This window comes from Yoonia sp. R2-816 (assembly GCF_046762905.1).
GTDB lineage: Bacteria > Pseudomonadota > Alphaproteobacteria > Rhodobacterales > Rhodobacteraceae > Yoonia.
The window spans coordinates 1-442,020 of record NZ_JBKQXN010000311.1; the positions used below are offsets into that span (position 1 = coordinate 1).

Consider the following 442,020-nt stretch of genomic DNA (forward strand, 5'->3'; position numbering starts at 1 on the left):
TGGGGACTTGATCTGCGGAAACCATCAAGGCCAGCGGACCTAAGAACCGCGCGAACAGGCCGAACACAAGACCGTATCTGACAAATTGCTAACTGCTTCGAAAAAAGTCTTGCTTTGCAGGGACCATCCACACAGGACGAAGCGGTCGTTGAACCAACACTGCTAAAGCGCTAAGGACGAACTGCGGATCGTTTTGATTGGGAAATCAGGTGAAACAAGAGATCGGAACTTCTTTTCAATCGGAAGAGGTTGTCGATCTCTATCTCTATCGCCCCCCATACCCCCAACAAATATACGATCTGATTGTCAGTCATTCCCCTAGCCGAGGCCGCATTCTGGATCTGGGGTGCGGGCACGGCAAGATCGCGAGGCCGATGTCACAACACTTCAGCTCTGTGACGGCGGTTGACCCATCAGCAAACATGCTCGCGCTTGGGAAATCGCTCGAATTTGGAGCGGCGACGAACCTTGAATGGGTCGAAAGCTATGCGGAAACGGCGCCGTTGACAGGTCGGTACGACACTGTCGTTGCCGCCCTTAGCATCCATTGGATGAACCATGAGGATCTCTTTGCCAAACTGTCTAAGCATCTGAAAACGCGTCATCTCTTTGCAATCATAGAAGGTGATGGCGCGCATAAACCACCGTGGGAAAGCGATTGGCAAACCTTCCATGAAAAGTGGGTACCAAAGCTTACTGGAAAGCCATTTCATCCGAACAAAGATCGTTCGTTTTGGGAGAAGTACCTCGATTATGTCGATGTCAATGAAACGTATGAGGTCGTTTCCGACGCATTCCACCAGAGCATCGAAGACTTCATTTTATCCCAACATTCTCGCGATACCTTCGCAATTTCAAAGTTGGGCAATGACCTCAAAAGCTTTGATCAAGAGCTTCGGGAACTTCTATCTCCATTTGCAAACGCCAATGGCGATTTAGAGTTTCAAAGCTACACAAAGCTGACCACGGCGACCATCTAACAACGCATGGTGAACTGTACGCAATTGGGTCTTCTGCGCTTGCGACGAGGTGTAAATTTGGGCTCGATGCGGCCATTCTTGTTTTTTGCCTTGCCACTCATTTGGGCATTAAGAGTATCGCTGATCCGTCGCGGTATTTCTGAAGCTCGCGCGCATTAAAGTTCTGCCCGAAATGTGCTCGGTGTCTGGCCCGTGAACTCAAGAAAAGCGCTGTTGAACGCGCTGGAGGAGCTGTAGCCGACATCCATCGCGATCTGCGTGATTTGTCTGTTTGGGTCCGCTAGTGCCTCGACGGCGCGGATCATCCGCAGCCGCCGCAGGCAGTCCCGCCATGGCATTCCGACCTCGTCCTGAAAGCGCCGGGCGAGGGTTCTTTCGGTCAGTCCTACGGCGGTGGCGATGTCGCTGAATGTGACCGGCTCGTCCATGCGTGCCTCTGTCAGGGTCAGCGCCTTTTGCACGGGCACGGATTGCCCTACTGGCATCCACATTGCGTTGGGCATTGCGGCGGCGCGGGTTGCCAGCATGTAGAGCGTGTCGAAAAGCATCTTGCCATCGGCATCAAGCGCTGCTGCGTCTGGCCCATGGGCCCGGCAGGCGAGGATCAGTTCGCGGGCCAGCGGTGACATATCGAGAACGCGCAGCGGTTCTGCCGGGGCGTCGTAATGGGCTGGGGCGAAGAGGGCCGAGCAGCAGGTGATCGTTGTGGCGATATCCAGCGTGATGGGCGCGTCGGCCGCGATCAGCGCCGCGCGTGCGGGTGGCAATGTCCATGCGCGTCCCGCCGCTTGCAGCCGCATGGTACCCTTGGCCGCATAGAGTAGGTAATGCCGGTCGAACTGCACGGTCTTGCCCGCCTCTGGCGGGAAGTCGCGGTAGACGCAAAAGGCGGGCAAGTCGGACATGACACCAGATTAGCCGATGGGCCGGGCGTCATAAACCATTGTGCTGGGCGCGCCGATCATCATCGGGCGCAGGATGCCACCGACTGCGGCGAAAAGTGGGCCAGCGCGATAGGCGTCAAGGCTTGCCAGATCATCCCATTGGTGCAGTAGGGTGATCGCGCCTTCGTCGCCCGGGTCGGTCAGGACGCGCACCGCGCGGTTGCCGGGCAGGGCGCGCATCTGCGGCGCCTCATCAGTCAGGCAGGTGATGGCGGCGGTGCGGTCAGCGGAGGCGACGGTGAAATTGACTTCGACATGGATCATGATGGGTCTTTCATATGTTGAATCAGATAGGCATGGCTGGAGCGGCTGGGTGGCCCAGCGGGAAAGCCTGCATCCCAAAGACAGGTCAGTCCGACCGCATTCAGATACTGGAGCATGTGTCGGGGTTTGATCATCCGGTGTCGCCAGCGCACCCAGATGATCCAGTTGCACCAATGAGGTTTGCTGACCACGAGGAGCATTTTGCCACCTTGCGCGAGCTGGGATTTGAGAAGTTGCAGGGCCGCAACCGGATCTGAAAAATGCTCGATCACATGGGCGCAAAGCACGATGTCATATGCATCGGGCTGGACCTCTTCGAGACCGGCGGTGACAGGGCGCACCGCTGGCGCGATATGGATCAGCGAACGCTGCGCAGTCGCCACCATTTCCGCCGAGGGGTCGAGCAGGGTCACGCGTTTGGGAATGCCTGCAACCTCGATCAGCGCGCGGGTGAAATCGCCGGTGCCGCAGCCTGCGTCCAGCACGCTTGCATCTTGCGTTTGCAGCCCGGTCTGGTCGATCAGCCAGCGATAGGCGGCGGCGTATCCCAAGCCTTCGATCTTGCTGCGCCATCGCGTGGCAATCGCGTCATAGGATCGGGTCAGGTGTATCTGATTGGTCATGTTGCCAGTCTGTGCCGTTATGCGCTGGCCGGCTTTCGCGGGTTTGCCAAAAACACACTGCTATCAGACAAAATGCGGTCCGGCGCCTTGGTACTGGTCACCGCCCGGACAGGGCGATAGAACGGGCCAAACGAGACGAGGCACTGGTACATGGCTGACGGCATTCAACCGCAACCCGGCATCATGGAGATTGCGCTATATCAGGGTGGTGCGTCCCATCTGGATGGGGTGCGCAATGTGCTCAAGCTGTCATCAAATGAAAACCCGCTGGGGCCCAGCGATGCGGCGAAAGAAGCTGTCGTGCGGGCCAGCCATGATCTGCACCGCTATCCACCCACCAATCACGCGGCCCTGCGGCAGGCCATTGGCGAGGTCTGGGGCGTCGATGCGGATCGCGTGTTTTGCGGGGTGGGGTCTGGTGAGGTGCTCAAGCTTCTGTCAGAGGCCTATGCCGGGCCGGGTACCGAGATTGTGTTCACCGAGCATGGGTTTTCGATGTACCCGATCTATGCCCATGCCTGTGGCGCCACCCCTGTGGTCGTTGCCGAACATGAGCGCGTTGTGGATGTGGATGCCATTCTGGCTGCCTGCACTGGCAAGACCCGGCTGGTATTCATCGCCAACCCGGCCAATCCGACAGGTACGATGGTTGGCGCGGCCGAGATTGCGCGTTTGGCCGCCGGGCTGCCGCCACAAGCCTTGCTGGTGCTGGACGGGGCCTATGCTGAATATGTCGACGGGTTCGACGCGGGCAAATCGCTGGTCGAGACCCGCGAGAATGTCGTCATGACCCGGACATTTTCCAAGATCTACGGGTTGGGGGGGATGCGTGTTGGTTGGGGCTATGGCCCGCAGCGGGTGATTGATGTGCTCAACCGGATCAGGGGGCCTTTCAACCTGTCTGCGGCTGCCCTTGCCGCCGCCGAAGCCGCTGTGCGTGATACTGACCATACCGAAAAATGCCGGATCGAGAATGCCAAGTGGCGCGAATGGATGGCGACGGCACTGGCCGAACTGGGCGTGCCATCCGACACCTCGACCGCGAATTTCGTCCTGGCCCGCTTTACTGATGAGGCCGAAGCGAAGGCGTGCGATGCGCATTTGCGCAGTGAAGGGATCATCGTGCGGCAGGTCGCCGGTTACGGATTGCCCCATTGCCTGCGCATCACAGTGGGCGACGAAAGTGCCTGCCGTCGGGTGGTGCACGCGGTGGCCCAGTTCAAGGGGGCCGTTTGATGGCGGTGATCTACGAACGAGTGGCGCTGATCGGGCTGGGCCTGATCGCGGGGTCCATGGCGCTGGCGATGCGCCGCGCGGGGCTGGCCGGTGAGGTCGTGGGTTATGCGAAGTCCGCAGAGACGCGCGCCATCGCCCGCGAGATCGACCTGTGTGATCGCGTGGCTGAAAGCGCCGTCGACGCAGTAGACGGCGCTGATCTGGTTGTGCTTTGCGTGCCCGTTGGTGCGATGGAAGCTGTCGCGCGCGAAATCGGTCCGCGCTTGAAACCCGGTGCAACGGTGAGTGATGTCGGGTCGGTCAAGCGCACGGTGATTGATGCAGTCGGGCCTTACATACCTGATGGCGTTCACTTTATTCCCGCACACCCGCTGGCCGGGACCGAGCATTCGGGGCCGCGATCCGGCTTTGCAGAATTGTTCGAGCAGCGCTACACCATCATCGTGCCGGTGGAGGGAAGCGACCCCGCCGCGATAGATCGTCTGACATTCTTGTGGAAGGGCATGGGCGCGCTGGTCGAGGAAATGGACCCTGAGCATCATGATCTGGTGCTTGCTGTCACAAGCCATACGCCGCACCTGATCGCTTATACGATGGTTGGTGTGGCCGACGATCTGCGCCGCGTGACAGATAGTGAGGTCATCAAGTACTCCGCTGCCGGTTTCCGGGATTTCACCCGCATCGCGGCCTCTGATCCGGTGATGTGGCGGGATGTGTTTTTGAACAACAAGGACGCCACGCTGGAGATTCTGGGGCGATTCACCGAAGAACTATTCGCGCTGCAGCGCGCCATCCGGCAAGAGGATGGCGATCATCTGCATGAGTATTTCACCCGGACGCGCGCCATCCGCCGGGGGATTATCGAGGCGGGGCAGGATACCGACGCCCCGGATTTTGGCCGCATCAAGGCGAAGGGCGATTGATCCGGGCGGTCGCGATTGTGCTGGCCTTGTTGGCAGGCACGGCTGCGGCCCAGGAGCTTGATGGATCGGTTCGGCCCAACGCCCGCGCGGTGCCAGAGGCACCTGCGCTGGTGATCCGTCCGATTGCCCGCGGATCGCAGGACGCCGGGCCGGTGATCCGACCCGTCGCACGCCCGGCCCCGCGCCCCGATCTGGCCCATGGCGCGCGGACTCGCGCGATCAACCGGGCCGAACAAGGGCTATTCGCTTTCAGCCCCTACGCTCTTGCAACATCCATGCGGCCTGTCCGCCGCACGGCAGCCATTGAGGCGGCAGCAGAGGAACGGCGGCTGGCGCGTCTGCGCGGTCAGGTCTGTGGTGATGTTGCCATTCAGGGGCAGTCCATTGGTCGTGTGGATGGTGCAGGCGCTTGCGGGATTGATCAGGCCGTCCGGGTCCGTTCGGTCGCGGGGATCACGCTGACGCCGCAGGCCACGATGGATTGCCGGACTGCCGCCGCGCTGAAACGCTGGGTCGAACGCGGTGCCATCCCGGCGGTTGGCGGTGAGGGCGGCGGCGTGGCTGGCCTGCGCGTGGTGTCTCATTATGCCTGCCGTAATCGCAATAATGCGACCAGTGGGCGTTTGTCCGAACACGCCAAGGGCCGCGCGATTGACATTGCGGGGATCCGGCTGCGCAGCGGGCGCGAGATTACGGTGCTGACCGATTGGGGCACGGCACGTGACGGGGGGCGGCTACGCCAGATGTGGCGGGCGGCCTGTGGGCCCTTTGGCACCGTATTGGGGCCGGAAGCGAACAGGTTTCATCGCGATCATTTCCATTTTGACACCGCCAGATATCGCAGCGGCCCTTATTGCCGTTAACATTTCCGATTTCAGCCCTATCTGAACTGTTCAATAACAGGAGACATTGATGGAAAGCCTTGCCCAAGACCTTGCCACCATGGTGCGCACCCCTTTGCATGACAGCCACGTCGCAGCACTACGCGAGATCGGCGTTGAACGGGACTGGGAGGCTGGCGAGACGCTGCAGGAATATGGCAAACCTGCCCAGACATTTCATTACGTGGTGGATGGCGGGGTCGAGGCCGTTGATCCCCGCACCGGCGGGCGCTATGGCGATGCGTATCTGGGCCCCACCCAGTTTTTCGGTGAAATCAGCTTTCTGTCGGCAGGTAAGGCGATGATGGGCGCACGCTGTATCGAAAAATCCCGGATTATCACGGTAGAGCGCGAGCCGATGCTGGAGCTGATGGGCCGCATCCCTGAAATGTCGGACATTGTTATCACGGTCTTTGCCGCCCGGCGCCGGCGGCTGTTGGAAAGCGGCGAGGCGAGCCTGACCCTGATCGGGGCCGAAGAAGACCGCAAGATCCGCCAGATCGCCGCCTTTGCGGGCCGCAACCGCATTCCGTTCCGGAGCCTGACACTGGGCGAACATGAGGCAGAGGCGGTGGCCCATTCCTGTAATATCGGCGCGGCCAAGCCTGCTGTGATCTTTGGGAAATACGATGTCGTTTCAGATCCGACCCCATCCAAGATTGCGGCCTTGCTGGGTCTTGATATGGCCGTGCGCGACGACCGTGTCTTTGACGTCCTGATCGTTGGCGGCGGGCCAGCCGGTGTGGCTGCGGGCGTTTATGCGGGGACTGAAGGCTTGTGCGCGCTGGTGGTCGAGGATCTGACCATCGGCGGACAGGCCGGTACTTCGTCCCGGATCGAGAATTACATGGGCTTCCCGACGGGCATTTCCGGGGCCGATCTGGTCTGGCGGGGTGAGGTGCAAGCGATGAAATTCGGCACGCAGTTTGCTGTGCCCCGCCGGGTGCGGGCGCTGGAACGGCGCGATGACGGTGTGTTCTGCGCCACTTTGGATGATGGTGAGGAGGTCTGCGCCAAGGCCGTTGTTGTGGCGACAGGCGTGCAATATCGCCGTCTGCCCATCGACCGGCTGGAAGATTTCGAAGGCGTCGGCATTTATTATGCCGCAACGGATGTGGAGGCCCGCTATTGCCGCGATACGGATGCGATTGTCGTGGGCGGTGGCAACTCGGCCGGGCAGGCGGCGATGTATCTGTCGCGCACGGCCCGCCATGTGCATGTGCTGGTGCGGGGTGAAAGCCTGGCGTCGTCCATGTCGGACTACCTGCTCTCGCGGTTGGAGGCTGATCCGGCGATCACGATACACTATCAGACCGAAATCGCGGGCCTGCACGGCGGGGACCACTTAGAACGTGTCACCGTGCGCGACAAAGCGGCGGGCGAGACCCGCGAGATTGATGCGCGTGCGGCTTTTATCATGGTGGGTGCGGCCCCCAATACCGGTTGGCTGTCGGGGCTTGTGAAGCTCGACAACAAAGGGTTTGTGCTGACCGGGCAGGCGGTTGGACGGGAGACACCTTATGAGACGTCGCATGACGGTATTTTCGCGGTGGGCGATGTGCGTGCCGGATCGGTGAAACGCGTGGCCTCTGCTGTCGGCGAAGGGTCGGTTGTGATTTCCAAGGTCTGGGAATTTGTGCAGGACTGACAGACGAGCGCGCCCGGCATCGTCTAAGCGTTGTGCGGGCGGACCTGTCGGAGCCTCCGGCGGGAGTATTTTTGGAAGAAAGAAGTCGAAAGCGAAGGCTTTACCCTTTTGGGTCGTGGCCCTATAAGCGCGCTCATGTTGAGCCTGATGATCATACGCATTAGTTGCCCGGCGGTCTGAACCACGGACCGGCCGGGAAAAGGTGTCTGCGATTGCGCACCGCTCCGCTTTCCCTTTTTGATATGATTGCCTGAAGGACGCCCGAGATGAGCGCCGAAACACCCGACTATAAAGACACCCTGAACCTGCCGCGCACGGATTTTCCGATGCGCGCGGGACTGCCCAAGCGTGAACCCGACTGGCTGGCCCGCTGGGCGCAGATCGGGGTTTATGAGAAGCTGCGCGAGAAGGCCGTGGGGCGCAAACCGTTCACCCTCCATGACGGCCCGCCCTATGCCAACGGCCATCTGCATATCGGCCACGCGCTGAACAAGATCCTCAAGGATATGGTCGTCCGGTCCCAGCAGATGATGGGCCGCGATGCTCGCTATGTGCCGGGTTGGGATTGTCACGGACTGCCCATCGAATGGAAGATCGAAGAACAGTACCGCGCCAAGGGCCGCAACAAGGACGATGTGGATGTGGTCGACTTCCGGCAAGAATGCCGCAAGTTCGCCGAAGGCTGGGTCGATATCCAGCGCGAGGAATTCAAGCGTCTGGGTGTAACCGGCAACTGGGACGATCCGTATCTGACGATGAATTTCCACGCCGAACGGGTGATCGCCGAGGAATTCCAGAAGTTCCTGATGAACGGCACGCTCTATCAAGGGTCGAAGCCCGTGATGTGGTCGCCGGTGGAGAAGACCGCGCTGGCCGAAGCGGAGGTTGAGTATGCGGATAAGGAGAGCTTTACCGTTTGGGTGAAGTTTCCGGTTCACGCAGTAGACGCTGACAAAGTCAGGCCCGGCGCGATGGCTAGTTCGACACGCGCAGGTGACGGCGATATGTCTCAAGACAAATTGGATCAACTTCTTGCGGCTGCTGGCGAGAAGATTGACGAACGAAAGAGTCAACTTGTTGAATCGGCAAAGGAGCTCATCGGCGCCTCGGTTGTAATCTGGACGACAACACCATGGACCATGCCTTCAAACAAGGCAGTCGTATTCGGGGATGACATTGGATATGGGCTCTACGAGGTCACAGGTGTTCCTGAGGAGTGTTGGGTTGAGGTGGGCGAACGCTTCATTTTGGCTGACGCACTGGCTGAGGCCTGTTTGTCCAAAGCGCGGCTAGACAATACAATGTGGAAGCGCGTGCGTAGCGTTACCTCTTACGAGTTATCAGGTTTGATTTTGAAGCATCCGCTGTCAGGCGCTGAAGGCTCAAACGGCGAATGGGACGATCCGCGTGATTTCCGCGCCGCTGACTTTGTCACGGATGATGAAGGCACGGGCTTTGTTCACTGTGCCCCGTCGCACGGTATGGAGGAGTTCGAGCTCTATCGCGATCTGGGCATGTTGCAGCAGGTGATCACCTACAACGTGCTGGAAGACGGGTCTTTCCGTCCTGACCTGCCGTTTTTCGGCGGCACGAAGATCATGCGCGAAAAGCCGAACAAGAAGAATAAGACCAATCCTTGGGAGGGTGATGCCAACACCGCGGTCATCGCCAAACTGGCTGAGGTTGATGGTCTGTTCGCACGCGGTGTGATCAAACACAGTTATCCGCATTCATGGCGCTCCAAAGCGCCTGTGATCTACCGCAATACACCGCAATGGTTCGCCGCCGTTGATAAAGCTGTCGGCGATGGGCAGGATACTTATGGCACGACCATCCGCGAACGGGCCTTGCGCTCTATCGACGAGCTCGTGACCTGGACGCCGAAGACGGGCCGCAACCGTCTTTATTCCATGATCGAGGCGCGGCCGGATTGGGTCTTGTCTCGCCAGCGTGCCTGGGGCGTGCCGCTGACCTGTTTCGTCAAGAAAGGGGCGCAGCCGACCGACCCGGATTACCTGTTGCGCAACGAAGCCGTGAATGCCCGCATCCTCGCCGCGTTCGAAGAGGAAGGTGCGGATGCCTGGTACAAGGACGGGGCCAAGGAACGGTTCCTCGGGAACGATGTGAACCACGACGATTATGATCAGGTGTTCGACATTCTGGATGTGTGGTTCGACAGCGGCTCGACCCATGCTTTCGTGCTGCGCGACCGCGAAGACGGGTCCGAGGACGGGATGGCGGATGTTTATCTTGAAGGCACCGATCAGCATCGTGGCTGGTTCCATTCCTCGATGTTGCAGGCCTGCGGCACGATCGGCCATGCGCCCTATCGCGCCGTGGTGACCCATGCGTTCACGCTGGATGCCAAGGGCGAGAAGATGTCCAAATCGCTCGGCAACACCATCGAGCCCGCGCAGGTGGTGCAGCAATACGGGGCCGATATCCTGCGGCTTTGGGTGGCGACGACGGACTACAAACACGACCACCGGATCGGTGACGAAATCCTGAAAGGGGTCGCCGACAGCTATCGCCGGTTGCGCAACACGCTGCGATTCATGCTCGGCTCGCTGAGCGATTTCAGTGAGTCCGATCGGGTCAAACCGGCAGAGATGCCGGAACTGGAGCGTTGGGTGCTGCATCGGTTGGCCGAACTGGACGGGCAGGTGCGGGAAGGCTACGCCAAGTATGATTTCCAGGGCGTGTTCCAGGCGATCTTTACCTTTGCCACGGTAGACCTGTCGGCGTTCTATTTCGATATCCGCAAGGATGTTTTGTATTGCGACGGCGATACGGCCCGGCGCCGCGCGGCCCGGACGGTGCTGGATATCCTGTTCCATCGGCTGACGAAATGGCTGGCGCCGATGCTGACTTTCACCATGGAAGAGGTCTGGCTGGAACGGTTCCCGGGCGATGACAGCTCTATCCATCTGGAGGATTTCGCAGAAACGCCAGCGGATTGGTCTGACGCAGAACTTGCGGCAAAATGGGCCACCGTGCGCAAGGTCCGTCGTGTGGTGACAGGTGCCTTGGAAGTGGAGCGGACCAATAAAGTCATCGGTGCGTCGCTTGAGGCGGCACCGACCGTCTATGTGACGCCCGAGGCGGCGGGAGTTTTGCAGACCGTCAGTTTTGATGATCTGTGCATCACGTCCGACATCACGGTGTCTACCGACGCGGCACCAGCGGATGCATTCCGGCTGGATGACGTGGCGGATGTGGCCGTGGTCTTTGCCCGCGCGGATGGTGAGAAATGCCAGCGCTGCTGGAAGATCCTGCCGGATGTGGGCACGCATACTCATGCGGGTGTGTGCGCGCGATGTGATGAAGCGTTGAGCTAAGCGATCTGAGCGAGCGGCCCGGTATCAATGCAGGGCCGTTCTCAGGCTGCGGCTGACCGGGTTTGCAGCCGTGTCAAAATATCCGCAGCAATCTCGAACGACCGTAATCGCGCGGCGCTGTCATGGATCATGCCTGTGATGATCAGTTCATCCGGTTGGTAGGTGTCCAGAAGCGATTTCAACTGCGATTTGACGGTGTCTGGTCCGCCGGTGGCCGAACAGCTGAGGGCGGCGTTGACCTGCGCGAGGACCTGCGGTGGGATCTCTTGCGAAAGGTCATGCGTGGGCTTTGGCAGTTTGCCCGGCTTGCCTGTGCGCAGCCTTGCAAATGCGAGTTGTTGCGAGGTCCGCAAATAGGCGGCTTCGTCATCCGTGTCTGCCGCGCAGACACCTGCTGCCATCATGACATAGGGTTGCGCCAGCCATTGCGAGGGCTGGAAGCGGTGGCGATAGATCGCAATTGCCTCTTCCAATGCAGCCGGGGCGAAATGCGAAGCGAAGGCATAGGGGAGGCCCAGTTGGGCCGCCAATTGCGCGCCGTAAAGGCTGGAGCCGAGGATCCAGACGGGAACATGTGTGCCTTGCCCCGGAATGGCCTGAACCCGGCCCAGCGCATCACCGAAATAGCCAAGCAGTTCCGTCACATCCTGTGGAAAGCTGTCTTCGGGCGCCATATGCCGCCGCAGTGCGCGGGCTGTTGCCATATCGGTGCCGGGGGCACGGCCAAGGCCAAGATCAATCCGGTCGGGATAAAGCGTGGCCAGCGTGCCGAACTGTTCGGCCACGACCAGCGGCGCGTGATTGGGCAGCATGATGCCACCGGCGCCGATCCGCATGGTTTTCGTCGCCGCGGCCACATGGCCGATCACCACCGCCGTGGCAGCGCTGGCGATGCCGGGCATGTTGTGATGTTCGGCCAGCCAGTAGCGGTGATATCCTTGGGCCTCTGCCGCGCGTGCCAGCTGAACGGAATTTGCTAGCGCATCAGCGGCGCTGTGGCCTTCAGGGATGAGCGACAGGTCGAGCAGTGAGAAGTGATACATGTGGCAAGGCTCCTGCCCATTGATCTAGGGAGTGGGCTGGCCAAAACCAAGGGGCTTGGCGGCCATCACCGCGTCAGTCTAGGTTGCGCAGGAGTTTGATGGGAAGATCCGATATGACAGAGTTTCGCAATCCAGATGCCGTGGCCCGGATGCGGGCCGATTTCGCCAGGCAGGGGGCCATGTCGGCGATGGGGATTACGGTGGCGGACGTTGCTCCGGGGCGAGTGGTGCTGGAGATGCCGTTCAATGCGGATTTCAGTCAGCATCATGGGTTTATGCATGCCGGTGTGATTACGTCAGGGATGGATAGTGCCTGCGGCTTTGCCGCCTTCACGCTGATGGAGGCCGAGGCCGAGGTGCTGACGGTCGAGTTCAAATGCAACTTCATGGCCCCGGCCAAGGGCGCGCAGTTCCGGTTTGAAGGGGAGGTGGTCAAATCGGGCCGGACGCTCACCTTTACCGAAGGCCGTGCCGTTGCGCTCGATGGCGACGCGGCTGTGACCGTTGCGACAATGACCGCGACGATGATGGCCGTGCGCGGCTTGAAGCCGTGATTTGTGAGGCGTCGCCGGTTGGTCCGTTGGGGGTCGACGCCGAGGACGGTGCCATTACGCGGTTGATCTGGGGGCGTGGTGGGACGCTGACCCAAGGGGCGTTGCACGAGCTATTGCGTGATGAGATGGCGGCCTATTTTGCCGGCCATTTGAAGAAATTTACCGTACCGCTCGCACCTCGCGGCAGCGCCTTCCAGCAGGAATTCTATGCGGCCCTTTGTGCCATTCCCTATGGCGAAACCCGGACCTATGGCGATCTGGCGGCGGATTTGGGTGTGTCGGCGCAGGCCATCGGGCAGGCCTGTGGGGCCAACCCGATCGCGATCCTGATCCCGTGCCACCGGGTTTTGGCAGCAAACGGATTGGGCGGGTATTCCGGCGTTGGGGGAATCGAGGCGAAGGTGACCCTGTTGCGGCTGGAAGGGGCGGCAGGGTTGTTGATCTGACGGTGGGGTCAGTTGTGGGCGAGCCGAGAGAGCCAATCGACAAACAAGATGACTTCTGGCGTCGCGCGCGGGTGCGTCAACGCGTGATAGATATGCCCGTTTGGCGCAAAGCCGTGTGGTGCAATCAATTTTCCCGCCGCCAGATCGTCGCGCACCAGAACCTCGGGCGCGACGGTCATGCCAAGGCCGGATGTGACCGCCTGCAGTAGAAAGTAGAAATGTTCGTACCAGGTCACGTCGTCGTCGGGCGGCCCAAGACCCTGTGCTGCGCACCAATCCGTCCATGCGTTCGGTCGAGTCCGGGTCGCCAATCGCGGGATGCCGGGCGGGATCAGCGATGGCACGTCGAACAGCCATGCATGTTGTGGGGCGGCGACGAGGCCTGTCGCGTCAGGTATCAGCGGTGTGATGGTCAGGCTGTCATCCGCAGGCAGCGGCCCGACACGGATGGCCACATCTGATGGTCCGCTCAGGCGGGCGATTGGCGCGTCATCGGTGGTCAGGCGCACCTTGAGCAGGGGGTGCCGATGCTGGAAATCCTGCAGACGCGGGATCAGCCAGCGCATCGCCAGTGTTCCAAGGCAGGACAGGTCGATGATACCCGGAGTGGGGGCTAGCGCGCGCAGCCCATCCTCGATCAGATCCAGCGCTTCGCCGGTGCGGCGTGCCAGTGTCATACCGTCTGGCGACACTGAACGCAGGTTGCGTGGCCCCGTAAGTAGCCGCGTATCCAGCAGATGTTCAAGCTGTGCGATCTGGCGACTGATCGCGCTATGGGTCACGCCCAGTTCCCGGGCTGCAGCGGCCATGGTGCCCAGACGCGCAAAGCTTTCAAACGCCCGTAGTGCATTCAAGGGCAGGGTACGGCGTTCAATGTTCATGAAACTCACAACGGGTTTGAGAATTGGGCGCTTTGAAAAGCTATTGCGCCGATGCATTGTGTGTCAAACGAAAGCAGGCCGTTAGGGCGGGTATCATGACAATCGGGGTATTTCTGGCCGTGCTCGGGGCTGCATTTCTGCATGCGTCATGGAACGCCCTGATTAAGCTGGGCGCGTCGAAAATGACCGGCATGCTGATCCTGACGCTGGTACAGGGTGGCGCGGGCCTGATCATCGCGCTGAGCCGTCCGTGGCCGGACGCGCAGGTCTGGCTGTGGCTTTTGGCCTCTGGCGTGTTTCATTCGGCCTATAAACTGTTTCTGGCTTACGCCTATGAACAGGGCGATCTGAGCCGGGTTTATCCGATCGCGCGCGGGGCAGCGCCACTGATGGTCGTTGTGATCTCGGCTCTGTTTCTGGCGGATGTGATCCTGCTGTGGGAATATTTGGGGGTGTTCGTGCTGGGCCTCGGCATTTTGACGATGGCGCAAGGGGTGTTTTCGTCTGGCGAAAGCCGCCGGTTGATCCCCCTTGCCATCGGGTCGGCCATGGCAACGGCGGGATATTCGCTGGTGGATGGATTGGGTGCGCGGGTGTCTGGGGACGCAACCGCTTATGTGGGCTGGCTTTTTGCGCTGGATGCCTTGTTTTTCACACCGATCTGCCTGGCCTTGCGCGGGCGGGCGGTGCTGGTGGCGGATCGGCGGGCATGGGTCATGGGCAGTCTGGCGGCAGGGGCATCCTATGGCGCCTATGCGATTGCCGTTTGGGCAATGACGGTTGCCCCGATTGCACTGGTTGCCGCCTTGCGCGAAACGTCGATCCTGTTTGCGGTGCTGATCGGCTGGGTCTGGTTTGGCGAAAGGTTGGGGGTGACCAAGGCGATTGCCGCAGCCCTTATCGTGGGTGGGGTCGTCCTGACCCGGCTCTAGCCATCGCTGCCATACATAAGCTGCTGCGCGGCCCCGGCAAAAAGCAGATAGACGGATGTCACCACCAGCCCCCAATGGGCCCAGCTATCGGGATAGAAATCGACCCAGGCGGCCCAACCGGCAAAGAATGTCCAGGCGAGTGCTGTCGGCAGCGTCAGCATCCGCCAGCGCTCCGTGCGGACAGGATGAACGAATTTGACGGGGACGAACATCGCAATGGCAAGGATACTGACCAAGGCGAGGGAAACCCAGAAATTCGGCTCCAGCGCAAAGATGACCAGTACCAGCATGTTCCAGCAGCCGGGAAAGCCGGAGAATGAGTTATCCTTGGTTTTCATCCGTGTATCGGCGAAATAAAGCGCCGAGGTGAAGGTGATGATGATGATCGCCAGCCACCCCGTCCAGCCTGGCAGCAGCCCGGATTTGAACAGCGCATAGGCGGGTACAAAAACGTAGGTGAGGTAGTCAATGATCAGATCCAGCAGGACCCCGTCAAAGGCAGGCGCATTGGATTTGACATCGTATTTGCGTGCTAGCGGCCCGTCGATGCCATCCACGGCAAAGGCCACGACCAGCCACAGGAACATCAGGCTCCATTCTTCTTCGACGGCGGCCAGCATGGCGAGCATCGCAAAAACGGCGCCGCTGGCAGTGAGCAGGTGAACGAAAAGGGCTTTGGCACGCAATGTCATCGGATTGTCATGACCCATGACCGCGCCGGATGCAAAAGGAAAACCCGCCAGCATGGCTGACGGGTTTTCAACCGTGGCGATGATGCGTCTATTGCCCGATGCGGACTTCCTCCAGCGGGTAGGCCAGCATGTCGCGGTAGTCCCATGCGATGTGGCAATCATGGCAGAACGATTGCTGGACATTCATGACTTTGCCATTGGGCTGCACACCCGCATAAAGCCAATCATTGGTGTCGGGGGCGGCGCCAGGATCAAGCTTGGTCATGATAAAGAGCGGCCCCGGCCGCGCAGCCCCGCGTTGTGAACTGAGGGTGATGCTTTCCTTGGCCAGAACCGAACCGGCGGGCATGACGAACCCTTCCTCGGCGAACTGTAGATATTGATCGGCGGCAATATCATTGGCGAAGGTTTGCAACAGACGCTCACCATGCGGTCCGGCGACGGCGGGGCGCGTGGATGTCACCGCCCAGTCACGGTAGACACTGCCGACCGGGTCGCCTTCTGCACCATAGCCTTCGGCCATCTGATCCTTCAGGCAGTCATAAAAGGCGAGGATTTCCGGCTCTTCCAGATCGAAAGAGCTTTCGGCGGTATATGCGGTGCAGTCCTGCGCCGCAGCAGCACCTGCGGTTACGGTGGCAAGGGCGGCAATTGTCAAACGAAGTTTCATGGCTGATCCTATGCGCGATGTATTGGTATGCAAATGGATACTGACACCGATGCGCCGGTCCACCTAGTCACAAGGCGACACATTGGCGTGACGGTTTGTGTCAGTCAGGCCTTTGGATGGGCCTTGTCGTAAACCTCCATCAGGCGGGCCGCATCAACGGCGGTATAGGCCTGTGTGGTCGACAGAGATGCGTGCCCGAGCAACTCCTGGATCGCGCGCAGATCGCCCCCGGCTGACAGAAGATGCGTGGCAAAGGAGTGGCGCATCGCATGTGGGGTGGCGGTGGCTGGCAGGCCAAGTTGCATCCGGGCCTGTTCCATCACCTTCTGGATCGCGCGGGGGCGCAGTGGCCCGCTGCAGATGGCCCGGAACAAGGGGGCGTCCGCCTCGACCGGGTAAGGGCAAAGCCGGACATAGGTCGCAACCGCGTCACGCGCTGCGTCAATGACTGGCACGATCCGCTCCTTGCCGCCCTTGCCGGTGATCCGCAGCACCTCTGGCAAGGGGAAGTCGCGGCCCATCAAGCCCAGTGCCTCTGATATCCGCAGCCCGCACCCATAAAGCAGGGTGACAACAGCCGCATCGCGGGCCGCGACCCATGGCTCGCGCGCCTGCAATTCGACCGTGTCGATCATGGCGCTGGCCGCGCTCACCTCGAGCGGGCGGGGCAGTTTTTTCTGGAACTTCGGCGCGCGGGTGGACAGGACGGCGGTGGGTTCGAACCCTTCACGCTCTGCCAGCCAACGATAGAAGGATTTGACGGCTGACAATGAGCGGGCCAGCGACCGCGCGCCAACGCCACGCGCCCGTTCATGAGCCATCCATGAGCGCATATCGCGCACACCGATTTTGGCGATCGGGCCAAGGCCCTGTGTGTCACCATGATGCTGGGTCATGAAAGACAGAAAGCCCAGCACATCGGTCTGATACGCTTTGATCGTGTTTTCCGCAGCACCCGCCAGTGCCCGCTGATGGTCGAGCCATTTGGCAAGCGCGTCAGTGAGTGCCGGGGCGATCACCGGTCAGCGGTCAGCCAGCGGCGCATGGCCCTTTCGAACACACCGGCAAAAAATGTAAGCAGGTCAGTACCTTGCTGCGGCGTGAACTGGGCCGCGTCCTCGGCCCCCATGACCAGCATGCCGGGCAGGTGATCAGGCCCCAGATCAAGATGCAGGCAGGCCTCTGACAGGATGTCCTTGCTTTGCCCATTGTAAAGCGCGCTGCTGATCTTTTGCGTGGCCCTCAAGGTCACTGGGCGGACGGGTACATTGCGGCCAAGGGTGACGTAGCCATCAACAAATCCTTCGGGCATGACGACCACGGCTGGGCCTAAATCGGCGAGGTCCTCGCCGGTTTCGCTTTCCAGTACCAGACGAATGGTATCCACGCGCAGGATGTCGGCGACATCACCGGTCAGTGCGGACAGAAACGCGGGAAGCGTATCGGCCTCAAGCATCCGAAGGATCGCACGATGGACCTGATTGGTGCCCGCAAGGTTGTCATAGGCTGCGGCGATCACGTTGCGATGGGTGTCTTCCAGCCGGTCGAACCGCGCTTCGAGCCGTTCCATGGCGATGGAGCGCAGATCAACGATATTAACGCCCATATTATCGTCATTGGCACCGACGAGGGCGCGCATCACGTCAGCATCTTCCAACAGCACATTGGGGTTCGCGATGATCTTTTCCCGCAGATCATTCGCCATCAGTGTTTTGTTCATTTTGCCTGCTCTGTTTTTGGTTTTTTTTGCAGTTTAGCAGAGGGATGCGGGCATTTCTTCATTTATTTTTCCCAAACCGGCCGAGGGTGTTTTTTCGGTGTCACTCCGGCTGCTGGCGGGTGTTGCGTCGTCGGGGCTCCGCCCGTTCGCGGCTGAAACGGTCCACTGGACCGTTTCCGGGACGCCGCTCACCCCCCACCGTACGGTGGTTTTTTCGATTTCGAGCGAATCGAGGGTTAACGCCTTATTTTTCTGGGAAATGCCCGGTCGGCATCGCGTCGGATTTGCGTCGGCAAAACGTCGGACCTTTTGGCGGCGTTTGGTGGGGTTAACGGGGCGCACGGTGGGGTTTGTTAACGGGTGTTAGGGTTTGCACAGTGTGGGGGACATCACCCACCCTACGAGACGATGAACGTCGCGTCGTGTCCTTCCAGGCTGGTTGGCGGTTCCAGTTTGCGTGCCAGATCGCTGATGACGCCGCTTGGAACGGGTGCAGAGCGGTTGGCGTTTTGCCGGGTGAGTTGGTCTGGTGGCACCTCAAGATAGATCAGGTGAATGCGTGCGCTGTAGTCGCGCAGGAGCCGCAGCACCTTGGCCCGGGTCTGGGCGGTGATGTTGGTGGCGTTCCAGACGAAATCCTGTCCTGCCCGCAGATGCACACGCGCCTGTTCATAGGCGGCCTGAATGACCGCGCCCTGATTGTCGGTAGGGGCGGTGCCTGTCGCGGCGCGGATCGCGTCGAGACTGACGACGGGCAGGTTGGGCAGATTGGCGGCGATCCATGTGTCTTTGCCGGTGCCGGGCAGGGCCGACATGACATGGACGGTGCAGCGGAAATCCTCTTGCGCGGCATAATGCGGGTCCCGGTCGTCGCGTTCCAGAAAGGCAAGGCGGCTTTCGGCATTTGCGAAGGGGAAGGGGCCTGTTGGGCACCCGGCCTCGGTAAAGCAGGTCTGCGCCAATGCGACGTTGTCCAGCACCGCCTGCTGGTCAGCGCAAATACGCCCGAGCGCATCCGCATGTGCGTGCAAGCAGAGTAGATCGGGCCGACAGGTGAGCGATGTGACGATGGCGAGCCGTTCCGGGGTGGGCCGTTCGATCAGCCAGAAGGGCAGTTGGTGCTTGGCGATGATCCCGCAGACCGCCTCGCGCCAGTGGAAATCCACCTGTGCCTCTCGCAAGACCCCGCGTGTGATGGACGCCCCCAGACGTGAATGTCCGCGCGAAGTGATCCGGCCGTCCTCTTCGTGTTTGGTTGTGCCCGGCTTGCCGATGTCATGCAGACAGGCGGCCCAGAACAGCATGCTGCGGTCTGGATCCGGCAGGGCGCGCCAGTCGGGTTGGGTCACCAGTGCCTCGACCACCATGCGGGTGTGGGTGCCTGCATCGCCTTCAGCATGGTGGATCGGGTCCTGCGGGCAGGTGTCGAGGGCGGCGAACTCTGGCCAGAGCCCCCAGATGGCAGGCCAGTCGATCTGCCAGCCCGGGGCCTGTGGGACAAGGGTTAGCAGATACGCAAAGTCAGGCCGTTTCATCATAGGCCCCTTTCACCCCAAGCACAGGCGCAAAGATATCCACGCCTTCTGCCAATTGGTTCGGCAGTATGGGCCGGTCCTGCCAATGGCCTTCGGACGCTTCTATCGCTTGCAGGAAATCGTGGCGCACATATTTGAAGCGCTCCGTCACGCTGCCCGCTGGTTCGACCTTGATATAAAGCCCCTCGGCCAGATCGCTGTCTTCGGTCTGTCTGGCGACAAAATCGGCGCGGCTGCCAGAGACGACGGCGGCCTTGTCCAGCGCATCCCGCCAGTTGGCTGATTTGTAAAGCGAGGGTTTGATCAGGTTGTTAATGTCTGCGGCGGTCCGGATGGCCCCGTCATGCACAACCGGCACCGGCATGATGGGCAGGTCTGTCAGCAGGTCGCGCCGGGCGGCGGTGGACAGGAACAAGCGGGTTTCCCGGTCATAAACGTCAAATTCCATGAAGTAATGCGGCAGCTGGTCGTAAAAGACAGTGTGCTTGGCATACATCCATTCGCCATACATCACATAGCGCGCACCCAACACGGCCTGCAGCCGCGTCAGATGCACATTGGCCCATGTCTTGAGCATGTCGAAATGCCGTTCGCGGTAACCGCCGGTCAGGTAATGCCCACGGCTTTGCAGCATCAATTGCCCGTCGGTGAATGAGATGGCGCAATTGGCCCCGTCCACCTTTTCTTCGATGGTGAGGTGGGCATCGCGCAACTCGGCGATGGGTTTGTCATCCTTCAGGTCACCGGTTTGCAGCCGCGACCCTTCGATATGCCGCGTGCGCGGGTATTTCAGCAGTGTCATTGGTATCTCACGAGAGGTTGGAGCGATTGGGCCGCCCGAATTGGACATAACAAACAGCCCATCCCGTCAGGGTGGGTTGAAGGTTCAGGTTATGTCGCTGCGCGTTACATGGCTCTCTCACGGGGCAAAGGGTTTGCGTTGGGTTGGGTTAAACGGGGCTTTGTTCAAAATCAAGTGTTGTGATTGGCGGTGTGCGGACAGCCGACGGGTTAATGCGCAGGAAACGGGTCGCTTGGCGGGGCGGCCGGTCGCATGCTGATGATGAGCATTCGCGGAGTCGTCCCATGTTCGAAACCATTGCTGCCCTTGTTATTTTCCTGTTCCCGCTGGCTTATAGCCCCGGTCCCGGCACCTATTCTTTGCCGCCAATGGTGCCCGGTTCGGGTTTCGGGCGACGGTGCCTGCCAATGCGGGTTATCATCTGGCGACATGGGTGGTGACCGTGGGGATCGGCTTTGGCTTTCTGGCCGTGATGGAGCGGTTTCCGCAGGTGTTCGATATCCTCAAGATCGCCGGGTCGCTCTATGTGCTGTGGATCGCGTGGAAGATGTTCCGGTCCAGCGTGCTGAAGGATGAAGGCGCTGCCCGTCCGGCGCGGTTTGTCGATGGCGCGCTCCTATTGGTGCTGAACCCCAAGGCCTACGTGATCATGGCGCTGATGTTCACCCAGTTTCTGGAGGGCTCGCAGGTTGGGCAGGTGGCGGCAGTGCTAGTGATCGCCACGATCTTTACGCTGAACAATCTGGTGGCGTTTTCGCTTTGGGCGCTGATGGGCGATGCGATTGCGGCGGGGTTTCGGAGTGCGGACAGCGCGCGGCGGCTGAACGCTGTGTTTGGGATCGTGCTGGCGGGCGTGGCGGTCTGGATGTTGGTGGCTTGAGGGTTCAGCCGTCGAATTCTGCCTGGCTGATGATGTCTTGCAGGAACGTCACCCTATCCGCGGCGTATTGTGCCAGGCATTCGGCCTTGCCACCGTCGCCCGCAAAGGGGTTTGGCCCGTAGATTTCGCAATCGAGGTTGCGGCTGATCGTCCAGGCATCCTGCGCCACCTTGAGCGTTTCGATATAGGTCGCGTCCATGCGCGTGGGCAGATAGGCCAGTGCCGCCGCAAATCGGGTGGTGAGGAGTGCCTCCCATGCTGCCGCCTCTGGCCCCCAGCAATTCGCATCGTCAGTCACCGGATCGCAGTTTGCGACTGTCACGTCCCGTTCCCACAGGCGACCCAGACAGGTGCTGGCTGGGTCAGTGGGGCTGAGCCGTTCCAGACAATAGCCAAGCGGGTCATCCTGACCGTCCCCCGTCAGCCGCGCCAGCACCCCGATCCCGTCAAACGGGTTGTTGGGCTCGACCGTGCCCGCATCGCAGGTCAGCGTCTGGGTGTCGCCATTGGGCAGCCGCACGATGATCCCGCCTTCGGCCGTCGCATCGGGATCAATGCGCAGGCGGGATGAGGTGAACATCTCGTACCCGTAATTGCCGTTATAGAGCGTCACATTTTCGTAAATGGTGGCGCCTGTGCCCCCAAATGGTGTGTAGGCGACATCTTCGAATATGCGGGTCATTTCCAGTGTCGGCGCGCCGCTGCTGGGGCCGAACGCGTAGTGCAGCGTGTCGCCAGCAAGGCAGAGGTTCAGCGTCCGCGCGCCCTCTTCCACGGTGCAGGACAGCAGGACCGTCTCATCAGTGGTGCAGGGCCGTGCGGCGGCGGTGGTCGGCGCGAGGGCGCTCATCAGAACCAGAACACCCAGACATGTTTTGGTTCCGATGGTCATGGGTGCCTCCTCAGACGATTTTGATGCCGGCCTTTTTCGCGTCGGCCATGAAGGCGTCGAGCCCCTTGTCGGTCAGGACGTGGTTGGCCATCGCCTTGATCACGTTCGGTGGGGCCGTGGCCACATCCGCTCCGATCTTGGCGCATTCGCTCATGTGGTTGGCCGACCGGATGGAGGCGGCGAGGATGTTCGTCTCGAACCCGTAATTGTCATAGATCGTCCGGATGTCTTCGATCAGGTCGAGCCCGTCCATGTTGATGTCGTCAAGCCGCCCGATGAAGGGGCTGATGAATGTGGCCCCGGCCTTTGCCGCCAGCAGTGCTTGATTGGCCGAGAAGCAGAGGGTGACGTTGACCATGATCCCGTCATCCGTCAGCGTCTTGCAGGTTTTGAGGCCAGCCCAAGTCAGCGGCACCTTGACGGCGATGTTGTCGGCGATCTTGGCCAGTTTGCGCCCCTCGGCCAGCATGTCATCGGCCTCAAGTGCGACCACTTCGGCTGAAACCGGCCCGTCGACCATGGCGCAGATTTCCTTGGTCACTTCGAGGATGTCGCGCCCGGATTTCATGATCAGCGACGGGTTGGTGGTGACCCCGTCGACCATCCCGAGGTCGTTGAGTTCCTTGATCTGGTCGATCTCGGCGGTGTCTACGAAAAACTTCATGTCGGTGCTCCGGGGAAGGGGTTGGCGTTTGCTTGAGCCTCGTTTACCTCATGGGGGTCGGAGGGAAAAGCCCTTCGGGTCTGCAAGGGGTGCGCGTGATGGATTTTCAGCTTTGGATTGCGTTTGTGTCGGCCTCGATCGCGCTGCTGCTGATCCCCGGGCCGACGGTCATTCTGGTGCTCAGCTATGCGCTGAGCCAAGGGCGCAAGGTCGCTGTCGCGTCTGCGGCGGGCGTGGCGCTGGGCGATCTGATCGCGATGACCGCATCGCTGGTGGGGCTGGGGGCGTTGGTGCTGACTTCGGCCACATTGTTCATGGTAATCAAATGGGTGGGGGCTGCTTATCTGGTGTGGATGGGGTGGGGGATGCTGCGTGCCTCTGGCCGCCAGAGCGGGTTGCACGTTGTGGATGCCCCGGCGCTGCCTGCGGGCCGCATCTTTCGCCATGCAACTGTCGTTACGGCACTGAATCCCAAGTCGATCGTGTTTTTCATTGCTTTCGTTCCTCAATTTATCCGGCCCGATGCGCCGCTTGTCCCGCAATTTGCGATCCTGATTGGCACATTTGTCGGCCTCGCGGCCATGAATGCACTGGCTTACGCCTTGTTGGCGGACCGGCTGCGGGCGACCATCCGCCGCCCTGCGATCCTGACCTGGCTGACCCGCGCCGGTGGCGGTGCCCTGATCGCGATGGGTGCGCTGACGGCCACATTGCGCCGTGCCGCCTGAGTTCTTTCATGAAGGCGATCTGGTTGGTGTTCTAACCACCCAGCCGCTGGACCGCCTGCTGGATTACAAGGCGCCCGAAGGCGGCTGCCATCTGGGCGCTTTTGTCGAAGTGCCGCTGGGCCCGCGCAAGGTGCTGGGCGTCGTTTGGGGGCCGGGCAAGGGCGATTATGACCGCGCCAAGATCCGGTCGGTGATCCGGGTGCTGGATGTGGCGCCCATGCGCGATGAGATGCGGGAGTTTCTGGGGCGGGCTGCCGATTACACGCTGACCCCGATGCCAGCGATGCTGCGGTTGGGGACCCGCGCGCCGGGGCTGGGCGATCCGCAATCGATGCGCAAGGTGTACCGGCTGGGCGACCGGGAACCGGACCGTGTGACCGCGGCCCGTGAGAAGGTGCTGGGCGTCTTGCGCGACTATGGCGGCTTGTCATTCACTCTGCGCGAATTGGCTGAGATGGCGGGGGTGGGCACCTCAGTCGTGAAGGGCCTTGTGAAGCAAGGGGCGGTGTCAGAGGAGGAGGCACCGCGCGATACCCCCTATCCGCGGCTGGACCCCGATTATGGCGGTAAGGCGTTGAGCCCCGATCAGGCGGCAGGGGCGGAGGCTTTGCGCGCCGCCCTGCGCAGCGATACCTATGGCACGACGCTGCTGAAAGGCGTTACCGGATCCGGCAAGACCGAGGTGTATCTGGAGGCTGTGGCAGAATGTCTGCGCATGGGGCGGCAGGCGCTGGTGTTGCTGCCTGAGATTGCCTTGTCCGGCGAGTTCATCAACCGGGTCGAGGCCCGGTTCGGGATGAAGCCTGCTGAATGGCATTCAGGCGTGACAATGACCGAACGCCGCCGCTGCTGGCGCATGGTCGGGCAGGGGGATGCGCAACTGGTTGTGGGTGCCCGTTCGGCGCTGTTTCTGCCCTATCAGAACCTTGGCTTGATCGTGGTCGATGAAGAACACGACACGTCCTACAAGCAGGAGGATGGCGTACTTTATAACGCCCGCGATATGGCTGTGCTGCGGGCGGCGATCAATGACGCGCAGGTGGTGCTAGCCTCGGCCACGCCGAGCCTTGAAAGCTGGGCGAATGTGGAGGCGGGGAAATATGCCAAGCTGGAACTGACGTCGCGGTTCGGGGCCGCCGTCATGCCGAAGATGACGGCGATTGATATGCGGGTGGAGGACGTGCCGGGTGGGAAGTGGGTTTCACCTACGTTGCGGGCTGCCATTCAAAGCCGGTTGGACAAGGGCGAGCAATCGCTGGTCTTTTTAAATCGCCGGGGCTACGCCCCGATTACACTCTGCCGCGCCTGTGGCCACCAGATTGGTTGTGATCAGTGCGATGCGCGTATGGTGGAGCATCGGTTTCTCAAGCGGCTGATGTGCCACCAATGCGGCGAGACCAAGCCGATGCCGACGGTCTGTCCGAGTTGTGAGGCCGAGGATCGGTTGAGCGCTGTTGGCCCCGGCGTCGAGCGGATGGGTGAGGAGATTGCGGGGCTGTTCCCGGATGCGCGGATCGCGGTGTTGTCGTCGGATCTGTATGGGTCTGCGCGGGCCATGAAGGCGCATATCGAGGAGATTGCGGAAGGTGGCACCGATATCATCATCGGCACGCAACTGGTCGCGAAGGGCCATAACTTTCCCCTGCTGACGCTGGTGGGGGTGATTGATGCCGATCTGGGCTTGCAGGGGTCCGATTTGCGGGCAGCAGAACGGACGTTTCAGCTGATGCGCCAAGTCGCGGGGCGTGCCGGGCGCAGCGACACGCCGGGCGAGGCGCTGTTGCAAACCTATCAGCCGGAACATGGTGTGATCCGGGCTATTCTTGCGGGCGATGAAGAGGCGTTCTGGGCTGCTGAGGCCGCCGAGCGCAAGGCGGCGGGCGTGCCGCCATATGGGCGCATGGCAGGCATCATTCTGAGCAGTCCGAATGTGCAGGAGGTGTTTGATCTGGGTGCGGAAATGGCGCGCATGGATCAGCCCCTGCGCCAGATCGGGGCGCAGTTGTTTGGACCTGCACCGGCGCCCATTGCGAGGGTGCGCGGGCGGCACCGGGTGCGGCTGCTGATCAAGGCTGATAAGACCGCGCCGTTGCAAAAAGCGCTGTCGCAATGGGTGTCGCAGTTCCGGCTGCCAGCCAATCTGCGCCTGTCGATTGATATCGACCCGCAGAGTTTTTATTGAAAAACAAATGGTTATTCTGATAACGCTATCTTAAATCCTGTTGTGCAATTCTGGCCGCGGACCCCCTTGGCGGGGATGTGTATTTGACGACAGGACCAACGGATCGCAATGACAACGCATTCTGACAACCATGCCCCTCACAATATGGAAGGGGTTCAACTGGCCCTGTGGAACCTTGCCGTTCTCACGCCGATACCGGCGATTGCGGCCTGGATGATCGGCAATGCGGTGTTGGGTATTGCGGTTGTGTCCTTTGTCCTTTGCGCGGCGACCTTTGCTGTTGCGCTGAAGTTGCCCGCATTGGCCAAGCCAGCGGTGGCTTTTGCTCTGTTGATCCAGACGATGGTGCTGACGGCGGCGTTTCAGGGGCATCCTTGGCAGATCGACACACATATGATGTATTTTGCCGTGCTGGCGGTGATCGCCGTGATGTACGACATCAGGGTGCTGATCGGGTCGGCGGCGTTTATTGCCCTGCATCATCTGGGGATGAGTGCTACGATGCCTATGATGCTGTATCCTGATATGGCCGACGGGTTCATCGCGCGCACATTGCTACATGCGGCGGTTGTTGTGATGGAAACGGTTATCCTGACACTGGGACTGCTGCAGCGACGCGAAATGGACAGGGCAATGGCCACGCAACGCGAGGCGATTGAAGCCTCGAGCGAGGCGAGCCGCGCCGCAGAAGAGGCGGCAGAGAGTGAGCGCCGGTCGGCGGATACGGCTGTGGAAGTGCTGAGCATGCATTTGCAGGCGCTGTCGCAGCAGGATTTTTCGCGGATGATCGAAGAAAGACTGGATGGGCAATATGACCGCGCGCGCCAGAGCTTCAATAACCTTGTGATCAGCCTGCGGGATGTGTTGCGGACCGCTGCCGAGACATCGAGCGATTACAATATCAGCGCGCGTGAATTGTCCGATGTGGCGGATGAACTGGCCAGGCGGATCATGCGCCAATCCGATACGCTGTCGCAGACCGCGGGCGGGCTGCAGGATCTGACCCGCGCGTTGCAGGACACCGCCGAAGGGGCCAAGAAAGCGAACGAAACCGCATCGCAGGCCCGTGACAGTGCCGCGCGTAATGGCGACATTGTCCGGAACGCGGTCGAAGCCATGAAACGGATTGAGGGTTCATCCGGTGAGATTTCCAATATTATTAGCATGATTGAAGACATTTCCTTCCAGACCAATCTTCTGGCGCTGAATGCCGGTGTCGAAGCGGCCCGCGCGGGGGAAAGCGGGCGCGGCTTTGCCGTTGTCGCCTCGGAAGTGCGCGCATTGGCACAGCGGACGTCGGAAGCCGCACAAAGCGTGAAACAACTCATCTTCAAAAGTTCGCAAGAGGTCGAAGCTGGGTCCGATCTGGTGAATGCGGCGGGCGAGGCCTTGTCGGTCATTGTCGAACAGGTCTCGCAAACCAGCGAAATGATTGGCGAGATCACGCAATCGGTCAGCGGCCAGGCCGGCGTGTCGCGTGATCTGAATGATGCCGTGCAATCGCTGGATCGGGCAACACAGGAAAACGCCCAGATGTGTGACCGGATGAAATCCATGGGTCACCAGCTGAATGCAGGTGCCGCGGAACTGTCAGGCGCGCTTTCAGGCTTCCGGTTTGGTGATCGGGACGATATGCGGCTGGCGGGTTAGGATGGCGCGGCGGGCCCGACATTTTCGCCCATCTCCTCGCGCCAGTGCCTGCGGCAGAGCGAGACATAGCGATCATTGCCGCCGATGGCGATCTGATCGCCCTTGGTCAGGACCTGACCATATTCATCCTTGCGCACGACCATGGTCGCCTTGCGGCCGCAATGGCAGATTGTGCGCACCTCGCGCATCTCATCCGAAAGCGCAAGCAGGGCGGCCGAGCCGGGGAAAAGTTTGCCTAGAAAATCGACCCGCAGACCATAGGCCATGACCGGCACATTCAGATCATCGACCGCCCGGGCCAGTTGCCAGACTTGTTGGCGTTCCAGAAACTGGGCCTCGTCCACAAAGACACAGGCACAGGGACCTTCCCTGAGCCGTTCCTTGATTTTCGCGAACAGGTCTTCGCCGGGTGCAAATGTATCGGCATCCGCCCCGATCCCGATGCGACTGCCGACCCGGCCTTCACCTGCCCGATTATCAAGCTGGGCAATCATCAAATAGGTCTTCATGCCGCGTTCGATGTAATTATGTGAGGCCTGCAACAGAACGGTCGATTTGCCCGCATTCATTGTCGAATAATGGAAGTAAAGCTTTGCCATGGGGAATAATTATCGTCCCTGCGTTCAGTCGTTGCAAATCAATCAGAACCAGCGTCCCGGTCATCGTCGCGGCCCGAGAATAGGGCGAAAATCCCATGACGCAAGCCCCCGATCAGGTGATCTGCCCGGATGGATTTATCAATGACAAACAGGTACTTGATCGCTAGCCTGCTGATCAGGGGGCCGGCCCCGTATCGACGCGGTGTCGCCAAATTGGTGGAGAGTGATGATGGAAGAACGGCGCAGTTACCTCAAAAAGCACACCGAAGCCTTGGTCAAGGACGTCGGCATCGAAAATGCCTGCACGCTGACCGGGCGGTCCAAGGCAACGCTGGGGCGCTACTATTCAATGTCAGAGGAGCATGCCGACCGGTTTATCCCCGTCGACGCGGTCAGCGCGCTGGAAGCGCAATCATCCTACCCCCATGTGACCGGCGCATTGGCTGAAATGCTGGGCATCACACTGTCCTTCGACCCGCAACGGGCGAACCGGGAAGGCGGCGTCAATTCCGATGTGATCAAGCTGAGCCAGAGATTTGCCCTGCTGATGGCCGAATACAACCGATCCATGGAGGATGGTGTGATTTCGGTGAATGAGGCGAAGCGCCTTTTGCAAGAGACGACGGCCCTGCAGAAGGTATTGATTGATATGAAGATGCACCTTGAAGCCAGTGACTAACGTCAATCCTGCCACCGAAGACATGCCGCACATTGTCGACGGCGTGTTGCAACCTTTGGATGTCGCAGCGCTGGCCGGAGCGGATGATCCGGGCCATCCACCAAGGATCCTGTTGCGTTATGGTTTATTGCGCGAGGTGAGCTAGTCTCGCCACTGCGCAGAAGAAGGGGCGGGGAGCAAGGTGTTGCACCGGTCCTGAAATCAAAGAACCCGATTCAGGTTGTTTGATTTCGCTCAGATCAGCGGGACCAGCGGCACGTCGCAGGCGGCCACGGTAAGACAGATCATGAAGATCACCAATTTTTTCATGCCTTAGCCCTTTTCCACAATGACGGACCCAACCGAATAACCCGCGCCGAATGAGCAGATCAGGCCCTTGTCGCCATTTTCCAGATCGCTGGAATGTTTGGAGAATGCGATGATCGACCCGGCCGACGATGTATTGGCATAGTCCTGCAGGATATTGGGCTGTTCGCCGGGTTCAGGCGTGCGCCCCAGGACCTTCTTGCCGATGTAATCGTTCATGGTCTTGTTGGCCTGATGCAGCCAGAGACGGCGCAGATCGCCCGCGGCAACGCCGGCGTCGGTCAGATGATCGGCGATATGTTGGCTGACCAGCGGCAGCACCTCTTTGAACACCTTGCGCCCGTTTTGCATGAACTGCATGTCGCGCCGGTCTTCCATCTGGTCATGGGTACGGCGCAGATAGCCGTTATTGTTGCGTATGTTATTGCTGAACTGGGTCGCACACCGGGTGGACAGGACTTTGAAGTGATCGCCCTTCACTGCCTGGTCCCGCTGCAGGAATGTGGCCGTGGCCACATCGCCAAAGATGAAATGGCAATCGCGGTCGCGCCATTCCAGATGGGCCGAACAGATCTCGGGGTTGACGACCAAAGCGCTTTGAATCGAGCCCGAGCGGATCATGTCAGCGGCCGTCTGAATGCCGAAGGTCGCGCTGGAACAGGCGACGTTCATGTCAAAGGCGAATCCGCCCGCACCCAGAAGCTGTTGAATTTCCACACCAATCGCCGGATAGGCGCGCTCCATATTGGAGGCCGCACAAATCACCAGATCGACATCTGCGGCAGAACAGCCTGCTTCCGACAGCGCCTTTTGCGCAGCGTCGCAGCCGATCTCGGCCATATATCCCGGCTCATCATCGGCGCGGGAGGGCAGGCTGGGAAACATGCGGGACGGGTCCAATACCCCTTCTTTATCAAGCACATAGCGGTTTTCTATGCCAGAGGCTGCGATGATGAATTCGCTTGACGAATGCTCTTTGGGTTCGGCCACTCCTGCCTCGATCGCAGCGGCGTTTTCGGCGTTCCACAGATCGGCATATTTGTTGAATGCGGCCACAAGCTCATCATTGGTGATGATCTGGCTGGGTGTGAAAACCCCGGTTCCGGTGATGGCAACGTCGTGCATGTCTGATCCCCCCGGGGTTTACTATGGCGCGTGGAAAACGAATGTCCACAGCCCAGACGTGCAGGCAAGCTTGACCCGAGGGCAACCTTGAGGGATTGCGGGCATCTGTTGTAAATACAATGTACGTAAGCCAGTCGTGCCGCTCGTTTTACCTTTGCCAATTGATTTCGGCATCCAGACTTACTCTCGAGCCGCTTCCTTCACAGACCGAGCGGGTTGACCAAGGCTGAAATCAACCCTGCAACGCCCGCACCCCAACATCCCCCTCTTCCCGCGCCTGCATAGCCAGCACCGCTGCATGTGCTGCGGCGGCGGTCGTGAAGTAGGGGATTTTGTCGTAGAGGGCGACGGCGCGGATTTCCCGGCTGTCTTCGACGGCCTGCGCGCCTTCGGTCGTGTTGAAGACGAGGGCGATGTGCCCGTCTTTGAGCCGGTCGACGATGGTCAGCCCGCCTTCATAGACCTTGTTTACCGTTTCGCAGGCAATTTGGTTTTCAGTAAGCCAGCGGGCAGTGCCGCGCGTGGCCACGATATCGAAACCAAGTTGCAGGAGGGTTCTGGACGCATCAATCATGTCAGCCGTTTTGTCGGCATCCTTGATCGAGATGAAGACGGTGCCGGATCTGGGCAGGTCCGTGCCCGCGCCCATCTGCGCCTTGAGGAACGCGCGGGGGAAGGACCGGTCCCAGCCCATGACCTCGCCTGTGGACCGCATTTCGGGGCCGAGGATTGTGTCGACGCCGGGGAAACGGGCGAAGGGTAGAACGGCCTCTTTCACGGAAAACCACGGGGTTTTCGGGTCGGCGAGGGTGAAGGCATCGCCCAAAGGCAGGACGGTCATCGGGTCCTCGGCGGGCGGATAGGGTTCGCGCAGCGGAAAGTTTGACAGCGGTTCGCCCGCCATCAGCCGCGCGGCGATGGAGGCGATGGCGCTATCGGTCGCCTTGGCCACGAAGGGCACGGTGCGCGAGGCGCGGGGGTTGACCTCGATCAGGTAGACCTCTTCGTTTTTGACGGCGAACTGGATGTTCATCAGGCCGACGACATTGAGCGCCTTGGCGAGTTTTTCGGTCTGCGCGCGGATTTCGGTGATCACCGCGTCCGACAGCGAATGCGGCGGGAGCGAGCAGGCGCTGTCACCGGAATGCACGCCGGCCTCTTCGATATGCTGCATGATGCCGGCGACATGGGTGTTTTGACCGTCTGACAGGCAATCCACGTCAACTTCGACCGCGCCCGACAGGTAGCTGTCGAGCAGGACGGGGCTGTCGCCTGACACGACCACAGCGTCGGAGATATAGCGGCGCAGCTGGTCCATATCGCGGACGATTTCCATCGCCCGTCCGCCCAGCACGAAAGAGGGGCGGATGACGAGAGGGAAGCCGATGCCCTCGGCGATGTCGAGTGCTTCGGCGTCGGTCGATGCAATGCCGTTATGCGGCTGTTTCAGGTCGAGTTTCTGGACAAGCTGCTGGAAACGCTCACGATCTTCGGCCAGATCAATGCTGTCGGGCGAGGTGCCGAGGATCGGGATGCCTGCGTCATGCAGCGCGTTGGCGAGTTTCAGCGGGGTCTGCCCGCCGAACTGCACGATGACCCCGTGCAGGGTGCCGTTGTCCTGTTCGACCCGCAGGATTTCCATCACGTGTTCGAATGTCAGAGGTTCGAAATAAAGCCGGTCGGAGGTGTCATAATCGGTGCTGACCGTTTCCGGGTTGCAATTGATCATGATCGTCTCATAGCCCTGATCGGTCAGGGCGAAGCAGGCGTGGCAGCAGCAATAATCGAACTCGATCCCTTGGCCGATCCGGTTGGGGCCGCCGCCGAGGATGACGACCTTTTTTCGGTCCGATGGCCGCGCCTCGCACTCCGCCTCACCCATGACGGGGGTTTCGTAGGTGGAATACATATAGGGCGTCTGCGCTTCGAATTCCGCCGCACAGGTGTCGATCCGTTTGAAGACCGCGGTGACGCCAAGGTTGTGGCGGGCACGGCGGATCTGGTCCTCATCCCGCCCGGTGAGTTTGGCAAGGCGGGCGTCGGTGAAGCCGAGCATCTTGATGGCCCGCAGGCCCGTTTCGTCAACGGGGAGGCCGTTTTTGCGGATATCGGCCTCGGCCGCGATGATCTCGCGGATGCGGGCGAGAAACCACGGGTCGAATTTGGTGACGGCGTGGATGTCATCATCCGACAGCCCGTGCCGCATGGCCTGCGCGATGACGCGGAGGCGGTCGGGGGTTTGTTTGGCAAGCGCCTTGGTGATCGCGGCGCTGTCCGGGGCGCCGGGAATGTCGATGTCGTCAAAGCCGGTGAGGCCGGTTTCCATGGAGGCGAGGGCCTTTTGCAAGGACTCGTGGATGGTGCGGCCGATGGCCATCGCCTCGCCCACTGATTTCATGGCGGTAGTCAGGTAGGGTTCTGAGCCTGCGAATTTTTCGAAGGCGAAGCGGGGGATTTTCGTGACGACGTAGTCGATGGTCGGTTCGAACGAAGCCGGGGTGACGCCGGTGATGTCGTTATCCAACTCGTCGAGCGTGTAGCCAACCGCCAGCTTCGCCGCGATTTTCGCGATGGGGAAACCGGTGGCTTTTGAGGCGAGGGCGGAGGAGCGGGAGACGCGCGGGTTCATTTCGATCACGACCATGCGCCCGTCATCAGGGTTGACCGCCCATTGCACGTTGGACCCGCCGGTTTCGACCCCGATTTCGCGCAGCACGTTGATGCTGTGCGAGCGCATGATCTGGTATTCCTTGTCGGTCAGGGTCAGGGCCGGGGCGACGGTGATGCTGTCGCCGGTATGAACCCCCATCGGGTCCACGTTTTCGATGGCGCAGACGATGATGGCGTTGTCGGCCTTGTCGCGCACGACCTCCATCTCGAACTCTTTCCAGCCGAGCAGGGATTCGTCGACAAGGATCTGACCGACAGGCGATGCCTCCATCCCGGACCGGCAGTAATGCTCGTATTCCTGCCGGTTATAGGCGACGCCGCCGCCGGTGCCGCCAAGGGTGAATGCCGGGCGGATGATCGCGGGCAGGCCGACATATTCGATGGCGTCGATGGCCATTTGCAGGCCTGCCTTGATGTCGAACTTGCCGTCCTTCTTGGGTGCCGTGATGATCGTGGCCTTCGGGTTTTCGATGCCCAGCCGGTCCATCGCCTCGCGAAACAGCTTGCGGTCTTCGGCCATTTCGATGGCCTCGCGCTTGGCTCCGATCATTTCGACCCCGAACTTGTCCAGCACGCCCATATCGGCCAGCGCCAGCGATGTGTTCAGGCCGGTTTGCCCGCCCATGGTGGGCAGCAGCGCGTCGGGCCGTTCCTTTTCAATGATTTTAGCCACAATTTCGGGGGTGATCGGCTCGATATAGGTCGCGTCGGCCAGTCCAGGATCGGTCATGATTGTTGCCGGGTTGGAGTTGACGAGGATGACGCGGTAGCCTTCCTCTTTCAACGCCTTGCAGGCCTGGGCCCCGGAGTAGTCGAATTCGCAGGCCTGACCAATAATAATGGGACCCGCGCCAATGATCATGATCGACTGGATGTCGGTGCGCTTTGGCATGAGCCTGCCCCTGAATGATGCAAATTGTTGCGGGTTATAGGGATGGCGCGGGCAGGTGCAAGGGGGGGATCAAAATTCTGGAATTTTGATGCCTCCGGCGGGAGTATTTTTGGCAAAATGATGGGGATGGTTGACTTCGCCGGGGCAAAGGGGTGTATCGGGCCGACAATATGAGCCCTTGAGGATGAAATCATGCACGCCTACCGTTCGCATAACTGCGCCGAATTGACTGCCGCCCATGTGGGCCAGACCGTCCGCTTGTCGGGCTGGGTCAATCGGGTGCGTGACCATGGCGGCATCCTGTTTATCGATTTGCGCGACCATTACGGGATCACGCAGGTGCTGTGCGATCCGGATTCGGCGGCCTTTGCCGATGTGGAGAAGGTGCGCAGCGAGTGGTGTATCCGCATTGATGGGGAAGTGAAGGCGCGTGATCCGGAGCTGGTCAACCCCAAGCTGCCCACCGGCGAGGTTGAGGTTTTCGTGCGCGGGATTGAGGTGCTTGGGGCGGCAAAAGAACTGCCCCTGATGGTGTTCGGCGATCAGGAATACCCCGAGGAAACGCGGCTGAAATACCGCTATCTGGACCTGCGCCGCGAGGCGATGCAGGAGAACATGAAGCTGCGGTCTGATGTTGTTGCATCCATGCGCAAGCGGATGTGGGACACGGGGTTCCGCGAATATCAGACGCCGATCATCACGGCGTCGTCCCCCGAGGGCGCGCGCGATTTTCTGGTGCCGTCCCGTTTGCATCCGGGCAAATTCTACGCCCTGCCGCAGGCGCCACAGCAGTTCAAGCAGCTGATCATGGTGTCGGGCTACGACAAGTATTTCCAGATCGCCCCGTGTTTCCGCGATGAAGACCCGCGCGCCGACCGGTCGCCGACCGATTTTTACCAGCTGGACATGGAAATGTCCTTTGTCGAGCAACAGGATGTGTTCGACACGATCCAGCCGGTGCTGATCGGGATTTTCGAAGAATTCGGCAATGGGCGGAAGGTGGACAAGGTCTGGCCGCAGATTTCCTATCGTGATGCGGCGCTGTGGTACGGCACCGACAAGCCCGACCTGCGCAACCCGATCAAGATGCAGGATGTATCCGACCATTTCCGCGGGTCCGGCTTTGCGATTTTTGCCAAGCTGTTGGAGCAGGAGGGCACGCAGGTGCGCGCCATTCCGGCGCCCAGGAAGAAGGGTGGCGATCCGGTGGGGCGCAAGTTCTGCGACCGGATGAATGCCTTTGCGCAGAAGGAAGGGTTGCCCGGGATGGGCTATATCTTCTGGCGCGAGGGCGAGAACGGCATGGAGGCTGCAGGGCCGCTTGCCAAGAATATCGGGCCGGAACGGACCGAGGCCATTCGCAGTCAGCTGGGTCTGGGCCTTGGCGATGCGGCGTTTTTCCTGGGCGGCAAGCCGCATGCGTTTGAGGCGGTCGCGGGCAAGGCGCGCAATGTGATCGGGGAAGAGTTGGGCCTGACCGATCTGAACCGCTTTGCCTTTGCCTGGGTTGTCGATTTCCCCATTTACGAGAAGGACGATGAAACGGGTCGGATCGATTTTGAACACAACCCGTTTTCCATGCCGCAAGGCGGTATGGACGCGCTGAACGGTGATCCGCTGGATGTGTTGGGTTATCAGTATGACCTGGCCTGTAACGGGTACGAGCTGGTGTCGGGGGCGATCCGGAATCAAAAGCCGGAAATCATGTTCAAGGCGTTCGAGATTGCCGGTTACGGCGAGGACGAAGTGAAGAAGCGTTTTGGCGGCATGGTCAATGCGTTCCAATACGGCGCGCCGCCCCATGGTGGTTGTGCGGCTGGCATCGACCGGATCGTGATGTTGCTGGCGGATGAGGCCAATATCCGCGAGGTCATCATGTTCCCGATGAACCAACGTGCCGAGGATCTGATGATGGACGCCCCGTCCGAGCCGCAAAATGAGCAATTGCGCGAATTGCGACTGCGGGTGCTGCCGCCGGAAAGCTGATGTTTGGCGCGTCGGTTCCGGTTGCCTTGCAGGCCTTGGATCAGGCGCTGGTCCTGCTGGATAAGGCGACGCCCCAAATGCTGACAGTGCGGCTCGCACCGGGCATGTTCACGTGTGCCGAACAGTTTCAGACCGTGGCAGGTTTTGCGCTGCGCGCGACATATCCGCTGGCGGGCAAGGATGTGCCGGAACTGGACTATACCACCGACAAGGACGGGCTGCGCGCGGCGTTGATCGCGGCACGATCCTTGGTTGGTGACTTGTCCACCGCTGATTTTGCGGGCGCTGCTGACAGGCAGATCACGCATCAGGCCGGATTTGCCGACCTGACCCAATCCGCCCCGGACTATCTGCAGCATTTTGCCCTGCCAAACCTGTGGTTCCACCTGTCCATGGCCTACGCGATCCTGCGCCAGCAGGGCGCACCAGTCGGCAAGGCCGATTTCGATGGGCTGCATGCCTATCCCGCCGGTTTCGCGTTCGACGACTAGATCGGGCCGCTGGCCGCCAGCCGCGATTGCACCAGTTGCGACAATTCCTGCACGCCCTTGTCCAGATTACCCCCCGATGAGCGGAGCGACGCCAGGTCGCGCACGGCGCGGTCAAGGTCATGGTCCTTCGCACTGCGGGCCACGCCGCCCAGAAACTGGGTGACATAGTCGATATGCGCATCCTCATCCGCGGATTTAAGGACCTGTGCGATATGGCTGAGGTCGTCCTGATAGGCGACCGGATCGGGATTGACGACCTCATTACTCAACTCTCGCGGGTTGGGCGGTTGTCGGTCGGCGGGCAGGTGTTCCAGAATGGCTGATTGAAAGGCGGCCAGATTGGCGATCGGTTTTTCGATGAACCCGTCGGCCCCGGCGGCCAGCACGGCGGCGCGCGCCACACTATCGCCGCTGACGCCAAGGATCACGTCGATCCGCGGTGTCGCCTCTGCCAGTGACTGGATCAGCGCGATCCCTGATCCATCTGGCAGGCCCACATCCACGATCAGCACCGAAGGCCGGTAGACCGCCAGATGCCGCCGCGCGGTTTCGAGACTATCGGCCCGTCTGATCCTGGCCCCGGATCGCAGACATAGCAGGCGCACGGCCTCACTGGCGTATCGGCTGTCTTCCACCACCAGCACGGTCAGTCCCAGCAGGGGCCGCCGGGCTGTCGGCGCGCGTGTCAGCATCATGTCAGTCAGGCCATCCATAGCGATTCTTCCCTTCGGTTGTGGCAGGCCTTATTCAAAGCAGGACAAGGTGAACAGTTTCTTAATCGCATCGCGCGTTGCGAAACATTCTGCGCTGCGGCATAATGCTGAAAACGGAGAATTCACATGATCGGTCGCCTCAACCACGTCGCCATTGCCGTCCCTGATCTGGAGGCTGCAAGTGCCCAATATCGCACTATGCTGGGGGCCGATGTGGGCGCCCCGCAGGATGAACCGGACCATGGCGTGACGGTGGTTTTCATCAACCTGCCCAATACGAAAATCGAACTGCTTTACCCCCTTGGCGATGCCTCACCCATTCAGGGGTTTCTGGACAAGAACCCGTCAGGCGGCATCCATCACGTCTGTTACGAGGTCGATGATATCCTGGCCGCGCGTGATCATCTGCTGGCCGAAGGGGCTCGTGTTTTGGGCGGGGGCGAGCCAAAGATCGGGGCGCATGGCAAACCGGTTCTGTTCCTGCATCCCAAGGATTTCAACGGGTGCCTGGTGGAATTGGAAGAGGTCTAGGGGTGACCGATTTTCAGGACAGGTTGCGGCGGATCGAGGGGATAAAGGGCGCGCATGAGGCGGCGCGATTAGCGGATCCCGCGTTTCTGCGGCTGCAGCGGGATGCACTCAAGAAACGACGCAAAGCAACGGCGACCAAGCTAGCTTATATCATAATGACCCCGCTGTTGATCATGTTTTTCGTGTTTTGGAGAGAGCCCACGATGGCGTGGCTTTATGCCAATGGCATCCTGCCGGATTGCGGTGTCATGCAATTCATGGATGGGCGCACAATGGTGGATTGGGACCGGACACTTGTTGCTGCGGCGGCAGGTGCCGCATCCGGTCTTGTCGGATATCTGATTGCAACACCGGTTGTTCGCATTTTCATGCGCTGAGTTCATCGCGCCGTCTGTCATCGGCGTTTTGCCGCAATGCTCTTGTCAGGTCTGTTTTGCGCAGTATGTGAGCAGTATTGAAAGAAAGGAACAATTATGGGACCCGTATCCGCCATCGTCCTGTTTGCTGTGGTCTGGGCCATGGTATTCTTCATCGTGCTGCCCTTGCGCTTGCAAACTCAAGGCGAGGCAGGTGAGATTGTGCCGGGCACCCATGCTTCCGCCCCGGCGGACGCCCAGATTGGCCGCAAGGCAAAGATCACGACCCTATGGGCGCTGCCCATCTGGGCGGTGATTGCGGGGACGATCCTGTCGGGTGTCATCTCGGTCCGGGATATCGACTGGTTTGACCGGATGTCGACGCCGGAGGTCAGCCGGGACTGAGCCTGTGATAGAGATGGGTGAATGTGGCCGCCCCGAGGATCGGGATGAAAAGATTGATCAGCGGGATGGTCAGCGGCACGGCCATCAGACAACCGGCCAGCCAGATTGCCCCCAGATGCTTGCTGCGTAACTCCTTTGCGCCAGCCCGTCCAACCCTGCGCATGGCGGCCAGTTGAAAATACTCGCGGCCCAGCAGAAACCCGTTGAGCGCGTAGAAGATGAAGAACGCGGCGAAGGGGAAGATCACGTACAGGATGATCGCAAATAGGTTGGCGGCCACCAGCACGCCTAGGAAATTTACCGTGTCGCGCATGCCTTCGGCAAAGGTCACTTTGGTGGCAGGGGGCAATGCCGGGTAGTGTTTCTCCTCGACCGCCTGCGCCACCTCGTCCAGAAAGAGGGACGTGATCGCCGACGCGACGGGCACCATCAGGAAGATTGAGAGGATAAAAACCAGCCCCAAGGATCCCCAACTCAGCAGATCGCCCAGCCACGTAATTTCGCCCACGCCCGGCAGGCTGATCGGTTCGGCGGTCAGCCATTCGACCAGTTGCAGAAGGATCGCGTATAGCCCGATCAGCAGGGCAATTGTGATCCCGATCCCCCGCCACAGCACGCTTTGAAACCGGCCATCCGGCAATTGCCCGATAGCTTTGAAAAAGTCACTGAAAATCATGCGTCTATCCAGGTGGTGATCTGTGCCAGATCGGGGCGGGGGCGTTCGGGCGGGGCGTTGGTTTCGGTGCCCAGATGGACGAAACCCGCAACCGTTTCATGATCGGCCAATCCCAGCCCGTCGCGGATGAAATCGCGGTCATGGCTGGCCCAGCCGGACAGCCAGTTCGCGCCCCAGCCCGCTGCAAGCGCCGCGTTCAGCAAGGCCAGACAAACGGCACCGGCGGAGTAGACCTGTTCGATCTGCGGGATCTTTTCGGAGGGTTTGGGCGCGCTGATTACCGCAATAGCCAGATCCGCATCGGCATATTGCGCCTGTGCCTTAGCGATCTTGTCCGGGTCGATTCCCAGGGCCGCACCCCGGTCGGGGACCATCGCGGCCAGCCGGGCCAGCGCCGGTTTCGCCAGCACGATAAAGCGCCACGGTTCCAGCTTGCCATGATCCGGCGTGCGCGCGGCGGCAGTCAGCAGGGTTTCCACCGTTGCGCGGTCGGGCACCGGTGTTGTCAGCGTTTTGGCAGGGCGGGACCGGCGGGTCAGCAGGAAGTCGAGGGCGGCTGGGTTGGGGTCGGGCACAAAAAGCTCCTGTCTGCGATTGGTGCAGAGATATGCAGTGGGTCAGGTCGCTGCAACCACTAAGCCCTGTGGAGTCACTGTGCGGCTGCGCGCAGTGGCGCAGGACGACCCGTTCAGTCGCTAGGGACGGCTGTGGGCGACAAATCCTCGAGAAGGATTTGTGATCAGACTTTCGGTGAAAGTCTGTTTGTGGCGACGCTCTCGGATCGGCTCTGCAAATTCAAATTAGCCACGATGTGTTTACACTATTTTTCAGGTCGGACATATCAGGGGACATGACTGGATATCTGACGTGACGGACGGCCGACAATCCTCTCTGGCTGCCGAGAAACTTGGCTCTGACAGGTTGCTGGCACTTGGGTTTTTGCTGGGTGATCACCTGGGCGGGGCGACGGAAGGGGCGTGGCGCGCAACTGCACCCGATGGCGGGCAAGTCGTGCTGAAATGGTCTGCCAATCCCGGTATGGTGGCCGATTATGCCAAACTTTGTTCTGGTCTGGATACGTTGCGCGGGCGCGGCGTTCCGGTGGCCAGATATCTTGAGGTGATCCCGTTTGAAGGTGGCACGCTGTCGGTGCAGCAGTTCCTGCCTGGCCGGTCACAAGATCGCCTGCCACGAGCGGTGGTCGCGGCGATAGTCGAATTTATCGGAGCGAAAGCCGGGATCGGCGGCCCTGGCCCGGCGGATGCACATGACTGGGGGGCATTTGTCGTGCAGGCCTTGCGCAAAGGGCAGGATGTGTGGTGTGCGCACGCACCACTGCGGGACTGGGGCCCAGCGAGCGCTGCCTTTCTGCACCGCATTGAAGCTCTGGGTGCCGCAGCAGACCCGAACTGGTTCCCGGATGACGGGCTCGTCCATCTGGACCTGCATACCGACAACATCCTGATCGAGTATGACAGGGTGACCGGCATCATCGACTGGGAAGGGGCCTGTACCGGTGACCATCTCTATGACCTCGTGCAATTCGCCTTTGACCTTGATGGGCATGACCAGCCGGTATGGGAAATCGTTGATGCCGCCTGTCTTAGTCCAAGGGTAATCGAGGCCTATGTGGCCCTGCTTGTTCTGCAATCCATGTCTGCGGCGATCCTTGATCGGCCTTTCGATATGGAGCGCCAGCTTGCCCGCGCCGAACGCGTCTTTGATCGTTATGCAGTTTAGCGCCGTCTAAAGTGCTGCCGCCATATCCCCGATCACCCCGTCCAGATAGGCATCGAAACGGGCATCGGGTTGGCGCAGGGGGAATACATCAGCAAAGGGGTCCGGCGCGGTGATGGCGCTGCCTGACATCACCTCAAGCACGCGGTGCCCGCAGAAGGGGACATAGGTTTCGGAATAGCCGCCTTCGTGGACCATCAGCAGTTTTCCGTCGCAAATCTCAGCGGCAAGGTCCATGACCTGCCGCGTCATGTGGCCGAATGTGTCCGCGGTGGCCAGCATCCGCCCCAGCGGGTCGTTCGCTGCCGCATCGAAACCACAGGCGATGATCAGCACATCGGGTTTGAAGGATCGGATTGCTGGCAGGGCTAGCCGCCCCATTGCGGCCAGATAACCGGTGTGGCCGGTGCCCGGCGGCAGGGGAATGTTGAGGTTGAAGCCGATGCCATCACCCACCCCCCGGTCAGCAAACGCGCCCGTATCCATCGGATAGTTGCGGTCCTGATGCAGTGAGACGGTCAGTACGTCGGAGCGGTCGTAGAACACGGCTTCAGTCCCGTTGCCGTGATGCACATCCCAGTCGAGCACGGCAAAGCGTTGGGCGAGCCCGGCGGCGCGCGCAGCCTCAATTGCGATGCCGATATTGTTGAGCAGGCAAAAGCCGTTGGGATAATCCGGCAGGCAGTGATGGCCGGGCGGGCGCGACAGAGAATAGGCGTTTTGCACGTCACCCTGAAGCACTGCGGCAAGGGCTGCCTTGGCCAAGCCGGCGGACAGGGCGGCCAGCTCATAACCCCCGGGACCAAAAGGCGTGCGGCGACCCAGTTCACCCCCGCCTACATCGGAAAGTCGTTTGAATTCATCCAGATAGCTGGCTGGATGTATGCGCAAAAGATCATCGCGTGTCGCGGCCTCGGCCCCGTGCATGTCAAGCGCGCGGACCAGTCCAGTGACTTCGATCAGGTTTTTCAGGCGGCGTTTGGTTTCGGGGTTTTCGGGCAGCCCGCCATCCAGCGGCTGCACCAGACCACCCACGGGCAACATACCTGCGTAGTTGCCGCCGCCATGCCAAAAGCACCGTTCATCCCAGAAAAACCCTGTGGTCATTGCATGATCCCCGCCTGCCTGTACGGCAGAGTTGCGCAGACAGGGCGCAGGTGCAAGCGGACAGCCCCCTTCGTCTGCATTGGGCGTTGCGAAAAATGGCGCTAGTGTCAGCCTGATGAAGCGGGGCGAAATCGAGGGCGCGGAATGTTGTGGACGATCATGAAAGCGTTTGTGGGCGTACTGCTGATCGCGGCGCTGACAGCCTGCGTGCAGATCTATCGCAATTCGGGTCAGCAAGACTTGGCGCCGCGCGATAACGGGGTGTTGCGACTGGCCACCTACAATGTGCATTACATTATCTTGGGCCGTGAAACCGGCCCATGGTCGGTCGACGATTGGGAACGGCGCAAAGGGCCGCTGGATCAGGCCTTCAAGGCGTTGGACGCTGATCTGGTGGCGTTTCAGGAGATGGAGAGTTTTCAGCGGGGCAGCGATGGCAGCGTCAATCTGGCGCGCGACTGGCTGCTGGAGCGTAATCCCGGCTACCTGGCGGCGGCCAGTGGCGATTGGCGCAGCTTCCCGTCCACCCAGCCGATCCTGTATCGGGCCGACAGGCTGACACTGCGCGATCAGGGCTGGTTTTTCTTTTCCGACACGCCTGATGTGATCTATTCGCGGACCTTCAACGGCTCCTTTCCCGCCTTTGCATCATGGGCGCAGTTCGAGACACCGGGCGGCGATGCGTTCCGCGTGGTGAATGTGCATTTCGAATATAGCAGCCGGTCCAACCGGTTGCTGTCTGCCGCACTGGTCCGTGACCGGATCGCCCCGTGGATCAATGGGGGTGAGACGGTGTTTGTCGTCGGCGATCTGAATGCGCGGATAGGTGCCCCGACAATGCGCAATATTGAGGAAGCGGGGGTCAGTTTCATGCCTGTGCAGGGCGCCACCTATCATTTCAATCAAGGGCTGCATCTGTTCGGGGCGATTGACCATATCGGGGCGACGGCGGATGTGCAGCCCGTCACCGATCCGGTTGTGTTGCGTCAGAGGTTTGGCGGTGAATGGCCCACCGATCATTATCCGGTTGTTGTGGACGTGGCCTTGCCGTGAAGAAGCGCCTGCAGAGCTCTCAGAAGCGTATCGGGGGCCTCCAACTGGGGCAGGTGGCCCGCGTCTGATAGCGTGTCAAAGGTCGCGTGACCAATGGCATGATGCAGGGCCTTGCCTCGGTCGAGAGGGATCCACGGATCATCCGCGCCCCAGAGGATATGTGTCGGGCAGCGGATCGTGGGGTAGAGCGGTTCGACCTCTGCCGTGAACCGTTCATCAGCCTGGGCGAACTGACGGTAGAAGCTGGCGCTGCCATCATCATCGAGCCATGGGCCAATGAGCGCTTGAAGGTCATCGGCGGCGATATCGCGGACCAAGGCACCCTTGATGTAAGCCTCAACAATGGCGGCATGGATATGCGGGGGCAGTCCGCTGAATGCGTCGATATGGCGCCCGACATGGTCGAAGAACGCCGATCCCCAAGGCCGCATCGCGACCACATTCATCAGGATATAGCGTGCATAATCCCGGTCATGCAGCAGATGGGCGCGCAGGGTGGTCGCACCCCCAAAGTCATGCGCGATGACCGTCGGTTGTGTCAGATCCCAGTGATCAAGCATTTCGGCGAAAATCGTCCCCTGCACATCCAGACCTGTCGGCTGTTCCGGCGATTTGTCCGACTGGCCGTAACCGGGCATGTCGTACCAATAGACGGTATGGTCCTGGGCGAGTGCGGGGATGATCCGGTGCCAGGCGTAGGATGACCAGGGCCAGCCATGGGCAAGGACCAGAGCTGGGCCAGTGCCAGCATGACCCGCCGCCACTGTCCCGGCGCTGGTTCCGACACGATCGCTCAGATGCCAGCCCAAGTTCAGGCCTTTTTCAACTGATACACCCCTTCGGGCAGGTCGAGTGCCGCGCGCAGGTCGTTGAGCTGGTTGATCGACAGGGTGATATGCATCACCTCATCATTGCGCGGGTCGAGTTGTTGCAGGGTCACGCAATCATCAAACGCGTTGATGGTGACATCCTCGGTCAGGGGGGCCTTGCCTTCATCCACAAGGGTGATGACGGTCGCGTCATAGTCGTGTTCGATCGTAAACATGGGGTTGAGCGTAGTCTGACCTATCGGTGATGCAAGGGCTTATTGGGGTCTGGAAGACGAGGGCGGACCTGACTAATCTGCCAGCAACTTGAGATTGGGAGATGATGATGCGCTTTTTGCCGATTGTTCTGATTGCCGCGCTGGCGGCGTGCGAACCTGTGGACGTGACGGCCCCCACAGCAGAGACGCCTGTGCTGCAACAGGCCCCGGCGGGGCCGCGCCTGTCGCAACGGGCCGCCTTGCGGAACTTTTCAAGCGTCGTTGCCACGGTGGAGCCTGTGGCCGAACGGTACTGCCGACAGCGGTCGCCGAATTTGAACTGCGATTTCCGCATTGTGGTCGATGACCGTCCGGGTCAGCCGGCCAATGCCTATCAGACGCTTGACCGCAATGGCCGGCCGATCATCGCCTTTACTGTGCCCCTGATTGCCGAGGCGCGGAACCGGGATGAACTGGCCTTTGTGATGGCGCATGAGGCCGCACACCACATCCGCGGCCATATTGCGCGTCAGCAACAAAACGCGACCGTGGGTGCGTTGGTCTTTGGTCAATTGGCCGGTGCGCTTGGGGCATCAAATTCGGTTGACACCGCACAGCAACTTGGGGCGACGGTCGGCGCACGCACCTATTCCAAGAATTTTGAGCTTGAGGCGGACGCGCTGGGCACCGAAATCACCGCCGCTGCAGGATATGACCCGCTCAAGGGCGCCCAGTTCTTTTTCCGCATTCCTGATCCGGGCAACCGGTTCCTTGGCACCCACCCGGCCAATGCGGACCGGTTGCGCACGGTGCAGGAGGTCGCATCGCGGCTGTAACACGCAATACAGCAAGGATGATCAAGCCCGGCTCAGCAGGATCAGGCAGGGTGCCTGGGTGAATGTTGAGAAAGAACCTATGGCACTGGTTGCGAAAATCATCTGGCAGGTGGAAATGCGGATGCAGGACCCGCTGTCGCTGGACGCTCTGGCCGATCTGTGTGCTGTCAGCCCCTATCACATGGCGCGGGTGTTCCGTGCGGCGACAGGGCTTGGCCCGATGAGCTATCTGCGGGCGCGGCGGTTGTCGTGCGCCGCTGCGGTGCTGGCGCAGGGCGATGCAGATATCCTGCAGATCGCGCTGGATGCGCAATATGGGTCTCATCCTGCGTTCACCCGGGCGTTTGTGGGATACTTCGGGGTCAGTCCCAGCACAATCCGCACGACCCGGTCAACGCAATCGCTGACCCTGATGGAGCCTTTCAAGATGGATAAGGAAAAACTGGTCGATGTGGCCGCACCGCGTATCGCGGACCACAAGGCCATGCGCATCGTGGGCGTCAGTGCCCAATGCACATTTGAAAACAACGCCGCAATCCCCGGTCTGTGGCAGCAGTTCAACGCGCGCGAGGATGAAGTGGCCGATGCGCCCGGCCCGGCCTATGGCGTCTGTTGTGATGCCGACGAGGCGGGGAACTTTCGCTATGTGGCCGGGATGGCCGCCGACAGCAGTGTTTCAGTGCCCAAGGGCATGGATGATGTGACGATTCCCGCGGCCCGCTATGCGATCTTCACCCATGAAGGGCATATCAGCGACCTGCCAAAGACGGTCTATTCCATCTGGAATAAGGCCTTGCCTGACAGCGGGCTGACATTGCGCCAGGCACCGGATCTGGAACGCTATGACGCCCGGTTCGACCCGCAGACCGGGCGGGGTCTGGTCGAGATTTGGATACCGGTTTCGTAGGAAAAGGATCATCCGCCTGCGCGGGACGACGCAGGCGGATGAAGATGGCTATAGCCGAAATGCCAATCCAGAAAATCTGGATCATTGCAGCGGCGAGGTTGAAGGAGGACAACAATCCAACCAGCACCATTGATGCAGCGGCACCATTTGTCGCGAAATATGCGACGGATTCCGACCGAACCCGCTGAAACGTCAGGAGCGTATAGTTCAGGACATAAAGCCCGAAACCCCCCACCCCCACAGCGTCCAGAACGCCAGGCGGAAACATTTGAAAAAACGCACTCATCAAAAACAACACTTGGTACTTTTTAAAATCGTCATGGGCGAAATACAGTTGCCCTAACGTCACTTGTAAACAGTGATGGGGTGATCGTATGTGTCGAGGGACACAATGTCAGGTCAGGCATTCCTTACCTGACGTCATTTTCTTGAGATATGTGGCCTGTTGCCCGCTTGTTGCGCGCGGCGTATCGTGACGAAGGACCAGCAAATAAAGGGGAATGCCATGTCGATCACGGGTGTATGCCATTGCGGCGCGGTCACTTACGAATTTCGCCATACCCCGCGCCGGACGACATCTTGTAACTGCTCGATGTGCCGCCGATTGGCGGCCTTGTGGATCTATGCTCCGATTCCACAGATCACGGTGACCGGCCCGACACGCAGCTATGCTCATGGGGAAAAGTCGCTGGCGTTTCATACCTGTGCTGTCTGCGGCTGCACCACCCATTGGGAAAACCTGAAGATGGATGGGGAAAACCCCTACATGGCCGTCAATCTGCGCCTGGCCGATCCGGCTGTGATCGCATCGGTGCCGGTCCGTCATTTCGACGGGGCGGATACGTGGGAATTTCTGGATTAGGCGATGTGGGTCACCCCAATCGCGATGGCCGCGAAAAAACAGGCCGATGCGGCAACAACAAAGCCATGCCAGATCGCATTGGAGAACTTCATCTGTTCGGCCGCATAGAAAATCACGCCGGTTGTATAAAGCAGACCACCGATGGCGATCAGCACCATGGTGGACCCCGGCACAATCGGCCAAAGCGACCAGATCAAGGCGACGCTCAGCCAGCCCATGATCAGGTAAAGCGCGGGGCCGAACCGCCCCGGCGTGCGCCAGAAAAACAATTTCAGCACCATGCCGATCACCGCCAACCCCCAAACGACCCCAAGCACAACATAGGCAAACGCACTGCCGATCATGACGACAAGCGGCGTGTATGTGCCAGCAATCTTCAGATAGATCGCCGCGTGATCGAACCGGCGCAGGGCCGGGCGGATGCTTTCCCACGGGGTCATGTGATACATGGCCGAAGCGACGAAAGTGGCGATCAGTGTGGCCCCATAGACCGAGATCGCGGCGATCTGACCGGGGGTGGACATCCCCGCTGCCCAGACAATCAACACGACTGCACCACTAATGGCCCCAATCACACCGATCGCATGCATGGTGCCATCGGCAATCCGTTCTGACCGGGCATAGGTGGGGTACATCGGCCACTCCTTCAACAACCTGCTTTAAGGGTATGCACCATGCCCTATCGGTCAATTGTTCCGTTAGGTCACTTCACGGCCTTGGCATTACAGACAGGATCGCACAGTTTGATGACGATTGCGTATAGATCGAAGGAAATGGTGACATGTGGCAGCAAATCATGCGGGTACGGCAGCGGGCGATCTGGTCATGGGAGGGGTTCGTGCATGTCTGGCGCACCGAAGGATCGCTGGCGCAATGGGTCGTGGCCAATGTTGTCTTTGGCATCCTCGCCTTCGTGCTGCCCTTGTCGGCAGGGGAACGGGGGATGCTGCTGATGGGCGGGATCATCATACTCGGTGTCGAATGCATGAACACCGCCATTGAACGGGTGGTGGACGATATCGGGACCGAACGGCGTGATGCCGCCAAACAGGCCAAGGATTGCGGATCCGCCGCCGTGGCAGTCACCGCCATTGGCGTAGGTGTCGGCTGGGTTTGCGTGCTGGTTGGCCTCGCCGTCTAAAGCAAAATCCAAAAAATCTGAATCAGATTTTTGATTTCAAGACAGATGCAACCGTTGCTCCTGTCTTGTCGCCGAGAAAATCTGCGTTGCAGATTCTACGGACGACGCTCTAATCGGCGAAAACAGACCAGCGCCCTGCATCCCAGGTAAACAGCACGCCCGTCAGGGTATAGGCCCCGTCGCGCAGCACATCGTCGCGGATGTCACGCATGATTTCGATGGCCTCTGCGTTGTCCGCGGCGGCGATCAGCACCAGATCACGGGCCGGGACGGACACAACGACCGGCCCGATCTGGTCTGTGACACTGTCCCAAAGCCCCGCATTCAGCATCATTGCATTTTCGTAATAACCATCGAGGGTCAGGAAATAGACGCCGACCTCGCTGCCTTCGATGCTGAGGTCGGCGGATCTGGTCTGCAGGTTCTGCAAGGCAAGCTGATGCAGGCTCTCGGCGTCATATCCGGCGGCGGCCATGCTATTGGGTGAAATACTGGTCGTATGGGTCGGGAAATCAGCCACATAGGCAATCATCAGATCACCCGCAAAAGGTCGGGTTTCGATTTCCGCGTCATCGCCAAGGCCGTCCAGATAGTCCAAGGGGCGCAGGACTGGCATTACTTGTTCGGGGGCAAAGCCGTCACTGTCATCGGCAGAGGTGACGGTCAGAACAGCAACAAAATCATCAAGAATCTGCTGGCGCTCGGCGTCATCGGCTGCATTGCGCAGATTTCGATGCAGGTTGTCGGGGTAGGTGATGGTGCTGTCTTCTGAGTTGCTATCGCTGACAACCGCCTGTTGTTCCAGATCAATCACCGCATTGGGGAAACCGGCGCTCCTGACGGCATCCAGCAGGATCTCCAGCGTGTCCGATACAGTATCGGGCTGCGGCACATCGGCAAGGGCAGGGGCGGCAAGGCACAGGGCGGCGGAGAGAATGAAAGAACGCATACTGCTATCATTTCATGGGGCATTCTTGGGGAGAAGACTGTTTTTGCAAATCCGTCGGTCTATGTTGCTTCCCAACACCTGATGGAGAGACCAGATGCGCCTGACCGTTTTCGCCCTTGCCCTTTGCCCCTTTGCAGCCTTTGCCGCCGGCAGCGATGACCCGGCCCCACCCAAGCCAACAGAAACGACGGAAGTCTGCGCCGAAGGGCTGATCTGGGATCTCGCGACCCAAAGCTGCATGGCACCAGAAGACAGCACCAATGATGACAGTGCCCGTCTGAACGATGTGCGCGAACTGGCCTATGCAGGCCTGTATCAGGCGGCGCTCGATGTGCTTGATACGCTGAACAATCCTGATGCGCCACTGGCGTTGACCTATTATGGCTTTGCCCATCGCAAGGCGGGCAGGGTCGATCTAGGCATGGCCTATTACGATGCCGCGCTGGCGGCTGACCCCAACAACCTGCTGGCACGGTCCTATGCCGGGCAGGGGCATGTGGCATCCGGCCAGATGGTCTTGGCGCAGGCGCAACTGACCGAAATCCGTATGCGCGGCGGACGCGACACCTGGGCCGAGACATCGCTCGCGCAGGCGATCGCGACCGGCGCGGGCACCAATTACTGACAGAAGTGACGCGCCGACTAGCTGCCTTTGTTGCGGCTGAACAGACCTTTGAGCCAGATGAAGGGCAGCAAAAGCACAAACCACGCCTTTTTCAGGATCAACAGTGCTGTCGCCATCAAGGCGGCGAGTGGGCCTTTGCCATACTGTACCCCGGCCAGCGCCGCCAGCACACCAACAGCGCCGACGGCGGCGACCTTGTCTCCTTCGGCAAAGGCCGTGTATTCTTGGCCCTGCGCCGGTTCATAGCGAGACAGCACTTTGGTGATCATCGCCTCAGTTTCTTCGGGCGTGATCTGGGTTGCCGACGGGATGATCAGGAATTCCACATAGCCGCGCCTGTCGAACACCGTGGCCGTGATATTGATGCTCTTTTCACCATCCCAGATCGCATCGGTGGCATAATACATCATCTGCTTTTCATGGTTCAGCGTGGGATAAACGCTCCAACCCGCAAACCGGATATCGATTCCGAGCGCTTGCCCTTGTGCCGCCATGCCCTGCCGTTCGCTGTCTTCAATATCGGCGATAACGGCGTTTTTTTCGTCACCTTCCCAATCGTCAAAAGCGACAAAGCCGGAACTGTCAGGTTTGAGTATCAGCGTTGTGTCGACTCCCGGGAATTGCCCGAGGATCATCGTGTCGACCTCGTTACAACTGCTCCAGCCCCAGATCTGGATGGTCACGGTGCAGATGTCGCCGTCAGTCAGGTAGGTTGCGTTGTTCAATGTTGGCGTGACACTTCCGCGTGACGCGTTCAGGGGTTCGGTAAAAGGGAGTGGGTTGATCTCCTGCGCCCAGACGATCGCGGGCTGGGCCGAGAATGAGATAAATGCGACAGTCAAAAAGATGACCTGTTCGCGCAAGAATTGCTTGAGTTTGGGCATAATGGTTTGTTTCCGTCAGAATCGGGCGTCGTCCCAACGAGCGTGCGGCCGCCGAACTAACGTGACAAGCATGGCACCAATCGGTCCCCCTATTTCGAGGCCGAATGATGCGCTTGGGTGACACGCCAGATGCCCTAGCTCCCGCGTTTGATCCGCGTGTCCGGGTGCAGGGCGGTGCCGAGGATATGGTCGGCCTTGTGGATCACTTTTTTGGCGCTACCGACGATTTCCGGGTCGGGGGCGCGGGCAACCTCTGGGTCTTTGCCGGGGTAGTCCAGCGTTGACAGGAAATGGCGCATGCAATTCAGCCGCGCGCGTTTTTTGTCGTTGGATTTGACCACTGTCCACGGCGCGTCAGCAGTGTCGGTGTAGAAAAACATCGCCTCTTTCGCTTCGGTATAGTCGTCCCATTTATCAAGCGAAGCCTTGTCGATGGGTGACAGTTTCCATTGCTTCAGCGGGTCGGTTTCGCGGCTGTCAAAGCGCTGCTTTTGTTCGCCCTGCGTGACCGAGAACCAGTATTTGTATAACCGGATGCCAGAGCGGGTCAGCATCCGTTCCAACTCGGGCGTCTGGCGCATGAACTCCAGGTATTCCTCGGGTTCACAAAACCCCATGACCCGTTCGACCCCGGCTCGGTTATACCAGCTGCGGTCATACAGGACCATTTCACCCGATGTGGGTAAATGATCGATATAACGCTGGAAATACCACTGGCCGCGTTCCTCATCGGTGGGCTTGTTCAGGGCCACTACGCGGGCCGCGCGGGGGTTGAGGTGTTCGGTAAACCGTTTGATCGTGCCGCCCTTGCCAGCCGCATCGCGCCCTTCAAACAAGAGCACAAACCGCTGCCCCGTCTCTTGACCCCAAAGCTGCACCTTCAGCAGTTCGGCCTGCAATTGCGCCTTCTCAGCCTCATAAGGACGGCGGGCCATTTTCGGCGGGCGTGCCGGCGCCCGGCGACGGGGTTTTGGTTTGACGGGGGCGGTGGTGGCGGCGTCTTTCATGTCCCTCTCCTTCTTCTGGATGTCGGGCTGCATATCAGGGCAGCGCCTTTTGCGCCTTGATGTGCATCAAAGGGTGCGACAGCAGGGTCCTTTGATTTTCAGCAATGTCGCGCTAACCTTACGTCATACGCACTCAGCAGGAGGACCATCATGCGTCTTACGATACTTGCCGTTGCCTTGTTCCCGATGGCGGCGATCGGCCAGGAGGCCACTTTGCCAGCCCCAACAGAACCCATCGCCCAAAGTCAAAGCTGTGCCACCGGCATGTCATGGGACGCGGCCGCGCAGGCTTGCGTTGAAGTGGCGGAGACCGCGTCACCGATGAAGGGTCTGTCCGGCGGAAGCGGCTGCAACTATGGTGCCGCGCGCGAGGTGACCTCCTAAAGGTCCAAGCGTCTGAAAGTAATCGAAAATGTGCTGAGCGACCGCGGATCGAAATACGCGGTTGCGGGTGGTCCGGTGGCCTCGGCAGACGAGGCGCGGGCATTTGTAAAGACACTCTGCCGTCGCAAGAAATTCGCCAAGGCGACCCATAACACATGGGCGGTTTTGCTGCCCGACGGCCCCCTGAAAAATGATGACGGCGAAAGCGGCGCAGGTCTGGTGATCCTGCGGATGCTGGGGCGTGAGGGGCTCACCAACCATATTATCGTCGTGACCCGCTGGTTTGGCGGGGTCAAGCTGGGCGGAGACCGGTTTCGCCGGGTGCAAGACGCAGTGCGGGCCTATCTGGAGGCGATGGATTAACACGTCGGGCGGCGGTTCCTGGGCCGCGCAACGGGCAGATGGGCGAATCGTCAGTTAATGCGAGGTTTTGCTGCGATTTGGCCGGTCGGCATCGCGTCGGCAAAGCGTCGGACTTCCGTATGGCAGTTTTGCGGCCCGGACCGTGGTTAAGGCAGCGGACGGTGGTCAGGCGTTAACGAAGTCTGAAATGCGGCCCCGGATCAGGTCCGGGGCGGTCAGCGGCTCTGAGCGTTTGATGCGTTCCGTCGCAGGTCACCGGGGCGGAGAGTTTGAGACGTCTTGGAAACGGGCGCAGCCCCGGACGGCGTCTGTCTGGTGACGCCGGGCAAAAGCAGTATTCAGCTTTCGGTTGATTATTCAGTGAAACTTGATCTTAATGAGAAAGATAGATGGAGTTTCGATTATGGCGTTACCGGATTATTTGAAGCAGGGCGAAGTCGCCCGCTTATTTCCCGTTCTTTCCACAACTTCTAAAGAGGGTCGTACAACTTCGATCTTTCTGTCGTGCCTCGCATGTATTGATGAAATGGGCTTCAACCTTCTTGGATCGCTTGGCGTGCGAGTTGGCAAAAGATCAAACTTGACCTGTTACACTGAGGTCGTGTGCAAACACGAAAAAGACGACAAAGATGATCGGCCAGACGGCTTGATCGTGCTGAAAACCGGCAGCAAAGAGTGGCGTGCGCTTGTCGAGACAAAAGTAGGTACTGCGACACTTTCACCGGATCAAGTCGAAAAGTATCGCGCAATTGCAAAGCAACACGACATCGATTGTGTCATCACGATTTCTAATCAATTCGCGTCCCTGCCGCAAAACCATCCGATACCAGAGATCAGAAAGAGCAAGTCAAGAGTGCCGGTGTATCACTGGTCTTGGATGTTTATTCTGACGCAAGCGGACCTGCTGATCAGCAACAATTCTGTCGCTGACAGCGATCAGTCCTTGTTGCTTCAAGAACTGCGTCGTTTTCTTTTGCATGAAAGCGCCGGTGTAAAGGGTTTTGATCGCATGCCCGCGGAGTGGCCTGAACTCAATCGGTTGGTATCCGCGGGTGGCAAGATCACGCAGCGCTCTGAGGAAGCACATTCCGTAATCTTAGGGTGGTTTCAAGAGACAAAGGATTTGTCGCTCATTCTGTCGCGTCAAACTGAGGCGGCGGTCACTGAAAGGATGAAAAAAACGTTTCTGACAGATGTTTCAGCCCGTGAAAAAGACGCACTAGAGACGCTTAGAGAGAGCGGGTGCCTTGAGGCTACTTTTGTTGTACCGAATGCTGCAGCGCCGCTGACCGTGAGTGCAGATATTGCAAGACGCACGGTAGACATTGGTATGACTTTGCGAGCCCCGACAGACCGGAAGTCTTCAAAGGCGCGGTTGAATTGGTTGTTGCGACAGATCAATCCTGAGAAAGCGCGAGATTTGCATATTCGCATGCAGTGGCCGGGGCGCAGTGAGGCGACGCAATTCTCATTCGCCGAGTTGGCAGAAGACCCGTCGATTTGTGAGGTTGGAAAGGAAGGGCTGCAAGTCTACTCGTTTTATGTTTTCAATGCGAAACGGCTTGGAGCTCGCTTTACTCAACAGGCAAATTTCATCAAAGACTTAGAAGTAGTTGTTCCGGAGTTCTATCGCGATGTCGGTCAGCAATTGACGGAGTGGCGACCTCCCGCAGCAAAGATCAAACCTGAGCGTGAAACAGCAGAAGACGTTTCGATTGATGCTTTGGAAGACGAGGTCGAGCAGCTGGAACAATAGAGCTGTCGCCATCGCTTGGCGAAATCATCTCCCGGATCATTTCCAGGAAGCCCTCAGAGCTCCGCCCGCAAACTCGGGAAACGATCCCCCGGATCGTTTCTTTATCCGAGTTTGCCCCACAAATCATACTCCCCCGCTTCCTCAACCTCGACCCGAACCACATCCCCCACGGCCAGCCCCTCGGCCCCCTCATCAATAAACAAACTCCCGTCGATCTCTGGCGCGTCGGCCCATGTCCGGCAGGTGGCGATGCCGTCTTCGTCGATGTCGTCCACGATGACCTCCAGCACGCGGCCGACCTTGGCGGCCAGTTTTGCCTCGGAGATGGCTTGCGACTTGGCCATGAAACGCTCCCACCGCTCCTGCTTGACCTCGTCGGCCACATGGTCGGGCAAGGCGTTTGACCGCGCCCCGGCGACGTTTTCGTATTGGAAGCAGCCGACCCGGTCGAGTTGCGCTTCGTCCAGCCAGTCGAGGAGGTGCTGGAATTCTGCCTCCGTCTCGCCCGGGTAGCCGACGATGAAGGTGGAGCGCAGGGTTATGTCGGGGCAATCGGACCGCCAGCGGGCGATTTCGTCCAGCGTTTTTGCCCCCGCCGCAGGCCGCGCCATACGCCGCAGCACGTCGGGGTGGCTGTGCTGGAACGGGATGTCGAGGTAAGGCAGCACGCCGTTATCAGGGTCCGCCATCAGCGGGATCAGGTCGCGCACGTGGGGGTAGGGGTAGACGTAGTGCAGGCGCACCCAGGCCCCCAGTTGCCCCAGTTCACGGGTGAGGTCGGTGATGTGGCTACGCACCTCGCCATCCTTCCAGGGGTTCGTGTCGTATCTCCGGTCAAGCCCGTAGGCGGAGGTGTCCTGGCTGATGACCAGCAGTTCCTTGACCCCGGCCTGCACCAGCTTTTCCGCCTCGCGCAGGACCGTGTGGGCGGGGCGGGAGGCGAGTTTGCCGCGCATGTCGGGGATGATGCAGAATTTGCATTTGTGGTTACAGCCTTCGGAAATCTTCAGATAGCTGTAGTGCCGGGGGGTGAGCGACACGCCGGTGCCGGGCAGCAGGTCGATGAACGGGTCGGGCGACGGGGGCACGGCACTGTGGACCGCGTCCAGTACCTGTTCGTATTGGTGCGGGCCTGTGACGGCGAGGATTTGCGGGTGGTGTTCGCGGATATAGTCGGGTTCGGCCCCCAGACAGCCGGTGACGATGACCTTGCCGTTTTCCTGCAGCGCCTCGCCTATCGCATCGAGGGATTCGGCCTTGGCGCTGTCGAGGAAGCCGCAGGTGTTGACGATCACCGCCTCGGCCCCGGCGTAATCGGGCGAGATGGCGTAGCCTTCGGCGCGCAGGCGCGTCAGGATGCGTTCACTGTCGACCAGCGCCTTGGGGCAGCCAAGGGAGACCATGCCGATGGTGGGCTGGCCGGGGCGGCGGGTGTCAGCGACGCGCGCATTGGCGAGGTCGGGGCGAAGGTTGGGTGGGTTCTGGGTCATGGGCGGCGTATAGCGCGAGGGGTGGGCGTTGGGAATGGGTTGTCGGGTGCGGCCTATTCCTTTGCGACGAGGTTCAAGTTTTTCGGGTGTCAGCGGACATTCTTGCTCAAGGGAGCGGGTAAGCTTGATGCGATCCCGTGGATGGAGACCTTTGCTGCCGGACAGACGGTTCTTGGGTTCATTCTGCTGTTTTTTCCTGGCCTTGGCCTACGCACGCGGTTTCGCCTGCGTTGACGGTTTGCGCCAGTGGCGACGATTGTTGCGCAACGGGGGAAAATGGGTGATCTGTATCGCATAAATTACATGCAGAATGGCAGGTTTGGCCGGGCTGACATCTGTTAATACTTGATTAACCATTGCCATGCGGTAAGCTGCCAGCATCCAATTTTTGGTTGTTCTTAAGCGTAGTGGTGGGGTTCTTTATGACAAAAATGCTTTTGATTTCGGCGATTGCAGCATTGGGTCTGGCGGTGCAAGCGCCTGCGGCGACCCTGACATTCGACGAGTTTTCTCATGGTGATGTGATCACCTCTCTCAATCTCGAAGGTGGCGTGACGGCAACGGTGTCGGCCAATGGCCGGTCCTCATCCTCGCCTGATCAGGCCTGGATTTTCGACACGACGTTGAGCAACACGCGCGACCGTGATCTTGAGGGGCCGTTTACCAATGATGGCGTCAACTACGACATCTATGCGGGTCGCGCCCTGATCATTCAGGAAAACAACATTGGCCCCGATGACGACGGCAATGGCGGGATCATCACCTTTGTCTTCTCACAGGCGATCACATTCCTGGGTTTTGATTTTCTGGATGATGAGACGGTGCGCGCCAGTGACAATAACGGCAACCTGACGCGGGTCGGGCGCCCGACCGGATCTGCCTTTGACAATTATCACACCTCGTCCGGTCTGCTGAACTGGGCCAATGTGACCCAGCTGACATTTGATTTCGGCCGCAATTCCGGTGCGATTGACAATCTGCGTTATGAAGTGTCGCAGATCCCCGTGCCGGCCTCCTTGCCGCTGATGCTGGTGGCACTGGGTGGTCTGGGCTTTATGGCGCGGCGCAGAAAAACCGCCTGACACGGCAAATGAGGTTTCCGGGAAAGGCCAGCATATGCTGGCCTTTTTTGTTGCTCCCTACTTCGTCTGCATCTTGCGAACCATGCCCAGCAGCACCTTGCGCGGCAGGAATGGCATGACCCAGCCGGTCAGAAACCGCAGCTTGGTGTCATTGATCACCAGCAACTCGCCCCGCCGCATGGCGTCATACCCGAATTTTGCCACCGCTGCAGGTGTGGCCCCGCCGGAACTGGTCAGGGGGATCCCTTCCAGATCGGCCACAGCGGCAAATTCGGTTTCGACAAAGCCCGGTTCAAGGACGGTGACCGTGACCTTCTTGTCCTTTAGCTCTTCCGCCAGAGCCAATGAGAAGCTTGAGACATAGGCCTTGGTCGCAAAATAGGTCGCTTGCAGCGGCCCCGGCATACTGGCGGCGGTTGAGCTGACATTGAGGATCTTGCCGCCACCTTGTGCCGCCATATCACGTCCGATCATATGGCAGAGCGAGACCAGCGCCTTGACGTTGAGATCAATCATGGTGAGGTCAGTGTCCAGATCGCGTTCGATAAACTTGCCATGCCCGCCAAAGCCGGCATTGTTGATCAGGACGTCGATGCGCTGGCCCTTGGTCGCATCATAGAGTCTCTGCGCGCCCCCGGCGGCCCCCAGATCAAGCGGGACCGTGGTGACGCTGACCTCATGGTCCTTTTCCAGTTCCGCTTTCAGCGCGTCCAGTTCCTCCGCCCGGCGGGCGGTGATGATCAGATCGCCCCCCTTGCGGGCGTGGTAGGTGGCAAAGGCGCGCCCGATCCCTGCGGACGCGCCTGTGATAAGGGCAGTGTTGGGCATGGTGTTCTCCTGATAAGTCAACGGGCAGGTACGACATGGGCCTGCGCTGACCGCGCCTGTCAGGCATTGGCAGGTGGCAGCACAAGAGCAGTCTAACGGCTTTCCACTGCTGATTGTATAGATGTCGTCGCTGGCTGTTACGCTGACGTTGCGGAAAGTCAGCGTTGTATCGGTGTAGATGGGTATCAGGGCATTCTGTGCGGCGCGGGCCATGGTTGGCGCCGAGCCCATGCGACGCCCAGGTCTCGGACGTCCACGTGGCGCGGGTGGGGGTTGAACCCCACCCGACAGATGATCTTGCGTAAGATGGGTCTTGACCCATCCCCCTAACCGGTCATCTGCGCCAATTCGCTCAGTTGCATCGCGCTGTTATCCATCTCAAGAAACGGGCAGGACTGGGCAATCGCGCGGGCCGCGTCCATATCGGCGGCGTTGATGATCGTATAGCCCATCATCGTCGTGATCTCCTTGTCGCCCAGCACCTCGGTTCCTTTGAGCGGTTGTTGCGGCACAACGGCGTCAAGCCCGCCGATCCATTGCATGTATTTTTCCATATGGGCCTTGCCGTCCTCTGGCGTTTTGGGCTGGCTGCCGCCGTGATATGTCATGATGAATTGAGGCATAGGGTGTCCTTTCTAGGCTGCCGTGACGAGGGTTTCGAGCCGGGCAAGAGCAGAAGCCCAGCCCTTGTCGCGCATATCGGCGATGTGTTCGGGGTTCAGTCCGGACTGGGTGAGTTGCAGTTTGGTATCGCCAGTCGGGGTGGTGGACAGGGTGAAGCGGATCACGGATTCCGGGCCGCGCGTGTCATCTTCCAGCGCGAAGCTCAGGGTCAGTTCAACCATATTGGGTGGTTCGACGACCCGGACCTCCCCGCCGACGGTCGCTCCGTGCCCTTGTGGGCCGACCATGGTGGCAGACCAGGGCCCGGGGGCGGCAAAGCTGAGATTATGATCGGCGATCCGGGTCCCTTCGGGGCCCCACCAGTTCAGCAGAAATGCGGTTTCGGTCAGGTGCCGGAACACCTTGTCCTGCGGGGCGGCGAAGATGCGGGTCATTTCCAGGGTACTCATGAACGGTCTTCCTTCAGGGTCGCATCCAGGCGGTCAAGGCTCTTGGCCCAGAATTTGGGATAGCTCATCGCCCAATCGTTGATGGCCTGCATGGCGGCCGGATCGATGGAGTAAAGGCGACGCTGTTTGTCGACACGCTGGCGGACCACGCCTGCGCTGCGCAACACCTTCAGATGGCGCGACATGGCCGGGGCAGACAGGTCGGACACACTATGCAGCGTGCCCGCAGGTAGTTCGCCGTCCTGCAGCAGCCGTTCGACAATGGCAAAGCGGGTCGGGTCACCGAGGGCTGCAAATGTATTGGACAGGGTGGTCATTAATCTTTAATTCCACTTTTCGTTAATTAATGCAAGGGCGAATTTCCAGATCAGATTGCACAAAAGAAAAAGGCCGCCCGTGAAGGGCAGCCTTGCAAACAGTAAGATGGGTTTAAACCCATCTTAAGTTGTCGTGTCTGTTATCGTCTGCGATCCCGCCGCGATGACATGGGCTGGAACGCCACGCCCACATGCGCCTCGCAATAGGGTTTGCCTTGCTGTACGGCCAGGCCGCAGAACCAGAAATCATCCGTCGCCGGATCACCCACGGGCCATTTGCAGGTCTTTTCGGTCAGTTCCATCAGGCTGATCTTCTTGGCAGTCTTTTCCACCTCATTGACCTTGGCCAGCGCCTCTGGGCTGATTTCATTGGCCGATGGCTGTGGCGGCAAGGGCTGCCCGGCAGGGATGATCGCCCGGCGCGCGGCCGAAATCGGGATCCCGTTTTCGTCCAGTTCCGGCTCTTCCTTTGGCGGGGTCGAGGCCGGCTTGGCCTTGGTAGCAGGCTTGGGCGCCGATTTCGCTGCCGCTGCCGGCTTTTCCTTGGGGGCCGCCTTGGTCGCCGCCGCACCACCGGACCCGGCCCGGTTCGACAGGCCCAGCCGGTGCACCTTGCCAATGACGGCATTGCGGGTCACGCCGCCCAGTTCCTTGGCGATCTGGCTGGCCGACTGGCCTTCGCCCCACATCTTTTTGAGCGTCTCGACGCGCTCGTCTGTCCAGGACATATGTATTCCTTTGGTTCGGGAAGGCGTGATGGATCACATCAGGCCTTGTCTATTCCAACAATCCCCTATTCTAAGCATGGCTGAGGCGGATGTGAAGGACCAGCGCCGCAATTAGGCAGAGGTGTCGCGATGAAAGAACAGGCTATGATGGGCGTGCGCCGGTTTGGCCGGGTGAACTGGCTGGGCACATGGACATTGATGCGCCGCGAAGTGCGCCGGTTCATGAATGTCTGGTCACAAACGGTCATGGCGCCCCTGATCAATGCAGGCCTGTTTCTGATGATCTTCACCATCGCTATCGGCCCGCAGCGGGGCGATGTGATGGGCGTGCCCTTCATGACGTTCTTGGCCCCCGGCATCCTGACCATGACCGTGATCCAGAACGCCTTTGCCAATACATCCTCCAGCCTCGCCTCGGCCAAGGTGCAGGGCAATATCGTTGATACGCTGATGCCCCCCTTGTCCGCGGCAGAGCTTGTCACGGGCTATATCGGCGGGGCGGTGGCACGGGGTGCGCTGGTGGCCATCGTGATCGCCGCAGGATCGGCACTGTTTCTGGGTGTTGGGCTGCAACATCCGGTCTGGGTCATGGTGTTTGTGCTGCTGGGATCCATCCTGATGGGCGGATTGGGCCTGATTGCCGGGATTTTTGCCAATAAGTTCGATCAGCTTTCGGCGATTTCCAACTTTCTGATCACCCCGCTCGCGTTTTTGTCAGGGACCTTCTATTCCATCGACGCCTTGCCGCCCTTCCTGCAGACGCTGAGCCATGCAAACCCGTTTTTCTACATCATTGACGGGGTGCGTTACGGGATGATCGGGGTCAGCGACAGCAGCCCGTGGATCGGGCTGGGCGTTGTGGGGCTGGCCTGTGTGGTCGTGCTGAGCATCTGCTGGCGCTGGATGCACACCGGGTATCGGCTGAAATCCTAGAAAATGTCGCGCAGCGGAATGCCCCGCTCGGCCAGCACCTCTGACAGGGTCTCGATCTCGGGCAGGTCACCGGCGAATGTGCCTTCCTCGCGCCCGTCCTTGTAGACAATCGTCACAGAGGTTTCGGCGCTGACCTCGGTCACCCGCAGATAAGCGATATCGTCCAAAGGGATGGCACGCGGTTTGCGCCATGCCCCCAGCACCAGGTTTTCCCGGTCGATCCGGATGCCCAGCACAGGCTTGGGCATCATCATCCAGCAATATGTGGCCGCCGCCAACCCCCAGACCACCACCATCAGATGGCCCGCCTCGGTGATAATCACGAATGTCGTCAGCAGTATCAGGGCCATCGCTGACAGCCTAATCACCCATGGATTGGGTGCCCTGCGATACTCGTAAACATCGTTCATGGCGGAGCACCTAGCCCAACATCATGGCTGCATTTTGACAGAAAGCCTATGCTCTATGGCTGAAAAGGGTTCAAGCACGCATCCGGTTTTCCCGCCAGGCCAGCAAAGTTGCGCCGGTCAGAATGATGGCGGCCCCCAGCATGCTGACGGCGTCTGGTATCACATCGAAAATGAGCAAATCGTAAAGTGTGGCAAAGATCAGGGTGACATAGGCGAATGGCGTGACAAAACTGGCATCTGCCCGCGCCATCGCGTTCACAAAACAGGCCTGTGCGGCGGCCATCAACACGCCAAGCGCGGCCAGCGCGGCCCATTGTGCCCCACTGGGCGGCACCCAGACCGGCAGCACCGCCAGCGTGGCAATAACCAGCCCCAGCGCGTTATTGACCAGCAGGATCTGAAAGGACGGTTCGCGGTCGGCCAGTTTCTTGATGAAAATCAGCTCCATCCCCATCAGCGCCGCCGCCCCCAGCGCCAGCAGGGCCGCCACCTGAAATGTCTCCGGCCCCGGGCGCAACAGCACCAGCGCACCGCAAAGCGCCATCAGCGCCGCAAACCAGCGCCACCGCCCGACACGTTCCCCCAAGAGCGGGATCGCCGGCAACATGCCGAAAACCGGGTTCAGAAAACTGATCGCGGTGGCATCAGACAGCGGGATAAACGCAACCGCCGCAAACATGCATGTCACCCCGCCCCATCCAAACAGCGTCCGCCCGACATGCAGGCGCAGATCAGGCCGCGTCAGCCGGGGCCTCATCACTGCCGCCGCCGTCCCAATCGCCAGAAACGCAAACAAAAACCGCCCATGGCTGATCTGCAACGGATGCAGCGGATCCCCCAACAGATCGGACCCCAGCGTCTTGGCCATCAGCATCGTCCCCGCAATGAACGCGGTGGCCGTCAGCATGAACGCAATGGCAAGGGGCGGGTTGGAGGCACGTAGGGTCATTGGGGTGTTGTGATGCCGGTTTTGGCCAGTTGCAATTGCAAAACACCCTTGCAGCACCTTGCCACGGAAACGTCAGAATCCTGCGTTAACCCATGTGCAATCATCCATCACATCAGACCCTTCCCCTGATCCAGGCACGACATATCACCAGCCATCGCCCCAATCTGGCGCAGCCGACAAAAACCTTGCGGCTCCCCGATCTGGTGGCGCCCTTCCTCGAACACGGGATCATGGGTGTGGCGTGGTTTCTAAGCGGTCGCTGGGTGCTGCACAGCTTCAACGAAAGCGCGCTGGGCTTTGTTGGCGCGGCAATGATGCTCTGGGCCGGGGTAAAGGCGCTGATCGTGTTCGCCACCTACGGCATCGCCCTCTACGCGGTCCTGTTCCGGCGCCACTGGTTTGGGCATGTGGCCGAACGCCACCATATCGCGCGGGTCAACGCCCGGATCACCCGCGATCTTGAGGCGGGGGATGTCGCCCGTGCGATGGACCGGATGCGCGGCCTTCTCTGCGCCTATCCCGACAATATGGGTCTGCGCCGCAGGTTGGCCATTTACCTGATGGACGCCGGGCAGATGGCCGCCGCAGGCCGCTATATCATGCTGCATCCCGCCCCGACCGCACAGGAACGCGAGGCGATCCGCGCCTTCTACAAGGCGAACGGGCATGATCCTTTCCAGATCCTGCGCAAGACCGTGCGCGGGATCCGCGGACCCGGCCTGTCGCGCGGCAGTCAGCGGGTGTTGCTGCAGCTTTATCGCAGCATTGACCGCCCGGCAGACCGGCAATCCTGGCTTTACCGGGCGGTGGGTCGTTATCTGGCCTATATGCTGCGCCCCCGCGCGCAGGTCATTTGGGAGGATCATCGGGCGACTGTCATCGAAACCGCCCTGCTTGCGTCCCTGATGACCGCCTTTGTGATGCTGAAAGGATAGGTTTGCCATGCCCACTCCTGTCATCCTGCTCAACATTGTCTGGATCGGCGGTCTGATCGTCTGGGCGGTCTGGTATTACCGGCGGGAACAGGCACGCGAAAAGGCCGAGGAAGAGGCCAAAACCGCCGCGATCTCGGCCAAGCTGCAAAAACAGATGAAAAGCTATGAAAAGCAGTACATCCCGCTACCTGCTGACCAAAGCGCCTTTCCCGATTACGACGGCGACGGTTTCATCCTGATCGATATGGCCGAGGCGGCGATGTACCACCCGCCCAATTACCCACTGCCGGTATTGGGGGCGAAACGGGCGCTGGCGGCTGGCGATCTGGTCCGTGTCCTGATGAGCGACGGACACCTGTCCGAAGACCTGTGGGTCGAAATCATCGACAAGCGCCCCGAAGACTGCTTCGCGGGCCGCATTCACGCGGTGGAGGTTACGCGGCTGAACCGCCTTCTGGGCCGCGAAATTGTCTTTCACGCCAACCACATCCGCGAAATCGTGCAGGCCCCGCCGGGCGGCGCGGCACACTGATCCTATACCCGGTCCAGCACCTCGACCGCCAGCACGGTCGGCAGGTGGCGGGCGATTTCGTGCCAGCTGTCGCCTTCGTCAAAACTGCCGAACACCGACCCGCTATTGGTGCCAAAATAAACACCTGCCGGGTCCTGCCTGTCACCGCCCATCGCCTGCCGCAGCACGGTAAAGAAACAGCTTTGCTGCGGCAGCCCATCACGCATGTCCTGCCAGCTTTGCCCGCCATCGCGTGACCGCCAGACAGCCGCCGCTGCATCGGGCGGATAGCGCCCCGCACTGTCGCCATTCAGCGGCAAGGTCCAGATCGTGTCTGGATCGCGCGGATGCACCCGGATCGGAAACCCGAAGGTCGATGGCAGACCGGCATTGATATCATCCCAACTGCGCCCGCCATCCGATGACCGCCAGACACCGTGATGGTTCTGTTGGTACAGCACATCGCCATCCCCCGGCGCGCGCATCATATTATGGACGCAATGGCCGGTTTCGCCATTGGCCGGGGCGGCAGGGTGATCGTGATGCCCGCAGGCCTCTGCATTCGACAGGCGGTTGCGCCTGTCCCAGGTTTCGCCGCCATCTTCGGTGGCAAAAACCCCCGCAGCCGAAATCCCGATCCAAAACTTCTTGGGATCTTTCGGATCAGACACAATCGTGTGCAGCACCAGCCCGGCCGCACCCGGGTTCCAGCTATCGGCAGAGGGGTGATTGGTCAGCCCCTCCACCTTTTCCCATGTTCTGCCATGATCGGTGCTTTTCAGCAGGCCCGCCGGTTTCGTGCCCGCATAAAGCGTGCCATGGGCGTAACCCAGCGACCAGATTTGCGAAAACCCCTCAAACGGCAGCGGGTCGTCTGTCCAGCCGATCATCGCGGCAAAATCGGGATCATTCGCCGCCCAGTCATCCACCTGGCCTTTGGTCAGCTTGGCCAGTTCCCAGGTCTTACCGCCATCCTCCGACCGCCAGACGCCGGCGCCGTTCCAATCGCCGCCGTCACCGGCCCAAAGCCGCCCGGTATCAGGATCGCCGACGATATGATTGATCGGCCAGCCATCGCAGAAGGGACCTTGGACAGACCAGTTGTCGCGCTGGGCGTCGCCGGACACCAGGAATCCGCCCTTTGTCGTGCCCACAAGGACTGTCACATTATCAGAAGCCATGAAATTTCCTCCACAAATGCGCGGACAACGTTAGCACAAAGCAAGAAATTGACCTAGGGGCAGGCGACAAGCAATAAATGTGCTTTCGCACTGCGGAAAACCACGCTATCACGCCAGCATGATGAACCGTATGACAGCACAGAACCGACGCCGACGCTAACCGCGCCGCCTGTTGTCATACCCGCTCATAACCCCTTAACATCGTTGACTCTCCCCCCTTGGTCCTGCACCAATCGGGCTTAATTGCAAGGATGATCGCCATGATCACGTCTATTCTGCCGACCTATTCACGCGCCCCCCTGACTTTCGTATCAGGCGAGGGGTCATGGTTGACGGAAGCCGACGGGCGACGCTTTCTGGACCTTGGTGCCGGGATCGCGGTGAATGCGCTGGGCCACGCGAACCCCGCCCTTGTCGCCGCTCTGACCGAACAGGCCGGCGCGCTCTGGCATGTGTCGAACCTTTACAACATCCCCGCCCAGCAAAAGCTGGCAGATATGCTGGTGGAAAAAACCTTTGCCGATACGGTGTTTTTCACCAATTCGGGCACCGAAGCCTGCGAACTGGCCGTCAAAATGGCCCGCAAATACTGGTATGACAAAGGCGAGGACCGGACTGAGATCATCACCTTCTCCGGCTCCTTCCATGGCCGGTCGAGTGCCGGGATTGCCGCCGCCGGGTCCGAGAAAATGACAAAAGGGTTCGGGCCGCTGCTGCCCGGCTTCACCCATCTGGAATTCGGCGATCACGACGCGCTGAATGCCGCGGCCAGCGACAAGATCGCCGCGATCATGGTCGAACCCGTGCAGGGCGAAGGCGGGATCAGGCCATTGCCCGATGCCTGCCTGAAGGGTCTGCGCGATCTGTGCGACCAGCACGGGATCCTCATGATCCTGGACGAGGTGCAGTGCGGCATGGGGCGCACGGGGCGCCTGTTCGCCCATGAATGGGCGGGTGTGACGCCTGATATCATGATGGTCGCTAAGGGGATCGGCGGTGGCTTTCCGCTGGGCGCGGTACTGGCCACGGAAAACGCGGCCTCCGGCATGACGGCGGGCACGCATGGGTCCACCTATGGGGGCAACCCGCTGGCCTGTGCAGTCGGTGCCAAGGTGATGGAGATCGTCGCCGATGACGCCTTTCTGGCTGACGTGAACCGCAAGGCCGGCCTATTGCGCCAGAAGCTCGAAGGGCTGGTCGCCGCCCATCCGGATGTGTTCGAGGCTGTACGCGGGTCAGGCCTGATGCTGGGGCTGAAATGCAAGGTCCCCAACAGCGATGTGGTCAGCGCCGGTTTTGCCCAAGGCGTGTTGACCGTGCCAGCCGCCGACAACGTTGTCCGCCTGCTGCCCGCCCTGAACATCGCAGACGAGGATATTGGCACCGCCGTCGACAGGATCGACGCCGCGGCGCGCCAGTTGCAAGGGGCCGATGCGTAATTACAACTTTCGCCGCGTGACCCACGATGACCTGCTGCAACTGCGCGGCTGGCTTGAGATGCCGCATGTCAAGGTCTGGTGGGGAAACGCGGAACGGCAGATTGCGCTGATCAAACAGGATATGGAAAGTCAGAAAATTGATATGCATGTCGTGGAACTGGTCGGGCAGCCCTTTGCCTATATTCACAACCACGACGCCCACGTCTTTCCCATGCCGGAATATTCGGACCTGCCCCGGTCCACCCGTGTGATCGATACGTTTGTGGGGGATGCCAACTATCTAGGTCAGGGGCATGCGGCGGGCTATATCGATGCCTATCTGCGTGACTTGCGTCTGCATTATCCGATGGTGGCGGTGTCGGCGAATACAACCGACACCCGGACCCTTGGCATTTATACACAGGCCGGTTTCCGGAAACGACGATTGGCCTCGACCCGTGATGGCAAACTTGTTCAGGTGATGACCCACCTTTGATTTTCCGGTCCTCGGTGACCCAACAAAAGCGACGCTTATGAAACATTTTCTTGATATAAATGTCACCCCGGCAGGTGACCTGCACAACATTATCGCCAATGCGCAATCCATGAAGAATGCGCGTGCCGGCCTGCCCAAGGGCACTCCGGATGCCGAACAACCGCTGGCGGGCCATATGGTCGCCCTGATCTTCGAAAAACCATCGACCCGGACGCGGGTGTCCTTCGATGTGGGCGTGCGCCAAATGGGCGGGCAGACCATGGTGCTCTCTGGGGCCGACATGCAGCTTGGGCATGGCGAAACAATCGCCGATACCGCCCGTGTGCTGTCGCGCTATGTGGACCTGATCATGATCCGCACCTTTGAGGAACAGACACTGCAGGAAATGGCCGAATATGCCACTGTGCCCGTGATCAACGGGCTGACGAACCGGACCCATCCCTGCCAGATCATGGCCGATATCATGACGTTCGAGGAACATCAGGGCCCGATCAAAGGCAAAAAGGTGGTCTGGTCGGGCGATGGCAATAACGTCTTTGCCAGCTTTGCGCACGCCGCCAAGCAGTTCGATTTTGATCTGGTCTTTACCGGCCCGCCGCCGCTTGACCCGGAACCGGCGCTGGATGGTCTCTACACCACCGTGCGCAACCCGGATGAGGCCGTGCAAGGGGCCGATCTGGTTGTGACGGACACTTGGGTATCCATGCATGACCCGCAATCAGCCCGTGAACGGCGGCACAACCAGTTGCGCGGCTATCAGGTCAACGACGCGCTGATGGCCAAGGCCAAGGATGACGCGCTTTTCATGCACTGCCTGCCCGCCCACCGCGATGACGAGGCAACAAGCAGCGTGATGGACGGGCCGCATTCGGTGATCTTTGACGAGGCCGAAAACCGGCTGCACGCGCAAAAGGCGATCATGCGCTACTGTCTGGGCGTCTGATCGGCAGGCCAAAAATTCCGACAGAAATTTTTGCCGACAGAAGAATTTTCGTCACGAAAATTCTTAGCCCACAAACGCCGCCTGTAGCCCCAGGAATATCAGGCCCGACATGATTGCCGCTGCTGGCACGGTCACCACCCAAGCCGCGATGATGGTCATGAAATGCGACCGGCGCACCAGTTTGCGGCGGCGCCGTTCTTCGGGCGCGATCCGCTTTGCCGCGGGTCGTTGCGCCGATGACAGGCGTGCCCGCCGCTCCGCATCCCATTCGCGGAAAAACCCGACGCCGAAAACCCCGCCCACGGCGATATGGGTCGATGACACCGGTAGACCCAGCCAACTGGCCACGATCACGGTGATCGCCGCCGATAGGGCCACGCAATAGGCGCGCATCGGGTTCAGCTTTGTGATCTGGCTGCCCACCATGCGGATCAGCTTGGGCCCGAACAGGATCAGCCCGAACGATATCCCAAACGCCCCGATCACCATGACCCAGGTTGGGATGCTGACCTTGCCTGCGAATGTGCCGAATTCCTCGGCATGCACAATTGCGGCGAGCGGTCCGACCGCATTGGCCACATCATTGGCCCCATGCGCAAATGACAGCAGTGCCGCTGACAGGATCAGCGGGATGTTGAACAGCACTTTCAGCGACCGGTTGCGGTTTTCCAGCCCTTCGGACTGGCGGCGGATCATCGGCGCGGATACCGCATAGATCGCGGCCCCGATGGCCAGACCGATCAAGCAGGCTGTGATCAGATCGACCGTGACGATTTTCTTCAGCCCCTTCATCGCCAGATACATCGCAAAGACACCACCCATGATCCCGATCAGCACCGGCACCCAGCGGCGGGCGGCAGCGATTTTATCATCCTGATAGATGATGGCGGTCTTGATGAAAGCCAGAAACAGCGCCGCAATCACCCCACCCAGCACGGGCGAGATCACCCAGCTTGCGGCAATCGCGCTCATCGTGGGCCAGTTGACGGCGGCGAAACCTGCCGCGGCAATGCCCGCCCCCATGACCCCGCCCACAACCGAATGGGTGGTTGATACCGGTGCGCCCACCCAGGTGGCCAGGTTCACCCACAAGGCGGATGAGATCAGTGCCGCCATCATCGCCCAGATGAAAACCGTGCTGCTGGCGACACTTTCGGGGTCGATAATTCCCTTCGAGATGGTTGAAACCACATCGCCCCCGGCCAGCAGGGCACCGGCACTTTCGCACAAGGCGGCAATCACGATGGCGCCGCCCATCGTCAGGGCGTTCGCCCCAACCGCCGGGCCCATGTTATTGGCCACATCATTGGCCCCGATATTGACGGCCATATAGGCGCCGAACGCGGCAGCGGCGATCACCACATAGGACCGTGAATCGCCACCGAAAAACAGGGTGCTGGCCAGTGCGACGACGACGATAAATGTCATCGCAATGCCAAGGCCTACAAGGGGTTGGGCGACATATTGGGTCGCAAATTCAACCGCCCCGATCCGTCCCAGATCACGGTCGAGCGTTTTCCACTGATTTGTGGGTCCTGAATTGGCCACTTCTGTCCCTCCCCCCGGCTAGGCGGAAGGGGTAACGTCAGCGTGGCGCGCTGGCAACCGTTTACGCGGCGGCGAAGTTTTCGAGCATATCGCGCAGGCCCGGTTCATCCACCAGATTGGCCGCTTCCGCGACGGGCACCCATTTGCGGTCGCGCTTATGGGCTTCGGGGAAGTCATCAACGACGGATTTGGCAGTCACGGAATAGACCCGAATTTCGCAAGGGATGACTGACCCATTGTCGAACCGTTTTTCCGTCAGAAAACTGCCAAGGGCGGTATCGGCTGTCTTGCCCTTTTTCACGCCGCCTTCTTCCCAGGCTTCCTGTTTCGCGGCCTCGGCTGCGGACAACCCGTCAATCGGCCAGCCTTTGGGCAGGATCCAGCGACCACTGGAACTGGTTACCAGCAACACCTCAACACCCTCGTCACCGTCACGATGGCAAAGGGCCGCCACCTGCAGCGCAGGGGGGCGTTTCAGCAACGGGCGTAAGGCACCCGTCCAAAGGGACTGGATCATCGAGTTCATGTTAACCTGCCAATAGGTTTATTTTATTACACTTTTGTTAACATGACCCGGCTCATTTGGCAAATCACGCTCACGTGCCGCGCGGTTTTGCGCGTAACGTAGGGTCAGCCTGTGTCGGATCCTCGGGCCAGGGATGGCGCGGATAACGCCCGCGCATGTCGCGCCGCACATCGGCATAGGACGTAGCCCAGAACCCCACGATATCCTGCGTTACCTGCACCGGTTTTTGTCCCGGCGACAGCAGCGTGACCCGCAGCGGCGTGCGCTCCACGGTTGGATGCTGCGTCACCCCGAACATTTCCTGCAGGCGCAAGGTGATCCCCGGCGCCTCGCCCTCATAATCAATCGGTATCCGGCGCCCCAGCGGCGTTTCGAAATGGGCCGGTGCGGCCTTGTCCAGCCTTTGCATCTGGTCCCAGTCCAGCATCGCCCGCAACGCAGGCAGGATATCGAACCGTTTCCAGTCCGCCGCACTCCGCACCCCCTGCAGATGCGGCAGCAACCAATCCTCCAACGTGTCCATCAGCGTCGCGTCATCCATCGCGGGCAACCCGTCCACCAGCGCCACCCGCGCCCGGAACCGGTCAGCAGCGGGCGACGGGCGCAGCCCCAACTGGCGCACCCCGTCCAGCATCGCGCGCGCCACGGCCTCATCTGGGGCATCCGGCCAGACCCGGTCATCCAGCACCAGCGCGCCAAACCGTTCCTGTTTGCGGGTCAGAACCTGCGCATCGCGCCGCGACCACGCGCAGACATCGACCCAGGCGATCTGATCACCAAAGACCGCGCGCAGATCCTTTTCGCTGATCGGCAGGGCCTGTCTGATCCGCGCCTCGCGCGTGTCCCCATCCAGATCGCTGGCGATAATCAGGCGCTGCCCAGCAAGCGGATCGTCATCGGCCAGCAACGCGCCCTTGCCCCCCGACAATACATAGCGGGGCGCATCACCCTTCCGGCGCAGCCCGACCCTGTCGGGATAGGCCAACGCCAGTTGCTGGGCCAGCGGCATGGGCGGGCGTTTCGGCAGGCCCTTGGACAGGCGGGGGATTTCGGCCTTGATCTGGGCAAGGGCCGCATGATGCGGCTGACCCGGCCCGTCATAGCGGCCTTTCAAGGCAGCGATGCGCAGACCCAGATCGGCAGGCGCACCTTGCAGCGGGTCACGGCCCGCCAACAGCGTGGCCAGCTGGGCGGCCTGCGCGCCTGCAATCTGCAACATATGACCCAACCGCGGATGCAAGGGCAGGGCGGCCAGCGCGCGCCCGTGATCTGTAATTCGCATATCGCGGTCCAGCGCGCCCAACCCCTGCAGCAGCGCACGCGCCTCTGCCAATGCACCGGGCGGCGGTGGGGTGAGGAACGCCAGATCATCACTGCCCCAAACCGCCATTTCAAGGGCAAGATTGGCCAGATCCGCCACCTCGATCTCTGCCGGGGCAAAGGCGGGCAGGGCGCCCTGTTCCCCCTTGGTCCACAGACAATAGGCATCACCGGGGGCAACCCGGCCAGCGCGGCCTGCACGCTGCGTCGCCTCTGCCCGGCTGACGCGTTCGGTGACAAGGCGCGACATCCCCGATCCGGGGTCAAACCGGGCGCGGCGGGCGCGGCCGGCATCGACGACCACGCGAATATCCTCGATCGTCAGAGACGTTTCCGCGATGGATGTGGACAGGACAATCTTGCGGCCCGACGGAACCGGAGCGATGGCGGCACGCTGGTCTTTGAACGGCATCGCACCATAAAGCGGCCTGATCCGGCAATCGGCGGGCAACTGGCCCTGCAATGCGGCAGCGGTGCGCCGGATCTCACCTTCGCCGGGCAGAAACACCAGCACACCGCCCGTGGTCCGGGCGGCGGCCTCTGCCACCAGATCAGCGGTGGCGACCTCCAGCCGGGTGCCCTTGGGCAGGGCGCGGTCCAGATGATGGGTGGTGACCGGAAATGACCGGCCTTCGGATGTGATGACCGGCGCATCATCCAGCATCGCGGCAACCGGATCGGCATCCAGCGTCGCGGACATCACAAGGATCAGCAGATCAGGGCGCAGCACAGCGCGGATTTCCCAGGCCAGCGCCAGTCCCAGATCGGCATTCAGGGATCGTTCGTGAAACTCGTCAAAGATGATGGCGCCAATGCCAGTCAGGTCCGGATCAGACTGGATCATGCGGGTCAGAATACCCTCGGTCACCACCTCGATCCGGGTGCCGGGCTTGCTGTCGCCGCGCATGCGGTAACCGACTGTCTTGCCCGGGGCCTCGCCCAACCCTTCGGCCAGACGCTCGGCGGCGGCACGGGTGGCCAGGCGGCGGGGTTCCAGCACGATGATCCGACCGGCAGTCAGCCCCGCCTCAAGCATGGCCAGCGGCACACGGGTGGTTTTCCCGGCTCCCGGTGGCGCCTGCAACACCGCGCGGCCATGGCTGCGCAAAGCGGCAACAAGGTCTGGCAGGACAGGATCAATAGGCAGCGCAGTCATCGCTGTGATCTTTGGCACAAGGCGGGTCAAGACACCACCTTACGGTGCGGGTCTGTCGCGGCAGAGCGTCACCGTAAGATGGGTTTCAACCCATCTTCGCCTTAACGCAGGGGGGCAAACCCGATCGGCGCACCCACATCCGCGTTCCAGATATGCAGTTCGTTGAAATCAGAGATATCGATGGATGCCGGGGCCTCGAACACCTGCAAGCCTCTGATCTTGGCCAGGCGGCCCAGATTGGCAGCAGGATTGGCGACACCATCCTTGCCCAGGTGCAGGCGCAGATCGGCATCGACGTCCGGGCCAAGGGCGGTTTCGAGCACGATCAGCGCCGGACCATTGCCGGTATTGATCACCGAAACCCCGTGCTCGGCAATATAGTTGATCTGTTCCGACCAGCGACCGGCATCGGTCTGGTCGGCCTGCGTGGCAACCGGAGCGAGCAGTGACAGTGCAAATGCGGTCGCAACAAAACCGCGTGTAAATGGATTACTCATGATGGACCCTTTCGAAGAATGGCAGCGGGCCGCCGTGCGATATTTCCTAAATCTTAGCTATGAACGAATATTGATCTTTCAAAACACAACAGCGTGACGATGAACGGAAAGTTAACAGATTCCGTCTCGGTCACCAAGTAGGTAAAACCCCACCGGGATGCAATGAAAAACCCGGCAGCACGCGGCAACCGGGTTCAGGAAATTGACGATGTGATGAAAGATCAGGCAGCGGTGGCCTTGGCGATCTCTTTCTTCACTTTCAGCGCGTCTGCGGACAGTTCGGCATCCTTGGCTTTGGCCATGAACGCGTCCAGACCGCCACGGTGATCGACCGTGCGCAGGGCCGCGTTGGAGATGCGGAAGCGGAATGACCGGCCCAGCACGTCAGACTGCAGCGTCACATCCTGCAGGTTCGGCAGGAACCGGCGCTTGGTTTTGTTGTTGGCGTGGCTGACATTGTTGCCAGACATCGGGCCTTTTCCGGTCAGTTCGCAACGGCGCGACATGGGCGTTTTCCTTGTCCTGCGGACGTCACCAGCCCCTATGGCCGGACATCCTTTCAAACGGGTTGGGCCCTGCGACAGCAAGGCCATGAATAAGATCAGCGCCAGATAGGAGGATTCCGCCCGCCCGTCAACCCGGTTTGCCGCCTCTGCAGCGATCAATCGGCCCAGGCAAGCGGCGCGGGCAAATCAAACGCAGCGTAATCAATCCGCAGCACCCGCCTGGCCGCCGTTCTGGTAGCGGCCAGCGACCGATGCAGCGTCAACATGGGCAGGACCAGAACATCGCCCCTCTGGGCCACGCAGACCTCCGCCGGATAGGCCTTTGCCACGCTCTCCGCCTGATCAGCGGCAACCAGCCCGGCCGCATCGCTGCCTAGCGCAATTTCCATCGCCCCTTCGTCCGCCCCTGCATCATCAAGATGCACACGCACGAACAGCATCTGCGTCAGCAGCGCCTCCGGCGGTTCGCAATGCCAGACCCCGTGTTTGCGCGACCAGTTGGTAAATCCGGGCACATCATGCCGATCCTGCACCGCAATCACCCGGTCCTGATGCCACGGGAGGGCCCAGTTGGCAGCGGCGGTCTTGTCAAAAGCCACGGCACGCACGGCAACCATCCCCGGACGCGCCCGCCGAATAACCGCGTCAACAGGCCGAAGGGCTGCGCGCAGATCATCGCTCAATGCCAGCCGCGCGCCGGGTTTGCCGCCCGTCGCGAAAACCGCGTCGAGTGGCGCAAGCGCCGCCTTATCCAGCGCACACCGTTCCCAGATCGCGCGCGTAGGATGGCTGGCCTCATCCATCTGACCGATCCCAGCCAGGGATTGCGCCGTCAACCGGCGCATGACCAAAGCCCTTCACCAGGTCGCCGCCGCATAGATGAAGGCGATCCCGAATCCGCCACATCCCAAAAAGAGCAGACCGGTCAGACCGGGATATCCGACAAGAACGTATTCGGTGTCATCATCCCTGGAATACACCGTCAGGGTCGCGCCGATTTCAAAGGGACCATTGGAATCTTCCACCTTCTTGCTGCGCAATATGCCATCGGCGTCGGTGTATCTGACGGTTGTAAGGTATCGTTCGCTGTCGCCCCAGTCCTCGCGGGTCACACTCTCGACCACCGCAATGACGCGTCTGCCACCATGTCTGAAACGGATATGTCGTATGGCTTGGGCAAACGCGACGGCCAGCAAGCCTATACCAAGCAATGAAAGTGCCGCTACCTGCAGGTACCAAATCATGACGATAAATAAGATCGCTGTCTCATCCTATTTCCAAGCCTAGGCTGCGATTGTGACAGCTGCGTGACAATCGCCTTATTCATCGGGAGCGGCCTGTATAACCGCCGCCATCGCCGGGCGGTTGGGTTGAGTGATTTGACCCATCTACCCCTTCGCCTCGCGCAAGGGGGCCAGCACCGCCGCCGCCGCCGCCGCCGGGGACAACGTGCCGTCGCGCACCTGCGCCTCGGCCGCCTGCATCCGCGCTTTTGTGTCGATATCATCCTGCAGCCAGCGCAGAAGGCCCTGGCGCACATCTTCAGCAAACCAATAGCTTGCCTGGGCTTTGCGTGTCGCCGCCCAGATCCCCTGATCCTTGCGCCAATCGGCCAGCGCCTGCATTTCGGCCCATGCTGCCTCCAACCCGGTATCCTCCAGCGCGGACACGGTCAGCGCCTTGGGAAACCCGTCAGGGTCATGTTCACGCTTGCGCAACAGGCGCAGGGCACCGGCATAATCAGCACAGGTGCGCGTGGCCTGTTCCTTCAGCGCGCCATCGGCCTTGTTCACAAGGATCAGATCGGCCATCTCCATGATGCCGCGCTTGACCCCCTGCAGCTCATCACCCCCCGCAGGCGCCAGCAGCAACACAAACAGATCGGCCATATGCGCGACCACCGTTTCCGACTGGCCCACACCCACGGTCTCAATCAGCACCACATCAAACCCCGCCGCCTCGCAGAGCGCCACAGCCTCGCGCGACCGGCGGGCGACACCGCCCAACTGCGTCTGGCTGGGGGAGGGGCGGATAAACGCATTCGGATCGCGGGCCAGCTGCTCCATCCGGGTCTTGTCACCCAGGATCGACCCGCCCGACCGGGCCGAGGACGGATCAACCGCCAGAACCGCCACGCGCAGCCCCTGACCGGTCAGCATCAGACCAAAGCGTTCGATGAATGTCGATTTACCCACACCGGGCGTGCCCGACAGACCAATGCGCAGCGCCTGGCGACCCGTACCCAACGCCTCCAGCAGCGCCAGCGCATCCGCCCGATGATCCGCCCGCCCGCTTTCCACCAGCGTAATCGCACGCGCCAGCGCACGGCGGTCACCGGCACGGACCTGTTCGGCCAAAGCTGGAATATCAAGCGTCTTCATGCGCCCTTTCTTATAGGGCACACCGGAAAGGTCCAGTCAGAGAAGGCATTCCCCGCTCAGAGTAACCAGCAATCAAACTGTTACCGATCGCTGGACCATGCTCAGGAGCGCGATGCGGACTTAGCGACCATTTGCTGCGCCGGTTCGAACGGCGGCTTTGTTTTATGAAAAACGTTGCGGCTCACCCGAGGTATTGTGCACGTCGACGCCAACGACGATGCTGCAAGGATGGTCACCGAAATCGAGTTCTCTTTCGCGGCACTGAACCCGACAGCGCGACGGCACATTCGCGTGTTTCAGATACACCAGTTCCTTGACCGTTTTGCGATGGGACTGACAGTCGCCGTTGTTGCTCTGGCATTGACTGACCGTGGCATGGACCTCTTTCAAATCTCGCTTCTCTTCGGGGTTTATTCGCTCACGACGATGGCGATGGAGCTGCCGTTTGGTGGCCTTGCCGATAGTATTGGTCGCAAGCCAGTCTTTTTGACGGCGGTCGTCGCCAGCTTGATTTCGCTCGTGCTCTTTCTCTCGACGCGTGATTTCCATGTTCTGGCGCTTTCATTTGCATTCATCGGTTTTGGACGCGCGCTCAGGTCGGGCACGCTTGATGCGTGGTTTGTCGAAACTTTCAAGGCCGCAGCACCCAATGTGGATGTCCAGCCCGCACTGGCCAAAGCGCAATGGGCCAATGCCGTAGGGTTGGCCATTGGCGCCGTTTTCGGAGGCCTTCTGCCCGATATTTTGGGCGAGGTCGCGAAAAGCCTTGGGTTCAGCATTTATGATGTGTCCTACGTGGCAAGCTTCGGTGTGATGTTGGGCGTGCTTGTTTTCACGATGTTGGCCATTGTCGAAAAACCGCGTCCGAGAGACGTCACTGCTCTCATGCACGGCTTCGCGAATGTCCCAACGGTGATAAAGGCCGCGAGCGTTTTGGCTCTGAAACATCCAACACTGTCGATACTTCTGGCAGCGTTGGCGTTCTTTCTGATGGCAACCAACCCTGTTGAGGTGATCTGGCCGACCCATGCAAAACCCATGTTGGACGAGGGTTACGCAAACACGGTCATCGGTGTCGTCACTGCGACCTATTTCTTCTCCATTGCTTTCGGCGCATCTCTGTCTCCGCACATCAGCCGGATCTTCAAGCGGCGACACGCCATGACGCTGGCGGCGAGTTTTGCTTGCCTGGCGGTCGTTCAGATCGCATTGGCGTTGCAAGGCAGCATCACCGGCTTTGTGACGGTATTCGTCCTGTATTCCGTGATCCTTGGTGTCATTGAAACGCCGGCCAGCAGCATTCTGCATCGCTGTGTAGAAGACCGTCAGCGGTCGACCACGCTATCTCTGCGATCGCTGATACAACAGTTGGGGGGCGCATTGGGTCTGGTTTTGGCCGGAGCCGTCGCTGAAATATACTCTACACCCATTGCATGGATTGTCGGTGCGGTGTTTCTGTTCATTGCAGTGATACTGATCTTGTTGTTGGTCAGACGACTGGACTTAGAAGCTGAATAGCTGACTTTCGTGCGCCGTGAAGCATCTGTCATTTTGGGCTCAATGCCGACATTTGATCCAACGTCGCTCAAACCTTACCGTCTTGTTTACGCTTGCACCGCGCGGTCCGTTAGTGCGGGCATTTGCCACCAAAGTGCCCGACGCAAGTCCGACGTTTTGCCGACGCGATGCCGACCGGTGATTTTGGTCAAAACCCTTGTTTTAAATGACGAATCGTCCATTCACCCCAATGAGGTTGTTGCGCCGCCCCGTCAGACCCGCCGTGCGTTGCGTCACCCGGTCAGTTCTGCCACCCAGGCGGGCACGATTTCGGTGGCGGGTCCGAACCGGCGGGCGTCAAAGGCGTTTGTCCGTGCCGAAGGTTCAAGGTTCAGTTCCAGTGTCTCGCCCTGCGCCAGTTCGACCAGTCCGGCGGCCGGGTAGACCTCTGCGCTGGTGCCGATGGCGACGAAGAGATCGGCGGTGGACACCACTGCGGCGATCCGGTCCATGTGATAGGGGATCTCGCCGAACCAGACCACATCGGGCCGCGTGGCAGGGGCCGCACAGGTCGGGCAAGGGTCGTCAGGGTGCATCTGCACAGGCGCATCCCAGCGGGTATCGCAGGCGGCACACAGGCTGCGCATCAGCTCTCCATGCATGTGGATCACCTGCGCAGCCCCCGCCCGTTCATGCAGGTTATCGACGTTCTGGGTCACGATGGTCAGGTCATGCTGTGTGCTGCGTTCCAGTTTCGCCAGCGCCTCATGCGCGGCATTCGGCAAGGATTCCAGGCAGTTGGCGCGGCGGGCGTTGTAGAATTCATGCACCAGCGCGGGGTTGCGGGCAAAGCCTTCGGGCGTTGCGACCTCCTCCAGGTCATATTTGGTCCAGAGCCCGTCCTGATCGCGAAACGTGCCCAGCCCGCTTTCCGCTGAAATGCCTGCGCCAGTCAAAACAACAATCTTCATGGCCGCCTCCTTGCCCGTGGCGGATGATTGGCAGGGCAGGGGCGAAGTGCAAGTTGCAATCGGGCGCGGGCCGGTGCATTGGACGGAAAAACGAGGGCGGAGCATGACGGAAAAACGCGGATCAAAGATCCTCTCGATCATCTTTTTCATTCTGGCAGGTCTGTCAGCCATCGGCTGGGTTCTGTTTTACGGCTATGTCAGCGCGATGGCCTGTGCCTTTGGCTCGCCCAATGGCAATTGTCGGACGCGGATGCCGTGGGAGCTGCAGGGGGAGGATTTCACTTTCCTCGTGGTCACGCCGGGGGTGATCTTTCTGGTTTTTCTCGGGCTTGGGTTGCTGACCCGACCCCGGTAATCAACCCGGCCATTGCCATACTTGTGCCGCAACTGTGGTTCATGTTGTGGCCGTATATCGCAAGTCAGACGCGGAAATTTATTATATGCTACAAGACGATAACGTGATTTTCAGTTTCACCGGACCGATGGGCGTGCGGGTGGAGGTCGGGCAGTCGCTGCTGTTTCTTCTGGGGCTGCTTGTGTTTCTGGCCGGGGATCTGACCAGTGGCCTGACATTTGCGGCTATGCTCCTGATCGCGATCTTCCTGCACGAGATTGGCCACGCTTGGGGATGTCTGGTGCAGGATGTGCCGGTTCGCAGGGTCATGATGCACGGCGGTGGCGGTTTCTGCCAGCCGGCCCGGTCGGGGACCCCACATGAGGAAGAACTGATTGTCGCCATGGGGCCCATTGTCAATCTGGGATTGTGGGCGGTGGCATCGCTGGTGCAATGGATGATGTGGGACAGCTTGATTGCCGCACCTACCCTGGTGATGGTGCAGATTTATACCCTGCTGGGCATGTTCGCCTTCCTCAATCTGGCGCTCTTCATCTTTGCGTTGATCCCGGTCCAGCCGCTCGACGGGGGAAAACTGCTGCACCTGATGCTGCTGCGGGTGCTGCCGCCGGCGGCGGCCCACAGGGTGACCGGACAGATCGGGCTGGTGCTGTCGATTCTGTGGATACCTGCAGCCATCGTCGTCTATGTGCATTACGGGTTCATCCTTTTCTTCATCCCCTCGATCCCGGCGCATTATAGGATGGCGCGGGGACAGCTGGCCTGAGGGGCCGCCCTTTGTTAACCTCTCTGCAAGAAGAGGACGGGGATCTATGACCAAAACACCAGTGCATCTGTGGATCGTCGGGATACTGAGCCTGCTGTGGAACGCCGGCGGTGCGATGGATTACATCATGACACAAACCGCAAATGCGGAATATCTGGCGCAGGCCCCGGCAGAGCGGCTTGAGATGCTGACCAATGCACCCCTTTGGTTCAACGCCACTTGGGCAATCGGGGTCTGGTTTTCGGTGCTTGGCTCGCTTTTGCTGTTGCTGAGATCGCGCTATGCCGGGTCCGCCTTTGCGTTGTCCCTGTTGGGGCTGATCGGCTCGTCGATCTACACCTACGGGATCGCGGATGGGGGCAGCATGCTGGCCGTCGCCGGAATGGGCGCGATCATCTTTAGCATCGCCATTCCTGTGGTCCTGATCCTTCTCTGGGTCTATGCCCGCGCCATGACCAAACGCGGCGTGCTGCGGTGAGGGTGCTGTTTGTCTGCCTCGGCAATATCTGCCGGTCGCCTGCCGCCGAAGGGGTCATGCGCGGACTGGCACCGGGCCTGACGCTGGACAGTGCAGGGACGGGCGGCTGGCATGTGGGCGACCCGCCCTACGGGCCAATGCAGGCCGCCGCCCGGGCGCGGGGGATCGACCTGAGCAGTTTGCGCGCCCGGCAGTTCAGCGCGGCGGATTTCGACGCGTTCGACTTGATCGCGGCCATGGACGCCCGGAATCTGCAGGATATCGAGGACCTGCGGCCTGCCGGTCACGCCACGCCCGTGCGGATGCTGGATGCGGCTGACGTGCCAGACCCCTACTACACAAGGGATTTCGAGGGGTGTCTGGATATCGTTGAGTCAGCCTGTGTCAGGCTACGGGCTGACATATTTGCCGCGCCTGCTCCGTAAACAGTTTGTAGCGGTCCCAGAACGCCTCGTCCCCGCGACGGTCAGACTGGCGGGTGTCCTGCGCAAGTTGCGGGTTCTCGAAAAATGCAGCCGCGCGGGACTGATCACGACCCGACAGGTTCCGGTCTGCGACCTGCTGCACGCAGGAACATAACGCGGGCGTCGCATTGCGGCGGTCCGCATCAATGCAAGCCTCACCAATCGTGCCAGATACCCCGCCGCCGCCACATGCGGCAACCGAGGCGAAAGCCCCCAAAATCAATAAACTGCGCATCACAATGCCTCTGCTCGGCCCCTGATTATTCCAGGTGGTCCATGGTGTCGTGCCCCACATGACGCAGTATGGCCGGGGAGGGACGTGGATGCAATTGGGGATTGTGGATGCGGCACGCAAACCTGACGCAAATCCGGCCCTATGACCTGGGACGATTGTATGTCGGCAACGCAGATGAATTTATGGGCTTTGAAAACGGACTGCATCTTGTGCCGCGAGGGCCAGAATGCTCATGTATAACGCATACATCACATAATGGATTCGACTTATGCGTGTTCTGCTTTGCGCCTTCTACATCTTCTTTCAAACACTGGCTGCGCATGCGGCGATCACACCGCAGGAACTGCGCGACATGGCTTATGCAGGGGATATCGACGGGGCCGAACAGGCGCTGCGGCAGGCCCATCAGGAAACGCTGGATGGAACGCTGACCTTTGAGGAACTCAGGAAGCTGAACGATATCCTGATTGTGAGCCATCCTGATGTGTTGGATTTCGTTGAAGACTGGATGGAGGCCTATCCGGATTCACCTTATGCGAAAACACTTCGGGTCTTTCAGACTCGCAACATGGCATGGACAGTCAGAACCAAGGCTTTGGCCCATAGGGTATCCCCAGAGGCAATGCAGACATTCCGTGCGATGCAGGAGCAGGGGATGGACCTCGCGCTCAGCGCGTACGAGATTGCACCAGACTACATTCCGGCGTCAGATGCCGTGCTGTTACACAATCAGACTACCAAAAGACTGAGCGCTTACGAGCACATCGAAATTCTAACGGCTGTGATGGAGGTGGCACCCAACCGCGGTTCGTTGGCACGGGCCAGCCTTTTGGCATCGCACCAATGGGGTGGTCCCGGATACCGGGCGCTCATTGGGCTGTGCGATCAGTTTGCCGAAAAGGTAACGGATATCGAAAACTATACGCCGGAGGTCTGCACTATAGACCTCATTCACTATTATCCGTCAACTGATGGGGGTCTTGCATATTCCTACGAATTGCTGGCGGAACATGATCACCCGTTCCTGGCAAGAGCGCGCGCTGAAAGGGCCTTGGACATAGGCACAAACGAGGATATGGGCGATGTGATCTCATATCTGTCGCAGCCGGATGTTCTGGATGATGACATGGTCCGTAATTTCGATTGGTACTTTTCACCGACCGAAAAAACAGAACAGTTCATGGCGCTTTACAAACAGCAAAAACGTGAATTCGTTGACAACGGTATCTTGCACGATCCCTACAATGCAAACGTTCTTTTTCGTGCCTTTGATTTCTATACCGGAATGGTTCCGATGCCCGAACCATACTCATTTGTCGTAGAATATGATGATGAGAAAGGACAGTTTGCCTATCTGCTGGCCCGCCGACTGGTGGCAGCGTCACCTTATTCAGGAACGTCATGGTCGCGCATGGGAAACGCTATCCCAAGACAAGCGACGGATGATGAAAGACTGCGGGACAAGGCCTTGAACTATGATAGCATCTTTGTGAATTCGATCTACTACGGTGACCATGGCGTCGGCTATCTTGTTTCTTTCCTGCAAAGAAAGCTTTCGGCATACGACAGTCTTCGGCGTCTGGAAGAACATGACAAGCCCTCGCCTCTTACCGAAGATGAAGAGATCAATCATGTGTTGTGCCCCATCATCCGTCTTGATCGCTTGCACACGGCTCGGTGCGAGGCGGACAACCTGGATGAGGACCGATGCAACCGATGGTCATCCAGGCTACAGGAACGTGTCGACGGTGTTGTCACCGACATCGAAGAACGCGGCTTATGCCGGTATGAACAAAATGCGCCGCTGGCCGATTTGCTATATACCGAACCGATGCCATTTGATCTGGGTGAACTGAACGAAGGTATTGCCAACAGATGAATTGCTAAGGTCGTATGGAGTCTCAGGCGCGTCATTATCGACATTGACGGGGCACAAAAACCCCTACATATCCCTGTCATGACAGACCTTTCGCACATCCGCAATTTCTCCATCGTTGCCCATATCGACCATGGGAAATCGACGCTCGCTGACCGCCTGATCCAGTCCACCAATACGGTGGCCGACCGGGATATGAAGGCGCAGCTTCTGGACTCGATGGATATCGAACGCGAGCGCGGGATCACCATCAAGGCCAACACCGTCCGCATCGATTATCTCGCTGAAAACGGTGAGAAATACGTGCTCAACCTGATCGACACGCCCGGCCATGTCGACTTCGCCTACGAGGTGTCGCGGTCCATGCGCGCCGTCGAAGGATCGCTGCTCGTCGTCGACAGCACCCAAGGGGTCGAGGCGCAGACGCTGGCCAATGTCTATCATGCGCTGGACGCCGACCATGAAATCGTGCCCGTCCTGAATAAAATCGACCTGCCTGCCAGCGAATGCGATCAGGTCGCGGCCCAGATCGAGGATGTGATCGGGCTCGACGCCTCCGACGCAATCCGGGTCTCCGCCAAGACAGGCGTCGGGATCAAGGACACGCTTGAAGCGATCGTGCACCGGCTGCCCGCGCCCAAGGGCAACCGCGACGCGCCGCTCAAGGCGATGCTGGTCGACAGCTGGTACGACAGCTATCTCGGCGTCATCGTCCTGGTGCGCATCATCGACGGGGTGATGAAGAAAAACGACCGGGTCAAATTCATGTCCAACGGGACCATCCACCAGATCGACAAAATCGGGGTGTTCCGGCCCAAGATGCAGGACGTGGGCGAGCTGGGGCCGGGCGAAATCGGCTTCATCACGGCGTCGATCAAACAGGTGCGCGACACACGGGTCGGCGACACGATCACGTCCGAAAAGAAGGGGGCGGAAACCCCGCTCCCCGGTTTCAAACCGTCCCAGCCTGTTGTCTTCTGCGGGCTCTTCCCCGTGGACAGCTCCGAATTCGAAGACCTGCGCGACGCCATCGAAAAACTCGCCCTGAACGACGCCTCCTTCAGTCACGAGATGGAAACCTCCGCCGCCCTCGGCTTCGGTTTCCGCTGCGGGTTCCTGGGGCTTCTCCACCTCGAAGTCATCCGCGACCGGATCGAACGCGAATATGACATCGAACTGATCACAACCGCGCCCTCCGTCGTCTACCACATCTACATGCGCGACGGCACGATGGTCGACCTGCACAACCCCGCCGACATGCCCGACCTGACCCATGTGGACCACTTGGAGGAGCCGCGGATCAAGGCGACCATCCTTGTCCCCGACGATTATCTGGGCGACGTGCTGAAACTCTGCCAGGACCGGCGCGGCGTGCAACTGGACCTGACCTATGCCGGCTCCCGCGCAATGGTTGTCTACGACCTCCCCCTGAATGAAGTGGTGTTCGATTTCTACGACCGGCTGAAATCGGTGACCAAGGGCTATGCGTCATTCGATTATCAGATGACCGGTTACCAAACCGATAACCTCGTCAAGATGTCCGTGCTGGTGAATGACGAACCCGTCGATGCGCTGTCGATGATGGTCCACCGGGATCGCGCGGAAATGCGCGGGCGGGCCATGGTCGAAAAGCTCAAGGACCTGATCCCGCGCCACATGTTCAAGATCCCGATCCAGGCCGCCATCGGCGGCAAGGTCATCGCCCGCGAAACGCTATCCGCCCTGCGCAAAGACGTAACGGCCAAATGCTACGGCGGCGACGCCACGCGGAAACGCAAGCTGCTGGACAAGCAGAAGGCGGGGAAGAAGAAGATGCGGCAGTTCGGGAAAGTGGACATTCCGCAGGAGGCGTTTATTTCGGCGCTGAAGATGGATGGGTGAGGGCGAAGCTGGCAGGCTGTGAATCTGTCGGGCGTGGCGATCTGGGCGTCTGTGTCGGAAGAGGTGGACGCGAAGATCCGCGACCATATCAAAGGCGGGGTGTTCCCGGTGCGGTTGAAACCGGAAGAGTGGCAGTCGGGCCAGATCAACTGGCTGCTGGACGTGATCGCACCCGACCAGAAAACGACGGTGCAGGTCATCGCCAATTTCAAACAGGTGGTGAAGGATGGGGGGCTGCGGATGCATCCCATCGTGACACGGCTGGTGGATGCGGCGACGTGGGACAAGATGTTGGCCATGCAAACAGCCCCTAAAACCAAAATATAAGACGATACTTGGAGATTTTGAATGGCAATTACGATTTCAGGTGACCTTGCACACATGCCTTCAAGGACTGTTGAGGCGGCGCCCTATGGTGAAGAGCAGGCTGCGAGATTTGCGCAGTTCAAGGAGTGGAAGAAGAAGACTGAACGCGATCTCGAGGTGGATTGGATTATTTCTAAAGCTCACATATCGCAGAACCGGCAGTTGAGCTTCCCATTTTATGAGGAACTTGTACCTACAAGGATGCAACTTACCAACGGAAAGGTGGATTGGGATTACTCAGGCTTCATGGGGCTACCGAATGCGAATGCGGTTGGGCAACGTTTCAAAGACATCATTGAAAGTGTCGAGCCGGGAATTCACCAGTTTTTGCCTTTCGAGCTGTATGATCAAGAAGGAAAGCTGATCGACAAACCCCTCTATTTTTGGCGTGTTTGCACATCACTTGACGCAATCAGCCCCGAATTAGGAGGCGTCAAGCCTTTGGGGCTTCCCGACAATCACTCGTGGCAGATCAATCCCGGTGACGGGCGGAGAAAGCTGGCCGTTAAGAAGGATGTTATTGAGGGTCGCGCCGCTTGGTGTGATGTTCGGATGCCGTCCAGACAATTTATTTCTGATCTAGTTGTGACTAAGTTGAATGAGCAGCAATTGACCGGTTGGGAAGCAATTGAAAACTGGAAAGAGATTTAGGATATGGTACGCGATCCATTCAATAATACACCCTCAACCCCTGGATATAGTGAAATTCGAACTGTTGGTGGAGGTGGTGGTTCAGGAGGAGATGGATACTGGCGGTTTTCGCCAGAGCTCAATAAGGAAAGTGGTAATAATAGCCTCGACAACCTTTTTCAAAACAACCGTACTACACCATATGAGTTTAGCAAACGCAGGGTGGGTGAAACCCACGCGTCTCCAAATCAACCAACCGCTCGGTCTACCCCTTCGTGCGCGTGGGTTTCACCCACCCTACGGAAACTTGAATAGGGCCAATCCTCCGGCGATTGGGCCAAACCGTGTTTCACCGGGTTCCACCAACAATACTCCACATGTGCGCGGAAGTCGTCGGCATCACGGATGGCATGTTCCCAAAACCGGCGCTGCCATATGCCCTTTTCCCCACGCGCCGCTTTGCTGGGCGACGGGGTGCCCTTTGCCTTGCAATGTTGGGAAAACCGGCCCTTGATCTTTTTCCACCGGATTGAGAAATCGGCATCGCCATCAGGAAGCGTCCAGACCGCATGGATATGATCGGGCAAGACCACCATGGCATCGCATTTCACAGGATGTTCCCGCACCACAGATGCATAGACGGATCGCAGCAGGACAATCTCGTCCACCAGCGTCGTGGCTGTCCTGTCGGCAAGTGCGACAGTGAAAAAATAGGTGCCCCCGGGAATATAGAGGCGGCGATAGCGCGACATGTCGCGAGTTTGGGCAATTATGGTTAACAAAACGTAGGGTGGGTGAAACCCACGCGTGGTCGAGATTTCCGATATGCGTGGGTTTCACCCACCCCACGCTTGACCCAAATCAAAGCACCGCCACCCGCCCTGCGCCATCCTTCGAACCAAAGGAGGCACCGCAATGGACATCCAGACTCAAAAACAGAAACTGCTCGCCCGCCGCGCCGAGATTGTGGGGGACCTGCAGGAGATCGAGGATCAGCTTGACGAAACCCCCTCCCAGGATTGGGAGGACCGCTCTGCCGAGCGGCAGGGGGATGAGGTGCTGGAGGCGCTGGGTCAGGCCGAACTGACCGAGCTTAAACGCATCGACGCCGCACTGGTCCGGATCAAGGCGGGCACCTATGGCATCTGTGCCCAGTGTGGCGATCCGATTTCGGATGCCCGGCTGGACCTGCTGCCAGACGCCGCCCTGTGCAAGAATTGCGCCGTCTGACCTTACCAGAGTGTTAACGGGCGGCCCGTTGGGGTCCGACGTTTTGCCGACGCAAGTCCGACGCAAATCCGACCGGGGTTTTTGGCCCTAAAGCGCGTTATCGACCGCCTGGCCCGCGTTCGAGATATCGCGGCCCACGCCCTTGACGGTTTCGCAGGCGGACAGGCCGAGGACGGCAATGATAAGGGCAGCGCGGATCATGGGAACCTCTTTAGATTTGAATGGCTTGGGTCAGGTTAGCGGGCGATGCATGATCGGGCAAGACGGCTTAGGTCATGGCCAGAAACGCCGCCACCGCCGCCTCAAACTCACGCGGCTTTTCCGCATGCAGCCAATGGCCCGCCCCGGGGATTTTCGCGAATTTGGCGTTGGGGAAAAACCGTTTTATTTCAGGGCGATAGTCGGTTTTGACATAGTCGGAATTGCCCCCTGACAGGAACAATGTGGGCCCGTCAAAGCTGCCCGAAACATCCGGAAATCCGATGATCGCGTCCATTTCGGCGGCCAGCACATCCAGGTTCAGCCGCCAGCGTTTCTCTTTCATATCAAGGCTTTGCAGCAGAAACTCCGGCACCCCCGGTTCCAGATCGCCCAGCTGTGCGCGGGCATCCGCCCGGCTTTCGATCCCGTCCAGATCAACCCGCCGCATCGCCTCAATCGGTCCCATCTGCGTATGGGAATAGGTGACAGGGGCGATGTCGGCAACGACCAACCTGTTGACTTTGCTGGGACTTTCCAGCGCCAGAACCATTGCCGCCTTCCCCCCCATCGAATGCCCCAACACATCCATTGGCCGATCCATCACCGCCGCGAGGTCTGCGGCCATATCGGCATAGGAATGCGTGTCATACCAAGGACTTGCGCCATGATTGCGCATATCAACGGCGATCACCGGCCGCGTCGCCGCCAGCCGTTTCGCAATCACCCCCCAATTGCGCGCCGACCCGAAAAGCCCATGCGCAATCAACAGCGGCACCCCGTCAGGCCCATCATAGGAAACCGTGTTCAACATGCATCTGTTCTAACCCTTGAACGCCACGGATTGCCAGAACGATTGAGCCTTGTGGCAAAGCGCACTAATCGGGCTGATATGGCCCAGCAACTGCCCACATATATTGAAGAAATCCGCACGCTGATGGAGACGCAGATGTGGGTCAAAGGGCGCGATTTGCGCGCACAGACCCGTCGTGCCGGGCGTCGGTTGCCGCGCCGGATCCGCCGTGATCTGAAGTTCCTGATCGATGCGGAAAAGATCAATGCCAACCCCAAACTGGGCAGGATGGTGGATGACAAACGGGCCGCGCGGGCCCATGCCAATATCGTGGCGCATCTGAAGGCGATGAACCCGCGTGCGGCGCTTTGGACGTTGGTCCTGAATATCGCGGCCTCTGTTGCGCTGGCGCTGATCGTGATCTTTGTTGTGGTGCTCTACGTGCTCGTGCAGCGGGGCTTTGTCTGATCGGTCCCGCAGCAGAGCCGCCGGTAAGATGGGTTTAAACCCATCTTACGGTGTTCAAAGGTTGGGGTAGATCGGGAACTTGTCGCAAAGCGCTTCAACCTCGGCCTTCACTTTGGCCTCGACCGCGCTGTTGCCGTCTTCACCGTTGGCCGCCAGCCCTTCAGTGACTTCCACGATCCAATCGGCGATTTGCCGGAATTCCGGTTCACCAAAACCGCGCGTTGTCCCGGCAGGGGAACCGAGGCGGATACCGGAGGTCACCGTTGGTTTTTCTGGGTCAAACGGAATGCCGTTCTTGTTGCAAGTGATATGCGCGCGGCCCAATGACACTTCGGTCGCGTTACCTTTCACCCCCTTGGGCCGCAGATCGACCAGCATCAGGTGGCTGTCGGTTCCGCCAGAGACGATGTCCAGCCCACCTTTCATCAACTGGTCTGCCAAGGCTTGTGCGTTTTTGACCACCTGCTGTTGGTAGGTTTTGAATTCCGGGCGCAGCGCTTCGCCAAAAGCGACGGCCTTGCCGGCGATCACATGCATCAGCGGGCCGCCCTGAATGCCGGGGAAGATGGCGGAGTTGAATTTCTTCGCTAGCGCCTCGTCATTGGTCAGGATCATGCCACCGCGTGGACCACGAAGGGTTTTATGCGTTGTCGTTGTGGCCGCATGGGCATGCGGGAAGGGGGAGGGGTAGAGACCTGCGGCAACAAGCCCGGCGAAATGGGCCATGTCCACCAACAGATAAGCACCGACGCTATCCGCAACTTCGCGCATTTTCGCAAAGTCGATGATGCGCGGGATAGCCGATCCGCCGGCGATGATCATCTTTGGCTTATGTTCTTCGGTCAGGCGCGCGACCTCGTCATAGTCCAGCAGGCTGTCCTGACGGCGCACACCGTATTGGACGGCATTGAACCACTTACCAGACTGGTTCGGCTTCGCCCCGTGGGTCAGGTGACCGCCTGCATCCAGCGACATGCCAAGGATGGTATCACCTGGTTGCAGAAGGGCCTGAAACACACCCTGGTTGGCCTGGCTGCCGGAGTTCGGCTGCACGTTAGCAAAATCACATCCGAACAACTGTTTGGCCCGGTCAATGGCGAGGTTCTCCGCCACATCCACATGCTGACAACCACCGTAATAGCGGCGCCCCGGATAACCTTCGGCGTATTTGTTGGTCATCACGCCGCCCTGTGCTTCCATCACGGCGGCAGAGACGATGTTTTCCGACGCAATCAGTTCGATCTCTTTGCGCTGGCGTTTTAGTTCTGCCTGCATGGCCGCGTGGATTTCCGGGTCGCGGGTTTCCAGTGTTTCGGTGAAAAAGCCGTCGTCGCGCACGGTGACGTTCATGGGTGCATCCCCCCTTGGAAGCGGTACATTTGCGCCCTCATACCCCAAGCATTGTTGGTTCTAAAGCATCAAAACGACCAAGATGTTTATGAGGCCGTCATCCACGTTTCGTATCGGCGACTTGCGTTTCGGGTGTGATCGCCGCACAACTTATCGGAACTTAAGGGAAATTCGTCCATGCCACGCCCCAAGATCGCCTTTACGGCCAGCCCGGTGCCGATTGCGCAGGCAGCGCAGCGCGAATTGGCCGCAGTTTATGGCGATGTTGAGGCGCATGATGCCGACGTCATCGTGGCGCTGGGCGGTGACGGTTTCATGCTGCAGACCCTGCATGCGACCCAAGGTCTGGATGTCCCGGTTTACGGGATGAACCGCGGCACTGTTGGTTTTCTGATGAACGAATTTGGTGCGGATGGTCTGCGCGCCCGGCTGGATGCGGCCGAGGAAGAGATCATCAATCCGCTGGTCATGACCGCCCTGACCGCCGATGGGGAAATGCACGAGGCGCTGGCGATCAACGAGGTCAGCCTGCTGCGCGCCGGCCCACAGGCGGCCAAGCTGCGGATCACGGTTGATGGCAAGCTGCGCATGAACGAACTGGTCTGTGATGGGGCGCTGGTGGCGACACCTGCGGGGTCCACGGCATATAACTACTCGGCCCATGGTCCGATCCTGCCAATCGGGTCTGATGTTTTGGCCCTGACGGCGGTGTCGGCCTTTCGCCCCCGCCGTTGGCGCGGTGCGTTGTTGCCCAAAGGGGCCGTGGTGCGGCTGGACGTAATCGACCCGAACAAGCGCCCGGTGATGGCAGAGGCTGACGGCAAGTCGGTGCGCAACGTGGTCAGCGTCGAAATCCGGTCAGAGCCCACCGTGCGCCACCGCATCCTGTTTGATCCCGGTCATGGGTTGGAAGAACGCCTGATCCGGGAACAATTCGCCTAACGCATCGGGTCGAATTGCGCATCGTCCAGCGTGCAGTCCCGTACCACGTCATCGCCGCAGAGCATGGGGTTCAGGTCCCGATCCAGGCAAATCCGCGCCTCCTGAATATACCCTTGTTTGCAGGTGATGGTGATGTGGTCGGGCATCAGGGTGGGATTGTCGCGCAAGAATGCCTCTTCCACCACTTTCGCGGGCAGGGTGACGGGATTTTCCAGCTGGCGAAACACCTCTGGCCGGGTGAATTTCTCGTAGGCCTGACGCGACAGGTCGTAGTAATCGTCAGGGGACAGACCCGAACAAACCCCATGTTTGCGCCATTGATGCCAGGCCAGACCGGATGTGCCCATGATATCGGCCATCGCGCGTGTATCGCTGTGTGACGGCGGGCTGAAACCGCTGCGGCAGTATTCAGGATAGCCGGAACGGTATTGCGGCCAAAGCCCGTGCAGGATCCAGCCATGGTCACGGTCTGCGTCACATTGCGGTGATTGCCGCGCATCGCCTTCCAGTGCGCACCAATTGGCCGACCATGAGAGCGACAGCACGTAATAGTCGAACTCTCCGGCCACGTCTTGGGCCCATGCAGGTGGGGCAAGTAGGGCAAGAAGGGCGAGAAGTCGGCGCATTTTTGATCTTTCCTAACGGGATTGCCGCCCTTATATAGGCTTCAAGTTCCCCGACAATGCGAACCCGGCCCAATCAGCGGTCTGCCCAATTCAAGGGTGCGGGATAGCTTTGTCCGATGATGAGGAGAAGACAGATGTCTGACAAACCGATTATGGCCAAGGCAACCGCCGTCTGGCTTTGCGACAATACAACGATCACCTTCAAGCAGATTGCCGATTTCTGCGGCCTGCACGAGTTGGAAGTGCAGGGCATTGCTGATGGCGATGTGGCCATGGGCGTCAAGGGTTTTGACCCGATTGCCAACAAGCAGCTGACCCAGGAAGAGATCGACAAGGCCGAAGCGAACCCCACGCACAAGCTGAAGCTGCTGCATAACCCCGCCGCTGTGGGCGAGGAAAAGCGCCGCGGCCCGCGCTATACACCCCTGTCCAAGCGTCAGGATCGCCCCGCGTCGATCTATTGGCTGGTCAAGTTCCACCCTGAATTGTCCGACGGTCAGATTTCAAAGCTGGTGGGTACAACCAAGCCGACCATTCAGGCGATCCGCGACCGGACGCATTGGAACATCAACAATATCGACCCGATTGATCCGGTGGCTCTTGGCCTTTGCAAGCAGTCCGAACTGGACGCCGCCGTGCAAAAGGCCAATGCCAAGAAGGCCAAGGAAGGCACCGTCATGTCAGATGATGAACGGCGCAAGCTGGTCAGCACAGAACAGTCGCTGGGTATGGCACCCGAGCCCAAGATGCCAAGCGCCATCGAGGGGCTGGAAACTTTCAGCCTGTCTGATCCGCGTGGTGAAGAGGAAGAGGAGGAGGACAACCGCGACGTGTCTGACGCCGATAGCTTCTTCAATCTGCCGGATGATGACGGCAAAGACGACGATTGATCAGAAAAAGACCCGGGTCATCGCCCGGGCCTTTTCTTTTAGGGTCGCCTTGCGACGATAAACCTGTTGCTGGTGTGGGTGGTGAAATGGCCGGTTTCAACCAGATCAAAGCCCGCCTTTTTGAATGCGGCCTCCAGTTCCTTGATGGTGAAGCTGTTGACATAAGGGGCCTTGCCCACCAGCTGCATCAGCCGGACGATCACGCGCAGCCCGACATTCATCTCGCCCAGACAGGGCGTTTTGGTGATGACAAATCCGCCGGGTTTGACGGATGATTTCAAATGGGCCAGCACCCGTGGCAGATCGCCCAGCAGGTGCAGGATATTGAACCCACAGATCGCGTCATAAGGGGCACCGGCCAGCGGTGACAGGGCCGTGGCCTGCTGGAATGTGATGTTGTCCGGTCCGTCGGCCAGCTTACCTTGTGCAATGGCGATCATCTGTGGTGAGATATCAGTCGCTGTCACATGCTGCACACTGGGGCCAAGCAAAAGGGCGGTGCTGCCTGTCCCGCACCCGATTTCAAGGATGCGGTCATTCTGGTGCAGAAAGCTGCGGGTGCGGTCCAGCGTCTCCTCGTAGGCGGGCACGTCATCGACGGGGCGCTTGGCGTATTTCGGGGCGATTTTGTCCCAGAAGGCTGCGGCGGTCATATCGTCATTTCCTTTGTCCATGAGTTGCATCGTCAAGTGCGTTAAGTTTCGCCAGCACAATATCCATGCGGAAATATAATATGAATTGCCTAATATCGTCGTTTCGATATACAGAAATGTATGAATTGGCAGGCTGTTTCATTCGACTGGAATCAAGTGCGCGCTTTCCTCGCGACCGCTGAGGAAGGATCGTTAAGCGCCGCCGCTCGTGCTTTGAAATCCACGCAGCCTACATTGGGTCGGCAAGTGGCAGCGCTGGAGGAATCACTGGGCGTCACCCTGTTCGAGCGAGCCGGGCGGACCCTGACGATCACCGGCGCGGGTCAGGACCTGCTGGAACATGTGCAGGCGATGGGCGACGCGGCAAGCCGGATTTCCATGGTAGCCTCCGGCCAGTCGCAGGATGTGGCGGGCACGGTCTCGGTCACAGCAAGCGATCTGTTTTCGGCCAGGATGATGCCGTCGATCATCGCCAAGCTGCGCGAGGTTGCACCTGGCATCAATATTAATCTTGTCGCGTCCAACAAGGTTGAGAACCTGACGAAACGCGATGCCGATATTGCGATAAGGCATGTGCAGCCGGATCAGCCCGATCTGATTGCCCGCCGGGTGGCTGATTTTACCGGAAACATTTATGCATCAACGGCTTATCTGGATGCCAAGGGGCGGCCCGAGAGTGTCGATGATCTGGCGATACATGATTTTATCGGTGCCGAAGATATCCCGCGGTTGATCATGGCCTTGGCGGAGTTCGGTTTTCCCGTCGCACCGCATCAGTTCAGGGCCGCAAGCAACAGCGGCGTCGCCATGTGGGAGATGATGAAAGCTGATCTTGGTATCGCTGTTTTGCCGGTGATCCTTTGCGCAGCTGATCCACTGGTCGAAAAGGTTCTGCCTGATCATCCTGATATCTCATTCCCGGTCTGGTTGGCGACACATCGCGAACTGCGCACCAGTCGCCGGATCCGGATCGTGTTCGATACCTTGGCAGAGGCCCTGCAGGAGATGCATTAGCGGCCTAGGCGGCGTCTGCATTTACCACGCGCCACCGGTTTCAGTCAAAATTGCTCAGTTCCAGGAAACAGAGCGCAGGACTAACGGGTTAATTCAAGCTCTGTTGACGTAGAAATGGGCAATTTTGGCGAAACTCCTGCGGGGCGCGGCGCGTTGCGGGCTATAAAACGTCCACTGGACGTTTTGCTGAACGCCCTGACTGCCTCTGCCATCGCGGATTTGCCCGGCCGATGAACCACATCGCTGCGGCCAAATCAGCTTGTCAGCGGCAAAATGTGTCTCGCGCCGGTCGTGCGTGGTAAATGCAGACGCCGCCTAGCGAGCGTTGCAAAAGGTTAATGTGAACCTTTTTCGTGCTTGCCGCCGTCCGGGTGACCGGGAATGATGCGCCTGATCCAAAGGGGGCATGCCATTGGCCAACATATTGTTCGACGCGCTGTTTGCGCCGCATCGAGACGGCGCTGATCCGTTCTTGCACCTGCCGGACGGGCGCCGCGTGACCTATGGCGGTTTCATGGATCGCGTCGGCCAGTTTGCCGCTGTTCTGGCGCAGCTTGACCCGGGTGAGCGGGTTGCGGTGCAGATCGCCAAGACGCCCGATGCGCTCGCGATCTATGCAGCCTGTGTGCAGCGCGGTCTGGTGTTTTTGCCGCTGAACCCGGCCTATACGATCGCGGAAATGCGCTATTTCCTGACCGATAGCGGGGCCGGACTGTTTGTGGGGGACCGGGTGCCGACCTATGAGGTGATGGATATCACGCCATGGGTCGAAACCGAGGCGACGCTGGCGCAATTGGCCGATGCCGCGAGACCGATGACGGAGGTGGTGGACCGGGGGCCTGATGATCTGGCCGCGCTGCTTTATACCTCTGGCACGACAGGCCGGTCCAAGGGTGCGATGCTGAGCCATCGCAACCTGTTGTCCAATGCCGAAGTGCTGCGCGATGTCTGGGTCTTTACCGGCGATGATGTGCTGCTGCATGCCTTGCCGATTTTTCATACTCATGGGCTGTTTGTCGGCACCAACATCACCCTGCTCGCCGGTGGCGCCATGGTGTTTCTGCCCGGCTTTGATCCGGATGCGATGATTGCGGGGCTTTCCAAGGCAACGACACTGATGGGTGTGCCGACCTTTTATACCCGCCTGTTGGATGATGACCGGTTTGACCGTGATCTGGTCGCACATATGCGCTTGTTCGTGTCCGGTTCTGCCTCGCTTTTGGCGGAAACGCATGACCGGTTCGCCGCCCGGACCGGTCACCGCATTCTCGAGCGTTACGGGATGACCGAAACCAACATGAACACCTCGAACCCGTATGAGGGCGAACGGCGGGCTGGTACGGTGGGTCACCCCTTGCCGGGGGTCGAACTGCGTATCACGCACGGGGGTGCAGAGGTGCCAACCGGCGAGATTGGCACAATCGAGGTGCGCGGCCCTAATGTGTTTCAGGGCTATTGGCAGATGCCTGAAAAAACCGCCGAAGAGCTGCGCCCCGACGGCTGGTTCATCACTGGCGATCTGGGGCAGGTGGAGGCGGATGGCTATGTCACCATCGTGGGGCGGAGCAAGGATTTGGTCATTTCGGGCGGGTACAATGTGTACCCGAAAGAGGTCGAACTGGTCCTTGATGATCAGCCGGGCGTGTCGGAAAGTGCGGTCATCGGGGTGCCCGATGACGATCTGGGCGAGGCGGTGCTGGCCGTGTTGGTGGCCGCGGGTGATCTGGATATCGCGGCGGTGCAGGCGGGAGCGGCCAAGGCGCTGGCCCGATACAAGCAACCCCGCCGCTACGAGGTGGCTGAAGCGCTGCCACGCAACGCGATGGGGAAGGTGCAGAAGAATGTGCTGAGGGAAAGGTTTGGGTAGGACGGTTGGTTTGAGCCCATCTCTACCAATGCTGCGCAACGCGGGAATGACCGGTTCTAGGAAAAACCGGCTCTGATCGATTCACAATGCGAGCGTCGCTTCGTTCTCAGGAGCGGATGTTTTTCACAATACTTGCCATTGCCTCAAAAGCGGACTCGCCCGTTCCTGCTGAAAAGAAGGTGGTTCCCGACGAGGTATGGTGACGCCATTCAGCCGAGAAGATGTCATTGCCGCCATCATGCCAAAAAAGTAGCCCGCCATCATCGAGCGATTCGACCACAAGACCGTACCCGTAGAATGTGTCACCTTCACCCTCATCGACATGAGGAACCAGCGCTGCAGCCACGTAATCTTCACCTACAATTTCTCCATCAAGAAATGCCGCCCAGAACGACAAGAAGCCTTCGGCTGTCGTTACAAGCCCCCCGTTTCCTACAAGATTCCACCCTGGTGCAGAGCCACCCCAGCTTGCTTCAGCGACGTGAAGGCGCTGATATCCGGTCAACCAAAGTCTCTTGCTGATTATGGACCGATCTTGATCGTATGCCCGCCCATAGCCGATGGGATCTAAACCCTTCGGGATCACACGCTCAATGAGGTAGCCCTCATAATCCAGACCACTTTGTAGCTCGATGATGGCTGCGAGTATGGAATATCCAGCGTTTGAATAGGAATGAACTGCACCAGGTTCGGCATCCAATGGCGCTTCAAATACGCGTTCAAGGAATGCGGAACGTGACAGTTTTTCTTCGTCATCGCCTGTCGACTCAATGATACCAGAGGTGTGGGTCAGCAGTTGATGAAGGGTTATCTCAGCCTTGTCCTGAGGCACATTCGGCAAAAGTTGAGAAAGCGTCGCCTGGGTCGTCATGCCCATGTCTTCGATAAGATGTAAGACTGCTATGGCCGTCACAGTCTTGGTAATCGATCCAATGTCCACAATCTCGTCAGCGCCCGCGACTTTGACGTCAATCCCGCTTTCGACGTCTATTGTGCCAGCGCTGTCGCGTGCGGCGACAATAACTGGATGGTCAGAAGCCATCGCAGCAGCCAAGATTTCGCGCGTCGCTGTTTCGGCCAGCGCCGGGCTAACAAATACAATTGCCGTGACAAACAGAATGAGGGATTTCATAGCGGTTCTCCGTAGGGGCTTGTTTAATCTGATGAGTCACGATGACCAAAACAAGCGCAAAGCGGACATGATCAGATGCCGAAAATGCGACCGCATCATCCCGCCAACCCGTCGCCCGTCACCCCCGCATCAGTTTTGGCAAATCCCCGGTCAGCCCTGCGGCCTCGCGGATAAAGCCGCGCCGCAGCCCGGGGGCGGCGTTGACCAGCCCCATGCCGATATTGCGGGCGGCCCGTAGCAGGGGGTTATCATTGGAAAACAGGCGGTTAAACGTATCCGTCGCAATGGCAAGTGTGGCGGTGTCGAACCGCCGCCATTGCTGATAGCGTTGCAGAACGACAGGGCTGCCGATGTCTTCGCCACGCGCGCGCGCCTCGGCCAGCACCTCTGTCAGGGCCGCCACATCGCGCAGCCCCGCATTCAGCCCTTGCCCCGCAATCGGATGCACGCCATGGGCGGCATCGCCGACCAGTGCCAGCCTGTCTGCGATAAAACTGTTGGCCAGCGTCAGCCCCAGCGGATAGGTGAACCGCGCGCCTACCAGGCTGATCTGCCCCAGAAAACTGCCAAAGGCGGGGCGCAAAGCGTCCAGAAAATCCGCATCGTTCATCGCCGCCAGCTCCGCCGCGCGGGCATCCGTCTCGCTCCACACGATGGAACTACGATCATCCGTCAGTGGCAGAATGGCCAGCGGCCCACCCGGCATGAAGAACTGATGGGCAATGCCACCATGGGGTTTCTCATGGGCCACCGCGCAAACCACGGCTGTCTGCCCGTAACCCCAGCCGGTTCGCTTGATCTCGGCGCGTTCCGCCGTGCCGCTGCTGCGCCCGTCAGAGCCGATCAACACAGCGCCGGTCACGGTATTGCCTGAGGCCAGCGTCACGGTCGCATGCGGCCCATCAACCTCCTGCGCGACCACAGTTTCAGGCGCTAGATGGGTGATCCGCGTGTCCGCCTTCATTGCATCAAGAAAGGCACGGCGCAGGAACCGGTCCTCGACCATGTAGCCCATCGGGCCTTCCTCAATCTCGGCATGATCGAAATGCATCATCCAGGGGCTGGGGCCTTCGCCGGCGCGCCCGTCGGTCACCTTGATCTCCAGCATCGGCTGGGCGTGATCGCTGATCACATCCCAGATTCCGATTCCGTGCAACAAACGGGTCGAGGCGAGGGCCAGCGCATAACTCCGCCCGTCAAAATCCGGCTTCTTGCGCCGGTCCACAGGCAGCGCATCAATGATTGTGACCGTAAAACCCGACTGCGCTGCGGCCAGTGCAAGGGCAGGACCATTCAGCCCGCCACCCACGATGATGATGTCCGTCTCCATGCGCCGCACTATGCGCACCCGTCCGGGATTGTCCATGCGCCTGATGGCCGCTACCGTCGGCCAAAATCAGGGAGACGACGATGCAGGACTGGCGATGGAAGCGTGCGGCTGATCTGGGGCGCGGAATTGCGGCTGGGGCGATTGACCCGGTCGCGCTGACCGAAGTTTATCTGGATGCTATCGACGCCCATGAACACCGCGATCGCATCTATGTGCGCGTGACCCATGACAGGGCACGGGCCGAGGCCGCAGCCGCGGCAGAGCGGGCCCGCACGGGGTTCCGGCGCGGGCCGCTGGACGGGGTGCCGGTGTCGTGGAAGGACCTTTTTGATACTGCCGGGGTGGCGACTGAGGCGGGGACCGCCCTGATGGCAGGTCGTGTGCCCGACACGGACGCCTACGTGCTGCAGACGGCGACAGCCGCTGGTCTGGTCTGCCTGGGCAAGACCCATATGTCCGAAATCGCGTTTTCGGGGCTGGGCCTGAACCCGATCACAGCGACGCCCCCGTGCATCAACGATCCCGACGCAGTGCCGGGCGGATCGTCATCGGGGGCGGCCGCATCTGTGGCGTTCGGGCTGGCGGCGGCCGGGATCGGGTCGGACACGGGCGGATCTGTCCGCATTCCGTCGGCTTGGAACGATCTGGTGGGGCTGAAAACCACCCACGGGCGGCTGTCGCTGGACGGGGTGGTGCCGCTTTGCCTGACCTTCGACACCATCGGCCCGCTTTGCCGGTCCGTCGAGGATGCGAACCTGCTGCTGGCTGCCCTGCAAGGAACAAAGCCCGCCGATCTGGCCGGGCACACGCTGTCCGGCGTGCGCCTGATGCTGCTCGAAACCATCGTCTCTGATGATGTGAGGCATGAACCCAAGGCCGCGTTCGACAAGGCTGTCGTGGAATTGCAGGACGCCGGCGCCACCGTCAGCCGACGGGCATTTCCGGCACTGACGCAGGCATTTGACGTGGCTGGCGCACTTTTTGCCGGTGACAGCTATGGCTGGTGGCGGGATCGGGTCGAGGCGCATCCGGAAAAGATGTTCCCGCAAATCCTCGAACGGGTGCGGGGCGGGCGGGATGTGCGGGCGGCGGACTACGTGGCCGGATGGAACCTCGTCCATGACATCCGCAAACAATATGCGGCTGCGACGGCGGGTTTTGATGCGGTGATCATGCCAACTGCGCCCATCCTGCCTCCCAATGCCGACCGGCTGCTGGCCGAAGATGCCTATTACAAAACCGAAAACCTACTGGCGCTGCGCAATACACGGGTCGCGAACCTGATGGGGACCTGTGCAATCACGCTGCCCACCGGGGCGCCATCCTGCGGGATCATGTTCAACGGCCCTGCCGGGGGTGAGGCTGGGCTGCTGCGGCTCTGCGCGGCGGCGGAGAAGGTGCTCGCTGAACACGGGTCACAGGGCTGACCTGGGACCTGACTGTTAGACCCTTTATGATCGATGACTCTCAATTTTTCCTTGTAGTCTCCTGTTGACTGTCTGATGACGTCGGTCTTCAAGTCAGGCCGCCTGCTCGAAAAATCAAAAAATAGTTGAGCTGCCTTCCCTACAGAACGTAGCGAACGTGTCAGAAGAGCCCATACCCACGTGATGCTGCAAGCCGCATCGACGGCCGCTTTTCGGGCAAAACTGCGCGAGGTCAACGCGGCCGCGGATCGTTCCTGTAGGCTGAACCGGCGAGGTCGCCAAATGATCGACCGACAGTCATCCCGAAACAGGAGACCGCTTTGCCAAGGATTGCTTTGAGCCAGACAAGGTGTGCTACCGCTGTCGCTTCGAACCAGCCATGAGTTCTTCAGCCGGCATAACCCGTATTCTGCGCCTCGCAGTGCGGGCGCTGCTTGTAGTTTTCGCGCTCTTCTGGTTTGTCTTCGCCCTGCTGTCCGGTGCCGGACAACAAGATCAGGGTATTAGCGTGATGCTGCGAAATTTGCCGAACGCCATGCCTTGGTTGGCCTTGTTTATTGTGATCTACATTTCCTTCAGATGGGAACTCGCGGGCGGCCTTCTGGTCGTTGCGGCGGGGTTTTTCTCAATGGCGTTCTTCAACGCGCTCACCTCACCAGTCGTTTTGCTCGCCGTCTCTCTGCCAATGGTCGTGTTGGGTTCTGGGCTGATCCTTTGCTGGTTTTCGGATCGCCGTCAGACACCGTAGAGAGCATCCGCGTGGAATGTCGTCCAGACTAGGATGCCCAAGCCCAGGAGAATGCCCAGCGGAAAGACAATGAACCACATCGGGGTTATCTTCGGCTTCTCGAACCGCAGGCTGGTTGCCGTGGTCATGGTGTTCGTCCAAACATACCAGAATCCAAGCATTGTCAGCAGATAGTGTCCCCAAGGAGACGACTGAAGGCTGAGGACAATGGCGGCGATTGAAAGCGGAATGGTGAGGATCAGGTCTGCAAAAGCGATCCCGAAGAAGATGCGTTGCTGATGCCAGTCATCGAACGTACCATCGGGGTTCGGCATCGCCTTTCCGATCAGAACTTGTGCCTGGAACCACAACAGGAGCGCGGTGAGTATGGCGTTTAAGGCAAGAAGTATGTAGAGACTGATCCGCGACAAAAGCGAAAACTCGTCCATCTTGTCTCCTTTCAAGTTGCGTTACGCAAATGTGTCAGTCGAACAGTGCGCGGTTTCGGTACAGATACCAGATACCCCAGGCGGCGATCACACACAGCGCTGCCGGCACCAGGATACCCACCATCCCGGTTGGCGCGTGTCGGATATCGGCAGCTGCGTAGAGAGCCTGAGAGCTCCAGAAGACAAGCGGAAAGTACCAGAGCCATCCCAGTACGATCCAGCTTGCAACCACCCCCCAGAAGCGCATCCCCCAAAGCCCGATCGTCGCAATCAGAAAGAGCGGTAGGATGAGGATTGTATCCGCTATGGCAATCGCCCGGTTAATCTCGACAATCACGGGATCAACAAGCACTCGAGGTTCCTGCAAACCCCATTCTGCGACCATGTCGTAATAGAAGATAGCCAAGGTCTGGCCAAAGAACCAGATAATCAGGTTGAACAAATGAAACAGGATGAGTGTGGTCACACCGATGGGCCGTCCTGATCTGGTCATACTGCCTCTCGCTTGTCACGTAACTCGCATAAGGTGACCTCGCTGACTCGGATCACCGCATGTGCGAACCCGAGTACGCCAGATGGACAAAGAAGCATTGATTTCAGTCAATCGTTGGGTTCGCCCCGCATGCGAGTTGCGGGCTAAACTGCGCAACACCCCCCATTGCAGACCTTGAGGTCTGCTAGGTAGATGGCAGCTTCGTTCGCAAACCGGCCATTTACTATCAACCCTATCCCCCCGCATATCCCAGCGGTTTCAGTGCATCTTTGATCTCATCCAGGATGGCCGGGTCGTCTATTGTCGCGGGCATTTTGAAATCTGCGTTGTCCGCGATCTTGACCATTGTTCCCCGCAGGATCTTGCCGGATCTGGTTTTGGGCAGCCTGTCGACCACGGCGATCAGTTTGAAAGCCGCAACCGGGCCGATCCTGTCGCGGACCAGTTTGATGCATTCGGCCTTGATATCGTCGTCCGATTTGTCCGTGCCCTTGTTGGTGCAGACGAACCCCATGGGCAACTGTCCTTTCAGTGTGTCGGTCACACCGATCACGGCGCATTCGGCGACGTCGGGGTGGCTGGCCAGCACCTCTTCCATGGCACCGGTGGACAGCCGGTGCCCGGCCACGTTGATCACGTCATCGGTGCGCGCCATGATATAGAGGTACCCGTCTTCGTCGATCATGCCGGCGTCGCCGGTTTCGTAGTAGCCGGGGAAGGTGGTCAGGTAGCTTTTGATGAACCGGTCGTCAGCGTTCCAGAGTGTCGGCAGCGTGCCGGGGGGCAGGGGGAGCTTGACGGCGATGGCGCCGAGTTCGCCGGGTTTCATCGGGTTGCCGCCTTCGTCGAGGATTTGCACGTCATAGCCGGGCATGGCGACGGTGGGAGAGCCGATCTTGACCGGCAGCGCCTCAATCCCTGCCGGGTTGCCGGCGATGGTGTAGCCGGTTTCGGTCTGCCACCAGTGGTCGTAGACCGGGACGTTCATGACCCGCTGTGCCCATTCGATCGTGTCGGGGTCCGCCCGTTCGCCTGCCAGGTAGAGCGCGCGCAGGTGCGAGATGTCGTAGTTCTTGATCATCTCGCCGGTCGGGTCCTCGCGCTTGATCGCGCGGAAGGCGGTGGGGGCGGTGAAGAAGGACCGCACCTTATGTTCTTCGATGACCCGCCAGAATGTGCCTGCGTCGGGGGTGCCGACCGGTTTACCTTCGAACACCACAGTAGTGTTGCCGTGGATCAGAGGGGCGTAGCAGATGTAGCTGTGGCCCACGACCCAGCCCACATCGGAGGCGGCCCAGAACACATCGCCGGGGTCCACGTTGTAGATTGATTTCATCGTCCAGTTCAGCGCGACCAGATGCCCGGCGGTGGGGCGCACAACGCCCTTGGGCGCGCCGGTGGTGCCGGAGGTATAAAGGATATAGGCCGGGTGGTCGCCCTTCACGGGCACGCATTCGGCGGGCGTTACACCGGCCTGAAAGGCGTGCCAGTCATGGTCGCGCCCGGGGATCAGTTCGGCGACCTCTTGTTCGCGCTGAAAAATCACGCAGAAATCGGGTTTATGGGTGGCCAGTGCGATGGCGCCATCGAGCAGGGGTTTGTAATGTACGACCCGCCCCGGTTCGACCCCGCAGGAGCCGGCGATGATCGCCTTGGGTGTGGCATCGTCGATGCGCACGGCTAGTTCATTTGCGGCGAAACCACCGAATACGACTGAGTGGATGGCGCCGAGACGGGCGCAGGCCAGCATCGCCTCGAGCGCTTCGGGGATCATGGGCATGTAAATGATGACGCGGTCGCCCTTTTTGACACCCTTCGCCCGTAGTGCCCCGGCAAGCGACGCAACGCGGGTCTGCAGATCGGCATAGGTGATGGTGCGTTTGGTGTTGGTGATCGGGCTGTCATAGATGATTGCCGCCTGATTGCCGCGCCCGTTTTCCACATGCCGGTCCACGGCGTTGTAACAGGTGTTGACCTCGGCATCGGTGAACCAGCGGTAGAGAGGTGCCTTGCTGTCATCCAGCGCCTTCTGCGGCGGTGTCACCCAGTCAATCGCCTTGGCCTGTTCCATCCAGAAGCCTTCCGGATCGTTCTGCCATGCGGTGTAGACGTCAGCGTAACCCATTCCTGTTCCTCCCCAAACAATCTGGACCATGTGTTACGCCCGCAAAATGACGCAGGCAACGCGAGAGGTGTGAAACGGGACAGAAAGAGTCAAAAAATTGACCGGACGACAGAACGGGTGGCGCCGGAAAGGGAGCACACTTTGGCTTGTATCAGGGGTTCAGATCGGCCGGGGCGATGTCCTTGAAATCTGTTGTAGAATGTCAGATGACTTTGACTTTCACGTCACCAACTGACCCAAAATGTGAAACCGGCAAAGCGGACCTTGGTATAAACGCGGCGAAAGCGGGCGGAAGAGCCCAGCCCTACTGGATGTCTGCGCCTTGTCGAATGGCCGGTTTTACCATTTAACTCTGCGATATGTCTTCACCCCGATACAACTCGCACCAGATCATCGTTCTATTGATCTGTGTTGGGATATTCGCGCTTGGTCAGTTTCACCGAGCGTCAGGAGGCGTGTTTACACCGATCTTGATGGATCGGTTTGCGCTTTCGGCCGCGACCATCGGTGGGTTGGTGTCGGCAATGTTCTTCGCCACGATTTTGGCGCAGGTGCCATTTGGCGTAGCGTTGGACAAGAAGGGACCACGCCCCGTTCTGAGTTTGTGTATTCTAATTATCGCTGTCGGGACCGCCATCTTTGCCTTTGCAGACAGCTTCGACGCAATGTTTCTTTCGAGAGTTCTGATCGGGATCGGATCAGCCGCAATGGGGGCTGCGACACACCTCATCATTGCGCGAAATTTTACAGGCAGTGACTTTGGATACATCAGCGGGCTAGTTGTCACTCTTGGCGGGATTGGAGGTTTGATCGGGACGTATCCTCTTGCCTTCGTTCTTGAGCGCGTTTCGTGGTCCGTCGTTTTCGCGACTGTGGCTGCGACTACGCTTCTGCTATCCGTTGTCGTGTTTGGTTCGGTGCGACGAGGTGCGCCAGAAACAGTTGAGTCGGATCCGGATGTTGGCAAACAAGGGTTTCTGACACTCCTATCGCGACCAGAATTCCTCAGAATCCTCGTGCTGGGTGCGGTGACATATGCGCCGATCACCACGATCACCGGTCTGTGGGGTGGCCCATACTTGCAGGATGTCACCGGGCTTTCCGCAGAGCAGGCCGGCGCTGTTCTATTGCTTTTCTTTTCCGCCACGATTGTCGCGGGTTATGTCTTTGGGCTTTTGGATCGCAGGGCTAAGTCGAGAAAGCGCATCGTTCTGGTCGCTGTCGGCCTGTCGGGATTTATGCTGATCCTTCTGGCTGGGCTGAACGGCTTAAGCGCGCAAACATCAATTGCGCTCTTATTGGCGATGGTCTTCCTTCAGCAGTTCTACGTCCCGTTAGGCGCACATATGAGACGAGCGGTCCCGGACCGTATGCTTGGTCGTGCCTCCACCTTGCTGTCGCTTGTTTCTGTTGCGGCCATACCGGCAATGCAACTTGGCTTTGGTGGTGTCCTTGATCTTGCTGCCAGCATGGGCTTCGGGATCGAGGCCCAATACCGATTGGCGTTCGGGTTGATGGGAATTCTGATCTTGCTTTGTGGGTCGGTCTACGCGTTCGCCCAAGACGCAGATGACTTTGAATAAACGGCAAAGCGGCCATTGGTCAGGCAGATCAGCCGGAAGGGGCCCGTCATGATATCGCTGAGCGCCCGGTAGAGGATATTGGTGTATTTGCACGGATAGCCCTTGCCCCATTTGAAGCAGAGGAAAACCGGCGTCAGGTCAGCCATAGTGGGCCACCGGTGTGCCTGCCAGCGCGGACATGTTCAGAAGCCCACGTGCGGTGATCGACGGTGTCACGATATGACAGCGGTTGCCCATGCCCATCAGGATCGGTCCGACCTCAAGCCCGCCGGCTTTCATCTTGAGCGCGTTGCGCACGCCCGATGCCGCGTCGGTATTGGCGAAGATGAGTGCGTTGGCAGCACCCGGCAGATGTGCTTCGGGGAAGACCCGGTTGCGCAGTTCGACATCAAGGGCCGCATCCACATGCATTTCGCCTTCATAGGCGAAATCGCGGGGCGTACTGTCGAGGATTGCCATGGCCGCCCGCATGCGGCGGCCTGTATCGCAATCGAGATTGCCGAACTGGCTGTGCGAGCAAAGCGCGATTTTCGGTTCCACCCCGAAACGGCGCACATGGCGTGCTGTTCCGATGACCGTTTCGGCGATCTGTTCCGGGGTTGGTTCCGCGTGAACCTGTGTGTCGGCCACGAAGAGCGGTCCGTCTTCGAGGATCATCAGTGAGAGCGCACCGACCGGGTGCAGGTCTTTGGTGCCAAGGATCTGCGCGACATAGTTCAGGTGCCACAGGAATTGTCCGAATGTGCCGCAGATCATGCTGTCGGCCTCGCCCCTGTGAACCATCACGGCCCCGATGGCGGTGGTATTGGTGCGCATGATCGCCTTGGCGAGATCCGGGGTCACGCCGCGCCGCGCCATCAGGCTGTGATAGGTTTCCCAGTAGTCGCGGTAGCGGGGGTCGTTTTCGGGGTTCACGATGCTGAAATCGATGCCGGGGCGGATCTTGAGGCCGGCGCGTTCGCAGCGTCGTTCAATCACTTCGGGTCGGCCGATCAGGATCGGCGTGTCGGTGGTTTCTTCCATGATCGCCTGTGAGGCGCGCAGAACCCGTTCGTCTTCGCCTTCGGCAAAGACGATCTTGCGTTCGGCGGTGCGGGCGGCATCAAAAACGGGCCGCATGATCATCGCGGATTTGAAGACGGACCCGTCCAGCTTGCTCTTGTAGGCCTTCATATCCTCAATGGGTCTCGTCGCGACGCCGGTTTCGCAGGCAGCCCTCGCCACTGCGCTGGCCACAACGCCCATCAGGCGTGGATCAAAGGGTTTGGGGATCAGGTAATCTGCCCCAAAGGTCAGTTGTTCGCCTTGGTAGGCGGCTGCGGCCTCTGCGCTGGTGGTGGCGCGGGCGAGGGCGGCGATACCTTCGACGCAGGCGATTTTCATTTCGTCATTGATGGTCGTGGCGCCCACATCCAGCGCGCCGCGGAAGATGAAAGGGAAACAGAGGACGTTATTGACCTGATTGGGGAAATCGCTGCGGCCCGTGGCGATGATCGCGTCCGGCGTGACGGCGCGCGCGTCCTCCGGGCTGATTTCCGGGGTTGGGTTGGCAAGGGCAAAGATGATCGGGCGCTTGGCCATTTTCGCGACCATGTCGGGTTTCAGGACGCCTGGGCCGGACAGGCCAAGGAAGAGATCGGCGCCTTCGATCACATCCATCAGCGTCGCGGGTTCGGTTCCTTGGGCATACTCCGCCTTTTGCGGAGTCATGTCCTTTTCACGCCCTCCATAAACCAGCCCTTCGATGTCGCAGAGCCAGACGTTTTCGCGTTTGACGCCCAGTTTCAGCAGCATGTTCAGGCAGGCGATGCCTGCTGCCCCGCCGCCGGTGCTGACGATCTTGATATCTTCGAATGTCTTGCCTGCGACCTGCAGGGCGTTGGTGGCGGCGGCCCCGACGACGATTGCGGTCCCGTGCTGGTCGTCGTGGAAGACGGGGATGTTCATCCGTTCGCGGCACAGTTTTTCGACGATGAAACAGTCGGGGGCCTTGATGTCTTCGAGGTTGATCGCCCCGAATGTGGGTTCCAGCGCGCAGACGATATCAGCCAGCTTTTCGGGGTCGGGTTCGTTCAGTTCAATATCGAAACAGTCGATATTGGCGAATTTCTTGAACAGGACCGCCTTGCCTTCCATCACCGGCTTGGATGCCAGCCCGCCGATATTGCCAAGGCCCAGAACGGCGGTGCCGTTGGTCACGACTGCAACCAGATTACCCCGCGCGGTGTAGTCGCGGGCGGTTTCAGGGTTTGCCTTGATTTCCAGACACGCCTCGGCCACGCCGGGTGAATAGGCGCGCGCAAGGTCGCGGCCATTGGCCAACGGTTTGGTTGCCCTGATTTCCAATTTGCCGGGTTTGGGGAACTGGTGATAATCGAGTGCGGCCTGTCGCAGGCCTTCTTTGGCGTCGTCTGGCATCTGTCCCTCCCGATATGGTTTAATATTAAACCATTTTGCATTTCCTTGGAAAAGCCGTGGGATGATTAAGCATGGTTTGCAAGCCCTTGCAAATCATTCCACCCGGCCACAGGGTGCGAGGTATGACATCAGAGCACGATATCCGGGCCGAGATTTGCCTGCCCACGACCGATTTGCGGGCCGATCTTGGGTTTTTTGGCAAGGTTCTGAATATGCGTCTGGATATGATCTATCCGGCCGATGACCCGTCTGTGGCCGTCTATTCCGGCCACGGTGTTCGGGTCAGGTTGGAGCAGGGGGCGGGTGCGCCCGGACGCTTGCGTGTATTGACGGATGATCCTTGTTTTGCGGAAGGTCAAAAGGAACTAACAGCGCCAGGTGGCACGCAGGTGGAAATCCATCCGCTGAACCCGCCGCTGCTGCTGCCTGAGACCGATCATGCCTTTGTCGTCCGCCGCCTTGCCGATCAGGCCCCTTGGGTGATTGGCCGCGCGGGCATGCAGTATCGCGATCTGATCCCCACGCGGTTGGGCGGGTCGATCATTGCCAGCCATATCCGGATTCCCGATGGTGGTCCGGTGCCGGATATGGTGCATTTCCACAAGGTCGGGTTTCAGCTGATTTTTTGTTATCGTGGCTGGGTTGATGTGGTCTACGAGGATCAGGGCCCGCCGATCCGCCTGACCGCGGGGGATTGTTTCATTCAGCCGCCGGAAATCCGGCACCGCGTGCTGGAAGCGTCTGACGGGATCGAGGTGATTGAGATCGGGGTGCCCGCCGAGCATATCACCGAGATTGATCATGTGATGGAATTGCCAACCCCGCATCTGCGCCCGGATCGCGAATGGCAGGGGCAGAAATTTGTGTTCAATCAGGCCAAGGATGCGGATTGGCAGGCGTCGCGTCTGCCGGGGTTTGTTGCGCGGGATACGACCATTGCCGTAAATACAAGGAACGTGGCCGGTGTGCAGGTGTTCAGGCGGGGTCAGGGCGATCCGGTCTGGACCACGCATGACGCCGATATTCATTTCACCTTTGTGATGGCCGGGCAGATGATTTTGGAGGGGGAGGGCAAGGACCCCTATACACTGGCGCCCGGCGATGCGTTTGTCATCCCGCCGGGGATGGCCACCCGTTATGCCGACCCTTCAGAGGACATCGAATTGCTGGAGGTGACCTTGCCCGGAGCGTTCAAGACCGATCAGAGGTTCTGAGTATCGTTCAGATGCCCGCGCAACGCTTCGATCCGTTGCAGCGCCTGTGCCTGGGTCAGGGATGCATCGAAAGGTTCGCCCGCGTTTTCGCACAGAACCCGCAGGATATCGGCCTGATCGCCGGTCATTGGCGCATCGGGATCATGCGGGGTTGATGCATCGGGATCGTCGAGGACGGTTTTGGGTGGGGTTGCCATCGTTGAACTCCTTTGTTCTGTCATTCCTTCAACCCCTTCATGGCCGTTTCGGTTCCCCTTGCATCCCCGCGCGTCCGGCTTCACTCTGGCATGAAACATTACCGGAGGCCCCATGTCCCTGATCGACACCGCCCGACAGGTGCGCGAAAATGCCCACGCCCCCTATTCGAAATTCAAGGTTGGGGCGGCTTTGCGGGCGGTGTCCGGCACTGTTTATGCAGGCTGCAATGTGGAAAACGTGGCCTATCCCGAAGGCACCTGTGCAGAGGCCGGCGCGATTGCCGCCATGGTCGCCGGAGGCGATACCGAGATTGCAGAAATCGCCGTGATCGCAGATAGCCCCAAGCCGATCAGCCCTTGTGGTGGCTGCCGCCAGAAGATTGCGGAATTCGCCAAGGGCGATGTGAAGGTGACCCTGACCACGGTGGATGGGGTGACGCTGGAAACCACCGTGGCTGATCTGCTGCCGGGGGTGTTCGACGCTGATTACATGAGCAGGGTCTGATTAATGGACGCCCGTGCCATCATCGCCAAGGTGCGCAAGCACCAGACCCCCAGCCGGGAGGAGTTGACGTGGTTTGCCAAGGGGCTGGCAAACAAAGATGTCAGTGATGCGCAGGCCGGTGCCTTTGCCATGGCGGTCTGCCTGAACGGGTTGAGTGATGAGGGGCGTGTGGCCTTGACCCAAGGCATGCGTGACAGTGGTGATGTGCTGAAATGGGATCTGCCGGGGCCGGTCGTGGACAAGCATTCGACCGGTGGGGTTGGGGATTGTGTGTCACTGATCCTCGCCCCGGTTCTGGCGGTGTGTGATGTGTACGTGCCGATGATTTCGGGGCGCGGGTTGGGCCATACCGGCGGGACGCTGGATAAGTTGGAGGCGATCCCGGGCCTGAATATCAACGTGACAGAGGCGCAGTTGCGCAAGATTACCCGCGATGTCGGCTGCGCGATTGTCAGTGCCACTGGCCAAATCGCCCCTGCGGACAGACGGCTTTATGCGATCCGCGATGTGACGGCCTCGGTCGAAAGTGTGGATCTGATCACGGCCTCGATCCTGTCCAAGAAACTTGCCGCCGGGCTGGAAAGCCTGATCTTGGATGTCAAATGCGGGTCAGGTGCGTTCATGAAAACCCCGGACGAGGCCCGCGCGTTGGCCCGTGCGCTGGTGGATGCGGCCAATGGGGCAGGCTGCAAGACCGAGGCGATGATCACCGACATGAACGAACCGCTGGCCCCCTGTCTGGGCAACGCGGTCGAGGTGGCGATTTGCATGGAGATTCTGGCGGGCAACAAGGCGGCGAGCCCGCGCCTGCATGATCTGACCGTGGCACTTTGTGCGCGTCTGCTGGTGATGCAAGGTCAGGACGAGGGCGAGGCGACGGCGCGTGTCAGCAAGGCGATCAGTTCGGGTGCAGCGATGGAACGGTTCGCGCGGATGATTGCGGCCCTGGGTGGCCCGCCTGATATGGCCGAGGATTGGCATACGCATCTGCCGCGCGCCCCTGTTGTTGGCGATGTGGTCAGCCCGACCGCCGGGCATATCGCGGCGATTGATGGTGAGGCGCTGGGCCTTGTCGTTGTGGCCCTTGGCGGCGGTCGGCGGGTGGAAACGGATCGGATTGATCCTGCGGTTGGTCTGACCGATATGGTCGCACTTGGTGCCGCAGTAGGGCAGGGTCAGCCGCTTTGCACCGTGCATGCCGCGACTGAAGAAGCGGCAGAAGAGGCCGCGCGCGCCGTGCAGGCCGCAATCACCATTGGCAACCCGTCCGCGCCGCAGGACCTGATACTGGAAAGGATCACCTGATGCCCCGCGCCTTCCTGATTGTCATCGACAGTGTCGGTATTGGCGGCGCACCGGATGCCGACCAGTTTTTCAACGGTGACGTGCCGGATACCGGGGCGAATACCGTGGGGCATATCGCGGACAGTGCCGGGCTGAATGTGCCGGCGCTGGATGCGCTGGGGCTGGGGGCGGCGGTTAAGCTGGCGTCGGGGTTCGATGCGCCGGGGCTGGGCGCTGTGCCTACAGGTGCCTGGGGTGCCGCGACAGAGGTGTCGCGGGGCAAGGACACGCCTTCAGGCCATTGGGAACTGGCGGGCGTGCCTGTGCCGTGGGACTGGCACACCTTTCCTGACACCGACCCGGCATTCCCAGAGGACCTGACAGCCGAGATTTGCGCGAAAGCCGGAACAGACGGCATCCTCGGCAATCGCCATGCGTCTGGCACGGCAGTGATCGAGGATGAAGGCGAGGCGCATCTGAAATCCGGTTGGCCGATCTGCTACACCTCAGCCGACAGCGTGTTGCAGATTGCGGCCCATGAAGAGGCGTTCGGGCTGGAGCGATTGCTGAAGCTTTGCAAGGATTTGGCCCCGACATTGCATGCGATGAAGGTGGGTCGGGTGATTGCGCGGCCGTTTGTGGGGGAGCCGGGCAGCTTCAGCCGGACCGCAAACCGCAAGGATTTTGCGATTGCGCCGCCATCCCCGACGATCTGCGATTATGTGCATGATGCGGGCCGCAAGGTTTATGCGGTGGGCAAGATCGGTGACATCTTTTCGATGCGGGGCATTGATGATCTGCACAAGGGGCGCGATGCGGCGCTGATGGACCAGCTGCATGATCTGGCAGAAGAGGCCGAAGATGGCGCGCTGGTCTTTGCCAATCTGGTTGAGTTCGATAGTGAATACGGGCATCGACGCAATCCTCAGGGCTATGCCGATCATCTGGCGTGGTTCGATCAGGGGTTGGCTGCGTTGCTGCCGCGGCTTCGCCCCGATGACCTGTTGATCGTCACAGCCGATCATGGCAATGACCCGACCTGGGTCGGCACAGATCACACCCGCGAACGGGTGCCGGTGCTGGTGCATGGGATCGGGGCAAGGGCGCTGGGCCAGTTGGCCTTCACCGATGTGGCGGCGAGCATCGCGACGCATCTGGGTGTGCCTTACAAAGGTGAAGGAACAAGTTTTCTATGACGTTCAAGTCCACGCCAAAGGTCGAACTGCACACCCATCTCGAAGGCTGCGCGCCACCTGCGTTCATCAAGGGGCTGGCTGCGGAAAAGAATATTGATATCAGCAAGATATTTACCGAACAGGGCGGCTATGCCTTTCGTGATTTCGATCATTTTCTGCAGGTCTATGAGGCCGCCTGCACGACCCTGCAAAGCCCCGAGGATTTTCGCCGCCTGACGATGGCCGTGCTGGAAGAAACCGCGTCGCATGGCGTGGTTTATATGGAAACTTTCGTCTCCCCCGATTTCTGCGGGGACGGTGATCTGACCGCCTGGCGCGAATATCTGGCCGCGATCGAAGACGCTGCCAACGAGGCTGAGGCGACGCTGGGGATTACGATGCGCGGGATCGTCACGGGCATTCGCCATTTCGGGCCGGAGGCCTGCAAACCGGCGGCGAAATGCGCGGTGGAGACCTATGGCGGATTTATCACCGGTTATGGCATGGCAGGCGGCGAAATGGTGGGGCGTCCGGGAGATTATGCCTATAGTTTCGACATGGCGCGGGAGGCTGGTCTGCCGCTGACCTGTCATGCGGGCGAATGGGGTGGGCCGGATATGGTGGCCGACACGATCCGCGATCTTGGGGTGTCCCGGATCGGGCACGGGATCAGCGCGGCACGCGACCCTGCACTGGTTGATGAGATTGCCGAGAAAGAGATCGTGCTAGAGGTTTGCCCCGGTTCCAACGTGGTGCTGAATGCGGTGGAGGGCTGGGGCGCCCATCCGATTGCGAAGCTGCGTGATGCAGGGGTCAAGGTCACGGTATCCACTGATGATCCGCCGTTTTTCCATACAACGATGACCGCCGAATACGACATGCTGAACCGCACATTCGGCTGGGGCGATGACGATTTCAAAGCGCTGAACGACACTGCCCTTGCCGCGGCATTCTGCAATGACGACACCCGCGCCCGCGTGGCCAAACGACTGGAGCCTGCCCAATGACCGACCATGTCACCCATGTCACCCACCCGCTGGTCCAGCACAAACTGACGCTGATGCGCGACAAGGATACATCGACCGCCGTATTTCGGCAGCTTCTGCGCGAGATCAGCCAGCTTTTGGCCTATGAGGTGACGCGCGAATTACCGATGACGACCCGGCGGATCGAAACTCCGCTGGAGCCGATGGATGCCCCGGTGCTGGATGGCAAGAAACTGGCGCTGGTGTCGATCCTGCGGGCGGGGAACGGTCTGCTGGATGGTATTCTGGAGCTGATACCGTCGGCCCGCGTCGGTTTTGTCGGGCTTTATCGTGATGAGGAAACGCTGCAGCCGGTGCAGTATTACTTCAAGGTCCCGATGGAGTTGGAGGACAGGCTGGTCATTGCCGTCGATCCGATGCTGGCGACGGGCAATTCGTCGGTCGCGGCGATTGATCTGCTCAAGAAAGCGGGGGCGAACAATATCCGGTTTCTGTGCCTGTTGGCCGCGCCCGAAGGCATTGCGCGCATGAGAGAGGCGCATCCGGATGTGCCGATCGTGACCGCCGCGATTGACAGCCACCTGAACGATCACGGCTATATCGTGCCCGGGCTGGGTGATGCGGGTGACCGGATGTTTGGGACGAAGTAACGGTTAACGGCGCAGCGCGTTGGTCAGGCCCTCATCGGTCAGCGATGTCAGCCCGATCTGCGCCAGTGTGATGCTGGTTTCCGACCGCAGGACGTCCCAGAGCCTGTGCAGCCCCTCTTCGCCGCCTGCTGCAATGGCGAATTGCAGAATGCGCCCGAGGAAGGTGAAGTTGGCCCCCTGGGCATATGCCTTGACCACGTCTTCGCCGCCGCGCAGGCCGGTGTCGAAAAAGAGCGGCATGTCAGGGCCGACTGCGGCCCGGATTTCAGGCAGAACCGCGATTGGGGCTGGCGCCCCTTCCAATTGTCGTGCGCCGTGGCTGGAGACCTGGATGGCGTCGACGCCTGCATCGCGCAGGGCGACGGCGTCTTCGGCATCCAACACGCCTTTGACCACCAGTTTGCCGGGCCACATATCGCGCAGTCGCGTGAGCGTGTCCCAGTTTGCCTTGGCCCGGCTTTCGGTGCGGTCGAATTTGTATCCCGGCATGGCGAAATTCGCCATTTGCGGGCGCCCTTTGAACAGTGCTGTTAGTGACCAGCGCGGGTGCAGGGCGAAGTCGATGAATTGCCGTGGACCTATCTTGAACGGCATGGTGAAGCCATGGCGCAATTCGCGGGGGCGTCGCCCGACCTCTGGTACGTCGACGGTCAGGATGATGGTTTCGTAGCCTGCGGCTTTGGCCCGTTCGACGAGTTTGAAGGTGCCGGTCCCGTCGCCGCTGAAGTACAGCTGGAACCATGCGTGGCCGTCTGCGGCCTCGATCAGTGGCTCCATCGCGGTTGAGGCGACAGTAGAGACGCCAAGCGGGACCTTTTCGCGTGCGGCAAGCCGGGCCAGCATCAGGTCGGCGCCGGGGCCAGAGAGGTTGCACATGCCCATCGGGCTGATCCCGAACGGGGCGTTTGTTTGCGCCCCGAACAGGGGAACGCCAAGCGACCGGGCGCTGACATCGCGCAGGATACGCGGGCGGAATGCGAGCGTATCGAAGGCCGCCCTGTTGCGGTGCGCGCCGGTTTCCTGACCGGCGGCACCGTCGATATAGTCGAACACCATCCAGGGCAGGCGGCGGCGCGCGATGGCCCGCGCGTCTGCACTGGAATGGATGTTCGCGGTCACCTAGCTGGCCACGGCGGTCATGAACCGGTCGCGGATGACAACAGGATCCTTGGTGATGACCGGCAGCTTGATGTTGCCGCTTTCGCATTTGGCGACGATGATGGTCATCCTCTTGCTGTCGATGGCGGCTTGCAGTGTCTTGCCGGTGTCTTCGGCCTGACAGGTGACCACGTTTTCACATCCGCAGGCGGCGGCGACGGCTTCAAGCTTGGTCTTCTTGCCTGCATAGGTCGGCTGGTCGCCGGTGGAGCCGTAGGACCCGTTGTCGATGATCAGCAGGATGTAGTTGTCGGCCACGTTATTGGCGATGGTGGGCAGGGTGCCGAGGTTGGTCAGCACCGACCCGTCGCCATCAATGGAAATCACCGTCTTGGGCTGCGCAAGGGCGAGGCCCAGGCCGATGGAGGAGGCAAGGCCCATCGTGCCCAGCATGTAGAAATTGCGCGGATTGTCGTCGATCATGTGCAGTTCCTGCGAGGGCAGGCCAATATTGCAGACGACAAGGTGCGGGTTCAGGATTGGCGCGATCTCGCGCAGGATTTCAGAACGGATCATTGGTCGCCGTAGCCTCCCCAGAAGGACGCATCCGTCAGGATCGCCACAGGTTTGTTGCACATGAAGGTGTATTTCAGGATCGCGTCGAGTTCGTCGGCGTCGCTTTCCTTGTGGAAATGGTAGGTCGGGATATGCATCTGCGCCAGCAGCGCCTTGGTATGCACGGCCATTTCGACCTGACAGGCGACGGGTTCTCGCAATTCGCCGCGGTAGCTGATCAGCATGGGCAGCGGCATCCGGTAGAACTGTGTCAGGGTGGCCAGCGTGTTGATCGTCACGCCGATGGCGGTGTTCTGCATGATGATTGCGGGCCGCTTGCCCCCCATGAAGGCACCGGCGCAAAGCCCCATGCCTTCGTCTTCCTTGTTGGATGGGATGTGAAAGATTTCTGGCCGTGCTTCGACCTCGTCGATGACCCCGGCGAGCTGTTTGCAGGGGACCGTCGTGATGAATGACACGTCGTTGGCGACGAAGTCATCCACGATTTTCTTACTGATGCTCAAGTCTGGGTTCTCCTGTTCGGCCCGCCGGAGCGGGGTATTAGCTGTGGGGTTCAAGAATGATTTTGGGTGCGGGCGTCCGCCCTGCCCGGATATCGGCAAAGGCGTTGGGGCCTTCTGACAATGGTCGCGCTTCGGTCCAGTCAAGCGGGCCGAGCCGGCCGTCAAATATGGCCTGCGCGGTGTCCCGGAAATCCTGCGCGGTATAGGTGTAGGTGCCGATGAAGGTGATTTCCTGCAGCGTCATCCGCCGGATGTCCAGCCCGCCGGTCCCTTCGCCCAGACCGATATGGCCGATCACGCCGCCGGGGCGTGCATGGGCCGATGCGGTGGCGCGGGTGGCGGCATAGCCGACCCCGTCGATGACAACGTCGAAAAGCGCATTCTGCGGCAGGTCATCGGGGCTGATGGCGTGCTGGTTGCAGTGGCTGATGAGGTAGTCGCGCCGCAGGCCGTTCGGTTCGACAATCGTGATGTCGTGAATGCCCTGCGCCACAAGGCTGAGTGCGGCGCCGAGCCCGATGGCCCCGCCGCCGATCACAAGGGCGGTGCGCGCGCTGGGCAGGGTGTGCCGTGCCAGCCGCACGGCGTGCCAGCCGCAGGCGATGGGTTCGGCCAGCGATGCCTTGGCAAAGGGGATATGTGCGGGAACCGTGACAAGGTTTTCGTCACGCATGGCCACGAATTGCGCGAACGCCCCTTCGCGTGGTGGCATGGAAATGATCTTGCGATCCGGGCAGAGGTTGTCCTTGCCCATCATGCAGGCCGTGCAGGTGCCGCAGCTGACCAGTGGATTGATCGTGACCCGTTCGCCGTCGCGCGGGCCGCCGGTGATCACACCCGCCGCCTCGTGACCGAGGATGAGGGGTGCGGGCCGCCGTTCGTCATGCCCCAGATAGGCATGCATGTCCGATCCGCAGATGCCCACGGCCAGAATCCGGATCAATTGCTGGCCGGGGGTCGGTTGTGGGTCCGGTGCATCCCGGAAGGCCAGTTTTTCGGGGCCGTCGTAAATCAGCGCCTTCATTTCGCGGTGAACCCCCCATCGACCATCAGGACCTGCCCGGTGACATAGGCGGACGCGTCGGAGCAGAGAAAAAGTAGCGGCCCGTTGATATCCTCGAGAGCGCCGTTGCGCCCGATACAGGTTTGTGCGGCGTTGCGTGCCGCGCGGTCCGGGTCGGCAAAGACCGGGCCGGTCAGTTCGGTCGGAAAGAATCCCGGCCCGATGGCGTTGACGTTGATCCCGTGTTTTGACCACGCTTCGGCCATGGCACGGGTCAGTTGCCCGATCCCGGCTTTGGACGCGCCATAGCTGATTCCACCAGGAAAGGCGCGTGTGGTCTGGAGCGAGGCAAAGTTGACGATGCGCCCCCAGCCTTTGGCCTTCATCGCCGGCACAAAGGCCTGAGACAGAAAAAATGGGGCGGCGAGGTTGAGGTTCATGGTGATGTCCCAACCTTCATCAGTCACATTATCGGCGACCTCGCGCGTATTGATCCCGGCCGCGTGCACCATGATGTCAGGCGCGCCGAATGGGGCCACGATCTTGGCGGCGATATCGGCGATCTGGTTGCGCTGGGACAGATCGGCGGCGACGGTTGCCGCGTTTGTGCCGGTTTGTTCTGCCCATTCTTCCAGCGCCTCGGCCCGGCGGGCCACGCCGACCACCTTGGCCCCGGCTGCGGCGAGTGCTGCAGCCGCCTGTTGCCCCAGACCGGCGCTGGCGCCGGTCACACAGGCCACCCGGCCTGTCAGGTCAAACAGGCCAGCGTTGTTATTCATTGCCGGTCAGGTCGAATGTCTCGTCCGGGAAGTATTTGGCAAGGCGCACATCAGCGGCGCGCGCGTGTCCTTCCATGCCTTCCAGCCGGGCGATGCGGGCGGTGGCTTGACCAACCCGCTTTGATCCTTCGCGCGTGGCCTGCTGCCAAGTCACGATCTTCATGTATTTGTGCACTGACAACCCGCCGGTATAGGACGCCGCGCGCGAGGTGGGCAGCACGTGGTTGGTGCCTGCCGCCTTGTCGCCGTAGGACACGGTGGTTTCTTCACCCAGAAATAGCGATCCGTAGCAGCTGAGTGTGTCGCGCCACCAGTTCAGGTCCTCGGCTTGCACGGTCAGGTGTTCAGGGGCGTATTCATCGGATGTGGCCGCCATTTCCTCGCGGTCGGCGCACAGGATCACCTCGGCATAGTCGCGCCATGCGGCAAAGGCGTTTTCGCGGTTCACATCGGGCAGATCGTCAATCAGGCCGGGAACACGGGCCATCACATCCTCGGCCAGCGCGCGGTCATCGGTGACCAGCCACACGGGCGAGTTGTAGCCATGTTCGGCCTGGCTCACCAGATCGGTGGCGACGATATGCGGATCAGCGGTTTTGTCAGCAAGTATCAGGCTATCGGTCGGGCCCGCGATCATGTCGATGCCGACGCGGCCAAAGAGGATGCGCTTGGCCTCGGCCACGAACTGGTTACCGGGGCCGACAAGGATGTTGGCCTTTGGCAGCCCGAAGAGGCCGAATGTCATTGCGGCGACGCCCTGCACACCGCCAAGCGCCATGATTGTGTCGGCCCCGCAGATATGGGCGGCATAGATGATGGCCGGTGCGACGCCGATGTCGGGGCGGGGTGGAGAGGTGGCAATGATATGTTTGCAGCCTGCGACCTTGGCGGTGGTCACCGTCATGATCGCACTGGCGATGTGGCTGTAGCGGCCGCCGGGGACATAGCAGCCCGCGGCATCCACCGGGATCGCCTTTTGCCCGGCGATCAGGCCTGGCACGACCTCAAGCTCCACATCGCTGACGGTGGCTTTCTGCGCTTCGGCAAAGCGGCGCACATTGTCATGGGCGAACTGGATATCTTCCTTGAGTTTCTGCGGCACCAGATCGGCGGCGGCTGCGATCTCTTCCTTGGTCAGGATGATATTGCCGTCATATTTGTCGAACTTGGCCGCATATTCACGGGCGGCGTCATCGCCCCCGGCTTCGATATCCGACAGGATGTTCTGTACGATATCATGCACATCAGAGGCGTCGGATGTGGCGGTCAGCGTTGCTTTTTTCAAGTATTCCCGGGCCATGATGTGCGTCCTCATATCCAAATGTCAGGGGCTGCGTCACACCACCTGCAACGCGGAACGGACTCAGAAAGGGATGGCGGCCTGCAATTCAAGGCGCGTCGCATCATTGAAACACGACAGCTGCGGCATGATTGCACCCTCCCGGTCACAAGCCGATTCTTGCATCTGATGTAAGCCTTTACATTTCTCCATGCAAGCCTTTACATTCCCTAAGGTAAGTTTCAACGAATCCAAACGATGCAAAGGGCACGCGACCTCGGAATGAATGCCGAAAAACCCACACCGACGCTGCATGACGTGGCAGACTTGGCCGGTGTGTCCACCGCCACGGTATCGCGCTGCCTGAACTTTCCCGACCGGGTAAAACAGGCCACCCGCGACAAGGTGATGGCGGCGGTCAATGCGCTTGGCTATGCGCCCAATTTCGGGGCCCGCGCCATGGCATCGCAGCGGACCAACACGATCGGGGCCATCATTCCCACGATGGAAAACGCGGTGTTCGCCCGCGGCCTGCAGGCGTTCGAGGATGAGTTACGCCAACACGGCTTTACCCTGCTGGTGGCCAGTTCATCCTACCGCGCCGATGTGGAAGAGGCGCAGATCAGGTCGCTTGTCGCCCGTGGGGCCGACGCCCTGTTGCTGATCGGTCATGATCGCGACCCGGCGATTTATCAGTTTCTGGAAGGGCAGCGTAAACCGGCGCTGGTCACATGGGCCTATGATCCGGACAATCCGCGCCCGTCCGTGGGGTTCGATAACCGCGCGGCGATGCGGGCCATGGCAGAAAAGGTGCTGGCGCTGCATCATCGCAAGCTGGCGTTGATATCGGCCCCGATGGCGTCAAACGACCGGGCGCGGGCGCGTATGATGGGGATACGCGATGCGATGGCAGCCTATGGTCTGACGCCGGAGGCGCTGGTGGTTATTGAAACGCCCTATGGCATTGAAAATGGAGCTGATGCCTTTGCCCGCCTGATGCAAGCCGATGACAGGCCAACGGCTGTTTTTTGCGGCAATGATGTGCTGGGGGTCGGGGCGCTGCGGCAGGCCCGTGCCATGGGTCTGGACGTGCCGGGCGATGTGTCGGTGGTCGGCTTTGACGATATCGAATTGTCGCAAGTGACGTATCCGGCGCTGACCACAGTGCATGTCCCGCACGGCACGATGGGCCGAAAAGCGGCGCGCGCGCTTGTCGCGATGGTGTTGCACGGGCAGCCTGCAGAGACAACTGCCTTGCCGACCGAGATTGTGATGCGCGGATCACTTGCGGCGATTGATCCGGCGTAATCAGTTATTGCAGATGTTTTGAAGGCTGATCCAATCCGCATCGTCGAGGATCGGTGGCAGGACCTGCCCCGCCAGCGGATCAGGGCTCAGGTCAGCATCGATAATGGCTGCATAGGGGGCATTGGGCACCTGGGCTGCGGCAAAGACCGGACGCAGGCTGTTATCATCCACCTCGGCCCAGGGGGTGGCGACGATCGTGGCTGCGTTGGCCTGCAAAATCTCTGACGGGATTTCCCCGGTCGTCAGCAGTCGAAATGTCGTGCCAAGCCCTGCCTGCCGCAGGACCTGTTCCAGCGGATCGGTGTTGACGCGTGCCGTATGGGCGGCCAGCACATAGCCTGCAGCCACCGCCGGATCATCCGTGCCTTGCAGCACGCCGTGATCCAGCACGATCAATTCACCGGGGATCGCAACCGCCCCTTGCGCCAATTCAGGCACCACCACGATCTGCGTCAGGGTCTTGTGACCAAACAGCCGTTCGGCCAGCCGCCCCGCCGCCTCAACAGCGGATGGTTCGCGGCAGGCCGCCCCGGTCTCGACCTGCATGTGGCCCAGCATCGTGGCCCCGATTTCCGTGCGCTTGGGCAGGGGGACGACGGCCAGTGTCTGCCGGGTCAGGGCCCCGGGCAGCCAGAAGACGGCTAGCAGCACCGTGACCACGATCAGCCCGCCGGTCATCCAGTGGCGCAGCTTGCCGGGTTTGGGCCGTTCCTTGTCCAGTGCCGCGCGCACCTGCTCGATCGCGTCAATCATCATCTCGTCGGAGATTTCAACTGCCTCGCTGGCGTCTTCGTCCGGCGTGTAGATGGCAGGTTGTTCGTCCGGGTTCTGTCGGGTGACGGCGGGCAAGGACCAGTGGGTCAGCGGTCGCCCGGCCTTGTCGGAAATCACCAGCGTCGCATCGCCGAACGACACCACGACATCGCGCCGCTGTTCATCAGGTCCCGCCCGCCAGAGCCCGCCGCTTTCCAGCCGCACGTATTTATCGAGTGCCGTCATTTGCCCCAACTGCCCTTTTCGGCGAGGATACCGCCCTTGGGCGGCGATGTCATGTCGGAAACGGGCAAGACCGGGTAGACCTGCCTGCCGCTCAATGGGGCCAAGCCCAGAAGGAAGAGTGATTATGTCCAAAGACCCGCTGCTGCAGCCTTATCAGCTGAAAAATCTGACACTGCGCAACCGGATAATGACCACCAGCCACGAACCGGCCTATCCCGTGGATGGCATGCCCAAGGACCGCTACATCGCCTATCACGCCGAACGTGCGCGGGCAGGCGTTGCGCTGACCATGACGGCAGGATCTGCCGTGGTGTCCCGCGACAGCCCGCCATCGTTCAACAATGTGCTGGCATACCGGGACGAGGTGGTGCCGTGGATCAGGCGGCTGACGGATGCCTGCCACGACGAAGGCTGTGCTGTGATGATCCAGCTGACACATCTGGGGCGCCGCACAGGCTGGAACCGGGGCGATTGGCTGCCGTCGCTGTCATCCGGTCCGCATCGTGAACCGGCGCATCGTGCCTTTCCCAAAGTGATGGAGGATTGGGACATTGCCCGCGTCATTGCCGATTTTGCCGATGCCGCCGCACGGATGCAGGCCGGTGGCATGGACGGGGTCGAGATCGAGGCCTATGGCCATCTGATCGACCAGTTCTGGTCGCCGCTGACCAACAGTCTTGATGGGCGTTACGGCAATGCGACGTTGGAAACCCGGATGCAGTTCGGGCTGGATGTCGTCGATGCGATCCGCACCCGGGTTGGTCCGGATTTCATTGTCGGTGTTCGGTTTACGGCGGATGAGGCGGCGAAGGGGGGCATCACACCCGAAATCGGTCTGCAGATGGCAGAGGTGCTGAAGGCTACCGGTCAGATTGATTTCTTCAACATCATTCGGGGGCGTGTGCATTCCGACCCTGCCTTGACTGATGTGATTCCGGTGCAGGGAATGCGGTCGGCTCCGCATCTGGATTTTGCCGGTTCCGTGCGTGCGGCCACGGGCCTGCCCACCTTTCACGCCGCCCGTATCTCCGATGTGGCGACGGCCCGGCACGCGATATCGGCGGGTCTGCTCGACATGGTTGGCATGACCCGTGCGCATCTGGCCGATCCGCATATCGTGCGCAAGGTGATGGAAGGGCGGGAGGATGATATCAGGCCCTGCGTCGGGGCGACCTATTGTCTTGACCGGATCTATCAGGGGGGCGAGGCGCTGTGCATTCACAACGCGGCCACCGGGCGCGAATTGCAGATGCCGCAGGTCGTTGCCCCGGCGGGGGTGCGCAGGAATGTGGTGATCGTGGGGGCCGGGCCGGCCGGGTTGGAGGCCGCGCGCGTTTGCGCCGAACGGGGCCACGTGGTGACGGTGCTGGAGGCTGCTGATACCCCCGGCGGTCAGATCCGCCTGACTGCGCAAAGCCCGCGGCGGCGCGAGATGGTGGGGATCATCGACTGGCGCATGGCGCAATGTGCGGCCCGTGATGTCACGTTCCGTTTCAACACGCTGGCGGAGGCTGCGGATGTGCATTCGCTGGCCCCTGATGTGGCGATTATCGCCACGGGTGGTCTGCCCAACCTTGATCTGTTCGAGACGCGGGGTGCTGCGCCCCATGTGATCAGCAGTTGGGATATCCTGTCGGGTGATGTCAAACCGGCGGGGCGTATCCTGATCTATGACGAGGCGGGCGATCATCCGGGGTTGCAGGCGGCAGAGATGGCCGCCGAAGCAGGGGCAGAGGTGGAGGTGATGACCCCTGACCGCAGCTTTGCGCCGGAGGTGATGGGGATGAACCTGACCCCCTATATGCGGGCCCTGCAAAAGCGTTCGGTGACGATGACCGTAGCGCGCCGGTTGCTGGGCGTGGCGCGGGATGGGAACCGGTTGATGGCGACGATCGGGACGGACTACAGCGATTACACAACGGAGGCCCATTACGATCAGGTGGTGGTGAATTACGGGGTCACGCCGCTGGTTGATCTGTATTTCGATCTGCGCGAGGGGTCGTCGAACCGGGGTGAGTTGGATCAGGCGGCGTTTATTGCGGGTGAGCCGCAGGCGTTGAAGACCAACCCCGACGGCACCTATCAGTTGTTCCGGATTGGTGATGCGGTGGCGTCGCGCAATACACATGCGGCGATTTATGACGCGCTGCGGCTGTGTCATGTGATGTGATGGCTGGTGTCGCTGTTTCGCTGACGCGAAATGCGCCCCACCCGCCATCCCGCAGAGGATAGGTCACATCGTTTTGGCCAGTTTGCGCAGTTCGAATTTCTGGATCTTGCCGGTCGATGTTTTTGGCAGTTCCTGAAACACGACCTTTTTCGGTGTCTTGAAACCGGCCAGTCGGGTGCGGACAAAGGCGATCATTTCCGCCTCGTCCGCCTCTGCCCCGTCCTTCAGTTCCACAAAGGCGCAAGGAACCTCGCCCCATTTGTCATCGGGTTTGGCCACCACGGCGCAGAGATTGACCGCCGGGTGGTGCATTAGCGCGCCCTCGACCTCGACCGAGCTGATGTTTTCGCCGCCTGAAATGATGATATCCTTGGCCCGGTCGGAGATTTGCATTGATCCGTCAGGATGCTGGACGGCCAGATCCTCGGAATGGAAGTAACCGCCCTTGAAGGCCTTTTGCGTGGCTTCGGGGTTTTTCAAATAACCTTTCATTACCGAATTGCCACGCATGACGATTTCGCCCTGTGTGGCGCCGTCCCTGGTGACCTGTGCCATGTTTTCATCGACGACGGTCACGTCTTCCATCATCGGCATGGCGACACCTTGCCGGGCCTTGATGGCGGCCTGTTCATCGCCAGGCAGATCGTTCCAGGCCAGATCCCAGATGCATTCGGTGACGTGGCCATAGGTTTCGGTCAGGCCGTAGACCTGTTTGACGTTGAACCCCAGCTTGCCGATGGCCGCCAATGTGGCCGCGGCGGGTGGGGCACCGGCGGTGAAGACTTCGACCACGTGGTCGAAATCGCGCCGTTCCCTGGCGTTGACGATCATGTTCAGCACGATGGGCGCGCCGCCGAAATGGGTGACACCTTCGTCGGCGATGGCGTCATAGATCGCCGATGCCGTGATGTCGCGGCAGCAGACGGCCGTGCCGCCGAGCGCGGGCAGCATCCATGTGTGGTTCCAGCCGTTGCAGTGAAACAGCGGCACGATCTGCAGGTAGCGCATGAAGAGCGGCAGTTCCCAGCTGATCGGCGTGCCCATCGTCATCAGATAGGCGCCCCGGTGGTGGTAGACGACGCCTTTGGGCCTCCCGGTGGTACCGGAGGTATAGTTGAGCGCGAGGCTTTCCCATTCATCCTCGGGCATGATCCAGACGAAGTCGGGATCGCCGGTGGCCAGAAAATCCTCGTAGTCCTGTTGTTCGCCCATACCGGGGACACCTGCCACCGGATCTGGGACTTCGATGATCATCGGCGCGGGGCCTTCCATCTGGTCGATCGCATCCATCGCGAGGGGCAGGAACTGGCTGTCGACCAGTGCGACCTTGGCTTCCCCATGATCGAAAATGTAGGCGACGGTGTCGACATCAAGCCGTATGTTGATTGTGTTCAGGACCGCGCCGCAGGCGGGCACCGCAAACGCGGCTTCGGATTGCGCGGGGATGTTGGGCAGGATCGTGGCGACCACATCGCCGGGCTGCACGCCGGCCTTGGCAAGGGCTGATGCCAGTTGTGACACGCGGCGGTGATATTGCGCATAGGTCAGGCGCTGCTTGCCGTAAACCAGCGCCTCGCGATCCGTAAAGATCCGGGCGGCGCGTTGCAGATGCGACAATGGCGTGAGCGGCACGTAATTCGCGGCACATTTGCCCAGACCCGTTTCATCCATGACCAAACCTCCCCATGGTTACCCAGGCCATTGAACGGAGAATGGCGGCGTCTGACAAGGGGATTCAGGACGGGACCTGTCGGGCCGGTAGGGGATCGGGGTGCGGACCGACTGGCAGCGGGCGGTCACGCGGGGTTGATGCGGCCCCCGTGAAGGGCCGCACCGGGATGTATCAGGCTGCTTTGGCGCTTTGTCCGAAGCGTTTGTAGAATTCCTGACCTTTGTCGGCCATTTCGCGCAGCAGACCGGGTGTCTTGAACCGGTCGCCAAATTCAGCCGTCAACTGATCGCAACGTTCGGCGGCATAAGGCGCGCCGATGATGTCGAGCCAGCTGAACGGACCGCCGGACCATGGGGCAAACCCCCAGCCGAGGATCGCGCCGACATCGCCTTCGCGGATGTCTTCCAGCACGCCTTCTTCCAGTGCACGGACAGCTTCGAGCACTTGCGCGAAGAGCAGGCGGTGCTGCACGGTGGTCAGGTCGGGCTGTTCGTCGGCAACAGGGTATTGCGCAGCCAGATCTTCCCACAGACCCTGACGTTTGCCTTTGTCGTCATAGGCATAGAAGCCGGCGTTGGATTTGCGGCCCAGACGGTTCTGGTCGAACATCCAGAACAGGACCTCGTCCACTTCGCCATCGGGATAGGCATCGCCCATCGCGGCCTTGGTCGCCTTGGCGATCTTCACGCCCAGATCGACGGAGGTTTCATCGACCAGTTGCAGCGGGCCCAGCGGCATGCCGACAAGTTTGGCTGCGTTTTCGATCAGGGCGGGTTCCACCCCTTCCTTTACCATCCGGATCCCTTCGTTGATGTAGGGAATGATGCAACGGTTGGCGTAGAAGAACCGTTCGTCATTGACGACAATCGGGGTTTTGCGGATCTGGCGCACATAGTCGAGCGCCTTGGCCACGGCGACAGGCCCTGTTTCCTTGCCCTTGATAATTTCCACCAGCAGCATCTTGTCCACGGGGGAGAAGAAGTGGATGCCGATGAATTTCTCGGGGTCGTTTGACGCCTTGGCCAGTTGGGTGATCGGCAGGGTCGATGTGTTGGTTGCAAAGATGCAATCGGGGCCGGTGACGGCCTGAACCTTGGCGGTGACGTCGGCCTTGACGCCGACGTCTTCGAACACGGCCTCGACGATCAGATCGCAGCCTTCAAGGGCGGCGTAATCGGTGGTGGCGGTGATCAGGCCCAGCACGGCCTCTTTCTTGGCTTCAGTGACCTTCTTGCGGGAAATCCCCTTGTCCATATAGGCGGTGGTGTAGGATTTGCCCTTGTCGGCGGCTTCCTGTTTGCTGTCGATCAGGACAACCTGGATACCGGCCAGTGCCGAGACCAGCGCGATACCGGCACCCATCATACCGGCACCGATGATGCCGACCTTTTTGACCTTTTGATCAGGGGCTTCGGGGCGGTTCGCGCCTTTTTCCAGTGCTTCCTTGTTGATGAAGAGGCTGCGGATCATGGCCGACGAGCTTGGGTTCATCAGGACGTTGGTGAACCAGCGTGCCTCGATCTTGAGCGCGGTGTCGAACGGGACCAGCGCGCCTTCGTAAACCGCGGACAGCAGCGCCTTGGCGGCGGGGTAGACGCCCTGGGTCTTGCCGTTGACCATGGCGGACGCACCGACGAAGGTCATGAAACCGGCGGGGTGATAGGGTGCGCCGCCGGGCATTTTGTAGCCCTTTTCGTCCCATGGTTTGACGATCTTGGGGTCTGACAGAACCCATTCTTTGGCTTTGGCCAACAGCTCATCCGCTGGCACGACCTCATCAATGACGCCGGCGGCTTTGGCTTTCTTTGGGTCGTTCATCTTGCCTTCCAACAGCAGGGGCGATGCAGCCATCGCGCCCAGTTTGCGAACAAGACGGGTTGTTCCGCCGGCACCGGGGAAGATGCCGACCATGATCTCGGGCAGGCCGATCTTGGCCTTCGGATTGTCGGCGGCAAAGATACGGTGACAGGCCAGCGGCAGTTCCAGACCTATACCCAGAGCGGTGCCGGGCAGGGCGGCCGCAATCGGCTTGCCGCCCTTGTTGGTCTTGGGGTCCATGCCTGCGCGTTCGATCTTGCGCAGCATCTGGTGGCCGGCCATGGTGAAATCAAACAGACCCTGCGCCGGGTTATCGCCGCTTTCGTCGCGGATGCTGGCCAGCACGTTCAGGTCCATGCCACCGGCAAAGGACCCTTCCTTGCCGGATGTGATGATGATGCCCTTGACGGCATCATTGGCAAGTGCGTCGTCAATCAATGCGTTCAGATCCTGCATCGCCTCGCGGCTCATCACGTTCATGGACTTGCCAACGGTGTCCCATGTGATCGTTGTGACGCCATCAGCATCAGTATTCTTTTTAAAGTCGCTCATTTGGATGTCCTTTCGGGATCGATGTCGAGATCGGGCAAACGCGGTGTCGATGACACCTCGGCCCAAAGATGAAAACGGTCGGATGTGTTCAGCATGGCATTGGCGCTGTGGGTCTCACGCCAAAGCCCGTCTTCGCAGCGGACCAGTCTGACGCGGTTGGGATAAGGCGGGATCAGGCGTGTGCCGTTTCGGATCAGGTGGCTTTCGTGGATGCCCCTGATCTCGTCCTCGGCATGGAAATGCGCCTCTTTGGCGATACGAACAAAATCGGTCGCACCCAGGCCTGCGTATTTTGCCGCAAACTTGAAGAACGTCTTGCGCATTTCGTCATCGGTGCTGACGATTTGCACATCTGTTTCGGTCCGCATCGTGTGCGGCAGCCTGAACGATTTCTGGAAGGCGGCGAAGTCACGTCGCATCATGCTGTCGGTCGTTCGGTCCAGATGATCCTGATAGATCGCCATCGCCTTGTCGTCATTCGCCTTCAGCGGTGACATAGCCTTTGCTTGGGGATCGTCGTCGCGCAACGCATATTCGGATTGCATGATTTTCCAAAAGCCGTCGATGCGCCCCAGCACCGAAAACACCGGATAGGGAGGCGATACCGGTTCGCCGTTCGCGATCACATAACTGGTATGTGTCGCCGTCACCCGGTCAGGCCCGTCAAATGCGGCCGCTTCGCAGGTGCGCCGCAGCTCTGTCACGCCAAGGGATTGGAAATGTTGACACATTTTCTGGAATGTCGCCTCAAGGTCGTCACGTGTGACAAGCCGGATTTCACGATTTTCAGTCGTCAGGGTTTGGGGCAACCCGAACACGGCGGCAAAGCTTTCGAAATCCTGTTGCATGAGGGCGTCCGCCGTCACTTTCAGCAGGTATTCCGATACGTCACGCGCTGTTTTGAGTTCGGGTTGCAGCATACTGTCCTAGACGCGCTCGATAATCGTGGCCGCCCCCATGCCGGAGGCGATGCAAAGCGTGGCAAGGCCAGTGCCTTGGCCGGTACGCTCTAGCTCATCCAGCAATGTGCCGATGATGATCGCGCCGGTAGCCCCCAGCGGGTGACCCATCGCGATGGAACCGCCATTGACGTTGACCACGCTGTCATCGACATCAAAGGCCTGCATGAAGCGTAGGACGACCGAGGCGAACGCCTCGTTCACCTCGAACAGGTCGATATCGCTGATCGACATGCCCGATTGTTTCATGATGTGTTCTGTCACGGGGACCGGGCCGGTCAGCATGATGGTCGGATCGGTGCCGATCTTGGCGGTGGCCTTGATCCGGGCGCGGGGTTTAAGGCCCATCGCATCGCCCCATTCCTTGGAAGCGACCAGCACACCGGCGGCGCCGTCCACGATGCCCGAAGAGTTGCCAGCGTGGTGGATGTGGTTGATCCGCTCCAGATGCGGGTATTTCATCAGCGCGACCTTGTCGAAGCCCGGCATGACCTCACCCATCTGCTGGAAGGCAGGGTTCAGCGAACCCAGTGTCTGCATGTCGGTGCCGGGGCGCATGTATTCGTCATGTTCCAGAATCGGCAGGCCGTTCACATCACGCACAGTGACGACGGATTTTTCGAACCGCTGTTCGTCCCATGCTTTTTTCGCGCGCGCCTGGCTTTCCATTGCCAGTTTGTCGGCATCATCGCGGCTGAACCCATATTCAGTGGCGATGATATCGGCGCTGATCCCTTGCGGGACGAAATAGGTGTCCATCGCGATTGAAGGGTCCACTGCAATCGCTGCCCCGTCCGAGCCCATGGCCACACGGCCCATCATTTCAACGCCACCGGCGATATAGGCCTGACCGGCCCCGCCTTTGACCTGATTGGCGGCAAGGTTCACGGCTTCCATGCCAGAGGCGCAGAAGCGGTTGATCGCCAGACCGGGGATCGACTGATCCAGATCGGAGGCCAGCACGGCGGTCCGTGCAAGGCAGCCACCCTGTTCGCCCACTTGGGTCACGTTGCCCCAGATCACATCCTCAACGGCGTGTCCTTCGAGGTTGTTGCGGCTTTTGAGTTCATTGAGCACGCCAGCGGACAGGCGCGCAGCAGTCACTTCGTGCAGGCTGCCGTCTTTGCGGCCCTTGCCACGCGGTGTGCGCACGGCATCATAAATATAGGCTTCGGTCATAAGGTCCTCCGTTGTGGCCGTGCTACCCGAGGGCGCGCGGCATCAGATCATAAGGGTGTTTCCAGCCGGGCTGAGCTGCGATGCGGTCGAGCCAGCTGTTGATATTTGGGTATTGGGTCCGGTCGAAGGTGAAGTCTTCGGTGTAGAACAGGTAACCGCAGCAGGCGATATCGGCGATTGTGATCTCATCGCTGGCCAGCCAGTCGCGGCCATCAAGCTGCGTTTCCAGGATTTTCAGCGCTGAGCCAAGGCGCATCGCCATGAAGGCGTTGACGTCGGCGTTGCGTTTGTCTTCGGGCAGGAAGTTCATGTTGAACCGCAACGGGCCGGCGACGCCGGACACCTTGTGATTGTCAAAAAACATCCAGCGCAGCACATCGCGCCGTTCAGCGGCGGACCGACCGCCCAGTTTCCCGGTTTTGGAACTGATATAGTCCTGAATGACGCCGGATTGGGTCAGGATGGTATCGCCATCTTCCAGTACGGGCACTTCGCCCATGATGTTCAGCGCGCGGAATTCGGGGGTCCGGGTGGCACCTTTGAAGAAGTCCACGAACACAGGTTCCCAAGCCTCATCTACAAGGGTGAGGGTCAGGGCCGCCTTGTAAGCGTTTCCGCTTTCAGCGAAGCAGTGCAGTTTCATGGACATGTAAGAGGCCTCCCAACCCAATCGCGTGACGCATGCTGCGTCGGAGGAGGGCGCGAGTCCCGCGCCCTCTCGATCAGCTTAGAAGTTTGCGGCTTCGAGCGCCATCACAGTGTCGCCACCGGTGTTGATGCGCGACAGATGCATGGATGTGGCAGGCAGTTGGCGCGCCATGTAGTAGCGGCCTGTTGCGATCTTGGTTTCGTAGAATTCGGTGTCAGATGCACCGCCTTCCAGTGCTTCCATCGCAGCCTTCGCCATACGTGCCCACATCAGGCCAAGGCAGACATGGCCCATCATATGCATGAAGTCATAAGACCCCGACAGCGCATTGTTCGGCTTGGTCGCGTTCTGCATGAAGTACATGCCAGCGGCCTGCAGATCCTTGGATGCGGCTTTCAGCGGCTCAAGGAAGTCTTTCTTCAGCGCTTCGTTGCCTTCGTTTTCCTTGATGAAAGTTTTCACCATCTCGAAGAACGCCATCACATGCTTACCGCCATCCTGGGCCAGTTTCCGGCCCACAAGGTCCAGCGCCTGAATGCCGTTGGCCCCTTCGTAGATCATGGCGATCCGGGCGTCGCGGGCATATTGGGACATGCCCCATTCTTCGATATAGCCGTGGCCGCCATAGACCTGCTGGGCTGCTGTGGCGTATTCAAATCCCTTGTCGGTCAGGAAGCCCTTGATGACAGGTGTCATCAGGGAGATCAGGCCGTCCGCATCCGCGTCCTGGTTCTTATGTGCGCGGTCGATCAGGTAGGCGCCCCAGAATGTGAAAGCGCGTGCGCCTTCGACGAAAGATTTCTGGTCCATCAGGTTGCGGCGAATGTCGGGATGCACGATCAGCGGATCGGCAGGGCCATCGGGGTTTTTCACACCGGTCACATCACGCCCTTGCAGACGGTCATTGGCATAGGCGACAGCGTTCTGATAGGCGCTTTCGGCCTGGGCATAGCCTTGCAGGCCCACACCCAGACGTGCCTCGTTCATCATGGTGAACATGGCACGCATGCCTTTGTGTTCGTCACCGACGAGGAAACCGGTGGCTTCGTCGTAGTTCATCACACAGGTCGAGTTGCCGTGGATGCCCATTTTCTCTTCGATCTTGCCGCAGGCGACACTGTTGCGGGCGCCAAGTGAACCGTCATCGTTGACCATGAACTTGGGCACGATGAAGAGCGACACGCCCTTGATGCCTTCGGGGCCGCCTTGAATTTTGGCGAGGACAAGGTGGATGATGTTGTCGGCCATGTCGTGTTCGCCAGCCGAGATAAAGATCTTCTGGCCAGAGATTTTGTAGGACCCGTCACCGTTTGGCACAGCTTTGGTGCGCATCAGGCCCAGATCGGTGCCGCAATGCGGTTCGGTCAGGTTCATGGTGCCGGTCCATTCGCAGGACACCATTTTGGGCAGGTATTTCTGTTTCTGCTCGTCGGACCCATGCGCGTAGATCGCGGAATAGGCACCGTGGGTCAGACCCTGATACATGTTGAACGCCATGTTGGCGGACACGAACGGCTCTTGTGCTGCAGTGTGCATGACATACGGCAGGCCTTGGCCACCATAGTCCGGATCGCAGTCCATGGCGGTCCAGCCGCCTTCTTTCATCTGCTCGAAGGCTTCTTTGAATCCAGTTGGCGTGCGGACGACACCATTTTCCATCACGCAGCCTTCGGTATCGCCCACCACGTTCAGGGGGTGCAGGACTTCGGTTGCGATGCGGCCGGCCTCTTCGACAACGGCACCGGTGAAATCGCGGTCAAGGTCTTCGAAGCCTTCGATATCCTGTTCGCTGACTTTCAGCAGATCATGCAGGACAAACTGGATGTCTTTGGTCGGTGCGTTGTAAATCGGCATGTGGTGTCTCTCCTCAGGTCGTATGTGGTCATCGCGGCGGTTTAGGCCGCGACTGATTTTTCCTTGCTCAGCTGAGCCAGTTTATCTGCGCCCCAGGCCATCTGTTCCTTAAGTTCGCCAATGGCTTCTTCAAGTTCGGCTTTCTGGGCTTCCATGTCGGCCAAGTGTTGCTGGGCCAGTTCGTATGTCTTGGACAACTGGGCCTCTTGCCCGTCATCCATGTGATAGAGGTCCAGCAACTGGCGAATTTCTTCCAGGCTGAAGCCAAAGCGTTTACCGCGCAGGATCAGCTTGAGCCGGGCCCGGTCGCGTTTGGTGAACAGACGCTTCTGGCCTTCGCGGATCGGGAACAGCAGTTCCTTGGCTTCGTAGAACCGAAGCGTCCGGGGCGTTACATCAAAAGCGTCACACATTTGGCGGATGTTCATCGTTTCTGTCGTCATCGTTTCGTTCCTCATGCGGGTTTCGATGCCACGCATTTGCGGAGTCGTGGGCCACCATACAAGCAAAGCTGACGTTAACGTAAACGGAACGTGGCGTCATTTGCAGGCTGACGAAAGGTCAGCAAAAATGACGCAGGGTCAGGCGCAATTAAAAAACAGGGAAAAATTTCACGGAATTCCCCGCAAACGTTTAAAATAAGGGTTTTTGCGGATTATCAAAACGATGATTTCAGCATTTCTAAACGAAACGGGTCCGTTTTTGGTCCGTCAAATGCGGCTTTACTGACGGTGTTGTGATCTTGCGGGGGCTGGTTGACGCAATGTCAGCCAGCGAAACGCGGGGCGCGTCGTCAGCCCAGCGTCTTTGCCGTCTCGTCGCGCAGCGATTTCAGCTCGGCCATTGTGTCTTCCAGCTGCTTTTTCTGTTCCGCCAGTTCGATCATCTGCTTGTCGGCCAGCGTGATCCATTCGCGCATCTGCGCTTCGGTGCCTTCGTTTTCATAGATCATCAGCCATTGCCGGATGTCTTCCAGCGAGAACCCAAAGCGTCGCCCGCGCAGGATCAGCGTCATGCGCGCCAGTTCCTTTGGCCCATAGAACCGCGAGCGTCCTTCTTTTTCGGGCGTCAGCAGCTCGATATATTCGTAATAGCGGAGCGTGCGCGGTGTAACGTCGAACTCTGCACACATCTCTTTGAATGAAAGACGTTTTTCTGACATGGCGACCTCCCTTGGCCCCACCGTAGCGTCAAGTTTTCGGTGGGGCAACGGCGGATCAGCGACCTAGTTCATGAAGCCGGGGGCGAAGAAATAGAATGCATAGGCAGCAATCAATGCGGGTATGGTCGAATAGACGGTCGCCCAGATCGCAGCCTTCGGGTTCAGCGCGATGGCGGGGAACAACGCATCCCCATCATTCGAAATCGCATTGCCCATCAAGGCGGCGAACGGAATCAGCCCGTTGACATAAAGTGTCGTCACCAGAACTTGCGGGCCGCAGCCCGGTACAAGCCCAATAATAATCGCAATCAATGGCAGCAGAGGTGCTACGGCGCTGAAGCTCGCCTCCAGATCAAGGCCGGTGAAGGCGACGATATAATCATAGGCCAGATAGGCCCCGATCACCCAGACGGAGATAAAGGCGGTTTCTTCTGCCATGCGCGTGACCGGGCTGTCCTTGGCATTGGTCATGGCCGTCAGGCGCGATGTGGCCCATATGCCGATCCCGACAGCGGTGCCGGCAAGCCCGACAATGGGGACCAGTGATCCATATACCTCGTAAACATCTAAACCCGACAGTTGCGTGACGCCGATGATCAGGCCGGGGATGGCCAGCGCCAGAAAGGCATAGTCCTTGGCCCGTGTCTTGCCGACAAGCGGGGCCAGTTCGCATTGCTGCGATGTATCAACCTGCATCTTGTCACCCGCCAGCGCATCTACCACCCAACCTGACAAAATGCCGATGGCGAACGAGAGCGGTAACACCACAATCGCCGCATCCGGTCGCGTTGCAATCAGCAGAAAGGCCGCGTCGCCCATCGTCGCGGTCAGCGCGGCAACGACCGCCCCGAAACCCACATTGCCTGACGAATAGGCGGCCACAACCACAACCGCGCCGCCACAGCCCGGCGTTGCGCCCAGCAATGCGGCGAGCGGAACCTGAAAACCCTTTGCGCCTTTTAACGCCTCGCCGATGTCGAATTTGAAAATCCGCTCTGCCCCGTAGAACAACAGCAGGGTCGCTGCCACAAAGGCGGAGACCTGAACATAGGCATCAATCATCAGCCCGCGCGTCAGTTCACCCAGAAATCCAGGGGCGACTGCGAGGGCCAGCAATAGCATGGCAACGATCAGGCGTTTGACGCGGAAAGGCCCGACAAGGCGGGGTAACACAACGGTGGGCAGATTCGTGGACGTATCCATTCGCCAGATCCTTGTTGCGAATTATTCTTAATTGCAGATATAGCACTTGCAGTCACCTCGGCAAGTGCGAAGTTGCACTCAATTCTGCCGCGCACGAAGGAGTGATCATGTCCGATGAACAAAAGGCCCGCAGGGAGCTTCTTGCCCGCAAATTCATCGAGGCGATCCCCCATGCCCGTGCGCTGGGCATGGACCTGACCGAGATCGGGGATGGCAAGGCCACGATCTGCATGGATTATGATGACCGCTTTGTCGGTGATCCCGAAACCGGTGTCATCCATGGGGGGGCAGTGTCCGCCCTGATGGATACCTGCGGCGGGGCCGCCGTGATGGCCCATCCGGAGGCCCCGATCGGAACGGCGACGCTAAGCCTGCGGATTGATTACATGCGACCGGCCACACCGGGTGATCGCATCACGGCCACGGCGGATTGTTATCATGTGACCCGTTCGGTTGCTTTTGTCCGCGCCACGGCTGTTGATGGCGACCCAAGCCGCCCGGTCGCGACCGCCACTGGCACCTTTACCCTGGAAAGGCCAAAATCATGAGCCGCCGCCCTGAACCCGTGCAAATCGTCAAGCAACGCCGCGATGCGACCCTGCGCAAGCTGGTCGAATGTGTGCCTTACATGCAGTATCTGGGGATTGAGATTGACCGGCGTGGTGATGAGCTGACCGGCATCCTACCGTTTGATGAAGCGCTGATCGGCAACCCAATGCTGCCCGCGTTGCATGGCGGGGTCACCGCGGCGTTTCTTGAGGTGACCGCGATCATGGAACTGAGCTGGGCCATGGTGTGGGAAGATATGGAGGCCGGGCTGGTCACCGATCACGCCCCGCGGATCCGCCTGCCCAAGACAATTGACTTCACGGTTGACTACCTACGGTCCGGCCTGCCGCGCGATGCTTATGCCCGCGCCCGGGTCAACCGGTCGGGCCGCCGTTATGCATCGGTCCATGTCGAGGCTTGGCAGGATAATCGCAGCAAGCTGTTTGCGCAGGCAACGGGCCATTTCCTGATGCCGCCGCGCGATGGCTGAGACGCTGACCAACCGGCGCGTTCTGAAGATCGCGCTGCCCATCGTGCTGTCGAATGCGACCGTGCCGATCCTTGGCGTCGTCGATACCGGCGTCGTGGGGCAATTGGGCGAGGCCGCGCCAATTGGTGCCGTCGGAATCGGTGCCATCATCCTGTCGGCCATCTACTGGATTTTCGGCTTCCTGCGGATGGGGACAACGGGCCTGACATCGCAGGCGAGCGGGGCAGGGGATACGGACGAGGTGGATGCCCTGTTGTCGCGGGCTTTGTTGATCGGGTTCGGGGCAGGGGCGGTCATCATCCTCGCTCAGGTCGCGTTGTTCCACGGGGCCTTTTGGGTCGCACCCGCCAGTGAGGAGGTTGAGACTCTGGCACGCCAATACATGGTGATCCGGGTCTGGTCTGCCCCGGCCACAATCGCACTTTACGGGATCACAGGCTGGCTGATCGCGCAGGAACGCACCCGCGCGGTGCTGGCGATTCAGTTCCTGATGAATGGCAGCAACATCGCGCTGAGCTACTATCTGGGGTTGGAACTGGGCTGGGGGGTCGAAGGCGTGGCATGGGCCACGTTCATGGCCGAATGGTCGGGGCTGGCGCTGGGCCTGTGGCTGTGCCGCGCGGCATTTGCCGGGACCGCGTGGCGCACCGCCGCACGGGTTTTTGATCTGGTGCGCCTGAAACACATGGCTGTCGTGAACACTGACATCCTGATCCGGTCGGTGTTGTTACAGGCGATTTTTGTCAGCTTCTTGTTCTATGGCGCGGAGTTTGGCGATGTGCCGTTGGCGGCCAACCAGATCCTTGTCCAATTTCTCAACGTGACGGCCTACGCACTGGATGGGTTCGCCTTTGCAGCCGAGGCGCTGGTGGGCCGGGCGTTAGGGGCGAAAGCACGCGGAGAGTTGCGGCGCAGTGCGGTGCTGAGCAGTGCGTGGGGTGCGGGGACCTGCGTCGTGCTTGCCATATGCTTTGCAATGTTCGGCACAACGGTCATCGACATCATGGCCAAATCGGTAGAGGTGCAGGAGGCCGCGCGTGTCTATCTGCCTTACATGGTCGCGGCCCCTATTGTGGGGGTCGCGGCATGGATGCTGGATGGGATATTCATCGGGGCGACCCGGACAGCGGATATGCGTAACATGATGATCGTGTCGACCATCGTCTATTTTGCTGCTGTCATCCCTTTGATGGCTGCCTTCGGCAATCACGGGCTGTGGCTGGGGTTGCATGTCAGCTTTGTGGTGCGCGGTCTGACACTGGCCTGGAAATATCCGGCGCTTGAGGCTGCCGCCGCGCCCTCAAAGCCAGTCGTTGCGGCCTGATCCAACGGCGTCGGCCACGTTGTCAAATCCGTCCCGGGCCAGCAGTTCATTAAGACCTTTGGCAATATCATCGACCAGTGAAAGCCCGCCATAGACCAGTGCGGTGTATAGCTGTACCGCCGATGCACCGGCCCTGATTTTGTCGTAGGCTTGAGCGGCGCTGCCGATCCCGCCGACCCCGACAATAGGCAGGTCCGTCAGCGCCGCCAGTTGAGCCAGAACCCGTGTCGATTTCTCGAAAAGCGGCTGACCTGAAAGGCCACCGGACTCAGCCTTGTGCGGCCCGTGCAGCCCGTCCCGATCAAGCGTGGTATTGGTGGCGATGATTGCGGCGATGCCCGATGTGTTGGCGACTTCGGCGACCTCGCCGATTTCGTCTGGCGTCAGATCCGGCGCGATCTTGAGGAATATGGGGATGGGTTTGGTCAATTCTGCCCGCGCGTCCATGACTTGGCTTAGAAGCGCGGCAAGTGCTGCCTTACCCTGCAAGTCCCGCAGTTTCTCGGTGTTGGGCGATGACACATTGACCGTGGCGAAATCCACATGGGGGCCGCAATGCGCCAGCACCGTGGCGAAATCTGCGGATTTGTCGCTGCTGTCCTTGTTGGCCCCAAGGTTTAACCCAACGACCCGACCCGCCGGACGCCGGGCGAGCCTTTGGGCGATGGCCGTCATCCCATCGTTGTTGAATCCGAACCGGTTGATGGCCGCCTTATCCTGAGCCAGCCGGAACAAGCGTGGTTTGGGGTTGCCCAGCTGTGGGCGCGGGGTCGCGGCCCCGACCTCCAGAAAGCCGAAACCTGTACGGGCGAGCGGATGCAGTGCCGTCGCATTCTTGTCAAAGCCCGCCGCCAGGCCGATGGGGTTCGGCAGATCGAGACCGGCGAGCGTTGTCTGCAACCGATCAGTGATAAACGGCCCGCCGCGAGGCCCCAGCCCAGCGTTGAGCGCATTGAGTGCCATGCCATGGGCGCGTTCGGGATCCACCTGACGCAAGGCGGCCAGCCCGATCTGTTCCAGCAGCTTCATTCCAGCTCCGGAAACTGGTGGACGCCATCAACGATGGGCAGCGGCTTGTGCCATTTGACATCCGACAGGCGCAATTTGCGGTAAAGATGCGGGAAGAGCGTGCCGCCGCGCGAGGCCTCCCATTTCAGGCTGTCCAGCCCTTCGGCTTCTACCGCCAGCAGAACCAGACCTTCCTCGTCCTTGAAATAGAGCTCGGCCGTGCGCGCGACGGTGTCGGAGCCCGAAAAGTGGATGTAGCCGTCGGTCACATCAATCGGGGCGCCATCGGTCTCACCTGCGGCCTGCAATGCGGCCCATTCGTCGGCCCGGAAGATTTTATAGATCAGCATGCGCGCGTCATCGCGCGCACGGCGCGCAAGGTCAACCCGCAGAGCTGTTACAAAATTGACGTAAGGTCCGTTCGGCACAGGTTGGCGAAGCCGTTTGACTCTACCCATGGCGGGGGTCAATCTGGCCTGCATAACAACAGGGGGAAATCCAAATGATTTCGCGAATTCTAACGACAACCTGCGCTTTGGCGCTGACGGCGGGCACAGCCTATGCCGATTATACTTTGCACGTAATTCACATCAACGATCTGCACAGCCGGATCGAACCGATCAACCGCTTTGATTCGACCTGCAATGCCGAAGACAACGCCGCTGGCGAATGTTTTGGCGGCATCGCGCGCGTGATTACCAAGATCAATGAGTTGCGCGAGGAACTGGCTGGCGAAAACGTCATCGTGCTGGATGCGGGCGACCAGTATCAGGGCAGCCTGATGTACACGACCTACAAGGGCGATGTGGAGGCTGAATTTGCGGAACTTATCGGCTTTGACGCCATGGCCGTAGGCAACCACGAATTCGACGATGGCGATGAAGGGCTGCGCAAGCTGACCGATAATGTGTCCTTCCCGATCATTTCGGGGAATATCGACGTGTCCAGTTCCAATATTCTGGCCGGGCAGGTCGAAAACCATGTGGTTCTTGAGATCGGTGGACAGAAAATCGGTATCGTTTCGGCGCTGGCCGTTGATACAGTCGAAACCTCCAGCCCGTCGGATGCCGTTATCTTCACCGATGAAGCGGAAAGCCTTAGCGCCGATGTTGCAACGCTGGAGGCCGAGGGCGTCGACAAGATCATTGCGCTGACCCATGTCGGTGTGAACAGAGACAAGATGATCGCTGAAAACGTCGCCGGACTTGATGCAGTTGTGGGCGGGCATTCTCACACGCTGTTTTCGAACACGGAAGAAGGGGCGATGGCCTATCCGACCATGGTCGGTGACGTACCGGTCGTGCAGGCTTATGCCTATTCAAAGTACATTGGTCATCTGGTGCTGGAATTCGATGATGCTGGCAACGTGACCTCTGCCTCTGGCGATACCATCCTGCTGGATGCAAGCGTGGCCGAGGATGAAGCTGCGGTCGCACGCGTGGCCGAATTGGCCGGCCCCATCGAAGAGATGAAGAACCGGGTTGTGGCCGATGCCGCAGAACCCATTGAAGGCGACCGTTCCGTTTGCCGCGCGATGGAATGCCCGATGGGTAATCTGGTGGCCGATGCGATGCTGGACCGGGTCAAGGATCAGGGCGTTCAGATTGCGATCCAGAATGGTGGCGGTCTGCGTGCATCCATTGACGCGGGCGAAGTGACGATGGGCGAGGTGCTGACAGTGCTGCCGTTCCAGAACACGTTGTCGACATTTGAGGTCACGGGTGAAGCAATTGTAGCGGCGCTTGAAAACGGGGTTAGCCAGATCGAAGAAGGTGCCGGGCGGTTCCCGCAGGTGGCTGGCATGACCTTTGCAGTCGATGCTGCAGCCGAGCCGGGGTCGCGGATTTCCGATGTCATGGTGGGTGGCGAACCCATTGATCTGGCTGCGACCTATGGTGTGGTGTCCAACAACTACGTCCGCAACGGTGGCGACGGCTACGCGATGTTCGAGGGCGCAGCAAACGCCTATGATTTCGGTCCTGATCTGGCCGACGTCACGGCAGAATACATCGCGGCAAATGCGCCTTACACGCCCTACACGGATGGGCGCATCACGATGAAATAGGCCAGCAGGCTTTGCAAAACGGCGCGCCGCGGGAAACTGCGGCGCGTTTGCGTATCTGAAAGGGTAGAGTTGCAAAAGAGGCGCGTTGGTTTCTTGACGTTATGTGTTCTGTGAAATATGCCCACGGCACAGCGCGCGGGCGTTGTGTAATGGTAAGACCTCAGCCTTCCAAGCTGATGATACGGGTTCGATTCCCGTCGCCCGCTCCAACCTTTCCCATTCATCGCTGCATGGCCGATGTGCATTTGGTCGCCTTGTTAATCTGCGATGCGGCTTTTATGTCCTTGCCGAACAAAGGACGAGACGGACATGGCTGACGCCCCCAAAGCAGGCGAGGACGACCGCGCCCCATCGAAACGGATTGGCGCGCTCAAGGCGTTGTGGCCGTTCATGTCGCCCTATCGCGGCATGATCGTGGCGGCGCTGGGCGCGTTGGTGCTGACGGCGATGGTATCGCTGGTGCTGCCCCTGGCGGTACGCCGTGTGATCGACAATTTCGATGTCGAAAATGGCGAGATCCTGGAAAGCTACTTTGCAGCCGCTATCGGTATTGCTGCGCTTTTGGCGGTGGGCACGGCGATGCGCTATTATCTTGTGACCCGGCTGGGTGAACGGGTGGTGGCTGATATCCGCAAGGCGGTGTTCGACCGGATGATCGGGATGAGCCCCGCCTTTTACGAAAAGATCATGACCGGCGAGGTGCTGAGCCGGATCACCACCGACACCACCCTTATTCTATCGGTTATCGGCAGTTCGGTGTCTGTTGCATTGCGCAATATCCTGATCTTCTTTGGGGGCATCGCGCTGATGCTGTTCACCTCGATCAAGATGTCGCTGGCGGTACTATGGCCGATCCCGGTGATTGTCCTGCCCATCATCTTGCTGGGCCGCAGGGTGCGTATCTTGTCCAAGGAAAATCAGGATCTGATCGCAGAATCCAGCGGCGATGCATCCGAACAATTGCTGTCCGCCCAGACCGTACAGGCGTTTACACATGAGGTTCTGAGCCGCGCGAAATTCGGCAATGTGACCGAAAAAAGTTTTGTTGCCGCTCGCAAACGGATCGCCACCCGCGCCATTCTGACGGCAATCGTCATCTTTATCGCTTTTTCCGCCATTGTTGGGTTCCTGTGGATGGGGGCCACGGATGTGCGGGCGGGTGACATCACCGAAGGAGAATTGGTCCAGTTTATGATCTATACGATCATGGTTGCTGGTGCTTTGGCCGCGCTCACTGAAATCTGGGGCGAATTGCAGCGCGCCGCGGGCGCAACAGAACGGCTGGTCGAACTTCTGACGGCAGAGGATACGGTGGCTGATCCGGTTGCTGCCGTGGCGATGCCCCCGGCCTTGCAGGGCGAAATCACGTTTGATGATGTATCGTTCAGCTATCCGTCGCGGCCCAGCATCTCGGCCTTGGATCAGGTCAGCCTTCAGATAGCACCTGGCGAAACCGTGGCCCTTGTCGGCCCGTCCGGTGCGGGCAAGACAACGATCATCCAGTTGGCGCTGCGGTTTTACGATCCGCAAAGCGGCACGATCCGGCTGGACGGGATGGACCTGAAAGACCTCGATCGCGCTGCGTTCCGCAAGCAGATCGCCCTTGTCCCGCAGGACCCTGTCATCTTTGCCGACACAGCCCGCGAAAACATCCGCTTTGGACGACCAGATGCGACCGATGCAGAGGTTGAGGCGGCGGCCAAGGCTGCAGCCGCCCATGATTTCCTGATGGCCTTGCCAGATGGTTATGACAGCTATGTCGGCGAACGGGGTGTCATGCTGTCCGGCGGCCAGAAACAACGGATCGCCATTGCCCGCGCCATCCTGCGCGATGCGCCGATCCTGTTGCTGGACGAAGCAACCAGCGCGCTGGACGCCGAAAGCGAAAGTGCGGTGCAACAGGCGGTTGAAGCATTGGCGCGCAACCGGACGACCCTGATCGTCGCACACCGACTGGCCACGGTGAAAAAGGCCGACCGGATCGTCGTCTTTGACGGGGGTAAAATCGTGGCCCAGGGCACCCATGACAGCCTTGTCGCGCAGGACGGTCTTTATGCCCGGCTGGCCCGGTTGCAGTTCACAGCGGGCGTCGCCGCAGAATAATCAAGATTTTCGTAGCGTTATACTTGCGATTTCTCCGCAGTTTGACCACCCTATATCGACGGGAGAACCACCGAACAATAAGGTGGTGGGCACAACAGGGGAGGAGGCCGGTATGGTCTATGCGAATATGGATGATCGCAATGCGATCGAAAACGAAATGCCGTGGGATGCGCGCGATCTGCCAATCACAACCTATGCGTTGCTGAGCCAGACAGCGGAAAAGCATGGGCCCCGCAATGCGGTGTCATACCGGTTGCTATCCGACCCCAATTCGAAATGCGAAACGCTTAGCTGGAATGACCTGCGCGACAAGACAGGGCAGGCGGCCAACCTGTTTCGATCCCTTGGGGTAGGTGAAAACGATGTGGTGGCGTTCCTGCTGCCCAACGCCACCGAAACGGTTCTGACCTATCTGGGCGGGCAGGTCGCGGGGATCGTCAACCCGATCAACCCGCTGCTGGAAGCCGAACAAATCTCGGCCATTCTGCGTGAAACCAATGCCAAGGTGCTGGTCACGCTCAAGGCTTTCCCGAAAACCGATGTTGCCCAGAAAGCGGCAGAGGCCGTGCGCTTTGCCCCCAATGTCAAAACGATCCTCGAGGTTGATCTGCTGCGCTATCTGACCGGGTTGAAGCGCCTGATCGTGCCCCTGATCCGGCCCAAGAATCCCACCGACCACGATGCCCGCGTGCTTGATTTCAACGCGGAATTGAACAAACAACCCAAGGAACTGGCATTCGCGGACAGCGCACATGACCGCGTGGCGGCCTATTTCCACACCGGTGGGACCACAGGCATGCCCAAGGTGGTGCAGCACCGCTATTCCGGCATTGTCTATAACGCCTGGCTGGGCAGCCGCCTGTTGTTTACTGAGACGGATGTGCAGATGTGCCCGCTGCCCTTGTTCCACGTCTTCGCCACCATCGTCAGCCTTGGCGCGTCGCTTGGCTCCGGCGCTGAAATCGTTTTCCCGACCCCGCAGGGCTATCGCGGGGATGGCGTATTCGACAATTTCTGGAAGCTGATCGAAAAGCACAAAGTGACATTCATGATCACAGTGCCGACAGCCATGTCAGCGCTCATGCAGCGCAAGGTGGATGCGGATATATCGACCTTGCGGCTGGCCTTTTGCGGGTCCGCTCCGCTACCGCTTGAGCTTTACAAACGGTTTGAGGCCGCGGCAGGTGTGACCATCTGCGAAGGGTATGGCCTGACCGAAGCCACCTGTCTGGTCTCGATCAACCCGCCTGATGGGGAAAAGAGAGTCGGCTCCATCGGCCTGCCGTTCCCCTATACCGACATCCGCATCATGTCTGTCGCCACGGGCGAGGAAATGGGCGTTGATGAGATTGGCGAAATCTGTGTGTCCAACCCTGGCGTCTACGGCGGCAAGACCTATACCGAGGCGGACAAGAACGAAAATCTGTTCTATCCCGGTACCATTTCCGACGCGCAATACCTACGGACCGGTGATCTTGGGCGCAAGGACCCTGATGGATATCTGTGGATCACGGGCCGCGCCAAGGACCTAATCATTCGCGGCGGTCACAACATTGATCCGGCCGAGATTGAAGAGGCGCTGGCCGGGCATGAGGCCGTCGCCTTTGCAGGGGCGATCGGCCAACCCGATGCCCATGCAGGCGAGGTGCCTTGCGCCTATGTTGAGCTTGTGGACGGGGCGAGCATCGACCCCGAGGAGCTGCGTGAATACGCCAAGGATCATATTCACGAACGCGCCGCACATCCGAAATACCTCGAGGTGCTGGATGAATTGCCCAAGACAGCGGTCGGCAAGATTTTCAAACCCGATCTGCGCAAGCGGGCCATCACCCGGATCTACAACGCGGCCCTCGCCGACACCGAGGCCGAGGTGCATTCCGTGACCGAAGACAAGAAGCGCGGCCTTGTCGCCAAAATCGCCAAGACGGGTGGTGCCACAGATGATGACATCAAAATGGCGCTCGGGGCCTATACAATCCCGTGGGATCCGGCAGAGTAGGCGGGCGGTAAACCACAAAGGACGGGCATCATGGCGAAACTGGCTTTCTTGGGTTTGGGGGTCATGGGCTATCCCATGGCGGGTCATTTGCAGGCCGCTGGCCATGATGTGACGGTCTATAACCGGACGGCGGCCAAGGCCGAGGCATGGGTCGCCCAACACAAGGGCCAGATGGCGGGCACCCCCGCCCTGGCCGCATCCGGTTCAGATATGGTTATGGCCTGCGTCGGGAATGACGATGATCTGCGGTCGGTCTGTCTGGGCGATAACGGGGCCTTTGCCAGCATGGCGTCAGGCAGCATTTTCGTGGATCACACCACGGTGTCTGCTGCGGTCACGCGCGAATTGCATGCTGCCGCCGCCGATAAGGGCATCGCCTTTGTCGATGCACCGGTGTCCGGCGGTCAGACAGGTGCCGAAAACGGGGCCTTATCCGTCATGTGCGGCGGCGCGCAGGACAGCTATGACAAGGCCGAGGCGGTGATCGCCGCCTATGCCCGTATTTGCCGCCGAATCGGCGACAGCGGAGCGGGCCAGATGACCAAAATGTGCAACCAGATTGCCATTGCGGGGCTTGTGCAAGGGCTGTCAGAGGCACTGCATTTCGCCCAGAAGGCCAGGCTGGATGGGCGGGCCGTGATCGAGGTGATCAGCCAAGGCGCTGCCGGAAGCTGGCAGATGTCCAACCGATACGAAACCATGCTGGATGAGCACTTTGACCATGGTTTCGCCGTGGATTGGATGCGTAAGGACTTAGGCATTTGCCTTGATGCCGCAGATGAAAACGGGGCCAGCCTGCCGGTGACCGCCCTTGTCGACCAGTTCTACAAGGATGTGCAGAAACTGGGAGGTGGTCGTTGGGATACATCATCGCTGCTTAAACGGTTGCAGGCGATGGGGTAGTACGGCCGGATCGTTTTTTGCGATGCGGGTCAGGCCTGATGTTGCCTGATGAACCCCGATGCTGTGGAGACGACCTTGAAGCCATCTGCGAAGACATGTCCACACCGCCCATAGCGGTTTCGGTCTGCCGGTTCGGCAGCTGAACGCGGGCTGCCGGACCGGGTGCGCGCAATTGGTGGACAAAACGCGTCCGCAAAATCTGCAAAGCAGATTTTGCCGTTGCATCACCAATGGTTTGCACTGGCCCTGAAAGCCAAAAACTGGTGTAAGTTCTTTTGGATTTCACCTTGACGGCCACTAGTACTCCAAAGCGCGTCGGGGGCAAGGCTGTCGCGTGTCGGAATGCGGGGAATCTACAGAGCAGTTGCACTAATCTTAGAATAGGGTGATGTCGGCGGCTGCGGGCTGCGGCGCGCGCGGCGTTTCGGCAACCGGAGGCTGCCCGGCGATCTGGAGCTGTCTCGCCGCCCCGGTGGTGGGGGAAAACTGCACCCGGCGCGCATTATCACCGCCCAGGCTTTGCGACATGCAAGGAATGCCCTCACGCTCCAGAAATTCTAGGGCAAAATCCGCGTTTGAACGCCCGATATCGCGCGAATGGTCCGTCATGCGCGCACCTCCGAACAGCTTTGCCCGCAAGTTTTCCCGCACCCCCCCTTTTCGAAGGACCCGGTTGATCAGCAATTCCATCGCATTGACCCCGTATTTCAGATCATTGCTCCTGGCATCACCCTGGCTGGCCAGCAAAAAATGGTTCATGCCGCCGACACGCGCCACCGGATCAAAAAGACATACCGCCACGCAGGATCCAAGTACTGTCGACATCACAGCATCCGGATCATCCGACACCGCATAGTCGCCTTGCACGACGGTAATGGTTTTCTTTTGCCGGGTTCTCGCGACGTTCAAGTTCATGCTGGTGCCCTCGCCTCGGATGCACGTAACAGGGCAGGCCCGATATTATGGATCGGCAATTGGCGATCGATACCGCCCAGTTCTTGTGCGACACGCGGCATGCCATAGACAACCGATGTTGCCTGATCCTGACCCACTGTGCGCGCTCCGGCCTGGCGCAGCGCCGTGATCCCTGCGGCCCCGTCGCGACCCATACCCGTCAGGATCGCCGCCGTCACAGAATGGGCGCGATGCACTGCCGATTGAAAAAGCGCATCAACCGATGGTCGGTGCCCGGACACCAAATCTTCACCGGACAGCGCGATTGTCGGCGTCTTGCCGGGGGCAAGTTTCAGGTGAACCGTATCGTCGGGTGCCAGATAGATATTGCCGGCTGTGGCCGCCATGCCATGGCGGGCACCCTGTACTTGCGCCGCAGTGCCGCCATCCAGCAGTTTGATCAGGCTTTGCACAAATCTGCCACCGGTATGCTGCACGATCAGCGTCGGGGGACAGTCTGCCGGGAAGTGCTTGATAACGTTTAACAATGCATCCACGCCGCCGGTCGATGACCCGATCAGGATCAGACGGCGATTGTCAAAACTCTGCTTGACCGCGCCGATGGCCGCACTGGCCGGTATTTTTGTCCTTGTGGTTCGGGATTGCTGCAGTGCTGTGATCAATGCATCGTCAGGCGCCGTTTCCTGTAGAAAGATCACATGACGCGCTACTTTTGTGGATAGGCAGTGTTCGGGCCTCGGTCCATCGCTCTGCAGAACGACGCATCCAATTCCCATCATGCGAAACATCGCATCCAGTACTTCGAATTCCGGACAATTGGCGAGCGCGGCCGAGATGACAACGCAATCGGGTTGCCGGTGTTCGGCAAAATCATAGGTCTGTGACAGGTCCGAAACGCTGTGCTGCACCTCAATACCAGGCTGGTGGTCCAGCCGTTTGCGAAGTCGGCCCAGTGCAAGGGCAGATTGATGCGCGAGCAGGATCCGCATGATGTCAGTCAGGTCCTTTTTGTTTGCCGGGTCAACCGCAGCGTCTTTTGTCTTGTCGGATTTCCGGTGCCTATAACGGTTTGCCCCTTGCTGTCCGACGTTTGTAAGAGTGTAGCCTGTCAGGTCATACCAACTGGTTAATCGGTGGAAAGACGGGATGATCAATGCGTTGGCTGACGTCTCAGAACAAGGAAACCTCACCCTTGCCGTTTACACCGCCGTTGTCCGGAAGCGCCGTTGACAAACGATTTCTGATCCATTCTAGTCTGGTTAGGCCAATAATCTTTTCGACATCGGCGCGCGCGCAGGCCGGCATCATTTGGTTTGACCGTTCCATCAGCAGCGCCACTTCTTCGACAGACTGCATCACCAGATCAATCTGCTGCATGGATTGACGCGGCAGAACGACCGTGCCGGTGCCCTGTGCGGCATCGATCAGCGAGGTTTCAATTTGCGCAATCATCGTGCCGATTTCGCGACAGACCTGTGCGATATCTGTAAGCAAACCATCACCTTGCGACGCAGGAAAACTGTGAGGCAAGGCCGTCATAGGCGGCCCACGACGCTTTCGATACACTGTTTCATGCTGGCTGTGGAAAATGGTTTCTTGATGATGTTGTTCAGGCCTAGCGTTTTCCCTTTCGACACCAGATCGGGTGTCGGATTACCGGTGACGAGGATGAACCCGATCCGCGCAGTAGATTTGTTTTGACGCAGTGCCTTAAGCAACTCAAGGCCGTCCATCCCGGGCATGTTGTAATCCGACAGCACCAGATGGACCGGGTCTGCCACAAGTTTCGCAAGCGCCGCGCGGCCGTCATTCTCCGCCTGGTTTTTCCAGATGCCCATCTCCTCGATCGCCTGTATCAGGAGGCCGCGGCTGACGCCCATGTCATCGACGACCATGACGCGCAAAGAATCTTTTAAACTCATCTTTCAGGTTTCCTTTTTGGCGAAGCGGTCGGCTACGCTAGTCTGTTTTGGTCTTCTGGTAGGTGGTGATGCCAACACTGCGAAAATGCGCGGCGGCGGCGCCCGACAAACGCTCGGAATGGCCGATCATCAGGTAACCTCCGGGTTTGAGTGCCTGTTCAAATCTTGACCAAAGCCGCGCCTGGGTTGCCTTGTTAAAATAGATCGCTGCATTGCGGCACATGATCACATCAAAAGGCCGACGCATTGGCCAGGCATCCATCAGGTTCAATTGCGCGAAAGAGATCAGCTCTCTCAATTTGTGGCTCATCCCGAATTGCCCATCATTGGCGGTTCCATCATCCACCATTTTGCTGCGATATTGGGGCACAACCGCGTCCAGCTGGTCGATGGGGTAGCGCCCTTGGCGCGCCTTTTCGATCACAACCGAATCCACATCGGTGGCGAGAATCTTGATATCAAGGCGGGCGGCGTCCGGGCAGACATCCAGAACTGTGGCCGCCAGACAATAGGCTTCCTGGCCGCTGGAACAGGCGGATGACCAGATCCGCATACTGCCCCCAGCCCGAACCTTCGGCATCAGCTCTGGCAGGATGTCTTTTCGAAGCTGATCGAAGTGATGCTGTTCGCGGAAGAAATGCGTCACATTGGTAGTGAGAGCGGATAGAAAATTGGGTTGTTCTGTCTCACCTTTTTCGGTCGCCAACAATGCGCAATAGTCGTGAAAACTGGCCAAATGCAGAGCGCGCAACCGACGGGCCAGGCGCGAATATACAAGTGCTTTTTTGGATTCTTGTAGAAAAAGGCCGAACTTCGCATTGGCCAGTTCCGCAATCATCCGGAAATCGCCGTCGGTAAACGTGTATTCCTGTGGCGATTGGCTGTCGGCGATATCATTTGCGACGACATTCATGCGGCGACCTGATCCTGTTTTGGCATCAGTGTTGACAGGTTGATGACCTTCGTCATCTCATCATCAACGGCAATTACACCCAGAATCGCCCGCGTTGTCGCGTCCTCTGGCCCGCGTGGCGTTTCACGCACCATGTCAGAGTTCACCCCAAGGATTTCCGAAACAGATTCAACAAGCAGCCCGATAATCGTTTCTTCGATGGCAGTGATGATGATTACATGTCGTTCTGTCGGTGTGATCTTTTCGAAACCGAGCTTTGCTGCAAGATCGATGATGGGAATGACCGCGCCGCGCAGATTAATCACGCCAAGCACGTGATCAGGCGAGTGCGGCAGGATCGTCACCGGAGTCCATCGGCGGATTTCGCGAATCTGGGTGATCTCAATGCAAAAGTTTTGCCCTCCTGCGACAAGAGTGACGAATTCCAACTTCTTGTTTTGCGTTGTGTCAGCTTGCTCTAGCATGCGACAAGTCTCCCTCTGGCAATTGGGCAAGTTGCGGTGCGACCGCGGGGCCTGATGCAATGGCATCGGGATCAATGATCAAAGCGATCTTGCCATCCCCCAGGATGGTCGCCCCCGAGACGCCCTCAATGTCGCCGTAGTTGTTGTGCATGCTTTTCACGACGACCTGACGCTGGTCGAAAATGTCATCGACAGCGATGGCGCATTGGGCAATTGCTTCGGTCTGGATCAACAGCAGGACACGTTCGGCCATGGTCTTATCACTCGGTGGCTGACCGAGTTGTTCGGCAAGGTCGATGATGGGTACATATTCGCCCCTGATCCTGAGAAGCTCACTTTTTAACCCAAGTTTGGACAGATCGCCCGGGGACGGCCGGACTGTTTCAAGGATGCTTGATATGGGCACAACCATGGTTTGGCCGCCCACGGTGATAATCATTCCGTCCATCACAGCAAGGGTCAGAGGCAGCGTGATCGAGAATGAGGTGCCTTCACCCGGAACCGTACTGATCGCGATGCGCCCGCCAAGAGCGGTGATGGCTGTTTTGACGACATCCATGCCCACACCACGGCCGGACAAGTTTGTCACCTCGGCTGCGGTCGAAAATCCGGGAGCGAATAGAAGGTGGTCGATTTCTTGATCGGTCAGCACAGCATCAGACGGGATCAGACCTTTTTCGATGGCAATATCGCGGATGCGTGGCCGGTTCAGACCGGCCCCGTCATCAGCAATTTCGATCACGATGCTGCTTGCCCTTTGGCTGGCAGACAAACGCAGCGTACCTTGCCTGGATTTGCCGGCGGCGACCCGCTTTTCAGGAGGTTCAATGCCGTGGTCAATGGCGTTGCGGATCATGTGGGTCAGGGGATCAGCAAGCCGTTCGACAACGGTCTTGTCCACCTCTGTCGCCTCGCCTTCGGTCACGACCTCAACATCCTTGCCAGTGGCATCTGCCGCCTCGCGGGCGATCCGCATCATCCGCTGAAACAGTGGTTTGACGGGCTGGGCGCGAATAGCCATCACGCCTTCCTGAATTTCGCGCGCCAGCAGCTTGTAATCGTCGAGATCGGCAACGATCTCGGATGAGTTGGGAAGCGCGGCCTCTTGCAGGCGCTGTGAAATGACGGATTGATTGATGATCAGCTCACCCACTGCGTTGATCAGCCGATCCACTCGTTCGGGATCAACACGCAACGTGCTTGCTGCCTTCTTTGCAGGGCGTTCCGTCTCTTCCTTCTTCGGCGCCGGGGCGGGGGTGGCTTCGATCGCCTCGGGCGGTGGCGCGACCGCGGCGATTGGTTCCGGCCTTGCAGGCGGCGTCGGTTCCGGTTCCGCGATATCGGGCAGGTCGATCGCCGGAGGTCCCGTATCAAGCAGTGTGATCGACAACGCACAAATGTCGTCGACAAATTGAAACACCTCGTGAATGGGCAGATCCGTCGTCAGCCCGGTGATTTCAACGGTCCAGGTCAGATACCCCTTGTCCCACTGGAAATCGGCAAACTCCGCGGGCAGACCGGTTGTATCGACGGTCACATTTGCTGTCCCAAGCTCTTTCAGCGCGCTTATGATCAGTGCTGGGTCATTACCTGTGGCGTAGAATTCGGCGCCGGGTGTAAAGCACACGGTATAGCCGCCTTCATCATCGTCAAATCCAAGGGACAGGGCCTCGAAAACGAATTCTTCGGCGGGGGTTTCCTCCTCGGGTCCCAGGAACCCCTGCAGTTCGGCGAGAACGGGATCAACCACATCGCGATTGGCTGGCCGTTGATCGCGGGCGTCATCCACCAGATCGGCCAATATATCGCCGGCGCGCTGCAAGGTGCGCAGAAGCCCGTCACCGGCGGTCAGTTTATGTGAACGCAGCTCGTCCAGCACGGTCTCGAACTTGTGGGCAAAGCCGACAAGTTCGTCCAATGCAAACGCACCGGCGGCGCCTTTAATCGAATGCACGGCACGGAACACCGCGTTCACGGTTTCATCGTCCGCGTTCCCGTCGCGCATTTCCTCAAGACCTTCGGTCAACGCGACGATCAGGTCCTCGCATTCCTCAAAGAAGGTATCTAGGATGGATGACTCCTGTGCCATATCAGGCTCCTGTCAAGCGGCGGATGACCGACACCAGCGAATCGTCGTCAAAAGGTTTGACGATCCAGCCCGTCGCACCCGCCTTGCGTGCCCGCTCTTTGAGCGCAGCACCGCTTTCGGTGGTCAGCACAAGAACCGGAACGCCGCGGTTCTTGTCGCCGCCCCTGATATCTTCGATCACGCCGAACCCATCCTTGTTCGGCATGTTGACATCAGTGATCACCAGATCTGCGTCAGTTTCCTTGAATTTATTAATCCCATCCACGCCATCGACAGCGGTCGTGACCGAAAAACCGGCATCTTCCAGCGTCATGGTCAGCAGGCTGCGAATGGTGCGCGAATCGTCAATGGCTAGAATATGTGTGGTCATGCGCTCACCCCTTCTTGATCAAGCAGCGAAGCCATGCCGAGTGTTTCAAGGGTCTGCACACATCCTTCGCTGGGATCGGCCAGTGTGAACCCGACATCTTCGCGTTCCCAAACCTGCGCCGCAAGCTGCATCATCTGCGCTGCCGGTCCGGTAACGCGCGTCACGGCTGCACAATTCAATGCGATTGGTATGCCCCGCGATTGTTGCAAAAAGGCATGAAGGTCCTGGCAATCCTCAAGCGTCATCACCGGAGGAAGATCAAAGGTCGCACTGTCGGTTGTCATGTTTCTGGCAATCCATCCATTTTGTCAGGCTCCAAAGCGTGCCGCCTGGATGTGCCTTATGGAGGGTGACCAATTAAATTGGCGTAAACGCGTGCCGTGCCGATCAGCTAGTAGGGCATCGCAGGGGTCAGCGACAAAAGCGTCTGTGAATACTCGGCGTCAGGGGCCTGGAAAAACGGCTCTGACGTCTTTGTCTCAACCAGCCGCCCGGATTGCAGCACCGCGACGTCATCAGCCATCTGGCGGACCACCGCCAGATTATGGCTGATGAAAAGAATGGTCAGATTGAATTTTGCCTGCAGGTCCTTGAGCAGGTTCAGAACCTGCGCCTGGATCGACACGTCAAGCGCTGATGTCGGTTCATCACAGATCAGGAACCGGGGCCGGGCCAGCAACGCCCGCGCGACCGCGATCCGTTGCCTTTGTCCGCCCGAGAACTGGTGCGGATAGCGGTCGATCACGCTGGGGTCCATTTCAACCAGTTCCAGCATGCCGATTGCCAGCGCGCGGCGTTTGGCCTTGTCCGGCTCCAACCCATAAAGCGCAAGGGGTTCGGCCAGGATATCGCCGATCCTGTGGCGCGCGTTCAGGCTGGAATAGGGGTCCTGAAACACCATCTGGATCAGTCGCCGCGACGGGTGCGCGCGCCCTCGCGCCTTGCCATAGGGCAGATCGGCATCGCCCAGTTGCATCGTGCCCGATGCCGGGCTGATCAACCCCGATATCGCCTTGGCCAGTGTCGATTTGCCAGACCCGCTTTCCCCGACCAGCCCCATCACGCTGCCGGGTCTGACGTGCAGCGATACATCATCCAGCGCGACATAAGGCTCCGGCTTGCGAAACAGGGATGTGCGCGTGCCCGCGAACCGCACGGTCAGGTCACGCACCTGCAGGCCCAGGCCGCCCTCCTGCACGCCGTCCAACAGCCATGCTTCGGCATCCACACCGCGCGCATCGGCGACCACAGGTGCGTCGTCGGCCGGCACCAGAAAACGATCCAGCTTGCGATCCAGTCGGGGCACCGCCGCCATCAGCGCGCGTGTATAGGGATGATCGGGCGCACCAAGCACCTGCGCTGTCGGGCCGGTTTCCATTACGCGCCCGCCGCGCAACACGGTCACATTATCAGTGATCTGGGCAATTACGCCGATATCATGTGTAATCAGGATAAACCCGATTCCGCGCGTATCGGCCAGCCTGCGGATCAGGGCGAGGACCTGGCTTTGCACCGCCACATCCAGTGCAGTTGTGGGTTCATCGGCAATGATCAGTTCGGGGTCCGTACACAGGGCCAGCGCGATGACGACCCGCTGGCGCATGCCGCCTGAAAACTGATGCGGATAGGCGCCGATGCGGCTGGCGGCATCCTTGATCCCGATCTCCTCAAGCAGGTCAATCGCCCGTTTGCGCGCGTTGGAGGTGCTGACATCAGAATGCGCCTGAATGGTCTCGATCAGCTGATCCTCGATGGTCATCAGGGGGTTCAGGCTGGTTTGCGGGTCCTGAAAGATCATCGAAATCCGGTCGCCCCGCATCTCGTGCGCCTGATCCGGGGTCAGTTTGCGCAGATCGGTATCGCCGAGGATCATGGTCCCGGCGGCTACGTAGCCGGGCGGCTGCAGCAGCCCAATGATGGCCGCGCCGATTGTGGATTTACCCGCCCCGCTTTCACCAACCAGCCCGTGAATTTCACCGGGGGCGACGCGGATCGATACATCCTCAATCGCCGTAAAATCGCCATGGCGGGACGGGAATTTGACGGTCAGACCCTGCACATCCAGCATCAGCGCAACCTCGGGTTAAAAACATCGCGCAGGAAATCACCCAGGATGTTGATCGACACCACAAGGGCCACCAGAAACAGGGTTGGCACCCACAGGATCCACCATTCACCTGACAGCAAAAACTGCATCCCGATCCGGATCAGCGTGCCAAGTGACGGGCTGTCGGCGGGCAAGCCGATGCCAAGGAAAGACAGTGTCGCCTCCAGCAGGATAGCTGAGGCAAGATCGACGGTCATAATCACCAGAAGCGGGCCGAGGATATTCGGCAGGATATGCCAGAACATGACCCGCAGCGGGTGCTGGCCCATGATCATCGCGGCCTGCACATATTCCTTGTTGCGTTCGACAAATGTGGACGCGCGGGCGGTGCGCGCGAAATTCACCCAAAGCGACAGGGCGATGGCGAGGGTCAGCACCACGACCCGCAGGTTTTCATGGGCCGATGGCGGCAGCACGCCCCGCGCGATGCCGTCGATCAGCAGCGCGGTCAGAATGGCGGGCAGGGCAAGCTGCACATCGGCGATGCGCATGACGATGGCATCAAACCGGCCACCATAATACCCGGCGGCCAACCCCAACCCAACGCCCAGAACCGTCGCGATCAGCATCGCCATCAGCCCGATCAACAGAGACAGGCGCGCGCCATAAAGGATCGCCGATACCATATCGCGCCCCTGATCATCGGTGCCCAGCAGGAAACGGGGGTCTGAGCCATCCTCCCACACTGGCGGCAGCAACCCGTCGATCAGCGAGAACGTGGTCAGGTCATAAGGATTCGACTGTGCGAGCCACGGGGCGAATAGGGCACCGCCCAGGATCAGAACCGCCACGATGAACGCAAGAATCGCCGCTGGTGAATGGCGAAACGCCCAGACCGCATCGCTGTCCCAGAACCGGGCCAACATCACGCGGCCTCTTTCACGCGCAAGCGCGGGTCGATCACGATATAGAGCATATCGACCAGCAGGTTCACGAGCACGAAAAAGAACGCGATCACCACCAGATAAACACCCATGACGGGGATATCGACAAAGCGGATGCTTTCAAGAAACAACAGCCCCATGCCGGGCCACTGAAAGACGCTTTCGGTGACGATGGAAAAGGCAATGACTCCGCCGAACTGCAGCCCGATAATCGTGATCACCGGGATCATCGTATTGGCCAGCGCGTGACGGAAATGCAGGCGGCGATAGGGGATGCCGCGGGCGGTTGCAAAGCGGATGTAATCGGATCGCAGCACCTCCATCATCTCCGCCCGGACAAGGCGCATCGTCAGGGTCAACTGATACACCCCCAGCGTCAGGGCCGGCAGGATCAGGGCGCGCCAACCATCGATGGTAAACAGTGATGACGTCCAGCCGCCGATTTCGACCGTGCCACCGCGGCCAAAGGTCGGCAGCCAACCCAGTTGCACGCCGAAAAGGAAAATCAGCATGATCCCGATCACGAATGTCGGGATCGACACGCCGACAAGCGTGGTCATCAGGATCGTCTGCGTGATGAACCCGCGCGGGCGCAACGCGGTGTAGACGCCAGCCGGAATGCCCACGATCAGCGATATGATCAACGCCACAGTGCCCAGTTCCAGCGTGGCGGGAATGCGATCCGCAATCATTTCGGCCACAGGCTGCCGGGTGCGATAGGAAAACCCGAAATCCCCCTGCAGTAGATCACCGGTGAAGCGGGCAAACTGCAGAATGAACGGGTCGTTCAACCCCAGTTCCTCGCGCAGACGTTCGCGATCTTCAACGCTGGTCTCGACCCCGGTCATCTGACTGATCGGATCACCGACAAAGCGAAACAGCGAAAACGCCAAAAGGGCGACGGCCAGCATCACAAAGACGGACTGCAACAGCCGCTTGAGGATGAAATAGACCATCGCCCGGCGGCTTTAGTTCACACTCACCCAGCGGAGCATGAAGAAGTTATCGGCGCGCTGGGTCACGTCGATATTGTCCTTCATCGCCCAGATCAGCGGCTGCACATAAAGCGGGATATAGGCGACCTCTTCCTGCGTGATCGCCACGATCTCGTCGATCAGGCTTTGACGGGTTGCGGGGACCAGCTCCTGCTGGATCTGCGGCAGCAATTCGTCCACGCGGGCGTTGGAATAATTGCCGAAGTTCCATGACCCCAGCTTCTTTTCATCATCCTGTGAATGCAGCAAAAACCGGATTGGATGTTCGGCATCAAACGTGCCCGGCGACCAGCCCAGCAGATACATATCGAAATCATCCGCGCGCAGCTGTTCCCAATAGTTCCGAACGGGTACCGTCGTCAGCTCTGCATTCATCCCCACAGCGGCAAACATCGATGCAGCCGCCCGACACAGGGCCTCATCATTGATATAGCGATCATTGGTGCATTTCAGCCCAAAGGAAAACCCGTCAGGATAACCCGCCTCGGCCAGCAATTCGCGCGCTCGATCGGGGTCATAGGCGGGACGTTTAGCATTCGCCTCCGAATAGCCCGAGATGCCGGCGGGCACCAATTGCGACGCCGCATCGATCTTGCCACGCATCACGACGCGGTCGATAGCGTCGATATTCAGGGCATGAGCGGCGGCAAGGCGCACGCGGGGGTCGGTGAACGGGTTGGCGTCGGTCACGTCAGACGAATAAAGCAGCGTGTCATGCTCATGACCAAAGCCGAACATGATCACGCGGGTTTCCTCACCCTCGATCACCTTGAACCCGTCGCGGCCTTCCACCTGTGCGACATCCTGCAACGGCACAGGTTCGATGAAATCAATCTCGCCCGACAACAGGGCGGCCAGCCCGGTCGCGGCATTGCCAATCGGTGTCAGTACCGCCTCTGTCACATTGCCCCGATCCGTATCCCACCAGCCGTCATGCGGCACCAACCGGGTCTCAACCCCCGGGTCCCGACTAGCCAGCGTGAATGGGCCGGTGCCGTTGGTGTTGCGGGTCGCATAATTCTCTGCATCGCGGGCGGGCAGGGCGGCATCATTGGCCGCGGCCCAGCCACTATCAAGGATCATGAAGTTCGCTATACTATCGGGAAACAGTGGGTTCGGGGCATTTGTGACGAAATCAATGGTGAAATCATCAACAACCCGCACATCCGTGACCGGGGCAAACCACGACCGCACGTCTGACGCCTCGTCTGACGCGCGCTGATAGGAAAACAGCACGTCCTCGGCGGTAAACGCCGCACCATCATGAAACGTCACACCCTCGCGCAAGGTAAAGCGCCAGCCATTCTCACCCTCCAGCGGGGTCCATGAGGTCGCCAGCGAAGGTTCAATCGACATATCGCGACCACGGCGGACAAGCCCCTCATAGACATTGTTGAGAAACGACAGAACGGGGGCTGCATTCACCGCGTGCGGATCCATCGTTTGCGGGTCCGTCGTCGCCGCCCATCGAAAGGTTTCGGCCATGGCAGCACTGCCTGCTGTCGCCATTACGGCGGCCAACGCAGCCGACCACATCAAGTTTCTGGATCGCATGATGATCTCTCCCCACTGAGATGTTGTTTCCGGCACTGTGGCGACCGGTTTCAGCGTCGTCAACCAAGGCCGGGTCAGTCGTGATGGCGCCATATGGCGGGCAATCACCGCTTTTCCATAGCTTTTTGGGAAGGGCAGGTAGGTTTCCAGATCGCGCAAGGTGCCATTTCGGCCAAAATGTGCTAGTGTTAACTTTTTATTAAGCATTTTGACATGACAAACCGATTCTATTCGCTTCAGTATTTACGTGCCCTTGCTGCATGGATGGTGGTGTTCCACCACTACGTTCAGGTCTTTCGCGACTTCCAACCCGAAAATGCCGCAGAAAAGGTCTTCGCCTATTACGGCAGCCTCGGCGTGGACATCTTTTTTGTGCTCAGCGGGTTTATCATGGCGTTTTCCATGACGCGGCGCCAAAACACGGCCGCACGCTTTGTCCTCGACCGGATTACCCGGATCGTGCCGGCGTATTGGCTGGCGACTATTGTCCTGTTGACTGTATTGTCGCAGTACAACTGGGACGGCATCGCGTTTTTGCAAGGGACCAGTTGGCGAGATCTGCTCTATTCCTTCCTGTTCATCCCCCACCAGCATGTGTCCGGGCTGGGGGTGTTCCCTGTCCTGACGGTCGGCTGGACCTTGAATTTCGAGATGTTCTTTTATCTGCTTCTGGCCATCGGGCTGTTGATCAACAACCGCCGGGCGGTGCTGATCACTGTGGTGTTGGTCTTTGCCTTGCCGCTTTTCAGCCGGATGGTCTTCCATCTGGGGGCCATCCCGAACAGTTTTCTGCTCTATGAATTCGCCTTTGGACTGCTGATCTATTTGGTCGGGGTCCAAGTCCTGCGCCTGCCTGAGAAAGGGTTTATCTTGCGCTATGGGTTGGCCACACTCTGCGCGATCACGGCGCTTGCCGCTATGAAACTGCGATTTCACGGCTACGACATGGTTGTCTCGGTGGCTCTGGTGTTGGGTTTCGTCGTGGCCGAGGATGTCTTTGCCCTGCTGTCACGTGGACTCGGGCGCTTTGTGGTGCATCTGGGGGATCTGTCATACAGCACCTATCTGTTCCACGTCCCCGTGCTGGTTGTGGTCGGCGCCCATATGGATATCTCGCGCAGCAATGACCTGTGGCTGGTGCTGGCAGTGTGCGGGCTGACATATGTTGCATCGTGGCTGAGCTACACGTTCGTTGAACAACGTTTCCGGACATGGATCACCGGACAGATGCGGCGACGCAAAGACCTGACACACAAATCCGCCGTCTGATTTCAAGGGGAAGGGATGGTGCTGTGAGAGAGGATTGAACTCTCGACCTCACCCTTACCAAGGGTGTGCTCTGCCACTGAGCTACCACAGCATCCGTGAGGCGGGGAATTAGACCCAAACGCCAATTGGTGCAAGCCCTCTCTGGACGGTTTTTGCCCTTGTTGCTAACAGGGACGCCATGAACAACAAGAACAAGAAAGCAAAGACCGCCACCAGCCGCGAGGAGCGGTTGAAGGCGGCGCTCAAGGCCAATATGGCCAAACGCAAGGCGCAGACCCGCGCGCGGGCCGCCGAGGCCAATAAAAAAGAGAAAGAGTAGGCAGGCATGGATTCAATCGTGGTCAAGGGTGGCACGCCGCTCAAGGGTAAGATTCAGATCGCGGGGGCCAAGAACGCAGCACTGGCGCTTATGCCGGCAACGCTTCTCTCCGAAGAACCGCTGACGCTGACCAATGCGCCGCGTCTGTCCGACATCAAGACGATGACGGAACTGTTGCGGTCACTGGGGGTCGAAGTGACCGCATTGCAGGACGGCAAGGTGCAGGTTCTGTCGTCACATGCCATGACTTCGACCACTGCCGACTACGATATCGTGCGGAAGATGCGGGCATCGAACCTTGTTCTGGGACCGCTTCTGGCGCGCCATCATCAGGCCGTTGTCTCACTGCCCGGCGGTTGCGCCATCGGGGCGCGGCCCATGGATATCCATGTCACGGCGCTCGAGGCGATGGGGGCCGAGATCGAATTGAAAGACGGCTACCTGCATGCCACCGCCAAGGGCGGACTGAAAGGGGCCAAGGTGCCCTTGCGTTTTGCCTCTGTCGGGGCGACCGAAAACGTGCTGATGGCCGCAACCCTGGCCAAAGGGACCACGGTAATCGAAAATGCCGCGCGCGAACCCGAAATCGTGGACCTTGCCGAATGCCTGCGGCGCATGGGGGCGCAGATCGACGGCGAGGGCACAAGCACCATCACCATTCAGGGCGTGGACCGTCTGGGGGCCGCCACGCACCCTGTTGTCACCGACCGGATCGAACTGGGCACCTATATGCTGGCCCCGGTCTTTGCCGGGGGCGAGGTCGAATGCGTCGGCGGACGGCTGGACCTGGTCGGGTCCTTCGTAGAAAAGCTGCATGCCGCCGGGGTCGAAGTGACCGAGACCGCCGATGGGCTGAAGGTCAGCCGCAGCAATGGGAGGGCCAGGGCGGTGGACGTGACAACCGAGGTTTTCCCCGGCTTCCCCACTGACCTGCAGGCGCAAATGATGGCCATGCTTTGCACGGCCGAAGGCACGTCTGTTCTGGAAGAAAAGATATTTGAAAACCGCTTCATGCACGCCCCCGAACTGGTGCGCATGGGCGCCGATATCGAAGTGCACGGCGGCACCGCAACCGTCCACGGGGTAGACCGGCTGAAAGGGGCGCCCGTGATGGCCACCGACCTGCGGGCTTCCGTCTCACTGATTCTGGCTGGTCTGGCCGCCGAAGGCGAAACCGTGGTCAGCCGGGTCTATCACCTTGATCGCGGTTATGAGCATGTTGAGGAAAAATTGGGCGCTGTCGGCGCACAGATTGAACGGATCGCAGGATCATGACCGAAGATGCAAGGTTCGAAGACGGGCGCGAGGCGCCGCTGCGCCTCAAGGCGCTGGACGCAGATGATCTGACGGTTCTGGCCGCCCTCGTGCAGGATGCGGTCTTTCCCGCCTCAGAAATGCGCTGGGACCGCAAGGCGCGCCGCTTTGCCATCCTGCTCAACCGGTTCCGGTGGGAGGATCCCGCCAATCAGACGGGGCGCCGCCGCACCTTTGAACGGGTGCAGGCGGTTCTGGCGTTCGAGGATGTGATAAAGGTGCAAAGCCAGGGCGTCGATAAATCCGACCCCGACATGGTGTTTTCGCTCCTTTCCATCGCGTTCCAGCCCGGCAAAGACGGGGCAGGGCGGATCGAACTGACCCTCGCTGGTGACGGCGTGATCGGGCTGGATGTGGAAGCGCTGGAGGCTATCCTGCGCGATGTCACCCGGCCTTATGTGGCGCCATCAGGCAAGGCGCCGTCGCACCCGGACTGAAGGATACTGGCGAAAGGCATGGTAGCAAACGCCAACATCGCTATGGCGAGTCAGCTAGAAGTGAATAGCCAGCTTGGATGGTCCCTAAAAAATAAATGTCTGGTTTGAACCTATACCTTCTAATTCCTGCAAGGTGATTTGGGTCACGGAACAAAAACTTATGCGCTCCAAAAGACAACGACCATGACTGCCAAAAAAGTACTGATATCGGGGTGCTCAGGTGGCGGTAAATCAACTCTGTTGGATGCCCTCGGTCAGCTTGGCTACCGGACAATTTCTGAGCCGGGTCGACGGATAGTCGCCGAAGAAATGCGTGGCAACGGAGAAGCGCTGCCGTGGGTAAACCTAAAAGCCTTTGCTCGACGTGCAATTCATGTGTCCCAATCCGACCTTACCCTAGCAGACCACCTTGAAGGATTGGTGTTCTTTGACCGCGGGTTGGTCGATGCCGCTGTAGCTTACGAATTTGCAGGAGGTACACCATATCATTCATTGCTTGCTGGTAAACTTCACTATGCGCAGCACGTTTTCCTTGCGCCACCTTGGCCGGAGATTTTCGTGACAGATACCGAAAGGAGAAGCAGTTTGGACGAGGCGAAGGCGGAGTATCAACGCCTCGTGCGCGCCTTCACCGAGCTAGGTTACGAAACGTGCGAACTGCCAAAAGTACCGGTGATCGAACGAGTGGAATTCGTTCTGAATGAGTTGCGTTCTGGTTAGAACCAAAGTCTGCTATGACCGGCACAGCCGACACCGGCCAACTGCCAATCCGCTGGCGATAGCCCCACGGCTCAACTTATCGGCGTTTTGCCACCCCGCGCTCCGTTCGCGGTGGTCACCAAATCTTCACGTTCCTCCGGTCATCCTGCAAATCTTAACAGAAAGCTCTGCCACCGTCCGTTGGGGTCCGACGTTTTGCCGACGCAAGTCCGACGCGGTGCCGACCGGCGAATGGCGCGATTCTTGTCACAAAATCAGGCACTTGCTAAAATAAACGCGAAACTCCGCGCTTTTCGTACCATTCCACCCCCAGATTCGCGCTGTGACCTGCTGACACGGCCCATCACCGTGCATTGATGCCCTTGATCCCTCCGGCTATGTCGGGGCGGAAGGAGTTTGAGATGCCGCAGTTTCTGTCCACCACCGATCCCGATTTTGAGGCCCGTTTTACCGCCCTTCTTGGCGCAAAACGCGAAGACAGCCCCGATGTGGATCATATCGTCGCCGATATTATCGCCGATGTGCGCACCCGTGGTGATGCGGCCGTGCTGGAGCTGACGGCGAAATTCGACCGGTTGGAGCTCACCACGGAAACCATGCGTTTTTCACCCGCTGAAATCGTCGCCGAATGCGCCAGGGTCAGTGACGAAGACCGCGCAGCACTTGAATTGGCCGCCGACCGGATTCGCGCCTATCACGCGCGCCAGATGCCGGATGATGCATCCTGGACCGACGAGATTGGCGCAACACTGGGCTGGCGCTGGACGCCGGTGTCGGCGGCGGGGCTTTATGTGCCCGGCGGGCTGGCATCCTACCCGTCCTCTGTCCTGATGAACGCGATCCCGGCCAAGGTGGCGGGGGTCGGACGGTTGGCCATCGTGGTGCCGACCCCGGATGGTGTAACCAATCCGCTGGTGCTGATGGCCGCCAAAATCGCCGGTGTTGATGAAATCTACCGGATCGGCGGGGCACAGGCGATTGCCGCACTGGCCTATGGCACCCAGACCATTGCGCCTGTGGACAAGATTACCGGACCGGGCAATGCCTTTGTTGCTGCCGCCAAACGGCGGGTCTTTGGCAAGGTCGGGATCGACATGATCGCGGGCCCGTCTGAGATTCTCGTGATCGCCGACAAGGATAATGACCCCGACTGGATTGCGCTTGATCTGCTCAGTCAGGCCGAACATGACGAAAGCGCGCAATCGCTGCTGATCACCGATGATGCCGGGTTCGGACAGGCGGTCGCGGCGGCGGTGGATAAACGGCTGGAAACGCTGGAGCGGCGGGCGATCGCCGGGGCCAGTTGGCGCGATTTCGGGGCGGTCATCACGGTGCAGAATATGGACGAGGCCGTCGCGCTGTCCGACCGGATCGCACCCGAACATCTGGAGCTTTGCACCGCAGATGCAGACGCGCTAGTCGAACGGATCACCCATGCCGGGGCGATCTTTATCGGGGGTTGGACACCCGAAGCGATTGGTGACTACATTGGTGGCCCGAACCATGTGTTGCCGACGGCCCGGTCGGCGCGGTTTTCAAGCGGGTTATCAGTGATGGATTTTCTCAAACGCACCACCTTGTCACGCATGACACCTGATGCGTTGGCGGCTATCGGCCCTGCTGCGGCCCGGCTGGCGCAATCAGAAAGCCTTGAGGCGCATGGGCTGTCCGTGCAGGCCCGGCTGGACAGGTTGAACCGGGGGCGCCCATGACCAAGATCATCCATATCGAAATCGACGACCGTAACTTGCCGCCGCCCACCCCAGAGATCGATCAGGAACGCAAGGTGGCGATGTTCGACCTGCTGGAGGATAACAGCTTCGCCATTCCTGCGCGCGATGGGCGCCCCGCACCGGAAGGGCCTTATCGGCTGGCGCTGTCGATCCGGGAAAAGCGGCTGGTTTTTGACCTCAAACAGGAAGACGAAAAACCGGCGGTTGAGTTCCATTTGTCGCTGGGGCCGTTCCGGCAGGTGGTCAAGGACTATTTCCAAATCTGCGAAAGCTATTTCGACGCGGTCAAGACCTTGCCGCCCAGCCAGATCGAAACCATAGACATGGCCCGGCGCGGCATCCATAACGAAGGGGCGCGGGTTCTGCAGGAACGGCTGGAAGGCAAGGCAGATGTGGATATCGACACCGCCCGCCGCCTGTTCACGCTGATCTGCGTGCTGCATTTTGGAGGCTGATTTGGCAGCAGGGGGCAAATACCAATCGCTTCCGCAATCCGTTCTTTTTTGCTGCGACCATAACGCTGTCCGGTCTCCCATGGCCGAAGGGATCATGAAAAAGCTATATGGCACAGAATGTTACGTTCAATCTGTCGGCGTGAAGAACGACCTTGAAATCGATGGATTTTCGATTGCCGTCTGTGCCGAGATTGGGGTGGAGTTGTCGCGCCACCGGTCGCGATCATTCGATGAAATGGAAGATTGGGGGGATGACCTGTCATCCTTCGATCTGGTCTTGGCGCTGTCACCCGCCAGCCAGCGGCGGGCGCTGGATCTGACGCAGTTTCACCATCTGGATGTCGAATATTGGCCGATCCTCGACCCGACCGGGCTCGGCGATAATCGCGACGCGCGGCTCGCGCTGTATCGTCAGGCGCGCGATCAGATCCGGGACCGGCTGACGGCAAGATGGGGGCCGGGGCTGGATGAGGATGCCTGAGGCGTGAACCAACCGGTGCTGTCGGGGCCGTCGCGGCCATGGCACCGTGACGCCGCGTCATGTCCATGCTCAATCGGACGCACATTCACATGATGTTCCAGTTTGCCCTTGAAAAAACTGCGCCAGAGGCGCATTTAAGCGCCGTTCGCACCTATCAGCGGACGGTATAACTCAGGAGATCACATGGCCAAGGAAGAACTGCTCGAATTCCCCGGTGTCGTGAAGGAACTCCTGCCTAATGCGACGTTTCGGGTCGAGCTGGAAAACGGCCATGAAATTATCGCACATACGGCAGGCAAGATGCGCAAGAACCGCATCCGGGTTCTGGCAGGCGACAAGGTGCAGGTCGAGATGACCCCGTATGATCTGACCAAGGGTCGGATCAACTATCGTTTCAAGTAGCATGAAGCAACGCTTCGTGCCGCGCGGGTAAGCGTTTTGCGTCTGGCAAAACGCGCTTACCGCTCTGAGGTAGTGCGCCGATGACCACCCTCAGTCCCGATACCAACCTCAAGCTCATCCTCGGTTCTGGCTCGCCCCGGCGGCTGGAGCTTTTGGCGCAGATCGGTGTCACCCCGGATGCCATCCGTGCACCTGATATCAACGAGGATGTGCGCAAGGGCGAATTGCCGCGCGATTATGTCAATCGCATCGCCGCTGAAAAAGCCGCGGCCGTTGCGGCGGCAGAGGGCGAAGTCGTCCTTTGCGCCGATACAACCGTGGCCCTGGGCCGCCGCATCATGGGCAAACCTGCTGATGCCGCTGAGGCGGCAGCGTTCCTGCGCTCCCTTTCGGGGCGGCGCCACAAGGTGATCACCGCGATGGCCGTCAAACGCGGGGGTCATGTCTGGCAAAAGGATGTGCAGACAACGGTCGCCGTCAAACGCCTGTCAGATGCGGATATTGACTGGTATCTGGCCATAGGCGACTGGCAGGGCAAAGCGGGCGGATATGCCATCCAGGGCCCGGCGAGCGCGTTTATCACTTGGCTGAACGGATCTTTTCACGCGGTCATGGGATTGCCCTTGCCCGAAACCGTTGGGCTGCTCACCGCTGCTGGCTATCCGGTGCTGAGGGCGGCATCATGAAGGGGCGCATGATCGTTCTGGACCATATCGGCGATTTGGAAGCGGCCGCCTATCTGGTCGATGGCAAGCTGGATGATCTGCTGATTGATGTGGCCGATGCGCCGCGCCCCGGCGCGATCTTTCGGGGTATCTGCGACCGACCGATCAAGGGTCAGGGCGGCATGATGCTGCGTCTGCCAGATGGCGAAACAGCATTCCTGCGGCAAGGCAAAGGGCTGCGCCCCGGGCAACCCCTACTGGTGCAGGTCACAGGCTACGCCGAAGATGGCAAGGCAGTGCCCGTGACCGACAGGGTGCTGTTCAAAAGCCGCTACGCGATTGTAACACCGGGCAAACCGGGGCTGAATATCTCGCGCCAGATCACGGATGAGGACACGCGCGATAATCTTCTGGCCGTCGCGCATGAGGTGTTTGAGGCACCGCACGGTCTGATCCTGCGGTCATCCTGCGAAGGCGCGGACGAGGCAGAGATTGCCGATGATATCCTGGCCATGGCAGCGCTGGCCGATGCGGTTCTGGCCGACGCAACCGGCGACACACCCGAAGCCCTGACCGAAGGCGATGGCCCGCACACGCTCGCCTGGCGTGAATGGACCGGGGCGGCGAGCATCGTGACAGACCCCGGCAGCTTTGAAAGCCACGGCGTTCTGGATCAGGTTGGCGCATTGGCTGATGCCAAGGTGCCGCTTGCCGAAGGATCGCTTTATGTCGAACCGACCCGCGCGATGGTGGCTATCGACGTCAATACCGGCAATGACACATCGCCGGGTGCTGCTCTGAAGGCCAATCTGGCCGCTGCGCGCGCCCTGCCGCGCGCCTTGCGCCTGCGCGGGCTTGGGGGACAGATCAGCGTTGATTTCGTGTCCATGTCAAAGGCGCATCGCAAACAGGTCGAACAATCCCTGCGGGCGGCGTTCAAGGCGGACCCGATCGAAACCTCACTGATTGGCTGGACCACGATGGGCCTGTTCGAGATGCAACGCAAACGGGAACGTGCGCCGTTTCCGTCCAGACTGTTTAGGGATCTGTGATGGCTTGCCCAATCTGTGATCGCCCGACTGAGGCGCGTTACAGGCCGTTCTGCTCCAAGCGCTGTGCTGACCGGGATCTGGGCAAATGGCTCACCGGCGGTTACGCAATCCCTTCTGACGATCCGGATGATGCCGAAAACCTGGAGCGTGAATTGCGCGACGCACCGGACGGAAAGCCGCACTAACCGCAGACATCCGGACCATGCGATGCGGGTGGGTGAGCCTGCGGTGGCGGACCTTCGAAACTGGTAACGCCCGGTTCACCTGTTGCCGGAAACCGCATGACCGTTCCCTCCCAATTGCCGAACTGGATCCAGCCCCATTGCTGCTGACCGGTAATGTCCTGCAGAAAGAACTGGGTGTTGGTGTTCACTTCGGCATAATCCTGATTGGTGTTGCTGGCATAGACAGGCACGCCTGCGCCCGCCGCAAGCTCACGACATGCCATGCGGGCGTCTTCGGTTCGGGCGGCGTTGCAGCACATAACCCGGATGCGATCCGTGATACAGTGACGGATGCTGCTGCCAAAGGCGCGGGCATTCTCGCGGTGAATATAGTCCACGCCCACCTGCATCACCCAGTCGATCGGACCGGTCGCAACATCCGCACCATGGGCCAGAATGGTCAGGATCGGAACGCGCGCGCGCCGCATCTCGGTGTTCATCTGATGCGGGCTGGCGCGATCGGGATGGACCGCCGCCCTGATCCGGCGCGCAATCTGTTCATTGGTTTCACAATGGGTTTGGATCAGGTGAATTCCTTGGCGCGGGTGGACGCGTCCGGCCAATCGGCTGTCATGCCGGATGATGTGTTCTACGGTCATTCAAAGGTCTTTCTGAAAACAGGTTGAGGCGCTGGAAAAGCAGGTCTGGCAGGCTTTGATGATGCTTGTTTAGCATTCGTTGAAGGCAATCCGAAATGCGGGTTTTCAAGACCTCCGGGCCAAAGGGGGGAGCGGTTGAAATTTTGTGGCAAACAGGCTGGACACATCCCCACACCTCGCCTAAGAAGCGCTCACCCAACAGCAGTGCTGTGACCCGTGCCCGGGTAGCTCAGGGGTAGAGCAGTGGATTGAAAATCCTCGTGTCGGTGGTTCGATTCCGCCCCCGGGCACCATAAAATCAAAGACTTAGCGGAAACTTTCGACGATACCAGCGAGCGGTCGTGTAATTCTTGTGTAATTGAGGCGAACTTTTCGGTTTCAGGTTGCTTACACCGTCTTTTAAAGCCGCCAACCCGGCCTTCCAGCCTGTCCATTGCCGACTCTAAGTGGCATCCCTCCATTGTGCGGTGCTGCGCCTAAGCTTTTTTTCGTTGCCTCTGTCAAGGTGGTTCAGCACGTAATCTTCAACATTGAGAAAATGCACAGGCGTTCTAAGCTGCTCGATTGCTTCATCCAATTGTAGTTTGTGAACGACTTTCTCGTTCGTATGCCCAGTTCTTGCGGAGCTCAGTTTATATGACAGAATTGGATCACTTGTCACGATTGACTGAAACTCGCCTACGGCAAAGAGACAGGTTTCCATGCCGCCAATTCCCTCAATATCCTTTGCTCTCATTACGATGATGTCTTGTGGGATATAATTGAAGGTACCATAATGCAGAGGCGGCAAGCCCCGACAAATGAAAAAGTGGTAATTAGCGGGTGCGGAGTTCGTGGCGCGAAAGTCAAAACTGAGTCTCTGACGCTGTCCCGACCGTATGCCATTTGCCCACGACGCTTGCCCTTCTTCAAATCCAAGACCTGCGAGTTGGTTGATTTGGTATGCGCGTCTGTGAAGGCAAAGCTTTAAAAACATCCAGCGGCTAATCGCTACCACGTCGTCATTCGTGGGAGCGCGATTTTTCAGATATATGGATACGAATGAGCGTTGCATGGCATCTTCGATAGCGCCGCCCCATTCGTTGTTGCAGCGTTGACACATTACCTTTGTAGTTTGTGATAGTGTGTCGCCAACATTTTGGAACACGCCGGCTCCGACATAACGTCGCCCTTTCTTATCAGCTAGCGTAACAAGGTGTTTGGGTCGCGCTGAGTGACGCTCTTTGGGTATTGGGTAGTGCTTTTGCCACCACCGACCCCAAAGGTGCTCTTTGGATCCTTTGCGATCATTGCAGAAGATGCACCTAGGCATGAGGGGGTGATCCCTGGACAATTGACGCAGTGTTTTCTAGCGTTGGTTTGGCTCATTGCTCAAGGCATGGGACCCGACTAGTTCGTTGATGCGGCTAAACGGAAGTAGAAAATACCGTGCCTTGAGGTGCTTAAATGGGCTGCATGGCGCATGGATTCGGCTCACTTATGCGGTGCACAGGCAAACTTTGCGTCTAAGTCACTGTTGAGAAACGAAATGGTGGGCGACCCTGGAATCGAACCAGGCGTGCGTCTCCGCGAGGGAGTTACAGTCCCCTGCCACACCTTGCGGCCTGTCGCCCACTGACGGGCTGATTACCTGCGGCCCCATGGTGCGTCAACAGCAAAAGTGCTGGATTCGCCTCATCCTCTTCACAGCCCGGTGCCGGTGCTATATCGCCCCACGCAAACCGGTGCAGATAGGAATGAAGATGAAAAAACCCAAATGGGTCATTGCCAAGGAGCAGGCCAAGCGTGTCGCGGCCAATGAGACGGTGTGGCTGTTTGGTCTGCACGCGGTCCGTGATGCGCTTGAGAACCCTGCGCGGGAGAAATTGCGTCTGGTGGTGACCCGCAATGCGCTGGAACGTCTGGGCGATGTGGTTGCCCAAAGCGGTCTGGAGCCTGAGATTTCCGATCCGCGCAAGTTTGCCGCGCCGCTGGACCCGCAATCGGTCCATCAGGGGGCGGCTCTGGAGGTCAAGCCTCTGAATTGGGGGTCTTTGGAGGATATCGCCCTTGGTGACGGAACAATGCCGCCGCGCCTTGTGCTGCTGGATCGCGTGACGGATCCGCATAATGTCGGGGCTATTTTGCGTTCGGCCGAGGTGTTCGGCGCGCGCGCTGTCATCGCTGTGCAGCGCCATGCCGCGCCAGAGACCGGCGCGCTCGCCAAGACGGCAAGTGGCGCGCTCGAGCGTCAGCCTTATCTGCGGGTGCGCAATCTGGCGGATACGATGACGGCGCTGAAGGATATGGGCTATCTTTTACTGGGTCTGGATGGTGAGGCCGACCAGACCATTGAAGCCGCCCTGGAGGGCCGACGCGACCGTGCCGTCGCACTTGTGCTGGGTGCTGAAGGGCCTGGATTGCGAGAAAAGACCCGCGAGACCTGTGATGCGCTGGTGCGTATTGACGCGGTTGGGGCGTTTGGGTCGCTCAACGTTTCAAATGCGGCGGCTGTCGCCCTATATGCAGCCAGAGGCTGACGAAAGACAGGGTTATGGCTGCCACGAAGATTGCGACATGTTGTTATTGCGGAACACGGGCGGCGCTGGTGCTGCGCGGCCGATCTCGTCATGAATTGGCGTGCAGCAATTGTGGTGCCCCGCTGCGGGCGATGAAAATGTTACGATCCGAGCCGGATCGGGTAACCGCGCCTGCGGCGACGCCCACCCGCCCGGACCATAGATCAGCGCCTGAAAAGGGCCATTATGCCCGCCCGGCGAAGTATCGAAAGCGCAAGAAAAGCAAGGGTTTGCTGCGCAAGGTCTTTGAGGAAATCTGGGATGAACTGGAAGACATTTTCGACTGAAACATGATTTCACTGTTGGTCACGCCTTGGCGAGGAGGCTTTGCAGGACACCATTCCGCCTACATTTGACGGTATGATCGACGCAACCCTCAACTGTCGGGACCTGTCAGATGCTTACCCGCCGGGCCGTCATAGGTTCATTTCTTGCTACGCCGTTTCTGGCGCCTCAACTGCTGGCCGAAACGCCTGTCGTCTTTTCCCAACATGGGTTGGCGCTTGGCGGGTCGGACCCCGTGGCCTATTTTCGCAAGGGCAAGGTTGTGGCCGGTCATGCCGGTCTGACAGTGATGTGGCGCGGTGCTGTCTGGTGTTTTGAAAGCCCGGCGAGCCGCGATGCGTTTGAGCGGAACCCCCGTGCCTTTGCCCCACAATATGGCGGCTATTGCGCCATGGCCCTGACTCAGGGTGTTCTGGCCCCTTCTGATCCAGAGGCGTGGGCAATCCACGAAGATCGCCTTTACCTCAACCACTCAATGGCGGCCCGAGAGCGGTGGCTGAGCGATCCGGCGACCCATATTCGTATGGCAGATCAAAACTGGTCGTCGGTCTTGAATGGCTGAGTTGACGACTGTTCACATTTGCCTGAACGCCCCTTCTTTCCAGCGATTTCTGTTCATATCTCAATTTTTGGAGATGTGCGTTGGAACGCGTGCATCTCAACTCACTGTCCCTCGTTCCACAACTTGCGCCCGGTCTTTTCCGGGCGCTTTTTTATTGGCTGATGATACGGTAGCGTTTGGTTTATGACGTATTCAGATAATTTCCTGCGCGCCATCCTGCGACGCACAAAGACCATTGCGGTGGTTGGTGTGTCAGCCAATCAGGTGCGGCCCAGCTATTACGTTGCCCGCTATCTGGGCCTCAAGGGCTTTCGCGTTATTCCGGTCAATCCCGGGCTGGCCGGGCAAACCCTGCTGGGTGAGACGGTTTATGCTGATGTGGCCGATGTGCCGGATGATGTGGATATGGTTGATATCTTTCGCAGATCAGAAGCCGTGCCACCGATTGTTTCAGCCGCATTGGCCCGTTGGCCGAATTTGCAGACTGTCTGGATGCAGATCGGGGTGGAGAATGCGGATGCTGCGACTGTGGCCGGGGCCCGTGGCGTGGATGTCGTGCAGAACCGATGCCCCAAGATTGAGTATCAGCGCCTGTTTGGTGAATTGCGCATGGGCGGGTTCAACACGGGCATCATTTCGTCGAAGTTGTAAGGGGCGCTGCCCCTCGGCCTGCGGCCTCACCCCGGAGTATTTTGGGAAGAAAGAAAGGTCCGGTTTCAGCGTGATGCTTTTTCCGCGATGCCAGACTGGCCCTGACGTTTTTCCAGTTCCGCCATGACGTCGTTCAGTGTCACGTCACGTGCGGTCAGCATGACCAGAAGGTGGTAGATTACATCGGCGGCTTCTGATGTCAGTCGTGCCTTGTCGCCCTTGACGGCTTCGATGATCGCCTCGATGGCCTCCTCCCCAAATTTTTCGGCGCATTTTTCCGGACCCTGGCTCAGCAGTCTGGCGGTCCAGCTGCTGTCTGGATCGGCCCCTTTGCGGGATGCGATCAGGGTGGCGAGGTCATCGAGCGTCATAGCCGTACCGGGATGTTGTGGGCGGCCATATGGGCCTTGGCCTCGCCGATTGTGTAGGTGCCAAAGTGGAAGATGGAGGCGGCGAGGACCGCAGATGCGCCGCCGAACTTCACGCCCTCAACCAGATGGTCCAATGTGCCGACTCCGCCGGATGCGATCACCGGAATATCAACGGCTTCTGAGATTGCTTTTGTTAGGAGGAGATTGAATCCGGACTTTGTTCCGTCCTTGTCCATTGAGGTGAGCAGTATTTCACCGGCACCATTCTTGGCTGCAAGTTGCGCGAACGCAACTGCGTCTATGCCCGTTTCACGCCGTCCACCATGCGTGTATATTTCCCACTTTCCGGGGCTGACGGAACGGGCATCGATAGCGCAGACGATGCATTGACTGCCAAAGCGCAGTGCGGCCTCTGTGATGACATTCGGATTCGCGACCGCGGCAGAGTTGAAACTGACTTTGTCCGCCCCAGCGAGCAAGAGCGCACGAACGTCATGATGTGTCCGAACGCCGCCGCCGACAGTCAGGGGCATGAAAATGGTTTCGGCCGTCCGCGTAACCAGATCGTACATTGTGTCGCGGTTTTCGTGGCTAGCCATGATGTCGAGGAAACACAGCTCATCCGCGCCCTCCAAATCATAGGCTCGCGCTGCTTCAACCGGGTCACCGGCGTCAACCAGCTGCGTGAAATTCACGCCTTTCACGACCCGGCCTTCGGCGACGTCCAGACAGGGGATGATCCGTGTTTTCAACATGCTGTGAGGTCTAGGCGGAATGGGGCGAAATGGGAAGAGGGTGGTGATAGGTGTCGGGAACTGGAAATGGGAGCACTTTATGAAAAACCTTTTTGCGACCGCCCTGATCGGGCTTTCGAGCACGGCCATTGCTGAGAACGTGGTCAAATCCTCACCCTTGTCGGTGGCAGAAACCATTGATGGGCTGGAGGCGGCCGTGACCGGGGCAGGGGCCACCGTGTTTGCCCGTGTCGATCATGCCGCCGGGGCCGAGAGTGTCGGCAAGTCGATCCCGGATGCGACGCTGCTGATCTTTGGCAATCCAGCGCTGGGCACCTTGGCGATGGAGGATGATCTGCGTGCAGGTCTGGTCCTGCCGCTGCGGGTGCTGGCCTATGAGGATGCTGACGGCAATACACAGATGACGTGGAGCCCGGCAGAGGATTTGTTTGCAGGGCTGGATATCGCGCCGGATGCTGAAGTCGTGGCCAAGGTGAATGGCGCGCTGAATGCGCTGACCGACAAGGCGATGAGCGCGAACTAGGCGCGCGCCACCCGCGCGAGCGCGTTGCGCGCGATGGCGATATGAAATGGCATGATGGCCGCAAGATAAAGCCGACCGCCGATATTGTGTGGTGACACCCAGGTGGCCAGGCTGACTTGGTCGTCATGCTGCAGGACCGAGACCCGGAAATCGAGATGTTTGTCGTTGAACCCGGCAATCAGCTCGGTTTCCGTTTCGCTTTCGACAGGAAAGATACCGATCTTGTCGGTCACCTGTGGCCCGTCATTGTCCAGCCCGAAAGGGGCTGTCATGATCCGGCGGATCAGCAGCAGAAACTGTGCCCAGCCGGGGAAATCGGTGATGACTTCGCCTGCTTGTCGTGGGTTCATATCAGAGGGGACGCTGTAGCAATCCAGAAAATCTCCCGGTACGCGCCTGGCGTGCAATTCGCTGACGTCGGGCAGATCGGTAGCGCGGACATCGGGCATGGCTAGTCCTTCAGCAGCTTCAGGGCTTCGGTCAGATCAATTGCCCCATCATAGAGCGCGCGGCCCGAAATCGCGCCGGATATGACGCGGGTATCTTTCAGGCCCGTCAGATCGTCCAGCGACGATACCCCGCCAGAGGCAATGACCGGGATTGTGACGGCGCGGGCGAGGGCTGCTGTGGCGTCGATATTGGGGCCTTTCATGGCGCCGTCCCGCAGGATGTCGGTATAGATGATGGCCGCGATCCCTACGTCCTCGAACGATTTGGCCAGATCGGTGACCATCACGTCGGTTTCCTCGGCCCAGCCGCGGGTTGCCACTTTGCCATTGCGGGCATCGAGGCCGACAGCGACCTGTCCGGGAAAGGTCTTGGCCGCTTCGCGGACCAGATCGGGGTTTTCGACGGCTACGGTGCCGAGGATCACGCGGGCGAGCCCCTTGTCCAGCCAGCGTTCAATCGTGGCCATATCGCGGATGCCGCCGCCAAGTTGGGCAGGCACGGGGCAGGCGGCCAGGATCGCCTCGACCGGGGCGGCATTGACCGGCTCACCGGCGAATGCGCCGTTCAGGTCCACCAGATGCAGCCAGTCGCAGCCTGCATCGGCAAAGGCACGGGCCTGCGCCGCCGGATCGTCGTTGAACACGGTAGTCTGATCCATATCCCCATGCACCAACCGCACCGCGTTGCCGTCTTTGAGGTCAATGGCGGGATAAAGGATCATGTTTAGGCCTTCTTCATCTGTCTGGGGTGTTTATGCATGCGGTCGGGGGGAATGCAACGCCGTCACTGCGACCTAACGTAAGACTTGATCGGTTGCGGGCCAAGCGCGCATGCTGACTGCAAAACCAATGGGGATACGACATATGAAGAAGATTTTGATGACAGCGATTGCGGCCATAAGCATCGCCGGGGCAGCCTTTGCTGATCCGCTGGAAGGCGTCTGGCAGACGTCGCGCGATGACAATGGCAATTTCGGACATATTCAGGTGGCCCCTTGTGGGCCTACGTTGTGCGGAACCCTCGTGCGGTCGTTTGATTCCTCCGGAAGCGAGGTTTCATCAGGCCTGACCGGGAGCACGATTATCTCGGAGACCGTTGCCCGTGGTGGTGGCGAGTACCGCGGCAAGGTGTATTCGCCGGATCGTGACAAGACCTACAATTCGCGTCTGCAACTGAGCGGGAACTCCCTCGCCGTGTCCGGTTGTGTGTTTGGTATCTGCCGGGACGGCGGCACCTGGACCCGCGTTCAGTAGCGGTTTGCACCGCGTGATTTGGGGCTCACCAGGTTTGGGTGGGCCTTTTCATTTGGACGCTCGTCAGCGCGCGCGGATGTCTATTTCTTGCGGCATCGCCAGAATGTCCGTTGGGTCGGTGGTGGCCCCCGCCGCAGCGAGCATGGCATGTATCTGCCCCCGATGGTGCGTTTGGTGATTGAACAACTGTATGACACAGATCGCCTTGGTCATTTGAACCCTTTCTGAACCGTCAAGCGGATACCAAGCGACGCGACCATGCAGGTCTGTATTGGTAAGGCGCGTTGCCCATTCTTCGATTTCTGCATCTCGCCTGCTGCGAAACTCTTTGAATTCGGCCCAGTCTGATGGGCTACTGAGCGAATGTGTGATCGTGTCCTGTGGGCGTTCATTGCCCTTGATGCGCTCAAGCATAAGGGCGTCGGCCCAATAGAGGTGGTTCAGGGTCGCTGCTATGGATTTGAAAAATGCGCCGCGATCCATCCAGCGTGCGGCATGGGTCAGTCCATCAGCTGCGGTGATGAGCGAGTTGTTTTGCCAGCTATTGTAGCGTGCAGACAGGCGGCAGTATTCGGCTGAAATCATCTTTCATGGCCTCAGAGTTGTGGGGAGATATGAGAGGGGCTGCGCCTTGCCTTGATACCGGCAAGCTGCACTATCCCGGACAAAGCAGATCGTTGTCGGGTGTCTTGATTGTAGATGCCTTTTCGGCGGCTGGTAAACCTTTTTGTTGATGGCTGCCCGTCCCCGAAACACTTTCGACCCAGATCGGCCGAAATACGGCGTTGGTTGACCTTGGCCCTGTAACCCATAGGTTCGGGCCAATCCAAAAATGAGGTGCACCGATGTCGGACCATATTGATACAGAAAAACTTGACCGTCTCGCTGAAGTTGCCGTTCGGATTGGTGTCAATCTGAAGCGCGGGCAGGATTTGATTATCACTGCGCCAGTGGATGCCTTGCCGTTGGTGCGTCGCATTGCCGTGCATGCCTACAAGGCCGGTGCCGGGCAGGTCTTGCCGTTTTTCACTGATGATGCGGTGACCCTCGCCCGGTTCGAACATGGTAATGATGCGAGTTTCGATCGTGCACCAGGTTGGTTTTTTGAAGGTCTCGGCCAGGCCTTCAAGGAAGGGGCGGCCCGAATGGCAATCACCGGAGAGGATCCGATGCTGCTGGCCGCCGCAGACCCTGACAAGGTGGCCCGCGTTAGCAAAGCAACTGCAATTGCCCGGAAACCGGCGATGGACCCGATTGTAGGGTTCGAGGTGAACTGGAACATCGTCGCCTATCCCACGCCGGGCTGGGCCGCGCAGGTCTATCCCGACCTGCCTGTCGAGGAAGCGCAGGGCAAGCTGATGGATGCCATCTATGCGGCGTCCCGGCTGGATGGGGATGATCCGGTCGCCAATTGGAAGGCCCATACGGCGCGGCTGAAAGAACGCGTCGATTGGCTTAACGCCCAGAGTTTCAACGCACTGCACTATACCGGCCCCGGCACAGACCTGCATCTGGGTCTGGCGGACGGCCATATCTGGAAAGGTGGTGCGTCGCCTGCGCTGAACGGGGTGGTGTGTCAGCCAAACATCCCCACCGAGGAGGTGTTCACCTGCCCCCATGCCTATAAGGTCGAGGGTACGGTCGCAGCCACCAAACCGCTGGCCTATCAGGGCAGTGTGATCGAAGATATCGCCGTCCGTTTTGAGGCGGGCCGGATTGTTGAGGCGACGGCCAGCAAGGGACAGGATGTGTTGCGCGAGCTGTTGAAGACCGATGACGGGGCCAGCCGCATTGGCGAGGTGGCACTGGTGCCGCATTCGAGCCCGATCAGCCAGTCGGGCACGTTGTTCTACAACACGCTCTTTGATGAAAACGCATCCTGCCATATCGCACTGGGCCAGTGTTATGCCGATACGATTGAGGGTGGATCGGTCCTGTCACCGGAAGAATTGAAACAGAAAGGTGGCAACCAAAGCATCATCCATGTGGATTGGATGATGGGATCGGATGCGGTGGATATTGATGGGATCACCAAAACTGGCGACCGGGTGCCGGTCATGCGCGGGGGTGAGTGGGCGTAAGCGGTGCTTGCGAAACCTTCACCTTTTGCACATATAGGAGCCAGCGGAACGGAGACGATGATGCGCGCACGAATCTACAAACCTGCCAAGACGGCCATGTCATCGGGCACAGCCAAAACCAAGCATTGGGTGCTGGAACATGTGGCCGAGACCGCGCGCGAGGTTGATCCGTTGATGGGCTGGACTTCATCCGCCGATACACAGGCGCAGGTCAAGCTGACATTTGACAGCAAGGAAGATGCGATTGATTACGCCCGCGAAAAGGGTATCGATTTCATCGTTCAGGAACCCAAGCCCCGCAAAGCCAATATTCGCCCCGGCGGGTATGGCGAGAACTTTGCCACCAACCGACGCGGCGCCTGGACACATTGAGCCACCCGGCAGCTGCCATTTCTGAGAGCCATTGATGTCTTTGCGCGCGCGCACCGCTGCTTTTGTTGAGCATCCCACGGTTGGCGGGCTGATCATTGGCGTCATTCTTTTCAACGCTGTCATTCTGGGGATGGAAACATCACCCGCAGTGATGGCGCGTGCCGGTCCGTTGATCCTTGCACTCGATACCGCCTGTCTGGCTTTTTTCGTGGTCGAGATTCTGTTGAAGCTGTTTGCCTATGGCGGTCGGTTTTTCCGCAGTGGCTGGAACCTCTTTGATCTGGCAATTGTGGGGATTTCACTTGTCCCTGCCTCTGCGGGTTTGTCGGTCTTGCGGGCGCTGCGGATTTTGCGGGTCTTGCGGCTTGTCTCAGTCGCGCCGCGCCTGCGCCGGGTGGTGGAGGGATTTGTCACCGCACTGCCGGGCATGGGATCGGTGTTCGTGCTGATGGCGATCATCTTCTATATCGGGGCGGTGATGGCGACCAAACTGTTCGGCCCGTCCTTTCCTGAATGGTTCGGCAGTCTGGGGCAATCCGCCTATACGCTGTTCCAGATCATGACGCTGGAAAGCTGGTCCATGGGCATCGTCCGCCCTGTTATGGAGGTTTACCCATACGCCTGGGGCTTCTTCGTCCCCTTTATCATGGTCACGACATTTGCTGTTGTGAACTTGCTGGTCGGTCTGATTGTGAACTCGATGCAGGACGCCCATGCCGAGGAAAGCAATGCCGCGACTGATGAATACCGCACAGAGATCATCGCCCGGCTGGAGGCCATCGAGAAAGCGTTGCAGAAAAAGTGAGCCTGGCCACTTGCAATGGGTTTGCCTCTCGCGCCATACCAGCGCCGAGCGGTCCCGTAGCTCAACTGGATAGAGCAGCTGACTTCTAATCAGCAGGCTGAGGGTTCGAGTCCTTCCGGGATCGCCAGTTTGAACTCGGTGGTAGCTGGCCATGTTCGACGTGATTCCCGGCGACCCGCTGTGAGTTGCTGTCAGTCATTTCGGCGCATTCATCTAAAAGTGTGTTCGATTTCAAGCAACACGCATGCCGTGTGTTCGTTAATTCGAAATGCAAGAAATCTTCAAAACAGCCCCGAATTTCACCCGATCGGGCAGCGATCATTAAGGTCCCATTAACTGCAACTGTTTCAGGTTTGTTAACCATGCAGTGTCGTAAGGCATTGTTATTTCGTTAACTTTTGGGAAGAGGTTGCGACGATGCTGGACTTTCACACGTCCCTGATGGACGTTGATACGAGGGATGTGGGGTTTGCTGATGCTCCGCATGATTTACCACCGCGCACAGGCGCAAAGCAGTTTCTGGATGTGGTGGTTGCGATCATCCTTCTGGTGCTGCTTGCCATTGTTGCGGCTGTGCTGATCATGCTTAATCCGTTTTTCAACCGCGGCCCCCTGTGGTTTGTGCAGGAGCGGATGGGCTATCGGTGCCAACCGTTTGCCGCGATCAAGTTTCGTACCATGACTGCCCCGCGCGGTCCGGATCGCGGCGCGTTTGACGCGCTTGAGACAGAGCGGATCACGATGCTGGGCCGTTTCATGCGCAAAATCCGGCTGGATGAGTTGCCCCAGATCATCAATGTCCTGCGCGGTGAGATGAGCCTGATTGGCCCGCGCCCTGATGCCTATGACCATGCCAGGGTCTATCTGACTGCCATACCCGGTTATCGTCGCCGCCATGATGTGCTGCCGGGCATCAGTGGTCTGGCCCAAACCGAAGTCGGCTATGTCGATGGACTGGAGGGTGTCCGGCGCAAGGTTGATGCTGATCTGCGCTATATCGCTTCCCGCAGTTTCCGGTTGGAGTTGTGGATCGTCTGGCGGACCATTGTCGTTGTGCTGACCCGCCGGGGGGCCTAGACCCGTGCGATGGCTCTGTCCGTCACATGAACCGTGCTGAGCCTGTCGGTGGTGCAGGCCGCCGTGGAATGACCGGCGTTTGAGCGTTGACATGGGTGCGGATATGACCATCGTCTGAGGGCTGTTGCGCAGCCTCGACCCAGCGCACGCTGCCCCAAGTGATTGGTAAGCATGGCCCGCTAGTTATCAGGTTCAACCCGAATTTGGAGAACCCGATGCCTGATCCCTTTGATTCCGACTATGTGAACCTGACCTCGCCTGCCGTGGCGCATTATGTGGTGATCCCATCGGACGGTGCCGACCTGCCGGTGCGTCCACGGGCCTTGTATGTCAACGGTGCCGGTACGGCTGTCTTGCAGGACAAGGATGGTGAAAGCGTCAGCTATGAGGTGACTGCCGGCGCTGTGCTGACCCTGCGCCCCACCCGCGTTCTGGCGACCGGCACGACCGCCCAGCTTGTGGCGTGGTATTGATCCATGCTGGGTCTGACGCTTTCCCCCGGGGCCGCGCGGGGCGGGCAAGGCGCGCAACCACAGCCGTTGGCAAGCTTTTTCGCGCTCGGGGCCGGTCAGCATGTTGCCCTTGCCCAAGGCCCCGATGACAACGTATCGGTCTGGACCGAGATCGGTCCGGGCCATGCCGCCTGGATGAGTTTGGATGCCAATAGTGTCGCGACACGTTGGTCATGGCGCGAAACACTGGTGGCCGAGTTGCGCAATATCTATCCCGTTGGCGATCTGACATTGTCATCAGGCTGGTCGCAGCTGCAATCGTCAGGGTCCGGTCTGGCCGGCAGCTATACCGGTAATCGCGCGATCAGCACGTCGTCATTGACGGCGACCGCATCGGTGACCGTGGACCGTGCAGCGCCTTATGATGTCTGGATCCATTACACGGGCCGTACCAATGGCGGCTATGCCCGGGTGGATATTGACGGTGCCCAGACCCTTGTGACCGAGATTGATGATCCCGCAGCCTTGGGCTTTAAGGCATTTCCCACCTATGCGTCTGTCGATTTGCAGCGCCGCCAGTCGGTCAAGATTGCCACTGGTCTGACCGGCGCCCATGAGATCACGATCAGCAATGGGGGTGCGGCCACCCCCGGCGGCAATGCGATCCTGATCGAAGCTGTGGCGATTTCCGCCAGCCTTGCCGACCCGCGTATTCTGCCACCGATCTGGCAGCCCGGTACGGCCTATGAGATGGGGGACGAGGTGCAGTTGGGTGGCCTTTATTATTCGGCGCGGGGCAATGGTGTCAGCGGGACAACTGGCCCGACCCATACCGGTGGCATCGCCTCTGACGGGGCGCTGGACTGGCGCGTAGACAATCGTCCGACCTATCCGAAATTTGTGGCGATCGACTATGCGTCAGAGCGCGAATATGCCGCCCGGGTCAATGTGGGCGGGTCCGCAACCGAGATTGGTGGCCAGACCCATGGGAACGAGGCCCTGCAAAGCCGCACGATCACACTGGATGACGCGTCATGGGTGCCGCAGGCGACGGGCAATGGCCTGAGCGTGGGCAGCGCGGTTGCCATCGTCGAAACGACAGAGTGGCAGACCGACACCGGCGCTCCGTTGGCCGATTGTATCCTCAACCGCACGGTCACACCCGGTGCGGTGTTTCACAGCGTCGATGTGGTTGGCACGGGGGCCACGGCCACGTTCGAATGGCTCTATGCCGGTATGCTGCCCATGGTGGCCTGGGATGGCGAAAGCCGCAGCGTCGTTGCGCAGACGGTTGAGGTTGCGGGCAGTGTTCCGGTTGTGCTGTCCGATTACGAAGGGGTCAATCCACCCAATGTCGACTTTGCCGGTGCAGACCGCATCGGCATGACGGCTGATGTTGATGGCGGCACCCTGCGCTATGGGCATGAGGCTGGTGCGCTGGCGGTGCCCGGCAATATCGTCAGCCAGTTCGATGCGTTTCTGCGGCCAAATCTGAACGCGACAGTATCTGGTGGCGGTCTGGACTGGCAGGCCAAGGCCTATATCACCGGTGATGCGGGTGGCGGATTGACGATTGGCACTGGCGACAGCTTAGGCTTTTTCAGCCGTCATGTGATGCGGGTTGACCAACCCGCGTCCTGACGAACCACAGTATTGAGCCGCCCGGGATGATCGGGCGGCTCTTACCGTGCATACACTTCAGTTCTGATAATGGAGTTGCCCGTGGGCTGCCATGGGCACCGCACCGTAGCGCCGCATGCGCCGGATATCGACCTGACCCAGCACCATACCGGTGATCGGCGCACGTATTTCTGCGAGGGCCCGTTGCCCTGCCAGAACAAGGCGCTTGTCCGTATTTTCCCAACGCACCGCATAAAGCACCGCATCCGCATGCTGCGCTAGCAGCCGCGTGTCGGGTACTGGTAGCACCGGTGGGGCGTCAATGATGATGAAATCATAGCGTTCCCGCACCTGATCTATGAAAGCGGCAAAACCGGGCCCGGCAAACAGGTCGGCCGGGTTATGTCGCATCGTCTGGCCGGGCAAGACGTCGGCAGGCAAGCGCGGGTCGCGGGCGATGGCGTCCTCCAGCAGGATTTCCCCCATAACAACCTGCCCCAGATCGCCTCCCTGACATTGCAGATGGGTGCCAAAGCTGGGTTGCCGCATATCCGCCTCGACCAGCAGGACGGATTTCCCGAGGCTGACGAGGTTATGGGCGAGGGCGATGGATTGGGTGGTTTTGCCTTCGCCCGGCACGCTGGAGGTCGACAGGACGACCTGCGGCACCTTACCCGGATCAGCCAGCAACAGCGATGTGCGCAGGTTGCGCATGGCCTCGGCCAGGGTGGATGTGGGTTTGGCGTTCAGGTAATCCAGCAAGGCCGCGGGTTTACGCAGTTTGACGCGCGGGATCTGCGCCAGAACCGGCACATCCGTGGCATCGGCCAATCCGTCTGCGCCGCTGAACCCTTTGCGCATCGCCTGCCGTCCCAGAACCAACGACACCCCAAGCGCCATGCCAAGCATCGCCGCGATCAGCAGGATCAACATTTTGCGCGGCGCGACGTATTTGCCGGGGGCGGCAAAGGCCAGAATGCGGCTATCGGCCTGGCCGAGACCGCGTTGCACATTCGTATGTTGCAGCCGCGCCAGAAACGCCTCGTAAAGCACGCGTGTTGCCTCGGCCTCACGGCGCAATTGCTGCAGCCGTACCATGGTTGCGGACTGCGCGGCCAACTGGCTGTTGACGCCGGACTGAAAGGTTTCCAGCGCCGCTGCCTGATCGGTGTAATGCCGGATATCGGCCAGCACACGTTGGCGCGCGGGCTGGCTGGCCGGGGTGACGGCTGCGTCGAAACTGGTCAGCTTGACCTCGGCCTCTTGCAAGGCGCGCCGGATATCCAGCAGACGTTCCTGTGCTTCGATGGATTGGCGGCTGAGCGTGTCGAGCGTGGCTGCATCACTGGCCCGGTTGGCCATGATGATATCGTTGACGGCGGTTTCCTTGGCTTCCAGTTCCAGTTGCAGCGCGTAGACCCGATCGGACAGCCAATTGAATGCGGTTTCGGTTGCCGCCTGCTTTGCGGCCACCTGGTCGGCCAGATAAAGCCGGGCGAGCGTGTCAGCGATCCGGGCGGACATGTCAGCGTCGCCTGTCGTGACCGTGATCCGGAAAACATAGGTGTCGCGCAGCTTGTCCACCGACAGGGCAGCGGCAAGGTTATCAACCGTCTTGTCCAGAATGGCGGCGTCATCAGGCGGTGCCGCGACCGTACCGCTCAGCAGGTTGCGCGCCCGTGTGCGTATGCCCGTTACGGACCATGGCGCGACGGGGGTCAGATACCGGTTAAAGGCGGGATCGGTTGTCAGATCCAGTTCATGCACCATGCGTTCCAGCAGGTGGCGCGATCGCAAGACGGCGACCTCCGTATTCAGGCTGCTTTGGTCGGTCGGGGGATTGGCAAGGGTCTGATCCAGGTCCAGACCGGGCGAAAATGTTGTCTCGATCTTAAGGGTTGTGACGGCCGCGAACCGTGGTTGGGCGATAGCAAAAGCATAGTAAGCCGCGGCCAGAAGGGCGAGGATCGTGCAGCCCGCGATCAGGCTTTTGCCATACCAGAGCGACCGCAAAAGCCCCATGATATCAAGAGGTTCGATGCGCTCAATCTCGATCGCGGACAGGTTTGGTACCTTCAGGGTCTTGTCGTCGACCAGTTTTGCCATGGGTGGTGCTGCCTTCGTTACGTCGACCTCAATCCACCACAGAGGGGTTAACCTTAAATTAATCACAATGAATGACGACTGAAGCGATCCGGCACGTGGTTAACAGCGCGCCATCCAGAGCTTCGAGGGTCATGACCGCATCGGTTTTCAAAGGATTGACGAAAGGAAGCGCGGCCCCGGCGATGCTGCTGCGCGCCGGTATCGTTGCGGTCAATTTCGCCGTCATGCTGGGGCTGGCCGCGCTGCTTGGGCTTGCAGATTTTGGCCGTCTGGCGGTGATCTGGGGGCTGGCGCTGGTGTTCTCCAGCATCATCGCCGCTGGTGCCCCGCTTTTGCTGTTGCAGGCCCTGTCCGACGGTGGACGGTTGACGGGCCGGGCGCTGGCGCAGCACGTGATCGTCTATCCGCTGGTGCTGGTGGCGATCGGCTTGATCGCGCTGCCTGCCCTGTTTGCGACGCTGCCATGGGTGCCGATTTTTGTGGCTGCTTTCGGCATTCATCTGGTCAGTTGTTTGGCCAGCATCATGCGCGCGCTTGGCTCGGTCCATGTGTCGATGGCGTTGCGTGATGCGGGGCCGCAGCTGGCCCTTGGGATGGGCGCGATACTGGCAATGGGCCACAGCAATGTACTTGAGATCACCGCTGTCGTTCTGGCTGTTGTTGCTGGTCTGGCTGCCATCTGGTGTTGGCGGCAGCCCGCATGGCCGACCATCATCCATCGGTCGGGCCGTGCCGCGCGGATGCCGTTTGGCCTGTGGGGCACATCGGTTTTGGGTATGGCGCTGGCGCAGGTCGATATCATCATCGGCGGCGCGTTTCTGACCGATGGGCAAACCGGGCTTTATGCGTTGCTGCGCCGGATCACCAATCTGGTGGCCTTGCCGGTCAGCGTGGCAACATGGGTCACATCGGTTCCCGTCGCAGCGGCCCATGGCAAAGGTGACCGGGCCCGCCTGGCGCACGCCAGCGCCAATGGCAGCCGGATCGCGCTTATCCCTGGGTTGGTCTTATGTGCGGTGGCGTTGGCCGGTTTGGCGACTACGCAACTCCCCGGTTTGCGGGTATGGGGGGCAGAGGGCGATCTGGTATTCCTGATCCTGCTGGCAGGGGCATTGGTGCAGGTCGGTTTTGCCGCGACCTTCACCGTCGCAACCTTATGCGGGCTGGCCCATTTCGCCGCTATCGCCCGGCTGGGCAGCATCATCGCCTATCTGGGGCTGGTTGGGCTGATACCGGTCTTCAGTCCTGTCACAAACGCGGCCGCCTACGCGATGGCCATGGCGCTGGGCAGTGTCGGCTTGTGGGTCATCGTCCTACGCCGCCTCGGTATCGACACATCCTTTTTCGCCTTGATCACCGCCCGCACCGCAAGTTGGAGGCCGTCGTGATCATACTTCTGGCCCTTCTTTGCACGGCAGTCCCTTTCATGTTGGGGCAACGTTACGGGCTGGTGCGGCTGGTATCGCCGATGCATCTGGTGGCATATTTCTGCTTTTTCGGCTTTCTGCTCAAGGTGGTGGTTTACGCGGCAAGACCTGAACTGGCATTCTATCGGCGCTTTGTCGAAAACCCGTGGGGGGATCAATTGGGCGCCATCTATCTGGCGCTGTTCATATTGCTGCTTTGTGCGGGCTACCGGGTTGCCTGCCGGGCAAGCCGCCGGGCGGATATGATTGTCGCGGCGCGGCTGGTATCCGCCGGGATCACACGCAAGGGCAGTCTGTTTGTTGTGGCGCTGGGGGTGGCGTTGGCGACGATCATCGTGATTCTGCGGGCACGCGGTGCGACAGGGCTGGACCTTGCCTTGCTGACATCGCTGAACACCGCCAAGCAGATCAATGTCGATGCCAACGGGATCGGCGCGACGCTGGCCGGGATCAAGACCTTTTTCATCATCCCGAAATTCGCCTTTGTCCTGCTTTTGGCCAGTGCGATAGCCACCGGGCAGCGCCGGGTGATGCTGCAGGCGGGGTTGTTGGGGCTCTTGCTGATCGTGATCGCCCTGATTTCGGGTGACCGTTTTGAACTGGTTGAACTGTCGGTCTTTGCGCTGGTCGTGTATATGATGCTGGGTGGCCGGTTGAACCTGCGGCTTCTTGCGTTCGGCGCGCTTGCCTTGGTCCTGCTGGGCGGTGTGTCGGCCTATATGACCCAATTGCGGCTGGGGGGCGGGCCGGTTTGGGCGGCGCTGGCCGACCAGGTTGTTGGCTCAACCTATTTTCTGGACATCAATGCGGCCATCATGGTCACCGACCGGGTCACGCCGCCCGATCTGCTGCTTGGCCAAAGCTATACCTGGTGGTCATTCGGCTGGGTGCCGCGCGGCATCTGGCCGGACAAGCCTGCCATCGACCTTGGCGTGTTTTTCAAGCGCGACATCATGGGCGTGCATACCGGCGGCGCATTCAACGTCACTGGCCCGGGCGAGGCGTTTATCAATTTCGGCTGGGCTGGTATTGGCATCGGGTTCGTACTGGGCTGGGCCTATCGCAAGGGCGAGGTGGCGTTGCTGTCGGTCCGTGGCACGTTCCGGCATGGGACCTGCCTGCTTTATCCGATCCTGTTCTATCCCTTCGTGCAGGCCACCCTGCAATCATCTTTCAGCGCCTTCATCGTGGGGGCAGCGGCGCAGTTTGTGCTGCTGGCTGTGATGATCTGGGTCTTTGTGGCCCGCTACAGCCTTTGGATACCGTCCCACACCAGAAACCGGAGCCTGCTTCATGTTGCCTAACCTCTTGTTGAAAAATCTTTATTGGGCATTGCGCATCTGCGGTGCCATCTGTCGCCGGGTCGGCATGATGGGGGCGACCCGGCTGCATCAGGCGACGCTCGCCTCGGTCGGGCCGGGGTCGCGGTTTCAGGCGGGCGTGCGTTTTGCGCAGCCCCGCACCGTCAGTATCGGGGATGAGTGTTATTTCTGGCGCGGTTGCAATGCCTCGGCCGAGGTGGCGGATGCACCGCTGATCATCGGCGACCGGGTACAGGTCAACAAAGATGTGCATCTGGACACGACCGGGGGGCTGACCCTGGGCAGCAGGGTTCTGATTTCGGAAGGGGCGGTGATCTATACCCATGATCACGGGCTTGATCCGCGTGCGGCCCCGCAGATGATGCCCAAGACTATTGCTGACGATGCCTGGATCGGCATGCGCGCAATCATCATGCCGCAATGCCGCCGGATCGGACGTGGTGCGGTGATCGGGGCGGGGGCAATTGTAGTCCATGATGTGCCGCCGGGGGCCATTGTCGCAGGCAATCCGGCGCGGGTCATCGGCCAAAAACCACTTTTGGCAGAGGTGGCGGCATGAAGATCCTGCATGTTGTGCCCTCGTTCTATCCGGCGATCAAATGGGGCGGGCCGATCCGGTCGACCAAGGCGATTTGCGATGGTGTGGCGGGTTTGCCTGATATGTCAGTGCGGGTGCTGACAACCGATGCGGCGAGCCCGGACCGGGGTGATCGAGCCGGTCCGGCCGCTCTGCCCTATCCGGTGCATTACGCCCGCAGGCGGGCCGGACATGCGATTGCGCCGGGCCTGCTTGCGCGCCTGCCGGGTGCTGTCGCCTGGGCGGATGTGGTGCATCTGACCGCCACCTACAGTTTCCCGACCTTGCCGACCTTGGCACTGGCCCGCGCCATGGGCCGCCCAGTCGTCTGGTCGCCCCGCGGTGCGCTGCAGGCCACTGCAGACTGGGCCGACGCCCCGCGCAAACGCGCCAAGCATTTGTTCGAACGGGCCGCGCAGGTCCTGCGCCCGCGCGACACGGTTCTGCATGTCACCTCAACTGCCGAGGCGGCGCAGAGCGTCGCGCGCCTGCCCGGCATCACAACGGCTCTTGTCCCCAACGCGGTGGATATCCCCGCGCTGAACTTGCGCCCGATGCCGCCGGACACCCGCTTGCGGCTGCTTTATTTGGGCCGGCTTCATCCCAAGAAGGGGCTTGATCTGCTGTTTGACACTATGGCGAAACTGCCCAGGGATGTGGTGCTGGATGTCTATGGCACCGGCGCGCCCGACTATACCGCCACGTTGCACAGACGCGCTGCGCAATCGGGGGGGCGCATCACCTTGCATGGCCATGTCGAAGGGGCGGCCAAGGCCCGCGCATTTGCGGCCGCAGATATCTTTGTCCTGCCCAGCCATTCCGAGAACTTCGGGATCGCCGTGGCCGAGGCGCTGGCCCATGCGCTGCCAGTCATCACCACGACAGGCACGCCATGGCAGGATCTGGATCATCAGGGTTGCGGGCGATGCATTGACCTTCATCGTGCTGATCTGGCAGCGGAAATCATGGATCTGGCAGGCGCGGACCTGCGCCGCATGGGGGTGACCGGGCGCGACTGGATGCGCCGCGATTTCTCAACAGATGCGATGGTTAGTGCGTTTGCTAAGCTTTATCGCGACCTTACCGCCCATCCACAAGACCCGGTGCTGGCATGACCGCGCGCGTGGATGTCAGCGCCAATCGGGCGCGGCGCGAGTGGGGCCACCGCGCCCAAATCGCCCGCATCCTCTGGGGCTTGTGCTATCCGCTGTTCCGGCTTAGCCCGCGACCGTTCTGGGCCTGGCGAGTCTGGTTGTTACGCTGTTTTGGGGCGGAGATCGGCAGAGGCGTCCATATCCACCCGACCGTCCGGATCACGATCCCCTGGCATCTGCGCGTTGATGATCAGGCCGCGGTAGGCGACCAAGTGATCCTTTACGCGCTGGGGCATATCCATATCGGCGCGCGCGCCACCGTGTCCCAGAACGCGCATCTTTGCGCGGGCAGCCATGACCTGTCGGACCCGGCACGCGCCTTGGTCCGTTCCCCGATCAGCATAGGCGCAGATGCGTGGGTCTGTGCAGATGCCTTTGTCGGTCCCGGTGTGCGGATCGGGGCAGGGGCGGTACTGGGGGCACGGGCTGTGGCGATGAAGGACCTGCCAGCCGGTCAAACCGGGGTGGGCAATCCGATGCAGATCAAGGAGCGATCATGACCGATATCACCGTCATCATCCTCACCCGGGACGAGGCGCGCCATATCACCCGCGCCATCGCTTCGGTGCGGGGATTTGCGCAGCGGGTGCTGGTGGTGGATAGCGGGTCAACAGATGACACCGTGACGCTGGCGCATGGGGCAGGGGCCGAAGTTCTGCAGCATCCCTGGACCACCCATGCGGCCCAATTCAACTGGGCGCTGGATCAGATCGCGGATGATCCGGGCTGGGTGCTGCGGCTTGATGCGGATGAATATGTGACAGCCGATGTGGCCGCGCAGATCACCGCAGGCCTGCCCGATGTGACAGGCCTTTATGTGAACCGGCGCATTCACTTCATGGGCCAGCCTGTGCGCCATGGTGGCGTCTTTCCCGTCCCCATCCTGCGGCTGTTTCGCAATGGATCTGGCCGGTGCGAGGATCGCTGGATGGATGAACATATCGTCGTCGACGGACCGACCGCGCGGCTGAAAGGCGAAATCGTCGATGACAATCACAAACCGCTGGATTGGTGGATTGCCAAGCATAACGGCTATGCCAGTCGTGAAGTGGTGGATATCCTGAACCGGGAATATGGATTGATCGCTGGAACCCGGCAACGGGGGGCAAAACGCTGGATCAAGGATCATCTTTATGGTCGGCTGCCGGGCGGGGCGCGGGCCGGGGTCTATTTCGCCTACCGGTATTTTTTGCGGCTTGGTATGCTGGATGGGCCGCAGGCGCGGGCCTTTCATGTGCTGCAGGGGTTCTGGTACCGGTATCTGGTTGATGCCAAGCTGGGTGAAGTGCGCCGCCATATGGCTGATACGGGGGCGGCCCCGCGTGATGCAATCCGGGAAGTTCTTGGGATCGACATCGCTCCGACGCCGGTCATCCCTGCAAAGGCGGCTGCATGAAAATCTCGGTCGTGACAGCGGTGATGAATGGGGGCGATGCCTTGCCGCGTGCGCTGGACAGCCTGAAGTCCCAGACTCACCCGGATATCGAACATGTGGTGCAGGATGGCGGTTCGACGGACGGCACGCTGGACTACTTGCGGGCCAACGGACACCGGAACATGGCGCTGCTATCAACCCCCGACACCGGGATCTATGACGCAATCAACAAAGGTATTTCGCGTGCCACGGGTGACGTGGTCGGACTGCTGCATGCCGATGACTATCTGGCCGCACCCGACGTGCTGGCGCGTGTGGCAGAGGCGATGAAAAACCCGGATATCGACGGGGTCTATGGTGATCTGGAATATGTGGCCCGGGCCGACCACAGGCAGGTGATCCGCTATTGGAAGGCGGGCGAATATGCAGTGGCGCGGCTCAGGCGCGGCTGGATGCCACCGCACCCAACGCTTTACCTGCGCCGCACGGTGTTCGAACGGGCCGGGCTTTACGATACCAGCTACCGGATTTCGGGCGACTATGACGGGATGCTGCGGTGGTTGACGACCGGGCAGATCAGACTGGGATATATCCCTCATGTCATGGTCCGCATGCAGATCGGCGGGGCCAGCAACAAATCATTCGCCCAGATGCTGCGCAAAAGCCGCGAGGATTACCGCGCGATCCGGCGTCACAAGGTCGGCGGTATGGGCACGCTGCTGGCCAAGAACCTGTCCAAGCTGCCGCAATTCGGGGCGCGCCCGCCTCACGTATAGAAATACCGGGTGAAGTGGTAAAAGATCGGGGCGGCAAAGATCACGCTGTCCAGTTGGTCAACAAACCCGCCCTGACCGGGGATCAGATGCGACCAGTCCTTGACGCCACGCTCGCGCTTGATCGCGGCAAAGACAAGGCTGCCCAGCATGCCCACCAGTGAGGCGACACCAGCCATCGCCATGGCCCCGAACAGGCCAAAGGGCGTGATCCAGTTCAGCAATCCACCGATCAGCATCGCGCTGACCACACCGCAGGCGACCCCTTCCCAGGTCTTGGGGGACAGACCCGGGGCAATGCGGGTCTTACCGATGCGGCGGCCAAAGAAATACTCCAGCAAATCGCCCAACTGCACAACCATGACCAGAAAGGCGATCATCAGCACCGCCCGGTCTTGATAGCCGTCAATATCCAGCGTCATCAACGCAGGCACATGGCTGACGCAAAAGACTGCAATCATCAGACCCCATTGCGTTTCGGCAACGCGGGCCAAGAACCTTTCAGAGTTACCGCGCAAGGCCGACACAATTGGCAGTAGCAGGAACGCATAAACCGGGATGAAAACGGTATAAAGCCCGTCCCAGCCAAAGCCGACAAAGATGTACTGCAAGGGCAGCACCACAAAGAACCCCAGCGCGAGCGAGATATGATCCGCCTGCGCCTTTGTTGTCAGGGTCAGGAACTCGCGCAGGGCGGCGAAAGACGTCAAGGCAAACAGCAACATCACACCGTGACGGCCCAGAAGCAGGGCAATCCCGACAAAGGCGACCATGCCCCACCAGCTTTGCACGCGGGTCATGTAGGTATCCAGCACGGGGTTGTTGAAACCCGGTTCTTCGCGGGCGCGTAAAACCTCGCCCACAAAGGTCAGGGCAAACAGGATGCCGAAACTTCCGAACGCCAGCAGCAGGATATCACTTGTGGTTTCGTTCATGACCGATCCTCCGGTGCCAGGGCGGCGAGCGCGTCGGACGCGCGTTTGAGGAAATCATCCTTGCTTTCGCCCTCCTGCACATGGATCGGCGCGCCGAAGGTTACGGTGCAGATCAGGGGCAGGGGGATCACCTCGCCCTTGGGCATGATCGTGTTCAGGTTGGCAACCCATGTGGGCACCAGATCGACATGCGGCCGTGCGACGCCCATGTTGTAAAGGCCCGCCTTGAAGGGCAGCAGCAGATCATCGGTCATGTTCCGGTTGCCCTCGGGAAAGATGATCAGGGATGATCCTTCGTCAAGGGCGGCGATGATCTTGTCCATCGGCTTGTCCTTGACCTCGGGCCGCCGGTCGACCAGCACGCAGTTGAATACCTCTGGGCCGACAAAGGCACGGATCTTGTTTTTCAGCCAGTAGTCGGCGGCAGCCACGGGCCGCACGGTCCGCCGCATGGCAGGTGGCAGGCAAGCCCAGATCATGGGCATATCGCCGTTACTCGTGTGGTTGGCAAAATAGACCCGCTGTTTCGGAACCGGTTCGATCCCCTGCCAGTCTGCACGGACAGCCGTGATCGCGCGGGCAAAGATGCGGATGGACTGGCCAACGATACGGGCGGCAAACTGGCGAAGATACTTCATGGGATCAACTTTGACGAAGCGAGCGGTGTTTGAAAAGAGAGAACCCCACCCGTGACGATCACGGGCAGGGTTCGGGGGAGGGACCTGTTTAGGCTTTGTCGTCGCCAATATAGTCCGACAGCAGCTTTTCGTTCTTGGCGTCCTCGATCCGCTGGATGCGGTCCTCGGACATCTTGTCGTCGAAGCGGTATTTGACAAAGTTGACCAGAGCCAGCGTCAGCATCAGAACGGCCATGCCCCAAAAGCCCTTGGTTGACAGTGGCACTTCCGTCGACAGCCAGAGAGAGATACCGAGCATTCCGTAAGCCACGGCGACACCTGCGCCATTGACGAACATGATCAGTGAGTTGTCGGATTTCGTTACAGCCATTTTTCTATTCCTTTGAATGCGTATTGTCTTGGTTTGTGGGGTTACTTCTTGCTGGCCTTCAGGCGGGCCAGAACATCGTCAGCGGTGGACCGGGTTGCAGCGCCAAAGCCAGCATCGGCCATCCGATCAGTCAGCGTGTCATTGTTCAGGTCGCGGTTGATATCGGCCAGAATTTCGCTGCGCTCGAACGGGTCATCCTTGCCCAACACTCGGGAAATCAGCTCTTCGGCCTCTTCCACGCTGCCCGATGTGACGCCAGTGCGCGACATCTGCATCTGGATATTCTGTTCGCGGCGCACGGCCCGGGCCTGAATAGCACCCTGTTTGAGGTCGATGATCCGGCGGTGACCGCTTTCGATGGATGACCGCAGGCGCATCACCTTCTGGTCCAGACGGTCCAGCGTTTCGGTCCGCACGGTCAGTTCGTTTTCCATCGACGCGATGGCACGGGCAGCCTCGGCGGCCATATCCTCGCGGTCATTGTCCAGCGCTTCCTTGGCGCGCTTGGTCAGATCGGTGATCCGCGATTTCAACGCACTGTGCTGCTTCTGCTCAGACCGCTGGCGCTGGATCAGGCTGGCCAGTGTGGCCTTGGCGGCACGCAGGCTGTTTTCGCTTTCGCGGATTTTCTGGTCAATCAGTTCAATCGCAAAGGCGTCGCGCACGCGGTCTTCGGCCCGTGCATTCTGCCCATGGATCAGGGTGGCGAGTGTCTTGAACATTGGTGTCTCTCCGTTTCACTTCAGTGTGTGAACACTGTTCATGAAATAGAGATAGCAATTAGTGACCTACCGATCAAGAGAAAAAATGAACAACGTTCAAATTATTTTCGAGAGGCCGTCAACTGCCTTAAAACAAGGGCGATCATGCGGTCTATATCGTGGGAGGGCACGCCAGCGCTGGCCTCATCCAGCCCCAAAAGCACGATTCCATGCACCGATGAGAACAGCGCCCGGGTCAAAAGCGCATGTTCCTGAGAATCGCGATCCGGAAAAATCACCGCCAGCGGGTCTGAGATATAGGTAAAGAGCCGCCCCATTTCTTCCAGATACCAGTCGGGCGCCGCTTCGCCCGGGGCGCGTTCCACATCAAACAACGCCCGCCAGCTTTGGTGGTTTTCCGCAGCAAAGCGATGATAGGCCTGCGCCATGACCACCAGTTGTTCCACCGGGTCCTGCGGGGCATCGGCCAGGGCTTCGGCGACATCCGCGCCCAAGCGGTGGAACGTCCGGGCGTTTACAGTCAGCACCAGATCGGTCAGATCGCCAAAGACGTTATAGATGGCACCAACAGCACATCCCGCCTCAGACGCCAGATCGCGGGCGCGCAAAGCGCCCAGCCCGTGGTCCGCAATCGTCCGCTCTGCAATCAAAACCAAATTCTCACGCAACGCCGCGCGCCGCTCTGCCACTTTACCTGCCATGTCACCCTCAGTTGAACGTAGTTCAGTTATAGGAGAGGATTTTCAAGATGGGAAGAGTGGCGTAGATGGCGGCTTCGCGGACAATCTGGACTTGAGTTCTGATCTCGATAGACTGATGTTAGCGAGATGTCTCTCAATCAACTCTATAAGTCTGCTTGTATTGTTTCGCTCCTAATCAGCGCCTTTCCAGCCAATGTGCACTCAGAGCCAACAGGTTTTTTCCCGTCTGTTCGAATTCATGAAGACGATGGAGTTCTAGGTGAGTATGAACTGCGCGTGGTTGGCTGCTCTTTCGAAATATCAAGGTACACCCCGTCGCGGGCGGCACCTCGCTGGATTCTCAAGACGCTCTTTGATCTCTCGTATTATGACACGAGCTTAAGTCGTGTGAACGCTCCTTATCCAGATAGTCGACTCTCATCTCGACACACCGTTGTCTGGTTCGCTGATGTTATATCTGACGCTGATCTTGAACATGTGAACATCCCTTTACGGGATGCTCGTCTATCTCTCGCCGAGCGTCGAAATATTGATACGGTCGCAGCACGAGAAAAACAGGCTCGGTTAGGAGAGTTGCTCGCTGAGATCGAAGCCGGAAACTTTGGCGCATTTGCGGGCGAAAATCATACAGTATCTTACAATGTGCAGGGGGAAGACCTTGAACTAGTTGGTGTTTGGGTTCCCAGAGCATTTCACCTCCCCGTCGAACGCGAAGATGCGCGGCAACTCATTAGTGAAATGAATACCTATCGGTTGGAGCACTGCCTTGAACGCTGAGTGACTTGAGTCGTTAAGGGCTCAAACCAGACGTTAAACCCGTCGCGCTCAACGTGTGCAAGTGTCCTTTTTCATTACTCCATCTTCACCGGCGCACCACCCGCAAAACTGTTCACCTCGGAATAACTGATCGGCTCTTCCTGCATCTGCAAGTGCAGCCCGTCTCCTTCATAGGGATGCGCGCGGGCCAGATCCTCATCGAAATCAATCCCCAGCCCCGGAGCGGTCGGCACCGGGATATAGCCATCCTCGACCGTGATTGATCCCTTGATCAGGTCGTGATGAAACGGCGTCTCGATCGTTTCGGCCATCAGGATATTCGGGATCGACGCGGCCAGTTGCACATTCGCCGCCCATTCCACCGGCCCGGCATAAAGATGCGGCGCCATTTGGGCGTTGTGGACTTCAGCCAACGCCGCAATCTTCTTGGTTTCCCAGATACCGCCAGCCCGTCCAAGCGCCGGCTGCAGGATCGTGGCCGCGCCCTGCCGCAGGATTTCGGCAAATTCCGCCTTGGTCGTCAGCCGCTCGCCGGTGGCCACGGGGATACGTACCGCCGCGGCCACCTTGGCCATCTCGGCCACATTGTCTGGCGGGATCGGTTCTTCGTACCAAAGCGGGCTGTAGGGCTCTAACGCCTGACCCATGCGGATCGCCCCCGCGGTGCTGAACTGCCCATGCGTGCCGAAAAGCAGATCGGCGCGGTCGCCAACCGCCTCACGGATCGCCTTGCAGAACGCCACCGACAGGGAGATATCATGCATCGACGGCATATGCCCGCCGCGGATGGTGTAGGGGCCTGCCGGATCGAATTTGACAGCCGTATAGCCCTTTTCGACCATATCCACTGCGACCTCGGCGGCCATATCGGGACTGGCCCAGAAGGCGGGCAGGGGGTGCGACGGCCGGGGATAAAGATAGGTATAGGCGCGGATGCGGTCATTCATCCGGCCCCCGATCAGGGCATGGACCGGGCGGTCACGGTTCTTGCCCAAGATATCCCAGCATGCGATCTCCAGCCCCGACCAGGCGCCAATCACCGTCAGGTCCGGACGCTGAGTGAAGCCTGCGGAATAGACCCGGCGAAACATCAATTCGATGTCTTCAGGGTTTTGGCCCGCCATGTGGCGTTCGAACACATCCTTGATGACGGCTGTCATCGCCTCTGGCCCGACCGAGGACGCGTAGCATTCGCCGTAACCCACAATGCCGGTATCCGTCGTCACCTTGGGAATGATCCAATAGCGCCCGCCCCAGCCTGGGGCCGGAGGTGCAGTGACAATCACATCAAGATCGGCGAGTTTCATATGCGCACCTTTGGTCAGGAGGATGTTATGGGCGACACAATCACGCTTCGCCACCTGGGTCCAGACGATCTGGACCTGCTGGTGGGGGTCAAGTCGGGGCTTTTTGACAATCCGATCCTGCCGGACCAGGCAAAGGCCTTTCTGCTCGAGCCGTTGCACGAGATCGTGCTGGCTCTGGACGGGTCCGATGTTGTGGGGATGGCGACAGGCCAGATCCTGCTGCATCCGGACAAACCGCCTGCCTTCTTCATCGCCGAGGTCGGGGTGCGAGACGAATATCAGCGGCAAGGCATCGCAAAACGGCTCTGCGACCGGCTGATGCAGGTTGTGCGCGACCGGGGGTGCGATGGGATCTGGCTTGCTACGGAGACCGATAATGCGGCCGCCCGGGCGCTTTACCGGTCGCTGGACGCGCGCGAAACCGGCGGCATTGTTGTCTACGATTGGGACGGGGCGATGGACGGGTAGGATGGATCAAGATCCATCTTACGGTGCCGGCTCTGATGCGTGCAGTCGCGGACGCAGCGCCATGCCCGCCGTCGTCAGGCCACCCGTCCCGGACTTGATCCGGGACCTCACGCCGCCACCCTTGCGTTCCGGCTACCCGAACACAATCACATTCCGCTTGGCCGATCCTGTCCTTGTATCGGCAATCGCTTCATTGATCTGCTCCAGCGACCAACGGCCCGATATCAGCTCATCCAGCTTCAGCCGCCCTTGCTCATAAAGGTCAACCATCCATGGGATGTCGCGGGCGATGACCACATCGCCCATCTTTGACCCAACCATGCCCTGTCCGGTCGCGGCTAGCATCACCGGCTCATAGGTCGACATCGCCCCCGAATGGGGCATGCCCACCATGATGACCCGGCCGCCATTGGTCAGATATTGCGGGGCCTTATCATAGGCCGGGATCGCGCCGACGGTCACGAATACCGCGTCGGCCCCGCGCCCCATCGCCTTTTTCGCGGCCCGCCACGGCTTTTCATCGGTGGCCAGTACGCCGTCTGTCGCGCCAAATTCGCGTGCAATGGCGAGCTTCTCTTCAGACATATCCACCGCCACGATCCGCCGCGCCCCGGCAATCCTGGCGCCCTGAATGGCGTTGAGGCCGACGCCACCGGCACCGATTACAACCACATCCTGCCCGGCGCGCAGATGGGCGGCGTTCACCACAGCGCCAACGCCGGTGATGACGCCACACGCTAGCAAAGACGCCGACTCCATCGAAATCGCGTCCGACAGTTTCACCACCTGGCTTTGATCCACCACCACCCGCTCGGCAAAGCCGCCGGTATACATCGCCTGATGCAGCGGGGCGCCATCCGCATCTGACAGCGGGCTGCCCTCAAAACCGGTCTCGCAGGCGACAGGCTTGCCGCCCGCGCAGGACGGGCAGGTGCCGCAGGCGCGGATCAGGGTCACCACAACCGGGTCACCCATCGCGACGCCACGCACGCCTTCGCCCACGGCGCTGACCACCCCTGCCGCCTCGTGCCCGTAGACCGCGGGCAGTGTCCCGCCCCAGGCCCCGTCCATATAGGAGATATCGGAATGACAGATCGCGCAGGCCTTCAGCGTCACCTCAATCTCGCCCATCTTGGGCGCGGCGAGGGTGACTGTCTCGATCGTCAGAGGCTGGCCGAATTCACGGCAAATGGCGGCTTTGATCTGGGGCATGGCGTTGTCCTGCAAAAATCCTGTTGCAGCACATGTCCCACCGGATATTGCCATGCGCAAGTCTGATCGCGACGTTACATGGCGCGCGCCCGCTTTGGGCGGGGTGTCTGGACGAAAACAAAGATACAGCCAATGGTCAGCACGGCAGATAACAGAAACGGCGCGCCTGGCAGATAGATCGTGTTTTCGGCGGCGGTGAAATACCAGAAGGTCTGGGTCACCAGCAACGGTGCCACAATCGTGGCCACCGCGTTGATCGAGGTCACTGTGCCCTGCAATTCGCCTTGCTGATCGTCGGCTGCGGTGCGCGACATGATGCCCTGCAAGGCGGGCCCCGCGATGGAACCCAACGCGGTCAAGGGGGTCAATGCCAGCGCAATCCAGCCTTGCGTGACGAACCCCAGCAGCACAAAGGCCGCCACATCAATCGACAGACCTGCAATCACCGCATTCCGTTCGCCAATCCGGTTCAGGATCGGCTTGATCAGCAGACCCTGCACAATCGCAATCCCGATCCCGAAGACCGCCAGCGACAGGCCGATCATGCCCGGCCCCCAACCGAACCGCTCGGCCCCGAAATAGGCCCAGACGCCGGGATAAACGAAAAACGCCACAGTATAGACAAAGGTGATCAGCATCAGCCGCTTCAGGCCGGGCAGAGCACCGATATTCTTGAACGCGCCAAGCGGATTGGCGCGCCGCCACTCCAGCGGGCGACGAATGCGGTCGGTCACCGTCTCTGGTAATACGTAATAACCAAAAATGGCGTTGGCCGCTGCCAATGCCGCAGCTGCCCAGAAGGGCGCGCGCGTGCCGAACTCGGCCAACACACCCCCCAAAAGCGGCCCCAGCACAAAGCCCACGCCAAATGCCGCCCCGATCAGGCCGAAATTGGCGGCCTTCTCCTCGGGTTTTGAGATATCGGCCATATACGCCGCTGATGTTGATTGCGTCGCAGCCGTGATCCCGCCGATGATCCGGCCAATGATCAAAAGCCAAATCGTGTGGGCCAGCGCCATCAGCACATAATCGAACGCCATGATCACCAGCGAGATGATCAGCACAGGCCGCCGCCCATAGCGGTCCGACAGATTGCCGACCGTTGGACCGAACAGGAACTGCATCGCGGCAAAGATCGTGGCGAGGATACCGCCCCAAACAGCAGCGGCACCAATGCCCTGACCTTCAACCTCTTGAATAAGGTCAGGCATCACCGGCATGATCAGCCCGATTCCCATGCTGTCGATGACAACGGTGATCAGGATAAAGATGACAGGCAGGCAATTTTGCATCCCGACAGGGTTAAACCGCTTGGTTCACTTTGCAAGCCCCCGCTTTGGCGGGTCCTTCACCTAGAACGAGATATTGTCGGCAACGAAGTCAACGAAGAGCCGGGTCAGCGGATTTTGCGCCGCATGTCCGTAGTAGACCAGCGAGATATTGATCGGGCGCGGCGGTTGTTCCGGCAATACCACCTCCAGCCGGGCGTCTTTCAGGACATGGTCCACCAGAAAAAGCGGCAGTGCTGCGATACCCCCGCCGTGCAAAGCCATAGCAGCAATTGTGCGCGGGTCGTTGACCGACACCTGCGTTTTCGGCACGACCGCGACACTGCCACCCTTGCCAGTAAGAACCAATGGCATGTCGGGGCGCAGTGCGATGATCTTGTGCTTGGCAAGGTCGTCAACCGAAGCTGGACGACCGGCCCGATCAAGATAAGATTTTGCGGCAACAAGTGCCTGGCGTGCACCCCCCAGTTTGCGCTGGGTCAGGCTCGAATCCTCCATCTCACCTATGCGGATCGCCAGATCGAAACCGCCAGCGATCAGATCGACAAAGGCGTTGTCGGCTACGACTTCAAGCCGAACATCCGGATAGGTCGCCGAGAACGCGACAAGCACCGGTGCCAGAAGGTCGGAGGCGAAGGTAAACGGCACAGAGATGCGCAACTTCCCGGCCGGTCGGTCTTTTTGCGCGACGATCCGTGCGCGCGAAGCTTGCAGGACATCCACCATCTCCTGCGCCTCCTGCGCCAGCAGATGGCCCTGATCGGTCAGACGGATGCTGCGGGTGGTGCGCTGGATCAGGTCAAGCCCGACATCGGCCTCAAGCGCTGCTATGTGGTTGGTCACTGTCGATGTGGGCATGCCCAGACGCCGGGCCGCCCCGGCAAAACTACCTGCTTTCGCAACGGCAGCCAGCGTAACAAGGTGATTGGTGTTGCGGTACATTATCCCATTTTTGGGATTACTATTCCGAAATAGCAAGTCTTTATCCGATTTGCATGACCGCTATCTTGAGGCCAGCAAACAGGAGAATTGATATGCGTGTGCTTATCACAGGATCGACAGGTTTCATCGGATCAGCGGCCCACAGGGCATTGGTCGACGCGGGCCATATACCTATTGTGGTCAAGCGACCGGGCAGTGCCTTGGGCGATCATGATATCGCCGTGGACCTGACCGACCTTGATGGCCTGCGCAAGGCGGCGTCTGGTGTTGATGCGGTCATTCATGCTGCGGCCAGCGATAATCCTGATTTCTGGCCGGTCAGTCATGCCGCCGCCCTGGCCATGATCAAAGGCCTGCCAGATGGCGGCCGTTTCGTGGCTCACGGCGGCACGATTGTTTTTGGCCCCACCACGCATGACCCGGCCAACCCAACGACGCTGAATCCGCCGCCCCCGCTGGCGCGCCGCGCCGCGTTGGATCAGGCGATCCTTGATGCGGGGAACGGGCCGGTCCACACCCACGTCGTGTTCGGGTCGCTGGTCTATGGCGGCCCCGGTGCGGTGATCCCGCAGGCCATGGTCGGCGCCGCCCGCGCAAGCGGAGCAGTGCTATATGTCGGTGATGGCAGCCAGATCTGGTCAACAGTCCATGTCGATGATTTCGGCAGGTTGCTTGTTGCGGCCATTGCCACGGCAGACGCCGCAAGCGGGCCGATCTTTGCCGCCGACCGGTCAATTTCGATGGCCGATTTCGCGCGAAAGATCGGTGTCGCCCTGAACCTGCCTGTTCGCGCCGCCACCGATGAAGAGGCGCAACAGTCCTACGGGATATTCGCCGCGGCATTCGGGATGAGCCAGCATTTCTCGGGTGACGTGGCGCGCGACACCTTTGGCTGGACGCCAATGGCCAATGCAGATGCGCTGCGCGGGGCGATCAGATCGCTGGCAGAAGGTCCCACCAAATGACCATACATCAACCAATGACACTTTATGATGTGGCCGGGGGCGCGGATCGTATCACTGCAATGACAACGGCATTTTATGAAAAGGCCGTTGTCGACCCGCTCCTGTCGCCGTTGTTCACCAATGGCGACGCCGATCACGCGAAATATCTTGCTGGCTGGTTTTCGGTCATCTTTGGCGGCCCGCAGGATTACCTGACCGAACGGGGCGATTTGCGGTTCGTGATTTGGAAACATGTCGGCATGCATATTACCGACGCGCAACGGGCCAGGTGGGTGAACCTGATGCGGGATGCGGCCGCCCTTGTGCAGATCGACGAACGCTTTCTGGCCCCTTTTGATCGTTTCATCGATAGGGTCAGCCGGGACGTGCAGACAAATTCCCATGTGCCCAAAGAGGAGCTTCGCGCACGGCTGGGGATCAAGGATCCGGGGTCTGGTGTCCGGTCTCAGCCATGAATTGGTGCAGCAGGGCGGCGTATCCCTGCGGATCCTCGACACAGGGCAAATGCCCCGCCCGCCGCATCAGCGCAAATCGCGATCCGGGGATCAGATCGACCGTTTCGCGCACCAGATCGGGTGGGGTGGTGGCGTCCTCTGATCCGGCAATGCCCAGCGTGGGCAGGCGCAGACCACTTGTCGGCGTATAGAAATCGGTGCCCGCAATCGCCGCGCAAACGCCGATATATCCATTCTGCGGGGTCTGCGTCAGCATCGCGCGCCATTGTGCTACCGCCGGGGTGGCAAGGAAATCGCGGCCAAACCAGCGTGTCATCACCTCATCGGCGATACCGTCCAGACCCACCCGCTCGATATTGGCGATGCGATCCTGCCAGAACGTGGCGTTCCCAATCTTGGCTGCGGTGTTGGACAGGACCATGGCACGGATGATGTCAGGGCGTTTGACGGCAAGACCCTGCGCCACCATGCCGCCAACCGACAGGCCGACGAACAGGCAGTCGCGGACCCCAAGCGCATCGCAAACCGCTTCGGCATCGCTGACCAACTGGCCCATCGTATACGGCCCCTCCGGCGCGTCCGATCCGCCATGACCACGCATGTCATAACGCACCACGCGCAGCCCATCCGGCAGCAATGCCACCACCTGATCCCATAGCTGCAAGTTCGAGCCGAGCGAATTGGCAAACATGATCATCGGGCCATCATCTGGCCCGTCAACCTGCACGTTCAGCGCCACACCCTGCCGGTCAATTCTCATGAAATCCCGCCTCAGAAAAGCTCAAGCCGCGCATGGGTGTCCCTTCCCGGCGCGGCTTTCACTTGTTGTCGTGACCAGCGCATGGCGATCACAAACAACCCTCCCACATAACAGAAACATGGAATATGTGATTCCGGGCAACCTGTACTTTTGGACAGGTTAGTCATCCGGATCACCAATCAGCATATGTGCCATGATCTGCCCGTGGTCAGAGGCGAGCTTGTTATAAGGGGCCTCGGGATGCGATCCGTCGGTCAGATGATCGTTGAAGACGCTGAAATACTCCATCTCGCCCAGTTTGCTTGCAAAATCAGGGTGAAAATGGCGTGACATCAGGATCTGGTCGATGCTTTCGAAGACGCCGCCAAAGGCGGATGTATAGACCATGTCGCGCAGCGATTTGCGCACGAACAGCTTCTCGGCTGAATAGAGGCGGACCGCCCCGATGTTTTCCTGAATGATCTCGTTTTCCTCATCCGTGTACCGGTCCCGCCGGGTTTCGGCATCGTGGCGGCGCATCCAGGCGTAATTGCGAAACGGGGCCTCACCGGTGATGATCTCGGAACTGACCGCATGTTCGCTATCGTTGAAATCACCCAACACCATCACCGGGTTGCCCGCCTTCAGCTCTTCCAGAATGGCGTTGCGCAGCACCCAGGCCTCGGCCATGCGGCGCAGGCCGGACCGAAGTGATCCCATGGCCCGGGTGGCCGGATCGTAATTCACCAGATCGGCGGCGGGCGGAAAGGGCGCACCTTCGGGCCGGGGCAGTTCGCCCAGCTTTGATTTCAAGTGGCAGTTGAAGAAGGTCACCACCGTCTCACCCAGTTTGATCCGCACCTTCAGCACCGGGCGGCTGAGGCGTTTGATCCGGTAATGCCCGCCTTCATCCCCATCCAGATCGGTAAAGGGAATGGCCAGCGGTCTGGGAAGTTCCTGAATAACCTCCGGCAATCCTTTGAACCCGAAGCGCGACAGGATCGCCACACCGGGGCGCCGCTGCCCCGGTTCCCCGTCAAACAGGTTCGGGGCAAAGGCCAGTGCCGCCTCAGTATAGGGTTCGTAGGCCAACTTGCGGAAAATCGCCTTGCGGGCGTAGCCTTTGGACCGGTCGGGGATATTCGCCTCATTCGCGGCCAGCCCAAGTTCATCGGTCTCGATGACCACATCGCGCAGGGCGTCCTCGCTGAAAATTTCCTGAAAACACACGATATCGGCGTTCATGGTCAACAACTGGTCGGCCATCCATGCGCGTTTCCAGGCATATTCCTCGGGGGTGTATTCCTCGAACCTGTAATACTCCTGATCCGCTTCGATCAGGTTTTTGACGTTGAAACTGGCGATGGTGAAACGGGTCAATTCAGGGTCTCCAAAGCTTTGGCAAAGACATCCGGGTCAACATTGCCGCCCGTGGCAACGGCAATGATCGCATCGCCTTCAAATGCGTCCGGGTGGAACAGGGCGGCCGCCAGTGCGGCCGCACCGCCGGGTTCGACCACGATCTTGAGCCTCTCAAAGGCAAGGCCGACGGCGCGCAGGCATTCCTCCTCCGTCACCACCACACCCGGCCCGCAATGGGCCTGCATAATGGGAAAGGTGATCTCACCCGGCTGCGGCGTGATGATGGCGTCGCAAAGCGAACCAGAGGTGCGCGCATTCCGTTCGATCTTCCCGCTCGCCAGCGACCGGGTCACATCGTCAAACCCTTCCGGTTCCACCGGGCGAACCCGCAGGCCCGGCGCATCCGCCGCCAGTGCCAATGCGATGCCCGATGTCAGCCCCCCGCCGCCACAACAGACGGCGACATCGGCGTCGGTTATGCCAAGGGCGTTCATGTCCTCAGCAATCTCCAGCCCGCAGGTGCCTTGCCCGGCGATCACCTGTAGTTCGTCAAACGGTTTCACCAGTGTCAGCCCGCGTTCATCGGCCAGCCGCGCGCCAATCGCGTCACGATCTTCGGTCGCGCGGTCATACAGCACCACTTCTGCCCCCAAAGCCCGCGTATTGGCGATCTTGATTGCAGGCGCATCCGACGGCATCACGATCACCGCAGGCGCACCATGTTCGCGGGCCGCAAGGGCCACCCCCTGCGCATGGTTCCCGCTGGAAAACGCAATCACCCCGGTTTTCAGAGCATTGTCCGTCAGCGCCGACACCGCCGACCAGCCACCGCGAAACTTGAACGATCCCGTGTGCTGCAAACATTCCGGCTTCACAAAAACCCGCCGCCCCGCAATCTCATCCAGAAAAGGTGAGGTCAGGATTGGTGTGCGCCGCGCATGGCCTTCCAGCCGTTTGGCGGCGGCCCGGATCATGTCGATATTCAATGCAGCCTCTCCAACCAACGGTGCAGTGCATCCAGCGCCTCGGGCTCATCCAGAAACGGCACATGGCCACGTCCCGGCACATCGACGCGGATCATATCCGCGCGACGTTCCTCCATCTTGTCTGCAGTGGCTGCGGTCAGCAGGTCCGAGTTTGCCCCGCGGATCAACGCGAGCGGTAGACCGTGAAGCGCATCAAAGAGCGGCCACAGGTCCGGCGCCGGTTGTGCACCCGCTTCCAGCACCGCATCGCGCAGCTTGGGATCATAGCGCAGGACCAGCCCGTCCGGCGTCTCCTCGTAATGCGCCTTTACCTCGGCCAGCCAGCGCGACAGTGGCACGTTCTTGAAATGAACCCAATTGCGCGCCCGAAATTCGGCCGCTTCGGCATAAGTTTTCTGCTCGGGTCGGCGACCGATGTAATTCTTGATGATCTCGAGACCTACCGGCGAAATTTCGGGGCCAATATCGTTCAGGGCGACCCCGATCAGGCGGTCCTTGGCCGTGGCCGCGAGCATCATCGCGATCAGGCCCCCGCGCGAGGTTCCAAGGATCGCGGCTTTGTCCAACCCCAGATAGTCCATCAGCGCCAGAACATCCTCCGTTTCCTGCGGGATGGTGTAGGTGGTGTAATCCGCCCAGTCGGATTTGCCCCGACCACGATAGTCAGGCCGGATCAGGCGGACCGGCAAATGCGGGGCAACGTGATCGAAATCGGCTGCATTGCGGGTCAGCCCGGCCAGTGCGATCACGGGCAGACCTTCCCCCTCATCCAGATAGTGCAGCGGCACACCATCGTTGCTTTGAAAATAGGGCATCAGACAAGCTCCGGTATCTTGGTCAGGTCAGACAAGACATGTGTGGGTGAGGCATAAAGCCGGTCCATGGGTTCGCCCGCCCGGTTCACCCAGACCGTCTGAAAGCCATAACCGGCGGCGCCCGCCGCGTCCCATCCGTTCGATGACACGAACAAAACCTCCGACCGGGTACAACTGAAATGATCGCCGACCAGATCATAGACCTTGTCATGCGGTTTGAAGACGCCAACGGACTGCACCGACAGCACGGCATCCAGCACTTCGCCAATCCCGGCAGATGACACGGCACCCTCCAGCATATCAGGTGAGCCATTCGATAGGATCGCGGTCGTCAAGCCTCGATCCTTTAATGTCTGCAACATCGCGGGCACTTCGCGGTAGGCGGCCAGTTCCCAGTAGAGTTCCAGCAACCGGGCGCGGGTGGCATCATCGGCCAATCCATTTGCCTCCATCGCCCAGTCCAGACCGTCCTGCGTGACCTGCCAGAAATCGCAATGCTGACCGGCGACGGCACGCAACCAGGTGTATTGTAGCTGCTTCAGCCGCCAATCACGGGCCAGCGCGGGCCAGACGGCGGCCAAGGCCTGATGTGCCGGTTCCTCAGCCGCCTGTGCAGCCGCCGCGTTCACGTCAAACAACGTGCCATAGGCATCAAAAACACATGTGGTGATCGGCATTTACCCCTCCTGCTTGATGGGCATCGTGTCACGGCAACAGGTCGGGGAAAAGGGGGCAAAGGCGTTTGCAATGAAAGGACAGGGCGCGTAGCGTGCGGCGCAACCAGAGTTTGCATGAAAAGAGCATATCGATGAGCCAGGCCAAAGCAGGCGATACCGTCCGGATCAATTACACAGGCACGCTGAAAAACGGGGAAACCTTCGACAGCTCCGACGGGCGCGATCCGCTGGAATTTGTGGTCGGCTCCGGCCAGATCATCCCCGGCCTTGATGCGGCCATCCCCGGCATGGCGGTAGGCGACAAGAAAACCGTCGAGGTGCCCTGCGATCAGGCCTATGGGGCCAGCAACCCCGCCGCACGGCAGGCCGTGCCCCGTTCCGAAATCCCCGAAAACATCCCGCTTGACCCCGGCACGCAACTGCAGATGCAGACCCCGCAAGGGCAGGTGGTGCAGGTGACCGTGACCGAAGTGACCGAGGAAGAAGTGACGCTTGACGCGAACCACCCGCTGGCGGGCAAGGACCTGATCTTTGCCATCGAAATCATGGGGATCGACGCGGCCTGACATGTGTTGTTAGCGAGTGTTCGGACCAGGTTGGGTCGACGGCCAAAGGAAAGACGACCTTGAAGAAGACGATTATTGGCCTCGTGGCCGGGCTAGCCGTGGCAGGGGCCGCGACCTGGGCCTCACTGCAATTCACATCTCCACCCAGTCAGGTCGATGCATATAACGCCGAAGAAGCGTTTTACGCAGATCTCGAACCGCTGCATGACCGCATGCGCGCCGTGGAAAACGAAGATGTGAAAGAGCATTTGTTTGCCGCCAACTTCGCATATGTCTCCACCCGCAGCCTTCTGCTGGATCGGGCCTATCCGCCTGTAGGGATCAGCTACGATCCCCACGATATGGCGACCATCGGTCATTACGCCGACCTGAACAGTTTTGCCGAAAACTATATCGATAGTCTGCGGGCCATTTGGGAAGACAGTCTTGATCCCAAAGAGATCAATCTCAAAAAACCTTTACGCTACCGTTTCGGTGATGTCGTGCGCTGGGAATCCGTTGAACTGACCGACGGTCGAACGCTGGCCGTGCAGCGGCAGAATGCACCTCATGAAAATGTGTTGATGGCACGGGCCAATCAATATGATGGCGTCGATATTCTCGGACGGGATAAGGCTGGCAGCGCCATTCCCCTCAGGGCCAATTTGCAGGTAGAGCTAAAGGTGCCATCTGATCTGCGGGTGTTGTCATTTCCCGCACCACGCATCGGTGCGACCCAGACCTATGATGATTACCGTGTTACCATCACAGATATCACGCCCCAATATGCCGAAGTAACGGTCACCCGTACCGATGGCGGCCAGGTCAAAGGCGGGATGCTGACCGTGGATCTGGGCGCGCGCGATGGTAACGGTCATCCGATTGTAACTATCAAACAAACCAGCAATGATGTTGCTGATATCGACGCATTTCGCACAGCGATCGAGGATATCATCGCGTTGGACGATACCCCAGATGCCGCGCAACAGGCCGAGCGTCTGCTGGATGGCGGGCCGGCGTTGATCACCCGTTCCAGCTTTCAGGGCCAGATTGGCACGCTTGATGTCTACCTTGCCGATTTTCGGCTTGCGCGGACGCTGACACGCGATCTGGTTTTGCCGGTCTTTGTACCGGATACGCAAACAACCGATCTGCCCAATCTCTCACAACCGTCCGAGATCATTGATCCACAGCTGATGTATCTGGCCGACAACACGCCGGATCTTTGGGATGCGGGCGAGGTCCAGAATGCCTTATCCGTCTGGCAGGACAGGGATGCGGTCAGATACATCCTGCCACCTCGTATCAGCGATGTCTTTATGGGTGAATTTGGCCGGATGGAGCGATCCGGCGACATGGATTTTGGCCGGGCCAATCGCGATATCGCGCATGATGACTGGCAAATATACGAGGTGGGATCGACGGCGATCCGCTTCGAACCGGATGCTTTCCCTCAACCGCCCGAACGGGTCACGGGCGAGGTTGTGGTGAACATTCTGACAGCGCTGTCGCGCGAAACCTTCACGCTGGATCAACTGCCTGCCGGGATATCAGTGACCGGCAACCGGGTGACCGTCGATGGCGCCCTGCTTCAAAGCCTCGTTGGCGACCAAGACTGGGCACGTATATCGCGGCGCGATCAGGATAGCACAATCGCAGTCTTTGCGCTTAACGCTGAAGGGCTGCCACTGCAACGGTTCCACGTTGCGGGGCGGACAAACGATGGTTCGGATCAGGTCAGCTATTACTACCACGGCAACCCATCCTCTGTCCTGGTGCTCCGGCGTGGACCGATCGAACAGGTGAATGTGCGTATCAACCAGCCGCTTGATGTCGCGGCCTTCGATCTGGAATACTAACGGCGGCTTAACACTCGCACCGCGCGGCGCGTTAATCCGGCCAAATGCCCGCCAGGGGTCCGACGCAAGTCCGACGTTTTGCCGACGCGATGCCGACCGGCAATTTCCGCGAAAACCCCTGCATTAATGGCGCGCGCGCTGATTCGGATCAAAGGGGTGTTGCGCACCCCTCAAAAGACCACCGAACGTTGCGTGGTCTCAGACCAGATGATCGGGCTGCGGCATCCCCAGAACGTGGAAACCACCATCTACGCGAATGATCTCGCCCGTGGTGCAGGCGCCCGCATCCGAGGCCAGATAAACAGCCGTACCGCCCACCGCCTCAAGCGTGGCATTGGCGCGCAGCGGCGTGTTTTGTTCGGTATGCTTATAGGTCCGGCGCGCGCCGCCAATCGCCGCCCCAGCAAGGGTTTTCATCGGTCCCGGGCTGATCGCATTGACCCGAATGCCCTGCGGGCCAAGGTCGTTGGCCAGATAGCGCGTTGCACTTTCCAGCGCGGCCTTGGCGACCCCCATGACGTTGTAAAACGGGGTGACGCGGTTCGATCCCTGATAGGTCAGGGTCAGCAGCGTGCCGCCATCCGGCATCAGTTCCGACGCCCGCTTGGCCACGTCGATGAACGAATAGCAAGAGATCGCAAGCGAGGTCTTGAAGTTGTCGCGCGTGGTGTTGATGAAACGGCCCGTCAGCTCATTTTTATCTGAAAAAGCAATGGCATGGACCACAAAATCCAGCCTGCCCCAGCGCTCTTTGAGCAGCCCAAATGCCGCATCCATGCTGGCATCATCAGTCACGTCCACATCAACCATGATGTCCGACCCGACGCTTTCCGCCAGTGGTTCCAGACGCTTGCCAAATGCTTCGCCCTGATACGAAAACGCCAGTTCTGCCCCGGCCTCGTGCATCGCTTTGGCGATGCCCCATGCGATGGATCGTTCATTGGCCACGCCCATAATCAGGCCGCGTTTTCCCTGCATCGAAATGGTCATTGGTCTATCCTTGGAATTTGGAAAGCAGCATGGACCCGTTGGTGCCACCAAACCCGAAGGAATTGGTCATCACCGTATCAAGCCCTGCATTTTCAACGAGTTGCGTCGCGATCTCGGCTGGATCAAGCGCGGGATCGAGCGTTTCGACATTGATGGATGGGGCGATGAAATCATCCTGCAACATCAGCAGGCAATAGATCGCCTCCTGCGCACCGGTGGCCCCTTGGCTGTGTCCTGTCATCGACTTTGTAGAGCTGATCGGCGGCGTCGCACCCTGGCCAAAGACCCGGCGCACGGCCTCAACCTCACCCACGTCACCGACGGGGGTAGAGGTGCCGTGTGCATTGATATAACTGACTTTTCTGCCTTCGGGGATGGTTTCCAGCGCCAGCCGCATGGCCCGCTCACCGCCTTCACCGGATGGGGCGACCATATCGTGCCCGTCAGACGTGGCGGCAAAACCTGTCACCTCTGCGTAGATCTTGGCGCCGCGCGCCTGCGCATGTTCCAGGCTTTCCAGCACGACAATCCCGCCGCCGCCCGCGATGACAAAACCGTCGCGATTGGCGTCGAATGCGCGCGATGCCTTTTCCGGCGTGTCGTTATACTTCGATGACATCGCACCCATTGCATCAAAAAGGCAGGACAGGGTCCAGTCCAGCTCCTCGCCACCGCCTGCAAACATCACATCCTGTTTGCCCATCATGATCTGTTCAGCCGCGTTGCCGATACAGTGCAGGCTTGTTGAACAGGCCGAGGTGATCGAATAGTTGATTCCCTTGATTTTAAAGGCCGTGGACAGGTTGGCAGAGATCGTGGAGGACATGCATTTCGGCACCGCAAACGGCCCAATCCGCTTGGTCGCACCGGTGGTTTTGACAACCTCGTGTGCGGTCAGCATGGCCGACGTTGACGGCCCGCCGGAGCCAGCCACCAGACCGGTGCGAGGGTTCGAGATCACATCCTCATCCAGCCCCGCATCGGCAATCGCCTGCTGCATCGCGATATGCGCATAGGCGGCCCCCGGACCCATGAAGCGCAATGTCCGCTTGTCCACATGCTCGGTCACATCGATCTTGAGCGTGCCCGCAACTTGACTACGGAACCCGTGTTCGGCCATCTCGGGCGACGCCTCGATCCCAGACTTGCCTGCCTTCAGCGCAGCAGTGGCCTCAGCTGCATTATTCCCAATGGGCGAGACGATACCCAATCCAGTAATGACGACACGGCGCATGACTGCTCCCATAGATGCTTTTTTTGTTTAGTAGGGGAGAGGGGGCTAGGGGGCAAGTGGCAGTGGGTATTCGTGCGTTTTGAGGGGGTGATTGGATGGAGTCCAGATTTACCGTTTTCCGACCTTTTGCAGTCAAAAATGATTTGGATCAAACTGTGGCGGCGCTGTTTTTGACAGTCTGGCGGGCAGAAGTCTTTGCCGCAAAGCATGTGAGATCAGGTCATGCCACAGGAATTGAAGATTACTGGAAGATGTATGTGCGGCGCAGTTGGCGTTAAGGGCACTGCGAAAGCGCCAGAAGTGGCTGCCTGCCATTGTAACATGTGCCGCAGATGGTCATCAGGGCCGTATTTCGAGGTGTCTTGCGAAAACGTGACATTTGAAGGCGAAAACAACATCAGCACGATACGATCATCCGATTGGGCTGAACGTGGTTTCTGTAAGCAATGCGGGTCGAACTTGTTTTATCACATCATCGATAGTGACGAATTCCAGATAGCCGCAGGGCTTCTGAACGAGCAGTCAGATTTGCATCTGTCCCTACAGGTTTTTATCGACGAGAAGCCGCCCTTTTATACTTTGGCCGAGAAGACAGAAACGATGACCGCCGCAGAGGTTTATGCAGCCTACGGTCCTTCGTCAGCTTGAAAACGCGATGTTCGCCTAACTCTCTGACAACGCCACTTTCATGTCCTTGACCTGATAGATCACCTCGCCATCCGCCTCAACAATCCCGTCAGCGACACCCATCGTCAGGCGGCGGGTCTGGATCGCTTTGGTGAAATCGATCTTGTAGGTCAGCATCTTGCGGTCGGGACGCACCATGCCCGTCAGCTTGACCTCGCCCACGCCAAGCGCGTAGCCGCGCCCCTGCCAGCCCCGCCAACCGAGGTTGAAGCCGGTCAGCTGCCACAGCCCGTCAAGGCCCAGACAACCGGGCATGATCGGATTGCCGGGAAAGTGGCAGTCAAAGAACCAAAGGTCTGGCGTGATGTCGAATTCGGCCAGCACATGGCCCTTGCCATGCGCGCCGCCATCGCCGGAAATGTCGGTGATCCGGTCCATCATCAGCATGGGCGGTGCGGGCAATTGGGCGTTGCCGGGGCCGAAAAGTTCACCCCGCGCACATTTGAGCAGGTCCTCTTTGTCAAAGCTGCTGGGGTATTGCGCCATCTTACGGGTCTCATTCTTGGCTGCTACGGTCGCCGACCTCTAGCATTGCGGGGTTTATGAGGGCAAGTCTGCGCCGTATTTGAAGAATTGAGAACGATTTGCAATTGATCCGGGGCACATTTCCCCCATATTAAGGGATAGGCAGCATTTGGGCGACCATGACAGAGATTGAAACACAGCGCAGCGCAGACTGGTTGGCAGGGGCCGGGCTTCGGCCGACCCGACAACGTATGACACTTGCGGGACTTTTGATCGGTGACGGCCAGGATCGCCATGTCACAGCCGAAAGCCTGTTTGATGCAGCGTCCCATGCGGGCGAGAAAGTATCGCTTGCGACGGTCTACAATACGCTGCGTGCCTTCTGCGATGCAGGTTTGATGCGCGAGATTACTGTGGACGGCTCGAAAAGTTATTTCGACACCAACATGACTGACCACCCGCATTTCTATTGGGAAGACGATGCAAGCCTGACCGACGCGCCCGCCGATCAGCTTGAGATCACGCGCGTCCCGCAAGCGCCGAACGGGGCCGAGATTGCATCGGTCGATGTTGTGATCCGTCTGCGACGCAAATAGGTCACGCCCCGATCTGGGTCAGGATTTACAGACCTTGAATCATTGGATTATTCGCCCCATCGTTTCGCGCGACGGGCACTGGGGCTGACCAATGGTTGAACAAAAACGCGATGAAATGGTTCTATCGTTCTACCGGGTGCGGACGGCACTTGGGTTGCTAGGCATTTTCCTGCCGGTTGTGCTGATTGTTGGCGGGCTGATTTATGACCGCAGTATCGAGCCATCCATCAGCGACTTCTATCATACCGTCTATCGCGACATCTTTGTGGGGACCTTGTGTGCTATCGGTGTCTTCCTGATCTCCTATCGGGGTTATCAACTGCAGGATGGTGAATTATTCGATGACAACTGGGTGGCCACCGTGGCGGGGCTCTCTGCCTTTGGTGTGGCGCTTTTTCCTAACGAGGGGCCGGAAGAGAAGCTGGTGATCCTGCGCGAGGCCGGGGTGATGCTCGGCACGCATCCGATGTTGCATTATCTGTCTGCGTTGGTGTTTTTCAGCTGTCTTGCGCATTTTTGCTATAAATTCGCGCGCACGGCAAAGAAGCGGCGGCGTCCGATTTACCTGGCCTGCGGCTGGGTGATTATCGTGATGCTAGTGGCGATTGCGGCGGCTTCGGCGATCAAGATCTATGGCAGTGGGGCGGCACAGCAATTGGTTGTAGATACCAAGGCGGTGCTTGTATTCGAGGCGATCGGCATTTGGGCCTTTGGTGTGTCATGGCTGGTGAAGGGGAGGGCGGATATTGCCCTGGCCAATCTGACCGGCGCACAGGCGCTGGCGATTGACGATGCGGAGTTGCCCAAAGCGTAGCGAAGGATGGGTTGAAACCCATCTTACGATGTGGCGTCTGTTTACGTCCCATTAACCCTGACCGCGCAGATTTGCCGGATGACGCATTACAGACGGCGATATGTCCCTGGTGGCACCTATTTCTTTACTGTTCGGTTGCAGGACCAGAATTCTGATCTGCTAACGGCACGCATTGATCTTTTGCGCAATGCCACCCGGATTTGCATGAAACGCTGGCCGTTCGAGATTGCGGGCGCTGTGATCCTGCCCAGCAAGCTGCACATGATCTGGACCTTGCCGCCCGATGATGCGGCATTTTCCAAGCGTTGGCGGCTGATCAAATCCACGTTTTCCCGGCATGTCCCGGCTCCTGACCATGTCGCACCCAGCCAATCAAAACGAGGGGAAAAGGGGATATGGCAGCGCCGGTTCTGGGAGCATGTCATCCGCGATGAGCAGGATTTCGACCTGCATATGCATGTGATTGCATCTGCGCCGGTCCATGCCGGTCTGGTCAAGCGCCCCGGTGAATGGCCCCATTCATCGTTGCAACATCGTAAGATGGGTCTTGACCCATCACCCCTTAAAACCATTGGCCCGGTTCCATTAGCCCGAGGTCAAAAAGCTGCTGCGATTGCCAGTTGAACCGAACCGAATTCTGCCAGTGAAAGCTTTCGATCTGATATCGGCTGCCGGGATTGCGTTTCAGCGCCTTGGCTGTGCGGAATGAACAGACCGCAGCCGTCAGGTTGTTATGCCAGGGACAGGCAAAGGTGTTGTATTCTGGCACATTAAATAGCCGGTCCGGCAACATTTTCAGCCCTGGCACCGCCCGAAAAAGCGAGACTCTGTCGATGCGGCGACGGTGGTAGGGGACGTGTTCCTCGAACCGCCAGCGCAGGCCACCGTAGAAATCCATCTGCCGTTCCAGTGCCGCACCGGTTTCATCGGTCCGGGCCAAGGCGTAATAGCCTGACCGGTCCAGAAACGCATCGTCACGCGCCACTGCCAGCGGCGCATGTTGCAGGTCGCCTGCATAAAGATCGACCACATAGGTCAAGATGCTATCGCGCCGTTCCTCCATCGCGAAGGTTGTCATCTCGCCCACGCTGCGATGTTCGCAAAACGGATAGAAAAGATATTCCGCGTTGTAGCAGTAATGTAGCCAGATATCGGGCACAGCTGCCATAACGGCGTTCACGATCTCAGGCAAAGCCGCATCCGTGAGGACGGCATGGTCAACCCGGTCAAGATCCTCTGGCAAAGCCATGTCAGAAGGCGCAAAGGTGATGACCCGCGCAAAGCCCGCCTTTTGCAAATGGGTGATCGTGCTCTGGACCTCTATACCGTCCTCGACCAAAACCAGCGCAATTGGCCCGGTGGGCGGACTGCGCTTGAGGTCGTTAATCAGAGCGGGCAGGTTGAGATAATGCATCGGGTCCGGGTTATCAGGGTCGGGCGCAAATTCGGCTAATTTGCCTTGCATTGCAAGCATCCCCCCAAGCGGCTAGAAGGCCTGCAATTCACCCCGATAATGAGCCCGCACATGTCCGCGCCGAAAAAGCTGTATATCAAGACCTATGGTTGTCAGATGAATGTCTATGACAGCGAACGCATGGCAGAGGCGCTGGGCGGCAAGGGATATGTAGAAACACAAAGCCCCGATGATGCGGATATGATCCTGCTGAATACCTGCCATATCCGCGAAAAGGCGGCAGAAAAGGTCTATTCCGAACTGGGGCGCTTCAAGGGTCTGAAGGCGGAAAAGCCCGATCTGAAAATCGGCGTGGCGGGCTGTGTCGCACAGGCCGAGGGCGAAGAGATCATGCGCCGTCAGCCGCTGGTAGATCTGGTGGTGGGGCCGCAAAGCTATCACCGCTTGCCTGCCATGGATGATGCGATCCAGACAGGGGCCAAGGCGCTCGACACCGATTTCCCCGAGGATGACAAGTTCGACACGCTTAAGGCGCGCAGCAAGGCCAAGCGTGGCCCGACGGCATTTCTGACCGTACAGGAAGGCTGCGACAAATTCTGTGCCTTTTGCGTGGTCCCTTATACCCGCGGGGCAGAGGTATCGCGCCCGGCGGATCGCATCCTGCGTGAAGCGCAGGAACTGGTCGATGCAGGCGTGCGCGAGATTACTTTGCTCGGCCAGAATGTGAATGCCTATCACGGCCACGACCAGGGGCTTGCCGGGTTGATCTGGCAGTTGGACAAGATCGACGGGCTGGAACGCATCCGCTTTACGACCAGCCATCCCAATGACATGGATGATGCGCTGATCGAGGCGCATGGGACCTGCGGCAAGCTGATGCCTTATCTGCATCTGCCGGTGCAGTCTGGGTCGGATCGCATCCTGAAGGCGATGAACCGCAAACATACCGCCGACAGCTATATCCGGCTGATTGAACGCATTCGCGCAGCCCGCCCCGATATTCTGCTGTCTGGTGATTTCATCGTGGGGTTCCCCGGAGAGACGGATGAGGATTTCGAAGACACCATGCAACTGGTGCGTGACGTGCACTATGGACAGGCCTATTCGTTCAAATACTCCACCCGCCCGGGCACCCCGGCTGCTGAAAAGCCGCAACTGCCCGAGGATGTGATGAATGACCGCCTGCAGCGGTTGCAGGCGCTTTTGCGTGAGCAGCAACGGGCGACGCAGGCTTCCATGGTGGGGCGCGAGGTGAAGGTCCTGTTCGAGAAGCCGGGGCGCGAAGTGGGCCAGATGATTGGCAAATCCGAATACCTGCATGCTGTCTATGCTGATGCGCCGGCGGAGGTAGTAGGACAGGTTCGCGCTGTGAAAGTGGTCGAAGACAGCCCCAATTCATTGAAAGGACGGCTGATCACCTGACATTATCCGCAGGTGCCAAATTCCTTATAAGGAATTTGTTCAGACTTTTTGAAAAGTCTGATGCGCAAAATTTCCGGGCATTCAGAGTTTTTCGTCTCAAATGCGTGACATTTCTATACCAACGCTTGCGTCGTCCGGCTGGTCTTGCCACGATACCTAGCATAGAGACTCAAAGGAGAGCTGTTTGGCCACTGGTGCCCTGACCCCACCCGCTGAAGATGTCACAGAATCCCTGTTGGAATTTCCCGACAATTTCCTGCTGATCGACCTGTGCGGCGAATATGACCGCAACCTTACCATCATCGAAGACAAGCTAAGCGTGCAGATCCTGCGGCGCGGCAATCAGCTTGCCGTGATTGGCGAGGATGGACCGCGTCAGGACGCAGTGGAGGTGCTGAAATCGCTTTATTCCCGGCTGGAGGCCGGACGGTCGCTGGAACCCGGTGATATTGATCGTGAATTGCGCATGGGCCCGGAAACGGTGCGAGGGCCCGCGCGCGATGGCGATCAGATTGAGTTGTTTAAGGGCGATGCGTCGATTGCCCGGGTCGAAATCAAGACCCGCAAGAAGCTGATCGAACCGCGCACCGATGCACAAAAGGCTTATGTGAAATCGCTGTTTGACAATGAACTGGCCTTTGGCATCGGCCCGGCGGGGACGGGCAAGACCTATCTGGCCGTGGCCGTCGGTGTGAACATGCTGATTAGCGGCCATGTGGACAAGATCATCCTGTCCCGCCCTGCGGTCGAGGCGGGAGAGAAGCTGGGCTATCTGCCCGGCGATATGAAGGACAAGGTCGATCCTTACATGCAGCCGCTTTACGATGCGCTGAACGATTTTCTGCCCGGCAAGCAGGCCGCCAAGATGATCGAGGAAAAGGTGATCGAGATTGCACCTTTGGCATTCATGCGCGGCCGGACATTGTCCAATGCCTTTGTGGTGCTGGATGAGGCGCAGAATGCGACCACCATGCAGATGAAGATGTTTTTGACCCGTCTGGGTGAAGGCAGCCGCATGGTGATCACTGGCGACCGCACCCAGATTGATTTGCCGCGCGGCGTGAATTCCGGGCTGTGGGATGCGGAGCGGTTGCTGAAAAACATCCCCAAGATCAGCTTTAACTACTTCACATCAAAGGATGTGGTCCGTCATCCGTTGGTTGCAGCGATTATCGAGGCCTATGAGAAAGATGAGACGGCTTGAGCAAGCTGGCCCCGTATGACGGTTGATTGCGTTGTCGAGGATATGCGCTGGGGCGACATTGACGCGTTGGCTCGAACAGCAACCGATGCCACGCTGACCCGTCTGGGGCTGGAGCCATCGGTTTTCGAAATCAGCATTCTCGCCTGCGATGATGCGCGCATTGCCGCGCTGAATGCGGATTTTCGCGGAAAACAGAAAGCCACAAACGTGCTGAGCTGGCCGTCTGATGAACGGACGGCGGCGGTGGATGGCGAAATGCCGCTTGCCCCGCAACCTGGGCAGGATACTGAGCTTGGTGACATTGCTATTGCCTATGACACCTGCGAGCGCGAGGCTGCTGTTGCTGGCAAATCATCGCAGGACCACACAATTCATTTACTTGTGCATGGCACGCTTCATTTGCTGGGTTTCGACCACGAGCGTGACCGCGACGCCACCTTGATGGAAGGGTTGGAAACAGAGATACTTGGCAAATTGGGTATTTCTGACCCATATAGTGAATAGTCGGGCGATTTTGCCCGCATGAGATAGGATGAAATGGGCGATACCGGCGACGGTCCATCTATGGCAGCGCAAAGCGCGCCTCCGGACCAGAATGATCAGAAACAGGGCATTTTTGCCCGATTGCGTAACGCGTTATTGCCCGAAGCCAGCCCGGCAACACCCGAGGACACGCCGAGCCAGACCGTAAAACCGGCAGGCAGCATGCTTGGCATGCTCAACTTGCGCCGGATGCGCGTAGAAGATGTGGCGATTCCTAAGACGGATATTGTGGCGGTGCCGGTCACCGCCACCAAGGACGAACTGGTCAAGGTGTTTCGCGACAGCGGATTGACCCGCCTGCCAGTCTATGACGGCACGCTGGACACCCCCATTGGCATTGCCAATCTCAAGGACTTTGCCCTGCGCCATGGGTTCAATGGCGACAGCAAGGACATGGATTTGGCCGACATGCTGCGCCCGCTATTGTTTGTGCCGCCGTCGATGCCGCTGGGTGTGCTGCTGCAGAAAATGCAGGCCGAGCGTATCCACATGGCTCTTGTCATCGACGAATATGGCGGCACTGACGGGCTGGTCACCATCGAAGACCTGATCGAACAGGTCGTGGGCGAGATTGAAGATGAACATGACATCGAAGAGGCCAAAAGCTGGGTGATGGAAAAGCCAGGTGTCTACATGGTGCAGGCCCGGACCGAGCTGGAAGATTTCGAGGCCGAGATCGGGATGCAACTGACCGCCCATGAAGAGATCGACGAGGAAGAGATCGACACGCTGGGTGGTTTGGCGACCATGCTGGCCGGACATTTGCCGGCCCGGGGCGAGGTGATCATGCATCCCGACGGCCCGGAATTCGAGGTTGTCGATGCCGACCCCCGCCGGATCAAGCGGCTGCGGGTCCGTTTGCCCGGCGCCAAACATGCCTGATTTGCCTGCGCGCTTTGGCGCGATGTCGGCACGGATGCGGTTGACCCTGTTGGGTGCACTTGGTGTGCTGGCCGGTTTGGGGCAAGCCCCACTTGATATCTGGCCTGCGACGATCATTGGTATTGCGGCCTTGATGCTGGCCCATCAGGGAACGCAAACCACCCGTGCGGCGACCCTGCAAGCTTGGGCTTTTGGCGCAGGCTATTTCGCATTGTCATTGCGTTGGATCGTTGAGCCGTTTCTGGTCGATGTGGCCCGTCACGGCTGGATGGCCCCGTTTGCTGTGACGCTCATGGCAGCGGGGGCGGGTCTGTTCTGGGCAGTCGCCGCTTATGGTGCGGCTCGTCTGGCACCGCGGAGCGCGCTGATGCTGGGGCTGGGGCTGGCGTGGGCGGAAGCGACACGATCCCTGATACTTACCGGATTTCCCTGGGCGCTTCTGGGCCATATCTGGGTCCCGACGCCAATTGCGCAACTGGCAGCCTTTGGCGGACCACATCTGCTGACGCTTGTGACCGTATTGACCGGATGGGGCGTCGTGCTGGTGGTGACGCGCCGTTGGAGTGGCGCGATTGTTCTTGTGGCTATCGTGGCGGTGGGGTTGTGGTTTCGCACAGGTCCCGCTCCTGCGCCGGTTGCTGACGCGCCTATTGTGCGCCTTGCTCAACCCAATGCCCCACAGCATCTGAAATGGGATCCGGCATATCGGGATGTCTTCCTGCAGCGCCTTGTCAGCTTTACTGAATCCGGGGTCATCCCTGATCTGGTTGTCTGGCCCGAAACCTCTGTGCCGACGCTTTTGAACTTCATTGAGAATGATTTGAGCGTGTTGGCGGATGCCGCCCGCGGCGCACCGCTGGTTTTTGGTATCCAGCGCCGCGATACGGAAGGACGTTTCTACAATAGTCTGATCGCATTGAACCCTGAGGGAGAGATTGCCCAGATTTATGACAAGCGGCATCTGGTCCCGTTCGGAGAATACATGCCCGGTGGGGCGCTTGCGCGGTCGATGGGGCTGACTGGCTTGGCCGACAGGATGGGCAGCGGCTTTGCTCCTGGTCGGGATGCTGGGTTGGTCGATTTGCCAGGCATCGGTGGGGCTGTGCCGCTGATCTGTTATGAAGGCATCTTCGCTGAGGAGATTTATCGCGGTCCCGACCGGCCGCGTCTTTTGTTACTGATCACCAACGACGCCTGGTTCGGGCAGGCAGCGGGACCTTATCAGCATCTTGCGCAGGCGCGTCTGCGCGCGATTGAGCAGGGATTGCCAATGGTGCGGGTGGCCAACACCGGGGTCAGCGCGATGATCGACGCGCGCGGTCGGATCATCGCCGAAATACCGCTGGGCATTGATGGCGTCATCGACGCGCCGCTTCCGGCGGCTCTGCCCATAACGCCTTATGCGCGCTGGGGTGAATGGCCGTTCCTTCTGATGCTCATTTTCTTAACCTTGGGTCTCTATGTCGTCGTTCGTCGCAATAGCGATTGACGCGGCTTGCCTCACCCCATAGAGGGGAGGCTGGTTCTGTCACAACGGCTTCCTGGCGTGACAGGGAAATTCAATGGAGCACTTCCCCATGGCACGAAATGACTACATTTTCACTTCGGAATCCGTTTCCGAAGGACACCCTGACAAGGTCTGTGACCGTATTTCTGATGCGGTGCTTGACGCGCTTTTGTCCGAAGAACCCGAAGCGCGGGTCGCCTGCGAGACCTTTGCAACCACGAACCGGGTTGTCATTGGGGGGGAAGTTGGCCTGGCGGATCAGGCCAAGCTGAAGGATTACATGGGCCGGATCGACGAGATCGCCCGCGCCTGCATCAAGGATATCGGCTACGAGCAGGACAAATTCCACCACGCGACCTGCGAGATCACCAATCTGCTGCACGAACAATCGGCCCATATCGCCCAAGGTGTGGATGCGACCGCCGACAAGGATGAGGGCGCCGGGGATCAGGGGATTATGTTCGGCTATGCCACGACCGAAACTGACGCGCTGATGCCCGCCCCGATCCAGTATGCCCATGCGATCCTGCGCCGCTTGGCTGAGGTGCGTAAATCAGGCGAACAGCCGACATTGCGCCCGGATGCCAAAAGCCAGATATCGTTGCGCTATGCCGGGGGCAAACCGGTTGAGGTCACGTCGATTGTGCTGTCCACGCAGCACAGTGACGCGGATCAAAGCAGCGCGGATATTCGCGCCATCGTGGAACCTTATATTCGGGAGGTCCTGCCAGAGGGCCTGATCACCGCAAACACTGAATGGTGGGTGAACCCGACCGGCAAATTCGTGATTGGCGGCCCGGATGGTGATGCGGGCCTGACCGGGCGCAAGATCATTGTCGACACCTATGGCGGGGCCGCCCCGCATGGTGGCGGTGCGTTTTCCGGCAAGGACCCGACCAAGGTGGATCGCTCTGCGGCCTATGCGGCCCGCTATTTGGCCAAGAACGTAGTGGCCGCGGGAATGGCCGAGCGCTGCACGATCCAGCTAAGCTATGCCATTGGCGTGGCCAAACCGCTTTCGATCTATGCTGACACCCATGGGACCGGCGATGTACGCCCTGCGGACATCGAAAAGGCCGTGGCACAGGTCATGGATTTGACGCCGCGCGGTATCCGCCAGCATCTGAGCCTGAACCGGCCGATCTATGAACGCACCGCAGCCTACGGCCATTTCGGCCGCGAGCCTGACGCCGATGGTGGGTTTAGCTGGGAACGGACCGATCTGGTTGACGCCTTGAAAAAGGCGATCTGAAGGGCGATGGGTTAAAGCCCATCTTACGCTGCGGCAAACCCGGCGTTCCCACGGCGTAAGGTGGGTCTTGACCCACCCGCCGATTGCGCAGGCTGGCCGCGCTTGCTAAAGCCGCGACATGAGCAAGACCAGACATCCCTCCGGCGCGCCTTGGCGCAATTTCTATGGCCGCTTTCGCGGCAAGACAATGCGCGCGAGTCAGCAGGATTATCTGGAAAATGATCTGGCCCCCTTGTCCCCCGGCCCGGTCAGTTGGGAAGAGAACCCGGACCGTAACCCGCTCGACCTGAATGCGCTGTTCGGCGGCAAGGATATCTGGCTCGAGATCGGATTTGGCGGGGGCGAGCATCTGGTCCATATGGCGGACCGCTACCGCGATATCGGGCTGATCGGTTGCGAGCCCTATATCAACGGGGTTGCCATGTTGCTGGGAAAGGTGCGCAATGCGGACGTGACCAATCTGGCGATCCATCCCGGCGATGTGCGTGATCTGTTTGATGTGCTGCCGGACCAGTCGGTCAGCAAAGTCTTTCTGAACTACCCTGACCCATGGCCGAAAAAGCGCCATCACCGCCGCCGGTTTGTGACACCCGAACATCTGGAACCGCTGGCGCGCGTGATGAAGCCCGGGGCCGTGTTTCGGGTAGCGACAGATATTCCCGATTATGTCCGTCAGACCCTGGAAGAAGTGCCGAAGCAGGGGTTCACCTGGCTGGCAGAGCGGCCTGCCGATTGGCGCGAACCGTGGGATGACTGGCTGTCGACCCGGTATGAGCAAAAGGCGCTGCGCGAGGGCCGCACACCGCATTACCTGACCTTCCGTAGACGCTGAGGCAAGAAGGGCGATGGACCCTACCTGACGCCTCGGCTAAGACGCCTTGGAAGAACAAGAGGAAGGCGCTTATGTCCGGTCACGGCACCCCCATTCCCATGACATCCCGGCGCAGCGGCCCGCTCAAAGGCGTGGCCAACGTGCCTGGTGACAAATCCATTTCGCACCGGTCGCTGATCCTTGGCGCGCTTAGCGTGGGTGAAACCCATATCACGGGCCTTCTGGAAGGTGAGGATGTGCTGGACACGGCCAAGGCCATGCGCGCCTTTGGCGCGACGGTGACCGATCATGGGGGTGGCGAATGGTCGGTGCATGGCGTGGGCGTTGGCGGGTTTGCCGAGCCTGATCAGGTGATTGATTGCGGGAATTCCGGCACCGGTGTGCGCCTGATCATGGGGGCCATGGCCACGTCGCCGATTACAGTGACATTCACGGGCGATGCATCCCTGAATGGCCGACCCATGGGCCGGGCCACGGACCCCTTGGCGCTATTTGGCGCGCAGTCCGTGGGGCGCAGCGGGGGGCGGTTACCGATGACAATTGTGGGCGCCGCTGATCCTGTGCCGGTCCGCTATGAGGTACCTGTGCCATCGGCGCAGGTGAAATCGGCCGTCCTGCTGGCCGGTCTGAACGCGCCCGGCCAGACGGTCGTGATCGAAAAGGAAGCAACCCGCGACCATACCGAACGCATGCTGCAGGGCTTTGGTGCTACATTGACCGTTGAGGAAACGGATGAAGGCCGGGTGATTACCCTTGATGGGCAGCCTGAACTGACGCCGCAGACTATTGTTGTTCCACGTGATCCGTCCTCGGCCGCGTTTCCGGTTTGTGCGGCGATTATCGTGCCGGGATCGGATGTGCTGGTTCCTAATATCGGGTTGAATCCTACGCGGGCGGGGCTGTTCACGACGCTACAGGAAATGGGCGCCGATCTGACCTATGAGAATATGCGCGAGGAAGGGGGCGAGCCTGTCGCCGATCTGCGCGCGAAGTTCTCGCCCGAGCTGAAAGGTATCGCTGTGCCGCCTGCTCGTGCGGCCAGCATGATTGATGAATATCCTGTGTTGTCGGTGGTTGCGTCTTTTGCGACGGGCGTCACCGATATGCAGGGTGTCAAGGAACTGCGGGTCAAGGAAAGCGACCGGATCGATGCGATGGCCAAAGGCCTGCGCGCGGCCGGCGTCACCGTGGAGGAAGGCCCCGATTGGTGGAAGGTCACCGGGCTGGGCCATGGCAATGTGCCGGGCGGGGCGACCGTGGCCAGCCAGCTGGATCATCGGATCGCCATGGCGTTCATGGTCATGGGGATGGCGACGCAGAAGCCGATGTCGGTCGATGATGGTTCTCCGGTTGCGACGTCGTTTCCGATATTCGAGGGGCTGATGGCGGAACTTGGCGCACAAATCGTGCGTTCGAACGGCTAAGCGCCTGTTCGGGCAGGGCGTCCGCCCCCAGAAATGCAGCCACTGTTGGGCCGGGGCGGCGCCTGCGGCGCAGCCATTCAAAAAGTTCGCGCAGGACGACCCGGCGCCCCATGGCCGTGTACCAGCGCATTGCGTGCCGGATATCGGGATCGGGGTGCAGGTAGCTGCGGTAGAGCGCCTTTGGCCTGGCCTGCAGGCAAATCTCGATCAGTTTGACCCAGAGGAACACGCGCCAGGCCGGGACGGCGGGTACCTCCATCACCTGATGTTTGTAGTCCCAATTGCGCTGATCGTGTTCGATCACACGCCGGTTCTTGACGGTCTGAAAGAAGGGTGTCCAGCGGTGCGGTGTGGCGTAGACCGACATCACCTGATCAGGATCGTATGAAAGCAAGTGCTTGAGTATCCGCCAGTAATCACGGTCCGTTTCCTCTTCAAACCCCACGGCAAAGGTGCAAAGCCCGATGATCCCATGGGCGCGGAGCAGTTCAATCGCCTGGCGGTCCTTGGCGCGGGTGCCGCCCTTTTTGACCGCTTTCAACGTCGCCTCATCGGTGCCTTCAAGCCCCATGAGAAACCGGATGACGCCTGCTTTCTTGTAAAGATGCAGGATATCGGCGTCGCGCACGATATCATCCGCCCGGGTGCTGCCCACGATCTGGATATTGACGTCTTCGGCGATCAGCGCCTCAAGAAAGACGCGCCACGCTTTGGGTGAGGTGGTTGGATTTTCATCTGCCAGGTTGATCAGTTCGACCCCATGCTGGCGGTGCAGCCATGCGATTTCGGCGGCGAATTTCACCGGATCGCGGTGCCGCCATTTGGTCCAGAACCCGCGCTGCCCGCAATAGGTGCACAGATGCGGGCAGCCGCGCGAGAATTGCATGATGACGGATCGTTTGCCGCCCCAATAGCTGTGATCAGCAAAGTTGATCAGCTCCCATCCGATGCGGTTGCTGTCGAGATTGGCGATCATCTGGGCAGGGGGTGTGACGTGGGGATGCCCGTCGCGCCGGTAGGCGATACCGTTGATTTCATTCAGATTTCTGTCAAGGGCGATGATCAGTTTCGGCGTTGTCGCCTCGCCCTCGCCGCGCACAATGATGTCGATGGCGGGGCATTCGTTCAGGACATCCTGCCAATGGTATGTGGGCCAGACGCCGCCATAGATGATGGTCGCATCGGGCAGGCAGGCTTTGATCTCTGTCGCGAGTTGCACGACCGTCGGATGGGCCGAGGTGGAGCCGGAATGCCCGATCATGACCACATTCGGCGCGCTTTGAATCACCTGGGTGAGGATTTCCAGATCCGGCATCGGGCCGATATCGGCATTGATCAGTTGCACAGCGTGACCGGCATCAATCAGCGGGCCACCCACGCAAAGCAGTCCGAAGGGCGGCAGATTTTCGCGTGGAATGCGGCTGCCGATGGATGTATGCGGGGGGTGAAGAAGTGTGATGCGCATGGGCGGCCCTTTTGATGGTTTTCCCCTAACTAACTGGCGGATCAGCAGTTTTTGATGAGGGTCCGATGACATTCACCGTGGCGATTGATGGGCCGGCAGCGGCGGGCAAGGGTACGATTTCCAAGGCGGTCGCCGCGCATTTCGGCTTTGCCCATCTGGATACCGGGCTGCTTTATCGCGCTGTCGGGGCCAAGGTGCTGGCGGGGGGTGATCCGGTGGCGGTGGCGCGCGCGCTTGATCCGGTCGATCTGGAGGATGACAGCCTGCGAACCCCGGCGGTGGCGCAGGCCGCGAGCGAGGTCGCCGTGATCGCCGATGTGCGCAGCGCGCTTGTTGATTTTCAACGGAAATTTGCCATCCGCGATGGTGGTGCGGTGCTGGATGGCCGCGATATCGGGACGGTGATTTGCCCGGATGCGGCGGTGAAACTGTTCGTTACTGCCAGCGCGGAATGCCGGGCAGATCGGCGGTTCAAGGAACTGTCGGGCAAGGGGTTGGACGTGACGCCGGAACAGGTTCTGGCGGATGTGAAAGAACGCGATGCGCGCGATAGCAGCCGCGCGACGGCGCCGCTGTTTGCTGCTGGTGATGCGGTCATTATTGACACGTCTGACCTGACGATTGACGCGGCTGTGGCGCGTGCTGTGGCGGTTGTCGAGGCGGCAAAAAGGGCTGTCGGATAAGCGTCGGACTTGCGTCGGCAAAACGTCGGACCTCAACGCACGGTCCATGTTGCAAATTTTCACCAAAGCTTGCTTAGGCTGTTTTACGGCTGCAGGGCTATTATGCCTGAAAAGGAGTTTGCCCCATGATCCGTACCGTAGCCCTGATCGCCCTGATGATCCCCGCCAGCCTGCAAGCGCAGGACCGCGAGGCCGAGCCACATATGACCCTGCCACGCATGGCTGAGATTGTGGCGGCACTTGACCCCGAGGCGCGTGTCGCGGGGCCGGGATTTGAGTTCACGATTGATGATATCCCGGTTCTGATCGTGACGGATGTCAGGGCCAACCGGATGCGGGCGATGGTGCCGATCCGTTCGGCTGATGGCATGACACCGGAGGAAATGATGCGCGTGATGCAGGCGAATTTCGACAGCGCGCTGGATGCGCGCTATGCCATTGCCAATGGCCGGCTATGGGGCGTTTTCATCCATCCTTTTGCGGAACTGGAAAAGGATCAGCTGATCTCTGGTCTGGCCCAGACAGTCAATGTCGCAAAGACTTATGGCACGCTTTACAGCGGTGGTGCCGCGCAGTTTGGCGCAGGAGATAGCGGTGACCTGCAGCGCCAGTTGATCGAAGAATTGCTGGAGCGGGGTCAGGACATCTAGCCCCCCGCCGCTACCCAAAGAGCCAGACATCACCCCCGGAAAACGAGCGACGCGGGTGGGCTGCCGGACACGCGACGACCATTTGGGGCTTTCCTTCAGTTTGCCGGACAGTAGGCTGGCGCTGAAAGGAGCCTGCGCATGGGGTTTGAGCTTGTCGATCTGGAACAGTGGCCGCGCGCGGATCAGTTCCGGTTTTTCCGGACCTATCAGAAACCACATTACGCCGTTACCTCGCGGTTGGACGTGACCCATGTGATCGGGCGCAAGGCTGACGGAATTTCACCGTACCGGGCCTGCCTTTACGCGATCGGGGCCGGAATACATGCGGTGCCGGAGCTTTGCATGCGGTTTCGCGGGGATCAGGTTGTTCGACATGATGGGGTGGAGCTGTCGATGACGGTGCCGACCAAGGCGGGCAGTTTTAACTATGCCTACGTGCCCCATCAGCCGGATTTCGACGCGTTTGATGCCAGGGCCGCCGCCCTGATAACTGCAGCGGCAGAGGGTGGTGCACTGGACGCCAATGCAGGCGCGCGCGACGATCTGGCCTATCTGTCCTGCATGCCATGGCTGGATTATACATCGATCAACAACGCGCTGCCCGGTCCGGATGACTGCATCCCGCGTGTGTCGTGGGGCAAGTTTGTTGATCAGGGCGGGCGCTGGGACATGGCAATGACGCTGGAGGTGCATCACGCCTTGGTCGATGGCCAGCAAGTCGGTGCCTATTTCGCCGCTGTGCAGACGGCGCTGGATCAGGTTTGACGTTGCAGCCCTAGCGCATCAGCCAAGCACATCACCGTCTGAAGACGATTTTATCGCCATTCCAATGGTTGTCGGGTGAAATTACCACGCCCTTTCAAACGCCTGATCAAACGATCAGACATTAGAAACACCTCTGATACGCCCGTTGCGATTCTGCGCGGGTGCTTTTCGAACGTTCCAGATTTATCAGAGGATCATCGATGATGACTATTTCAAAACTGTTAACGTCACGCTGCCTGATCAGCGCGGCGGCCATTTTGCTGCCCTGGCAGGCGGTGGCACAGGATGCCGACTGGTCGGGCGCATTTGTCGGGGCCAATATCGGCATCGGCATGATCGAGAGTGAAATTCACGATTTCGATGAAGAAGCCGCTTTTGGCTATTCCAGAAACGATGGGCCAGCCGGTGTGTCAAACCTTCAGGCCGGTTACAATTGGCAAAGCGGGAATTTGGTTTACGGCGCTGTCGTCAGTATCGGCACGACGTCTTTTGACGAAGAATTTGAAACTGATTTCTGCGAACCGGCAACACACCAAACCGCCGTCAACGCATTGGGGTCTGTTCGGGGTCGCGTTGGCTTGGCCACTGGAAACACCCAGTTCTACGGAACGGCCGGTGTGGCGATCATCGATACCGATGAAACGCTGGCATGTGACGACGCCGATTCCGACAGTGGGGTGCTTGATGACCCCTATGAAGCATTGGTTGTGGGTTTTGGCGTTGAATCGATGATCGCGGACAACCTGTCGGTGAATGCTGAATACCTGTCCTACATGGCGGATGACCAGACAGTGGATGAGGTCGGCGATGACGATCAGTTCGGCACATTCGGTATTCAGGCCGACACTGTCACCATTGGCGTGAACTACCACTTTTTCTGATCAGCCCCTGCTTTGACTGCATGGCTTGCCCATTCCGGCGGTCTGGCCCCGACGCACGGGGTTCAGCCGCCATCAACTCAAGAAGAAAGAAGGATAACGAAATGAAACTGATGAAATTGCTGCTGGCCGGGTCCGGCATTTTGATGATTGCCGCAGTGTCGGCCTATGCCGGGGGGCTGGCCGACGCGGTGGTCGAAACGCAGCCAATCGTCATGAGCCCTGACGAGCCGTCGGGCAGCGTACCAAGCTGGGTCATTCCCGTGGCCATCATTGCCGTGCTGGCCGGTGTTGCCGTGCTGTCAGGGGATGATGATGACAGTGCAGCGTCCTGACGACTGGGCTGAATTCCTCGTCAAGAGGGCTGCAAAAGGGGCGAGAATGCACCGCCCTCAACCGCGGCTTTTGATCGGGGTCTGCACGCGGCAGCGCAACGTGCTGCTGCGTCGCCTGATCGATAGTATCAGCGCCCAACCTGCCCCGGCGGGCTATGACGTGGGAATTCTGGTGGTCGACAACAATGATGATCCGGTGGCCCGCGATGCGCTGGTCGGCCTGTCGGGCCCGTTTCCGGTGACGGTGGTTCATGAAGCCCGTGCCGGTCTGGTTTACGCGCGCAATCGTGCGCTGAATGAGGCTGCCGCGCGTGGTGCCGACTGGTTCGTTGGTGTTGATGATGATGAATGGGTCGCGCAGGATTGGCTCGCCCGTTTCATCGACGGGATGGAGACCTTGGGCCGCTCGATCCTGATCGCGCCCTGCCGTTATGTCTATGATGACGGGCTTAGCCGCTTCTTGCAGCCGATCCAGTTGCCCAGCAAGCCGCGTGGCGCGCGACCGGTAGTGATGGCATCAAGCAATTTCGCGCTCCACTGTCGGGTCTTTGATCCCGCTTATGGTCCAGGCTTGCGCTTTCACCCTGCCTATAACGAAAGCGGCGGTGAGGATCTGGAGTTTTTCCTGCGTGCGGAACGTGCCTGTGGCTGGGTTCCGGCTGCACTGCCTGATGCGGTTGCATTCGAGGACTGGAAAGGACCCCGTGCGACACTGGGCTATCGCTTGCGGCGGTCGTGGCGCACGCAGTTGGCCGCCTTTCAGGTGGCCCGCCACCACCGCAGACTGGGTTTCACGAGCAGCGGGGGCGGACATGTAATGCGCATGTTCCTGCAACTGAACCGCCATGTTGTCTTTGGCGCAGCTAGTCTGATGGCCGGTCTTGCCCTGCTGTTGTTCTGGCCGCGCAAGGGGCGTCATCTGATTGGGGCCGGGCTGGAGCGTGGGGCGCGGGTTCTGGCGGTGCTGCCGTTCCTGCTGGGCCGCCTGCCAGTTGCCTATGGCCCGCGCGCCAGCGCGCAATAGCGGAGGCCAGCACCCCCGACACTAAACATAGCCAGTCCCTTTTTTCCCAAACCGAGAATAAAACCCCCGGCTCGCGCGTCAGTGTCGTGAGCCGCACGAAACGCTGCGGCGCCATTTTGAAAGATAACGGATAAAACATGACACACACTTTTCGCACGCACACCGGCCAACAGGCCATCCCGTTCACCGCAATCGCGCCGTCCCGCTTGGTATCGCCTCTTGCCCTGATGCTTGGCCTGCTGAGCTATCAGCCCGCGATGGCCCAACAGGTCATCGCTGATGGCGAGGTGGTGACTGATCCGATCGTGCTGAATACCGCCGGTGACAGTCTGACCATCGAGGCGGGCGGTAGCCTGATTGTCGATACGGACGATGGTGTAGACGCAAACGGCATCCCTGGCTTGGACATCGACAATGCTGGCACGATCGATGTCACGGGCGTGAACAATTCAGGCATCGTATCGGGCAGCAGCAACTCGACCATCACCAACAGCGGTACATTGACGACCGACAGCAATGGCGGTTTTGGCATCATCGTGCAGACAGGGAGTAGTGCCGGAAACGTCGTTATCGAAAACAGTGGCAGCATCGATACAGTTGGTAGGGATGCGGACGGGATCCTCGTAAGCGGATCCAACTATCTTGTCGACAGCAGTGGTAGTGTGACGACATCGGGCGATCAGTCGAATGGTATTGACGTACGGGGCGCCAATGGGACAGCTATCAACAGCGGGTCAGTGTCCACATCCGGCGATACTTCGGTTGGGATATCCGTGAGTGGCGCCAACGCCGTTGTCGAAAATGACGGTGGCATTGATACTGACGGGCGTCTGTCGCACGGTATCTCGGCGTTCGGTAATGGCGTGTTCATCAACAATACCAACAGCATCTCAACTAATGGCGATATCGCCAAGGGCATCCGCGTGGAAGGCAATGATGCGGTGGTCACCAATGCGCAGGATATCGCGACGACCGGCGAGAATAGCGACGGTATCGATGTCCGGGGAGACAACGCGCAGGTCACGAACACCGCGGACGGCGAGGTTATTACCGATGGTGATAATGCGGCCGGTCTCTCTGTCATCGGGGATAATGCGGAGGTCGAGAATGCGGGTATTGTGGACACTATTGGCACAGGTGCCGCCGGGATTTCCGTGACAGGTGCCGGGGCCACGATCATCAATGCCGATAGCATTCTGACCACCGGTGATCAGTCCGAGGGGATCGTTGTCGAAGGGAATGACGCCGTTGTCATCAATGATCAGGCGATAGAGACGCAGGGCGCAGACAGTGATGGGATCCGCGTCACCGGCGACAACGCGCAGGTTACGGCTGCGTTCGGCGGCAGCATCGAGACCAGCGGGAACAACTCCGAAGGGATCAGCGTCACCGGCGACAACGCTGACATTGATAATGACGGCATTTTGGAAACCGCTGGGACAGGATCAACCGGGATTGCGGTGACAGGCGATGGCGCTGTGATCAGCAACAATGCAGATGGCTTCATTCAGACCGAAGGTGACGAGGCGCACGGGATCAGTGTCACCGGGGCCGGTGCCACTGTCATAAACGATGCAGAGATCGAAACGTTCGGCGCGGATAGCGACGGGATTACTGTCGTCGGGGATGGAAATACCGTCACCAACACTGGCAATATTCTGACCGACGCAGAGAACGCTGAGGGCATCAGCATCGCCAATGGCGGCGGCGTCATTCTCAATAGCGGCGATATCGAAACTTTCGGCGATGATGCCGAAGGGATCGCCATGATCGGCTTTTTCGAAACAAACGGCAGTATCGACAATACCGGTAGTGTCATAACGGACGGTGATGACGCCGCCGGGATACGTGTTGTTGGCGGTGCGGTTGACGTGACCAACACCGGTGCGATTACCACAACTGGTGTTGCGGCACGGGGCATTGATTTCACAAATGTCGGGGACCCTGGCACACAGGTGACCATTACCAATATCGGGGCCATTGCGACCGGCGGTGAAGACGGCATTGGTGCGGACAGCGACGGTATCTTCTTCGAAGGCAATGATAGCGTCGTCGAAAACGCGGCTGATGCCAGCATCACAACCACGGCCGACGATTCGCAGGGTATCGAGGTCATCGGCAACAACAATGACATCGACAATAACGGGACAATCACGACGGCCGGTGTCGGATCGACCGGTATTCGTGTCGATGGCAATGACGCAGACGTCGACAACGCCAACAGCATCCTGACCACCGGGTCTGACAGCAGCGGGATCAGCGTCAACGGCGACAGGGCCGAGGTCACTAACAGCACGGACGGCACTGTTACGACCGAGGGCGATGGATCACACGGGATCGCGGTCGCCGGTGACGAGGGCAGTATCTTCAATGATGGCAGTGTCGCGACCTTAGGTGAGGGTGCCATTGGCATCAATATTTCCGGCAATCAGTCCGGTGTTGCAAACACAGGTACGATCACAACTACCGGGGCCGATGCCGCAGGCATTTCCCTGACGGCAGATGGTGAAGTTGATGAGGACATCGGCCTGACTGGTATCGTCATGAACGATGGAAATATCAGCACTGCTGGCACTGGCGCCGACGGGATCATTGCCGAAGGCGTCGCTCTTGTCGTCTCCAACGATGCCACCATCGAGACGACAGGTGTTGATGCAAACGGGATCACGGTGAATGCCGATCTCGGCGGTGCGTTCAATGACGGTTCGATTGCCACCGCGGCTGACGGCGCAAAAGGTATCTCGGTCACGGCGGGGCTGACCGAAGTGGAGGATTTTGACTTTACGGCAATCGTGCAGAACGAGGGCCTGATCAGCACGTCAGGTGCAGATGCCGATGGGATCCAGGTGACTGGTCTTGCTGCCATTGTGATAAACGAAAGCCAGATAGAGACGGCCGGCGCTGACAGCGACGGTATCAACGTCACGGCTAATGATGCGCAGATCTTGAATGATGCCGAGACGAGCATTGTTACAGAAGGCGACGGATCACGCGGTATTGTGCTGACCGGGAACAACGGTCAGATCAGCAACGACGGTACAATCACCACGAGCGGCGCCAATGCCGAGGGCATTCTGGCCGATGGGTCCGGTCATACGGTCGACAACCAGAACAGCATCACGACCAACGGTGAGAACAGTGATGGCATCCGGGCCACGGGCACCGCTGACATCACAAACAGCAGCGACATCACGGCCAATGGTGACAGCTCTGACGGTATCCAGGCCAATGGCGATGACTCCAGCATCACCAATACCGGTGTGATAGCGACATCAGGTGAAAACGGCGCTGGCGTGAACATGATCGGCGATCGCATTGAGCTGACCAACGACGGTGGCATCGCCACCAGCGGCGATTTCGCCACCGGCGTCGCAGCCACCGGTGAGGCAGCGGCGATTGTGAATAATAATGAAATCAACACGTCCGGCGACGGCTCTGCCGGGGTCAGCGCAACGGGTTTTCTGGCCGAAGTCATCAACACCGATCTGATTGCAACGACAGGTGACACATCCGTCGGCATGGTCGGGACCGGAGACGAGACGGCCCTGCGCAACAGAGAGGGTGCTGTTATCGACACTGCCGGGTCTGGCTCTCACGGTATTCAGCTTGACGGCTTCGCCAGCTCCGTGGTCAACGGGGGCGATATCACCACGTCCGGTAACGCGGCGCATGGGATCGTCTCGCAAGGTGACGGCGCGGCCGTAACCAATGATGGGGCGATCACCGTCAATGCCAGTGCCTCCAACGGTATCCACAGCACCGGTGGCGGGGCCGGTATCACCAATGGCGGGACGATCCTGCTCGACATTGGGGTCGAGGATGAAGGTGCTGGCATCTTCTCGTCTGGTGTGGATGCGCTGATCCTCAATACTGGCACTATCTCGGACGATGGTGCAGACGGAAGCGGGCTGATTTCCACCGGCGAGAACGCTGTTATCGACAATACCGGCGTAATCAGCATTGCCGGTGGAACAAACACCACGGTTGTTGTGACCGGCGCCAGTAGCACGCTGACCAATGAGGGCGCGATCACGTCCGGGGCTGACATAACGGATGCGGTGCTTTTGGAAGGCGAAGGCACCACGTTCTTCAACACAGGTGTCGTGACCACGGCGGGCACAGGCCTGAATGCTGCGGTCCGCGGTGGTGCTGGCGCGCAATCGGTGACGATGTCGGAAGGATCGCAATTTGTCGGTACCTTCGATCTGGCCGGTGGTGAGGGCGACACCTTTGTGCTCGAACGGTTCGTGCTGCCCGAGGATATCTCCTGGCGGGTGTCCACCTTCGGGGTTGAGGAATTTGACATCGATGCGGCCTACAATGCTGAGCTTGTCACGTTCGAAGGTGACCAGATTGACGTGATGCGCATTGATAGCACTGCGACCTCGGTCCTGAACGAAGCGACAGGTGCGCTGACCGACAGCGCCCGGCGTGCGATATTTGACAATGCCGGGTCGCCGGGGGTGTGGGCCGGTGTTATCGGGCAAACCCAAACCCATTCCGACGATGGATTTGCCCTTGCATATTCACAGGAATTTGCTGGTGTGCTGGCCGGATATGAAGGTTCAGTTGGCGAGCGCGATGTGGGTTTCGTCTTTGGGGCGGCCAATAGCCAGATCACGACTGATGTCGCCTCTTCCAGTTTGGAAGGCGAAGCGTTCTTTGGCGGGGTCTACTACACCGTGCCGGGTACTGAAGGTAAATATACCCTGAACCTGCTGGCCGGGGCCCAAAGCCATGACAGCGAACGGCTGGTGCTGGATACAACAATTGTTGACGGGCTTGAAACTGCCACAGCGACGGTCGACAGCAGCTTTGTCAGTGCCGGGGTCAGCGCCACCGGGTATGTTCAGCAGCTGGGCGCGTTCGAGTTGCGGCCATCGGCGTCGCTGAACTACACGCTGACAGCCTTTGACGCCTATGAGGAAACCGGCACGACCGGGTCCAACCTACGGGTGGACAGCCGGATCGCCCAGACGCTCAGCGCGCGGCACCAACTGGCGCTGGGCTATACCGCTGGCCGTCTGGATGCAGAGTTCCGCGTCGGTCTGGACGGGCGACTGAGCAGCGAGGATGACTTTGACGCGCAGGTGATCCAGTCCGTAGGCGGCGTGCCGAATATTAGCGACACGTTCTCTTTCGCGCCAACTGACGGCGATACGTTCCTTGGCGGATTTGTCGGTGCCCGTGCCACATTTGCCGCGTCCGACCAGCTGACGCTGATTGGCGATGTGGAATATCTGGGTGGTCGCGACGCGGAAGAGGCTATTTCGGCCAGCCTGAGCGTCAGCTTTTCCTTTTGAACATAGCCAACAACGGCACCGGCCACCATGTGGCCGGTGCTGCAACATAAATGATGACACCAGATTGGTATTAGCACCCGTGATGAGCAGCAAAAGACCACGCAGACCGCAAAGGATGATTAAGGGCAGCATGACGCAGGTCATCGCCCTCAGCCTCTCTGATCGGTCTGCTGTGTGGTCTGTGGTTTGCTGGGTCATAGAGCGGCCCGGACTTTTGGGCCCTCAGCAAGTCAAGTTTCAGAAGGCTATTGTCGTCTCGCTGGATGCATTGGCAAGGCCACCGCGCCCCATCAATGCGTTAGGTTGGTCAGATTTCCAGGGCAGCGGACGCCGCGATGGCGTCCAGTTCGGGCTCACCCATCGGGCCGATCACGACATAGTCTGCGCCATCCGCGCTCCACGACACGAAATCAAAGCCATTGATCGTCTGTTCGCGGAACTCTACCGGCGCATTGGGATCCTTGTTGCTGCGCTGCAGGCACAAGGCGATGACCGTGCCATCCGGCTGCCGGTACATCAGTTGCGCGACCGGTTTGCCATTGGCGACCAGCAGGCGACCGCCTTCGAAGGTCAGACCGAATTCGGTCAGATCAGGAATGGTAAAGCTGGCCCCGACCGTGTTGCCGAGCCAGGTTTCGATATGCTCAGCCTCGTCCGCGCCAACTTCGACCAGATGACGGCCCTGGCTGGCATAGACGCCGTGGTAATCCGCGACAGCGGCGAGCCAACCGGCGGTCTGCGTCGGCGGGGTGGTTTGCCCTTTGACAACGTAACCCCCAACGCCGCCCAGCGCGAAAACCACAAGGCTCGCCGCCAGGGTGCCCCAGATCGGGCGGCTGGGCGTATTGGCCGCAACGGGTCGTTCGGGGATCGGGGTGGCCTTGATTTGCTGGGCCAGATTAAAGGGTACCGGATCGTCCAGCATGGCCGCGAACTGTTCCTGCGCCAGTGCATCGGCTTCCATCAGCGCATCAAGTTCGGCCTGCACATCAGGATCGCTGGCAATGCGTGCCTCGATTGCTTCGGCCTCGGTCGGGTCTAGCTCGCCGTCCAGATAGGCGCTGAGTTTTTGCGACAGGTCTGTCATTGCGCCACACGCTCCCCCTCGGCCAAACTTGATACCAGCAACTTGCGTGCGCGGTGAATGCGACTCATCACCGTACCGATCGGAACGCCGAGCAAATCAGACGTTTCGCGATAGCTGTACCCTTCGGCACAGACCAGCATCAGCGGTTGGGCGAGGTCAGGATGCAGATCATTGACCTTGCCGCGTACCGTTTGTGCTGTGAGTACATCGTCCATGTTACTTTCAACCTGCAGCTCTGCTGCATCTTCGGCGGGGACCTGTCCTTCACCCTGCCTTACCTTGCGTTTACGTATCTCGGTGATCCATAGATTGCGCAAAACGCGAAACATCCATCGGTCCAGTGGCTGCGATGGGTCGTATTGATGCCATTTCTGCAGGGCCGTGGTACAGGCGTCCTGCAACAGATCATCCGCATCGGGCTTGGATCGGGTCAGACTCAGCGCGAAACGGCGCAATCGCGGTAGCAGGCTGATCATGTCAGTCTTGAACTGGTCTGAGGTCATCGCCACCGCGCGCGCTGGTTTCGAAAGGACGTGTGAAATCAGTCCCATCATCAGCGATTTCGGCAAAAGTTTCAATGTATTACTTTCACCTGTTCGGCAATGGATTGCCGGTGCGATTGGCAGCGATGGGGCCGGCGTGATGCCGGCCATCCGACCCGTCACCCTAATGTGCGATATGCCAGACACCACCGACACCGTCGCCATTTGTGTCACCCGGTGCTGTGTCGCCAACCCAGAAGTAAAGGGGGGCGCCATCCTTGGCCCATTGCTGTGTTCCATCGGCCCGTGTGATCACGGTCAGCCCATCTTCGGATGCGGGCTCACCTGCAGTCGGCAGATAGGGTGGCCAGTTCACGGCACAATTGTCATCGCAGTTCGAAACGCCCGTTGTATCCTTGTCGAAAGTGTAGAGGGTCATGCCGTTTGCAGCCGTCAACGGGGCATCTGCACTGACGGGTGTGGCTGTGTCGTTGTACCCGTAATAGGATTGTGCATAGGCTTCGCCACAACCTACGGCAAGGAATCCAAGGGCAATCGCGGCAGTCAGTCTCATGTCTAAGCTCCTGTTTTCATTGAACAGAGCAGCTATTCATGCCGCTCTTGTAATGTTTACGCCTCAGAGCTTGGATTTATTCTGACCCGTCGCGATTTTTTTGGTGTGCCCTTCGATTTCCTGCACGTTTCAGCTGTGTTCGCGCAAAAACTGCCTGATCTCGCTCATGCAGGTTTGCCAGGCGGGATCAGTGCCAAGAATGATGTGGCTGTTGCTTTCCAGGGTCACAAGGCGGGCATTGGGAATGCTTGCGGCCAGCTCCCGACCATGATCGAGCGGAATGCGCTGGTCGCCCCGGGCATGCAGGACAAGCGTTGGCGCTTTGACATGGGGCAGCAGGTGCCTGACATCGATTGAACCGAACGCCTCTTGAAAACGCACCGCGTTTTCAGGCGATGTCGTCTGGCGCTGGAAATCGTCGAACCACGCCAGGCTGTCGGCATCTGCATCGGGCATGAAGGTTTGGGAAAAGATATGCCGATACGCGGGGTTGGCGGTTCCCCAGCCATGCCGGGTCAGGGTCAGGACCGCCTCGCGCTGTTCACGTTCTTCGGCAGACATGGCGATCCGCCAACCACTGGCATAGCCGCCGATCAGGATCAGCGCTGAGACCCGTTCAGGATGCCGGACCGCATATTCGATGGACACCGCGCAGCCCTGCGACATCCCCAGCAGCGGAAACCGCCCCAGCGACTGGCTGTCCACCACCGTTTCAAGATCATGCAGGAAGGCATCAAAGCTGATGTCAGGCACATCCCAGTCCGACAGCCCGTTGCCCCGTTCATCGTACCGGATAAAGGTGTGGTCGGTCGCCAGCGCTCGGAACGTATCCCCCCAGATCGGGCTTTGCCAATCCAGTTCCAGATGGTTCAGCCAATTGGCTGTCTTGACCAGGGGTGGCCCCGATCCGACCTTGGCATAGGCAATCCTGACCCCGTCTTCGGCCTTGCAAAAACCGATGGTCTGGCGGTGCCGGCAGGATGTGTCGGCAGGCTGGATCGGGTCATTGACGGGCCGCCAGTCACGGGCATCCGGGCCCATCAGGGCCATATAGCGGACGCGCACCGCCGACGCCTCATCCTTGCGGCCAAGCGTGGACAGTTTTTGCCAAAGTGCGTGCGGACCGTCATGAGAGAAGGGCTCAAGACCGCACCAGAGCCGCAACCATTTGATCGCCTCTGCATCTGCAACGTCCGTGGTGGAGGCGAGCCTGTTGATGATGCTGCCACGGATACTTTGCAGTTCTTCGCGTTCGCCGAAAAGCCAGGCCTGGAAATCTTCCGACCGCGGCAAATCGAGGCTGGCGAGCGGTCTTTGCGACAGCAGATTGGCGGCCCGACGCAGGTCGTCCGTGGACGGATCGGGGCGGTGATGGGTGGCGCGGACGAAATTCACATCCAGCGCGACACCGGTCATGTCCAGTTCAACACTGTCGCGGTTCGCCATCAGCGGCGATGAACCGTTATGCCGCAGCAGAGCACGCAATTTGCTCAGCGACCAGCGCAGGGCGCCGCGCGGATCATTGGTGGTGTCAAAAAACAGCTCGCACAGGTGCTCACGGCGATGCGCCCGCCCTGTCATCGCCAGATAGGCCAGAAGGGCGCGGGTTTTGCGTGATGATGTGGGGGGAATGTCGACGCCTCCGCGGCGAAGCTTCACCTCCCCAAGGACACTGATCTCAACTGGGTATTGGTAATGCATTGACACATCCTTGCGGCAGGTCTGCGCCGCCGGCGGCGTCGCATGGTCTGGAGTAAGGTCCCAAAGCTGGCGTGGCCCGTCATAATGGCGCGGCGTGTGTGGAAAAGCGTAGGTCATGATCGCGCCCCGACGGTTGTGAAAGTCCTGACTTGTATTGGCCGGTTGGTGTCGGGTGACGTGATCTGCAATCTGAGTTTCATTAAAAATTTCCCTTTGTCATATGGCTTTCACAAAGGGTTACGTATGGGCAGTCTAACTTATTCCCGCTTTGAGCAAAAAAACCTGTGGCGCAACCCCTCGGCCGGGCTGGCCTGCCCATTCCGCGCAATTCCAACGGCGTTTCACCGCAATTACCACGATGCTTCACACGTTGGCTGCAACGCTGCTCGGCTAGGTCAGAGTTTATGCGGCAGTTGCGGTTTTGCGCGGCGCTGCCGCTGTGAAATGACCTGAATGAAACGATTTTGGCTTCCCCTATTTTGCTGAGCCGCCGCACCAGCCTGAGCCGCCGGCACCGGGCTCAATCACCACTCACGGGACGAGGCGGCGGCTCCGCAAAGCAGGCGGATAAGGAAAGAGAGAACGGATGACAGAAGAGCAGCAATACAGCCTGATCGTTGGACAGGCCGCGCAGGATCAGGGGCGGATCTGGTCATCTGATGCGCAGCTCCTGCGTGAATTTGGCACGCAATATGCTGACAATGCTGACCATGCTGGCGATCTGGTGCTGCTGGCACCCTGCGGCCGGGCGATGGAACGTTTCGACATCTGGACAAGGCAATGGCGGGACGAGGGGTAAGCGGGTTTATCCGTGTGCGTCTGGTTGCGCTTTCGGATGCCATGTGACTGAACAGTTTTTGCGCGGCAATGACTTTGACCTCTGCGGCCTGACGGCAAAAACGATCCTGCAGGCCCTTTCGCAGACGCCGTAATCCCCCTTGCATTACAGGCGCAACCCCCCTATACGCCGCCCTGTCGAAGCGTCGAGACAGGCGCGGACTTGAGACTTGAGCGGGGTCGGTAGCATACCGGCCCTGTTGTTTTATGTTCCGCGAATGACGCCAGACCAAACTGCAATCTGAAAGACCGGCGGAGACAACCGCGCGGCCCGTATAAAACCAAACGTTAGGAAATCGACGCCACATGGCAAACACAATGGAAGAGTTTGAAGCACTCTTGAACGAAAGCTTCGAAATGGACACGCCCGCTGAAGGGTCTGTTGTCAAAGGCAAGGTGATCGCAATCGAAGCGGGCCAGGCCATCATCGATGTCGGCTACAAGATGGAAGGCCGCGTTGATATCAAAGAATTCGCAAATCCCGGGGAAGAGGCTGAAATCGCCGTTGGTGACACTGTCGAAGTGTTCCTGCGTCAGGTTGAAAATGCCCGTGGCGAAGCCGTTATCAGCCGTGAAATGGCCCGCCGCGAAGAAGCCTGGGATCGTCTGGAAAAAGCCTATGCTGACGAAGAGCGTGTCGATGGCGCGATCTTTGGCCGCGTAAAGGGTGGTTTCACTGTGGACCTTGGCGGCGCTGTTGCGTTCCTGCCAGGCAGCCAAGTGGACGTGCGCCCTGTGCGTGACGCAGGCCCGCTGATGGGTCTGAAGCAGCCGTTCCAGATCCTGAAAATGGACCGTCGCCGTGGCAACATCGTTGTGTCCCGCCGTGCGATCCTTGAAGAATCCCGTGCCGAACAGCGTGCCGAAGTCATCGGCAACCTGACCGAAGGCCAGGAAGTTGACGGTGTCGTCAAGAACATCACCGAATATGGTGCGTTTGTTGATCTGGGCGGTGTTGACGGCCTGTTGCACGTCACCGACATGGCATGGCGCCGGGTCAACCACCCGTCCGAGATCCTGTCGATTGGCGAGACGATCAAGGTGCAGGTCATCAAGATCAACAAGGAAACCCACCGCATCAGCCTCGGCATGAAGCAGCTGCAGGACGATCCATGGGATGCGGTCGAGCAGAAATTCGGCCTTGGTTCGGTGCATCAGGGTCGTGTCACCAACATCACCGATTACGGTGCATTTGTTGAGCTGGAAGCCGGTGTTGAAGGTCTGGTTCACGTGTCCGAGATGTCCTGGACCAAGAAGAACGTGCACCCCGGCAAGATCGTGTCGACCTCTCAGGAAGTCGAAGTCATGGTGCTGGAAATCGACTCAGCCAAGCGCCGCGTTTCCCTTGGTCTGAAGCAGACACAGCGCAACCCATGGGAAGTCTTTGCCGAGACCCATCCTGAGGGCACCGAGGTTGAAGGCGAGGTCAAGAACATCACCGAATTCGGTCTGTTCATCGGCCTTGAAGGCGACATTGATGGCATGGTTCACCTGTCCGACCTGACATGGGAAGGCCGCGGCGAAGATGTGATCGGTGACTTCCGCAAGGGTGACGTGGTCAAGGCCAAGGTTGCCGAAGTGGATGTTGAGAAGGAGCGTATCTCGCTGTCCATCAAGGCGCTTGACGGCGATCCGTTCGCTGAAGCCGTTGGCGGCGTGAAGCGCGGTTCGATCATCACGGTTGAAGTGACCAAGATCGAGGATGGCGGCATCGAAGTGGATTACGAAGGTGCCAAATCCTTCATCCGTCGTTCCGATCTGTCCCGCGACCGTGCCGAACAGCGCCCAGAGCGTTTCGGCGTTGGCGACAAGGTCGACGTGCGCGTGACCAATATCGACAGCAAGACCCGCAAGCTGGGTCTGTCGATCAAAGCCCGCGAGATCGCCGAAGAGAAGGAAGCGGTTGAGCAGTATGGTTCATCCGATTCCGGTGCGTCACTGGGTGATATCCTCGGTGCGGCGCTGAAGGGCGACGAATAAGTCCAGACCTTTTGGTCGCAAAATTTGCCCCGTCGCAGGATAATGCGGCGGGGTTTTTTCTTGCAAAAATCTTCGAAGATTTTTGCCAAGACTATTCAAATAGTCTTGGTTGCGCCTTTGCCGGCGGCCTTAGATCTGGTTCCCAAGCCTTGGCACATCGATCACGATTTCGGTGCTGATCAACCCATCCGCCCCCAGAAGCGCCCGGTGATCCTGACCGCGCAGGATGGCAGTGATCCGGTGCTGTCCGGGTGGCAGTCTGCCGATATCAATGACAGGCTGGTAGGCGGCGGCGATCTTGACACCGTCCCGGATAATATGGGCGTGACCAATGGGCAGCGCGTCGGCGTCAGGGACGCAGAGTTCGACGAACTGGAACGCTCGTGTGTCAAGTTGCAGAACCCAGTTACCGGATGGATCTTGCCGCGCTGTCATGCCGACCTGCGGGGTGGGCAGGTCAGTGGGCAGCGACAGAAAGACCGCGCGCGGGGCCGTGTGGCTGGTATTGTAGGAGGGCGCCCCTACCGCGAGGCTGGCCAGAAGGCCTGCGACGATGGCGATGGGGGTGATCCGTGATAATGTGCTGCGTTTCATGCTGCAACCCTCCGTAATTCTGTGGGGCCGCTGATGCTGGCTGGCAGGGTCCGCCCCGCCAGCGCAAAGATCAGCATGGTGCCGTAGAGATTGGCGTGGAACAGCGGCGTTTCGCCCAAAACTACAGCCAGAAACGTGATGGCCCCGATGATGACCAGTGACACGGGCCGGATCAGTCGCCCCGCGATCAAGAGCGCGCCGCAGATGATCTCGACCCCCGTCATGATCAGGGCGATGACCGGATAGGACAGGCCGAATGTGGGCATCTCACCATGTTGCAGGATCGCGATCAGCAGGGTGGGCTGGGTCAGTTTGTAGACCACCGCCAGGTAGACGAAACCGCCGCCAACCAATATCTGGGCCAGCCGCCAGATCGCCTGCCTGATGGCGGGCCGGGGTGTCAGGCGGGTAGACAGACCTGTGATCTGATCCAGCGCCCATGGTCCGCCACCCACAAGGATCAGCACCAGTGCAGGGGCTGCGAAATGCGGGGCGTAGGCCATGAATTTGGACCCGAAGACCGCCAGACCGATGCCGACCACCCCGATCAGGACAGCGCCGATGACGCGTGTGAACAACCCGGCGACCAGCAGGATGGCGATGCCGATTTGCAGAGGCACCAGCAAGTCCCAGCCCGGTACCAGCGACAATTGCATGTCGGGCACCAGAAGCGTGGGCTGCGTCCACATGGCCGTGCCATGCCGGGGCAGTCCGCCTGTGGCTGCCAGTGCCAGCATATTGGCCAGCCCCAGCCGCAGCACGAGGGGGCCGACGGTGAAGGCAGCGGTTTGCAGGGCCGGTTCCAGCCGTGCCTCAATCGGTTGGACTTGTTCTTCGACAAAAAGTGCAGCCATGGTGGCGATGCAGCCAATGACGGCTGCCAGACCCAGCACGAGATAACTGGTGAAGATGGCAGGGATCGGTTCCATCGCCAGCGCTACAATTTCGTCTGGGGTCAGAAGCCAGGCCTCGTGCGCATGGGCGGATGTGGCAATTGTAATGGCGCCGAAAGATATGGATGCCGTGCGTATGGCCGCACGGGGCGTACGTATGGACAACATGATTTTTTCTCCAGAATCTGGAAAGTGAATTGAAACTAGAATATATTTTCTTAAACGAATGCGGGTACTTAGACCCGCGTCTTGTGATCGTATGGTTGTGCCGCCGCGCCAGATATAAGTTCAATAATGTGTCTGTGCAGAGGTCGGGTCGTCATAAAATAGTCGTTCTGAATGCACCCAACATACACATGCTGCAGGGCAGCATGTAGTCAGGAAGTCCTTACTTTAAAGAAGATGAGGCCGGATGGCTTTGACCGATGGCAGGTGCCGCCTAAGAAAGACCTTCGCAGAAGGTGATAATCCGTGTGCAGGCCTCTCTCAGCGCGTCGTCTGAGGTTGCGTAGCTGACCCGGAAGTTTGGCGAGAGGCCGAAGGCAGCCCCAAAGACGACGGCCACGCCGGTTTCTTCCAGAAGTGCCGTGGCGAAGACCTCATCATTGTCGATCAACGTGCCTGCCGCAGAGGTTTTGCCGATACAGCCCGCAATGGACGGGTAGACATAGAATGCGCCTTCCGGTTTGGGGCAGATGATACCCGGGGCCTGATTGAGCATGTCGACGACCAGATCCCGGCGTCTTTCGAACACTATATTGTTGGGTTTGAGGAAGTCTTGCGTGCCGTTCAAGGCCTCGACGGCCGCGTATTGACTGACCGAGCAGGGGTTGGAGGTGGATTGCGACTGCACCTTGCGCATCGCCTTGATCAGGTGTTCGGGTCCACCCGCATAGCCGATCCGCCAGCCGGTCATGGCATAGGCCTTGGAAACTCCATTGACTGTCAAGGTCCGGTCATAGAGGCCCGGTTCGACCTGTGCAGGTGTGCAGAATTTGAAATTGCCGTAAGCCAGATGTTCGTACATATCGTCCGTCATCACCCAGACATGCGGGTGACGCATCAGGACGTCGGTCAGTTCCTTGAGTTCCGACCAAGAATAGCCAGCCCCGGTCGGGTTTGAAGGTGAGTTGAACAGGAACCATTTTGTTTTGGGGGTGATGGCGGCCTCAAGCTGGGCCGCGGTGATCTTGAAATTCGCTTCCAGCGTCGCCTCGACTGGCACCGGCGTACCGCCTGCCAGCAGAACCATATCGGGGTAGCTTACCCAATAGGGGGCGGGGATGATGACCTCGTCACTGGGGTTGAGGGTGGCCATGAAGGCGTTGTACAGGACCTGTTTGCCACCAGTGCCAACCGTGATCTGAGTTGGGGCATATTCGAGCGCGTTGTCGCGTTTGAACTTGGCGCAGATCGCTTCTCTCAACTCCGGTATGCCGTCGACGGCGGTGTATTTCGTCTTGCCCTCTGCGATGGCGCGAACGGCGGCGTCTTTGATATTCTGGGGCGTGTCGAAATCTGGCTCACCCGCGCCCAGGCCGATCACATCGCGCCCGGCGGCTTTCAGTTCGGCGGCCTTGGTGGTCACGGCAATCGTTGGGGACGGTTTGACGCGGTCGAGTGTCGCAGAAAGAAAGGTCATCGGGGCATCCGGTGGTAAGTTTGTGCTGCATGTGACATAGGACGCGCGAGCAATTAAACGCAAGGGTGGCATGATGACAGACGATACTGGCTGGTTCAGCGAAGAGGCCGCAACATTCGGGGATCGGCTGGCCGGTGCCCGCGAGGCGGCGGGCCTGAACCAAGAGACGCTGGCGGCCAAGATCGGCGTGAAACCGTCGGTGATCGTCGGCTGGGAGAATGACCTGAAAGAGCCGCGGGCGAACCGGTTGCAGATGTTGTCGGGCATCCTGGGCGTGTCGCTGAGCTGGCTTTTGACCGGGCAGGGCGAGGGCCCCGACGCCCCTGACGATGCCGCCCCGGTGTCAACTGATCTGCTGGACCTGCTGGCCGAAATGCGCCTGTTACGCGCGCAGATGGTCGGGTCGGGCGAAAAGCTTGGCCAGTTGGAAAAGCGCTTGCGTGCGGCGTTGAAAGAACAGGCATGACAGAAACCCGCGAGGCGATGATCAAACGGTTGCGAATGCGGTCGATGCGGCGGGGGATCAAGGAAATGGATTTGATCCTGTCTGCCTTTGCTGACGCGCATCTGGCATCAATGTCTGAGGTCGAGCTGGCACAGTATGATCAGCTATTGGCTGAAAATGACCATGATATCTATGGCTGGATCGGTGGCCAGTTTGCTGTGCCTGACACCTACACCGATCTGATTGGGCGCATTGCCCACGGTGCCCATGGGGTGACCAGACCTGCATGATTTTCAGGTAAGTAATTTCAATTTTATCGTTTAACTGAATTTTCTTTGTTTCGTCTTATGCAGATTTCCGAGCAGAAGACGGAGTGATGAAATGAGTATTCATACGGACCTTGACGGCCCTGAACAGGATGGCATGGCCCAGGCGCGCAGCGCGACCTTTATGGCGTCCTATCTAGAGTCCCTGACATTGGTGGAACGGCTGCATCGCCTGTTGCTGGATGTGATCAAGGATGAATTTGAGCGTGTCGGCGTGCTGGAAATCAACGCGGTGCAGGCCCTGTTGCTGTTCAATGTTGGCGACAATGAGGTGACTGCCGGTGAATTGAAGACCCGCGGTTATTATCAGGGGTCCAATGTGTCCTATAACCTCAAGAAACTGGTTGAAATGGGCTATATGCACCATGAACGCAGCGAGATTGACCGCAGGTCTGTCCGGGTGCGCCTGACTGAAAAGGGGCGCGGTGTGCGGCAGGTGGTGGGCAAGCTGTTTGCCACCCATGCCAATGGGTTGGTCGATCGTGGTGTGCTGGACCAGGAAGGTATCGATAGCATCACCGCGTCATTGCGCCGGGTGGAACGGTACTGGACCGAACAGATCCGCTATATCTACTGATGGTGGTTCTGGCCGGATGGTTGCGGCGGGCGTGGTGCGCCCACGACCGAGCAAAACCCATCAGGGTGCTTTCTGACATCTAGGAATGTGACTGCGGTCCCACCGCATCTGAGTGATGGGGTTGGTAATGAGGGCTGGGTTATTTACGGGTCAATGCCGGGTTGCATTGGCCCGTAACAGCATTTGTCAGGCACTGGTTAATGCGTTTCGTCTTTGTCCAGATGCCACCGATTGCGGAAATTCTTCGGTGGTTTGAACGGGAGGGTGTCGCCCGACAATCGGTGTTTCAGATTCCCGTAAAACGCTGAGGCGTCTATATTCCTTGGATAGTCTGAAGAGTTCAAATTGCTGGTCGCTTGCCCAGTGGTGCGCCGGTCAATTCGTGGCACCGCGTATCCTTGGCTTATGATCGCGATTGCATTTGTCGAGGGTTCAGCGGGTCGGTTTTGCAAAGGCGGGCTGCGCTCGGGATTTCGTGCCAAGATCAGCGTGTGATATCAGCTTGCCCGAGGGCGAGGCTTTGCAGTTCTTTTAACAATTTGCGCTCCATCGCTGCGGCGTAGTCTTCGAACCCGAGGGCACTTTCGACGAAGGCATCAGCCCCCCGGATCACGTAGCTGCGGTAATAGGCCGACAATTCCTTGATATCCGCGATCCGCTGGTCATCGCCGGATTGGTTGCCCGAACCGATCACCAGTCCGTTGACGATGACGCCCGGCGGTTGCTGCGCAGGTCCAATATCTTGCGGTCGCGGACCGGTGTTGGCGGGGCCATCGCCAGACAGATCAAGGGTGCGTTTCCAGCAATCTGTCTGGTCCCGTAGCAATGCGAAACCGGCCAGCATCGCAGATCCGATGGCCGTGGTCGGTGCGGCGGTGCCGCGTTGGTGGGCCAGCAACGTATCTGTTGCGCGGTCCAGATCATCGGTGGTCACAATTGTGGTCCAGGGCAGGATAATTGTCTGGTTCTCCGGCCCGCTCCATTCATAGACGCTGATGCGGATCGGGGCGTCGGGTTGCGCGAAGAGCACCTGTTGTACCCTGTCGCTGTTGAGTGCTGTGGCCAGACCTTCCAGTTGCAGACGGTACTCGGCAGCATCGACTGAGCCTGACACATCAAGACCAAGGGCCAGCGCCTGTCGGCAGGCTGCATCGGCCGTGACTGGCAGAAGCATCAGGAAACATGCGGCCCGTATCATCCGCGGGGCTCCGGCAACAACGGCGACTGTCCCATGATCTGTGCGGACAATTCGCGCACTAGTTTGCGCTGCATGGCGCGTTCGTAGTCGGCAAAACCATTGGCGATTTCGATGAACGATCCCGGCCCGCGAATGACCTGATCGCGGTAGAACGGGATCAACTCGGTCTCGGCCTCAAACTCGGCTGCGTTGATCACAAGCCCGTTTACGGTGACATTGTCGAACGGATGATTGGCATAGGCCTCTGCCGGGCCGAAACCATCGTTGTTTTCACCATCACCTGCGACATCGACGGTCTGAAACAGGCAATCAGGCGCGTCAGCCAGCCGGGTGGCGGCGTGGGCCAGCGCGTGACCCATGGCGGTCGGGAAATCATTATGGCTGCGTTTGCTGAAGGCGATGGTTTCGGAAACACCCAGCAGGTCTGCGGGACTTTCGATCAATACCCAGTCGGTCAGATCTTCCTGATTGTATCGCCCGCTCCACTCGAAAACCAACAGCGCGACAGGATCGGGGCTGGCGAAAAACGCCTCTTGCACGTCAGGTGCTATCAGTGCTGCGGCCAAACCGCCCCGCTGCAACCTGTCTTCATCGGCATCGACCGATGATGACACATCCATGGCGAGAACAAGCGCCAACCGGCAGGCCGCCGCCGGGGTTGCGGTGAGGCAGACCCCGGCAAACAGAAGCGCCTTTACCAATGGCCGGTGTTTTCCATGCTGGCCCAAGGCTCTGCCGGGGGTAGATTGTCGCCGGCCTGCAGCAGTTCGATCGAGATGTTGTCGGGGGACCGGACAAACGCCATATGCCCATCGCGCGGCGGGCGGTTGATGGTTATCCCATTGTCCATCAGGTGCTGACAGGTGTCGTAGATATTATCGACCCGGTAGGCCAGATGGCCGAAATGGCGGCTGTCCGATGGCAAGCCATCATCCCCGTCCCAGTTGTAGGTTAGTTCGACGGGGCAGTCCTCTTGCCCCGGAGGTGCTATGAAAACAAGGGTAAAGCGCCCGCCTTCGTTTTCAAAACGCCGGGTTTCCTTGAGGCCCAGCAGGGCGTAGAAGGCCATCGATTTATCGAGATCTTTGACGCGGACCATCGTGTGGAGATATTTCAGCGACATTGGGAATCCTTTCCGGCTTTGCTGGCTCAAAACCTAGCGGCTGTGGTCAGCTTGGCCAATGTCAAATGCCGACAAAGGCCGCGGCGCATGCAAGTCCGATGGTCACGCCTCTGGGAAAATCTTTTTTGCCGCAATGCAGCATGAATGCGGCGAGATGAATTGAGACTTGTGTGCAGGCTGTGCTAAGTCATGAGAATATTTGTAAAAAGGGCATCGAATGACACGATTCATTTCCATCGGTGAAGCTATGGTTGAAATGGCTCCACTGGCGGTGCCCGGCCAGTTTCAGATGTCATTTGCAGGCGATACGCTGAACACCGCGTGGTATGCCCGCGCGCTGAAACCGCGGTGGGATGTCGATTATGTCACCGCCGTCGGGACGGATCGCATTTCTGACCAGATGCTGCAGTTTCTGGATGACGCCCGGATCGGGCGCGCGCATGTGCAGCGCCTGGATGACCGGGCGATGGGTCTCTATCTGATTTCGCTTGTCGACGGCGAGCGGCAGTTTTCATATTGGCGCGGTCAGTCAGCAGCGCGGATGTTGGCGGCGGATGTGGATGTACTGGCTGCCGCATTGGCGGAGGGTGATATCATCTATTTTTCGGGTATCACACTCGCCATTCAAGAGGGGCGGGGCCGAGCTAAGCTGCTTGATGCGGTGCAGCGCGCGCAATCCGCAAAGGGCCTTGTGGTGTTTGACAGCAATCTACGCCCGTCCCTTTGGGAAAGCGACGATCACATGCGGGCATGGGTGACAAAGGCCGCGTCGCTGGCCGATATCATGCTGCCTTCGCATGATGATGAGGCCGTGCATTTCGGCGATAAAAGCCCCGAGGCGACGCGCGATCGCTATGCCGCCTTGGGCGCCGGGATCGTGGTCGTCAAAAACGGTCCGGGCGCGATCCATTACCAAAGCGGCGATGATAAAGGCATCGTGCAGCCCGCCATCGTGTCCGATGTGGTGGATACAACCGCAGCCGGCGACAGTTTTAACGCTGGTTTTCTGACCGCTTTTGTTGAAGGCGCCCCGATCGAGGATGCGATCGTGCAGGCATCAAATGTCGCCCGGCATGTGATCAAGGGGCGTGGTGCTTTGGTGTCGCTCTAGCCGCATGCTGCGGCGATGGCCAAACGCACAGGCAGCTTGGCCATTGGCGTGATTTCGCAAATATGCAAACAGCTAGAGCTCCTTCTCATCACTGTCATTTCCGGCAATCCTCATTGTGAAGCGTCTGAAACGCTATTTTGCTTTTTGGCGATGATGAGTGGTCCGCATATTCCGCCGGTGCCATGTCAGAGAGGCTGGAGTGCGGGTATCGGCGATTAACGACGCCGGCCACGCCGAGCCTGATCTCTTCCAATTCGGTCTCAGCGCGGCCGTGTTCGCTGGTCCACGCACCAGTCCATTACTCGGCAGCGATCCTCAATGATGCGGCTGTGCCGAGTTCCCAATCGGTGCTTTGAACCTCTTCCTTTACCTTTTGCCGCCGGTGGATGAGGGCGAAAACCGGTGGTGTGAAGTAGAATGACACCACTGTCGACAACAGCACCCCACCTGCAATCGCCACTGCGAAGGGCGGCCAGAATGCACCGCCCCCGAGGATCAAGGGCAGGAACCCTCCAAACGTTGTGATCGTGGTCGAAACGATGTGCCGACTGGATCCCGTCACAACGCGGGCCATGGCGTCACGGTCGCCTGCGCTGGCGTCTTCATCCTGTTGCAATGCCGTCAGGATGATGATGGCTGCGTTGATTGATACGCCGATGGACCCGATCACCCCAATGATGGCCTGAATACCAAAAGGGTATTGCATGATGGCGAGTGACAGCATCGACAGACCCGCCGACAGAACGCAGACGATCAGCGCGACTACCGTCAGACGGAAGGAATTGAAGGTCAGCGCGATGGTCGCAATGGTCAGGGTCACGATCAGGCCCACCGAGGCTAGCAGATTGCCCACGGTATTGGATCGTGCATCGCTATCGCCGCCAAGTTCAAGCGTGTAGCCGGATGGCAGCGCGAACCCGCGCTCATCAAGGGCAGTGAGGACATCCTGCAGCGCCTCTTCGGGCAGCACACCCCGCACGATAAAGGCCTGTATCGTGTTTTCGCGAATGCCGTCGCTGCGGGTGATGACGCTTTCGGATGGCTCTACAATAGGCTTTGCCAGTTCGGAGAGGGGGACCGCCGGAAAAGCACCAGTTGCAGATACGGGCGCTGCATTTGGCAAGAGGATCGGCATGTCAGAGATCGCCTGCAGATCGCCCCGCAGCCCATCGCCCCGCAGCCCATCGCCCATGCGCACGCGGACCGGCAATTGTTCGGTCCCTTCGACAAGCGACCCGCCTGTTAGGCCGACCAGGGCGGTGTTCATCTGGCCTGCGATATCTACCACATCAAGGCCCAGCAGACGCGCCTTGACCTCATCAATCTGGAACCGCACCTGCGGTGCGCCGCCATTCACACCGGCGCGGGCCTGAGTCACAAGATCAAGGTCCGCCATGATCCCGCGAACCTCGTCACCAAGCCGCCGCAGGGTCGCAATATCCTGTCCTTTGATAGTGATTTCAACGGGGGCATCGACAGGCGGGCCTTGGACCAGACCGCGTACGATGACTTGTGCATCAGGGAATTGCGCGTCGAACTCGACTTGCAACTGACTGACCAGACGGGCCGCATCGGCATCAGTCTTTGTGGTCACCATTGCCTGACCAAAGCCGGGTTCCTGCGACCGGTTGCCCACGATGTTGTAGTAGAATGCAGGCCCGGATTGCCCGACGGTCCAGTAGATGCTTTCGACACCCTCATCGGCGCGGATCAGTGCATCCATCTGCTGTGCCGTCTCTTGCGTGTTTGCAATGGCAGAGCCGGAGGCCATGTCGATTTCGATGTAGAACTGGTTGCGCTCAACGCCCGGGAAGAATTGGGCGGTCAGTGTGGGGAAGGCTGCAAAGCCCATGACCGGCAGGATCAGCGAAACCGCGATGGCCCGCAGGGGGTTTTTGACTGCCAGCCGGATTGAACTTTCGAACAATCGGCCAAGCGCGGGAAATGAAATGCCACGGCTGAAGAAATTACCCTTTTCCGCAGTGGGCAGAATCCACCCAGCAAGGGCCGGGGTAACCGTCAGGGCGATGAGAAAGGACCAAACCAGCATCAGAACCACCGCAATGGCGATTGATCCGACAAAATCACCTGCAGGACCAGGCAGCAGGATCATCGGGGTGAAGGCGAGCGCGGTTGTCACGGTCGAGGCAAGCAATGGTGCGGACAGACGCCTGACCGCGTCACGCACGGCCTGCGCCCGTTCCATGCCAGCTTGCAGGCGGCGCCGGACTTCGTCAGTCATCACGATCGCTGCGTCGACAAGCAGGCCGAGGGCCACGATCAGGCCGGTGACCGACATCTGGTGGATTGGCAGCCCTATGAAATTCATGGTGGCCAGCGTGGCAAGGGACACGACGGGCAGAACCAGAGCAACGATCGCTGCCGCCCGAATGCCCAGCGTGATCAGTAGAACCATCACCACCAAACCGACGCCGATCGCCATGTTCGTCCCGACACTTGCGAGGCGGTCGAGCGTGTAGACGCTTTGATCAAAGAGAAGGGTTTCCTCGATCCCGAGTGGGATTTGATCCGCCCCGGCGGCGAGTTCGTCGCGCACGAAGGTCATCCAGCGGTCAATCTGTACGCCGTCCTGCGCAAGCACACCGACAAGAATGGCCGGTTTGCCGTTCGCAATGGCAATTTCGGACGCCGGGCTGCGCGGGCCGCGGTCAATCCGGGCGATATCGCCAAGTGTGACGGTGCTGCCGACGCTGTTTTCGCGCAGCACGACCTGGCGCAGCCTGTCGAGCGTTTCGATTTCGCCGGTGACGTTGATCGTCAGATCGACATTGCCTTGCAGGCGACCTGATTGGACCTTGCCGTCCGCTTCTGAAATGCGGCCCGAAATCTCGGCGGCCGTGAGGCCAAGGGCGGCCGCTTTGGTTGGATCAACACTGATCAGGACCTCTTCTTCCGGAACACCGAAGAAATCGACAGCGCGGGTTGAAGGGATGGACCGCAGCCTGTCCCCTAGCGCATCCGCGTGCCGCGACAATACCGTCAGGGGCATGTCGGGTTCTGACGCAGTGACAGAGATCACCGCAGAATAGGCCGAGATACCTTCCGCGTTGAAATCAGGCGCGAGGACACCGGCGGGGAAGTTGCGCCGCGCGTCTTCGACGGCATCGCGGGCTTCTGACCAGACCTGTTCAATTGTGGCTTCATCCAGTGTTTCCTGCAGCTCGACCGATACGACCGACACGCCCGAACGCGACACGGAAGACACGGTGTCGACCTCGGCAATCGTCCTCAACTCTTCTTCGATTTCGGCTGTGACCAGCGCCTCGACCCGCTCCGGGTCAGCGCCGGGGAACTGGGTGGTGACGGTAGCGAAAAGGTTGGTGATTGTGGGGTCCTCTTGCCGCCCAAGCGACAGAAGCGATGACATCCCCGCCGAGACCAGAACCAGAATGATCAGGGCAACAAGGCGTGGTTGGCGGAAGGTGAGCGTTTCCATGATCCCGGCCCCTTCAAAGCGTGTTTTTGGTGGTGACTTGCTGACCGACGGTGACCCGCTGCGGGCCTGCGTCGATGAGTTGTGTGCCGTCCGGGAATGCGCCCCGGACAAAGGCGCGGTCGCTTTCGGCGTGCAGGATCTCTACCGATGCGGCGCGAACGATATCATCAGGATCCACGGTCAGGATGGTCCATTGGCCGCGCACCCCTTCCTTCAGGCTGGTGGTTGGCAGCCACAAGCCCGGGATATCAATCGTTTCGGTTACGATCAGGCGGGCGGTCTGGCCGAACGCAAGTTGCGTGTCGGTGTCGATTTCAAAAACCGCTGTTCTAGTGCGCGTCACCGGATCGATATCCGGGCGGAGCGTGACAAGTGTGGCAGGGTGGGCGGTGCCATCAACCTCGATCGTGGCATAGCCAAGTCGGGCGTCGGTCAGATCAAGCGGAACACCGATCCGCACTTGTGGCTTGCGCAACGCAACAAGGCCAAAAACGCGCTGCCCGGCGCCGAGTGTCTCGCCGCCATCAACCAGACGCTCGGTCACGCGCCCATCAAACGGCGCGGTGATCTGCGACTTTGCGATGCGGATCGCGACGTTTTCAAGTGAGGCGTCAATTTCGGCGATCCGTGCGCGCAGTTCGTCCTGCCGCGACAGCGCCTCATCAAGACCGGCCTGGCTGGCAAAACCGCGCTGGTTCAATTCCGCGTTTCGCGCCACTGTCTGTTCGGCAAAGCGTAGCTGCGCCTCGGCGGCACTGCGCGACGCCGTCAGGCGTGTCCGCTCTGAGATCAGCAAGGACAAATCCTGGCTGGCGAGAATCTGACCCTTTTCGACCCAATCACCTTCGTCTGCGGTGATCTCGCTTAGCCGTCCTGGCAGTTCGAAAGAAAGTGAAACAGTTTTTTGCGGCTCGACCTGTCCGACAAAGGCGCGCGTCACATCGTAGCCGTTTTCCACGATCAAGGGCGAGGTTGAGACAGGGATCAGCGGTGCTGCATCCGGTGCAGGGGCGGCATCGGCGCGTTGCGCCAGTTCAGAGGAGCCGAATTGCACCGCAAACACTGCGCCTACGACAACGAGAAGGGTCAGTGCAACCCGGCCAATCAGGCGGACACCGCCCCAGATATTTCCTATGACGCTGCGTCTTTCATTCTGCATCTGATCATTTCCCATTGCTGAATCGCTGCAAAGTTAGTGTGACTAACATATGTTAGAAGTTCTTACTTTGACAAGTAGTACGTGATCTGAGAAAATTCAGATCAGCAAAAGAATGGAAAAAATGATGGCAAGGACGGTTGAGGCGACCGGCAAAGAACCACTGCAGAAGGCCCGCTATCATCATGGTGATTTGCGGGCGGGTCTGATTGAGGCAACGCGCCGTCTGGTCGAGGAGAAGGGGCCGGATGGTTTTTCGGTGTCTGATGCATGCAGACTGGCCGGCGTATCGACCGCCGCGCCTTACAAGCATTTCAAAAACAAGGATGAAATGCTTGTCGCCATGGTGTTGGAGGGGATGGTGCGGCACCGCGAAAACATGTTCGCCGCGCTCGAAGGAATCCCGCCGGGATCGCCGCAAAGGGTTCAGGTGCTGGGCAAGGAATATGTCACATTCGCGCTGCGCGAGCCGGGTGTTTTCCGGCTCAAATTCGGCGGATTTACCGACGGCCTGAATGATGAGCGATTAAAGGCCGCTGGCGAACAGACCTTTGGGATTGTGCTGCAAGAGGTCGCGCTTTGTCTGGGCGAGGATGACATCACGCAGGAGGTTCGCAAGCGTGGTTTCATGTTGTGGAGCTTTGTTCACGGTCTGTCATTCATCCTTTATGACAAGGACATGACCGAGATGGGTGGCGGCGTTGATCTGGATGGATTGCTGGCCGACATTGCCGAGCGGGTGCTGTCCGACTGAAGCGGCGGAAAACCGGTCGGTTGGATGGCGCAGGTCGGGACATGCTTTGCCTTTGGGCAGGGGCAATCTGCAAATTCATTCAACGTTGGCAGATCGTCGGCCCGGCATGGGCCGTGCAGCAATTTGACTGCTGGACCTTGATCCGTGCAAATGCTCCACTTGCAGAATTGGGATGAAGCCAGTGCGGGGATACAAGATGAAATTGCACATTTCTACATTTCTGGTGATGGTCGCGTATGCCGCGCCAGCGTTTGCAGAGGTGACGATCAGCCATGGTTACTCCGCCTTTGGCGATCTGAAATATGGCCCGGATTTCACCCATTTTGACTATGCCAATCCCGACGCGCCGCAAGGCGGGACGATGAGCCAGCGTCAGCTTTACGGCACGCCGACATTCGACAGTTTGAATATCTTTATCATCAAGGGCGATTCAGCGCCTGAGATTGGCCATCATGTCTACGATGGTCTGATGGTTCGCGCCTATGACGAACCTGATGCGATTTACGGCTTAATCGCCGAGACCATTGAGTATCCCGATGACCTGTCCTACGTCGCCTTTAACATGCGCCCCGAGGCGCGTTTTCATGACGGTGAGCCTGTCACGGCGCAGGACGTTGTTTTCACGATCAATGCGCTCAAGACCGAGGGTCATCCCTATTACCGCAACTTGCTGTCTGATGTGCTATTGGTCGAGGCTGAAACCGACTTGCGGGTCCGGTTTGACCTGGCCCCTGGCGCTGGCGCCTTTCCTGCGGAAATCGCTGAGTTACCTGTACTGCCTGAGCATTTCTATGATAAAAACCCGTTTGATGAGACATGGATCACGCGCCCACTTGGGTCCGGTCCTTACGAGGTTGATACACTCGACGCGCCCCGCACGATCACATTCTGCAAGGATCCCGATTATTGGGCCGCCGACCTGCCGGTGAATGCCGGGCGGAACAATTTTGATTGCTTCGCCTATGAATACTTCGCGGATGATACCGTGGGGTTGGAGGCGTTTGCAGCCGGTGAGTATCTGATGCGGGTTGAAAATCGCGCGGCGTCCTGGGCAACAGCTTATGATTTTCCGGCGGCACAAAGCGGCTGGGTCAGGCAGATTTTGCTGCCCGATGGGCGACCCTCAAGCGCGCAGGGCATCTGGTTCAACATGCGGCGCCCGGTCTTGCAGGATATCCGGGTGCGTCAGGCGCTGGAATATGCCTTCAATTTCCAGTGGACGAATGAAACGCTGTTTTACGGCACATACAAGCGTAGCGACAGTTTCTTCGAAAATACCGAGATGCAGGCATCTGGCGTGCCGGAAGGCGCGGAGTTGGCGATCCTCGAAGAATTCCGTGATCAACTGCCGTCAGAGATTTTCACCGAGCCAGCGCATGTTCCCTATGATGGCGGCCCGAACCCGCGCGACCGTGCGGCATTGCGCGATGCGTCGAGATTGCTGGACGAGGCAGGCTGGCTTGCGGGTGATGACGGGATGCGCCGGAATGCCGCCGGTCAGCTATTGTCGCTCGAATTTCCAGATGACAGTCGCAGCCTTGAACGGATCCTCGTTCCGTTTATCGAAAACCTGCAAAGTCTGGGTATCGACGTTGAACTTGAACTGATTGATCCCAGTGCCTGGAGCGAACGGCGAGAGAGTTATGACTTTGATCTGTCATTCACCGCGTGGGGTGTCAAAGTCACGCCGGGGGCAGAATTGCGGGCGTTCTATGGGTCCAGAGCGGCTGCCGCGAGGGGTAGCAACAACCTGACTGGGCTGGCAGACCCGGTTGTCGATGCGTTGATTGAACAGGTGGTCGCGGCTGAGACACGCGATGAACTTGTGGCGGCAACCCGCGCGCTTGATCGGGTTTTGCGGTCAAAACATATCTGGATCGGCACTTGGTATCTGGGTACCCATCGTGTCGCGATCTGGGATGTCTTTGGCATCCCTGAAGAACCTGCCCCCTATGACTTCAACCGGGGTGTCGATTTCTGGTGGTTTGACCGTGACAAGTATCAGACGCTTGTCGGGGCAGGTGCGCTTGACGGCGGTTTGTGAGCTCTGCGTGAGTGCCGGATGCAGAGGTTTTGGCGCCTGCCTCCCTGATCAAAATGTCGGCGGTGTACAGGCGCTGATGATCCGGCAGGGTGTCTTGCCGGTGTTGCGAAACCGGTGGGGCAGGCGGCTGTCAAAAAGGTAACCTTCACCCGCGCGCAGCACCCTGATCTGATCACCGACCGTCACCTCAATCTCGCCCTCGGTCACGATCCCGGCTTCTTCACCAGCATGGGTCAGCAATTCCGGTCCGGTGTCGGCATCAGGGGGATAAGTTTCGTCAAGAATTTGCAGCGTATGGCTGCTGGCATTACCAAGCTGGCGCAGTGATACCGCTGTTTGCCCGGACTGGGGGGCGATTTCGGTGAACTCATCAACCGTATAGAAGTATTTGGTCGGTTCCGCCTCTTCGATGGTGGCAAAGAATTCGGCAATGCTCATCGGGATTGCGTCGAGCAGGCTTTTGAGAGACGCGACCGATGGGCTGGTCTTGTTCTGTTCGATCAACGAAACGGTACCGTTGGTCAGACCGGCCCGCGCGGCAAGTTCCCGCTGGGACAGACCGTGCGCCTTGCGTAAATCCTGCAGTCGTTTTCCGATATCCACCCGCGATCCCTCTGCCAGTTTGGTTTTTATGTCGTCAGATCAAGCTAGTACAACCTGGTCCATGCCGAAACCTGTTTGATGATGCAAACGGCGCGGCTCAACTGGACCGAAAGAACAGGTGGTTCTGGCGCGATCAATTCCCATTGACAGATAAAATAAACGAAGTATGAGAATTTTAAACACCTGTTGAGCCGTATTTCCCTTTGCAAGGATACCCCAGACATGACCAGCACAGTAAAAAAGAAACCCCGCAAGTCTGCCGCGAAACGCAAGCCAAATATCTCGGTTGTGCCCGATGTTGTGGTCGATGCGAAAACCAACGCAGATCTGCTCGTCCGTCGCGAGGCCGCAGTGGCACGCGGCGTGGCTTCCGCAGCGCCGATTTTCGCGGATCACGCAGAGAATTCAGAGCTTTGGGATGTCGAAGGCAAACGGTATATCGACTTTGCTGGCGGAATTGCGGTGCTGAACACCGGTCATCGCCACCCCAAGGTGGTTGCCGCCGCCAAGGCGCAAGAGGATCATTATACCCATACCAGTTTCCAGGTCGTGCCTTACGAGCCCTATGTGGCACTTGCCGAAAAGCTGAACGCGCTGGCCCCCGGGGATCATGCCAAGAAGTCGCTTCTGGTCACCACAGGGGCCGAAGCCGTGGAAAATGCCGTCAAGATTGCGCGGGCGGCGACAGGGCGTCCGGGCGTCATCGCGTTTACCGGTGGTTATCACGGTCGCACATTGCTGACCTTGGGCATGACAGGCAAGATTTCCCCCTACAAGAAAGATGTGGGCCCGTTCCCGTCAGACATCTTCCGCGCGCCGTTCCCCAGTGTGCGTGACGGGATCACGGTGCAGGATGCGCTGACCGGTTTGCAGAATCTGTTTCTGACCGATGCGCAGCCAGAGCGGGTTGCGGCGATTATCATCGAACCTGTGCTGGGTGAGGGGGGGTATACCCCTGTGCCGTTCGAGATGATGCAGGCGCTGCGCGAGATTTGCGACACCCATGGCATTCTGTTGATCGCTGACGAAATTCAGGCGGGCTTTGGCCGGACAGGCACATGGTTTGCGATTGAGCATTCGGGTGTCGTGCCTGATTTGATCACCGTCGCAAAATCCATGGCGGGTGGCTATCCGATTGCCGGTGTGATTGGCCGGGCCGAGGTGATGGATGCCGTCATTCCCGGTGGCCTTGGTGGCACATATGGTGGCAACCCGGTCGCGTGCGCGGCTGCTTTGGCCGCGATTGAGGCGATCGAGGAAGAGGGGCTGCTGGCCCGCTCGACAGCCTTGGGTGAGCACTTCCGCGCTCGGTTTGCCGAGATTGGCGCGCGCGTCGCCCCTTATCGCATGTGGGATATTCGCGGCCTTGGCGCGATGCTGGCGGTTGAGTTCGTGACGGATTTCGAAACGGCAACGCCTGATGCGGCTTTGACCAAGGCAGTCGTCGCACATGCGCTGCAGCGTGGTCTGATCCTGCTGGCCTGCGGGATGCATGGCAATGCATTGCGGATCATGGTGCCGCTGACGGCATCAGACGCGATCATCGACGAAGGCCTCGCGATCTTTGAAGAGGCGCTGGCGGCAGCGGTCGCAGAATTGCAAGGCTGATTGCCTTTGAAACCTTTGGAAAGGGCGGGTCCAGCGACCCGCCCATTTTCGTTATGGTGCAATCTGATCCCGGACTAATCACCTGAAATATCCACCTTCCGCCGGGATCAGCCATTCATATTTACACATGTCCGTAAGCGTTCGGAGATCGACCGGCCCGGTGATTTCGGCGCGATTTCACGCGATTCACCAACGAATTGTTCAAAATATTAAACAATACTGCCGTCGCGTAAGGAATTTGGTTGCAGGAATCGCAACGCCTTGTCAGTCTCATACAAGGCCAGCCGCTTTTACGGCGATGTGTTGATCATAAGACAACGCCAGTAATTAGCGCCAAGTTGGGCAGGGGCGTTCAAACACCCTCAGCCCACGCCGGAAACTGATCCTCGCTCAACGAGGGCGTATCACGATTATGAAACTGGGAGTAAATCATGAAAGTTTTTAAGTACCTTGCCTTTGCGGGGGCCATGATGGCCGGGTCCGCATCATCAGCGCAGGAGCAATTCATCACCATTGGCACAGGTGGCCAGACAGGGGTTTACTTTGTGGTGGGTCAGTCGATCTGCCGGCTTGTGAACCGTGGCACTGCTGATCACAACCTGAAATGCACGGCCCCGTCCACTGGCGGGTCTATCGCCAATATCAATGCGATCATGGCAGGTGACATGGATATGGGCGTGGCCCAGTCCGACTGGCAGTATCACGCATATAACGGCACATCCGAATTCGAAGGCAACCAGTTCGAAGGCGCGCGCGCCGTATTTTCCGTTCATGGTGAGCCATTTACGGTGATTGCTCGTGCCGATGCCGGGATCACCACATTCGAGGACCTCAAAGGCAAGCGGGTCAATATCGGCAACCCCGGTTCCGGTCAGTATGCTACCATGCAGGTCGTGATGGATGCGCTTGGCTGGACTATGGATGATTTTGCCTTGGCCTCTGAGTTGAAGCCAGCCGAACAGGCAGCCGCACTTGGTGACAACAAGGTCGACGCGATCATCTACACCGTTGGTCATCCCAACGGGTCCATCCAGGAAGCCGTATCAACCGTTGATGCGGTTCTGGTGCCGGTCACCGGCCCCGAGATTGATCAGCTGATCGCTGACAATCCCTATTATGCCGCTGCCACAGTGCCGGGCGGTATGTATGAAGGATCGCCTGATGACGTGCAGACCTTTGGCGTGAAGGCGACATTTGTCACCTCTGCCGATGTGGATGACGACGTTGTCTATCAGACCGTCAAAGCCGTTTTCGACAATTTTGACCGGTTCAAGCGTCTTCACCCTGCGTTTGAAAATTTAACCGAAGAGCAGATGATCCAGGATGGTCTGTCTGCCCCGCTGCACCCCGGCGCAGAGCGTTACTACAAGGAACGCGGCTGGATGTAAGCCGGACGTTTCGTAAGGACAAACGGTGCGGCGGGCCCTGCCTGGCGCACCGGATAGCAGGGACAATTGACGACGCGCCCGCCAATTGGGCCGCAGGGGGATGACATGTCTGACAATCCAAACCAACAGCAGGCCGCTGCGGTCGAAAATGCTGCAGACGGGCGCGGCGGATTAAGCCAAGAAGAGCTGGATGCGCTGGTTGCGTCCTCTGACACTGGCGGACGTGGCGCAGCGGGCGCGGTCGGGATTTTTCTGACATGCACCGCGCTGGCTTGGTCGTTGTTCCAACTTTGGATTGCCTCGCCCATCCCGTTCATGGTTGGTTTTGGCGTTTTCAATGATACTGAAAGCCGATCCATCCATCTGGCTTTCGCGCTGTTTCTTGCTTTTGCGGCCTTTCCTGCCGCCCGCACAAAATTTCAGTTGGGACTGGGCGTTGCCGTCCCGTTGATTCTCGCGTTCCTGTTCATGACTGGGGCCAAGGAACAAACAGCGATCTGGTGGATTCCGATTGTTGCCTTGGCCGTTGTGGCCACCATCGTTCTGGGGTCTCCCAAAGATCGCGTTCCCATCTGGGAATGGGCGTTGGCGGTTGTGGGGGCGTTGGCTGCCCTTTATCTCTTTGTTTACTATCGCGAAATATCGGGTCGTGTCGGCGCGCCCATCATGCAGGATTTCGTGGTCGCGGTGATCGGCCTGATGCTGCTGCTTGAGGCGACACGCCGTGCGCTTGGGCCGGCCTTGATGATCGTCGCATCCGTATTCCTGATCTACACGGTGCTGGGGCCATATATGCCCAGCATTATCGCCCATAAGGGCAACAGCCTGTCCGAGATCGTGAACCACCAGTGGATTACCACCGAAGGTGTGTTTGGCATCGCCTTGGGTGTTTCGACCTCTTTCGTGTTCCTGTTCGTCTTGTTCGGCTCACTGCTGGACCGCGCCGGGGCTGGCAATTATTTCATTCAGGTGGCGTTCAGCCTGATGGGTCACCTCAAGGGTGGTCCGGCCAAGGCGGCTGTGGTCTCGTCCGCAATGACCGGGCTGATTTCGGGATCTTCCATCGCCAACGTGGTGACAACCGGCACGTTTACGATCCCGCTCATGAAAAAGGTCGGCTTTAACTCCGAAAAGGCTGGCGCGGTTGAGGTGGCAAGTTCCGTCAACGGACAGATCATGCCGCCCGTGATGGGGGCTGCGGCCTTCTTGATGGTCGAATATGTGGGCATTCCCTATTTCGACGTGGTCAAACACGCCTTTTTGCCTGCGGTGATTTCCTACATCGCGCTGGTCTATATCGTGCATCTGGAAGCGCTGAAGGCCGGTATGGAAGGCCTGCCGCGCGCCTATGAGCCCAAGCCGATTGTGCGCCGCCTGATCGGCATCGCGTTCACTATCGCCGCGATCTGCGCGATTTCCTTTGTCGTCTATTACGGCATGGGCTGGATTCGCCCGGCCTTCCCCGAGACGGCAGGTTACATCATCTTTGCTTTCCTGACGCTCGTTTATATCGGGCTGTTGTTCGTGGCATCGAAGGAAGAGCCGCTGGAACTTGACGATCCGAATGCCCCGGTCACGACGCTGCCGTTGCCCGGACCGACTGTCCGGTCAGGCCTTCACTTCATCTTGCCGGTTGTCGTGCTGGTCTGGGCGCTGATGGTGGATCGCCTTTCGCCCGGTCTGTCGGCTTTCTGGGCAACGGCCTATATGGTGTTCATCCTTGTCACCCAACGCCCACTGATGGCGCTGATGCGGGGTGATACGGCGTTCGGCGGTGCTGTTGTGCAGGGCCTGAAAGACCTTATCGACGGGCTGGAAACCGGTGCGCGCAACATGATCGGGATCGGCATTGCGACCGCAACTGCAGGTATTATTGTTGGCGCGGTCAGCCAGACTGGCGTGGGGTCCGCCTTGGCTGACGTGGTTGAGGTGCTGTCGGGCGGCAACATTCTGGCGATCCTGTTCCTGACGGCGATCCTGTCGCTGATCCTTGGGATGGGCTTGCCGACTACGGCGAACTATATCGTGGTGTCGGCGCTGCTGGCCCCGGTGATTGTAACCCTTGGCCAGCAGAACGGGCTGATCGTGCCACTGATCGCGGTCCACCTCTTCGTGTTTTATTTCGGGATCATGGCCGATGTGACGCCGCCGGTGGGGCTTGCCAGTTTTGCGGCCGCTGCTGTTTCGGGGGGCGATCCGATCAAGACCGGTGTTGTTGCCTTTTTCTATAGCTTGCGCACGGCGGCCCTGCCGTTCCTGTTTATCTTCAATACCGAATTGTTGTTGATCGGCGTTGGGTGGGCGCAGGGTATATTCGTGTTCATTGTCGCGACCATAGCGATGCTGCTGTTTGCGGCGGCGACGCAAGGCTGGTTCATGGCCAAAAACCGGTTCTACGAAACCATTGCCTTGCTTTTGATCGCCTTCACCCTGTTCCGACCCGGGTTCTGGATGGACATGATCTATCCCCCTTATAACGAGGTTGATCCGGTTGAAATCGCCGATGCGGCCTTGGCCACGCCTGTTGGTGAAGACCTCAGGCTGCGGGTTGCGGGGATGAACGACCTGGGCGATCCCATCGAATTTGTGGCGATCCTGCCGATTGAAGAGGGGGCGACAGGTGACGAACGGCTGGAAAACGCAGGCCTTCTTTTCCGCAACGAAGGTGAGACGCTGTTCATCGACGATGTGAGCTTTGGCAGTGCCGCAGCCGATGCCGGGCTGGATTGGGATCAAGAGGTGCTACGTGTGCTGCGCCCGGTGGATCAGCCCACCAAGTACCTGATGTTCCTGCCCGCACTGTTGGTGCTGGCACTTATCGTGTTTCTGCAACGCGGGCGCAGTGCCAACGCGGCCCGCAAACCTGCTGCGGCATAGAAAGGACGGACCATGTTCAATACTGTTTTGCTGACCGTCGATCTGAACCACCCTGCATCCTGGAAAAAGGCGCTGCCGCAGGCGGTGGAGCTTGTGCGCGCATCAAGCGGAACGCTGCATATCATGTCCGTGGTGCCTGATATGGGCACGCCCTTGGTCGAAGGGTTCTTTCCCGACGATTTTGAGGAAAAGGCCGTGGCTGCCGCCAACAAGGCACTGAATGATCTGGTGGAAAAGGAGATACCAGAGGACGTGCAGGTCAAACAGCATCTGGCCTTTGGCAAGATTCACAAGAAGATCCTGAAAACCATCGGTGAGGTTGAATGCGACCTTGTAGTCATGGCCTCGCATAAACCGGATCGGGTCCGTGAATTCCTTGTCGGATCGAATGCGGACCGCGTTGTCCGCAGGTCACCTGTTTCCGTTTTGGTGGTAAGGGCGTAAAGGGTGCGTGACGCGAAGATTCTGATGGCCAGTGTGGCCCGTCTTCGCCTTCACGGAGAATTTGAGACATGACCCCTTTCGCGATTGCTGGCGTGCAGATGTACGTCAACGCCCTGCAACCCAATGTCGATGGCATGCTGCATCGGCTTGACGTGCTGATGATGCGGTTTCCATGGACACAGATGGTGCTGTTCAGCGAACTTGCCCCGTTTGGCCCGCTGGAAAAATACAAGCTGCCACCCGAGAACGAAGTGATTGACCGGTTTTGCGATGCAGCAAGGCGGCATAAGATCTGGCTGATCCCCGGGTCGATGTTTCTGACACATCCCGAAGATGGTCGTGTTTACAACACGTCACTCGTGATCGACCCTGATGGCAATGTCGTTCGCCGTTATGCCAAGATGTTCCCATTCCTGCCTTATGAGGCTGGCATCGCCGCGGGCACCGAATTCTGCGTCTTCGACGTGCCGGATGTAGGCCGGTTTGGTCTGTCGATCTGTTATGACATGTGGTTCCCCGAAACGACCCGCCAATTGACCAGCCAGGGGGTCGAGGTGCTGTTGCATCCGGTTCTGACGGGAACCACCGACCGTGATGCCGAGTTGGCCATAGCACGTGCGACTGCGGCGCAGTTCCAGTGCTATGTGATTGATGTGAATGGGCTAGGGGCCGGTGGCGTGGGCAAATCGCTTGTGGTTGATCCGACATCGCTGGTGCTGCACCAGTCAGCCGGGCAAGAGGACATGTTCCCGATCGAGGTTGATCTGTCCATGGTCCGCCGTCAGCGCGAAACGGGAATGAAGGGCCTGGGTCAGGTCCTGAAAAGCTTCCGCGACCGCTCTGCCGATTTTTCGGTTTATGATCGCAGCAGTGGCACTGATGCCTATCTACAGACACTCGGGCCGCTTGAGATACCGCAGCAGGGGTCGCGGGCCGGGCTGCATGTCGATGTACCAGCGGATGCAGAAGCTGAGGCACAGGACCGCCAGCCGAAGCTGGGCTATGGAATTTCGCCCTTTGTGGGCAAGACATCAGGTGGCTGACGCAGGCTGACACGCGGCTTGCCAGGCCGCGTATCCATCCAAGCGTCGTCGCCCCAAATGGGAGAACGACCGATGGATTCCGTCAGCGAATACTATTCCGCGACACAATTGCGGGCAGACAGATGGAGCGCGTTGCGCGAGGCGACGACATCCATCTGTCGTGAGCCGAACGGCAAGAAGGCGGCGGCGCTAAAGATACGGATCGCAGACCTTTTTGAATCGCTTGCGCTGATCGAACCCTATTGGGCCTTTCCGGGTATGGCGGCCTTTGACCACATGCGCCGCCAGTTCGAACATGGCAATTTCGAGGATCTGTCTTTTACCACCAACCGTGTGACCCGCGCCCTGACAACGGGGGCCTATCGCAGGCGGACCATCCCGCTGGACCGTGACAGCACCGATGACGAAGAACATAACGATGAGGCGATGCTGTCGCCGGAAGCGCGCGCAATGACACGCCCTTATTTTGAGGTGTTGATCGTCGACAACGTGAACGACCATCAGGAACGCTGGCTGAAAGGCAACGTGTCGCGGATGCGCCGCCCGGAGGATCCATACAATTACGAGGCTGTGGTTGTGCCCAGCCTTGAAGATGCTTTGATCGCGGTTTTGTTCAACCATAATATTCAGGCCATTGTGGTTCGCCCCGGGCTGGTTCTGAAATCGAAAAACGCGAACGAAATTCTGAGCAAATATGTCAGTAACGCCAGCGACTCCGAAGCAATCGAGGCGATGCTGCCAGAGGATTACGGACCCGAGCTCTGTCGTCTGATCGCGCGTGTGCGCCCCGAGTTGGATGCTTATCTGGTGACGGAACGGTCGGTAGAGGATATCGCGGGGCTTGATCTGGGGATTTGCCGGCGCGTTTTCTACAATCAGGAAGACTTTATGGAGTTGCACCTGAATATCCTGCGCGGCGTGGCCGCGCGCCATAAGACGCCGTTCTTCACCGCATTGGTCAATTATTCGAAACAGCCAACCGGTGTTTTTCATGCGATGCCGATCAGCCGGGGCAAGTCGATCACCCGGTCACACTGGATTCAGGATATGGGCGCCTTTTACGGGCCGAATATCTTTCTGGCGGAAACGTCGGCAACGTCCGGTGGACTGGATAGTCTGCTGGAACCGCACGGGCCGATCAAGGAGGCGCAGGAACTGGCCAGTCGGGCGTTCGGATCCAAACAGACCTTCTTTGCAACCAACGGTACATCGACCTGCAACAAAATTGTTGTGCAGGCGCTGGTCCGGCCCGGAGATATCGTGCTGGTGGACCGCGATTGCCACAAATCACACCATTACGGCATGGTTCTGGCCGGGGCCGAGGTTGTGTATCTCGATAGCTATCCGCTGAATGAATATTCGATGTATGGCGCAGTGCCGCTGAAGGAAATAAAACATCAGCTACTAGCGTTGAAGGCGGCTGGCAAGCTGGACCGCGTGCGGATGCTGCTTCTGACGAACTGCACGTTTGACGGGTTGGTTTACAACGTTGAACGGGTGATGGAAGAATGCCTGGCGATCAAGAAAGACCTGATTTTCCTTTGGGACGAGGCGTGGTTCGCCTTTGCCCGGTTCAGCCCGACCTATCGCCAGCGCACAGCGATGCGCACCGCAAACAACCTGCGCAAGCGGCTGCGGACCGAGGCGCATCAGCGCGCCTATGATGAACAGAAGGCCGATCTGGATGATGCGTCCGATGAGGAACTGATCGGCACTCGCCTGATCGCACCCCCGGATGCGCGGATCAGGGTCTATGCGACCCAATCGACCCACAAGACGTTGACCTCGTTGCGCCAGGGCTCGATGATCCATGTGAACGATCAGGACTTCAAAGGTGAAGTCGAACAGTCGTTTCACGAGGCGTATATGACGCACACCTCGACCTCGCCCAATTATCAGATCATCGCATCGCTGGATGTGGGCCGACGACAGGTCGAACTGGAAGGGTTCGAATTTGTCCAGCGCCAGATCGAGGCGGCGATGGCGATGCGCAAGGCGATCACCAGCCATCCGTTGCTGCAGAAGTATTTCCGCGTGCTGACCGCCGGCGACATGATCCCCGAGGCATACCGGCAAAGCGGCGTCAAAAGCTATTTCGACGTCGATCAGGGCTGGACCGACATGTGGGATTGCTGGGAACAGGACGATTTCGTGCTGGATGCCACCCGTGTGACCCTTGCCGTTGGCGGGACAGGTTGGGACGGCGATACCTTCAAGAATGACGTGTTGATGGATAAATACGGCATCCAGATCAACAAGACATCCCGCAATACTGTTCTGTTCATGACCAATATCGGGACCACACGGTCATCTGTTGCCTATCTGATCGAGGTGCTGGTCGAAATTGCCAATGAACTGGATGACCTGCTTGATGATGCATCCAAGATGGAGCGTCTGTCATTTGATCGCCGGGTGAAGAACCTGACGGAGAATTATCCGCCACTGCCCGATTTCAGCCGGTTCCATGATGCGTTCCGTCCTGATGACCTCACACCGGAAGGAGACATTCGCACCGCATATTATCTGAGTTATGATGAGGCGAACTGCGATTATCTGGAACTGAATGGATCGCTGAAAGACGCGATGGATGCCGGGCAGGAGGTCGTATCGGCCAGCTTCATCATCCCGTATCCACCGGGCTTTCCCATTCTCGTGCCAGGTCAGGTGATCAGCCAGGAAATCCTGTCATTCATGCGCGCGCTCGATGTCAACGAGATCCACGGGTACCGCGCCGATCTGGGGTTGCGCGTCTTCACGGCCGAAGCGCTGGCCGCCTTGCCAAAACCCAAAGCTATCCAAACAGCCGCCGAGTAAGAAAAGGACAAGACCATGGCAACCATGCTCAAGAACATCTCAGAAATCCGGCGGTTCTTTCACCGCAATGAGGATCCGATCTATTTCATTTCGGCGACGAATTTCAACCTTCTGGGCCTCGATGAATGGGTCAAGAACTTCAAATATATCTGCTATATCGACTGTTATGGCGGCAAGCATCCAAACGTGTTCTGCCCGTCCGAACAGCCGCATGCAGAGTTCCAGTCGATCGAGGATATCAACAACTATCTGCTGCAGCACAAAGAGGTGATTGATTTCATCAAGCGTCGCGGCGGCAAGCCGAAATTCGTGTTCCTGATGTTCGATGAGGAGACCGAGCGGCTGTCAAAGGAATTGGGCGCCGATGTCTGGTTCCCCAAGGCCAAGCTGCGCACGTCGATGGACAACAAGATCGAAACGGTGCGGATCGGGAACAAGGCCGGTGTGCCCTCTGTCCCCAACACGCTGTCAGAGGTCAAGGACTACGCCCATCTGCAGGAGATCTGCAAAGAGGCCAAGCTGGGCAATGACCTTGTGCTGCAATCCGCCTTTGGCGACAGCGGCCACACCACGTTCTTTATCAAGTCAGAGGCCGATTTCCGGCGTCATGAGCACGAGATCGTCGGCGAAGGCGAGATCAAGATCATGAAGCGGATCGATTGCCGCGGTTCCGCGATTGAGGCCTGTGCCACCAAGGAAGGCACCATCGTTGGTCCGCTGATGACCGAACTGGTGGGGTTCAAGGAACTGACCCCCTATCGCGGCGGCTGGTGCGGTAATGAAATCCTGTCGACCGCATTCCCCCCAAAGGTCCGTGAAAAGGCCCGCGATCTGACGTTCAAGTTCGGGGAGCAGTTACGTAAGGAAGGGTATCGCGGGTATTTCGAGCTGGATTTCCTGATCGACAAGAAGACCGGCGATCTGTGGCTGGGTGAATTGAACCCGCGCATTACCGGTGCGTCGTCGATGACCAATCACGCGGCCTTTGCCCATGCCGATGCCCCGCTGTTCCTGTTCCATCTGCTGGAATTCTCGAAAAAGAAATTCGATTTGGATGTGGATGAGTTGAATAGCCGCTGGGCCGACCCTGACATGATCGACAGCTGGTCCCAGATGGTGATCAAGCATACCGAAGACAGCGTGGATATCTGCACCGAAGCGCCGGAAACCGGTATCTACAAGATGCTGGAGGACGGGCGCGTGGTCTTTGACCGGTTCGATTATCACCGCCGCGCTGTAGAAAGCGAGAACGAGGCGTTTTTCCTGCGGATCCTGCAGCCGGGTGATTACCGGTATGAAGGCGCCGATATCGGTATTCTGGTGACCCGTGGCCGGTCGATGACCAAGAGTTTCCAGTTGAATGAGCGGGCGAAAAAGTGGATCCACGGCATCAAACAATCGGTGTCGGGCAAGCCGCTGCCGGTGGCCAATGCGGGCCCGGCCCTGGCTGATCCTGCGTTCAAGATCATGTAAGGAAGATCTATGCTTTGGCGCGCCCTCAGCGAAGATTTGCCCGGCCCGAAATGGGCCGGGCTTTTCGCCGAATACTGGCCGGATTACAAACGCTGGTGGCTGAAAGAGGGCGACGCGGCGCGCGCGAGCTATCTGGAAAGCAGACGCGCGCTGACCGAGCATATGCCAGAGATCATACCGCTGTATGAAGAGCTGTGTGATCTGGCGGGTGGCGGTGATCAGGCGGCGCGGTTTCTGAGCTTTTATTGCCCGCCGCCTTATCTGTCAGGCTGCAGTCAGGCGATCTGGCCGGGGGAAGAGCCGGTGCTGGTCCGCAATTATGACTATAATCCGAACGCATTCGACAGCCTGATCCTGCGCACGAAATGGCAGGGCAGGCGTGTGATGGGCACGTCTGACGGGCTGTGGGGGCTGGTCGATGGCATGAACGATGCGGGGCTCGCGATATCGCTGACCTTTGGCGGCAGGCGTGTGGTTGGCGATGGTTTCGGCGTGCCGCTGATTATCCGCTATGTGCTGCAGACCTGCGAGACGACTGAAGAGGCGGGCGAGGTGCTGGCGCGGGTGCCCACGCATATGAGCTATAACGTCACCGTGCTGGACGCCAAGCGCAAGTATCTGACCGCGATGATGGCCCCCGACCGGCCTGCCGTCATCACCCATGCCGCCGTGGCGACCAACCATCAGGAAAACGTGGAATGGATCAGCCATGCCCGGTTTACCGCCACGGTCGAACGCGAACGGTTCCTGTTGCAGCGCCTGACCCTGCACCGCGATCCCGAGGAAAAGTTTATCGGTGCTTTCCTGCGTCCGCCGCTTTATTCGACGGCGTTCGATGCGGGGTTCGGCACGCTTTATACGGCGGTCTATCGCCCGCGCCTGCGGCAGATGGAGGTGCGTTGGCCAGGCACGGTCTGGGCGCTGGGGTTGGATGATTTTCAGGAAGGCGGGCGCCGGGTGCAGATCCCCGGTGCCGCCTGAGGAGGTACGGATGTCGCATATTTTTCCAAGACATACCAAGCAGTTGCCGCCAGTCGCCATGCGCGGCGAAGGCTGTTATCTGTATGATGCAAGCGGCAAGCAGTATCTGGATGCGTCCGGTGGTGCGGCTGTGTCATGCCTTGGCCATGGTGACCGCACGGTCATTGATGCGGTCAAGGCGCAGTTGGACAATCTGGCCTATGCCCATACCGGGTTTTTCACGTCGGAACCTGCCGAAACGCTGGCCGATCTGCTGATCGCCCATGCGCCGGGTGATCTGGACCGGGTTTATCTGGTGTCGGGCGGATCAGAGGCGATGGAAGCAGCGCTGAAACTGGCCCGGCAGTATTTTGTCGAAAAGGGGGAGCCGCAGCGCGGCCGCCTGATCGCCCGCAAGCAAAGCTATCATGGCAATACGATGGGCGCGCTTTCGGCAGGGGGCAATGCCTGGCGGCGCGCGCAGTTCGGTCCGCTGCTGATCGACATGAGCCATATTGATCCGTGCTATGAATACCGGCTGAAGCGCGATGATGAGACGCTGGAAGAGTACGGGTTGCGTGCGGCGAACCTGCTGGAGGAAGAATTGCTGCGCGTCGGACCTGAGAACGTGATGGCCTTTGCGGCCGAGCCGGTTGTCGGTGCGACCGCCGGGGCGCTGACCCCTGCGCCGGGATATTTCAAGCGCATCCGCGAGATTTGCGATCAATATGGTATTCTGCTGATCCTGGATGAGGTCATGTGCGGTATGGGCCGGACGGGCACGTTGTTTGCCTGTGAACAGGATGGGGTTGCCCCCGATATCCTGTGTATCGCCAAAGGGTTGGGTGCGGGGTATCAGCCGATCGGGGCGATGCTGTGCAGTCGCCAGATTTACCAGACGATCGAAGACGGCACCGGATTTTTCCAGCATGGGCATACCTATCTGGGTCATCCGACGGCTGCGGCGGCGGGTGTGGCCGTGGTGAACGCGATGCTGGAGCGTGATCTGATCCCGCGTGTGAAGACCCAAGGCGAGAAGCTGATGGCGGCGTTGCAGGCCGCATTTGGCCAGCATCCCCATGTGGGCGATATCCGGGGCAGGGGCCTGTTTCAGGGGGTCGAACTGGTTGCGGACCGCGAGACCAAGGCGCCGTTCGACCCGTCGCGCAAGATTGCCGCCAGGATCAAGAAGGCGGCGTTTGACGCGGGCATGATCTGTTATCCGATGAGCGGGACAATCGACGGGCAATCCGGTGATCATGTGCTGCTGGCCCCGCCATTCATCATCGAAGACGCCCAGATCGACGAACTGGTGCAAAAGCTGTCCGGCGCGGTTGAGACCGCCCTGAACCCTTGAAGACCTGACCATGACCAAACCTTGTATCATATGTGTGGCCATCACCGGATCAGTCCCGCGGAAAGAGGATAATCCGGCGGTACCGGTCACGATATCAGAGCAGGTGGAATCCACCCATGCCGCGTTCGAGGCCGGGGCTGCGATCTGCCATGCTCATGTGCGTAACGACGACCAGACCCCGTCATCGGACCCCGATAAATTCGCCGCACTGATGGAAGGTGTGCAGAAACATTGCCCGGGCATGATCGTTCAGTTGTCGACCGGGGGCCGGTCGGGTGCGGGCAAGGAACGGGGCGGGATGCTGCCCTTGCGCCCGGATATGGCGTCGCTGTCGGTGGGGTCGAACAATTTTCCGACGCGCGTTTATGAAAACCCGCCTGATCTGGTGGATTGGCTGGCGTCCGAGATGCGCAAATATCAGGTCAAGCCAGAGATCGAGGCGTTCGATCTGTCTCATATCCATCAGGCTGTAGCGATGAACCGGGACGGGCGCATTCCCGGCCAGCTTTATGTGCAGTTCGTGATGGGTGTGAAGAACGCCATGCCGGTCGATAAGGATGTGTTTGATTATTACATCAAGACCGTGAACCGGCTGGCCCCCGATGCGCAATGGTGTGCCGCAGGGGTGGGTGCCGGACAGGTCATGGTCAATGAATGGTCCATCGCGGCGGGCGGGCATACCCGCACCGGGCTGGAAGACAATGTGCGCTGGGACAAGCATACGCTGGCCCCGTCCAATGCCGCCCTTGTCACCCGCGCGGCTGAGATTTGTGCACGTTACGACCGGCCTGTGGCCACACCCGCGCAGGCCCGCGAAATTCTGGGCCTGCGGGCCTGAGGTTATTCGGCGGGCACGGCGACGCCACTGCCGACCGCGCGTTTCGCCCGTTTTTCGCCCAGCATCAGCATGGCAGGCGTGACCAGCAAGGTCAGGACCGTGGCAAAGACCAAACCACCTGCAATGGCGCTGGACAGTTCGGTCCACCATTGGGTGGATGGTGCGCCATAGACGATTTCGCGCGTGAAAAAGTTGATATTCAGCCCGATCACCATCGGCATCAGCCCGAGCGCGGTTGTGACCGACGTCAGAACGACGGGACGCAAACGTTGGGCGCCGGTGCGCAACGCGGCCTCTAGCGGGGACAGGCCCGCATGTTTGAGGTTGTTATAGGTGTCGATCAGCACGATGTTGTTGTTCACCACGATCCCGGCCAGGGCGATGACCCCGATCCCGCCCATGACAACGCCAAAGGGGCGGCCTGTGATCATCAGGCCCAAAAGCACACCCGCGATGGAAAAGATGATCGCCGACATCACAACGAAGGCCTGCCAGAAGCTGTTGAACTGTGTCAGCAGGATCAGGAACATCAGACCGATTGCGGACACGAAGGCCCCGATCAGGAATGTCATCGCTTCGGCCTGTTCTTCGGCCTCGCCGCCGAATTTCACCCGCACGCTGGGCGGCAGGTCCAGATCGTCAATGGCCGACTGCAAGGCGAGGATCTGGTCGTTGGGCAGCATATCCGGGGCCACATCGGCCGAGATCGACACAACCCGCGCCTGATCGATCCGGGTGATGATACCGCTGCGCGGGGCCGGTTCAAAGGACACAAAGTTCGAAATCGGCACAAGCCCGGCATTGGTCGGAACGCGCAGGCTTTCCAGTTCCGCCAATGTCCGGTCGACCGCGGGGAAACGCACGACGATATCAACCTCGCTGTCACTGTCATCGGGGCGATAATCGGCCACTGTGATCCCGCGGGTCAGCAGTTGCACGGCCTGTCCCAGCAGGGCCACATCGGCCCCACTGCGCGCGGCTTCCGAGCGGTCAACAGTAATCTGCCATTCGACGCCGGGGGAGGGGCGGCTTTCGATCACGTCTATGAACCCGCCCAGCCGATCCATCGTGTCGATGATCGTCTGGACGGCGGCCGCCTGTTCTTCCGTATTCTTTGCCAGCACCTCAAGATTGATGGGTTTGCCACCGCCGGGACCGCCGGAATCAGTCTGAACCTGAACATCAATACCGGGAATTTCGGCCATATCGGCGCGGATATCCTCGGCGATCAGCGCGACGGGCCTGCGGGTATCCCACTCGGTCAGTTCCAGTTGCAGAAAACCAATGGCGTCGCCACTTTCAGCAGACCCGCCAGAGCGTGCATAGATGCTGGCAATCTCGGAATATCCGGCCAGTTTCGCCTCGACCTGTCGGACAAGATCATCCTGCTCGTAGACCGAGAAATTGTCTTTCGCCAGCACTTCGACCTGAGCATATTCAGGTTCCACATCCGGAAAAAAGGTCAGTCCGTTTCCCAGGCTGCCATAGGCCACAAAGGACCCGACAAGCGCGATCACCGCAAAGCTTAGCGTAGTACCGGGTCGCAGGATCGACCATTCGAGCAGCCGGATATAGCCACCCATGAAACCGGTCATGCGGCGCGGGTCGCCCCGTTCGGCTGCGTAAAGCTGGGCCTTGGATTTCGCTGACTGGCGCTGGCGTTTACCGATCAGGCCGCCCATGACGGGGATGAAGATCAGTGCCATGAACAGCGATGCGGCAAGTGTGATAATCACGGTGATCGGCAGGAATTTCATGAATTCGCCAACCACGCCTTCCCAGAAGAGCAGGGGGAAAAACACACAAAGCGTCGTCGCCGTCGAGGCGATGATCGGCCATGCCATGCGCTTGGCCGCCATAGCATAGGCCTCTTTCGCATCGTGGCCGTCATGCAGATACCGGTCGGCCAATTCGACCGTCACAATGGCCCCGTCAACCAGCATCCCCACCACAAGGATGAGCGAGAACAGAACCACGATATTCATCGTGAAGCCCATGAAATATAGACCGGCCACGCCGGTCAGGAATGCCCCGGGGATCGCCAGACCGACCAGCAGCGATGACCGCAAGCCAAGGGCATAGACCACAACGATCATCACCAGAATGATGGCGGCGATCACGTTCGCCTCCAGGTCGGACAGCATCGTTTTGACCTGTTCGCTTTCGTCCAACGTGAAACTAACATGCACGCTGTCGGGCCAGTCCACGCGGGCAAGATCAATCACCTCGCGCACTTCGGCGACGGTTTCGATGATGTTCGCCCCGACACGTTTCTTGACCTCAAGCGCTAGCGCTGGCTGTCCGTCGATCCGGGCAAAGCCGGTCGGGTCCTCAAACGTGCGCCGGATCGTGGCCACGTCTGCGAATGTGACAACCGTCTGACCGCGCACCAGCACCGGCAGTTCCATCACGTCTTCCAGGTTTTCGATCAGACCCGGCACCTTCAGCACCAGACGCCCCGCTTCGCTTTCGATGGCTCCGGCGGCGATCAGTTGGTTGTTGCGGGTGATCGAACCGATAATTTCATCGAAGGTGATATTGTAAGTTTCGAACACTGTGGGGTCGATCAGGACCTCCATCAGCTCAGTGCGCTGGCCGCCAATCTCGACCTCCAAAACACCGCCAACCGCCTCAATATCATCTTTGAGTGCATCGGCGAGCGAGTTAAGGGTTCGTTCGGGCACCGGGCCAGACAGGATGACATTCAGGATCGGGAACAGCGCCGTGTTGATCTCTGTCACGGTCAGTTGTGCGTCCTGAGGCAGATCGTTTTCGGCGCGATCAGATGCCTCTCGCACCTTGTCGAGGGCCGCATCGGCGTCGAACCCGGGTTCGAATTCAAGCTGAACAGATGCGTGGCCTTCACTGGCGCGCCCGGTCATGGATTTCAGCCCGGTTAATGACGCAAACTCGGTCTCCATCGGCCTGACCAGCACATCCTCGGAATCCTGTGGCGAAATCCCGTCAAGGCTGGTTGAGACATAGATGATCGGGATCGGGATTTCCGGGTTACTTTCCTTGGGGATCGCCACATAGGAAAACGCCCCGACCGCCAACAGGAAGACCAGCAAAAGCTGGGCCACCTTGCTGCGGCTGAAGGCGGCATCAATCAGGGCCTTCATTGGGTCACCGCGACGGCTTGTTGGGCGGCCGGGCGGGGATCGACAACATCCCCGGCATTCACAAATCCTTGGCCGACGGTGATGATCCGCGTCTCGTCTTCCAGACCGGTCACCCAGATCCCGTCAGGCTGGGCCCGAACAATCATGATCGGGCGGAAAGCGACAGTGTCATCAGGCAATACGGTCTTGATACCCAACTCACCGGTCGGGCTGAGCGACAAAATAGCGGGAGAGATGAAATGGCCCCTTGCCTGCCCGGTCGGAATGACAATCCGGGCGCTGAGACCCGCTGGCATCTGGCTGTCGGGGTTATCCACCGTTACTTCGACCCGGAATGTCCGGGTCTGGCTGTCGGCGTTGCTGCCGATGAAACCTACGGTTCCGGTGCGGATCTCGCCGGTGATGAACGATACCTGCGCCTCTTGCCCCTTTTCCAGCCGCGAAAGGGCTTGCTGCGGCACCTGCACCACAACCGTCAGCGGGTCGTTGTCCAGCACTTCGGCGACGACATCGCCATCATTGACGAATTCGCCGACGTCGAGCGTCATCTCATTCAGGCGGCCGGCAAAGGGGGCGCGAATGATGGTGTTGTCCAACTGTTCCTGCGCAGCTGTCACAGCGGCTTCTGCCGCGACCTTGGCCGCGCGGGTCTGCGTCACCTGGTTTTCGGTGGCAATGCCACGTCCCTGCAGGGTGACGGCACGATCATAATCCTCGGTCGCCTGCACAAGCTGGGCTTGCGCCTGGGCCAATTGTGCCTCGATCGTCCGGGAATCAATGCGCCCCAGTTCCTGTCCGGCGGCGACCAGATCACCCCGCGCCACCAGAACAGAGGTCATCTGCCCCGATGCCTTAGCTTGAATGCCTGTTGACCGGTCCGGGGTCGATTGCCCCTCGGCTGTCAGCACCAGTTCAATGTCCCGGGCGGCAGAGTCGATCACCGCGACGGCCACAGGGCGCACGGTTGGTTCGTCGGTCACCTCATCGGCTGTTTCTGTTGGGATGATATATCCGCTGCCCATCCAGCCGATCAGGGACAGCCCCAGAAATATGGCGATCCATTTTGAAGCACCGGCGCCCTTATCACTCTCAAATCTGAGCTGGCCGGTCAGGTCTGGCGCACTATCCTTCGCCATATTGGTATTCCTTATTGGTTGAGGTGCCAAAGAATATGCACCGCAGACGTAACAACGACGCATACGTAAGGCGGGAACTTGCCAGATTCCAGAGGTTTGAAACGTTTGATTTCGCCCAACCGAAAAATGGTGCGGAATTCTGCCTGCGCCCGATTGACCCAAATCGGCCCTTGCCAAGATACAACTTGGCGTCACCCGCCTTGCTGACTACTGTCGGATACTGAGTGGCGGGTCGGGAGGATGCCAAGCCACCACGTGTCGAGGGGATCTTGCTGGACTACACGCATAACGGCCTGTTTGTCATCGCTTCTTTGGCCATTGCACTGATGGCGGGCTTTGCTGGTTTATCGCTGACACGCGGCGCGTCACGCATGGCACCCACGATGCGCAAGGTTGTGGTCACCGGCTCGGCCATCATTCTGGGCTGGGGCATCTGGTCGATGCATTTTGTTGCAATGCTGGGCCTGCAACTGCCGGTGATGTTTTTCTATGACCCACTGATCACCCTGATCTCGGCATTGATCGCCATTTTGATGACAGGTGCCGCCCTTCTGGTGGTGCATTTCGGGCAGCGGACCTTGCGCAAACGCATTCTGGCCGGTGTGATCCTGGGTATTGGCATTCCGGCCATGCATTACACCGGCATGTCGGGGATGCAGATTTGCCAGCCGGTCTATTCGGCTTTCGGCATCATCGTGGCCTTGGCGGCGTCCATTGGTCTTAGCGTGATGTCCTTTCTGATTTCCTACGGTGAACGACGGGCCAAGAACATTCTGCTTGGAACGCTTGGTTTCGCTGTGGCCGTGTTCGCTGTTCACTTCATCGCCATGGCGGGCACCGGATTTGTTCTTGTCTCGGGTCCAACGCCGACCGGCCCCGCGCTTAGTAATGAATTGCTGGCATTTGGGGTGGCTCTGTCGGTTTTCGTTCTGTCGGGAGCCTTCTTGTTGACCGGCGCGACCTTCGCCGTGGAACAAGCAGCCGAAATAGAACCGACCGTTCCGGGACCGGTGAGTTCCGACATACAGCGCATCCCTTACGAGGCGAACGCAAAGACCCATTTCATAAACACCAGTTCTGTGGCGGCAATCCGGGCCGAGGGCCATTACACTGTTCTTAACGCCGGAGATAACAAGCTGTTCTGCCCGTGGTCGATTACAGAGGCCGAAAACCGGATCGCGAATGAAGCGTTTGTGCGCGCGCATCGCAGCTATCTTTTGAATGCCTCCCATGTGACCAGCTTTGAGCGTAAGAAGGATAATGGCGTATGCTATTTTGAAAACACTCCGTCGCTTGGCAAGGTGCCGGTTGCCCGTTCGCGATTGGCCGAAGTGCGCGAAAAGCTGAATATGTAACGCTGCAGCTGCGAAAGAACGTGCTGCATCTGCGTACGCATTTCGTGCAGGCATCGCGCATTTCATGCAAAAGCGCGCTCCGCTCAGGATGCGGCGCTGGCCAAGTGGCTGCCTCTCCTGCTCGATCTCGTGCAACGCGGCTGCTCTGAAAGCCCGCACAGACAGGGAGGATTTCAATGATACCGGCGGCATTTGAATATCACCGGCCAGACAGCATCAGTGCGGCACTTGCGATCCTGCAGGACCATGGCGACGACGCGCGTGTGCTGGCGGGCGGCCACAGCCTGATCCCGATGATGAAGCTGCGCATGGCCGACATTCCGCATCTGGTCGATCTGCAGGATGTGGCCGATCTGCGCGGGATCAGCGTGCAGGATGGAACCGTCAGCATTGGTGCGATGACAACGCAGGCCGAGTTGATCGCCAGCGCAGACATCGCCAAGGCTGCCCCGATCCTGCATGAGGCCGCGCTGCAGATCGCCGATCCGCAGGTGCGTTACATGGGCACGGTTGGCGGGAATATCGCCAATGGTGATCCGGGTAATGACCTGCCCGGGCTGATGCAGTGTCTGGATGCCAGTTTCACCCTTGTCGGACCGGACGGCGGCCGCGATGTGGCGGCGCGTGAATTCTACGAAGCTGCGTACATGACCGCACGGGAGGATGATGAGATCCTGACGCGGGTCAGTTTCGCTGCAACCGATGCGGGCTATGCCTATGAAAAGCAGAAGCGCAAAATCGGTGATTACGCGACCGCCGCCGCTGCCGTGTTGTTGAAAAAGGACGGCGACAAGGTCTCGTCGGCCTCTGTCGCGATGACTAATCTCAGCGATGTGCCGGTGTTTTCCGAAGCCGCTGGCGCAGCACTGGTTGGCACTGCCTGCGACGCCGAAGCGGTCAAAGCTGCCGTCGCTGCAATGCTGGACGATATCGACCCCAATGAAGACAATCGCGGCCCTGTCGCATTCAAACGTCACGTCGCCGGCGTGATCCTGGGTCGCGCCATCGCGCGCGCCTGGTCGCGCAGTTAAGGAGAAGCAGAATGACAAAGCACCATGTCAAAATGACCGTGAATGGCGAGGACCGGGACATCCTTGTCGAACCGCGCGAATTGCTGATCCACACGCTGCGCGACCAACTTGACCTCAAAGGTCCGCATGTGGGGTGCGAGACATCCCATTGCGGGGCCTGCACCGTCGATCTGGACGGCAAATCGGTCAAGGCCTGCACTATGTTCACTGTGCAGGCCGCAGGCAAGGACATCATCACGATCGAAGGTCTGGGCAACCCTGATGCGCTGCATGTGCTGCAGGAAAGCTTTCGCGAGCATCACGGGCTACAATGCGGTTATTGCACGCCGGGTATGATCACCCGCGCGCATCGGTTGCTGCAGGAAAACCCGAACCCGACCGAGGAAGACGTGCGGTTTGGTCTGTCGGGCAATCTCTGCCGCTGCACCGGCTATCAGAATATCGTCAAATCCGTGCTGGCCGCCGCCAGTGAATTGAACGCAGCCAAGGAGGCGGCCCGATGAAAGACGAAGTCACACGCGACGAACGGGTTGCCAACCTCAAGGGGATGGGCTGCGCCCGCAAACGGGTTGAGGATGCGCGCTTCACCCAAGGCAAGGGCAACTATATCGACGATATCAACCTGCCCGGCATGCTGCATGGCGATTTCGTGCGCTCGCCTTATGCTCATGCCCGCGTGAAATCGATCAATATCGATGCCGCCATGGCGCTGCCCGGTGTGGTGGCCGTGCTGACCGCGAAAGACCTTGAACCGCTGTCGCTGCACTGGATGCCGACACTGGCGGGCGACAAGCAGATGGTGCTGGCCGATGGCAAAGTGCTGTTTCAGGGGCAGGAGGTTGCGTTCGTCGTGGCCAAGGACCGCTATATCGCGGCCGATGCCGTCGAACTGGTCGAGGTGGAATACGAGGAACTGCCGGTTATCGTGGACCCGTTCAAATCGCTGCAAAGCGATGTGGTGTTGCGCGAGGATCTGGAACCGGGTGCCGATGGCGCTCATGGTCCCCGCAAGCACCCCAACCACATCTTCCTGTGGGAAGTCGGCGACAAATCCGCGACCGAGGCTGTGCTGGACGAGGCCGATGTGGTGGCCGAGGAGATGGTCTATTACCACCGCACCCATCCGTGCCCGCTGGAACCCTGCGGGTCCGTCGCCAGCATGGACAAGGTCAATGGCAAGCTGACGCTTTACGGCACGTTCCAGGCGCCGCATGTGGTGCGCACAGTGGCCTCGCTTTTGTCCGGCATCGAAGAGCATAACATCCGCGTCGTCTCGCCCGATATCGGCGGCGGTTTTGGCAACAAGGTCGGGGTTTATCCCGGTTATGTCTGTTCCATCGTCGCCTCCATCGTCACCGGCGTGCCGGTGAAATGGATCGAGGACCGGATGGACAATCTGATGTCCACCGCCTTTGCCCGCGATTACCACATGCATGGCAAGATTTCGGCAACGAAGGACGGCAAGATCACCGGCCTGTGGTGTCACACGACCGCCGACCATGGGGCATTTGACGCCTGTGCGGACCCGACGAAATATCCTGCCGGGTTCATGAGCATCTGCACAGGGTCCTATGACATCCCTGTCGCCTATCTGGGTGTCGATGGGGTCTATACCAACAAGGCCCCCGGGGGCGTTGCCTATCGCTGTTCGTTCCGGGTGACCGAAGCCGCCTATTTCATCGAACGGATGATTGAGGTGCTGGCGATTGAGTTGAACATGGACGCGGCAGAGTTGCGCCGGATCAACTTCATCAAGAAGGATCAGTTCCCCTATAACTCCGCCCTTGGCTGGGAATATGACAGCGGTGATTACCACACCGCATGGGACAAGGCGCTGGAAGCTGTGGATTACAAGGGGCTGCGCGCCGAACAGGCCGAACGGCTTGAGGCGTTCAAACGCGGTGAGACACGCAAGCTGATGGGGATCGGCCTGACCTTCTTTACCGAGATTGTCGGCGCCGGGCCCGTCAAGAATTGCGATATCCTTGGGATGGGCATGTTCGACAGTTGCGAAATCCGCATACACCCCACCGGGTCTGCGATTGCGCGGCTGGGTACGATCAGTCAGGGGCAGGGGCATGCGACGACATTTGCGCAGATCCTTGCATCCGAGATCGGCATCCCGGCCGACAGCATCACGATCGAGGAAGGGGATACAGATACGGCCCCCTATGGTCTGGGCACCTATGGGTCGCGGTCGACGCCCGTCGCGGGTGCTGCCACGGCGCTGGCGGGGCGCAAGATCAGGGCCAAGGCCCAGATGATCGCGGCCTATCTGTTGGAGGTGCATGACGACGATGTGGAGTTCGACGTGGACCGGTTTGTCGTCAAGGGCGCGCCAGAGCGGTTCAAGACGATGAAGGAAATCGCCTATGCGTCCTATAATCAGGCGATCCCGGGCGTCGAACCGGGGCTGGAGGCTGTCAGCTATTACGACCCGCCCAACATGACCTATCCTTTTGGTGCCTATATCTGTGTGATGGATGTGGATGTGGACACCGGTACCACCGATATCCGCCAGTTCTATGCGCTGGATGATTGCGGCACCCGGATCAACCCGATGGTGATCGAAGGCCAGGTCCATGGCGGCCTGACCGAGGCGCTGGCCATCGCGATGGGGCAGGAGATTGCCTATGACGAGATGGGCAACCACAAGACATCGACGCTGATGGATTTCTTTATCCCGACCGCGTGGGAAACGCCGCATTACACCACTGACCACACGGTCACCCCGTCACCGCATCATCCAATCGGGGCAAAGGGTGTTGGTGAAAGCCCGAATGTGGGCGGGGTGCCCGCGTTTTCGAATGCGGTGCATGATGCCTTCCGTCCTTTCGGGTTACGGCAAAGCCACATGCCGCATGATCACTGGCGCATCTGGCAAATCGCAAACGGTCTTGGTTTGCATGACTGAGCAAAGGGTAAGATGGGTTTAAACCCATCTTACGGTGTCGCAATGTCGGATTATGAAACGCTCCAATCTGCCTTGAGCCAGCAGGGCTATATAGCGCCTGATGATCTGGCCATGGCGTTGCATCTGGCGATCACGCTGGGCCGGCCCCTTCTTCTGGAGGGGGCCGCGGGCGTGGGCAAGACTGATATCGCCCGGTCGCTGGCCGCGGCCCGCGACACAAAGCTGATCCGGCTGCAATGCTATGAAGGGTTGGACGCCGCGCAGGCGATTTACGAATGGAACTATCAGCGGCAATTGCTGGCCATTCGCGCATCGGGCGAGACAGGCAAGGCCGTGGAAGATCGGATATTTTCCCGTGAATATCTGCTGGAACGTCCCCTGTTGCAGGCGATCCAGCAGGACGTTCCGCCGGTTTTGCTGATTGACGAGATCGACCGCGCGGATGAAGAGTTTGAGGCGTATCTGCTTGAAATTCTGTCTGAATTCCAGATCACCGTGCCAGAGTTGGGGACAATCACGGCCAAATCCCGCCCGATCGTTATCCTGACGGCTAACGGTACACGCGATCTGTCTGACGCGCTGCGCCGTCGCTGCCTTTATGCGCATGTGGATTATCCCGACAGCAAGACAGAACTGGCGATCCTGCGCGCCCGCTGCCCGGATGTGCAGGCGCAACTGGCTGGGCAGATCGTGGGGTTCGTGCAAGCGCTGCGCAAGGAACAATTGGAAAAGAAACCCGGCGTGGCAGAAATGCTGGATTTCGCGGCTGCGCTGTCGGGGCTGGGGATCAACGATTTGACGGATGATCCGGCGGTGTTGATGGCGACGCTGGCGACATTGCTGAAAACCGAAAGCGACCGGGCGAATGTGCCGCTGGAAGTGGCGGCACGGCTGGCGGGGCGCGCGGCATGACCAAGGTGACACGCTTCGCCGGACGTGACCCGGGGCCGGCCGCAAGGGTGGCTGGTTTCATGGATCATCTGCGCCTGCACGGGTTTCGTCTGGGCGTGTCCGAAACGGCGGCGGCGCTGGCCGCGCTGACGCAGATCAACGCCTGCGACCGGCATATGGTCCGGCTGGCGCTGAAGGCCGTGTGCGCAGGCAATGCGGAGGATATCGCCCGCTTTGACACGCTGTTTGACAGCTATTGGCTGAACCAAGGCCGGGTGCGCGAAAAGATCGTGCCAAGCGAAAGCGGAGCGATCCACCAAAACACAAGGACAACCGCCAAGGGTGACGGGGCGCAGACGGGCGAACGCGGTGTTGCGCAGGCGCCGGACGACAAGGCCAAGGGCGACGCATATGCCGATGGCACAGGCAAACTGGTCGCTGCCGATTTGCGCAACCTGATGAAAAAGGATCTGCGCGAACTGGTGGATGCCGATGATATCCGCGCGGCGGAACAGGTCGCGATCCGGCTGGGGCGTGCCCTGCGCGACCGGCGGTCGCGGCGCAGGAAGGCGGCACGCAAAGGCCGCCAGATTGATTTTCGCCGGACGATCCGTCGGTCGCTTGGCACCGGGGGTGAGCCGTTGCACCTTGCCCATCGGGCGCGCCCGGACCGGCCCGTGAAGATTGTGGCGCTGTGCGATGTGTCCGGGTCCATGATGCTTTATGCACGTCCGTTTCTGGCGTTTCTGGCCGGGCTGATGCGGGCAGACGGGGCGTCGGATGCCTATCTGTTCATACCCGTCTGGTGCGGATTGCCGATGCGCTGCGCGATCCTGATCCGCTGCGGGCGCTGAACCGGGTGACATTGCTGGCCGATGGCATGGGCGGCGGGTCAAAGATCGGGGTCAATCTGCAGAAATTCGCCGGCAGCTATGCGCGCAAATTCGTCAACGGGCGCAGTGTCGTGATCATTCTGTCTGATGGTTATGACAGCGATCCGCCGGCCATTATTGGGGCGGCGTTGGAACAACTGAAAAAGCGGGGCTGCAAGGTGATCTGGTTGAACCCGTTGAAAGGCTGGGCGGATTACGCGCCTATTGCAGGGGGCATGGCAGCGGCTCTGCCGCATCTGGATTTATTCAGCGCTGCGAACACGTTGGACAGCATTGCAGCGCTGGAACATCATCTGGCAAGGCTATGACGATCCACATGACACAGGACAAGATGATCGCTGACGAACTGGCCCGCCGCCAAGCCGCCGGGCAACCGGTGGCGATTGCGACGGTTGTGCGGACCGTATCGTCAACAGCTGCAAAACCGGGCGACAAGGCGCTGCTGGACGAAAACGGCACTCTGATCACCGGGTTTCTGGGGGGCGGTTGCGTGCGTGGCGCTGTGCGGCGTGCCACGCTTGCGGCGATAGCAACCGGTGCGCCGCAACTGGTTTCTCTCAAACCGCAAGAACTGCTGGAGGCGGAGGGGGTTGCCGCGGGAGAGGCGCGTGATGGCGTGACCTATGCCCGCAACGGCTGTCCCAGCCAGGGCGCGCTGGATATCTTTGTCGAACCTGTTCTTCCGCGTCAGCGGCTGGTCATCTGCGGCGGATCTGCCGTGGCCATCGCACTTGCCGAACTGGCCGAGAAGTTCGATTTCCGGCGCACGATCTGTCTGGGCGCGGCTACTGACATGGCACTGCCTGCCGTTGATCAGGTCGCCGACAGCTTTGATGACCCGACCGTCTGGGACGGGACCCCATTCGTCGTGGTGGCCACGCAAGGGCAGGGGGATGCCGCCGCGCTGATGCAGGCACTGTCGGCCCCCACGCGGTTTGTTGCGTTTGTCGGCAGCCGCCGCAAATTCGCGGCCTTGCGTGAAAGGTTGATCGGCGAAGGTGTGGCCGCCGCCGATCTGGACCGTGTCCATGCGCCCGCCGGTCTGCCTATCCATGCGATCACGCCCGAGGAAATCGCGCTGTCCGTTCTGGCACAGATCACATCCTTTCGTCGTAACGCTTTGGTCTAGGTTGAAGAGGAGCCGGCAATTGAATACCGTTCGAAAACTGATCCGCCGACTGGCCCCAAAACTGACGGCCCAGCAGACAGAGGTGCTGGCCCGCATCAAATTCCCCTGTTGTTGAAGGACTTCAAGAAATGGAACTCAAAGACGAAATCCTGATCGAGGCGCCACGCGATGTTGTGTACGCAGCATTAAACGACCCCGAAATATTGAAGGATTGCATCCCGGGCTGCGAAGAGTTGATCAAGCACTCCGATACTGAGCTTGAGGCCAAGGTTGTCCTGAAAATCGGGCCGGTGAAGGCCAAGTTCAGTGGCAATGTCACATTGAACCCGGAAAACCCGCCAGAACATTTTTCACTGACGGGCGAAGGCAATGGCGGAGCCGCCGGGTTCGCCAAAGGTGGTGCCGATGTCACCCTGACCGAACAGGATGGCGGCACGCTGCTGGCTTACAACGCCAACGCACAGATCGGTGGTAAGCTGGCGCAATTGGGTAGCCGGTTGGTGCAGGGGACGGCCAAGAAACTGGCAGGCAAATTTTTCACCAGTTTTGCCGAACGGGTGACCGAGGCTCAGGCTGCAAGTTAATCACGATGGGGAAGTTTGCGCATCGCCAACGCACACGCTGAGTGCCTACCCTTCAATACGTGCGGCCATGATCGCAATCGCCTTTTGATAGACGCCGGCGGCATTCCATTGCTGGATCACGGCAAAGTTTGGCTGCCCTTCCTGATAGCCGGCGCCGGGTCGCCAGCCTTTCTGGCGCAGGAAATTCGCGGTTGATGCCAGGCTATCCGTTAGATTGGTCAGGTCGACGACCCCGTTGCCATCGCCGTCATAGCCATAGGCGATCACATTGCCGGGCAGGAACTGGGTGTGGCCCAGTTCGCCATGCATCGCGCCAAGGGTGTTCGATGACAGGCTGCCCTGATCGACCAGTTTCAGCGCGGCAAGTGCGTGACCAGTAAAGAATTCGGAGCGTCTGCAATCATAGGCCAGCGTGGTGATGGCCGACACGACATTCGCATCGCCCATGAAGTTGCCGAACCCGGTTTCCATGCCGTGAATGGCGACAACCACCGCCGCAGGCACGCCGAAAGCGCGTTCGATGGAATCGTAGAATGCCGGGTTGCGGGCTATGCGCCGTTTGCCCTGTGCGACGATGGTGTCGGCCCCGCGAATGCGCATAAAATCGTCAAGATCATAGCGGAATGACCGTTGATTGCGGTCCGCATTGATCGTCCGGGTGGCATAGGTGGTTTGCGCGAGGGCCAGCAGGCCCCGTTGCCCGACGCCTGCGCTGGCTGCTTCGCGGGCGAATTGCTGTTTCCAGGCCGCGAACCCGCTGGCGTCATTGCCGCACTGCGCCGCAAGAGCGGGTGAGGTGAGAAGGGCGGTGATCAGAAGGACGGATTTGAACATAAGGACGCTCGCGTGAGTTGGATTTTGGCAGAGCCTAGCAGATTTGGGCAGGTCGCCAAGGTCAGCGCTTGCGCCATTGGAAGGGGCGCCTGTTTTCCGCGCTATCGCTGACGATCTGATCAATCCGTGCGGCGCGGGTTGCTGCCCGCTTTGCGTTCAGCAGGATTTCCAGCGCACCGCGTTTGACGGAGCGCGGAAAACTGTCCCAGTTCGCCTGAGCGCCCGGTGTGGCATCGAAGCGCGCCTGCAGGTCGGGCGGGATGACAAGGTTTTCGACGTCATCAAGGGCGGTCCATCTGCCATCCGCCATGGCGCGTGCGACCACGGCCTGCCCGGCGGGATGCATCAGATTTTCCGCCTCAAGCCGCGCGACCTTGTCCTTGTTCACCCGGCTCCAGTTCGAACCGGGTTTGCGCGGGCTGACATAGAGCATCGTGCGCGCGTCATCCTTGGCGCGCGGCAGGCTGTCGACCCAGCCAAAGCAAAGACACGCATCCACAATGGCGCTGGCGGGGACGTGTTTGTCAGGATGCGATTTCTTGTAGGTGACAATCCACACGCCATCGGCGCGGGTGTGATTACCGGTCAGCCAGTCGCGCAGTGCGGCGGTGCTGGTGACCGCGACCTCTGGGGCATCTTTAAGCGGTTTTTTGGGCATTTCGAACGCACCTGACCCTGATCAGTCATCGTTCTGGTCTGTTTCGTTTTTATATTCAAGCAGTTCGGCCAGTCGTTTGCGCCCACGGTTGATGCGGCTTTTGATCGTACCGATGGCCACATTACAGGTTTCGGCAGCCTCTTCATAAGACATCCCACTGGCACCGACGAGAATAAGCGCTTCGCGTTGTTCGTCGGGCAGTAGCATCAGCGCTTTTTCAAAATCCATCAATTCGATCCGGGTGTCCGGTGTTTGCCCGTCACTGATCATCTCGGTCAGCGTGGTTTCGATATGGGCCACTTCGCGCCGCTTGCGGCGCAGGTCGGAGTAAAAGGTGTTTCGTACAATCGTGAACAGCCAGGCCCGCAGATTGGTACTGGCTTCGAACTGATGAAAGCTCTTCCAGGCCTTGATGATCGCATCCTGCACAAGATCGTCGGCCTGCGATGGGTTTCGCGTCAGGCTGAGCGCGAAGGCGCGCATCTCGGGCAGAAATTCAACAATTTCGTCGCGTGGATCGGCTTGATCGAACGCTGGGCTCATATGTTTTGCCCCGGGTCCTGGTCGTCTTCCGATTGTTTGAGGCGGTCGAGCAGCTCCTTGAAACGATCCGGCACCTCTTGTTCCACCATGCGCTGGTAGACCTTGCGCAGGTTTTCGTCGATATCGCGTTCGACCTTCGATCTTTTCGGGTGTTTTGGCATTTAAGGTACTCATTGGGGTGCAATTTATTCTAACTGACTATTCCATAAACGCCACAGGGTTGTATTGTGTTCCATAGCTCACGCCACAGGGTACTATTTTCATTATGCAAGACGATGTGTCACAGCCCCTATCTGTCCGCCTGGCGGTCGCCCTGCCTTATCTGCGGCGGCATGCCCGCGCGCTGAGCGGTGACCAATCGCTGGGCGACGAATATGCGCTGGGCGCGCTGCAAATTGTGCTGGATGATCCATCAACCGTACTATCCGCGTCATCACTTAAGGTTGGGTTATTTCGCGCCTTCTTTCAGGTCTGGAATCGCGGCAGCTTTGGCATGGTGGCCGAGGACGGGCTGGTCGCCCAGGCGCAACTTTATCTTCAGGAACTGACCCCGCATTCGCGTCAGGCCTTGCTTTTGCATGCTATTGAAGAGCTGTCATTCCGGCAGATTGCCGAGATCATGGACAAGACCCTGCCCGAGGTCGAGAATCTGATCAGCACAGCCCGCCGCGAAATGAAGAAAAGCATCCGTGGCCGCGTCATGGTGATTGAGGATGAATCAATGATCGCGATGGATCTGCAGGATATTGTGGAGTCGATGGGTCATGAAGTGACAGGGGCCGCGGCCACACATGGGCAGGCCGTGGCACTGGCAGCGGATCACAAACCTGATCTAATCCTGTCCGATATCCAGCTGGCCGATGGGACTTCGGGCATTGACGCTGTTGATGATATCCTGCGTGCCGCAAGGGGTATTCCGGTGATCTTCATCACCGCCTTTCCCGAACGGTTGCTGACAGGCGAACGCCGTGAACCCGCCTTTGTCATCACCAAGCCCTATGCCGAAGAACAGGTCCAGTCGGCAATCAGCCAAGCCATGTTCTTTCGCAGCACTGCGGAGCTGCACAATTAATCCCGCTTGCCTGCGAACCTTTCGGCCCAGTCTTCACGTTCCTCATCCGTAATTTTTCGGAACTGATTGTCTGGCACCGTGAAAACATGACCTGCGGGCAGGGCGGTGAGGGCGGCCTGCACATCGTCGGGCCAACTGTCATCTTCGGTCTGCATGGCGGCCAGCAAGTCGGCGCTGGCATCGGGGATGAAGGCCGCTGACAGCACGGCGTAGATGCGGATCAGGTTCAGCGCCAGCCGCACCTGCATGGCGGCTGTGTCAGGGTCTGTCTTGAATGTGGTCCATGGCGCGTTGGCTTGCAGATATTCGTTCCCCAGCACCCAGATCGCCCGCAATTCCGATGCAGCCTTACGGATCTCAATCGCATCCATGTGCTTTTCATAGGCGCGGATGCGGGTGGTCAGGTCCGCGATCAATTTTTCCTCTGCCGGGCCGTATTCGCCCCCGTCCGGCACCGCCTCGGAGAATTTGGAGCGGCAGAACTTGGTAATCCGGCTGACGAAATTGCCCAGCACATCGGCAAGGTCTTTGTTCACGTCGGTCTGGAACGTTTCCCACGTGAACTCCGCATCGGATGATTCCGGTGCATGGCTGAGCAGCCACCAGCGCCAGTAATCCGGCGGCAAGATTTCCAGGGCCTGATCCATGAACACACCGCGCCCGCGCGATGTGCTGAACTGGCCGCCATCATAGTTGAGGTAGTTGAACGATTTGATGTAATCGACCAGCTTCCACGGTTCCTGACTGCCAAGAATGGTGGCAGGAAAGCTAAGCGTGTGGAACGGCACGTTATCCTTGCCCATGAACTGGGTATAGGTCACGTCATCCGCCCCTTTGTCGGTCCGCCACCAGCGTTCCCAACCGGTGCCTTTGCCTGCATCTTCCCATTCCTGCGCGCAGGCGATGTATTCGATAGGGGCATCGAACCAGACATAGAACACCTTGCCTTCCATGCCGGGCCAAGTCTGGTCGCCCTGCTTGACCGGGATGCCCCAATCCAGATCGCGGGTGATGCCCCGGTCCTGCAACCCGTCCCCATCGTTCAGCCATTTCTTGGCGATAGAGGTGGTCAGGATCGGCCAGTCTTTCTTGCTATCGATCCACGCGGCCAAATCGTCCTTCAATTCCGATTGCCGCAGATAAAGATGCTTGGTCTCGCGCACTTCCAGTTCGGTCGCGCCCGAAATGGTCGAATGCGGGTTGATCAAGTCGGTCGGGTCCAACTGCTTGGTACAATTGTCGCACTGGTCGCCGCGTGCGCTTTCAAACCCGCAATTCGGGCATGTCCCCTCGATATAGCGGTCCGGCAGGAACCGGCCATCGGCGACGGAATAAACCTGTTCCTCGATCACTTCCTTGATCAGGCCAACCTCGGCCAGACGGCCTGCGAATGCCTGCGTCAGCTTGTGGTTCTGCGGGCTGGATGAGCGGCCAAAATGGTCGAATGACAGGCGGAACCCGTCTGCGATCTGCGACTGGACGGTGTGCATTTCGGCGCAGTATTCTGCCACCGGTTTGCCCGCTTTGGCAGCGGCCAGTTCGGCGGGGGTGCCGTGTTCGTCTGTCGCGCATAAAAACAAAACCTCGTGGCCGCGCTGGCGCAGGTAGCGGGCATAAAGGTCGGCCGGCAACTGGCTGCCGATCAGGTTTCCCAGATGTTTGATCCCGTTGATATAGGGAATTGCGGATGTAATCAGATGACGTGCCATAGCGGTGCGGTCCCATGCGTTTGCGCCGTTCTAGCGGGGACGTGCGGCAGATGCCAGATGTTGCGCGCGGGTGCTGGTCATTCTGCATATGCATGGTTAGTTTGCCGCAAAGGCACATCAACCGGAGGGACTTTTGATGAAAACCATTCTGGCAGCGCTTTGCGCCCTTTGCATCGGGTCGGCGGCAACAGCGCAAGAGTTCCATGGCGGCCTTGGCCTTGATTACGGCAAACCGCACTCGGGCGAAGATCAGGCCGGATTTTCCTGGCTCGGCGGCGTGACGTTTGGCGGCCCGACACTCCGCTACGGGGTTGAACTGGACATCGGTATGCCCCTGAATGGCAACACCGATTATGACACCAACCGCCTGCGCCTGATCGGTATGTATGACATCGGCGACTACACCATTCTTGGTGCGGTTGGGGTCACGCGCTATCAGTTTGGTGATGAGGATAATGACGGCTCTAACTTCGGTATCGGTGTGGAACGTGACTTCTCGGACCGGTGGAGCCTGCGTGGGGAATTCATCCGCGATTTCCTGGACGAGGATTTCGGCGGCTTTACCGACGCGGTAACAACCACCCGCATTGCGATGATCTACCGCTTCTTCTGATCCCGGCTGCGGCCCAGCAGCCTGCCGATGCCAAAGCTGGTGCGGGGCGCGTAGACATAGCGCGTCCTGTCCTCCGGTGTGCCACGCACGCGCATCCGGCCAAGGCCGAAGATGATCAAGAGGATATGCCCGGCAGAGATGAAATAGAACAGCGCCGCAGGCCCGAACGCCGCGATCAGGGCTGATGTGGTATAAGGGGCCGCAATGGCACCGACCGCGTAGAAAAACATCAGCGCCGCCGACAGTTCAACCCGTTGATCTGACGTGGCAAAATCATGGGCATGGGCGGTGGCGACCGAATAGATCGGAAAGGTGGTCAGCCCGAAAAAACCGGCAGCAAACAGAACAGTGATGGTGCCGTTGTTTGACGTGGCGACGGTGAATGCACAGGCAATCACGGCGGCGACCGACAACCAGATCATCACCCAGCGCCGGTCATATTTGTCGGCCAGCCAGCCCACTGGATATTGCGCCAGCGCGCCGCCTGCGACAAAGGCAGCCAGGAAATAACCGATCTGGTCAGCGCCCAGCCCAACCTCTTGCCCATAGATCGGCCCAACCATTCGGAAAGACGCGCTGGACAGGGCCGCGACCAGCACGGCAGCAACCCCGAGCGGTGAACATGCCCAGGCAAGTGCGGGGCGCAACCGCGTGGCCGCAGGTGTTTGCGGTTGCGCGATGCGGGTCAGTGCCAGCGGCAAAAGCGAGGCACAGCACAGGATCGTCAGGATGTTATAGGCGATATAGGTTTCCAGATTGGCCAGCGCCCCGATCATGAACTGCGCGACAAAGGATGCGCCCATATCCGCGATGCGATAACTGCCCATGGCCCGCCCGCGGGTTTCATTGGTGACCTTGGCCTGCAACCAAGCCTCGATCACGGTATAGCACCCGGCCACGCAGATACCGGACGCAACCCGGAACAAAGCCCAGAAATAAGGATCTGCCACCACCACATGGGCGGCCAGCCCGATCGCCCCCATCGCGGTGAATGTGGCATAGGCACGGCTGTGGCCGACACTGCCCATCAGGCGCGGCGCCCACCAGCAGCCGATGAAGAAGCCAAAGAAATGGGCGGACCCCAGAAATCCCACCTCTGCCTTGGAAAACCCGGCCTCCAACCCGGTCAGCGCGTCCAATGGCCCGACACCGCCCGAGGACAGTTGCAGCAAAGCGACGGACAGGAACAATGACGCGAAGGAGAGGAGCATGCGCATGAGGCTTGCATGCATGGCAATTGAGCTGCCGACAAGTGAATGGGCGACGGGAAATGTCGCATTGCTACCTTGTCGGTTCGAAAACACCGTTCTGGTGGCATATTCCTGTGGGCAGGATGGTGAGGCGCGTGGCGTCGTCATTTGCACCGACATGATAGTTGATGCAGATATAGCGCCCTTGTTCCAGATGGGCGGGCCTTGCCCTACTGCTTACCCGGCGCGTTGTGCCATCCCAATCCACCTCAACCCGCCAAATCGGGCCGACATCGTCGGCGTCAAATTTTCCGCCGGTCACCTTGACGAACCGGAACGTCGTTTCAGCGGGCGCAAAAGCAAAATAGGAAATCAGCCCAAGCAACAATGGAAATGTGCAGATAAATGACCAGAATTCGAGACGCTCTTGCCTCTGTATTCGATCAAGTTTCTTATTCAGGGAAGCCAAGATCGTCTTACCCTTGCACGCGCATCATGCCGATCTGTGCGACCACCCAATGATATAGTTTGTGCGTTGGCGGAAATGCTCTGTTTATCAATCTCATACAGTTGATATGGGGTTAGTATCGACAATCCGCAATGCGCCCTTGCCCTTGGCGGGCTGCGCATTAGGGTTTGGCCAAATCTGAAAACAAAGGCTTGCGCGATGAAAATGATCCCCCTTGGCCGCACTGATATCATGGTGAGTGATTGGTGTTTGGGCACAATGACTTATGGCAATCAGACGCCTCAGGATGACGCCCATACCCAGATTGATATGGCCGTGGATGCGGGGATCAATTTTCTCGATACGGCCGAGATGTATCCAGTCAATCCGATCCGGGCCGAAACCGTCGGCCTGTCTGAGCAGGTCATCGGCAACTGGATCGCCAAGACGGGGCGGCGGCATGATATCGTGATCGCCACCAAGGTCTCTGGCGACAATCCGGGTTGGGTCCGCGAGGGGCGCGGCTATGATGGAGCGGTGATCCGAGAGGCCGTGGATACATCGCTCAAACGGCTGCAGACCGATGTGATCGACCTTTATCAGATGCACTGGCCGCTGCGTGGGTCTTACATGTTCCGCCAGAACTGGACGTATGATCCGTCAGGGCAGAACCGGCAGGAAACGCTGGATCATATGATGGACGTGCTGACTGCGCTGGCCGATTGCGTAAAAGCAGGGAAAATCAAGGCGATAGGTATGTCCAACGAAAGTGCCTGGGGAATGACGAAATGGATCGATCAGGCCGAATGCGCGGGCCTGCCCCGCATGGCATCGGTGCAGAATGAATATTCGCTGCTGTGCCGTCTGTACGATACCGACATGGCCGAAATGGCGGTGAACGAGGATGTGACGCTGCTGTCATTTTCGCCACTGGCCTGCGGGTTGCTGACCGGCAAGTACCAGAATGGTGCAGTGCCCGATGGCAGCCGGATGGCGATCAACGGCGATCTGGGCGGCCGCAAATCGCCCCGTGTTTTCGAGGCGACGCAGGCCTATCTTGATCTGGCCGCCGCTCACGGGCTGGACCCGGTGCATATGGCGATGGCCTGGCAACGGACGCGTCCCTTTGCGGTGTCGGCGATTTTCGGGGCGACGACTGCGGCACAGCTGGAGCGCATCCTGGCAGGGGCGGATGTGGTGCTGTCGGATGAGGTGGTGAGCGCAATTGACAACCTCAATCGGGCGCATCCAATGCCCTACTGACCCACCATTCGCAGGTGTTGCGTCGTCCCCACCGTACGGTGGTTTCTTGCGCTGACGGCGAATTATAGGTTAATGCCTTATTTTACAGGGGCATCAGCGGTCGGCATCGCGTCGGATTTGCGTCGGCAATACGTCGGACCTTTTGGCGACGAATGCCGCCAAATGGAATCGTGACGTATTGGTGGGGCAAACTCCAACTTTGCGGTGATCGCCGTTGCTCGACATCGTCCGGTCCAAAGTTGGGGGCATTACAGGGGTACCAGCATGTTGAGAATAAAATCTCCGAATTAAATCAACATTTTGGAAAATTACCATGGCAGTCCCTAGGGGAATCGAACCCCTCTTTCCAGGTTGAAAACCTGGCGTCCTAACCGATAGACGAAGGGACCGCACTTGGTGCGCCGCTTTTAGGGAAACCGCGGCCAGCGCGCAAGGGGGTATTTTGCGTTTTTCGACCGAAATCAATGGGCCGGTGCGGCGTCCTCCAGCCGCAGTTGGACCGACTGTCGTCCTTGCCATGTGTTGATCTCCAACCGGCCCGCCAAATGGAAGCGCGCACCGTTATGATCCATCAGTAACGGACCAAGTGGCCCGTCCATCGCGCCAAAGCTGATGGCGTCGATCCGTGCCCCGATCCCATCGCCGAAACTGATCTTGAGGTGGTTTGCGCCGACCTGCTTGGCAAAAAGGATCTGACAGTCGGGAAACGCAAAACGCGGTGCCGGTGCGCCAGCTCCAAAGGGACCTGCGCTTTCGATCTGCTGGATCAGTTCGACAGTGGCAGCCCCCGGCATCAGCAACCCGTCAAGCCGCAGATCAGCCGGGCCGATATCCGCCGCACCCTGTTTGGCAAGCAGTTCACCCAGCCGGTCCATGGCTGGTTCCAGCTGATCGCGGGCCACCGTCAGACCCGCCGCCATCTTGTGCCCGCCTCCTTTGATCAGCAGCCCCTCGCTCGCGGTGCGCTGGATCGCGGCACCAAGGTCGATACCGGAAACGGACCGCCCTGATCCTTTGCCTTCGTTGCCATCCAGCCCGATGACGATGGCGGGCCGGTTGGTGGCTTCTTTCAGCCGTGCGGCGACAATGCCCACAACGCCTGGGTGCCAGCCTTCGCCAGCGGCCCAGACCAGCGGGCCATCAAGGCCCCGCGCGGTCGCCTGTTCCAGCGCGAGGTCGCGCACTGCGGCCTCCACCTCGCGGCGTTCGGTGTTCAGTTGATCAAGGCGGGCAGCGAAGCCTTCGGCCTCGTGGCGGTCATCGGTGGCCAGCAGACGCGCGCCCAGATCGGCCTTGCCGATCCGTCCGCCTGCATTGACCCGCGGACCCAACAGAAACCCCAGGTGATAACTGGTAGGGGCTTGATCCAGACCTGCCACATCCGCCAATGCCGTCAGTCCGATCCGCTGGCGCTGGCTCATCACCGCCAAACCTTGCCGGACAAAGGCCCGATTGACACCGATCAGGGGGGCGACATCAGCCACCGTTGCGAGCGCCACAAGATCAAGCATTGCCATCAGGTCAGGCCCGGTCTGGCCCGCGGCGCGCAATTGCCGGTTGGCTTCGACCAACATCATGAAGACGACCGCCGCCGCGCAGAGATGCCCCAGATCGCCGCTTTCGTCCTGCCGGTTGGGGTTCACGACCGCATGCGCGGGGGGCAGGGTTTCGCCGCCAAGGTGATGGTCAAGGACAACGACATCGGCCCCCTTTGCTGCAGCAATCGGGCCATGCGAAAGCGTGCCGCAGTCAACGCAGATAATCAGGTCGTGATCCCGCGCCAATGCGGCCATCGCCTCATCATTCGGCCCGTAGCCTTCGTCGATCCGGTCGGGCACATAGAGCGTTGCTTGGCGCCCCATATCGCGCAGCCAAGTGATCAGCAGCGCGGCAGATGATCCGCCATCGACATCATAATCGGCAAAAATTGCGATCTTTTCAGTGTTGATGACGGCGCGGAGAAACCGCTCTGCTGCCTTTTCCATATCACGCATTTGATGGGGATCGGGCAGCAGGTCGCGCAGCTTGGGGGTCAGGAAACCCGGGGCCTCTTGGGCGGTCACACCGCGTTGCACCAATGTCCGGCATAGCGGGGCGGGCAGGGCGGTTTCCTGCGCCATCGCCTCTGACAGCCGATCCTCTTCCACCGACGGGCCGATCCAGCGCCGCCCGGTGGCCGAGGTCGCGACGTTCAGGAATGCGGGTTTATCTTGTATGGCGTTCATCGCTGCCCACAATATGCGGGATAGCGCCGCTTGGCTAGCCTGTGGGGTTGCGATAAACCATGCGCCGGACCGATCCGGTTTTGGAGCGCATCAGGATCGTCTCGGCGGTGACAAACCCCACCTCGCGTTTGATGCCCGGCACCAGTGACCCATCGGTGACACCTGTTGCGGCAAAGATCACATCGCCGGTGACCATATCGTCGCGGGTATAAACCCGGTCGAAATTGGTAATGCCAGCCTTTTTGGCGCGGCCTTTTTCGTCATCGTTGCGGAACAACAGCCGCCCGAAAATCTGTCCGCCCATGCATTTTAATGCGGCTGCGGCCAACACGCCTTCTGGTGCGCCGCCAGAGCCCATATACATATCGATGCCCGTCAGATCGGGTTCTGCGCAATGCATGACGCCCGCCACATCACCATCGGTAATCAGCCGGATGGCGGCACCCGTGCTGCGGATTTCTGCAATCATCTCGTTGTGTCGCGGGCGTTCCAGCACGCAGACCGTGATGTCATTGGTTGAACAGCCACGGGCTGCGGCAAGCGCTGACACACGTTCAGCAGGCGACATATCCAGGGTCACCACACCGGTGCGAAAGCCGGGACCGATCGCCAGTTTGTCCATATAGACATCCGGCGCATGCAGCATGGACCCGCGCGGTCCCATGGCGATCACAGCCAGCGCGTTGGGCATATCTTTGGCGGTCAGCGTCGTGCCTTCCAGCGGGTCCAGCGCGATATCCACGCCGGGGCCTGTGCCTGTTCCCACTTCTTCACCGATGTAAAGCATCGGCGCCTCGTCCCGCTCGCCCTCGCCAATGACAACAACGCCGGCGATTTCAAGCTTGTTCAACTCGGTTCGCATCGCGTCAACGGCAGCCTGATCTGCGGCCTTCTCATCGCCGCGCCCGATCAGGGGCGTACAGGCAATGGCGGCGGCCTCAGACACGCGGGCAAGGCCCAGCGAAAGCATGCGGTCATTAAAATCAGGGGCTTGGTGCATAAGATAAGGTCCTTTGGTCAATCACGTCAGCTAAAGCCTGTCTACAGCGCGGCGGCAAGTCTGTTTGCGCTAAAGGCTCAGACCGCTTCGATCCGGATGGCTACCGGATCGCCGGAGACAACACCGGTTGTCCGGAAATCGGCCAAGGCCTCGTCCAATGCGGTCTGTGTTGTCTTATGGGTCACGATCAGCACCGGCGCGGTCGCGTCGCCATGTTCATACTGCCGCATCCGGTTGATCGAAATCCCGGCCTCACCCAAGGCATGGGCGACCTTGGCCAATGCTCCAGGTTTATCAAGCAGCTGCATCCTCAAATAGTAGGGGGCAGGGACGGCGGCGCGTGCGGCGCGGGCTTTGCGCAGTGTGTTGGCCGGCTGTCCGAAGGTCGACATGCGCATCCCGCGCGCAATATCCATCACATCGCCCATTACAGCACTTGCTGTAGGACCTTCGCCCGCGCCGGGGCCGCGCAGCACGATCTGGCTGACCGCGTCCCCTTCCAGCACTACCATGTTGGTGCCCCCTTGCAGCTGCCCCAAAGGTGACGTGTCAGGGACAAGACAGGGTGACATGCGCTGTTCCAACCCGCGCCCGGTCAATTGGGCCACACCCAGAAGCTTGATCTTGAACCCCATATCGGCCGCCTGCCGGATATCATCAATCGTGATCGCACCGATCCCTTCCAGTTCGACCGCGTCGAAATCCACCTGCGTCCCGAACGCAATGGAGGACAGCAACGCCAATTTGTGCGCCGCATCAATCCCACCAACATCCAGTTCCGGATCCGCCTCCAGATAGCCAAGCTGATTGGCCTCATCAAAGACGGCCTCGTAACTCAGGCCAGCATCCTCCATCCGGGTCAGGATGTAATTGCAACTGCCATTCATCACGCCCATCACGCGCGTAATTTCGTTTCCGGCCAGTCCTTCTGTCAGCGCCTTGACCACCGGGATGCCGCCAGCGACAGCCGCCTCGAACCGGATGACGCGGCCCGCCTCTTCCGCCGCTTCGGCCAGCGCCTGCCCATGGATCGCCAGCAGAGCCTTGTTGGCACTGACCACATCCTTGCCTGCCCTGATTGCAGCTTCGGTGGCGTCTTTGGCCGGGCCTTCGGAGCCGCCCATTACTTCGACAAACACGTCGATATCTTTGCGTGTGGCGAGCGTCACGGGGTCATCTTCCCAGTCATAATCTGACAGGTTCACATCCCGGTTCTTGGTGCGCGACCGGGCCGATACGGCGCTGATCACAACCGGACGTCCCGACCGGGCCTCAAGCAGGGCCGCATGTTTCTGGATGATCCGTACGATCCCCACACCAACGGTGCCAAGCCCCGCAATTCCAAGGCGCAGTGGTTCGGTCATGTGGGGCAATCCATCCGTTGTGAGCTTTGATCCGGTACTAGCGAATAGGCGCGGTCACTGCAACGCAGCGATGTCTATGCGGCGCAACCGTTCGGCACGGGCATTGAGCGCGGCGATGCGGGCGGCCAGTTCTGTTTCGACATTGCTATCCATGGCCCGGTCAATGGTATCAGGCAAAGGCGCTAGCCGGGGGTAGGGTGCCTGCCGTGCCGTATCGCTGATCGTCCCGTCCAATTCGGGGAAACTGGCACAGGCCGACAGCAAAAGTGGCAGGATGATCAAACGCATGCCCCGCTATATCCGGCGCAGCGGCATCAGGGCAAGCGGCGCATCAGGGCTTTTCAAATGAACGCTTGTTCAGTTACATGGAAAACATGGCACGCAAGCAAGGTTCACATTCCGACATTACCGGCCCGCGGGTTCAGGATACGGCGCTGCGGCTGATTGCGCGCCACGGATATGCCGCCGTGTCCATGCGCCAGATCGCGGCGGATGTGGGCGTACAGGCGGGGGCGCTTTATAACTATACATCTGACAAGCAAAGCCTGCTGTTCGATCTGATGCGCGACCATATGGCCGACCTTCTGGCGGCCCTGGCCGCTGAGGATATCAGTGGCGACGCCATGACCCGGCTCGAGGCATTCACCCGGTTTCACATCCGGTACCACTTGCCCCGGTCTGATCAGGTGTTTGTGTCCTATATGGAACTGCGCAACCTCTTGCCCGAGAATTTTACCACCATCGAAGGCCTGCGCCGCGCGTACGAGGATGAGCTTGAAGACATTCTTTGCGCCGGTGAGACCGAAGGCGTCTTTGCGGTGCCCGATACCCGCGTGGCGACGATGGCTCTCATCGCGATGCTTACCGGTCTCAGCCATTGGTACCGCGAAGGCGGCAGGCTCGACATGAATACGATTGAGACGATCTATTGGGATCTGGTGCGCAAATCCGTCAGCGTGTGATGTCTTGGTGTGGCCGCTGTCAGGGGCACGCCGGCGGCTCTGGTCAGCCCTGCCCGACTGGGGTAGGGCAGGGTGACGTCACGAAAGGAAAGACCCATGTTCAAGCCGGATGAAAATGGCGTTTACGCCCGGGTACATGCATCACCGGCACGCCGGGTTTTCGCCTATGCGGTATTGTTCGTGCTGGGCGCGCTGCTGATCTATCTGCCGCTGGTGCAGCCGCCATCCTTGTTATGGACCATCGTCATGCTGGGCATGGGGCTTTCGGCGCTATGGGGGGCCGAGATGCTGCGCCGGGCGACTACGAATGTGATCGAGCTGACCGAAACCGAAGTGCGCGACAGTTCAGGCATCGTTTTGGCGCACATGGACGAGATTGAGCTGGTCGATCGGGGTGTATTTGCGTTCAAACCGTCTAACGGCTTCACGCTGGTGTTGCGCAGCAAAAAGCCCCGGGGCTGGGCACCGGGGCTCTGGTGGCGGCTGGGTCGCCGTGTTGGTGTTGGCGGCGTTACATCAGCCGGCCAGGCCAAATTCATGGCTGAACAGATCGCGTTTCGTCTGACGTCGCGATCAGAAACCAACTGACTTGATTGCTACCCGCTGAACCTATCGCAAAGTTGATCGCTGGTACTTGTTTGTTGCCAGCACACTTGGATCGGGCGCGGGCTGATAAACACAAACGTGTTGAACTCGATCTCTCGCAAACTGTCCACATCAAAGGGCGCAATAGCGGACGTGAACGGTGCAGTATATTGTGTTCGTGTTTCAACCAATATCGCAACCTCGCCGTCGGATAAATCCGGAACACGGTTCCGTATATTAGCAAAACGCGCATCGTTATAGTTTGGTGTCATTCCACGGTTACGTGACCATATGACCCGGTACTCGTCATCAGTTTCGAAATACTGATAAGCCGTCACACGAAAGTCTGGATCAGCCTCTGCCTCGGTCAATGATCTCAGCAATTGCCGCGTTCCATTCAGATATGCAGGCGTGATTGGGTCCGTTTCACGGCTATACATGTCCGCAATTGTCAGCCCGGCCCGTGTGCTGATTGCTTCAGCGCGATAAGCATCAAAAAAGACGAAGGTCGACATCAAGGTCCAGAAAAGGATAGGCACCACGAACAGCAGTTCGACGGACACTGATCCCGACTCCTCCTTGGAGAATTTTTGCAGTAGTCCCAGCACTTTACGTTCCACCTCCGGTGTTTTCTCTTTTGAAGGGCTCAATCACAAAACTGGCTCTGGTGACCAGCGCGTAAGAACCCCCTGCGGCCGTGTCACCCTCTGCTGCCTTCGTGATGGCCCGACCAATACCGGTTGTGGGCATGACCGGATCAAAGCGAGCACATGCTTTCAGAAAAACGAGCTGATTATTCCCAAGGACGTTAGGAGTGTTATCAGCGTCGTCCGGGTCGCCCCGATCAACGCAGGTCACTTCTGGTGGGACAGCAACCCAAGTATGGGGATCACGGACCAGCACCTCAAGCTGAAGCTGGTTCATGCAATCCGGAATGATGAGAGAATAGTCGCAGATATCCGTCTTGATCCGCTCGCGCGATGGGTCTGTTACTCGGCCGATTCTGATATCCCGAACGGCCAAGTCAACACCGCGTTCGAGCATGACGTGCCGAAGGGATATCATCCCGTTCTCGTAAGTCATGCCGAAAAACAGCATGAAGATCGGGAAGGCGAGCACAAACTCGAGAGACGCCGTACCGTCTTCGTCGCGCGCGAACGTCTTTAGAGTGTCTGCGACAGAACGAAGATTAAACATCATAGGCTCAACCTCAGCGCGGTGATCTGTTCGGCAATGTTTTGGAAGATCAGATCAATCTCGCCACCGTCATTTTCAAAATAGTAGCCATCGGTTTCGGTTGTATTTGGTTTTGCCGTCGCACACTCCTTCATTTCTCCCTCACCGTGTGTTGGGGCACCCATAGCAATGGCGAAAATGGTTATACCTTGTTCTCTTGCAGCTGTGCAGATTTCCTGAAGCCGATCATCACCATCTGCCTCAGGCCAGTGCGGCTGAACAACATCGTCTTCATTCAGCCAGGGCCATGTCCCCCGATTTTCGGACTTGTTCGCGTAGGGGAAATTCTGCTCCCACCAGCGCAGCTGTTCAGCGACCGTGTCATAATGGTTCGCGCGCACTCGCGTGCCTGACTGGTTTCTGCCGTCAGTCATCAAAATAAGGTATTTCTGCGTACTCACGTCATTCGACGTGGTGACATAGTCAGAAGGTCGGCCCTGGAATTTCGCGTCTGTGGTTGTTAGGTTTCCGATGATATCACGCATCGACGGATCAAGCAGCGTCACACCCCACTTCATACCAAGGTAGATCGACGTAAACTGGCGCGGCTCAAGCTTGCCAATCGCTGTCGTCAGCTCGCCTAGATTTTGCGATACGGGGATGATCTGCTCGAATGATGAATTGGGGCAATCCGGCTGATCCGATACGGCCACGTCGTCGTTCTGGTTGGAATGACCCGCCCTGAACACCCGCCGCTGAAAGGTCGCAACCTGATCATATGTTAGCGATGTATCGAATGCTGCCTTGGCATATTCGGATTCTGGAAAGACAATGCATCTCGCCGGGTTCAGGAAAGTGACTTCCTCGGTCCCGTCAGGCAGCGTCACCTTCTGCAGCAATGGATTATAGTCGGGGTGGTCAGGATCCAGCCGATTGTCGTCCAGCGGGATTGTCAAATCAGACACATTCGTGCTGTTGGTGTTTATCGCCGCGTAAAGCTCATCACTGAGAGCAACCTGTGACGAGTAAGTGACGAGCGAGATCGATATCTGATCTTTGTATTCGGGTTTCAGCAGGTCGGTGACAAAACCGGATGCCGCCTCTCGAATAAGCTCGATCCGTGTTTTTCCGGTTCCGGACACGCCATGGCGCATCGAACCCGAGATATCCAGAACAAGAGAAATCTCGACATCGCCAGACCCCTCAATCGCTGTGGATGATGCAGGAGCTGCCAATTGGTCGATGCCGATGAACCTCAGATAAAAGGTGTTCAGGTCCAGCTGCGCATTCACCCCGACAGAACGTGTGCCGCCACGTGTATCAATTTCGGGCGTGCCGACGATCGAACCATCAAAGCCTGCCTTCTCGAAATACTCGTCCAGAACAATCTCAGGGGCGGCGTCCTGATTCAAATTTGCGGCCGCGAGAACGGCCCGGTCTGCAACACTCTGCAATGCTGCGCGACGCGATTCAAAACGCATGAAATCAACAGCCATACCGCCCAAAACGAGCATGATGATGAACAACATCAGTGTCAGGACGAGCACTCCCGCATCTTCATCGCGGCCGAATTTTCGCAGTATCTCGGCGCGTAACTCTGCGTTCTTGCTCTTTACGCGGTGCGCGAAAGACTTCAAATCAGACATAAGTAACTCTCCGGTGGCGTTACAGCTTTATAAGACGTTTGCCGACAAACGTGGCACACGCACATCCCCAAGGGGAATATTAATCAGCTTGCTGTGGCAAAATTGGGGCAGGACAGCAGGGTTCCGCCTACAGTTTTAGACAAATATTCCACATTTGCCATCTAAACGTCGCACTGTTCCGTCCCGCGAAACAAAAAACGGCAGGATTTTCGTTCATATTCGGTTAACCTCACGGGAAATCTGCCTTTTTTCGAGATTTGCCCACTTTTTGAGCGCATTTTAGCGAATCGGGTTTAGGGTGACGTTAGGGCATGTAAAGTGCCAAAAAACACTATCGGAACAGCCGCTTTGGGAGGGATCCAAATGACTGCCCACGACACTATCAAAGAACCCAGCTTTCGTGAATCTGTCGACCTGATGTTTAACAGGGCGGTGGCCCTGATGGATCTTAGTCCGGGCCTGGAGGAAAAGATCAGGGTATGTAATGCGACATACACGGTTCGCTTCGGTGTCCGCCTGCGTGGGGCCATTCACACCTTTACCGGCTATCGGTCGGTCCACTCTGAACATATGGAGCCGGTCAAAGGCGGCATTCGCTATGCGCTGGCCGTCAATCAGGACGAGGTGGAAGCGCTTGCCGCGCTGATGACATATAAATGTGCGCTGGTAGAAGCGCCGTTCGGCGGTTCAAAGGGCGGACTGTGTATCGACCCGCGTGAATGGGACGAACACGAGTTGGAGCTGATCACCCGCCGCTTTGCCTATGAACTGATCAAGCGCGACCTGATTAACCCGGCCCAGAATGTGCCTGCGCCGGACATGGGTACGGGAGAACGCGAAATGGCCTGGATGGCCGATCAGTACAAACGCATGAATACCACGGATATCAACGGTGCCGCCTGCGTCACCGGCAAACCGCCCAACTCTGGCGGGATTGCCGGCCGGGTCGAAGCGACCGGGCGCGGCGTACAATATGCCTTGCAGGAATTCTTTCGCTACCCCGAGGATGTGGCGGCGGCGAACCTCTCCGGCAGTCTCAAGGGTAAGCGGATCATTGTGCAAGGTCTGGGCAATGTGGGCTTTCACGCGGCCAAGTTCCTGTCAGAGGAAGACGGCGCACTGATCACCGGTATCATCGAACGCGACGGGGCCCTGCATAACGAAAAAGGTCTGGACGTAGAGGCGGTGCGCGCCTGGATCGTCAAACACGGCGGCATCACCGGCTATCCTGACGCCAGCCATCAGGCGGACGGACCCACATTGCTGGAAGCGGAATGCGATATCCTCATCCCCGCTGCCCTCGAAGGGGTGATCAATCTCAGCAACGCAGACCGGATCAAGGCACCGTTGATCATCGAAGCCGCCAACGGGCCTATCACGGCCGGGGCCGATGATATCCTGCGCGAAAAGGGCTGCGTGATCATCCCCGATATGTATGCCAATGCAGGTGGTGTCACCGTATCCTATTTCGAATGGGTCAAGAACCTCAGCCATATCCGCTTTGGCCGGATGCAGCGGCGGGCAGAGGAAAGCCGCCATCAGTTGGTGGTTGATGAGCTTGAGCGGTTGTCGGCAGACAAAGGATTGGGGTGGGAAATCAGCCCCAACTTCAAGGAACGCTATCTGCGCGGCGCGGGTGAACTGGAACTGGTCCGTTCCGGTCTCGATGACACCATGCGGGCGGCCTATCAGGCCATGCGCGAGGTTTGGCACAGCCGCGACGATGTGCACGACCTGCGCACGGCGGCTTATCTGGTGTCGATCCGCAAGGTCGCTGACAGTTATCGCGCCAAGGGGCTCTAACCGCACACCGATATCGCCAAACAGCCGGACCCGCGCAGGGTCCGGTGACAGATATATACTATATAGTACGTCCCGGTCCGTCGCGGCGCAGTGATCGCGCGATGGTTGCGGCGCACCAATGCGGACCGGTGACCAGCCCGCCGCCCATCATTCATGGTGATGATATCGTGGTGAGCACCGACATCGCGATGCCGCTGATCGCCGCGAATGAGCGCTTTGGCAGGAGAGTTGACCCGACTTGGCCACTCGGAAGGGTTGTGGGCTCGACGAATCATCTTTCGCTCCCCCAGCCAGAATCCGGAAAATAACAGACGTTGAACTGGCCGTTAACCTTGCGTCTAGGTTGTGTTAATACTCGATTAACATACTTGTTTTTTTACGTTTTTTTACTACGCGGGCCGCTGATCAGCCGCCGGTTGGCCACGATCTTGCCGCATTGTCACTCGACCTTTGACGCAACAACACTGAAACGCGAAAAAGGACAAAATATGCCACAGGCAGAAAGCCGCTCATGGGTATCACGCTTCGCAAAATGCGAAGACGGATCGGCAACCGTTGAATCGCTGTTCTGGTTCCCACTGTTCATGTTCATCCTTGTTCTTGTGGCGGATGTATCGTTCATCTTTTTTGGCAAAGCACAGGCATTACGTGTGATCCAGGATGGTAACCGCGCCCTGTCGGTGGGCCGGTTCAACGACACCGAAAGCACGCAGGATTTCATCGCCGTCGCCTTGCAGCCTTTTTCCGAAAATGTCGTTGTCACCACAACCGTCCAAGACGGCGTGGTCACCAGTACCGCAAAAATCCCGACCACTGATCTGATGGCAGTTGGCAGCATCCCCGGCATCAACAACATCGACGTCGTCGTCACCGCGCAACACTTCCTGGAGCAGTAAGAATGGTTTTCAGTACCTTGTCCCGATCCATCAAGGCAGCAGGCAGTTTTGGCCGCGATGAAACAGGCAGCGTCAGCGCCTTTGGGGTGGTCATGTTTGTCGGCTTTGCCGCCGTCGGCTCCATCGCACTAGATGTCAGCAACCTTTATGCGGCCCGTACGCATTTGCAGATTGCGGCGGATCAGGCCGCCCATGCGGCACTTTATAACCGCAACCGGATGGACGCCGATAGTGCCAAGCAACGCGCGCTCGAGATCGTGAATGCAACGCTGCCATCGGAGAATTACGGCGTTACGCTCACTGTCAACGATATTGAATTTGGTGTGTTTGACCGGACCAATCAGACATTCACGCCCGATGCGGACTCTACCAGCGCAGTCCATGTGCGTACCAGCTTTCTGGAAGAGAATTCCAACCCGGTCGCTACCTATCTGTTCAAGCTCGTTGGGCACGACTCCTTTGATGTCAGCACCAGCGCGATCTACACCACCTACCGGCCCGCCTGTCTGCGCGAAGGTTTCGTGGCCGAAGGGATCGTGGATATCCAGTCAAATAACGGGTTTCGCAACGGGTTCTGCATCCACTCCAACACGCATGTATCCTTGAACAGCAACAACTTCTTTGAACCGGGCACGGTTGTGTCGATGCCAGATCTGGCCAGCCTTGATCTGCCAAAATCCGGCTTTGAAACCAACGAAGGGTTGAGCGCGGCTTTGCGCGCGTCCAAGCAGAACATCCGCGTTCTGTCGCGGGTCGACGGGATCATTGCCCGCTTTGAACAGCCGCTGGCCTATATCGCCGGACCGGACATTCCCGAACTGCCTGACTACATCACCGATCCAGAGGTGGTCACCATGACCGAACGCACGGTCCAGGCCGCAGACCTGACGACAGGCCGTATTCATCACATTAACTGCGCCGGACCACGATTGACCATTGATGCAACGCCCACAGTGCGCGAGGTTGTGATCGTGTCGCCCTGCGAAATCAAGTTCTCGGCCGGAAGTGTGCTGGAGGATGTGATTGTCATCTCAAAAGACACCGCCGCAGACTCGATCAATGCCCCTTCAGGCCTGCAGGTTGGTCGCAATGACAATTGCGCAACCGGTGGCGGCGCGCAGCTGGTAACCCTCGGTGGTATGAATTTTGCCTCTGACCTGCGCTTGTATGGCGGCCAACTCATCGCGAAAGGCGATATCGAGTTTGCGGCCAACGCCAATGGCATCCAGGGTGCGTCGATGATTGCTGGCGGAACGATTGATGGCACATCGAACATGGATATGGGCTTCTGCGGTTCCGGCCAGGAAGACAATTTCGAAATCGACTACTTCCGCCTCGCCTACTGATCCGGTCGCCACTCGTCCTCTGTTTGTCGAAAAGAGGACATGACCCCGCCCCAACCCTTGCTAGTGTCTGATGATGCTGGCAAGGGTTGACGCATGGGATATTCGGGATTTCAGGTCATCAAAGAGGGGCTTTTCGGCCAAAAGGGCTGGAAACCGGTCTGGCGCGATCCAGAGCCGAAGGCGGAATATGACGCCGTCATCATTGGCGGTGGCGGGCACGGGTTGTCCACCGCCTATTACCTCGCCAAGGAACACGGGCTGACCAATATCGCGGTCCTGGAAAAGGGCTATATCGGCGGCGGCAATGTGGGCCGGAACACAACCATCGTGCGTGCCAACTACTTCCTGCCCGGTAATTCCGAATTCTATTCCCATTCGCTGAAACTCTGGGAAGGGATGGAGCAGGACCTGAACTACAATGTCATGCATTCGCAGCGCGGCCTGATCAACCTGTTCCATTCCGATGGGCAGCGCGATGCCTTCGCGCGGCGCGGCAATGCGATGATCAATCAGGGCGATGATGCGATCCTTCTGGACACTGAGGGTGTCCGGAAGCACTTGCCTTACCTGGATTTCGATAATGTCCGCTTTCCGATTTATGGCGGCCTTTACCATCCGCGCGGCGGCACCGCGCGGCATGATGCGGTGGCTTGGGGCTACGCGCGTGGGGCCGATCAGCGCGGTGTCGATATTATCCAGAACTGCGAGGTCACGGGGATCGATATCGAAGGCGGCGTCGTTAAGGGCGTGCAGACCACGCGCGGCGCGATCAAGGCCGGCAAGGTTGGGATCGTGGTCGCCGGACGGTCAGGGCAGGTCGCCGCCATGGCGGGCATGCGTCTGCCCATTGAAAGCCACATCCTGCAGGCCTTTGTCACGGAGGGCCTCAAACCTGTCATCGATCACGTGGTCAGCTTCGGCATGGGCCATTTCTATATCAGCCAGTCCGACAAGGGCGGGTTGGTATTTGGCGGTGATCTGGATTTCTACAGCTCTTACGCGGCGCGGGGAAACCTGCCGATGAAGGAACACGTGATGGACGCAGCCATGACCCTGATGCCCATGATAGGTAAGGCCCGCGTGCTGCGATCATGGGGTGGGATCATGGACATGACGCCGGATGGCTCGCCCATCATCGACAAGACCCCGACCGAGGGGCTCTTTATCGATTGCGGCTGGTGTTACGGAGGCTTCAAGGCCGTGCCCGGGTCCGGTTTCAGCTTTGCCCATCTGATGGCGACAGGGCGGCACCATGAACCGGCGGCGAAATACCGGCTGGACCGGTTCCGCACCGGCGTGGGGCTGATGGATGAAGAGGGCACCGGCTCTCAGCATAATTTGCACTAGGAAGACACATGCGGATCAACTGCCCCAATTGCGGCGAACGTGACCGGCGCGAGTTTTATTACCAAGGGGATGCCCTCGCGCTCACCCGTCCTGCACCTGATGCGGGACCTCTTGCCTGGGATGATTACCTGCACAACCGCGATAACCCGGCTGGCGAGACCAACGACCTTTGGTTTCACGAAGGTGGCTGTGGGGCCTGGATCGTGGTTGAACGCAACACGGTGACTCATGCGGTTCACGGCACAACACTGGCCCACAAGGTCAAAAGATGAGGCTGCAATCCCCTGAAAAGACGGTGTATTTCACCTTTGACGGCCAGCGCTATCAGGGCGTGCCGGGCGAGCCTGTATCTGCAGCCCTGCTCGCCAACGGTGTCAAACTGGTCGCCCGGTCTTTCAAATACCACCGCCCCCGCGGGATCATGTCCGCCGGATCGGAAGAGCAGAACGCATTGGTCACCGTGGGACGCGGGGCACAAGCCGAACCCAATATACGGGCGACGACGCTTGAGGTGTCAGAAGGGCTGGAGGTGTTCAGCCAGAACGCCTGGCCAAGCCTGAAATACGATGTGATGGCGGTGAACGACCTGATCTCACCCTTTCTGGGGGCCGGGTTCTACTACAAAACCTTCATGTGGCCGAAATCCTTCTGGGAAAAGCTTTATGAACCCGTGATCCGCCGCGCAGCAGGGCTTGGCGGCCTCAGCGGGAAAAGCAACGAAGACCACTACGAAAAGGCATTCGCCTTTTGCGATGTGCTGATCATCGGCGGCGGGCCTGCCGGGCTGATGGCGGCACTGACTGCGGGGCGGGCCGGAGCCGATGTCATCCTCACCGACGAAGATACCGCCATGGGCGGGCGGCTTTTGCGCGAAGTTGAGGATATCGAAGGACAGCCCGGCGCTGAATGGGCAGCGGATGCGGTGGCGGAATTGTCCGCCATGGACAACGTGCGCCTGATGACCCGCACAACGGTGACTGGCGCCTATGATCAGGGCACCTTTGGCGCATTGGAAAGGATCGCTGGCCCATGCCGCGCTGACAAACCGCTGGAATGCTTCTGGCGGATCGTGGCCAAGCGGTCGATCCTGTGTGCTGGCGCGCTCGAACGTCCCATCGCCTTTCCCGACAACGACCGCCCCGGCATCATGATGGCCAGCGCTGTGCGGGCTTATGTCAATCGCTGGGGCGTGGCCCCGGGCAAATCGGTGACGATCTTTGCCAACAATGACGATGCGCACCGGACCGCTCATGATCTGGCCGCGGCCGGTATCCGCATCGCGGCCCTGATCGACAGCCGCGACAACGTGCAAATTGATGGAGATTTCCCGATCTATACTGGTGGCACCGTGACAGCCACCAAGGGACGCCATGCACTTGAAAGCATCACGATTTCCCATTCCGGCGGCACCCGTGATATCCGCACCGACTGCCTCGCCATGTCTGGTGGCTGGAATCCGACAGTCCACCTGACCTGCCACATGAACGAGCGACCCACATGGCGCGAGGATATCGCGAGCTTTGTACCAACCCCGGACAGCATCCCCGGCATGGTCGCCGCCGGGGCCTGTAACGGCAGCTTCAGCACTGCGGCCTGCCTGCAAGAAGGGGCGGATATCGCTGCCGTTGTCGCAACGGACCTTGGGTTGAAACCCAAGGTGACGGTGCCCGTGGCCGATGACAGCACCTGCCGGATCAGCCCGCTTTGGGCGGTCCCGGGCAAGGGGCGCAAATGGATCGATTTCCAGAACGATGTGCATGTGAAGGACATCAAACTGGCCGCGCAGGAAAACTTCCGCTCGGTCGAACACATGAAACGCTACACGACGCAGGGCATGGCGCCGGATCAAGGCAAGTCATCCAACGTGGTCGCCCTGGCGGTGCTGGCCGACGCCACTGGACGGGGCATTCCCGACACTGGCACCACCACCTTCCGCCCGCCCTTTGTGCCGGTCTCAATCGCCGCGATGGGCGCGGGCAGCCAAGGCAAGGGCTTTGCGCCGCAACGGATGACCACATCGCACAAGGCCACGGTCGCGCGCGGCGCACCGATGATCGAGGCCGGTCTGTGGTACCGCCCCAGCTATTTCCCGGCACCGGGTGAAACCACCTGGCGGCAGTCTTGCGACCGCGAGGTGGGGTTCGTGCGCAACGCGGTCGGCGTCTGCGATGTCTCCACCCTGGGTGAGATCGACATTCAGGGGCCGGATGCAGCGGCATTGCTCGATTTCGTTTACTGCAACACGTTTTCCACGCTGAAGGTGGGGCGTGTCCGGTACGGGCTGATGCTGCGCGAAGACGGGCATGTGATGGATGATGGCACCACCGCGCGGCTGGGTGAACAGCATTTCGTGATGACCACCACCACCGCCGCTGCTGGTCAGGTGATGCGGCATCTGGAATTCGTGCTGCAGGCGCTGCGGCCCGATCTGGATGCGCGGGTGATTTCCGTGACCGAACAATGGGCGCAGTTTGCGGTAGCCGGGCCGCGCAGCCGTGACTTGTTGAATTCGCTTCTGGCTCACGAGCTGACCCATACTGTCTGGCCTTTCATGTCCTGTGGCGACGTCACCGTCGCTGGTGTGCCCGGTCGCCTGTTCCGCATCTCGTTTTCCGGCGAACACGCTTATGAGGTCGCCGTGCCGTCCCGCTATGGCGAAAGCCTGTTCCGGCTGCTGACGGCACAGGCCGAAATGCTGGGCGGCGGGCCTTATGGGATGGAGGCGCTGAATGTCTTACGCATCGAAAAAGGGTTCATCACCCATGCGGAAATTCACGGGCGCACGACAGCCTTTGATATCGGGATGGACCGCATGGTCAGCCTCAAGAAGGACTGCATCGGGCAGGCCGCCTCGCGCAGATCGGGGCTGCTGGATGAGGACCGCGAACAATTGGTCGGGCTGAAACCGGTAGGGGCGGTCAAGCAACTGACTGCCGGGGCGCACCTGTTTGAAAAAGACGCAGAGGCGGTACGGATCAACAGCCAAGGCTACACGACATCCGTCTGCTATTCACCGACGCTGGAAACAAATCTGGCGCTCGCCTTTTTGCAGCAGGGCCGGGCCCGACATGGCGAAGTGATAGAAATGGTTGATCATTTGCGCGGGCTGACCGCACAGGTCGAGGTTTGCGACCCTGTGTTCTTTGATCCAGAGGGAGGGCGCGCCCGTGGTTAAGCTTTTGCCTCTCACGCCCTGCGCAGGCCTTTTGCCGCTGGAAATCGGTGGCATCACCGTGACCGAAGTCGCGCTGGAACGGATCTATTCGGTAGCGCCACTGGCAGGCAAAACCATGGCCACGTCCACGGCTTTGAAGGAACAAATCGGCCTGGGCCTGTCCGCCCCAAACCGAGCCACCAGCAACCGCAGCGCGCGGATGCAGTGGTTTGGACATCGCACATGGCTGGTGACTGCCGCGGTCGATCTGGATGAGCTGGCCGCCGTGACCGATCAGTCCGATGCCTGGGCCATCATACGCATTGAAGGGGCGGATGTTGAGGATGTGCTGGCGCGGCTCGTGCCGATTGATCTGCGCGCGGCGACGTTCAAGAACGGCCACACGGCCCGCACGATGTTGGGACATATGTCCGTTGCGATCACACGGGTCGGCGGGCAGGTGTTTGAGGTTATGGCGATGCGGTCCATGGCGGGCACATTGGTGCATGAGCTTGAGGTTGCGATGCGTGGTGTGGCGGCACGCTCAAATTTCTAGAAATTTGAGGCCTCCGGCGGGAGTATTTTTGGAAGAAAGAAGATGGTGGAGCTTACCCGCCGCTTCCGCGATAATGCCCGCATGAGTCTGCCCCCCGGTTTCCTAGATGAATTGCGCAACCGTCTGTCCCTTGGGCAGGTCGTCGGGCGCAAGGTCATGTGGGACACCCGCAGGTCCAATCAGGGCAAGGGGGATCTCTGGGCGCCATGCCCGTTCCATCAGGAAAAGACCGCCAGCTTCCATGTCGATGACCGAAAAGGCTTTTACTATTGCTTCGGCTGTCACGCCAAAGGCGATGCCATTTCCTTTGTCCGTGAAACCGAAAATGTGGATTTCATGGAGGCCGTCAAAATCCTTGCGGCAGAGGCCGGGATGCCGGTGCCGGAACGTGATCCGCAGGCACAGCAGAAGGCCGATAGGCGCACCCAACTGACAGACGTGATGGAGCAGGCGGTCAAATGGCATCGGCTCCAGTTGCAGACCGGTGCCGCGGCAGAGGCGCGCGACTATCTTGAACGGCGCGGCCTCAGCACTGACACGCAAGCGCGCTGGGAAATCGGATTTGCGCCTGCGGGTGGAGGCGTGCTGGCGGCGCTCACCGGCAAGGGCGTCGAACAGAAACACGTCATCGAAGCAGGGCTCGCCGCCGAAAGCGACCGAGGCGGTGAACCTTACGACAGGTTCCGTGGCCGGATCATGTTCCCCATCCGCGATGCGCGGGGGCGGGCCATCGGCTTTGGCGGGCGGGCGATGGACCCGAACCATCCGGCCAAGTATTACAACTCCCCCGAAACACCGCTTTTCGACAAGGGGCGCAGTCTTTACAACCACGGACCGGCGCGCGAGGCGGCGGGCAAAGGCAAGCCCCTGATTGTCGCCGAAGGCTACATGGACGTCATCGCCCTGTCAGAGGCCGGGTTCACCGCCACGGTGGCCCCGCTGGGGACAGCCATTACCGAGGACCAGTTGCGCCTGCTCTGGCGGATGGCGGATGAACCGATCATCGCGCTTGATGGCGATACGGCGGGTCTGCGGGCGGCCATGCGGGTGATCGACATTGCCCTGCCGCTGCTGGAGGCGGGCAAATCCCTGCGTTTTGCACTGATGCCAGAAGGTCTGGACCCCGATGATGTGCTCAAGGCCCAAGGGGCCAGCGCCATGCAAAAACTGCTCGATGCGGCGATGCCCATGGTGCAGTTGCTTTGGCAGCGCGAGACGGAAGGCAAGGCATTCGACAGCCCCGAACGTAAGGCCGCGCTCGACAAGACCCTGCGCGACAAGATCAAGCTTATCGCCGATCCGTCAATCCGCAGCCATTATGGACAGGCGATCAAGGACATGCGCTGGGCGCTGTTCAGCAATCGCAAACCGACAGCACGAAAGACGAGCCAAAGAGGGGGCTGGACCAGCAGGCAGGATCCTTGGAAACGCGATATCAGCCCGGTGGCGACCAGCAAAAGCTCGGCCCTTGGGGCAGGGGGCGCGCATGAGGATTATCTGCGCGAGGCTGTTATCCTTGCCACGCTGATTACATCGCCTCATGTTGCGACCGAATTCGAAACCGCGCTGGAACAGATGGACAGCGGTGACCCGACCCACCGCGATATCCAACGCTGCCTGCTGCGGCATCTTGGCGCAGAGGACCTGCGCACTGCTGTGATTGCTGATCTGGGCGAAGCGCCCCTTGAAAAGCTGATGAACCAGAACCATGTGGCCATCAGCCCCGCCATTCGCCGCGCGGGGGATGATGAAGTAGCGCGTTTCTGTCTGGCCGAAGAATTCGCCAAACTGACCACGCGCCGGGGACAGGCACGGGAAATCGAAGATGCTGTGGAAGACTTGAACGGCTTGCCTGACGAGGGTCTGACATGGCGACTGGCGCAGGCCTCGGCAGCGGTGGACCGGGCAGGGCGCGGCAACAACGAGGATCGTGCCGAATACGAAGTGGGCGAGAATGGCGCACGAATCAAAAAGGACGAGCGTAGCGCGTTTGATAACCTTCTTGATCAGATCGACTTTGCCAAAGGGCACAAGCGCTCTAACTCTTAGGTCAGGCAACAGACTTTAAAAACAAGGCGCGAACTGCTTGCGAATCACCCCGATGCAGGGTTGATTCGATATTAACCGAATCAGCCGAATCATATCGGCGTCAAAACGACGATTTTGAAAGGGCCCTCTGCATGGCTGCCAAAGACAACGACGATCGCAAGGACGGGGACCAGGACGGCGATATCAGCCTTGATATGAGCCAGACTGCGGTCAAGAAGATGATCGCCGATGCGCGCGAACGGGGCTACATCACCTACGATCAGTTGAACGCGGTTCTGCCGCCGGAACAGGTTTCGTCTGACCAGATCGAAGACGTGATGTCGATGCTGTCCGAAATGGGCATCCAGGTCACCGAGGAAGAAGAAAGCGAAGAGGCCGAGGACGACACCAAAGGTGGCACAGAAGTCGCGACCGTTGCCGGGTCGCGTGAAGTCACCCTTGGCGGTGCAGAGGCTGAAAAGCTGGATCGTACCGACGATCCGGTGCGCATGTATCTGCGCGAAATGGGGTCGGTCGAACTGCTATCCCGTGAAGGCGAGATTGCGATCGCCAAACGGATCGAGGCTGGCCGCAACACCATGATCCTGGGGCTTTGCGAAAGCCCACTGACATTCCAGGCGATCACGATCTGGCGCGACGAACTTCTGTCCGAGGACATCCTGCTGCGCGATGTGATCGACCTTGAAACCACATTCGGTAACCAGCTTGGCGAAGATGGTGAGGAAAATGTGGTGGCCGCACCGGTTGCTGGCGCAGCACCTGCCGAAAAGGAAGAAACAGAAGAGCTCGACGCCGATGGCAACCCGATTGCCAAGGATGATGATGACGATGACGACGATCAGGCCAACATGTCATTGGCCGCGATGGAGGCCGCGCTGAAGCCACGCGTGCTGGACACGCTCGAAATCATTGCCCGCGATTTTGCCAACCTGTCCGATATGCAAGACGCGCGGATGTCCGCGACGCTGAACGAGGATTCGTCGTTCTCCTCCAAGCAGGAAGACAAATATCAGGCGCTGCGGTCCGAGATTGTGGAACTTGTGAACTCGCTTCACCTGCATAACAACCGGATCGAGGCGCTGATCGACCAGCTTTACGGGATCAACCGTCGCATCATGTCCATCGACAGCGCCATGGTGAAACTGGCCGATCAGGCCCGCATCAACCGCCGCGAATTCATTGATGCCTATCGCGGCCGTGAACTGGACCCGAACTGGCTTGACGAAATGTCCGAAAAGTCCGGGCGCGGCTGGCAGATGCTGATGGAGAAGTCCACCGGCAAGATCGAAGAACTGCGCAGCGACATGGCGCAGGTCGGCCAGTATGTCGGCGTCGACATCACCGAATTCCGCCGCATTGTCCAGCAGGTCCAGAAGGGCGAAAAAGAAGCGCGGCAAGCGAAAAAGGAAATGGTCGAGGCGAACTTGCGTCTCGTGATCTCCATCGCCAAGAAATACACCAACCGTGGCCTGCAGTTCCTTGACCTGATTCAGGAAGGCAATATCGGCCTGATGAAGGCGGTTGATAAATTCGAATACCGCCGCGGCTACAAATTCTCGACCTATGCGACATGGTGGATCCGTCAGGCGATCACCCGGTCCATCGCCGACCAGGCCCGCACGATCCGTATCCCGGTCCACATGATCGAAACGATCAACAAACTGGTCCGCACCGGCCGCCAGATGCTGCACGAAATCGGCCGCGAACCGACGCCAGAGGAATTGGCAGAAAAACTGCAAATGCCGCTGGAAAAGGTCCGCAAGGTGATGAAGATCGCCAAAGAGCCGATTTCGCTCGAAACGCCGATTGGCGACGAGGAAGACAGCCAGCTCGGCGACTTCATCGAAGACAAGAACGCCATCCTGCCGCTCGACTCAGCCATTCAGGAAAACCTGAAAGAGACCACAACGCGCGTGCTTGCCTCCCTGACACCGCGTGAGGAACGAGTCCTGCGCATGCGCTTCGGCATCGGGATGAATACCGACCACACACTGGAAGAGGTGGGGCAGCAGTTCAGCGTCACGCGCGAACGGATCCGCCAGATCGAGGCGAAGGCGCTGCGCAAGCTCAAGCACCCCAGCCGGTCACGCAAGCTGCGATCGTTCTTGGATCAGTGATCATCAATCCGACGCAGATGATCAGCGCCGCACTTGTGGCGCTTGTCCCGACACTCGGATCGGCACAGGAAGCACCTTCGCTGGTCGTTTCGGGCGACGGGCACGCCTACAATGTGACATGCAATGAAAACGGTTTCGTCCTGACCTCGCTCTACCCCGTCTTTCGTTTCATCGAAAACGGTGCATCTTCGTCAATCGAAGATGGGATCGAAACGATTTATCTGGGCAAATCCTGCGATGCATTCCCCGAAACCTTCGGTACCGGGGTATGGGGCCGGGCCAATGGTGGCTTCATCGCAACCTTCGACCGGTTTTCAATCGGTTTCCCGCGGCAGGAACCCTACTGCCCGAATGACGATGCAGCTGGATTTGACCTCGCCAAAGACTGTCCGCTGTAATCGCGCCCGTAAGACCTGAAACTGGAAAGGTAACAGCCATGTCACTTCTTTCCCGACTCTTTGGTGGTAACGACGGCTCCAAACGGTCTGAACCGGCCGAAACCTATAAGGGCATGCAGATTTATGCAGAGCCGCAGCGCGAGGGTGGTACCTATCGGCTGGCGGCGCGTATCGCCCATGAGATCGATGGCGAAATTCGCGAACACCACCTGATCCGGGCGGATACATTCCAGAGTATTGAAGACGCCAAGGCCGCATCCCTGGCCAAAGCCAAGCAGATGATCGACGAACAAGGCATCCGTCTTTTCGATTGATGCATCACCGCTATTCATCTGCGGCCTGAGGATGTGGTCCGCGACGCGAGTGCAAAACGGCACGTAAAAACACCGGATTGATCAATATCAAGATGGGTCTGACGGTGCCGCATAGTCTGTTCCGCGAACCAATAGCGACGCAACAGAAAGAGTTCCGATGATGAAGCATCTAATCCTGACCCTCAGCATAGCAATTGCATTTATCCTCGCCGGATGCGCAGAAACCGGGCGTTATCCTGTTTCGGGCGAAGAGTGCGGCCCCAATGATCCGGTGCTGAGCCTTGACGCAAGCGACTGCGTTGCCGTTCCCGCGGGGATCTAAAGGCGCGAGGCGGATCGCGCTGACATCATATGTATTTACGAACACGTGATATTCGATGACAGCAGATTGATCGGGAACTGATCCGCACCCAGATAGTTGGACAGAAAAGGAAACTTTGATGTCCAAACTGTCTCTCGCACTCGCCACAGCAATGGTGACAATTTCGCTCGCTCCTGCGGCGCAAGCCTACAGCACGGAGCCCCCTTACACTGTCACGCAGGTCGCGATGATTGAGGCAGGATTGCCTGAGGCTGGCGAAATCTGCGAGCAGCCCATGCAGCCGGAATTGGTCGCAGCTTTGGGATTGCCTAAGGTAGTGGCTGACTCGGATCAGACAGAACTGGCATGTGCTGCCAAGTAGGTATGTGCACATTGTGCGTTCCGGCACAGACCGGACCGCTGGTAAATGCTCCATTAACCTTGTGTTCATAATTCCGCACAGCTTTCGGACAAATCGACTATTCTTTTGTTCAGATAAGCGCGGTTTTTGAATCATCCGTTCGGGATTTTGGTTGAAGGTAGTGTGATGTTAAATGTGTTCCGATTGACGGTCATGGTTTTTGCAACCTTGACCTTTACGCAGGCGGCCAGCGCCTACGGCGTTGAGCCGACAGCAGATGTGACGAAACAGGAAAAGGCCAGCGATGTGCGCGTCGCTGATGCCTGTACGCCGCGTTTATCTCCGCGCATGGCAGCAGCACTTGGCTTGCCGATCCTGTCACCTATTGCCCGGGGTTGCGGCCACAGCTGAAACCGCCCAGAAATACGAAATGCAAACGCGTTTCGACATCTCCACGACGGGCCCTGGCCTTTATGAATTCACCGCCGATGTGACCCGTTGGGTGCAGGGAACTGGGCTGCTCACGCTGTTTATACAGCACACATCGGCCAGCCTCGTCATCCAGGAAAACGCTGATCCTGAGGTGCAGACAGACCTGCAAAACTACTTTGCCCGTCTGGTGCCACCCACCACCGATCCGTCTATGGCCTATCTGACGCACACGTACGAAGGTCCCGATGACATGCCTGCCCACATCAAGGCGGCATTACTTCCAACCCATCTCAGTATCCCCGTCATAAACGGCACGCTCGCCCTCGGCACATGGCAGGGCATTTACCTTTTTGAACACCGCGATCGCGCACATCAGCGCAAGGTGATTGGATATCTGGCCTGACCTCTGTTCACCGCTGCCGTCCCAGCCTATAGCTTCGGCCATGCACAAAGGGGGCACCATGCTGGACAAAGCGCTCACGCTCGCCAGGTCAGGCCGCATCGCAGAGGCAGAAGCGGCCTATGCCAAGCTGCTGGCGGCCAAGAAACCCCGCCCGCAGGTTCTGCAAGCTGCGGTCCTGTTTCATCTGCGCTACAGCCGGAAATTTCGCAAAGCCCTGCCGCTTGTGGCAGCCCTGGTCAGGGCACGGCCCGAACAGGCCAGCGCCCATGCGCTTGCCGCCGAATCCCTCGCCAACACGGGCCAGCTACCTGCCGCCCAAAAGCACGCGGCAAAAGCCGTCGCACTCGCGCCGGACGACCCTGATATCAGATACGCCGCCGCCTTCACCGCCCTGCAACGCAACGCCTTCGCCGATGCGCTGACCCATATCGACCACGCCCTGACGATCCGACCGGACCATCGGCCATCGCAATTGCAGAAAGGCTGGGCGCTGCTGGGTCAGGGCGATGCGGATCAGGCGGCAGAACTGTGCCGCACGCTCTGGGCCGAAACGCCTGATGATATCAACCTGCTCGGGCTTTACGTCGACGCGACTAAGGCGGGCGCCGATGACCCGATCTTTGCGCATATGCGTGACATACTGCTGCCGCGCTACACCACGATTGGCGGTCCGCCACTGGCCCATCTGCTCAAACTTATGGGCAAGGTCTATAACGACCACGGCGACTATGACGCGGCTTTTGACGCGTTCACACGGGCCAAAGCGGCCGCACCGCTCAAATACGATGCCAAAGCCTATGCCGGTTTTGTCACCGGCCTGCGCCGGGATATCTCGCGCGCGGATTACTTCGGCAAAGGGGCGGGCGATGACCGCCCGGTGCTGATCGTCGGCATGCCGCGCAGCGGGTCAACGCTGGTCGAACAGATCCTTGCCAGCCATCCACAGGTCGCCAGCATCGGCGAAAGCCCCAATCTGCACCGGATCATCCAACAAGTCGGCGTGCGCCGCGGCCACGGTGGCGATATGGTGCGAGCGATCAAGCAGATGCCCCCGGATGCGGCCAAGCGCATGGCGCAGACCTATATCCGCCAAATGGGGTACGCCGGTGCCGCCCGCATCATCGACAAATCCCTGCATAACTTTGAACTGCTCGGTTTCTTCGCCGCTATGCTGCCCAAGGCGCGGATCATCCATGTTCTGCGCGACCCGATGGACACCTGCGTGTCCTGCTACATGCAAAACCTGTCGGCCTGGCACACATATACCCAAAGCCTCGATACGCTGGGCCATGCCTATGTCCACTACCGGCAATTGATGGATCACTGGGCAGTGGCACTGCCCAACCCAATCCTGACAGTGCACTATGAACAGGTCGTGGAGGATCTGGAAGGGCAGGCGCGGCGGATGGTTGATTTCCTCGGGCTCGACTGGGACCCGGCCTGCCTTGATTTCCAGACCGGGGGCCAACACAGCCGAACGCTCTCAGCCCGGCAGGTCCGCGAGCCGCTTCATACCACATCCATGCAGCGCTGGCGGCGATATGATGCGCATCTCGGGCCGCTCAAGAAACACTTGTTGCGATTCTATCCCGACGGGCTTTGACAACCCTGGTAACTCCAAGAGTGAGTCCTGCGCGCCACGCCAATGGTCCCTCATCTAGCGGCGCAAAATGCCCACTACCCAAAACCTGCGCATGTTCCTATAGTGCCTGTGGATAAATGGGGCGTAGACCCCAGAAATAGAGACAAGGACAGGATATGCGTTGCCCTTTTTGCGGAAATGTTGACACCCAGGTCAAAGATTCACGGCCCGCCGAAGACCATGTTGCGATCCGCAGACGCCGCTTTTGCCCGGCCTGTGGTGGCCGGTTCACCACTTACGAACGGGTGCAGTTGCGCGATCTTGTGGTGATCAAATCCAATGGCCGGCGCGAGGATTTCGACCGGCCCAAATTGGAACGCTCGATCCGGATCGCCTTGCAGAAACGGCCCGTCGAACCAGAACGCATGGATCAGATGATCAGCGGCATCGTGCGGCGCTTGGAAAGCATGGGTGAAACCGATATTCCATCGGGCACAATTGGTGAGATCGTGATGGAAAGCCTGGCCCGGATCGACACTGTCGCCTATGTGCGTTTTGCCAGCGTTTACAAGAACTTCCAGGCGGCAGACGATTTCGACAAATTCGTCAGCGAGTTGCGCCCGGACGCGTCAAAAGACAGCGAGTGAGCCAAAGTCGCGACGCCCGCCATATGGCGCTTGCCCTGTCGCTGGGGCGGCGCGGGATGGGGCGTGTCTGGCCCAATCCGGCGGTCGGTTGCGTCATCGTCAGGGATGGGCGCATCATCGGGCGCGGCCACACCGCCGATGGCGGCAGACCCCATGCGGAAACGGCCGCACTGGCGCAGGCCGGAGGTGCCGCCGCCGGGGCAACGGCCTATGTCACGCTTGAACCCTGCGCCCATCACGGACAGACACCGCCGTGTGCGCAGGCGCTGATTGATGCGCAGGTTGCCCGCGTCGTCATCGCCACTGGCGATCCCGACCCGCGGGTGGCGGGGCGGGGCATCGCAATGCTGCGTGCGGCGGGGATCACCGTTGCCACCGGCGTGCTGGAAGATCAGGCGCGCCGCGATCACGCGGGTTTCCTGCATCGGGTCACCGCCAACCGGCCATACGTGACGTTGAAGCTGGCAGGCACGCTTGACGGGCGGATCGCCACAGCATCGGGCGAAAGCCAATGGATCACAGGGCCCGAAGCACGGCGCGCCGTCCACATGATGCGGGCCCGCCATGACGCGGTCATGGTCGGGGCAGGGACAGTGCGGGCCGATGACCCGTCTCTGACGGTGCGCGGCATGGGGATTACACGGCAGCCGGTAAGGGTTGTGATCTCGCGCGCGATGAAAGTACCGGCCACCACCCAACTCGCCCGAACAGCACAAGACATACCTGTCTGGCTGTGCCACGGGGCAGAGGCGGACGTGACCAACTGGACCGAAAAGGGGGCGGTCAGCCTGCCCTGTCCGATAGAGGCGGGTCAGGTCGATCCATGGGCCGCACTGGGCTCGCTGGCCGCACAGGGCATCACCCGCGTTTTCTGCGAAGGGGGCGGGATGCTCGCCGCCTCGCTGCTCTCGGCTGATCTGGTCGACGAACTGGTCGTTTTCACCGCAGGCATGGCCATCGGGGCTGAAGGCACGCCGGCACTCGCGGCCATGGGCATCGACCGGCTGGCCGCCGCACCGCGTTTCAGCCTTGATCACGTCCGCCCGGTCGGCACCGATATCATGCACCGATGGGTGCGGCAGCCCACCGAGACCTAAGATCTGCCACAGCCCCTTAGTCCGGGTGCAATGCAGCAAACAGATCAAAATACGCGTTCAGAGCCAGATCAGGCATCTGCGCAGCATCCTTTAGATTGACCCAACGCAACGCGCTATGCTCGTTGCCAAGGTTTTGTGGCTCACGGTCCCACTCACGAATGACGAAGAAATGGAATTTCACTGTGCTTCGCTGTTCACTGGCCTCAGCGCCGCAGCTATGTTGGTGGTTTGCCGATACGATGCTGACGCCGATCTCTTCCAGCAACTCTCGTCGCAGTGCCATCAACAGTGTCTCTCCTGGTTCCACATGACCGCCGGGGAAGCTCCAGGTATTGGGATAGTTCCGACGTGATGCGGTGCGTCGCGCCATCAAGACGTATCCTTCTCGCAGCAGAATACCATTAACGATATCAGTCATAAGATTACCGCCTCCACAGATGCGCGTAACTCGCCAGCAGCCCCTGCAGTTTCGCCAGCCCACGATTGAACCGGCCCGGCGCAGGCACATCATCATTCTCCAGCCGGTCCACGATCACCTCCACCGGGCAGGCCAGACCGGTGACCGGGTCGAAATAGCGCGGATAGGCGATCAGCGTCGCATGCACCAGTGCGGCCAGATCAACCCGCGCGGTGCGCCGGGTAACGGGCATGGCCCGATCATCGGTCAATCCCCAGCCTGCATAGAACGGCGTGCCCAGACAGGTCACCCGCTTGCGGCGCAACAATGCCTCAAAGCCCAGAAGCGAGGTCATGGTCCAGACCTCATCCACTGCATCTATGGCGGCAATCGGGCCGGCCTTTGTCAACACCACATCGGCGATCTGATCGGCATCGGTCACAGCGCCCGGACGCAATCCGGCCTCCACATCCGGGTGCGGTTTGTAGATCAGCACCGCCGCCGGATTGGCCTCGCGGACGGCCTCCAGCAGGCCACGATTGGTTTTGACCTCCGCGCAACCCAACCGGATCGAGGCATCGTCTTCCACCTGACCTGGCACCAGAATGCGGCGACCTTTGGGAAGGGCGGCCAGCTCAGATCCAAGTGCCAGATTGTACTTGGAAAGCCGCGCATCGGTGATCCGGTCGATCAGAGCGGCTGCGCGCGCGCGCGACCCTGCATCCAGATCGCCTGCTGCGTTGATTAGCGCCTCCAACCGGCTGGGGCGGGTCGCGTCGTAATAAATCCCCATATCGTCTAGCACGAGGCTCAGCGGCGGGATCAGGTCCGCACCAAGGCCCCGCGAGCGTAAAAACCCGTCCTCGACCAGCACCGCATCTGTCCGACCGGTGCTGGCCCAAGCCATCAGACGCCGCTCCGTGGCCTTTGCCTTGGCGAAGGCCCCCTCGCCATCCGCAAAAATCACCCGGCGGGGTTTGCCGAACACCTTCTGCAACACGCCCCGTTTCCACAGCCGCATATCCGCCGCCACCCAGCCGCGATAATCGTCGCGCGCCGCCTGCGCCATGGCCGTCATCGTCGCCACCGCCTCTTCGAAACTGCAAAGCCGGTCGTGATAGGGGTCGTACCAGATCGGGTAAAGGATCATGGCCGCCGCAAACAATTGTACCCGCGTCAGATTGCGCTGGCGGCGCTGCAGCGGTGTGCGGTCGTCCGTCAGCCCCCAGCCCATATAGAATGGCTGGCCAAACACGATCGGCTTGTGGCCCGCCAAAATCGCCTCGAACCCCATTTGCGAACTGACCGTATAGACCGCAATCGCCCCCTCCAGCAGAGCCCAGGGCGATACCGGTTGGTCACACAGGCTGATCCGGTCACTGGCTACATCATCCTTGAAATACCCCTCGCGATGCCCGCCCAACGTCTCCGGATGGGTCTTGATCACAATCCGCGCACCCGGATGTTCGGTCTGGGCGTAAAACAACATCTCCTTGAACGTGTTGCTATCGGCCCCGCTTGCGGTGACAGATGCATCCTTGCGGGTCTGATCAATGATCAGCACATAGCCGGCATCCGGGACCGGCAGGGCTGGATCACAGGCATTGTATTTCGACAGATGCCCTGCCTGCATTGCCGCGATCCCGGCGCGGGCACGGTCCAGAAGGGCGGTATCATCCAGCGGCTCTTCCGTCAGCAGCATCTCCAGATCCGACGGCACCGCCGGATCGAAATGCACGCCGCGCCGGTCAATATGCAGGCCAATCGGCACATCGCCATCGCGGCCCAACCCGACCGAGCGCAGGAACGCATCCTCGACCCGCACCACCGGCACATCACGGCGATCCGCCACCGCCTCGCCCCGTGGGGCGGTCGGGCTTTGGCCCCAGACGCCGACGCTGTCGCCCTCACCCGGCGCACCAAGGCGAATGTCATAGCCTGCCAGATCCATGATGCGGCGCACCCGGCCCTGAGTCAGAAACCCGCCATTATAGACATAAAGTTGCGTCCGGGGGGGATCAGCCACCAATCAGCTCACAATCTTCAAGGGCTGGCGCGGGGCATCCATCTGCAATGCATCGTAAGGATCAACATCCGACAACATCATATCGACCACCTCGCGCAACAGCTGTCTGCGGCCACGGGACGAATAAAATCCCCCCGGCACCTGGCTGGTTTCCAGCAGGAACCGGCGGTAGTCGCGATAGGCGCCCGCATTGGGGCGGCGCGGATTGGCGAAGAAATCGGGCAGCGGCTGGTCCGACACAAATTCCGGCTTGTCGAACACCGCTGTGCCGAACGCCCGTAACGGGATCCCCCGCCACAGGGCCTGCTGCGCGGCGGTGGAATTGACAGTGACAGCACTGCGCGCCTGATCCAAAAGCGGGGCCAGCTTGCCACCGCGCACGAAATGCACACGCGCGGAAATCCCGTGTTCGGCAGCCATACGGGCAATGATGCGGCGCAGCGGCAAACGGCCAATTTCCAGCGGATGGGCCTTGAACACCAGATGGTGATGGCCCGGCGCGCCCTTGGCAAAGCCGTCGATCACCAGCTGCAGAAAATCCTCCATCCGGGCAAAGGGGGAATGGGCCTGAAAACTGGCATCATGTTCCAGTTGCAGCAGCACCAGATGATAAGGAAATCCGCCAAACCGGATTCGCATTTGCGCGATCCGGCGAGACAGGGCGGCAAAGGGCATCAGCAGCAACCGCTTAGTATAAAGCATCGCCTCGCGGCCTACAGGCAGGCTGCGATGGCGGGTGAAATGGCGATAGCGCTGGTTCCGGAACAGGACAAACCAGTGATAAAGTGCGCCATAGAACACATGCTGGCGCATATCGCCCCAGACAGCAGGGGGCGGGTGCATGTCATGGTCAGAGGCCGCAAGGGCGGCGGCCATATCCGGCACCGACATGTCCATCAGGCGCGAATGGCCGTTGGAGCCGCCCCGCTCATAGGTCACCCAATAAGGGCGCAGATACCCTTCCTCAAACACGTGGATACGCAGACCGGCGGCGCGGGCGATCCTGACGGCGGCGGCATGGATCGGGCGGATATCGCCATAGAGGACCAGATTGGTAATCTGATGTTCGGCAATTAGGGCAGACAGCGTATCGGGCCAATCCTCGGGCCGACCCAGATAGGGGATGTAACCTGATCCACGCCAGAACGCCTGATCCCCCGCATTGAACCCCACGCGCCACACCTTCGCCCCGGTCGCCTGCAACATGCGGCCAAGGCGCGCAAAGAAGGGTCCATGCGGGCCCTGCAGAAACAGAAAATGTCTGGGTGTCTGGGTCACCGACGCATCATATCCCGATGTGATTACAAAGCCGTTATGCCATAAGTTCCGGCCGGATACAGGACATACATGATCTGTCGGCGTGGGCATGGCTTGTCTGCCACAAGGCAAGGGGCTAGGTCTGGGGCAAGCAACAGGGGATCAGGCCATGTTCACAGGGATCATCACCGATCAAGGCGAAGTGCTTGCGCTGGAACAGCGCGGCGACCTGCGGGCGCGGATCGGCACCCGCTATGACATCGCAGGAATCGATATCGGGGCGTCCATCGCCTGCGACGGTGTCTGCCTGACGGTGATCGCGCTGGGGGCAGAGCCGCGCAATTGGTTTGATGTGGAAATCTCGGCGGAAACCGTTGGCGCGACCAATCTCGATAGTTGGACGGTGGGACGGATCGTCAATCTTGAACGGGCGCTCAAGGTCGGGGATGAGCTTGGGGGTCATATCGTCTCCGGCCATGTGGACGGCGTGGCCGAAGTGGTGGGGATGCAGGAGGAAGGCGACAGCACCCGCGTCACCTTCCGGGCCCCTGACGAACTGGCGCGCTTTATCGCGCCCAAAGGGTCCGTTGCGCTCAACGGCACGTCGCTGACGGTGAACGAGGTCAAAGGGCGCGATTTCGGCATCAATTTCATCCCGCACACCAAATCCGCCACGACTTGGGGCAAGGTGGCGATGGGTGACAGGATCAACCTGGAAATCGACACCATGGCCCGCTATGTCGCAAGGCTGCGCGAATATGGTTAAGGTCGACGTCAGATACGATTTCCCGCAAGGTAATCCCAATCCGTTCGACCGGAATTTCGACGCGCATTATTTCGTTGAGGCCAGCGGATATTCAAATCTTGGCCATCAAGAAGCGTTTGGAATGGATGCGCTGACACGTCATGTGCCAATAGGATATAAAGGTCTGGCTGTTTGTCGGCGGCTCTACATGGTGAGACGGGGCGAAATTCAGGAAGACTGGCGTCCAGGCGCGGATAGAGCTCCTGATTGGAGTGCAGCGTTTGCGGTTTTGGGGCAGCGTGAAATAGATCGTTTTGTGCCGGACTGGGGACGTAATACAAAGTCCTATTGGCTGTCCAAACCCGGCCAGACAGACGGTCGTGGCGGGCATTGGGACAACTTGCGTACCTGTTTGAACGACGCCTTGACCCTGTCGAAGGAAAGGAGCATGCGGATGCTTGTCGTCCAGGTCGTCGAAAGTCACAATTGGCATTAAATTCTGAACATGGCGTTGTTGATAGATCAGCACCTCCATGATTGACGAAATGAAACCCCTGGTTTTGCAATCAATTGAGGATGAGACGGGCGATCGCTGCGTCGATATCATCCGCCTGCCTGATGGCAGTTACACCTACCGCGAATGCAGACGTGACCCCGAGGATGGGCATGGTTGGCGTCACCTTTCGGGTGCGATCCTGACAACCTTTGACACTGCGGCTGCAGCGCGGCAAGCTGCCGGGGAAGAAGTTGCATGGTTCAAAGATGACAGCAGGGATCGGACATAATTCAGGCCGGGTAATCGAACCCGGCCATAGCTGGCGCAAACATGTCTGGGCCAAGGCGCGCAAGGATTTGATGCCGACCCTGCCTGTGGAAATCGTGCGGCTGCGGGTGAAACGGGCGGCCCAGCTGGGATTGCCTTACAAGACTTATGCCGGCATCCGGGCCAGTTCCGGGCATGACCTGATCGGGTTCATGTTCTCCAACAACGCCTTGCATGTGCTACGGGACGGGCAGGAGCTGCCTGCCGACCGGGCCGCAAAGCTTGACGCGCTGGTTGACACAGCGCGGACCGGTTTGGGGCATAGACCGGTGACACCGACCCATCTGGCGGCCCTGCCGGGGATCGACAGGGCCTTTACCGCACCACGGTTTTCCGACAGTTGGTCGCAGATGCGGGACCGGATGCGCGAAATCATCATCAGCCAGGGCCAGCCCGCCGACCGCTTTGTGATGATCGGCGACACGGCGTTCGAGCGTGAATGGGCAGAGGCCGCACAGATGGCAGGTTATCTGAGTGCCAGGCAATTCTTCCGATAGGATGGGTCAAGACTCATCTTACAAAGTCCTAACGCCGCGGTAACACTTTCATCGTTCGGTGCGGTAATCCGGGGATTTGGCCGCAAACGGTCCGACGCAAGTCCGACGTTTTGCCGACGTGATGCCGACCGCGCATTTCGCAGCATTCATTGGGATTAACCCACGATTCGCCGCCGTGCGCCGATCACGCTGTTGCGCACCCCACCGAACGTTGCGTTTCCCCCCATCACTCTTTCCAAATCCCGGGCGCTGGGCTATCTGGCCTCTAACAGCCCAACGGGGATTTGCATGAACCAGAATTTCGAAACACCCGGCCAGGTCGAACGCGACTGGTCCGACGCGATCAGCAGCATTGAAGAGATCATCGAAGACGCCCGCAATGGCCGGATGTTCGTCCTTGTCGATCACGAAGACCGCGAGAATGAGGGCGATCTGGTCATCCCCGCCCAGATGGCCACGCCGGACGCGATCAACTTCATGGCCACGCATGGCAGAGGCTTGATTTGCCTCACACTTCCCGGCGCGCGGATCGATGCGCTGGGCCTGCCGCTGATGGCCTCGCACAACTCATCGCGCCACGAAACCGCCTTTACCGTCAGCATCGAAGCGCGCGAGGGCGTCAGCACCGGTATTTCCGCCCATGACCGCGCGCTGACCGTGGCAACGGCCATCGACGCCTCCAAAGGCGCCGCCGACATTGCAACGCCCGGCCACGTCTTTCCTCTGCGTGCCCGTGACGGCGGCGTCCTTGTCCGCGCTGGCCACACAGAGGCCGCAACCGATATCGCCCGCCTCGCCGGCCTCAACCCGTCCGGCGTGATCTGCGAGATCATGAAGGAAGACGGGCAGATGGCCCGGCTGCCCGACCTTGTCGCCTTTGCCCAGTTGCATAACCTGAAGATCGGCACGATCAGCGATCTGATCGCCTATCGCCGCCGCCACGACAACCTGGTGCGCGTGCGTGAAACTAGCACGATCACATCGGAATTCGGTGGCGAATGGGAGCTTCGGATTTACACCGACGAAACCCAAGGCGCGGAACATATCGCCTTGATAAAGGGCGATATTTCCACGCCAGAGCCTGTGCTGGTGCGCATGCACGCGATGGATCCGATGCTGGATGTGGTCGGTGTCGGACCGAAGGGGCGGCGCAATGAATTCGGCGATGCGATGAACGTGATCGCAGCCGAAGGGCGCGGCGCGCTGGTGCTGTTGCGTGACGTCCACATGAAGCTGGAGACCGATGAAGAGGTGTCACCGCAGACTTTGCGGCAATACGGGCTGGGCGCGCAAATCCTCAGTTCGCTCGGCATCCACGAAATCGAGTTGCTGACCAATTCCCCCAAGCCAAAGGTCGTGGGCCTTGACGCCTACGGACTTGAAATCGTGGGCACCCGCAAAATTTCGGAGATCGGATAATGGCCGGACCGTCCCATCACATCATGCCGCTGCCGGAGTTCGACAAGCCGGTGAAAATCCTGATCGTCGCATCGCCCTATTACAAGGATATCAGCGACCACCAGATCGCCGGGGCCAAGGTCGAGATTGAAAAGGCCGGGGCGACATGGGACATCGTGCATGTGCCCGGTGCGCTGGAAATCCCCACCGCCATCGGCATCGCTGAACGGATGTCGAATTTCGACGGCTACGTTGCCCTTGGCTGCGTGGTCCGGGGCGAGACGACGCATTACGACACCGTCTGCAACGACAGCAGCCGGGCGGTGCAACTGCTTGGTTTGCAAGGACTTTGCATCGGCAACGGCATCCTGACGGTCGAGACTTACGAACAGGCCGCCGTGCGTGCCGATCCTGACCAGATGAACAAGGGCGGGGGGGCGGCTGCGGCAGCCTTGCACCTGATCGCGCTCGCCCGTAAGTGGGGCAGTGCCACCAAGGGGGTCGGCTTTACCAAGGAAATTCAGCTGGCCGGTGATGCGGACGGCAAGACGACAGCATGACCATTTCGAACAATCAACGTCGCAAGATGAAATCCGCTGCCCGGCTTTACGCCGTGCAGGCGCTGTTCCAGATGGAGGCATCCGGCCAGACGGTCGATGCCGTCGTGGCCGAGTTTGAGGATCACCGGTTCGGTGCGACCTATGAAGAAGGCGAAATGGCCGAAGGCGATGTCGATACGTTCCGTCTGCTGATGGAAAATGCGGTCGATCATCAGGCGGCGATTGACCAGATGACGGACCGGGCCTTGGTGGCCAAATGGCCGATTGCCCGGATCGATCCGACTTGGCGGGCGCTGTTCCGCGCCGCCGGAGCAGAACTGATCGACAAGGCAACCCCACCCAAGGTTGTGATCAGCGAATTTGTCGGTGTGGCCGAGGCTTTTTCAAGCGATGGGAAAGAGCCGAAATTCGTTAATGCCGTGTTGGATCACATGGCACGCGAGGCGCAGCCCGACGCATTCTAGCTTGCCCTTAACCCCGATAGACTTATCTTGGAGGACAAAGGGGATCGCTATGAAACCAGCACATGAACCCGATCTGATGCGGCTTTACCTGCGCCACTGCGCCATCGGCTTTGCCCTATCGGCGGTCTTTGTGGCGATGATCCTTTGGTTCGATGTTGCGCGGATTGGTTCACTGGTAGCCGGGTCGGATGTCGGTTGGCTGGCCGTTTTCCTGCTGTGGTTCTTTCACGGCACGGTTTTTGGCAGCGTGCAATTTGCGGTGACCATCATGCTGAATGCAGACGATGATGATGACGAACCGCGCGGCGGCAGGATGATCCCGGTGCGGGTCGCGGCCCCGGCAAGGGCCGCAAACCGCCGAGCCTAGACCATCGCAAAGATGCGGGCAGGGCCGCCGGAACCGCCCTGATGTTTGGGTGCGCCAATGACAAGTGTAGCGCCAGCAGCAGGAACCTGATCGAGATTGGCAAGGCATTCGATGCCGAAACGCCCTGTCGGCAACCACGCATAATGCGTTGCAAAATCAGCGGAAATGCCGTGATCCAGTGACAAGGTATCAACTGCCATCGATGTGGCACCCGTTTCTTCGATCAGCATCTGGGTCGCTTCGATATGAAAGCCGGGATAGTGCTGTGCAGTCCCATCAAAATTTCTGAAACCGTCGCCATCAACCTTTGGGCCCCAGCCCGAATGCATGGCCACGCAGGCATTCTCCGGAATATCGCCATTGGCCGCGATCCAGGCCCGCAGATCATCAGGGGTGACCTGTGTGTCAGCGTCCTCAGCCGCGCGGGCCGCGATATCGACCACGCAAAGGGGCGCAACCAGGCTTTCGATCGGAATCTCGTCAACCGAAGCGCCGTCTTCGGAAAAGTGCAGCGGCGCATCGATATGGGTGCCGGTATGTTCGACGACCATAATGCGGTTGTTATTGAATCCATCCGTCCCGAAGGATGCGAGCGTTTCCAGTTGCATGCCGGATTCGCCGAAATAGGTGGGGAAATTGGGATGCAACATATGGGTCATGTCGGTGACGGCGCCATGACCACCCGCCAGCGCAGGCGGAGCGGCCGCCGTGACGCCAAGTGTTGCACCGGCCCCAACCGCCAGCGAACCTTTGAAAAACTGTCGCCGTGACAGCATCTTGTCCTTTACCGCATTCATTACACAGATATCACACATCGTTCGCCTCCACATTTTGAATGGTCAAAGGGTGCCTGCCAGCGGTCGAAAAGCAAGGTAATTGTTTCTTGGCAAAGGATGGTGGAACGGCTGGCCGTCGCCGGTGAACCGGAACATCAGTCACCGAGCCGATGGGATTATTGTGACCCCATAATAGCGGACCGGGCGGCAACATATCGCTGACCCATTTCGATTTTTCGTGTGATTTCAAGTAAATCGGTCCAAAATAAACCAAAGATATACGATCATAAACCTTTTGTTTGCTGACAAAGTGTTCGCCTTGACGTTCAGTGTAGAGGCTCGACGGCAACTATAAAGAGTTCAGGCATCGTTGATTTAGAACGGATTCGCGCCATGCTGACTAATCGATTTCAACCCATCAACCTGAACGATCTCGACCAAAAGGCCGAGGAGTTGGAGGGCCAAGCAGACAGGGTTGTTGGTGCGGCTGGCGTTTTGGATGAGCGTAAGCTTGAAAACAGCAAGGTTGATGCAGCAGACCGAGCAGAGCAGTGTCATGTCGTAGAGGACATAGGGCATGACACTGCGCCGCGCTGGACCTCGCGGGTTATCGGTGCTTTGCCGCTTGGCAAAGGGCCGCGAAAGCACAGCAAGTAGAACAAAGGTGGCGGGAACCGCAGCAACCGTTTGGGATTTTGTTCCCGAGGACCTGTATGTACAGGTGGGCGCCAGATAATCAGACCAGGGTCAGAACAGAGCCAGCTCCCTCGGATTTGCTTAAGGCCACTGGAATGTAACCCCGTATTAACGCGAAGAGCAGAAGCCCGCCTTGCTAACAGTTAGGGGGCAATGGGCGCTTGGGCAAGATGCGATGCAGGCTTTATTCCTGAACATCCGCTTTGATCAGCCAACCTTGGGGACCAACCATTTCGATCGGGGCATAAGCGAGCAGCGCCCGTTCAGCGACACCGACAGTCAGAAGTGCCATGCAAACCTCGAAAAAGGTGATATCTGCAAAAATCGACATGGTCTCACTCCTCAGTTCGTCTGACCTCTTTTTGCACCTTAAACCCGACGAAAAAGTGACCGATGAGTGGTTTTCCGCCTATTAATGGAAGGTTGCGGCCCCAATTGCGCCACATTTCCGAGCGGTTTCGATGAACGCATTATCGGCGGATTTCTGCTTATCTTCTGAAAAGAAACAAGAATATCGTTTGGCGAAGATGAATGCGCAGATTTCAAGGGGTTTTCGCATGTCGCCGTGTCGGCTATGAAATTCTGCCGGAAACCGGCGATGCCTCTGGAGATTCGGGGAAAGCACCGCCAGTTATTGTCATACGTGTCACCCTTGGGCGATTAACCGGCATGGATATCCGCGCGCAAACGCCCTAGATGATCGTCCCAACCCTTGTCGAGCGCCAGGGTCAGGTCAAACGCGGCCTCACCCGCGGGCAGCCCTTCGTGCAACAGGTTGAGCCGGGTCCCGCCCGGCACATCCTGCAAGGTCCAGGTGACCGTGCTGACCGCATCGCCCATCGGCTTGATGGTGAATGTATAGCGCAGCAGATCGTGCGGTTCCGCATCCAGCACCTCGCCCCACATCAGCTTGTCACCGCTTTCGGTGCCGAACATTTCGTAGGGGGCGCCTGATGCAAGGGTTTTGGCAGGTTTGTGAAACCAGATCGCAAGTTTGTCAGGATCGGTCAGATAGGCCCAGACATCCTGCTTGCTAGCGCGCAGGTAGATCGATTTGTTAATGGTCATGTGGTGTCCTTTTCAATGGCGGATTTCAGGGCGCTCAGGCGGTCATCCCAGAAGGCATCGAAGTAGTTCAGCCAGTCCAGAACGGGGGCCATCCCCAGCGGATTGAACGTGTTGATGCGCTCGCGCCCGCGCGGTTGCACCGTGATCAGCCCGCCATCCGACAGCACGGTCAGGTGCTTTTTGACGGCGGCGCGGGTCATGTCGAAATTCTCAGCGACTTCGGCGATTGTCATGTCGCGGTCGCGCAACATGATCAGAATGTCGCGGCGGGTCGGGTCCGCCAGGGCGCGAAAGGTGGGTTGTGGGCCCGTCATTGGTCGACCGGCAGAAAATCGAAAGCGCCGTCCTGATACAGGAAGGTGATGCAGGGTTCGGTTGATACGCAGCTGCTGACATGGGGCAGGTTGGCCGGCACCAGATAGAAGGCACCAGCGCCCAATGGCGTGCCCGCATCAGCCGCGGTCGCCGACATATGGGTCATCGTGCCAGAGATCATGACGCCGAACATGTTGGCGGATTTGATATGGGGTGGGCTGACGGTGCCGCCGGGCAGGCGCACCATGGACATGTAGGGCTCTGACATGCGCGTGCCGTGCAGATCGGCAAAGGCAACGCCTTCTGGCGTTTCCACCCAGTCAAGTGCGGCTGGGGTGATTGCGGTGATCGCATCTGCGTTGGCCATGCTGGCGGATGTCGCGGTCGCCACCAGGGCGAGAATGGTAAGTGTTCTCATAAGGCACTCCAATGTGATACTTTTTGGTATTATTTGAATATGAAACCGATGGGTATCATGTCAACAAAATTCTGAATTGATTTTTGTTCACGGATTGTTCATGTTTTTGCCATGCCCGATGACGTCAGCCAAAACACGCTTCTACCCGGCCAATTGCTGGCCCGCGGCGTGGGCCGCCATTTGCTGAGCCATGATTTTGTCTCGGTCGAGGAATTGGTGCCTGCATCCGGCCTGCGGGTCGATGTCATGGCACTGGGGCCGAAAGGTGAGGTTTGGATTATCGAATGCAAATCCTGCCGAGCGGATTTTCAGGCCGATCACAAATGGCAGGGTTATCTGGAATGGTGTGACAGGTTTTTCTGGGCGGTCGACAATGATTTCCCGACCGAAATGCTGCCTGATGATACCGGTCTGATCCTGGCTGATGGCTATGACGCCGAGATTGTGCGCATGGGACCAGAGATCAAACTGGCCGCGCCACGACGCAAGGTGATGGTGCAGAAATTTGCACGTCACGCGGCGATCCGCGCGCAGGCCGCGCGTGATCCAGGGTACTCTCCCGAACGCATGTTTTAGGGGGGCAATTCCTTATCTAAGGAATTGGACAAAATCCTTGAGAAGGATTTTCCACAGACTTTTTGCAAAGTCTGTTTTGCCGCTGCTACCTTTTCCTGATCGCACGCGCTGCGACTGCGGCGGCGCGGATTTCCTCGGCGATTTCGTCGGCCTCTTCCGGGTCGAAATCCATGGGTATCTCTGTCCCGTCCGCCTCGATGAAAATCCGCACCATGCCAAGGTCCGTCGGCCCAATCTGCATATTGGCTTCGATGTCGCGTTCGCTGTTGATACCCATGGTGATCCTCTTGATCTTTGGGTTTTGTCCTACAGGCGATAGCGCTTGAATGGCAAGGGTCGGGTTGGCAAGCTGGCGCCATGACATTCACACTTCGCCCTTTTGCTGCCAGCGACGCGCATTGGCTCATTTCCCAGCACGCCGACCACTATGCCAAGGTCGAAGGGTTCGATGATACCTTTCCGGCATTGGTCGCAAAAATTGTCAGGGCTTTTCTGGCCGATCATGATCCCGCATGCGAGGCCGGTTGGGTTGCCCATGATGGCGATACCCGTCTGGGCCATATTTTTTGTGTCCGCCTGGATGGTGAAACCGCGAAGCTGCGCCTGTTTTATGTGGTCGAGGCCGCGCGTGGTACCGGTGTGGCGCAGGCATTGCTGGATACCTGTCTGCAATTTGCCAGGACGGCTGGCTACAAGGGCATGACCCTCTGGACCCATGAAAGCCACGCCGCAGCGGGCCGTATCTATCGCCGCAACGGGTTCACGCGGCTTGATGCCAAACCGGTCCATTCCTTTGGTGTCGATCTGGTGGAAGAGACCTGGCAGATTACCCTCTGAAGGTCTTGCAATCATGGCACCTTGGCGCTAAATCCGGCGATGTGCCGCCTTAGCTCAGTTGGTTAGAGCGCTTGATTGTGGATCAAGAGGTCCCTGGTTCGAGACCAGGAGGTGGTACCACTTTCAAAATTCAAGAATTTTGAAAGAGTGTGGGTAAGCGATTGACGCAGTCAATTGCGGCCACACCCGGTGGCAATTGGAGTGCAATACAGTTGATAACCACCGTCACCTTCCAAATCGGCCCAAACCCGCCCCCGCGCCTTGATAAGGCATTAGGTCGCGATGTTCCTGACGACGCAGCCCTTAGCCGGTCCCGCTTGGCAAGGCTGGTCGCGGATGGAGCCATCAGCGTTGATGGTCAGGTCATTACCGATCCGCGGTTTCGGATTGCCGAAGGCGCGCAGGTGGTCGTGACGGTCGAGGAGGCCGAGGAAAGCCATATCAGCGGCGAAGATATCCCGCTGGAGGTGGTATTCGAGGATGACGACCTGATCGTCGTCAACAAACCGGCAGGCATGGTTGTGCATCCCGCACCCGGCACACCGGGCGGCACAGTCGTCAATGCTCTGATCCATCATTGTGGTGAGACGCTGTCAGGTGTTGGTGGCCTCAAACGCCCAGGCATTGTTCACCGGATCGACAAGGACACAACCGGTCTGCTGGTCGCTGCCAAATCCGACCGGGCACATCATCATCTGGCGGATCAGTTTGCTGCGCATACTGTGGCCCGGCGCTATCTGGCGGTCTGCTATGGCGTACCAGATGCCAATGATCCGCGTTTGCGCGGGATCAAGGGCACATCGTTTGAACCGGGGAACATCCTGAAAATCCAGACACTGCTGGGTCGACATAAAACCGACCGTCAGCGGCAGGCGGTATCGTTCACAAACGGGCGTCACGCGGTAACGCGCGCCCGCATCATGACCCCTCTGGGTCAGCCACCCGCCGCTGCGCTGATCGAATGCTGGCTGGAAACCGGACGCACGCACCAGATCAGGGTCCACATGGCCCATTGCGGTCACGCATTGATAGGTGACCCAACCTATGGCGGCAGGCGCAAACTCTCGCCCAAGGCGGTGGGCGAGGGCGGGGCGGACGCAGCGGCGGCTTTTTCACGGCAGGCGCTTCATGCGGCGACGCTGGGATTCGCTCATCCAGTCTCAGGCGAGTTTTTAGAGTTCGAGGCGGAAATCCCCGCAGATATGCGCGAATTACTGCGCGCGCTTGGCGATAAGGGCTGAAATAATCAATCGCATGTGCGTGAATGCACTTTAATGTGACTTTTCAAACTAAACAGATCAGTTCATATTCTCTTTACGAAAAGTTCATACCTAGTCTTGAAACGTCACGTCAACGATACCATATCCATGTTAAGCCTTTAAACATTAGGAGGGCACGACAGTGAGTAATTATAAGAATCTACCAGCACCATCACCAGAAGGTGGGCTGAACCGTTACATGCAGGAAATCCGCAAATTTCCGATGCTGGAACCTGAAGAAGAGTACATGCTGGCCAAGCGCTGGGTGGATCATGAAGACACCGATGCTGCCCATCAGATGGTCACATCACATCTGCGTCTGGCTGCAAAGATTGCAATGGGTTACCGCGGCTATGGTTTGCCGCAGGCCGAAGTGATTTCAGAGGCCAATGTGGGCCTGATGCAGGCCGTCAAACGCTTTGACCCTGAAAAGGGGTTTCGTCTGGCGACCTATGCCATGTGGTGGATCCGCGCCTCGATCCAGGAATATATCCTGCGGTCATGGTCGCTGGTCAAACTGGGTACGACATCCGCGCAGAAAAAGCTGTTCTTTAACCTGCGCAAGGCTAAGAACCGCATTGGTGCGCTTGAAGATGGCGATTTGCGGCCTGAAAACGTCAAACGTATCGCGACCGATCTGGGCGTGACCGAGGACGAGGTCATTTCGATGAACCGCCGTCTATCGGGCGGGGATGCATCCCTGAACGCGCAAGTCGGCTCTGATGGTGAGGGCACCGCCCAGTGGCAGGACTGGCTTGAAGACGAAAGCGCCAATACCGCCGCCGATTATGAGGCCCATGATGAGCTGGATGCGCGTCGCGAATTGCTGGCCGAAGCGATGGACGTGCTGAATGATCGCGAAAAGGACATTCTGGTTCAGCGCCGTCTGGCCGAAGAAACCGTGACGCTGGAAGATCTGAGCGGTCAGTATGATGTCAGCCGCGAACGGATCCGCCAGATCGAGGTACGCGCTTTCGAGAAGCTGCAAAAGAAAATGCAGGAACTGGCGCGGAAAAAGGGCATGCTGGTCGACGCGTGAACCTGACCTGAATGCAAGAATTGATCCCCGTCGGTCCATCCGGCGGGGATTTTTCGTATCGAAAGAGGATGGCACCTTTCCCTTAGGTCAGCGTTGGCGCTAACATGCCGCCCAAGGAGACTGCGATGACACCAATCAGATGGGGTATTCTGGGGGCGGCTAATTTTGCTCGCGAACATATGGGCCCTGCCATACATGCCGCCAAGGGGGCCGAATTGGCGGCACTTGCGACGGCAAACCCCGAAAAAGCAAACGGTTTCAGGGCTTTCGCCCCGGGATTACGGCTGCATGAAAGCTATGACGCCTTGCTGGAAAATCCGGCGATTGATGCGATCTATATCCCCCTGCCCAACCATCTGCATGTTGACTGGACCATCAAGGCGCTCGACGCGGGCAAGCACGTGCTTTGCGAGAAACCAATGGCGTTGCAGGAAGACGATTTCGACGCACTGATCGCGGCGCGGGACAGGTCCGGCAAACTGGCGGCTGAGGCATTCATGATCGTCCACCATCCGCAATTCATCCGTGCGCGCGAACTGGTGCAGAGCGGCGCGATCGGAAAGCTGGTGCATGTGGATGCTGCGTTCAGTTTCTTTAACGATGATACGGGCAATATCCGCAATCAGGCTGATGCTGGCGGCGGGGGCCTGCGCGATATTGGGGTTTATACGTTCGGATCAGCGCGATTTGTCACGGGGGCAGAGCCTGTGGCGGTGCCGCATGCAAAGCTGCGTATGGAAAACGGGGTTGATGTCTTTGCCCAGGTGGCGGCGGAATTTGATGATTTCACCTATTCTGCCGTCGTGTCGATGCGGATGTTTCCGTACCAGCAGATCACGTTTCATGGCGAAAAAGGCGTGCTGCGGCTGACCTGCCCTTATAACGCCAATGTTTTCGATATCGCGCAATTGACACTGGAAACAGGCGGGCAAACCGTTACCAGCGAACGCTGGCCTGCGGTCAATCATTATGTTCTGCAGGTCGAAAACTTCGGCAAATCGGTGCGTGACGGGGCAGAATACCCATGCCCCCTTGAGTTTTCGCGCGGGACGCAGAGAATGATGGATATGGTCTTTGCCGCCGGGCTACCGGCGGATTAGGAGGGGACAATGGCGAAAGATCACAAAGCGGCCGACACCGACGGCGACGCCGATTTTGAAAACATCTGGCTGCGGGCAGTGCACATGGTGATCATCGCGTTTCTGATGAGCATTGCCAGTTCGCTGCTTGGCTTACTGACCATTGCGCAGTTCGTGATCATGTTGTTCAACAAGCGCGAACCCAATGAACAACTGGCCGAAATCGGAACGACGATGGGTGTCTGGATGGCCAAGGCCGCACGATATCAGACGGCGGCGAGCGAGGTGAAACCCTGGCCCTGGACGGAACTGGACTAACGCGCGCCGTTCATTGTGAGGCTCGTCGTCAAGCACAAGCGGACGTCCTCGGGGGCACCCGGGACCTTTTGAAGGGTTTACCCCTCCATCGCCTCCAACTCGTCGATGAACCCTTCGATCATTGCCAGGCCTTTGTCCCAGAATTTGGGGTCTGACGCGTCCAGACCGAAGGGCGCAAGCAGTTCTTTGTGATGCTTGGATCCACCGGCGCGCAGCATGTCGAAATACTTGGCGCGGAAATCCGGATCGCCTTCCTCGTAGACCGCATAAAGCGCGTTCACGAGGCCATCGCCGAACGCGTAGGCATAGACGTAAAATGGCGAATGCACGAAATGCGGGATGTAGGCCCAGAAGGTTTCGTACCCTTCAGCGAAGTCGAACACTGGCCCAAGGCTTTCGGCCTGCACGGACATCCAAAGCGCGTTGATGTCATCCGGCGTCAACTCGCCCTCGGCCCGGGCGGCGTGCAGTTTGCATTCAAAGTCGTAAAACGCGATCTGGCGGACGACCGTGTTGATCATATCCTCGACCTTATTGGCAAGCAGGACCTTGCGTTCCTGATCGTTGGCCGCGCCCTCAAGCATCTTGCGGAAGGTCAGCATTTCGCCAAAGACCGATGCGGTTTCGGCCAGAGTCAACGGGGTTGAGGACAGCAATTCACCTTGTTCCGCTGCCAGAACCTGATGCACTCCGTGCCCCAACTCATGCGCCAAAGTCATGACATCACGAGGTTTTCCCAGATAGTTCAGCATCACGTAAGGATGCACCGGCGTCACGGTCGGGTGCGCAAACGCGCCCGGTGCCTTCCCCGGTTTGACCGCCGCATCAATCCAGCCATCGGTAAAAAACGGCTTGGCAATATCCGCCATCTTGGGATCGAATTCGGCATAGGCAGTCATGACCGTGTCGCGTGCTTCGTCCCAATCGACGATCCTGTCGCTTTCCAGCGGAAGCGGTGCATTGCGGTCCCAGACCTGCATCTGGTCCAGCCCTAACCATTTGGCTTTCAACGCATAATAGCGGTGCGACAGACGAGGGTAGGCGGCGACGACGGCATTGCGCAACGCCTCGACCACTTCAGCTTCCACATGGTTGGACAGGTGCCGACCGGTCTGGGGTGTCGGCATTTTGCGCCAGCGGTCCTCGATCTCTTTTTCCTTGGCCAACGTGTTGTGGACCCGTGAAAACAGCTTGATGTTATCGTTGAACACCTTGGCCAGCGCATGGGTTGCGGCCTCGCGTTTGGCGCGGTCCTGTTCGGTCAGCAGGTTCAATGTGGCTTCAAGGCTCAGCGCCTCGCCATCCACCTCAAATTCCAGTGCTGCCATGGTTTCATCGAACAGGCGGTTCCACGCGGCTGAACCGACAGTGGATTGATCATGCAGGAATTTTTCCAACTCGTCTGATAACTGATGCGGCTTCATCGCGCGCATCCGGTCAAAGACGGGTTTGTAGCGGGCAAGGTCGGTGTCTTTGGCCAGCAGCCCGGCCAGATGATCATCATCAAGTCGGTTGAATTCAAGGCTGTAGAAGACGAGCGGTGTGGTGAAATTGGTGATCTGGTCCTGACAATCGGCCATGAACTTGGCGCGGTCGCTATCCGTGGTGATCTGGTAATACCGCAGGCCCGCGAATGACATGATGCGCCCGGCGATGACATCAATCTGTTCGTAGCGCTGTACGGCTTTCAACAGCCCCGCCGCATCCAGTTCCGCCAGCTTGCCTTCGTAAGTCTTTGCAAAATCTGCACATTCCTGTTCCAGCCAGTCCAGATCGCGCTTCAATTCGGGGGCGTCAGTGCTGGGATAAAGATCGGTCAGGTCCCATTCGGGCAAATCACCAAGGTTCTTGCCACCGCTGGCATTGGCGTCGAAAACAGGCTGGGGAAGATGCATCTTTCACCTCTCGTTGGATTATTTGACGCTATATAGGTTGACGCGACGACAGTGGAAAGGCTGTCAGCCATAGGTGGCCAGCATTTCCTTAAGATCATCAAGCGTGTTCGCCTCGTCCACAGGTTTGTCCTTGCGCCAGCGCAACATGCGGGGAAACCGCAGGGCGACGCCGGATTTGTGGCGCGGGCTGGCCTGGATCCCTTCGAAGGCGATTTCGAACACATGGGTTGGCGGCACCTGCCGGACGGGGCCGAAACGCTGCAGGGTGTTCTTGCGGACCCAAGCGGTGATTTCGCGGAACTCGGCATCGGTCAGGCCGGAGTAAGCCTTTGTAAATGGGACCAAATCATTGCCTTGGCGAACCGCGAATGTGTAGTCAGTGAAGAGATTTGCGCGCCGCCCGTGGCCAGCCTGGGCATAGATCATCACTGCGTCGATGGTCAGCGGGTCGATCTTCCATTTCCACCAGTCGCCGCGCTTGCGCCCCGACAGATAGGGGCTGTCCAGCCGCTTGAGCATCAGGCCTTCCGCGCCGATGTCCCGGGATTGGTCCCGGGCCTTGGCGAGGTCGTCCCATGTCTGGAATTGTACAGCCTCGGAGAGACGAATAGGTGTTTCGATAGGGGCTTGATTGATGAGCATTTTCAGATGGTTACGCCGATCCTTGAGTGGGGCGTCGCGGATATCTTTGCCCTCATGCTCCAGCAGGTCATAGGCCATCAGGATCACGGGCGCTTCGGTCAGCAGTTTTTTCGGCACTGTCTTGCGCCCGATGCGTTTTTGCAAGGCGTTGAAAGAAAGCGGTTTTTCTTCGGCGAAGGCAAGGATTTCGCCGTCGAGCACGGTTCCGTCGGGCAGGTAATCTTTCAAGGTACTGAGTTCCGGAAAGCGGTCGGTCATCAGGTCTTCGCCGCGTGACCAGAGGTGATGTTCGCCGCCGCGAATGATCAGTTGGCCGCGGATACCGTCCCATTTGCGTTCGGCGTTCCAGTCAGCGGGCGGGCCAAGGTCATCAAGACTATCCAGTTGATAAGCCAAATAAAAAGGGTAGGGGCGAGACAGGTCGGCAGTGGGATCATCCGCTTCGATCAGGGTGTCCCAGGTGGCCGTGTCGGGCGTCCAGTTGCCCATCAGTTTGTGGGTCAGCTCCGGTTCCGGCTGACCGGTCGCCTGTGCCAACGCGCGGGTAATTAACTTGGCGCTAACCCCGATCCGGAAACCGCCCGTCAGCAGCTTGGTAAAGAGAAACCGCTGTGTTGTGGGCAGGCTGTTCCACGCTTTCAGAATGCCGGCCTTGCGGTCCTCCTCCTCCAACGTGGAGAGCGTTTTTATGGTATTGATCCAATAGGTTAAGGATTGGTCATCGTCATGTTCGGCGGGCGGCAGGACGAGCGCGATAGTCTCGGCGAGGTCACCGACGATGCTGTAGCTTTCCTCGAACAGCCAGTCGGGCAGGCCTGCAACCTCGGCCGCCCATTCGCGCAACCTGGTCGCAGTGATCGTCCGCTTGGGGCGACGACCCGTGAAGAGGGCGATTGTCCAGAGCTTGTCGCTGGGATCGGCGGTGCGAAAATAGTCGGCCAAAGCTGCGGTTTTGACCGTGGTCTTGGTGGACTCATCAATGCGGGTGAAGAGGGTGGCGAAGTCTTTCATGCTTCGCTTTCCTCAGAATTATCAAGGCTTTCGCCGTGGTAATCCGTGCTGACCACATGGGCGTCATAGCCTTGTTCCGTCAGCCAGCGCTGGAAGACGGAGGTGTAGCCATGAGTGGCGAAAATTTTGGTGGCTCCGGTCGCCCGGATCGCATCATTCAACCCGTCCCAATCGGCATGGTCAGACACGATAAAGCCCCTGTCGGCAGCACGGCGGCGGCGCACTCCGCGCAAGGCCATCCAGCCGCTGGCAAAGGCGGTTGAGGCGGGGCCGAAGCGGCGTGTCCATGTGGTGCCAAGGGCGCTGGGGGTCGCCAGGACCAGCGCGCCGGGGTGGGTTTTGGCGGTGATATCGGCGGTGGCGTAGGTTGTCTGGGGCAGTGTAATGCCCTGATTTCGCAGCACTTCATTGGTGTTTTCAATCGCACCATGGGTCAGGATCGGGCCGATATCGGGGTTGACCGTGGCGAGCAGGCGTTGGGCCTTGCCAAGTGCGTAGGCCCCAAGAATGGAGGTGCGCCCGGCAGCGGCATTGGTGGCCCACCAGTTGTTGATTTGCTCAGTCAGGATGTCCTGCGGGGTCCATTTGAAGATGGGCAAACCAAAGGTGCATTCGGTAATGAAAGCGTGGCATTTGACAGGCTCGAACGGTTCGGACAGGCCGTCCGCCACGGTCTTGTAATCGCCCGAGACGACCCAGACCTCACCTTTCACCTCGACCCTGATCTGGGCTGATCCGGGGACGTGACCGGCGGGGTGAAAGGACACCTTTGCGTTGCCGATTTGCCTGTCTTCGCCGTAGTTTATGGTATCCAGAGTGATCTCGCCAAGCCGGTGACGCATCACGGGTGCTGTGCCCGTCGTTGCCAGATAGCGCCCCATGCCGGGGCGGGCGTGGTCGCTGTGGCCATGGGTGATCAGGGCCCTTTCCACGGGTTGCCACGGGTCGATATGGAAATCGCCAGCAGGGCAGTAAATTCCGCGATCGGTGAAGGTGAGGACATCGGCCATAGGGCAAATAATAGCGCGCAGTTTGCCGGCGTCACGCAACGTTCGGTGGTGCGGGCAACATTGCGCAACACCCCGAATCGCAAAACTTGCGAAACCTTCGTTAAAACAGGGGTTTTGTCGAAAAGGGGCGGTCGGCGATGCGTCGGCAAAGCGTCGGACTTGCGTCGGACCTTTTTGCGGCAAATTCCGTGGTTAAGGGTGCGCGCGGTGGAAATGTGAACCCAGCGTTAAGATTTGAACGCGCGGAATTAACCCGACAGATGCTCTAGTATCGTGCTGATCAGCTGGACTGAGATGATGGCGGAGAGCGTCAGGCCAACGACGCCCGGATCGTTTTTCTTTATCAGGACATACCAGCCGTAAAAGATCAGGAAAGAAAGCCCGAGCAGATTGATATAGAGGATGAAGGCTTCGCCGTTGCCCATCACGCGGCTTGTGTCACCAGCTGGGTATCAAACAATGCTGTTGTCTGGTCGATGATCGTCTTTCGGATCCGGGGGGCGTCCATCAGCATTTCATGCTGGCCTTTGGCGATGGTATGCAGGGCGCCGCCGGACCACTGGCGCATTCTTGACTGGATGCGTCCGGGGTCAACGATGGCCTCATCGCTGCCCAGAAAGGTGATGCAGGGCAGATCGGGTGAAGGTGCGAGGCTGAGGTTATGCATTTCGCGCAAGGATGTGTTGAGCCACCGCAAGGATGGGCCGCCAAGGGCCAGGTCGGGGTGTGTATTGAGCTGTGTGCGCAGCTTTTTGAACATCTCGGGGTCGTTGGTCAGCGTATTACCTTCAAAATCCGCGCGTAACACGTAGGATTGTTCGAACTGGCCGGGGGCGAGGCTTTGATCAAACCCAAGTGGTGTGCTGACTGCCGAAAGCCCCCAGGCGACAGGCCGCAGGGCGGTGGACATCTGGATGCCCCACATCGGGGCCGAAAACATCGCGGCTTTGACATCCAGCCCTTCCATCAGGGCGCGGAGCCCAATGCAGCCACCCATGGAATGACCGATCAGGAAATAGGGGCGTGGCAGGTCCAGCGCCTTGGCATGGGCTACAACGGCGGCGACATCCATCTGATAGTCGGTGAAATGCCCCACATGCCCGATGGCCCGGTTGGTCAGCAGCCGGTCGGCGATACCTTGCCCGCGCCAGTCAATGGCCAGGCTGGCATAGCCGCGGTCATAAAGCGCCTTGGCCGTCGCCCCGTATTTTTCGACAAATTCGGTGCGGCCCGGAAAAATCAGGACCGTCCCCTTGGCATCGGCTGGTTTCCAGTGGCCCACGCGGATGCGCAGACCATCGGATGTGGTCAGCCAGTGGGCGACCCCCCCGTGAGGTGCTTCGGCGATATCGTCAAAGAGGGGAGCCTTTTCCATGGTTACGAAAGCACGCCGGACAGTTTCATGGCCTGACCCATATCGCCATCGACGGTCAGTTTGCCGGTCATGAATGCGGTTGTGGGGTTCAGTTCGCCGTCCAGAATGGATTTGAAGGTTTCGGTGTTGGCGGTCAGTGACACATCGGTGTCTTCGTCGCCTGCGCGCGCGCCGTTTTCGTCGATGATGATCGACCCTTCGTCTTCGATGACGAATTTGGCGGTGCCGTCAAAGCCCGCTCCGTCCATTTTTGCGTTCAGGGCGGCTACGGCCTCGGTCACAACGTCGCTCATGTTTTTGTCCTCTTTCATTGATGTGACTGTGCCCCTCTGGTGTTGGCTGCACAGTGCGCTACATTAGCGTTATGGTTACGCAGACACATCGCTTCAAATGTATCGTTACGGCACTTGTTTTAGGAGTGGGGTTTTCCTTACCTGCGAGTGCTCAGCAGTCGACGCTGGATACGCTTTATCAAGAGCTGCTCCAGGCAGATGAGACAACCTATCTGCGTATCGAAGAGCAGATTATCGCCCAGTGGGAGAGGAGCGGTTCGCCCGCGATGGATCTTTTGTTGCGCCGTGGGCAGGACGCGCTGGATGATGGCGCGCCTGATGTGGCGGTTGAGCATTTTTCCGCCCTTGTCGATCACGCCCCGGATTTCGCCGAAGGCTATTATGGCCGTGCGACGTCGTTTTACATGCTGGGTATGATCGGCCCGGCCCTTGATGATATCCGCCAGACCCTGCGCCTGAACCCCCGCCATTTCGAGGCGATGCGGGGTCTGGCCACGATGATGCAGGAACTGGAACGGCCCGAAGATGCGCTGGAACTCTACGAGCTGGTTCTGGCGATCAACCCGCAATCAGCCGAGACGCGGGCCGCGATTGATGCTTTGACAATTGAACTGGAAGGGCAGGCGCTCTGACAGCCTGTCCCCTGATCGGGGAAAGACATGCAAGCCTCCCGGATTACGGCGGTTCTTGGTCCGACAAACACGGGCAAGACGCATTACGCGATTGAACGGATGTTGTCCTATCGGACTGGTGTGATCGGCCTGCCGCTGCGTCTACTGGCGCGCGAGGTCTATGACCGGATTGTTGCGGTGCGCGGCCCGTCTGTTGTCGCGTTGATCACCGGGGAAGAACGGATCGTACCACCGCGTGCCGCCTATTGGGTCTGCACGGTCGAGGCGATGCCGGATGGTATGGGCTGTGATTTTCTGGCGGTGGACGAGATACAGCTATGCGCTGATCCAGAGCGCGGCCATGTGTTTACCGACCGTTTGCTGCATGCGCGCGGCTTGCATGAAACCTTGTTTCTGGGTGCTGACACGATGCGCGGGGCGATTGCCGCCATGGTGCCGGAGGCGCAGTTCATGCGCCGCGACCGGATGTCCGAATTATCCTATACAGGTTCGAAAAAGATAAGCAGAATGACCAGCCGGGCCGCGATTGTGGGGTTTTCTGTTGAAAATGTCTATGCGATCGCTGAGCTCTTGCGCCGCACAAAAGGCGGTGCTGCGGTGGTGATGGGTGCGCTTAGCCCCCGCACCCGCAACGCCCAGGTCGAGATGTATCAGAACGGCGATGTGGATTATCTGGTGGCCACTGATGCCATCGGGATGGGGCTGAACCTTGATATCAGCCATGTCGCTTTTTCGTCGCTGACCAAGTTTGATGGTCGCCGGATGCGGCATTTACAGCCAGAAGAGCTGGCGCAAATTGCCGGCCGCGCTGGCCGCCATATCGAGAACGGCACCTTCGGTGTTACGGGCGAAGCGCCTCCGCTGGATGAGGCTGTGGCCGAAGCGATTGCCGATCATCGGTTCCAACCCGTCAAGAAGCTGCAATGGCGCAACAGTGCCCTGCAGTTCGGGTCGGTCAAACGGCTGATCGCCAAGCTGGAAGAACGCACTGATGATCAGTGGTTGACCCGTGTCCGCGAAAGCGATGATCTGCGCGCGCTCAAGACGCTGGCGGCGGATACAGAGGTGGCGGCGCGCGCCACTGATGGCCCGTCGGTCAAACTGTTGTGGGATGTTTGCCGCATTCCCGATTTCAGGGGCATTTCAGCCGGTGAACATGCCGGGTTGTTGACCCATATCTACAATGATCTGCATCAGCTTGGGCATGTTGATGCCAATTGGTTCGCCCTTCAGGTGAAACGGATTGACCGGGCCGATGGGGACATTGATACGCTGTCCAAGCGGCTGGCCTATATTCGGACATGGACGTATGTGGCCCAACGCAAGGGGTGGTTGGTTGACGAATCTCATTGGCGCGAGGAAACCCGCGCGGTAGAAGACCGTTTATCGGATGCACTGCATGGTGCATTGACGCAAAGATTTGTGGACCGGCGGACCAGCATTCTGCTTCGCCGGCTCAAACAGAAGGAGAGCCTTGTGGCTGACGTGAACGACAAGGGTGAAGTAACGGTTGAGGGCGAATTCGTCGGGCGGCTGGAAGGGTTCCGGTTTCGCATGGACAAGGCGGGTAGCCCGGATGAGGCCAAGACGTTGCGCCAGGCCTCGGTGGCGGCACTGGTGCCGCAGTTTCACCTGCGCGCGGATCGCTTTTATAATGCTCCGGACCCCGAGATTGATTTCACCGAACAGGGTGGATTGATGTGGGGCGATCAGGCCGTGGGCAAGCTGGTGGCGGGTGCCGATCCGTTCAAGCCGGGGGTTGAGGCGTTCGTCGATGAAGAGGCTGGACCTGATGTGGCCGCCAAGGTGCAGCGTCGTTTGCAGCATTTCATTGACCGCAAGATAGCGGCAGGGTTTGAGGGTCTGCTTGCGCTGAAGAATGACGAGACCCTGACAGGAGCGGCAAAGGGCTTTGCCTTTCGTATGGCCGAAGGCTTTGGCATTATCCCGCGCGGGGAAGTGGCCGATGAGGTCAAGGCGCTGGATCAGGATGCCCGTGGCGCGCTGCGCAAACATGGCGTCCGGTTTGGCCAGTTCACGATTTTCCAGCCCTTGCTGCTGAAACCCGCGCCGACCCGTTTACGCCTTGTGCTCTGGTCGCTGACCAAGGGCTTGCAGGAGTTCCCCGAAAGCCCGCCCCCCGGTCTGGTCACGGTGCCCGCATCCAAAGACGCCGTGCCCGGCTATTACGCCATGGCGGGCTATCGTGCTGCCGGTGAACGGGCGATCCGCATCGACATGCTGGAACGTTTGGCTGATATGCTGCGCGATCAGGACAGCCGTGGCGGGTTCGAGGCGAACCCCGATATGCTGTCGATCACCGGCATGACGTTGGACCAGTTTGCCGATCTGATGACGGGTCTGGGCTATAAAGCCGAAAAGGGCGAACGCGAGAAAACCCGCGCTGTCGCGACGCAAGTTGTCGCCCAAAGTGATCCGTTGCCGGAAACGCCCCCGACCGAGGTGCCTGGTGACACACCGCCCGAAAGCCCGGTCGAGACACCACAGGAAACCCCGGTCGAGGTTCCAGTCGAGACCCCGACAGAGACCCCCGTCGAAGTGCCGCCAACCACCGATGAGGTGCCGGCGGAGACGACGCTTGAGGTGGCCGATACCGGCCCTGAGATCGAAGTGTTCTACACATTCACCTGGGGCGGTCGTGCGGCACGACCTGCCCGCCCGCAGGGTGACCGCCCGAAAGGCAAGGGAAAACCAAAAGGGCGTGGTAAACCGCAGGGTGGTGGCAACAAGCCGCAAAGCTATCAGGCCAAGCCCAAGCGTGAAAAGCAGATCGATCCGGATAACCCCTTTGCCGCCGCACTGGCCGGGTTCAAGAAGGATTGACCGACCCCCGTCCGACCATCCGGCTGGATAAATGGCTGTGGCACGCGCGGTTTTTCAAATCGCGCAGCCTGGCCGCCGGGGTTGTGACAGCGGGCAAGGTGCGGGTGGATAGCCAACCGGTCAGCAAACCTGCCCGGCCCGTTGGTCCCGGTGATGTGCTGACATTCATTCAGGCGCGTGAGACGAAAGTGGTCCGCATTCTGGCCTGTGGCGAACGACGCGGACCCGCGCCAGAGGCGCAGGCGCTGTATGAAGATCTGACACCTGCGCCGGTCGCGCGCCCGCGCGCCGCACAAGGTGCTAATCCGAAATACGAAAAGGGCGGCAGGCCTACCAAGAAGGATCGGCGTGATATGGGGTTGGACTAGCAGATCACGGCAAGTGTCAGGTGGTACGCGGATTCTGAGCTGAAAATCATTAGTCGCGCGGCTTTTTTTAGGGGCATCGATTTTTTTGGGAACCGATTTGCCGTGGCGGGGTTATGTCGTCAACTGCGCTTTGACGCAGGTAACAGTATGATGGAGACGACTATGAAAAACCTTATGTCCACAGCCGCGTTGAGCTTTACACTGATTGGCGCATCGACCTTTGCCTTGGCCGATGCCCATGCCGATGTCACAGCGGTGACCTGTGCAGAGTTTGCCGAGATGGAACTGATCGATCAGGAATCAATGTTGGCTGAGCTGACCGCGACCGTCGAAGGCGCGGACAACGACGAAGTCATGATCGGTGACGTGCAGATACTGTGCAACGGGTCTGAAGACGAGACTGTTGCCAGCGTGCTGAGCGAAGAGTCCTAAACGCCGTTTTCTGAGATAATTCAGTCGCATGACGACTGGACCTGGCATGCCCGACACTTCGGGCATGCTTTTTTGTGCGCGATACGGCCACACTGTTCTGTCAGGCGGGTCTGAGTTGGGACAATGGTCCGAACTTACTGAAATGCCGGGATATGATGACGCACCGTTGCGTCAAAAGGCCTTTCGATCTTGAATGCCGTTTGCGTCTGGCATAGCTACCTGTCGACAGTTATCCGGATGCCTTCATGACCTATATCGTCAACGACAATTGTATCGCCTGCAAATACACCGACTGCGTCGAGGTATGCCCTGTGGATTGCTTCTATGAGGGTGAAAATATGCTGGTGATCCATCCTGACGAGTGTATCGATTGTGGTGTCTGCGAACCCGAATGCCCTGCCGATGCGATCCGCCCGGACACAGAGCCGGACATGGAAAAGTGGGTGGAGTTCAATCGCAAGTATTCCGAGATGTGGCCCGTGATCATTACCAAGAAAGATCCGTTGCCGACCGCTGAGGAAATGGATGGCAAGGATGGCAAGATGGAACTGTTTTCCGAGGCACCGGGCGAGGGCGGCTAACGCCCTGAAAAGCATGAATTTAGGGGTGCCGTAACGCGGTGCTTTCGAAAAGTGCGTTTTTATGATATGATTCTCGCAATGCTGCGAACAATGTGACTCAAAACAGGCTGGCTGAATACCCGGCGGTGACGTGATGTCTCCGGCGGTTTTTTGTCGGTTTGTGTTGGGATCGCCATGAAAGGACGATCATGAGTAAGAAGAAAAGTGAATTCAGCCCCGAGCAGTTTGTCGTTTATCCCGCACATGGGGTCGGCAAGATTATTTCGGTTGAAACACAAGAGGTTGCTGGTTTTGAACTGGAGCTTTTTGTGATCGCGTTTGAAAAGGACAAGATGACCTTGCGCGTGCCGACGCACAAGGCCACCGAAGTGGGCATGCGTGCATTGGCCACCCCTGATGTCGTGTCTCACGCGATGAAGACCCTGCGTGGCAAGGCCAAGGTCAAGAAAGCCATGTGGTCCCGCCGGGCGCAGGAATATGAGCAAAAGATCAACTCTGGCGATCTGATCGCCATTGCTGAAGTGGTCCGCGACCTGCACCGTCAGGATGATCAACGCGAGCAGAGCTATTCCGAACGTCAGCTTTATGAAGCTGCGTTGGAACGTCTGACCCGTGAAATCGCTGCCGTAGCAGGCAATGATGAAAACGCGGCCGCCGCCGAGATTGATTCAGTGCTGGTCGGGCGCGCGGCCTGATCAAGCATTGAAAATATTGACATTCCGGGACTTGCGCTGGTGCAATTCCCGGATGTCAGACTAACCCGTGACCTTCCTGAACAAGAGCATTCCGCCACTTGAAACAGACTGATCATAGTTGAAGTTTTGCGCCGACAAATCGTCAAATGTTTTTTTGACGCCACTTGGTCGGATGATGCGTTTGTGAAGTTCGAAGAAAACCTTGGTCACTGAGCCAAGATCGGTTTTCTCGAAAATGTCTCTTTCACCGCCTTCGATATCCACAACAAGCGCCGTTGCAGCCTTTTGCCGGATGAGATCGGAAAGTCGTAAGACGGGGATATCAACCTGATCGACAGCATTTCGGACCCGAATGAGGGAAGATGACCAGAACGGATCGGCGACGTAAAAGGGCAACGTTCCCGAGGCAGGCATGTCTGCCGCGTCTGATACGGTCACCGCATTCAAGACTTCACAATTAGCCAAACCATTCAGACGATGAACTTTTTGGGCATATGAAATCAGAGCTGGATTTGCCTCGACGCAGGTGACAGCTTCGACTCCAATCGCCTTGGCGATATAGGCCGAAATGTAGCCAATCCCGGACCCCAGTTCGATCACCCGATCAGTACTGTCCAGGAAAAGTGGCGTAGCACGGACCTCGGGGCTTTCGTATTTTCCGACCCTCAGCGCCTGTTCCACACGGGCGTCCACAATTTGTGGATCAAGTGGCAAGACGACGCCATTGAGTTCGATTGTCGGAAATTCAGTGTCTGACATAGCGGGCAGGTTTTCCTTTGTGACCGTCGATTTCCGGCCGACGCCGCGGCCAATCCCGCTGTTACGATATTGTTGCGATCACTACTATAGGGTGCTGCTACATACTATCCCTTCTGGTTTCCCCCGGTCCAACTATCAAGAAAGCTGCTTAAGATGCCTTCAGCCGTTTGCCAGCCAGGTCAATCGCCGAGCGGATGCCGAGCAGTATGCGCCTAAACCAGGCCTGATCGGCCGTCCCAATGCTGTTCTGAGCATTGGCGATCCGGTCATACATGGAAGTCATGAAACCGACATTCGCAGTCAGAAACTGCGCTTCTGTCACGCCATAAAGGGCCTGCGATTCCTGGGCGATCTTATCCAGGTTGATGCTGCCCAATTCCGGATGCAGGAAATCGGCCAGATCCAGCAGGACCATGCGGTTGTCATCACTTGGCATATGGCAGATTGTCTTGGCGATATGGGCCTTGGCGATGGTTTCATCCTGCCCTGTCTGGGCAGACAGCCACGCAGCCGAACGCAGTTCCTTGTCCGGTTCGGCATCATAGATCACATCATGGGCCAGAATGGCCTTGTCCAGATCGGGGTCGTAATCAAGCCCAAACGTATTAGCGGCATGCCAATAAAGCCGCAAAACATGGTCCCAATTGTGATAGGTTCTTGCTGGATCTTCCGTGTAGGCGGCACGCGCGGCCAAGCCCAAATCGGTCTCAAGAATACGCGACCATGACTGCATCAAATTTCCTACTTACGGGCACCCCGGCGGGGCCTTTCCCCCGTTAAAGCGCGCGCCAACCAATATCGGACCGATAAAATCCAGCGTCCCAAACAATACTTTGGGCCATAGCATAGGCCCTTTCATGTGCTTCGGCTAGTGTTGTGCCGCGCGCCGCAATATTGAGCACTCGTCCGCCGGTTGCAGTAATTTTCCCCTGTTTTTCAGTGGTTCCCGCGTGAAAAACCATGTGAGAACTGTCTTCGGGTTGCTGGTCCAGCCCCTCGATCACCGTCCCTTTTTCGTAAGTTCCGGGATACCCTTTGGACGCCATCACGATAGTTAGGGCGTAATCATCGGCCCAGTTCACCTGGCATTCCTCCAGCCGTCCGTCCGCGCAGGCCTGCAGCAGGTCCAGCACCTGCCCGCCAAGCCGCATCATCAGAACCTGGCATTCGGGATCGCCGAAACGCACGTTGTATTCCACTAGCCGGGGCTGCCCGTTCTGGATCATCAGCCCGCAGAACAGGACCCCTTGAAACGGGGTGCCCCGTTTGGCCATTTCGGCCATGGTGGGCTCAACGATTTCGGTCAACGCCTTGCGCGTGATCTCGTCCGTCATGACCGGGGCAGGGGAATAGGCCCCCATACCCCCGGTATTCGGCCCAGTGTCACCATCATAGGCGCGTTTATGGTCCTGCGCCGTGCCGATGGGCAGGATCGTCTTGCCATCACACAGGACAAAGAACGATGCTTCCTCGCCCTCCATAAACTCTTCGATCACGACTTCTGCCCCGGCATCGCCAAAGCTGCCGTCGAACATGTCGTCGATAGCTGACAGGGCCTCATCCTCCGTCATGGCAACGATGACACCTTTGCCGGCGGCCAGACCATCGGCCTTGACCACAATCGGCGCACCTTGCTGGCGAATATAAGCGCGCGCAGCCTCTGCATCGGTAAAATGGGTATAGCCGGCGGTCGGGGCGCCGGCCGCGTCACAGATCGCCTTGGTAAAGCTCTTGGAGGCTTCCAACTGGGCGGCTTCCTGACTGGGGCCAAAAACAGAAAGTCCTGCGGCACGCAGGCGGTCGGCGACACCCGCGGCCAGCGGTGCCTCTGGCCCGACCACCACAAAATCAATTGCGTTTTCCTCGGCGAATGTGGCCACCGCGCCGCCATCCATAATGTTGATATCAGCGCATTCGGCAATAGCGGCGATACCGGCATTGCCGGGGGCCACAAGCAGCCGGTCACATTTCGGGTTCTGCTTGATCGCCCATGCCAGGCTGTGTTCGCGCCCACCACTGCCCAAGATCAGAATATTCATGAATACGCCCTCAAATTGCCCAGCTTACCGGTTTTATCTGCGGATAGACGATGGGGCGATGGGGAACAACCATGCAGGACATGGCGCTTTGGAAAAGGATTGCCGCGCATCAATTTGATGCGTCGACAGGTAGCGCTCCGTTTTCGGTCAAACTGGCGCAGGCCGAGGGGTGGAGCAAGGCCTTCACGAACCGGGTTATCGAAGAATACCGGCGTTTCGTCTACCTGACGCAGGTCAGCGACGCGCAGGTCACACCATCTGAAGCAGTGGACCGGGCATGGCATATGCATCTGACATTCACACGGGACTACTGGGACGTCTTTTGCGCTGAGGTTCTGGGCCAGCCGTTGCATCACGAACCTTGCGCCGGGGCAGAGGACATGCCGCGCTACAGGGCGCAGTATGAACAGACCAAAGCGCTTTACTTGCGCGAGTTTGGTGGCCCGGCACCTGCGGATGTCTGGGCCGCGCCAATACCGTGGCGATCCATCATTGCAGGCGGTCTGATTGGTGCTGTCGGCCTGGTCACGTTGCTATTGGCCATCGTTTCGGGGCACGGAAGCCTGACGCCGCCGGTGCTGGCGGGATATGGCCTGATCGCGGTAGGTTGGGGCTATGCGTTCATAATGCTGCCCCTGCAGACCAACGGAGGCAGTGGTGACAAGCATACATCGGGATGCGGCGGCTGCGGCAGCGGTTGTGGGGGATGTGGCGGATGACACTGCGACCCAAAATTACACAAGCCGACCGAGCTTCTTTATTGGATTTTTTCAATTCTGGGTTTAACCTATGCGATGGGGGCGCTTCGACGCGCAGGTTCAACAAATGAAACGTGAAAAAAGTGACCGCAGGCTTTGGCACCGCCTGGAAGGGTATAGTTTTCATGAGCGCCCGCTTTCTAGATCGCTGATCGATCGGCTTGGGGAAGAGACGGGGCATTCGGTCGATGTCTGTTACACGCTGGTCGAGGAATATCGCCGCTTCATGTATCTGGTGGGCAGCACCGGCGAAACGCTGGCGCCGTCGCCGATCGTTGATCTGGTCTGGCGTCTGCATATCAGCGATGAACGCGCCTATTTCGAGGATTTCTGCCCGCGGGTCATTGGCCGTACCATTCATCACATTCCCGACGCGCCGCCGGTCGAGGAAGACCCGGCCTATGAGCGGACGCTGGAATATTATGCGCAGGAATTTGGACGCCCGCAGGTGCAATACTGGCCTGACCCGGATGTCGGTGCGGTGACCATGTCGACCGCACTGATGTGGATCGTCGGTGTCGCCGCATTCGCGCTTGCCGTGATCTTTGGGTCGTTTTTGTTTGCGGCTTTCGGTGCATTTGTTATCAGTGGGTCAGCGTTCCTGAAATGGAAGTTTTCATCACTTCCGCTTCATAACCTGAACCCGGAGACCGAATAGATTGAGCGACCTTTTCGAGGATGAGCCGGGTGACAACACCCCTGAATTCTCGGTCTCGGAAATCTCGGGCGCGGTCAAGAAAGCCATCGAAGGCGGGTTTTCCCATGTCCGCGTGCGGGGTGAAGTTGGGCGGGTGTCGCGCCCGCGCTCTGGTCACATCTATATGGATCTGAAAGATGATCGGTCGGTTCTGGCCGGTGTGATCTGGAAAGGCCGCGCCGTCGGTCTGGCCCATCAGCCCGAAGAAGGGATGGAGGTCATTGCCACCGGCAAGCTGACCACGTTCCCCGGCCAGTCGAAATACCAGATGGTGATCGAGGATATCGCCCCCGCCGGTGCCGGTGCCCTGATGGCGATGCTGGAAAAGCGCAAGGCGGCACTGGCCGCCGAAGGGCTGTTTGCACCGGAGCGCAAGAAGGATCTGCCCTATCTGCCCGAGATCATCGGTGTCGTCACCTCGCCCTCAGGCGCTGTGATCCGCGATATCCTGCACCGTTTGCGTGACCGTTTCCCGCGCAAGGTGTTGGTCTGGCCGGTGGCCGTGCAAGGGGCCAAATGCGCGCCAGAGGTGGCAGCGGCGATTGACGGGTTCAATCGTTTGACGCCCGGTGGTGCCTTACCGCGCCCTGATCTGCTGATCGTGGCGCGCGGCGGCGGATCGCTCGAGGATCTGTGGGGCTTCAATGAGGAGATTGTGGCGCGCGCCGCTGCGGCCTCTGACATTCCGCTGATATCCGCCGTGGGGCACGAGACCGATACGACCTTGATTGATTTCGTGTCAGACCGCCGTGCGCCGACACCAACAGCCGCCGCAGAACTGGCGGTGCCGGTACGCATGGAATTGCTGGCCTGGGTGGATCAGCAAAGTGCAAGGCTCAGCCGGGCGTTATCGACCGGTGTTCAGCAGCGCCAGCAAAGGGTGCGCGATCTGGGCCGCGCCTTGCCGCAGGTTGAAACACTGGTCGAAGGGCCGCGACAGCGGCTGGATTATTTGGGCGAACGCCTGCCCGCCGCCTTGCGCGGTGCGGCGGCCAAGAAGCGCCTGCAAATGACCGAGACCGCGCTGCGCCCCGGCATCCTGACCCGCCGTCTTGCAGAGGATCGCCGACGGCTTGATGGTTTGGCCGACCGTCTGGTACCTGCGTTGAAACGCAGGACACGGGATGGGTCTGTTGCACTGGAACGGGCGGGCCGGGGTCTGCGCCGTGAGGTCTTGCAGGACCGGATCGCGCGGCAGCGCGAGCGGTTGGATGGCGTATTGCGCCGCCTGTCTGACCGGGCCTCACGCCAGCAGGCCGAGCGTCAGGCCCGGCTGGAGGCACTGGACCGTCTGCGCGAAACGCTGGGCTATGTCGAAACGCTAAAACGTGGATATGCGGTTGTGCGCGGTGACGGGAATGTGGTTACCGGGAAGGCCGCAGCCGAACAGGCACATGAGCTTGAGATCGAGTTTGCCGATGGTCGGGTGACGGTCAGCGGTGATCCGCAGGGGCGGTTACTATAGATCGGTATAAAGCGTTAGCAGCATGTCCAGCAGCCGGTGATTCGGGTCGGTGGAGGGATCATCCGTCCATGCCATTGACAGCGCGCAATGCGCCACGGCCCAGCCCAGCAAGCGTTGTGGCGCAATATTCAGGATATGCCCGAGCGTCGTGGCAAGTCGTTTGATCCGTGCCGGGTTCATGGTGATCTCTGGGCTGTCGATCGGGTTCTTGAAGGCATTGGCGAGATCATAGGCCGGATCGCCCAACACCCCTTTGGCATCGAAACTGACCCACCCCCGGCTGCCCTGCTTGATATTGTCATGATGCAGATCGCCGTGCAGGGGCCGAATATCCTGCTGTGCTGTCAGCATCGCGGCGGCGATCTGCTGACCGCGATGCAGGTTCCGCCTGACAGCATCTGGCCAATGCGATGGAAGGGTCAGGTTACGCAGGGCTGCGAACCGATCTGTCAGGGGGGTGAGAGGGAGGTCAATTCCCGCGCCGTGGATTTCGCCCGCGACCCTTGCTAGCATGGCGTTTGCATCGTCATCCCGGCCCGCGCGGCTAAGATCGCCCAAGGTCGGGCCGTCAAGCCATTCCATCAATGCTGCACCGTCGTCGACGGCATGGACCTTTGCCGCACCCCTGCCGTCCAGCGCCTTGAGCAGATCAAAGCCGGGACGCTCATCCTGCATATCGCCGTTCTTGTAGATTTTCAGCGCGGCGGGTTCCTTGCCAAAATCCACCTTCCAGACAATCGCGATTTTGGTTTCGGCCACCAGCACGGGTGCGGTGACGCCGAAACGGCGCAGAATGGCGTCGGGCGGTGCCCTCACGACGACAGATCGTTGCAGATCAGCGGTTCCGTCCTCTCGGTGACTTCATAGATCACTGTAAAGGGCGGGCGGGTCGTATAAACGCCGCGCAGACCATCCGGTTCATCATAGACGGTCCAGCACTTGTGTTCGGGGTCACCTTCGTAGCGAAAGCAGATATCCCCCTTGCTTTCAAACCAGACGCCGTATTGGCAGATGCCCGCGGCTGAGGACCACATGACGCGCTGCCCCTCCATATATCGTTCGGTGCCGTAGGTGGGGTTGATATCGGTGCGAAAGGTGATGGTGCGGCCCGTGACATAGGCGTCAAAGGCTTCGGCATTCATCCGCTCTTGCGCCTGGGCGCTGCCACAAAGCAGGACCAGAAGGCATGTGTGAACCAGCGTGCGCGTGATCATGACATGCCCGGGTCGCATTGGTTGTTCAACATGGTCTGCGTCAGGCTTGCTACATGGGTGCGATCATCATTCTCGCCCGGGACGACCAACATGCCATCTTCGTGAGTGAAAAAGTAAGAGCAGTTCAAGCTGGGCCAGTCCCTGTAGCGAAAACAGATTTGTCCATCTGCTTCAAACCATTTGCCACGCAGACATGTACCGTCCGCCGCGGCCCAGATCACCTGCCGGTTTTCCAGATAGTGTTCGGTCCCGTACGGCGCTTCGCCAGGGTAGGCAAAGGCGAAAACCCTGCCTTCGGTGTAGGATTGAAAGGTTGATGTGGTCAAAGCCTCCTGCGCCTGCGCCTGCGCGGCAGGGGTCAGGAAGAGACAGATAAGAACGTTACGCATTTTCCAGCTTTCGCAATTCCGGATGCATGATCCGCCGCCATAATGGCGGGATCAGGGCGATGCTTGCCATCAAGGGCAGGGGTTTGGGTAATATGGGCGCACCGTCAGGCAAGGAAAGCCCGGGATAGGGACGCGCCGGATGGGCGTGGTGATCGGAATGGCGGGTCGCATTCAGCATCAGGGCGGAGGAATACCAGTGCGGGCTGTTCCAGCTGTGCTGTGTGCCGACAGGCTGCGGTTTTCCATCGGTCACCTGCCGGACCAGCCCGTAATGCTGCACATAGTCCGACATCAGCAATTGCATCTGGGCATGGCCGGCGAGGGCGACATAGACAAGCATCCCGGTGATCCCGCTGGCGGCATACGCGGCGGCAATAAACAAGATCGCCCCGCCAATATAGACCAGATACGGATTGCGCCATGCCGGGCGGTTGATGCGGGCCAGCCGCGCCGCCTCGGCCTTGTACCCTTTGCGAAAGGATCCGATCCAGGCGCGCAACGCGTAGCGGTAAAAACTTTCGCCCCTGCGCGATGTGTTGGGGTCGGCGGGTGTGGCGACATGCCGGTGATGGACCAGCACATGGGCCGATGTGTGATGCCCGAACAGCAGCGTGATATAGACCCACATGCCAAGGCGATGCAGGGCGCGACCGCTGCGGTGGATCAGCTCATGCGCGTTGGCATTGCTAACCTGCCCGAAGAACAGCCCGGCAGCAAAGAACAGGCCGAGTTTTTCCAGCAAGCCCAACCCGGCGCCGGCCAAGGCCAAAACCACTGCGGGCAACAGGGCGAAATGGGCCAGCGCAAGGGTAACGGACAGGGTATCGCCTGCCGGAAACTCCCTGGCCTCCTGCGTCTGCCGCACCAGCCGATCCAGCGCGCTGACGAATATGGTCAGGTAAAGGACCGATAGCAGAATCCACACACCCCCCCAGACCGACCCGGCGGCCAGAAGGACCACCGGGATCAGGGTTGCGATCGTGAATAGGCGCATTGATCCGTTCATGTTTCGCATAGTTACCACGGGTTTCCTGATTGATAAGCGCAAAGCGCACCCGCCGCGCGCTTTGGCCGCTTCTGGTGTCGCTTTTGCGTGGTTTGGCGATATCGCGCGCGATATGTTGGCGGCAATGACGGGAAGGAAACGCGCGATGGCACTTGATAACCGCGATGGGGTCTGGAAATCGGGCAAAGGCAAGGGGCGGCACACGCCCAAGGGCCGCCAGCTGGATGATCAGGCCTGGGACGAGGTCAAGGCGCTGCTTGGCGACCAGCCGCGCCGCCGCGATTTGCTGATCGAATTTCTACATCTCATTCAGGACAAATATGGCTGCCTGTCCGCCGCCCATCTGCGCGCCCTGGCCGAGGAAATGCGCCTGTCACAGGCCGAAGTGTATGAGGTTGCGACCTTCTATGCCCATTTCGACGTGGTCAAGGAGGATGAGGTTCCGCCACCCGCCCTGACCATCCGGGTCTGCGACAGCCTGTCCTGCGAATTGGCAGGCGCGCAGAAATTGATGACCGCGCTTCAGGAGGGGTTGGATGCGTCAAAGGTCCGGGTCATGCGCGCACCTTGCATGGGTCGCTGCGATACCGCGCCAACACTGGAGCTGGGCCACAACCACATTGATCATGCAACCGTCGAAAAGGTGCAGTCGGCAATCGCTGCAGATGACACACACGCCCATGTGCCGGATTACGAAACCTATGACGCTTACATAGCCAAAGGCGGCTATGCCGAGCTCAAGGCGCTACGCGACAGCGGCAATTGGGAGGATGTGCAGGACAAGGTGCTGTCCTCCGGCCTGCGCGGTCTTGGCGGGGCCGGTTTTCCCTCGGGCAAGAAATGGGGCTTTGTGCGCGCAAATGACGGCCCATGCTATCTGGCTGTGAACGGTGACGAGGGCGAACCGGGCACATTCAAGGACCGCTATTATCTGGAACGCACCCCGCATCTGTTCCTCGAAGGCATGCTGATCGCCGCCTGGGCGGTCGAGGCGGAGCGCTGCTATATCTACATGCGTGATGAATACCCCGCCGTGCTGGAAATTTTGCGACGTGAAATCAACGCTTTGGAGGATGCAGGCATCGTCGAGGCGGGCTATATCGACCTGCGGCGCGGCGCTGGCGCCTATATCTGTGGCGAAGAAAGCGCGATGATCGAAAGTATCGAAGGCAAACGTGGCATCCCGCGCCACCGGCCCCCGTTCGTGGCGCAGGTGGGGATCTTCAACCGACCCACGCTGGTGCATAATGTCGAGACGTTACACTGGGTCGCGCGCATTTGCCGGGAAGGGCCAGAGGTGCTGAGCGGCACAGAAAAGAACGGGCGCAAAGGGTTGCGGTCCTATTCGGTCTCGGGTCGCGTGGCCAAACCGGGGGTCTATCTGCTGCCCGCCGGATCGACCATTACCGATATCATCGACGCGGCTGGCGGTATGGCGGAAGGCCATGTGTTCAAAGCGTATCAGCCGGGCGGTCCATCGTCGGGGCTGTTGCCTGCGTCAATCAATGACGTGCCGCTGGATTTCGACACTCTGCAACCGCTCGGCACCTTCATCGGTTCCGCCGCCGTGGTTGTCCTGTCCGATCAGGACAAGGCGCGCGATGCGGCGCTGAACATGCTGCGCTTCTTTGAGGATGAAAGCTGCGGCCAATGCACACCTTGCCGGGTTGGGTGCGAAAAGGCGGTCAAGCTGATGCAGGCCGATCACTGGGATCAACCGCTGCTCGAAGATCTCTGCACCGCAATGGCCGATGCATCGATCTGCGGGCTGGGGCAGGCGGCTCCGAACCCGATCAAACTGGTGATGCAGCATTTCAAGGATGAGATCTGAGCGGTCTTTTCAATTGCGCCGCCAGCCATTAGGTCGTTGGAAGCAATGATTTAAAGGCGCAGGCGCATGTCGTTTTTCAAAAAGCTCAAGGATCGGATGTTCAAATCCTCGTCCAAGATTGACGAGGGGCTGGATGCGATTGTCAGCGAAGGTGGCGAGGAAGAGGTTGTCACCGAAGAAGAGCTTGCGCCGCCGCCGGTTGTCGAGACCTTTCCAGAGCCAAAGCCAAAGCCAGAGCCAGAGCCAGAGCCAGAGCCAGAGCCGGAAATCCGGACGCAGCCCGTCCCGGCCCCCGCGCCGGGACCTGAACCCGGGACCGAGGTTGAGGTCCCGGATCAGGTCCGGGACGATGCTGCACCAGAACCGGTCAAACTGAATGTCGACATCACGGCCCCCTTGTCCGAAGAGACCGCGCCAGAGCCGCAGAAAACCGGCATCCTTGGCCGGATGTTCGGTCGGGGCGAGGCAAAGACAGTCGTGCGCCGCACGCTGGATGACGACATGCTCGAACAGCTCGAAGAACTGCTGATCACCGCCGACATGGGCTTCGACACCGCCTTGCGTGTCACCGCCAATATGGCCGAGGGGCGCTTGGGCAAGAAACTCTCCGTGCCGGAAATCAAACAGCTGATGGCCAACGAGGTCGCCCGCATCATGGACCCGGTCGCGCGGCCCATGCCGCTCTACGCCAAGAAACCTCAAGTGGTGCTCGTGGTCGGCGTCAACGGGTCCGGCAAGACGACGACAATCGGCAAGCTGGCCAGCCAGTTCCGGGCGGCCGGCAAAAAGGTCGTGATCGCCGCTGGCGATACCTTCCGCGCCGCAGCGGTGGAACAATTGCAGGTCTGGGGCGACCGGGCCGGGGTGCCGGTGCTGACCGCACCGGAAGGGTCCGACCCGGCCAGCCTCGCTTTTGATGCGATGACGCAGGCGCAGGCCGATGGCGCGGACCTCTTGATGATCGACACCGCCGGACGGCTGCAGAACCGGGCCGACCTGATGGAGGAACTGGCCAAGATCGTGCGGGTCATCCGCAAGAAAGACCCCGACGCGCCCCACAACACCCTGCTGGTGCTGGACGCGACAACCGGCCAGAACGCGATCCAGCAGGTCAAGGTGTTTCAGGAACTGGCCGATGTCTCGGGCCTGGTGATGACCAAGCTCGACGGCACCGCCAAGGGCGGCGTGCTGGTGGCGCTCGCCGATAAATTCGGCCTGCCGATCCATGCTATCGGGGTCGGCGAACAGATCGACGACCTGGCCCCCTTCGACCCTGAGGAATTCGCGGCCGCCTTGGTGGGGCTGGAATGATCCGACTTGCCGCTTTTCTGAGCCTTATCGCCGCCCCCCTGTCCGCAGATCCGTTCATGACGCAGGATCAATGCGACGGTGCTTGGCAGCGCAGTGTCGCACTGACCTTTGGTGCGATCCCTAGCCGTTGGACCTCTGACGCTTTGAAAGCAGAACGCGAGGCCGCAGAGGGGGTGACTTCCGAACTGACCGCGGACGGGTGGTGTGCCATTGTTGCGCAGGGGAAGGGACTTGAAGATGCAAATTTCGCCCGCTTGGCGTGGCGGGCCAAAGATATCGACGGGTTCATTGACAGCAACGGGGTGCCCAGCCGGGTCGAGGTGCAGTTCTGGGGAGTGAGGCTTGAGCAGGCGGTCGACTACGAAATCTTTGTAGCCGTGCAGCATGTGCCGGACGAGGGGCAATTGGTGATCGATAATTTGATGATCACGTCAACCGACGATGCGAATATCACGGCTTCTGGTGTGATTGGTGGCGCGTTCTTTCGAGATATCGGCATGGCGGGGATGAGCCTTGGCGGCCTGCATCTGGACCGTCTTTCGGTTGTGGCTGATGTCACACCAGACCTAGTTGCTGACCTGGCTCCTGATCTGACAGGACCCATGCTGAAAAAGGCCATTTCACAGCTTAGCTTCATCCAGATGGATCAGGCCAGCCAGCGCGAGGTGATCCACTTTGCCGATGATCTGCCCGAGCTACGCGGTACCCTAAGGTTCGATTTCCGGTCCGAACGCGGGCTTGGGATGATGCAGTTCGGAATGGCGCAAAGCCGCGAAGGGGCAGACGCTGTGGCTTTTGCCCTGTCGGGTGCCACTGTTGCCGTCGACTGGCAGCCCAGGTGAGCGATTGGCTCGTGTCCATCGCGGGCACACCGGAAGGCGCGCGGCTGGCCACCATGTTGGCGCTGATGTCGGCCTTGGCCCATGCAGTGTTCGGGGCCTTGCAAAAGGGGCGACACGACCCGTGGATGACGCGCGGGGCCATTGATGGCTGGCTGCTGATTTTGTCGGCACCGATCGCGCTTTTTGTGGTGCCATGGCCGGATATGACAACGGCCCTGATCCTTGTGGGCGCGATTGTGATCCATTTTGCCTATAAGGTGACGATGGCGCTGGCCTATGAAAAGGCCGCGTATACAGTTGTTTATCCGGTTGTTCGCGGCACCGGACCGCTTGTCACCGTAATTGCGGCTAGTGTGATTTTCGGTGAACACTTCACTGGCACCCAGTGGGTCGGTGTGGCGTGTCTGTCTGGCGGTATCCTGCTGCTGGCGCTGCGCAACCTGTCCGAAGAGGTGATTGATCTGCCGGCGCTGAAGCTTGGGCTGATCTGGGCGGTGGTCGGCGGGATGCTGGTGGCACTTTATACAACCTATGATGCCTATGGCATTCGGCAGTCACCCGACCCATTTACCTTTTTGGCGTGGTTCTTTTTCGTGACCGCCTTTGATTTTCCGATCCTCGCCGCGTGGCGCTATCGGCGCATGGCGGCACCGCCGGTGCTAGGACCATTGCTGTGGCGTGGATTGGCGGGCGCGCTGATTGCGTGGATCAGTTTTGGTGGGGTCATGATGGCCACACGGCTGGACAAAGTGGGTGAGGCTGCCGTGCTGCGCGAGACATCGACCGTGTTCGCGGCCCTGATCGGTTGGTTCATTCTGGGCGAAAAGGTCGGCCCGCGCCGCCTGTTTCTGATGACACTGGTTGCGCTGGGTGCCGTGATCGTGGAAATGGGGGGCTGAAGGAGTTTTTGATGGCTGAAAAGACGATCAATCCGGTGGTAAAGCCGGTTTTGGAACTGGGGCCAACGCTTGCGTTTTTCCTGATCTATCTGTGGATCAAGGATGACACGTTCACTATCGCCGACACTGAATATTCCGGGTTCATCATCGCCGCCCTGATCTTTGTCCCGATCCTGCTGGTGGCAATGGGCATCCTTTGGATGATGACCGGCAAACTCAGCCGGATGCAGGTGTTTACGGCGTTCATGGTCATCTTCTTTGGCGGGCTGACCGCGTGGTTCAACGACGAACGGTTCTTCAAGATGAAGACCAGCATCGTCTATGGCTGCATGGCGGGCATCCTGCTGATCGGATTGCTGCGCGGGCAAAGTTATCTGCAATATGTCATGGAAGAATTCCTGCCGATGAAGCCCGAAGGCTGGATGATCTTCACCCGCCGCCTGACATTCATGTTCGCCGCCCTCGCCGTGGCAAACGAGATCATCTGGCGCACGCAAAGCAACGACACGTGGGTCATGCTGGAAACATTTGCGTTTCCAGCTGTCCTGTTCGTGTTCCTGTGGGTTCAGATTGTTGGCCTGCAAAAATATCTGATCGAGGATCCAGAGGCCTCGAAAGACTAGCGCAGGTTAGGCGCCGCCTACCGCATTTCCGCAAAACCAAACCCGACCGTGCTGCGATGCGCCCCGCGTCTGCCATCCTTGCGATACCGCAGCGTGTCGACCTGATCATCGGTAATCTGCGGGCGGAATGTAATACCCGCGCGCCCGCCGGACACCCATTGCACAACCGCCTCAACCCGGAGGCTGAGAATGGTGATCTGCACCTTGTCGCCGCGTTTGACACCCCGCAGCCCTTCAATCCGGGCGCCAGCATTATGCACGTCAATGACATTGCCCTGCTGCGGGCCGGATGGTGTGTGTATATCCACAGGATATTGCGTATTATAGCGATGTGGACGGTATTGCATGTGAAGACCCTCACTCTTTCAAACAAGGTGAGTCTTACGCACACAGCGCTAACAATTCGTTACGAACGTTTCGAGAACAAAGTCTGTTGCGCGCCCTTGTCCTTGCGGAAATCGCCACGCTTTTCCGCCGCCAGCGCGCGGCCCCGCTGCACGCCGGGCCGTGCGCCCATCATGTCCAGCCAGCGCGCCATATGCGGTTTGTCCTCCAGCACCTGCTGCTGGCCTTCCCACAGCGATGCCCACCCCCAGATCGAAATATCGGCGATGGAATAGAAATCGCCCGCCACAAATTCATGCTTCGCCAACTGCCGGTCCAGCACACCATAAAGCCGGGCGGTTTCGCCCCGGTACCGGTCCTTGGCGTAGGGCAGGTCATTGGGCGGATCCATTGCAGGGGCATATTTCAGAAAATGATGGGCTTGCCCGGCCATTGGCCCCAAGCCGCCCATTTGCCACATCAGCCACTGATCCACGGCAATCCGGTCCCGTTCGGTCGCGCCATAGAACTGCCCTGTCTTGCGTGCCAGATATTGCAGGATGGCCCCGGATTCGAAAATCGAAATAGGGGCGCCATCCGGCCCGTCCGGGTCAATGATCGCGGGCATCCGGTTATTGGGGGAAATGGCCAGAAACTCCGGCTTGAACTGATCCCCTGCGCCGATATTGACCAGATGCAGGGTATAGGGCAGGTCCAGCTCCTCCAACATGATCGAAATCTTCCAGCCATTCGGCGTGGGCCAGAAATACAGGTCGATGGGCTGGGTCATGGCGGGCTCCGCTGCTGATTTGGGCCAGCATGACAATTGGTGCCGAAAGCGCAAGATGATGCGGTGCATCTTGGCGCGGCGGGTCGGCGCACATAGATGATAGCGATGAGGTTTTTTCATCTTCTTTTGCCCGTCTTCGCCGGGCTTTGGCCCGGTGCCGCCCCTGCCGACATCACCCCGGCGGAGTGGGTGCAGCAGGCGCTGGACAAGACACGCGCACCCGGTATCGCCATGGGTGTCAGCAAGAATGGAGAGATGGATATCGCCGCGGCGGGCCTGCGGGCACGCGACGACGATGCGCCCGTGACCCCGTCCGATCTGTGGCATATCGGGTCGAACACCAAATCGATGACGGCCACGCTGGTTGCGCGAATGGTCGAGGCCGGGTTGATCAACTGGGACGATACAGTTGGCGTGGTCCTGGGCGGTGACATCACGGTCGATCCGGCCTTTGCCGACGTCACATATGCTGACCTGCTCACCCATCGCTCCGGCTTGCGGGCGAATATCGGGCTGGCGGAGGCCCGGCGGCTGACCGGAACACTGGCAGAGCGGGACATGATGGCAGACCGGCTGAGCTATGCCGCATCGGTCATGTCAGAACCACCCAAGGGCGATAAGGGCACATTCCTCTATTCCAACGCGGGCTATGTCGTGGTTGGGGCCATGTTGCAGCAATCAACCGGACAAAGCTGGGAAACATTGATCAAGACCCATGTGTTCGATCCGCTTGGCATGACCTCGGCGGGGTTCGGTGCACCGGGGTCGCCCGATGTGGTGGATCAGCCGCGCGGGCATCGGGGGCTGCGCGTCAGGGCGGTGCCACCGGGGCCTGCGGCGGATAACATCCCGGCGCTGGGCCCGGCTGGGACGGTGCATGCCAATGTCGCGGATATGCTGACATATCTGCAGGCCCATGCGTTGCGGGATCCGGATTTCCTGACGGCCGACAACTGGGCGCGACTGCAGACGCCCGTGGGTGACCGCTATGCCATGGGATGGATGGAAACGCCGCAAGGGTGGCTGGCCCATGACGGGTCCAACACGATGTGGTACGCGACCGCAGGCTTTGTGCCGGGGACAGACCGCACCGTTTTCATGGCGGCGAATTTTGCCGGTTGGGGGTCCGTCGCCCGCATGATGGCACGTGGGGCCATCGGCGCATTGGAGGATTGACGCCAGCGCGACCGGGGCGTATGCCATCTGGCGTGGCGATTTGTTACCGGATTGCGGGCCACGTTAAACATGCTGCTAAAGAGGATTGCGGGTTTTCAACCCCGATACCTTTTCCCGGTGTCGGGGTTTTTTGATGCGCGCAAGGCGCGAGGGAACGACATGAAGACGTGGAAAAAACGGACCAGAGCGGTCCATGCAGGGATCAGGCGCAGCCAGTATAACGAGGTGAGCGAAGCGATCTATCTGACGCAAGGTTTCGTCTATGACACCGCCGAGGATGCGGAGGCGCGCTTTATTCAAGCGGGCGAGGATGAGTTTATCTATGCCCGCTACGGCAACCCCACAATCGCCATGTTCGAAGACCGGATTGCAGCACTTGAAGGGGCCGAAGCCGGGTTTGCCACCGCCTCTGGCATGGCCGCTGTCAACGGCGCGCTGACCTCGATGCTGCGGGCGGGTGATCATGTTGTCTCTGCCCGGGCCTTGTTCGGGTCCTGTCTTTACATCCTCGAGGAAGTGCTGACCCGCTACGGGGTCGAGGTAACCTTTGTCGACGGCACCGATCTGGCCGCGTGGGAACAGGCGATCCGACCTGATACCAAGGCGGTATTCTTTGAAAGCATATCCAACCCCACGCTGGAAGTGATTGATATCACTGCCGTATCCAAACTGGCCCATGCGGTTGGGGCGACGGTCATCGTCGATAACGTCTTTGCCACGCCTGTGTTTTCCGACGCCATCGCGCAAGGGGCTGACGTGGTGGTCTATTCGGCCACCAAACATATCGACGGGCAGGGCCGTGCCCTTGGCGGTGTGATCCTTGCAACCCGCGAATTCATCCGTGGCACGGTGGAACCCTACATGAAACATACGGGCGGTTCGATGTCGCCGTTTACGGCATGGATGATGCTCAAAGGTCTGGAAACCATCGAACTGCGCGTGCGGGCACAGGCCGACACCGCACAGAAGCTGGCCAGCGCGCTGGAGGCTGACGGGACGCTCACCAACGTGATCTATCCGGGGCTTGCCAGCCACCCACAGAACGCGCTGACGCAAGCGCAGATGGGGGCCGGGGGGACTGTGCTGTCTGTCGATGCGGGCACACAAGAAGCGGCCTTCAAGCTGTTGAACGCGTTGGAAATTGTGACGATCTCTAACAACCTCGGTGATGCCAAATCCATCGCCACCCACCCGGCCACGACAACCCACCAACGGTTGCCGGACGACACAAAGGCCATGCTTGGAATCACCCCCGGTCTGGTCCGGCTGAGCGTCGGATTGGAAGACCCCGATGACCTGCTGGCGGATTTGCGCGCAGCTATCGGCCAAATCGGTTAAGATCTGCCGGATTTGTTTTGCGGGCCGGTTGGTGCAAGAATGGACCGGGGCAGCGCGCAAATGTGCTGTTTTTGTTGTGAAAAGCGAGGGATCCGATGCAAGCAGGAGCAATCCGATGAATGATCCGCGCCCATCTTTTTTGCGTATCTACGAAGATATCGTTGGAAAAGCCGACGATGAGGCCCATCTATTGGGTCCTGACGTAGCAGAGGAGGGCCCTCCGATGAACATCCATTCACGCGATATGGACCGCGAGCCGACGCGGGAAGAAGCAGAAGCGGCCCTGGCCCTATTGCGCAAATGGGCCGGTGACGTCACTGCCGAGGAAGTGGCCACGCTTGACCCACTTGTGTCCCGCCTGATCCCGGGGCAGGAAGTATCGAATTATCCGGCTCTGGCCCGTGCCTATCCCGACGCGTTCGAAGTGGATGATGCCTATAAAGCGTCCATGCCCGACCTGCAGAATGGACCCAGCAGCCTGATCCGCGGGGCCAAGCAGCAGATCCAGCATGTCGGTATCTCCAATTTTCGCCTGCCGATCCGCTTTCACACCCGCGACAACGGCGACCTAACGCTGGAAACATCCGTCACCGGCACCGTGTCGCTGGAGGCGGAAAAAAAGGGCATCAACATGTCCCGCATCATGCGGACATTCTACAAACACGCCGAGGAAACGTTCAGCTTTGAAGTGATCGAGCGGGCGCTGGATGCCTACAAATCCGATCTGGATAGCTTTGATGCCCGCATCCAGATGCGGTTCAGCTTCCCGATGAAGGTCGATAGCCTGCGGTCTGGCCTGTCAGGCTATCAGTATTACGATATCGCGCTGGAACTGGTCGAAAGTGCGGGCGTGCGTAAGAAAATCGTCCATCTGGACTACGTCTATTCCTCGACCTGCCCATGCTCGCTGGAGCTCAGCGAACATGCACGTCAATTCCGCGGCCAGTTGGCCACCCCGCATTCGCAGCGGTCCGTTGCGCGTATTTCGGTGCTGCTGGATGACAGTGGCGGGTTGATGTGGTTCGAAGACCTGATCGACCGGGCACGCACCGCCGTGCCGACCGAAACGCAAGTGATGGTCAAGCGCGAGGATGAACAGGCCTTTGCCGAACTCAACGCCGCCAACCTGATCTTTGTCGAAGACGCGGCACGGCTTTTCACCCAGCAACTGCAGCTTGATCCACGCGTATCCGATTTCCGCGTGATCGCCAGCCATCAGGAAAGCCTGCACAGCCATGATGCCGTGTCAGTCCTGACAGAGGGCGAGACCTTTGCTGCCGAAAGCCTGGACCCGCGTTTGTTCGCGTCACTCTTCCACGTCGGATAGGGCCACTGTGATCTGATCAAGCACGGCTGCGCCATAAGCGGCGTTGCCATGCATGATGTCATGGTCAGGCTGGGCAAAGACCCCGCGCGGGGTCAGTTTGACAGCCCCCTCCATATAGACTGACCGCGTCAGCATGTGGTCCTTGATCGTGTGCGGCGGCTGCGGCAGGTACCCGACATCAGTGCGGCCAAAACAGTCCCGCGCCAGCCCGTCATACCGGTCTGACAGATGCGCCGCATCCCCCTGCCGCACGGCGCGTTTCTGGGCGATCAGCTTGTGCTTTTGCAAAGTCATCAGCGTTTCATCCGGACGGGGCGAACTGGCCACCAAAACCGGTTTTTCCAACGCCCCGGAAAGCTGCGGCGACAGAACCCCGGCGATACTGTGCATGATGCGATGCTGCAAAACGGCGTCAATGGCGGTTTCCGACATCAATGACCAGTGGGGATTGGGGGGAATGCCTGCCCTTTGCAGGGAAGGCAGGCCCAACCACCGCGCCTGACCATAGACATGCCCGATCATATGCGGGCCGATCTGGCAGCCTGACAGGGCAAATGCATCAAACTGGCGTAGATCAAGGGCCTCCACGCCAGCCATCAACTGGAAACTGCGCTGCAAATCGGGGCTGGTGGGGGTCATGACGCCATCATTGATGACATGATCCAGAAGCTTCGCCCCGGTCGCCCCGACAAAGGTGATCTCAAACTCCGGCCACCGGTCAGGTTCTGCCCGATAGGCCATCCGCAAGGCCGCAAGGTGGGATGTGCCAAACAGGCAAAGCCGCATCATGGGGCGAAGGCCTGCAGCAGGATGTCTTCGCAATGGTCTTCCGCTTCAGGGGCCTCATCATCGGCTCCCCTTACCGGTGCGGTGGACAGCCCATGCGCCCGAAGAAAGCTGCGCATCACATGGTCGACGCCAGCGGGTGAGACACTGCGCTGATCGGGCCCAAACCACGGCCCGCCCGCCACGGCGGAGGTCACGATCTCATAAGCCGGAAAGTAGTCTGCCATCCGGTCGCCCTGCACAAACTGGCCCGCTGCCGCGCGCAAAGTGGCCTTGGCCCCGGTCGTGGCTGTCAATACGTGCAAATCCTGCGCTGTTGCGGTCAACGGCACCGGCGAGACTGTCAGAATAATCCGCATGTCAGGCTGGAATTGACGCAGAATGGCGCTGATCTGGGTCAGGTCGTCAATGATCTCGGCATATGTAAAACTGTGAAGCCGGTGCTGGTCCGGATCGAAATGGCCTGCAATGACACCCGGGCAGACAGGCAGGGTGCGGCCCGTCGGGCCATCAATCCACGCCTCCGTCAGCCCGAGCGTGAAAATGAACACATCCGTCTGCCCCAGAAGCTGCGCAACACGGTTCAGGTGGAAACGGCGATGATCCATCACATCGCTGGCTGATGCCAGCCCCTCCGGCTCCACCCCGGGACGCAGCGCATCAAAGAAGCGGTCATCGCGTTGCCACACTAGCCGGGCGTCGGGGGTGCCGCTTTCGACCTCCTGCAAAAGCTCGCGGAATTGTCGGCTTGTGTAGATATTGCCGTAGCGGGCGCTATAGATGCCATAGCCAAACCGATGGGCAATATCGGCGGGGATGCGGCGCAGCGGCGGCTCCACATCCTGAAACGCGCACTCCGCGGCGCGCAAGGCACGCCCGATATGCTGGGCGAAACAACTGCCTGCGGTTGCGATGCGGGTCGCGGCATCAATGGGGAACTTCGGGATATAAAGATCAGGGATCAAACCATCATCATCCGGCGTCGTGCCGCTGCGCCAGAAGGCGCGAGATGGGAGCGTTCGGTAAGGATGTGACATCGACATGAACCTGCACTAGGGGCGTGGTGAACTCCGGGCGGCGCCTGCCTTGATCCGTCGCTCACAGTCTCAGCCAAAATAGTTCAATTCGAAAAGAGAGGGCAGGGCCAATGGGCGCATTCAAGCGCTTTTTCCCCGAAACGAACAGATGCGACTGGATCTGACGGCGTGCTGTCAGTGTTACGGCTGCCCAAGGCACCAAGACAAAAGCCGTAATCCGCCGGTTGGAGGTTGTTGCTCTGTGGGGCAAAGCGTCAATTCGCTCCGGTTACGCGAACTGCCGCATTAGGGTGAATCTAAACTCAAACAGCAAAGTGCCCGATGCGTTGCACCGGGCACTTCTTTCTCGAGTCACTTCAAGATTACTTGATAGCGAGGATGTCGAAATTGTGGACGTTTGCCACCACACCGTCGTCCCATCCGCCCAAGACCAATTCTGAAGCCTTTTCATTCAGTAGTCCGGCGACTTGTCCGGCAAAGTGCGCTTCGCGGCCTGAGTTGTCGGCAAAGATGTCGAAGATGGCGAAGTTGTTCTCGTCAATCTGCAGCGCCGCCCAGAACAGTGTCTTGGGTTCGGTGTCTGCGACGATGGGGCTGGCTGCGGTCAGCAAGGCTGCCAATTCGGGGCCTTTGCCAGGATCAGCTTCGAGCTTGATGTAAGTTGCGGTTGTTGCGGTAATGAGATCAATCGGCTCTTTCACAGACAGGACATCGGAGTTGTTGATATTCGCGACAACACCGTCGTCCCATCCCCCGGCTACCAGCGCGTCAGCGTTTTGGTTCAAAGCCGCGGCAACAGCTCCTGAAAAGTGAGCATTGCGTGCTTCCTCATCGGCGAAGATGTCAAAGATAGCGAGTGTATCGTCAGCTTGAAGTGCAAACCAAAGCACAGTGCCTGGCTCGGTTTCTTTCACAATCGGGGCCGCTCCGGTCAGGAATTCGGCGAATGCTTCGGTCTGGCCTTCAGCGGCGGGCATGGCGATGTAGCTGGCAGTGTGATTTTCCATTGGGTTGTCCTGTGCAGTTGCAGAAGTTGCGATCAAAGCCATTGCGGCGAGTGTCTGAAGGATTTGCGTTTTCATGGTCGTCTCCTGAATTGAAGTTCATCGTGTTTGGTTTCGATGCTTTCTTTTCCCATCCCGGATGCCGCGGACTCCAATTCCGAACTTCTATTCTTTGATAGACATGGACTATCGAAGTTGTTTTGATGGACTAAATTGAAAGGTGAAGGGAAACGCGGCGATGGAAATGAACCAGATCAGGTATTTTCTCGCTGTCTGCGAGCACCGAAACTTTACCCATGCAGCCAGTGCCTCCAATGTCTCCCAACCTTCCTTGACGACTGCGATCAAAAAACTTGAACACGAGCTTGGAGGTGACCTGTTTGTAAGGGACCGTGCGGGATGCAGGCTTACGGCCCTCGGAAAACTCATACAACCAAGGCTGCAGAAGGTTCATGATGAGACGCGGCAGGCCAAGGCAGAGGCGGTCCGTCATGTGCGTTTGGAGCGGGTTCCAATCTCTGTCGGTGTCGGCGAAACGATTGGACACAACAGAATTTCGGCAGCTATGGAGCGTATTCGTACGCGATTGCCGCAAGCCGAAATTGAATTGATCGTGGCATCATCTTCCGCGCTTCTTACCGGATTGCGAGATGGTGAATTTGACGTTGTAGTCACGGCAGAGAAGGTCAATGAAGACCTCTATCGCATAGATCAGCTCTATGAAGAGGACTACAAGGTAGTGGTGTCAAAGTCGCACCCGTTGTCTGAACTAGATGCCATTTCTCTTTCGACTCTTGCTGAAACTGACATGCTTGACCGACCAAATTGCGAAATGCGGGATGCTTTGCATGAGACATGTGCGGATCATGGTCACGAACTCTACGCGGCCTATCGGTCAAATCGCGTGGATTGGTTAGTTGAACTTGCGAGGCAAGGGTCAGGTGCGGTGATCTTGCCGACTACGGCAATTCCCGCAGACATGGGCCTCGTGTCGATACCGATCGATGGCCTTGAAATATCACGAACTGTTTTTGCTCTTCGTTATCGGCACCAAACGACCAGACCGGAGACAAATGATCTGATCCGCGAGATTGCGCGCGCGCAGGCGTAATAAAGTCGATAACCGACATTCGTGCGCTCCGCAGCATGCGGGTCTTTGGGCGCGTTGCAGCCGTTCGTATCCTCAGGATCAAACGCGAAACAAATCTTAACACCGCGTTCACATTTGCAGCGCACGCTGCCTTAACTGGCCTGGATTGCCGCTTTGGGGTCCGACGCAAGTCCGACGTTTTGCCGACGCGATGCCGACCGGCTATTGGGCCAGCAAAACCTTGCGTTAACGATGATTCGCTAGCTTCCGCCTGATGGCCGGTGTTGCGTGACCCCGGCACCCCCTCCGAACGTTGCGCACCCCGCCAGTTCTTGACACCGCCCATCGGTCGGGCCAACCCTGCGGCATGGTTGATTTGCGCCCAGTGGGATATGTCATCGGTCTGCTTGTGGCGTCGCTTGGGCTCACCATGCTGGCCCCGCTGGTGGCTGACCTGCTGGCGGGCAACGATCACTGGTTCGTCTTCTTCGAAAGCGCGGTCATCACGGTCCTGACCGGCGGGCTGATGGCCATCGCTTGCGCCAACGGGGTGACGGCGGGCCTTTCCTTGCGCCAGACCTTTCTGCTGACCTCGCTGGTGTGGCTGACGCTGCCTGTTTTTGGCGCGATCCCCTTTGTTCTTGGCGCGACGGAGGCGTCATTTACCGATGCGTTTTTTGAGGCGATGTCAGGGCTGACCACCACAGGCGCGACTGCCATGCGCGGGCTGGAATCCTTGCCGGAAGGGCTGCAACTGTGGCGCGGCATTCTGCAATGGCTGGGCGGGGTGGGTATCATCGTGGTCGCCATGGTGTTTCTGCCGGAATTGCGGGTCGGAGGCATGCAGATCTTCCGCTCGGAAGGGTTTGATACGTCAGGTAAAATTCTGCCCCGCGCCGGTGAGATAGCAAGCCGGATTTCGGTGATCTATGTGGGGCTGACCATTGCCTGCGCGCTGGCCTACTCAGCGACGGGCATGGAACCGTTTGACGCCATGGTGCATTCCATGACCACCGTGTCCACCGGCGGGATGGCCAACTATGATGCCTCCTTCGGTATCTTCGGGGCCGGTGTGCATTACGTTGCGATTGTCTTCATGATCCTCGCGGCCCTCCCCTTTGTGCGATTTGTGCAGCTTCTGGCAGGCACAGCGCAGCCCTTGTTTCGGGACAGGCAGATCAGGGGATTTATGCTGACGCTGGCGTTCAGCGTTCTGCTGGTGGCGTCCTGGCTCTGGGGCCGGGGAGGGGCGGTCACCGAGGTCACATTTCGCGATGCGCTGTTTAACGTCACCTCAATCATGACAGGCACCGGTTATGCCAGCGCCGACTATATGGGCTGGGGCACCTTTCCGGTGGCGATGTTCTTTTTCATCGGGTTGATCGGCGGTTGCGCGGGCTCAACATCCTGTTCCGTCAAGGTTTTTCGCTATCAGCTTCTGTTTGCAGCCGTCAAAAGCCAGATCCGCCAGATCCATTCCCCCCATGCCATTTTCACGCCCCGTTATGATGGTCGCCCGATCAGCGAGGATGTGATGAACTCGGTCATCGCGTTCCTGGTGGCGTTCATCCTGTCGCTCGGCATCACGTCGGTGCTGCTGGGAATGACCGGCCTTGATTTCATCACATCGGTGTCCGGTGCGGCCGCTGCCATCGCCAATATCGGCCCCGGTCTGGGGTTGGAGATTGGCCCGGCAGGCAACTACGCAAATATCAACGACACCGCGAAATGGATTCTGGCGATCGCGATGTTCGTGGGTCGGTTGGAGATCATGGTGGTCCTGACCATCCTATCCATCAAATTCTGGAGAAACTGATGACCGAACGCCCCCTTGGCGCCCAGATTTCCCATATGCTGAAGGATCGCGGGGTCGACGTGATTTTCGGCATTCCCGGCGTGCATAATCAGGAAATGTATCGCGGTATCGAAGAGGCCGGGATCACCCACGTTCTGGCCCGCCACGAACAAGGCGCAGGTTTCATGGCTGACGGCTATGCGCGGGCGACAGGCAAGCCGGGGGTGGCCTACGTGATCACCGGGCCGGGGCTGTGCAACATCATGACGCCGATGGGGCAGGCCTATTCCGACAGCGTGCCGATGCTGGTGATCTCAAGCTGTTTGGATGAAACCGCGGCCAGGCGGGGGCAGTTGCACCAGATGAAGGATCAGGAAGGGGCGGCAAGGGCGGTCTGTGACTGGTCCGAGACGGCGCGGACGGCAGAGGCGGCGTATGGGCTGATTGATCGGGCGTTTGGGGAATTTAAGGTTCGGCGGAAACGGCCTAAATCGCTTGTTGTGCCGATCAATGTGTTGGAGGGCCAGGCGAAATCGTTCCCTTCCAAGAGACCACCACCAAGCACATACCATCTCGGTGCGGATCTTGTGCTTGATGTCAAACCTGCCGTCAGAAACGCAAAACGCCCGCTATTCATTTTTGGCGGCGGAGCCCGCAAAGCGCATAATTTTGCACGTGACGTTTTAGAAAAAACGGATGCCGCTTGCTTCATGACATATGCTGGCAGAGGAGTTATCGCTGATAATTATCCACTTAATTTTGGACCCACTTTGGCGCGACCCGCCAGTGCAGATGTGATTGCGCAGGCGGATGTTGTTATTGCGGTCGGAACCGAATTGGCGGAAGTCGACCTGTGGCGCCAATACTTAGGTTGTGCGGCACAATTGATCCGGGTCGACCTAGACGTTGAAGTCTTGGGCGATGGCCAAGAAGCGCATTCGCAACTTCAGATTGATGCGACGGTGTTTCTTTCGTCATTGTCCCATGACTTGAAAGAGCACAGCGCCGCGACGGATTGGACGACTGACGAAGTTATCAATTTCCGGTCCCGCATGCGCGCCGAGATCGACGCCGAACGTCCCGGTATTTTACCTGTAGTTGATGCGCTGAAAGAGGTGCTTTCCCCTTATACCATGATCTATTCCGACATGACCCAATTCGCCTATGCCGCGAAAGAAGTCTACCCCATGGATCGCCCGGCTCATTGGCACCACCCTTATGGCTTTGGCACACTGGGTTATGCGCTGCCTGCTGCCATTGGTGGTAAGATCGGGGTGGGGGATCAGCCTGTCATTGCGATTCTTGGCGATTATGGTTTTCAGTACACTGTTCAGGAACTTGCCGTGGCAGTGGAACTGGAACTGACCCTGCCCATCATCATCTGGGACAATGGTAAGCTGGGCGAGATTGAGGACAGCATGGTCCGTGCCCAGATTGCCCCAAACGCTGTTGTGCAGCGCAACCCGGATTTCTGTAAATTGGCAGAGGCATATAGTGCCGCATCAGCCGCGCCGCGTGATTTGGCGGCTTTTCAGCAGGCAATCAAGGATGCGCTAGCCGCAGATGGGCCAACGATCATTCATGTAAAGTCAGATATCGCGCTGAAGTGACTGCAGACCTACCAGCAGCTGACCAGCACAGTGATATCCGCCGCCCGGCGCGTCAGCGCCACGGGTGATATAGGGCTCGATGCTTCGGCCACTTGCGGTTTCACGCCCTGCGCCGTCAGCACATCGACGATCTGCTCAGCATCCAGCGAAAAATTCACCTCGGGTGGCAAGACCTGGGTTGCCCCGTCTGCACGGGGTTTCAACATGCCGATCACAAGGCCCGCATCGTCAAAGATCGGCCCGCCGGCATCCCCTTGCTGGGGCAGGATCGACAGGCGTTTGATCCGATTGTCGCCGTCTAGGCCGCGAATATCGACGACCTGACCGAATGTCAGAGTCGGCGCGCTGAGCACGCCGTTGAACGGATAACCCCCCACCGCGATCTGGTCCTGCAGGCGCGGTACGGCTGTCAGGAAACGGGCCACATTCAGCGGGGCAAGATCGCCCAGTGGACGCAACACGGCGATACCAAGGTCATCGTCCGTGAACACGACCTCCGCATCGTCTTCGCGGTCAAAGGTGATGCGTTCGCAGCTTTGCACGGCTTCTGGCGTTGTCACAACGACCCCATCATCTGAGACAAAAAAGCCAGAACGTGACAGACGCGGTTGGCGCACGGACAGCCCCGCCACCATGTCAATCGCCTGATCCTCGCCTGGGGGCGCGATATTGGGGTCAAGCACACCGGGCAGGCGTTCAAAGCTTGCTTCCATTTCTTCGATCACGCGCAGGCGGCGCTGGTCGTCGCCGAGCGGCCAGACCAGAGTGAACCCTTTGATTGCATTGTCCTGCAAGGTCACGCTTGTATAGGAATGGATGCCCCGGCCGATCCCCTCAATGACAAAGCCATCACGGCCACGGCTGCGTGGCCCGTCGGGCGGCACTATGTCGAGGATCTGGAAAACCTCATAAAGGCCGACCATTTTCCCCTCATCGCCTTCCTGACTGATGAAAAGCACCTGTGCCTGAGGGATATCGCCGCTGGCGTCAAAGCGCACGAAGGGCGGTTTGTATTCGGTAAAGGCCACCACATCTGTGGGGATCCGCATCTGAATGCCGGATGCGTCATCGCGCACCAGACGCATGTTCAGCCCTTCCAGAACGCTGTTGTATTGTTCAAACAATAAGGCCCGCTGGCGCGTCGTCAGAACGCCGGTAGGTTCCTGGTTATTGGCTGTCTGCCAGGCCTGCATGGCCCCGCGTGTGCCCCGGCCGAAAGATCCATCAATCGCCGCGTCATAGAAACCCGCCCATTGCAGCGCTTTCTGCAATGCCTCGCGGTCTTTGCGCGTCAGGGCAGCCTCGGATGCGCGGGCCTCCTGCGGCGTCTCATCTGGTGCGTCAAACGGATCGGTCGGGATCGCAGTATCGGTGGTTGTTGGGGGTGCGATTACAGGGTCGGCTGGTGGCTGGACCGTCGTGCGCGCGGCACTGCCCCCGATGGGCCAGAACTGCTGCTTGAAGAATTGACCATTCTTGACAAAGCTGTCGGTTGGGACAGCACCCCGGGCCAGCAGGCTGGCCAGTGCCGTTTCGGCCCCGCGTTCGTTGAACGGACCGATGAAGATGCCGTAGAAACCATCGCCCAGATAAAACCCTGCCACGTCATCCAGACGACGTGCGTATTCGCGCGCGCGATCCTGCGCGCCTGTCAGTGTCTGCCGCGCTTCGATCTGGACCCAGAAATTGTCCTGCGCGGCTGCCGATACTGTCATACCCAGTGAAAAAATGATAATCGCAAGTGCTCTGACCATCGATGTCCCAATATCGTGTTGAGTGGTGTCAACTGACTGGCCCCGTCTTGCCCAAGACGCAAGAGTAAGCGCGGTAAATTCTACGCAATCTGCCCAATAAGTCGCAACCCGTTGCCCAATTGACCCTTGTCGCCCGGGGCCCTATTGAACGCCTAATCGCAGACGAGGGTTAAGATGGCGGAAAAACCACGCAGTTTTCAGGAAATCATCCTGCGGCTTCAGGCCTATTGGGCCAGCAAGGGCTGCGCGATCCTGCAGCCCTACGATATGGAAGTGGGGGCAGGCACCTTTCACCCCGCCACGACCCTGCGCGCGCTGGGCAGCAAGCCTTGGGCAGTGGCCTATGTGCAGCCCTCCCGCCGTCCGACAGATGGCCGTTATGGCGAAAACCCCAACCGTTTGCAGCATTATTATCAGTTTCAGGTCCTGATCAAACCGTCCCCACCCGAGATGCAGGAACTTTATCTCGGCTCGCTTGAGGCGATCGGGATTGATGCCACGATGCACGATATCCGCTTTGTCGAGGATGACTGGGAAAGCCCGACGCTGGGTGCCTGGGGCCTGGGGTGGGAGGTCTGGTGCGACGGCATGGAAGTCAGCCAGTTCACCTATTTCCAGCAGGTCGGCGGGCATGATTGCAAGCCGGTCTCGGGCGAGTTGACCTATGGGTTAGAACGTCTGGCGATGTATGTTCTGGGCGTCGATCACGTCATGGATATGCCGTTCAACGACCCCCAGACGCCAATTGCGCTCAGCTATGGCGATATCTTCAAGCAGACCGAACAGGAATACGCCCGCTGGAACTTTGACGTGGCCGATACCGATGTGCTGCTCCAGCATTTCAAGGATGCGGAGGCAGAATGCCAGCGGATTCTGGATGAACCCGCCGAGGATCCAAAGACAAGCCTGCGGATCATCATGGCCCACCCGGCCTATGACCAATGCATAAAGGCGTCCCATGTTTTCAACCTGCTGGACGCGCGCGGCGTGATCTCGGTCACCGAACGGCAGGCCTATATCGGGCGGGTCAGGGCACTGGCCAAGGCCTGCGCGGATGCGTTCGTGCAGACCGAAGCGGCTGGGGTCGCGGCCTGATGGCACGTATCGCAATCGTGGGAATTCTTATGCTGGCCGTCATCGCAGGTGCGTTGCTTTACTACCAACAGGTCTATGCCTACTACACCCTGGTGCAGGCGGAAAATGCTGATGTCCGCCTGACCAATCTGGTCACTGGCGAGGCAGAGCCGATTCTGTTTGACAACTTTCAGGCGATTGATGCTGACAGCAGCCCTATCCGCTATCGCGCCTGCTTTACTACGCCGTTGAGCCTGGCCACGCTGACCGAAACCTTCGTGATCCGTGACGATGCGGAACCACGCACGGCCCCCGGTTGGTTCGACTGTTTCGATGCAGAGCAGATTGGCGCTGATCTACAAGGTGAGGCGATTGCCTTTCTTGCCGTCGAAAATATCCACTACGGGATCGACCGTATCGTGGCCGTCTATCCCGATGGCCGGGCCTATGCCTGGCACCAGATTAATGAATGTGGCGAGGTTGTCTTTGACGGCAATCCTGTCCCCGAAGGCTGCCCGGCCAGACCAGAAAGCACCGATTGATGCCCGATCTTCTGATTGAACTTTTTTCCGAGGAAATTCCTGCGCGCATGCAGACCCGCGCGGCTGAGGACCTGAAGAAACTCGTGACAGACGGCTTGGTCGAGGCCGGACTGACCTATGCGGGGGCGGCTGCTTTCTCGACACCGCGCCGCCTGAGCTTGTCGATTGATGGGCTGACGGGCGAAAGCAAGCCGGTGCGCGAGGAACGGCGCGGGCCAAAGGTTGGCGCGCCGGACAAGGCTGTCGAGGGGTTTTTGCGCGGGGCGGGGGTGGCCCGCGAAGACCTTGAGGTGCGCGATGACAAGAAAGGGCAGGTCTATTTTGCCGTCATCGAAAAACCAGGGCGGATGGCGGCGGATATCATCGCCGAAGTGCTTGAGGCCACGATCCGCCACTTCCCTTGGCCCAAATCAATGCGCTGGGGTGATGGCACGCTGAAATGGGTACGTCCGCTGCATGCGATCCTGTGCATTCTGGTGGATGAGGCCGGGGCCGAGGTCGTGCCGCTGGATGTGGATGGCATCGTATCGGGCAATACCACACGCGGGCATCGTTTCATGGCGCCCGATCCTTTTTCTGTCACGTCTTTCGATGATTACGAGGCAAAGCTGAAGCGCGCCAATGTCGTCCTGCGCGCCGATGAACGGGCCGAGGCGATTTGGGCAGAGGCCACAAACCAGGCTTTTGCGCTGGGTCTTGAGGTGGTCGAGGATCGCGGGTTGCTGGCCGAGGTGGCCGGGCTGGTCGAATGGCCGGTCGTCCTGCTTGGCAGGATCGACGATGATTTTCTGGGCCTGCCACCAGAGGTGCTGCAGACGTCGATGAAGGAACATCAGAAATTCTTTTCCGTCCGCAACCCCAAGACAGGGCGGATTGAACGGTTCGTGACAGTGGCAAATATGGAAACCGCCGACAATGGCGTGACCATTCTGGCGGGCAATCAGAAGGTGTTGGCGGCCCGGTTGGCCGACGCGAAGTTCTTCTGGGAAAACGATCTGCGCACGGTCAAGACCAAGGGCCTAGAGGGGATGGCGGCGCCGTTGGCTGATGTGACGTTCCACAACAAGTTGGGATCGCAGGCCGACCGGATCAAACGGATCGAAGCCTTGGCGCGCGAGATTGCGCCAAGCGTGGGCGCGATGCCTGATCTGGCGACCGAGGCGGCGCGTATCTGCAAGGCCGATCTGGCGTCTGAAATGGTCTATGAGTTTCCTGAATTACAGGGGCTTATGGGCCGCTACTACGCAGAAGCTGCCGGGCATGATGAAGGTGTGCCCGAGGCCTGTGAAGAGCATTGGCAACCGCTGGGCCCCTCAGACGAGGTGCCTACAGCGCCTGTTTCCATCGCCGTTGCGTTGGCGGACAAGATCGACACGCTGACCGGATTCTGGGCGATTGACGAGAAACCGACCGGGAGCAAGGATCCGTTTGCGCTGCGAAGGGCGGCGCTGGGAATAATCCGCATACTGGTTGAACGTGACATACGGATGCCTCTAAGCGAGGTGTTTCCGCACGCGCATCCTTACGGCGATGCGACCAGCGGGGCTGATCTTCTGGATTTTTTCTATGATCGCTTAAAGGTCTTCCTTCGTGAAAAGGGAATACGCCACGATATCATTGACGCGTGTATCGCCATGCCGGGAAGTGATGATCTGACCTTGCTCGTCAAACGGGCCGAGGCTTTGGCCGCAGTTCTTGCCACCGATGACGGTGAAAACCTGATCCAAGGGTTCAAACGTGCCAATAACATCCTGACCCAAGCCGAGGAAAAGGATGGCGTTGAATATTCCTATGGGGCGGATGTGAAATACGCCGAAGAACCCGCCGAAATGGCGCTGTTTGCCGCTCTTGATGCTGCAGATGCAAAGATCGCACCGGCTATGAAAGCTGAGGATTTCGGCACAGCGATGACTGCTATGGCGGCACTTCGCGGGCCGATTGACCAATTCTTCACCGATGTGCAAGTCAACGCCGACAGCCAGATATTGCGTCGCAACAGGCTTAACCTGTTGTCGCGGATCAGGAATATCTGCCTGAGCGTCGCCGATCTGACGCAAATCGAAGGCTAGACGAAAGTCATGTAAACTTTCCTATACAGGTCATCGTTTTATCGCCTATGCTGCACCTGAACAATGAATGGTGCCGCAGTGCAGCAACAATCGACATATAAGCAGCTGACGCTGATCACCCCCACCGCCGCGATGCACGCGTCGGTGCATGGGGGGCGGGCGAAATGTCTGCAGCGTCTGATCCGGCTGGAGATGCCGGTTCCGGTGACGGTTGCCTTGTCATTTGATGCCGTACAGCAGATCGCACGCGGGCAATCGGTGGATATGGATGCCTTGATGGCGCCCTTTGGGCCGCAGCCGCTTTTGTCTGTCCGCCCGTCCAGTCAGGACCCCGATTGGGGTGGCCCCAGTGCGATTCTCAACATCGGGATGAACGACGCCCGCCACGATGCCATGTGCGAGACGATGGGCGAATGGGCGGCCTCGGCCATGTATCTGCGTTTTGTGCAGGCTTATGCGATCCACGTCGCGCGGCTGGACCCGGATGAGTTTTACCTGCCCGATGTGCCCGACAGGCTAAGCCTGAAGGCCATGCTGGACACTTACGAGGCCGAGACGGACGAACAATTTCCGCAGGATCCGGCGGTTCAACTGACGCAAGTATTGCGATCCATGGCGCGCGCTTGGGATGGCACCACAGCCCGCCTGTTGCGTCAGGCCAAGGGGGCGCCGCAGGATGCGGGCCTTGGTCTGGTGGTGCAGGCGATGGCGCTGGGCGTGGGGCAGGGCGAATGTGGGTCCGGTGTGATCCAGTATGTGGATAGCACGACCGGCGTGCCCCAGATCACCGGCCGCTATATGAGCCAAAGCCAGGGGCGCGAGGCGCTGGGCGCGGCGGAGGGGGCCATTTACCTGACCCGCGATCCCCGTGGCCCGTCATTGGAAGACCTGTGTCCGGATGCGTTTGCCGAACTGGTTGCGTTACGCGATATCTGCCGCCGCTTCCTGCGCGAGGAAATGCAGGTCGAATTCACGATTGAAAACGGCAATCTGCATATTCTGGATGCGGTCCGCGTGCAGCGGTCCTCCCGCGCCTCTGTCCGGATTGCGGTCGCATTGGCCGAGGACGAGATGATCCCGCGCGAAGATGCTGTGTTGCGGGTAGAACCTGCGGCCCTGTCGGAATTGCTGCATCGTCAGATTGATCCGTTGGCCAAGCGCGATCTGATCGTGCGGGGCATTGCCGCCAGTCCGGGTGCGGCAACGGGTCGGATCGTGCTGACCGCGAATGAGGCACAGGCAAGTGCCGCACGGGGTGAGGCCTGTGTGCTGGTCCGGCGCGAGACGACGCCAGAGGATATCCGCGGCATGCATGCGGCGCAGGCTGTACTGACCATGCGCGGTGGTGTCACCAGCCATGCCGCAGTGATCGGCCGCGGGCTGGGTGTGCCATGCGTTGTGGGTGCGTCGGACCTGTCGATCGATTTCAAAAAGCGGCAGGTCATTGCGCCCAATGGCCGTCGCTTTGCTGCAGGCGATACGATTACGGTCGATGGCACAACAGGTCAGATCCTTGCGGGCGAGCCACCCATGCTGGAGGCCGCACTGGACGATGCCTTTCAGACGCTGCTGCAATGGGCCGATGAATTCCGCGATATCGGCGTGCGGGCCAATGCAGACACACCCGCGGATGCGCAGACTGCGCGCAACTTTGCCGCCGAAGGCATCGGCCTTTGCCGGACCGAGCATATGTTCTTTGAAGGTGAGCGCCTGCGGGTCATGCGCGAGATGATCTTTGCCGAAGGCGGCGATGACAGACGCGCCGTGCTGGACCGGCTGTTGCCCATGCAGCGCGCCGATTTCCGTGCCTTGTTCGAGATCATGCAAGGGCGCAATGTTTGCGTGCGCCTGTTCGATCCGCCGCTGCATGAGTTTCTGCCATCGGACAAGGCAGGGCTGCGTGATCTGGCGGGGCAGATGGATGTACCTCTCCATGAAGCGACCGCCCGGGTCGAGGCGCTGAGCGAATATAACCCGATGCTGGGTATGCGTGGCGTCCGGCTGGGTATCGCCATCCCCGAAATCTACGACATGCAGGCACGCGCGATTTTCGAGGCGATCGCCGCTGTCATCAAATCCGGCACAGAGATCACCGTCGAGATCATGATCCCGCTGGTTAGCGCCATGCGCGAGGTCGAGCTGGTCAAGGCCCGCGTCGATGGGGTGGCCAATGCGGTGATGGCCGAAACCAGGACCGAATTCGAATATCGCCTTGGTGTCATGGTTGAAACGCCTCGGGCCGCCTTGCGCGCACAGGATATCGCCGAACATGCGGCATTCCTGTCGTTTGGCACCAACGACCTGACGCAGATGACCTATGGCCTGTCGCGCGACGATGCGGGCCGTTTCATGTCGGCCTACGTCCAACAAGGGGTCTATGCCGAAGACCCGTTTCACACGCTCGACATCGAAGGGGTGGGCGAGTTGATTGCGCTGGGGGCCGAACGGGGGCGGGCCGGCCGCAAGGACGTGATCCTGTCGATCTGTGGCGAGCATGGGGGCAGCCGGTCGGCCATCGCGTTCTGCCGGACACATGGATTTGATTACGTGTCATGTTCACCCTTCCGGGTCCCTGTTGCGCGACTCACCGCCGCACAATTGGCGTTGCAAGATCGGGTCGTAAGTTAACAAAATCCAAGGTTTTGTGGCATTTATGCGCCTTCCCACGCGATATTGGGTGACAATCCCTGTTTACAACGTGGGGGCTGTTGCGTGTCCGGCGACAGTCCTGACCTAGGGGTAGACGTAAGCGTCACTTTCGCCTAAAGACACGATCGCTTGCGCGGGAGCTACCTCCGCGTTTTTCCTGGGTGGGAAAAGGATAATGATTATGAAGGCGTTTCGTGCCACATTCCTTGTGGCGCTTCTATCATGTTTTGCGTCTGCCGCTGTGGCAGACGAGGTTCTGGCCAGCCGCCTTGGCGCGCTTTTGGGTCAGGAACGTCAGGCCCTTGCTGTGGTGCCTGACAGCCGTCTGGCCGCTTTGACAAGCGTGCCGTCCGCGCAAGAGCGCGGCGTTGAGACCCAAAGTGGTGTGATCTATGATCGTGCATTTCTGGCCTCGCAGCCTGCCGCCGACGGCAACAGCGAATGGGAATGTCTGGCCGAGGCGCTTTATTTCGAAGCGCGCGGCGAATCCGTGCGCGGCATGTTTGCCGTGGGCGAGGTGATCCTGAACCGGGTCGACAGCCAGCTTTATCCCGATACGCTTTGTGCGGTGATCAATCAGGGTACCGGGCGACGCTATGCCTGCCAGTTTACGTATACCTGTGACGGTCTGGCCGAAAATATTGCCGAACCACGCGCCTGGGAACGGGTGGGCAAAGTTGCCCGTCTGCTGGTCGATGGTGTCCCACGCGCGCTGACCGGTGGTGCCACGCATTACCACACCAAGGCGGTCAACCCGTCATGGGCGCGTGTCTATCCGCGCACGGCGTCCATCGGATCGCATTACTTTTACCGCAAACCGACGCGGACTGCATCCAATTAGGGTCGCCTAACGGGGCTGCGGCGTCGCCTTGCCTCCTTGCCCCGGCCTGCTGTCACTAGTATCGAACGCGTGTAATCTTCGCGTTCGGACCGTGCCATGACAGATGATATTCGCCTTGCCTTTGCCCATCCAAGCGAGCGGGCTGAGGCGAGCAGCCAGACCCCCTGCGACCGTATCTCTTTGCGCGACTATGTCGTCGAGGTCGAGATTGGTGCGTTTCAGCAGGAACGCGGCAAGTTGCAGCGCGTCCGCTTTAACGTGGTGGTCGAGGTGCTGCCGCTGAGCGGACCGATCGACGATGATGTGGACCGCATCCTGTCTTATGACAAAGTGACCGAGGCGATCGGGATCGAGCTTGAGGCCGAACGCCTGAACCTGTTGGAAACACTTGCCGCCCGGGTGGCGGAACGCATCCTTCTTGAACCGCAAGCGGAGCGGGTGTTTGTCCGGATCGAAAAGCTGGATCGCGGTCCCTTTGCCTTAGGGGTTGAGATCGTGCGGTCGCGCGATGGTGTGCACCTGGCCGGGCAGGATCATGTGGAGGCCCCGCATCCGCGTGTCGTCTATCTGTCCAATGCGGCTGTCGCGGCACCCCATTTGGGTGATTGGATTGATCAGTTGGCGGCGATGGATGCACCCCTGATCCTATGCGTCGGTGCTGCTGAACTGCCCGCTCCGCAGGCCGGCAATGCCCTGGCACAACGCCGGATCGACCTTTTGGCCATTGAACAAAACGCCTGGACTTTGGCCGCCCATGACCGCCGCTGCAAGGTGGTTGGCACAAGGACCGAGCTGGATTGGGCGATGAAAAACGGCCAGATCTGTATTTGGGCCCCGTCCAAGATCGTTCTGGATGCGGTGGATGGCCCGTCCGCCAGCCCGCGCGATGCTGTCGCACTTGTGGCATGGTTTGCTGCCGAGATGCAGGCGACGGAATTGCTGGTGATTGGTGACGATGCGCCAGACGCGGCGATGCCGGTGCGTGTGGCGGATGTCAGTGCCACATCATTGCAATGAAACGTTATTATCGCCCATTGGTTCAGACCGGGCCTGACCGGCCTGCCAATGCACTGACCCTCGCTGGCGGCTGGGCGTGGTTTTCCCACGTCGCAATACATAAGCGCGACGCGCCTGTGCAGCATGTACCGGCTACGGACATATCTGAAGCCGTGCTTGCCTGTCTGACAGCGCCGCGCGCCGCAATTTCTGTTCTCTCCATGGATCAGCCACGGATCATGGGTATCCTGAATGTCACGCCTGACAGCTTTTCGGATGGTGGCCGCTTCGACGACCCCGATCTGGCGGTTTCACATGCCAATCAGATGATCGCGTCGGGGGCCGATATCATCGATATTGGCGGGGAAAGCACGCGCCCGGGCGCCGATGAGGTTGATATCGCCGACGAGATCGCCCGTACCGAACCTGTCATTGGAGCGTTGCGAGCGAATAGCGACGTCGCCATTTCGATCGACACGCGCAAGGCGGCAGTGGCCGAGGCAGCGGTCAACGCTGGGGCCAGCTTGATCAACGATGTTGCGGCGTTCACCTTCGATCCGCGTCTGGCTGATGTGGCGGCCAACGGTGGTCTGCCGGTTTGCCTGATGCACGCGCAAGGTGATCCCAAAACAATGCAGGCCAATCCGCGCTATGATGACGTGCTGCTGGACGTCTATGATTTCTTGGAAGAGCGCATTGCGGTGGCCGAGGCGGCGGGGATCGCCCGAGACCAGATCATCGTTGATCCGGGTATCGGCTTTGGCAAAACGGTCGCGCATAATCTGGCACTCCTGAGAGGGCTGGCGTTATTTCACGCGCTGGGCTGCCCCATCCTGCTGGGCGCATCGCGGAAACGGTTCGTCAGCGTACTGGGCGGCGGCGATGCGGCAACCGACCGACTAGGGGGATCTGTCGCTGTCGCCCTACATGGCTTGCGTCAGGGGGTGCAAATCCTGCGAGTCCACGATACATTCGCGACCAAACAGGCGTTCGACCTGGAACAGGCAATCAGCGGGGCACAGCGACAATGACACGCAAGCTTTTCGGGACCGACGGGGTGCGGGGCAAGGCAAATGCCTATCCCATGACAGCAGAGATGGTGTTGAAGGTGGGCGCTGCCGCAGGGCGCTATTTCCGGCGCGACGGGTCCAATGTGCACCGGGTCGTCATTGGCAAGGACACCCGTCTGTCGGGTTACATGTTTGAAAACGCGCTGACGGCAGGTCTGACAAGTACGGGCATGAATGTGCTGCTGCTCGGGCCTGTGCCCACCCCTGCCGTGGGCCTTCTGACCACCTCGATGCGTGCCGATGTGGGGATCATGCTTTCGGCCAGCCACAACCCGCATCATGACAACGGGATCAAGTTCTTCGGTCCCGATGGCTTCAAACTGTCGGATGAGGCTGAGGCCGAGATCGAAGAGCTGATCGCGGGTGAGATCGAACCGGCGCAGGCGCAGAATATCGGGCGCGCAAAACGGATCGACGATGGGCGCTTTCGCTACGCTGAACGGGTCAAATCCACCTTTCCGGCGGGCATGCGCCTTGATGGTCTGAAAGTGGTGATCGATTGCGCAAATGGGGCGGGCTACAAGGTCGCGCCGGAGGTTCTGTGGGAACTGGGCGCAACCGTCATCCCCGTTGGCGTCACGCCCAACGGCTATAACATCAACGATGGGTGCGGTTCGACCAGCACCGCCTTGGCCGCTCAGACCATCCGGGATGAAGGTGCCGATGTTGGCATTTGCCTTGATGGCGATGCGGACCGGGTGATGATCCTCGACGAAAATGGCGCCGTTGCCGATGGCGATCAGATCATGGCCTTGATGGCAGGGCGTTGGGCCGATCAGGACCGGCTGAACGGGGGCACACTTGTCGCGACGGTGATGTCCAATCTTGGCCTTGAACGTTATCTTGATGGGCGTGGACTGCGGCTGGAACGCACCGCTGTTGGCGACCGCTATGTTGTTGAGGCGATGCGGGCCAATGGCTGGAACCTCGGCGGTGAGCAATCGGGCCATATCGTGATGACTGATTTCGCGACCACCGGTGACGGTTTGCTGGCCGGGCTGCAGTTCCTGGCGGCTATGGTCGAGACTGGTCGCAAGTCGAGCGAGCTTAGCCGGAGTTTTGAAACCGTTCCGCAGATGCTCAGGAACGTACGCTATGCGGTGGGACAGGACCCCTTGAATGCGGACACGGTGCGCAAATCCATTGCCGATGCAGAAGTACGTTTGCAGGGCAAGGGTCGGCTTTTGATCCGGAAATCCGGGACCGAACCGCTGATCCGCGTGATGGCCGAGTGCGAGGATGACGGGCTGTTGGGCCAGGTCGTCGACGGGATCGTGGCCGAGGTCGAAGCGGCGGTCTGACCTGGTTGGTGTCGACAGACACAGTCACTTTGACATTCATTTGGTAGTGAACCCCATCTGGCGATGCATTTGCATGGGGGCTGCTATGACTGCACAACACCTTGCCGTACTGGCACAATACACACCAAATCCGGGAACAATCACGCATACCCAATCGAACGGGGGTGCTGCGGCCAGCGTAGGTTATAGCTGTCATCTGGCCATGATGCACTGGGCCTTTATGGCCCTCAATTGCACGGGCGCTGAAGCGAATGCGGCGGTCAGTCGCATCTTTCGTGCCTATTGCGCAAATTGTGTGGATGGGTCGGTGCATGACCGTGGATTTGGAAATGGAATTCACGCGGCCTATGGGCAACTCTTCTGCAAAGAGGCGCGGCCGGTGGCGGACAATGCCAGCTTGTACAAGCTGGCGGAAGTGGGCGATGTATTGATCACCGGACCGAAAGAGTTTCCAGCGCATAGCATGGTCGTGTCAGGCCGCATGTGCAACTTTATGCGGGTCAAGCGTGTCATGGTTCGGGGTTTCAACAATCTGGGGACATTGGGCACCGGGGAAAAGGACGCGCATGATATGCTGTCGCATAATGTCATGGACGACCGCTACTGGCGCAGGGATCCTGCCAAACCGGATCACACAGCGCAGACCAAATTCGGGATGGCCTCGGCCTCCCTTTCTATCATCAAACATGCTGATTTTATCGAAGGTGCCCGCACGGCCTTGATTCTGTCACGTGTTTCGCGTCAGGAGGCGGCGTAGACTGCCCCATTGGCTGATCGCCAGACCGGTCAGGATCAGCCCAAGTGCGGCAAAGAACCGAAGCGGCAACACCTCGTTCAGGATCAGCACGCCAAAGATGACCGACCAGAGCGGAACCTGGTAATTCACCAGTGTCATGAAAACAGCGCCTGCCGAACGGATGGTGGCCACCCGGATCAATGCGGCCAATGCGGTGGGGATAAATCCCAGAAAAAGGATGGCCCAGGTGGCCCGGCTGCCGCCCAGTGTTGGCACACCTTCAATCCACAACATCGCCGGGATCAGCGTCGCCGCACCGACGGTCAACAAAAGAGCCGCCATGGTCGTGGGGTCAATGGGCGGGCAGCGCCGGGTCATGATGCTGGACACTGCATAGGATATGGCCGCTGCGACGCAGGCAATCTGGCCCAACGGTTCCATTCCCGTCCCGATCCGCAAAACGCTAGGACCGATCAGAACCACAGCGCCGATGAACCCCAGTACCACGCCAATTGTGTTGCGCAGGCTCAGCTTTTCGTCGGTGAAGACATGAGCGAGTGGCAGCACGAACAGCGGCAGGGCAGCCATTGAGATACCTGCAAAGGCGGAAGGTACAAATTGCTGCCCCCAGCTGAGCAACGCGAACGGGACGGCAGTGTTGAGTATACCTATCGCCAGCAGGTACTTGAGCATCCGTGGAGTGAAGGCAGGGAGGGGCGAGCCCATGACCCACATCAGGATCAACAGGGCTGCCGCGCCCAGACTTGTCCGGGCGCACGCGACGGTGAATGGCCCATACCCTTCCAGCGCAATGGCCACCACCATGAAGGTGCCGCCCCAGATCAGACCAAGGGCTGCAATCGACAGCCAATTGCTGAGCGTGGGTTGGTTTGCCATATCTGTGGGGGTCTTTCGTCAGCGATGAATGTCCAGGCTGTCTTTGGGCGCTTGGACCCGATCATGCAAGCCGTAGTCGCGCGCGACCTCTGCCACGCGCAACCTGTAATCGGCGAACATACCCGACCGTCCGGCGGTTTGGGTCGTCCGGTGTTTGGGCATGTTGCGCCAGCGCGCCACGGCGGCTTCATCTTCGAAAAAGGACAGTGACAGCAGCTTGTCCGGGTCTGTGAGGCTGCGGAACCGTTCAACAGATATGAAACCGGGCATGTTTTCGAGCATGGGTCGCAAATCTGCAGCCTGGTGCAGATAATCGTCGATCTGGTCCTGTTTCGGCTGCACCTCGAATATGACGGCAATCATTCTGTGTCTCCATGTGGGGTTGAGGCGAGACGCAGAAATGTGCGGTCCTCGCGCAGGATAAACTTTTCGCGTTGCGCAAAGGCATAGTTTTCCGCGCCCAGCGGGTCGGCGGCCAGCCTTTGTCGATAGGCCTCATAAGCGGTGAGTGAGGGGACGTTGTAAATACCGTAAGCCAGCGTGGATGAGCCTTCGTGCGGTGCGTAATACCCGATCAGATCGGCCCCATTGCGCGGAATGGCCTGACCCCAGTTGCGGGCATAGGTTTCGAACTGAGATGTCTTGGTGGGGTCGATATGGTATTTTATGATGCAGGTCAGCATAGGGTGCTCCGTTTTGATATGCCCTATGTCTAGCGGATTGAATGCGGTGAATGCTTCGGTTAGCATCGAACTATGAAAGAAGGTCCCGATATCTCTCGCGTGGCCGCGCTGATCGGCGATCCGGCGCGCGCCAATATGCTGATGGCGCTGATGAACGGCAAAGCGTTGACCGCCAGCGAATTGGCGGCAGAGGCAGGTGTCACCGCCCAAACCGCCAGCGGGCATTTGGGTAAGCTGCAGAGCGGTGATCTGGTGCATGTGCGCAAGCAGGGGCGGCACAAATATTTCGCGCTGGCAAATGCCGATGTGGCCGCCGCGCTGGAAGGGCTGATGGGATTGGCGGCTGGCCAGTTGCGCACGCGGACCGGGCCGAAAGACGCGGCATTGCGCCACGCGCGGGTCTGCTACAATCATCTGGCAGGGCAAAAGGGCGTGCAGATGTATGCCAGCCTGCTGAGGCGCGGATTGGTGCGCGAAGACCGTGATGAGGTTGCCCTGACGCCTGACGGTAAATCCTTTGCGGAAGAGTTCGGGATCGATCTGGACGGGCTGACGTCCAGCAGGGCGCCACTTTGCCGATCCTGCCTTGATTGGAGCGAACGGCGCACGCATCTTGCAGGATCATTGGGGCGGGCGATGCTGACGCGGATCGAAACCCGCGGCTGGGTGCGGCGGGATGCCGATAGTCGCGTCATTCTGTTCAGTCGCGATGGATCAGCGGCCTTTGAGGCCGCTTTTCCGGCGATCATGGAACCATGAAGCCTCATCGGGGTTGTATTGGCGAATGCAACCTTAGATGGAGGAATATATCATGGGTGGTGAATTTCTTGTCCCGGCGCTGGCCTTTGTAACCATGACCCTTGCGATTGTCTTTGCCTTGTGGAGCAAGCATCGCACGGAAAAGAGGATGGCCGACAACCCGCGTCCGAAGTCATCATTGGCCAAAGACGGCCCCGGCCCGCAGCCGTTTCGTTAGGAAAAAGGCCCGGTCAGCGACCGGGCCTTTCTTTTGAACAGGATGGGTCAAGACCCATCTTACGGCGTTGATCAGTTCTTTGCTTTGTCGACCATCTTGCCTTCGGAAATCCAGGGCATCATGGCGCGCAGCTTTTCACCAACCTTTTCGATCTGGTGTTCATCGTTGATCCGGCGCGTCGCCTTGAAATATGGCTGGCCTACAGCGTTTTCCTGCATGAAGTCACGCACAAACTTACCGGTCTGGATGTCGGTCAGTACGTCCTTCATCCGCTTCTTGGTCTCGTCATATGGCAAGATGCGCGGGCCGCTGACATATTCGCCGTATTCGGCGGTGTTCGAGATCGAGTAGTTCATGTTGGCGATCCCGCCTTCATAGATCAGGTCCACGATCAGCTTGGTTTCGTGCAGGCACTCGAAATAGGCCATTTCGGGTTCATACCCGGCCTCGACCAGCGTCTCGAAACCCATCCGGATCAGTTCCACGATCCCGCCGCAGAGTACGGCCTGTTCCCCGAAAAGATCGGTCTCGCATTCCTGACGGAAGTTGGTCTCAATGATGCCGGACCGGCCGCCACCAATCGCTGAGCAATAGGAGAGGCCGATTTCCAAGGCCTTGCCGGATGCGTCCGTGTCAACGGCTACCAGGCATGGCACACCGCCGCCTTTCGTATATTCGCCGCGCACCGTGTGGCCCGGACCCTTGGGGGCCATCATGATCACGTCGACACCAGCCTTGGGTTCGATCAGGCCGAAATGCACGTTCAGCCCGTGGGCAAAGGCAATGGCAGAGCCTTCGCGCAGGTTGTCATGCACGTATTTCTTGTAGGTTTCGGCCTGCAATTCATCGGGCATGGTGAACATGATCAGGTCACACCAGGCCGCAGCCTCTGCAATGCCCATGACCTGCAAGCCCTCGCCTTCGGCCTTGGCGGCAGAAGGAGAGCCCTCGCGCAGAGCGACGACAAGGTTCTTGGCACCACTATCGCGCAGGTTCAGCGCATGGGCGTGGCCTTGGGAGCCGTAGCCCAGAATGGCGACTTTCTTGTCCTTGATCAGGTTCACATCGCAATCGCGATCGTAATAAACGCGCATGGTGGCGGTCCTTTGTTTCTTGGGTTGCTTTGCCGGTCTTGTATCGCAGCGTAGCGCGGGGTGTGAGGGTTGTTTTTTGAGTATTTGTGGAAGAAAGAAGATTGTTATTCGCCATGATGGGATTTATGGGCATTCTTATGCTTGATGATATGGATCGCGCGATCTTGCGCCAGATGCAGGCCGATCCGGCCATGACCATGCCGGAGCTGGCAGAACGGGTCGGCGCAACACCCGCCCGCGTGATCCGCCGTGTTGAACGGATGATGGCCGACGGCATCATTGCAGGCCAGCGCGCGGTGATCGATTGGCGTGCGCTGGGGTTTGCTGTGCATGTGTCCTTGCGCATCACGCTGGACAAAACCGTGACCCGCGCCTTTGACGATTTTCTGGCTGCCGCCCGCGAGGTGCCCGAGGTGCTGGAAATCCAGACCTTTCTGGGCCGGGTGGATGTGCGCCTGTCCCTGATCGCGCGTGATCTGCCGGATTACCAACGGCTCTACCGTGACCGCATTCTGACCTTGCCGCATATCGCCGATATCGAGGCGCTAATGGATGTGGCCAATGTGAAATCAGATATGCGGCTGCCGATATGACACTGGATGATCTGGACCGGCAGATATTGCAGGCGTTGCAGCGAGATGCCGGGCTGTCGACGACGCGGCTGGCCAAGCGGCTTGGGCTGAGCCAACCCGCCACATGGCGCCGCATCCGGCGTCTGCAGGATACAGGTGTCATTGCAGGGCGGCGTTTGGTGCTGGATGCGGAAAAGGTCGGATTTGGGGTGACGGTTTTTCTGGGGGTCAAACTGGCTACCAAAGGCCGGGTCAGTCTTGAGGATTTCGAGCGCGCCATTGGGGCGATCCCCGAGGTCCAGACCGTTGATCATGTGCTTGGGCTTTATGATTATCGCCTGCGCGTCGTGGCCCGCGATCTGGCGGATTTTGAGCGGGTGCTGCGCCGCCGGATCATGACGCTGCCCGGCGTCGGGGATGTCGAGGCCAATGTGCTGTTGTCCGAAGAGCGACGCCCGGGGCCCATTTAGACGGTTTGGCTTAACTCTTTTCTCATCTTGCTGATCCATCTTTGCCGCCATGGGTATGTACGTGCGAAAATGAGACTTGGTTTGTCATCCTGGTGGGGCGTGATGGTGGCGGCGGCCCTCACAACGGTTGCCGCCATTGTAGTGTCGGAGTTCTTCGTCTTCCTTCTGTTTCCGGGACAGGATTTGATGGCCGCGCTCACCATTTCACCCATCGTCACAACCATTACCGCATTTCCATTCTGCGTCTTCGTATGGTCGCAGGTGCGAAAGAACATTCAGCTTGGTGCCGAACTGCAGCGGCTGGTCAATCGCGACAGGTTGACAGACGCAGCGACACGGGATTTCTTCTTTGCCCGTATGCGTGCGGACCCACAGGCATACGGCACATCGCTGATGGTCGATATCGACTTCTTCAAGACGGTCAATGACACATTCGGCCATCTGGCCGGTGATGCGGTGATCAGCCGGGTTGCGGGTATCCTTCAGGAAAACACTCGCGAAAAGGATATTGTCTGCCGGTTTGGCGGTGAAGAATTCATCGTCTTCCTTTATGATGAAGGGCCCTCGGGCGCGTTCAGTATTGCCGAACGTATGCGCCGCGCAATTGCAGATGACGTTGTCGATTATCAGGGGAAGTCGTTGTCGGTGACGGTGTCCATCGGCGGATCGCTGAAAGAACGGGTTGAACACATCAATCGGGCCATTCAGCAGGCCGATGAGGCGCTTTACCGGGCAAAAACCGGGGGGCGGAACCGCACGATATTTGCGTCAGATCTGTCATCCATCCCGAATGCGCCCGCCGCGTAATGGGCGCAGGTATACCAAAATAGACTTTGCGTTCAGACCGCCTGCCGATTACCCAAGGGTATCATGACAGGGAGGCCAAAATGGATGGTGCTAATGCGCAGGTTGATCCGGATGGATTGATGGAGTTTTCGGTCGTCTTTACCGACCGGTCGCTCAACCACATGTCCAAAGCCTTTCAGGGCGTGATGACAGATATCTCTGCCATGCTGAAAGATGTCTACAATGCTGATCACGTGGCGATCATCCCCGGCGGCGGAACCTACGGGATGGAGGCGGTCGCACGACAGTTTGGCCGTGACGCCCATGCCTTTGTCGTCCGCAACGGATGGTTTTCCTACCGATGGAGCCAGATTTTCGAGGCCGGACGGTTTACCGCCAAAACCACCGTGATGAAGGCGCGGCAGGCGGGCAATGATACCCGTGCGCCTTTTGCGCCAGCGCCGATTGATGATGTGGTCGCGGCCATCCAAGAGGCCAAGCCGGATGTCGTGCTTGCCCCGCATGTGGAAACCAGCGCGGGCATCATTCTGCCGGATGATTATCTGACAGCACTTGCCGCCGCCGCACATGAGGTTGGCGCGCTGATGGTGCTTGACTGCATCGCATCCGGCTGCGCTTGGGTAGACATGAAGGCGACAGAGGTTGATGTGCTGATCTCGGCCCCGCAAAAGGGCTGGTCATCGACACCCTCTGCCGGGTTGGTGATGATGTCGCAGCGTGCGGTCGACCGGATGGCGGATACAAGCGCTGATTCATTCGCCGTCGACCTCAAGAAATGGCACAGCATCATGCAGGCCTATGAAGATGGCGGCCACGCCTATCACGCGACCATGCCTACCGACGGATTACGGGCGTTTCGGGACACGATGCTGGAAACAAAGGAATACGGGTTCGGGCGACTGAAGGACGCGCAATGGGCGTTGGGCAATGCCGTGCGCAAGGTGCTGGCGGATAAGGGCATTCGGTCGGTCGCCGCCGATGGGTTCGGCGCCCCCGGTGTCGTGGTCAGCTACACCGACGATCCGGACATTCAGAATGGATCGAAATTCGCCGCCGCGGGCATGCAGATTGCCGCCGGCGTGCCGCTGCAATGCGATGAACCTGCTGATTTTCGCACATTCCGGCTGGGGCTGTTCGGGCTGGATAAGCTATATGATGTGGACGCAACACTGGCGCGGCTGGTGCCGGTCCTTGATCGGATTCTTTAACGGGCGCCGAGGCCCAGTTCCATCAATGTCCGCCGGATCGGGGTGATGCCGAACAGCGCCTGAATACCTTTGGCCCGCAAATCCTGCACCATCGGGCTGCCCGCGATTGAGGCGCGGTTCAGCGCATCAATTCCGGTCACGCGCAATCTGATGTCCGGGTGACGCTGGCGCGCGTAACTGTCCAGCATCTTTGGCGTGCCCAATTGGTCGGGCTGGGCCTGTGCCAGATCAAGCAGGCAGGACAGATCTTTCAGTGACATGTTCAGCCCCTGCGCCCCGATGGGCGGCATGACATGCGCGGCCTCGGCCACCAGTGCGGTGCGCGGGCCGGTCAAATGATCTGCCATCTGACTGATGATAGGCCAGACATGGCGCGGCGCGGCCAGTGTCAGCGGCCCATAATGCCAGGCGGATCGTTCATTCGCCGCCGCCTCGAACTGATCTTCAGGCAGGTCTGCAAGCCGCATCGCCTCGGCCCCGTGTTCCATCCAGACGACGGCAGAGCAGGGCTTGCCGTCATGATCCGGCAGGGGGACCAGCGTGAACGGACCGCCGGATTGGTGAATTTCGGTCGAAATATTGTTGTGCGGCGCGTCATGGGTGACGGCAAATGTTACTGCCTTCTGCCCGTAACGCTTTGTTTTCACGCCAATCCCGGCGGCCGCGCGTACCGGAGAGCCGCGACCATCCGCGCCGATCACCAGTTGCGCGCTGATCTGGCTGCCATCGGTCAGCGTCACCAATGCGGCGCTTGTTCGCGCCACCATGCTGGCAAAACCGGTGCCGGGGCGGAAATCGACATTGGGCAACGCTGCTAGCCGCGCCACCATTTCCCGCCGCAACAGCCAGTTGGGCAGGTTCCAGCCAAACGGCTTGTCAGAGATATCGGCGGCATCAAAATCGCGCACCACAATTGGTTCGGCGGCGGCATCAACAATACGCATCACTTGCAAAGGCGTCGCGTCGGGCGCCAATCTGTCCCACAACCCGGCGGTTTCCAGAAACTGTTGGGCCGGTTGCAGGAATGCGGTGGTGCGTAAGTCGGCACCGTCCGCATCGCGGGCCGTGACAGGCGGGGTCGGATCAACAATGACCACGTCAAACCCTGCGGTGCCAAAGGCGGCAGCGGCTGTCAGGCCGGCAACCCCGCCGCCGGCGATCAGAATGTCAGCGTTTTTGCGTTCCATGCCCAGCGACATAGCGGGCCGCACCGCGACGGGAAAGGGTCAGCGCACCAGCTGCGACAAGAAAGCCGCCAGATCATCGGTGTGATGATGCACATGGTCGCTCTGGTCCGGCGTTGCGCTGACATGAACGGTCCGCATCCCCAACGCATGCGGCACAGCCAGGTTACGCGCTTCGTCTTCAAACATGGCGGCATTTGTGGGCACAATGCCGTCCTTGTTGAAAACACGGGTAAAGGCATCATGTGTCGGTTTCGGTTTAAAATCAGCATGTTCCACGCCATAGACCGCGTCGAATTGCCGGGTCAGGCCACGGGCGGCCAACACCCGCTTGGCATGGTTTTCCGACCCGTTGGTATAAACGATCCGGCGGCCGGGCAGGGTGCCGATGGCCGCACTTAGCGCCGGGTCGGGTGCCAGATGCGAAATATCGATATCATGCACATCGGCCAGAAAGTCGTGCGGGTCGATGTCATATTCGTCCATCAACCCGGCCAAGGTGGACCCGTGACTGTCCCAATAGTCGATGCACAGGCGCGACGCGCGTGCCTGATCAAGGCCCGTCAGGCGCATCACATAGGCCGAGAACCTTGCATCCATCCGCCCGAACAGATCCGCCGACGGGGGATAAAGCGTGTTGTCGAGGTCAAAAACCCACGTGTCGACATGTGTGAAAAACCGGGCCACCATGCCCGATGTCTAGGCCGCGCGACCGTTGCACGCAATCGCTTTGACTTGATTGCGGGGGCGGCGCGGGCGTAAGGTCATCGGGTTAGGAAAGGTTCCCACCCATGCACGACCCGCGCACATCCCAAAAGGACGCCTACGCCCTGATCCTCGAGGCGATTGACAGCCATATCTACAAGCCCGGTGATCGGCTGGTGGAAAGCGAGCTGGCCGAACGGTTCGGCGTGTCGCGCACGCCCATTCGCGAGGCGTTGCAGCGGTTGGAAACCCAGTCATTGTTAACCCGCGATGGGCGGTCGCTGATCGTGGCCTCACTGGATCACTCGCAACTGTCCGAGCTTTACGTCGTCCGTGGTGAGCTTGAGGGGCTGGCAGCCCGTCTCGCGGCGCGTCACGCGACCCCCGAAGAGGTCAAGGTGCTGCGCGACATGCTTGAGGATGACAAGAATTTGGTTGGTGATCCAAATGCGCTGAGCCGCGCAAATCGCCGTTTTCACAAGCAAATTCATCTGGCATCGCATAATCGTTTTCTGGTGCGTCAGCTTGATCTGGTGCATCGGTCCATGGCCCTGCTGGCAACCACATCTTTGTCAGCCGAGGGCCGGACAGAGGGCACACTGGAAGAACACGCCAAGATCGTGGAAGCGATCGAGGCGGGTGATGGTGACGCAGCTGATCAGGCGCTGCGCGATCACATTTCAAAGGCTTTTGTCACCCGTCTGAAACTGGATGCAGCAGCGGTTGAGGCGGCTGAGTAGCCTGCGATTTCCACCCTTTCGGCAGTAAAACCCCGTGGGCGGTCTTGTCCCAATAGAAAGGCCGCGTTGCCAGTTCAAGAAGCCCCTTATAGGTCGCGATGGCGGCCAGCGGGAAATAGAATTGCAGCGTGAGCGCCCATTTGATCAGCCAGTGTTTCCCGGCCTTGCGCACGCCAACGGTCGCGGCAGCCAGATTGACCAGTTCTGACAATATGAACAGCCCCGCCAGCGTCCAGAATGCCCAAGGGGCCAGATACACGCTCAGCGGATGACCCAAGCCGAGCGTTGGCAGCCAGAATGTCCACAGGATCGGGGCCAGCGCAAATTGTGACAATGTGCCCAGAAACAGAAGTTGCAGGCCAAAGAACCGCCGCGCGCCCAGATCGCGCCACAGCCGGGCCGGGTTGCGCATATGAACGCCATAGGTCATGGCATACCCCTTTAGCCAGCGGGACCGCTGTTTGACCCAAGGCCACGGGCGGCCATTCGCCTCTTCCTCGGTCACGGTGGTGATCAGGTCGGTATAGTAACCATGCCGTGCCAGTCGGACACCCAGATCAGCATCTTCAGTGACGTTATGGGCATCCCAGCCGCCCAGCTTTTCCAACGCGTCGCGCCGAAAGAACAGGGTGGTGCCACCCAGGGGCACGACCAGTCCCAGCTTGCGGAAACCCGGCAGTATCACCCGGAACCAGCTTGCATATTCGATTGTGAAACACCGGGTCAGCCAATTGGTGTCGGCGTTGTAATAGTCCAGCGTGCCTTGCAGGCAGGCCACTTGCGGCGGGCTGTTGGCAAAACCATAGGCCGCCTTGTAAAGCTGATCTGCGGCGGGCGCGTCTTCGGCATCCCAGATCCCGATGATACTGCCATGGGCAAAGTCGAGCGCATAGTTCAGCGCCCGTGGTTTGGTCTTGATCGTGCCTTTCGGCACTATGATTGGCCGCATCCATGTGGGCAGGATCGTGCGCCCCAGCGTGGCGCGGGTGGTGTGATCATCCGCCTCAAGCACCAGGCAGACATCCAGCAATTCGCGCGGGTAATCGAGCGCCTTGAGCCGGGCAAGCAGATGTTCGGCAATCGCCGTTTCATTATAAAGCGGCACCAGCATGGTGATGACTGGCAGACGCGCCGGGGTGACGGTCTGAGCGGGTTCCGGCGCTGCACGCCAACCAATGTAAGCGGCGGCACCTTTGAGAAGCGTGTTGAAAAGCAGGATCACGATCGTCCAGGTCGTGACCATTGCAAACAGCGCCCGAGGCGCTGTGACAGCCAGGACTGCGATGGATGCAAGCAGTGCCAGCCCCACAATCAGGGCAAAGCGGGCGTTCCACTGGCGGCAGCTTTCGATGGCGGGCACTTTGGTTTCGGCCGCCGTGACCAAAGCCTGACCGCATTGGGCGCCGATACCGATGTTCATCTGGTCAAGCGTTGTAATCGCCATACGCACCGGGCCGAAACAGGCGCGCAGTTCAGCGGCGCAGCCGTCAAACCGGTCTGGATGGGCGCTGAGCACGATGGTGGCGCCCCCAATCCTGCGCCATGGCATAACGCCGTTCTGCAAGCACCGACCCGGCCCGAATGCCCGGATCAGGCTGATATCGGCGGGCTGCTCGACCGGGTTGATCAACTGGGCATCCCATTCACTGGCCAGAATGCCTGCAATGGACAGCTGCGAAACCCCGTAGCCTCGCGCATAAACCTCGGATAATGGCAGGCCGCGCCGTTGGGCGGTCAGTTCCGCCGTACAGGCGTCGCTATAGGAAATCAGCGCCAGACGCAGCAGTTCCCGGCTTAATCCTGCCCGCGGACCGGCCGCATTGCTCTGAGCGTCAAACCCCTGAACACGCTTGATTAAATGACTCATCGTTACCCCTTGCGCCCCGGCAGTCAGACTGGCGGAACAGGGTTAACGTCCAGTTAAGAATGATTCTCAACTATGGGTTGTATTGCGCTCGCTCATAGCGTGCGCAAACCGCTCGAACAGGTAATAGCTGTCCTGTGGGCCAGGGCTGGCCTCGGGGTGGTATTGGACACTGAAAACAGGGCGATCGGCGATCCGGATCCCGCAATTACTGCCATCAAACAGTGACACATGGGTTTCCTGCACCCCGTCCGGCAGCGATTGGCTGTCAACGGTGAACCCGTGATTCATTGAGGTAATTTCCACCTTTCCGGTTTCCATATCCTTAACGGGGTGGTTCGCACCGTGATGGCCGTGATTCATCTTGATTGTTTTGGCCCCGACAGCCAGCGCCAGCATCTGATGGCCCAGACAGATCCCAAAAACGGGGATATCGGTGTCCAGCACGCCTTTGATCATCGGGACGGCATATTTCCCTGTTGCTGCAGGATCGCCCGGTCCGTTGGACAGGAAAACCCCATCGGGGTTCAGTGCCAGCACATCCTCTGCTGTGGCGGTGGCGGGCAGGACGGTCACGTCACATCCGGCACTGGCCAGACAGCGCAGGATGTTGCGTTTCGCGCCATAATCAATGGCGACGACCTTGTGCTTGGGGGCGGTTTGGGGCTTGTAACCTTCGGGCCAGGCCCACCGCATTTCGTTCCATTGATAAGACTGTGCGCAGGTGACATCCTTGGCCAGATCAAGCCCCTCAAGCCCTTGAAATGCGCGGGCTTTTGCGACGAGCGCTGCGATATCGAAATTGCCGTCGGGATCGTGTGACAGGGCCACATGGGGCGCACCCTGCTGCCGGATCGCGCGGGTCAGCCGCCGCGTATCAACCCCGCCCATGCCGATGCGGTTGCGCCGGGCGAGCCAGGTTGTCAGTTCTTCGGTGGAGCGCCAGTTAGACGGCGTGGTCGGGTCCCATTTGACGACCATACCGCAGGCGACAGGGTCTGCCGTTTCATCATCTTCGGGGTTCACGCCGGTATTGCCGATATGCGGGAATGTGAAGGTTACGATCTGGCCTGCATAGGACGGATCGGTCATGATTTCCTGATAGCCGGTCATGGCGGTGTTAAAGCAAAGCTCGGCCACTGTTTCACCGGTTGCCCCGAACCCGACACCATAGAAAATCGTGCCATCCGCAAGGGCCAGACAGGCCGTTGGTTTCTGTGTCATCACGATCACCCTCCGTCGGTCAAATTGGGCCGGGTTTACGGGGGCGGGCAGGCGCGGTCAAGGCCAGATCGGGCCCTTGCAAACAAGGGATGACGTGGCGACCGGAGCGCTTGTCATGCAGGGGCGGGCGCAGTAAGGTCTGCCCTTCTATCAAGGGTCATGAACGGGAGTTTTCATGGACATGCGCGACCGGGTCACTGCGGCCCTGAAGGATGCGATGAAGTCGAAAGAGGCGGATCGCCTGTCGACATTGCGGCTGATCAATGCAGCCATTAAGGACAAGGATATTGCACTGCGCGGCTCGGCTGATGAGGCCGGTGGCGTATCCAATGCCGATGTGCTGGCCATCATGGGACGGATGGTCAAGCAGCGTCAGGAAAGCGCGCGCGCCTATGAAGAGGGCGGACGGCTGGAACTGGCAGAAAAGGAACTGTCTGAAATCAAGGTGATAGAGGAATTTCTGCCCAAACAACTGACCGAGGAAGAGGCCGAAAAGGCGGTCGATGATGCAATCGCCGAAGTGGGTGCCAGCAGCATCCGCGATATGGGCAAGGTCATGGGCGTGTTGAAGGGCAAATATACCGGCCAGATGGATTTCGGAAAGGCCGGCCCGATGGTTAAGGGACGGTTGGGTTAACGGTGCTTTGCACCTGATTTGGCCGGTCGGCGTTGCGTCGGACTTGCGTCGGCAAAACGTCGGACCCCATCGGGCGGCGCGTTAAGTCTCTGAAAAGGTTAATGACAAGGGGATGGGTCAAGACCCATCTTACGTCGCGGCGCTGGTGTGACTATGCGCGCAAGGCGCGCTTGAGGTCATCATAAAGAGCCAGCCGTTCACCGGCATCCAGAAACGCCCCGATCTCAACCTCACGATCACCGCCGCGCAGGGTGATATAGTTTTCGACCGGCCCGCCCTTGGGGTGCAGATGCACGGTGACCCAATATCGCTTCGCCTCCCATTCCTGGGTATCGCCTTTGGGATTATGCCGGGTCAGATGGGCCGTCGTTTCGTCAACGGTCAGTTCTTCCAGAACTTCCCCGCGCTTGTAGCTGATGTTGAGTGCCGTCCAGAGCCCCCAAAGCATCAGCAGAAAGAACGGCAACAGGCCCCACAGGATGACCGTGCCCAGAAGAGTGATCAGCGGCAGCGACACAAGCGTCGCGGTCGCCCCCATGAACAGCACGAAATCCTTGCGCAGCAATGACCGGTATGGCCAGAGGCTGAGCTGCCAATCCGGATCGTGATGCGGCGGTTCTGATGACCATTCGTAGGGCATGGTTGTTACATATCCCATTCGCGTGGCCGGGCAAATGCGTAGAGCTGTCGCGGGGCCTTGCGCCCGCAGCATTTCATGATGATCTAGAGGCGTGAAGATATGTGAGAAGGTCGGGCGAATGACAGATATGGTGACACGTCCCAAAGTGGTGATCATCGGCGCGGGCTTTGGCGGTCTGGCCGCGGCAAAGGCCCTTAAACGCGCGCCCGTCGATATCGAGATTGTGGACAGGCGCAACTATCACCTGTTTCAGCCGCTGCTTTATCAGGTGGCAACGGCTGATTTGTCGCCCGCTGACATCGCCTGGCCGATCCGGGCGATTTTTTCACGCCAGGCCAATGTGTCTGTGACCTTGTCGGAGGTCCGGGATGTCGATGTGGCCGCCAAACAGGTGATCAGCGCTGATGGGGCCATTGATTATGACTATCTGATCGTCGCGACCGGTGCTGATCATTCCTATTTCGGCAACGACGATTGGGCGACGCATGCGCCCGGCCTGAAACGCCTTGTTGACGCGACCGACATCCGCAGGCGGGTTCTGATGGCGTTTGAACGGGCCGAGCTGGCCGATGATCCTGACGCAAGGGAGCGCGAGTTGACATTTGTTGTCGTGGGCGGTGGCCCCACCGGGGTCGAGATGGCGGGTGCCATCGCCGAACTGGCCCATTTCACGCTGGCTCGTGATTTTCGCCGGATCAAATCAACCGATGCGCGGGTGATCCTGATCGAAGCCGCTGATCGTGTCCTCGCCCCGTTTCCGCCCAATCTGTCAGCCAAGGCGCGTGCCGCGCTGGAAAAGCTGGGGGTCGAAGTCTGGACTGATACAAAGGTCAAGGACATCACCGCAGAGGGGGTGACATCGGACAAAGGATTCCTGCCTGCCGCGACCGTGGTCTGGGGCGCAGGGGTGGCGGTCAGGCATCTGGACAGGTGGCTTGGCGTAAAGACGGACCGCAGCGGGCGGGTCGCAGTGGCACCAGACCTGTCAGTGCCCGGCCGCGAGGACGTGTTCGTGATTGGCGATGCGGCCAAGGTGGTTTGGAAAGACGGGCAGGACGTGCCGGGTATCGCACCGGCTGCCAAGCAGGAAGGCGCGTTTGTGGCCCGGTTGATCGCGGATCGGGTGGCTGGACAAACAACCCCGCGGGTTTTCAGCTACCGCCACGCTGGCAACCTCGCGACCATTGGTCGCCACGCGGCGGTAATTGATTTTGGCCGGATCAAGCTGTCCGGCTTCATCGCCTGGTGGCTATGGGGCATCGCCCATATCTATTTCCTGATTGGCGTGAGGCAGCCTGTTGTTGTGGCGCTCAGCTGGTTCTGGTCATACCTGACCTATTCAAAAGGGGCCCGGCTGATTATCGGGCACCCCCGGAAGCGAACCGAGGCCGCAGAGACGTGACAGATCAGGCGATCTGCCTGGCGGTCACCGGCAAGAGCCGCTGCCTTGTCTCGTCCCGGTGCTTTTTCAGATAGCGCATGAATGGCGTGCCGCCGGTGCCGACCTCAACATCGTTGCCGGTTGCCGCGCTGTTCTGTTTGTTGATGTAGGAGGCCGCGTATTCCAGATGGCGCGACCGAAAATCGGCGACAGCCTGAATGTTGGAATTGTAGGCCATGACCAGGTCGGGCATCTCGCTGGTCTCAACAAACGCGCGCAAGGTGCTTTCGCGGCGTAGGTCTTCGATGAAACGGCGATGCGCGGGCGGGCGGTAGATATGAAGTTCGTCCAGATAGGCCTTCATCGGGTCATGCGCATGTCCGACGCCCAAAAGCGCATCCATGGCGGGGACAATAGAGGATTGCGAGCCGGTCTGGCCGCGAAACGCCTGCCCCTTGGTGCCGTATTCTGGGACATCTTCGTAGATGATCCCGTGGGGCAGGGCAGGGTTGTCTTTCCAGCCGTGAATATAGGGCCGGACCCGCGCAAAATAGATGTAAGGATCGCAGCGTTCGGGCATCCGGTCGAAGATCGCGTTGATGTCGGCCCAAACCGCGGCCATTTCGGTCAGCAGTCTATGAACCGCCGCGGTATCATGCGCGTTGACCGCATTGATCACAGCGGGCATCCGGCTGAGCGCACCGCCTGCGCGGGCTTCGATTGCCACATGGATCAGGACGAACCATGCCTCGTCCTGTCCGCCCAGAAAGTGCTGCAGCATCTGGATATTGTCGAGCGTGATACCCCTGCCGCGTTCGACTTCGGCCCAATTGTCGAGCACATAGGCGCTATAAGGCAGCAGTGGCAACTGGCCCAAATGGTCGGCGAGGGCGGCTATCGGGACAGAGAGGCAGCGCGGCAGGACCTCGGGTGGTGTCGCTTCGCCCCAGACATAGGCCTGCACCATGAAGGAATAGTGGACCATCGCCAGACGCAGTTCCTCGGTGGTCGCGGTTGCGACGATGCGGGGCATGTCGGGCTGCGGCAGGCGCGCGCGCAAGAGGGCGCGGATCCGTCCCGTGGGCAGAAGCTGGGGCAGGGATCGGGCGACTTCGCGTACGGCGGCAAGGTCACCGGTCAGCGTGACCTCATCGGCGTTGAACTGGCAAAGAAAGCCGCGATCTTCCGAGATGTCGTAGTGTTCAAGCGCCTGCATTGCGTATCCCTTCCTATTGCCAAGCTAGTTTTGGTGATTATGGTCGGAAATGGCGGCAAAGATGTTGCTCGTTCAGTGCAATAGAGTAAAGTTTCACAACAAATGTCCGATATTGATCCTGCGAGTGAAAAAATATTGTCAGTTCTCGAAAGCGAGGGCCGACTCACCAATATCGCGTTGGCTGATAAGGTTGGCCTGTCGCCATCAGCCTGTCTGCGCCGTGTGCAGGAGTTGGAGCGGACAGGCGTGATTGCGGGGTACCGTGCAATCATCAACCGATCGGCGATTGCACCCCGGATAACGGTGTTTGTGACCGTCGGTCTCGCGCAGCAACTTCATAAGGACGCCCGGGCCTTTGAAAATGCGATGGACCGTGCGCCGCAGGTTCTGGAGTGTCACAACATCGCGGGGAATGTCGAATATCTGCTGCGGGTCGAGGTTGGTGATCTGGCGGAATACAAGGATTTTCACGCGCATACGCTGGGGCAGCTGCCGCAGGTGAGCAGCATCACATCGCATTTCTGTCTGCAGACATCAAAGGATGTGCGCAACCGCCTGAAAAGCTGAAAGGGTGCAGTCCGTGCTGTGCGAAATCGTGCGGGTCAGCCGCGCGGACCAAACTGACGCCTGAATGTCCGGCGCCTTCATTTCGGACGCTTCATCCGGTAGCACCACCGGACGTCGCCCGACCTTCCCCAGGAGGGCGATTTTGCAGCGTCACAAACAGCTCGGCGTTCAACCAGGTAAGCATGTCCCGCCAACTATACGCCTTGAGAACGCCCCCCAGATCGGGCGACGCCCTCAGCACTTTTGGGCTCAAACCAGAAGTTGGTTCAAGATTCTTCCTTTCTGTCCATGTCTGCTTGGTGGATTGTTCTGCCGTTCGATCGGGCTTGTTGCACATCTTTGCGACCCGTAAACTCCGAGCAACCAAACTTCGGAGCATGTTATGACCACACGTTTCAACCCCCCGACGGGTTGGCCGCAATTCGGCCGCGCCTTTAACCATGGAATTGTCGAGCCGGAAGGTAGGACCCTCAGGATGACCGGGCAAGTCGCTTGGGATGGACAAGGGAACCTGATCGGCGAACATAACTGCGAAGCACAGATCAGGCAATGCTTTGACAACGTAGAGTATATTCTGCGTGCGGTAGGCGGAAAATTTGAGGATATGGTTTCCCTGACCATCTACTTCCTTAATGCCGACGATCTTCCCGCCATTCAGAAAGTTCGCGCGGAAAAGTTGGCACCGGAAATCGCACCTGCGAGCATCCTGATCCAAACACCCGGCCTAGTCATGCCAGAGCTATTAGTCGAACTGATTCCGGTTGCGGTGATCCCGTATGATCGGTTCCACGAACCCAAGTGGTAAGGAGCTTTTCGTAGGTTTGGGCGCAAACCGACCTTTGCATGACCGCCTGTGCTTTCGCTGCTTGGCCAGCCTCATCAGACAGTTGTCCACATAAAAAAGGCCCCGCAAGGGGCCTTTCTTTTGGGTTAGTGGGCCGGGCTTTTGTCCCAGTCTTCCTGCTTAGGCAGGGTTTCGAACGTATGCTCGGGCGGTGGCGATGGCAGTGTCCATTCCAGCGTGTCGGCATATTCGTTCCACGGGTTGTTCTCGGTCACGCGCTTGCCTTTCAGCAGGGTGTAGAACAGCACGCCGATGAAGAACAGGAACGAGGCGAAGGACAGGAAGGCACCCCAGCTTGAGATGTAGTTCCAGTAGGCGAACGCCTCGGGGTAGTCGATATAGCGGCGCGGCATGCCCTGACGGCCCAGGAAGTGCTGGGGGAAGAAGGTCAGGTTGGCGCCGATGAACATCGCCCAGAAATGCAGCTTGCCGGCCCATTCGGGATACATCTTGCCCGACATCTTGGGCAGGTAGAAATAGATCCCCGCAAAGATGGCAAAGACCGCACCCAGCGACATCACATAGTGGAAGTGGGCGACCACATAGTAGGTGTCATGGTAAACCCGGTCGACCCCGGCCTGTGACAGCACGATGCCGGTGACCCCACCGACGGTGAACAGGAACAGGAACCCGAACGCCCAGAGCATGGGTGTCTTGAATTCCACGGACCCGCCCCACATGGTCGCGATCCACGAGAAGATCTTGACCCCTGTGGGCACCGCGATGACCATGGTGGCCAGCATGAAATAGGACTGCTGTGTCAGCGACATGCCCACCGTGTACATGTGGTGCGCCCAGACGACGAAGCCCAGAACACCGATCGCCACCATCGCATAGACCATGGGCAGGTAGCCAAAAATCGGTTTGCGGCTGAACGTGGCGATCACGTGGCTGATGATACCAAAGCCGGGGATGATGATGATATATACTTCCGGATGGCCGAAGAACCACAGGATATGCTGATAAAGGATCGGGTCACCGCCACCTTCGGGCTGGAAGAAGGTCGTGCCAAAGTTACGGTCTGTCAGCAGCATGGTGATCGCACCCGCCAGCACAGGCAGGGCCAGAAGGATCAGCCATGCGGTCACAAAGATCGACCAGGCAAAGAGCGGCACCTTGTGCAGCGTCATGCCGGGGGCCCGCATGTTCAGGAAGGTCGTGATCATGTTGATCGCACCCAGGATCGAAGAGGCACCTGACAGGTGCACAGCAAAGATCGCAAGGTCCATCGACATCCCGCCTTCAGAGGTGGAAAGCGGCGGATAAAGCACCCAACCTACACCAGACCCGAGCTGACCATTCCCGCCCGGTGACAGCATGGAGGCCACACCGAGCGATGCACCGGCGACGAACATCCAGTAGGACAGGTTGTTCAGGCGCGGGAACGCCATATCAGGCGCGCCGATCTGCAGCGGCATGAAATAGTTACCAAAGCCCCCGAACAGCGCCGGAATGACCACGAAGAACATCATCAGCACGCCGTGATAGGTGATCAGCACGTTCCACAGATGGCCGTTTGGCGTACACGGATCGGCCATGAACCCTTCGGTGCACATATATTGCACGCCCGGTTCCATAAGTTCGAGCCGCATATAGACGGTAAAGGCGACCGAGATGAATCCCAGCACACCTGCCGTCCAAAGGTACAAGATACCGATATCTTTATGGTTTGTGGACATGAACCACCGGGTAAAGAACCCCCGGTCGTCTTCGTGTGCGTCGCCGTGGATGGCTGCATCTGCCATTTTGGCTCTCCTCGTGTTGGCTACTCGTGTCCGCGTACCGATTCACGAGCGGCACCCGGTTTGGGGCGGTTCTAATCGGTTGAACGTAAAGGGGCAATAAAGGATGCAGCGTCCGGCATGGGTAAAATTGGCGCAGGACGCCCAAAGGATTGATCTGGCGCAATGACCGACACGCCCGGTCGGGCCAGATTATGGCGTTGCCCCGGCAAGGGAGGTCCGAATGAACGAACTAATTGCCCCGTTGGTTTTGCTGCAGCTTGTCCTGCCGCTGGCTCTGATTGTGCTCAATGCGCTGGTTCCGTCTGCCAGTCGGGTCGGATTGCTGCTGCGGGGCTGCGCAATCGGGCTTGTGCTGGTTTATCTGGCTTTGGTGGGGCTCTGGCTGTTTCCGCCATGGTGGACCCCTTGGGCGCTGGCGGGGCTGCAGGCCCTGCTCGTGATTTGGCGATGGCCGCGCACCCATTCCCGTCGGATGATCTGGCGCGTAACCGAGGCGGCGTTGGCGGTTATGGCCCTGTCGGGGATCACCTGGGTGATCATCCCGCCAGTGGTCGGCCGGGTCATGCCCGACGTTGCGATTGATCTTGCCATGCCACTGGAGCCCGGCCGCTATATTGTCATGTCGGGCGGCACGGCGCCTGCAATCAACAATCACCTGATGACGCTGGCCCCTCGTTTTGCCGACAGTCGCGGCCAAAGCTATGGCGTGGACATTATCGCCATAGACCGGTGGGGATTGCGGGCGGACGGGATCGCGCCGGTTGCGGCTGAAAGGTATCTGATCACCGGCACACCAGTCCTGTCACCTTGCACGGGGCGGGTTGCGCAAGCGTTGGACGGTCGCCCCGACAATCCGGTCCCTCAGATGGACCGGACGGTGATGGCGGGTAACCATGTGCTGCTGGAATGTGATGGGTTGGTGGTGCTTTTGGCGCATATGACACCGGGCAGCGTGGCTGTCGCCACCGGCGATCAGGTCAGCGTGGGGCAGATGCTGGGTCGTGTCGGCAATTCGGGTAATTCGGCCGAACCACATTTGCATCTTCACGTGCAGCGACCGGCGGCCGAGAATGCAAATCCGCTGTCTGGTGATCCTGTCTGGTTCACCGTCGAGGGGCGGTTTCTGGTGCGCGGTCAGCGGCTTGTGGTAGGGCAGGGATCGTAACCCCTGTCTTGCGCGGTGGCCCGAATGCTGGTTTCCTGCCAGTACCCAACCAAAAGGCGCGATATGGCACAGGATGATCCCCCGTTCACCATCGGTATCGAAGAAGAGTACCTGTTGGTGGATCAGGAAACGCTGGCCCTGGCTGCCGCCCCTGATGATCTGATGGCCGCCTGCAAGGCGGATCTGGAAGGCAAGGTCAGCCCCGAATTCCTGGAATGCCAGATCGAGATCGGCACGGGCGTCTGTGCCACCATTGCCGAAGCCCGCGAGGATTTGCGCCATCTGCGCAAAACCGTCGCCCATCACGCCAATGCATTCGGGCTGGCCCCGATTGCCGCGTCCTGCCATCCGTTTGCCGACTGGAAGGACCAGCACCACACGCCTAAGGAACGCTATGACCAACTGCGCCGTGATCTGGCCGGTGTGGCCCGGCGCATGCTGATCTGCGGGATGCATGTGCATGTGGGCATCCCGGACGAGGATATGCGCATCAAACTGGTCAACCAGCTGAAATACTTCCTGCCGCATCTGCATGCCTTGTCCACGTCATCGCCGTTCTGGCAGGGCGACGACACTGGTATGAATTCCTATCGCCTGACCGTGTTCGATAATCTGCCGCGCACCGGCCTGCCGCCCGAGATGACCGACTGGGCGGCGTTTTCGTCATCGGTGGACACCCTGGTGTCGCTGGGCCTGATCGAGGACAGTTCGAAAATCTGGTGGGATTTGCGTCCATCCTCCAAGTTCCCGACAATTGAATCGCGCATCTGCGATGTGGTCCCGCGCATGGAGGTCACGCTGACCCTGGCCGCCCTGACGCAGTGCCTGACCCGGATGATCTGGCGCAAGATCAAGAATGGCGACGGCTGGCGCGTGATCGACAATTTCATGATCAGCGAAAACCGCTGGCGCGCGCAACGCTATGGTGTGTCCGAAGGGCAGATTGATTTTGGCCGCAAGGCGCTGATTTCCTTTGAACAGGTGGTCGACGAAATCCTCGACCTGATCGCCGAGGATGCCGAGGCGCTGGATTGCGTGGCCGAGGTTGAAGCCGCACGCGCCATCGTCACCGAGGGTACCAGTGCGGACCGCCAGCGCGCGACACATGACGCGGCGCTCGCCCGCGGGGCAATCCCGCACGAGGCGCTGCAGGCGGTGGTTTCATCGCTGGTCACGGATTTTCATCGGGATTTATAAGAGGCTGCCATGAGCTTTGACGACACAAGCAAAGAAACCCTGTTCGGCACACCGCTGCTGCGGTTTCAAGTGACTAATCACGCGGCCCTTGATGCCGCCTTGCTGGAGGAAGGCGCGCGCCAGCGCGAGGCGAGCGAAGGCGTGAACAAGTCAAACCGCGGCGGGTGGCATTCGGCAGGCAATATCTTTGACTGGGACGCCGATTGTGTCCGCACCCTTTATGCCGCCGCAGAGGCATCCGTCTACGAAGCGACACGCCGTGTATCAGCCAAAGTGGATCCGGCCACATTGCGGCTCAAGATATCAGGCTGGATGAACATGAACCCGCCCGGCGGGTTCAACGCGCCGCATACCCATCCGGGCGCGCATTGGTCGGGGGTCTACTACGTCTCGCAACCAGCGGTAGAAGAGGGCACATCGGGCATGATCGAGTTTCTAGATCCCCGGTCGGATCTGCCCAACTGGCGCATCCTGCGGGCCAAGGCGTTCCGCCCCAAGCGCCGGATCAGACCCCGTGTCGGCGAGATCGTGATGTTCCCGTCCTATCTGGTTCACTGGGTCTATCCCAATGAAACCGACGAAGAACGGGTTTCAATCGCGTTCAACGCAACCTTTCGCAAGGCAAAGTTGACGTAAGGGCAACTCTTGGTTGATCGATCTGAATTGGTCATGTAACCTGTTGGTATATCTGAAAAACGTGGGGGTTGCGGCGTGGCGCAGCGATGACATCCGGTATGCCAGAAGATGCTGTGGCCGCATATCTTGAGCGTGTGGCCGACTCCCGCGTTCTGGGCCGCAGCAAGCGCCGAATGCGCCTACTGGAATACCTGGTCACTGCAGAAGCCAATGGGGAAGGCGAAAACCTCAAGGCCTATTCCATCGGTCTGGATGTTTTCGATAAACCGGACGATTTCGACCCATCAATTGACAGTATCGTCCGGGTAGAAATCGGGCGATTGCGCAGCGCCCTTGCCACGTTCGAGGACAGCAAATTTGCTGATACGCAATTGGTTGTCGATATCCCCGTTGGAACCTACCGCCCGGAATTGAGCCTGCGCGATACATCGGCCGATGCCCCACGCCGGGTCAAGCGCAAGGGCGGCCGGGTCGTGGCACTTGTGGCGCTGGTGTCCTGGGGGTTGGTGATGGGGGTGTGGCTCTATCTGCACGGACCGCGCGATGAGATACCGACAGACAACCACGTCAAGATCGAACTCCGGCCAATCGAGGGGGATGCAGATGCCGCTGCACGGATTGGTGCGGCTTTGCGCGGCGGATTGGTGCGCAACCAATCTCTGACGATCCTGTCACCGGATGATCCGTCGGATACAGGGCTGGCACCGGATTTCGAACTGCGCGGACTGGTGCGCGCAGTGGATGCCTCGCATTACCGGGTCGATGCGGAACTGATCAATGCCGCCACCAACCGAGTGGTCTGGACGCGGTCCCATGTGTTCGAAGACGGGCCGGAATTTGAAGACCGAGTGATGGCCGTGCTGGGTAATGAAGTGCGGCAACGCGCGTTCGGGGCGTCGCGCGTCGCACTCGAAGGGCGCGACCCGCAGACACTGACACCAGAACAATTGTTTATCATGGCCACCTGGGTGCCCGGGCGGGCCATGAATTCCATCGCTTGGGAGCAGGAGCGGATCGCACTGGCCCGCCTTGCGCTGGAAAAGGACCCGGATTTCGGGGCCGCCCATGCGGTTCTGGCCGACAAGCTGGCGTTTCTGGCCAATGTTTACGGGCCTGCAGATACACCCGAACAGCGCGCCGCAGCCGAAATGCATGCACGCCGGGCGTTGGAACTGGCTGCACTTGATCCAGAGGTCGTGTTCGCCGTGGCGCAATCGAAATGGCATTCGGGCAATATCGCAGAGTCGCATCTGCTGATGCAGCGGGTGCTGGAACTGGACCCCGGTCACGATCTGGCCCGCTTTCTGGAACTGGTCATCCCCTATACCTGCCGGGTGCCGCCTGGCAACGTGCTGCAGCAGGCCATAGAATTTGATGACCGTCTGGCCGGCGACAATCCCATTCGCTGGCTGACGCTCAGCTGGATTGCATGGCTGCACGCCCATCGCGGCGATTACGAGATTGCGTTGAATATCGAGCGGCGGTCGGCACTGATTTTTGAATTTCCATATACTTTCATGCGCCACGCGATGCTGCTGCAGCGGCTGGGCCGCACCGAAGCCGCCGTGGCGGTGATCGAACGGCAGGATGCCAACTGGCCGGGGATTTCGGCGGATCATTTCGCCCGGGTCACGGTGCCGAGATTGTGTCAGGAATCGCCATTGGCCGCGGAATTTGTGGCAGCTTACGAGGCGCTGGGCGATGCAATGGCGGCGCGTCAGTGATAGCGCTGGTTCAAAAACACATTCTGAATCAAAGCATTAGATAATCTGTAACAGGTTGTTAACCTTCGCGTGCCTCACATTGCTGCCAAGGGTTTGCCACATAGGGCTCACCGAACGCCTCCTCAGGGCAGTCGTGGGCAACGCCGCCACGCCACCACTCACCATGTGACCCTGCCTTTCACATGCAACGGCGCTTGCAGGGTGCTTGGTGCAGGTTGGGGACAGACCTGCACCGGGTGCCACCGGTAAAACAGCACCCAAACCGCAAATTACCACGCTTTTTCAAACGATTGCCGCCTTGACGGGGCAGGGGCGTTGCAAGGACGCTTGCCCCCCAATAGCCATGAACAGGAGAACCCATGGGCGCGTCCATCAATGCCATCTTCGGGGGCGCATTTCTGCTGCTCGCATTGTTCCTGACTTTCCTGATGTTCTATTTGTGGAAATTTCCCTTCGACAAGGAAAAACACCAAAGCGCCGCCCCGCGATCCCTGATGACCCTGCACCGGCTGTTTGGCTACGTTTTCGTTGCGATCTACATCATCCTGATGTGGGATATGGTGCCGCGCCTGTGGTCCTACCAGATCGAATTGCCCGCCCGGACCGTGCTGCACCTGACGCTTGGGCTTGCGGTCGGGGCGATTCTGATCGTCAAGATCATGGTGGTCCGGTTCTTCAAACATATGGAATCCACCCTCGCCCCGCTTCTGGGGACATCGTTGTTGATCTGCACATTATTGCTGACCGGTCTGGCCTTGCCCTATGCCGCGCGCGAAGCCTATTTGCGGGCCACTGCGCAGGACGGCCAGAACTTCGCACAAGACCGGATTGATCGGGTGGTTCAGTTCCTGCCCCAGATCGGGTTCTCGGACGAGGCCGGGTTGCGAGCGCTGGCCTCCTCGGCGGGGCTGGCCGAAGGCCGCGATGTGCTGACCCGCAAATGCACGCAATGCCATGATCTGCGCACGATCCTTGTCCGTCCGCGCACGCCAGAGGCGTGGCGCAGCACCGTCGCCCGGATGGCGACGCGGTCGACCACGCTCAACACGATCAGCGAAAGCGAAGAATGGAGCGTGACCGCCTATCTGATCGCCATTTCTCCGACCCTGCGCGAGGTCGCAACCGAACGGCGCGCCCTGACGGTCGAGGTGCGCGCCAGCCAAGAGGCGCTGCGCCTGTCTGCGACCCGCGCCCCGGATTACGACCCGGACGCGGCGAGGCAGGTGTTCGAAGCGAAATGCGCGCAATGCCACGCGCCCACGCTGGTGGAGCAATCCACCTTCAACAGCGCCGACGACATACGCGTTCTGGTGACACGCATGGTCGGGAACGGCCTGACTGCCGATGACGGGGAGCTTGGCCAGATCATCGCCTATCTTGCCGAAACCTATGCCCGCGCAGAGGGGCAGTAGGTGTCGTGAAATGTTGTGAATAATTGGCGTGGGTCCACTGAATCCAATAAATGACGCACCCGGAGCGAACCTGGCCCAGTCTTGGGGAAGTCGTGATGCAATAACTTCTTTGCTTACTTTGCCGCCATTCCCATTGAGGTCTCAAATGGCGGCTTTGGAAAGAACTAATGCCTCCTCGTTGGCAGGGCCACTTCGATTTCGTAGCTTCCCATTTCCCGATTTGGGGCTCTCCGAGGCCCACGACGTTGCCACTCTGGAAGTGTGATCGCGTTATGCGATCCAGTCCAAAATCTGGATTTATTCCCCCTGAAGAAGTCTGAAAGGCCTATTCCTCATCTCCTATGATCTGAGTTAGGCGACCGATGCCATCCTTGATCTCTTCGAACCGCTCTGCATGATTGGCGATGCCTTGACTTGCTGCGAAGAGAACGCGTGCCAGTGCAGCCGCCTCTTGCGCTTCAACCTGACCCGCAACCAACTGCGCCTCTAATTCGCCTTCGATCTCATGATCGCTATCGCGAAACCGCTGCTGACTGGTCAAATCCTTTGCGGCAAAAAGCTCTGCCGCATGCGGTGACGTCCTGACCAGATCGAAAATCACCCGATGCTTGGCGATCAGGGCATTGCCAATCTTGTCGCGGAGCGTCAGCCCATCGCGCAATTCGGTTTTCACCACCTCGACCAGCCGCGATGCCAGCCGATCCGCCACGGCGGCAAACACGGCATCCTTGTCCTTGAAGTAACCATAGACTGTAACCTTCGACATACCGACGGCCTCGGCAATGCCCTCCATCGTCACGCCGCGAAACCCTTGCGTGACAAAGACATGCTGGGCTGCATTCAGGATTTTGTCGCGGCGGGCGGCTTTGATTGGCGAGAGATCTGGCATGGGAGGGGCTGTCACCGGCTTGACTATTATTGAACGTATATATATCTACTCGTTCAATTCGTAAGAATCAACAAGGTTCTCCTCATGTCAGACAAGATACTCGTCAGCGGCGCAACCGGTTTTATCGCCAGCCACACCATCGAACGGCTGCTTGCAGCAGGACATGACGTCGTTGGAACAGTACGCGACCCCAAGAACACATCAAAGACGGCGCACTTGCAGGCGATGTCTGGCGCAGACCAACACATGACGCTTGTCGCGGCTAATTTGACAGACACAGACCCGTTTTTGGCCCATACGGATGTCGATGTCATCCTGCATATGGCCAGCCCCTATGCGATGAATGTTGAAGACGCGCAGCGCGATTTGGTCGATCCTGCCGTGCAAGGCACCGTGTCGATGTTGACGGCGGCGGCAAAATCGCCGCGTGTGCGGCGTGTGATCATAACATCCTCAATGGCCGCGATCACCGACGAACCTGACGGGCGGGTGCTGACCGATGAAGACTGGAACGACAAAAGCACGCTGGCCCGCAACCCGTATTACTATTCCAAGGCAATGGCGGAGCGCGCGGCATGGGACTTCATGGAGGCTGAGAAACCCCATTTTGACCTGGTGGTCATCAACCCGTTCTTGGTGATCGGCCCGGCACATACAGCCGCGATCAACACATCAAACCAGACCTTCGTGGATATCATCGGCGGGGCATATCCGGCGGTGATGGCGCTCAACTGGGGGTTTGTGGATGTGCGCGATGTGGCAGATGCGCATGTTGCTGCACTTTCGGCGGACGTTCCCGCAGGGCGCTATATCGCTGCCAGCGCAAATATGGACATGGCCGAAGTGGTCGCGTTGTTGCGCGCCTCTGGCTACGGACACACGAAGTTGCCGAAGTTCAAGCTGACCGGCGCGATCGGAACCGCGTTGATGAAACTGGCGAGCTTTGGACAACCCAAAGGCATCGGCTCTTATCTGCGCACCCATCTGGGGCGTATCCCGCGATTTGATAACACCAAGATCAAACGCGAGATGGGAATAACGTTCCGCAGCCCGCAAGAGAGCATACAGGACACGTTGGCTGACCTGACGAAATGGGGCCATATCCCTGCACCCAAAGCATAAGGAGCCCAGCAGATGTGGAAATGGACCAAACGTCTTCTCGGGCTTGTTGTCGTTCTGGTGGTTGCCCTGCTCGGCATTGTCTATGTGTTCTTCGGGCGCGGCGCGGACTATATCGATCTAACGACAGCGCCTGTGTTGCCGCAAGGAACGATTGAGGCGGCAGTGATTTCCGATCGACCTATGGGCAATGCGGCGGTGTCGGCAGATGGGCGCATCTTCTACACGATCCATCCTGAATCAAACCCGGAACCGCCTTATCTCTACGAATGGTTTGATGGCGCGGCCGTGCCATTCCCCGCAACGGGGCAGGCCGCGTTGTTCACCTCACCCTTGGGCGTTGTCGTCGATGCGCAGAACCGGCTCTGGGTTATTGATCCCGCAGATCACGGCATGGGCCAATCTCGGCTGATCGCCTTTGATCTTGGCACCGGTGGTGTGGTTCACAATCATGCGTTCGCACGAGACATCGCACCGCGCGGCTCATTCTTACAAGATATGCAAATCAGCGATGACGGGCGTTGGATTTACGTCGCCGATGCAGGATTTTGGGCCAAACGGCCAGCCATCGTTGTCTATGACACACAGAATGAATCCGCACGGCGTGTACTGAACCGGCACGCCAGCCTCTATCCACAGAACCTCCTGGTCCGAAATCAAATCAAAGACATGTCGTTCTTCGGCGGCCTGCTTGAGATGAAAACAGGGATCGACGGCATTGCGCTGAGCCATGACGATGCATGGATATACTACGGCGCGATGAACCATGACATGCTGTACCGCATTTCAACGACCGCTTTGCAAGACGCAAGCCTGTCGGATGTCGATCTAGCGGCTCAGATCGAAGAGGTCGGTCAGAAACCTCTGAATGATGGCTTTTCGATAGACGCGCAAAACAATGTGTTCATCACGGATATCGAGCATCAGGCGGTGCTGTCCATGGCACCTGACGGCACTCTGACAACAATCGTGCGTGATGATCGTATCCGCTGGGCAGATGGGTTGAGTTTCGGGCCCGATGGCTGGCTCTATCTTGCCGACAGCGCAATTCCGCATCTCGCCCTGCAAAATGCAGAACACCATGCGGCACAGGCACCCTATTATATCTGGCGGTTCAAACCGGGGACGCAGGGGCGACCAGGGCAATGACGCAGGCGTACTACGGGAGAGCTACCGTTAGTGGGTGGCGCAGCATCGTGCATTTTTGGGCTCACAGCTGAAACCTACCGCGTTGTCGTGCAGCCACTGTCAGTCGATGCCGTTAAGTCCATATTCGTCCGATGTTCAGCCAGCTCTCACCCGCCCGGTCGCAGACCGGTTTCCACCAACATGCCGCGCCGTTTTGCCTCGTAATAGTAGCCGCGCGCGTACCAGTTGACCGCTGTCGCCTCGTCCCCCTCCGAGATCAGCCACGCGCCGCGCAGATAGCGGCCTGCGTAGATCAGGTTGGTTTCCGCATCCAGCAGCCCTTCGGGTGATCCGCGATAGCCCATGGTGCGGGCCGTTTCGGGCAAGATCTGCATCAGACCATAGTAGGGCCCGTTGCGGGCGGCGGGGTTGTGGGTGCTTTCGCGGATGATCACCCGGTGCAGCAGGGTGACGGGGATATCATGCACCGCGGCGTATTTGTTGATCAGCCGCCGCAGCTCGGGCGTTTCGTTGGGGTAAAGCGGGATGTTGGCCCGGCGCGCTTCGGGTTCGGACCGGCGACTGCACCCGGCAAGGGCGGCGGCGCTGCAAAGGATCATGTGGCGGCGTGTGATCATTGGGATATCCTGCTCTTTGTTGTTGCGACCGGTGGGGTCGCCTTTTGTTTATCATTCTGCGCGCACGATAATGCTTAACAAAACCTATCGCACCTGCCCGATGGGGTCCGACGTTTTGCCGACGCAAGTCCGACGCGGTGCCGACCGTCGAAAATCAGGATTTGTTATGCAATAACAAAGGGCTGGTGATCAGGGCGCCCACCGCAAAAAATTGCCGATCATCCGCAGACCTGCTGTCTGGCTTTTTTCGGGGTGGAATTGCGTGCCGATGATGTTGTCGCGGCCCACGATGGCGGTGATGTCGCCCGCGTAATCCACATGGGCCAGCCGTTCGGCGGGGTTGGCCACGTCCATCGCGTAGGAATGCACGAAATAGGCGTGATCGCCGGTGTCGATCCCGTCCAGCACCGGGTGGGGGTGGTCGATCACCAGATCGTTCCAGCCCATATGAGGAACCTTGAACGCTGGATCGGCGGGGGTGATCCGGCGGATATCGCCGGCGATCCAACCGAAACCGGGGGTTTCTTCGTATTCGTGCCCGGTGGTCGCCAGCATCTGCATGCCGACACAGATGCCAAAGAAGGGTCGCGCGCGGTTTGTCACCGCGTCGATGATGGCGTCTGCAAGGCCGGTGCGGGCGAAAAGTTCGGCCCGGCAATGGGGAAAGGCTCCGTCGCCGGGCAGCACGATCCGGTCGGCGCGGGCGACCACATCGGGGTCGGCGGTGACGATGATGTCACCGGCGTCGACCTCGCGCGCCATCCGTTCGAACGCCTTTTGCGCCGAATGCAGGTTGCCGCTGTCGTAATCGATCAGCGCGGTTGTCATAGGCTGCCCTTGGTCGACGGGATCGCGTCGGCCTTGCGCGGATCAACTTCCACCGCTTCGCGCAGGGCGCGGGCGACGGATTTGAACGCGGCCTCTGCGATGTGGTGCGCGTTGAAGCCGTGCAGTTTGTCGATATGCAGCGTGATCCCGCCATGGGTGCTGAGCGCCTGGAAGAATTCGCGCACCAGTTCGGTGTCGAAGGTGCCGATCTTGCCGAATGGCAGGTCCAGATTGCAGATCAGATAGGGCCGCGCGGACAGATCAAGCGCGCAGCGCACCTGCGCATCGTCCATCGCCAGATGGCAGGACCCGTAGCGGCGGATCCCCCGTTTGTCGCCCAGGGCCTCGGTTAGGGCCTGCCCCAGCGCGATCCCCACGTCTTCGACCGTGTGGTGATCGTCGATATGCAGATCGCCCTTGGCCCGCACGGTCATGTCGATCAGCGCATGGCGCGACAACTGGTCCAGCATATGATCGAAAAAGCCGACCCCGGTCTGGTTGTCATAGGTGCCGGTCCCGTCCAGATCGATGGTGACCGTGATGTCAGTTTCGGCCGTTTTGCGTGTGATCGTTGCTGTCCGCATATTTGCGTTCCTCTTGTCGTCGGTCGCTCTATAGGGGCATCCGGGGCAAGGGCCAAGATTTGTGACGGTTTTTCAGAAATATTTAAGGGTTGGTTGCCTATGGTCACCGCCAACGCTGCCACAAATCAGGAGAATCCGATGAAAGCGCTGATCATGCGGGACGATGCCGAAGCTGCCGCCGGCTGTGCCAAGGCGCTGTTGGACAAGGGTTTTCAGGTGGCTTGCGTGGAAAGCAGGCATATCGCGCAGGCGCTTTTGCGGATTGAACCGGTTGATCTGCTGGTGATGGATGAACGGGTCGGCGGGCGGTTGACCCATGCGCTGGCGCTTTCTGCCGAACGGCGGCATCCCTATATCAGCGCGATCCTGATGACGGATCGGCCGGGTGAAGATACCGATGAACTGTATGAATTGATCCCGTCGCTTTATGCGCTGGCAGGCATATCGGTCGCGCCTGGGATTCTGGCGCAACTGGCCCTGTCCTCGATCGAGGATTTCGCTCAGGCAGAGGCGCGGGTGGGTCGGTTGACAGCCGCCGACTTGGCGGAGGCTGTACTGGGTCCTGACCCGGATATCGAGGATGAACTGGCCGATTGGGAGGATGATCTGGTTGATGAAATTGTTCTGATCACCGATGATTCAGCTGACATTGGCGGCCCTGACATTCCGCTTTACAGCGATGTCGCGCAAAGTCATCCCGCCCTCGCCGAAAAGCTGCCGGAAGAGGAAGAGATTCTCGATCCAGCTATGGCAGATAAGGCAGACCTGCCACATTTCGCGACCTTGGGCACGCCAGACGCTAAATCTGTCGTCCATATTGCACGTCTCAGTAGTATTACTGGGGCCAGATCGGCAGTCTGATAGGTCCAGAAGCCGTGAGTGGCCGGCGAAAATCCGCCGGGCCTGGGAACAATTAACGTTGGGTTAACAGGTTTGTTCCGGCTACAGCATCAGTCATGATTTGACCGATGCCATGCCTCAATTTCTTCCAAAGTTTTCGTCAAATTCGCCTTGTTAACGAGTGTTGGCCCGGTCGCCCAAGGCCGGTCCAACCGCATTATCTGGTAAGGAGACTACAGTGGCGAAATTGATTAACATCACCGTTGCGGCGGCGATTTGTGCATTTGGATCGATGGCATCTGCAGAAGGCATGCAGACGCAGCAACCCACACCTTCATTTGTGAACGACATGCCGTTCCCGGCGGAAATGCCGGTTTATAAGTCGCCTGTCGTGTTTGACGACATGCCATTCATGGAACTGCCTGCATTCGTGCAGACTGCGGCCGTATTCGGTGACATGCCTTTCCCTGCAGAGATGCAGGACTACAAGCCTGTCCGCTATTTCTCGGATCTGCCTGCACGCGCCTATGATCTGCCGCAAGAGACCGATCACGCGGCGCTGGAACTGCAGTAAGCGGTAAATCCGACAGTGCTTTGCAAACAAGCGCCGCCCCGCAGAGACGCCGGGCGGCGTTTTGCATTTGGCGATCAGAGGAAATGCCAGCGATCACATCGCCCAAAACAAAAGGCCGACCACAGGGGTCGGCCTTTTTGTTGTCGAATTGGAGCGGGCGATGAGATTCGAACTCACGACCCTAACCTTGGCAAGGTTATGCTCTACCCCTGAGCTACGCCCGCATCCGTTTCGTGAGGGCTGATCTATAAAGACTTTGCGCCCACTGCAAGACCAAAATCGCAGCGGGGCCCAGTTTTCCGCCACAGGCCGCAGGGTCATCCGGAGCCGGAGGCCCGCTCTGGCGGTTTGGCCGGGGCCGCGCCCACGTCTTCGCTATGGGCCACAACACCATAGGGGCGCAGGAGCAGAACACCGTAAGCGCCGGGTTCATCGACCGAAAGCGAGGAATCATTGGTTTCCAGATCCAGCACGCCCTGATGCGCCGAACTTTTGAAGATGGTCCATGGCACGCCCTGGGTGCTGCCGGAAATGGTGCGGTGGACGTGGCCGCAAAACAGATGCGCCCGCCGTTTGGCCGCGATCAGGGTCAGAACCGCGTGGCCATCGGTCAGGTTGATATTGTCCATACCCACGATGCCTGTCTCAAAGGGCGGATGGTGCATGAAGACCAGCGGCATTCGGTCCTCAGACCCGGCCAGCGCCCGCGCCAGCCATGTCATTCGGTCCGGGCACAGCCGCCCACTGTGATGCACATCATCATAGGGCGGCCCGTCGAGCGTATCGAGGGTGATGACCCGGTGACCGGGCAGATCGATGGCATATTGCAGGAACCCGTTTTCATCGGTCTTGGTGCTGGTAAAGATCTCTCGAAATGCCTCGCGCCGGTCGTGGTTGCCCAGCATGGGTATGACGGGGATCGTTTTCTTTTCCAGAATGCTGTGCAGCACCTCGTATTCGGAAGCCAGCCCGTTATGGGTCAGATCGCCCAGCAGGATCAGCGCGGTGGCATCAGGATGCGCCGTTGTGGCCGCATCAAGCACCCGTTCGAACCGCGCCTTTGGGTCCAAACCAATGATTTTTTCGCCGGGTTCGCAGATATGGGGGTCGGAAATCACTAACAGTTTTTGCATACCACTCACTTACCAAATTCGATCAGGTCCCACCTATTCCCGAACGCATCATTAAATACCGCGACGGTGCCGTAAGGCTCGTGCCGCGGGTCCTCTTCGAAAACGATAGCCTGCGCGCGCATCGCTGCATAGTCCCTGTCGAAATCATCGGTTTGCAGAAATAACCAGACACGACCCCCGCCTTGATTGCCGATTGCGGCGGTCTGTTGTTCGCCCACGGCGCGTGCCAGAAGGAAGGCCGTCTGCGCCCCTTTGGGGCCGACACGGACCCAGCGTTTGCCGCCGCCGAGATCGGTGTCTTCGAGCAGGTCAAAACCCATCTGCCCCACGTAAAAGGCGATGCCGGCGTCGTAATCCGGTACGAGGAGGGAGATAAGGGCGAGGTGTTGTGCCATGGTCCGTTGCTCATTGAGACAAATAGATGGCCGGAATTGTATCAGTCGTCGCAGGTCCACTCGGGTGGGTAAGGCGGGTCTGCCATCGCCGCAAGGATGGCAGCCGCATCATCGCTGTCAGATTGTTGGTAAATGACGCGCGTCGTATAGTCCCCGAAGCGCTGTCCATCCTCACCCAGCAACGACCAGTCAACGATCATGTCATAGGTAAAATCAAACTGGTCGCCCAGCGCATAGCCCGGAATGTCGACGGGTTGGTTTGCTAGAATTCCCGCAAACTCGGTTCCGGTCCATGCGGCGAACGGGCCAACCCAAATGATTTCGTTTTCGATGTCAGGATTCGATATCGGCACGGCGACTTTCAGATATGCGGTTCCGGTGCTGTACCCTTCGTCATTCACGACGGTGCAAAGAAACAGGGGCAATGAGGCCTGTGCCGCGGCGATTGCGGCGTTCATAACACTGTCCTGTTTGGTGAATGGCACGACAGGGTCGCCCTGCGCGAGTGTTGGTGCGGGCGCGACAAGGAAAAGTGCAAGGACAAACGCGCGCATCATTCCAGCTCCACCAGCAGATCCTTTGCGTCGATCTGCCCGCCCGGCTGGATATGCACCGCCTTGATCACGGCGTCCCGTTCGGCGTGGATGCCGGTTTCCATTTTCATGGCTTCGATGGTCAGCAGCAGATCGCCTGCCTTGACCTTTTTGCCCGGCACGGCCGCAACGGTGGCGACGACCCCGGGCATCGGCGCGCCGATATGGTCGGGGTTGCCGGTTTCGGCTTTGGGCCGTTGCACCTTGCTGGCGGCGGCAAGTCGGTTCATCACCCGGATCGTGCGTGGCTGGCCGTTGAGTTCGAAGAACACCTTGACCTCGCCGTCCTCGTTCATGTCGGCGACCGCCTGCAGCCGGATTTCCAGCGTCTTGCCGGGGTCGATTTCGGCGGCGATTTCCTCGCCCGGTTCCATTCCGTAGAAGAATGTACGCGTCGGCAGCGTGCGGACCGGTCCGTAGACGCGGTGCCGTCCCATGTAGTCGAGGAAGACCTTGGGATACATCAGATAGCCGTTCAGATCCTCGTCATCGACGGACTTGCCTTCAAGCAGGGTGGTCAGTTCGGCGCGCGTCGCTTCGAGACCGACGGGCGGCAGCGATTTGCCGGGCCGGTCGGTGATCGGTTTTTCGCCTTTGAGGATCTTTTTCTGGATCGCCTTGGGCCAGCCGCCGGGGGGTTGGCCGAGGCTGCCGCGCATCATGTCGACCACGCTGTCGGGGAAGACCACATCGACATCGGGGTCTTCGACCTGGGCGCGGGTCAGGCCCTGGCTGACCATCATCAGGGCCATGTCGCCGACCACTTTGGAGGAAGGGGTCACCTTGACGATATCGCCGAACATCTGGTTGACGTCTGCGTATGTCTGGGCGACCTCGTGCCAGCGCTCTTCGAGCCCGAGCGAACGCGCCTGTGCCTTGAGATTGGTGAACTGGCCGCCGGGCATTTCGTGCAGGTAGACCTCTGATGCGGGGGCCTGCAGGCCGGATTCGAAGGCCGCGTAATGGGCGCGGACCTGTTCGAAATAATTGCTGATCTCGCGGATGGCGCCGATATCAAGGCCGGTGTCGCGGTCGGTGCCTTTGAGCGCCTCGACGATCGAACCGAGGGTTGGTTGCGAGGTGTTGCCGGACAGGGCGTCCATCGCCCCATCGACGCAATCCACCCCGGCGGCGGATGCCGCGAGCACGGTGGAAATCGCGGCCCCAGATGTGTCATGGGTGTGGAAATGGATCGGCAGGCCGACCTCTTCCTTCAGGGCCTTGACCAACGCGGTCGCGGCGGGCGCTTTGAGCAGCCCGGCCATGTCTTTCAGGCCGAGGACATGGGCGCCTGCCGCCTCAAGTTCCTTGGCCATGCCGACATAGTATTTCAGGTCATATTTGGACCGGTTCGGGTCCATCATGTCACCGGTGTAGCAGATCGTGCCTTCGCAGACCTTTTCGGCCTTGATCACGGCGTCCATGGCGACGCGCATGTTGTCCACCCAGTTCAGGCTGTCGAACACGCGGAAGACATCAACGCCGGATTTGGCGGCCTGTGCCACGAAGGCCTGCACCACATTGTCAGGGTAGTTGGTGTAGCCGACCCCGTTCGAGGCGCGCAGCAGCATCTGCGTCATGATATTGGGCATGGCTGCCCGGATGTCGCGCAGCCGTTGCCACGGGCATTCCTGCAGGAACCGGTAAGCCACATCAAACGTGGCCCCGCCCCAGCATTCGACGCTGAACAACTGGTTCATTTTCGCGGCATAGGTGGGGGCGACACGGATCATGTCGATGGACCGCATTCGGGTTGCCAGCAGGGATTGGTGCCCGTCGCGCATCGTGGTGTCTGTGATCAGAAGCTGTTTCTGGTCGCGCATCCAGTCGGCCACAGCCTCTGGCCCGAATTCGTCGAGGATGTTGCGGGTGCCGGGGGTGACATCGGTGGTTGGTTTGACGGGCGCGCGGGGTGGTTTGACATCCGCTGCGGGCAGGGGCCGCCCGGCGGTTTCGGGATGCCCGTTGACGGTGATATCGGCGATATAGGTCAAGATCTTGGTCGCCCGGTCGCGGCGTTTGGTAAAGTTGAAAAGATCCGGCGTCTCGTCAATGAATTTGGTGTGGTATTCGTTGTTAAGGAATGTCGGGTGTTTCAGCAGGTTTTCGACAAAGGCGATGTTGGTCGACACACCACGGATGCGGAATTCGCGCAAGGCGCGATCCATTCGGGCGATGGCCATTTCGGGCGTGGGCGCGCGGGCGGTGACCTTGGTCAGCAGACTGTCATAGAACCGGGTAATCACCGCCCCGGAATAAGCCGTGCCACCATCCAGCCGGATGCCGGGGCCGGTGGCGGAGCGGTACATCTGAATACGGCCATAATCGGGAATGAAATTGTTCATCGGGTCCTCGGTCGTGACCCGGCATTGCAGGGCGTGACCGTCGAGCTTCACATCATATTGGCTGGCGCAACCTGTCGCCTCGACCAATGACTTGCCTTCGGCGATGAGGATTTGCGCGCGCACGATGTCGATGCCTGTGACCTCTTCCGTCACGGTGTGTTCGACCTGCACGCGGGGGTTCACCTCGATAAAGTAGAACTCGCCTGAGTCCATATCCATCAGGAATTCGACCGTGCCTGCGCATTCGTAATTCACATGGGCGCAGATTTTCTTGCCCAGATTGCAAAGCTGTTCGCGCTGGGTGCCGGAGAGATACGGGGCCGGGGCGCGTTCGACGACCTTTTGATTGCGGCGCTGGACCGAACAATCCCGTTCCCAGAGGTGGTAGATCTGGCCGTGACTGTCGCCCAAAATCTGTACCTCGACGTGGCGGGCGCGCATGATCATCTTTTCCAGATAGCCTTCGCCATTGCCGAAGGCGGCTTCGGCCTCGCGCCGGCCTTCGCGGACTTTTTCCTCCAGCTCGCTTTCGTTCATGATTGGGCGCATGCCACGACCGCCGCCGCCCCATGACGCCTTGAGCATCAGGGGATAGCCGACCTCGGCCGCTTCTTTCTTGATCGCGGCCATGTCATCGCCCAGCACCTCGGTTGCGGGGATGACGGGCACACCGGCCTCTATTGCCACACGGCGCGCGCTGGCCTTGTCGCCCAGCTGGCGCATGGTTTCGGCCCTGGGGCCGATGAAGGTGATGCCGTTGGCGGTGCAGGCATCCACGAAATCGGGGTTTTCGGACAACAGGCCATAGCCGGGGTGGATTGCGTCGGCACCGGACATCTTGGCCACGCGAATGATTTCCTCGATGCTGAGATAGGCGGCGACCGGCCCCATGCCTTCGCCGATGCGATAGGCCTCATCCGCCTTGAAGCGGTGCAGGCCCAGCTTGTCCTCTTCTGCAAAGACTGCGACGGTTTTCTTGCCCATTTCGTTGGCGGCCCGCATGATGCGGATCGCGATTTCGCCGCGGTTGGCAATCAGGATTTTCTTGAACTCGGCCATGATTAAAGTCCCCACTTTGCAGTTGCAGCAATGTCTAGGGAGTTTCTGACGGCACGTAAACCGGTAGAAATACGTATATTCGGGCGAATGTGGAACGATCACGGCCTGCGCCGGTTGGCCTTGGAACCCCAAGAAGGAGACCAACATGACCCGTTTCAAAGGCAAGCGTATTCTGATCACTGGCGGCACGAGCGGTATCGGCCTGGCCACAGCCAAACGTATCGTTGAGGAAGGCGGCGAGGTTGCCGTGACCGGTGTGACCCAGGACCATCTGGACGAGGCCGGGCGCAGCCTGCCGTCGGGCAGCCTGGTGTTGCGCAATGATGCGTCTGATCCGGAGGCGGCCAAGGAACTGGCGGCCACGATCAAGGACCAGATGGGCCAGATCGATGGTGCCTATCTGAATGCGGGTTACGGCAAGAACATGGCGACCGAGGATTTGGATGCCGAAGGGTTCGATGCCATGATGAATGTGAATGTGCGTGGTGCCGCGTTGCAGATGGCTGCGCTGAAGCCGCTGATCAAGGATGGTGGTGCTGTGCTGCTGACATCCTCTGTCGCGCCATATCTGGGCGGGGCCAAGGGGGCGATTTATGCGGCGACAAAAGCGTCGTGTCTGGCGATGGCACGCAGCTGGTCCAAGGATCTGGCGCCTCGCAATATCCGCGTTAACGCCGTTGCCCCCGGCCCGATCGAGACGAATTTCTTTGATGCGCTGGGCAAGGGTGGCGATGACGCCGAAGAGATGAAAAAGCAGATTGCCGAGGCCGTCCCGCTGGGCCGTATGGGCAAGCCGGAGGAGGTGGCGGCGGTCACCTGTTTCCTGCTGTCGGACGATGCGGCCTATGTCACCGGGTCGGAATACATGGTCGATGGCGGCATGACATTGCGCTAGTAGCGGAGGCAACCCGGCAGATCGGCCAGCCTGCGCGCGCCGATCTGCCCCATATTGCTGATCATGTCCTGCCGCAGGATGTCCAAAACATGGTCCGGTCCCGCTTCGCCCAATGCGGCCAGCCCATAATGAAACGCCCGCCCCAGCATGACGAAATCCGCGCCAAGGGCGATGGCGCGCAGCACGTCCAGCCCGCCTTCGATCCCGCTGTCGAAGATCACCGGCAGGGATGTGGCCGCCCGGATCGCTGGCAGGATTTCGATGGTCGCGGGCCCGCCATCGAATTGCCGCCCGGCATGGTTGCTGACCCAGATCGCATCGACCCCTTCATCGGTCAGGCGGGCGGCATCATCGGCCCGCCCCACGCCCTTGACGATCAGTGGGCCGTCCCAGGCGTCGCGCAGTGCCTTGAAGTAGTCCCAGTCGGGTGAGGTACGCAGCAGGTATCCGATATGCTGGGTCGAGGGCAGGGCGGTCTTGATATCGGAATACCCATCCATCAGCTTCATGCGCGGCATCCCGGTTTTGCGGATCCCGTTGAGCCAGGTCGGGCATCGGGCGGCCTGCAGCGCCAGACGCGGTGTCATTTTCGGCGGATTGGTCAGCCCGCCGCGTGTCTGGCGTTCGCGCCGGGATGCGACGGGCACGTCGACGGTGAGGACCAGCGTGGTAAAACCCGATGCCTTGGCCCGTTTGAGGATATCGTCGCGAATGCCGGGATCGCGTGGTGGATAAAGCTGGAACCATGCGTGATTGCCTGCTTGTGGACCGACATCCTCGGGCAACTGGCTGGCGACTGTGGACAGGGTGAAAGGCAGGTTTTCACGTGCTGCGGCGCGGGCCAGCATCTGTTCGGCCCCCGGCCAGATCAGCCCGGACATACCGACCGGGGCGATGCCTACGGGCAAGGGGTGGGTGTGCCCCAGCAACATGGTGCTGAGGTCGGGATCAAATTCCCCGTGCAGGATCGACGGGTTCAGTAGGACCTGATTGAGTGCTGTGCGGTTGCGCCTTTGCGTTGCCTCCACCCCTGTGGCGCTGTCGAGATATTCCCAGACGAAATGCGGAATACGCCGCCTTGCGCGGGCCTTCAGATCGGAAATGGCGGGGTAGCGGCTGTGGAGTGTCATGGGCGCACGCTATGGCGACTGATGCGAAAGAGGCAAGGTCAGGTTGCCTCCGGCGGGGATATTTATGCTCGGAAGAAGGGTTGGAACATTAGTAGAACAAGGGCTTTTCCTGCGCGGCGATTCAGTTTACCTTGGCCCAATGAGCAGTTTTTCCGAAGAAGATGCGTTCGAAGCCGCCGTTCCGCTGAGCCAGCGGGCGATGGCGCGGCCTGCGATGCCCTACCTTGACGGGCTGAACCCGGCGCAGCGCGAGGCGGTCGAGACTCTGCAAGGGCCGGTTCTGATGCTGGCCGGGGCGGGGACGGGCAAGACCAAGGCGTTGACCAGTCGCATCGCACATCTGCTGGCGACGGGTACGGCACGCCCGCACGAGATCCTTGCCGTGACGTTCACCAACAAGGCCGCGCGCGAGATGAAGCTGCGGATCGGCAACCATATGGGTGAAGCGGTCGAGGGGATGCCGTGGCTGGGCACCTTCCATTCGATCAGTGCCAAGCTGTTGCGGCGGCACGCGGAATTGGTGGATTTGAAATCGAATTACACCATCCTCGATACCGACGACCAGATCAGGCTGATGAAGCAGTTGATCGTGGCGGCGGGGATTGATGAGAAACGTTGGCCTGCGCGCATGCTTTCCGGGATTATTGACGGGTGGAAGAACAAGGCGCTAACCCCTGACAAGGTGCCGGTCGCTGATGCCGGTGCGTTTGATCATAAGGGCGTGGAGCTTTACGCCGCTTATCAGCGCCGGTTGCTGGACCTGAATGCTGTCGATTTCGGTGACATTCTGCTGCACATGGTCACGATCTTTCAGAAACACGACGATGTGCTGCAGCAATATCAGCGCTGGTTCCGCTATATCCTTGTCGACGAATATCAGGATACAAACGTGGCCCAATATCTGTGGCTGCGTCTGCTGGCGGGTGGTCACAAGAATATCTGTTGTGTCGGCGATGATGACCAGTCGATCTATGGCTGGCGCGGGGCCGAGGTGGGCAATATCCTGCGGTTCGAGAAGGATTTTCCGGGTGCGCATGTGGTGCGGCTGGAGGAGAATTACCGTTCTACCCCGCATATTCTGGCTGCGGCCTCTGGCGTGATTTCGGCCAATAAGGGCCGGTTGGGCAAGACGTTGTTCACCTCACGGACCGATGGCGAAAAGGTCCGTCTGATCGGCCATTGGGATGGCGAGGAAGAGGCGCGCTGGATCGGGGAAGAGATCGAGGCGATGCAGCGCGGTACGCGGGGCCTGGACCCGATGGGGCTGGAGAAGATGGCGATTCTTGTCCGCGCCTCGCATCAGATGCGCGCGTTCGAGGATCGGTTTCTGACGATTGGTCTGCCCTACCGCGTCATCGGCGGCCCGCGGTTTTACGAACGCATGGAGGTGCGGGATGCGATGGCCTATTTCCGGCTGGCCGTCAGCCCCGAAGATGATCTGGCATTTGAACGGATCGTGAATACGCCCAAACGCGGCCTTGGTGACAAGGCGGTGCAGACGATCCAGCGGACGGCGCGGACCAACGGTGTGTCGCTGGTAGAGGGCGCGCGGCTGGTCTGTCAGGGCAAGCTGCTGGGCGGCAAGGGCTTGAAAGAGCTGACTATTCTGGTGGCCGCGATTGACCGTTGGGCCGCGCAGGTCCGGGCCGAGGCGGATACCCATGTTGAACTGGCCGAGATGATTTTGGATGAAAGCGGCTATACCGGGTTCTGGCAGAACGACAAGACGCCGGAGGCGCCGGGGCGGCTGGAAAACCTCAAGGAACTGGTCAAGGCGCTGGAGAATTTCGAGAACCTGCAAGGGTTTCTGGAACATGTCAGTCTGATCATGGACAATGAAAGTGACGAGCCGGGCGAGAAGGTCAGTATCATGACATTGCACGCGGCCAAGGGGCTGGAATTTCCCGCCGTGTTTCTGCCGGGCTGGGAAGACGGGCTGTTTCCGTCGCAGCGGTCGATGGATGAAAGCGGCCTAAAGGGCTTGGAGGAGGAGCGCAGGCTGGCCTATGTCGGCATAACGCGGGCCGAGGAGATTTGCACGATTTCCTTTGCCGCCAACCGCCGGGTCTATGGCCAGTGGCAATCGCAGATGCCGTCACGTTTCATTGATGAACTGCCCGAAGATCATGTGGAGGTGCTGACGCCGCCGGGTCTTTATGGTGGTGGCTATGGCGCGGCAGGCATGGCTGCCAACGCATCCCCTGCGATTGCCGGGGCGGCGATGTCGGATCTGCATCAGAAGGCGCATGAGGCGAATGTTTATAATTCTCCTGGCTGGCGGCGGTTGCAGGCGCGCAGCGGCCAGCGCGGCATGTCGATGCCGTCGGAAGCGCGCAATATGACGATTGATTTGGACGCGGTCAGCGCCTTTACCGAAGGGGACCGGGTGTTCCACCAGAAATTCGGCTATGGCGAGGTGATGGGGATCGAAGGCGACAAGCTGGTGATCGAGTTTGACAAGGCCGGGTCGAAACATGTGGTGGCGCGGTTTGTGGTCAGCGCTGCGCAGGCGGATGACGTGCCGTTTTAATGTAGGGTGGGTGAAACCCACGCGCAGTTTTCCCCATGCGTGGGTTTCACCCACCCTACGCAAGCATCGGCCAAAGCGATCCGACCAGCAGCACCGCCATTGTCATGTTGAAGATCCGCAGCCGTCGTGCGGTGCCCAACCAGCGCCGAACCTGTACCCCCATCCAGGCCCAGACCGTGACGGATGGCAGGTTGGTGGCTGAAAACACCACGGCCACCAGCAATGACCCGATCAGAACCCCTTGGTCGTGCGGCGCATAGGCGCTGATCGCGGTGATGGCCATGAACCAGGCCTTGGGGTTGACCCATTGAAAGGCCGCGGCCTGCAGGAAGGTGAAGGGTTTGCCTTCGACCTTTTTCGCCTCTGGCGGGACGGCGTTGGCGATTTTCCAGGCCAGCCAGATCATGTAGGTGGCGCTGAGCACCTTCAGCACGGTGTTCAGGACCGGGTAGGTTTCGAACATGCGCAGCAGCACGACCCCGACCATCACCACCATGAACGCATGCCCCAGCGAAATGCCCAGCATATGCGGGACTGTCCGGCGCAGCCCGTAATTGGCCCCGGATGCCATCAACATCAGGTTGTTGGGCCCCGGGGTGATTGAACTGGCAAAGGCAAAGCCGACGAGGGCGATCAGGATTTCGTAACTCATGGCGCAACGATAGAGCGTATGATGCGCAATGAAATTGCCAAGTTGTGCGTGAATGGCCTAAACTCGCAACTGATGACGAAGATTGATCAGATCAACGACGCGATATTGCGTGAACTGTCCCGCGATGGCCGGATCAGCAACCTGACGCTGGCTGACAAGGTGGGCCTGTCGCCATCCGCCTGCCTGCGCCGCGTGCAGGAGTTGGAGCGGAGCGGGGTGATCAAGGGCTATCGTGCCCGGCTTGATCCCACCCAAACGGGCCGCGCCTATGTGGTCTATGTGGCCGTGGGGCTGGCTGAACACACCAAGGCGGCGCAGGAAGGGTTCGAACAGGCGATGCGCCGGGCCGAAGAGGTGACGGAATGTCACAATGTGGCAGGTGCGTTTGAATACATCCTGCGGGTGGAGGTGGCCGATCTGCCTGCCTACAAGGCGTTTCATACGGACACATTAGGCACGGTGCCGCATGTGCGGTCGATCACCAGCTACATGGTGATGGGGTCGCCCAAGGATGTGCGGGTCTAGATATCGCTGCGCGGAATCCGCAACACCTGTCCGGCAAAGATCAGATTTGGATCTGTTACAACATGCTGATTTGCTTGAAGGATCGGTTGAAAATCCGGATTGCCATATTGCGCTTGCGCGATACTGGTGAGCGTGTCGCCAGATTGGACTGTATAAGGTTGCCAGCCGCGGTAACCGGGCAGGATCAGAGGCCCGAAAAGGACCGGGATCAGTACCGACGGCCCGTCAAGAGTGGCGCCGTCGTCGGTCAGCGACACAAACACTCTTGTCAGCTTGAAAGCATTTTCGTTGGGGATGGTGATCGACCCCTGAAACTGCCGCAATCCCAATGCGCCGACAGTCAGGCTGCCGGAGTATTCGTCGTGACCCTCTGTCACGCGCACACTTAGCGATCCTTCGAATGCCGTGGCATTTCCGGCAATTAGGATTTCGGAGCCAATTAGGTCAAAGGGGCGGGGTTGTTGGATATCGAGCGTCAAAGACATGGCAAATGATCCTTTTTTTGAAATCGTTGTTGGTAAGGAATGCCGAAATATTACAATAAATTGGTCGCGTGGGGTAGAGCTGACCCTGCAAAACCGGCGGATGACGCGATGAAGGAATGACACTGCATGCCACCAGTCACTTTTGGCCCGTCGCGATTTGATCGAGGTTACTTCATCGCTTGTTCGCTCGCTTTGCTTGCAGGTGGCGTTGTTTTGTTGGGCCATTACTCAGCCGCAAACGCCCAACAGGAACCATCGCTCTTGCCGAACTACCTTTTTGCAGCGCTTCTTTTTGTGGGTGCGTTCGTGATCTGGAAGCGCTCCCCAATTGGGCGGTCCTGGATCGTGATTGATGCGGACGGTGTGACGCTGGAGTGCACGCATGGCGAACCTCTTCAGGACAGACGAACGTGCCGCTGGTCGCAGATTGAAGAGTTTACGGTCGAGATAACCGGTGATGACGTTCTAAGTGTCTTGCTGCAAAATGGCGAGCGGCTGGCTGTGCAGCTACAGACATTCGCCGGATCATGGAAAAAGGTCATGATTGCAATTGATGCCCGGGCCGAGGTCTTGGGATACGAATTGGTTCACAGTAATCCATCCAGCCCATCTAGGCGTCGCCATATCTGGACGCTGATTAAACGAGCTTAAGCAATAAAAAAACGGCCATGCCCGGGAGGAGGTGGGCATGACCGTTCTTATTATCAGCGCCCGCCTGCTCTGGGAGGAGAAGAGCGGGGCGCTTCCTCGCTTGGCGTTGCTCGGGAGGAGGTGAGCGCAGCTAGCGGTATGATCGGTTCCAACCCGGGAGGAGGTGGGCGGTTCCGAAACTGGTGCATAAAGTGGCGGTACCCGGGAGGAGGTGGATACCGCCACCTTATTGCTGACCCGACGTTCAGGGAGGAGGAGAGAACCGTCGGGTCCTTGTCAGATCGGCCTAAAGGGAGGAGGCGGCCGACCCGATCCTTAAATCTGGTTGTCGTATGCGGCTTCGAGCGCGATACGCTTGATCATGGCACGATGAATACCCAGATCTGCCAAGTCGCGATCAGTCAGGGCGTTCAGTTCGTTATAGGTTGTGCGGTACACTTTGCGCTTGGCGGCTTTTTCTGCCAACTCGGCGCGGAACGCTGCAAAGCGCTGGCCAAGGGAGATACCGGCAAAGCCTGTGTCTGTGTTATATGTCATCTGCTCATCTTTCGTATGATCGTCTTGTTGCGGTTTGTTCCGCCCCCGTTACGATCAACATGTAGGATAATGCTGCAGTTGCACAATACCTGTCTGAGCAACGCTGCCATGCAGAAAATGCATAAGCATTGCTGACCTAACGTCATCAATCTGTTGCATTTTTGGGCATCTGTTTCCATCTACTTGCGCTTTGCCAAAAAACCGCCAGATGTTGCCTTGGAAACAGTCACTTTATGAACCGGAGGTATATTCATGCCCGTCACCCGCGATGAAATTCTGGGCGCGCTATCGCGACTCACTTTGCCGGGGGGCGATGATATTGTGGCACGCGATATGGTCCGTGCCCTGAATATCGACAATGATTCCGTCCGTTTCGTGATCGAAGCCGCCGACCCGACTGAAGCGGCGAAGATGGAAGGCTTGCGCCGCGCCGCAGAGGAGATCGTGAAGGGTCTGCCCGGTGTAACCTCCGCCTCTGTCGTGCTAACGGCCCATGGCCCCGCCGCCAAGGCCCCGGAACCGCCATCGCTGAAGGTTGGCCGCCATCCCACGCCGCAGGCCGGTCCTGCAAAGGTCGCCGGCGTTGACCGCATCCTTGCCATCGGATCGGGCAAGGGCGGCGTTGGCAAATCAACTGTGTCGTCCAATCTTGCCGTCGCGCTGGCTCGGGAAGGGCGGCGCGTTGGCCTTCTGGATGCCGATATCTACGGCCCCAGCCAACCGCGCATGATGGGCGTGAACAAACGCCCGGGATCGCCTGACGGCAAGATCATCATCCCGCTGCAGGCCCATGGTGTCACGATGATGTCCATCGGTCTGATGGTTGACCCTGACAAGGCGGTGGTCTGGCGTGGCCCGATGCTGATGGGGGCTTTGCAGCAGATGCTGGGGCAGGTGCAATGGGGTGAACTGGATGTGCTGATTGTCGATCTGCCGCCCGGCACCGGTGACGTGCAGTTGACCCTGTGCCAGAAGACCCACCTGACCGGTGCGGTTGTGGTCAGCACCCCGCAGGACGTGGCCCTGATTGATGCCCGCAAGGCGCTGGATATGTTCAAGACGCTGAACACCCCGGTGCTGGGACTGATCGAAAACATGTCCACATTCGTCTGTCCGACCTGTGGTACCGAAAGCCACATCTTCGGTCAGGGCGGGGTGGCCGCAGAGGCTGACAGGATTGGGGTGCCGTTCCTGGGCGCGCTGCCGATTGACCTTGATACGCGGCTGGCGGGCGATGCGGGTGAGCCGATTGCTGTGGGCGATGGTCCGATGGCCGAGGCTTATCGCCATCTGGCCCGCCGCTTTATCGAGGGTGGCATGGCGTGATTATTCGCCCGGCAAAGACGGCCGATTTCGATGCCATCTGGCCCATCCTGCGCGATGTATTCCGTGCTGGTGAGACCTATGCCGTGGACCCCCGGATCAGCAAAGAAGCCTGCCGTGACTACTGGATGACGACACCTGCAGCGACCTATGTCGCCGAAGGGCAGGGTGGTATCCTTGGTACCTATTATATCCGCACGAACCAGCCCGGCGGCGGGGCCCATATCTGCAATAGCGGATATGTGGTGGCCGAGGCTGCGCGCGGGCAAGGGCTGGCCCGGCAGATGTGCGAACACAGCCAGATCGAAGCGCGGGCGCTGGGTTACTTCGCCATGCAGTTCAATTTCGTACTGGCGAGCAATGTGGGTGCCGTCGGGCTGTGGCACCGGCTGGGTTTCGAAACAGTCGGCACGATCCCGGATGCGTTCAACCACCCAAAAGAGGGATTGGTTGATGCATTTGTAATGTACAAACGTCTGGATGGTTAATGGGTCGTGCGCCCGAACTTGAGTCTAAGTGGCTGGGCCACTCTCACACCCCGTTATGCAACATTTTGCGTGCCATTGGGGCGTCTGTTTGGCGCAAAAAAACTGTACAGATGTCGTACGTACAAATGTACGCAAGGCCGGGTCTTAACACGGCGTGCCCAGTGTCGCCGTTAACCCTTGGCAGGGAATGACGTCTTCCCCAAGTTCCTCAGCGTGCCTGCAACTGCTTGGCTAAACCAGGTCTTTCGTCATCAGAATCGCTTCTGTTGGCGCCTCTCCAAAATCAGACAGGTCGAATGGACGCCGTTCGCGCTCTGCATATCCGGCCCGCTGGTAGACCCGAATGGCGTTCTCGTTTGTGGCGGCGACAATCAAGGCGAGGCCCGGGCTACCGCTTTCGCGCGCCTGCTTTTCAGCCTCGCGGAGCAGGGCAGTGCCGACGCCGTGCCCACGTCCATCGGGAACGACAGCCATGAAGTTGATGTACCAATGCCCCGGCACGAGATGCGCCAACTCTTCAATGCCGACAAACACTTCTGGAACGTCTGGCCCGATAGGCTTCGGCGTTGTTGGAAGGCGGTAACCAATCAGGCCACCGGTCTTCGCGCCGTCTTGCTCCGCGATGAACCCGTTTCGATAGCTGAAATCGCCATCCTCGGCGGTCACAAGGGCCTCTCCCACCGCGGCCCCGTCCAATCCTGATGGCGCCATCTTGGCCCACAGCGTCGGCAGCAGCCCGTCACTTGCCATATCGACGACGCGCAGAAGCAAAGGCGCATCGTCCAGCGTTGCTTTTCGGATCGTCAAGGACATGAGAACCTCCAAACTGTTTTTGACTTTGCAGAGTCCGATTTGGGCCTTTCGACCGCTGGCACCGACATAACACCTGGCCAGACATCCATTGATGCTCTCCAACTGACCCTAGCCTGTCTCTCCATGTTCCGCCAAGCAGATCGCGAGGATGGTGGGTGCAGCGTTAATCCCACCAAAAGTACCAATAGGGCGCGCGCATCCGGTCTGCGGCGAGCGCCGAGATTGTGCCGACACCTTGCAATACGACATCCGCATCATAGTGGAAATGCGTAATCGCCAGCGCAATAGCCGCGTCTTGATCGGTTGGACGATTGGGGGCCCAAAGTTCCATCTGGTCATGCGCGATGACAATCGGTTCCGCCCCGTAGTCGTTGAACCATTGGCGCAAGGCGGCGACGTGGATTTCAGGAGAGGGATTCGCGTTCCAGCCGCCAAAGCGCAGATAGGCCGGGGCCTCCCACGGGTTTTCGGTGGGCAGGATGGCGATATAGGCGGTGTTGACCGGGCGACCGGTTTCCCAGTCATTCAGGCTGATAATCTCTTGCGGGGGTATGTAGAAGAATGGCCAGCGGCCCATGTCCAGTTCGGCGATGGCCACGGGATCGAAGGTGTCCGGCAAATCGGTTTCGTAGTCATTATCCTTCATCCAGGCGACGAAGTCCGCGTGTTCCGCAGCGCGGATGTCATAGAGCGCGCCGGGGAAGGCCAGATCATTGGCGACTGCCACGACCTCTTGCGGTGACAGTGGATAGAATTCGTCCCATTGCGGATCGAACATGTCAATCAGGTTGGTGACGGCATCGGCGTCGCCAATGATCACCGGCGTGCCGGGGGCGTCGCGCAGCCGGTGCCATTCGGCCTCGGCGTCCTCTCCGGCCACTTCGATTACCGGAAATGGCAGAAGGTCGAGATCCTGCGCCGTGGCGGGGAGGGCAAGCAGAGCGAAAGCAAGTGTAAGGCGCATGTCATTGTCCGTTGGCGATTTCCGCCAGTCTGGCGAAAGCACCACGTTGGTACAAGCATGGGAAATCATGGAATCTGTGTGATCTACGAATCACATTCCGGTGGGATTCGGTCAAAACCGGGTAGGATTGCTGTTATGTTCGCCGTATGAGAGGCCGGAATTGGCGGGGTAGCGTAAAAAAGTTGGGATTTTCTGGAATAGTTTGGAAATTGGACATCTCGTCTACATGTTGTGTGCAGCATTCCTTGTTCCCCTACAAATATGGCTGATTGGAGGTCCTGATGTCCATATCTTGTTTCGCAGAGCTCCCGAAAACACCATGTAGTACCATGAATTCCCAAAAAGTTGTTGATCGGTGATCCAACTGGTGTCACAACAGTTGCACGGTAAGACGGACACGACATCAAAGGGGCACCAAGAACCCCAACCGGCAAAAGCAGGTTTCATACAGGCTTCGTCTTACCCAACCAGATCCGGCGCGTGAGCGAGCAGACATCCCCCCAGGTGGCACGCGCAGTCGGACATTCCCCGCTAGGGGCGGAACCGGCGGATTGTGCAGTGGCAGCAGCGCAATCCGCCGTTTTCACATCCAGAGACAAGATTTCCGGGGGCAAGAGGTAAAGGACCGAGGGACAGTGGTTCTGAGTTTTACAGGCGAACACACCCAAAAGGTGGACGGTAAGGGGCGCATGTCGATCCCTGCCGATTTTCGTCGTGTGCTCGAAGCCGGTGACCCTGACTGGACCCCTGGCCTGTCCCCGCGCATGTTCCTGCTCTATGGCGATCATCTGAAAAACGAATTGCACGGCTATACGGTTGATGAATTCAACGCGGTGGTGGCCCAGATCAATGCCCTTCCCCGCGGGTCCGCGAACAAGAAGAAACTCCAGCGCCTGATCATCGGCCAGTCCATCAAACTTGACGTGGACAAGGACGGGCGCACGGTCATGCCGCTGAAACAGCGCCAGAAACTTGGGATCACCGAAGGTGAGTTGGCCTTCAGCGGCATGGGCGATCATTTCGAAATCTGGAAGGCCGATGTCTTTGCCGAGGAGGTGGCAGAGGATATCAGCGGCTGGCTGGCCGAACACGAGGATGGCTTTGATCCGCTCATCCTGCTGGATGAGTAGATCATGCCTGCTGCTGCCGCACCTGACCCACATATCCCCGTTCTGATTGGATCGCTGATCGCAGCGGTCTCGCCCGTTTCCGGGGTCTGGCTGGATGGCACATTCGGGGCGGGTGGCTATACCCGTGCCTTGCTGGCCGCCGGTGCCGATAAGGTGGTCGCGGTGGATCGTGATCCGCTGGCGTTCCAGATGGCCGCCGCCTGGGCCGGGGACTATGGCGACCGGATCGAGATGGTCGAAGGTGTGTTTTCCAAGCTCGATCAATACGGGTCCGACCTTGACGGAGTGGTGCTCGACCTTGGCGTCAGTTCCATGCAGCTTGATCTGGCCGAACGCGGCTTTTCGTTCATGCGCGACGGCCCGCTTGACATGCGGATGTCGCAGGACGGGCCATCAGCCGCCGATCTGTGCAACGCCGCGGACGAGGGTGAGCTGGCCGATATCATCTACCTCTACGGCGAAGAACGCGCCTCGCGCCGCATCGCCAAGGCGATTGTCGCGGCCCGCCCCCTGACCACAACCGGCCAACTGGCCAAGGTGGTCGAAGGGTGTTTGCCGCGTGCCAAACCCGGCCAATCGCACCCAGCCACGCGCACCTTTCAGGCGCTGCGCATCGCGGTGAACAACGAATATGGCGAACTGGCTGAGGGGCTGATGGCCGCCGAACGCGCCTTGAAACCGGGCGGGCAACTGGCCGTCGTGACCTTTCATTCGGTCGAGGACCGGATGGTCAAACGGTTCCTGCAGGCCCGGTCCGGCAACGTGGCCAACGCTAACCGCTATGCGCCCGAAACAGCGCAGGTCGTGCCTGCCTTTCGCGTCGAAAAGCGCAAGGCCATCGGCCCGGACGCACAGGAACTGGCGGACAATCCACGGTCACGCTCGGCCAAGCTGCGGGTGGCGATCCGGACCGATGCGCCAGCCGAAGACATCGATCCGGCATCACTCGGCATGCCGATGAAGAAAGGGGCGCGGTAATGCGCGGTGTGTTATATGTACTGGCGGCGCTGGCCGTCATGGGGCTCGCGTTTTGGGCCTATCAGGAAAACTACAAGACCCAGCAGGCGGTCAAGGAAGTGCGTCAGTTACATGCGCGCATCGGGGCCGCCCATGAGCGGCTGGGCATGCTGCGGGCCGAATGGGCCTATCTGAACCGGCCTGACCGGCTTGCCGATCTGGCAGAGCTGAATTTCGACCGGCTGGGTCTCTTGCCGCTGATGCCCGATGCCTTCGGCGCGGTCGATCAGATCATCTATCCGATCCCGCCCATCAGCCCGATCATCAACCCGATCGAGCTGTCATCGGACGCCTTTGACGATGTGGAGAACCCGCTATGAGAACGCCACTGCGTCCGCTTGCCCGCATCCTCAAGGCCCGCGCGCAAGGCGAAGACCCCGCCGCGATCGAGGCCGAAAACAAGCGCCGTCGTCACGAGGAAATGGCTGACAAGGCCCGCCAGCGATCCGAAGGGCGTTTGCTGCTGCTGGGCCTTGCGTTTTTCTGCGCCTTTGGCGTGATCGGGATGCGCATGGGCACGCTCGCCTCTTCCGTGCCGGAAGAGCCGCGGGCGAGTGCTGTTGGCAACCCGATCATCGGACAACGGTCTGATATTGTTGACAGAAACGGGCGTATTCTGGCTACGAACCTGCAGACCCATTCGCTTTATGCGCATCCACAGGACATGATCGACCCGCTGCATGCCGCCGCTGGTCTGGCCACAATTTTCCCCGAGCTGGACGAGGAAGAACTGATCGCTGATTTCACCGGCGACCGGAAATTCATGTGGGTCCGCCGCCAGATCAGCCCCGAACAGATGCAGGCGGTCCATGATATCGGTTCGCCCGGTCTGCTGTTCGGTCCGCGCGAGATGCGGCTTTACCCCAACGGCCCGATTGCAGCCCATATTCTGGGCGGTGCCAGCTATGGCCGCGAAGGTGTCGCCAGTGCCGAGGTGATTGGCGTGGCCGGTGTCGAGCGTCAGTTCGATGCCTTCCTGCGTGATCCCGCCAATGAAGGCGCGCCGCTGGAATTGTCCATCGACCTGACGGTGCAGGCCGCCGCAGAACAGGTGCTGGCCGGTGGCATGTCGCTGATGAATGCCAAGGGCGCGACCTCCATCTTGATGGATATTCACACGGGCGAGATCATTTCGATGGTGTCCTTGCCCGATTTCGACCCCAACAACCGCCCCCGTGTTCTGACCGAAGGCGATCAGTCCGACAGCCCGCTTTTCAACCGCGCAGTGCAGGGCGTTTACGAGTTGGGATCGGTGTTCAAGATCTTCACCGTGGCGCAAGCGATGGAGCTTGGGTTGGTCAACCCCAACACCCTGATTGACACGCAAGGGCCACTGTCCTGGGGCCGTTTCCGCATTCGCGATTTCCGTGACTATGGCCCGGAACTCAGCACCACGGATGTGATTGTGAAATCCTCCAACATCGGCACAGCGCGGATCGCCATGATGATCGGGGCGGACCGGCAGCGCGAATTCCTCGGCTCGCTCGGCTTTCTCGAAGCGACGCCCGTCGAAATGATCGAAGCCCCCACCGGCGCGCCACTTTTGCCGCGCAACTGGTCTGAGATTTCAACGATGACAATCTCTTACGGCCACGGCCTGTCCTCATCGCCGCTGCATCTGGCCACAGCCTATGCATCACTGCTCAACGGCGGCACACGGGTCGAACCGACCCTGCTGCGCATGGAAAACGCGGTTGTCGGCGAACGTGTGGTCAGCGAGGCCGTCAGCCGCCGGTCCATGTCCATGCTGCGGCAGGTGGTCGAGGACGGCACCGCATCCTTTGGCGAGGTGCCGGGATACGAGGTCGGTGGCAAAACCGGCACCGCCGATAAGCCGCGCACCCGTGGCGGCGGCTACTACGATGACAAGGTGATCGCCACCTTCGCAACCGCATTTCCTGCCAGCGATCCGCAATATGTGCTGGTGGTGACACTGGATGAACCGTCCGAAAACTCCGGCGAAGAACCGCGCCGCACAGCAGGCTGGACAGCCGTGCCCGTCGCCGCCGAAATGATACGCCGCGTCGCACCCTTGCTGGGCCTCAGACCGCAAGTGGACAGTCCTCAATCCATCGGTGTAACACTCACCTCAAACTGAATGGGGCGGCATATGACATCACTGGCTGAACTGGGGCTGACGGCACAAGGCGGGCGCGAGGCACAGATCAAAGGGCTGGCCGTTGACAGCCGTGACGTCAACGATGGGTTCCTCTTCGCGGCCCTGCCCGGTGCGCGGGTGCATGGCGGTGAATTCATCCAATATGCGCTGCGCATGGGCGCCGCCGCCGTGCTGACCGACGCGCAGGGGGCCGCCATCGCGGCCGATGAACTGGCTGCATCCGACGCGGCCGTGATCGTCGCACAGGACCCGCGTCAGGCACTGGCGCAGACCGCATCGCTCTGGTTCGGGCCGCATCCCGACACCGTGGTCGCGGTCACCGGCACCAATGGCAAGACATCCGTGTCCACCTTCTGCCGCCAGATCTGGGAGGAGATGGGGATCGCTGGCGTCAACCTTGGCACCACCGGCGTCGAGGGGGCATGGCCTCACGCGATCAAAAGCTCAACACCCACGACACCCGAACCGATCACCCTGCATCGTGTCCTGTCGCAATCCGCGCAAAACGGCGTCACCCATGTCGCGATGGAGGCATCATCGCACGGGCTTGACCAGCGGCGGCTTGATGGCGTGCTGCTGGCCGCCGCTGGCTTCACCAACTTCACCCAGGACCATCTGGATTATCACGGAACGTTCGAGGCGTATTTTGACGCAAAGATGGGCCTTTTCAAGCGCGTGCTGGCCGAAGACGGGGTGGCTGTCATCAACCTCGACGATCCCAAAGGACAAGAAGTCGCCGAAATCTGCACTATGCGCGGGCAAGAAGTGATCGGCGTGGGCCGCAGCCCCGCTGCGCGTTTGCGCCTGACTGGACAGCGGTTCGACGCCACCGGTCAGGATCTGCTGTTCGCCTGGCAGGGCCGTCCGAGACAGGCGCGGCTGGACCTGATTGGCGGTTTCCAGGCTGACAACGTGCTGCTGGCCGCCGGTCTGGTGATCGCCGCCGGTGCCGACCCGGTCGAGGTGTTCGACAGCCTGTCACATCTGGGCACCGTTCATGGCCGGATGGAACTTGCCGCGACCCGCCAGAACGGGGCGGCGGTGTTTGTCGATTACTCACATACGCCGGATTCTGTGCAAACCGCGCTCAAGGCGCTCCGCCCCCATGTGATGGGACGGATCGTATGTATCGTGGGTGCCGGTGGCGACCGTGACCCAGGCAAACGCCCGCTGATGGGGGCGGCGGCTGCACTGAACGCCGATGTCGTGATCATCACCGATGACAACCCCCGGTCCGAAGACCCCGCAACGATCCGGGCCGCCGTCATGGAAGGGGCCATCGCCGCTGGCGGCACCGATAGCATCACCGAAGTCGGCGACCGGGCCGAGGCGATCCTGCGCGGCATCGACGCGCTTGGCCCCGGTGACGCGCTGCTGATCGCGGGCAAGGGGCATGAAACAGGGCAGATCGTGGGCGACAACGTGCTGCCCTTTGACGATGTGGAACAGGCCAGCGTGGCCGTCGCCGCGTTGGAGGGGCGGATATGACGCTGTGGACCTCTGCCGACGCGATAGCCGCCACCGGCGGCCGCAGCGCAGTGGATTGGACGGCAACCGGTGTGTCGATCGACACCCGCACGCTCGAACCCGGCGATCTGTTCGTCGCATTGAAAGACATCCGTGACGGGCATGATTTCGTGGCTCAGGCCCTGGAAAAAGGCGCGGCAGCCGCACTTGTGTCCTACAAACCCAAGGATATTCCCGTCGATGCCCCGCTGCTGATCGTCGATGACGTGCTGCAGGGGCTAGCCGATCTTGGCGCGGCTGCACGGGCACGTTCCAACGCACGGATCGCGGCGATCACCGGGTCTGTCGGCAAAACCTCAACCAAGGAAATGCTGCGCGCGGTCCTGTCCCGCCAGGGCAAATGCCACGCCGCTGAAGCATCCTACAACAACCACTGGGGTGTGCCGCTGACGCTGGCCCGCATGCCCGCCGACACAGACTATGCCATCGTCGAAATCGGGATGAGCAATCCGGGCGAAATCGCCCCGCTGTCGCGGCTGACCCGGCCGCATGTGGCCATGGTCACCACCGTGGCTGCGGCGCATCTGGCATCCTTTGACAACCTTTCCGGCATCGCCGTCGAAAAGGCGACCATCATGGACGGGCTGGAACCGGGCGGGATCGCCGTGCTGAACGCCGATATCGAAACCACTGGCATCCTGCGCGATCACGCCAGCGAAACCGGGGCTACGCAGGTGCTGTTCGGCACCACAGCCGATGACTGGCAGGTCAAGGATGTGCGCCTGACCGGCGACGTCACGGTCATAAACGCAACCGGTAAGGGGCATGATTACCTGTTCAAGCTTTCCGTCCCCGGACGGCATTTCGCGATGAACGCCGTTGGTGTGCTGGCGGTGGCCGCGGCACTTGGGGCCGACCCGGTCCAGGCCGCCCTAGATATCGCCGGTTGGGTGCCACCCGCCGGGCGCGGCACTCGCGAGGTCATCGTCATCGACGGCGCGAACGAGGATGAGACCCTCGATCTGATCGACGATGCGTTCAACGCAAACCCAACCTCGCTTGCGGCCTCACTGGAAGTGATCGCAGCGTCTCAACCGCACGACAATGTCGGGCGCACGATCAAGGGGCGGCGGGTCGCGATCCTGGGTGATATGCTCGAACTCGGTCCGGACGAGGTGCAGATGCACCGCGACATGGCCCACAACACCCATCTGCAATCGCTCGATCTGATCCACTGCGCGGGACCGCTGATGCATCACCTCTGGCTGGCCCTGCCCGAAGAAAAGCGCGGACAATGGGCCGAACATGCCACCGATCTGGCCGCCCGCGTCACGCGGCTGGTTGACGCCGGGGATGTCGTGCTGGTCAAGGGATCAAAGGGCAGCAAGGTCTCACTGGTCGTTGACGCCATCCGCAAACTGGGGCATCGCCGCCCTCAAGAAGAATAGGAACACCCATGCTCTATTGGCTCACGGCACTCTCTGACGGCGGCGACTTTTTCAACCTCTTTCGCTACATCACCTTCCGGGCGGGTGGAGCTTTCATGACAGCGCTCCTGTTCGGGTTCATCTTCGGGCCACCCCTGATCAACGTGCTGCGGCGCAAACAGGGCAAGGGGCAGCCGATCCGGGGCGACGGGCCCGAAGGGCATTTCGTCAAGGCTGGCACACCGACCATGGGCGGGCTGCTGATTGTGGGGGCGCTGACCACCTCGACGCTTCTTTGGGCGCGGCTTGATAACCCGTTTGTCTGGATGGTGCTGTTTGTCACCCTATCCTTTGCGCTGATCGGCTTTGCCGA

Annotated in this window: 451 protein-coding genes, 8 tRNA genes, 3 pseudogenes and 2 riboswitches (1 of these 464 only partly in view); of the genes and pseudogenes, 259 read left to right on the forward strand and 203 right to left on the reverse strand. The window is 59.4% G+C overall.

The annotated features are described in order from the left end of the window. Positions 1 to 209 precede the first annotated feature (209 nt). The gene (locus ACFWW2_RS17710) at positions 210 to 980 is read left to right on the forward strand and encodes a class I SAM-dependent methyltransferase (protein WP_393930181.1); all 771 of its coding nucleotides are present in this window, start codon (positions 210 to 212) and stop codon (positions 978 to 980) included. 155 nt (positions 981 to 1,135) lie between these two features. Here ACFWW2_RS17710 and ACFWW2_RS17715 read toward each other — a convergent pair whose 3' ends face one another. The 3 genes from ACFWW2_RS17715 to ACFWW2_RS17725 are packed head-to-tail and all read right to left on the reverse strand — an operon-like array spanning position 1,136 to position 2,811. Then, on the reverse strand, positions 1,136 to 1,885 hold the full coding sequence (locus tag ACFWW2_RS17715; protein ID WP_393930183.1) for an AraC family transcriptional regulator: 750 nt from the start codon (positions 1,883 to 1,885) through the stop codon (positions 1,136 to 1,138). Positions 1,886 to 1,894: 9 nt separating this feature from the next. Continuing rightward, entirely contained in the window at positions 1,895 to 2,188 is a 294-nt protein-coding gene (locus tag ACFWW2_RS17720; protein WP_393930185.1) for a putative quinol monooxygenase, read from the reverse strand. Continuing rightward, positions 2,185 to 2,811, reverse strand: a complete 627-nt coding sequence (locus ACFWW2_RS17725; RefSeq protein ID WP_393930187.1) for a class I SAM-dependent methyltransferase — start codon at positions 2,809 to 2,811, stop codon at positions 2,185 to 2,187. Before ACFWW2_RS17725 ends, ACFWW2_RS17720 begins: the two co-directional genes overlap by 4 nt. A 150-nt stretch (positions 2,812 to 2,961) precedes the next feature. Here ACFWW2_RS17725 and hisC point away from each other — a divergent pair, with 150 nt between their 5' ends. The 5 genes from hisC to ileS all read left to right on the forward strand — a co-directional run bounded on the left by hisC (position 2,962) and on the right by ileS (position 10,837). Further along, positions 2,962 to 4,047 (forward strand): histidinol-phosphate transaminase, encoded by a 1,086-nt coding sequence (gene hisC / locus ACFWW2_RS17730; RefSeq protein ID WP_393930189.1) that lies wholly within the window; start codon positions 2,962 to 2,964, stop codon positions 4,045 to 4,047. Then, positions 4,047 to 4,970 (forward strand): prephenate/arogenate dehydrogenase family protein, encoded by a 924-nt coding sequence (locus ACFWW2_RS17735; RefSeq protein ID WP_393930191.1) that lies wholly within the window; start codon positions 4,047 to 4,049, stop codon positions 4,968 to 4,970. Before hisC ends, ACFWW2_RS17735 begins: the two co-directional genes overlap by 1 nt. Then, a complete protein-coding gene (locus ACFWW2_RS17740) occupies positions 4,967 to 5,833 on the forward strand; it encodes an extensin family protein (protein WP_393930193.1) in 867 nt (288 codons plus the stop codon). Before ACFWW2_RS17735 ends, ACFWW2_RS17740 begins: the two co-directional genes overlap by 4 nt. A gap of 49 nt (positions 5,834 to 5,882) precedes the next feature. Further along, complete coding sequence (locus tag ACFWW2_RS17745) at positions 5,883 to 7,499, forward strand: FAD-dependent oxidoreductase (protein WP_393930196.1); 1,617 nt, start codon at positions 5,883 to 5,885, stop codon at positions 7,497 to 7,499. Between the two features lie 266 nt (positions 7,500 to 7,765). Continuing rightward, entirely contained in the window at positions 7,766 to 10,837 is a 3,072-nt protein-coding gene (gene ileS, locus ACFWW2_RS17750; RefSeq protein ID WP_393930198.1) for an isoleucine--tRNA ligase, read from the forward strand. Positions 10,838 to 10,878: 41 nt separating this feature from the next. On the opposite strand, the gene ACFWW2_RS17755 is transcribed toward ileS, so the two are convergent. After that, positions 10,879 to 11,880 carry an LLM class flavin-dependent oxidoreductase gene (locus ACFWW2_RS17755; protein ID WP_393930200.1) on the reverse strand — a complete coding sequence of 334 codons (1,002 nt, stop codon included), beginning with the start codon at positions 11,878 to 11,880 and terminating at the stop codon, positions 10,879 to 10,881. A gap of 98 nt (positions 11,881 to 11,978) precedes the next feature. Between ACFWW2_RS17755 and ACFWW2_RS17760 the strand changes: the two genes are divergently transcribed. Together ACFWW2_RS17760 and ACFWW2_RS17765 are read left to right on the forward strand one after the other, a co-directional pair. Continuing rightward, on the forward strand, positions 11,979 to 12,434 hold the full coding sequence (locus tag ACFWW2_RS17760) for a PaaI family thioesterase (protein ID WP_393930202.1): 456 nt from the start codon (positions 11,979 to 11,981) through the stop codon (positions 12,432 to 12,434). Further along, the gene (locus tag ACFWW2_RS17765) at positions 12,431 to 12,880 is read left to right on the forward strand and encodes a methylated-DNA--[protein]-cysteine S-methyltransferase (protein WP_393930204.1); all 450 of its coding nucleotides are present in this window, start codon (positions 12,431 to 12,433) and stop codon (positions 12,878 to 12,880) included. The genes ACFWW2_RS17760 and ACFWW2_RS17765 overlap by 4 nt, the downstream gene beginning before the upstream one ends. 8 nt (positions 12,881 to 12,888) lie before the next feature. Here ACFWW2_RS17765 and ACFWW2_RS17770 read toward each other — a convergent pair whose 3' ends face one another. Continuing rightward, on the reverse strand, positions 12,889 to 13,761 hold the full coding sequence (locus tag ACFWW2_RS17770; RefSeq protein ID WP_393930206.1) for a LysR family transcriptional regulator: 873 nt from the start codon (positions 13,759 to 13,761) through the stop codon (positions 12,889 to 12,891). A gap of 95 nt (positions 13,762 to 13,856) precedes the next feature. Between ACFWW2_RS17770 and ACFWW2_RS17775 the strand changes: the two genes are divergently transcribed. Further along, positions 13,857 to 14,693, forward strand: coding sequence for an EamA family transporter (locus ACFWW2_RS17775; RefSeq protein ID WP_393930208.1), 837 nt, complete (start codon positions 13,857 to 13,859; stop codon positions 14,691 to 14,693). Here ACFWW2_RS17775 and ACFWW2_RS17780 read toward each other — a convergent pair. The 6 genes from ACFWW2_RS17780 to ACFWW2_RS17805 all read right to left on the reverse strand — a co-directional run bounded on the left by ACFWW2_RS17780 (position 14,690) and on the right by ACFWW2_RS17805 (position 20,112). Beyond that, a complete protein-coding gene (locus ACFWW2_RS17780) occupies positions 14,690 to 15,385 on the reverse strand; it encodes a CDP-alcohol phosphatidyltransferase family protein (RefSeq protein WP_393931437.1) in 696 nt (231 codons plus the stop codon). The genes ACFWW2_RS17775 and ACFWW2_RS17780 overlap by 4 nt on opposite strands. An 88-nt stretch (positions 15,386 to 15,473) precedes the next feature. Next, positions 15,474 to 16,055: a cytochrome P460 family protein gene (locus ACFWW2_RS17785; RefSeq protein WP_393930210.1), complete on the reverse strand. Its 582-nt coding sequence runs from the start codon at positions 16,053 to 16,055 to the stop codon at positions 15,474 to 15,476. Positions 16,056 to 16,159: 104 nt separating this feature from the next. Continuing rightward, complete coding sequence (locus tag ACFWW2_RS17790) at positions 16,160 to 17,074, reverse strand: tyrosine recombinase XerC (protein WP_393930212.1); 915 nt, start codon at positions 17,072 to 17,074, stop codon at positions 16,160 to 16,162. Continuing rightward, positions 17,071 to 17,775, reverse strand: a complete 705-nt coding sequence (locus ACFWW2_RS17795) for a DUF484 family protein (RefSeq protein WP_393930214.1) — start codon at positions 17,773 to 17,775, stop codon at positions 17,071 to 17,073. The genes ACFWW2_RS17790 and ACFWW2_RS17795 overlap by 4 nt, the downstream gene beginning before the upstream one ends. 398 nt (positions 17,776 to 18,173) lie before the next feature. Continuing rightward, positions 18,174 to 19,310 (reverse strand): AAA family ATPase, encoded by a 1,137-nt coding sequence (locus ACFWW2_RS17800; RefSeq protein WP_393930216.1) that lies wholly within the window; start codon positions 19,308 to 19,310, stop codon positions 18,174 to 18,176. Next, on the reverse strand, positions 19,297 to 20,112 hold the full coding sequence (locus ACFWW2_RS17805; RefSeq protein ID WP_393930218.1) for an RNA ligase family protein: 816 nt from the start codon (positions 20,110 to 20,112) through the stop codon (positions 19,297 to 19,299). The genes ACFWW2_RS17800 and ACFWW2_RS17805 overlap by 14 nt, the downstream gene beginning before the upstream one ends. Before the next feature lie 397 nt (positions 20,113 to 20,509). On the opposite strand from ACFWW2_RS17805, the gene ACFWW2_RS17810 reads away from it, so the two are divergent. After that, positions 20,510 to 20,992, forward strand: a complete 483-nt coding sequence (locus tag ACFWW2_RS17810; RefSeq protein ID WP_393930220.1) for a LysE family translocator — start codon at positions 20,510 to 20,512, stop codon at positions 20,990 to 20,992. 4 nt (positions 20,993 to 20,996) lie between these two features. Here ACFWW2_RS17810 and ACFWW2_RS17815 read toward each other — a convergent pair whose 3' ends face one another. Then, positions 20,997 to 21,884, reverse strand: coding sequence for a lysozyme inhibitor LprI family protein (locus tag ACFWW2_RS17815; RefSeq protein ID WP_393930222.1), 888 nt, complete (start codon positions 21,882 to 21,884; stop codon positions 20,997 to 20,999). Between the two features lie 10 nt (positions 21,885 to 21,894). Then, a complete protein-coding gene (gene fsa, locus ACFWW2_RS17820) occupies positions 21,895 to 22,548 on the reverse strand; it encodes a fructose-6-phosphate aldolase (protein WP_393930224.1) in 654 nt (217 codons plus the stop codon). A 98-nt stretch (positions 22,549 to 22,646) separates the two neighbouring features. Here fsa and ACFWW2_RS17825 point away from each other — a divergent pair, with 98 nt between their 5' ends. From ACFWW2_RS17825 to ACFWW2_RS17835, 3 genes are all read left to right on the forward strand, one after another. Next, a complete protein-coding gene (locus tag ACFWW2_RS17825; RefSeq protein WP_393930227.1) occupies positions 22,647 to 23,276 on the forward strand; it encodes a LysE family translocator in 630 nt (209 codons plus the stop codon). After that, on the forward strand, positions 23,266 to 25,458 hold the full coding sequence (locus ACFWW2_RS17830; RefSeq protein WP_393930228.1) for a primosomal protein N': 2,193 nt from the start codon (positions 23,266 to 23,268) through the stop codon (positions 25,456 to 25,458). The genes ACFWW2_RS17825 and ACFWW2_RS17830 overlap by 11 nt, the downstream gene beginning before the upstream one ends. Positions 25,459 to 25,602: 144 nt before the next feature. Continuing rightward, positions 25,603 to 27,108 (forward strand): methyl-accepting chemotaxis protein, encoded by a 1,506-nt coding sequence (locus ACFWW2_RS17835; protein WP_393930230.1) that lies wholly within the window; start codon positions 25,603 to 25,605, stop codon positions 27,106 to 27,108. Here ACFWW2_RS17835 and ACFWW2_RS17840 read toward each other — a convergent pair. Then, a complete protein-coding gene (locus tag ACFWW2_RS17840) occupies positions 27,105 to 27,707 on the reverse strand; it encodes a thymidine kinase (protein WP_393930232.1) in 603 nt (200 codons plus the stop codon). The genes ACFWW2_RS17835 and ACFWW2_RS17840 overlap by 4 nt on opposite strands. Before the next feature lie 229 nt (positions 27,708 to 27,936). Here ACFWW2_RS17840 and ACFWW2_RS17845 point away from each other — a divergent pair, with 229 nt between their 5' ends. Together ACFWW2_RS17845 and ACFWW2_RS17850 are read left to right on the forward strand one after the other, a co-directional pair. Next, a complete protein-coding gene (locus tag ACFWW2_RS17845; protein WP_393930234.1) occupies positions 27,937 to 28,386 on the forward strand; it encodes a hypothetical protein in 450 nt (149 codons plus the stop codon). Then, a complete protein-coding gene (locus ACFWW2_RS17850; protein ID WP_393930236.1) occupies positions 28,379 to 28,531 on the forward strand; it encodes a hypothetical protein in 153 nt (50 codons plus the stop codon). Before ACFWW2_RS17845 ends, ACFWW2_RS17850 begins: the two co-directional genes overlap by 8 nt. A 167-nt stretch (positions 28,532 to 28,698) precedes the next feature. Here the strand turns inward: ACFWW2_RS17850 and ACFWW2_RS17855 are convergent, their stop codons facing one another. Then, positions 28,699 to 29,817, reverse strand: coding sequence for a beta-ketoacyl-ACP synthase III (locus ACFWW2_RS17855; protein WP_393930238.1), 1,119 nt, complete (start codon positions 29,815 to 29,817; stop codon positions 28,699 to 28,701). 232 nt (positions 29,818 to 30,049) lie between these two features. Beyond that, complete coding sequence (gene carB / locus ACFWW2_RS17860; protein WP_393930240.1) at positions 30,050 to 33,379, reverse strand: carbamoyl-phosphate synthase large subunit; 3,330 nt, start codon at positions 33,377 to 33,379, stop codon at positions 30,050 to 30,052. A gap of 192 nt (positions 33,380 to 33,571) precedes the next feature. Here carB and aspS point away from each other — a divergent pair, with 192 nt between their 5' ends. Together aspS and ACFWW2_RS17870 are read left to right on the forward strand one after the other, a co-directional pair. Beyond that, positions 33,572 to 35,365, forward strand: a complete 1,794-nt coding sequence (gene aspS, locus ACFWW2_RS17865) for an aspartate--tRNA ligase (RefSeq protein WP_393930242.1) — start codon at positions 33,572 to 33,574, stop codon at positions 35,363 to 35,365. Further along, complete coding sequence (locus tag ACFWW2_RS17870; RefSeq protein WP_393930244.1) at positions 35,365 to 35,856, forward strand: DUF1993 family protein; 492 nt, start codon at positions 35,365 to 35,367, stop codon at positions 35,854 to 35,856. Before aspS ends, ACFWW2_RS17870 begins: the two co-directional genes overlap by 1 nt. On the opposite strand, the gene ACFWW2_RS17875 is transcribed toward ACFWW2_RS17870, so the two are convergent. After that, complete coding sequence (locus tag ACFWW2_RS17875; RefSeq protein WP_393930246.1) at positions 35,853 to 36,569, reverse strand: response regulator; 717 nt, start codon at positions 36,567 to 36,569, stop codon at positions 35,853 to 35,855. The two genes, ACFWW2_RS17870 and ACFWW2_RS17875, sit on opposite strands and share 4 nt — an antisense overlap. Before the next feature lie 126 nt (positions 36,570 to 36,695). Here ACFWW2_RS17875 and mce point away from each other — a divergent pair, with 126 nt between their 5' ends. The 3 genes from mce (at position 36,696) to ACFWW2_RS17890 (ending at position 37,861) form a co-directional block, all read left to right on the forward strand. After that, complete coding sequence (gene mce / locus ACFWW2_RS17880) at positions 36,696 to 37,100, forward strand: methylmalonyl-CoA epimerase (protein WP_393930248.1); 405 nt, start codon at positions 36,696 to 36,698, stop codon at positions 37,098 to 37,100. A 2-nt stretch (positions 37,101 to 37,102) separates the two neighbouring features. Beyond that, the gene (locus tag ACFWW2_RS17885; protein WP_393930250.1) at positions 37,103 to 37,477 is read left to right on the forward strand and encodes a hypothetical protein; all 375 of its coding nucleotides are present in this window, start codon (positions 37,103 to 37,105) and stop codon (positions 37,475 to 37,477) included. Between the two features lie 96 nt (positions 37,478 to 37,573). After that, positions 37,574 to 37,861 (forward strand): DUF1467 family protein, encoded by a 288-nt coding sequence (locus ACFWW2_RS17890; protein WP_393930252.1) that lies wholly within the window; start codon positions 37,574 to 37,576, stop codon positions 37,859 to 37,861. Here ACFWW2_RS17890 and ACFWW2_RS17895 read toward each other — a convergent pair. Further along, the gene (locus ACFWW2_RS17895) at positions 37,848 to 38,537 is read right to left on the reverse strand and encodes an EI24 domain-containing protein (protein WP_393930254.1); all 690 of its coding nucleotides are present in this window, start codon (positions 38,535 to 38,537) and stop codon (positions 37,848 to 37,850) included. The genes ACFWW2_RS17890 and ACFWW2_RS17895 overlap by 14 nt on opposite strands. Further along, the gene (locus tag ACFWW2_RS17900) at positions 38,534 to 39,112 is read right to left on the reverse strand and encodes a nitroreductase (protein ID WP_393930256.1); all 579 of its coding nucleotides are present in this window, start codon (positions 39,110 to 39,112) and stop codon (positions 38,534 to 38,536) included. Before ACFWW2_RS17900 ends, ACFWW2_RS17895 begins: the two co-directional genes overlap by 4 nt. Positions 39,113 to 39,404: 292 nt before the next feature. Here ACFWW2_RS17900 and ACFWW2_RS17905 point away from each other — a divergent pair, with 292 nt between their 5' ends. Next, positions 39,405 to 40,277: a phosphotransferase enzyme family protein gene (locus ACFWW2_RS17905; protein ID WP_393930258.1), complete on the forward strand. Its 873-nt coding sequence runs from the start codon at positions 39,405 to 39,407 to the stop codon at positions 40,275 to 40,277. 6 nt (positions 40,278 to 40,283) lie between these two features. Here the strand turns inward: ACFWW2_RS17905 and ACFWW2_RS17910 are convergent, their stop codons facing one another. Further along, entirely contained in the window at positions 40,284 to 41,381 is a 1,098-nt protein-coding gene (locus ACFWW2_RS17910) for a class II histone deacetylase (RefSeq protein ID WP_393930260.1), read from the reverse strand. A gap of 144 nt (positions 41,382 to 41,525) precedes the next feature. Between ACFWW2_RS17910 and ACFWW2_RS17915 the strand changes: the two genes are divergently transcribed. Then, positions 41,526 to 42,434: an endonuclease gene (locus ACFWW2_RS17915; protein WP_393930262.1), complete on the forward strand. Its 909-nt coding sequence runs from the start codon at positions 41,526 to 41,528 to the stop codon at positions 42,432 to 42,434. On the opposite strand, the gene ACFWW2_RS17920 is transcribed toward ACFWW2_RS17915, so the two are convergent. Both ACFWW2_RS17920 and ACFWW2_RS17925 read right to left on the reverse strand, forming a co-directional pair. After that, a complete protein-coding gene (locus tag ACFWW2_RS17920; protein WP_393930264.1) occupies positions 42,401 to 43,243 on the reverse strand; it encodes an alpha/beta fold hydrolase in 843 nt (280 codons plus the stop codon). The genes ACFWW2_RS17915 and ACFWW2_RS17920 overlap by 34 nt on opposite strands. A gap of 2 nt (positions 43,244 to 43,245) precedes the next feature. Further along, entirely contained in the window at positions 43,246 to 43,479 is a 234-nt protein-coding gene (locus ACFWW2_RS17925) for a hypothetical protein (RefSeq protein ID WP_393930266.1), read from the reverse strand. Between the two features lie 107 nt (positions 43,480 to 43,586). On the opposite strand from ACFWW2_RS17925, the gene ACFWW2_RS17930 reads away from it, so the two are divergent. Further along, complete coding sequence (locus ACFWW2_RS17930; protein WP_393931440.1) at positions 43,587 to 44,294, forward strand: M48 family metallopeptidase; 708 nt, start codon at positions 43,587 to 43,589, stop codon at positions 44,292 to 44,294. Between the two features lie 58 nt (positions 44,295 to 44,352). Then, positions 44,353 to 45,201, forward strand: coding sequence for a GyrI-like domain-containing protein (locus ACFWW2_RS17935; RefSeq protein WP_393930268.1), 849 nt, complete (start codon positions 44,353 to 44,355; stop codon positions 45,199 to 45,201). A gap of 103 nt (positions 45,202 to 45,304) precedes the next feature. On the opposite strand, the pseudogene ACFWW2_RS17940 reads toward ACFWW2_RS17935, so the two are convergent. Next, a pseudogene (locus ACFWW2_RS17940) lies at positions 45,305 to 45,487 on the reverse strand (CBU_0592 family membrane protein); the annotation flags it as partial. A 219-nt stretch (positions 45,488 to 45,706) separates the two neighbouring features. On the opposite strand from ACFWW2_RS17940, the gene ACFWW2_RS17945 reads away from it, so the two are divergent. Next, a complete protein-coding gene (locus tag ACFWW2_RS17945; protein WP_393930274.1) occupies positions 45,707 to 46,063 on the forward strand; it encodes a GFA family protein in 357 nt (118 codons plus the stop codon). Here ACFWW2_RS17945 and trhA read toward each other — a convergent pair. Continuing rightward, positions 46,060 to 46,698, reverse strand: a complete 639-nt coding sequence (gene trhA / locus ACFWW2_RS17950; protein WP_393930276.1) for a PAQR family membrane homeostasis protein TrhA — start codon at positions 46,696 to 46,698, stop codon at positions 46,060 to 46,062. The two genes, ACFWW2_RS17945 and trhA, sit on opposite strands and share 4 nt — an antisense overlap. A 146-nt stretch (positions 46,699 to 46,844) precedes the next feature. Here trhA and ACFWW2_RS17955 point away from each other — a divergent pair, with 146 nt between their 5' ends. Beyond that, a complete protein-coding gene (locus tag ACFWW2_RS17955) occupies positions 46,845 to 47,204 on the forward strand; it encodes a diacylglycerol kinase (RefSeq protein WP_393930278.1) in 360 nt (119 codons plus the stop codon). A 109-nt stretch (positions 47,205 to 47,313) separates the two neighbouring features. On the opposite strand, the gene ACFWW2_RS17960 is transcribed toward ACFWW2_RS17955, so the two are convergent. After that, positions 47,314 to 48,153, reverse strand: a complete 840-nt coding sequence (locus tag ACFWW2_RS17960) for a DUF1444 family protein (protein ID WP_393930281.1) — start codon at positions 48,151 to 48,153, stop codon at positions 47,314 to 47,316. 94 nt (positions 48,154 to 48,247) lie between these two features. On the opposite strand from ACFWW2_RS17960, the gene ACFWW2_RS17965 reads away from it, so the two are divergent. Beyond that, the gene (locus tag ACFWW2_RS17965; protein WP_393930283.1) at positions 48,248 to 48,778 is read left to right on the forward strand and encodes a hypothetical protein; all 531 of its coding nucleotides are present in this window, start codon (positions 48,248 to 48,250) and stop codon (positions 48,776 to 48,778) included. A gap of 17 nt (positions 48,779 to 48,795) precedes the next feature. On the opposite strand, the gene ACFWW2_RS17970 is transcribed toward ACFWW2_RS17965, so the two are convergent. Beyond that, positions 48,796 to 49,662: a DUF2167 domain-containing protein gene (locus ACFWW2_RS17970; RefSeq protein ID WP_393930285.1), complete on the reverse strand. Its 867-nt coding sequence runs from the start codon at positions 49,660 to 49,662 to the stop codon at positions 48,796 to 48,798. A gap of 134 nt (positions 49,663 to 49,796) precedes the next feature. Next, positions 49,797 to 50,669: a polyphosphate kinase 2 gene (gene ppk2 / locus ACFWW2_RS17975; RefSeq protein ID WP_393930288.1), complete on the reverse strand. Its 873-nt coding sequence runs from the start codon at positions 50,667 to 50,669 to the stop codon at positions 49,797 to 49,799. Positions 50,670 to 50,819: 150 nt separating this feature from the next. On the opposite strand from ppk2, the gene ACFWW2_RS17980 reads away from it, so the two are divergent. The 3 genes from ACFWW2_RS17980 (at position 50,820) to ACFWW2_RS17990 (ending at position 53,172) form a co-directional block, all read left to right on the forward strand. Then, positions 50,820 to 51,053 carry a hypothetical protein gene (locus ACFWW2_RS17980; protein ID WP_393930290.1) on the forward strand — a complete coding sequence of 78 codons (234 nt, stop codon included), beginning with the start codon at positions 50,820 to 50,822 and terminating at the stop codon, positions 51,051 to 51,053. 12 nt (positions 51,054 to 51,065) lie between these two features. Beyond that, on the forward strand, positions 51,066 to 51,416 hold the full coding sequence (locus tag ACFWW2_RS17985; RefSeq protein ID WP_393931443.1) for a YigZ family protein: 351 nt from the start codon (positions 51,066 to 51,068) through the stop codon (positions 51,414 to 51,416). A 403-nt stretch (positions 51,417 to 51,819) separates the two neighbouring features. Next, the gene (locus tag ACFWW2_RS17990; protein ID WP_393930292.1) at positions 51,820 to 53,172 is read left to right on the forward strand and encodes a hypothetical protein; all 1,353 of its coding nucleotides are present in this window, start codon (positions 51,820 to 51,822) and stop codon (positions 53,170 to 53,172) included. Positions 53,173 to 53,273: 101 nt separating this feature from the next. On the opposite strand, the gene rimO is transcribed toward ACFWW2_RS17990, so the two are convergent. Beyond that, entirely contained in the window at positions 53,274 to 54,662 is a 1,389-nt protein-coding gene (rimO, locus tag ACFWW2_RS17995; protein WP_393930294.1) for a 30S ribosomal protein S12 methylthiotransferase RimO, read from the reverse strand. A 422-nt stretch (positions 54,663 to 55,084) separates the two neighbouring features. Here rimO and ACFWW2_RS18000 point away from each other — a divergent pair, with 422 nt between their 5' ends. Beyond that, entirely contained in the window at positions 55,085 to 55,744 is a 660-nt protein-coding gene (locus ACFWW2_RS18000) for a VPLPA-CTERM sorting domain-containing protein (protein WP_393930296.1), read from the forward strand. A gap of 57 nt (positions 55,745 to 55,801) precedes the next feature. Here the strand turns inward: ACFWW2_RS18000 and ACFWW2_RS18005 are convergent, their stop codons facing one another. From ACFWW2_RS18005 to ACFWW2_RS18025, 5 genes are all read right to left on the reverse strand, one after another. Then, positions 55,802 to 56,572, reverse strand: a complete 771-nt coding sequence (locus tag ACFWW2_RS18005; RefSeq protein WP_393930298.1) for an SDR family NAD(P)-dependent oxidoreductase — start codon at positions 56,570 to 56,572, stop codon at positions 55,802 to 55,804. A 326-nt stretch (positions 56,573 to 56,898) separates the two neighbouring features. Then, complete coding sequence (locus ACFWW2_RS18010) at positions 56,899 to 57,195, reverse strand: hypothetical protein (RefSeq protein ID WP_393930300.1); 297 nt, start codon at positions 57,193 to 57,195, stop codon at positions 56,899 to 56,901. Positions 57,196 to 57,207: 12 nt separating this feature from the next. Continuing rightward, on the reverse strand, positions 57,208 to 57,645 hold the full coding sequence (locus ACFWW2_RS18015) for an SRPBCC family protein (RefSeq protein WP_393930302.1): 438 nt from the start codon (positions 57,643 to 57,645) through the stop codon (positions 57,208 to 57,210). Further along, positions 57,642 to 57,962 carry an ArsR/SmtB family transcription factor gene (locus tag ACFWW2_RS18020; RefSeq protein WP_393930304.1) on the reverse strand — a complete coding sequence of 107 codons (321 nt, stop codon included), beginning with the start codon at positions 57,960 to 57,962 and terminating at the stop codon, positions 57,642 to 57,644. Before ACFWW2_RS18020 ends, ACFWW2_RS18015 begins: the two co-directional genes overlap by 4 nt. A 140-nt stretch (positions 57,963 to 58,102) precedes the next feature. Next, on the reverse strand, positions 58,103 to 58,690 hold the full coding sequence (locus tag ACFWW2_RS18025; protein WP_393930306.1) for a GcrA family cell cycle regulator: 588 nt from the start codon (positions 58,688 to 58,690) through the stop codon (positions 58,103 to 58,105). Between the two features lie 129 nt (positions 58,691 to 58,819). Between ACFWW2_RS18025 and ACFWW2_RS18030 the strand changes: the two genes are divergently transcribed. Beyond that, positions 58,820 to 59,623 carry an ABC transporter permease gene (locus tag ACFWW2_RS18030; protein WP_393930308.1) on the forward strand — a complete coding sequence of 268 codons (804 nt, stop codon included), beginning with the start codon at positions 58,820 to 58,822 and terminating at the stop codon, positions 59,621 to 59,623. Here ACFWW2_RS18030 and ACFWW2_RS18035 read toward each other — a convergent pair. Continuing rightward, the gene (locus ACFWW2_RS18035) at positions 59,620 to 60,033 is read right to left on the reverse strand and encodes a hypothetical protein (RefSeq protein WP_393930310.1); all 414 of its coding nucleotides are present in this window, start codon (positions 60,031 to 60,033) and stop codon (positions 59,620 to 59,622) included. The genes ACFWW2_RS18030 and ACFWW2_RS18035 overlap by 4 nt on opposite strands. 70 nt (positions 60,034 to 60,103) lie before the next feature. Further along, entirely contained in the window at positions 60,104 to 60,982 is an 879-nt protein-coding gene (locus ACFWW2_RS18040; RefSeq protein WP_393930312.1) for a DMT family transporter, read from the reverse strand. A 92-nt stretch (positions 60,983 to 61,074) separates the two neighbouring features. On the opposite strand from ACFWW2_RS18040, the gene ACFWW2_RS18045 reads away from it, so the two are divergent. Continuing rightward, complete coding sequence (locus ACFWW2_RS18045; RefSeq protein WP_393930314.1) at positions 61,075 to 61,917, forward strand: DUF6584 family protein; 843 nt, start codon at positions 61,075 to 61,077, stop codon at positions 61,915 to 61,917. Between the two features lie 7 nt (positions 61,918 to 61,924). Continuing rightward, on the forward strand, positions 61,925 to 62,449 hold the full coding sequence (locus ACFWW2_RS18050) for a hypothetical protein (protein ID WP_393930316.1): 525 nt from the start codon (positions 61,925 to 61,927) through the stop codon (positions 62,447 to 62,449). Between the two features lie 2 nt (positions 62,450 to 62,451). On the opposite strand, the gene ACFWW2_RS18055 is transcribed toward ACFWW2_RS18050, so the two are convergent. Next, positions 62,452 to 63,609, reverse strand: coding sequence for a WD40/YVTN/BNR-like repeat-containing protein (locus ACFWW2_RS18055; RefSeq protein ID WP_393930318.1), 1,158 nt, complete (start codon positions 63,607 to 63,609; stop codon positions 62,452 to 62,454). A 260-nt stretch (positions 63,610 to 63,869) separates the two neighbouring features. On the opposite strand from ACFWW2_RS18055, the gene ACFWW2_RS18060 reads away from it, so the two are divergent. The 3 genes from ACFWW2_RS18060 to argF are packed head-to-tail and all read left to right on the forward strand — an operon-like array spanning position 63,870 to position 66,466. Beyond that, on the forward strand, positions 63,870 to 65,048 hold the full coding sequence (locus tag ACFWW2_RS18060; protein WP_393930320.1) for an aspartate aminotransferase family protein: 1,179 nt from the start codon (positions 63,870 to 63,872) through the stop codon (positions 65,046 to 65,048). Next, positions 65,041 to 65,523: a GNAT family N-acetyltransferase gene (locus tag ACFWW2_RS18065; RefSeq protein WP_393930323.1), complete on the forward strand. Its 483-nt coding sequence runs from the start codon at positions 65,041 to 65,043 to the stop codon at positions 65,521 to 65,523. Before ACFWW2_RS18060 ends, ACFWW2_RS18065 begins: the two co-directional genes overlap by 8 nt. A 37-nt stretch (positions 65,524 to 65,560) precedes the next feature. Next, a complete protein-coding gene (gene argF / locus ACFWW2_RS18070; protein ID WP_393930325.1) occupies positions 65,561 to 66,466 on the forward strand; it encodes an ornithine carbamoyltransferase in 906 nt (301 codons plus the stop codon). A 63-nt stretch (positions 66,467 to 66,529) separates the two neighbouring features. Here argF and ACFWW2_RS18075 read toward each other — a convergent pair whose 3' ends face one another. The 8 genes from ACFWW2_RS18075 to meaB all read right to left on the reverse strand — a co-directional run bounded on the left by ACFWW2_RS18075 (position 66,530) and on the right by meaB (position 74,400). Further along, positions 66,530 to 68,014 carry an inorganic phosphate transporter gene (locus tag ACFWW2_RS18075; RefSeq protein ID WP_393930327.1) on the reverse strand — a complete coding sequence of 495 codons (1,485 nt, stop codon included), beginning with the start codon at positions 68,012 to 68,014 and terminating at the stop codon, positions 66,530 to 66,532. 61 nt (positions 68,015 to 68,075) lie between these two features. Beyond that, positions 68,076 to 68,531 carry an NUDIX hydrolase gene (locus ACFWW2_RS18080; protein ID WP_393930329.1) on the reverse strand — a complete coding sequence of 152 codons (456 nt, stop codon included), beginning with the start codon at positions 68,529 to 68,531 and terminating at the stop codon, positions 68,076 to 68,078. A gap of 79 nt (positions 68,532 to 68,610) precedes the next feature. Further along, positions 68,611 to 71,016, reverse strand: a complete 2,406-nt coding sequence (hrpB, locus tag ACFWW2_RS18085; RefSeq protein ID WP_393931445.1) for an ATP-dependent helicase HrpB — start codon at positions 71,014 to 71,016, stop codon at positions 68,611 to 68,613. Between the two features lie 101 nt (positions 71,017 to 71,117). Then, complete coding sequence (locus tag ACFWW2_RS18090; RefSeq protein ID WP_393930332.1) at positions 71,118 to 71,513, reverse strand: hypothetical protein; 396 nt, start codon at positions 71,511 to 71,513, stop codon at positions 71,118 to 71,120. Positions 71,514 to 71,734: 221 nt separating this feature from the next. Beyond that, a complete protein-coding gene (gene rpmB, locus ACFWW2_RS18095; RefSeq protein ID WP_393930334.1) occupies positions 71,735 to 72,019 on the reverse strand; it encodes a 50S ribosomal protein L28 in 285 nt (94 codons plus the stop codon). 155 nt (positions 72,020 to 72,174) lie between these two features. Next, on the reverse strand, positions 72,175 to 72,864 hold the full coding sequence (locus tag ACFWW2_RS18100) for a phytanoyl-CoA dioxygenase family protein (protein WP_393930336.1): 690 nt from the start codon (positions 72,862 to 72,864) through the stop codon (positions 72,175 to 72,177). 12 nt (positions 72,865 to 72,876) lie between these two features. Continuing rightward, positions 72,877 to 73,263, reverse strand: coding sequence for a DUF3592 domain-containing protein (locus ACFWW2_RS18105; RefSeq protein ID WP_393930338.1), 387 nt, complete (start codon positions 73,261 to 73,263; stop codon positions 72,877 to 72,879). Positions 73,264 to 73,407: 144 nt separating this feature from the next. Further along, positions 73,408 to 74,400, reverse strand: a complete 993-nt coding sequence (gene meaB / locus ACFWW2_RS18110) for a methylmalonyl Co-A mutase-associated GTPase MeaB (RefSeq protein ID WP_393930340.1) — start codon at positions 74,398 to 74,400, stop codon at positions 73,408 to 73,410. Positions 74,401 to 74,628: 228 nt separating this feature from the next. On the opposite strand from meaB, the gene ACFWW2_RS18115 reads away from it, so the two are divergent. Beyond that, positions 74,629 to 75,918 (forward strand): MFS transporter, encoded by a 1,290-nt coding sequence (locus ACFWW2_RS18115; protein ID WP_393930342.1) that lies wholly within the window; start codon positions 74,629 to 74,631, stop codon positions 75,916 to 75,918. A gap of 272 nt (positions 75,919 to 76,190) precedes the next feature. On the opposite strand, the gene ACFWW2_RS18120 is transcribed toward ACFWW2_RS18115, so the two are convergent. Then, positions 76,191 to 76,868, reverse strand: coding sequence for an NAD-dependent deacylase (locus tag ACFWW2_RS18120; protein WP_393930344.1), 678 nt, complete (start codon positions 76,866 to 76,868; stop codon positions 76,191 to 76,193). Between ACFWW2_RS18120 and ACFWW2_RS18125 the strand changes: the two genes are divergently transcribed. The 4 genes from ACFWW2_RS18125 (at position 76,867) to ACFWW2_RS18140 (ending at position 78,892) form a co-directional block, all read left to right on the forward strand. After that, a complete protein-coding gene (locus tag ACFWW2_RS18125; RefSeq protein ID WP_393930346.1) occupies positions 76,867 to 77,223 on the forward strand; it encodes a hypothetical protein in 357 nt (118 codons plus the stop codon). The two genes, ACFWW2_RS18120 and ACFWW2_RS18125, sit on opposite strands and share 2 nt — an antisense overlap. Positions 77,224 to 77,308: 85 nt before the next feature. After that, positions 77,309 to 77,989 (forward strand): site-2 protease family protein, encoded by a 681-nt coding sequence (locus ACFWW2_RS18130; protein ID WP_393930348.1) that lies wholly within the window; start codon positions 77,309 to 77,311, stop codon positions 77,987 to 77,989. Between the two features lie 46 nt (positions 77,990 to 78,035). Then, positions 78,036 to 78,467, forward strand: a complete 432-nt coding sequence (locus ACFWW2_RS18135) for a hypothetical protein (RefSeq protein WP_393930350.1) — start codon at positions 78,036 to 78,038, stop codon at positions 78,465 to 78,467. Next, a complete protein-coding gene (locus ACFWW2_RS18140) occupies positions 78,464 to 78,892 on the forward strand; it encodes a low molecular weight protein-tyrosine-phosphatase (RefSeq protein WP_393930352.1) in 429 nt (142 codons plus the stop codon). Before ACFWW2_RS18135 ends, ACFWW2_RS18140 begins: the two co-directional genes overlap by 4 nt. Here the strand turns inward: ACFWW2_RS18140 and ACFWW2_RS18145 are convergent. Continuing rightward, positions 78,852 to 79,166 carry an arginine transporter gene (locus tag ACFWW2_RS18145; protein ID WP_393930354.1) on the reverse strand — a complete coding sequence of 105 codons (315 nt, stop codon included), beginning with the start codon at positions 79,164 to 79,166 and terminating at the stop codon, positions 78,852 to 78,854. The two genes, ACFWW2_RS18140 and ACFWW2_RS18145, sit on opposite strands and share 41 nt — an antisense overlap. A gap of 268 nt (positions 79,167 to 79,434) precedes the next feature. Between ACFWW2_RS18145 and ACFWW2_RS18150 the strand changes: the two genes are divergently transcribed. The 4 genes from ACFWW2_RS18150 to ACFWW2_RS18165 all read left to right on the forward strand — a co-directional run bounded on the left by ACFWW2_RS18150 (position 79,435) and on the right by ACFWW2_RS18165 (position 83,940). Next, on the forward strand, positions 79,435 to 81,045 hold the full coding sequence (locus tag ACFWW2_RS18150) for a DUF4034 domain-containing protein (protein ID WP_393930356.1): 1,611 nt from the start codon (positions 79,435 to 79,437) through the stop codon (positions 81,043 to 81,045). A 78-nt stretch (positions 81,046 to 81,123) separates the two neighbouring features. Beyond that, on the forward strand, positions 81,124 to 82,923 hold the full coding sequence (gene lepA, locus ACFWW2_RS18155) for a translation elongation factor 4 (RefSeq protein ID WP_393930359.1): 1,800 nt from the start codon (positions 81,124 to 81,126) through the stop codon (positions 82,921 to 82,923). Between the two features lie 18 nt (positions 82,924 to 82,941). Beyond that, positions 82,942 to 83,250: a toxin-activating lysine-acyltransferase gene (locus ACFWW2_RS18160; protein ID WP_393930361.1), complete on the forward strand. Its 309-nt coding sequence runs from the start codon at positions 82,942 to 82,944 to the stop codon at positions 83,248 to 83,250. 21 nt (positions 83,251 to 83,271) lie between these two features. Then, a complete protein-coding gene (locus tag ACFWW2_RS18165) occupies positions 83,272 to 83,940 on the forward strand; it encodes an imm11 family protein (RefSeq protein WP_393930363.1) in 669 nt (222 codons plus the stop codon). A 227-nt stretch (positions 83,941 to 84,167) separates the two neighbouring features. Here ACFWW2_RS18165 and ACFWW2_RS18170 read toward each other — a convergent pair whose 3' ends face one another. Then, complete coding sequence (locus ACFWW2_RS18170; RefSeq protein ID WP_393930365.1) at positions 84,168 to 84,671, reverse strand: REP-associated tyrosine transposase; 504 nt, start codon at positions 84,669 to 84,671, stop codon at positions 84,168 to 84,170. A 163-nt stretch (positions 84,672 to 84,834) separates the two neighbouring features. Between ACFWW2_RS18170 and ACFWW2_RS18175 the strand changes: the two genes are divergently transcribed. Next, positions 84,835 to 85,149, forward strand: coding sequence for a TraR/DksA family transcriptional regulator (locus tag ACFWW2_RS18175; protein ID WP_393930366.1), 315 nt, complete (start codon positions 84,835 to 84,837; stop codon positions 85,147 to 85,149). Between the two features lie 87 nt (positions 85,150 to 85,236). On the opposite strand, the gene ACFWW2_RS18180 is transcribed toward ACFWW2_RS18175, so the two are convergent. Both ACFWW2_RS18180 and ACFWW2_RS18185 read right to left on the reverse strand, forming a co-directional pair. Then, positions 85,237 to 85,350 carry an entericidin A/B family lipoprotein gene (locus ACFWW2_RS18180; RefSeq protein WP_393930368.1) on the reverse strand — a complete coding sequence of 38 codons (114 nt, stop codon included), beginning with the start codon at positions 85,348 to 85,350 and terminating at the stop codon, positions 85,237 to 85,239. Positions 85,351 to 85,417: 67 nt separating this feature from the next. Next, positions 85,418 to 86,161: an alpha/beta fold hydrolase gene (locus ACFWW2_RS18185; protein ID WP_393930370.1), complete on the reverse strand. Its 744-nt coding sequence runs from the start codon at positions 86,159 to 86,161 to the stop codon at positions 85,418 to 85,420. Between the two features lie 51 nt (positions 86,162 to 86,212). Between ACFWW2_RS18185 and ACFWW2_RS18190 the strand changes: the two genes are divergently transcribed. Continuing rightward, on the forward strand, positions 86,213 to 86,608 hold the full coding sequence (locus tag ACFWW2_RS18190; protein WP_393930372.1) for a hypothetical protein: 396 nt from the start codon (positions 86,213 to 86,215) through the stop codon (positions 86,606 to 86,608). A gap of 54 nt (positions 86,609 to 86,662) precedes the next feature. On the opposite strand, the gene glyA is transcribed toward ACFWW2_RS18190, so the two are convergent. Next, positions 86,663 to 87,958, reverse strand: a complete 1,296-nt coding sequence (glyA, locus tag ACFWW2_RS18195) for a serine hydroxymethyltransferase (RefSeq protein ID WP_393930374.1) — start codon at positions 87,956 to 87,958, stop codon at positions 86,663 to 86,665. 177 nt (positions 87,959 to 88,135) lie between these two features. Here glyA and ACFWW2_RS18200 point away from each other — a divergent pair, with 177 nt between their 5' ends. Beyond that, positions 88,136 to 88,900, forward strand: a complete 765-nt coding sequence (locus ACFWW2_RS18200; RefSeq protein WP_393930377.1) for an NAD kinase — start codon at positions 88,136 to 88,138, stop codon at positions 88,898 to 88,900. Here ACFWW2_RS18200 and ACFWW2_RS18205 read toward each other — a convergent pair. Further along, positions 88,897 to 89,526 carry a ribonuclease T2 family protein gene (locus ACFWW2_RS18205; RefSeq protein ID WP_393930379.1) on the reverse strand — a complete coding sequence of 210 codons (630 nt, stop codon included), beginning with the start codon at positions 89,524 to 89,526 and terminating at the stop codon, positions 88,897 to 88,899. The two genes, ACFWW2_RS18200 and ACFWW2_RS18205, sit on opposite strands and share 4 nt — an antisense overlap. A 134-nt stretch (positions 89,527 to 89,660) precedes the next feature. Here ACFWW2_RS18205 and ACFWW2_RS18210 point away from each other — a divergent pair, with 134 nt between their 5' ends. Further along, entirely contained in the window at positions 89,661 to 90,416 is a 756-nt protein-coding gene (locus ACFWW2_RS18210) for a DUF1013 domain-containing protein (protein WP_393930381.1), read from the forward strand. 38 nt (positions 90,417 to 90,454) lie between these two features. Here ACFWW2_RS18210 and ACFWW2_RS18215 read toward each other — a convergent pair whose 3' ends face one another. Further along, the gene (locus ACFWW2_RS18215) at positions 90,455 to 91,090 is read right to left on the reverse strand and encodes a class I SAM-dependent methyltransferase (RefSeq protein WP_393930383.1); all 636 of its coding nucleotides are present in this window, start codon (positions 91,088 to 91,090) and stop codon (positions 90,455 to 90,457) included. A gap of 135 nt (positions 91,091 to 91,225) precedes the next feature. Between ACFWW2_RS18215 and ACFWW2_RS18220 the strand changes: the two genes are divergently transcribed. After that, positions 91,226 to 92,083: a LysR family transcriptional regulator gene (locus ACFWW2_RS18220; RefSeq protein WP_393930385.1), complete on the forward strand. Its 858-nt coding sequence runs from the start codon at positions 91,226 to 91,228 to the stop codon at positions 92,081 to 92,083. A gap of 412 nt (positions 92,084 to 92,495) precedes the next feature. Beyond that, complete coding sequence (locus tag ACFWW2_RS18225; RefSeq protein ID WP_393930387.1) at positions 92,496 to 93,950, forward strand: AMP-binding protein; 1,455 nt, start codon at positions 92,496 to 92,498, stop codon at positions 93,948 to 93,950. A gap of 106 nt (positions 93,951 to 94,056) precedes the next feature. On the opposite strand, the gene ACFWW2_RS18230 is transcribed toward ACFWW2_RS18225, so the two are convergent. Then, on the reverse strand, positions 94,057 to 95,082 hold the full coding sequence (locus ACFWW2_RS18230; protein WP_393930390.1) for a serine hydrolase domain-containing protein: 1,026 nt from the start codon (positions 95,080 to 95,082) through the stop codon (positions 94,057 to 94,059). 118 nt (positions 95,083 to 95,200) lie between these two features. Continuing rightward, positions 95,201 to 96,448 (reverse strand): UbiH/UbiF/VisC/COQ6 family ubiquinone biosynthesis hydroxylase, encoded by a 1,248-nt coding sequence (locus ACFWW2_RS18235; protein ID WP_393930392.1) that lies wholly within the window; start codon positions 96,446 to 96,448, stop codon positions 95,201 to 95,203. A 44-nt stretch (positions 96,449 to 96,492) separates the two neighbouring features. Here ACFWW2_RS18235 and ACFWW2_RS18240 point away from each other — a divergent pair, with 44 nt between their 5' ends. Next, positions 96,493 to 97,839 carry an amidase gene (locus tag ACFWW2_RS18240; RefSeq protein WP_393930394.1) on the forward strand — a complete coding sequence of 449 codons (1,347 nt, stop codon included), beginning with the start codon at positions 96,493 to 96,495 and terminating at the stop codon, positions 97,837 to 97,839. A 421-nt stretch (positions 97,840 to 98,260) separates the two neighbouring features. After that, positions 98,261 to 98,587 carry a hypothetical protein gene (locus tag ACFWW2_RS18245; protein ID WP_393930396.1) on the forward strand — a complete coding sequence of 109 codons (327 nt, stop codon included), beginning with the start codon at positions 98,261 to 98,263 and terminating at the stop codon, positions 98,585 to 98,587. Here the strand turns inward: ACFWW2_RS18245 and ACFWW2_RS18250 are convergent. The 3 genes from ACFWW2_RS18250 to prpE form a co-directional block, all read right to left on the reverse strand. Continuing rightward, positions 98,575 to 99,015 (reverse strand): hypothetical protein, encoded by a 441-nt coding sequence (locus tag ACFWW2_RS18250; protein WP_393930398.1) that lies wholly within the window; start codon positions 99,013 to 99,015, stop codon positions 98,575 to 98,577. The two genes, ACFWW2_RS18245 and ACFWW2_RS18250, sit on opposite strands and share 13 nt — an antisense overlap. A gap of 34 nt (positions 99,016 to 99,049) precedes the next feature. Continuing rightward, positions 99,050 to 99,508 carry a hypothetical protein gene (locus ACFWW2_RS18255; RefSeq protein ID WP_393930400.1) on the reverse strand — a complete coding sequence of 153 codons (459 nt, stop codon included), beginning with the start codon at positions 99,506 to 99,508 and terminating at the stop codon, positions 99,050 to 99,052. A 232-nt stretch (positions 99,509 to 99,740) separates the two neighbouring features. Further along, on the reverse strand, positions 99,741 to 101,633 hold the full coding sequence (gene prpE, locus ACFWW2_RS18260; RefSeq protein WP_393930402.1) for a propionate-CoA ligase PrpE: 1,893 nt from the start codon (positions 101,631 to 101,633) through the stop codon (positions 99,741 to 99,743). Positions 101,634 to 101,992: 359 nt separating this feature from the next. Here prpE and ACFWW2_RS18265 point away from each other — a divergent pair, with 359 nt between their 5' ends. Continuing rightward, a complete protein-coding gene (locus ACFWW2_RS18265) occupies positions 101,993 to 103,216 on the forward strand; it encodes an MFS transporter (RefSeq protein ID WP_393930405.1) in 1,224 nt (407 codons plus the stop codon). Here the strand turns inward: ACFWW2_RS18265 and ACFWW2_RS18270 are convergent. Both ACFWW2_RS18270 and ACFWW2_RS18275 read right to left on the reverse strand, forming a co-directional pair. Next, entirely contained in the window at positions 103,180 to 103,362 is a 183-nt protein-coding gene (locus tag ACFWW2_RS18270) for a hypothetical protein (RefSeq protein ID WP_393930407.1), read from the reverse strand. The genes ACFWW2_RS18265 and ACFWW2_RS18270 overlap by 37 nt on opposite strands. Beyond that, complete coding sequence (locus ACFWW2_RS18275) at positions 103,355 to 105,634, reverse strand: NADP-dependent malic enzyme (RefSeq protein WP_393930409.1); 2,280 nt, start codon at positions 105,632 to 105,634, stop codon at positions 103,355 to 103,357. Before ACFWW2_RS18275 ends, ACFWW2_RS18270 begins: the two co-directional genes overlap by 8 nt. Before the next feature lie 122 nt (positions 105,635 to 105,756). Here ACFWW2_RS18275 and ACFWW2_RS18280 point away from each other — a divergent pair, with 122 nt between their 5' ends. Continuing rightward, on the forward strand, positions 105,757 to 106,848 hold the full coding sequence (locus ACFWW2_RS18280) for a cupin domain-containing protein (RefSeq protein WP_393930411.1): 1,092 nt from the start codon (positions 105,757 to 105,759) through the stop codon (positions 106,846 to 106,848). Here the strand turns inward: ACFWW2_RS18280 and ACFWW2_RS18285 are convergent. Further along, positions 106,836 to 107,045 carry a DUF3072 domain-containing protein gene (locus tag ACFWW2_RS18285; protein ID WP_393930413.1) on the reverse strand — a complete coding sequence of 70 codons (210 nt, stop codon included), beginning with the start codon at positions 107,043 to 107,045 and terminating at the stop codon, positions 106,836 to 106,838. The genes ACFWW2_RS18280 and ACFWW2_RS18285 overlap by 13 nt on opposite strands. Positions 107,046 to 107,157: 112 nt before the next feature. On the opposite strand from ACFWW2_RS18285, the gene ACFWW2_RS18290 reads away from it, so the two are divergent. The 5 genes from ACFWW2_RS18290 to upp are packed head-to-tail and all read left to right on the forward strand — an operon-like array spanning position 107,158 to position 111,645. After that, a complete protein-coding gene (locus tag ACFWW2_RS18290; protein WP_393930415.1) occupies positions 107,158 to 107,550 on the forward strand; it encodes a cytidine deaminase in 393 nt (130 codons plus the stop codon). Positions 107,551 to 107,553: 3 nt separating this feature from the next. Next, positions 107,554 to 108,855, forward strand: coding sequence for a thymidine phosphorylase (locus tag ACFWW2_RS18295; protein ID WP_393930417.1), 1,302 nt, complete (start codon positions 107,554 to 107,556; stop codon positions 108,853 to 108,855). Further along, positions 108,855 to 110,030: a phosphopentomutase gene (locus tag ACFWW2_RS18300; RefSeq protein WP_393930419.1), complete on the forward strand. Its 1,176-nt coding sequence runs from the start codon at positions 108,855 to 108,857 to the stop codon at positions 110,028 to 110,030. The genes ACFWW2_RS18295 and ACFWW2_RS18300 overlap by 1 nt, the downstream gene beginning before the upstream one ends. Continuing rightward, positions 110,027 to 111,016: an adenosine deaminase gene (locus ACFWW2_RS18305; RefSeq protein WP_393930421.1), complete on the forward strand. Its 990-nt coding sequence runs from the start codon at positions 110,027 to 110,029 to the stop codon at positions 111,014 to 111,016. Before ACFWW2_RS18300 ends, ACFWW2_RS18305 begins: the two co-directional genes overlap by 4 nt. Then, a complete protein-coding gene (gene upp, locus ACFWW2_RS18310) occupies positions 111,013 to 111,645 on the forward strand; it encodes a uracil phosphoribosyltransferase (RefSeq protein WP_393930423.1) in 633 nt (210 codons plus the stop codon). Before ACFWW2_RS18305 ends, upp begins: the two co-directional genes overlap by 4 nt. Positions 111,646 to 111,648: 3 nt before the next feature. Here the strand turns inward: upp and ACFWW2_RS18315 are convergent, their stop codons facing one another. The 6 genes from ACFWW2_RS18315 to hisD (ACFWW2_RS18340) are packed head-to-tail and all read right to left on the reverse strand — an operon-like array spanning position 111,649 to position 116,904. Beyond that, on the reverse strand, positions 111,649 to 112,764 hold the full coding sequence (locus ACFWW2_RS18315) for an alpha-hydroxy acid oxidase (RefSeq protein WP_393930425.1): 1,116 nt from the start codon (positions 112,762 to 112,764) through the stop codon (positions 111,649 to 111,651). Then, on the reverse strand, positions 112,765 to 113,319 hold the full coding sequence (comE, locus tag ACFWW2_RS18320; protein ID WP_393930427.1) for a sulfopyruvate decarboxylase subunit beta: 555 nt from the start codon (positions 113,317 to 113,319) through the stop codon (positions 112,765 to 112,767). Continuing rightward, a complete protein-coding gene (locus ACFWW2_RS18325; protein ID WP_393930429.1) occupies positions 113,316 to 113,822 on the reverse strand; it encodes a sulfopyruvate decarboxylase subunit alpha in 507 nt (168 codons plus the stop codon). Before ACFWW2_RS18325 ends, comE begins: the two co-directional genes overlap by 4 nt. A 37-nt stretch (positions 113,823 to 113,859) precedes the next feature. After that, positions 113,860 to 114,846, reverse strand: coding sequence for a zinc-dependent alcohol dehydrogenase (locus ACFWW2_RS18330; RefSeq protein ID WP_393930431.1), 987 nt, complete (start codon positions 114,844 to 114,846; stop codon positions 113,860 to 113,862). Further along, positions 114,843 to 115,604 carry an SDR family NAD(P)-dependent oxidoreductase gene (locus ACFWW2_RS18335; protein ID WP_393930433.1) on the reverse strand — a complete coding sequence of 254 codons (762 nt, stop codon included), beginning with the start codon at positions 115,602 to 115,604 and terminating at the stop codon, positions 114,843 to 114,845. Before ACFWW2_RS18335 ends, ACFWW2_RS18330 begins: the two co-directional genes overlap by 4 nt. After that, entirely contained in the window at positions 115,597 to 116,904 is a 1,308-nt protein-coding gene (gene hisD, locus ACFWW2_RS18340) for a histidinol dehydrogenase (protein ID WP_393930435.1), read from the reverse strand. Before hisD (ACFWW2_RS18340) ends, ACFWW2_RS18335 begins: the two co-directional genes overlap by 8 nt. A gap of 261 nt (positions 116,905 to 117,165) precedes the next feature. Between hisD (ACFWW2_RS18340) and ACFWW2_RS18345 the strand changes: the two genes are divergently transcribed. Further along, positions 117,166 to 118,191: a LacI family DNA-binding transcriptional regulator gene (locus tag ACFWW2_RS18345; protein ID WP_393931447.1), complete on the forward strand. Its 1,026-nt coding sequence runs from the start codon at positions 117,166 to 117,168 to the stop codon at positions 118,189 to 118,191. Here the strand turns inward: ACFWW2_RS18345 and ACFWW2_RS18350 are convergent, their stop codons facing one another. Further along, positions 118,192 to 119,190: a hypothetical protein gene (locus ACFWW2_RS18350; RefSeq protein WP_393930437.1), complete on the reverse strand. Its 999-nt coding sequence runs from the start codon at positions 119,188 to 119,190 to the stop codon at positions 118,192 to 118,194. Between the two features lie 124 nt (positions 119,191 to 119,314). Between ACFWW2_RS18350 and ACFWW2_RS18355 the strand changes: the two genes are divergently transcribed. Further along, complete coding sequence (locus ACFWW2_RS18355) at positions 119,315 to 121,360, forward strand: FAD-dependent oxidoreductase (RefSeq protein ID WP_393930439.1); 2,046 nt, start codon at positions 119,315 to 119,317, stop codon at positions 121,358 to 121,360. A gap of 63 nt (positions 121,361 to 121,423) precedes the next feature. Here ACFWW2_RS18355 and ACFWW2_RS18360 read toward each other — a convergent pair whose 3' ends face one another. The 9 genes from ACFWW2_RS18360 to ACFWW2_RS18400 form a co-directional block, all read right to left on the reverse strand. After that, positions 121,424 to 123,031 (reverse strand): AMP-binding protein, encoded by a 1,608-nt coding sequence (locus ACFWW2_RS18360; RefSeq protein ID WP_393930441.1) that lies wholly within the window; start codon positions 123,029 to 123,031, stop codon positions 121,424 to 121,426. Between the two features lie 172 nt (positions 123,032 to 123,203). Next, on the reverse strand, positions 123,204 to 125,402 hold the full coding sequence (locus ACFWW2_RS18365; protein ID WP_393930443.1) for a 3-hydroxyacyl-CoA dehydrogenase NAD-binding domain-containing protein: 2,199 nt from the start codon (positions 125,400 to 125,402) through the stop codon (positions 123,204 to 123,206). After that, entirely contained in the window at positions 125,399 to 126,322 is a 924-nt protein-coding gene (locus tag ACFWW2_RS18370) for a hypothetical protein (protein WP_393930445.1), read from the reverse strand. Before ACFWW2_RS18370 ends, ACFWW2_RS18365 begins: the two co-directional genes overlap by 4 nt. A gap of 6 nt (positions 126,323 to 126,328) precedes the next feature. Next, complete coding sequence (locus ACFWW2_RS18375) at positions 126,329 to 127,540, reverse strand: acetyl-CoA C-acetyltransferase (RefSeq protein WP_393930447.1); 1,212 nt, start codon at positions 127,538 to 127,540, stop codon at positions 126,329 to 126,331. A 22-nt stretch (positions 127,541 to 127,562) separates the two neighbouring features. Continuing rightward, positions 127,563 to 128,189, reverse strand: a complete 627-nt coding sequence (locus tag ACFWW2_RS18380) for a glutathione S-transferase family protein (RefSeq protein WP_393930449.1) — start codon at positions 128,187 to 128,189, stop codon at positions 127,563 to 127,565. A 78-nt stretch (positions 128,190 to 128,267) separates the two neighbouring features. After that, positions 128,268 to 130,043, reverse strand: coding sequence for an acyl-CoA dehydrogenase C-terminal domain-containing protein (locus ACFWW2_RS18385; protein ID WP_393930451.1), 1,776 nt, complete (start codon positions 130,041 to 130,043; stop codon positions 128,268 to 128,270). 41 nt (positions 130,044 to 130,084) lie between these two features. Continuing rightward, a complete protein-coding gene (locus ACFWW2_RS18390; RefSeq protein ID WP_393930453.1) occupies positions 130,085 to 130,486 on the reverse strand; it encodes a MerR family transcriptional regulator in 402 nt (133 codons plus the stop codon). Between the two features lie 350 nt (positions 130,487 to 130,836). Further along, positions 130,837 to 131,205 carry a MerR family transcriptional regulator gene (locus ACFWW2_RS18395; RefSeq protein ID WP_393930455.1) on the reverse strand — a complete coding sequence of 123 codons (369 nt, stop codon included), beginning with the start codon at positions 131,203 to 131,205 and terminating at the stop codon, positions 130,837 to 130,839. A 63-nt stretch (positions 131,206 to 131,268) separates the two neighbouring features. Beyond that, positions 131,269 to 132,408, reverse strand: coding sequence for a putative manganese transporter (locus tag ACFWW2_RS18400; protein ID WP_393930457.1), 1,140 nt, complete (start codon positions 132,406 to 132,408; stop codon positions 131,269 to 131,271). A 107-nt stretch (positions 132,409 to 132,515) separates the two neighbouring features. Between ACFWW2_RS18400 and ACFWW2_RS18405 the strand changes: the two genes are divergently transcribed. The 3 genes from ACFWW2_RS18405 to ACFWW2_RS18415 are packed head-to-tail and all read left to right on the forward strand — an operon-like array spanning position 132,516 to position 134,771. Continuing rightward, positions 132,516 to 132,956 (forward strand): PaaI family thioesterase, encoded by a 441-nt coding sequence (locus ACFWW2_RS18405; RefSeq protein ID WP_393930459.1) that lies wholly within the window; start codon positions 132,516 to 132,518, stop codon positions 132,954 to 132,956. After that, positions 132,953 to 133,447, forward strand: coding sequence for a PaaI family thioesterase (locus ACFWW2_RS18410; protein ID WP_393930461.1), 495 nt, complete (start codon positions 132,953 to 132,955; stop codon positions 133,445 to 133,447). The genes ACFWW2_RS18405 and ACFWW2_RS18410 overlap by 4 nt, the downstream gene beginning before the upstream one ends. Continuing rightward, complete coding sequence (locus ACFWW2_RS18415; RefSeq protein ID WP_393930463.1) at positions 133,440 to 134,771, forward strand: MATE family efflux transporter; 1,332 nt, start codon at positions 133,440 to 133,442, stop codon at positions 134,769 to 134,771. Before ACFWW2_RS18410 ends, ACFWW2_RS18415 begins: the two co-directional genes overlap by 8 nt. Here ACFWW2_RS18415 and ACFWW2_RS18420 read toward each other — a convergent pair. Continuing rightward, entirely contained in the window at positions 134,748 to 135,800 is a 1,053-nt protein-coding gene (locus tag ACFWW2_RS18420) for a quinone-dependent dihydroorotate dehydrogenase (RefSeq protein ID WP_393930465.1), read from the reverse strand. The genes ACFWW2_RS18415 and ACFWW2_RS18420 overlap by 24 nt on opposite strands. Further along, positions 135,797 to 136,129: a DUF952 domain-containing protein gene (locus ACFWW2_RS18425; RefSeq protein ID WP_393931449.1), complete on the reverse strand. Its 333-nt coding sequence runs from the start codon at positions 136,127 to 136,129 to the stop codon at positions 135,797 to 135,799. Before ACFWW2_RS18425 ends, ACFWW2_RS18420 begins: the two co-directional genes overlap by 4 nt. A 152-nt stretch (positions 136,130 to 136,281) precedes the next feature. Between ACFWW2_RS18425 and ACFWW2_RS18430 the strand changes: the two genes are divergently transcribed. The 5 genes from ACFWW2_RS18430 (at position 136,282) to ACFWW2_RS18450 (ending at position 142,849) form a co-directional block, all read left to right on the forward strand. Then, on the forward strand, positions 136,282 to 137,844 hold the full coding sequence (locus tag ACFWW2_RS18430; protein WP_393930467.1) for a bifunctional metallophosphatase/5'-nucleotidase: 1,563 nt from the start codon (positions 136,282 to 136,284) through the stop codon (positions 137,842 to 137,844). 135 nt (positions 137,845 to 137,979) lie between these two features. Then, positions 137,980 to 138,053, forward strand: a tRNA-Gly gene (locus tag ACFWW2_RS18435). Between the two features lie 100 nt (positions 138,054 to 138,153). Then, positions 138,154 to 139,947 carry an ABC transporter transmembrane domain-containing protein gene (locus tag ACFWW2_RS18440; protein ID WP_393930469.1) on the forward strand — a complete coding sequence of 598 codons (1,794 nt, stop codon included), beginning with the start codon at positions 138,154 to 138,156 and terminating at the stop codon, positions 139,945 to 139,947. A 112-nt stretch (positions 139,948 to 140,059) separates the two neighbouring features. Beyond that, positions 140,060 to 141,946, forward strand: a complete 1,887-nt coding sequence (locus ACFWW2_RS18445) for an acyl-CoA synthetase (RefSeq protein WP_393930471.1) — start codon at positions 140,060 to 140,062, stop codon at positions 141,944 to 141,946. Positions 141,947 to 141,976: 30 nt separating this feature from the next. After that, a complete protein-coding gene (locus ACFWW2_RS18450; protein ID WP_393930473.1) occupies positions 141,977 to 142,849 on the forward strand; it encodes an NAD(P)-dependent oxidoreductase in 873 nt (290 codons plus the stop codon). Positions 142,850 to 143,224: 375 nt separating this feature from the next. On the opposite strand, the gene ACFWW2_RS18455 is transcribed toward ACFWW2_RS18450, so the two are convergent. The 13 genes from ACFWW2_RS18455 to ACFWW2_RS18515 form a co-directional block, all read right to left on the reverse strand. Beyond that, positions 143,225 to 143,764 carry a chemotaxis protein CheD gene (locus tag ACFWW2_RS18455; protein ID WP_393930475.1) on the reverse strand — a complete coding sequence of 180 codons (540 nt, stop codon included), beginning with the start codon at positions 143,762 to 143,764 and terminating at the stop codon, positions 143,225 to 143,227. Then, positions 143,761 to 144,753 (reverse strand): chemotaxis protein CheB, encoded by a 993-nt coding sequence (locus ACFWW2_RS18460; RefSeq protein WP_393930477.1) that lies wholly within the window; start codon positions 144,751 to 144,753, stop codon positions 143,761 to 143,763. The genes ACFWW2_RS18455 and ACFWW2_RS18460 overlap by 4 nt, the downstream gene beginning before the upstream one ends. 181 nt (positions 144,754 to 144,934) lie before the next feature. Then, positions 144,935 to 145,258: a hypothetical protein gene (locus ACFWW2_RS18465; protein ID WP_393930479.1), complete on the reverse strand. Its 324-nt coding sequence runs from the start codon at positions 145,256 to 145,258 to the stop codon at positions 144,935 to 144,937. Positions 145,259 to 145,299: 41 nt separating this feature from the next. Further along, entirely contained in the window at positions 145,300 to 145,686 is a 387-nt protein-coding gene (locus ACFWW2_RS18470; RefSeq protein ID WP_393930481.1) for a response regulator, read from the reverse strand. Between the two features lie 37 nt (positions 145,687 to 145,723). Continuing rightward, positions 145,724 to 146,599 carry a CheR family methyltransferase gene (locus tag ACFWW2_RS18475; protein WP_393930484.1) on the reverse strand — a complete coding sequence of 292 codons (876 nt, stop codon included), beginning with the start codon at positions 146,597 to 146,599 and terminating at the stop codon, positions 145,724 to 145,726. Then, positions 146,596 to 147,063 (reverse strand): chemotaxis protein CheW, encoded by a 468-nt coding sequence (locus ACFWW2_RS18480; RefSeq protein ID WP_393930486.1) that lies wholly within the window; start codon positions 147,061 to 147,063, stop codon positions 146,596 to 146,598. Before ACFWW2_RS18480 ends, ACFWW2_RS18475 begins: the two co-directional genes overlap by 4 nt. Then, a complete protein-coding gene (locus ACFWW2_RS18485) occupies positions 147,047 to 149,152 on the reverse strand; it encodes a chemotaxis protein CheA (protein WP_393930488.1) in 2,106 nt (701 codons plus the stop codon). Before ACFWW2_RS18485 ends, ACFWW2_RS18480 begins: the two co-directional genes overlap by 17 nt. 1 nt (position 149,153) lies before the next feature. After that, positions 149,154 to 149,522, reverse strand: a complete 369-nt coding sequence (locus ACFWW2_RS18490) for a response regulator (protein ID WP_393930490.1) — start codon at positions 149,520 to 149,522, stop codon at positions 149,154 to 149,156. Continuing rightward, positions 149,519 to 149,806, reverse strand: coding sequence for a hypothetical protein (locus tag ACFWW2_RS18495; RefSeq protein WP_393930492.1), 288 nt, complete (start codon positions 149,804 to 149,806; stop codon positions 149,519 to 149,521). The genes ACFWW2_RS18490 and ACFWW2_RS18495 overlap by 4 nt, the downstream gene beginning before the upstream one ends. 107 nt (positions 149,807 to 149,913) lie before the next feature. Continuing rightward, positions 149,914 to 151,590, reverse strand: coding sequence for a dipeptide ABC transporter ATP-binding protein (locus ACFWW2_RS18500; RefSeq protein WP_393930494.1), 1,677 nt, complete (start codon positions 151,588 to 151,590; stop codon positions 149,914 to 149,916). After that, a complete protein-coding gene (locus tag ACFWW2_RS18505; RefSeq protein ID WP_393930496.1) occupies positions 151,590 to 152,495 on the reverse strand; it encodes an ABC transporter permease in 906 nt (301 codons plus the stop codon). Before ACFWW2_RS18505 ends, ACFWW2_RS18500 begins: the two co-directional genes overlap by 1 nt. After that, a complete protein-coding gene (locus ACFWW2_RS18510) occupies positions 152,495 to 153,469 on the reverse strand; it encodes an ABC transporter permease (protein ID WP_393930498.1) in 975 nt (324 codons plus the stop codon). Before ACFWW2_RS18510 ends, ACFWW2_RS18505 begins: the two co-directional genes overlap by 1 nt. A gap of 12 nt (positions 153,470 to 153,481) precedes the next feature. Then, entirely contained in the window at positions 153,482 to 155,044 is a 1,563-nt protein-coding gene (locus ACFWW2_RS18515) for an ABC transporter substrate-binding protein (RefSeq protein ID WP_393931451.1), read from the reverse strand. A 231-nt stretch (positions 155,045 to 155,275) separates the two neighbouring features. Here ACFWW2_RS18515 and ACFWW2_RS18520 point away from each other — a divergent pair, with 231 nt between their 5' ends. Beyond that, entirely contained in the window at positions 155,276 to 156,331 is a 1,056-nt protein-coding gene (locus tag ACFWW2_RS18520) for an acyltransferase family protein (protein ID WP_393930500.1), read from the forward strand. 16 nt (positions 156,332 to 156,347) lie between these two features. Here the strand turns inward: ACFWW2_RS18520 and ACFWW2_RS18525 are convergent. After that, positions 156,348 to 156,422 (reverse strand) — tRNA-Thr (locus ACFWW2_RS18525). Positions 156,423 to 156,509: 87 nt separating this feature from the next. On the opposite strand from ACFWW2_RS18525, the gene ACFWW2_RS18530 reads away from it, so the two are divergent. The 11 genes from ACFWW2_RS18530 (at position 156,510) to ACFWW2_RS18580 (ending at position 164,094) form a co-directional block, all read left to right on the forward strand. Next, complete coding sequence (locus tag ACFWW2_RS18530; protein WP_393930502.1) at positions 156,510 to 156,650, forward strand: hypothetical protein; 141 nt, start codon at positions 156,510 to 156,512, stop codon at positions 156,648 to 156,650. A gap of 6 nt (positions 156,651 to 156,656) precedes the next feature. Then, a complete protein-coding gene (murA, locus tag ACFWW2_RS18535; protein ID WP_393930504.1) occupies positions 156,657 to 157,925 on the forward strand; it encodes a UDP-N-acetylglucosamine 1-carboxyvinyltransferase in 1,269 nt (422 codons plus the stop codon). Further along, the gene (locus tag ACFWW2_RS18540; protein ID WP_393930506.1) at positions 157,922 to 158,401 is read left to right on the forward strand and encodes a DUF2948 family protein; all 480 of its coding nucleotides are present in this window, start codon (positions 157,922 to 157,924) and stop codon (positions 158,399 to 158,401) included. The genes murA and ACFWW2_RS18540 overlap by 4 nt, the downstream gene beginning before the upstream one ends. Positions 158,402 to 158,584: 183 nt before the next feature. Then, positions 158,585 to 159,121 (forward strand): AAA family ATPase, encoded by a 537-nt coding sequence (locus tag ACFWW2_RS18545; protein WP_393930509.1) that lies wholly within the window; start codon positions 158,585 to 158,587, stop codon positions 159,119 to 159,121. A gap of 401 nt (positions 159,122 to 159,522) precedes the next feature. After that, positions 159,523 to 160,833, forward strand: coding sequence for a histidinol dehydrogenase (gene hisD, locus ACFWW2_RS18550; protein WP_393930511.1), 1,311 nt, complete (start codon positions 159,523 to 159,525; stop codon positions 160,831 to 160,833). After that, positions 160,830 to 161,309 carry a UPF0262 family protein gene (locus tag ACFWW2_RS18555; RefSeq protein ID WP_393930513.1) on the forward strand — a complete coding sequence of 160 codons (480 nt, stop codon included), beginning with the start codon at positions 160,830 to 160,832 and terminating at the stop codon, positions 161,307 to 161,309. Before hisD (ACFWW2_RS18550) ends, ACFWW2_RS18555 begins: the two co-directional genes overlap by 4 nt. 1 nt (position 161,310) lies before the next feature. Beyond that, entirely contained in the window at positions 161,311 to 161,790 is a 480-nt protein-coding gene (locus ACFWW2_RS18560) for a low molecular weight phosphatase family protein (RefSeq protein WP_393930515.1), read from the forward strand. 183 nt (positions 161,791 to 161,973) lie between these two features. Then, positions 161,974 to 162,192, forward strand: a complete 219-nt coding sequence (infA, locus tag ACFWW2_RS18565) for a translation initiation factor IF-1 (protein ID WP_007205486.1) — start codon at positions 161,974 to 161,976, stop codon at positions 162,190 to 162,192. Between the two features lie 80 nt (positions 162,193 to 162,272). Then, positions 162,273 to 162,878, forward strand: coding sequence for a Maf family protein (locus tag ACFWW2_RS18570; protein ID WP_393930520.1), 606 nt, complete (start codon positions 162,273 to 162,275; stop codon positions 162,876 to 162,878). After that, positions 162,875 to 163,909, forward strand: coding sequence for a ribonuclease E/G (locus tag ACFWW2_RS18575; RefSeq protein WP_393930522.1), 1,035 nt, complete (start codon positions 162,875 to 162,877; stop codon positions 163,907 to 163,909). The genes ACFWW2_RS18570 and ACFWW2_RS18575 overlap by 4 nt, the downstream gene beginning before the upstream one ends. Next, a complete protein-coding gene (locus tag ACFWW2_RS18580; protein WP_393930524.1) occupies positions 163,909 to 164,094 on the forward strand; it encodes a DNA gyrase inhibitor YacG in 186 nt (61 codons plus the stop codon). The genes ACFWW2_RS18575 and ACFWW2_RS18580 overlap by 1 nt, the downstream gene beginning before the upstream one ends. Here the strand turns inward: ACFWW2_RS18580 and ACFWW2_RS18585 are convergent. After that, complete coding sequence (locus tag ACFWW2_RS18585; protein WP_393930526.1) at positions 164,091 to 164,732, reverse strand: hypothetical protein; 642 nt, start codon at positions 164,730 to 164,732, stop codon at positions 164,091 to 164,093. The two genes, ACFWW2_RS18580 and ACFWW2_RS18585, sit on opposite strands and share 4 nt — an antisense overlap. A gap of 218 nt (positions 164,733 to 164,950) precedes the next feature. Between ACFWW2_RS18585 and ACFWW2_RS18590 the strand changes: the two genes are divergently transcribed. Next, positions 164,951 to 165,025, forward strand: a tRNA-Phe gene (locus tag ACFWW2_RS18590). A 149-nt stretch (positions 165,026 to 165,174) separates the two neighbouring features. Here ACFWW2_RS18590 and ACFWW2_RS18595 read toward each other — a convergent pair. Continuing rightward, on the reverse strand, positions 165,175 to 165,879 hold the full coding sequence (locus ACFWW2_RS18595; protein ID WP_393930528.1) for a hypothetical protein: 705 nt from the start codon (positions 165,877 to 165,879) through the stop codon (positions 165,175 to 165,177). Positions 165,880 to 166,261: 382 nt separating this feature from the next. Then, positions 166,262 to 166,345, reverse strand: a tRNA-Tyr gene (locus tag ACFWW2_RS18600). A gap of 129 nt (positions 166,346 to 166,474) precedes the next feature. Between ACFWW2_RS18600 and rlmB the strand changes: the two genes are divergently transcribed. The 4 genes from rlmB to ACFWW2_RS18620 all read left to right on the forward strand — a co-directional run bounded on the left by rlmB (position 166,475) and on the right by ACFWW2_RS18620 (position 168,788). Then, positions 166,475 to 167,251 (forward strand): 23S rRNA (guanosine(2251)-2'-O)-methyltransferase RlmB, encoded by a 777-nt coding sequence (rlmB, locus tag ACFWW2_RS18605; RefSeq protein WP_393930531.1) that lies wholly within the window; start codon positions 166,475 to 166,477, stop codon positions 167,249 to 167,251. Positions 167,252 to 167,265: 14 nt separating this feature from the next. Then, the gene (locus tag ACFWW2_RS18610; protein WP_393930533.1) at positions 167,266 to 167,577 is read left to right on the forward strand and encodes a hypothetical protein; all 312 of its coding nucleotides are present in this window, start codon (positions 167,266 to 167,268) and stop codon (positions 167,575 to 167,577) included. Between the two features lie 110 nt (positions 167,578 to 167,687). Next, positions 167,688 to 168,137, forward strand: coding sequence for a YHS domain-containing (seleno)protein (locus ACFWW2_RS18615; RefSeq protein ID WP_393930535.1), 450 nt, complete (start codon positions 167,688 to 167,690; stop codon positions 168,135 to 168,137). 183 nt (positions 168,138 to 168,320) lie between these two features. Next, positions 168,321 to 168,788, forward strand: coding sequence for a CoA-binding protein (locus ACFWW2_RS18620; RefSeq protein ID WP_393930537.1), 468 nt, complete (start codon positions 168,321 to 168,323; stop codon positions 168,786 to 168,788). Positions 168,789 to 168,853: 65 nt separating this feature from the next. On the opposite strand, the gene ACFWW2_RS18625 is transcribed toward ACFWW2_RS18620, so the two are convergent. Beyond that, positions 168,854 to 169,159: a phosphoribosyl-ATP diphosphatase gene (locus ACFWW2_RS18625; protein WP_393930539.1), complete on the reverse strand. Its 306-nt coding sequence runs from the start codon at positions 169,157 to 169,159 to the stop codon at positions 168,854 to 168,856. After that, on the reverse strand, positions 169,156 to 169,914 hold the full coding sequence (gene hisF / locus ACFWW2_RS18630; protein WP_393930541.1) for an imidazole glycerol phosphate synthase subunit HisF: 759 nt from the start codon (positions 169,912 to 169,914) through the stop codon (positions 169,156 to 169,158). Before hisF ends, ACFWW2_RS18625 begins: the two co-directional genes overlap by 4 nt. A gap of 79 nt (positions 169,915 to 169,993) precedes the next feature. Between hisF and ACFWW2_RS18635 the strand changes: the two genes are divergently transcribed. After that, positions 169,994 to 170,437 (forward strand): DUF302 domain-containing protein, encoded by a 444-nt coding sequence (locus ACFWW2_RS18635; RefSeq protein ID WP_393930543.1) that lies wholly within the window; start codon positions 169,994 to 169,996, stop codon positions 170,435 to 170,437. On the opposite strand, the gene ACFWW2_RS18640 is transcribed toward ACFWW2_RS18635, so the two are convergent. Both ACFWW2_RS18640 and hisA read right to left on the reverse strand, forming a co-directional pair. Then, on the reverse strand, positions 170,434 to 170,886 hold the full coding sequence (locus ACFWW2_RS18640; protein WP_393930545.1) for a DUF2867 domain-containing protein: 453 nt from the start codon (positions 170,884 to 170,886) through the stop codon (positions 170,434 to 170,436). The two genes, ACFWW2_RS18635 and ACFWW2_RS18640, sit on opposite strands and share 4 nt — an antisense overlap. 2 nt (positions 170,887 to 170,888) lie before the next feature. Then, the gene (gene hisA / locus ACFWW2_RS18645; protein WP_393930547.1) at positions 170,889 to 171,608 is read right to left on the reverse strand and encodes a 1-(5-phosphoribosyl)-5-[(5-phosphoribosylamino)methylideneamino]imidazole-4-carboxamide isomerase; all 720 of its coding nucleotides are present in this window, start codon (positions 171,606 to 171,608) and stop codon (positions 170,889 to 170,891) included. 142 nt (positions 171,609 to 171,750) lie between these two features. On the opposite strand from hisA, the gene ACFWW2_RS18650 reads away from it, so the two are divergent. Next, a complete protein-coding gene (locus ACFWW2_RS18650; protein ID WP_393930549.1) occupies positions 171,751 to 172,140 on the forward strand; it encodes a DUF2147 domain-containing protein in 390 nt (129 codons plus the stop codon). A gap of 63 nt (positions 172,141 to 172,203) precedes the next feature. Here ACFWW2_RS18650 and ACFWW2_RS18655 read toward each other — a convergent pair whose 3' ends face one another. Then, positions 172,204 to 172,725, reverse strand: a complete 522-nt coding sequence (locus tag ACFWW2_RS18655) for a DinB family protein (protein WP_393930551.1) — start codon at positions 172,723 to 172,725, stop codon at positions 172,204 to 172,206. Between the two features lie 260 nt (positions 172,726 to 172,985). On the opposite strand from ACFWW2_RS18655, the gene ACFWW2_RS18660 reads away from it, so the two are divergent. The 7 genes from ACFWW2_RS18660 to ACFWW2_RS18690 all read left to right on the forward strand — a co-directional run bounded on the left by ACFWW2_RS18660 (position 172,986) and on the right by ACFWW2_RS18690 (position 178,568). Beyond that, a complete protein-coding gene (locus ACFWW2_RS18660) occupies positions 172,986 to 174,221 on the forward strand; it encodes an aminopeptidase (RefSeq protein ID WP_393930553.1) in 1,236 nt (411 codons plus the stop codon). Positions 174,222 to 174,281: 60 nt separating this feature from the next. Beyond that, positions 174,282 to 174,593 carry an ETC complex I subunit gene (locus ACFWW2_RS18665; protein WP_393930554.1) on the forward strand — a complete coding sequence of 104 codons (312 nt, stop codon included), beginning with the start codon at positions 174,282 to 174,284 and terminating at the stop codon, positions 174,591 to 174,593. Between the two features lie 34 nt (positions 174,594 to 174,627). Beyond that, positions 174,628 to 175,398 (forward strand): ion transporter, encoded by a 771-nt coding sequence (locus ACFWW2_RS18670; RefSeq protein ID WP_393930556.1) that lies wholly within the window; start codon positions 174,628 to 174,630, stop codon positions 175,396 to 175,398. Positions 175,399 to 175,448: 50 nt separating this feature from the next. Then, positions 175,449 to 175,525 (forward strand) — tRNA-Arg (locus ACFWW2_RS18675). Positions 175,526 to 175,815: 290 nt separating this feature from the next. Further along, positions 175,816 to 176,475, forward strand: coding sequence for a sugar transferase (locus tag ACFWW2_RS18680; protein WP_393930558.1), 660 nt, complete (start codon positions 175,816 to 175,818; stop codon positions 176,473 to 176,475). A 215-nt stretch (positions 176,476 to 176,690) separates the two neighbouring features. Beyond that, positions 176,691 to 176,948, forward strand: coding sequence for a hypothetical protein (locus ACFWW2_RS18685; RefSeq protein WP_393930560.1), 258 nt, complete (start codon positions 176,691 to 176,693; stop codon positions 176,946 to 176,948). 3 nt (positions 176,949 to 176,951) lie between these two features. Beyond that, complete coding sequence (locus tag ACFWW2_RS18690; protein ID WP_393930562.1) at positions 176,952 to 178,568, forward strand: hypothetical protein; 1,617 nt, start codon at positions 176,952 to 176,954, stop codon at positions 178,566 to 178,568. A 57-nt stretch (positions 178,569 to 178,625) separates the two neighbouring features. On the opposite strand, the gene ACFWW2_RS18695 is transcribed toward ACFWW2_RS18690, so the two are convergent. Then, positions 178,626 to 180,653 carry an AAA family ATPase gene (locus ACFWW2_RS18695; protein ID WP_393930564.1) on the reverse strand — a complete coding sequence of 676 codons (2,028 nt, stop codon included), beginning with the start codon at positions 180,651 to 180,653 and terminating at the stop codon, positions 178,626 to 178,628. A gap of 131 nt (positions 180,654 to 180,784) precedes the next feature. Between ACFWW2_RS18695 and ACFWW2_RS18700 the strand changes: the two genes are divergently transcribed. The 7 genes from ACFWW2_RS18700 to ACFWW2_RS18730 are packed head-to-tail and all read left to right on the forward strand — an operon-like array spanning position 180,785 to position 187,284. Next, positions 180,785 to 182,041, forward strand: coding sequence for a lipopolysaccharide biosynthesis protein (locus ACFWW2_RS18700; protein ID WP_393930566.1), 1,257 nt, complete (start codon positions 180,785 to 180,787; stop codon positions 182,039 to 182,041). After that, a complete protein-coding gene (locus ACFWW2_RS18705) occupies positions 182,038 to 183,384 on the forward strand; it encodes an oligosaccharide repeat unit polymerase (protein WP_393930568.1) in 1,347 nt (448 codons plus the stop codon). Before ACFWW2_RS18700 ends, ACFWW2_RS18705 begins: the two co-directional genes overlap by 4 nt. A 7-nt stretch (positions 183,385 to 183,391) precedes the next feature. After that, positions 183,392 to 183,961, forward strand: coding sequence for an acyltransferase (locus ACFWW2_RS18710; RefSeq protein WP_393930570.1), 570 nt, complete (start codon positions 183,392 to 183,394; stop codon positions 183,959 to 183,961). Further along, complete coding sequence (locus tag ACFWW2_RS18715; protein WP_393930572.1) at positions 183,958 to 185,094, forward strand: glycosyltransferase; 1,137 nt, start codon at positions 183,958 to 183,960, stop codon at positions 185,092 to 185,094. The genes ACFWW2_RS18710 and ACFWW2_RS18715 overlap by 4 nt, the downstream gene beginning before the upstream one ends. Then, positions 185,091 to 185,633, forward strand: a complete 543-nt coding sequence (locus ACFWW2_RS18720) for an acetyltransferase (protein WP_393930574.1) — start codon at positions 185,091 to 185,093, stop codon at positions 185,631 to 185,633. Before ACFWW2_RS18715 ends, ACFWW2_RS18720 begins: the two co-directional genes overlap by 4 nt. Next, positions 185,630 to 186,529 (forward strand): glycosyltransferase family 2 protein, encoded by a 900-nt coding sequence (locus ACFWW2_RS18725; RefSeq protein WP_393930576.1) that lies wholly within the window; start codon positions 185,630 to 185,632, stop codon positions 186,527 to 186,529. The genes ACFWW2_RS18720 and ACFWW2_RS18725 overlap by 4 nt, the downstream gene beginning before the upstream one ends. Next, positions 186,526 to 187,284 (forward strand): glycosyltransferase family 2 protein, encoded by a 759-nt coding sequence (locus tag ACFWW2_RS18730; protein WP_393930578.1) that lies wholly within the window; start codon positions 186,526 to 186,528, stop codon positions 187,282 to 187,284. Before ACFWW2_RS18725 ends, ACFWW2_RS18730 begins: the two co-directional genes overlap by 4 nt. On the opposite strand, the gene ACFWW2_RS18735 is transcribed toward ACFWW2_RS18730, so the two are convergent. From ACFWW2_RS18735 to ACFWW2_RS18755, 5 genes are all read right to left on the reverse strand, one after another. Further along, positions 187,275 to 188,216, reverse strand: a complete 942-nt coding sequence (locus tag ACFWW2_RS18735) for a phosphatidate cytidylyltransferase (protein WP_393930580.1) — start codon at positions 188,214 to 188,216, stop codon at positions 187,275 to 187,277. The genes ACFWW2_RS18730 and ACFWW2_RS18735 overlap by 10 nt on opposite strands. Continuing rightward, complete coding sequence (locus ACFWW2_RS18740; RefSeq protein WP_393930582.1) at positions 188,213 to 188,854, reverse strand: lysophospholipid acyltransferase family protein; 642 nt, start codon at positions 188,852 to 188,854, stop codon at positions 188,213 to 188,215. The genes ACFWW2_RS18735 and ACFWW2_RS18740 overlap by 4 nt, the downstream gene beginning before the upstream one ends. Before the next feature lie 88 nt (positions 188,855 to 188,942). After that, entirely contained in the window at positions 188,943 to 189,224 is a 282-nt protein-coding gene (locus ACFWW2_RS18745; protein WP_393930584.1) for a hypothetical protein, read from the reverse strand. Between the two features lie 41 nt (positions 189,225 to 189,265). After that, complete coding sequence (locus ACFWW2_RS18750) at positions 189,266 to 189,946, reverse strand: PspA/IM30 family protein (RefSeq protein ID WP_393930587.1); 681 nt, start codon at positions 189,944 to 189,946, stop codon at positions 189,266 to 189,268. A 101-nt stretch (positions 189,947 to 190,047) separates the two neighbouring features. After that, complete coding sequence (locus tag ACFWW2_RS18755) at positions 190,048 to 190,647, reverse strand: TetR/AcrR family transcriptional regulator (RefSeq protein ID WP_393930589.1); 600 nt, start codon at positions 190,645 to 190,647, stop codon at positions 190,048 to 190,050. 126 nt (positions 190,648 to 190,773) lie between these two features. Here ACFWW2_RS18755 and ACFWW2_RS18760 point away from each other — a divergent pair, with 126 nt between their 5' ends. Further along, on the forward strand, positions 190,774 to 191,424 hold the full coding sequence (locus ACFWW2_RS18760; RefSeq protein WP_393930591.1) for a hypothetical protein: 651 nt from the start codon (positions 190,774 to 190,776) through the stop codon (positions 191,422 to 191,424). 74 nt (positions 191,425 to 191,498) lie between these two features. On the opposite strand, the gene ACFWW2_RS18765 is transcribed toward ACFWW2_RS18760, so the two are convergent. Beyond that, on the reverse strand, positions 191,499 to 192,731 hold the full coding sequence (locus ACFWW2_RS18765) for a mandelate racemase/muconate lactonizing enzyme family protein (protein ID WP_393930593.1): 1,233 nt from the start codon (positions 192,729 to 192,731) through the stop codon (positions 191,499 to 191,501). Between the two features lie 27 nt (positions 192,732 to 192,758). On the opposite strand from ACFWW2_RS18765, the gene ACFWW2_RS18770 reads away from it, so the two are divergent. After that, positions 192,759 to 193,199, forward strand: coding sequence for a GNAT family N-acetyltransferase (locus ACFWW2_RS18770; protein ID WP_393930595.1), 441 nt, complete (start codon positions 192,759 to 192,761; stop codon positions 193,197 to 193,199). A gap of 132 nt (positions 193,200 to 193,331) precedes the next feature. Here ACFWW2_RS18770 and ACFWW2_RS18775 read toward each other — a convergent pair whose 3' ends face one another. The 3 genes from ACFWW2_RS18775 to ACFWW2_RS18785 all read right to left on the reverse strand — a co-directional run bounded on the left by ACFWW2_RS18775 (position 193,332) and on the right by ACFWW2_RS18785 (position 196,642). Beyond that, the gene (locus ACFWW2_RS18775; RefSeq protein WP_393930597.1) at positions 193,332 to 194,411 is read right to left on the reverse strand and encodes a Zn-dependent alcohol dehydrogenase; all 1,080 of its coding nucleotides are present in this window, start codon (positions 194,409 to 194,411) and stop codon (positions 193,332 to 193,334) included. Positions 194,412 to 194,485: 74 nt separating this feature from the next. After that, positions 194,486 to 195,703: a TCR/Tet family MFS transporter gene (locus ACFWW2_RS18780; RefSeq protein ID WP_393930599.1), complete on the reverse strand. Its 1,218-nt coding sequence runs from the start codon at positions 195,701 to 195,703 to the stop codon at positions 194,486 to 194,488. Between the two features lie 60 nt (positions 195,704 to 195,763). Next, positions 195,764 to 196,642 (reverse strand): LysR family transcriptional regulator, encoded by an 879-nt coding sequence (locus ACFWW2_RS18785; RefSeq protein WP_393930601.1) that lies wholly within the window; start codon positions 196,640 to 196,642, stop codon positions 195,764 to 195,766. A gap of 92 nt (positions 196,643 to 196,734) precedes the next feature. Between ACFWW2_RS18785 and ACFWW2_RS18790 the strand changes: the two genes are divergently transcribed. Beyond that, positions 196,735 to 197,607 carry an NAD-dependent epimerase/dehydratase family protein gene (locus ACFWW2_RS18790; RefSeq protein ID WP_393930603.1) on the forward strand — a complete coding sequence of 291 codons (873 nt, stop codon included), beginning with the start codon at positions 196,735 to 196,737 and terminating at the stop codon, positions 197,605 to 197,607. Then, positions 197,604 to 198,062, forward strand: coding sequence for a hypothetical protein (locus ACFWW2_RS18795; RefSeq protein ID WP_393930605.1), 459 nt, complete (start codon positions 197,604 to 197,606; stop codon positions 198,060 to 198,062). Before ACFWW2_RS18790 ends, ACFWW2_RS18795 begins: the two co-directional genes overlap by 4 nt. Here ACFWW2_RS18795 and pcaD read toward each other — a convergent pair. The 5 genes from pcaD to ACFWW2_RS18820 all read right to left on the reverse strand — a co-directional run bounded on the left by pcaD (position 198,025) and on the right by ACFWW2_RS18820 (position 202,641). Then, positions 198,025 to 198,822 (reverse strand): 3-oxoadipate enol-lactonase, encoded by a 798-nt coding sequence (gene pcaD, locus ACFWW2_RS18800; protein ID WP_393930607.1) that lies wholly within the window; start codon positions 198,820 to 198,822, stop codon positions 198,025 to 198,027. The two genes, ACFWW2_RS18795 and pcaD, sit on opposite strands and share 38 nt — an antisense overlap. A gap of 159 nt (positions 198,823 to 198,981) precedes the next feature. After that, positions 198,982 to 200,181, reverse strand: a complete 1,200-nt coding sequence (locus tag ACFWW2_RS18805; RefSeq protein WP_393930609.1) for an endonuclease/exonuclease/phosphatase family protein — start codon at positions 200,179 to 200,181, stop codon at positions 198,982 to 198,984. Continuing rightward, positions 200,178 to 201,137, reverse strand: a complete 960-nt coding sequence (locus ACFWW2_RS18810) for a threonine/serine dehydratase (protein WP_393930611.1) — start codon at positions 201,135 to 201,137, stop codon at positions 200,178 to 200,180. Before ACFWW2_RS18810 ends, ACFWW2_RS18805 begins: the two co-directional genes overlap by 4 nt. Before the next feature lie 8 nt (positions 201,138 to 201,145). Then, positions 201,146 to 201,964, reverse strand: coding sequence for an alpha/beta fold hydrolase (locus ACFWW2_RS18815; RefSeq protein ID WP_393930613.1), 819 nt, complete (start codon positions 201,962 to 201,964; stop codon positions 201,146 to 201,148). Continuing rightward, complete coding sequence (locus ACFWW2_RS18820; RefSeq protein ID WP_393930615.1) at positions 201,964 to 202,641, reverse strand: haloacid dehalogenase type II; 678 nt, start codon at positions 202,639 to 202,641, stop codon at positions 201,964 to 201,966. Before ACFWW2_RS18820 ends, ACFWW2_RS18815 begins: the two co-directional genes overlap by 1 nt. Before the next feature lie 131 nt (positions 202,642 to 202,772). On the opposite strand from ACFWW2_RS18820, the gene ACFWW2_RS18825 reads away from it, so the two are divergent. Both ACFWW2_RS18825 and ACFWW2_RS18830 read left to right on the forward strand, forming a co-directional pair. Continuing rightward, positions 202,773 to 203,207 carry a peptidylprolyl isomerase gene (locus tag ACFWW2_RS18825; RefSeq protein WP_393930617.1) on the forward strand — a complete coding sequence of 145 codons (435 nt, stop codon included), beginning with the start codon at positions 202,773 to 202,775 and terminating at the stop codon, positions 203,205 to 203,207. 59 nt (positions 203,208 to 203,266) lie between these two features. Beyond that, positions 203,267 to 205,045: a hypothetical protein gene (locus ACFWW2_RS18830; protein ID WP_393930619.1), complete on the forward strand. Its 1,779-nt coding sequence runs from the start codon at positions 203,267 to 203,269 to the stop codon at positions 205,043 to 205,045. A gap of 198 nt (positions 205,046 to 205,243) precedes the next feature. Here the strand turns inward: ACFWW2_RS18830 and ACFWW2_RS18835 are convergent, their stop codons facing one another. Next, positions 205,244 to 206,035, reverse strand: a complete 792-nt coding sequence (locus ACFWW2_RS18835) for an enoyl-ACP reductase (protein WP_393930621.1) — start codon at positions 206,033 to 206,035, stop codon at positions 205,244 to 205,246. Positions 206,036 to 206,039: 4 nt separating this feature from the next. Next, on the reverse strand, positions 206,040 to 207,269 hold the full coding sequence (gene fabB / locus ACFWW2_RS18840; protein WP_393930623.1) for a beta-ketoacyl-ACP synthase I: 1,230 nt from the start codon (positions 207,267 to 207,269) through the stop codon (positions 206,040 to 206,042). Positions 207,270 to 207,364: 95 nt separating this feature from the next. Here fabB and ACFWW2_RS18845 point away from each other — a divergent pair, with 95 nt between their 5' ends. Continuing rightward, complete coding sequence (locus tag ACFWW2_RS18845; protein ID WP_393931485.1) at positions 207,365 to 207,547, forward strand: hypothetical protein; 183 nt, start codon at positions 207,365 to 207,367, stop codon at positions 207,545 to 207,547. Next, positions 207,525 to 207,917, forward strand: a complete 393-nt coding sequence (locus ACFWW2_RS18850; RefSeq protein WP_393931453.1) for a GFA family protein — start codon at positions 207,525 to 207,527, stop codon at positions 207,915 to 207,917. The genes ACFWW2_RS18845 and ACFWW2_RS18850 overlap by 23 nt, the downstream gene beginning before the upstream one ends. A 15-nt stretch (positions 207,918 to 207,932) precedes the next feature. On the opposite strand, the gene fabA is transcribed toward ACFWW2_RS18850, so the two are convergent. Next, the gene (gene fabA, locus ACFWW2_RS18855; RefSeq protein ID WP_393930625.1) at positions 207,933 to 208,442 is read right to left on the reverse strand and encodes a bifunctional 3-hydroxydecanoyl-ACP dehydratase/trans-2-decenoyl-ACP isomerase; all 510 of its coding nucleotides are present in this window, start codon (positions 208,440 to 208,442) and stop codon (positions 207,933 to 207,935) included. Between the two features lie 158 nt (positions 208,443 to 208,600). Between fabA and irrA the strand changes: the two genes are divergently transcribed. The 3 genes from irrA to ACFWW2_RS18870 all read left to right on the forward strand — a co-directional run bounded on the left by irrA (position 208,601) and on the right by ACFWW2_RS18870 (position 210,455). Continuing rightward, positions 208,601 to 209,017, forward strand: a complete 417-nt coding sequence (irrA, locus tag ACFWW2_RS18860; RefSeq protein WP_393930627.1) for an iron response transcriptional regulator IrrA — start codon at positions 208,601 to 208,603, stop codon at positions 209,015 to 209,017. 91 nt (positions 209,018 to 209,108) lie between these two features. After that, a complete protein-coding gene (locus ACFWW2_RS18865; protein ID WP_393930629.1) occupies positions 209,109 to 209,831 on the forward strand; it encodes a hypothetical protein in 723 nt (240 codons plus the stop codon). 78 nt (positions 209,832 to 209,909) lie between these two features. Next, positions 209,910 to 210,455: an REP-associated tyrosine transposase gene (locus tag ACFWW2_RS18870; protein ID WP_393930631.1), complete on the forward strand. Its 546-nt coding sequence runs from the start codon at positions 209,910 to 209,912 to the stop codon at positions 210,453 to 210,455. On the opposite strand, the gene ACFWW2_RS18875 is transcribed toward ACFWW2_RS18870, so the two are convergent. Then, the gene (locus tag ACFWW2_RS18875) at positions 210,394 to 211,245 is read right to left on the reverse strand and encodes a hypothetical protein (RefSeq protein ID WP_393931455.1); all 852 of its coding nucleotides are present in this window, start codon (positions 211,243 to 211,245) and stop codon (positions 210,394 to 210,396) included. The two genes, ACFWW2_RS18870 and ACFWW2_RS18875, sit on opposite strands and share 62 nt — an antisense overlap. A gap of 111 nt (positions 211,246 to 211,356) precedes the next feature. On the opposite strand from ACFWW2_RS18875, the gene miaB reads away from it, so the two are divergent. The 8 genes from miaB (at position 211,357) to aroA (ending at position 220,311) form a co-directional block, all read left to right on the forward strand. After that, complete coding sequence (gene miaB / locus ACFWW2_RS18880; protein ID WP_393930633.1) at positions 211,357 to 212,667, forward strand: tRNA (N6-isopentenyl adenosine(37)-C2)-methylthiotransferase MiaB; 1,311 nt, start codon at positions 211,357 to 211,359, stop codon at positions 212,665 to 212,667. A gap of 184 nt (positions 212,668 to 212,851) precedes the next feature. After that, positions 212,852 to 213,871 carry a PhoH family protein gene (locus ACFWW2_RS18885; protein WP_393930635.1) on the forward strand — a complete coding sequence of 340 codons (1,020 nt, stop codon included), beginning with the start codon at positions 212,852 to 212,854 and terminating at the stop codon, positions 213,869 to 213,871. A gap of 15 nt (positions 213,872 to 213,886) precedes the next feature. Next, positions 213,887 to 214,375, forward strand: coding sequence for an rRNA maturation RNase YbeY (gene ybeY / locus ACFWW2_RS18890; RefSeq protein WP_393930637.1), 489 nt, complete (start codon positions 213,887 to 213,889; stop codon positions 214,373 to 214,375). Positions 214,376 to 214,408: 33 nt separating this feature from the next. Beyond that, positions 214,409 to 215,296, forward strand: a complete 888-nt coding sequence (locus tag ACFWW2_RS18895; RefSeq protein WP_393930639.1) for a CBS domain-containing protein — start codon at positions 214,409 to 214,411, stop codon at positions 215,294 to 215,296. After that, complete coding sequence (lnt, locus tag ACFWW2_RS18900; RefSeq protein ID WP_393930641.1) at positions 215,289 to 216,785, forward strand: apolipoprotein N-acyltransferase; 1,497 nt, start codon at positions 215,289 to 215,291, stop codon at positions 216,783 to 216,785. The genes ACFWW2_RS18895 and lnt overlap by 8 nt, the downstream gene beginning before the upstream one ends. Positions 216,786 to 216,818: 33 nt before the next feature. Next, a riboswitch (SAM-SAH riboswitch) is annotated at positions 216,819 to 216,866 on the forward strand. 7 nt (positions 216,867 to 216,873) lie between these two features. After that, on the forward strand, positions 216,874 to 218,055 hold the full coding sequence (metK, locus tag ACFWW2_RS18905) for a methionine adenosyltransferase (RefSeq protein WP_393930643.1): 1,182 nt from the start codon (positions 216,874 to 216,876) through the stop codon (positions 218,053 to 218,055). 118 nt (positions 218,056 to 218,173) lie between these two features. Then, entirely contained in the window at positions 218,174 to 218,887 is a 714-nt protein-coding gene (trmB, locus tag ACFWW2_RS18910) for a tRNA (guanosine(46)-N7)-methyltransferase TrmB (RefSeq protein WP_393930645.1), read from the forward strand. A gap of 71 nt (positions 218,888 to 218,958) precedes the next feature. Then, on the forward strand, positions 218,959 to 220,311 hold the full coding sequence (gene aroA, locus ACFWW2_RS18915) for a 3-phosphoshikimate 1-carboxyvinyltransferase (RefSeq protein WP_393930647.1): 1,353 nt from the start codon (positions 218,959 to 218,961) through the stop codon (positions 220,309 to 220,311). Between the two features lie 109 nt (positions 220,312 to 220,420). Here the strand turns inward: aroA and bchE are convergent. Continuing rightward, positions 220,421 to 221,848 (reverse strand): annotated as a pseudogene (gene bchE / locus ACFWW2_RS18920) (magnesium-protoporphyrin IX monomethyl ester anaerobic oxidative cyclase); the annotation flags it as partial. Here bchE and ACFWW2_RS18925 point away from each other — a divergent pair. The 7 genes from ACFWW2_RS18925 (at position 221,842) to ACFWW2_RS18955 (ending at position 231,414) form a co-directional block, all read left to right on the forward strand. Continuing rightward, positions 221,842 to 222,459, forward strand: a complete 618-nt coding sequence (locus ACFWW2_RS18925; RefSeq protein WP_393930649.1) for a (d)CMP kinase — start codon at positions 221,842 to 221,844, stop codon at positions 222,457 to 222,459. The pseudogene bchE and the gene ACFWW2_RS18925 overlap by 7 nt on opposite strands. A 125-nt stretch (positions 222,460 to 222,584) precedes the next feature. Beyond that, entirely contained in the window at positions 222,585 to 223,109 is a 525-nt protein-coding gene (locus ACFWW2_RS18930) for a hypothetical protein (protein WP_393930651.1), read from the forward strand. A 138-nt stretch (positions 223,110 to 223,247) separates the two neighbouring features. Further along, entirely contained in the window at positions 223,248 to 223,874 is a 627-nt protein-coding gene (locus ACFWW2_RS18935) for a CatA-like O-acetyltransferase (RefSeq protein ID WP_393930653.1), read from the forward strand. A gap of 203 nt (positions 223,875 to 224,077) precedes the next feature. Next, positions 224,078 to 224,755, forward strand: coding sequence for an outer membrane protein (locus ACFWW2_RS18940; protein ID WP_393930655.1), 678 nt, complete (start codon positions 224,078 to 224,080; stop codon positions 224,753 to 224,755). A 101-nt stretch (positions 224,756 to 224,856) separates the two neighbouring features. Beyond that, positions 224,857 to 225,087: a hypothetical protein gene (locus tag ACFWW2_RS18945; protein WP_393930657.1), complete on the forward strand. Its 231-nt coding sequence runs from the start codon at positions 224,857 to 224,859 to the stop codon at positions 225,085 to 225,087. A 46-nt stretch (positions 225,088 to 225,133) separates the two neighbouring features. Then, positions 225,134 to 226,111 (forward strand): glycosyltransferase family 2 protein, encoded by a 978-nt coding sequence (locus tag ACFWW2_RS18950; protein ID WP_393930659.1) that lies wholly within the window; start codon positions 225,134 to 225,136, stop codon positions 226,109 to 226,111. 137 nt (positions 226,112 to 226,248) lie between these two features. Continuing rightward, on the forward strand, positions 226,249 to 231,414 hold the full coding sequence (locus ACFWW2_RS18955; protein WP_393930661.1) for a beta strand repeat-containing protein: 5,166 nt from the start codon (positions 226,249 to 226,251) through the stop codon (positions 231,412 to 231,414). 307 nt (positions 231,415 to 231,721) lie between these two features. On the opposite strand, the gene ACFWW2_RS18960 is transcribed toward ACFWW2_RS18955, so the two are convergent. The 4 genes from ACFWW2_RS18960 to ACFWW2_RS18975 all read right to left on the reverse strand — a co-directional run bounded on the left by ACFWW2_RS18960 (position 231,722) and on the right by ACFWW2_RS18975 (position 235,375). Then, positions 231,722 to 232,501: an anti-sigma factor family protein gene (locus tag ACFWW2_RS18960; protein WP_393930663.1), complete on the reverse strand. Its 780-nt coding sequence runs from the start codon at positions 232,499 to 232,501 to the stop codon at positions 231,722 to 231,724. Then, positions 232,498 to 233,055 (reverse strand): RNA polymerase sigma factor, encoded by a 558-nt coding sequence (locus tag ACFWW2_RS18965; RefSeq protein ID WP_393930665.1) that lies wholly within the window; start codon positions 233,053 to 233,055, stop codon positions 232,498 to 232,500. Before ACFWW2_RS18965 ends, ACFWW2_RS18960 begins: the two co-directional genes overlap by 4 nt. Before the next feature lie 112 nt (positions 233,056 to 233,167). Further along, positions 233,168 to 233,557: a hypothetical protein gene (locus ACFWW2_RS18970; protein WP_393930667.1), complete on the reverse strand. Its 390-nt coding sequence runs from the start codon at positions 233,555 to 233,557 to the stop codon at positions 233,168 to 233,170. A gap of 129 nt (positions 233,558 to 233,686) precedes the next feature. After that, on the reverse strand, positions 233,687 to 235,375 hold the full coding sequence (locus ACFWW2_RS18975) for an alpha/beta fold hydrolase (protein WP_393930669.1): 1,689 nt from the start codon (positions 235,373 to 235,375) through the stop codon (positions 233,687 to 233,689). A 469-nt stretch (positions 235,376 to 235,844) separates the two neighbouring features. Here ACFWW2_RS18975 and ACFWW2_RS18980 point away from each other — a divergent pair, with 469 nt between their 5' ends. Both ACFWW2_RS18980 and rpsA read left to right on the forward strand, forming a co-directional pair. After that, positions 235,845 to 236,057 carry a hypothetical protein gene (locus tag ACFWW2_RS18980; protein ID WP_393930671.1) on the forward strand — a complete coding sequence of 71 codons (213 nt, stop codon included), beginning with the start codon at positions 235,845 to 235,847 and terminating at the stop codon, positions 236,055 to 236,057. A 344-nt stretch (positions 236,058 to 236,401) separates the two neighbouring features. Beyond that, positions 236,402 to 238,075, forward strand: a complete 1,674-nt coding sequence (gene rpsA, locus ACFWW2_RS18985) for a 30S ribosomal protein S1 (RefSeq protein WP_393930673.1) — start codon at positions 236,402 to 236,404, stop codon at positions 238,073 to 238,075. Between the two features lie 129 nt (positions 238,076 to 238,204). Here rpsA and ACFWW2_RS18990 read toward each other — a convergent pair whose 3' ends face one another. The 3 genes from ACFWW2_RS18990 to ACFWW2_RS19000 form a co-directional block, all read right to left on the reverse strand. Further along, on the reverse strand, positions 238,205 to 238,669 hold the full coding sequence (locus tag ACFWW2_RS18990) for a hypothetical protein (RefSeq protein ID WP_393930675.1): 465 nt from the start codon (positions 238,667 to 238,669) through the stop codon (positions 238,205 to 238,207). Next, positions 238,666 to 239,730 carry a hypothetical protein gene (locus ACFWW2_RS18995; RefSeq protein WP_393930677.1) on the reverse strand — a complete coding sequence of 355 codons (1,065 nt, stop codon included), beginning with the start codon at positions 239,728 to 239,730 and terminating at the stop codon, positions 238,666 to 238,668. Before ACFWW2_RS18995 ends, ACFWW2_RS18990 begins: the two co-directional genes overlap by 4 nt. A gap of 271 nt (positions 239,731 to 240,001) precedes the next feature. Then, the gene (locus tag ACFWW2_RS19000) at positions 240,002 to 241,204 is read right to left on the reverse strand and encodes a pyridoxal phosphate-dependent aminotransferase (protein WP_393930679.1); all 1,203 of its coding nucleotides are present in this window, start codon (positions 241,202 to 241,204) and stop codon (positions 240,002 to 240,004) included. A 70-nt stretch (positions 241,205 to 241,274) separates the two neighbouring features. On the opposite strand from ACFWW2_RS19000, the gene ACFWW2_RS19005 reads away from it, so the two are divergent. The 3 genes from ACFWW2_RS19005 to ACFWW2_RS19015 all read left to right on the forward strand — a co-directional run bounded on the left by ACFWW2_RS19005 (position 241,275) and on the right by ACFWW2_RS19015 (position 242,552). After that, complete coding sequence (locus tag ACFWW2_RS19005) at positions 241,275 to 241,670, forward strand: multiprotein-bridging factor 1 family protein (RefSeq protein WP_393930681.1); 396 nt, start codon at positions 241,275 to 241,277, stop codon at positions 241,668 to 241,670. Next, positions 241,667 to 241,939, forward strand: a complete 273-nt coding sequence (locus ACFWW2_RS19010; RefSeq protein ID WP_393930683.1) for a succinate dehydrogenase assembly factor 2 — start codon at positions 241,667 to 241,669, stop codon at positions 241,937 to 241,939. The genes ACFWW2_RS19005 and ACFWW2_RS19010 overlap by 4 nt, the downstream gene beginning before the upstream one ends. A 91-nt stretch (positions 241,940 to 242,030) precedes the next feature. Next, positions 242,031 to 242,552, forward strand: coding sequence for a MarR family winged helix-turn-helix transcriptional regulator (locus ACFWW2_RS19015; RefSeq protein WP_393930685.1), 522 nt, complete (start codon positions 242,031 to 242,033; stop codon positions 242,550 to 242,552). A gap of 484 nt (positions 242,553 to 243,036) precedes the next feature. Here ACFWW2_RS19015 and ACFWW2_RS19020 read toward each other — a convergent pair whose 3' ends face one another. Genes ACFWW2_RS19020 through ACFWW2_RS19030 form a run of 3 tightly spaced genes read right to left on the reverse strand, consistent with a single transcriptional unit; the run spans position 243,037 to position 244,873 of the window. After that, on the reverse strand, positions 243,037 to 243,750 hold the full coding sequence (locus tag ACFWW2_RS19020; RefSeq protein WP_393930687.1) for a DUF1194 domain-containing protein: 714 nt from the start codon (positions 243,748 to 243,750) through the stop codon (positions 243,037 to 243,039). Next, on the reverse strand, positions 243,747 to 244,451 hold the full coding sequence (locus tag ACFWW2_RS19025; RefSeq protein ID WP_393930689.1) for a DUF1194 domain-containing protein: 705 nt from the start codon (positions 244,449 to 244,451) through the stop codon (positions 243,747 to 243,749). Before ACFWW2_RS19025 ends, ACFWW2_RS19020 begins: the two co-directional genes overlap by 4 nt. Continuing rightward, positions 244,445 to 244,873 (reverse strand): VOC family protein, encoded by a 429-nt coding sequence (locus ACFWW2_RS19030; RefSeq protein WP_393930692.1) that lies wholly within the window; start codon positions 244,871 to 244,873, stop codon positions 244,445 to 244,447. The genes ACFWW2_RS19025 and ACFWW2_RS19030 overlap by 7 nt, the downstream gene beginning before the upstream one ends. A 217-nt stretch (positions 244,874 to 245,090) precedes the next feature. Here ACFWW2_RS19030 and ACFWW2_RS19035 point away from each other — a divergent pair, with 217 nt between their 5' ends. Beyond that, positions 245,091 to 245,984 carry a sugar kinase gene (locus ACFWW2_RS19035; RefSeq protein WP_393930694.1) on the forward strand — a complete coding sequence of 298 codons (894 nt, stop codon included), beginning with the start codon at positions 245,091 to 245,093 and terminating at the stop codon, positions 245,982 to 245,984. A 298-nt stretch (positions 245,985 to 246,282) separates the two neighbouring features. Here ACFWW2_RS19035 and ACFWW2_RS19040 read toward each other — a convergent pair whose 3' ends face one another. Together ACFWW2_RS19040 and ACFWW2_RS19045 are read right to left on the reverse strand one after the other, a co-directional pair. Then, complete coding sequence (locus ACFWW2_RS19040; RefSeq protein ID WP_393930696.1) at positions 246,283 to 249,441, reverse strand: efflux RND transporter permease subunit; 3,159 nt, start codon at positions 249,439 to 249,441, stop codon at positions 246,283 to 246,285. Positions 249,442 to 249,454: 13 nt separating this feature from the next. After that, positions 249,455 to 250,600 (reverse strand): efflux RND transporter periplasmic adaptor subunit, encoded by a 1,146-nt coding sequence (locus tag ACFWW2_RS19045; protein ID WP_393930698.1) that lies wholly within the window; start codon positions 250,598 to 250,600, stop codon positions 249,455 to 249,457. 124 nt (positions 250,601 to 250,724) lie between these two features. Here ACFWW2_RS19045 and ACFWW2_RS19050 point away from each other — a divergent pair, with 124 nt between their 5' ends. Beyond that, entirely contained in the window at positions 250,725 to 251,351 is a 627-nt protein-coding gene (locus ACFWW2_RS19050) for a TetR/AcrR family transcriptional regulator (protein ID WP_393930700.1), read from the forward strand. Between the two features lie 196 nt (positions 251,352 to 251,547). Next, positions 251,548 to 253,395, forward strand: coding sequence for an extracellular solute-binding protein (locus tag ACFWW2_RS19055; RefSeq protein WP_393930702.1), 1,848 nt, complete (start codon positions 251,548 to 251,550; stop codon positions 253,393 to 253,395). Positions 253,396 to 253,443: 48 nt separating this feature from the next. On the opposite strand, the gene ACFWW2_RS19060 is transcribed toward ACFWW2_RS19055, so the two are convergent. After that, positions 253,444 to 253,998, reverse strand: coding sequence for a cupin domain-containing protein (locus ACFWW2_RS19060; protein ID WP_393930704.1), 555 nt, complete (start codon positions 253,996 to 253,998; stop codon positions 253,444 to 253,446). A 222-nt stretch (positions 253,999 to 254,220) separates the two neighbouring features. Between ACFWW2_RS19060 and gabT the strand changes: the two genes are divergently transcribed. From gabT to ACFWW2_RS19110, 10 genes are all read left to right on the forward strand, one after another. Then, positions 254,221 to 255,606, forward strand: coding sequence for a 4-aminobutyrate--2-oxoglutarate transaminase (gene gabT / locus ACFWW2_RS19065; RefSeq protein WP_393930706.1), 1,386 nt, complete (start codon positions 254,221 to 254,223; stop codon positions 255,604 to 255,606). A gap of 431 nt (positions 255,607 to 256,037) precedes the next feature. Continuing rightward, the gene (locus ACFWW2_RS19070; protein ID WP_393930708.1) at positions 256,038 to 256,994 is read left to right on the forward strand and encodes a TAXI family TRAP transporter solute-binding subunit; all 957 of its coding nucleotides are present in this window, start codon (positions 256,038 to 256,040) and stop codon (positions 256,992 to 256,994) included. Between the two features lie 105 nt (positions 256,995 to 257,099). Further along, positions 257,100 to 259,871 (forward strand): TRAP transporter permease, encoded by a 2,772-nt coding sequence (locus ACFWW2_RS19075; RefSeq protein ID WP_393930710.1) that lies wholly within the window; start codon positions 257,100 to 257,102, stop codon positions 259,869 to 259,871. A gap of 12 nt (positions 259,872 to 259,883) precedes the next feature. Further along, entirely contained in the window at positions 259,884 to 260,315 is a 432-nt protein-coding gene (locus ACFWW2_RS19080) for a universal stress protein (protein WP_393930712.1), read from the forward strand. 68 nt (positions 260,316 to 260,383) lie between these two features. After that, positions 260,384 to 261,358, forward strand: a complete 975-nt coding sequence (locus ACFWW2_RS19085) for a carbon-nitrogen hydrolase family protein (protein WP_393930714.1) — start codon at positions 260,384 to 260,386, stop codon at positions 261,356 to 261,358. Positions 261,359 to 261,430: 72 nt separating this feature from the next. Then, entirely contained in the window at positions 261,431 to 264,172 is a 2,742-nt protein-coding gene (locus tag ACFWW2_RS19090; protein ID WP_393930716.1) for an aminotransferase class I/II-fold pyridoxal phosphate-dependent enzyme, read from the forward strand. A gap of 15 nt (positions 264,173 to 264,187) precedes the next feature. Next, positions 264,188 to 265,645, forward strand: coding sequence for a biotin carboxylase (locus ACFWW2_RS19095; protein ID WP_393930718.1), 1,458 nt, complete (start codon positions 264,188 to 264,190; stop codon positions 265,643 to 265,645). Between the two features lie 9 nt (positions 265,646 to 265,654). Then, positions 265,655 to 266,626, forward strand: coding sequence for a C45 family autoproteolytic acyltransferase/hydolase (locus ACFWW2_RS19100; RefSeq protein ID WP_393930720.1), 972 nt, complete (start codon positions 265,655 to 265,657; stop codon positions 266,624 to 266,626). A gap of 10 nt (positions 266,627 to 266,636) precedes the next feature. Next, positions 266,637 to 267,962 carry an aspartate aminotransferase family protein gene (locus tag ACFWW2_RS19105; protein WP_393930722.1) on the forward strand — a complete coding sequence of 442 codons (1,326 nt, stop codon included), beginning with the start codon at positions 266,637 to 266,639 and terminating at the stop codon, positions 267,960 to 267,962. Positions 267,963 to 267,972: 10 nt separating this feature from the next. Next, positions 267,973 to 268,800 carry a 3-keto-5-aminohexanoate cleavage protein gene (locus ACFWW2_RS19110; protein ID WP_393930724.1) on the forward strand — a complete coding sequence of 276 codons (828 nt, stop codon included), beginning with the start codon at positions 267,973 to 267,975 and terminating at the stop codon, positions 268,798 to 268,800. Positions 268,801 to 268,802: 2 nt separating this feature from the next. On the opposite strand, the gene ACFWW2_RS19115 is transcribed toward ACFWW2_RS19110, so the two are convergent. Together ACFWW2_RS19115 and ACFWW2_RS19120 are read right to left on the reverse strand one after the other, a co-directional pair. Continuing rightward, complete coding sequence (locus ACFWW2_RS19115; protein WP_393930726.1) at positions 268,803 to 271,922, reverse strand: efflux RND transporter permease subunit; 3,120 nt, start codon at positions 271,920 to 271,922, stop codon at positions 268,803 to 268,805. Continuing rightward, positions 271,919 to 273,058: an efflux RND transporter periplasmic adaptor subunit gene (locus tag ACFWW2_RS19120; RefSeq protein ID WP_393930728.1), complete on the reverse strand. Its 1,140-nt coding sequence runs from the start codon at positions 273,056 to 273,058 to the stop codon at positions 271,919 to 271,921. The genes ACFWW2_RS19115 and ACFWW2_RS19120 overlap by 4 nt, the downstream gene beginning before the upstream one ends. A 224-nt stretch (positions 273,059 to 273,282) precedes the next feature. Here ACFWW2_RS19120 and ACFWW2_RS19125 point away from each other — a divergent pair, with 224 nt between their 5' ends. From ACFWW2_RS19125 to ACFWW2_RS19160, 8 genes and pseudogenes are all read left to right on the forward strand, one after another. After that, a complete protein-coding gene (locus ACFWW2_RS19125; RefSeq protein ID WP_393930730.1) occupies positions 273,283 to 274,413 on the forward strand; it encodes an MHYT domain-containing protein in 1,131 nt (376 codons plus the stop codon). Positions 274,414 to 274,589: 176 nt separating this feature from the next. Beyond that, positions 274,590 to 275,444, forward strand: a complete 855-nt coding sequence (locus ACFWW2_RS19130) for an FAD binding domain-containing protein (protein WP_393930732.1) — start codon at positions 274,590 to 274,592, stop codon at positions 275,442 to 275,444. Between the two features lie 11 nt (positions 275,445 to 275,455). Continuing rightward, entirely contained in the window at positions 275,456 to 275,947 is a 492-nt protein-coding gene (locus ACFWW2_RS19135; protein WP_393930734.1) for a (2Fe-2S)-binding protein, read from the forward strand. After that, entirely contained in the window at positions 275,944 to 278,358 is a 2,415-nt protein-coding gene (locus ACFWW2_RS19140) for an aerobic carbon-monoxide dehydrogenase large subunit (RefSeq protein WP_393930736.1), read from the forward strand. The genes ACFWW2_RS19135 and ACFWW2_RS19140 overlap by 4 nt, the downstream gene beginning before the upstream one ends. A 42-nt stretch (positions 278,359 to 278,400) precedes the next feature. Beyond that, positions 278,401 to 279,270: an AAA family ATPase gene (locus tag ACFWW2_RS19145; RefSeq protein WP_393930738.1), complete on the forward strand. Its 870-nt coding sequence runs from the start codon at positions 278,401 to 278,403 to the stop codon at positions 279,268 to 279,270. Continuing rightward, positions 279,267 to 280,450: pseudogene (locus tag ACFWW2_RS19150) on the forward strand (vWA domain-containing protein). Before ACFWW2_RS19145 ends, ACFWW2_RS19150 begins: the two are co-directional and overlap by 4 nt. Further along, positions 280,447 to 281,271 carry an XdhC family protein gene (locus ACFWW2_RS19155; RefSeq protein ID WP_393930740.1) on the forward strand — a complete coding sequence of 275 codons (825 nt, stop codon included), beginning with the start codon at positions 280,447 to 280,449 and terminating at the stop codon, positions 281,269 to 281,271. Before ACFWW2_RS19150 ends, ACFWW2_RS19155 begins: the two are co-directional and overlap by 4 nt. 128 nt (positions 281,272 to 281,399) lie before the next feature. Further along, complete coding sequence (locus ACFWW2_RS19160; RefSeq protein ID WP_393930742.1) at positions 281,400 to 281,855, forward strand: CoxG family protein; 456 nt, start codon at positions 281,400 to 281,402, stop codon at positions 281,853 to 281,855. A 45-nt stretch (positions 281,856 to 281,900) separates the two neighbouring features. Here the strand turns inward: ACFWW2_RS19160 and ACFWW2_RS19165 are convergent, their stop codons facing one another. The 4 genes from ACFWW2_RS19165 to ACFWW2_RS19180 form a co-directional block, all read right to left on the reverse strand. After that, entirely contained in the window at positions 281,901 to 282,689 is a 789-nt protein-coding gene (locus ACFWW2_RS19165) for a lytic transglycosylase domain-containing protein (RefSeq protein WP_393930744.1), read from the reverse strand. A gap of 61 nt (positions 282,690 to 282,750) precedes the next feature. Continuing rightward, the gene (locus ACFWW2_RS19170) at positions 282,751 to 283,347 is read right to left on the reverse strand and encodes a YdeI/OmpD-associated family protein (protein ID WP_393930746.1); all 597 of its coding nucleotides are present in this window, start codon (positions 283,345 to 283,347) and stop codon (positions 282,751 to 282,753) included. Between the two features lie 21 nt (positions 283,348 to 283,368). Beyond that, complete coding sequence (locus ACFWW2_RS19175) at positions 283,369 to 283,890, reverse strand: sigma-70 family RNA polymerase sigma factor (RefSeq protein ID WP_393930748.1); 522 nt, start codon at positions 283,888 to 283,890, stop codon at positions 283,369 to 283,371. Further along, on the reverse strand, positions 283,887 to 284,051 hold the full coding sequence (locus ACFWW2_RS19180; RefSeq protein WP_393930750.1) for a NepR family anti-sigma factor: 165 nt from the start codon (positions 284,049 to 284,051) through the stop codon (positions 283,887 to 283,889). The genes ACFWW2_RS19175 and ACFWW2_RS19180 overlap by 4 nt, the downstream gene beginning before the upstream one ends. 104 nt (positions 284,052 to 284,155) lie before the next feature. Here ACFWW2_RS19180 and ACFWW2_RS19185 point away from each other — a divergent pair, with 104 nt between their 5' ends. After that, positions 284,156 to 284,962: a response regulator gene (locus tag ACFWW2_RS19185; protein WP_393930752.1), complete on the forward strand. Its 807-nt coding sequence runs from the start codon at positions 284,156 to 284,158 to the stop codon at positions 284,960 to 284,962. On the opposite strand, the gene metG is transcribed toward ACFWW2_RS19185, so the two are convergent. Further along, a complete protein-coding gene (gene metG / locus ACFWW2_RS19190; protein ID WP_393930754.1) occupies positions 284,959 to 286,671 on the reverse strand; it encodes a methionine--tRNA ligase in 1,713 nt (570 codons plus the stop codon). The two genes, ACFWW2_RS19185 and metG, sit on opposite strands and share 4 nt — an antisense overlap. Positions 286,672 to 286,807: 136 nt before the next feature. On the opposite strand from metG, the gene ACFWW2_RS19195 reads away from it, so the two are divergent. Further along, positions 286,808 to 287,284 (forward strand): outer membrane beta-barrel protein, encoded by a 477-nt coding sequence (locus ACFWW2_RS19195; RefSeq protein ID WP_393930756.1) that lies wholly within the window; start codon positions 286,808 to 286,810, stop codon positions 287,282 to 287,284. Here the strand turns inward: ACFWW2_RS19195 and ACFWW2_RS19200 are convergent. Further along, positions 287,269 to 288,501, reverse strand: a complete 1,233-nt coding sequence (locus tag ACFWW2_RS19200; RefSeq protein WP_393930758.1) for an MFS transporter — start codon at positions 288,499 to 288,501, stop codon at positions 287,269 to 287,271. The two genes, ACFWW2_RS19195 and ACFWW2_RS19200, sit on opposite strands and share 16 nt — an antisense overlap. A gap of 13 nt (positions 288,502 to 288,514) precedes the next feature. Here ACFWW2_RS19200 and ACFWW2_RS19205 point away from each other — a divergent pair, with 13 nt between their 5' ends. Continuing rightward, on the forward strand, positions 288,515 to 288,883 hold the full coding sequence (locus tag ACFWW2_RS19205) for a hypothetical protein (protein WP_393930760.1): 369 nt from the start codon (positions 288,515 to 288,517) through the stop codon (positions 288,881 to 288,883). Between the two features lie 258 nt (positions 288,884 to 289,141). Next, a complete protein-coding gene (locus ACFWW2_RS19210; RefSeq protein WP_393930762.1) occupies positions 289,142 to 290,185 on the forward strand; it encodes an aldo/keto reductase in 1,044 nt (347 codons plus the stop codon). A gap of 314 nt (positions 290,186 to 290,499) precedes the next feature. Here ACFWW2_RS19210 and ACFWW2_RS19215 read toward each other — a convergent pair. The 5 genes from ACFWW2_RS19215 to ACFWW2_RS19235 form a co-directional block, all read right to left on the reverse strand. Next, positions 290,500 to 290,574, reverse strand: a tRNA-Glu gene (locus tag ACFWW2_RS19215). Between the two features lie 72 nt (positions 290,575 to 290,646). Further along, a complete protein-coding gene (gene recJ / locus ACFWW2_RS19220; protein WP_393930764.1) occupies positions 290,647 to 292,410 on the reverse strand; it encodes a single-stranded-DNA-specific exonuclease RecJ in 1,764 nt (587 codons plus the stop codon). Between the two features lie 34 nt (positions 292,411 to 292,444). After that, entirely contained in the window at positions 292,445 to 293,410 is a 966-nt protein-coding gene (glpX, locus tag ACFWW2_RS19225) for a class II fructose-bisphosphatase (protein ID WP_393930766.1), read from the reverse strand. Positions 293,411 to 293,487: 77 nt separating this feature from the next. Further along, complete coding sequence (locus ACFWW2_RS19230) at positions 293,488 to 294,774, reverse strand: homoserine dehydrogenase (RefSeq protein ID WP_393930768.1); 1,287 nt, start codon at positions 294,772 to 294,774, stop codon at positions 293,488 to 293,490. Positions 294,775 to 294,828: 54 nt separating this feature from the next. Next, the gene (locus ACFWW2_RS19235; RefSeq protein ID WP_393930770.1) at positions 294,829 to 295,062 is read right to left on the reverse strand and encodes a hypothetical protein; all 234 of its coding nucleotides are present in this window, start codon (positions 295,060 to 295,062) and stop codon (positions 294,829 to 294,831) included. An 86-nt stretch (positions 295,063 to 295,148) separates the two neighbouring features. On the opposite strand from ACFWW2_RS19235, the gene ACFWW2_RS19240 reads away from it, so the two are divergent. Together ACFWW2_RS19240 and ACFWW2_RS19245 are read left to right on the forward strand one after the other, a co-directional pair. Continuing rightward, positions 295,149 to 295,736, forward strand: coding sequence for a TetR/AcrR family transcriptional regulator (locus tag ACFWW2_RS19240; RefSeq protein WP_393930772.1), 588 nt, complete (start codon positions 295,149 to 295,151; stop codon positions 295,734 to 295,736). Between the two features lie 96 nt (positions 295,737 to 295,832). Beyond that, positions 295,833 to 296,324, forward strand: coding sequence for a hypothetical protein (locus tag ACFWW2_RS19245; RefSeq protein ID WP_393930774.1), 492 nt, complete (start codon positions 295,833 to 295,835; stop codon positions 296,322 to 296,324). An 8-nt stretch (positions 296,325 to 296,332) separates the two neighbouring features. Here ACFWW2_RS19245 and ACFWW2_RS19250 read toward each other — a convergent pair whose 3' ends face one another. Genes ACFWW2_RS19250 through ACFWW2_RS19260 form a run of 3 tightly spaced genes read right to left on the reverse strand, consistent with a single transcriptional unit; the run spans position 296,333 to position 299,143 of the window. Continuing rightward, positions 296,333 to 296,971, reverse strand: coding sequence for a TadE/TadG family type IV pilus assembly protein (locus ACFWW2_RS19250; protein WP_393930776.1), 639 nt, complete (start codon positions 296,969 to 296,971; stop codon positions 296,333 to 296,335). After that, positions 296,931 to 297,521 (reverse strand): TadE/TadG family type IV pilus assembly protein, encoded by a 591-nt coding sequence (locus tag ACFWW2_RS19255; RefSeq protein ID WP_393930778.1) that lies wholly within the window; start codon positions 297,519 to 297,521, stop codon positions 296,931 to 296,933. The genes ACFWW2_RS19250 and ACFWW2_RS19255 overlap by 41 nt, the downstream gene beginning before the upstream one ends. Next, entirely contained in the window at positions 297,518 to 299,143 is a 1,626-nt protein-coding gene (locus tag ACFWW2_RS19260) for a TadE/TadG family type IV pilus assembly protein (protein ID WP_393930780.1), read from the reverse strand. The genes ACFWW2_RS19255 and ACFWW2_RS19260 overlap by 4 nt, the downstream gene beginning before the upstream one ends. Positions 299,144 to 299,506: 363 nt before the next feature. Between ACFWW2_RS19260 and ACFWW2_RS19265 the strand changes: the two genes are divergently transcribed. The 18 genes from ACFWW2_RS19265 (at position 299,507) to ribD (ending at position 317,946) form a co-directional block, all read left to right on the forward strand. Then, complete coding sequence (locus ACFWW2_RS19265; RefSeq protein ID WP_393930782.1) at positions 299,507 to 300,946, forward strand: Glu/Leu/Phe/Val family dehydrogenase; 1,440 nt, start codon at positions 299,507 to 299,509, stop codon at positions 300,944 to 300,946. Between the two features lie 314 nt (positions 300,947 to 301,260). Further along, on the forward strand, positions 301,261 to 301,842 hold the full coding sequence (locus ACFWW2_RS19270) for a TadE/TadG family type IV pilus assembly protein (protein ID WP_393930784.1): 582 nt from the start codon (positions 301,261 to 301,263) through the stop codon (positions 301,840 to 301,842). A gap of 2 nt (positions 301,843 to 301,844) precedes the next feature. Further along, positions 301,845 to 303,188 (forward strand): pilus assembly protein TadG-related protein, encoded by a 1,344-nt coding sequence (locus ACFWW2_RS19275; RefSeq protein WP_393930786.1) that lies wholly within the window; start codon positions 301,845 to 301,847, stop codon positions 303,186 to 303,188. Positions 303,189 to 303,281: 93 nt separating this feature from the next. Next, positions 303,282 to 304,535, forward strand: coding sequence for a sarcosine oxidase subunit beta family protein (locus ACFWW2_RS19280; RefSeq protein WP_393930788.1), 1,254 nt, complete (start codon positions 303,282 to 303,284; stop codon positions 304,533 to 304,535). An 8-nt stretch (positions 304,536 to 304,543) separates the two neighbouring features. Then, positions 304,544 to 304,807 (forward strand): sarcosine oxidase subunit delta, encoded by a 264-nt coding sequence (locus ACFWW2_RS19285; protein ID WP_393930790.1) that lies wholly within the window; start codon positions 304,544 to 304,546, stop codon positions 304,805 to 304,807. Further along, entirely contained in the window at positions 304,804 to 307,710 is a 2,907-nt protein-coding gene (locus tag ACFWW2_RS19290; RefSeq protein WP_393930792.1) for a sarcosine oxidase subunit alpha family protein, read from the forward strand. The genes ACFWW2_RS19285 and ACFWW2_RS19290 overlap by 4 nt, the downstream gene beginning before the upstream one ends. After that, positions 307,703 to 308,245 (forward strand): sarcosine oxidase subunit gamma, encoded by a 543-nt coding sequence (locus ACFWW2_RS19295; protein WP_393930794.1) that lies wholly within the window; start codon positions 307,703 to 307,705, stop codon positions 308,243 to 308,245. The genes ACFWW2_RS19290 and ACFWW2_RS19295 overlap by 8 nt, the downstream gene beginning before the upstream one ends. 81 nt (positions 308,246 to 308,326) lie before the next feature. Continuing rightward, positions 308,327 to 310,294, forward strand: a complete 1,968-nt coding sequence (gene dnaG, locus ACFWW2_RS19300) for a DNA primase (protein ID WP_393931457.1) — start codon at positions 308,327 to 308,329, stop codon at positions 310,292 to 310,294. A gap of 131 nt (positions 310,295 to 310,425) precedes the next feature. After that, positions 310,426 to 312,411 carry an RNA polymerase sigma factor RpoD gene (gene rpoD, locus ACFWW2_RS19305; protein WP_393930796.1) on the forward strand — a complete coding sequence of 662 codons (1,986 nt, stop codon included), beginning with the start codon at positions 310,426 to 310,428 and terminating at the stop codon, positions 312,409 to 312,411. Positions 312,412 to 312,428: 17 nt separating this feature from the next. Next, positions 312,429 to 312,809, forward strand: coding sequence for a hypothetical protein (locus ACFWW2_RS19310; protein WP_393930799.1), 381 nt, complete (start codon positions 312,429 to 312,431; stop codon positions 312,807 to 312,809). A 38-nt stretch (positions 312,810 to 312,847) separates the two neighbouring features. Continuing rightward, positions 312,848 to 313,123 (forward strand): HlyU family transcriptional regulator, encoded by a 276-nt coding sequence (locus ACFWW2_RS19315; protein WP_393930801.1) that lies wholly within the window; start codon positions 312,848 to 312,850, stop codon positions 313,121 to 313,123. A 160-nt stretch (positions 313,124 to 313,283) separates the two neighbouring features. Then, positions 313,284 to 313,445 carry a hypothetical protein gene (locus tag ACFWW2_RS19320; RefSeq protein WP_393930803.1) on the forward strand — a complete coding sequence of 54 codons (162 nt, stop codon included), beginning with the start codon at positions 313,284 to 313,286 and terminating at the stop codon, positions 313,443 to 313,445. A 118-nt stretch (positions 313,446 to 313,563) separates the two neighbouring features. Next, a complete protein-coding gene (locus tag ACFWW2_RS19325; RefSeq protein WP_393930805.1) occupies positions 313,564 to 313,806 on the forward strand; it encodes a hypothetical protein in 243 nt (80 codons plus the stop codon). Positions 313,807 to 313,971: 165 nt separating this feature from the next. Then, a complete protein-coding gene (locus ACFWW2_RS19330) occupies positions 313,972 to 314,196 on the forward strand; it encodes a hypothetical protein (protein ID WP_393930807.1) in 225 nt (74 codons plus the stop codon). Positions 314,197 to 314,215: 19 nt separating this feature from the next. Then, positions 314,216 to 314,620, forward strand: coding sequence for a secondary thiamine-phosphate synthase enzyme YjbQ (locus ACFWW2_RS19335; RefSeq protein WP_393930809.1), 405 nt, complete (start codon positions 314,216 to 314,218; stop codon positions 314,618 to 314,620). A gap of 58 nt (positions 314,621 to 314,678) precedes the next feature. Continuing rightward, complete coding sequence (locus ACFWW2_RS19340; protein ID WP_393930811.1) at positions 314,679 to 316,223, forward strand: tetratricopeptide repeat-containing sulfotransferase family protein; 1,545 nt, start codon at positions 314,679 to 314,681, stop codon at positions 316,221 to 316,223. Positions 316,224 to 316,378: 155 nt separating this feature from the next. Next, positions 316,379 to 316,849, forward strand: a complete 471-nt coding sequence (gene nrdR / locus ACFWW2_RS19345; protein WP_393930813.1) for a transcriptional regulator NrdR — start codon at positions 316,379 to 316,381, stop codon at positions 316,847 to 316,849. Then, positions 316,846 to 317,946 carry a bifunctional diaminohydroxyphosphoribosylaminopyrimidine deaminase/5-amino-6-(5-phosphoribosylamino)uracil reductase RibD gene (gene ribD / locus ACFWW2_RS19350; protein ID WP_393930815.1) on the forward strand — a complete coding sequence of 367 codons (1,101 nt, stop codon included), beginning with the start codon at positions 316,846 to 316,848 and terminating at the stop codon, positions 317,944 to 317,946. Before nrdR ends, ribD begins: the two co-directional genes overlap by 4 nt. 16 nt (positions 317,947 to 317,962) lie before the next feature. Here ribD and ACFWW2_RS19355 read toward each other — a convergent pair whose 3' ends face one another. The 3 genes from ACFWW2_RS19355 to ACFWW2_RS19365 are packed head-to-tail and all read right to left on the reverse strand — an operon-like array spanning position 317,963 to position 321,647. Beyond that, positions 317,963 to 318,364, reverse strand: coding sequence for an NUDIX domain-containing protein (locus ACFWW2_RS19355; protein ID WP_393930817.1), 402 nt, complete (start codon positions 318,362 to 318,364; stop codon positions 317,963 to 317,965). A gap of 4 nt (positions 318,365 to 318,368) precedes the next feature. Next, complete coding sequence (locus ACFWW2_RS19360; protein WP_393930819.1) at positions 318,369 to 320,369, reverse strand: capsular polysaccharide biosynthesis protein; 2,001 nt, start codon at positions 320,367 to 320,369, stop codon at positions 318,369 to 318,371. Between the two features lie 3 nt (positions 320,370 to 320,372). Next, positions 320,373 to 321,647, reverse strand: coding sequence for a capsule biosynthesis protein (locus tag ACFWW2_RS19365; RefSeq protein ID WP_393930821.1), 1,275 nt, complete (start codon positions 321,645 to 321,647; stop codon positions 320,373 to 320,375). A 148-nt stretch (positions 321,648 to 321,795) separates the two neighbouring features. Between ACFWW2_RS19365 and ACFWW2_RS19370 the strand changes: the two genes are divergently transcribed. The 8 genes from ACFWW2_RS19370 to ACFWW2_RS19405 all read left to right on the forward strand — a co-directional run bounded on the left by ACFWW2_RS19370 (position 321,796) and on the right by ACFWW2_RS19405 (position 326,480). Continuing rightward, entirely contained in the window at positions 321,796 to 322,392 is a 597-nt protein-coding gene (locus ACFWW2_RS19370) for a riboflavin synthase (protein WP_393931459.1), read from the forward strand. Beyond that, positions 322,385 to 322,867 (forward strand): hypothetical protein, encoded by a 483-nt coding sequence (locus tag ACFWW2_RS19375; RefSeq protein WP_393930823.1) that lies wholly within the window; start codon positions 322,385 to 322,387, stop codon positions 322,865 to 322,867. The genes ACFWW2_RS19370 and ACFWW2_RS19375 overlap by 8 nt, the downstream gene beginning before the upstream one ends. 49 nt (positions 322,868 to 322,916) lie before the next feature. Continuing rightward, positions 322,917 to 323,156 carry a hypothetical protein gene (locus ACFWW2_RS19380; RefSeq protein WP_393930825.1) on the forward strand — a complete coding sequence of 80 codons (240 nt, stop codon included), beginning with the start codon at positions 322,917 to 322,919 and terminating at the stop codon, positions 323,154 to 323,156. Further along, complete coding sequence (locus ACFWW2_RS19385; protein WP_393930827.1) at positions 323,134 to 323,691, forward strand: hypothetical protein; 558 nt, start codon at positions 323,134 to 323,136, stop codon at positions 323,689 to 323,691. The genes ACFWW2_RS19380 and ACFWW2_RS19385 overlap by 23 nt, the downstream gene beginning before the upstream one ends. Positions 323,692 to 323,979: 288 nt before the next feature. Then, positions 323,980 to 325,110, forward strand: coding sequence for a 3,4-dihydroxy-2-butanone-4-phosphate synthase (gene ribB, locus ACFWW2_RS19390; protein ID WP_393930829.1), 1,131 nt, complete (start codon positions 323,980 to 323,982; stop codon positions 325,108 to 325,110). Further along, the gene (locus ACFWW2_RS19395; RefSeq protein WP_393930831.1) at positions 325,110 to 325,649 is read left to right on the forward strand and encodes a 6,7-dimethyl-8-ribityllumazine synthase; all 540 of its coding nucleotides are present in this window, start codon (positions 325,110 to 325,112) and stop codon (positions 325,647 to 325,649) included. The genes ribB and ACFWW2_RS19395 overlap by 1 nt, the downstream gene beginning before the upstream one ends. Next, a complete protein-coding gene (nusB, locus tag ACFWW2_RS19400) occupies positions 325,646 to 326,113 on the forward strand; it encodes a transcription antitermination factor NusB (RefSeq protein ID WP_393930833.1) in 468 nt (155 codons plus the stop codon). The genes ACFWW2_RS19395 and nusB overlap by 4 nt, the downstream gene beginning before the upstream one ends. 49 nt (positions 326,114 to 326,162) lie before the next feature. After that, positions 326,163 to 326,480, forward strand: coding sequence for a hypothetical protein (locus tag ACFWW2_RS19405; RefSeq protein ID WP_393930835.1), 318 nt, complete (start codon positions 326,163 to 326,165; stop codon positions 326,478 to 326,480). Here the strand turns inward: ACFWW2_RS19405 and ACFWW2_RS19410 are convergent. Further along, a complete protein-coding gene (locus tag ACFWW2_RS19410; protein ID WP_393930837.1) occupies positions 326,477 to 327,295 on the reverse strand; it encodes a cyclase family protein in 819 nt (272 codons plus the stop codon). The genes ACFWW2_RS19405 and ACFWW2_RS19410 overlap by 4 nt on opposite strands. Before the next feature lie 354 nt (positions 327,296 to 327,649). Here ACFWW2_RS19410 and ACFWW2_RS19415 point away from each other — a divergent pair, with 354 nt between their 5' ends. Further along, positions 327,650 to 327,913: a hypothetical protein gene (locus ACFWW2_RS19415; protein ID WP_393930839.1), complete on the forward strand. Its 264-nt coding sequence runs from the start codon at positions 327,650 to 327,652 to the stop codon at positions 327,911 to 327,913. A 223-nt stretch (positions 327,914 to 328,136) separates the two neighbouring features. Here ACFWW2_RS19415 and ACFWW2_RS19420 read toward each other — a convergent pair whose 3' ends face one another. The 4 genes from ACFWW2_RS19420 to ACFWW2_RS19435 form a co-directional block, all read right to left on the reverse strand. Beyond that, complete coding sequence (locus ACFWW2_RS19420; RefSeq protein WP_393930841.1) at positions 328,137 to 328,283, reverse strand: hypothetical protein; 147 nt, start codon at positions 328,281 to 328,283, stop codon at positions 328,137 to 328,139. A 329-nt stretch (positions 328,284 to 328,612) separates the two neighbouring features. Continuing rightward, positions 328,613 to 329,020, reverse strand: a complete 408-nt coding sequence (locus tag ACFWW2_RS19425; protein WP_393930843.1) for an SRPBCC family protein — start codon at positions 329,018 to 329,020, stop codon at positions 328,613 to 328,615. After that, the gene (locus ACFWW2_RS19430; protein ID WP_393930845.1) at positions 329,017 to 329,334 is read right to left on the reverse strand and encodes an ArsR/SmtB family transcription factor; all 318 of its coding nucleotides are present in this window, start codon (positions 329,332 to 329,334) and stop codon (positions 329,017 to 329,019) included. Before ACFWW2_RS19430 ends, ACFWW2_RS19425 begins: the two co-directional genes overlap by 4 nt. Further along, on the reverse strand, positions 329,331 to 329,753 hold the full coding sequence (locus tag ACFWW2_RS19435; RefSeq protein ID WP_393930847.1) for a cupin domain-containing protein: 423 nt from the start codon (positions 329,751 to 329,753) through the stop codon (positions 329,331 to 329,333). The genes ACFWW2_RS19430 and ACFWW2_RS19435 overlap by 4 nt, the downstream gene beginning before the upstream one ends. Positions 329,754 to 329,864: 111 nt before the next feature. Here ACFWW2_RS19435 and ACFWW2_RS19440 point away from each other — a divergent pair, with 111 nt between their 5' ends. After that, the gene (locus tag ACFWW2_RS19440; RefSeq protein ID WP_393930849.1) at positions 329,865 to 330,329 is read left to right on the forward strand and encodes an MmcB family DNA repair protein; all 465 of its coding nucleotides are present in this window, start codon (positions 329,865 to 329,867) and stop codon (positions 330,327 to 330,329) included. Positions 330,330 to 330,414: 85 nt separating this feature from the next. Here ACFWW2_RS19440 and ACFWW2_RS19445 read toward each other — a convergent pair whose 3' ends face one another. Continuing rightward, the gene (locus ACFWW2_RS19445) at positions 330,415 to 330,606 is read right to left on the reverse strand and encodes a DUF6324 family protein (protein ID WP_393931461.1); all 192 of its coding nucleotides are present in this window, start codon (positions 330,604 to 330,606) and stop codon (positions 330,415 to 330,417) included. Positions 330,607 to 330,686: 80 nt separating this feature from the next. Between ACFWW2_RS19445 and ACFWW2_RS19450 the strand changes: the two genes are divergently transcribed. The 6 genes from ACFWW2_RS19450 to ACFWW2_RS19475 all read left to right on the forward strand — a co-directional run bounded on the left by ACFWW2_RS19450 (position 330,687) and on the right by ACFWW2_RS19475 (position 334,861). Then, complete coding sequence (locus ACFWW2_RS19450) at positions 330,687 to 331,166, forward strand: GNAT family N-acetyltransferase (RefSeq protein WP_393930851.1); 480 nt, start codon at positions 330,687 to 330,689, stop codon at positions 331,164 to 331,166. Positions 331,167 to 331,209: 43 nt separating this feature from the next. Then, a tRNA-His gene (locus tag ACFWW2_RS19455) sits at positions 331,210 to 331,286 on the forward strand. Between the two features lie 92 nt (positions 331,287 to 331,378). Next, a complete protein-coding gene (locus ACFWW2_RS19460; protein WP_393931463.1) occupies positions 331,379 to 332,407 on the forward strand; it encodes an RluA family pseudouridine synthase in 1,029 nt (342 codons plus the stop codon). A gap of 160 nt (positions 332,408 to 332,567) precedes the next feature. After that, positions 332,568 to 333,464: an RNA polymerase sigma factor RpoH gene (gene rpoH, locus ACFWW2_RS19465; protein ID WP_393930853.1), complete on the forward strand. Its 897-nt coding sequence runs from the start codon at positions 332,568 to 332,570 to the stop codon at positions 333,462 to 333,464. Between the two features lie 125 nt (positions 333,465 to 333,589). Further along, on the forward strand, positions 333,590 to 334,564 hold the full coding sequence (locus tag ACFWW2_RS19470) for a Gfo/Idh/MocA family protein (RefSeq protein ID WP_393930855.1): 975 nt from the start codon (positions 333,590 to 333,592) through the stop codon (positions 334,562 to 334,564). Positions 334,565 to 334,573: 9 nt separating this feature from the next. Beyond that, complete coding sequence (locus ACFWW2_RS19475; protein ID WP_393930857.1) at positions 334,574 to 334,861, forward strand: DUF4389 domain-containing protein; 288 nt, start codon at positions 334,574 to 334,576, stop codon at positions 334,859 to 334,861. Positions 334,862 to 334,938: 77 nt separating this feature from the next. Here ACFWW2_RS19475 and ACFWW2_RS19480 read toward each other — a convergent pair whose 3' ends face one another. The 3 genes from ACFWW2_RS19480 to ACFWW2_RS19490 form a co-directional block, all read right to left on the reverse strand. Continuing rightward, entirely contained in the window at positions 334,939 to 336,756 is a 1,818-nt protein-coding gene (locus ACFWW2_RS19480; protein WP_393930859.1) for a M3 family oligoendopeptidase, read from the reverse strand. Positions 336,757 to 336,819: 63 nt separating this feature from the next. After that, positions 336,820 to 338,409, reverse strand: a complete 1,590-nt coding sequence (locus ACFWW2_RS19485; RefSeq protein ID WP_393930861.1) for an ATP-dependent DNA ligase — start codon at positions 338,407 to 338,409, stop codon at positions 336,820 to 336,822. Beyond that, positions 338,406 to 339,419: a ligase-associated DNA damage response exonuclease gene (locus ACFWW2_RS19490; RefSeq protein WP_393930863.1), complete on the reverse strand. Its 1,014-nt coding sequence runs from the start codon at positions 339,417 to 339,419 to the stop codon at positions 338,406 to 338,408. Before ACFWW2_RS19490 ends, ACFWW2_RS19485 begins: the two co-directional genes overlap by 4 nt. On the opposite strand from ACFWW2_RS19490, the gene ACFWW2_RS19495 reads away from it, so the two are divergent. After that, complete coding sequence (locus tag ACFWW2_RS19495) at positions 339,360 to 339,638, forward strand: hypothetical protein (RefSeq protein WP_393931487.1); 279 nt, start codon at positions 339,360 to 339,362, stop codon at positions 339,636 to 339,638. The genes ACFWW2_RS19490 and ACFWW2_RS19495 overlap by 60 nt on opposite strands. 29 nt (positions 339,639 to 339,667) lie before the next feature. Here the strand turns inward: ACFWW2_RS19495 and ACFWW2_RS19500 are convergent, their stop codons facing one another. The 3 genes from ACFWW2_RS19500 to ACFWW2_RS19510 are packed head-to-tail and all read right to left on the reverse strand — an operon-like array spanning position 339,668 to position 341,087. Next, the gene (locus ACFWW2_RS19500) at positions 339,668 to 339,844 is read right to left on the reverse strand and encodes a hypothetical protein (RefSeq protein ID WP_393930865.1); all 177 of its coding nucleotides are present in this window, start codon (positions 339,842 to 339,844) and stop codon (positions 339,668 to 339,670) included. After that, positions 339,844 to 340,794, reverse strand: a complete 951-nt coding sequence (locus ACFWW2_RS19505; protein WP_393930867.1) for an alpha/beta hydrolase — start codon at positions 340,792 to 340,794, stop codon at positions 339,844 to 339,846. Before ACFWW2_RS19505 ends, ACFWW2_RS19500 begins: the two co-directional genes overlap by 1 nt. Positions 340,795 to 340,796: 2 nt before the next feature. Next, positions 340,797 to 341,087: an SCP2 sterol-binding domain-containing protein gene (locus tag ACFWW2_RS19510; RefSeq protein ID WP_393930870.1), complete on the reverse strand. Its 291-nt coding sequence runs from the start codon at positions 341,085 to 341,087 to the stop codon at positions 340,797 to 340,799. A 71-nt stretch (positions 341,088 to 341,158) separates the two neighbouring features. Here ACFWW2_RS19510 and ACFWW2_RS19515 point away from each other — a divergent pair, with 71 nt between their 5' ends. The 6 genes from ACFWW2_RS19515 to ACFWW2_RS19540 all read left to right on the forward strand — a co-directional run bounded on the left by ACFWW2_RS19515 (position 341,159) and on the right by ACFWW2_RS19540 (position 346,639). Continuing rightward, the gene (locus ACFWW2_RS19515; protein WP_393930872.1) at positions 341,159 to 341,719 is read left to right on the forward strand and encodes a tetratricopeptide repeat protein; all 561 of its coding nucleotides are present in this window, start codon (positions 341,159 to 341,161) and stop codon (positions 341,717 to 341,719) included. A 27-nt stretch (positions 341,720 to 341,746) separates the two neighbouring features. Then, the gene (locus ACFWW2_RS19520) at positions 341,747 to 344,563 is read left to right on the forward strand and encodes a helicase-related protein (RefSeq protein WP_393930874.1); all 2,817 of its coding nucleotides are present in this window, start codon (positions 341,747 to 341,749) and stop codon (positions 344,561 to 344,563) included. Beyond that, the gene (locus ACFWW2_RS19525) at positions 344,560 to 344,931 is read left to right on the forward strand and encodes an RNA-binding S4 domain-containing protein (RefSeq protein ID WP_393930876.1); all 372 of its coding nucleotides are present in this window, start codon (positions 344,560 to 344,562) and stop codon (positions 344,929 to 344,931) included. The genes ACFWW2_RS19520 and ACFWW2_RS19525 overlap by 4 nt, the downstream gene beginning before the upstream one ends. Before the next feature lie 162 nt (positions 344,932 to 345,093). Then, positions 345,094 to 345,363: a hypothetical protein gene (locus ACFWW2_RS19530; RefSeq protein ID WP_393930878.1), complete on the forward strand. Its 270-nt coding sequence runs from the start codon at positions 345,094 to 345,096 to the stop codon at positions 345,361 to 345,363. A gap of 245 nt (positions 345,364 to 345,608) precedes the next feature. Further along, on the forward strand, positions 345,609 to 345,944 hold the full coding sequence (gene fdxA, locus ACFWW2_RS19535) for a ferredoxin FdxA (RefSeq protein ID WP_393930880.1): 336 nt from the start codon (positions 345,609 to 345,611) through the stop codon (positions 345,942 to 345,944). Between the two features lie 188 nt (positions 345,945 to 346,132). Next, a complete protein-coding gene (locus ACFWW2_RS19540) occupies positions 346,133 to 346,639 on the forward strand; it encodes a CarD family transcriptional regulator (RefSeq protein WP_393930882.1) in 507 nt (168 codons plus the stop codon). Between the two features lie 60 nt (positions 346,640 to 346,699). On the opposite strand, the gene ACFWW2_RS19545 is transcribed toward ACFWW2_RS19540, so the two are convergent. The 3 genes from ACFWW2_RS19545 to purD form a co-directional block, all read right to left on the reverse strand. After that, positions 346,700 to 347,320, reverse strand: coding sequence for an FkbM family methyltransferase (locus ACFWW2_RS19545; protein ID WP_393930885.1), 621 nt, complete (start codon positions 347,318 to 347,320; stop codon positions 346,700 to 346,702). Positions 347,321 to 347,546: 226 nt separating this feature from the next. Beyond that, positions 347,547 to 348,131, reverse strand: coding sequence for a hypothetical protein (locus tag ACFWW2_RS19550; RefSeq protein WP_393930887.1), 585 nt, complete (start codon positions 348,129 to 348,131; stop codon positions 347,547 to 347,549). Positions 348,132 to 348,174: 43 nt separating this feature from the next. Further along, positions 348,175 to 349,437, reverse strand: coding sequence for a phosphoribosylamine--glycine ligase (gene purD, locus ACFWW2_RS19555; RefSeq protein WP_393930889.1), 1,263 nt, complete (start codon positions 349,435 to 349,437; stop codon positions 348,175 to 348,177). Positions 349,438 to 349,487: 50 nt separating this feature from the next. Between purD and ACFWW2_RS19560 the strand changes: the two genes are divergently transcribed. From ACFWW2_RS19560 to xseA, 3 genes are all read left to right on the forward strand, one after another. Continuing rightward, positions 349,488 to 350,156 (forward strand): glycine-rich domain-containing protein, encoded by a 669-nt coding sequence (locus ACFWW2_RS19560; protein WP_393930891.1) that lies wholly within the window; start codon positions 349,488 to 349,490, stop codon positions 350,154 to 350,156. 106 nt (positions 350,157 to 350,262) lie between these two features. After that, positions 350,263 to 350,853: a glycine-rich domain-containing protein gene (locus tag ACFWW2_RS19565; RefSeq protein WP_393930893.1), complete on the forward strand. Its 591-nt coding sequence runs from the start codon at positions 350,263 to 350,265 to the stop codon at positions 350,851 to 350,853. 1 nt (position 350,854) lies between these two features. Next, positions 350,855 to 352,357 (forward strand): exodeoxyribonuclease VII large subunit, encoded by a 1,503-nt coding sequence (gene xseA / locus ACFWW2_RS19570; RefSeq protein ID WP_393930895.1) that lies wholly within the window; start codon positions 350,855 to 350,857, stop codon positions 352,355 to 352,357. Here the strand turns inward: xseA and ACFWW2_RS19575 are convergent. The 4 genes from ACFWW2_RS19575 to ACFWW2_RS19590 are packed head-to-tail and all read right to left on the reverse strand — an operon-like array spanning position 352,352 to position 354,954. Next, positions 352,352 to 353,173, reverse strand: coding sequence for an aminoglycoside phosphotransferase family protein (locus ACFWW2_RS19575; protein ID WP_393930897.1), 822 nt, complete (start codon positions 353,171 to 353,173; stop codon positions 352,352 to 352,354). The two genes, xseA and ACFWW2_RS19575, sit on opposite strands and share 6 nt — an antisense overlap. Continuing rightward, the gene (locus ACFWW2_RS19580) at positions 353,170 to 353,571 is read right to left on the reverse strand and encodes a hypothetical protein (protein WP_393930899.1); all 402 of its coding nucleotides are present in this window, start codon (positions 353,569 to 353,571) and stop codon (positions 353,170 to 353,172) included. The genes ACFWW2_RS19575 and ACFWW2_RS19580 overlap by 4 nt, the downstream gene beginning before the upstream one ends. Continuing rightward, positions 353,568 to 353,960: a hypothetical protein gene (locus tag ACFWW2_RS19585; RefSeq protein WP_393930901.1), complete on the reverse strand. Its 393-nt coding sequence runs from the start codon at positions 353,958 to 353,960 to the stop codon at positions 353,568 to 353,570. The genes ACFWW2_RS19580 and ACFWW2_RS19585 overlap by 4 nt, the downstream gene beginning before the upstream one ends. Further along, positions 353,953 to 354,954, reverse strand: coding sequence for an alkane 1-monooxygenase (locus ACFWW2_RS19590; RefSeq protein ID WP_393930903.1), 1,002 nt, complete (start codon positions 354,952 to 354,954; stop codon positions 353,953 to 353,955). The genes ACFWW2_RS19585 and ACFWW2_RS19590 overlap by 8 nt, the downstream gene beginning before the upstream one ends. 157 nt (positions 354,955 to 355,111) lie before the next feature. Between ACFWW2_RS19590 and ACFWW2_RS19595 the strand changes: the two genes are divergently transcribed. The 5 genes from ACFWW2_RS19595 to ACFWW2_RS19615 all read left to right on the forward strand — a co-directional run bounded on the left by ACFWW2_RS19595 (position 355,112) and on the right by ACFWW2_RS19615 (position 360,472). Further along, positions 355,112 to 356,797: an NAD(P)H-dependent oxidoreductase subunit E gene (locus ACFWW2_RS19595; protein ID WP_393931465.1), complete on the forward strand. Its 1,686-nt coding sequence runs from the start codon at positions 355,112 to 355,114 to the stop codon at positions 356,795 to 356,797. Positions 356,798 to 356,863: 66 nt separating this feature from the next. Next, complete coding sequence (gene ftsY / locus ACFWW2_RS19600; RefSeq protein ID WP_393930905.1) at positions 356,864 to 358,108, forward strand: signal recognition particle-docking protein FtsY; 1,245 nt, start codon at positions 356,864 to 356,866, stop codon at positions 358,106 to 358,108. Then, positions 358,105 to 358,950: a hypothetical protein gene (locus ACFWW2_RS19605; RefSeq protein ID WP_393930907.1), complete on the forward strand. Its 846-nt coding sequence runs from the start codon at positions 358,105 to 358,107 to the stop codon at positions 358,948 to 358,950. Before ftsY ends, ACFWW2_RS19605 begins: the two co-directional genes overlap by 4 nt. Further along, positions 358,947 to 359,849 carry an EamA family transporter gene (locus ACFWW2_RS19610; protein WP_393930909.1) on the forward strand — a complete coding sequence of 301 codons (903 nt, stop codon included), beginning with the start codon at positions 358,947 to 358,949 and terminating at the stop codon, positions 359,847 to 359,849. Before ACFWW2_RS19605 ends, ACFWW2_RS19610 begins: the two co-directional genes overlap by 4 nt. An 11-nt stretch (positions 359,850 to 359,860) precedes the next feature. Continuing rightward, entirely contained in the window at positions 359,861 to 360,472 is a 612-nt protein-coding gene (locus ACFWW2_RS19615; protein WP_393930911.1) for an inner membrane-spanning protein YciB, read from the forward strand. Between the two features lie 17 nt (positions 360,473 to 360,489). Here ACFWW2_RS19615 and ACFWW2_RS19620 read toward each other — a convergent pair whose 3' ends face one another. Then, positions 360,490 to 360,819, reverse strand: a complete 330-nt coding sequence (locus tag ACFWW2_RS19620; protein WP_393930913.1) for a PilZ domain-containing protein — start codon at positions 360,817 to 360,819, stop codon at positions 360,490 to 360,492. A gap of 59 nt (positions 360,820 to 360,878) precedes the next feature. Beyond that, positions 360,879 to 361,586 carry a glutathione S-transferase N-terminal domain-containing protein gene (locus ACFWW2_RS19625; protein ID WP_393930915.1) on the reverse strand — a complete coding sequence of 236 codons (708 nt, stop codon included), beginning with the start codon at positions 361,584 to 361,586 and terminating at the stop codon, positions 360,879 to 360,881. Positions 361,587 to 361,691: 105 nt separating this feature from the next. Between ACFWW2_RS19625 and ACFWW2_RS19630 the strand changes: the two genes are divergently transcribed. The 3 genes from ACFWW2_RS19630 to folE2 all read left to right on the forward strand — a co-directional run bounded on the left by ACFWW2_RS19630 (position 361,692) and on the right by folE2 (position 365,427). After that, the gene (locus ACFWW2_RS19630; protein WP_393930917.1) at positions 361,692 to 362,762 is read left to right on the forward strand and encodes a serine hydrolase domain-containing protein; all 1,071 of its coding nucleotides are present in this window, start codon (positions 361,692 to 361,694) and stop codon (positions 362,760 to 362,762) included. A 22-nt stretch (positions 362,763 to 362,784) separates the two neighbouring features. Next, a riboswitch (SAM riboswitch) is annotated at positions 362,785 to 362,862 on the forward strand. Positions 362,863 to 362,921: 59 nt separating this feature from the next. Next, entirely contained in the window at positions 362,922 to 364,100 is a 1,179-nt protein-coding gene (gene metZ, locus ACFWW2_RS19635) for an O-succinylhomoserine sulfhydrylase (protein ID WP_393930919.1), read from the forward strand. Between the two features lie 223 nt (positions 364,101 to 364,323). Next, complete coding sequence (gene folE2 / locus ACFWW2_RS19640) at positions 364,324 to 365,427, forward strand: GTP cyclohydrolase FolE2 (RefSeq protein ID WP_393931467.1); 1,104 nt, start codon at positions 364,324 to 364,326, stop codon at positions 365,425 to 365,427. On the opposite strand, the gene ACFWW2_RS19645 is transcribed toward folE2, so the two are convergent. From ACFWW2_RS19645 to ACFWW2_RS19655, 3 genes are all read right to left on the reverse strand, one after another. Then, positions 365,407 to 366,216, reverse strand: coding sequence for a hypothetical protein (locus ACFWW2_RS19645; protein ID WP_393930921.1), 810 nt, complete (start codon positions 366,214 to 366,216; stop codon positions 365,407 to 365,409). The genes folE2 and ACFWW2_RS19645 overlap by 21 nt on opposite strands. Beyond that, a complete protein-coding gene (locus ACFWW2_RS19650; protein ID WP_393930923.1) occupies positions 366,213 to 367,250 on the reverse strand; it encodes a GSCFA domain-containing protein in 1,038 nt (345 codons plus the stop codon). The genes ACFWW2_RS19645 and ACFWW2_RS19650 overlap by 4 nt, the downstream gene beginning before the upstream one ends. A gap of 362 nt (positions 367,251 to 367,612) precedes the next feature. After that, on the reverse strand, positions 367,613 to 368,332 hold the full coding sequence (locus ACFWW2_RS19655) for a putative quinol monooxygenase (RefSeq protein ID WP_393930925.1): 720 nt from the start codon (positions 368,330 to 368,332) through the stop codon (positions 367,613 to 367,615). A gap of 160 nt (positions 368,333 to 368,492) precedes the next feature. Here ACFWW2_RS19655 and ACFWW2_RS19660 point away from each other — a divergent pair, with 160 nt between their 5' ends. From ACFWW2_RS19660 to ACFWW2_RS19670, 3 genes are all read left to right on the forward strand, one after another. Further along, complete coding sequence (locus ACFWW2_RS19660; protein WP_393930927.1) at positions 368,493 to 369,365, forward strand: LysR family transcriptional regulator; 873 nt, start codon at positions 368,493 to 368,495, stop codon at positions 369,363 to 369,365. Between the two features lie 346 nt (positions 369,366 to 369,711). Further along, entirely contained in the window at positions 369,712 to 371,160 is a 1,449-nt protein-coding gene (locus ACFWW2_RS19665; protein WP_393930929.1) for a TrkH family potassium uptake protein, read from the forward strand. Next, entirely contained in the window at positions 371,160 to 372,749 is a 1,590-nt protein-coding gene (locus tag ACFWW2_RS19670) for a 5-guanidino-2-oxopentanoate decarboxylase (RefSeq protein WP_393930931.1), read from the forward strand. Before ACFWW2_RS19665 ends, ACFWW2_RS19670 begins: the two co-directional genes overlap by 1 nt. A gap of 8 nt (positions 372,750 to 372,757) precedes the next feature. On the opposite strand, the gene ACFWW2_RS19675 is transcribed toward ACFWW2_RS19670, so the two are convergent. Then, on the reverse strand, positions 372,758 to 374,464 hold the full coding sequence (locus ACFWW2_RS19675) for a trypsin-like peptidase domain-containing protein (protein WP_393930933.1): 1,707 nt from the start codon (positions 374,462 to 374,464) through the stop codon (positions 372,758 to 372,760). Between the two features lie 213 nt (positions 374,465 to 374,677). Between ACFWW2_RS19675 and ACFWW2_RS19680 the strand changes: the two genes are divergently transcribed. The 9 genes from ACFWW2_RS19680 (at position 374,678) to ACFWW2_RS19720 (ending at position 385,802) form a co-directional block, all read left to right on the forward strand. Then, positions 374,678 to 375,598, forward strand: a complete 921-nt coding sequence (locus ACFWW2_RS19680; RefSeq protein ID WP_393930935.1) for a glycine--tRNA ligase subunit alpha — start codon at positions 374,678 to 374,680, stop codon at positions 375,596 to 375,598. Next, a complete protein-coding gene (locus ACFWW2_RS19685) occupies positions 375,598 to 376,119 on the forward strand; it encodes a DUF6446 family protein (RefSeq protein ID WP_393930937.1) in 522 nt (173 codons plus the stop codon). The genes ACFWW2_RS19680 and ACFWW2_RS19685 overlap by 1 nt, the downstream gene beginning before the upstream one ends. After that, complete coding sequence (glyS, locus tag ACFWW2_RS19690) at positions 376,119 to 378,188, forward strand: glycine--tRNA ligase subunit beta (protein ID WP_393930939.1); 2,070 nt, start codon at positions 376,119 to 376,121, stop codon at positions 378,186 to 378,188. Before ACFWW2_RS19685 ends, glyS begins: the two co-directional genes overlap by 1 nt. A gap of 63 nt (positions 378,189 to 378,251) precedes the next feature. Further along, entirely contained in the window at positions 378,252 to 380,816 is a 2,565-nt protein-coding gene (locus ACFWW2_RS19695; protein ID WP_393930941.1) for a putative PEP-binding protein, read from the forward strand. A 202-nt stretch (positions 380,817 to 381,018) separates the two neighbouring features. Next, complete coding sequence (locus tag ACFWW2_RS19700; protein ID WP_393930943.1) at positions 381,019 to 381,678, forward strand: cell wall hydrolase; 660 nt, start codon at positions 381,019 to 381,021, stop codon at positions 381,676 to 381,678. A 96-nt stretch (positions 381,679 to 381,774) separates the two neighbouring features. Beyond that, a complete protein-coding gene (locus ACFWW2_RS19705; RefSeq protein WP_393930945.1) occupies positions 381,775 to 382,695 on the forward strand; it encodes a dihydroneopterin aldolase in 921 nt (306 codons plus the stop codon). Further along, positions 382,692 to 383,705 carry a dihydropteroate synthase gene (folP, locus tag ACFWW2_RS19710; protein WP_393930947.1) on the forward strand — a complete coding sequence of 338 codons (1,014 nt, stop codon included), beginning with the start codon at positions 382,692 to 382,694 and terminating at the stop codon, positions 383,703 to 383,705. The genes ACFWW2_RS19705 and folP overlap by 4 nt, the downstream gene beginning before the upstream one ends. After that, a complete protein-coding gene (glmM, locus tag ACFWW2_RS19715; RefSeq protein ID WP_393930949.1) occupies positions 383,702 to 385,045 on the forward strand; it encodes a phosphoglucosamine mutase in 1,344 nt (447 codons plus the stop codon). Before folP ends, glmM begins: the two co-directional genes overlap by 4 nt. A gap of 85 nt (positions 385,046 to 385,130) precedes the next feature. Next, positions 385,131 to 385,802 (forward strand): hypothetical protein, encoded by a 672-nt coding sequence (locus ACFWW2_RS19720; RefSeq protein WP_393930951.1) that lies wholly within the window; start codon positions 385,131 to 385,133, stop codon positions 385,800 to 385,802. Here the strand turns inward: ACFWW2_RS19720 and ACFWW2_RS19725 are convergent. The 3 genes from ACFWW2_RS19725 to ACFWW2_RS19735 are packed head-to-tail and all read right to left on the reverse strand — an operon-like array spanning position 385,773 to position 387,361. Then, positions 385,773 to 386,678: a DMT family transporter gene (locus ACFWW2_RS19725; protein WP_393930953.1), complete on the reverse strand. Its 906-nt coding sequence runs from the start codon at positions 386,676 to 386,678 to the stop codon at positions 385,773 to 385,775. The genes ACFWW2_RS19720 and ACFWW2_RS19725 overlap by 30 nt on opposite strands. 18 nt (positions 386,679 to 386,696) lie before the next feature. Next, on the reverse strand, positions 386,697 to 387,041 hold the full coding sequence (locus tag ACFWW2_RS19730) for an antibiotic biosynthesis monooxygenase family protein (protein ID WP_393930955.1): 345 nt from the start codon (positions 387,039 to 387,041) through the stop codon (positions 386,697 to 386,699). Further along, positions 387,038 to 387,361, reverse strand: coding sequence for an NIPSNAP family protein (locus ACFWW2_RS19735; RefSeq protein ID WP_393930957.1), 324 nt, complete (start codon positions 387,359 to 387,361; stop codon positions 387,038 to 387,040). Before ACFWW2_RS19735 ends, ACFWW2_RS19730 begins: the two co-directional genes overlap by 4 nt. Before the next feature lie 72 nt (positions 387,362 to 387,433). On the opposite strand from ACFWW2_RS19735, the gene ACFWW2_RS19740 reads away from it, so the two are divergent. Both ACFWW2_RS19740 and ACFWW2_RS19745 read left to right on the forward strand, forming a co-directional pair. Further along, a complete protein-coding gene (locus ACFWW2_RS19740; RefSeq protein WP_393930959.1) occupies positions 387,434 to 388,120 on the forward strand; it encodes an ArsR/SmtB family transcription factor in 687 nt (228 codons plus the stop codon). 37 nt (positions 388,121 to 388,157) lie between these two features. Further along, positions 388,158 to 388,337, forward strand: coding sequence for a hypothetical protein (locus ACFWW2_RS19745; RefSeq protein ID WP_393930962.1), 180 nt, complete (start codon positions 388,158 to 388,160; stop codon positions 388,335 to 388,337). 71 nt (positions 388,338 to 388,408) lie between these two features. On the opposite strand, the gene ilvC is transcribed toward ACFWW2_RS19745, so the two are convergent. Further along, positions 388,409 to 389,431, reverse strand: coding sequence for a ketol-acid reductoisomerase (ilvC, locus tag ACFWW2_RS19750; protein ID WP_393930965.1), 1,023 nt, complete (start codon positions 389,429 to 389,431; stop codon positions 388,409 to 388,411). 137 nt (positions 389,432 to 389,568) lie between these two features. Between ilvC and ACFWW2_RS19755 the strand changes: the two genes are divergently transcribed. The 4 genes from ACFWW2_RS19755 (at position 389,569) to ACFWW2_RS19770 (ending at position 392,488) form a co-directional block, all read left to right on the forward strand. Then, positions 389,569 to 390,024, forward strand: a complete 456-nt coding sequence (locus ACFWW2_RS19755) for an Lrp/AsnC family transcriptional regulator (RefSeq protein ID WP_393931470.1) — start codon at positions 389,569 to 389,571, stop codon at positions 390,022 to 390,024. Beyond that, a complete protein-coding gene (locus tag ACFWW2_RS19760) occupies positions 390,021 to 390,473 on the forward strand; it encodes an Lrp/AsnC family transcriptional regulator (protein WP_393930967.1) in 453 nt (150 codons plus the stop codon). Before ACFWW2_RS19755 ends, ACFWW2_RS19760 begins: the two co-directional genes overlap by 4 nt. Before the next feature lie 69 nt (positions 390,474 to 390,542). Continuing rightward, positions 390,543 to 391,280 (forward strand): GGDEF domain-containing protein, encoded by a 738-nt coding sequence (locus ACFWW2_RS19765; RefSeq protein WP_393930969.1) that lies wholly within the window; start codon positions 390,543 to 390,545, stop codon positions 391,278 to 391,280. Between the two features lie 80 nt (positions 391,281 to 391,360). Next, entirely contained in the window at positions 391,361 to 392,488 is a 1,128-nt protein-coding gene (locus ACFWW2_RS19770) for an aminotransferase class V-fold PLP-dependent enzyme (protein WP_393930971.1), read from the forward strand. On the opposite strand, the gene ACFWW2_RS19775 is transcribed toward ACFWW2_RS19770, so the two are convergent. Beyond that, entirely contained in the window at positions 392,485 to 393,675 is a 1,191-nt protein-coding gene (locus ACFWW2_RS19775; RefSeq protein ID WP_393930973.1) for a UbiH/UbiF family hydroxylase, read from the reverse strand. The two genes, ACFWW2_RS19770 and ACFWW2_RS19775, sit on opposite strands and share 4 nt — an antisense overlap. 39 nt (positions 393,676 to 393,714) lie before the next feature. Then, positions 393,715 to 394,362, reverse strand: coding sequence for a pyrimidine 5'-nucleotidase (locus tag ACFWW2_RS19780; protein ID WP_393930975.1), 648 nt, complete (start codon positions 394,360 to 394,362; stop codon positions 393,715 to 393,717). Between the two features lie 101 nt (positions 394,363 to 394,463). Here ACFWW2_RS19780 and ACFWW2_RS19785 point away from each other — a divergent pair, with 101 nt between their 5' ends. Further along, positions 394,464 to 395,117: a GntR family transcriptional regulator gene (locus ACFWW2_RS19785; protein WP_393930977.1), complete on the forward strand. Its 654-nt coding sequence runs from the start codon at positions 394,464 to 394,466 to the stop codon at positions 395,115 to 395,117. On the opposite strand, the gene ACFWW2_RS19790 is transcribed toward ACFWW2_RS19785, so the two are convergent. Together ACFWW2_RS19790 and carA are read right to left on the reverse strand one after the other, a co-directional pair. Further along, positions 395,071 to 396,984, reverse strand: coding sequence for a glycosyltransferase family 2 protein (locus ACFWW2_RS19790; RefSeq protein WP_393930979.1), 1,914 nt, complete (start codon positions 396,982 to 396,984; stop codon positions 395,071 to 395,073). The two genes, ACFWW2_RS19785 and ACFWW2_RS19790, sit on opposite strands and share 47 nt — an antisense overlap. A gap of 66 nt (positions 396,985 to 397,050) precedes the next feature. Further along, on the reverse strand, positions 397,051 to 398,205 hold the full coding sequence (carA, locus tag ACFWW2_RS19795; protein ID WP_393930981.1) for a glutamine-hydrolyzing carbamoyl-phosphate synthase small subunit: 1,155 nt from the start codon (positions 398,203 to 398,205) through the stop codon (positions 397,051 to 397,053). 175 nt (positions 398,206 to 398,380) lie between these two features. Between carA and ACFWW2_RS19800 the strand changes: the two genes are divergently transcribed. Beyond that, positions 398,381 to 398,842 (forward strand): GatB/YqeY domain-containing protein, encoded by a 462-nt coding sequence (locus ACFWW2_RS19800; protein WP_393930983.1) that lies wholly within the window; start codon positions 398,381 to 398,383, stop codon positions 398,840 to 398,842. Positions 398,843 to 398,993: 151 nt separating this feature from the next. Here ACFWW2_RS19800 and ACFWW2_RS19805 read toward each other — a convergent pair whose 3' ends face one another. Further along, complete coding sequence (locus tag ACFWW2_RS19805; RefSeq protein ID WP_393931472.1) at positions 398,994 to 399,482, reverse strand: DUF2244 domain-containing protein; 489 nt, start codon at positions 399,480 to 399,482, stop codon at positions 398,994 to 398,996. Positions 399,483 to 399,600: 118 nt separating this feature from the next. Between ACFWW2_RS19805 and ACFWW2_RS19810 the strand changes: the two genes are divergently transcribed. Beyond that, on the forward strand, positions 399,601 to 400,884 hold the full coding sequence (locus ACFWW2_RS19810) for an NAD(P)/FAD-dependent oxidoreductase (protein WP_393930985.1): 1,284 nt from the start codon (positions 399,601 to 399,603) through the stop codon (positions 400,882 to 400,884). A 4-nt stretch (positions 400,885 to 400,888) separates the two neighbouring features. Here ACFWW2_RS19810 and ACFWW2_RS19815 read toward each other — a convergent pair whose 3' ends face one another. Then, positions 400,889 to 402,079, reverse strand: a complete 1,191-nt coding sequence (locus ACFWW2_RS19815) for a hypothetical protein (protein WP_393930988.1) — start codon at positions 402,077 to 402,079, stop codon at positions 400,889 to 400,891. Positions 402,080 to 402,181: 102 nt separating this feature from the next. Here ACFWW2_RS19815 and ACFWW2_RS19820 point away from each other — a divergent pair, with 102 nt between their 5' ends. Continuing rightward, entirely contained in the window at positions 402,182 to 402,646 is a 465-nt protein-coding gene (locus ACFWW2_RS19820; RefSeq protein ID WP_393930990.1) for an Lrp/AsnC family transcriptional regulator, read from the forward strand. A 382-nt stretch (positions 402,647 to 403,028) separates the two neighbouring features. Next, entirely contained in the window at positions 403,029 to 403,451 is a 423-nt protein-coding gene (locus ACFWW2_RS19825) for a RidA family protein (protein WP_393930992.1), read from the forward strand. Between the two features lie 125 nt (positions 403,452 to 403,576). On the opposite strand, the gene ctaD is transcribed toward ACFWW2_RS19825, so the two are convergent. Continuing rightward, entirely contained in the window at positions 403,577 to 405,235 is a 1,659-nt protein-coding gene (gene ctaD, locus ACFWW2_RS19830) for a cytochrome c oxidase subunit I (RefSeq protein WP_393930994.1), read from the reverse strand. A 220-nt stretch (positions 405,236 to 405,455) separates the two neighbouring features. Here ctaD and ACFWW2_RS19835 point away from each other — a divergent pair, with 220 nt between their 5' ends. From ACFWW2_RS19835 to ACFWW2_RS19855, 5 genes are all read left to right on the forward strand, one after another. Next, a complete protein-coding gene (locus tag ACFWW2_RS19835) occupies positions 405,456 to 406,400 on the forward strand; it encodes a M23 family metallopeptidase (RefSeq protein WP_393930996.1) in 945 nt (314 codons plus the stop codon). Between the two features lie 63 nt (positions 406,401 to 406,463). After that, a complete protein-coding gene (locus ACFWW2_RS19840; RefSeq protein WP_393930998.1) occupies positions 406,464 to 407,597 on the forward strand; it encodes a carboxylate-amine ligase in 1,134 nt (377 codons plus the stop codon). Positions 407,598 to 407,606: 9 nt separating this feature from the next. Next, positions 407,607 to 408,233, forward strand: coding sequence for a TIGR02466 family protein (locus ACFWW2_RS19845; protein ID WP_393931000.1), 627 nt, complete (start codon positions 407,607 to 407,609; stop codon positions 408,231 to 408,233). Positions 408,234 to 408,319: 86 nt separating this feature from the next. Then, complete coding sequence (locus ACFWW2_RS19850; RefSeq protein ID WP_393931002.1) at positions 408,320 to 409,957, forward strand: hypothetical protein; 1,638 nt, start codon at positions 408,320 to 408,322, stop codon at positions 409,955 to 409,957. 359 nt (positions 409,958 to 410,316) lie between these two features. Next, positions 410,317 to 411,369: a hypothetical protein gene (locus tag ACFWW2_RS19855; RefSeq protein WP_393931004.1), complete on the forward strand. Its 1,053-nt coding sequence runs from the start codon at positions 410,317 to 410,319 to the stop codon at positions 411,367 to 411,369. A gap of 325 nt (positions 411,370 to 411,694) precedes the next feature. On the opposite strand, the gene ACFWW2_RS19860 is transcribed toward ACFWW2_RS19855, so the two are convergent. After that, positions 411,695 to 412,258: a TetR/AcrR family transcriptional regulator gene (locus tag ACFWW2_RS19860; RefSeq protein ID WP_393931006.1), complete on the reverse strand. Its 564-nt coding sequence runs from the start codon at positions 412,256 to 412,258 to the stop codon at positions 411,695 to 411,697. 84 nt (positions 412,259 to 412,342) lie between these two features. Here ACFWW2_RS19860 and ACFWW2_RS19865 point away from each other — a divergent pair, with 84 nt between their 5' ends. After that, positions 412,343 to 413,380, forward strand: coding sequence for an NAD-dependent epimerase/dehydratase family protein (locus ACFWW2_RS19865; RefSeq protein ID WP_393931008.1), 1,038 nt, complete (start codon positions 412,343 to 412,345; stop codon positions 413,378 to 413,380). Between the two features lie 12 nt (positions 413,381 to 413,392). Then, positions 413,393 to 414,526: an SMP-30/gluconolactonase/LRE family protein gene (locus ACFWW2_RS19870; RefSeq protein WP_393931010.1), complete on the forward strand. Its 1,134-nt coding sequence runs from the start codon at positions 413,393 to 413,395 to the stop codon at positions 414,524 to 414,526. A gap of 146 nt (positions 414,527 to 414,672) precedes the next feature. Here ACFWW2_RS19870 and ACFWW2_RS19875 read toward each other — a convergent pair whose 3' ends face one another. The 3 genes from ACFWW2_RS19875 to hisB all read right to left on the reverse strand — a co-directional run bounded on the left by ACFWW2_RS19875 (position 414,673) and on the right by hisB (position 416,555). After that, a complete protein-coding gene (locus ACFWW2_RS19875) occupies positions 414,673 to 415,143 on the reverse strand; it encodes a transglycosylase SLT domain-containing protein (protein WP_393931012.1) in 471 nt (156 codons plus the stop codon). A gap of 189 nt (positions 415,144 to 415,332) precedes the next feature. After that, positions 415,333 to 415,971 carry an imidazole glycerol phosphate synthase subunit HisH gene (gene hisH, locus ACFWW2_RS19880; RefSeq protein ID WP_393931014.1) on the reverse strand — a complete coding sequence of 213 codons (639 nt, stop codon included), beginning with the start codon at positions 415,969 to 415,971 and terminating at the stop codon, positions 415,333 to 415,335. Then, positions 415,968 to 416,555, reverse strand: a complete 588-nt coding sequence (hisB, locus tag ACFWW2_RS19885) for an imidazoleglycerol-phosphate dehydratase HisB (RefSeq protein ID WP_393931016.1) — start codon at positions 416,553 to 416,555, stop codon at positions 415,968 to 415,970. The genes hisH and hisB overlap by 4 nt, the downstream gene beginning before the upstream one ends. 138 nt (positions 416,556 to 416,693) lie before the next feature. Between hisB and ACFWW2_RS19890 the strand changes: the two genes are divergently transcribed. Both ACFWW2_RS19890 and ACFWW2_RS19895 read left to right on the forward strand, forming a co-directional pair. Further along, positions 416,694 to 417,416, forward strand: coding sequence for an imidazoleglycerol-phosphate dehydratase (locus ACFWW2_RS19890; protein ID WP_393931018.1), 723 nt, complete (start codon positions 416,694 to 416,696; stop codon positions 417,414 to 417,416). 217 nt (positions 417,417 to 417,633) lie between these two features. Continuing rightward, positions 417,634 to 417,969, forward strand: a complete 336-nt coding sequence (locus ACFWW2_RS19895) for a hypothetical protein (protein WP_393931020.1) — start codon at positions 417,634 to 417,636, stop codon at positions 417,967 to 417,969. Positions 417,970 to 418,118: 149 nt separating this feature from the next. Here the strand turns inward: ACFWW2_RS19895 and ACFWW2_RS19900 are convergent. The 5 genes from ACFWW2_RS19900 to ACFWW2_RS19920 all read right to left on the reverse strand — a co-directional run bounded on the left by ACFWW2_RS19900 (position 418,119) and on the right by ACFWW2_RS19920 (position 423,494). Beyond that, positions 418,119 to 418,193: transfer RNA gene (locus ACFWW2_RS19900), tRNA-Gly, on the reverse strand. 93 nt (positions 418,194 to 418,286) lie between these two features. Next, positions 418,287 to 419,102, reverse strand: coding sequence for a metallophosphoesterase (locus tag ACFWW2_RS19905; protein ID WP_393931022.1), 816 nt, complete (start codon positions 419,100 to 419,102; stop codon positions 418,287 to 418,289). Positions 419,103 to 419,107: 5 nt separating this feature from the next. Further along, on the reverse strand, positions 419,108 to 419,497 hold the full coding sequence (locus tag ACFWW2_RS19910; RefSeq protein WP_393931024.1) for a VOC family protein: 390 nt from the start codon (positions 419,495 to 419,497) through the stop codon (positions 419,108 to 419,110). 41 nt (positions 419,498 to 419,538) lie between these two features. Next, a complete protein-coding gene (locus ACFWW2_RS19915) occupies positions 419,539 to 420,051 on the reverse strand; it encodes a DUF2314 domain-containing protein (protein WP_393931026.1) in 513 nt (170 codons plus the stop codon). After that, positions 420,051 to 423,494, reverse strand: coding sequence for a pyruvate carboxylase (locus ACFWW2_RS19920; protein WP_393931028.1), 3,444 nt, complete (start codon positions 423,492 to 423,494; stop codon positions 420,051 to 420,053). Before ACFWW2_RS19920 ends, ACFWW2_RS19915 begins: the two co-directional genes overlap by 1 nt. A gap of 145 nt (positions 423,495 to 423,639) precedes the next feature. Here ACFWW2_RS19920 and ACFWW2_RS19925 point away from each other — a divergent pair, with 145 nt between their 5' ends. Then, positions 423,640 to 424,389, forward strand: coding sequence for an SDR family oxidoreductase (locus ACFWW2_RS19925; protein WP_393931030.1), 750 nt, complete (start codon positions 423,640 to 423,642; stop codon positions 424,387 to 424,389). On the opposite strand, the gene ACFWW2_RS19930 is transcribed toward ACFWW2_RS19925, so the two are convergent. Then, the gene (locus tag ACFWW2_RS19930) at positions 424,386 to 425,519 is read right to left on the reverse strand and encodes an alpha-hydroxy acid oxidase (protein WP_393931033.1); all 1,134 of its coding nucleotides are present in this window, start codon (positions 425,517 to 425,519) and stop codon (positions 424,386 to 424,388) included. The two genes, ACFWW2_RS19925 and ACFWW2_RS19930, sit on opposite strands and share 4 nt — an antisense overlap. A 139-nt stretch (positions 425,520 to 425,658) precedes the next feature. Between ACFWW2_RS19930 and ACFWW2_RS19935 the strand changes: the two genes are divergently transcribed. After that, positions 425,659 to 428,049, forward strand: coding sequence for an ATP-dependent helicase (locus ACFWW2_RS19935; protein ID WP_393931035.1), 2,391 nt, complete (start codon positions 425,659 to 425,661; stop codon positions 428,047 to 428,049). Positions 428,050 to 428,104: 55 nt separating this feature from the next. On the opposite strand, the gene ACFWW2_RS19940 is transcribed toward ACFWW2_RS19935, so the two are convergent. Further along, positions 428,105 to 428,701, reverse strand: coding sequence for a LysE family translocator (locus ACFWW2_RS19940; protein WP_393931037.1), 597 nt, complete (start codon positions 428,699 to 428,701; stop codon positions 428,105 to 428,107). A gap of 72 nt (positions 428,702 to 428,773) precedes the next feature. Here ACFWW2_RS19940 and ACFWW2_RS19945 point away from each other — a divergent pair, with 72 nt between their 5' ends. Further along, positions 428,774 to 429,226 carry an Lrp/AsnC family transcriptional regulator gene (locus ACFWW2_RS19945; protein WP_393931039.1) on the forward strand — a complete coding sequence of 151 codons (453 nt, stop codon included), beginning with the start codon at positions 428,774 to 428,776 and terminating at the stop codon, positions 429,224 to 429,226. Here ACFWW2_RS19945 and ACFWW2_RS19950 read toward each other — a convergent pair. Beyond that, positions 429,223 to 429,711, reverse strand: coding sequence for a LysM peptidoglycan-binding domain-containing protein (locus ACFWW2_RS19950; RefSeq protein WP_393931041.1), 489 nt, complete (start codon positions 429,709 to 429,711; stop codon positions 429,223 to 429,225). The two genes, ACFWW2_RS19945 and ACFWW2_RS19950, sit on opposite strands and share 4 nt — an antisense overlap. Before the next feature lie 126 nt (positions 429,712 to 429,837). Here ACFWW2_RS19950 and ACFWW2_RS19955 point away from each other — a divergent pair, with 126 nt between their 5' ends. Next, a complete protein-coding gene (locus tag ACFWW2_RS19955) occupies positions 429,838 to 430,362 on the forward strand; it encodes a hypothetical protein (RefSeq protein ID WP_393931043.1) in 525 nt (174 codons plus the stop codon). 315 nt (positions 430,363 to 430,677) lie between these two features. Here the strand turns inward: ACFWW2_RS19955 and ACFWW2_RS19960 are convergent, their stop codons facing one another. Beyond that, a complete protein-coding gene (locus ACFWW2_RS19960) occupies positions 430,678 to 430,899 on the reverse strand; it encodes a DUF1127 domain-containing protein (RefSeq protein ID WP_393931045.1) in 222 nt (73 codons plus the stop codon). Positions 430,900 to 431,151: 252 nt separating this feature from the next. Between ACFWW2_RS19960 and ACFWW2_RS19965 the strand changes: the two genes are divergently transcribed. After that, positions 431,152 to 432,225, forward strand: a complete 1,074-nt coding sequence (locus tag ACFWW2_RS19965) for an Mrp/NBP35 family ATP-binding protein (protein ID WP_393931047.1) — start codon at positions 431,152 to 431,154, stop codon at positions 432,223 to 432,225. Further along, positions 432,222 to 432,710, forward strand: coding sequence for a GNAT family N-acetyltransferase (locus ACFWW2_RS19970; protein ID WP_393931049.1), 489 nt, complete (start codon positions 432,222 to 432,224; stop codon positions 432,708 to 432,710). Before ACFWW2_RS19965 ends, ACFWW2_RS19970 begins: the two co-directional genes overlap by 4 nt. Before the next feature lie 231 nt (positions 432,711 to 432,941). On the opposite strand, the gene ACFWW2_RS19975 is transcribed toward ACFWW2_RS19970, so the two are convergent. Together ACFWW2_RS19975 and ACFWW2_RS19980 are read right to left on the reverse strand one after the other, a co-directional pair. Beyond that, complete coding sequence (locus ACFWW2_RS19975) at positions 432,942 to 433,523, reverse strand: GNAT family N-acetyltransferase (RefSeq protein WP_393931051.1); 582 nt, start codon at positions 433,521 to 433,523, stop codon at positions 432,942 to 432,944. 163 nt (positions 433,524 to 433,686) lie between these two features. Then, complete coding sequence (locus ACFWW2_RS19980) at positions 433,687 to 434,487, reverse strand: DUF4253 domain-containing protein (RefSeq protein WP_393931053.1); 801 nt, start codon at positions 434,485 to 434,487, stop codon at positions 433,687 to 433,689. A gap of 635 nt (positions 434,488 to 435,122) precedes the next feature. Here ACFWW2_RS19980 and ACFWW2_RS19985 point away from each other — a divergent pair. The 7 genes in view from ACFWW2_RS19985 to mraY are tightly spaced (at most 12 nt apart) and all read left to right on the forward strand, a layout consistent with a single transcriptional unit that may run on beyond the window. Next, positions 435,123 to 435,617, forward strand: coding sequence for a division/cell wall cluster transcriptional repressor MraZ (locus ACFWW2_RS19985; RefSeq protein ID WP_393931055.1), 495 nt, complete (start codon positions 435,123 to 435,125; stop codon positions 435,615 to 435,617). 3 nt (positions 435,618 to 435,620) lie between these two features. Continuing rightward, a complete protein-coding gene (rsmH, locus tag ACFWW2_RS19990; protein ID WP_393931057.1) occupies positions 435,621 to 436,595 on the forward strand; it encodes a 16S rRNA (cytosine(1402)-N(4))-methyltransferase RsmH in 975 nt (324 codons plus the stop codon). Then, entirely contained in the window at positions 436,595 to 436,954 is a 360-nt protein-coding gene (locus ACFWW2_RS19995) for a cell division protein FtsL (RefSeq protein ID WP_393931059.1), read from the forward strand. The genes rsmH and ACFWW2_RS19995 overlap by 1 nt, the downstream gene beginning before the upstream one ends. Further along, positions 436,951 to 438,732, forward strand: coding sequence for a peptidoglycan D,D-transpeptidase FtsI family protein (locus tag ACFWW2_RS20000; protein WP_393931061.1), 1,782 nt, complete (start codon positions 436,951 to 436,953; stop codon positions 438,730 to 438,732). Before ACFWW2_RS19995 ends, ACFWW2_RS20000 begins: the two co-directional genes overlap by 4 nt. A 12-nt stretch (positions 438,733 to 438,744) precedes the next feature. Continuing rightward, entirely contained in the window at positions 438,745 to 440,241 is a 1,497-nt protein-coding gene (locus ACFWW2_RS20005; RefSeq protein ID WP_393931063.1) for a UDP-N-acetylmuramoyl-L-alanyl-D-glutamate--2,6-diaminopimelate ligase, read from the forward strand. Beyond that, positions 440,238 to 441,668: a UDP-N-acetylmuramoyl-tripeptide--D-alanyl-D-alanine ligase gene (locus ACFWW2_RS20010; protein WP_393931065.1), complete on the forward strand. Its 1,431-nt coding sequence runs from the start codon at positions 440,238 to 440,240 to the stop codon at positions 441,666 to 441,668. The genes ACFWW2_RS20005 and ACFWW2_RS20010 overlap by 4 nt, the downstream gene beginning before the upstream one ends. Positions 441,669 to 441,676: 8 nt before the next feature. Beyond that, positions 441,677 to 442,020, forward strand: the start of a protein-coding gene (gene mraY / locus ACFWW2_RS20015; protein WP_393931067.1) for a phospho-N-acetylmuramoyl-pentapeptide-transferase. The gene runs 739 nt beyond the window's last position; 344 of the gene's 1,083 nt are visible here — the first part of the coding sequence; the start codon lies at positions 441,677 to 441,679; the stop codon falls past the right edge of the window.

Excerpts from the sequence above, each read along its gene's own strand:
- ACFWW2_RS17715 (WP_393930183.1), bottom strand. The coding sequence starts at position 1,885 with ATGTCCGACTTGCCCGCCTTTTGCGTCTACCGCGACTTCCCGCCAGAG.
- ACFWW2_RS17720 (WP_393930185.1), bottom strand. The coding sequence starts at position 2,188 with ATGATCCATGTCGAAGTCAATTTCACCGTCGCCTCCGCTGACCGCACC.
- ACFWW2_RS17725 (WP_393930187.1), bottom strand. The coding sequence starts at position 2,811 with ATGACCAATCAGATACACCTGACCCGATCCTATGACGCGATTGCCACG.
- hisC (WP_393930189.1), top strand. The coding sequence starts at position 2,962 with ATGGCTGACGGCATTCAACCGCAACCCGGCATCATGGAGATTGCGCTA.
- ACFWW2_RS17735 (WP_393930191.1), top strand. The coding sequence starts at position 4,047 with ATGGCGGTGATCTACGAACGAGTGGCGCTGATCGGGCTGGGCCTGATC.
- ACFWW2_RS17745 (WP_393930196.1), top strand. The coding sequence starts at position 5,883 with ATGGAAAGCCTTGCCCAAGACCTTGCCACCATGGTGCGCACCCCTTTG.
- ileS (WP_393930198.1), top strand. The coding sequence starts at position 7,766 with ATGAGCGCCGAAACACCCGACTATAAAGACACCCTGAACCTGCCGCGC.
- ACFWW2_RS17755 (WP_393930200.1), bottom strand. The coding sequence starts at position 11,880 with ATGTATCACTTCTCACTGCTCGACCTGTCGCTCATCCCTGAAGGCCAC.
- ACFWW2_RS17760 (WP_393930202.1), top strand. The coding sequence starts at position 11,979 with ATGGGAAGATCCGATATGACAGAGTTTCGCAATCCAGATGCCGTGGCC.
- ACFWW2_RS17770 (WP_393930206.1), bottom strand. The coding sequence starts at position 13,761 with ATGAACATTGAACGCCGTACCCTGCCCTTGAATGCACTACGGGCGTTT.
- ACFWW2_RS17775 (WP_393930208.1), top strand. The coding sequence starts at position 13,857 with ATGACAATCGGGGTATTTCTGGCCGTGCTCGGGGCTGCATTTCTGCAT.
- ACFWW2_RS17780 (WP_393931437.1), bottom strand. The coding sequence starts at position 15,385 with ATGACATTGCGTGCCAAAGCCCTTTTCGTTCACCTGCTCACTGCCAGC.
- ACFWW2_RS17785 (WP_393930210.1), bottom strand. The coding sequence starts at position 16,055 with ATGAAACTTCGTTTGACAATTGCCGCCCTTGCCACCGTAACCGCAGGT.
- ACFWW2_RS17795 (WP_393930214.1), bottom strand. The coding sequence starts at position 17,775 with ATGAACAAAACACTGATGGCGAATGATCTGCGGGAAAAGATCATCGCG.
- ACFWW2_RS17800 (WP_393930216.1), bottom strand. The coding sequence starts at position 19,310 with ATGAAACGGCCTGACTTTGCGTATCTGCTAACCCTTGTCCCACAGGCC.
- ACFWW2_RS17805 (WP_393930218.1), bottom strand. The coding sequence starts at position 20,112 with ATGACACTGCTGAAATACCCGCGCACGCGGCATATCGAAGGGTCGCGG.
- ACFWW2_RS17815 (WP_393930222.1), bottom strand. The coding sequence starts at position 21,884 with ATGACCATCGGAACCAAAACATGTCTGGGTGTTCTGGTTCTGATGAGC.
- fsa (WP_393930224.1), bottom strand. The coding sequence starts at position 22,548 with ATGAAGTTTTTCGTAGACACCGCCGAGATCGACCAGATCAAGGAACTC.
- ACFWW2_RS17825 (WP_393930227.1), top strand. The coding sequence starts at position 22,647 with ATGGATTTTCAGCTTTGGATTGCGTTTGTGTCGGCCTCGATCGCGCTG.
- ACFWW2_RS17835 (WP_393930230.1), top strand. The coding sequence starts at position 25,603 with ATGGAAGGGGTTCAACTGGCCCTGTGGAACCTTGCCGTTCTCACGCCG.
- ACFWW2_RS17840 (WP_393930232.1), bottom strand. The coding sequence starts at position 27,707 with ATGGCAAAGCTTTACTTCCATTATTCGACAATGAATGCGGGCAAATCG.
- ACFWW2_RS17845 (WP_393930234.1), top strand. The coding sequence starts at position 27,937 with ATGGAAGAACGGCGCAGTTACCTCAAAAAGCACACCGAAGCCTTGGTC.
- ACFWW2_RS17855 (WP_393930238.1), bottom strand. The coding sequence starts at position 29,817 with ATGCACGACGTTGCCATCACCGGAACCGGGGTTTTCACACCCAGCCAG.
- carB (WP_393930240.1), bottom strand. The coding sequence starts at position 33,379 with ATGCCAAAGCGCACCGACATCCAGTCGATCATGATCATTGGCGCGGGT.
- aspS (WP_393930242.1), top strand. The coding sequence starts at position 33,572 with ATGCACGCCTACCGTTCGCATAACTGCGCCGAATTGACTGCCGCCCAT.
- ACFWW2_RS17870 (WP_393930244.1), top strand. The coding sequence starts at position 35,365 with ATGTTTGGCGCGTCGGTTCCGGTTGCCTTGCAGGCCTTGGATCAGGCG.
- ACFWW2_RS17875 (WP_393930246.1), bottom strand. The coding sequence starts at position 36,569 with ATGGATGGCCTGACTGACATGATGCTGACACGCGCGCCGACAGCCCGG.
- mce (WP_393930248.1), top strand. The coding sequence starts at position 36,696 with ATGATCGGTCGCCTCAACCACGTCGCCATTGCCGTCCCTGATCTGGAG.
- ACFWW2_RS17890 (WP_393930252.1), top strand. The coding sequence starts at position 37,574 with ATGGGACCCGTATCCGCCATCGTCCTGTTTGCTGTGGTCTGGGCCATG.
- ACFWW2_RS17895 (WP_393930254.1), bottom strand. The coding sequence starts at position 38,537 with ATGATTTTCAGTGACTTTTTCAAAGCTATCGGGCAATTGCCGGATGGC.
- ACFWW2_RS17910 (WP_393930260.1), bottom strand. The coding sequence starts at position 41,381 with ATGACCACAGGGTTTTTCTGGGATGAACGGTGCTTTTGGCATGGCGGC.
- ACFWW2_RS17915 (WP_393930262.1), top strand. The coding sequence starts at position 41,526 with ATGTTGTGGACGATCATGAAAGCGTTTGTGGGCGTACTGCTGATCGCG.
- ACFWW2_RS17925 (WP_393930266.1), bottom strand. The coding sequence starts at position 43,479 with ATGTTTACGATCGAACACGACTATGACGCGACCGTCATCACCCTTGTG.
- ACFWW2_RS17930 (WP_393931440.1), top strand. The coding sequence starts at position 43,587 with ATGCGCTTTTTGCCGATTGTTCTGATTGCCGCGCTGGCGGCGTGCGAA.
- ACFWW2_RS17945 (WP_393930274.1), top strand. The coding sequence starts at position 45,707 with ATGTCGATCACGGGTGTATGCCATTGCGGCGCGGTCACTTACGAATTT.
- trhA (WP_393930276.1), bottom strand. The coding sequence starts at position 46,698 with ATGTACCCCACCTATGCCCGGTCAGAACGGATTGCCGATGGCACCATG.
- ACFWW2_RS17955 (WP_393930278.1), top strand. The coding sequence starts at position 46,845 with ATGTGGCAGCAAATCATGCGGGTACGGCAGCGGGCGATCTGGTCATGG.
- ACFWW2_RS17960 (WP_393930281.1), bottom strand. The coding sequence starts at position 48,153 with ATGCGTTCTTTCATTCTCTCCGCCGCCCTGTGCCTTGCCGCCCCTGCC.
- ACFWW2_RS17965 (WP_393930283.1), top strand. The coding sequence starts at position 48,248 with ATGCGCCTGACCGTTTTCGCCCTTGCCCTTTGCCCCTTTGCAGCCTTT.
- ACFWW2_RS17970 (WP_393930285.1), bottom strand. The coding sequence starts at position 49,662 with ATGCCCAAACTCAAGCAATTCTTGCGCGAACAGGTCATCTTTTTGACT.
- ppk2 (WP_393930288.1), bottom strand. The coding sequence starts at position 50,669 with ATGAAAGACGCCGCCACCACCGCCCCCGTCAAACCAAAACCCCGTCGC.
- ACFWW2_RS17980 (WP_393930290.1), top strand. The coding sequence starts at position 50,820 with ATGCGTCTTACGATACTTGCCGTTGCCTTGTTCCCGATGGCGGCGATC.
- ACFWW2_RS17990 (WP_393930292.1), top strand. The coding sequence starts at position 51,820 with ATGGCGTTACCGGATTATTTGAAGCAGGGCGAAGTCGCCCGCTTATTT.
- rimO (WP_393930294.1), bottom strand. The coding sequence starts at position 54,662 with ATGACCCAGAACCCACCCAACCTTCGCCCCGACCTCGCCAATGCGCGC.
- ACFWW2_RS18000 (WP_393930296.1), top strand. The coding sequence starts at position 55,085 with ATGACAAAAATGCTTTTGATTTCGGCGATTGCAGCATTGGGTCTGGCG.
- ACFWW2_RS18005 (WP_393930298.1), bottom strand. The coding sequence starts at position 56,572 with ATGCCCAACACTGCCCTTATCACAGGCGCGTCCGCAGGGATCGGGCGC.
- ACFWW2_RS18010 (WP_393930300.1), bottom strand. The coding sequence starts at position 57,195 with ATGCCTCAATTCATCATGACATATCACGGCGGCAGCCAGCCCAAAACG.
- ACFWW2_RS18015 (WP_393930302.1), bottom strand. The coding sequence starts at position 57,645 with ATGAGTACCCTGGAAATGACCCGCATCTTCGCCGCCCCGCAGGACAAG.
- ACFWW2_RS18020 (WP_393930304.1), bottom strand. The coding sequence starts at position 57,962 with ATGACCACCCTGTCCAATACATTTGCAGCCCTCGGTGACCCGACCCGC.
- ACFWW2_RS18025 (WP_393930306.1), bottom strand. The coding sequence starts at position 58,690 with ATGTCCTGGACAGACGAGCGCGTCGAGACGCTCAAAAAGATGTGGGGC.
- ACFWW2_RS18030 (WP_393930308.1), top strand. The coding sequence starts at position 58,820 with ATGAAAGAACAGGCTATGATGGGCGTGCGCCGGTTTGGCCGGGTGAAC.
- ACFWW2_RS18035 (WP_393930310.1), bottom strand. The coding sequence starts at position 60,033 with ATGAACGATGTTTACGAGTATCGCAGGGCACCCAATCCATGGGTGATT.
- ACFWW2_RS18040 (WP_393930312.1), bottom strand. The coding sequence starts at position 60,982 with ATGACCCTACGTGCCTCCAACCCGCCCCTTGCCATTGCGTTCATGCTG.
- ACFWW2_RS18045 (WP_393930314.1), top strand. The coding sequence starts at position 61,075 with ATGTGCAATCATCCATCACATCAGACCCTTCCCCTGATCCAGGCACGA.
- ACFWW2_RS18050 (WP_393930316.1), top strand. The coding sequence starts at position 61,925 with ATGCCCACTCCTGTCATCCTGCTCAACATTGTCTGGATCGGCGGTCTG.
- ACFWW2_RS18055 (WP_393930318.1), bottom strand. The coding sequence starts at position 63,609 with ATGGCTTCTGATAATGTGACAGTCCTTGTGGGCACGACAAAGGGCGGA.
- ACFWW2_RS18060 (WP_393930320.1), top strand. The coding sequence starts at position 63,870 with ATGATCACGTCTATTCTGCCGACCTATTCACGCGCCCCCCTGACTTTC.
- ACFWW2_RS18065 (WP_393930323.1), top strand. The coding sequence starts at position 65,041 with ATGCGTAATTACAACTTTCGCCGCGTGACCCACGATGACCTGCTGCAA.
- argF (WP_393930325.1), top strand. The coding sequence starts at position 65,561 with ATGAAACATTTTCTTGATATAAATGTCACCCCGGCAGGTGACCTGCAC.
- ACFWW2_RS18080 (WP_393930329.1), bottom strand. The coding sequence starts at position 68,531 with ATGATCCAGTCCCTTTGGACGGGTGCCTTACGCCCGTTGCTGAAACGC.
- hrpB (WP_393931445.1), bottom strand. The coding sequence starts at position 71,016 with ATGACTGCGCTGCCTATTGATCCTGTCCTGCCAGACCTTGTTGCCGCT.
- ACFWW2_RS18090 (WP_393930332.1), bottom strand. The coding sequence starts at position 71,513 with ATGAGTAATCCATTTACACGCGGTTTTGTTGCGACCGCATTTGCACTG.
- rpmB (WP_393930334.1), bottom strand. The coding sequence starts at position 72,019 with ATGTCGCGCCGTTGCGAACTGACCGGAAAAGGCCCGATGTCTGGCAAC.
- ACFWW2_RS18100 (WP_393930336.1), bottom strand. The coding sequence starts at position 72,864 with ATGCGCCGGTTGACGGCGCAATCCCTGGCTGGGATCGGTCAGATGGAT.
- ACFWW2_RS18105 (WP_393930338.1), bottom strand. The coding sequence starts at position 73,263 with ATGATTTGGTACCTGCAGGTAGCGGCACTTTCATTGCTTGGTATAGGC.
- meaB (WP_393930340.1), bottom strand. The coding sequence starts at position 74,400 with ATGAAGACGCTTGATATTCCAGCTTTGGCCGAACAGGTCCGTGCCGGT.
- ACFWW2_RS18115 (WP_393930342.1), top strand. The coding sequence starts at position 74,629 with ATGGTCACCGAAATCGAGTTCTCTTTCGCGGCACTGAACCCGACAGCG.
- ACFWW2_RS18125 (WP_393930346.1), top strand. The coding sequence starts at position 76,867 with ATGGCCGCCTCCTTGCCCGTGGCGGATGATTGGCAGGGCAGGGGCGAA.
- ACFWW2_RS18120 (WP_393930344.1), bottom strand. The coding sequence starts at position 76,868 with ATGAAGATTGTTGTTTTGACTGGCGCAGGCATTTCAGCGGAAAGCGGG.
- ACFWW2_RS18130 (WP_393930348.1), top strand. The coding sequence starts at position 77,309 with ATGCTACAAGACGATAACGTGATTTTCAGTTTCACCGGACCGATGGGC.
- ACFWW2_RS18135 (WP_393930350.1), top strand. The coding sequence starts at position 78,036 with ATGACCAAAACACCAGTGCATCTGTGGATCGTCGGGATACTGAGCCTG.
- ACFWW2_RS18145 (WP_393930354.1), bottom strand. The coding sequence starts at position 79,166 with ATGCGCAGTTTATTGATTTTGGGGGCTTTCGCCTCGGTTGCCGCATGT.
- ACFWW2_RS18150 (WP_393930356.1), top strand. The coding sequence starts at position 79,435 with ATGCGTGTTCTGCTTTGCGCCTTCTACATCTTCTTTCAAACACTGGCT.
- lepA (WP_393930359.1), top strand. The coding sequence starts at position 81,124 with ATGACAGACCTTTCGCACATCCGCAATTTCTCCATCGTTGCCCATATC.
- ACFWW2_RS18165 (WP_393930363.1), top strand. The coding sequence starts at position 83,272 with ATGGCAATTACGATTTCAGGTGACCTTGCACACATGCCTTCAAGGACT.
- ACFWW2_RS18170 (WP_393930365.1), bottom strand. The coding sequence starts at position 84,671 with ATGTCGCGCTATCGCCGCCTCTATATTCCCGGGGGCACCTATTTTTTC.
- ACFWW2_RS18175 (WP_393930366.1), top strand. The coding sequence starts at position 84,835 with ATGGACATCCAGACTCAAAAACAGAAACTGCTCGCCCGCCGCGCCGAG.
- ACFWW2_RS18180 (WP_393930368.1), bottom strand. The coding sequence starts at position 85,350 with ATGATCCGCGCTGCCCTTATCATTGCCGTCCTCGGCCTGTCCGCCTGC.
- ACFWW2_RS18185 (WP_393930370.1), bottom strand. The coding sequence starts at position 86,161 with ATGTTGAACACGGTTTCCTATGATGGGCCTGACGGGGTGCCGCTGTTG.
- glyA (WP_393930374.1), bottom strand. The coding sequence starts at position 87,958 with ATGAACGTCACCGTGCGCGACGACGGCTTTTTCACCGAAACACTGGAA.
- ACFWW2_RS18200 (WP_393930377.1), top strand. The coding sequence starts at position 88,136 with ATGCCACGCCCCAAGATCGCCTTTACGGCCAGCCCGGTGCCGATTGCG.
- ACFWW2_RS18205 (WP_393930379.1), bottom strand. The coding sequence starts at position 89,526 with ATGCGCCGACTTCTCGCCCTTCTTGCCCTACTTGCCCCACCTGCATGG.
- ACFWW2_RS18210 (WP_393930381.1), top strand. The coding sequence starts at position 89,661 with ATGTCTGACAAACCGATTATGGCCAAGGCAACCGCCGTCTGGCTTTGC.
- ACFWW2_RS18215 (WP_393930383.1), bottom strand. The coding sequence starts at position 91,090 with ATGGACAAAGGAAATGACGATATGACCGCCGCAGCCTTCTGGGACAAA.
- ACFWW2_RS18230 (WP_393930390.1), bottom strand. The coding sequence starts at position 95,082 with ATGAAATCCCTCATTCTGTTTGTCACGGCAATTGTATTTGTTAGCCCG.
- ACFWW2_RS18235 (WP_393930392.1), bottom strand. The coding sequence starts at position 96,448 with ATGGACAATCCCGGACGGGTGCGCATAGTGCGGCGCATGGAGACGGAC.
- ACFWW2_RS18240 (WP_393930394.1), top strand. The coding sequence starts at position 96,493 with ATGCAGGACTGGCGATGGAAGCGTGCGGCTGATCTGGGGCGCGGAATT.
- ACFWW2_RS18250 (WP_393930398.1), bottom strand. The coding sequence starts at position 99,015 with ATGGACGAGTTTTCGCTTTTGTCGCGGATCAGTCTCTACATACTTCTT.
- ACFWW2_RS18255 (WP_393930400.1), bottom strand. The coding sequence starts at position 99,508 with ATGACCAGATCAGGACGGCCCATCGGTGTGACCACACTCATCCTGTTT.
- prpE (WP_393930402.1), bottom strand. The coding sequence starts at position 101,633 with ATGGGTTACGCTGACGTCTACACCGCATGGCAGAACGATCCGGAAGGC.
- ACFWW2_RS18265 (WP_393930405.1), top strand. The coding sequence starts at position 101,993 with ATGTCTTCACCCCGATACAACTCGCACCAGATCATCGTTCTATTGATC.
- ACFWW2_RS18270 (WP_393930407.1), bottom strand. The coding sequence starts at position 103,362 with ATGGCTGACCTGACGCCGGTTTTCCTCTGCTTCAAATGGGGCAAGGGC.
- ACFWW2_RS18275 (WP_393930409.1), bottom strand. The coding sequence starts at position 105,634 with ATGCCAGACGACGCCAAAGAAGGCCTGCGACAGGCCGCACTCGATTAT.
- ACFWW2_RS18280 (WP_393930411.1), top strand. The coding sequence starts at position 105,757 with ATGACATCAGAGCACGATATCCGGGCCGAGATTTGCCTGCCCACGACC.
- ACFWW2_RS18285 (WP_393930413.1), bottom strand. The coding sequence starts at position 107,045 with ATGGCAACCCCACCCAAAACCGTCCTCGACGATCCCGATGCATCAACC.
- ACFWW2_RS18290 (WP_393930415.1), top strand. The coding sequence starts at position 107,158 with ATGTCCCTGATCGACACCGCCCGACAGGTGCGCGAAAATGCCCACGCC.
- ACFWW2_RS18295 (WP_393930417.1), top strand. The coding sequence starts at position 107,554 with ATGGACGCCCGTGCCATCATCGCCAAGGTGCGCAAGCACCAGACCCCC.
- ACFWW2_RS18300 (WP_393930419.1), top strand. The coding sequence starts at position 108,855 with ATGCCCCGCGCCTTCCTGATTGTCATCGACAGTGTCGGTATTGGCGGC.
- ACFWW2_RS18305 (WP_393930421.1), top strand. The coding sequence starts at position 110,027 with ATGACGTTCAAGTCCACGCCAAAGGTCGAACTGCACACCCATCTCGAA.
- upp (WP_393930423.1), top strand. The coding sequence starts at position 111,013 with ATGACCGACCATGTCACCCATGTCACCCACCCGCTGGTCCAGCACAAA.
- comE (WP_393930427.1), bottom strand. The coding sequence starts at position 113,319 with ATGATCCGTTCTGAAATCCTGCGCGAGATCGCGCCAATCCTGAACCCG.
- ACFWW2_RS18330 (WP_393930431.1), bottom strand. The coding sequence starts at position 114,846 with ATGAAGGCGCTGATTTACGACGGCCCCGAAAAACTGGCCTTCCGGGAT.
- ACFWW2_RS18335 (WP_393930433.1), bottom strand. The coding sequence starts at position 115,604 with ATGAATAACAACGCTGGCCTGTTTGACCTGACAGGCCGGGTGGCCTGT.
- hisD (WP_393930435.1), bottom strand. The coding sequence starts at position 116,904 with ATGGCCCGGGAATACTTGAAAAAAGCAACGCTGACCGCCACATCCGAC.
- ACFWW2_RS18345 (WP_393931447.1), top strand. The coding sequence starts at position 117,166 with ATGAATGCCGAAAAACCCACACCGACGCTGCATGACGTGGCAGACTTG.
- ACFWW2_RS18350 (WP_393930437.1), bottom strand. The coding sequence starts at position 119,190 with ATGACGGCACTCGATAAATACGTGCGGCTGGAAAGCGGCGGGCTCTGG.
- ACFWW2_RS18355 (WP_393930439.1), top strand. The coding sequence starts at position 119,315 with ATGTCCAAAGACCCGCTGCTGCAGCCTTATCAGCTGAAAAATCTGACA.
- ACFWW2_RS18360 (WP_393930441.1), bottom strand. The coding sequence starts at position 123,031 with ATGGATGAAACGGGTCTGGGCAAATGTGCCGCGAATTACGTGCCGCTC.
- ACFWW2_RS18365 (WP_393930443.1), bottom strand. The coding sequence starts at position 125,402 with ATGAGCGACTTTAAAAAGAATACTGATGCTGATGGCGTCACAACGATC.
- ACFWW2_RS18370 (WP_393930445.1), bottom strand. The coding sequence starts at position 126,322 with ATGCTGCAACCCGAACTCAAAACAGCGCGTGACGTATCGGAATACCTG.
- ACFWW2_RS18375 (WP_393930447.1), bottom strand. The coding sequence starts at position 127,540 with ATGACCGAAGCCTATATTTATGATGCCGTGCGCACACCGCGTGGCAAG.
- ACFWW2_RS18380 (WP_393930449.1), bottom strand. The coding sequence starts at position 128,189 with ATGTCCATGAAACTGCACTGCTTCGCTGAAAGCGGAAACGCTTACAAG.
- ACFWW2_RS18385 (WP_393930451.1), bottom strand. The coding sequence starts at position 130,043 with ATGCCGATTTACAACGCACCGACCAAAGACATCCAGTTTGTCCTGCAT.
- ACFWW2_RS18390 (WP_393930453.1), bottom strand. The coding sequence starts at position 130,486 with ATGACGACAGAAACGATGAACATCCGCCAAATGTGTGACGCTTTTGAT.
- ACFWW2_RS18395 (WP_393930455.1), bottom strand. The coding sequence starts at position 131,205 with ATGTCAGAAAAACGTCTTTCATTCAAAGAGATGTGTGCAGAGTTCGAC.
- ACFWW2_RS18400 (WP_393930457.1), bottom strand. The coding sequence starts at position 132,408 with ATGGATACGTCCACGAATCTGCCCACCGTTGTGTTACCCCGCCTTGTC.
- ACFWW2_RS18405 (WP_393930459.1), top strand. The coding sequence starts at position 132,516 with ATGTCCGATGAACAAAAGGCCCGCAGGGAGCTTCTTGCCCGCAAATTC.
- ACFWW2_RS18410 (WP_393930461.1), top strand. The coding sequence starts at position 132,953 with ATGAGCCGCCGCCCTGAACCCGTGCAAATCGTCAAGCAACGCCGCGAT.
- ACFWW2_RS18415 (WP_393930463.1), top strand. The coding sequence starts at position 133,440 with ATGGCTGAGACGCTGACCAACCGGCGCGTTCTGAAGATCGCGCTGCCC.
- ACFWW2_RS18420 (WP_393930465.1), bottom strand. The coding sequence starts at position 135,800 with ATGAAGCTGCTGGAACAGATCGGGCTGGCCGCCTTGCGTCAGGTGGAT.
- ACFWW2_RS18425 (WP_393931449.1), bottom strand. The coding sequence starts at position 136,129 with ATGCTGATCTATAAAATCTTCCGGGCCGACGAATGGGCCGCATTGCAG.
- ACFWW2_RS18430 (WP_393930467.1), top strand. The coding sequence starts at position 136,282 with ATGATTTCGCGAATTCTAACGACAACCTGCGCTTTGGCGCTGACGGCG.
- ACFWW2_RS18440 (WP_393930469.1), top strand. The coding sequence starts at position 138,154 with ATGGCTGACGCCCCCAAAGCAGGCGAGGACGACCGCGCCCCATCGAAA.
- ACFWW2_RS18445 (WP_393930471.1), top strand. The coding sequence starts at position 140,060 with ATGGTCTATGCGAATATGGATGATCGCAATGCGATCGAAAACGAAATG.
- ACFWW2_RS18450 (WP_393930473.1), top strand. The coding sequence starts at position 141,977 with ATGGCGAAACTGGCTTTCTTGGGTTTGGGGGTCATGGGCTATCCCATG.
- ACFWW2_RS18455 (WP_393930475.1), bottom strand. The coding sequence starts at position 143,764 with ATGAACTTGAACGTCGCGAGAACCCGGCAAAAGAAAACCATTACCGTC.
- ACFWW2_RS18460 (WP_393930477.1), bottom strand. The coding sequence starts at position 144,753 with ATGCGGATCCTGCTCGCGCATCAATCTGCCCTTGCACTGGGCCGACTT.
- ACFWW2_RS18470 (WP_393930481.1), bottom strand. The coding sequence starts at position 145,686 with ATGAGTTTAAAAGATTCTTTGCGCGTCATGGTCGTCGATGACATGGGC.
- ACFWW2_RS18475 (WP_393930484.1), bottom strand. The coding sequence starts at position 146,599 with ATGAATGTCGTCGCAAATGATATCGCCGACAGCCAATCGCCACAGGAA.
- ACFWW2_RS18480 (WP_393930486.1), bottom strand. The coding sequence starts at position 147,063 with ATGCTAGAGCAAGCTGACACAACGCAAAACAAGAAGTTGGAATTCGTC.
- ACFWW2_RS18485 (WP_393930488.1), bottom strand. The coding sequence starts at position 149,152 with ATGGCACAGGAGTCATCCATCCTAGATACCTTCTTTGAGGAATGCGAG.
- ACFWW2_RS18490 (WP_393930490.1), bottom strand. The coding sequence starts at position 149,522 with ATGACCACACATATTCTAGCCATTGACGATTCGCGCACCATTCGCAGC.
- ACFWW2_RS18495 (WP_393930492.1), bottom strand. The coding sequence starts at position 149,806 with ATGACAACCGACAGTGCGACCTTTGATCTTCCTCCGGTGATGACGCTT.
- ACFWW2_RS18500 (WP_393930494.1), bottom strand. The coding sequence starts at position 151,590 with ATGCTGGATGTGCAGGGTCTGACCGTCAAATTCCCGTCCCGCCATGGC.
- ACFWW2_RS18505 (WP_393930496.1), bottom strand. The coding sequence starts at position 152,495 with ATGTTGGCCCGGTTCTGGGACAGCGATGCGGTCTGGGCGTTTCGCCAT.
- ACFWW2_RS18510 (WP_393930498.1), bottom strand. The coding sequence starts at position 153,469 with ATGGTCTATTTCATCCTCAAGCGGCTGTTGCAGTCCGTCTTTGTGATG.
- ACFWW2_RS18515 (WP_393931451.1), bottom strand. The coding sequence starts at position 155,044 with ATGTGGTCGGCTGCGTTGGCCGCCGTAATGGCGACAGCAGGCAGTGCT.
- ACFWW2_RS18520 (WP_393930500.1), top strand. The coding sequence starts at position 155,276 with ATGACAAACCGATTCTATTCGCTTCAGTATTTACGTGCCCTTGCTGCA.
- ACFWW2_RS18530 (WP_393930502.1), top strand. The coding sequence starts at position 156,510 with ATGAACAACAAGAACAAGAAAGCAAAGACCGCCACCAGCCGCGAGGAG.
- murA (WP_393930504.1), top strand. The coding sequence starts at position 156,657 with ATGGATTCAATCGTGGTCAAGGGTGGCACGCCGCTCAAGGGTAAGATT.
- ACFWW2_RS18540 (WP_393930506.1), top strand. The coding sequence starts at position 157,922 with ATGACCGAAGATGCAAGGTTCGAAGACGGGCGCGAGGCGCCGCTGCGC.
- ACFWW2_RS18545 (WP_393930509.1), top strand. The coding sequence starts at position 158,585 with ATGACTGCCAAAAAAGTACTGATATCGGGGTGCTCAGGTGGCGGTAAA.
- hisD (WP_393930511.1), top strand. The coding sequence starts at position 159,523 with ATGCCGCAGTTTCTGTCCACCACCGATCCCGATTTTGAGGCCCGTTTT.
- ACFWW2_RS18555 (WP_393930513.1), top strand. The coding sequence starts at position 160,830 with ATGACCAAGATCATCCATATCGAAATCGACGACCGTAACTTGCCGCCG.
- infA (WP_007205486.1), top strand. The coding sequence starts at position 161,974 with ATGGCCAAGGAAGAACTGCTCGAATTCCCCGGTGTCGTGAAGGAACTC.
- ACFWW2_RS18570 (WP_393930520.1), top strand. The coding sequence starts at position 162,273 with ATGACCACCCTCAGTCCCGATACCAACCTCAAGCTCATCCTCGGTTCT.
- ACFWW2_RS18575 (WP_393930522.1), top strand. The coding sequence starts at position 162,875 with ATGAAGGGGCGCATGATCGTTCTGGACCATATCGGCGATTTGGAAGCG.
- ACFWW2_RS18580 (WP_393930524.1), top strand. The coding sequence starts at position 163,909 with ATGGCTTGCCCAATCTGTGATCGCCCGACTGAGGCGCGTTACAGGCCG.
- ACFWW2_RS18585 (WP_393930526.1), bottom strand. The coding sequence starts at position 164,732 with ATGACCGTAGAACACATCATCCGGCATGACAGCCGATTGGCCGGACGC.
- rlmB (WP_393930531.1), top strand. The coding sequence starts at position 166,475 with ATGAAAAAACCCAAATGGGTCATTGCCAAGGAGCAGGCCAAGCGTGTC.
- ACFWW2_RS18610 (WP_393930533.1), top strand. The coding sequence starts at position 167,266 with ATGGCTGCCACGAAGATTGCGACATGTTGTTATTGCGGAACACGGGCG.
- ACFWW2_RS18615 (WP_393930535.1), top strand. The coding sequence starts at position 167,688 with ATGCTTACCCGCCGGGCCGTCATAGGTTCATTTCTTGCTACGCCGTTT.
- ACFWW2_RS18620 (WP_393930537.1), top strand. The coding sequence starts at position 168,321 with ATGACGTATTCAGATAATTTCCTGCGCGCCATCCTGCGACGCACAAAG.
- ACFWW2_RS18625 (WP_393930539.1), bottom strand. The coding sequence starts at position 169,159 with ATGACGCTCGATGACCTCGCCACCCTGATCGCATCCCGCAAAGGGGCC.
- hisF (WP_393930541.1), bottom strand. The coding sequence starts at position 169,914 with ATGTTGAAAACACGGATCATCCCCTGTCTGGACGTCGCCGAAGGCCGG.
- ACFWW2_RS18635 (WP_393930543.1), top strand. The coding sequence starts at position 169,994 with ATGAAAAACCTTTTTGCGACCGCCCTGATCGGGCTTTCGAGCACGGCC.
- ACFWW2_RS18640 (WP_393930545.1), bottom strand. The coding sequence starts at position 170,886 with ATGCCCGATGTCCGCGCTACCGATCTGCCCGACGTCAGCGAATTGCAC.
- hisA (WP_393930547.1), bottom strand. The coding sequence starts at position 171,608 with ATGATCCTTTATCCCGCCATTGACCTCAAAGACGGCAACGCGGTGCGG.
- ACFWW2_RS18650 (WP_393930549.1), top strand. The coding sequence starts at position 171,751 with ATGAAGAAGATTTTGATGACAGCGATTGCGGCCATAAGCATCGCCGGG.
- ACFWW2_RS18655 (WP_393930551.1), bottom strand. The coding sequence starts at position 172,725 with ATGATTTCAGCCGAATACTGCCGCCTGTCTGCACGCTACAATAGCTGG.
- ACFWW2_RS18660 (WP_393930553.1), top strand. The coding sequence starts at position 172,986 with ATGTCGGACCATATTGATACAGAAAAACTTGACCGTCTCGCTGAAGTT.
- ACFWW2_RS18665 (WP_393930554.1), top strand. The coding sequence starts at position 174,282 with ATGCGCGCACGAATCTACAAACCTGCCAAGACGGCCATGTCATCGGGC.
- ACFWW2_RS18670 (WP_393930556.1), top strand. The coding sequence starts at position 174,628 with ATGTCTTTGCGCGCGCGCACCGCTGCTTTTGTTGAGCATCCCACGGTT.
- ACFWW2_RS18680 (WP_393930558.1), top strand. The coding sequence starts at position 175,816 with ATGCTGGACTTTCACACGTCCCTGATGGACGTTGATACGAGGGATGTG.
- ACFWW2_RS18685 (WP_393930560.1), top strand. The coding sequence starts at position 176,691 with ATGCCTGATCCCTTTGATTCCGACTATGTGAACCTGACCTCGCCTGCC.
- ACFWW2_RS18690 (WP_393930562.1), top strand. The coding sequence starts at position 176,952 with ATGCTGGGTCTGACGCTTTCCCCCGGGGCCGCGCGGGGCGGGCAAGGC.
- ACFWW2_RS18695 (WP_393930564.1), bottom strand. The coding sequence starts at position 180,653 with ATGGCAAAACTGGTCGACGACAAGACCCTGAAGGTACCAAACCTGTCC.
- ACFWW2_RS18700 (WP_393930566.1), top strand. The coding sequence starts at position 180,785 with ATGACCGCATCGGTTTTCAAAGGATTGACGAAAGGAAGCGCGGCCCCG.
- ACFWW2_RS18715 (WP_393930572.1), top strand. The coding sequence starts at position 183,958 with ATGAAGATCCTGCATGTTGTGCCCTCGTTCTATCCGGCGATCAAATGG.
- ACFWW2_RS18720 (WP_393930574.1), top strand. The coding sequence starts at position 185,091 with ATGACCGCGCGCGTGGATGTCAGCGCCAATCGGGCGCGGCGCGAGTGG.
- ACFWW2_RS18725 (WP_393930576.1), top strand. The coding sequence starts at position 185,630 with ATGACCGATATCACCGTCATCATCCTCACCCGGGACGAGGCGCGCCAT.
- ACFWW2_RS18730 (WP_393930578.1), top strand. The coding sequence starts at position 186,526 with ATGAAAATCTCGGTCGTGACAGCGGTGATGAATGGGGGCGATGCCTTG.
- ACFWW2_RS18735 (WP_393930580.1), bottom strand. The coding sequence starts at position 188,216 with ATGAACGAAACCACAAGTGATATCCTGCTGCTGGCGTTCGGAAGTTTC.
- ACFWW2_RS18740 (WP_393930582.1), bottom strand. The coding sequence starts at position 188,854 with ATGAAGTATCTTCGCCAGTTTGCCGCCCGTATCGTTGGCCAGTCCATC.
- ACFWW2_RS18745 (WP_393930584.1), bottom strand. The coding sequence starts at position 189,224 with ATGGCTGTAACGAAATCCGACAACTCACTGATCATGTTCGTCAATGGC.
- ACFWW2_RS18750 (WP_393930587.1), bottom strand. The coding sequence starts at position 189,946 with ATGTTCAAGACACTCGCCACCCTGATCCATGGGCAGAATGCACGGGCC.
- ACFWW2_RS18755 (WP_393930589.1), bottom strand. The coding sequence starts at position 190,647 with ATGGCAGGTAAAGTGGCAGAGCGGCGCGCGGCGTTGCGTGAGAATTTG.
- ACFWW2_RS18760 (WP_393930591.1), top strand. The coding sequence starts at position 190,774 with ATGTCTCTCAATCAACTCTATAAGTCTGCTTGTATTGTTTCGCTCCTA.
- ACFWW2_RS18765 (WP_393930593.1), bottom strand. The coding sequence starts at position 192,731 with ATGAAACTCGCCGATCTTGATGTGATTGTCACTGCACCTCCGGCCCCA.
- ACFWW2_RS18770 (WP_393930595.1), top strand. The coding sequence starts at position 192,759 with ATGGGCGACACAATCACGCTTCGCCACCTGGGTCCAGACGATCTGGAC.
- ACFWW2_RS18775 (WP_393930597.1), bottom strand. The coding sequence starts at position 194,411 with ATGCCCCAGATCAAAGCCGCCATTTGCCGTGAATTCGGCCAGCCTCTG.
- ACFWW2_RS18780 (WP_393930599.1), bottom strand. The coding sequence starts at position 195,703 with ATGCAAAATTGCCTGCCTGTCATCTTTATCCTGATCACCGTTGTCATC.
- ACFWW2_RS18785 (WP_393930601.1), bottom strand. The coding sequence starts at position 196,642 with ATGTACCGCAACACCAATCACCTTGTTACGCTGGCTGCCGTTGCGAAA.
- ACFWW2_RS18790 (WP_393930603.1), top strand. The coding sequence starts at position 196,735 with ATGCGTGTGCTTATCACAGGATCGACAGGTTTCATCGGATCAGCGGCC.
- ACFWW2_RS18795 (WP_393930605.1), top strand. The coding sequence starts at position 197,604 with ATGACCATACATCAACCAATGACACTTTATGATGTGGCCGGGGGCGCG.
- pcaD (WP_393930607.1), bottom strand. The coding sequence starts at position 198,822 with ATGAGAATTGACCGGCAGGGTGTGGCGCTGAACGTGCAGGTTGACGGG.
- ACFWW2_RS18810 (WP_393930611.1), bottom strand. The coding sequence starts at position 201,137 with ATGATCCGGGCCGCCGCCAAACGGCTGGAAGGCCATGCGCGGCGCACA.
- ACFWW2_RS18815 (WP_393930613.1), bottom strand. The coding sequence starts at position 201,964 with ATGCCCTATTTTCAAAGCAACGATGGTGTGCCGCTGCACTATCTGGAT.
- ACFWW2_RS18820 (WP_393930615.1), bottom strand. The coding sequence starts at position 202,641 with ATGCCGATCACCACATGTGTTTTTGATGCCTATGGCACGTTGTTTGAC.
- ACFWW2_RS18825 (WP_393930617.1), top strand. The coding sequence starts at position 202,773 with ATGAGCCAGGCCAAAGCAGGCGATACCGTCCGGATCAATTACACAGGC.
- ACFWW2_RS18835 (WP_393930621.1), bottom strand. The coding sequence starts at position 206,035 with ATGACCATTTCGATGCAGGGAAAACGCGGCCTGATTATGGGCGTGGCC.
- fabB (WP_393930623.1), bottom strand. The coding sequence starts at position 207,269 with ATGCGCCGTGTCGTCATTACTGGATTGGGTATCGTCTCGCCCATTGGG.
- ACFWW2_RS18845 (WP_393931485.1), top strand. The coding sequence starts at position 207,365 with ATGGAGTCCAGATTTACCGTTTTCCGACCTTTTGCAGTCAAAAATGAT.
- ACFWW2_RS18850 (WP_393931453.1), top strand. The coding sequence starts at position 207,525 with ATGTGCGGCGCAGTTGGCGTTAAGGGCACTGCGAAAGCGCCAGAAGTG.
- fabA (WP_393930625.1), bottom strand. The coding sequence starts at position 208,442 with ATGGCGCAATACCCCAGCAGCTTTGACAAAGAGGACCTGCTCAAATGT.
- irrA (WP_393930627.1), top strand. The coding sequence starts at position 208,601 with ATGACAGAGATTGAAACACAGCGCAGCGCAGACTGGTTGGCAGGGGCC.
- ACFWW2_RS18865 (WP_393930629.1), top strand. The coding sequence starts at position 209,109 with ATGGTTGAACAAAAACGCGATGAAATGGTTCTATCGTTCTACCGGGTG.
- ACFWW2_RS18870 (WP_393930631.1), top strand. The coding sequence starts at position 209,910 with ATGACGCATTACAGACGGCGATATGTCCCTGGTGGCACCTATTTCTTT.
- ACFWW2_RS18875 (WP_393931455.1), bottom strand. The coding sequence starts at position 211,245 with ATGCATTATCTCAACCTGCCCGCTCTGATTAACGACCTCAAGCGCAGT.
- miaB (WP_393930633.1), top strand. The coding sequence starts at position 211,357 with ATGTCCGCGCCGAAAAAGCTGTATATCAAGACCTATGGTTGTCAGATG.
- ybeY (WP_393930637.1), top strand. The coding sequence starts at position 213,887 with ATGACGGTTGATTGCGTTGTCGAGGATATGCGCTGGGGCGACATTGAC.
- ACFWW2_RS18895 (WP_393930639.1), top strand. The coding sequence starts at position 214,409 with ATGGGCGATACCGGCGACGGTCCATCTATGGCAGCGCAAAGCGCGCCT.
- lnt (WP_393930641.1), top strand. The coding sequence starts at position 215,289 with ATGCCTGATTTGCCTGCGCGCTTTGGCGCGATGTCGGCACGGATGCGG.
- metK (WP_393930643.1), top strand. The coding sequence starts at position 216,874 with ATGGCACGAAATGACTACATTTTCACTTCGGAATCCGTTTCCGAAGGA.
- trmB (WP_393930645.1), top strand. The coding sequence starts at position 218,174 with ATGAGCAAGACCAGACATCCCTCCGGCGCGCCTTGGCGCAATTTCTAT.
- aroA (WP_393930647.1), top strand. The coding sequence starts at position 218,959 with ATGTCCGGTCACGGCACCCCCATTCCCATGACATCCCGGCGCAGCGGC.
- ACFWW2_RS18925 (WP_393930649.1), top strand. The coding sequence starts at position 221,842 with ATGACATTCACCGTGGCGATTGATGGGCCGGCAGCGGCGGGCAAGGGT.
- ACFWW2_RS18930 (WP_393930651.1), top strand. The coding sequence starts at position 222,585 with ATGATCCGTACCGTAGCCCTGATCGCCCTGATGATCCCCGCCAGCCTG.
- ACFWW2_RS18935 (WP_393930653.1), top strand. The coding sequence starts at position 223,248 with ATGGGGTTTGAGCTTGTCGATCTGGAACAGTGGCCGCGCGCGGATCAG.
- ACFWW2_RS18940 (WP_393930655.1), top strand. The coding sequence starts at position 224,078 with ATGACTATTTCAAAACTGTTAACGTCACGCTGCCTGATCAGCGCGGCG.
- ACFWW2_RS18945 (WP_393930657.1), top strand. The coding sequence starts at position 224,857 with ATGAAACTGATGAAATTGCTGCTGGCCGGGTCCGGCATTTTGATGATT.
- ACFWW2_RS18950 (WP_393930659.1), top strand. The coding sequence starts at position 225,134 with ATGCACCGCCCTCAACCGCGGCTTTTGATCGGGGTCTGCACGCGGCAG.
- ACFWW2_RS18955 (WP_393930661.1), top strand. The coding sequence starts at position 226,249 with ATGACACACACTTTTCGCACGCACACCGGCCAACAGGCCATCCCGTTC.
- ACFWW2_RS18960 (WP_393930663.1), bottom strand. The coding sequence starts at position 232,501 with ATGACAGACCTGTCGCAAAAACTCAGCGCCTATCTGGACGGCGAGCTA.
- ACFWW2_RS18965 (WP_393930665.1), bottom strand. The coding sequence starts at position 233,055 with ATGATGGGACTGATTTCACACGTCCTTTCGAAACCAGCGCGCGCGGTG.
- ACFWW2_RS18970 (WP_393930667.1), bottom strand. The coding sequence starts at position 233,557 with ATGAGACTGACTGCCGCGATTGCCCTTGGATTCCTTGCCGTAGGTTGT.
- ACFWW2_RS18975 (WP_393930669.1), bottom strand. The coding sequence starts at position 235,375 with ATGACCTACGCTTTTCCACACACGCCGCGCCATTATGACGGGCCACGC.
- ACFWW2_RS18980 (WP_393930671.1), top strand. The coding sequence starts at position 235,845 with ATGACAGAAGAGCAGCAATACAGCCTGATCGTTGGACAGGCCGCGCAG.
- rpsA (WP_393930673.1), top strand. The coding sequence starts at position 236,402 with ATGGCAAACACAATGGAAGAGTTTGAAGCACTCTTGAACGAAAGCTTC.
- ACFWW2_RS18990 (WP_393930675.1), bottom strand. The coding sequence starts at position 238,669 with ATGAAACGCAGCACATTATCACGGATCACCCCCATCGCCATCGTCGCA.
- ACFWW2_RS18995 (WP_393930677.1), bottom strand. The coding sequence starts at position 239,730 with ATGTTGTCCATACGTACGCCCCGTGCGGCCATACGCACGGCATCCATA.
- ACFWW2_RS19000 (WP_393930679.1), bottom strand. The coding sequence starts at position 241,204 with ATGACCTTTCTTTCTGCGACACTCGACCGCGTCAAACCGTCCCCAACG.
- ACFWW2_RS19005 (WP_393930681.1), top strand. The coding sequence starts at position 241,275 with ATGATGACAGACGATACTGGCTGGTTCAGCGAAGAGGCCGCAACATTC.
- ACFWW2_RS19010 (WP_393930683.1), top strand. The coding sequence starts at position 241,667 with ATGACAGAAACCCGCGAGGCGATGATCAAACGGTTGCGAATGCGGTCG.
- ACFWW2_RS19015 (WP_393930685.1), top strand. The coding sequence starts at position 242,031 with ATGAGTATTCATACGGACCTTGACGGCCCTGAACAGGATGGCATGGCC.
- ACFWW2_RS19020 (WP_393930687.1), bottom strand. The coding sequence starts at position 243,750 with ATGATACGGGCCGCATGTTTCCTGATGCTTCTGCCAGTCACGGCCGAT.
- ACFWW2_RS19030 (WP_393930692.1), bottom strand. The coding sequence starts at position 244,873 with ATGTCGCTGAAATATCTCCACACGATGGTCCGCGTCAAAGATCTCGAT.
- ACFWW2_RS19035 (WP_393930694.1), top strand. The coding sequence starts at position 245,091 with ATGACACGATTCATTTCCATCGGTGAAGCTATGGTTGAAATGGCTCCA.
- ACFWW2_RS19040 (WP_393930696.1), bottom strand. The coding sequence starts at position 249,441 with ATGGAAACGCTCACCTTCCGCCAACCACGCCTTGTTGCCCTGATCATT.
- ACFWW2_RS19045 (WP_393930698.1), bottom strand. The coding sequence starts at position 250,600 with ATGCAGAATGAAAGACGCAGCGTCATAGGAAATATCTGGGGCGGTGTC.
- ACFWW2_RS19050 (WP_393930700.1), top strand. The coding sequence starts at position 250,725 with ATGGCAAGGACGGTTGAGGCGACCGGCAAAGAACCACTGCAGAAGGCC.
- ACFWW2_RS19055 (WP_393930702.1), top strand. The coding sequence starts at position 251,548 with ATGAAATTGCACATTTCTACATTTCTGGTGATGGTCGCGTATGCCGCG.
- gabT (WP_393930706.1), top strand. The coding sequence starts at position 254,221 with ATGACCAGCACAGTAAAAAAGAAACCCCGCAAGTCTGCCGCGAAACGC.
- ACFWW2_RS19070 (WP_393930708.1), top strand. The coding sequence starts at position 256,038 with ATGAAAGTTTTTAAGTACCTTGCCTTTGCGGGGGCCATGATGGCCGGG.
- ACFWW2_RS19075 (WP_393930710.1), top strand. The coding sequence starts at position 257,100 with ATGTCTGACAATCCAAACCAACAGCAGGCCGCTGCGGTCGAAAATGCT.
- ACFWW2_RS19080 (WP_393930712.1), top strand. The coding sequence starts at position 259,884 with ATGTTCAATACTGTTTTGCTGACCGTCGATCTGAACCACCCTGCATCC.
- ACFWW2_RS19085 (WP_393930714.1), top strand. The coding sequence starts at position 260,384 with ATGACCCCTTTCGCGATTGCTGGCGTGCAGATGTACGTCAACGCCCTG.
- ACFWW2_RS19090 (WP_393930716.1), top strand. The coding sequence starts at position 261,431 with ATGGATTCCGTCAGCGAATACTATTCCGCGACACAATTGCGGGCAGAC.
- ACFWW2_RS19095 (WP_393930718.1), top strand. The coding sequence starts at position 264,188 with ATGGCAACCATGCTCAAGAACATCTCAGAAATCCGGCGGTTCTTTCAC.
- ACFWW2_RS19100 (WP_393930720.1), top strand. The coding sequence starts at position 265,655 with ATGCTTTGGCGCGCCCTCAGCGAAGATTTGCCCGGCCCGAAATGGGCC.
- ACFWW2_RS19105 (WP_393930722.1), top strand. The coding sequence starts at position 266,637 with ATGTCGCATATTTTTCCAAGACATACCAAGCAGTTGCCGCCAGTCGCC.
- ACFWW2_RS19110 (WP_393930724.1), top strand. The coding sequence starts at position 267,973 with ATGACCAAACCTTGTATCATATGTGTGGCCATCACCGGATCAGTCCCG.
- ACFWW2_RS19115 (WP_393930726.1), bottom strand. The coding sequence starts at position 271,922 with ATGAAGGCCCTGATTGATGCCGCCTTCAGCCGCAGCAAGGTGGCCCAG.
- ACFWW2_RS19120 (WP_393930728.1), bottom strand. The coding sequence starts at position 273,058 with ATGGCGAAGGATAGTGCGCCAGACCTGACCGGCCAGCTCAGATTTGAG.
- ACFWW2_RS19130 (WP_393930732.1), top strand. The coding sequence starts at position 274,590 with ATGATACCGGCGGCATTTGAATATCACCGGCCAGACAGCATCAGTGCG.
- ACFWW2_RS19135 (WP_393930734.1), top strand. The coding sequence starts at position 275,456 with ATGACAAAGCACCATGTCAAAATGACCGTGAATGGCGAGGACCGGGAC.
- ACFWW2_RS19140 (WP_393930736.1), top strand. The coding sequence starts at position 275,944 with ATGAAAGACGAAGTCACACGCGACGAACGGGTTGCCAACCTCAAGGGG.
- ACFWW2_RS19145 (WP_393930738.1), top strand. The coding sequence starts at position 278,401 with ATGTCGGATTATGAAACGCTCCAATCTGCCTTGAGCCAGCAGGGCTAT.
- ACFWW2_RS19155 (WP_393930740.1), top strand. The coding sequence starts at position 280,447 with ATGACGATCCACATGACACAGGACAAGATGATCGCTGACGAACTGGCC.
- ACFWW2_RS19160 (WP_393930742.1), top strand. The coding sequence starts at position 281,400 with ATGGAACTCAAAGACGAAATCCTGATCGAGGCGCCACGCGATGTTGTG.
- ACFWW2_RS19165 (WP_393930744.1), bottom strand. The coding sequence starts at position 282,689 with ATGTTCAAATCCGTCCTTCTGATCACCGCCCTTCTCACCTCACCCGCT.
- ACFWW2_RS19170 (WP_393930746.1), bottom strand. The coding sequence starts at position 283,347 with ATGCCCAAAAAACCGCTTAAAGATGCCCCAGAGGTCGCGGTCACCAGC.
- ACFWW2_RS19175 (WP_393930748.1), bottom strand. The coding sequence starts at position 283,890 with ATGAGCCCAGCGTTCGATCAAGCCGATCCACGCGACGAAATTGTTGAA.
- ACFWW2_RS19180 (WP_393930750.1), bottom strand. The coding sequence starts at position 284,051 with ATGCCAAAACACCCGAAAAGATCGAAGGTCGAACGCGATATCGACGAA.
- ACFWW2_RS19185 (WP_393930752.1), top strand. The coding sequence starts at position 284,156 with ATGCAAGACGATGTGTCACAGCCCCTATCTGTCCGCCTGGCGGTCGCC.
- metG (WP_393930754.1), bottom strand. The coding sequence starts at position 286,671 with ATGGCACGTCATCTGATTACATCCGCAATTCCCTATATCAACGGGATC.
- ACFWW2_RS19195 (WP_393930756.1), top strand. The coding sequence starts at position 286,808 with ATGAAAACCATTCTGGCAGCGCTTTGCGCCCTTTGCATCGGGTCGGCG.
- ACFWW2_RS19200 (WP_393930758.1), bottom strand. The coding sequence starts at position 288,501 with ATGCGCATGCTCCTCTCCTTCGCGTCATTGTTCCTGTCCGTCGCTTTG.
- ACFWW2_RS19205 (WP_393930760.1), top strand. The coding sequence starts at position 288,515 with ATGGCAATTGAGCTGCCGACAAGTGAATGGGCGACGGGAAATGTCGCA.
- ACFWW2_RS19210 (WP_393930762.1), top strand. The coding sequence starts at position 289,142 with ATGAAAATGATCCCCCTTGGCCGCACTGATATCATGGTGAGTGATTGG.
- recJ (WP_393930764.1), bottom strand. The coding sequence starts at position 292,410 with ATGAACGCCATACAAGATAAACCCGCATTCCTGAACGTCGCGACCTCG.
- glpX (WP_393930766.1), bottom strand. The coding sequence starts at position 293,410 with ATGCACCAAGCCCCTGATTTTAATGACCGCATGCTTTCGCTGGGCCTT.
- ACFWW2_RS19230 (WP_393930768.1), bottom strand. The coding sequence starts at position 294,774 with ATGACCGAACCACTGCGCCTTGGAATTGCGGGGCTTGGCACCGTTGGT.
- ACFWW2_RS19235 (WP_393930770.1), bottom strand. The coding sequence starts at position 295,062 with ATGCGTTTGATCATCCTGCCACTTTTGCTGTCGGCCTGTGCCAGTTTC.
- ACFWW2_RS19240 (WP_393930772.1), top strand. The coding sequence starts at position 295,149 with ATGGCACGCAAGCAAGGTTCACATTCCGACATTACCGGCCCGCGGGTT.
- ACFWW2_RS19245 (WP_393930774.1), top strand. The coding sequence starts at position 295,833 with ATGTTCAAGCCGGATGAAAATGGCGTTTACGCCCGGGTACATGCATCA.
- ACFWW2_RS19255 (WP_393930778.1), bottom strand. The coding sequence starts at position 297,521 with ATGATGTTTAATCTTCGTTCTGTCGCAGACACTCTAAAGACGTTCGCG.
- ACFWW2_RS19260 (WP_393930780.1), bottom strand. The coding sequence starts at position 299,143 with ATGTCTGATTTGAAGTCTTTCGCGCACCGCGTAAAGAGCAAGAACGCA.
- ACFWW2_RS19265 (WP_393930782.1), top strand. The coding sequence starts at position 299,507 with ATGACTGCCCACGACACTATCAAAGAACCCAGCTTTCGTGAATCTGTC.
- ACFWW2_RS19275 (WP_393930786.1), top strand. The coding sequence starts at position 301,845 with ATGGTTTTCAGTACCTTGTCCCGATCCATCAAGGCAGCAGGCAGTTTT.
- ACFWW2_RS19280 (WP_393930788.1), top strand. The coding sequence starts at position 303,282 with ATGGGATATTCGGGATTTCAGGTCATCAAAGAGGGGCTTTTCGGCCAA.
- ACFWW2_RS19285 (WP_393930790.1), top strand. The coding sequence starts at position 304,544 with ATGCGGATCAACTGCCCCAATTGCGGCGAACGTGACCGGCGCGAGTTT.
- ACFWW2_RS19290 (WP_393930792.1), top strand. The coding sequence starts at position 304,804 with ATGAGGCTGCAATCCCCTGAAAAGACGGTGTATTTCACCTTTGACGGC.
- dnaG (WP_393931457.1), top strand. The coding sequence starts at position 308,327 with ATGAGTCTGCCCCCCGGTTTCCTAGATGAATTGCGCAACCGTCTGTCC.
- rpoD (WP_393930796.1), top strand. The coding sequence starts at position 310,426 with ATGGCTGCCAAAGACAACGACGATCGCAAGGACGGGGACCAGGACGGC.
- ACFWW2_RS19310 (WP_393930799.1), top strand. The coding sequence starts at position 312,429 with ATGATCAGCGCCGCACTTGTGGCGCTTGTCCCGACACTCGGATCGGCA.
- ACFWW2_RS19315 (WP_393930801.1), top strand. The coding sequence starts at position 312,848 with ATGTCACTTCTTTCCCGACTCTTTGGTGGTAACGACGGCTCCAAACGG.
- ACFWW2_RS19320 (WP_393930803.1), top strand. The coding sequence starts at position 313,284 with ATGAAGCATCTAATCCTGACCCTCAGCATAGCAATTGCATTTATCCTC.
- ACFWW2_RS19325 (WP_393930805.1), top strand. The coding sequence starts at position 313,564 with ATGTCCAAACTGTCTCTCGCACTCGCCACAGCAATGGTGACAATTTCG.
- ACFWW2_RS19330 (WP_393930807.1), top strand. The coding sequence starts at position 313,972 with ATGTTAAATGTGTTCCGATTGACGGTCATGGTTTTTGCAACCTTGACC.
- ACFWW2_RS19335 (WP_393930809.1), top strand. The coding sequence starts at position 314,216 with ATGCAAACGCGTTTCGACATCTCCACGACGGGCCCTGGCCTTTATGAA.
- ACFWW2_RS19340 (WP_393930811.1), top strand. The coding sequence starts at position 314,679 with ATGCTGGACAAAGCGCTCACGCTCGCCAGGTCAGGCCGCATCGCAGAG.
- nrdR (WP_393930813.1), top strand. The coding sequence starts at position 316,379 with ATGCGTTGCCCTTTTTGCGGAAATGTTGACACCCAGGTCAAAGATTCA.
- ACFWW2_RS19355 (WP_393930817.1), bottom strand. The coding sequence starts at position 318,364 with ATGACTGATATCGTTAATGGTATTCTGCTGCGAGAAGGATACGTCTTG.
- ACFWW2_RS19370 (WP_393931459.1), top strand. The coding sequence starts at position 321,796 with ATGTTCACAGGGATCATCACCGATCAAGGCGAAGTGCTTGCGCTGGAA.
- ACFWW2_RS19375 (WP_393930823.1), top strand. The coding sequence starts at position 322,385 with ATGGTTAAGGTCGACGTCAGATACGATTTCCCGCAAGGTAATCCCAAT.
- ACFWW2_RS19380 (WP_393930825.1), top strand. The coding sequence starts at position 322,917 with ATGAAACCCCTGGTTTTGCAATCAATTGAGGATGAGACGGGCGATCGC.
- ACFWW2_RS19385 (WP_393930827.1), top strand. The coding sequence starts at position 323,134 with ATGACAGCAGGGATCGGACATAATTCAGGCCGGGTAATCGAACCCGGC.
- ribB (WP_393930829.1), top strand. The coding sequence starts at position 323,980 with ATGAACCAGAATTTCGAAACACCCGGCCAGGTCGAACGCGACTGGTCC.
- ACFWW2_RS19395 (WP_393930831.1), top strand. The coding sequence starts at position 325,110 with ATGGCCGGACCGTCCCATCACATCATGCCGCTGCCGGAGTTCGACAAG.
- nusB (WP_393930833.1), top strand. The coding sequence starts at position 325,646 with ATGACCATTTCGAACAATCAACGTCGCAAGATGAAATCCGCTGCCCGG.
- ACFWW2_RS19405 (WP_393930835.1), top strand. The coding sequence starts at position 326,163 with ATGAAACCAGCACATGAACCCGATCTGATGCGGCTTTACCTGCGCCAC.
- ACFWW2_RS19410 (WP_393930837.1), bottom strand. The coding sequence starts at position 327,295 with ATGTGTGATATCTGTGTAATGAATGCGGTAAAGGACAAGATGCTGTCA.
- ACFWW2_RS19415 (WP_393930839.1), top strand. The coding sequence starts at position 327,650 with ATGCTGACTAATCGATTTCAACCCATCAACCTGAACGATCTCGACCAA.
- ACFWW2_RS19420 (WP_393930841.1), bottom strand. The coding sequence starts at position 328,283 with ATGTCGATTTTTGCAGATATCACCTTTTTCGAGGTTTGCATGGCACTT.
- ACFWW2_RS19425 (WP_393930843.1), bottom strand. The coding sequence starts at position 329,020 with ATGACCATTAACAAATCGATCTACCTGCGCGCTAGCAAGCAGGATGTC.
- ACFWW2_RS19430 (WP_393930845.1), bottom strand. The coding sequence starts at position 329,334 with ATGACGGGCCCACAACCCACCTTTCGCGCCCTGGCGGACCCGACCCGC.
- ACFWW2_RS19435 (WP_393930847.1), bottom strand. The coding sequence starts at position 329,753 with ATGAGAACACTTACCATTCTCGCCCTGGTGGCGACCGCGACATCCGCC.
- ACFWW2_RS19440 (WP_393930849.1), top strand. The coding sequence starts at position 329,865 with ATGCCCGATGACGTCAGCCAAAACACGCTTCTACCCGGCCAATTGCTG.
- ACFWW2_RS19445 (WP_393931461.1), bottom strand. The coding sequence starts at position 330,606 with ATGGGTATCAACAGCGAACGCGACATCGAAGCCAATATGCAGATTGGG.
- ACFWW2_RS19450 (WP_393930851.1), top strand. The coding sequence starts at position 330,687 with ATGACATTCACACTTCGCCCTTTTGCTGCCAGCGACGCGCATTGGCTC.
- ACFWW2_RS19470 (WP_393930855.1), top strand. The coding sequence starts at position 333,590 with ATGACACCAATCAGATGGGGTATTCTGGGGGCGGCTAATTTTGCTCGC.
- ACFWW2_RS19475 (WP_393930857.1), top strand. The coding sequence starts at position 334,574 with ATGGCGAAAGATCACAAAGCGGCCGACACCGACGGCGACGCCGATTTT.
- ACFWW2_RS19480 (WP_393930859.1), bottom strand. The coding sequence starts at position 336,756 with ATGCATCTTCCCCAGCCTGTTTTCGACGCCAATGCCAGCGGTGGCAAG.
- ACFWW2_RS19485 (WP_393930861.1), bottom strand. The coding sequence starts at position 338,409 with ATGAAAGACTTCGCCACCCTCTTCACCCGCATTGATGAGTCCACCAAG.
- ACFWW2_RS19495 (WP_393931487.1), top strand. The coding sequence starts at position 339,360 with ATGGAAATCGCCAGCAGGGCAGTAAATTCCGCGATCGGTGAAGGTGAG.
- ACFWW2_RS19490 (WP_393930863.1), bottom strand. The coding sequence starts at position 339,419 with ATGGCCGATGTCCTCACCTTCACCGATCGCGGAATTTACTGCCCTGCT.
- ACFWW2_RS19500 (WP_393930865.1), bottom strand. The coding sequence starts at position 339,844 with ATGGGCAACGGCGAAGCCTTCATCCTCTATATCAATCTGCTCGGGCTT.
- ACFWW2_RS19505 (WP_393930867.1), bottom strand. The coding sequence starts at position 340,794 with ATGGAAAAGGCTCCCCTCTTTGACGATATCGCCGAAGCACCTCACGGG.
- ACFWW2_RS19510 (WP_393930870.1), bottom strand. The coding sequence starts at position 341,087 with ATGAGCGACGTTGTGACCGAGGCCGTAGCCGCCCTGAACGCAAAAATG.
- ACFWW2_RS19515 (WP_393930872.1), top strand. The coding sequence starts at position 341,159 with ATGGTTACGCAGACACATCGCTTCAAATGTATCGTTACGGCACTTGTT.
- ACFWW2_RS19520 (WP_393930874.1), top strand. The coding sequence starts at position 341,747 with ATGCAAGCCTCCCGGATTACGGCGGTTCTTGGTCCGACAAACACGGGC.
- ACFWW2_RS19530 (WP_393930878.1), top strand. The coding sequence starts at position 345,094 with ATGAAAAACCTTATGTCCACAGCCGCGTTGAGCTTTACACTGATTGGC.
- fdxA (WP_393930880.1), top strand. The coding sequence starts at position 345,609 with ATGACCTATATCGTCAACGACAATTGTATCGCCTGCAAATACACCGAC.
- ACFWW2_RS19540 (WP_393930882.1), top strand. The coding sequence starts at position 346,133 with ATGAGTAAGAAGAAAAGTGAATTCAGCCCCGAGCAGTTTGTCGTTTAT.
- ACFWW2_RS19550 (WP_393930887.1), bottom strand. The coding sequence starts at position 348,131 with ATGCAGTCATGGTCGCGTATTCTTGAGACCGATTTGGGCTTGGCCGCG.
- purD (WP_393930889.1), bottom strand. The coding sequence starts at position 349,437 with ATGAATATTCTGATCTTGGGCAGTGGTGGGCGCGAACACAGCCTGGCA.
- ACFWW2_RS19560 (WP_393930891.1), top strand. The coding sequence starts at position 349,488 with ATGGGGCGATGGGGAACAACCATGCAGGACATGGCGCTTTGGAAAAGG.
- ACFWW2_RS19565 (WP_393930893.1), top strand. The coding sequence starts at position 350,263 with ATGAAACGTGAAAAAAGTGACCGCAGGCTTTGGCACCGCCTGGAAGGG.
- ACFWW2_RS19580 (WP_393930899.1), bottom strand. The coding sequence starts at position 353,571 with ATGATCACGCGCACGCTGGTTCACACATGCCTTCTGGTCCTGCTTTGT.
- ACFWW2_RS19585 (WP_393930901.1), bottom strand. The coding sequence starts at position 353,960 with ATGCGTAACGTTCTTATCTGTCTCTTCCTGACCCCTGCCGCGCAGGCG.
- ACFWW2_RS19590 (WP_393930903.1), bottom strand. The coding sequence starts at position 354,954 with ATGCGCCTATTCACGATCGCAACCCTGATCCCGGTGGTCCTTCTGGCC.
- ACFWW2_RS19595 (WP_393931465.1), top strand. The coding sequence starts at position 355,112 with ATGGCACTTGATAACCGCGATGGGGTCTGGAAATCGGGCAAAGGCAAG.
- ftsY (WP_393930905.1), top strand. The coding sequence starts at position 356,864 with ATGTCGTTTTTCAAAAAGCTCAAGGATCGGATGTTCAAATCCTCGTCC.
- ACFWW2_RS19605 (WP_393930907.1), top strand. The coding sequence starts at position 358,105 with ATGATCCGACTTGCCGCTTTTCTGAGCCTTATCGCCGCCCCCCTGTCC.
- ACFWW2_RS19615 (WP_393930911.1), top strand. The coding sequence starts at position 359,861 with ATGGCTGAAAAGACGATCAATCCGGTGGTAAAGCCGGTTTTGGAACTG.
- ACFWW2_RS19620 (WP_393930913.1), bottom strand. The coding sequence starts at position 360,819 with ATGCAATACCGTCCACATCGCTATAATACGCAATATCCTGTGGATATA.
- ACFWW2_RS19625 (WP_393930915.1), bottom strand. The coding sequence starts at position 361,586 with ATGACCCAGCCCATCGACCTGTATTTCTGGCCCACGCCGAATGGCTGG.
- ACFWW2_RS19630 (WP_393930917.1), top strand. The coding sequence starts at position 361,692 with ATGAGGTTTTTTCATCTTCTTTTGCCCGTCTTCGCCGGGCTTTGGCCC.
- metZ (WP_393930919.1), top strand. The coding sequence starts at position 362,922 with ATGAAGACGTGGAAAAAACGGACCAGAGCGGTCCATGCAGGGATCAGG.
- folE2 (WP_393931467.1), top strand. The coding sequence starts at position 364,324 with ATGAACATCCATTCACGCGATATGGACCGCGAGCCGACGCGGGAAGAA.
- ACFWW2_RS19645 (WP_393930921.1), bottom strand. The coding sequence starts at position 366,216 with ATGATGCGGCTTTGCCTGTTTGGCACATCCCACCTTGCGGCCTTGCGG.
- ACFWW2_RS19650 (WP_393930923.1), bottom strand. The coding sequence starts at position 367,250 with ATGTCACATCCTTACCGAACGCTCCCATCTCGCGCCTTCTGGCGCAGC.
- ACFWW2_RS19655 (WP_393930925.1), bottom strand. The coding sequence starts at position 368,332 with ATGAAAACGCAAATCCTTCAGACACTCGCCGCAATGGCTTTGATCGCA.
- ACFWW2_RS19660 (WP_393930927.1), top strand. The coding sequence starts at position 368,493 with ATGGAAATGAACCAGATCAGGTATTTTCTCGCTGTCTGCGAGCACCGA.
- ACFWW2_RS19665 (WP_393930929.1), top strand. The coding sequence starts at position 369,712 with ATGGTTGATTTGCGCCCAGTGGGATATGTCATCGGTCTGCTTGTGGCG.
- ACFWW2_RS19670 (WP_393930931.1), top strand. The coding sequence starts at position 371,160 with ATGACCGAACGCCCCCTTGGCGCCCAGATTTCCCATATGCTGAAGGAT.
- ACFWW2_RS19675 (WP_393930933.1), bottom strand. The coding sequence starts at position 374,464 with ATGACAGTATCGGCAGCCGCGCAGGACAATTTCTGGGTCCAGATCGAA.
- ACFWW2_RS19680 (WP_393930935.1), top strand. The coding sequence starts at position 374,678 with ATGGCGGAAAAACCACGCAGTTTTCAGGAAATCATCCTGCGGCTTCAG.
- ACFWW2_RS19685 (WP_393930937.1), top strand. The coding sequence starts at position 375,598 with ATGGCACGTATCGCAATCGTGGGAATTCTTATGCTGGCCGTCATCGCA.
- glyS (WP_393930939.1), top strand. The coding sequence starts at position 376,119 with ATGCCCGATCTTCTGATTGAACTTTTTTCCGAGGAAATTCCTGCGCGC.
- ACFWW2_RS19695 (WP_393930941.1), top strand. The coding sequence starts at position 378,252 with ATGAATGGTGCCGCAGTGCAGCAACAATCGACATATAAGCAGCTGACG.
- ACFWW2_RS19700 (WP_393930943.1), top strand. The coding sequence starts at position 381,019 with ATGAAGGCGTTTCGTGCCACATTCCTTGTGGCGCTTCTATCATGTTTT.
- ACFWW2_RS19705 (WP_393930945.1), top strand. The coding sequence starts at position 381,775 with ATGACAGATGATATTCGCCTTGCCTTTGCCCATCCAAGCGAGCGGGCT.
- folP (WP_393930947.1), top strand. The coding sequence starts at position 382,692 with ATGAAACGTTATTATCGCCCATTGGTTCAGACCGGGCCTGACCGGCCT.
- glmM (WP_393930949.1), top strand. The coding sequence starts at position 383,702 with ATGACACGCAAGCTTTTCGGGACCGACGGGGTGCGGGGCAAGGCAAAT.
- ACFWW2_RS19720 (WP_393930951.1), top strand. The coding sequence starts at position 385,131 with ATGACTGCACAACACCTTGCCGTACTGGCACAATACACACCAAATCCG.
- ACFWW2_RS19725 (WP_393930953.1), bottom strand. The coding sequence starts at position 386,678 with ATGGCAAACCAACCCACGCTCAGCAATTGGCTGTCGATTGCAGCCCTT.
- ACFWW2_RS19730 (WP_393930955.1), bottom strand. The coding sequence starts at position 387,041 with ATGATTGCCGTCATATTCGAGGTGCAGCCGAAACAGGACCAGATCGAC.
- ACFWW2_RS19735 (WP_393930957.1), bottom strand. The coding sequence starts at position 387,361 with ATGCTGACCTGCATCATAAAATACCATATCGACCCCACCAAGACATCT.
- ACFWW2_RS19740 (WP_393930959.1), top strand. The coding sequence starts at position 387,434 with ATGAAAGAAGGTCCCGATATCTCTCGCGTGGCCGCGCTGATCGGCGAT.
- ACFWW2_RS19745 (WP_393930962.1), top strand. The coding sequence starts at position 388,158 with ATGGAGGAATATATCATGGGTGGTGAATTTCTTGTCCCGGCGCTGGCC.
- ilvC (WP_393930965.1), bottom strand. The coding sequence starts at position 389,431 with ATGCGCGTTTATTACGATCGCGATTGCGATGTGAACCTGATCAAGGAC.
- ACFWW2_RS19755 (WP_393931470.1), top strand. The coding sequence starts at position 389,569 with ATGCTTGATGATATGGATCGCGCGATCTTGCGCCAGATGCAGGCCGAT.
- ACFWW2_RS19760 (WP_393930967.1), top strand. The coding sequence starts at position 390,021 with ATGACACTGGATGATCTGGACCGGCAGATATTGCAGGCGTTGCAGCGA.
- ACFWW2_RS19765 (WP_393930969.1), top strand. The coding sequence starts at position 390,543 with ATGAGACTTGGTTTGTCATCCTGGTGGGGCGTGATGGTGGCGGCGGCC.
- ACFWW2_RS19770 (WP_393930971.1), top strand. The coding sequence starts at position 391,361 with ATGGATGGTGCTAATGCGCAGGTTGATCCGGATGGATTGATGGAGTTT.
- ACFWW2_RS19775 (WP_393930973.1), bottom strand. The coding sequence starts at position 393,675 with ATGGAACGCAAAAACGCTGACATTCTGATCGCCGGCGGCGGGGTTGCC.
- ACFWW2_RS19780 (WP_393930975.1), bottom strand. The coding sequence starts at position 394,362 with ATGGTGGCCCGGTTTTTCACACATGTCGACACGTGGGTTTTTGACCTC.
- ACFWW2_RS19785 (WP_393930977.1), top strand. The coding sequence starts at position 394,464 with ATGCACGACCCGCGCACATCCCAAAAGGACGCCTACGCCCTGATCCTC.
- ACFWW2_RS19790 (WP_393930979.1), bottom strand. The coding sequence starts at position 396,984 with ATGAGTCATTTAATCAAGCGTGTTCAGGGGTTTGACGCTCAGAGCAAT.
- carA (WP_393930981.1), bottom strand. The coding sequence starts at position 398,205 with ATGACACAGAAACCAACGGCCTGTCTGGCCCTTGCGGATGGCACGATT.
- ACFWW2_RS19800 (WP_393930983.1), top strand. The coding sequence starts at position 398,381 with ATGGACATGCGCGACCGGGTCACTGCGGCCCTGAAGGATGCGATGAAG.
- ACFWW2_RS19805 (WP_393931472.1), bottom strand. The coding sequence starts at position 399,482 with ATGCCCTACGAATGGTCATCAGAACCGCCGCATCACGATCCGGATTGG.
- ACFWW2_RS19810 (WP_393930985.1), top strand. The coding sequence starts at position 399,601 with ATGACAGATATGGTGACACGTCCCAAAGTGGTGATCATCGGCGCGGGC.
- ACFWW2_RS19815 (WP_393930988.1), bottom strand. The coding sequence starts at position 402,079 with ATGCAGGCGCTTGAACACTACGACATCTCGGAAGATCGCGGCTTTCTT.
- ACFWW2_RS19820 (WP_393930990.1), top strand. The coding sequence starts at position 402,182 with ATGTCCGATATTGATCCTGCGAGTGAAAAAATATTGTCAGTTCTCGAA.
- ACFWW2_RS19825 (WP_393930992.1), top strand. The coding sequence starts at position 403,029 with ATGACCACACGTTTCAACCCCCCGACGGGTTGGCCGCAATTCGGCCGC.
- ctaD (WP_393930994.1), bottom strand. The coding sequence starts at position 405,235 with ATGGCAGATGCAGCCATCCACGGCGACGCACACGAAGACGACCGGGGG.
- ACFWW2_RS19835 (WP_393930996.1), top strand. The coding sequence starts at position 405,456 with ATGAACGAACTAATTGCCCCGTTGGTTTTGCTGCAGCTTGTCCTGCCG.
- ACFWW2_RS19840 (WP_393930998.1), top strand. The coding sequence starts at position 406,464 with ATGGCACAGGATGATCCCCCGTTCACCATCGGTATCGAAGAAGAGTAC.
- ACFWW2_RS19845 (WP_393931000.1), top strand. The coding sequence starts at position 407,607 with ATGAGCTTTGACGACACAAGCAAAGAAACCCTGTTCGGCACACCGCTG.
- ACFWW2_RS19850 (WP_393931002.1), top strand. The coding sequence starts at position 408,320 with ATGACATCCGGTATGCCAGAAGATGCTGTGGCCGCATATCTTGAGCGT.
- ACFWW2_RS19855 (WP_393931004.1), top strand. The coding sequence starts at position 410,317 with ATGGGCGCGTCCATCAATGCCATCTTCGGGGGCGCATTTCTGCTGCTC.
- ACFWW2_RS19860 (WP_393931006.1), bottom strand. The coding sequence starts at position 412,258 with ATGCCAGATCTCTCGCCAATCAAAGCCGCCCGCCGCGACAAAATCCTG.
- ACFWW2_RS19865 (WP_393931008.1), top strand. The coding sequence starts at position 412,343 with ATGTCAGACAAGATACTCGTCAGCGGCGCAACCGGTTTTATCGCCAGC.
- ACFWW2_RS19870 (WP_393931010.1), top strand. The coding sequence starts at position 413,393 with ATGTGGAAATGGACCAAACGTCTTCTCGGGCTTGTTGTCGTTCTGGTG.
- ACFWW2_RS19875 (WP_393931012.1), bottom strand. The coding sequence starts at position 415,143 with ATGATCACACGCCGCCACATGATCCTTTGCAGCGCCGCCGCCCTTGCC.
- hisH (WP_393931014.1), bottom strand. The coding sequence starts at position 415,971 with ATGACAACCGCGCTGATCGATTACGACAGCGGCAACCTGCATTCGGCG.
- hisB (WP_393931016.1), bottom strand. The coding sequence starts at position 416,555 with ATGCGGACAGCAACGATCACACGCAAAACGGCCGAAACTGACATCACG.
- ACFWW2_RS19890 (WP_393931018.1), top strand. The coding sequence starts at position 416,694 with ATGAAAGCGCTGATCATGCGGGACGATGCCGAAGCTGCCGCCGGCTGT.
- ACFWW2_RS19905 (WP_393931022.1), bottom strand. The coding sequence starts at position 419,102 with ATGCAAAAACTGTTAGTGATTTCCGACCCCCATATCTGCGAACCCGGC.
- ACFWW2_RS19910 (WP_393931024.1), bottom strand. The coding sequence starts at position 419,497 with ATGGCACAACACCTCGCCCTTATCTCCCTCCTCGTACCGGATTACGAC.
- ACFWW2_RS19915 (WP_393931026.1), bottom strand. The coding sequence starts at position 420,051 with ATGCGCGCGTTTGTCCTTGCACTTTTCCTTGTCGCGCCCGCACCAACA.
- ACFWW2_RS19920 (WP_393931028.1), bottom strand. The coding sequence starts at position 423,494 with ATGGCCGAGTTCAAGAAAATCCTGATTGCCAACCGCGGCGAAATCGCG.
- ACFWW2_RS19925 (WP_393931030.1), top strand. The coding sequence starts at position 423,640 with ATGACCCGTTTCAAAGGCAAGCGTATTCTGATCACTGGCGGCACGAGC.
- ACFWW2_RS19930 (WP_393931033.1), bottom strand. The coding sequence starts at position 425,519 with ATGACACTCCACAGCCGCTACCCCGCCATTTCCGATCTGAAGGCCCGC.
- ACFWW2_RS19935 (WP_393931035.1), top strand. The coding sequence starts at position 425,659 with ATGAGCAGTTTTTCCGAAGAAGATGCGTTCGAAGCCGCCGTTCCGCTG.
- ACFWW2_RS19940 (WP_393931037.1), bottom strand. The coding sequence starts at position 428,701 with ATGAGTTACGAAATCCTGATCGCCCTCGTCGGCTTTGCCTTTGCCAGT.
- ACFWW2_RS19945 (WP_393931039.1), top strand. The coding sequence starts at position 428,774 with ATGACGAAGATTGATCAGATCAACGACGCGATATTGCGTGAACTGTCC.
- ACFWW2_RS19950 (WP_393931041.1), bottom strand. The coding sequence starts at position 429,711 with ATGTCTTTGACGCTCGATATCCAACAACCCCGCCCCTTTGACCTAATT.
- ACFWW2_RS19955 (WP_393931043.1), top strand. The coding sequence starts at position 429,838 with ATGCCACCAGTCACTTTTGGCCCGTCGCGATTTGATCGAGGTTACTTC.
- ACFWW2_RS19960 (WP_393931045.1), bottom strand. The coding sequence starts at position 430,899 with ATGACATATAACACAGACACAGGCTTTGCCGGTATCTCCCTTGGCCAG.
- ACFWW2_RS19965 (WP_393931047.1), top strand. The coding sequence starts at position 431,152 with ATGCCCGTCACCCGCGATGAAATTCTGGGCGCGCTATCGCGACTCACT.
- ACFWW2_RS19975 (WP_393931051.1), bottom strand. The coding sequence starts at position 433,523 with ATGTCCTTGACGATCCGAAAAGCAACGCTGGACGATGCGCCTTTGCTT.
- ACFWW2_RS19980 (WP_393931053.1), bottom strand. The coding sequence starts at position 434,487 with ATGCGCCTTACACTTGCTTTCGCTCTGCTTGCCCTCCCCGCCACGGCG.
- rsmH (WP_393931057.1), top strand. The coding sequence starts at position 435,621 with ATGCCTGCTGCTGCCGCACCTGACCCACATATCCCCGTTCTGATTGGA.
- ACFWW2_RS19995 (WP_393931059.1), top strand. The coding sequence starts at position 436,595 with ATGCGCGGTGTGTTATATGTACTGGCGGCGCTGGCCGTCATGGGGCTC.
- ACFWW2_RS20000 (WP_393931061.1), top strand. The coding sequence starts at position 436,951 with ATGAGAACGCCACTGCGTCCGCTTGCCCGCATCCTCAAGGCCCGCGCG.
- ACFWW2_RS20005 (WP_393931063.1), top strand. The coding sequence starts at position 438,745 with ATGACATCACTGGCTGAACTGGGGCTGACGGCACAAGGCGGGCGCGAG.
- ACFWW2_RS20010 (WP_393931065.1), top strand. The coding sequence starts at position 440,238 with ATGACGCTGTGGACCTCTGCCGACGCGATAGCCGCCACCGGCGGCCGC.